This window comes from Labrys sp. E2SS-1L (genome assembly GCF_057073705.1).
In genome coordinates this window covers 1,358,125-1,809,742 of sequence record NZ_CP172712.1, presented here as the reverse complement: position 1 = coordinate 1,809,742, position 451,618 = coordinate 1,358,125, and the positions used below count along the sequence as shown (strand labels likewise).

The window sequence follows — 451,618 nt, the reverse complement described above, 5'->3', positions numbered from 1 at the left end:
TGTTCCGGGACGTCGCGCGCAGGCTGGGCTTCGACAAGGATCACGTGACATTCACCGGCCAGGATTTCTCGGCCCTGCTTCCCTCGGTCGCCAATGGCCGCTTCGACGTGGCCGTCGCCGCCATCGGCACCACCGAGGCGCGCAAGAAAACCGTCGACTTCTCCGATGGCTACCTGGCGGGTTACCTGACGGTGCTGACTTCCCAGGCCGGGATCAAGAGCGCCGACGATCTCGCCGGCAAGCGCCTGGGCGCCGTGCAGGGTACGCTGCAGGAGACCTACGCCAAGACCCACTTCACCAAGTCGGACATCGTCAACTTTCCGGACAATAATTCGGCCATCTCCGCCCTCAACAGCGGCACGGTCGATGCCCATTTCCTCGACTACGAAGCGGCCAAGCAATATGGAGAACGCTTCAAGGGCCTGAAGCTGGCGATCAACATCCCCTCCTTCGACGCGCCGGCCGGTTTCGTCGTCAAGAAGGGCAACGACGCCCTTCGCCAGGCCCTCAACAAGGCGTTGCATGACGCCATGCAGGATGGCACCTGGAAAACCCTCTACACCAAATGGTTCCCGGGATCGCCGATGCCCGAGCAATATCTGCCCAAATGACATCGCCCAAGTGACATCGTCCAAGTGACATCTGCCCAAGCGGGCCGCTTGACAGCCGGTGCTGAAGCAGGGCGGGGGACACGACGCGGGTGCATCTGTTGGGAGAAATCCTGGGAGAAACCGCGTCGAGCCCGTGCTCACCCCTCTCTTGCTCCCCTTCCTTGTTTCCAAGCCAATCCGCTGGATTGGCTGGAGCGTCTTTGCGATTCCCGATGATCCCTCCCACTCGCAAGGCGCTTTAGCTTGCCACGAAAGACCACCCAATGAGCTGGTTCGATATCCTCCAGCGGAGTTTCTTCGATTGGGACTCCATGGCGGAGGTGCTGCCCAACATGCTGATGGTGGGCCTGAAGAACACCCTGATCCTGGCCGTCGCCTCGACATTGCTGGGCATCGTCATCGGCATGGTGCTGGCCGTGATGGGCATCTCCCGCGCGGCCTGGATCCGCCTGCCCGCCCGCATCTACACCGATGTCTTTCGCGGCCTGCCGGCCATCGTCACCATCCTGCTGATCGGCCAGGGCTTTGCCGGCATCGGCCGCCAGATCTTCGGGCCGTCGCCCTATCCGCTCGGCATCCTGGCGCTGAGCCTGATCGCCGGCGCCTATATCGGCGAAATCTTCCGTGCGGGCATCCAGAGCGTGGAGCGCGGCCAGCTCGAAGCCTGCCGTGCCCTCGGCATGACCTATCCCAAGGGCATGCGCCTCATCGTCATCCCCCAGGGCGTGCGCCGCGTGCTGCCCGCCCTGGTCAACCAGTTCATCGGCAACATCAAGGATTCGAGCCTGGTCTACTTTCTCGGATTGCTGGCATCCGAGCGGGAGCTGTTCCGGGTGGGCCAGGACCAGGCCGTGGTGTCGGGCAATCTCTCGCCCCTGATGCTGGCCGGTATCTTCTACCTCGTCATCACCGTGCCGCTGACGCATGTCGTCAACGCCATCGACGGGCGCCTGCGCACCGGCCGCAAGGTCAGCGCGGTTACCAGCGGCCTGGAGGAGGTGCGCGAGCTCGACGAGACGCCGGCAGGCCATCCTTCGGACGCCGGAGCCGGCCTGCCGATGGCGATCCGAGGCGCCCGCCTCGATGTCATCGGCCTCGACATGGCCTATGGCGATTTCAAGGTCCTGAGAGGCGTGAGCCTGAAGGCCGAAGCCGGCACGATCACCTGCGTGATCGGCCCCTCGGGGTCCGGCAAATCGACGTTGCTGCGCTGCCTCAATCGCCTCGCCGAGCCCGTCTCGGGCGATATTCGTCTGGACGGGCAGAGCGTGCTGGGCATGAAGCCGGACCTGCTCCGCCGCCGTGTCGGCATGGTATTCCAACAGTTCAACCTCTTCCCCGACCATACGGCGATCGGCAATGTCGAACTCGCCTTGCGCAAGGTTCAGGGGCTTTCGACGGCCGAATCCCGCCGTATCGCCGAGGAACGTCTGGCCGAGGTAGGCCTCGCAACCCGGATGAACCATCGGCCGATCGACCTGTCGGGCGGGCAGCAGCAGCGCGTTGCGATCGCCAGGGCGCTGGCGCTCAAGCCCGAACTGATGCTGTTCGACGAAGTCACCAGCGCACTCGACCCGGAACTGGTGAAAGGCGTGCTCAATCTCATGGCACGGCTCGGCAAGAGCGGCATGACCATGGTCGTGGTCACGCATGAGATGAACTTCGCGCGCCGGGTCGCCGACCAGGTGGTGTTCATGGACGAGGGGCAGGTCGTCGAGGCCGGTCCCCCGGATGCCATCTTCGACAATCCCCAAAGCCCCCGTCTGCGGCGCTTCCTGTCGGAAATGCTGTGACGGTCCCGGCCCTCATCCAAATCCAATCTTGCCTTGAAAGTTCCAGCCATGACTGCAGCATCGTCCACATCCCGCGCCATCGTCGTCGGCGGCGGCATCTTCGGCGTCTCGGCCGCCACCCATCTCGTCCGCCTCGGCATCGCCACCACGCTGGTGACGGAGAGCCGGCCGGCCAGCGGTGCCTCGGGGCGGTCTCTGGCCTGGCTCAATTCGTCACGGCGACGCTCGGCGGCCTATCACCAGTTGCGCATGATCGGCATCGATCGCTACCGCACGCTGGCGGCACGCCATCCGGAGGCAGCCTGGCTGCGTTTCGACGGAGGCCTGACCTGGGATGCCGATGACGCGACCAACGAGATCCGCTCCGTCTTCGCCCATGAGCGGGCCCTGGGATATGACGCCCTCCTCCTTTCCCCGGAAGAGGTTGCCGACGTGACACCCGGCATCGATTGGCGAGCGATCACGCCCCAGGGCGCGATCTTCAATCCCGGCGAAGGCTGGGTCGACCTGCCGTCGGTGATCGAGGTGATGCTGGCCGAATTCATCGAAAAAGGCGGTGCCCTGGTGACCGATGCGGGCAAGGCCAGCGTACAGCTCACGGCCGGACGCGCCAGTGGTGTCTCGATCGCCGACGGCCGCCTGTTCGAGGCCGATGCGGTTCTGGTCGCGACCGGCGCCGACGTTCCCGCCCTCGTCGCCAGGGAAGGCCGGTTCATCGCCGACTCCACCCCGATCGCACTCCTCGTCCGCACCAAGCCGATCGCAACCAGGCTGCGCGCCGTATTGAACACACCGCGGGTCGCGGTTCGCCCCACGCCGAGCGGCGCCCTCGTGCTCGACTCAGCCTGGTCGGAGGAAGAAATCGTGATACGCGACGACGGCAGCTTCGAAATCCGGCAATCCACCATTCACGGCCTGCTGGAAGAAGCCTCAAGGGTGCTTGAGGGCAACCCGACGCTGGAGCTCGACGGCTACGGTGCCGGTCCCAAGCCCATTCCGGGTGACGGCGACCCGGTCTTCGGGGCCATCGAGGGCATTCCCGGCTACCACGTCGCCTTCAGCCATAGCGGCGCGACGCTTGGGCTCATCGCCGGAGAGCTCCTGGCCGGCGAGATTGCCTGGGGCTCCCCTCATCCCCTGCTGGCGCCCTTCCGGGCCCAGCGCTTCGCCAAAGCGGCCTGAAGCGCATCGCCGTCAGCTCCGCGCCGACAATCCCTTGTCGGCGCGCACCTCGCCATCCCCACCCTTCTCGATCAGGGTGGTGACGTCCTGAAGGATGTGCGGCAGGGCGAAACCGGCCGTACAGGCGAGATAGCGCGGCTCGAAGCGGGGATTGAAGCGGGCCTTGAAACCGCGCAGCGCGTCGAAATTGGCGATGTGGTCACCGAAGCGGAACAGTAGCGGCGTGACGCGCTGCCAGGCCGGGCCGAGATTCTCGCCCGCCTGCGCCGGGTTGGGCGTCAGGCCGAGGTCGAAGCGCTTGGCACCGCGCGCCTTGGCCAGGCGGATGAGGCGCAGCAGCATGAAATCGAGCGTCGAGATGCCGAGCTCCGGCAGATAGCGCAGGATGTCGACGGCCCACTCCTCATTGTCCGCGCTGCGCATCACCACGGCAAAGCCGACCACCGCGCCGGCCCGGCGCAGGATGGCGCAGTCATTGGTCCGGATCCAGCTGGGCGAAAAGCGCCCGACGACGAAATGGCCCTCGCTTCGCCCGGTACCGGCGAGCCAGGAGCGGGACACCGCTTCCAGAGTCGGCATGATCGTGGCCGTGGCGCCGGCAGGAACCAGATCCAGGCTGAGGGCGTGGATATCGGCCCAGGAGAAGATCGCATTGGCACCGGCATAGGGTTCGTCCCCCAGGCTGGCAAGATCGACGCTGGCATGGTCGCCGATCGGCGTCAGCGTCAGGCCGGCCTCCAGATAGTCGGCCCGCATCCGTGGCGAGGCGGACAGGATCACCGGCCACAGTCTCTGCTGCTCCGCCCTTTCGCCGAAGACCCAGAGCAGGTCCTGCACCATGGCCGGATCGCCCATCGGATCGCCCAGCGCGATCGACGAGGCCCCGGCGCGGGCCACCACCATGGCGGCATTGCCCTGGTCGTTGGCAAGCAGCATCTGGCCCGGCAGCAAAGCGAGCCTGGCCTCTGCCGAAGGCACCCGCGCGACCAGGCCCGATATGTCGATCGACGCCGCTGGCACCAGGGCGATGCCACCCTTCCAATAGGCGCTCAGGATACCGATGACGATGGCGGCTGCGACCGCCAGGCTGGTCGAACGCAGGAAGCGCGACATCTCATCGCCATAGCCGAAGGTGACCCACAGTTCCGGCGTGTAGTCGACGAAGCGGAAGGCGAAGAAGCCGATCCACACCGTCACGGCCAGCATGGCGGCGATCGCGCCGAGCAGGAGCGGCGAATAATCGATGCCGAACAGCCAGGCACCACGCGGAAAGGCCGGCCGGCTGAGGGCGAGCACCATAAGGGCGCAGCACAGGGTCAGCATGAAGCGCCAATCGGCGCTGCGCAGCAGGGTGGCGACGGTGGCGATCACCAGGACGATCATCGCCGTGCGCCAGGCGGCCTCCATGCGCCGGATCAGGCCGCGCGCCAGGAACAGCAGCGCCACGCCCGAGAGCGATGCGATGACATGGGCCGTCTCCACCACCGGCAACGGCACCAGGCTGGTGAGCAGGATGCGGCGGGCTTCGGTGGCCGGCACCGCGCCGGTGATCAGCAGGGCACCACCGGCAAGGAACATGGCGCCCGCCACCAGGATCGGGGCGAGCGGCTTCATGATGCCGGCGACTTGGTCGACCATCTTGCCGACGACATGGCGCCGGCGCGCCAGCTCATAGGCCCCCAGGATCGCCAGAGCGAGGGCGAAAGGCACGAAATAATAGATGACGCGGTAGAGGATGATGCGGCCGAGCAGATCGTCCTTGGCGATGGTCGGCAGCGCGATCAGCATGGTGGTCTCGAACACGCCGATGCCGCCGGGCGCGTGGCTGAGCACGCCGAGGAAAGCCGCCAGCACATAGATCACCATGAAGGTGAAGAAGGGCACGCTCGCCGCCTGGTCCGGCAGCAGGATGTAGAGCGCGCCGGCCCCGGCACAGACATCGAAGATGCCGAGCACGATCTGCGCGGCGGTGACCTTGCCGCCCGGCAGCGGCATCGACCAGCCCTCGACGGCAACGACACGCCGGCCGGTCGAGACATAGCCGACATAACCGACGATCACCGCGATGATGGCGACGCCGATCGACATGTTGAGCGAGAGCGGCAGATGGTCGACGCCCGCCACCGATCCCGGCACCAGCACCAGGCCGAGCGCCAGCACCGCGCCCATGCCGAGCCAGAAGGTCAGGGTGCACACCAGCGTCAGCGCCGCGATCTGCGGCGCCGACAGCCCGGCTCCACCATAGACGCGGTAGCGCACCGCGCCGGCGGTCAATAGCGGCACGCCGAGCGTGTAGCTGATCGCATAGGAGGTGAAGGAGCCGATGGCTGCGGTGGAATAGGGAATGTCCTTGGCGCCGATCTGGCGTAGCGCCAGGCCGTCATAGCCGGTCAAGGCCAGATAGGAGAGCGCGGTGAACAGGATCGACAGGGCGATTGCCATGGTCGGCGTGGCGGTGAAGGCGGCCACCACCTTTTCCGGTTCGACACCACGCAGGATCGAGGCCAGCACGACGAGCGCACCGACGAACAGGCCGATCGACAGGATCGGCCCGACATAGCGCCAGGGCACGCGGCGCAGCAGGCGCCGCACGGTGGAGAGCCTCTCATTCTCAGGCGGCAGGACGAGCAATCTCGCGGTCTGCTTGTTCTCGTCCTTGTTCGCCGTCACACACCAACTCCCGAAATACCGGCTCTTGTCGAACGGCTTGCCTTATGCGCGCAGGAAGACCGAATTGTGAAGAGGGGCGTGGTGCGATTTGGTACGCCCGGAGTTCCAACCTTCATGCGCCATCGATCGCCTTCAACCTTGCCAGCATCGCCTCGACCTCCGCCTCGGGCAGTTTCGCGATGTCCTGGGCAAGGCGGTTGGCAAGCTCGGTGGCCTGCGGCGTCAGGCCGGCGGTGTCGACCACGACGCGCGGATCGGACAGCGCAGCCAGGCGCTGCAGATCCTCGGCCTCGTCCCAGATGATGTTGAAATGGGTGATGATCCGCTGCAGCAGGATCCAGGTCGGCTGCCCGCGCTTGCCATGCTCGAGGGCCGACAGATAGGCGGCCGAGACGCCGAGCGCCTCCGCCATCTCCTTGAGGCTTTGGCCGCGGGCCGCGCGCAGGGCGCGCAATCTGGCACCAAAGGGGGTCATCGGTCGCCGAGCCTGCGGATACGGCGCAGCCGGACATAGAGGGCGCCGCTGCCGCCATGCCCGTGATGCGCCTCCTCGAAGCCGAGGATCAGCGGCCTGAGATCGGGCATGCGCAACCATTGCGGCACGACACGGCGCAGCACCCCGCGCTCATCGCCCGAAAACGTCATATCGCCGCCGCCGCCTTTGCCGGTGATGACCAGCACCATGGAATAGCCGCGCATCTGGGCAATGGCGAGGAAGCCGCGCAAGGCGCCGTGGGCCTCGGCCTGGCGCATGCCGTGCAGATCGATCCGGGCGTCGATGGCGCGCGTGCCGCGCACGACCTGGCGCCGCTCGCGCTTGTCGATGGGTGCTATCGGCGGTATCGGCGGCGCGGCCGGAGGCTTGGCCGGACGGCTGGCCGCCGATTTCGGTTTCACCGCCGGTTTGACCTGTGGTGCGGCCGGTTCAGGCAGGGTGTCCGCCGCCTTCGTCGCCGCCTTGGCCAGCTTGCGGCGGCGGCGTTTCAGCGGGATGACTTCCCGGGTGACGAAGGCCCAGAGTTCGCTATCCTCGGCGGACAATCCTTTGCGGCGGCTCATGGTCGCCCCCCGGCGCCATCTTTGGCGTCAGGCTGCGATTTGGGCCATAGCACGTAGAAGCCGCCGCCATGGCGGACAGCGCCGGCAACCGCTCCCGCCTTGGCGCCCGATCCGAAGAAGATGTCGGCGCGTGCCGGGCCGATGATGGCCGATCCCGTATCCTGGGCGATCATCAGCTTGCGGATGGGCTCGGGCTTCACCCCGCCACCGACATCGGGGATTGCCGTCTCGACGAAGACGGGCAAGCCATAGGGCCAGATCCTGCGGTCGATGGCGATGGAACGCAGCGGCGTGACCGGCAGGCCCTCGCCGCCGATCGGGCCGGCATCGGCGCCGAGGAAGGGAGCCACCTTGAAGAAGACGAAGGATTTGTTCACCCACATCACCTCGCGCGCCTGCTTGGGGTCGCGCGCCAGGAAATCCCGCAAACCCGCCATGGTGACGTCGCGGGGTGGGATGTTGAGCCTGTCGGCCACCGCCTTGCCGATGGCGGAATAGGGCTGGCCGTTCTTGCCGGCATAGGCAAAGCGCACAACGCTGCCGGTCGGCAGCCGCAGCCGCCCCGAGCCCTGCACCTGCATGAAGAAGCGGTCGACGGGATCGGCGACATAGGCGATCTCGAGGCCCTTCCCGTCGAGGGCTCCCTGCTCGATCGCCTTGCGATCCGGATAGACTTCGAGGCTGCCGTCGAGCTTGCGCCGGGCTGCGCTGTAGCCCTGGAAGCCCGGCGGTATGGCGTTGGGCTCGAAGCTGACCAGATCTGCCGGCCGGTCATAGAGCGGGGTCTGGAACTCGCCCTCGCGCACCAGCGAACCCCGGATCTCGGGCTCGTAATAACCGGTGTAGAAGGCCTTTCCGCCGGTGGGCCCGCTGCCCTTCTGCGTGGTGATGCGCCAGGCGTTGAAATGGGCCTGGAAGAAGGCGCGGGCGGCGGGCGCATCCAGCGCGCCGCGCTTCAAGGCCTCGCCGCAAAGGCGCGCGAGGTCCTCGGGAACCGGTACACCGGCATCGAGTGCGGGATTGTTCTCGGCCTGGGAGCGGCAGGAGGCGAGCCAGACCTGCCAGGCCTTGGCGTGATCGTCCCGTTTCCATCCGGCGAGCTTGCCGAAAGGCACCCGCGTAGCCGTCGCTCCCGCCGGCAGCGGCGGTGGCGACGGACGTTCGCCCGCCCAGGCTAGACTGGCCGCGACGAAGAAAGCGACGAAGGGCCCGACTCGGCGCAAGATCCCCATGACATCGATACCGTGGCCCGCCCGCCTCTTCCGACCGCGCTCAACCGCCGGTCGCCACGAGGCGCCAATTCGGATCCTTCGTGCTGGTATCGCGCGCGAATGTCCAGGTGTCGGTGACAACAGCCACCTGATCGACGCTTCCGTCGACGACCGCGCCATTCCTGTCCTTGGTGGCACTGATCATCTGCGAGACGAAATTGACGGTCAGTTCGGCGACGCGGCCCTTGACGCCGGCGGCGACGATATCGGCCTTGTCGATCGAAACGAAATTGGCCTGCACGGTCTCGCCACGCGCCTCGCGCTCGGTGATGTCCTGGGAAAACGCGTCGAAATTCTCGCGTGACAGCAGGTTCTTCAGGGTCTTGCGGTCACCATTGTTGAAGGCGGTAACGATCATTTCATAGGCCGCCTTGGCGCCCGGGACGAAGCTCTGGGGCTGGAAACTCGGATCGACAGTCGCGATCGCATCGAACCCGGCTGCGAGGGGCGTGTCCTTCTCGGCAAAACCTTCCCAGCGGAAAGCTGACGTCGGCGCCTGCGTTTCGATCGGGGATTCGGCATCGCGCTGCGGCGGATTGGCGGCCCTGTCGTCGCGGGACGCAGGCTGGGCATCGCGCCGCAATCCCTCGAATGTCGGAGGCTCGGCGCCGGTGCGCTCCCCCAGCACGGAACGCAGCTTGAAGATCACGAACACCGCGAGCCCCAGAAACACCAGCGTGATGATATCAAAACTACCCATTTGTGCCTTCAGCATCCCCACCGACCGAGTGACGACTCGAAATAACGGCTCAAGCCCCCTGTGGCAATGCCACAATCCTCACCTATATGGTGTGCATCGAGCAGTTTGCCAGCTTCATGCTACCATGAAGGGCAAACATGGCCAGCATGCGGCGTATGCCGTTGCGCAAGGTCTTGCCCAGAGGGAACCGCAAAGACGCATTTTTGGCAAAACGCGTCCTTGCTCCAGGAGAAACGACACCGATGATCGCACGCAGCTTCAATGTTCCCGCTGGCTGGGCATGGCTCGGGCTGGCCGGACTTGTGATCCTGCCCTTCGCGGAAATCGCCGCTTTCGTCTGGGTCGCGAGCCGGATCGGCATCGCGCTTGCGCTGATCGCCCTGGTGGCGACCTCCTTCATCGGCGCATCGCTGCTGCGCCGGCAGGGCACGAGCGTGTTCTCCCGCCTGATGCGGGCAATGCAGGGCGGTGAGCCGAACAACGGCGCCGCCCGCGAGAGCCTGATGGTGGCGCTCGGCGGTGTCTTGATGATCATTCCCGGTTTCGTCACCGACGTCATCGGCTTCGCCCTCCTTCTGCCGAGCCTGTTGCGGCAGTGGCGCGAAGGGCCGGTTCCTGCCCCTCAGGGGCGCACCGGCACCGCGAGCAGCGATCCCAAGGTTATCGACCTAGGTCGCGACGAATGGAAGCCGGTGGACGAGTAAGGCCGGCCCGCCGCATGCGACGAGTACGCATGCCGTTCGTCTCCCAGACAGGCTCGACCTTTGTCATGCCCGGGCTTCGACCCGGCAATCCAGCTTCAAGCGCCGGGCCGCTGGATGCCCGGGTCGAAGCCCGGGCATGACAAAGGTCAGCGTTTTTTCACGAAGAAGCCGTTGGTCGGAAGCTAGAGCCGCTGATCGACGGCCAGCTTCAGGCCAGCAGTCCCCTCGCCTCCTCGTCGCCGAGCGGCGCGGGCCGCTCGCAGCCCTGTTCGATCAGCACCGGTCGCTTCTGCTCGGCGGCGGTGAGGATGCCTTCCATCACCGCAAGGACGTGCAAGCCGATCTCGCCGCTGGCACGATGGGGACGGCCGTCGATGATGCCCCGTGCCATGTCGGCGAGGCCGAGGCCGCGATAATTGGCATTGACGGGATGGTCGGCCGGCCAGTTCGGCTGGCCGAACCGGTCGCCGGACGAAGCATGGCTTTCCCAGGCTTCGCGTGGGCGGGCCAGCGAAACCTCGCCGCCGAACCAGTTGGGATCGGGCACGCGCAGCGACGCGTCGGTGCCGTGCAGCTCGATCGGCTGCTGGCCATGGGCCCAGACATCCCAGCTTGCCAGGAAGGTGATCTGCGCACCGGACTTGAAGGCAAGCAGGGCCTGGATGCTGGTGGGCGTCTCCACCGCGATGCTCTGTCCCTTGAAGGGCGAGCCCTCCGTGGTCACCACCCGCTCCGCAAAACCGCTCTGGCTGAGGGCCATCACCGAAGCGACCGGCCCCAACAGGTTGACCAGGGTGGAGAGATAATAGGGGCCCATGTCGAAGACGGGCCCGGCGCCGGGTTTGAAGAAGAACTCCGGATTGGGGTGCCAGTGCTCCATGCCATGGCCGAGCACGGCGGCCGTGCCGATCAGCGGCCGGCCGATCTCGCCCGCATCGATCCGCAGCCTCGACTGCTGGATGGCGGCACCCAGCACGGTATCGGGAGCGCAGCCGACCCTCAGGCCCTTCGATTTCGCCGCCTCCATCAGCGCAACGCCGTCGGTGAGGCGTGTGGCGAGCGGCTTTTCACCATAGACGTGCTTGCCGGCCGCAATCGCGGCGCGCGAGACCTCGGCATGCGCCTCGGGCACGGTAAGGTTGAGCACGATATCGACATCGTCACTCGCCAGCAGCGCCTCGATGCTGCGCCGCTGCAGGTTGTATTTCTGGGCCTGTTTCTTGGCTGCTTCCTCCCTGAGGTCGGCGCAGGCGACGAAATCGAAATCGCGAAACAGGGCGGCGTTGAGAAGGTAGATGTCCGAAATATTGCCGCAGCCGATCAATCCGACGCGTAAGGGCATGGTGGTCTCCAGGAACTTTGGTGCGCCGGACTTCGGACCCGGCATAATTCTTCAAAATCAGGTGCCGGTCCCACGACATCGACAGTCAGTCGATGTCGGTGAGAAGGCCGGCACACTGCGTCACACGCCGGCCAGCTTGCGCATGGCCTCGCCGCTCACCGTGGCAAAACGCTTGAGGTCCGAGGGATTGTCGTGCTCGGCAACCATGATCTCCGCGCCCGCGGCCACGCAGAGCGGCCAGATCGTCGCCCAGTCGACCACGCCGGTGCCGACATCGGCCCAGCCATCCTCATTGACCTTCTCGCCGGCCGGCGCGATGTCCTTGACATGGACGAGCGGCATGATGGCGCCATAGCGCGCGATCCAGGGCTTCGGATCGGCATTGGCCCGTACGATCCAGGCGATGTCCGCTTCCCACTTCACGCCCTCGGCCAGCAGGTGCTCGATCGGATAGGAGCCATCCGGCAGGGCGATGAACTCGAAATCATGGTTGTGCCAGGCAAAGCCGTAGCCGGCCTGGCTGGCCTTGCGAGCGACCGCCGCCAGCCGGGCACCGAACGCCTGCCAACCGGCGGTGTCGGTGGGGCGGGCGTCGGGCATCAGATAGGGCGCCACGATGGTTTCGATGCCCAGCGCCTCGGCAATGCGCAGATTGCCGTCGAGATCGGCCTCCAGGGCATCGATGCCGAAATGGCCGCTCTTGGCGGTCAGGCCGAACTGCTTGAACAGCCGGGCCGCGGCGGGCACGTCCTGGTAGAAGGCGCCATAGGGCTCGACATTGCTGAAGCCGGCCTCGGCGATCGTCCTGAGCTGCCCCTCGAGCGGTGGGAAGTTGCGGCCCGAATAGAGCTGGAACGACAGGGGATGTTGCAGAGCCATGATAGATCCTTTCATGAAATGAGAAAAATCAACGGGTTGGATGGCAATTGCGGTAGGGCTTGTTCACAGACGCTCCCCGCTTTGTGCGTCGAACAGCGAGGCACGCCCGACGTCGAAGTGAAAACCGATCTCGTCGCCGGGTCCGCTTTCATTGTCTCCGTCGACACGGATGGTAGCGGGCCTGCCGGCGAAGCTGGTCCACAACACCGTCTCGGCGCCCATCGGCTCGACGATGTCGATTTTTCCGCGGGCAGCATGCCGGCCCGATGGCGCGGAGCCGACATCGATATGCTCGGGCCGGATGCCCAGTACCGCCTTGCGTGCGCCGGGATCGGCAGAGAATGCGTAGGCTGCAAGGTCGATGCTCTCGCCGGCGGCCTGGAAACGCCAGCCTCCCGGCCCGCCCGTAAGCTCGCCTTCGACGAAGTTCATGCCGGGCGAGCCGATGAAGCCCGCCACGAACTGGTTGGCCGGCTTGTGGTAGATCTCGAGCGGGCTCGCCAATTGCTGGATGACGCCGCCCTTCATCACGGCGATGCGGTCGGCCAGGGTCAGGGCTTCGATCTGGTCATGCGTGACATAGATCATGGTGTTGCCGAGGCTCTGGTGGAGCTTCTTGATCTCGACCCTCAGCTCGTTGCGCAGCTTGGCATCGAGGTTGGACAGCGGTTCGTCGAAAAGGAAGACGTCGACATTGCGCACCAGGGCGCGGCCGATGGCGACACGCTGGCGCTGGCCGCCCGACAATTCGGAGGGCTTGCGCTGCAGCAGCGGATCGAGATGCAGGAGCCTGGAGGCCTTGGCGACACGCGCGGCGATCTCCGCCTTGGGCACGCGGGCCATTTTCAGGCCGAAGGACATGTTGCCCTCCACGCTCATGCGCGGATAGAGCGCGTAGGATTGAAACACCATGCCGATGCCGCGGTCGGCCGGCTCGGCCCAGGTGACGTTCTTGCCGGAGATCCAGATCTCGCCATCGCTGATCTCCAGCAGGCCGGCGATGGCGTTCAGCAAGGTGGACTTGCCGCAGCCCGAGGGTCCGAGCAGCACGATGAACTCGCCCTGGCGGATGTCGAGCTGGAGATTGTCGATGACGGACACGGCACCATAGCGGATCGACAGGTCCTTGACGGTGACGGAGGAAGGCGTGGTGTGCATGCGCTTTATCCCTTCACCGCGCCGGCTGCGATGCCGCGCACGAACCAGCGTCCGGAGACGAAATAGACGATGAGCGGCACGGAGGCGGTCAGCAGGGTCGCCGCCATGTTGACGTTGTAGGCCCGCTCGCCCGTGGTTGAATTGACGATGTTGTTGAGTTGCACCGTCATCGGCACATTGTCTCGCCCAGCAAAAGTCAGGCCGAGGATGAAGTCGTTCCAGATGCCGGTGACCTGCAGGATGGCGGCCACGATCAGCATCGGCGTCGACATCGGCAGGATGACGTGGAAGAAGATCTGCCAGAAGCCGCCGCCATCCACGCGTGCCGCCTTGAACAATTCGGCCGGCAGGCTGGCATAGTAATTGCGGAATATCAGCGTCATCAGCGGCATGCCGAAGATGGTGTGCACGATGACGATGCAGGGCAATGTCCCGAAGATGTTGGCCCATGCAAATATCCGGATGAAGGGATAAATGAAGACCTGATAGGGAATGAAGGCGCCGATCAGGAGCACGCCGAACAGGAGGTTGGCGTATCGCACGTTCCATAGCGACAGAGCATAGCCATTCACGGCGCCCGCAGCGATGGAGATAACGAGGCTAGGCAAGAGGATCTTAACTGAATTGAAGAAACCGACACTAATTCCACTGTGGACAAGGCCCGTACTCGCACTCGACCAGGCCTTGCTCCAGGCGGCGAGATCGAAGGCCAGCGGCAGGGCGAAGATCTGGCCCTGGCGGATCTCCTCCATGGTCTTAAGCGAAGTCAGCACCATCACCACGGCGGGCAGCAGGAAGAAGGCTGCTGCCACGACGAGGAAGACATAGAGGCCGATGCGGCCGGGGGTCAGGCGGGCCGGCTTGCGCCCGCGTGGTGTCTCTAGGGCGCTCATGCCGGCCTCCGCGACTGCCGGCGGAAATAGGTATGGTAGAGCCATGGCGAGACCACGCAGATCACCGTGATCAGCATCACCGTCGAGGCCGCCGTGGCGAGGCCGATATTCTGGCGCTGGCCGAGATTGTCCATCACGAATTTGGCCGGCATTTCCGAGGCCGTACCCGGCCCACCATTGGTGAGGGCGACCACGAGGTCATAGACCTTGATCACAGCGATGGAGAGCAGCACGGTGGCCGTGGTGATGGTGGGGGTCAGGATCGGCAGGATGATGGAGACATAGACCCGCCAGGTCGGGATGCGGTCGATCTTCGCCGCCTTCCACAATTCGCTGTCGACGCCGCGCAGGCCCGCCAGCATCAGCGCCATCACCAGGCCGGAAGCCTGCCAGATTGCGGCAATCACCAGCGCAAACACGGCGAGCTTCGAATTCACCGCCCAGTCGAAGGTAAAGCTCGTCCAACCCCAGTTGCGCACCGTGTTCTGGATGCCGAGATTGGGGTTCATCAGCCACTGCCAGACCAGGCCCGTGACGATGAAGGACATCGCATAGGGATAGAGGAAGATGGTACGGAACGTGTTCTCGAAGCGGATCTTCTGGTCGAGCGCCACCGCCAGCAGGAAGCCGACGATCAGGCAGCAGACAATGAAGAGCACGCCAAAGACGGCCAGATGCCACACCGAAACCTGCCAGCGATCCGAGGCAAACAACCGGACATACTGATCCAAACCGACAAAATTGTAGACCGGCAGCAGCTTGGAACCGGTGAAGGAGATGACGATCGTCCAGATCACCGTGCCGATATAGGCGGCGACGACGATGATCCAGGCCGGTATCAAGGCCAGCGCCGCCATGCTCAGACGGTGGGGCCGACGATGTGGACGCGACAATCTTGCAGGCTCGGCCATTGCGACCTCCTTCAGGATCCGTCTTGCGGTGGGAATTGGGGCCCGGTCTTCTCGGCGATTTGACGGAAAAGTCGCAATCGCGAGACCGGCTTGCCGGTGCGCAGGCCGGGCGGGCCCGAAGACCCGCCCAAGAGGAGCTTACTGCGCCGACTTCAGCGCATCCGCGAACTTGGCGGTGAACTCGTCCGGCGTCTGGCTCTTGTTGTTCCAGAAATTGGTGATGACATCCTCGAGCGCTCCAACCAGATCGGCACTGGCCAGCATGTCGATCACCGGTGTCTGATGCGCAGGATCGGCGAGCAGCTTCATGCCCTTCTGCGCGCATAGATCGAACTTGCTGGCGTCGACGTCGGTGCGCACCGGCATCGAGCCTTTCTGGATATTGAACAGCACCTGGGTCTCAGGCGACAGCATGGTCGAAGCGAGGAGGTTCTGCGCCTTGACCTGGGCTGCATCGGTCGTCTTGGGGAAAACGAAGACGTCGCCGCCGATCACCAGTTCCTTGTCGTCGATGCCGATCTGGCAGTAGAAATCCTTGCCGGCCTCCTTGTTGGCCGCCTTGAATTCACCTTTGGCCCAATCACCCATGAACTGCACGCCGGCCTTGTTGGTGATCAGGAGAGCCGTGGTATCGTTCCAGTTGCGTCCTGGCGACCCGGCATCGGTGTAGGCACGCAACTTGCCGAAAATCTCGACCGATTTCTTGAACTCGGGCGTATCGATAGCGGTGGCATCGTTCTTGGCATAGAGCCGCATGAACGTGTCCTTGCTGACCGATTGCAGCACGACATTGAACAGCAGGCGCTCCTGCCAGGGCTCGCCACCTTGTGCCAGCGGCGTAAAGCCGGCCGCCTTGATCTTGTCGAGAGCGACGAAGAAATCGTCCCAGTTGGTGGGCACTGCGGTGACACCGGACTTGTCGAGCACTTCCTTGGAATAGAAAGCCCAGTTCTGGCCATGCACGTTCACCGGAACGGCATACATATGCCCCTCCCGGCTCGCGGCTTCGATGAAGGAAGGCGGCAGGAAGCTCTTCCACTTGCCTTCCTCGGCAACCTGGTCGACGGTGTTGAGCAGGCCCTGGCTGACCAGATCGTCGAACTGCTTGCCGGTGTTGAACTGCGAGGCCGTGGGCGGATTGCCGCCGACGATGCGATTGATTGCAGCGGAGCGCGCGGCCTGGCCGCCGGCAACCGCCGAGTCGACCCAAATACCGCCGGCCTTGGTGTACTGGTCGGCGAAGACCTTCACGGCCGCCGCCTCGCCGCCCGATGTCCACCAATGCATCACTTCGGCCTTGGGCTTGTCCTGCGCCACGGCCGGCCCAGCGAGCGCCAGCGCAGCAAGTGCACCGACAAGCATGGAACGCACCGGAGCCCGTTGCGGAATCGCCCTCAATTTTTCCATGGACATCCTCCCTAAAGGATCGCATGCTGTGTTTATGTAATCGATTGCACGCGTCGGGATATTGATTGCGATCGGGGTTCGTGTCAAGGGGATTGACTCAGGGCTCCGGTCGCACCCGCAACAGGCAGATGGCAGAGCTTTTTCGAAGTTTTGCCAGCAGGTTGGAGAACGGTGGTCCCATGCCGCCCGCCAAGGAACGCACCAGACGCATCCAGAGACGCGCACCGCGCGATGTCTCCAAGACCCGCATCGGCGACGTCGCCCGCGCCGCCGGCGTCTCGACTGCCACCGTCAGCCGCGCCCTCACCTTTCCTGATCGTGTCCAGGCCGAGACGCGTGAGCGCGTGCTAGCTGCCGTGCGCGAACTCGGCTATATCCCCAACAGCGCTGCGCGGCAGTTGCGCGCCGGTTCTTCCCGCACTGTGCTGGTGGTCGTCGGCCCCCGCCGCAATCCGCCTTTTTTCAGCGAGGTTCTCCGGGGCATCGACGTCGCCCTCTCCCAAGCCGGCTATGCCGTGCTGATGGGCAATCTCGACAGCATCGATGGCAAGGAGAAATATCTGGTCGACCTCGTCTTCGGCGGCCATATCGACGGTGCCCTGGTGCTTGCCTCGACGGTGCCCTCGCATGCCGGCCGCACCATTGCCGATTCCGGCCTTCCTATCGTCGGCATCTGCGCCGAGACGGACGTTCCCGGCATACCGGCGGTGGTGGTCGACGACGAGGTCTGCTGCCGGGCCCAAACCCGCTATCTTCTCGACAGGGGCCATCGGCATCTGGCCTATCTCGCAGGCCCCAGGGGCAACTACAACGAACGCCATCGTTATGCCGGCTTCCAGGCCGAGATCGCCGCCGCCGGCCTTGGAGCCGACGATTTCGTGCGCTTCGAGGGCAATTACGACTTCGCCTCCGGCGTCGCCTCGGGCAGGGCCTTCCTGGCCCTCGACCGCCGGCCGACCGGCGTGGTCGCCACCAGCGACGAAATGGCGATCGCCTTCATGACGACCATCCGCCGCGGCGGCCTCAAGGTGCCGCAGGATGTGTCCATCGTCGGCTTCGACGGCATCGAGTTCGGCGATTTCGTCGAGCCCACCCTGACCACCATTCGCCAGCCGCGCTTCGAACTCGGTTCCACCGGCGCAGCTCTGCTCCTGGCGATGATGCGGGGCGAAACCGTCCCCGACCGCCTGACCATGCTGAAGGGTGCGCTCGACGAGCGGGAGAGCGCAGGATCGGTGATCGAGTGAGTGGCAGCGAGGGCAATAGAACGGCAAGATCGAAGATCGCCCCCTCCAGCACCGTTCCTCTGCCGGGGCGCGGGTCCGGTTGGTTCGAACTTGCCTACGCAGTCACCTTGGATGGCCGGCTGGCCTGCCTCGATACGAATCGTGACATGCTGGCCCTGGGGGACGAGCCATCCCCCAAACCCATGTCGACGACAGGCAGGCTCACGAGCTTCGATGGCGAGTGGCGGGGAAATCAAACGCATTTTCCCTTGGAATTCGACTATCCGGCTTTCGACGAATTGCCGGGCGGTGGCTGGATCGTCGCCGATGCGCGCTGTCGCCAGGGGCAGGACAATGCCCGCCATCTGGCCGAGGACGGCACCGTGCTGCGGCATTTGTGCCTGGGCGATGCCATCGAACATCTGCAATGCGACGACGAGGGCAGGATCTGGTGCGGCTATTGGGACGAAGGCGCCTTGATCAATCGCGCCTGGGGCCGAGGAGGGCCGGGCATGCCGGCCAGCGGCCTGATGCGCTTCGACACCGACGGAACTGCGTTGTGGTCGCAGGGCATGGCCCGGGCTGGTTTGCCGATGGTGGACTGTTATGCGCTCAATGTCGGGCGCAGGGAGATCTGGAGCTGCTACTATACCGATTTTCCCCTCCTGCGCGTCGACGGGTCCGGCCATTGCCAGCTCTGGTCGAATGAGATCAGCGGTGTCAAAGCCGTCGCCATCGATCGCCACCTCGGCCTGCTGATCGGCGGCTATGGAGAAGACAGCCACCGCATCACGCTGTTCCGGCGTGGCGGCCATGAGATCACGCTTCTCGCCACCTTCGATCTCGACCTCGGCTACAGCCGCGAAAAGCCGGCGCGGCTGTTTGCGGCCCGCCACGACATGTTGCATGTCGTGTGGAACGAGCAATGGCACCGCCTGAGCGTGATGGATGTGGCCCTGGCAGCCGGGGTCTATTACTGAAACAGGCACAGGCCTCTCGCCGCTCCGTCAAATATGCGGATCCCCTTCCCCATTCCTGCGTTCGGTGCCATGGCAGTCCAATCCAGAACGATGCAGGGCCTGTCGATTCCCCTGCCTTCCCCGGAAAACGGCTGGTTCGACATCAGCCAGGCCGTAACGCAGGCGGGGGCGCTCGCCATGCTGCAGGCCGATTGCGATGTCGCGGCGCTGTTTCGAGCCCGCAAGCCCTTGCCGGCCGGGGCGCGGGCACGCTTGTGTAGCTTCGACGGCAAGGCACGGGGCAAAACGGCGGAATTCGCCCTGGAGGACTGGTTTCTCCTTGTCGACCAGTTTCCCGATGACAGCTGGATCGTTGCTGGTGCGCGATGCCCGGTCGGACATGACAATGCCCGCCACCTTGCGGCCGATGGCACGCTCATCGGCCGCTTCTGCCTCGGCGACGGCATTCAGCATCTGCAATGCGACACGGATGGCGGCATCTGGTGCGGCTATTTCGACGAGGGCGTCTACGGCAATCTGGGATGGGGCAATGCCGGCGGGCCCGAGCCGATCGGCGCCCCCGGCTTGCGGCGTTTCGATTGCCAGGGCCGTCCGTCCTGGTCCTATTCCTGGGAGGGTATGGGTTCCGTCATCGACGACTGCTACGCCCTCAATGTCAGCGGCAACCAGGTTTGGGCTTACTACTACTCCGACTTTCCAATCATGCGGATCGACGAAACCAGGCAATGCCGCCAATGGCAGACACCGATCCGTGGCGCCGGCGCGGTTGCGGTGGATGGCTCCCTGGCCATGCTCGTGGGGGGATATGGCAAGGCCACCGACCTCGTCCTGCTGCGCTTGGGAACCGATGGCGCGGAAGTGCTGACGGAAGAAATCGCCGGCATCGCCTTCGACCGGGAGAACGCTCCTTCGCTCTTCCAGGCTCGGCACGACACCATGCATGTCGTCCAGGCCGGGCAATGGCGCAGGTTCAGCGTCGCTCAAGCGGCCGAGGCGGCTGGAATTGTCCCCTGAAATGGGCTTTGCGCGTCGCTCATCAACAAGGTGAACAAATCCTTCCTTGCATGACGGCAAAAAATCCCTATATTGCGCCTGTCTCGATGAGACATCTCATAGATGGTCCACTGGATCATTGGTTTTGAGAGTGGGCCCCACCCGGGACCCGCTCTTTTTGTTTCGAGGGTTGCGTGACCGAACCCGAAGCCATTGTCAGCCAGGCCGATTCGTCGGCCGACGCGTTGAACGAACCGCGCCGTCTCACCGAGACGGGCGTTGCCGCGCGCGTGGCAGAAATCACCGAGCGCACCATCCTGCCGCTCGGCTTCCGTCTCGTGCGGGTGCGCCTCAACGGTAATAATGGGGGCACCGTGCAGATCATGGCCGAACGCCCCGACGGCACCATGACGGTGGAGGATTGCGAGCTGATCTCCAAGACGCTCTCGCCCGTCCTCGACGTCGACGATCCGATCGGCAAGGCCTATCATCTGGAGGTCTCCTCGCCGGGGATCGACCGCCCGCTGGTGCGCGTCAGCGACTTCCAGCGCTGGGCCGGGCACGAGGCCAAGATCGAGATGACCCTGATCGTGGCCGGCCGCCGCCGGTTCCGGGGCATCCTGCTGGGCGCCGAAGGCAACAAGGCCAGGATCCGCCGTATCGATGCCGGCCCCGGTGAGGCCACCGACGTGGAATTGAAGGTCGATGAGATGAGCGAAGCCCATCTCATTCTGACCGACGCGCTGGTGACGGAATCGCTGCGCCGGGCCAAGGCTGCTTCCAAGGCGCTGGCCGCACAACTCGAGGCTCAGGAAGCCGCCGAGCTGGAATCGGACGACAGCTCCGATCCGGAATCGCCGTCCAAGCAGCCGCATAGACAACCAAAAACCCGCTGAGAGGAAAGAATCATGGCCGTCAGCGCGAACCGCCTGGAACTGTTGCAGATTGCCGACGCCGTCGCCCGCGAGAAGGTGATCGATCGTCAGATCGTGCTCGCCGCGATGGAAGACGCGATTCAGAAGGCCGCCCGCTCGCGCTACGGCCAGGAGACGGAAGTCCGGGCCGAGATCAATCCCAAGACCGGCGAAATCCGCCTGTCGCGGCTGCTGCAGGTGGTCGACCAGATCGAGAACGACGCCGTTCAGATCCTGCTCGAAGACGCCCGCCGGAAGAACCCGGCCGCGCAGGTCGACGACTGGATCGCCGAAACCCTGCCGCCCTTCGATTTTGGCCGCATCGCCGCCCAGTCGGCCAAGCAGGTCATCGTGCAGAAGGTGCGCGAGGCCGAGCGTGACCGCCAGTTCGACGAATTCAAGGATCGCGTCGGCACCGTGGTGAACGGCCTGGTCAAGCGCGTGGAATATGGCAATGTCGTCGTCGATCTCGGCCGCGGCGAAGCCGTGGTGCGCCGCGACGAGTTGCTGCCGCGCGAAGTCTTCCGCCCCGGCGACCGTATCCGCGCCTATCTCTTCGACGTGCGCCGCGAGCAGCGCGGTCCGCAGGTCTTCCTGTCGCGCACCCATCCCCAGTTCATGTCCAAGCTCTTCGAGCAGGAAGTGCCGGAGATCTATGACGGCGTGATCGAGGTGAAGGCCGTCGCCCGTGATCCCGGTTCGCGCGCCAAGATCGCCGTGATCTCGCGCGATTCCTCCATCGATCCGGTCGGCGCCTGCGTCGGCATGCGCGGCTCGCGCGTGCAGGCGGTGGTCGGCGAACTGCAGGGCGAGAAGATCGACATCATCCCCTGGTCGCCTGATGTGGCCACCTTCATCGTCAACGCGCTGCAGCCGGCCGAAGTGTCGAAGGTGGTGCTGGACGAGGATTCCGAGAAGATCGAAGTCGTCGTGCCCGAGGCCCAGCTGTCGCTGGCCATCGGCCGCCGCGGCCAGAACGTGCGCCTCGCCTCCCAGCTCACCGGCTGGGACATCGACATCCTCACCGAGGCCGAGGAAAGCGAGCGCCGCCAGAAGGAATTCGTGCAGCGTACCCAGACCTTCATGACCGCCCTGAACGTCGACGAGGTCGTCGGCCAGCTGCTTGCCTCCGAAGGTTTCCGCACCGTCGAGGAAGTCGCCTATGTCGACCCCTCCGACGTATCGTCGATCGAAGGCTTCGACGAGGAGACGGCCGAGGAGATCCAGACCCGCGCCCGCGATTACCTCACCGCCGTCGAGGAAGAATTCGATGCCAAGCGCAAGGCGCTCGGCGTGGAAGACGAACTGAAGACGGTCGAGGGCGTCTCCACCGCCATGCTGGTGGCGCTGGGCGAGAACGACGTGAAGTCGGTCGAGGACCTTGCCGGTTGCGCCACCGACGATCTCGTCGGCTGGACCGAGCGCAAGGATGGCGAGACCACCAAGCATGCCGGCTATCTCGATGCCTTCGAACTCAGCCGCGACGAGGCCGAGGCGATCATCATGGCCGCCCGCATCAAGGCAGGTTGGGTCGAGGCTCCTGCCCCGGCCGAAGAAGAGCCCGCCGAGGAAGAAGCCTCCACACTCTCCGAGCATGGAGCATGACCCATAGTGCTGACAGAACGCATCGAGGATGACGATGATCGCCGGGCGCGCGAGCGCCTGTGTGCGGCCACGCGCCTCGTGCGTCCTGTCGATACGCTGATACGCCTCGTCGCAGCGCCCGACGGCACCCTGACCCCGGATCTCAAGCGCGTCCTGCCCGGACGCGGCGTCTGGGTCACCGCCAACCGTGCCAGCGTCGAGGAAGCCATGCGCAAGCGGGCCTTCGCCCGCCTGCTCAAACGCCCGGTCGAGGTGCCGACCGATCTACCCGATGTCATCGAGCGGCTCCTGCGCAAGGCGGCCCTCGACATGCTCAGCTTTGCCAACAAGGCCGGACTCGTACTCTCCGGCTTCGCCAAAGTGATGGATGCCATCGACTCCGAACGTGTTTCACGCCGCCTCGTGGCCGTGATTCAAGCGCGTGACGGTGCCGAAGACGGTGGCCGCAAGCTTGCACAAGCCGTCAAACGGGCCTATTGGGATAAAAATGCACCAAACTTCATTACGATTTTCGATTCTGCCCATTTGGATTTGGCATTAGGGCGGACAAATGTGATACATGCTGCGCTCTGCGCGGGCCCGGCGGTTACCGGATTCCTGGATCGCGTTGCAGCGCTTGCTTTCTGGCAGGATGGCGGACTGGCTTCGGCTGAACCACATCCATCCTCCGAAGCCCCGCTGCAGGCGGACGACGAACCCTCAACGCAAGATGCCGCCCCGTCGCAAGACGGCGACGACGTCAGCTGAACTTTCGAATGAAACGGGGCGACCCGCAGGATTTGGCACGGAATGACTGATACGAAAAACCCGGGCGATACGCTGACTGTTCCGCCCACCAAGACGCTGACACTGAAGCGGCCCTCGAGCGCGCCGGATACGGTTCGCCAGAGCTTTTCGCATGGCCGCTCGAAGACTGTCGTCGTCGAGACGGTGAAGCGCCGTCCGTCAGGCCCCGTTACACCGCCTGCCGCGCCGCCGCCTGCCGCGCCGCCCCCGCGCCAGGCCGCCCCCATCGCGCAACCTCCGCGGCCGGCCGCACCTCCGGCGGCGGCAGTGCCCCAGCCGGCTCCGCCTCCGCGCGCTGCCGAGCCGGCGCCCGCACCGCCGCCCGTGGAAGCGCCCAAGGCCCCGACGCCCGCGCCGGTTCAGCCCGCGCCGGCCGCTGTCGAGAAGCCTGCCGCTCCGGTGGCTGCCGCTCCGGCTCCGACCCCGCAGGCAGAAGCACCGGCCCCGCGTCCCGCGGCTCAGGCTCCGGCTGCAGCGCCCCCGGCGGCTCCTCGCCCCGCGGCTCCCGCCGCTGCCGCTCCCCCGGCATCGCGTCCGGCCGCTCCCGCCCCGGGACGTTCCGGTGGGCCCCAGCAGGGTGGACGGCCCGGACAGCCGATGGGAGGCCGCCCCCAGGGGCAGCGTCCGAACCGTCCGGGTGCCGGCATGGTTCTGCGCACGCTCTCCAGCGAGGAAATGGATGCCCGCACCCGCGTGCTGGCAGAAGCCCGTGTCCGCGAAGCCGAGGAGCGTAAGCGCGCGGCCGAGGAAGCGGTGCGCCGCGCGGCCGAGGAAGCTCGCCGTGAGGAAGAGCGCAAGGCCGCCGAAATCCGCAAGCGCGAAGAAGAAGAGCGTCATCGCCGCGAGGAAGAAACCCGCCGTCATGGCGAGGCCGAGGCACGACGCCATCTTGGCGAAGCCACACCTGCGCCCCGCGAAGGAGCCGCACCGGCCCGGCCGAGCGGCTATGGCGACCGGCGCGAAGGCTCCGGCGATCGTTTCGGTGACCGGCGCCCGCCGCGCGAAGGCGGTTCCGGCTTCGGTGACAGGCGTCCCCGTGAAGGCGGCGCAGGGCCGGCCGGTGAACGCCGCGGTCCGCCGCGTGAAGGCGGTTCGGGCTTTGGCGAGCGCCGTGGTCCGCCGCGTGAGGGTGGTGGCTTCGGCGAACGCCGTGGTCCGCCGCGCGAGGGCGGCACCGGTTTCGGTGAACGTCGTGGTCCGCCGCGCGAAGGCGGTGGCGGCTTCGGTGACCGCCGTCCCGGCGGCTTCGGTGCCAATCGCGGCGCCACGGCCTTCACCCCTTCGGAGCCGGCCATCACGCCGCCCGCCGGCCGCAATGTCGGTGGACCGGTTCGTGCTCGCGCCGTTGCGGATGACGATGACGGCAACCGTGGCGTTCGTCGCGGCCCCAGCGGCGCCGGGCGTGGCAATGCCGCCGCGCCGCGTCGCGAGGCAACCCCGCGCACGACCGAACAGAAGGGCCGCGGCCGCCTGACCGTCACCAGTGCGACCGGGGACGAGGACGAGCGTACGCGCTCCGTCGCCTCCTTCCGCCGCCGCACCCAGCGCATGACCGGCCATCGCCATGTCGAGGCCAAGGAAAAGATCATGCGCGAGGTGGTGATTCCGGAAGCGATCACCATTCAGGAACTCGCCAACCGCATGTCGGAACGCGCGGTCGACGTCATTCGCCTGCTGATGAAGCAGGGCGAAATGAAGAAGATCAACGACGTCATCGACGCGGATACGGCGCAGCTGATCGTTGAAGAGCTTGGCCACACCGCCAAGCGCGTCTCGGAAGCGGACGTCGAGGAAGGCCTGTTCGACGAGGCCGACATCGACGATCACCTGGAGCCGCGCCCGCCGGTCGTGACCATCATGGGCCATGTCGACCACGGCAAGACCTCGCTGCTGGATGCCATCCGCTCGGCCAATGTCGTCTCCGGCGAAGCCGGCGGCATCACCCAGCATATCGGCGCCTATCAGGTGACGTCGCCGCTCGGCGGCAAGGTGACCTTCATCGACACGCCCGGCCACGCCGCCTTCACCGCCATGCGCGCCCGCGGCGCCAAGGTGACGGATATCGTGGTGCTGGTGGTGGCAGCCGATGACGGCGTCATGCCGCAGACGGTGGAAGCCATCAATCACGCGGCTGCCGCCAAGGTGCCGATGATCGTGGCGGTCAACAAGATCGACAAGCCCGATGCCAAGCCTGAGCGCGTGCGCACCGAGCTTCTCCAGCACAACGTCCAGGTCGAAAGCATGGGCGGCGAGACCCTCGAAGTCGAGGTTTCCGCCAAGCAGCGCACCAATCTCGACAAGCTGCTGGAAGCCATCCAGCTGCAGGCCGAGATCCTCAACCTGCAGGCCAATCCCGATCGTGCGGCCGAAGGCACCGTGATCGAAGCCAAGCTCGATCGCGGCCGGGGTCCGGTGGCGACCGTGCTGGTCCAGCGCGGCACGCTCAAGGTCGGCGACATCGTCGTCGCCGGCGCCGAATGGGGCCGCGTGCGCGCCCTGGTCAGCGATATCGGCGCCACCATGCCGGCCGCCGGCCCGTCGGTGCCGGTCGAGGTGCTCGGCTTCAACGGCACGCCGGAAGCGGGTGACCGCGTCGCGGTGGTCGAGAACGAGGCTCGTGCCCGCGAGATCACCGAATATCGCGAGCGCCAGAAGCGCGAGAACGCCGCCGTGCGCCTGTCGACCGGCCGTGGCTCGCTCGCCGACATGATGGCGGCCGTCAAGGCCGGCACCGGTGCCCGCGAATTGCCGCTGGTCGTCAAGGCCGACGTGCAGGGTTCGGTGGAAGCCATCATCGGTGCCCTCGACAAGGTGGGCAATGACGAAGTGAAGGCACGTGTCATCCATTCGGGTGTCGGCGGCATCACCGAGTCGGACATCACCTTGGCCGAGGCCTCGGGCGCTGCCGTCATCGGCTTCAACGTGCGTGCGCATAAGGAAGCCCGCGAGGCGGCCGAGCGTACCGGTACCGAGATCCGCTACTACAACATCATCTACAACCTCGTGGATGACGTGAAGGGCGTGCTCTCCGGCCTGCTGGCACCGACCCTGCGCGAGGAATTCCTCGGCAACGCCCAGATCCTCGAAGTGTTCAACATTTCGAAGGTTGGCAAGGTCGCCGGCTGCCGCGTTACCGACGGCCATGTCGAGCGTGGTGCCAATGTCCGCCTCATCCGCGACAACGTCGTCATCCACGAAGGCAAGCTGTCCACGCTCAAGCGCTTCAAGGACGAGGTCAAGGAAGTCCAGGTCGGCCAGGAATGCGGCATGGCCTTCGAGAACTACCAGGACATGCGCTCGGGCGACGTCATCGAGTGCTATCGCGTCGAGGAAATCAAGCGTACGCTCTGATCGGTCTCGGCAGAAAGTCGCGCAATGGCCGGGTGCAAGCCCGGCCATTGCTGTTTTATGGAGCGCGGACATCCTGTCCGCTCTTGTTTCGGACAGCGCTCCAGCCCATGAAAAGAAAAGAGCGGACAGGATGTCCGCGCTCCCAGAAGAACACCATGCCCCGTCTTACCCCCTCCTCTTCCAAAGCCCCGTCGCAGCGGCAATTGCGTGTCGCGGAACTGATCCGCCACGCCATCGCCGATATCCTGCAACGCGGCGAGATCATGGATCCCGTGCTCGAAGGCAAGGTCATCACCGTGCCGGAAGTCAGGATGTCGCCCGATCTCAAGGTCGCAACCGTCTATGTGATGCCGCTGGGCGGCGGGGATGGCGAGGCCGTGATCAAGGCGCTAGCCTCCCATGCCAAATATCTGCGCGGCCTGATCGCCCGCCGGGTGACCATGAAATACGCCCCCAATTTCCGCTTCCTCATCGATACGACCTTCGACTACGCCTCCAAGGTCGATACGCTCCTGCGCCAGCCGGACGTCAGCCGCGATCTCGAGCAAAAGCTGCCGGGCCAGGAGGAGGACGAGGAATGAGCGCTCCCCGTTCTACCCGTGTCGAGGTCAATGGCTGGATCATCCTCGACAAGCCCGTCGGCATGACCTCGACCCAGGGCGTCTCGGTGGTCAAGCGCGTGTTCAATGCCAAGAAGGCGGGCCATGCCGGCACGCTGGATCCCCTGGCCTCCGGCATCCTGCCCATCGCGCTGGGCGAAGCGACCAAGACGGTCCCCTATGTCATGGACGGCCGCAAGGTCTATCGCTTCACCGTGGCCTGGGGCGTGGAGACCAATACCGATGACACCGAGGGCGGCCCGGTGGCAACCTCCGACGCCAGGCCCGAAAGGGCCGAGGTCGAGGCTCTGCTACCGCGCTATACCGGCGTGATCAGCCAGGTCCCTCCGCGTTTTTCCGCCATCAAGATCGATGGCGAGCGCGCCTATGACCTGGCGCGTGACGGCGAGGAGGTCGAGCTCGAGGCCCGCAACATCGAGGTGCACGCCCTGCGCATCGTGGAATACTCCCGCGAGGCCACCACCTTCGAGGCGGAGTGCGGCAAGGGCACCTATGTCCGGGCACTCGCCCGCGACATGGGCCGGGATCTCGGCTGCTACGGCCATGTCACCGCCCTGCGCCGGGCAGTGGTCGGCACCTTCGACGAGCAGGACGCGGTGACGCCGGACGAACTGCGCGCCATGAAGGAAGGTGCCACCGATCTGCCGCCACTGGCGGAAGCCTTGCTGCCGGTCGAAACTGCCCTCGAGGCCTTGCCGACCCTGGTGGTTTCCCAGCACGACGCCGGCCGCCTCGCCCGCGGCCAGGGCGTGATCCTGCGCGGACGCGACGCGCCGGTCTTTGAAGGCGTGGCAGCGGTGATGTCCGGCGGCACGCTGGTCGCCCTCGCCGAACTCGATAGCGGCGAATTGCTGCCCAAGCGCATCTTCAGACTATAGGGCGTCGTGCCAAAAGGCGGGCACCGGTTTTTGGCAAAGACGACGATGCAACAGCGCCCTGCGGCATGGGACCTGGTCCCTGAACCGAGTCCCATGCCTTCATGTCTCGCAGGCCGATGCATTTACGATAGACAGCGGACATTCAGACTTCCTGAAACCACTCCGCTCTTCGCAGGGGCAGGATCGATGGACCATGAATGCGCCGGGTTGCCACGGTCTGGAACACATTGATACCGCCGCGCTGGAAACTGATGCAGCACATCGACAAATAGAGCAGCCATAGCCTCGTGCGTTCCCAGCCGACCATGGCGCTGGCCCTCTCCCGGTTCGCCCAGAGATTGTCGACCCAGCGCTTGAGGGTCAGGTAAAAATGCATGCGCATCGGCTCGATGTCGTGGATTTCGAAGCCATGCCGCTCCAGATTGGTCGCGGTCATGCCGATATGGTCCATCTCGCCCCCCGGGAAAATATAGCGACGGATGACCCTCATATAGGCCGTTTCCCGGCCGAACTTGGACATGTCGAACAAGGCACGCCGCACGCTGGCCTGATGGAGATAGCGGCCGTCGGGGGTCATCAGGTCACGCATGTGGATGAAATGGCGGTCGTGATTCTTCAGCCCCACATGCTCGAACATCTCGATCTGCGCGACCGCATCGAACTGCCCCGATGGCTCGATGTTGCGATAATCGCGCAATTCCACCTTGACCTTGTCTCCCAGCCCCTCCCGTTCGATTTTCGCCTGGCAGAATTCCAGCTGGCGCTGCGCCAGCGTCACGCCATAGGCCGTGACGCCGTAGTGCCTGGCGGCGTGGCAGACCAGCCCGCCCCAGCCGCAACCGATGTCGAGCAATCGGTCACCGGGTTTCAGCTGAAGCTTCTGGCAGATACGGTCGAGCTTGGTCCGCTGCGCATCTTCGAGCGAGGCTTCCGGGCTGGGGAAATAGGCCGCTGAATAGACCATCTCGGGATCGAGGAACAATTGATAGAACTCGTTCGAGACGTCGTAGTGGAACTGGATCAGTTCCTTGTCGTCCCGCCCCTTGGCATAGTGCATCGGGACGGAGCCATCGAAGCTGGGCAGCGGGGCTGCCTTGGCCATGCGGCCGAACAGGAAGGGCGTGGCAAACCCCAACAACTTCATTTTGGGGAATGACCGCCCCGTGGCGAGTGCCTTGCTGTGATTCCAGCGTGCCGCTGCCTGGAGGGGACTTCCGCCGACGATATCGACTTCCTGTTCGGCGTATAGCTCGAACAGCGTCATCAGCCTCGGGCGCGTCAACATCCGGCGTATCGCCTCGGGCGAGCGCAACACGAAGCGGATATCGTCTCTGGCATGAGGTCCGAGCGGCAGAACTTCGCCGTTCCACAATTCGAGGCTGAGATCCGCCCCAAGCTTGTCGGCGACCTCCCCGACGAGCCTACGCGTAACTGCAAGACGCTTTTCTTCCAGATTCATGGGCGCCGCTTCATGGGTTCGGAGGCCTGGCTGCGCTCACCCCACCCAGCGTGAAGGCAATGCAGCAACGCGTCCCGAATCGATTGGCTCGGGCAAACGTCTCTCCATCCCTCTTTTGACAGGTTTGATATTACCTGCAACCCAGAGGTGCATTATCTCGCCATCGCAAGGAACCGGAACGATGTGCGGCTGAGGCGCACGGCCATAGCGTTAGGGCGACAGCCCTCAGGGGGCCTTGGCATCGATGCCCGGCAGGCGGGCAATCGCGCCGACGAGAAATTCGATCAACAGCCTGACACGCGCAATGCCGGCGCGTTCGGGCACGATGAGCATGTTCAAAGGTGTCGGCAGCGGCGCATAGTCAGGCAGGATCGGCTCCAGCCGCCCTTGCTCCAGGAGATCGTCGACCAGCCAGACATGGGTCGGGCCGAAACCGCGGCCGGCAGCAAACGCTTCGCGCGCCGCAAGTCCGTGGTCGACCTGCAGGCGACCGCCGAAGGGCACGGCATGGCGGCTTCCGTCCGGCCCCTCGAGAACGAGCGTCTCGCTGCCCGCGATGTTCGACATGCGTATGCCCTCGAGGCCCGCCAGGTCCTCCGGAGTCTCGGGCCGGCCGTGCCGGGCCAGAAAGTCCGGCGCTGCCACGAGGACCCGCCGGCTTCGGCCCAGCGACCGCCTCTTCATCGAACTCTCGCTCAGCGGTCCGAGCCGCAGCGCCAGGTCGACACCTTCTCGGACGAGATCGATTCGCTCGTCCGTGAGACTGAATTCAACCCTGATGTCGGGATGACGATCCTGGAAGGCGAAGAGCAGGCGGGCAATATGCCGAACCCCGAGAGCCGCCGTGCAGGACAGGCGCACCGTGCCGGCATGCTCGCCATGCCCCTGTCGTGCCTCGTCGCTGGCCTGCTCGACGAGACGCAGGATCTGGACGGCATGGGCATAGTAACGGCTGCCCTCCTCGGTGAGAGAGACACGCCGGGTCGTGCGGCTGAGAAGAGCCACGCCCAGCGCATCCTCGAGCTCGCTCAGGTGCCGCGTGACACTGGACTGGCCGATATTCAGTTCGCGCGCGACCGCCGAGAAGTTTCCACGCTCGGCGACACGGACAAAGCTGCGCATGCGCTCCAGAGTGACGTCTGATTTATCCATAATCCGGCACAATATTATGCATTCTCTCGATGTAGCGGATTATAGGAACCTTCCCTAGCTTTGAGGAATGATTTCTCATTCCTGGAAACACCCATGAAAGTCCTGCTCGTCTTCGCACACCCCGAACCCCGCTCGCTCAACGGAAGGCTCCGCGACGTCGCCATCGCCGAACTCGAGGCCCAGGGCCACGAAGTTCGCCTCTCCGACCTCTATGCCGACAACTGGAAATCCGAGGTCGACCAGGCCGATTTTCCGGCTCAGGAAGCCGAAGCCAGGCTGATGCCGGTGCAAGCCTCCAAGAAAGCCTTCGAGGCCGGCACGTTGACCGACGACGTCAAGGCCGAGATCGAGAAATTGCTCTGGGCCGATGTCCTCATCCTGCAATTTCCCCTCTGGTGGTTCACCATGCCGGCCATCCTCAAGGGCTGGGTCGACCGCGTCTTCGCCTATGGTTTCGCCTATGGCGTGGGTGAGCACAGCGAGCAGCGCTGGGGGGACCGGTATGGCGAGGGAAGCCTGGCCGGCAAGCGCGCGATGCTGATCGTGACGGCCGGAGGCTGGGAAGAGCATTACACGCCGCGCGGCATCAATGGCCCGATCGACGACCTCCTGTTCCCGATCCATCACGGCATTCTCTATTATCCCGGCTATGACGTGCTGCCGCCCTTCGTGGCCTATCGCGCCGATGGCCTCAAGGAAGCGGGTTTCGAGCCCCTGGCCGAACGCCTGCGCGACAGGATGCGAACGCTGCAATCGACATCGCCCATCCCCTACCGGCGCCAGAATGCCGGCGACTATCTGATCCCGACCATGCAGCTGCGGGCCGGGCTCGAGACGCCAGGCGAAACCGGCTTCTCGCTGCATCGGCGCGCGGCCGTCGATTGAGCCTGCCGGATCCGGATAGCCGTTACAGCCTGGTTTCGCCTTCGGCCTCACGCAATGCCTGATCCTCGGTCTGGATCGTGACATGGCCGATGCCGAACTCATGCCCGACCAGCTCACGCGCCGCCGCCAGCACCTCGCGCGCCCTCGCCATGTCGGCCAGCACCAGATGGCCGCTCATGGCATCGAGCCCCGAGGTGATCGTCCACACATGCAAATCATGCACGGCGACCACGCCGGGAATTTCGGCCAGCTTCTTCTCGAGCAGCGCGAGATCGACCTCGGGCGGCGTGCCTTCCATCAGGATGTGCACCGCCTGCTTCAGCAGGATCCAGGTGCGTGGCACGATGAACAGGCCGATCCCCGCGCCGATGATGGGGTCGACCAGCGTCCAGCCCGTCAGCATCACCACGAGGGCGGCCAGGATGACGCCGAGGGAGCCGAGCATGTCCGACAGCACCTCGAAATAGGCACCCTTGACGTTGATGCTCTCCGAGGAACCGCCGGACAGGAGCTTCATGCTGATCAGGTTGACCACCAGCCCTGTCGCGGCAACGGCCAGCATCGGGCCGCCAAGGATCTCGGGCGGATTGCGGAAGCGCTCATAGGCCTCATAGAGAATGTAGACGGTCAGCAGCAGCAGCACGACGGCATTGGTCAGCGCCGACAAGACCTCCGTCCGGACATAGCCATAGGTCTTCTGCGGCGTGGCGGGCCGTTCGGCGAAACGGATGGCGATCAGGGCCAGGGCCAGGCCGCCGGCATCGGTCAGCATATGCGCGGCATCCGCCAGCAAAGCGAGGCTGCCGGTCCACAAGCCACCGACCACCTCGGCCACCATGAAGGCCGCGGTCAAGGCAAGGGCAGCCAGCAAACTGCCCTTGTGGCGGCCAGCGGTCGTCTCTCCGCGCGAGACCGCCCCGTGCGCGTGCCCGTGTCCCATCCTAACCCCTCGCCACTGCCGCAACTCCAATGCCGCGGCACAGGAGGGACCCTAACTCCTCTAGCCGCTAGAGAAGCAAGGCCCAAAGGCGATGGACAATGCGAATGTCCGGCAAGCCGCCGACACGGCTCAATGTTGGCGGGTCTTGGGCTTGGCAACAGCAGGGACAGCCTTTTCCTCCGGCTCCCCCTTCTCATTCAGCTCGTGCACGTCATAGAAACGGGAGGTCAGCGTCGATTTTGCCTCCTCGCCGACAATGAACTTCTTGGCCATCTCCCAGTGGCGAAGATCGCTGCCTTCCGGACAGCCTTCGCGCAGCCAGATCTCGTAGGCCTTCATTCGAATACGCTGTTCGGTCGTGTGTGGCATTGCTGCGCTCCCTCGTCGCGTTGTACGGGGCGGCACGGGTCGGGCACCGGGCAAAGTCATGGCACGACATTCGCCCAAACCGCGATCGGCCGGCCGCCACGATGAAAACGTGCGGGCGGGCGCCTGGTTCCCCAAGCGGGCAGGATTGGTGTGCCGGTCTCCTGCACTCCCTCACGAGGTGGAGATGATCGGCATCCGAGGATAGAGCCGGTCATCGGCGGACCCGCGTTGCAGGCGTCTCAGACCTCCCCGCCATTGGCGAGAAAACGCTCCGCGCTCAGAACGATCTTGCTGTCTTGCCCACCCACCAGCTTCTCGTCCTTGTCGGGATAGGGCAGATCCGTCAGCACGGCGCGGATGGCGGCAAGGCGGGTGCGCAGCTTGTCATTGGCCTTGATGATGGTCCAGGGCGTGTCGACGGTATCGGTCGCCGCCAGCATGCGGTCATAGGCCTGGGAATAGTCGTCCCATTTGCCCACCGCCTGGTGGTCGATCGGCGAGAGCTTCCACTGCTTGAGGGGGTCCGCATAGCGCGCATGCAGGCGCTTGAGCTGCATGGCCTGGCCGATGGTGAGGAAGAGCTTGAACAGCCGGATGCCGTCACGCACCAGCATCGCCTCGAATTGCGGCGCCTCGTGCAGGAACTTGTCGGTCTGTTCCGGCGTACAGAACCCCATCACCGGCTCGACGCCACCGCGATTGTACCAGGAGCGGTCGAAGATCGCGATCTCGCCCTTGGTCGGCAATTGGCCGACATAGCGCTGGAAATACCACTGTCCCTGCTCGGTGGGCGTGGGTTTCGACAATGCGACCACGCGCGCATCTCGAGGACTCAGATGCTGGGTAAAGCGATGGATGGCACCGCCCTTGCCGGCCGTGTCCCGCCCCTCGAACACCACCACCACGCGCTCGCCCTGCTCCTTGACCCAGGTCTGCGCCTTGAGGAGCTCGATCTGCAAGGCGCGAAGATCCCGTTCATAGGTCTTGGACTTCAGCTTTTCCTTGTGCGGGTAGTTGCCCGACCGGAAAGCTGCCTCGTCGATCTCCGGAGGCAGGTCGAGATCATCGAGACGAAACCCGGCAATCGCCTTCTTGAGCGCTTCATCCGTCTGCTTGCCCGCCTTCTTTGTCATGGAACCTCTCCAAATCCGCGCGATCGTCGTGAAACTGTCATCGCTCTGTCTACATTGCCAGCATGAACGATTTCCACAACGCCTGGAGCAAAGCGCATTCTGGTAGAAACGCCCTTTGCCCTGGCTCTCTGGTTGGACGCGTCCTTGCGATTCGAGACCAATCCGTCAAATCGCAAAACGCTTTGGATGGAAAGCCGCAATGTCGATGGTGATGGAACGCTCCTGGCTCTTGACGAAATTGGCCTGGAGCGGTGTAGCTGGTCCGGTGAGTTCGAACAGAAACATCCTGAACCGCATCTGGGGTCGCCGTTGGCTCGTGCTCTCGATCGCGGTTCTGCTGGCCGCTCTCGTGCTGTGGGACGGCGCCAATCCCTGGCATGGATTGCTCATCTTCGCCATGATCGTCGCCGCGACGGGCACCATTCCCTCAACCGGCGGGCATGACGGCAGCATCCAGCCCACTCTTCCCAAGGGTGGCGGCAAGCCTTCCTTCGACGATCTGGTGATGGCCATTCCGGATCCGGTCATCGTGCTCGATTCGGAGCTTGCCGTTCGTTATTTCAACCGCCGCGCCCGCGACATCGTGCCGAATCTGCGCATTTCGGAAGCCCTGACCTATGCACTGCGCGTGCCGGAACTGATCGATGCCATCCGCTCGGCCCTCGACACCGGGGCCAGCCGGCAGATCGAATATTCCGAACGCGTACCGATCGATCGCGTCATCGAGGCGCAGATCTCCACCATTGCCGGCGAGAACGGCCGCACGGCCTTCGTGGTGATCGTGCTGCGCGACGTCACCCAGCGCCACCGTGTCGAACAGATGCGGGTCGATTTCGTCGCCAATGCCAGCCACGAACTGCGCACGCCACTCGCCTCCCTGCTCGGCTTCGTCGAAACCCTGCAGGGACCGGCCCGCAACGACGCGGCTGCACGCGAAAAATTTCTCGACATCATGCGGTCCCAGGCCAATCGCATGTCCCGGCTGATCGACGATCTCCTGTCGCTCTCGCGCATCGAGCTCAATGCCCATGTCCAGCCCGACAAGCCGGTCGAGCTCGGTGCGGTGGTCGGCCATGTCGCCGATACGCTCGGGCCCCTCGCCCAGGACCGCAGCGTCACGCTCAGCGTCGACAAGCGCGTCCCGATGCTGGAAGTGCGGGGCGAGCGGGACGAGTTGATCCGTGTCTTCGAGAATCTGGTGGAAAATGCCATCAAATATGGCGCGTCCGGCGGCAAGGTCGAGGTTACCCTCGATTCGCAACCCAAGCCGCAGGGCAAGGGCCGCGAGGCGGTGGTGACGGTGCGCGATTACGGCCCGGGCATCGAGGCGGAGCATGTACCGCGCCTCACCGAACGCTTCTACCGGGTGGATGCTGCGAAATCCCGCGAGAAGGGCGGCACGGGCCTCGGGCTCGCCATCGTCAAGCACATCGTGGCGCGCCACCGCGGCCGCCTGGGCATTGAGAGCGTACCGGGTGAAAGCACGGTTTTCTCGGTCCGGATCGACCAGATCGACTGACACAGCGAGGCATTTTCAGGAACTGCCGGCTCCTTCGGCGATTTTCACCAAATCTTTGATTTGGCCTCGAAAATCGCCGGGCACGCGAACAAGGACAGGCCGGTATCCCCGAATCCGGCATGACGATCGAGGCTGCAGCCATCGTCATAGGGTTTCGACGGGTTTTAACAATCGCGTCACCACCGTTGCGACGCGGTTGACAGAATACCATCAACCAATTGAATTATAACGGTTTTATTTGTCATAAAACGATAGCCTAACTGTCATAGAACCGTTGCTGCCGGCTTGTTAGGAGTCGCGCCGTAGACAGGGTTGCCGACCGGTAAACGATCGTAGCGCCTGTCCAGAGAACAACGGAGATAGACCGTGAAGCTTTCCTTCCTCGCGCTCGCCGCTTCGGTAGCCCTGTCCAGCACGATCGCCGCGACCGCCGCCTTCGCTGCCGACATCACCGGCGCCGGTGGCACCTTCCCCGCCCCGGTCTACAATGCCTGGGGTAGCGATTTCAAAGCCAAGACCGGCACCGCGCTGAACTACCAGGCGATCGGTTCGGGCGGCGGCCAGACCCAGATCACCAACCGCACTGTCGATTTCGGCGCTTCCGATGCTCCGATGGCCACCGACAAGCTGACCGCCGCCAAGCTGCTGCAGTTCCCGACCGTCATCGGCGCCATCGTGCCGATCGTGAACATCGAGGGTGTATCCGCCGATCAGCTCACGCTGACCGGCGCGATCATCGCCGACATCTACCAGGGCAAGATCACCAAGTGGAACGATCCGAAGATCGCCGAGCTCAACAAGGATGTGAAGCTCCCCGATCTCGACATCGCCCCGGTCTACCGCGCCGACGGCTCGGGCACGACCTATGTCTTCACGTCCTATCTTTCGGCCGTGAGCCCCGACTGGAAGAGCAATATCGGCGCCGCCACCTCGGTGCAGTGGTCGACCGGTTCGGGTGCCAAGGGCAATGACGGCGTCGCCGGCGCCGTGAAGAACACCCAAGGCGCCATCGGCTATGTCGAATATGTCTATGCCGCCAACAACAGCCTGACCACCACGCAGTTGCAGAACAAGGACGGCAAGGTCGTCAAGCCGACCGTTCCTGCGTTCCAGGCCGCAGCCGCCAAGGCCGATTGGAAGGGTGCCAAGGACTTCGCCGTCTCGATGATCGACGTCGGCGGAGAAACCTCCTGGCCGATCGTTTCCACCACTTTCATCCTGCTGCCGAAGGATCCCAAGGACGCCAAGCAGTCGGCCGAAGTCATGAAGTTCTTCGACTGGGCCTACAAGGATGGCGGCGCGACGGCCGAGAAGCTGCACTACATCCCGCTGCCCAAGGAGGTGATCGATACCGTTCGCACCGCCTGGAAGAGCGAAGTGAAGGCTGCCGACGGCAAGGCCGTCTACGAATAAGCTGAACCCCCGACCCGGCGCAGTTCTGCGCCGGGTCGTCGTCCCTGATCGAATCACAGGCTGGAACATCGCCATGAGCGCCGTAGCCGACTCCTCGCTGGACGCATCCAACTCGGCCGCAAAGGTCGCGCAGGGTTCTCCCTCGCCCGGGGCCAAGACGGTTCCGGGCGCCAACCTGGATCCCATCTTCAAGGCCGCCCTCTATGGCTGCGGCTCCCTCGTGCTGATCCTGCTCTGCTCGATCGTCGTGCTGCTCTTCTATGGCGGCTGGCCGGCGCTGGCCCATTTCGGGCCGAGCTTCTACTGGTCCACCGCCTGGAACCCCGTCACCGAGAAATTCGGCGCCGGCGTCATGATCTACGGCACGCTGTTCACCGGCATTCTCGCTTTGATCATTGCCTTGCCGATGTCCTTCGGCATCGCCTTCTTCCTCACGGAGATCGCGCCCCAGAGCGTGCGGCGACCGATCGGCATCGCCATCCAGCTCCTGGCGGCCGTGCCGTCGATCATCTTCGGCATGTGGGGGTCGCTGATCGTGGCGCCGATCCTGGCCCAGACGATCTACCCGCCGATCATCTCCGTCCTCTCGCACGTGCCGGTGCTCGGCTATCTGTTCAAGGGCCCCACCAACGGCGCCGGCATGCTCACGGCCGGCATCATCCTGGCCCTGATGATCATTCCCTTCATCACCGCGATGTTCGTCGAGATCCTCGAATCGGTGCCCGCCATGCTGAAGGAATCGGCCTATGGCGTCGGTGCCACCACCTATGAAGTCTTCCGCAACGTCTCGGTGCCCTATGGCCGCACGGCGCTGGTCGGCGCCGTCATGCTCGGCTTCGGCCGCGCTTTGGGCGAGACGATGGCGGTGACCTTCGTGATCGGCAACGCCAACCGAATATCGGCCTCGCTGTTCTCCTCGGGCGCGACCATCGCCTCCACCATCGCCAACGAATTCCCGGACGCGCCGGCCGGCTCGCTGCGCAGCCAGTCGCTGCTGGAGCTGGGCTTCGTGCTCTTCGTGATTTCCTTCATCGTGCTTGCGATCTCCCGCATGCTCGTGCGCACCAACGCCAAGTAAGGGAGAGCATCATGGCCCATCTCGCCCAAAGCAGCGCCCGTCTCGCCCGCCGCCGCGCCCTCGACTATGCCTACAAGGTCGTCTCGATCAGCTTTGCCGCGATCTCCCTGCTGGCGCTGGCCTGGATCCTGTTCACGCTGCTGCGCGAGGGTCTGCCCTCGCTGACCATGGACCTCTTCACCAAGGACATGGCCGATGGCGGCCTGCGCAATGCCATCGTCGGCTCTCTCGTCATGGTACTGCTCGCCCTCCTGATCGGTGCGCCGATCGGCATCATGGCCGGCACCTTCCTGGCCGAGGCCGGCCGCGGCAGCAAATTCGCCGATGCGGTGCGCTTCATCAACGACATCCTGCTCTCGGCGCCGTCCATCCTGATCGGCCTGTTCGTCTACCAGATGATCGTGGTGGCGACAGGCGGGTTCTCCGGCTGGGCCGGTGTGGTGGCGCTGGCCATCATCATCCTGCCGGTGGTCGTGCGCACCACCGAGGACATGCTGGCGCTGGTGCCGATCAGCCTGCGTGAAGCCGCCTTTGCCCTGGGATCGCCGATGTGGAAGGTCATCACCTTCGTGACCTGGCGCTCGGCTCGCACCGGTATCGTTACCGGCATCCTGCTGGCCCTGGCCCGCGCCGCCGGCGAGACCGCACCGCTGCTGCTCACGGCCTTTGGCAATTCCAACTGGTCGCTCAATCTCGGCAATGCCTTTGCCAGCTTGCCGGCTGCCATCTACCAGCTCGCGCCCTATCCCGATCCCAAGGCCGTCTCGGTGGCCTGGAGCGGCGCCCTCCTCATCACCGCCGGCGTGTTGGCGCTCAATATCCTGACCCGCTTCGTGCTCGCTCCCAAGAAATGAGTGCTCCCATGTCCGCTACCCCCCAAGCCTCCATCGCGGTTGCCGAACGCCCCCTCGCCGATCCAGCCGCCGCCGTGAAGCTCAAGGTCGAGAATCTCGACTTCTATTATGGCGAGAAGCATGCGCTCAAGGCCATCAATCTCGACATGATCGACCGGCAGGTCACCGCCATGATCGGTCCCTCCGGCTGCGGCAAGTCGACTCTGCTGCGCGTGCTCAACCGCATGTACGACCTCTATCCGGGGCAGACCGCCAAGGGCCGCGTGCTGCTCGACGGCCAGAACGTCATCGGCAAGGAGATCGACCCGGCGGTGCTGCGCGCCCGCATCGGCATGGTGTTCCAGAAGCCCACGCCCTTCCCGATGTCGATCTACGACAACATCGCCTTCGGCGTGCGGCTGCATGAATCCATCTCCAAGGCGGAGATGGACCAGCGTGTCGAATGGTGCCTGACCAAGGCCGCCTTGTGGAACGAGGTCAAGGACCGCCTGCACGCTTCAGCCCTAGGCATGTCCGGCGGCCAGCAGCAGCGCCTGTGCATCGCCCGTACCATCGCGGTGAAGCCCGAAGTCGTCCTGCTGGACGAGCCGACCTCCGCGCTCGATCCGATCTCGACCGCCAAGATCGAGGAATTGATCGACGAATTGAAGCGAGACTTCACCATCGTGATCGTCACGCACAATATGCAGCAAGCGGCGCGCTGCGCGGATGTGACGGCCTTCTTCTATCTGGGCGACCTCATCGAAGTCGGCCAGACCAACAAGATGTTCACCACCCCGAACGACAGCCGTACGCAGGATTACATCACCGGCCGCTTCGGCTGATCCCTCGGCCAGCGTCGAATTCATTTGGAGGCGGCATGTCCGACCATATCGTTACATCCTTCGACCAGGAACTGCGCGAGCTGCGCAACATGATCGCCGAAATGGGTGGCTATGCCGAGAAGAGCGTAGCCGACAGCGTCGAAGCCCTGCTCAAGCGCGACACCCAGCGCGCCAAGGCGGTGATCGATCTCGACGCCGCGATCGACAAGTTGCAGCGCCAGGTCGAGGACAGGGCCATCCTGATCATCGCCAAGCGCCAGCCGCTGGCTCTCGACCTGCGCGAGATCGTCTCGGCCCTGCGGGTGGCCAATGACCTCGAGCGGATCGGCGACCTCGGCAAGAATGTCGCCAAGCGCGTGGTGGCCATCCACAGTCACGCCCAGCCGGCCCAGCTCTTCGGCGGTTTCGACCACATGGCCGACCTGGTACTCGAGCAGCTCAAGCAGGTGCTCGACGCCTTCGCCCAACGCAATGTCGAGGAAGCCCTCTCGGTCTGGCGCTCGGACGGCGAGATCGATGCGATGTATACCTCGCTGTTCCGCGAATTGCTGACCTACATGATGGAAGATCCGCGCAATATCGGCTTCTGCACCCATCTGCTGTTCTGCGCCAAGAACATCGAGCGCATCGGTGACCACGCCACCAACATCGCCGAGACGGTCCACTATCTCGTGACCGGTGAATCGCCGGCCGGAGAGCGGCCCAAGGCGGACAACAGCACCGATCTCGTCGACCTTCCTGTGCCGGCTAAATAACAAGGGATAGGCCATGCCTCCCAAGGTTCTGATCGTCGAGGACGAAGAAGCGCTGACCCTGCTGCTGCGCTACAATCTCGAAGCCGAAGGCTATGAGGTGGATAGTGTCGCACGCGGAGACGACGCCGAGATCCGCTTGCGCGAAAGCGTGCCGGACCTGGTTCTGCTCGACTGGATGTTGCCGGGCCTGTCCGGCATCGAATTGTGCCGGCGCATTCGCATGCGCCCGGAAACCGAGCGCCTGCCGGTGATCATGCTCACGGCGCGCGGCGAGGAAACCGAACGCGTGCGGGGGCTGGCCACCGGCGCCGACGACTATGTCGTCAAGCCCTTCTCCGTGCCCGAGCTCTCGGCCCGCGTGCGTGCCCTGCTGCGCCGGGCCAAGCCCGATCACGTCGCCTCCCTGCTCAAGGCCGGCGACATCTCCCTCGACCGCGAGACCAAGCGCGTCCATCGCGGCAATCGCGAGATCCGCCTCGGCCCGACCGAGTTCCGCCTGCTCGAATTCCTGATGCAGGCACCGGGACGCGTCTTCGCGCGCGAGCAGTTGCTCGACAGCGTCTGGGGCCGCGACGTCTATATCGACGAGCGCACGGTCGACGTGCATGTCGGCCGCCTGCGCAAGGCGATGAACCGCACGCGCGAGATCGATCCGATCCGCACCGTGCGCGGTGCCGGCTATTCCTTCGACGAGACCTTCGCCAAGCAATCCTGAGCGCGTTTCGTGGGCATTGCCCGCTCGCTCCGCTTCGCCAAGGCTGCGTTGCGCCCTCACCACGCTCCTACGGGGAGAGGGTTAGGGGCTGCGCGACGTAGAGAGCAAGAGTGGGCGACGATATCCGCCCTCCTCCCTCGCCGCGCAGTCACGCCGCCAAATCCGCCAGGCGTGCCTGCAGATAGCGGCGGATGGCCGGATCGCTCTCCAGGCCGATCGCCCGCAAATAGGCATTGCGGGCCTCCTCCGGTCTGGCGGCCCGCACCAGCAAGTCCGCACGCGCGGCCCAATAGGGCTGGTAATCGACGATGCGTCCGTCACCGGCGACCTCGTCAAGTGCAGCCAGACCAGCCTGCGGCCCCATGAGGCGGGCGAGCGCCACGGCCCGGTTGATGGCGGCCACTGGAGAAGCTGTCAGCAGAACCAGGGCTTCATACAATGTGACGATCGCGGCCCAGTCCGTCGTCGCGCAGATGCGTCGATGCGCATGGGCCGATTGCAGCGCGGCTTCCAGCTGATAGCGGCCGATCTGGCGGACCTGGCCGGCCCGGGCAAGCAAGGCCTCGGCCTCCTCGATCAGTCCCGCATCCCAGAGCGTGGTGTCCTGCTGCTCCAGCGGAATATAATCGCCGCCCTGGCCGCGGCGCGCCGCCCGCCGCGCTTCGGCGTGCAGCATCAGGGCCAGCAGTCCCAGCACTTCCGGCTCGCCGGGCAGGAGCGAGGCGAGCAGCCGGCCGAGCCAGATACCCTCCGTCGACAGATTGCGCTCGCGGGCATGAGCCCCTTCCGGATCGGCCCAGCCTTCGGCATAGACGGCATAAACGGCCTCCAGCACCGCGTCGAGACGGCCGGGCAACTCGTCGGGCTCCGGGATGCGGAAGGGGATGCCGGCTTGCTTGATCTTGGCCTTGGCCCGCACCAGTCTCTGGCTCATCGCCACGGGCGAGACCAGGAAGGCGCTGGCGATCGCGCCGGCATCGAACCCCAATATCACCTGCAGGATCAGGGGCGCACGCACGGTGGCATCGAGGGAGGGATGGGCGCAGGCGAACATCAGGCGCAGGCGCTCATCGGGCACGGCATGCCGCTCGCCCTGCTCCGAGGCGAGGGCCTCGACATGGCGGCTGACCTCGTCCGCCTTTTCGCCGCGCAGCCTGGCGCGGCGGGCCGCATCGATCTGGCGGCGCCGGGCCGCGGTCAGCAGCCAGGCTTCGGGATTGACGGGCACGCCGCCCGCCGGCCAATGTTCCATGGCCGCAGCAAAGGCGTCGGCCAGGGCATCCTCGGCCCCCGCAATGTCGCCCGAGCGCGCCGCGAGAAGAGCGACGAGCCGGCCATAGCTGCGTCGCGCCACGATTTCGGCAAGCTCGGCTGCGGGGGCTGAAGACACCGGCTCGGGCCGTTCGCTCAATAGTCCTTCGGGTCCCATATCGGCCGGACCTCGATGGTCCCGATGGCGGCGCTCGGGCAGCGCGCCGCCCAGCCGATCGCGGCATCCAGGTCCGGCACGTCGATGATATAGAAGCCGCCGAGCTGCTCGCGTGTGTCGGCGAAGGGCCCGTTGAGCACCTGGGTCTTGCCGTCGGCGATGCGCACGGTGGTGGCCGAAGCCGTCGGGCGCAGGCGGCTCCAGGGGCCGAGGGCACCGGCCGACTGGAGCGCCTGCGTATAGGCCTGATAGGCCGCTAGGATCTGCTGCTTGTTGGCGGGATCCGCCTTCAGCATGGCTTCTTCGCTGCTGTAGATCAGAATTGCGAACTGCATGGGTTCCTCCTGTCTCCGCCGGCGCATGATGCGCCGGCATGACAATGACGCGCCATCCCGTTCGCTTTCGACAGCGACAGGAAAATTATGCGCTCGCCTTGGTGAGCTGCTCGATCTCGGCCGAACCAAGATTGAGCTCGGTCGCCTTGATCAGGTCGGAGAGCTGCTCGACGCTGGTGGCGCTGGCGATCGGAGCGACGATACCGGGCCTTGCAATCAGCCAGGCAATGGCGACTTGGGCGGGCGTGGCGTTCTTGGCCTCGGCCACCGCGTCCAGGGCGGCGAGGATGCGCAGGCCACGCTCGTTGAGGTAGGTGCCCATGTCGCCGCCACGCGCATTGCTCTTGGCGAAATCGGCTTCGCTGCGATATTTGCCGGACAGGAAGCCCTTGGCCAGTGAGAAATAGCTGGTCACGCCAATCTCGTTCTTGAGACAGAAAGCCTCGAGCTCGCGCTCATAACCGGAGCGATCATAGAGATTATATTGCGTCTGCAGGTTCTCGAAACGCGGCCACATCTCCTTGGTGCTGATCGCCAGCGCCTTGAACATGGTATTGGCGCTATGATTGGAATTACCGATCACCCGCACCTTGCCGTCCTTGACCAGCTCGGCATAGATGCCCAGCGTTTCCTCGAGTTCGACCTCCGGATCCTCCCAATGGGAGAGATAGAGGTCGATATAGTCGGTCTGCAGGCGCTTGAGCGAGTCCTCCACCGCCTGGACGATGTAGTCGCGCGACAGGCCCTTCTTGCCCGGCCCCATTTCCGAGCCGACCTTGGTGGTGAGCACGATGTCGGCGCGATTGCCGCGAGCCTTCATCCACTTGCCGATGATGACCTCGGATTCGCCGCCCTGATTGCCGGGAACCCAGGATGAATAGACATCGGCAGTGTCGATCAGGTTGAAACCACCCCCGACGAAAGCATCGAGGACGGCGAAGGAGGCTTTCTCATCCGCGCTCCAGCCAAAGACATTGCCACCCAGGCCAAGCGGAGCAACCGACAGATCCGACCGTCCAATCGCACGTTTTTCCATGAATGCTCTCCATATTCATGACAACAAATGGACCCGTCCGGCACTTGGCCGTGCCGGTTCGGGCTCAAGGGCCGCAGGGAGTTCAAATCGAATAGGTCAGCTCTTGTTCCCCGCCCCCTGCCTGACGCATCTCTTCCACCGACATGTTGTCGAGCAGGTTGGAAGAGAGGTCCCGCACACGCCGCATCAAAAGGCGTACGGTGCAACCTGGAACATCCGGGCAGTCGAGGCAAGGCTGATAAGCGGTGTGGCTGGCGCAGGCGATCGGCGCGAGCGGGCCGTCGAGAACCCGGATGGCATTGCCGACGCTGATCTGGCTGGCTTCGCGCGCCAGCATGTAGCCGCCGCCCTTGCCTTTCTTGGAGCGTACGATGCCGGCCACGCGCAACTCGCCCAGGATCGCATCGAGAAACTTCTTGGGAATGCGGTTGGCTTCGGCGATTTCCTGGCTTTGCGCCGTCTCGCCGGCCGGCAGGCTGGCGAGGTGCGCCAGCGCCTTGAGACCATATTTGCCCTTGTTCGTCAGCATTGCCCGATTCGCTCCACGCAGGACAAAGTCCATCCTGTCTATCACGAATATAGGGATTATGGACCGAATCGATAAGGCCCCGGACTAGTGTGTCGATCTCCAGACCGACACACCAATTCTGCTTCAACCGCGCAAAGGCCGCCTATACCGGGATTGCCGATGGCCTCAGGTCACCGCCAGCCGGCCCGGCGGCTCGGGTGACAGGTCCTCGTAGAGCGTCTGGGCCTCGCTCGCCGGGCCGCGTCGATCGCCCAAGGCGAGAACGCGATAGACCCGGACGGTACGCTCCAGGGCGATGGTGAGCACATCGCCCACCTTGACGGCCTTGGCCGGGCTATCCGTGCGCGTGCCGTTGAGGCGGACATGACCGTCCGTCACCAGTTTCGCGGCCAAGGAGCGTGTCTTCACCACGCGTGCGTGCCAGAGCCATTTGTCGATCCGAAGACGATCCTGGCTTCCGGCCTGGCTCATAAGTCGGTTCCCTAGAGCAAAACGCGTTCAGACGCGTCTTTGCGATTCGGGGTGACTCCGTCAAATCGCAAAACGCTGTGGATCAGGTCTTGTCCGGCTTGCCGCCCTGCATCTGCTCCTTGAGGGCGAGCAGCTTGGCGAAAGGCGAATTGGGATCCGGCGCGCGATTGGATTCGCGTCCTCCCTGCGGCTTGGAGTCGCTCGACCAGTTGCGCGGGCGGTCGCCGCCCCGCTCCTGCCGATCGGGCCGCGGGCCACGATCGGGACGCGGTCCGCGGTCGGGACGGGCATCCCCCCGGGGCCGCCCGCCTTCGCTACCCTGCTTGCGCTCGCCGAAGCCCCTGTCCTCCCGCGGCCGGCCATTGCCGCGATCATCGCGGCGCGGCCGGTCGAAGCGGTTGGGCCGGTCACCTTGCCGGGCCTCCGTACCTTCGGCAGGAGCTGCGCCTTCCGCTGGCGCCGGACGACCACGGCGGAAGCCGCCGCCTGCCTCCGGCTTGCGCTCGGCGCCGGGCTGGCGGTTGCCATGCTGGGGACGGCCATGGTGATGCGGACGCTGGTGCCGCTCGAAGCGTGCCGGTCGCCAGACCTCGATCTCAGGTACTTCCTCGACCGCCGCCTCGGCGGCGGGCGTCTCGGAGGAGGTTTCGGCCGTGGTCGCAGCCTCTGCACCTTCGATGCCTTCGCTTGCCTCAGCGGGCTCCTCAGGAGCCGCAGTCTCGGCTCCGGCCGTTTCCTCGACCGGGGCTTCGGAGACCTGAGCCTGCTCGGCTTGAACTTGCTCGATTTGGACCTGCTCGCCTTGGATCTGCTCGGCTTGAGCTTCCTTGCCTTGGGCTTCCTCGGCCAGGGCCTCCGCGATCTGCACTTCCTCGGTCGGAGCCTCGGCGCTGGGCGTGTCGTCGGCCGGCGCGTCGCTCACCGCCTCTCCGGCAGCCTCGGCGACTTCCTGGAAGCTGTGCTCATGCGGCGGCGAGCCGATCGCCTCCATGGCATCGATCTCGGCGGGCGTCGGAGCGGCTTCCTGGCTCGATTCGGCAGCCTCAGCACCGTCCGCAGCCTCAGCCGCGGCAGCCTCGACGGGCGCGGCAGGCTCGGTCGGCGCCGGCAGCCGGATTTCCTGGGTGATCGCCGGGCCCTTGCGCTTGTCGGAGCGATAGCCCAGGCCCCGCAGGATCGAGGCGAAATCCTCGCCCGAGCAGCCGACCAGCGAGGTCATCTGCACGGTGGCGACGAAACCATCCCCATCGGCGGTACCGGCCGGCGGCTGGCCCACCGTGGTGCCGGGGCGATAGGCGATCGCCGGGCGAATGAGGTCGGCGAGGCGCTCGAGAATGTCGACGCGCACCGCCCGCTCGCCGCAGACGCGATAGCCGACCAGGCGATAGAGCCCCTTGTCGATGGTCTTGTCGGCCGGCATGGAGGTCCGGCCCGAGGCCGCCAGATGCGGGATCTCGTCGAGCCCCTTCTGGTCGAGGCCGCCATGGGTGAGAGCCCACAACTGCGCGGCGAGCGCGCGGGGCGCCGGCTTCATCAGCATCGGCAGATAGATGTGATAGGCGCCGAAGCGCACGCCATGCTTGCGCAGCGAAGCGCGCTGATTCTGATCGAGTTGCTTGAGGTCCTCGGCCACCTTGGAGCGATCGAGCACGCCCAGTGCCTCGACGAGCTGGAAGGCGATGCCCTTGGCCAAGCCTTGCAGGTCCTCGGCCTTGTCGAGCAGCAGCAGCGGCCCGAGTAAGCGGGTGATGTGGTTGCCGATCCAGATATCGAGCCGCGTCTGCACGGAATCGCGGGCCGGGCCCGTCAGCTGCTCATCCGCCAGCAAACGGATGCGCGGCGTCAGCGGCTTCTCCCCGCCGATGAGCTTGGCCACGGGCTCGCCGATCCAGCGCACCGTGCCATCCGCCGCCAGGGCGAATTCGGTATCGGGCGCCTGCGCGAATTTCTGGCTGCGCGCGTCGATCTCGCCTGCCAGAGCCTTGGCCGCCGCGGCCCGCAAGGCGCGGCCGCTCTCACCGTCGCCGGCACTCGGGTCGGGCGCGAACTGGAAACCCTGCAGCGTTCCGACATGTTGTCCCTCGACAATCACATCGCCGGTTTTGGTAATTTCAGTCTCAAGCATGGCGTTTTCTCTAAGGCGCCGCATCAGCACGCTGGTGCGACGGTCGACAAAGCGTTGGGCAAGCCGTTCATGCAATGCGTCGGAGAGCTTGTCCTCCACACTGCGTGTCACACCTTGCCAATGAGCGGGGTCTTTCAGCCAGTCAAGCCGATTTGCCGCAAAAGTCCAGGTTCGGATATGGGCGATACGCGTCGAGAGCGTATCGATGTCGCCGTCGGTCCGATCCGACATGGCAACTTGACGGGCGAACCAGTCGTCCGGGACCTTACCCTCCCGCATCAAAAATCCATAGAGATTCGTGATGATGTCGGCATGGGAATGAGGGGAAATCTTGCGATAGTCGGGCAAGCCGGCCACTTCCCACAGCCGCGCCACCGCCTGGCCGCCCTTGGCGAGGCGCCTCACCTCCTCGTCACGGGCGAGGATGGACAGGGCCCGGATGTCGTCGGCGTCGGGAGCCCGGGTCAGTCCTTGCTCCTCGGGCGTTGCCGACAGCGAGGCCTGCAGCGCTTCCAGCGAAGAGAAATTGAGGGCGGGATTGCGCCACTGCAGCACTTTAACGCTGTCGAAGGAATGCCCCTCGATGGCCTCCACCAGTTCAGGCTCGAACGGATCGCAGCGCCCGGTCGAGCCGAAGGTGCCGTCGCGGACATGGCGCCCGGCGCGGCCGGCGATCTGGCCGAACTCGGCGGGCGTCAGGCGGCGGAACTGGTAACCGTCGAATTTGCGGTCGCCGGCAAAGGCGACATGGTCGACGTCGAGATTGAGGCCCATGCCGATGGCGTCGGTGGCGACCAGGAAGTCGACATCGCCGTTCTGATACATCGCCACCTGGGCATTGCGGGTGCGCGGCGACAGGGCACCCAGCACCACGGCGGCGCCGCCGCGCTGGCGGCGGATCAGTTCGGCGATGGCATAGACCTCGTCGGCCGAGAAGGCCACGATGGCGGTGCGCCGCGGCAGGCGCGTCAGCTTTCGGTCGCCGGCGAACAGGAGATGGGACAGGCGCGGCCGCGTCACCACATTCACGCCCGGGATCAGCTTCTCGACGATCGGCTTCATCGTCGCCGAGCCGAGCAGCAGCGTCTCATGCGTGCCGCGCCGGTTGAGCAGCCGGTCGGTGAAGACATGCCCGCGCTCGAGATCGGCGGCGATCTGGATCTCGTCGAGCGCCACGAACGGCACTTCGAGGTCCCGCGGCATGGCCTCCGCCGTCGCCACCCAATAGCGGGCCTTGTCGGGCTTGATCTTCTCCTCGCCGGTCACGAGCGCCACGAACTCGGCGCCCACACGCTCCACCAGCTTGTTGTAGACCTCGCGCGCCAGCAGCCGCAGCGGCAGGCCGATGATACCGGCGCCATGGCCGAGCAGGCGCTCGATGGCCAGATAGGTCTTGCCGGTATTGGTCGGCCCCAGCACCGCTGTAACACCGCGGGCGCGCACGGATGGGGGCAGGATGGGAGGCAGCATCAAGGTCGGCGGTCTTTCGGGCGTCATTTCGCAGAGCAAAGCGCGTTTCGGCGGCAACGCTTCCTGGCTCTAACTCGTTGTTTCCAAGCCAATCCAATCGATTGGCCAGAGCGTCTTTGAGATTTGGCCTGCTTTGGTCAAATCTCAAGACGCCTTGAGGGAAGCCGGAGCACCCCGTTTTCAGGATTCGCCAGACACCCAATGCCCCGCGACGTCAAGGAAATACGGCTTTTGTGCGCATTTCCTGCATTCTGGTACCAGACACATATCATTCTGTCTCGCCATGAAACGCAAATATGGGCGTGAATGGCCGAAATTTAACCCCCCGAACGAGACTGGAACGGAAGGCGCCCGAATCGCTGCCCGGGCGAAATTCCCGCTTCACTCGTCTGTCGTCGGCAGGCATGCACGATTGGTGCGCCATGTCTGAACAGGGTTAAGGACGGGCCTGGCCAATGCCGGCAATGCGAGGAACTCGTTCCCATTTTGGGTCGAGCTTTCGGCATTTCGTGGTGGGTCGTTAATGTTGGGAACGGCCTTTGAACGAAGCGGGAGCGAATCACCGACCGTCCCGCCGGGCCGCGTTCCGCAATCCCCGAAAGCCTCGCGCCGAGCAATGCAGCTTCGCACCTGCCTCCCTTCGTCCATGGAGAAAGCGTTGCAGCCACTTCCTTCCGGCCGGCATGGATTAATTCCCGGAATGGGCCACCCGGCCTGGTTTTCGGCAGCGCAGCTTAAGGCCTGGTACGGGCATGGAACAAAGGGCGCCCGAATCACCGACTTCGTCCGGCAAAAAACGGGCCGGTCGTGAGACCGGCCCGCGAACCACGTCGTCTTTAGGTGACGAAGCGCGCTCCTACCAGCGATGCCAACGGCGATGGCCCCATCCCCAGCCCCGATGGTGATAGTAGCGGGGGCGATAATAGGGACGGTAATAGGGCCGATAATAATGACGCCGGTAGTAGGGGCGATAATAGGGGCGATAATAATAGGGGCGGTAGTAATGGCGCCTGTAATAGGGACGGTAATGGTAGCGGTAATAGGGACGCCAATGGCGGCGATGGCGGATAGTCTGGACCAAGCCGTTATTCAGCGCCTGACCGTCGGCTCTGGTTTGGCCGGCGGGGGCGATGGGCATGGCCGATGAACTCTGGGCGGTCGCAAAGAAACCAATCGCAGCAAAGCAAGCTGCGAAGATCAACCCGATAGGCGTTCTCATCCTGCACTCTCCTTGACCGTTTTACGGCTCGGTAATAACGCCAGGCACCGTAAAGACGCGTCGAAACAATGAGGGTTTCTGGGTATCGAATTTAGCAGACAGCGGCTGAACCGTAGCTGAACGGCACAGGTGCATGTCCCGCAGTGGAACAACTTGAGCCTATTGCAGCCAACACTTTAGGAAAGCGAACAGCACTGGAACGAAAAGCGAGCGAATCAGCTTTCCTCGTCATGATGGTCGATGCCGATACGGCGCAGGCGGTCCTTCACCCCGGCCAGCTCGCTCGACATGTCCTGCACGCGGCGGCGAACCTCGTCGGCGATGCGGGCCGCCGTCGCCGGATATTCCTCCAACGTGCGCCTGAACATCTGGCGCGACACGCGCAGCACCACGCTGGCCTCCCGCGCGATCGCCGTGGTGGGACGGCGGGTTTCCGACAGCAGGGCCATTTCGCCGATCAGGGTGCCGGGTCCGACGATGGCGGTGGCGACGTCGTCGTCGATCAGCGTGATCGCGCCCGAGGCGACGACGAAGCCATATTCGGAGATGTCGTCCTTGCGAAACAGCGTGTCGCCGGCACGCAGCCGTCTGGTCTCGGACGAGAAGGCGAGCAGGCGCAGGGCATCACGGTCCATGGAGCGGAACAGCGCCACTCTTTCCAGCAATGCCATATCGTCTTCGAGCGCCATCTGCGGCCTTGGGTTCGGAAGGAAACGTCCTACGCGCAAACAATAATTCACACCATCATTGCGAGCGTAACGAAGCAATCCAGGCAAAGGGCTGGGACCCTGCCCCCTTGATTGCTTCACTGCGTTCGCAATGACGAGATTCCAGCCACACGATCACGTGCAGTGACGATCTCACGGCACGAGCTTGTAGCCGCCGCCCTCGGTCACCAGCAAGGCCGCGTTGGAGGGATCTTTCTCGATCTTCTGCCGCAGGCGGTAGATATGGGTTTCGAGCGTATGGGTGGTCACGCCCGAATTATAGCCCCAGACCTCCTGCAGCAGCACATCGCGCTGCACCGCCTTCTGGCCAGAACGATAGAGATAGCGCAGGATCGAGGTTTCCTTCTCGGTCAGCCGGACCTTGGAACCCTTGTCGGTCAACAGGAGCTTGGAGGCCGGCTTGAAGGTGAAGGGGCCGATGTTGAACACGGCGTCCTCGCTCGTCTCGTGCTGGCGCAGATGGGCGCGCACACGCGCCAGCAGCACGGCAAAGCGAAAGGGCTTGACGACATAGTCGTTCGCGCCGGCTTCGAGGCCAAGAATGGTATCGGCATCGGAATCATGGCCGGTCAGCATGATGATCGGTGACTTGAAGCCGTTCTTGCGCAGCAGCTTGACCGCTTCCCGCCCATCCATATCCGGCAGGCCGACATCCATGATCACCAGATCGAGATGGTCTGTCTTGGCGATCTGGACCGCGCGGCTGGCGGATTCGGCCTGATCGATCTCGAATTCGTCATAAAGCGCCAATTGCTCGGCCAGCGCCTGGCGCAGTTCATTATCATCGTCGACGATCAGAATTTTGCGGCTGCCGGACATGACATTCCCCAGAAGGCGAAAGCGATCGATCAGGAGGAATCTGCCAGGGCGCTCGGCGTGCGCGGCAGGAAACCCGGTATGCTTTCGCGCTTTGAATACCAAAGCAGAGCGCGTTTTAGCGAAAACGCCCTTTTGCTCCGGCTCTTTGTCTTGACGCGTCTTTACGATTCTTGGTGATTCCGACAAATCGCAAAACGCTTTAGCGCTCTATCGCATTATGACGGCGTGCGCCATGATTTGTGAATCGCATGACGGCACTTTCGACAGGGATTTGCGGTGAAAAATCTGGAAGTCGGCCCTTGAAGCACAAGATCGATCTCATTCGCGTGCAGGCATCCCCGCTTTCGCGCAGCCGTGGCCGCCTGACGGTGGGCGGGGTTTCCTACCCCTGCGTGCTGGGCCGCAGCGGCATTGCCGTCACCAAACGGGAGGGAGATGGCGTCACGCCCCGGGCCGTGCTGCCGCTCCGCGGCCTGTTCCAGCGGCTGGACCGCGCCCCCCGCATTCCCAGCCAATTGCCCTTCCGCGCCATTCGCCCGCAGGATGCCTGGTGCGACGACGTCTGCGACCGGCGCTACAACACGCTGATCCAGCGCCCCCTCGACCAGAACGCCGAGGAAAGGCTGGCCCGCGGCGATCGCCTCTATGACGTCATCGTGCCGCTCGGCTGGAACGATGCACCGATCGTCAGGGGGCGGGGCAGCGCCATTTTCTGGCATGTTTCCCGTGAGAACAACGCGCCGACCGCCGGCTGCGTCGCCGTGGCACCGGAGGTGTTCCGCAAGGTGCTGCCGAGACTGTCGCGCCGTGCCGTGATGGTCATCGACTGACGGAGGCGCCGCCCCGCGACGTCGGCAGGATATTTCATAAGCAAGGGTTATTGATGAAACAGATCATTTTCGCAGCAGCCGGCTGTGCGATTGCCGCCCTGGCTTTCGCCGATGCGACGGCGGCCATGAGCATGCAGGATACCGCTGCCGGCACCTATGTCCGCCGGGAAAACGGCGAAGCCACGCTCATCGTCAAGCGCACCGGCGAGCATTGGCGGGTAAGTGCCGCCGTCGGCGGCGTTCCGAACGGCGCGGCAACGGTTGCCGATTGCGGCTTCATTGCCGAAGGCTCGATCACGGGCCACGCCTTCGAAGGCAAGGTCACCCGCGTCAACATCGTGGCCGGCCTCGATGAACAGGGTGATGCGGCCAAGCCCGGTCTCGGCTTCTCCTTCTCCATCGACAAGGGCGCGATCACGGTTCGTGGCGCCGATGCTGCTGCCATCTGCGGCGGCGAGGGCAGCCTGATAGACGGCACCTACCCGCGCAGAAGCCGCTGACGCCTGAACTTTCCCGCTCGCCTTGCCCCCGACTCCGCTGCCGCTCCTCCTTCGCCCTTTCCTTGGAACATCCGCAATGAAACGCCTGGCTTTAAGCATCGCTGCCCTGACCGTGCTCCACACCCTGCCCGCCCACGCCATCGACTGCAAGAAGGCCTCGACCTCGATCGAACGCCGCATCTGCGCCGACAAATCGTTGCGGCAGGCGGATGCCGCCATGGGCGTGGCCTATACCAGGATCCTCAAGGCCAGCCAGGATCCCGAGATCCGCGCCATGCTGATCGAAAGCCAGAAACACTGGCTGGCACGGCGGGATCTTCGTCTCGATCAGGAGGACGGAGCGGAAGGTGCCGAAGATAGCGGCGAGGAAGCACCCAAAAACAATCTCCTCAAGGCAATCCAGGCGCGCACCGCGGATTTGGCCGAATTCTCCAAGACCGATGCCAAGCTGCCGCGGCTGATCGAGATCGCCCTCAAGCAACGCCGGTTCAACGCCCAATTCACCGGAGGCCCCTTCGCGGGCTACAGCGCGGATTGCGACTTTCTGCCGAGTGGCAGTGATCAGATCTATACCTGCCTGGGAACGCGCACCTACCAGAACGAGGACCGGGTCTGCTCCGTGACGACGGACTTCGCCACCAACGCGCTCTACATCACCCAGACCGTGGCCGAGGTCTCCGATGGCAAGCTCAAGACGATCGCGACCTGCGGCGACGAGAACGGCAGCAGCCCCTGCCCCGACGGCCAGCCTTCCGCCGACCGGCACTGGACCCTCCAGCCGGCTGCAACCGCCAATGCCAGCGGCACGAACACACCGTCGCCCAAGATCAGCGCCGATCTCGGCGAGGATGAGGACAGCCCCTGGTTGCGCGCCTGCCTGACCGACAAGAGCTATCCTCTCGCCGATCCCGCCAGCGACGGCAGCAAGAAATAGCGGTCCCACACCTCCCAACGGAGCATTATCGCAATAAGATCAACGGACTATGTCGGGCCTGTCATTCCCGGCGCCGCTGCAAGCGGCGGAAAGGGAATCCAGGGGCTAAAGGGATATATGCGTGGCCCCTGGATCCCCTTCCCGGAGCCAAAGGCACCGCCGGGGATGACATACGCGATTTCTCGAAAAGCCCGGAAAAGGGCTCAGCGCGTCCCGAAGATGGCGCTGCCCACACGCACATGGGTGGCGCCAACCTCGATGGCCGTCTCGAAATCGCTCGACATGCCCATGGACAGCATCGAAAGCCCGTTGCGGGCGGCGATCTTGGCGAGCAGGGCGAAATGCGGTCCGGGCGACTGCTCGAACGGGGGGATGCACATCAGCCCGTCGATGACGAGACCATAGTCATCCCGGCAGGCCGCAATGAAGGCATCGGCCTCCTGGGGCGCGACACCGGCCTTCTGGGCTTCCTCGCCGGTATTGACCTGCACCAGCAGGCGCGGCGCCTTGCCTTGCCTGGCGATTTCCTTGGCGAGCGCCTGGGCCACGGAAGAGCGATCGACCGTGTGGATCACATCGAACAGGGCCACCGCTTCCTTGGCCTTGTTGGACTGCAGCGGACCAATGAGGTGAAGCTCGATATCGGGATAGACAGCCTTGAGAGCAGGCCATTTGCCCTGCGCCTCCTGCACGCGATTCTCGCCGAAGACCCGCTGGCCCGCGGCAAGCACCGGCTCGATCGCTTCCGGCCCGAACGTCTTGGAAACGGCGATCAGGGTCACCGCGCCTGCAGGGCGCAGCGCGTCGGCCTCAGCGCGGGCGATGGCAAGGCGAACCTCCGCGAGGCGGGCCGGAGCGTCGGACATGGCATGATTTCCAGAGAGTGGCGAAAGGACGAAACAGGCCTCCGACATAATAGGACGGACGGGCTATTGCTACCGGAACCTAGCCGGACCATGCTAAAAGCCCCGCATGGACAAGGGTTGCCTAGAGCAAAGCGCGTTTGGACGAAAACGCTATTTTGCTCTAGCTCTTTGATTCGACGCGTCTTTGCGATTCTTGGTGAAACGACCAAATCACAAAACGCTTTGCGGAGGGCAGGCCGATGATGCAATTCAAGGTGGCCAAATCGATCTTGGCAAGAAGCACCCTGGCAGCGCTCCTGATCTGCGGACTTGGACGGGCAGCCTTCTCCCTCGACATCGGCCCGACCACGATTTCCGTGCCGGTCTTCGGCATTCCCCTCGACATTCCGATCCAGGCTTCCCTCGACAGCAAGAGCGAGGCGGACGGCGTCCAACTCGATCTCGCCGTTACCGGCGACCTGAAATCGCTGCAGGACAATGCCCTGGCGATCGCGCGCAAATTGCCGTTTCCCGCGGATGCCTGTGCCCGCAAGGGCCCCAATCTCGTGGTCAACAGCATCGATAGCGCCCATATTCGGGCCGAGGGCGATACGGCGGTGATCGACGTTGCCGGCAAGGTGACGGCCTGGGGCTGCGCCAAGGTGCTGGGACAGAAGATCAAGACCAAGATCGCCACCGACCGGATTGCCATCACCATCCCGGTCGAGCTCTACATCCCGACGCCGCGCCAGGTCGCCTTGCGGGTGAAGGGAGAAGCCTCGATCAAGACGGGCGATCCGCAAATCACCGAAATCGCGACCGCCCTGCTCGGCAATCTCAACCAGCGCTTCACCGTTGCCGTGGCCAAGGCCCTCGACGAGGACAAGGCCCGGGCCTCCGTGCCGGCGATACCGGGCCTCGACGTCAAGATCGAGCGGGCCGTCTTTGCCCAGGATCAGGACAAGCTGCTGGTCAAGGCCAAGGCCGACGGTCACGCTACGTCAGCCGCTTTCGAGAGCCTGATCGGGCTGACGGGCAAGAAAGCGCCGTAATACGATTGTTGCGCCTCCCGTTTGAACGGTAGCAGGCGTGTCCGCCTCTCTTACCCCCTTCCATACCAGCATGGCTTGGTGGCAGATCGCCTGAAAGCCGTTGCCCGAGCGCTTCCGGCACGCCCTAATCGAGGGAATCGACTTTCTTCGCCGGCCAGGCTTGGCGCATGCCGGCTTGCCATCCCCTGTTACAGGCTCGAATGTGGCGTTGCCGCCACTCGAGCGGCATGGCCCGCCATTCTTCAGGCGCGGCCAGACAATTGGATCAGGAGGAAATTTTCGATGAAGCGATTAATGGCCGCTCTTGTACTGGCCGCGGGTGCATTTCTGGCCTCGCCCGCCCAGGCGGCTCCCGAAAAGATCATTCTCGACACGGATTTCTCGACGATCGGCGATGACGGCCAAGTGCTGATCATGGCGGCCCAGTTGCAGAAGGACAAGGCGATCGACCTTCTGGGCATCACCGTGGTCACCGGCAATGACTGGCTGAAACAGGAAGTCGCCGATGCCCTGCGCGCCGTCGAGCGCCTCGGCATCGAGGACAGGATCGGCGTCTATGCCGGCGCGAACCTGCCCCTCGTCCACGATCCCAGGAGCTTCGAGCACGAGCGTGCGCTGTTCGGCTTCGGGGAGAGCTACAAGACCTCGTTCCATCGCCCGCAGCCCAAGGAGGCCGACCTGATCGCCCCGCCGGACGGCTTCGCCAAGAAGGCGAAGCCGCGCAAGGAGGATGCTGTCGACTTCATCGTGGAGACGATCAAGGCCAATCCGCACGAAGTCTCACTGCTGGTGATCGGGCCGGCCACCAACATCGCCCTGGCGATCCGCAAGAATCCGGAAATCGTGCCGCTGATCAAGCGTATCGTCTACATGGCCGGCGCGGTCGACGTGAAGGGCAATACCACGCCCGCCGCCGAAATGAATGTCTGGATCGATCCGGAGGCCGCCCGTATCGTCATGCGCGAGCCGATCGAACAGGCCCTCATTCCCCTTGATGTCACCGACATCACCCAGATCGGCAAGCCCGAATTCGACCGCCTCACCGCCGGCGAAGGCCCGGTTCAGAAGCTCTTCCGGGACAGCTGGATGGCCAAGAAGTTCGCCAAGGACGACAAGGCCAAGGCCAGCGTGTTCGATACGCTCGCCCTCGCCTATCTGGTCGATCCGAGCTACGCGACCAAGGTCGACGATCTCTATATCGACGTCGATGTGGCGTTCGGGCCGGGCTATGGCCGCACGCTCGGCTATTGGCAGAAGCAGCCGACGGACCTCCTGCAGAAGGTGAAGGTGGTCAAGCAGTTCGACAACAAGCGCTTCTTCGACTTCTACGTCGATCTCCTGACCCGTCCGGTGCCGGTCAAGCTCGCCGAGTAGGCAGGGTCTGTCCGACGTTCGGCCGTCGACGTCGGCTCAACCCTTGTCATTGCCGGGCTCGACCCGGCTATCCAGCTCTCGTTTCCAGCGCGGAAATCCGTCGGCGCTGGATGCCCGGGTCAAGCCTGGGCATGACAAAACCGTGCCTGTGCCGACCCTGTCGGGTGATTTCCCGCAGATTCTTCAGGCCTTCGAAAGGAGACGAGGCTAGCTTTGCACCGCCGCGCCCGCTAAAAGCGGCGTTTCAAAATCAACTTTCAGTTGACATTCAACCTCCGAGTTCCCTTCCCCATGACCACCGAGCGCTATAACGCCCGCGACGCCGAGCCCAGATGGCAGAAGACCTGGGCCGACCAGGCGATCTTCGAAACCAGGAATGAGGATCCGCGTCCGCGCTACTACGTGCTCGAGATGTTCCCCTATCCCTCCGGGCGCATCCATATGGGTCATGTGCGCAACTACACCATGGGCGATGTGGTGGCGCGCTATCGCCGGGCCAAGGGCTTCAACGTGCTGCACCCGATGGGTTGGGACGCCTTCGGCATGCCGGCCGAGAATGCTGCGATGCAGAACAAGACGCATCCGGCCAAATGGACCTATGCCAATATCGACACCATGCGCGGCCAGCTCAAATCGATGGGCCTGTCGCTGGACTGGAGCCGCGAGATCGCGACCTGCGATCCTTCCTATTATCGCCACCAGCAGGCGATGTTCCTGGATTTCCTGCAGGCAGGCCTGGTGGAGCGCAAGATCTCCAAGGTCAATTGGGATCCTGTCGACCACACCGTGCTGGCCAATGAGCAGGTGATCGACGGCCGCGGCTGGCGCTCGGGCGCCCTGGTCGAGCAGCGCGAGCTGACCCAGTGGTTCTTCAAGATCACCGATTACTCGCAGGACCTGCTCTCGGCCCTGGACACGCTGGATCGCTGGCCGGAGAAGGTCCGGCTGATGCAGAAGAACTGGATCGGCAAGTCGGAAGGCTTGCAGGTGCGCTTCGAGCTCGACGCGGCCACCGCGCCTGCGGGCGAGAACGAACTGCTGATCTACACCACGCGCCCCGACACGCTGTTCGGCGCCAAGTTCATGGCGATCGCGGCCGATCATCCGCTCGCCAAGGCCGCTGCGGCGAACAATCCGGAACTGGCTGCGTTCATCGAGGAGATCCAGCGCACGGGCACCTCGGCAGCCGTGATCGAAACGGCCGAGAAGAAGGGCTTCGACACCGGCATCCGCGCCGTGCATCCCTTCGATCCGGACTGGAAGCTGCCGGTCTACGTCGCCAATTTCGTGCTGATGGAATACGGCACGGGCGCCATCTTCGGCTGCCCGGCGCATGACCAGCGCGACCTCGACTTCGTCAATGCCTATGGCCTGGGCAACACGCCGGTGGTGTGCCCGCCCGACCAGGACCCGGCCAGCTTCGTGATCACCGACGTCGCCTATGACGGCGACGGGTTGATGATCAATTCGCGTTTCCTCGACGGCATGACCATCGAGCAAGCCAAGGAAGAGGTCGCCCGTCGCCTGGAAAGCCGGACGCATGGCAATGCACCCGTGGCCGAGCGCAAGGTCAATTTCCGCCTGCGCGACTGGGGCATTTCGCGCCAGCGCTACTGGGGTTGCCCGATCCCGGTGATCCATTGCGAGGTCTGCGGCGTGGTGCCGGTGCCCAAGAAGGATCTGCCGGTCAAGCTGCCCGACGACGTCACCTTCGATCGGCCCGGCAATCCGCTCGACCATCATCCGACCTGGCGCCATGTCGACTGCCCGCAATGCGGCAAGCCGGCCCGTCGCGAGACGGACACGATGGACACCTTCGTCGACTCCTCCTGGTATTTCGCCCGGTTCACCGATCCGTGGATCGAGACGGCGCCGACGGTGCGCAAGGAAGCCGATGCCTGGCTGCCGGTCGACCAATATATCGGCGGCATCGAGCACGCCATCCTGCATCTGCTCTATAGCCGCTTCTTCGTGCGCGCCATGAAGAAGACCGGCCATGTCGGCCTGGACGAGCCCTTCAAGGGCCTGTTCACCCAGGGCATGGTGGTGCACGAGACCTACCGCGCTGAAAATGGCGAATGGGTGGTGCCGGCCGACGTGCGCATCGAGGGCGACGGTGCCGAGCGCCGCGCCTTCAACAACCGCACCGGCGAGCCGGTCGAGATCGGCTCGATCGAGAAGATGTCGAAGTCGAAGAAGAATGTCGTCGACCCCGACGACATCATCGCCGACTACGGCGCCGATACTGCGCGCTGGTTCATGCTGTCGGATTCGCCGCCCGAGCGCGACGTCATCTGGACCGAGGACGGCGTCCAGGGCGCCGGCCGCTTCGTGCAGCGCATCTGGCGCATCGTCAACGAGATCGCCGCCCATTCGGCCTCACCGGCTAGCCCTGCCGCAAGCGAGGATGACGTCCTCGCCGTGCGCAAGGCGGCGCACCGCGCCCTGGCAGCCGTCGAAGGCGATATCGAACGTCTCGGCTTTAACCGCTGCGTGGCGCATATCTACACGCTGGTGAACAGCCTCGGCCGCACGCTGGACGGCACCAAGAACGGCGAGGCCGTGCCTGCCAATCTGGCCGCTGCGCTGAAGGAAGCCGGCGTCATGTTGGTGCAGTTGATCGCGCCGATGATGCCCCATCTGGCCGAGGAATGCTGGAGCGTGCTCGGCGGTCAGGGCCTGGTGGCGCAGGCCTCCTGGCCGGTGGCCGATCCTGCGCTGCTGGAGGACGATACCGTCACCCTGCCAGTGCAGTTCAACGGCAAGAAGCGGGCCGATCTGACGGTGCCGAAATCGGCATCGCCAAAGGAAGTCGAAGCTGCCACATTGGCGAACGAAACCGTCCAGCGCGTGCTGGAAGGGCGCGCTCCCAAGAAGATCATCGTGGTGCCGGGAAGGATTGTGAATGTCGTCGTCTAGTCAGACCTCGCGCCGCGGCGCGCTGTTGGCCCTCGCCCTCCTGCCGGCGGTGATGCTGGGTGGCTGCTTCCGTCCGATGCTGGCCGAGCCCGGCAACGGTTCGCCTGGGCTGAAGGGGAGGCTTGCCGCCATCGCCATCGACCCGGTCGAGGATCGTGTCGGCCAGCAGGTGCGCAACCGGCTGTCGTTCAATCTCACGGGCGGCGCCGAGGCTCCGCCGGCGCGCTACCGGCTGGTGCTTGTAACCTCCTCCAGCTCCGATTCGGCGCTGGTCGACGCGCTGAACGCCACGCCGCAAATCGACACGGTGACACTGACGACCGACTACACGCTGCTCGACCCGGCCACGGACAAGATCCTGCTCAAGGCGAAGAACTTCACGCGCAAGTCCTATAATTCCGGCCTGCAGCGTTTCGCCACCGTGCGTGCCCGACGCGATGCGGAGAACGATGCGGCCGACGTGATGGCTGACCAGATCCGCCTGAGGTTGGCGACCTGGCTCGCCGACCATCCCTGATGGCTGATTGAGACATGGCCTCCATCGAACGGCGCGCCGTCGATGCCTTCATCAAGAAGCCGGACGCCCATTTCGCGGTGATCATGGTCTATGGGCCGGATACCGGCCTGGTGAGCGAGCGGGTGCGTGCCCTGGTCGCGGCCTCGGTCGACGATGTCGAGGATCCCTTCCAGCTCGTTCGCCTTGACGGCGACGAGATCAGCAGTGATCCGGCGCGGCTCGCCGACGAGGTCTTCACCATTCCCCTCTTCGGCGGACGCCGCGCCGTACGCCTGCGCGCCGGCAGCCGCAACATCGTGCCGGCGGTCGAGCCCGTGCTCGCCAACCCGCCGACAGCCTGCCGGGTGGTGATCGAGGCGGGCGACCTCAAGAAGAACCATGCCCTGGTCTCCTTGGTGGAGAAGTCCCGCGCCGGGGCGGTGATCGCCTGTTTCGGCGACGAGAATGCCAATATCGGCCAGATCATTGCCGAGGAAGTCGCCATTTCAGGCCTCACCATCGCGCCCGAAGCCCGGGAGACGCTGATCGGGCTTCTCGGCGGCGATCGCCTGGCGACCCGCAGCGAATTGAAGAAACTCACGCTCTACGCCCATGGCGCCGGGCGCATCGAGCTCAGCGACGTCGAGGCCGTGGTGGGCGATGCCAGTGCGCTCGCCACCGACGAGATCATCGATGCCGCCTTTTCCGGCCGGGCGGATCTGCTCGATTCCACCCTCGCCAAGGCCTGGAACGAAGGCGTCAACACCTCGCAGCTGGCGGGTACGGCCCTGCGTCACGCACTCCTGCTTCACCGCCTGCGCGGGGAGGTCGAGAAGGGCCGCCCGGCCGCCAATGTGGTCGATTCGATGGGCATGCAGGTACATTTCCGCCGCAAGGCCGGCGTCTCGGCTCAGCTCTCTGCCCTGACCATGGCTCGGCTCGACCGCATCGTAGCCGATCTGTCGGAAGCCGTGCTCGATGCCCGCCGCAACGCCGTTCTGGGGCAGGCCATCGTCTCGCGCGCCTTGATGCGGATCGCCCTGATGGCGAAACCTCGGAGGTAACCCGGGCGCGCGCTGTACGAATTCGCATTGAGACGCCTGTGATGGGGCGCCCTGCTCCCGCCCGGCTACTTCAGGATCTTGGTCTGGTCGATATAGAAGATCTTGTCCGGCAGCTGCAGCTTGCGGTCGATGCCGGAGATCGTCACCGTGGTGTCGTAGCCCTGCGGATCGGTGACGGTCCACTGCTTCAGCTCGTAATTCGGTGCCGGAAAGGTCAGCTGGATGCGCGACTTGCCGCCGCTGGCAGCCGAGCCCTCCTCCAGGATGACGCTGATTCCGGCCGGCTCGCGGCCGACCGCCAGCACTCTGGAATCCTCGATCAGGTCGAGCCTGTCGGCCAAAAGGAAGCGCAGCGGCGTCTGCTTGATGAAATAGAGATCCTGGGTGTTGAGCTTGCGGTTGCGCACGGCCACGGAGGTGCCGTCGGCCAGGAGTTGCAGCGAGGACGGCGGGTCGTAGTCGAAGCGCATGCGGCCGGGCTTGGAGACCCAGAACTTGCCGTTGATGCGCTTGCCGTCCGAACCGACCTGCACGAAATTGCCGGAGAAGAATTTGATATTGTTGAAATAGCTGTCGATCTGGTCGAGCGTCGCCTTGTCGGCCGCACTCAGCGCCTTGGGATTGATGCGATGGGTGTCGATCTCGAGCGGCTGATTGGCGGCGACCAGGTCGGCCGGCGGCAACGCATCCGCGGGAGCAGGCGCCGTTTCGGCAGGCGGCGTGCCTGACTCGTTCTGCGCATAGGCTGTGCCGGCCAGCAAGGACAGGCTAAGAGCGACGAGAACGGTACGGGCAAAAGGCATTGCAAACTCCGGGACGGCCGGCCTGAGGGACCGGAACCGGCGACAGAAACAGTGTGGGCACACTTCATAGCGTTTTGCGATTCGACGGTCTCACCAAGAATCGCAAAGACGCGTCAAAGCGAAGAACTAGAGCAAAGCGGCGTTTTCACCAAACGCGCTTTGCTCTGGGAAGTGTGCCCTAAAGCGTGTCTATGGCCTTTTAGCGGCTTTGTGACAACAAAGCGGTGCAGAAGCCGCGATCAAATATGGATCGCGCGCCCCTCGACGGCCAGCGCCGCCTCCTTGACGGCTTCCGACATGGTCGGATGCGCGTGGCAGGAACGGGCGAGATCCTCGGAGGAGCCGGTGAACTCCATCAGCACCACGCCCTCATGGATCATCTCGCCGGCGCCGGCGCCGAGGATATGCACGCCGAGCACGCGGTCGGTGGTCGCATCCGCAATCACCTTGACGAAGCCTTCGGTGGTGCGGTTGGCGCGGGCACGGCCATTGGCGGTGAAGGGGAACTTGCCGACCTTGTAGGCGATGCCGGCCGATTTGAGCTCTTCCTCGGTCTTCCCCACCGAAGCGATCTCGGGATAGGTGTAGACCACCGCCGGAATGACGTCGTAATTCACATGGCCGTGCTGGCCCGCCAGGATCTCGGCGACGGCGATGCCCTCGTCCTCGCCCTTATGCGCCAGCATCGGCCCGCGCACCACGTCGCCGATGGCGTAGATGCCGGGGACATTGGTGGCGAAATGATCGTCGATGATCACGCGTCCGCGCTCGGTGACGACGCCGGCTTCCTCCAGGCCGAGGCCGTCCGTATAGGGGCGGCGGCCGGTGGCGACGAGGACGATGTCGGCCGCGATGGTCTGCTTGTCACCGCCGGCGACCGGCTCCACGGAAACGACGGCACCCGAGGCGCTGGTCTCGACGCCGGTCACCTTGGTGGCAAGCTTGAATTCGATGCCCTGGCGGCCGAGCAAGCGCTGGGCCTGCTTGGCGACTTCCAGATCCATGCCCGGCAGGATGCGATCGAGGAACTCCACCACGGTGACCTCGGCGCCGAGGCGGCGCCAGACCGAGCCGAGCTCGAGGCCGATGACGCCGGCGCCGATGACGACCAGCTTCTTGGGCACGGCAGCCAGTTCGAGTGCGCCCGTGGAGGAGACCACGGTCTTCTCATCGATGGTGACGCCGGGGAGCTGCGCAACGTCCGAGCCCGTGGCGATCACGATCGACTTGGTGTCCAGCGTCTGTTTCGAACCGTCTTCGGCCGTCACTTCGACCTTGCCGGCAGCCAGGATCTTGCCGGTGCCGCGATAAGCCGTGATCTTGTTCTTCTTGAACAGGAAGGCAACGCCCTGGACGTTGGCGTCCACGGTCTCCTGCTTGTGCTTCAGCATCTGGGGCAGATTGAGCACCGGCGCGGGGACTTCGATACCGAAGGCCTTGAAACCATGCCCGGCCTCGTCGAACAATTCGGAGGCGTGCAGCAGCGCCTTGGACGGGATGCAGCCGACATTGAGGCAGGTGCCGCCATAGGTGGCGCGCTTCTCGACCACGGCGACATTCATGCCGAGCTGGGCGGCGCGGATGGCGCAGACATAGCCGCCGGGGCCAGTGCCGATAACGACGAGATCATGAGAGGGCATGGGGGCTCGCTTTCACTTCACCCTCCCCTGTAGGGGGAGGGTCGGCCGAAGGCCGGGGTGGGGTGACTTCCGCGCGCACCAACTGGATAAGGCGCGGCGGTTCTCCGCAACATCGAACCACCACCCCACCCCGACGCTGCGCGTCGACCCTCCCCCTTCCAGGGGAGGGTGAAGATTTACAGGTCCAGCACGAGGCGAGCCGGATCCTCCAGGCTCTCCTTCACGCGCACCAGGAAGGTGACCGCTTCCTTGCCGTCGATGATGCGGTGATCATAGGACAGCGCCAGATACATCATCGGGCGTGCCACGATCTGGCCACCGACCACCATCGGGCGCTCCTGAATCTTGTGCATGCCGAGAATGGCCGACTGGGGCGCATTGAGGATCGGCGTCGACATCAGTGAACCATAGACGCCGCCATTGGAGATGGTGAAGGTGCCGCCCTGCATCTCCTCGATCTTGAGCTGGCCGTCACGGGCCCGCTTGCCGAAATCGGCAATGGTCTTTTCGATGCCGGCCAGGCCGAGCGTCTCGGCATCTCGGATCACCGGCACGACGAGGCCCTTGTCGGTGCCGACGGCGACGCCGACATGGCAATAGTTCTTGTAGATGATGTCCTGCCCGTCGATCTCGGCATTGACCGCCGGCATCTCCTTGAGGGCCTGGGTGCAAGCCCGCACGAAGAAGGACATGAAGCCGAGCTTCACGCCATGCTTCTTCTCGAACAGGTCCTTGTACTGGTTGCGCAGCGCCATGACGTTGGTCATGTCGACCTCGTTGAAGGTCGTCAGCATGGCGGCGTTGGCCTGGGCTTCCTTCAGGCGGCGGGCGATGGTCTGGCGCAGCTTGGTCATGCGCACACGCTCCTCGCGTGCGGCATCGGCTGGCGGCGAAGCAACCCGCGGCGCCGATGGCACCGGAGCAGCGGCGGGAGCCGGAGCGGGAGCAGCCGCAGGAGCCGGCGCAGCGAGCACATCGCCCTTGAGGACCTGGCCGCGGCGGCCCGACCCTTCGATCTGGGCCGGATCGAGCCCACGATCGGCGGCGATCTTGGCCGCAGCGGGCGAAGGCGGTGCAGCGGGCGAGGCCGGTGCGGCAGCAGCCGGCGCGGCGGGGGCCGACGTCGGGGCAGCGGGGGCTGGAGCGGGTGCGGCCGCCGGGGCAGCGGCAGCACCGGAGCCGGCCGCGATGGTGCCGAGCGTGGCCCCCGGGCCGACCGTCTCGCCGGTCTTGGCCAGGATTTCACCCAGCACGCCGGCGGCGGGAGCATTGACTTCCAGCGTCACCTTGTCGGTCTCGAGCTCCACCAACGGCTCATCGGCCTTCACGGCCTCGCCCGGCTTCTTGAACCATTTGCCGATGGTGGCTTCCGTGACCGACTCGCCCAGGGTCGGCACCTTGATTTCCGTCGCCATGATTTCACGCCCGCCTTCAGGCGCCCTCTTTTCAATGGAGTTGCGACAAGCGGAAGCGGGTCCCGCCTGTCGGTGCGAAATGAGCCCGTCAGATCGTCAGGGCTTCGTCGGTGAAGGCCTGCAGTTGGGCCAGATGCTTGGACATCAGGCCCGTCGCGGTCGCAGCAGAGGCCGGCCGGCCGGCATAGGCCGCCCGCTTGGCCTTGGTGCCCGCCTGTCCCAACACCCATTCCAGATAGGGTTCGACGAAGGACCACGAGCCCATGTTCTTGGGTTCTTCCTGGCACCAGACCACATCCGCCTTGCGGAAGCGCGACAGCTCGTTGGCCAGCGACTTCAGCGGGAAGGGATAGAGCTGCTCGACGCGCATCAGATAGATGTCGTCGATGCCCCGCTTCTCGCGCTCGTCGAGCAGGTCGTAATAGACCTTGCCGGTGCACAGGATGACGCGCCGGATCTTCTCGTCCGCCACCAGCTTGGTGGTGGAGTTGCCGAACTGGGCGTCGTCCCACAGGATGCGGTGGAAGGTGGTATCGGCCCCCAGCTCGCTGAGCTTCGACACGCAGCGCTTGTGGCGCAGCAGCGATTTCGGCGTCATCAGGATCAAGGGCTTGCGGATGTCGCGCTTGAGCTGCCGGCGCAGGATGTGGAAATAGTTCGCCGGCGTCGTGCAGTTGGCGACCTGCATGTTGTCCTCGGCGCACATCTGCAGGAAGCGTTCGAGGCGAGCCGAGGAATGCTCGGGCCCCTGCCCTTCATAGCCATGCGGCAGAAGACAGACGAGGCCCGACATGCGGAGCCATTTGCGTTCGCCCGAGGAGATGAACTGGTCGAATACCACCTGGGCGCCGTTGGCGAAGTCACCGAACTGGGCTTCCCACAGGGTCAGCGCCTTGGGCTCGGCCAGCGAATAGCCATATTCGAAGCCGAGCACGGCTTCTTCCGAGAGCATCGAGTTGATGACCTCGTATTTGCCCTGGCCCTCGCGGATGTTCTTGAGCGGCGTGTAGCGCTTCTCCGTCTCCTGGTCGATCAGCACCGAATGGCGCTGGGAGAAGGTGCCGCGCTCGCAGTCCTGGCCCGACAGCCGCACGCGATGGCCCTCGTCGCAGAGCGTGCCGAAGGCCAAAGCCTCGGCCGTCGCCCAGTCGATGCCCTCGCCGGTCTCGATCATCTTGCGCCGCGTGTCGAGGAAGCGCTGGATGGTCTTGTGGACCTGGAAGCCCTCGGGAACGGTGGTCAGGGCATTGCCGATGGCGGTCAGCTTGGCGGCGTCGACGCCGGTGGCGCCGCGGCGCGGATCGTCGTCGGTGGCGCCGATGGCGCGCAGCCCCGCCCATTGCCCGTCGAGCCAGTCGGCCTTGTTGGGCTTGTAGGCCTGGCCGGCTTCGTGCTCGGCTTCCAGGCGCGCGCGCCAGTCGGCCTTCATCTTCTCGACCTCACCGGCCGTGACCACGCCGGTCTCGATCAGCCTGTTCGAGTAGATCTCGACCACGCCCGGATGCGAGCGGATCTTGCGATACATCAAGGGCTGGGTGAAGCCCGGCTCATCGCCTTCATTGTGCCCGAAGCGGCGATAGCAGAACATGTCGATGACGACGGTCTTGTGGAAGGTCTGGCGGAACTCCGTCGCGACCTTGGCGGCAAACACCACCGCCTCGGGATCGTCGCCGTTCACATGGAAGATCGGCGCTTCGATCATCTTCGCCACGTCGGAAGGATAGGGCGAGGAGCGCGAATAGCGCGGATAGGTGGTGAAGCCGATCTGGTTGTTGATGATGAAATGCATCGAGCCGCCGGTGCGGTGGCCCTTCAGGCCCGACAGGCCCAGGCATTCGGCGACCACGCCCTGCCCGGCGAAAGCAGCATCGCCATGGATGAGCAGCGGCATCACCTTGGCGCGGGAATCGGTATCGTCCTGCTGGTCCTGCTTGGCGCGCACCTTGCCGAGCACCACGGGATCGACGATCTCGAGATGGGAGGGGTTGGCGGTCAGCGACAGATGCACCTTGTTGCCGTCGAACTCGCGGTCCGACGAGGCGCCCAGATGGTATTTCACGTCGCCGGAGCCTTCCACATCATCGGGCGCGTAGGAGCCGCCCTTGAACTCGTGGAAGATGGCGCGGTGCGGCTTGCCCATCACCTGGGCCAGCACGTTGAGGCGGCCGCGATGGGCCATGCCCAGCACGATGTCCTGCACGCCGAGCGCGCCGCCACGCTTGATGATCTGCTCCAGCGCGGGAATGGCCGATTCCGAGCCGTCGAGGCCGAAGCGCTTGGTGCCGGTATATTTGACGTCGATGAACTTCTCGAAGCCCTCGGCCTCGATCAGCTTGGACAGGATGGCGCGCTTGCCCTCGCGGGTGAAGGTGATCTCCTTGTCCGCCCCTTCGATGCGCTGCTGGATCCACGCCTTCTGGGCAGGATCGGAGACATGCATGAACTCGACGCCGAGGGTCGAGCAATAGGTGCGCTTGAGGATGGCCTCGATCTCGCGGACGGTGGCGAATTCGAGCCCCAGGACATGGTCGATGAAGATCTTGCGATCGAGGTCGGCTTCCGAGAAGCCATAGGTCTGCGGATGCAGCTCCTCGTGGTCGCGCGCCTCCTGCAGGCCGAGCGGATCGAGATTGGCGAAGAGATGGCCGCGCATGCGATAGGCGCGGATCAGCATGATGGCGCGCACCGAATCGCGCGTCGCCTGCAGCATGGCCTCGGACGAGATGGCCGCGCCCTGGGCGTCCGCCTTGGCCTTGATCTTCTCGCCGACCTTCTTCTCGATCTGGCCCCAATTGCTGTCGAGAGCCGAGACGATTTCGCCATTGGCCACGATCGGCCAGTTGGGCTTGGCCCAGCTCGCGCCGCGCGCATTCTTCTCGACGATCGCCTTGTCGTCGGCGAGACCGGCAAAGAAGGCCGCCCACTCGCCATTGACCGAGGACGGATTGTCCTCGTAGCGCGCATAGAGATCTTCGAGATACTCGGCGTCGCCGCCATAGGCGAAGCTTTGCAGGTTCCTATCGTCTTGACGATCCATCGTCCCGTTCCTTCGGTTCTGAAGGCCGGAACCTTGGTTCCGGCCCGTTCTCAGCCCCTTGATGTCAACCCTTCAGCAGTTCCGTCAGCGTGGTGCCGAGGCGCGCCGGGGAGGGTGATACCCTGACGCCGGCGGCTTCGAGCGCGGCGATCTTGGAGCCGGCATCGCCCTTGCCGCCGGAGATGATGGCGCCGGCATGGCCCATGCGCCGTCCGGGGGGAGCGGTGCGCCCGGCCACGAAGCCCACCGTCGGCTTGGCCCGCCCGCGCCTGGCTTCGTCCGCCAGGAACTGCGCCGCATCCTCCTCGGCCGAGCCGCCGATCTCCCCGATCATCACGATCGAATGGGTGTCGGGATCGGCCAGGAACATCTCCAGCACGTCGATGAACTCGGTGCCCTTGACCGGGTCGCCGCCAATGCCCACCGCCGTGGTCTGCCCCAGCCCCTCATGGGTGGTCTGGAACACCGCCTCATAGGTCAGCGTGCCCGAGCGCGACACGATGCCCACCGAGCCCTTCTTGAAGATGTTGCCCGGCATGATGCCGATCTTGCATTCGTCCGCCGTCATCACCCCCGGGCAGTTCGGCCCGATCAGGCGCGACTTCGAGCCCGACAGCGCCCGCTTCACCTTGATCATGTCGGTGACCGGAATGCCCTCGGTGATGCACACGATCAGCGGGATTTCCGCGTCGATCGCCTCGCAGATCGCATCCGCCGCCCCCGGCGGCGGCACATAGATCACCGAGGCATCGGCCTTGGTGACATGGCGTGCCTCGGCCACGGTGTCGAACACCGGCAGGCCCAGATGCTGCGAGCCGCCCTTGCCCGGCGAGGTGCCCCCCACCAGCTGCGTGCCGTATTTGAGCGCCTGCTCGGAATGGAAGGTGCCGTTCTTGCCGGTGAAGCCCTGGCAGATGACGCGCGTTTGCTTGTTGATCAGGATCGACATTACTTGGCTTCCCGCACGGCTTTGACAATCTTCTGGGCGGCATCGTCGAGGTCGTCGGCCGCGATCACGTTCAGGCCGGAATCGCGGATGATCTGCTTGCCGAGTTCGACATTGGTGCCCTCCAGGCGCACCACCAGCGGGATGGTCAGCCCCACTTCCTGCACCGCAGCGATCACGCCCTCGGCGATCACGTCGCAGCGCATGATGCCCCCGAAGATGTTGACCAGGATGCCCTTCACCTGCGGATCGGCCGTGATGATCTTGAAGGCCGCCGTCACCTTCTCCTTGCTGGCGCCGCCGCCGACATCCAGGAAGTTGGCCGGCTCCTCGCCATAGAGCTTGATGATGTCGAGCGTAGCCATGGCCAGGCCCGCCCCGTTCACCATGCAGCCGATCGAGCCGTCGAGCGCGATGTAGTTGAGATCGTAGCGCGAGGCCTCGATCTCCTTGGGGTCTTCCTCGCTCTCGTCGCGCAGCGCCACGATGTCGGGATGGCGGTAGAGGGCATTGGAATCAAAGCCCATCTTGGCGTCCAGGCATTTGAGCTGGCCGTCCTTGGTGACGATCAGGGGATTGATCTCCAGGAGCGCCATGTCCTTGGCCACGAAGGCGGTGTAGAGCCTGGTGGTCAGGCTCACCGCCTGCTTGGCCAGGTCGCCCGAGAGCCCGAGCGCCTTGGCCACCGCCAGGCCGTGATGGGCCATCACCCCGGTGGCCGGATCGACCGAGAAGGTCACGATCTTCTCCGGCGTCTCATGGGCCACCTTCTCGATGTCCATGCCGCCCTCGGTGGAGACCACGAAGGCGACCCGGCTGGTCTCGCGGTCGACCAGCACCGAGAGGTAGAACTCCTTTTCGATGTCGGAGCCGTCCTCGACATAGAGGCGGTTGACCTGCTTGCCGGCCGGCCCGGTCTGCACCGTCACCAGCGTGTTGCCCAGCATCTCCTGCGCATGGGCGCGCACGTCCTCGATCGACTTGGCCAGCCGCACCCCGCCCTTGGCGTCGGCAGGCAGTTCCTTGAACTTGCCCTTGCCGCGCCCGCCCGCATGGATCTGCGACTTCACCACGTAAAGCGGACCGGAGAGCTCTTTCGCCCCCTTCACCGCTTCCTCGACCGTCAAGGCCGGGACGCCCTTCGATACGGGCAGGCCGAATTCCTTCAGGACCGCCTTTGCCTGGTATTCATGAATGTTCATGGCCAGTAGCTCCAGATTGGCTAAAGCGTTTCGAGATTTGATGAAATCTCCCCAAATCCCAAAGACGCGTTTTCGTTCGAACGCGCTTGCTCTGGGGATCAGGCGAGCGAGGGAGCGATGGTCTTGCAGGCGTCGACCAGGGTTTTCACCGCATTGACCGACTTCTCGAAGCCGGCCCGCTCTTCCTTGTCGAGCTGGATCTCGACGATGCGCTCGACGCCGCCGGCGCCCAGAACCACAGGCACGCCGACATAGAGGTCGTTGACGCCATACTGGCCGGTGAGATGCGCGGCGCAGGGCAGCACGCGCTTCTTGTCCCTGAGATAGCTCTCGGCCATCACGATGGCGGAGGCGGCCGGCGCATAGAAGGCCGAGCCGGTCTTCAGGAGGTTGACGATCTCGGCGCCGCCGTCACGGGTGCGCTGCACGATCTCGGCAAGGCGCGCTTCCGTGATCCAGCCCATCTTGATGAGGTCGGGCAGCGGGATGCCGGCCACTGTGGAATAGCGCACGGAGGGAACCATGGTGTCACCATGGCCGCCGAGCACAAAGGCGGTGACGTCTTCCACAGAGACGTTGAACTCGTCGGCCAGGAAGTGGCGGAAGCGCGAGGAGTCGAGCACGCCGGCCATGCCGACGACCTTGTTGGCCGGCAGGCCGCAAGACTTCTGCAGCGCCCAGACCATGGCGTCGAGCGGATTGGTGATGCAGATGACGAAAGCGTCCGGGGCATATTTGGCGATTCCGGCGCCGACCTGCTCCATCACCTTGAGGTTGATGGTGAGGAGATCGTCACGGCTCATGCCGGGCTTACGCGGCACGCCGGCAGTGACGATCACCACATCGGCGCCCTTGATGCCTTCGTAGCTCTGGGTGCCGGCAAGCTTGACGTCGAAGCCGTCGACCGGGGCAGCCTCGGCGATGTCGAGGGCCTTGCCCTGCGGTACGCCTTCCATCACGTCGAAGAGCACGATATCGCCCAGTTCTTTCAGACCGGCCAGAAGAGCCAGCGTGCCACCGATCTGTCCCGCCCCGATAAGAGCGATCTTGCTACGTGCCATAACGTAATGTCCCTGAGATTGTAGCCAAAGGTGAGTTTCGTTCCCCACCTCCGATAGCCCCTTTGGAAGCAGGGTTCAAGCGATAGGCGACCCCAGGTTGAAACGCCTGTCGCCCCGCGCTCTCAAGATGCATAGATCTACAAGATAATCATTTCCAATCAATGACATATCAGATAGGGACACATTCCTCTCCAAACAAGTTTTGGGCCAAAAATTGAGGTTACATATTTCAAATTTTGTAACATGTAACATGGTTCATGAGATTTTCCTCTGAATCAACCGCCTACCCTTCCAGGTAGGCTACTTCCGCTCAGAGGAGGCCATGCCGGCATCGCCCCGGTCTCGGCTTGCCGCCTTTCACTGCCAGGCAATATGCACGGCACCGTGACAGGCGACGCCGGCCGGGCTACAAGGCGGCCACAAATTTGGAGAATCCGATGCGTCCTTCCCGCCGCGCTTTCGATGAGCTGCGTCCCGTTTCGATCGAGCGCAACGTCGCCCGCTATGCCGAAGGCTCCTGCCTGATCAAATTCGGCGAAACCCATGTGCTGTGCACCGCCAGCCTCGAGGACAAGCCTCCGTCCTGGCTGCGCGGCACCGGCAAGGGCTGGGTTACGGCCGAATATGCCATGCTGCCGCGCGCCACGCATGAGCGCACGCGCCGCGAATCCTCCTCCGGCAAGCCATCCGGCCGTACCCAGGAGATCCAGCGCCTGGTCGGACGTTCGCTGCGTGCCGTGGTCGACCTGGTGCGTCTGGGCGAGAAGCAGATCACCATCGATTGCGACGTGCTGCAGGCCGATGGCGGCACCCGTACCGCCTCGATCACCGGCGGCTTCGTGGCCCTGCAGGAATGCGTGAAGTGGATGATGGAGCGCAAGATGCTCACCGTCAGCCCGATCAAGGACCATGTCGCCGCGATTTCCTGCGGCATCTCGAAGGGAACGGCGGTGCTCGACCTCGATTATGTCGAGGATTCGGAAGCGATGACCGATGCCAATTTCGTAATGACGGGCTCGGGCGGCCTCGTCGAGATCCAAGGCACGGCCGAGGGGGCACCCTTCAGCCAGGAACAGTTCCTGGAGATGCTGACATTGGCCCGCAAGGGTATCGGCGAGTTGGTCGAGTTGCAGAAGCAGGCGGTGGCGTGATGGGCCGCCGCCTCGCCGGCAAGCTGGTGCTTGCCACGCACAACAACGGCAAGCTCTCCGAGTTCAAGGCGTTGATGGCGCCCTATGGCGTGGATGTCGTCTCCGTCGGCCAGCTCGGCCTGCCCGTGCCGGAGGAGACCGGGACGACCTTCGTCGAGAATGCCCGCATCAAGGCGCTCGCCGCCCTCGAAGCCACCGGCCTGCCGGCCATCGCCGACGATTCAGGCCTGTGCATCGAGGCCCTGGACGGGGCGCCCGGCGTCTACACGGCGGACTGGTCCGGTCCGACCCGCGACTGGGACATCGCCATGCAGAGGGCCCAGGACGAGTTGCTCGCAGTCGGCGCAACCGAGCCGGCACAACGGCGCGGCAGTTTCGTCTCCGTTCTCAGCGTGGTCTGGCCCGACGGTCATTCCGAGACTTTCGAAGGGCGGGCCGACGGCACCCTGGTCTGGCCGACCCGCGGCGAACACGGGCATGGCTATGACCCGATGTTCCAGCCCGAGGGCTCGGACAAGACCTTCGCCGAGATGACGGAAGCGCAGAAGAACACCGTCTCCCACCGCGCCCGCTCCTTCCAGAAGCTGGCAGAGGCCTGCCTGAAGGATTGACGGCAACATCGGGCGGAATCACCCTTCCGTAAGCGCCCGCCGGAATGCCTCAAAGGCCGGCGACGCCTCGCCTCTGCGCCGGACGAGCAGTGTTTCGATCTGTCCGAGGCGATGGGTCTGTACCTCGCTTCCGCCCGGCAGGAGATCGAGCACGGAACGCGGCATGACGCCGACGGCGTTGCCGGTCGAGACCGCCGCCAGCATGGCATGGTAGGAGGCCAGCTCCTGCACGCGCAGCCTCCTGGCGCCGCGCGCCCAATGCTCGGCTACGGCCCGGTAGGTACAGCCCGGCTCAAGGGCGGCAAGGCTGTCGACCCTGAGGTCGGCAGCCTTGGCAATCGGCGGATGGCCGGGTGGCAGCACGATCAGCAGATCCTCGGTGAAGACACGTTCGCCTTCGAGCCGCCCGGCATCATAGCCGGTGTCGATCCCCTCGATGGGCGGCTGCCCGATCAGGGCGCAATCGAGCTCATGCGCGAGCAGCCGGCGGATCAGGCCCTTCGTGCCGCCGGTGATCAGTTGCAGCGATACGGCGGGCCAGGCGGCGTGGAATTTCGCCAGCACCGGCGGCAGGCGGCTCGCAGCCGTGCTCTCCATCGCCCCCACCCGGAAGGATCCGGCTGGCCCCGATGGCTTCAGCGCGCCGCGGGCTTCGTCCGCCAGGGCGATCAGGCGATTGGCATAGGTGAGAAAGACCTGTCCTTCCCGGGTCAGACGCATACGCTTGCCGTTCCGGCTGAACAGCGCCACGCCCAGTTCCTGCTCGAGCTGCCGGACCCGTGTGGTCACGTTGGAGGGCACCCGTCCCAAACGGTTCGAAGCCCGGGTAACGCTCTGCTCGTCGGCAACGGCAAGGAAGATATCGAGGGAGGATAGATCCAATTTAGTTCTCTTTTTGAGAATAAAAAAACAGTTATCATTTTCAAAAATGAAATGATAGGCCTGTCTCCAGTTTAGTTCTCGCCCTGGAGCGGCGAGGCCAACCAAGGAGAACGGCGATGTGGCCCGATCAGCGCATTCAGGAGCTCTTCGGCATCGAGATCCCCATCATCCAGGCGCCGATGGCAGGCCCCTGCCATTATGAGATGGTGATCGAGGTCAGCGAGGCAGGCGGGCTCGGCTCCCTGCCCTGCGCCACACTGACGCCCGAACAGGTCCGCACCGAACTCGGCCTCATCCGCCAGCAGATCACGAAGCCGTTCAGCGTCAACTTCTTCAGCCACACTTCGCCAACGCCCGACCTGGCCCGCGAGGCCGGCTGGCGCAAACGGCTCGAGCCCTATTACCGCGAGGTGGGTATCGATGCCGCCGCGCCGATTCCAAGCTCGAACCGGGCTCCCTTCGACGACGAGCTCTGCACCATCGTCGAGGAGTTCAGGCCCCCGATCGTCAGCTTCCATTTCGGCCTGCCCGAAAAAACCCTGCTCGACCGCGTGAGGGCCACGGGTGCCAAGGTCCTCTCCTCCGCCACCACGGTCGACGAGGCACGCTGGCTCGAGGATCATGGCTGTGACGCCATCATCGCCCAGGGTTTCGAAGCGGGCGGCCATCGCGGCGTCTTCCTCACCGACGACATCGCCACCCAGATCGGTACCTTCGCCCTGGTGCCGCAAGTGGTGGATGCCGTGAAGGTACCGGTGATCGCCACCGGTGGCATCACCGACGCTCGCGGCATCGTTGCGGCCTTCGCCTTGGGCGCCGCTGCGGTGCAGATCGGCACTGCCTATATGTTCACGCCACAGGCACGCATGCCTGCCCCGCATGCCGCCGCCCTGCGCAGCCCCGATGCCGACAAGACCGCCCTCACCAACCTGTTCACGGGGCGGCCAGCCCGTGGCATCGTCAATCGCCTGATGCGCGAAGTCGGCCCGATATCGGAACTCGCTCCCGCCTTCCCGCTCGCCGGCGGAGCATTGGCGCCGCTGCGGGCCAAAACCGAGCCGCAGGGCTCCGGCGACTTCATGTCGCTATGGTCCGGCCAGGCTGCGCGCCTGGGTCGGGAGGCATCTTCGGCGGGCGAATTGACGAAGCGCCTGGCGGCGGAAGCGCTGGCCAAGCTGGGGAGATGATGGAGCGCGGACTTCCAGTCCGCTCTTCCTTCCCAGCCGTTGCGTTTCCAAGAGCGGGCTGGAAGCCCGCGCTCCAAATCACTCCGCAGCCATCGCCATGGCCGGCATCAGCCAGAGATCGAGGAAGCCGTGCAGCCATTGCTGCATGCCCGGATCATATTGCCAGCGGCCGGAGAATTGCTGCTCGCGATCCTGCGCGCCGGGCAGCTTGAAGCTCTCCTCGCTTCCGGTCGTCCAGCGGTTCATCATCAGATAGGTGACTTCGGGATGGAACTGCAGGCCATAGGCCGCGCGACCGCAGGCGAAGGCCTGGTTGGCAAAGGTTGAGCCAGTGGCAAGCAGCCGCGTGCCGCGCACATGCTCCGAACCTTCATTGTGCCAATGATAGACATGGCTCGGCCAGGACATCAGGGAACGGCCTTCCGCCGTCGGCTCGATCGGCCAATAGCCGATCTCGACCTGGCCGCCCTCATGGCGCGAGACCCGGCCGCCAAGATGGCGCGTCAGCATCTGGGCACCGAGGCAGACACCAAGAAAGGGCTTGTTTTCGTTCAGGGGCACGCCGATCCAGTCGATCTCGCGGCGGATCCAGGCCTCCTGGTCGTTCACGCTCATCGGCCCGCCGAAGATCACGGCCCCGGCATGGTCGCGCATGGTCTCTGGCAGGGGATCGTCGAAACGAGGGCGCCTGATATCGAGTTCATAGCCGCGTTCGATCAGAAAGCGCCCGATCCGCCCGGGCGATGAATGTTCCTGATGCAGAACGATGAGGATCTTTCCCGTCACGATTCGGCCTGTGAAACGATTTCGTAACCATGATGTTACGGAAGTCTTAGCGAAAAGTTAAGCATTGGCGGTGCCGGAAGGCACATTACCTGCACTGCTGGTGCCATTTTGCAGCACTTTGCGTGAAGCAGCCGTGAGCAGGTTGAATTCCGCCACCGGCACGCCGTGATCGCTGGCGGTGCGGACATTGCGGGTCATGTCGGTCATATGCGTGTCGACGACATGGTCGTTATAGACCTGCAGATAGCGGAAATCGCCGATCCGGTGCGGATTGCGGTTGTGAAACTCCTGGCTGAACAGGATGTGGTCCAGCACCTGATAATCGCCGAAATGGATGTGGGTATAGAGGGTGGTTCCCTTGATGTGCATGGCCTGCTGGTCGGAGGCGGCATAGAGATGCAGGTCCCACAGGCGGCGGTTCTTGCGCTGCCAGTCGCCGGGATCGGCCATCAGCGGCTTCAGGCTCTCGGGCAGCGGCTGCTCGCCGCGGATGAGTTCGGTGGTCACGCTGGTGAGTTCGTCATTGAGATCACCCAGCACCATCACCGGGCGGGGTTCGGTGCCCCGCCCTGCCATCTCCCGCGACAGCATCACTCTCAGCGCCGCGGCCTCGGCGCCGCGCTGCAGCAGCGCCCGCACTACGGCGAGTGCCCGCACGGCCGGATCACGCCGGTCCTCATCCTCCAGCACCACCGGCCGGCGCGACTTGAGGTGCACCACATAGACGGTCAGCGGTACGCTGTCGGGCAGCAGCACCTCGGCCCGCAGGACCGGACGCTCGAAGAAGCTGATGCCGACCGGGACGGCCTGCTGGCGCCCGTTCTCGTCGCGCCTGACGGCAAAGCCCTGGCCGAGGCCGGGTGGAAAGGCTGCGATCGATTCGACCTTGAGCACGGGGAGCCGGCTCGCCAGCCCGACCCGCGGCGCATTGAGTGCTCCATCCGGGGTCTTGGGTCCGTCGTCATCGGCGAGCGGCGCATTGACGGTTGCCCCCTGAAGACGCGGCGCCTTCCAGACCGCCTCGCGCAGGGCTTCCTCGTGGAATACTTCCTGGAAGCCGGCGAGATCGACCTGGCCGCGTTCGAGCAGCCCGCCGATGAATGCGGTCTTGGCTTCATATTCTTCGGGTGAGTAGGGCGGCTGCTCGTGAAAGCGCACGCCGGGCCTCGCCAGCAGCTGGGTGTTGAAGGTGGCGACGCGCAGGACGGAGGAGGACATCGGGCTACCCTTGCGAGAGCTTCAATCTCGCAAGGCTGGGGATTCGTGGCAATCCCCGGGGAGGAGACGCGACGGGCTTCTCTACCCTCCCCTGGAGGGGGAGGGTAAGCAGCGCCTACTACGCCGGCGCGAGTTCCCTGCGGTTGCGGATCGGCCGCCCCGGCGACAGGGCCTGGGCGGCATGCAGGATGGCATTGGCGTCGAGGCCGTGATGGCGATAGAGCTCCTGGATGCTGCCGGTCTGGCCGAAATGCTCGACGCCGAGCGAAGTCACTCGCTGGCCGCGCACGCTGCCGAGCCAGGCCAGGGTGGCCGGATGGCCGTCCAGCACGGTAACGAGGCCGCAATCGCGCGAGAGGGGGCCGAGCAGGCGCTCGATATGGCTCCTGGCCCCGGCATTGCCGCGCTGGCGGGCGCGTTCGGCGGCCGTCCAGCCGGCATTGAGCCGGTCGGCGGAGGTGATGACCAGCAGGCCGGCATCACGGCGGTCTTCGCTCATCAGGCCGATGGCCTCGACCGCTTCGGGCACCACGGCGCCCATGGCCGCCACCACGATCTCGGCATTGGGGCCGGGCGGGCGCAGCCAATAGGCGCCGTTGACGATGTCGGCCGCCAGCGCCGGCGACATCGTGCGCTGCGGCTGGTCGATGGTGCGGGTCGACAGGCGCAGATAGACCGAGCCGCCGGTCTCGTCGCGCAGCCAGGTGGTCTCGTCACGGTCGCCCTCGCCGTCCCGCTGCATATAGTCGAAGGCAAAGCGCATGATCACCGCAAGCTCGTCGACGAAGGCGGGTTCGAAGGCGGCGAGGCCATCCTGGGCTAGGCCGATCAGCGGCGTCGCGATCGACTGGTGCGCCCCGCCCTCCGGCGCCAAAGTGATGCCCGAGGGCGTCGCCACCACCATGAAGCGGGCATCCTGGTAGCAGGCATAATTGAGGGCATCGAGGCCGCGCTGGATGAAGGGATCATAGAGCGTGCCGATCGGCAGGAGCCTTTCGCCATTGATGGAATGGGACAGGCCCAGCGCCGAGAGCAGGATGAAGAGGTTCATTTCGGCGATGCCGAGTTCGATATGCTGCCCCCCAGGCGAGAAGTCCCAGGCAAAGGTCGAGGGGATCTTCTCCTTCCTGAAGACGTCGGCCAGTTCCTCGCGGGCGAACAGGCCGCGCCGGTTGACCCAGCCGCCGAGATTGGTGGAGACGGTGACATCGGGCGCCGTGGTGACGATGCGCTCGGCGACCGGCAGATCGGTCGCGGCAAGGTCGTTGAGGATGATGCCGAAGCCCTGCTGGGTCGACATCGAGGCCGAGGCCCGATAGGGCAGCGTCGCGGGCACCTCGACCTTGGCGGCAGCGAGGCGCCGCCTGCCCTTCTGCACGAAAGGCACCCGGTCGAGCGCCGCCTGCATCGCCTCCGGCGTCAGGTCGAGCCCCTCGAACTTGTCCCATTCATGCCCGGGGCGGATGGCCATGGCCTGCTGCCAGGCCTCCATCTGGGCCGGCGTCATCAGGCCGGCATGGTTGTCCTTGTGGCCCTGGAACGGCAGGCCGAAGCCCTTCACCGTATAGGCGATGAAGCAGGTCGGCCGGTCATGGCGGGCCGCCGCCTCGAAGGCGTCGATGAGGCTGGGCATGTCATGGCCGGCGAGATTGGTCATCAGCGCCGCGAGTTCGGCGTCGGAGCGGGCCTCGATCAACCTGCTGACCTCGCCTTGGTCGCCTATGGCATCGTTGAGGTGGCGACGCCAGACTTTGCCTCCCTCGGCTGCACCACCCTGGTAGCACAGCGCCGCATAGAGCTGGTTGGGGCAGTTGTCGATCCAGTGCCGCAGCACTTCGCCGCCCGGCTCGGCGAAGGCGGCCTCCAGCAGGCGGCCATATTTGAGGATGACGACGTCCCAGCCGAAATTGCGGAAGATCGACTCGAAGCGCTGCCACAGGCCCTCGCGTACCACGGCATCGAGCGACTGGCGGTTGTAGTCGACGATCCACCAGACACTGCGCACGCCCTGCTTCCAGCCCTCCAGCAGGGCCTCGAAGATGTTGCCCTCGTCCATCTCGGCATCGCCGACCAGGGAGATCATCCGCCCTTCCGGCCACTCCCCCCAGCCCTTGGCCTTCACATAGTCCTGCACCAGGGCCGAGAACAGCGTCTGGGCCACGCCCAGCCCCACGGAGCCGGTGGAGAAATCGACGTCGTCGACATCCTTGGTGCGGGAGGGATAGCTCTGGGCTCCCTTGAAGCCGCGGAAATTCTGCAGCTTTTCGAGGCTCTGCAGGCCGAAGAGATAGTTGAGCGCATGGAAGACCGGGGAGGCGTGCGGCTTCACCGCGACGCGATCCTGGGGCCTGAGCACCGCGCCATAGAGCGCCGTCATGATCGTCGCCAGCGAGGCCGAAGACGCCTGGTGGCCGCCGATCTTGAGCCCGTCCTCCTTGGCCCGGAGATGATTGGCATTGTGGATCATCCAGGAGGACAGCCACAGGGCCTTGCGTTCGAGGGCAGCGAGAAAGGGGAGACGGGGATCGGCCATGACGGGATTCCAGGTGAACCCGCCTGTTATAGCAAAAGTCACGAGGTGATTTTGGTTGATCTTGAAGGCCGAAACTCATCTCTTTAGAGAGTATCGCCATTCAGGATCGAAAATGCGCATAAATTGCGCAGGATGAGACAATGACTGCGCTTGACGCCATCGACAACAAGATCCTTCGCCTGCTGCAGGAGGATGGCCGCATGACGGTGCAGGCCCTGGCCGAGCAGGTCGGCCTGTCGCATTCGCCCTGCCTGCGCCGCGTGCGGCAGCTGGAGGAAAGCGGCGTCATCCGCGGCTATGTCGCCGTGGTCGAGCAGAAGGAGGTCGGGCTGCCGGTCAGCGTGTTCATCTCGATCAAGCTGGAACGCCAGCGCGAGGAGGACCTCGACCGCTTCGCCGCCGCCATCGCGCCCTGGCCGGAGGTACTGGAATGCTATCTGATGACCGGCACACGCGACTATCTCTTGCGCGTCGTCTGTGCCGACCTCGCCGCCTATGAGCGCTTCATCAAGGAAAAGCTGACCCGGCTCGACGGCCTCGCCTCGATCGAATCGAGCTTCGCCCTGGCGCAGGTGAAATATACGAATGTCCTGCCGATAAGGTGAGGAAAGCCGCGCGGACATCCTGTCCGCTCTTCCCTTCCTGCAGGCGCAGTGGTCTCAAGAGCGGACAGGATGTCCGCGCTCCAACCGCCCTACCGCGTCTTCGCCACCAGCGCCGACACGCCGACCAGCAGCCAGGCCGCCATCGAGCTGGTCCCCCCGATGGGCGCCGCCATCGGGAACAGGCGCTGGCCGGTCATGGCGTTCAGCGCGACATCGGCCGAGAACAGGGCCACGGCTGCCGCGAGAAGGAAAGCGGCGGGACGGGCCAGCAGGGCATGAAGCAGGCCGGCACGAAGGGCCGCAACGATGGCGATCAAGGCCGGCGCGTGGGCGAGCACCATGATGGCGGCATAGTTGATGTCGGGCCATCTGCCATGCGCGGCGAGCGCCATCAGGCCGATGCCGACGGCCCCGAACAGGCAGCCCAGCACCGTGAGGAGACGGTCGGCGATCACAGCGAAAGGCCGCCGCGCTCGGCCAGGATCTGGGCGATGGTGGCGCGCAGTTCCTCCATGCCGGTGCCTTCGCGGCTGGAGGTGACGATCAGTTCCGGAAAGGCCGCGGGCCGGCGCGCGATCTTTTCCTTCGTCTCGGCGATACGGCGCTCCAGTTCGGCCTTCTTCACCTCGTCGGCCTTGGTCAGCACGATCTGGTAGACCACGGCCGACAGGTCCAGCGTCTTCAGGACGGCATCGTCGGTGGTCTTGAGGCCATGCCGGGCATCGATCAGCACGAAGACCCTGGCAAGGTTCACGCGGCCGCGCAGATAGTCATGGATCAGCCGGGTCCAGGCCTTGACCTTGGACTCGCTGACCTTGGCATAGCCATAGCCCGGCATATCGACCAGGGTCAGGGGCGCGTTCGACGAAAAGAAGATCAGTTCCTGCGTACGCCCCGGCGTGTGCGAGGTGCGGGCCAGGGCGTTGCGGTTGGTCAGGGCGTTGATCAGGCTCGACTTGCCGACATTGGAGCGCCCGGCGAGGGCGATCTCGACCCCGTCGGGCGGCGGCAAGGCCTCCAGCGTATTGGCGGCGTGGCGGAAATCCCACGTCGAGGCAAAGAGTTTCTTGCCCGCCGCCATGTAGTCGGAGGCGTCAGGCATCAACTTGCCGCCGATGAAGGCTTGCGGCCGAACATCGCCCTGAGATTGTCCCACAATTCGATCTTCACGCCGTTCTTCTTCATGATGAAGGCCTGTTGCAGGATCGAGAGCGTGTTGTTCCAGCAATAATAGATCACCAGACCGGCCGGGAAGGCGGCGAGCATGTAGGTGAAGATCAGCGGCATCCAGCGGAACATGGCAGCCTGGGTCGGATCCGGCGGTGCGGGGTTGAGCTGCATCTGGATGAACATGGTGATGCCCATCACCACCACCCAGAAGCCGACCATCAGGACGGAGGGCGGCGTCCACGGAATCAAGCCGAACAGGTTGAACAAAGTGGTCGGATCGGGCGCCGACAGATCGTGGATCCAGCCATAGAACGGTGCCTGGCGCATTTCGATGGTGACGAACAGCACCTTGTAGAGCGCGAAGAACACCGGGATCTGCAGGAGCATCGGCAGGCAGCCTGACAGCGGGTTGATCTTGTGCTCCTTGTAGAGCGCCATCATCGCCTGCTGCTGCTTCATGCGGTCGTCAGGGAACTCGTCCTTGATCTTCTGCATTTCAGGCTGGAACTTCTTCATGCGCGACATCGACTCATAGGAGCGGTTGGCGAGCGGGAAGAAGAAGGCCTTGAGGATGACGGTGGTGCCGAGAATGGCGAGGCCGAAATTGCCGATGAGATGGAAGAGGATCTCGATCAGGCGGAACAAGGGCTTGGTGATGAACCACAGATAGCCCCAGTCGATCAGATAGGCGATGTTATCCGTCTTCAGCTTCTCGTCGTAATAGGAGAGGGTCGCGACTTCCTTGGCGCCGGAGAACAGATTGGTGCTCACCTCCGCGCTGGCGCCCGGCGCAATCGTCACGGTTGGCCGGTCGATCTGAGCGAGGTAAGCCGGCGTACCGCCGACATCCTGGCCGACGAAACGGGCGGTGAAATGGGCGGAAGGGTCGGGAATCAGCGCGTTGGCCCAGTACTTGTCCGTAAAGCCGAGCCATCCCGTGACATCGGCAAAGGGCTCCTGCTTGGCGTCGGGCGCCAGATCCTTGTAGGACAACTCCTTCTGGGAGCCGGAGAAGCGGCCGATCGGTCCCTCATGCAGGACGTAGGTACCCTGGGTCCCCGGGGTGCCGACGCGCAGAATGTAGGCCTGGGGCGCGATCTCAATCGGCGCCGTGCCCTTGTTCTCGACGCTGTCCTTGACGGTGAACATGAAACCGCCGATCGGCTTGGCGACATTGGCCTGCTGATCCTTGGGCAGGTTCTGGCGAGGCAGGTCGAGCTTGTCGGCCGGCAGCGTCTCCCCGGCGGACGGGAACAGCGAGCCGCTCTGGCTGCGATCCTCGTCGATCGAAATGGTGCGGTGGAAAATCAGGCCCTGGCCATTGTCCCATTCGAGCTGGACAGGCGTGGCGGTCGACAGAGGCGCCTGCGATTTGGCCGTCCAGACCGTGTTCAGATTGGGCAGATTGAGCTTGGTCTGCGACGTGGAGCCCGGCTTTTCATTCCAGCCGAAACCCGCGAAATAGGGACCGCGATTTTCCAGGTTGGTCTTGTGGTCGGCCGGCTTTACGGGGGTGCCGCGGGGCGAGAAGAGATCGACATTGGGAGAAGCGGGGTCGAGCGTCTCGCGATAGCCACGCAGGGCCACGTCGTCGATCAGGCCACCGACCAGGTTGATCGAACCGATCAGGCGCTGGGCATCGATCTTGACGCGCTGCGTGCTCCCCGCCACCGCTTCCTCGCGGCTCGCGAACTGCTTCTGGCCGCCGACGCCGCCGGGAACACCGGGGGTGGGCGTCGCTGCCGGCTGCTGTTGTTGTGCCTGCTGGGCCTGCTGGACTTGCTGCTGCAGCCGCGCCTCTTCCTGCTGGCGCCGCTGCATGGGCTGGCCGATGAAATATTCCCACACGACGACGACGAGCAGCGTCAGGACGACCGCCAGAACGACGTTCTTGGTGTCAACATTCTTCATCGCACAGCCTCATCGGCCGAACGGCGTGGCTTGCGGGCGCCTTGGCGCTCGCCATGCACACGGCCGAACGCCGTTACCATTTCATCAACGATCGTCGCAAAAGATGCGTCGAGGGCGGAGCGCCGCCCGAGCACGACATAATCATAGCCGTCGCGCGCGTGAAGCGCGCCAGACAGCCGCACCGCCTCGCGCAAGCGCCGGCGGATCCGATTGCGCTCGACGGCGCAACCTTCCTTCTTGGTTACGGTAAAGCCGACACGCGGCTCCAGATCCTCAGGCGCCGATGGCTCGGCCTCGACTGCACCGGCGCTTTCGCGGCGGCGTGCCTGCAAGGATAGCGTTGCAGCATGTGCCCTGCGGCCTTCGCGGACGAACAGGAAGTCCCGACGCTTGAGCAGACGCTGCATCGATGAGGGCTCGGAGGCTCTTGAGCAAAAAGCTCGGGCGCAATGATGCGGAATCACTGCGCCAACCCGATCAGGTCAGGCCGACAGGCGCTTGCGGCCGTGGGCGCGACGAGCGGCCAGAACCTTGCGGCCCGCCTTGGTGCCCAGGCGGGCACGGAAGCCATGGCGGCGCTTGCGGACAAGCTTGGACGGTTGATAAGTACGTTTCACGGGTCGTTCTCCGCGGTCGCGGCCGGATGCCGATCGAGTTGACTGGGAAAGCGCTCCCCCGAACACCAAAAACGCGCCCCGGCCTTCGCCCTGGGTGCGTCCGGGCCCGATGGGCGACGCCAAATTCGCCGGTGCTTATGGGGGATGGCGTCCGGGAAGTCAATCAGGACTCGCAAGAAGTCGCGGAGAATAAGACGACGGCATGACGAAGCCGGGGATCGATCCCGCTATCGGCACGACCCTCCCTTTTCAGGACCGGCCGCCCGATCCATATGAGTAACAGCGCGCGCTTATGCCAAGCGTTGCGGGCCGCGCCCGGAGGCCGCCGAGATTTTGCCTCGATCTATCGATTGTGGTGATGTAGATGGCCTCGACCCGGCTTGTGAAGTGGATCTGTCCGTGACGGCGCCTCGAGCTCGACGGGCGAAGATTCCATAACCGAAGGTGCAGGAAGTGGCCGACCAGAACGACGACTATGTCTATGACGAGGCGACCGGCGAATGGCGGCCGGCCTCGGAGATGGCGGCCATGGCCAAGGCCGATCAGTTCGTGGTGCGCGATGCCGCCGGCAACATCCTTGCCGATGGTGATTCCGTGGTCCTCATCAAGGACCTCAAGGTGAAGGGGGCCAATCAGACCCTGAAGCAGGGCACGGTCATCAAGTCGATCCGACTGACGGACAATGACGAGGAAATCGACTGCCGCCACGATGCCATCAAGGGCCTCGTCCTGCGCACGGAATTCGTGCGCAAGCGTTAGGACCGGCGATCAAGAAGCCGGAACCTTCACTGGCGCACACCGGCTTTTTCTCTGCAACGTTCATGAAAAAGCAACTCGGCATCTGATATTCATACATCCGCCTCGGCCAGCGACTCAATGCGATCATAAAATCGCCGGCCTTGTGTTATATTTGGTTAACATTCTTGAATTTCGGCACTCTGATTTTAGCCACTTTCAAAATCAATACTTAGATCAATATTATAAAATTCGAGGTTATCGACATGTCCATTCTGGCATTATTGCATCGAATTTTGGATCATCTTCCGTGCCGCCCCGATCCTGCCGACGAAGAGGCAGCCCGGCCGGACATCCGTATCGTCTCGATGCCGCGGACGCAGGCGACCCGCGCCCTCGCCGAAGCCCTGCGAGCGGCTCATAGCGACAACACCAAATCCTGATCGCGATTCCACCTGCAGCGGCCGATCACGCAGAAGAAAGGTCCCTCAGGTGCCGCGCGGTTTCGCCCGCGTGGTGGGCATGGCTACGGCCGGGTCCTCCGGCCAGGGATGGCGGGGATAGCGCCCCTTCATCTCCACCCGCACGGCGGCATAGGACCCCCTCCAGAAGCCCGGCAGGTCCTTGGTCACCTGCACGGGCCGATGTGCCGGCGAAAGCAGGTTGATGGTAAGCGGCACCCGGCCGCCGGCGATGCTGGGATGGTTGGCAAGACCGAACAATTCCTGCACGCGGACCGAAATGGCAGGACAGCCCTCCGCCTCGTAGTCGATGGCAAGATGTGAACCGGTCGGCGCCTCGAAAAAGGGCGGCGCTTCGACGTCGAGCCTTCTGCGTTCGTGCCAGGGCAGCAGGCCCGCAAGGCCATTCTCCAGATGCTCTGCCGTGATGCCTGAAAGCCCTCGCACCCCTTCGATAACAGGAGCGAGCCAGGTTTCGGCCGTTTCGGCCAAGGCCCGGTCGGAGAGATCGGGCCAGTCCGGCGAACCGCTGGCCCTGAGGAAGGCGATGCGGTCGCGCAACTGGCGTTGGGCCTTGCTCCACGGCAGCCGGCCGATGCCGCCTTGGGCGAGTCCGCGGGCAAGCATGGCGGCGGCATCGGCGCCAAGGGCCAGCGGCGCCGTGCCCTCCTGCAGCACCAGCCGGCGATAGCGCCTGACAGCGCGCGCCTTGAGACTGGCACTGGCGGCATCATAGCCCACGCTCACGCTTTCACTGATGCCGGACAGGGCAGCGATCTCCTCGGCGCCGATCGGGGCCGCCAGCAGGATGCGGCTCGAACCGGCGCTGCCGGCAATCTCGGCAATGGCGAGCGTCGGTTCACGGGCGAGCCGATCATGCGGTTCCAGGCGCGCGGCGCGCCCATTCTCCATGGTGAAGCTGCCGGGCTGGCCACGCGCCACGGCGACGCGGTCGGGATAGGCCAAGGCGAGAATCGCACCGGCCCGGGCCGGATCGCCGTCGCCGCCCAGGTCCCGACTGCCCTTGCCGCCTCCGGCTTCCTTGCCGGCCGTCCTGGCCCAATTTCCGGCCAGGCGGCGCATGTCCTGCGCCCGCCCGCCGCGGTCACGCCGAAAGCGCTCGATGCGCTCGACGAGGTCGGTGCTATCGCCGCCGAGGCCTCGCTCCGACAGGATGGCAGCGATCTCGGCGGCCAGCATGGCCTCGCCGGCGGGCACCGCAGCCACGATCATGCGGGCCAGCCGCGGCGGCAGCGCCAGGCTGGAGAGATGACGCCCCATGTCGGTGAGCCGGCCATCGCCGTCCAGCGCCTCGATTGCCGTCAGCAGCGTCCTTGCTTCCTTGAGCGCGGGAGCAGGCGGTGGATCGAGCCAGGCGAGCGCCAGGGGGTCGCCGACGCCCCAGGCGGCGCAATCGAGCAGCAACGGGCTGAGATCGGCCGCCAGGATCTCCGGCTTGGCGAAAGCCTCGAAAGCGCCGGTGGCTGCTTCCTCCCACAACCGGTAGCAGGCGCCGGGCTCGGTACGCCCGGCGCGGCCACGCCGCTGGTCGGCGCTCGCCCGCGATACCCTGACGGTTTCGAGCCGGGTCAGGCCAAGATCCGGCTCATAGCGCGGCACGCGGGCGAGGCCTGCATCGATGACCACGCGCACGCCCTCGATGGTGAGGCTGGTCTCGGCGATGGAGGTTGACAGCACCACCTTGCGCCGCCCCGGCGGCGCCGGTGCTACGGCGCGGTCCTGGTCGCGCGCTTCCATGGCGCCGAACAGGGGGGCGATGTCGACGCCATCGCCGAGATTGCGCTCGGCCAGGAGCCGGGCCGTGCGGGTGATCTCGCTTTGGCCGGGCAGGAAGACCAGCATCGAGCCGGTCTCCGCCCGCAAGGCCCGCATCACCGCATCGGCAACCGCGTCATCCAGCCGCTGGCGCGGATCGCGGCCGAGATAGTGCGTGGCCACAGGAAAGGCACGGCCCGCGCTCTCGATCACCGGCGCATCGCCCAGAAGCGCGGCGACGCGCGCACCGTCGATCGTCGCCGACATCGGCAGGATGCGCAGGTCCTCGCGCAGGCCCGCCTGGGCATCGAGCGCGAAGGCCAGGCCCTGGTCGGCATCGAGCGAGCGCTCGTGGAACTCGTCGAACAGCACGGCTGCCACGCCGTCGAGCGAGGGGTCGTCCAGAATCATGCGGGCAAACACGCCTTCGGTGACCACCTCGATGCGGGTCCTGGCCGATATGCGCGATTCCAGGCGCACGCGCAGGCCCACGGTGGCGCCGAGCGGCTCGCCCAGCGTGGCGGCCATGCGGGCGGCGGCGGCACGGGCGGCGAGGCGGCGAGGCTCCAGCACGATGATCTTGCCCCCTTTCGTCCAGGCCTCGTCGATGAGGGCCAGGGGCACGCGCGTGGTCTTGCCGGCGCCGGGCGGCGCAACGAGGACGGCATTGGAACCCGCCTGCAGGGCTTGCCTGAGGGCTGGCAGGGCATCGTCGATGGGCAGGGGCTGGTCGAACACGCGCATCGCGCCGATGTGACGCATCCAGGGAGCAAGTGCAATGGCGGACCCGGCCTGCAACTCCGGCAATCATCGCGCTCTCTCTCCTGGAAGAAGGTGGTGAGGGGTGAGGGACTACGTCCAATGTGGCATTGCAGCGTGCAGGCCGTGGGACGATTTTAACCATAGTGTGACTTTTTCGTCATCGACGCCTCGCCTGCCTTCGGCCATAGCTAGCTCTCGACGATTGAGGACGAGGCGATGGAACGGCGCGCCTATGAAGCTCCGCTCGACCCCGCACTCGCGGTGTCGGGCCTCCTGACCCGGCTGGGCTTGTTCCTGCTGGTGATTTTCGCGCCTTTTTTTGCCATGTTCTCGCGCCATGCCGTGGCGATCATCGTGCCGATCGCCACCGCCCTGCTGATCCTGGCCGCGGCGCTCGACAATCGTCTGCCGACGGCGCTGCGCCGCCTTCAAGGCGCGCTGACCTCACCCCGTACCCTGGCGCTGCTCGCCTTGCTGGTCTGGGCCGCCATCAGCATCTGGTGGACGCCCCGCCCCGCTTCGGCCGCCGGCCGGCTGCCGGGGATATTGGGCATCGTGCTCCTGTTCGCCGTCACGATTTCCTGCCTGAAGCCGCGGGTGCGCTTCAGCGACGCCAACCTCATCCCGATCGGCGTCGCCATCGCCAGCGTGACCCTGATCCTCGAATACCTGCCGGGGTCGCCGCTGCAGGGGCTTGGCGAGACCGGGACCGAGGATGCCGAAAGCACGCGCGCGGCCATGCTCATGGCCCTGCTCGCCTGGCCGGCGGTGGGCGCAGTCCTGGCCCGCGGCCGGAGCTGGCAGGCCCTGCTGATCTGTCTGGTGATGATCCTGGCGCTCTGGCTGGTGCATGATCTGGTGATCTTCGCCGCCTTCATCGCCGGCATCGTGGTGATGACCCTGGCCCTCTGGCGCCGGCGGGCCGCCGCTCTGGCCGTGGCCATCTCGGCCCTGGTCCTCCTGGTGCTTGCACCGCTGGCAGGCTGGATGATGGCGCGCTGGGGCGGCTTCCTGCTGCCGGCGGAGGGTGATCACCTGGTGGCGCTCTGGCGCGACGTGACCTACGCCCTCCCCAATCATCTCTTAGCCGGCTTCGGATACGATTCGAGTTCCTCGCTGACCCGCGGCGTCGGTGGCCAGCTCCTGGCCTCGCCTCACAATGCCGCGTTGCAGATCTGGCTGGAACTTGGGCTCGTCGGCGTGGCGCTTGCGGCGCTTGCCCTCTGGCTGACGCTGATGGGCATGAACCGCGACGACGATCGTTCGGCCCCTGCCGCCCTCGCCGTCTCGGCCTCGGCTTTGGTGATGATGTTTGCAGGCCTCGCCGCCTGGCAGCCCTGGTGGCTGATGGCGTTGGGCCTCACCAGTGTCTCGCTTGCCTTCCTGGCCCGGCTGGGTGCGCGCCGGCGCGATTGAGGGCAGAACCACCCTCCCGATCACCCCCGGCGTGCCACGCCCTTCAGATTGGCGAGCGCGGCTGCCAGGGTCTCGTCCCGCTTGGCGAAGCAGAAGCGAACCACCGTCATTACCGCATCCTGGGCATAGAAAGCCGAGACCGGAATGGCGGCGACCTTGTGCTCGACGACCAGGCGCTGGCAGAAGCTGACATCGTCCTCCTCGATACCGCTAGCAGGCAGGTCGATGTTGAGGAAGTAGCTCGCCTCGCTCGGCAGGGTGGCGAAGCCGAGCTCGGCCAGCCCCGCCGCGAAGAGGTCGCGCGAGCGCTGCAGGTCCGCCCGCATGCCGGTGAAATAGCTCCCCTCCTTGCCGAGGCCATAGGCGACGGCAGCCTGCAGATTGGGCGGGGTGGTGAAGGTGAAGAACTGGTGCGCCTTGGCGATCACCTTGAGGATCGGCGCGGCGGCCATGACGAAGCCGACCTTCCAACCGGTGAGCGAGAAGATCTTGCCGGCCGAGCCGATCTTCACCGTGCGCTCGCGCATGCCGGGAAAGCCGATCAGCGGCCGGTGGGTGCGACCGTCGAACAGCACATGCTCCCAGACCTCGTCACAGACGGCGATGGCGTTGTAATGGACGCAATATTCCGCCAGCAGGGCCAGATCCTCGTCGCGGAAGGCAATGGCGGCCGGATTGAGCGGGTTGTTGAATAGAACGACCTTGGTGCGTGCGGAGAAGGCCGCGTCGAGCGCCTCCCGTGTCAGGCGCCAATGCGGGGGCTGCAGCGTGACGAAGCGCGGCACCCCGCCCGCCCGGCGCACCAGCGGCAGATAGGCATCGTACATCGGCTGGAACAGCACCACCTCGTCGCCCGGCTCGATCAGCGCCATCAGCGCATCGGCGATCGCCTCGGTGGCACCGGAGGTGACCATTACCTCGCTGTCGGGATCGAGCGCCACGTCCTGGAAGCGGGCATAATGCTCGGCGACGGCGCGGCGCAGTTCGGGCAGGCCGAGCATGGGCGGATACTGGTTCCAGCCCGTCATCACGGCCTCGGCCGCCTTCTCACGCACATCGAGCGGGCCGGCATCATCCGGAAAGCCCTGGCCGAGATTGACGGCATCATGCTCGCGGGCAAGCCGCGACATCGTCTCGAAGATGGTGGTGGAAAGGCCGGCGAAGATGCTGTTCATACTCGATCGATAGACGAGTTGGGTAAAGGGATAAAGGGGCCTCTCGCCCTCCCAAATGCGGTTCGCTCAGGGGAGAGCACTCCGGTTTGTCATAGCCGGGCTTGACCCGGCTATCGAGGAGCCACGGGCGCAAGGCGCTGGATTGCCGGGTCGAGCCCGGCAATGCCAAAGATCGTGCAAATCTGGGCGCCGCTCAAGTGAACCGCATCGCTCTCGCCTCTCTGCCCTTTGCCTTTTGCGTGCGACCTCCTAGATAGAGGACATGTCTGGAGCAAAAACGCGTCCAAGTGCGAATGCTTGTTTGCTCTAACTTTTTGGTTCGACGCGTCTTTGCGATTCTTGGCGATCCCGCCAAATCGCGAAACGCTTCAGTGAGGTTCCCATGACGTTCCCCCCTTCCGCCAGTCCTGACAGCGGTCCCCGCTCTCCCTTCCATGCCACCACCATCCTGATGGTCCGCAAGGGCGGGCGCGTGGTGATCGGCGGCGATGGGCAGGTCAGCCTCGGCCAGACCGTGATCAAGGGCAATGCCCGCAAGGTCCGCCGGCTTGGCAAGGGCGACGTCATCGCCGGCTTCGCCGGCGCCACGGCCGATGCCTTCACGCTGTTCGAGCGGCTGGAAGCCAAGCTCGAGCAATACCCCACCCAGCTGACGCGGGCCTGCGTCGAACTCGCCAAGGACTGGCGCACCGACCGCTATCTGCGGCGGCTCGAGGCGATGATGCTGGTGGCCGACAAGTCGGCCGGGCTGGTGCTGACGGGCACCGGCGACGTGCTGGAACCCGAAGGCGGCGTGATGGCGATCGGCTCGGGCGGCAATTATGCCCTGGCCGCTGCCAGGGCGCTGGTTGACACCGACTATGATGCCGAGGCGATCGTCAAGAAGGCGATGAACATCGCGGCGGATATCTGCGTCTATACCAACCATAATCTGGTAATCGAAAGCATCGATCTCTGATAAGAGGGCGAGAGTCACCACAGGCAGAAAGCCGCCCGCGCATGCTCTCCTTCCGGATCAGCCTTCCCATCGTCTTCGCCGCCTTCGCCCTCGCGGGCTGCGCGGCGGAGAAGCAACCCGAATTTCCGACCACCAATCCGCTCGAAAAGGCCTGCCAGGCCGAGGGGGTGAAGGCGGGCACGGCGATGACGGACTGCATGCGGCGCAAGGCCTCCCAGGGCATTGCCGGCGATACCTGCAGCCGCAGGGGCGTCAGGCCCGGCTCGCCGCAGCGCGAGCGCTGCGTCAAGCTGGAAGCCGAATACAGCCAGGCGAGTTCGGAATGCCAGGCGCAGGGCCTCGGCACTTTCGGACCCGAAGAGGTCGCCAAGTTCAAGGCCTGCATCAGCGGCAAGGCGCCGGAAGCGGCTGCCTACAAATTCGCCCAGGACAAATAGCAGGGAATCCCGGTCCTGAACCGGAGGCGGCATGAAGGGTAGATTCGATCTCAGCGCCTATGACAGCGCGACACAATTGCTGATGCATCTGGTGGTGCTGCTGGCATGCCTCGTCGCCAGCGCGCTGATCTGCTTCGGCCTCGTCGCGGTGAGCGCGCCCTTCGTGCTGCTGCAATGGATCGGCTTCTTCACCCTTGCCAAATTCGTCTATTTCGTCGTCGCCTATGTGCTGTTCGGCGGATCTTTCATCGACCCGCTCGAACAGATGTATGAGGACCGGCGCAACCGGCGCTGAGACGGCGTGGCCACCGCCTGGTCGATCGCCGCTCTCTGGGACCGCCAGCATCCTGCTGGCTCCTTGTTCCCAACAAGGGCCGCGTTTCCAAGAGCCAGCAGGATGCTGGCGGTCCCAGGGAAAAGCGGTCGCGATGCGAACCGGTTACTCCTTCACTGCCCCCGTCATCGACGACACGTAATAGTCGACGAAGAAGGAATAGAGGATCACCACCGGCAGGGAGCCGAACAGCGCCCCGGCCATGAGGGATCCCCATTCGAAGATGTCGCCGCGCACCAGTTCGGTCAGCACGCCCACCGGCACGGTCTTGTTCTCCGACGACTGGATGAAGGTCAGTGCGTAGATGAACTCGTTCCACGACAAAGTGAAGGCGAAGATGCCGGCCGAGATCAGGCCCGGCACCGCCAGCGGCAGGATGACCCTGACCAGGATCTGCCAGCGCGAGGCTCCATCCACCAGCGCGCTTTCCTCCAGCTCGTAGGGAATCGAGCGGAAATAGCCCATCAGCAGCCAGGTGCAGAAGGGGATCAGGAAGGTCGGATAGGTGACGATCAGAGCGAGCTTGGTATCGTAGATGCCGAGCTTGAAGACGATGAAGGCGAGCGGGATGAACAGGATCGAGGGCGGCACCAGATAGGCCAGGAAGATCAGGAGGCCGACGATCCGCGATCCCCTGAAGCGGATGCGCTCGATCGCATAGGCGGCGAGGACGGAAGCGACAAGCGCCAGCGCCGTCGCGCCCACCGAGACATAGATCGTGTTGAGCAGCCAGCCTGGATAGGACGTTTCGAACAGGAGATAGCGGATATGTTCGAGGGTGGGGCCCACCACCCAGAACGGGCTGTAATTGGCATAGTCGGTCAGTTGGTCGTTGGGCTTCACCGTGGTGATCGCCATCCAGTAGAACGGGAACAGCAGCACGATGACGAAGACCAGCAGCGGCAGGTAGACGGTCACCACCCGCCGGGGCAGGCTGGAGAGATAGCCCATGCCCTCGACGTGATCGGCGAGCGGAGCGGTAGCTTGGTTCGAGCTCATCGTCATGCCTCCGCTATTCCCCGCCACCCTGCTGCCAGCGCCGGCGCTGCAGGCCGAAGAAGCTGAACAGGATCGCCGCCAGCAGGAAGGGCACCATGGCCACGGCGATGGCCGCGCCTTCGCCGAGCTGGCCGCCGGGAATGCCGCGCTGGAAGGAAAGCGTCGCCATCAGATGGGTGGCGTTCACCGGCCCGCCCTTGGTCAGCACATAGATGAGCTGGAAATCGGTGAAGGTGAACAGCACCGAGAAGGTCATCACCACCGCGATGATCGGCGTCAGCAGCGGCAGCGTGACATGGCGGAAGCGCTGCCAGCTGGTGGCGCCGTCGAGCGAGGCCGCTTCCTGCAGCGAAGGAGAAATGGTCTGCAGGCCGGCCAGCAGCGAGATGGCGACGAAGGGAATGCCGCGCCAGACATTGGCGACGATCACCGAGATGCGGGCATTGATGGGATCGCCGAGGAAGTTGATCGGCTGCTGGATCAGGCCGAGCTTCATCAGCGACCAGGAAATGATCGAGAACTGCGAATCATAGATCCACCAGAACGCCAGCGCCGACAGCACGGTGGGCACCACCCAGGGCAGCAGCACGATCGCCCGGAACAGCGACTTGAAGGGCAGATGCTGGTTGAGCAGCAGAGCGAGCCAGAGGCCGAGGCCGAATTTGAGGATCGAGGCGACCACCGTGTAGACGACGGTGTTGAACACCGACAGCCAGAACACCGAATCGGCCCAGAGGAACTCGTAGTTCTCCAGCCCGATGAAAATACCCTCGCGCCCGATCTTGGTATCGGTGAAGCCGAGCCAGACGCCCAGGCCCAGCGGGTAGGCCAACAGGCAGATCAGGAACACCGCCGCCGGCAGCATGAAGAGCGTGCCGAGCGCTCCCCTGCTCTGCGCCAGCCTGGCGAAGGCGGAAGGTCGCGGCCGTGATCTCGATGTCGCGATGCTCATGGAGTGCCTTGGTGGGAGGGAAGGAGGAAGGAGGCTTTACCCCTCATCCCCCTGCCGGGACCTTCTCCCGCAAGGGGAGAAGGGGATTGTTTTGGGAGCGTCGAGCCGTAGTGAAGGTTGCTTGGTCGACCCAACCTCTCAGTATCCAGTCCCTTCTCCCTTTGCGGGTGTCGCCAACTCCCTTGGAGTTGGCTAGAGGTGGCGGCAGCCGGATGAGGGGTACAAGCACCACGATACTGCTCCTGGCGACCTCACACCCGATAATAGCGATTGGCGCGCTTCTCGGCCTGGGCCGCCGCGTCCTCCGGCGACATCTGGCCGGTCACCGCGACCGCATACATGTCGACCAGCACGTAATCGGCCATCACGCCGGCCGACGCATAGCCGAGGGGACCGGCATAGCCATTGGGCCGCAGCGTTTCGGAGGCATGCGAATAGGGCTCATGGATCGGGTCGGCCTTCCAGACCGGATTGGCGGCAAACGCCTTCAGAGCCTGGCAGCAATAGGCGCTGGATCCGCCGATCCAGGCATTCATCTGAGGTTCCTCATACATGAACTTCAGATAGGCCTTGGCCGCCTCGGGATATTTGGAATGCTTGAACAGCAGGGCCGATGTGGTCTGGTGCAGTTCGATCTTCTGCCCGACGGGACCGACCGGGAAGTTGACGGTGCGGATATCGGCGGCCAGTTCCTTGAGCTTGGCGTCCTTCTTGGCGGCGTAATAGAGCGAGACGCCATTGGCGGTCAGCGAGACCTGGCCGGCGAGGAAGGCCCGGTTGTTGTTGATGTCCAGCCAGCTCTCGGTGCCGGGAATGAAGGTTTCGTAGAGCGACTTGGCATATTTGATCGAGGCGATGGTCTCGGGCGAGTTGATGGTGACCTTGCCGCTCTCGTCAACCATCTTGCCGCCATGGCTCCACAGCAGCCAATGGGCATAGTTGTTGCCGTCGCCGACGGCCTTGCCATGGGGGAAGCCGGCAGGCGTCCCCTTGGCCTTGAGCGCCTTGCACAATTCGAGGAAGCCGGCGGTATCCTTGGGAAACTCGCTGAAGCCGGCCGCCTTCATATGGCTGTCACGGTAGCAGATGGCGTTGCCGATTGCCGCCAGCGGCAGGGCGATGAACTTGCCCTCGCGCGTGGCATAGCCTTTCAGGCCGTCATACCAGCCGCCATATTTGCCGCCGAGATAGGTGCCGAGCTCGGTGAGGTCGGTCAGCTTGTCGGGATATTGATGGGCATCGTCGAACCAGCACAGCACGATGTCCGGCCCCGAGCCGACATTGGCGGCGACCGCCGCCTTCGGACGGATGTCCTCCCAGCTTTCCTTGTCGACGCGGACCTGCACGCCGGTTGCCTCGGTGAACTTCTTGGTGTTGGCGAGCCAGGCGTCCTCGTCGCCCTGCACGAAGGGGGTCCAGCGCAGCACGCGCAGGCTCGCGCCCTCTTCGGGCTTGTAGCTGGGCTCGGCGCCCTGGGCGAAGGCTGGCGCCAGGCCGAACTGGCCGAGGCCGGCGGCCGCGGCGAAGCCGGCGGAAGCGGCAAGCAGATCGCGTCTGTTGATCGTCATCGAAATCCTCCCTCAGGATCGCCGTTTATTTTTGGTTGGAATGCCGGGCGCACAGGCGAGCTTCCAGGCCGCGGCATCCCGGGAATATCACCGGCCTCGGCACGGAAAGATCCCGCGCCGGCCGGCGATGCACTCAGTCCCGCAAGGCCTGTAGCCAATCAGGCGGCCGGCTCCAGGCGCTGCCCGCTTGCGGAGTCGAACAAATGGGTCGAACCGACGTCGATGGCGACCTGCACGGTCTCGCCGGGCTGGGCCGCCACGCGCTCATGGAAGACGCAGGTCACATCCGTGCCGGCAAGCTTGGCCGTCATGTGGGTCTCGGACCCCGTCGGCTCGGTGACCACGACGGTCAGCGGAATGCCGGTGCCGCTGATGCGCAGGCTTTCGGGCCTGAGGCCGTAGATCAGCGGCTTGTCGGTCGCCTGGCGCGGCGCCCGTGCCGGCAGCACGCTGCCATCCTCGGCGATGAAGCGGCTGGAATCGGCGGGATCGAGCTTGCCCTTGATGAAGTTCATCGCCGGCGAGCCGATGAAACCGGCCACGAACAGATTGGCCGGCTGGTCGTAGAGATCGAGCGGAGCACCGATCTGCTCGACGATGCCGTCATGCATCACCACGATCTTGTCGGCCATGGTCATGGCCTCGATCTGGTCGTGGGTGACGTAGACGGTCGTCGTCTTCAGGCGCTGGTGCAGTTCCTTGATCTCGGCGCGCATGGCGACGCGCAGCTTGGCGTCGAGATTGGAGAGCGGCTCGTCGAACAGGAAGACCTGCGGGTCACGCACGATCGCCCGGCCCATGGCAACGCGCTGGCGCTGGCCGCCGGACAATTGGCGCGGGTAACGGTCGAGCAGCTTGGAAAGGCCGAGGATTTCGGCAGCCGGCTTCACGCGCTTTTCGATATCGGCCTTGCTGGCGCCCTTCAGCTTGAGCGAGAAGCCCATATTGTCGGCCACGCTCATATGCGGATAGAGCGCGTAATTCTGGAACACCATGGCGATGTCGCGCTCTTTGGGCGGCAGGTTGTTGACCACGTCCTTGCCGATGCGGATCTCGCCGTCCGAGATGTTCTCCAGGCCCGCCAGCATGCGCAGGAGCGTGGACTTCCCGCAGCCCGAGGGGCCGACCAGGATCACGAACTCGCCATCGGCAATCTCGATGTCCACGCCCTTGATGACGGGGTGGGTCCCGAATGATTTCCTGACATTGACGAAGTCGACTGACGCCACGACGTTTCCCCCAAGCAAAAGGATGATGAGCCCGATCACCGCCACCAAGGCGGCATTTCTGCCTTTTCGGCCTCTTTCGGACCGTTGCGAACACCTAAAAAGCCTGCCGGAGCCGACCCACCATCGGTGCAGACGGTCCCCACAGGCGGCGGCATCCTGACGGTGGGACAAGACTCCTGTCAAGGCAAAGAGCCCATCATCCCTCACAAATCTTCAGACCAATATGCCCCGGGACAGAAGTTGCGTTATCATCATACCGCCCTCGCGCCATTCGCTTCGCGCAATTGCGGGGTCGGCTTCAATTCTCGATGCTGGATTTTCGCGTTTCAGCCATTATGTAGCAGCTTTACCCTTCCTCCCGAGTGCCTATGTCCAATTTCTCCCCCCGCGAAATCGTCTCAGAACTCGACCGCCACATCGTCGGCCAGCACGACGCCAAGCGCGCCGTCGCCATTGCCCTGCGCAATCGCTGGCGCCGCCTGCAGCTCGACGAGACGCTGCGCGAAGAGGTGATGCCCAAGAATATCCTGATGATCGGGCCAACCGGCGTCGGCAAGACCGAGATTTCGCGCCGTCTCGCCAAGCTCGCCAACGCGCCCTTTCTGAAGGTCGAGGCGACGAAGTTCACCGAGGTCGGTTATGTCGGGCGCGACGTCGAACAGATCGTACGCGATCTCATCGATATCGGCATAGCACTGGTGAAGGCCGAAAAGCGCAAGGAAGTCCAGGCCAAGGCGCATCTGGCCGCCGAACAGCGCGTGCTCAACGCCCTGGTCGGCGCGACGGCGAGCCCGGCGACCCGCGATAGTTTCCAGAAGAAACTGCGCGCCGGCGAGCTCGACGACAAGGAAATCGAGATCGAGATGAAGGACACTTCCTCGCCGTCCTTCGAGCTGCCTGGCCTGCCGCAGGGCCAGATGGGCGTCGTCTCGATCGGCGACATCTTCGGCAAGGCCTTTTCGGGGCGCACCAAGACCAAGCGCACCACGGTCAAGGACAGCTATGACCAGCTGATCCAGGAGGAGGCTGACAATCTGCTCGACCAGGAGCAGATCGTGCAGGAGGCGATCCGCCAGGTCGAGAACAACGGCATCGTCTTCCTCGACGAGATCGACAAGATCTGCGCCCGTGAAAACCGCGGCGGTGCCGACGTCAGCCGCGAGGGCGTGCAGCGCGACCTCCTGCCGCTGATCGAAGGTACCACCGTGTCGACCAAGCACGGCGCCGTTCGCACCGACCACATCCTCTTCATCGCCTCGGGCGCCTTCCATGTCGCCAAGCCTTCCGACCTCCTGCCCGAGTTGCAGGGTCGCCTGCCGATTCGTGTCGAATTGCAGGCGCTGACCCAGGACGACTTCCGCCGCATCCTCACCGACACGGAAGCCAGCCTGATCAAGCAATATGTGGCGCTGATGGGCACCGAGAACCTTGAGCTCAGCTTCACGCCCGAGGCGATCGATGCCATCGCCGCCATCGCAGTGCAGGTGAACGCCACCGTCGAGAATATCGGCGCGCGCCGGCTGCAGACGGTGATGGAACGCATCCTCGACGAGATCTCCTTCACCGCGCCCGACAAGGGCGGCGAGAAAGTGACGATCGACGCCGACTATGTGCAGAAGACGGTGGGTGACCTCGCCAAGAACACCGATCTCAGCCAGTTCATCCTCTGAGGATCGGGTTTCGCCCGCGCAGGAAGAGGCGCGATCTACCTTCTCCAGCGCACTCCAGCGCAACTGGGGAAGGTAGCCCGGCGGAGCCGGGTCGGATGATGTGGCGGGCAGCACTCACCGCACAACGAGCTTGTGCGACCGTTGTGCGAGCCTTCAATGACTATTGCGTTGCCCGCCCCCTCCGACCTCGCTTTGCGAGGCCACCCCATGCATTTCTTTCAGAAATGCAATGCAAAGCCCACTTCGTAGAGAAGGCTGGTTGCGCCAACTTCGGATCGATTCTCTATGAATTGCGGAATAATGCAGCCATATAGTATATAATTTTTATGGATTTAATGAGTTAATTTCCCTACCATCGCATCGACCTATTCCTCAATGAGACCGATCGATGCCCTCTTCCCTGAACCGCCGCTCCGTCCTGACGCTGGCTGCCGCTTCCCTGCTCGCCGCGCCGGCAGCCGCCCTCGCCTCATCGACACGCATCCGAGTCGGCGCCACGCCCGGACCGATGGCCGAAACCCTGGAAGCGGCCAAGCCCGTCGCCGCCAAGCTCGGCCTGGACATCGAGGTGATCGAATTCTCCGACTATGTCGTGCCCAATGCGGCGCTCGACGCCGGGGAAATCGAGGCCAATGCCTTCCAGAACCAGCCCTATCTCGACAACCAGATCGCCGACCGCGGCTACAAGATCGTCGGCATCGCCCCGATCATCAATTCGCGCCTGGGTGTCTATTCGCGCCGGCACAAAGCCTGGAGCGAGGTGCCCGACGGCGCCACCATCGCCATCCAGAACGACCCGACCAATGGCGGCCGCACCCTTCTCCTGCTCCGCGACAAGGGCATCATCGGCCTCAGGGACGGCGTCGGCTACAAGCCGATCGTGGCCGATATCACCGCCAATCCCAAGCAATTGCGCTTCCTGGAGGTCGACGCCGCCCAGACGCCGCGCTCCCTCGACGATGTCGATGCCGCAGCAGTCAATGCCAATTATGCCGTCACTGCGGGCCTCGACCCGACCAGGCAGGCCTTGATCCTGGAAGAACTCAAGCCGCAATACACCAATCTGATTGCCGTGCGTGCCGCGGACAAGGACAAGCCCTGGGTGCCGCTCCTGGCGCAATCCTATCGCTCGCCCGAGGTCCGGGACTTCGTCCTGGCCAAATATAAGGGCGCCTATGTGCCGACCTGGTGAGCCCCGGGTATCGCAGGGCAGGGTTTCGTTCTTCCGAACGCACCCCGCCGGCGCTTCCAGAGGCTGCGAAGTCTATGGCTTCTTGTCCTGCAGGCCGTAGCTCTTGAAGCCCTCGACCACCTGCGCGATCTCGCTGTCGGGCAGGATGTTCGCGCCGCCGATCTGAAGGGCGTGGTAATATTGCTTGGCCAGGGTTTCGAGCTCATGGGCCAGCCACATTGCCTTGTCGAGGCTGGAGCCGACGGCGATCATGCCGTGATTGGCGAGCAGGCAGCCATTGCGGCCCTCCAGGGCCTCGAGGGCGAAGCGCGACAATTCCTCCGAGCCGTAGCGGGCATAGGGCGCGCAGCGTATGTCGGGCCCGCCAAAGGCCGCGATCATGTAGTGGATGGCCGGGATCGGCTTATGGGCAATGGCGAGGATGGTGGACCAGGTGGCGTGGGTATGCACCACGGCCCCAGCATCCGGGCGGCCCTTGAGGATATCGAAATGGAAGCGCCATTCCACCGAGGGTTTCAGCGGCCCTTCCCAGGCACCATACGCACCCTCGAAGGGCATGGCGGCGATCATCTCCGGCTCCATCTCGTGATAGGGAATGGCCGAAGGCGTGATCAGCATGCGGTCGCCGCAGCGGGCCGAAATATTGCCGGAGGTGCCTTGGTTGAGGCCGTTGGCATTCATCCAGCGGCATTTGTCGATGATGGCGCGGCGCAGGTCGAGTTCGTCTTTGCGCGGATCGTCTTGGCTCATATTGGATCTTCCGGATTCGAGGCTGTGCCATCGATGCGGAAGAAGGGCCGGGGGTGGCAAGCCCAAATCGTCGAATGAGCGATATTGAGCGCGGGAAGCCGGCCGGTCTCGCTCCATCACATGGAGCTGAGGAGACCGGCACACCAACCCGGTGCTCCCAGGCTGAAGGCGCCTGAGCGGGCGGGCCCGAAGACCCGCCTTCCCGATCAGCGGCGGCGCATATTGCCGCCACCGCGCTGCGGCGGACGGGGCCCGGACGACGCACGCTCGTCCTTGTGGCGGAAGATGATACGTCCCTTGTCGAGGTCGTAGGGCGACATCTCGACGGTGACGCGGTCGCCCTCGATGGTCTTGATGCGGTTCTTCTTCATCTTGCCGGCCGTGTAGGCGATCATCTCGTGGCCATTGTCGAGCTTCACGCGGAAACGGGCGTCCGGCAACACTTCGGAAACCTCGCCTTCAAATTCCATCAGTTCTTCTTTTGCCATGTGCAGGTCCTATTGAGGGAATGAAAAGGCCGCGCCCTCAGGCGGCGCGACGCTGATTGTTGCGGCCACCCGGACGGCGCGAACGCCCCGAACGCGGCTGGCCTGAATGAGACTTTTCCTGCTGCCCGTTGTTGTTCCGGGGCTTGCCGTTCGGCTTGCCCTGATGCGGGTGGCGGGGACCACGTTCGCCGTGCTTCTGATCGGCTTCGAGCCCCTGCACCGGAGCGGCCACCATCAGCGGCTTCTTGGTCAGGCGTTCGATCGCCTTGAGCTCGTCGCGCTCATTGGGATCGCAGAACGAATAGGCGATGCCGCTGCGCCCGGCGCGGGCGGTGCGGCCGATACGGTGCACATAGCTTTCCGCATCCACCGGCATCTCGAAATTGATGACATGGGTGATGTCGTCGACATCGATGCCGCGGGCGGCGATGTCGGTCGCCACCAGGATGCGCGTGGAACCCGAGCGGAAATCCTCCAGCGCCTTCTGGCGGGCATTCTGCGACTTGTTGCCGTGGATCGCCGCCGAGGGAATGCCGGCCTTGTCGAGATGGCCCGAAACGCGGTTGGCGCCGTGCTTGGTGCGGGTGAAGACGATGACGCGGCTCATCGCCGGATCATTGAGCAGGTGCAGGAGCAGCGAGCGCTTCACCGAGGCCGGCACGTGGTAGACATGCTGGTCGATCTTGTCGACCGTCACCACTTCCGGCGTCACTTCCACATGCACCGGGTTGAGGAGAATCTCCTCGCCGAGCTTCTTGATCGTCTTCGGCATGGTGGCCGAGAACAGCAAGGACTGGCGCTCCAGCGGCGTCTCATCGACGATCTTGAGCACGTCGCGCGAGAAGCCCATATCGAGCATGCGGTCGGCCTCGTCCAGCACCAGGATCTCCACCTTGTCGAGGCGGACCTTGCGCTGCTGCTGCAGGTCGAGCAGGCGGCCGGGCGTGGCGACCAGGATGTCGACGCCGTCGGCGAGCGCCTTGACCTGCGGGCCCTGGCTGACGCCGCCGAAGATCACTGCAATGCGAAAGCCCATATGCACGCCATAGGTGCGGAAGCTCTCGTCGATCTGGATGGCGAGCTCACGCGTCGGCGCCAGGATGAGGGCGCGCACGCCCTTGGGGCCGGCGCCATGGCGCGACTTCGACAGGCGCTGCAGGATCGGCAGCGCAAAGGCGGCCGTCTTGCCGGTGCCTGTCTGCGCCAGGCCCATCATGTCGCGCCCTTCGAGGAGAGCGGGAATCGCCTTGTGCTGGATCGGGGTGGGGTTCTGGTAGTCGGCGGCGTCAAGCGCACGCAAAAGCGGCTCGGCAAGGCCGAGCGCTGCAAAAGTTACTTCGGAAGTCACATCAAATCCTTCATGCCACGCTCGTCGATCGGACGGCAGCGCGGCCACCGTCCGGGTCCGCGATCACAGCCCGTCTTCAGCCGCAATGGCATGATGAAACGGTACGGCGATATCGCGACCCACGCGCGGATGGGAGCAGCGGAATGTTGTTGGGGACGGCCGGGGATGAGGCGCTGCTTCTCAAAAAGCCAAAAACCAGCGCGCCGCGCGAACCCCCGAGCGGTCGTTACACGCGGTTGCTGCGCTTTTTGCAGCGCAAAGTCAAGGAAAAAGCAAACAAACGCCGTATCGCATGAACATTCGAGCCAGGCAAAACGCCTTTCTCGCAATTGTGGGCGTTCCTGCCTGCCCTTCCCTCCCCGAGGACCGCACAAAACAAGGGCCAATGCCCGCTTGCAACCATTTGCCCCGCAGACGATCGAGCCTATAGATGGGAACCGCGTTTATCGCCTCATCGCGACTTCACGATGCTGCCTCTCAAAGCCCTGGTCCCGGCCTTCCTGGCGCTTCATCCGCACGGTCCCGCCAGCCCTCTCGACTGGAAGGCCTGCCGCCAGGGTGCGCCTGACCGCGTCATCATCGCCTGCACCTCGATCGTGGATCTCAGCGGCGTCAACGACGCGGCCAGGGCTGTCGCCCTGATCGCGCGCGGCAGTGCTTATGCCGCGAAGAAGCAGCCGGCCCGGGCTCTGGAGGATCTGCGCCAGGCCACGCTGCTCGATCCACGCAATCCCGACGGATTCTACGCCCTTGCCGGGCTCTATGGACGCCAGGGCGATCTCGAACAGGCCATCCTCGCCTATGACAGCGTGATCCGGCTCAATCCCAAGCATGTGCTGGCCCTGACCTCGCGGGGCTATGCGCGGGCCAGCCGCCGGGAGTTCGATCTCGCCATCGCCGACTATGACCGTGCGCTGAAGTTCAATCCGCGCCATGCCGAAGCGCTGCGCCTGCGCGGTGCCGTCCACGGCCTCATGGGCGACGATGCCGGCGCCATCGCCGATCTCGACCAGGCCATCGGGCTCGACGGCAGCAATGCGCTGGCCTTTCTCAACCGGGCAGGCGCCTATCGCAAACGTGGCGATTTCGAACGTGCGCTGGCCGACTACGATCGTGCCCTGCAGCTCAAGCCCGGCCTGCCGCAAGCCATCGCGGGGCGCAAGCTGGCCCTCGAGCGCCTACGGAACTGAGAGCGTCCAAGCTGCGAATTTCGTCCCCCGGCCCTCTAACGCAACGTCATGGACATTCCCTAACGTTGCTGTTCATATACGCTCAGATTCTTTCGAGCGTGACTCGGGACCCTGCGGCGGATGAAGGAGGGCTTCGCCGTACTCCCGGTAGGTGCCACCGAGATGCAAGGGCGTTCCGTCAGCATGTCCGAATCCGAAACCACGCCAGCCGATGCCGGCCCGGCAAAGTCCGACGACCGGGACCTCGACAGGGTCATCGCCGAGTTCAGCCAGACCATCGATCGCAAGCCCGACGCCGTCGACACCTTGTACGAACGGGCTCTCGCCTATCACCACAAACGGGCCTTCCCCCAGGCGATCGCCGATTATGACAGGGTAATCGCGCTCGACTCCGGCCATGCCGATGCCCTCTTCAAGCGCAGCATCGTGCATCGCCAGCTCGGCGCCTTCGACAAGGCCACTGCCGATTTCGACCGGGCCGTACAGCTGCTCTGGCGCCGGCAGGTGTTTTCCCCCGCGAAAGAGGCCTGATGGGGCCCTCTTCTTCCGTACCCGCGGCGCCAGATTAACATTTTGTCATCTAAGCTTCACGAACCCCGCCTAAGGGTCGCCAGACCATGGAAACACGGGGGTGTTTTGGAGATGACGGACGTTACATCGGGCCAAAGAAGCGGTCATCCGCTCGACAGGCCAAGCTCTCTCGGCAACCTGCCCAATATCGTGATCGCCTTGATCCTGCTCGGGGGCCTGGGCTATGTCTGCTACGCGCTGGTCGCCGATCTTACCGGCGCGGTGGCCGTGCCCTGGATCCTGCTCGGCCTCGCCTTGCTGATTGCGCTCGGCTTCGAATTCGTCAACGGCTTCCACGATACCGCCAATGCGGTGGCGACGGTGATCTACACCCATTCGCTTCCCGCTGAATTCGCGGTGATCTGGTCGGGCTTCTTCAACTTCCTCGGCGTGCTCACGGCGAGCGGTGCGGTGGCCTTCGGCATCATCTCGCTGCTGCCGGTAGAACTGATCATGCAGGTCGGTTCGAGTGCGGGCCTGGCGATGGTGTTCGCACTTCTGATCGCCGCCATCGTCTGGAACCTCGGCACCTGGTATTTCGGCCTGCCGGCCTCGAGCTCGCACACCATGGTCGGTTCGATCATCGGCGTCGGCCTCGCCAACCAGTTCCTGGCGCCGGCGGGCTCCGCCACCAGCGGCGTCGACTGGTCCCAGGCCAAGAATATCGGCCTGTCGCTGCTGATCTCGCCTCTGTTCGGCTTCTTCCTGGCCGGCGCCCTGCTGCTCCTGATGAAAACCGTGGTGCGCAACAAGGCCCTCTATGTCGAGCCGAAGGGCAACAACCCGCCACCGCTCTGGATCCGTGGCCTGCTGATCCTCACCTGCACGCTGGTCAGCTTCTTCCATGGCTCCAATGACGGCCAGAAGGGCATGGGCCTGATCATGCTGATCCTGATCGGCGTGGTGCCCACCGCCTTCGCCCTCAATCGTACGCCCCACATCAACTATCTCGAGACCTACAAGGCTGCGTCGGCCGCAGCCGGTTCGGTGCTGGGCAACTACATCAAGCCGGGCGTGACGGTTGCTCCTGCCGATGCCAAGGCCAAGGTCGCCGAGGCGGTGCGCACGCGCAACTGGAGCGACGAGACGACGCCGGCCCTGAAGATCTTCATCGAACAGACCACCTCCCAGCTCTCGCCCTACGGCTCGGCCGCGGCGGTGCCCGCGGGACTGGTCTCCAACACCCGCAACGACATGTATCTGATCGGCGAAGCCCTCAAGCTGATCGATTCCAAGAAGCTGCTGCCGGTGTCGGATGCCGATCTGAAGACGATCAAGACCTATCACGTGGCCACCGACAACACGACCAAGTTCATCCCGACCTGGGTGAAGGTCGCCATCGCCCTGGCCCTCGGCCTCGGCACCATGGTGGGCTGGAAGCGCATCGTGGTGACTGTCGGCGAGAAGATCGGCAAGACCCACCTGACCTATGGCCAGGGTGCCTCGGCCGAGATCGTCGCGGCCGCGACGATCGGCGCTGCCGACTATCTCGGCCTGCCGGTCTCCACCACCCATGTGCTGTCGTCGGGTGTCGCCGGCACCATGGCGGCCAATGGCACGGGGCTGCAGATGTCGACAGTCCGCAACCTGATCATGGCCTGGGTGCTTACCCTGCCCGCTTCGATGGCCCTGTCCTTCGTGCTCTTCGTGGTGCTACGCCAGATCATCTAAAGCGGCGCATCCCGTTCGCTGGAATGGCCGCCTTCGGGCGGCCATTTCTTTTTAGACCGACGACATCGCCGCGCGGAAAGCGCGGACCATTTCGACTTGGGTCTGGCGCCGCCCGCCCACCGCAAAGCCGAGGCGAATGGCATCGGCGCTCCAGGGTTCCCCGGCAGCCGAACAGGAGCTGTGCACTTCGACAACGGGCAGGGCCGCCAGCAGCGCGGCAATATTGGCCGGCGTCAATCCCGAGCCCGGCATGATGCCGATGCGGCCGCCGGCTGCCCGATGCAGGCGCACCAATTCGTCCAGCCCCGCGGATGCGGTCAGCGCCCCTCCCGACGTCAGAATGCGCTCGAAGCCGAGCGCGATGGCCGTCTCCAGCGCCGCATGCCGGTCCGGCACCAGATCGAAGGCGCGATGCAGCGTGCTGCCGAGCTCTCGCGCCTGTCCGCGCAAGCGCGTCAGCAGGGCCTCGTCGAGCCTGCCATCGGGCAAGGAGGCGCCCAGCACCACCCCGGCGAGCTCCGCTCCACCCACCGCCTCGATATCGGCCAGCATGAGTTCGCCTTCCCGGACCGAGAAGACGAAGTCGCCGGCCCGCGGCCTGACCATGGCATAGACAGGGATCGGTGCCTGCGCCGCCAAGCGCATCAGGCCTGATGACGGCGTCAATCCGCCAAGCTCGAGCGCCGAGCACAGTTCGATGCGATCGGCGCCACCCTCGATCGCGGCCTCCAGGCTATAGGCGTCGGCAACGCAGACTTCGAGCAGGGCCGTCATGCGCGTTCTCCCTGATGGGCCAAGAGGGCCGCGCCAATCAATCCGGGCTCCGCCGCCAGAAGACTCGGCACCAGCAGCGGCCCGGCGGTCCGCCGCAGGATTCGGCGGCGTACGGCCTCGTCCAGCCTTGATATCAGTTCCGGCACGCTGGCGAGGCCGCCGCCGACCGGCACGATATCGGCGCCGACGATATTGACGGCCAAGGCCAGGGGGGAGGCGACGAGATCGACCTGGCAGGCCACCGTGCGCGCCGCGGCGGCATCGCCGGATCGCCAGGCCGCGATGATCTCGGTACTGTCGCGCTCCTCGTCGGTGAGGTGGCGATGCAGCCTCTCGAGGCCGCGCGCGCCCCCCACCGTGTCGACACAGCCCTTCTGGCCGCAGCCGCAGGCAAAGCGTGGAATCGCGACCGGCGGATCGCCCGCCTCGGTCGCCGCGACCGGTCCATGCCCCCACTCGCCCGCAAAACCGCCAGCCCCGGCGAGGATCCGCCCGTCGATGACGAGGCCGCCGCCGATGCCGGTGCCGATGATGATGCCGAAGACGATGCGATGCCCGCGCCCGGCCCCCTTCACGGCTTCGGCGAGGGCAAAGCAATCGGCATCGTTGGCGACGTGCACAGGCACGCCAAGCCGCTCGGCCAGGTCGGGAGCGAGCCGCCGCCCATCGATGCAGGGAATGTTGGCACAGGTGATGATCTCGCTGCGGGGATCGACGACGCCGGTGATGGACAAGGCGATGACATCCCCTGCCCCGGCTCCGCCTTGCCGCCTCAGATCCGCAAGCACCGCTACGAAGGCCTCGAAATCGCCGAGCGGCGTCGCAACCCGCGCAAAGGGCCTGATCTCGCCTCGCGGCGAGGCGATGGCCGCCTTGATGGCGGAGCCGCCGATGTCGAAGCAGATCGTCATTGACAGAAGGGACCTTCCAAACCGTTGTTTCCTGTATTAGGGCGTGGCGTCAGCTATGATTTCGCACTCCCATGGAGCAAAGCGCGTTTACACACCGACGCTGCGTTGCTCTGACTCTTTGGTTCGACGCGTCTTTGCGATTCTTGGCCACGCCGCCAAATCGCAAAACGCTTTGGAGGAGCTTATAAGGCCGCATGAGGCGCAAGGCAGCACCGACCATCAGCGACGTGGCCGCGCTTGCCGGCGTTTCCAGGGCCGTCGCCTCGCGCGCACTCTCCGCCTCCAAGCGGCCGGTGTCCGGTGACAAGCGCGACCGCGTCCTGGCCGCTGCCGCCGAACTCGGCTACCGCGTCAACCTCCTGGCACAGAGCCTGACGACCAAGACCGTCAATCTCGTCGCCGTCCTGGTCAACCACATTCACGACCTTTCCGACCTCGATCTGTTCGATCTGCTGCTGGCCGAGATCCAGGCGGGCGGCCGGCAGGTCATCCTGGTGCGGGTCGGCTCTACCGACAAGGTCGAGGAATTCCTGCGCCAGGGCGTGGCCTATCATGTCGACGCCGCCCTGGTATTCTCCGATTTCGCCGATGCCGCGACGGTGAGGCGCATGTTCCGCTCCGATCTGGTGATCATGCTCAACGGACGCCACGATCATCGCTCGCCCGCCATCATCCCGGACGAGGCCGTCGGCATCGGCCAGGCTGTCGCGGATGCCGCCGCGAAGGGCGTGAAGCGTGCCAGCCTTGTCACCGGGCGCGCGAGTTCCCTGGTTGAGCAGGCGCGCATCGGCCTTTATCGCCGAGCCTTCCAGTTCCACGACATCCAGCTGCTGCGAACCTGGCAGGGCGACTATTCCTATCGTTCCGGCCACGCCCTGGCACCGGGTCTGCTCGATGGTGGCCAGCCCGACGCCGTTTTCTGCACCTCCGATGCCATGGCGATGGGCATCCTCGACGTCTTTCGGACGGATTTTCCAGACAATCGGCCGGCGCGCTTCCGCCTCTACGGCTTCGACAATCTCTCGCTGCTCGATTTCGAAGCCTATCCGATCTCCTCGATCGGCTATGACAAGGCCGCCTACGTCGCCCGCATGCTGCGCCTGCTCAACGAACCGCCGGCCGGCGAAGGCACGTTCGCGCCGGAGCTGGTGCCGACCCGCTACGTGCCACGCCTGACGGGGTGATAGCCGCCCCCTCACCAAAGAGGGGTCAGCTTGGGCGGATTGGCCTTCTCGCCCCACCACTTCTTGTAATTGGCCTCATAGGCGCCGGACTGGATATAGTCGGACACGAACATGTCGAGCCAGCGCACGAATTCGGGATCGCCCTTGGCCACCGCAATGCCGATGGGATCGTTGGAATAGAGCCCCGGCAGTGTGACCAGCGAGGGATTCTTGGTGGCGAGATAGTCGAGTAGGGATGAATCCTCGATCGCCGCATCCACGCGCTTTTGCTGGAGCTGCAGCACGCCATCGGGCGCGAACTGGTCGACATAGACGAGATTGGCGGTCGGCACCGCCTTCTTGAGGAAACTTTCGCCGGTGGTGCCGCGCCCCACCACCACGGACTTGCCGCCGAGATCTTCCAGCTTGGTGATGCCGGCATCGGCCTGCACCAGGATGCGTAGGCCCGCCCGGTTATAGGGAATGGAGAAGTTCACCGTCTTCGCCCGTTCCAGCGTGGCCGAGGTATTGGCGACCACGATGTCGAGCTGTCCGGAGACCAGCATCGAAATGCGGGCGTCGCCGGAGACATCGGTGAATTCCACCGGTACGCCCAGTTTCTCGGCGAGAAGATTGGCGACGTCGACGTCGTAGCCGACCGGATTGTTCTGGGCATCGCGGAAGCCGATCGGCTCGCCGCCCAGCGAGACGCCGATGCGCACGCTGCCGCGCGAACGGATGTCGTCGAGCTTGCCGGCAAATGCCGGCAGGGCGGCGCAGGCGGCGATCGCCAATCCCAATAATGCAGACAGAATCTTCTTCATGATTGTGCACTCCCCTCTGTCAGATTGTTCTTGCTGGCCGGAGCTCGGGCTCGGCCATGGTATCGTCCCACAGCCAGTAGCGGATCTCGCCCTCGCAGCGGAAATTGACAACCTCGTGGCGGCCCTGGGCATCGGCCGCATGGATGACCACGCCGCCGAGAAAGCCCTCGCGGAGCTCGGCGAGCTCCTCCACGGCGAGATCGACAGCCTCGCGCAGCGAGCGGCCAAGCTTGAGGGCGAGCACGATGGTGCGCGCGGTGGCGCAGCGCATGGTCATCTCGCCGGTATGGGTGCAGGCGGCGGCGCCGTAGCGGCTGTCGGCATAGAAGCCGGCGCCGGGAATGGGGCTGTCGCCGAGGCGGCCCGGATATTTCCAGGCCCAGCCCGAGGTCGAGGTCGCCGTGTGGCTGCCGCGCCTTGCGTCGGTGCTGAGAAAGACGGTGGTATCCCTCACTCGCTCCGGATCTGTGATCGCATGCGATAAAGGCGCGAGCGGTATATCGGGAAAGCGAGCCAGCTGCTCGGCTTCGAGCTCGACTTCGAGGCGTTCGCGCCAGACGCGCCTGGAATCGTCGATCAGCACCTCATCGACGGAGAAACCGATTTCACTGGCAAAGCGCCGGGCGCCCGCTCCTGTCAGCATGACATGGGGCAGGCGTTGCATCACCGCCTGGGCCAAGGCGGCGACCGGGATGGTATCGGGCACGGCGCCGACCGCCCCCACCTCCCTCGTGGTGCCGTTCATCACGGCGGCATCGCATTCCATTACGCCAAGCATGTTGGGCCAGCCGCCATAGCCAACGCTGCGCACGCGCGGTTCCGCCTCGACCTGCCCGATGCCGGCAACCATGGCATCGAGGCTATCGGCACCGGCCCGCAGCATCTCGACCGCGAGCGGGAATCCAGGCCAGGCTTCGGCATTGGCAAGGAGCAGCATGATGGAGCCTAATCTTTCCGCATTTTCGAAAGGAATTGCGCGATGCGCGGATGGTCGCGCCCGACTTCGGGAGCAAAAAAGGCTTCCGTCGGCAGGTCGACCAGCAACCTTCCATGTTCGAGGAAGACGATGCGATCCGAGATGCGCCGGGCGAATTCCACCTCATGGGTGACGAACAGCATGGTGGTGCCGGTGCGGGCGAGCTTGGCCAGGATGGTGAGGACCTCGGCGGTCATTTCCGGATCGAGCGCGCTCGTCACCTCGTCGAGCAGGAGATAGCGCGGGTTCATGGCGAGCGCCCGGCAGATGCCGACACGCTGGCGCTGGCCGCCCGAGAGCTGGGCCGGAAAGGCACCCGCCTTGTCGCCCATGCCGACCTGCTCCAGCAGGACGATAGCGCGGTGCTCGGCTTCCACCCGAGCCTGGCGCAGCACTTCCAGTGGCGCCAGGGTGATGTTCTGCAGCACGGTCAGATGCGGATAGAGATTGAAGAGCTGGAACACGGTCGCCGAACGCTTGCGCGCCTCGACGAGGTCGCGCGGCCTGGACACGTCGAAATCGTCGATGGTGATGCGGCCGGCGTCGAGCCTCTCCAACCCGTTGATGCAGCGGATCAGGGTGGACTTGCCCGAACCGGACGAGCCGAGCACGGAGACGACCTGCCCCGGCTCGATGGCGAGGTCCACGCCGTCGAGCACCCTATGTGCGCCGAAATCCTTGCAGACTTTCTCGACTTTCAGCACGTCAGATACCTCTCCAGGCGCTATGGGCCCTGAGCCTCGTCTCGTAACGCGCACCCAGCCAGGCCAACGTCTTAGCCGCCGCATAGTAGAAGAGGCCGACCACGCTCCACACCACGAAGGGCTTGAGCGTGCGCAGGTTGAGGATGTTGCCGACCTTGGTCAGGTCCATCACCCCGATCACCGAGATCAGCGAGGTGACCTGGAGCTGGTTGACCAGGAGCCCGGTCAGCGGCCCGATGGCGAAGGCCGTGGCCTGGGGCGCCACCACATGCTTGAGCACCTGCCAGCGAGAGAGGCCGAACACCCTGGCGGCTTCGAGCTGGTCGCGCCCCACCGCGTCGATCGCCGCCGTGGCGATCACATAGACGAAGGCGGCCGTGTTGCCGGTCAGGGTGATCGATGCCGCCGTGACGGGCGTGACGTTGATCTTCAGGAAGGCCGGCAGGCCGAAGAAGACCAGGAAGAGCTGCACGAGGACGGGCGAGTTCTTCAGCAATTCGGTCACGGCCGTCAGGACGGGGTTCAAGCCGGGCAGACGATAGAAGCGCAGCCCGGCCAGCAAGGCGCCGAGCGCGAGCCCGGCCAGCGTAGTGCCGGCGAACAGGCCGAGGGAAACGCCCAGCCCCTGCACCAGCAATACCAGGTCGTAGGGCGTGAATTCGGTGTAGCGCATCAGCGGACCGCCTCCATCATGTCGCGGTTGAGGCGGCGATGGATGAGGCTGATGGCGAGCGAGATGAGGTAGGTCATGGCGGCATAGAGGACGAGCAGCGCCGCATAGACCTCGAAGGGGCGGAAGGTGTTGGAGGCCACGATCTTGGCCGTGCCGGTCAACTCGTTCAGCGTGATGACCGAGAGGATCGAGGAGGTCAGGACCAGATTGACGAAGACCGAGCCCAGCGGTCGGATCGAGGTGCGCAGGGCGATCGGCATGACGATGCGGGTGAAGATGGCGCGCTTCGACAGGCCGCTCACTTCCGCCGCCTCCAGGATGCCGCTGTCGATGGCGAGAATCCCCGAGCGGATCACGTCGGAGGCGAAAGCGCCGCCGGCGATGGAGAGCGCGATCACCCCTGTGGCGAAGGCGTTGAGATAGATGCCGATCTCGGGCAGCCCGTAATAGAAGAAGAAAAGCTGCACGATGAAGGGGATGTTGCGGAAAAGGTCGACATAGACGAAGGCAACCCGCCGCAACCAAGGCGAGGCCGACGTGCGCGCGATCGCCACCAGCGCCCCGCAGACGAGGCTGCCGGCGAGAGCGAGGACACAGGCCTCCAATGTCAGCAGCGCCCCCTGGGCGAGGAAACCGACATAGGGCGTGAGGATGGCGAGATCGAAGCGCATGCCCGCTTCTTTGCTAAGTGAAACCGGTTTCACTCTGTGTTACGAACCCGGTGGTGTCAAGGAGCCGAGACGAGAGCGCCGGTCCGGGAACGGATATCTCAACGACATGCCACATGTCGCGATAGGCGCTCCCGGGTCTTGTTTTCGGGAAAGGAAGAGCGGACGGAGCGACAGGAAGTTCTGTCGCCAGGATGTCCGCTCCCGGGATATCGCTCAGCGAGCGGCTTCCCAGCCCTTGTAGTTCGCCAGATTCTCGCTGGTGATCAGCACGGGATCGAGCAGGATGACGTTCGGATCCGGCTTCTTGCCATCGACAATCCCCGCCGCCAGTTCCAGCGACTTGCCGGCCATGGCATAGGGATCCTGCGACGCAGAGGCCTTGATCATCGAGGTGCCGCTCTTGAGCTGGACCTCGATATCCGGGGCGCCATCGACGCTGGTGATGAAGAATTCGCTGCGGTTGAGCTGCTTGGCGGCGAGTTCGACGCCGATGGCAGTGGGGTCGTTGATCGCGAAGACGGCGTCGACTTTCTGGAAGCGGGTGAGCAGGCTCTGGGCGATGGCAAGCCCGCCATCGCGCGAGCCCTTGGCGTCCTGGTCGTCGGAGAGAATCTTGATGTCGGGGCTCTTGGCGAACACCTCCTTGCAGCCCTTGACGCGATCGGTCACCGAGGAGACCTGCGGCCCGTTGACGATCAGGACACTGCCTTTGCCCTTGAGCTGGTCGACGATGTACTGGCAGGCTTCGGAGCCAGCCTTGACGTTGTCGGTCATCACCGTGACATCGGCGCCAGCCGCGGCGACGTCGAAGGCCGCCACCACGATGCCGGCAGCCTGTGCCTTCTTCACGGCCGGCAGGATCGCCTGCGGATCGACGGCGTTGAGCATGATGACGTTCACACCGGCGGCGATGAAATTGTCGATCTGGGTGAACTGCTTGTTGAGGTCGTAATCGGAGGAAACCGACGTTACTTCGGCGTTGGGATTGATGGCCTTGGCCTTGTCGGTAATGCCCTTGATCGTGGCGACGAAGAAGGGATTGCCGAGCGAACCGACCGAAATGCCGACCTTCTTCAGGCTCTGGGCCGATGCCGGGCCGGCAAGCCCCAGCGCCAGGGCCATGGCGGCCCCCGTCAACGCGGCGCCTGCAATGCGACGTGAAAACTTCATATGGCTCTCCTCTGGAAACCCTTCCTCCTCCTGCGGCCTCTGAACCGTCAGGGAGGCAAAAGGTCCGGGAGCACCGGTCCAAAGTCAAGCGTACCGGCGGGGTGGACAGCGAAATAATCGGACAAATGCAAGACCGAGCTGCCGGCGCCGGCTGCGGGGCCCGTGGAGGCCCCACCGCTCCGTCACTTCACCTGATATTCCACCCGGCGATCGAAGGAATAGAGGTCGTCGCGGCTGTATTTGGAGCGATCGTCCGCCGCGAAGGGGTCGCGGGCACCGCGGCCTTCCACCCGGATCACCAGGGTCAGGCCGCGATGGCGCAGGGCGTCGGCCACGGTCCGGGCTCGGGCCCGCGACAGGTCCATATTATATTGGGGATCGCCGCGCTCGTCGGTATGGCCGGTCAGGATCACCGCGCCGGCGCTCTGGGTCTTGAGGAAATTGAAGAGGTCGTCCACGGCCTTGTCGCCGTCAGGCGTCAGCACCGCCTCATTGGTGTTGAAGCGGATCGGCACCGGCACGGACACCGCGGTGAAATTGCGGAAGGTCGGCACCATCACGCCTTCGGCCTGGCCCCGTACGCCGCGCGAGGAAATATAGCTGGGCGCGAGCGACTTGGCCTGATAGGCGCGCTTGGCCAGATATTCCTCGATCTCGCGTGGCGGCGCCTTGGGCACGTCCTTGACGTTGCGGATGTCGTTGATGGCCGCTTCATAGGCCTCCACCGCGGCCGGATAATCCTTGCCGTCATATTTGACGTCGCCCAGCGCCATCGCCACCTGCCAGGGCCGGGCGATCGCCGCCGCACTGGCAACGGCCTGCGAGCTGTAGCCTCCCCCCGCCTGTTCGCCGCCGAGCAGGACGGCAAGGGCGATCGAGCGGCGTGCCTTGGCGACATAGGCGCTGTCGCAGGTCGTATCCTTGGCGATCGCATCCGCCAGCGCCGGCAGGGCATCGGCCTTGCCGGCCCCGATCGCCGCCTTCACCTCACCATCCAGGCTGGCACAATCGGCCAGGGCTGCGCTTGCCGCCGCTAGGCCGATGGCCGTGGCGGCGCCGAGCTTCAGGATGAAGGAGACGCCCATTCTCACCTCCCTCAACGCACCGGGATCACGATGGCAGTGGACGCGACCGACTGCTTGGCGGCGTCGGGAGCGCCGGGTGCCACCTTGTTGCCCAGGGCCTGCTGGATCTTGGCGAACTGGGCCTGCTTGCGGCTGTCATTGTCAAGGCCGGAGGCTTGCTGGCGGTCCTCATTGGCTTCGACGATGATCTGGCGGGTCAGGCCCTGCTCGAAATTGGGGATCGAGGCAAAGCTGTTGGCCACCGGATCGACCGTCGTGCCGGCGATGCTGCGCGTCGCATTACCCACGCGGCAGACAGCCACCACCTTCTCCTGGCCGGGATCGCGCAGCTTGAAGGCGAATTTCGAGCCGGAACCGCCCAGCACCACCCGCTCTCCCGCCCGAACCGCATTTTCGGTCTGGAACTTGTTGGGAAAGATGATGGTGCCGGTGCCCATCTTGTCGACATTCACCACGAAAAGGTTGCAGTCACGGGTGGAGATCACCTGCAACACCGCCTTGTCGCCGATGTTATAGGCGCTCTTGTCCGAGGTCAGCTGCAGATCGAAGGAACCGCCGGACGCAGGCTTGTCGATCGGCGGCGCCACGGCCTGGGCACCTTCGAGCTTGGAGGTATCGAGCACACGATCCTCGGTGGCGCCTTCCACGAATTTCAGGAAGAGCTGCTCGAACTGGTCGCGCGGCACGATGCCCTGCTCCAGGCGCCGCATCAGGGCGATGGCCTCGGGACCGGCGTCGATGAAGCGCTGCTTGAACTCTTCCGGCGGATAGCCGTATTCGGCAGCAGCCCGGCGCAGCGAAAGGTCGTCCTCATAGCGCTTGAACAGGGCATTGGTCATCTCGACGCCGGCCAGCTTGAGCGTGGGGTCGAGGCCGGCCCGCTTCATCGCAGAGTTGAAGCGCTGGAAGTCGTCCTCGATGATCGCATCCATCTTGGCATTGTCGGGATAGAGCGAGGCGACGGTATCCCGGATGTCCTTGGAGAAGGAACGGTCGGCGGTCACCGCCTTGCGCACCTCGTCCTTGGCCTTGCGCATGCCCTGGTCGTGGCAGCCCATGCAGGAAATGCCATTGGTGACCGAAAGGTCGCGCCGCGAGGGATCGCGCACGATCTGCGTCGGTCCCTTGTCGAGGCGCTCGCCGTTGGACTTGTTCAGGTAATAGCCCTGGAAGCCGTTGGGCAGGGAGAAGATGCTTTCGCCGCCATCATGATGGAAGCCGTTGGCGATGCCGTCCTGCTCCGGACCGAGCGGATGCAGGAACAGGCTCTGCTTGCCCTTCGAACCGGCGAAGTCGTAGGAGGTCCAGAAATAGCCGGTGCTGATGGGATGGCGTTCGATCAGGCGGTTGTTCTGCGACACGCCCGACTTCTGGAAGCCGGCACGTTGGGCAATGAACTTGTTGATGTTGTCCGCCATCGGCACGCCGAGCTTGTCGGTCAGGCCGGGAAAGTCGTTGGGCAGCTGCAGCAGCGTGTCATAGAGCGGGGGCTGGGAGGCCGTGAAGGCAAACCAGTCGCCACGCACATAGGGCAGTTCGGTATTGGTCTGCTGAGCGATGAAATCGTAGGCCCGCACATCCGGCTTGGCGGCGTAGGGATAGTTGGCGAGCACCGTGTTCCAGTCGCTTTCCTGCCAGCCCAGGTCCTCGAGATTGACCGCCACAATGGTCTTGGCCTCGTCGACGGTGGCGAGCTTCACCACGTCGGAACGGCGGCCGAGGCCGTTGATCAGCTTGACCAGGCCCTGGCGATAGACGTTCATCGCTTCGTCGCTGGCACAGGCATTGTAGAGATTGGTCAGCGTGAAATAGCGCATGCCGCGGACGCGATGATCGTCCTGCTTCTGCAGGTCGGCCGAGATCGCGGCGACGATGTCCTCGGACGTGACGAATTTGCGCCCGGTGCAGGCGGCGGCCTCCTGGTCGCCGGTGGCCTTGATCCAGGTGCGCAGCGCCTCGATATCCGCCGTCGTGACTTCCGGTTTCGTGGTGTCGAACTCGTAGTTCACGTCATACGGCATCTCCTTGTTGAGCACCTGCTGGAACAGCTTGGAGCCCTCGGGATTGCCGGCCTGAACGAGATGCGGATCCGCGGCGATCTCGTCCAGATGCAGGATATTGCCGAAATTCTTGGCCGGCTTCTCGCGGTTGAGCATGCCGTTCTGGTGGCAGCGCGAGCAATGCTTGTCCAGGACGTCGAAGGCGGCCTTGGCGATCGGATCGCTCGGCACCTTGATGTCGGCGGGAATGCCTGCGGCTGCGGCCGGGGCGGGTGCAGGCGCAGGTGCCGCCGGGGCGGGAGCCGCCGCCGGGGTCGGTGCCGGGGCAGGCGCCGGCTCTGGAGCCGGTGCGGCAGCAGGCGCGGGAGCCGGTGCGGCAGGTGCAGGAGCGGGAGATGCTGCCGGAGCGGGAGCGGGAGCCGGGGTCGCGGCAGGGGCAGCGGCCGGTTCGGGTTCGGGCTCGGGCTCCACCACCGGTGCGGCAGGCGCCGCCGCAGGTGCCGGCGTGGGCTTGGGCGCCTCGGGTGCGGCTGCGGCCGGCGCAGGGGCAGGAGCCTCGGCCTGTGCCGGAGCGGCCGGCTTGGCGGTTGCCGGCGTCTCGGCGGCCGCAGGAGCGGCACTGTTCTGGGTGCTGGTCTGGGCAAAGACCTGCGAGGTCGAGGCCGCCAGCCCCACCGTCAGCAGGGCGCCCGCGACCATCAGGCCGGCGATGCGCAAGGGATTGCGGTAAAACATGACGGTCTCCTCACGGGACGATTTGGCGGAAGGGAGCGGCGAAGCCGCGCCCTCCGAATTGCTTGTTGGCCTGGGCGTCTGCCGCCTGCCCGGCAAGGACGAGCCAGCGGCCCGAACCGGGCAGCGCCCTGCCGGTCGACGGTTTCGGCCGCATGATCGCTACCATCGGACCGGCGGTAAAGTCGTTCTGGCGGCAGGTCATCGCGAACTCCTCACGGCACGATTTCATAGCGCATGGTCGCGACGGAGCGTCCAACCGCCTTGGCATTGGCCTTGACACTGTCCGCATTGGCAGGCCTGGCAAGGCTGTCGGCAAGTTCGGGCAGCACCTGGTCATTGACTTCGTCCTGTGGGATCACATCGATCTTGCGCGTGACGAAGCCTTTCGACAGCTTCAGAGGATCGATCGCAACCAGCGCCAGGACTGTACCTTTTGTCACAGAGGTCGCATCGAAGCGCATGCCGTAGCTGGCATCCGGCACCATGATCGGGCTGCCCGCACGGATGCGGCCATCCTTGCCGTGGGCGGCGGCGATGGCATTGGGGAAGAGCTGCACCACTTCACCCTCGTCGGAGACCGACAGCAGGATCAGGAAGCCGTCCTGCGACGAGGTCACCTTGAAGCGCATGTCCTTGGTACCCAAACGCACGGGCGAAGGTGGAATCTGTTCGACGCTGACGCTGTCCGACAGTTTGGCGCCCAGCAGGTCGAGGATCTTGTCTGCCGTCGGCTTGCCCTGGTTGAGCGCCTCGCCACTGCCTGTCTTGTCGGCCGCGACCTTGAGGGCAGCGCCCTCCCCCGACAGCATCGGCGTCAGGCCCATCTCGCAACGGTCGCGATGACGCCCGCAATAGGCCGAGGATTGCGCCCTGACATAGTCGAGCAGTTCCTGGTTCGAGACGGTGCCGTTGCCATTGGCGTCGGCCAGTCCCTTCTCGATGCCATCGGCAAAGGCCGTGGTGAAGACGCCGCGATAGGCAGGTGCGGCTTCCTCGTCGACCAGGGCGGTCTGGGCGGGCGAGACCGCCTGCCACTTGACGAAATCCGCTCCTGCCGGCTCGGGGGCGGCCACCGGCTCCTCACCGAGCGCGGGCTCGACCACGATCGAACGGGTGGAGCCATCGAGCTGCGGCGAGCGGGCCGCCGGGTTCCCCCCGACGCTGGCTTCCACGCTGATCGCCCGCGTCACGGTGCCGGCATGGCTGGAATCGATCACTTCCGTGATCCGGCGGCCGGCAAGCCTGCCGAGCTGCCGGTCGATCTCGTTGCGACTCAGCGCATTGCCGAAACCGCCCGGCTTCGTGGTGGCGTCGAACGGCAGAAGAATGTCCTCGCGCCCGCCGCCCGTCTTGGCGGACTGGCCCTGGCCGGCGAAATAGAAGAACACCCGCTCGCCCGGCTTGCTGCGGCCAAGCCAGTCCTGCAGGCCGGTGCGAATGGCCGCCGTGGTGGCCCGATCGTCGACGAGGAGCCGGATGTCGTCCTGGCCGTAGCCGAGCGTACCCGTCAGCAGGGCCTGCATGCGCAGGGCATCGGCACGGGCGCCGCCCCCGAGCTCGGCCGAAAGCTTGCTTTCCCGATAGGTGTCGATGCCGACGATCAGGGCCTTGTCGGCCAAGGCCGGGCCGGCGGTCACCAGGGCCGCCAAGCCCGTACCGATCAGGCCCGTAGCGATCTGGAGGTGCCGCATGAAGCGCATCATGGCGTCCCCGCGCTGGTGAAGACATTGGCGATGCCGACCGTGACCGACTGGCCGCTAAGGGCGTTCTTCAGCGTGTCGGGCAGGTCCTGGGCAGCCTGCGGGCTCGACAATTTCTGCAGGGCGGTATGCAGCTGGTCCAGTGGCTGGTCGGACAGGATGGCGACCAGATGCTCGGCACCGAAAGGAGGATCACGCACCTGCAGCGGCAGGGTGAACGGCTTGTCGCTCCAATCCTCGTCGCGTTCGGCCTGGGAGGTCGGATAGAGGAATTCGACCTTGCCGTTGGGCGGCAGGTTGAACAGCGTCATGAAACGGTGGTTGGAGGCGGCGAGGCCCACCGTCAGCTTTTCGCCGCGGTTGAAGGTACGCGAGCCGCCCGCCACTTCGAAAGGCTGGATCGAGCCCCCCGCCATGGCCTGCAGGAAAGAGATCGCACGCCATTTGGCGACGATGCCGCCGAGACCGGAAGGCTGCACGCCCTCTGCCACCACGCCGGCCACGCGCTTTTCCACCGTGCCGGCCGCCGCATCATAGACGAGATCGGCCCCGGCCTCGTCGCTCACCAGCGTCGCGCCAGGGGGCGCTTCGGCGAGGTTGCCATTGCGCACGGCGAGCTTGAGCTGGGTATTGGCCGCGACCTGTTCGGCAACGGCGATCGCCTTCACGATATCGTCCTGGCTCCCCGCCGGGCCGGCCGCGACGGAGCGGAAGACGGGAATGTCGCGGCTGATATCGGGGAAGGACTGCGAGACCTGCTGGCTCTGCGTCGCCTGCAGCACGAAAGCGCGCACGAAGGCGACGAGTTCCTTCTCGGTGGTCACGCCGTCATGATTGGCGTCCGCCTTGCCCTCCAGCGCACGCGAAAAGGCATAGGACAGGGCGCCGCGCGGCTGGCCGTCGATCGCCACCTCCGGCACCAGCTTGTCGTCGGCAACGCCCGCCAGGAAGGTGAACGGATCATTGGCGGCGATCTTGGTGGAGACGTCGGGCACGGGCGGGGCGAATTCCAGCAATTCCTCGCGCGAGATCTTGGCCTGGGGCGTCGCTCTGTAGGTCAGGCCCAAGGTGACCGAACGATACATCGTGCCGGAGTTGCAGGCATCGATGACGACGATGGGATAGACCTGCCTGGCCGCAGCCTGCTTGAGCAGTACGGCCATTTCCTTGTCGACGATGCGGTTGAGAGCGCCTGGCAGCTTGGGGGCGAAATCCGTCATCACCAGGATGTTGTTCAAGCCGTCCGGTGAATCGGGATCGTTCGGCTTGCCTGGCTCGCGCGAGCCATGGCCGGCATAGGTGAAGTAGAAGGTGTCGCCGGGTTGGGCCTGATCCATCAGCTCCTTCCAGGCGGCCAGGATATTGGGCTTGGTCGCCTGCTTGTCCGTGATCAGGGTCAGCTTCTTGACGCCGGCCTTGGTCAGCGCCTGGGCGATATCCTTGGCATCGTTGACGGCGCCGTGCAGGGAGTTGATCGGCGCGTCATAGGCGTCGATACCCACCACCAGCGCATAGGAATCGGCAGCCAGCACCGGTGAAGCGAGAACCAGCCCCGCCCCGGTCAGAACCGCCCTGATCGACGTCAGTATTCTCGGCGCTCGCACCACGTGTCGTCCCTGCCTGAAGCAAAGCGCGCTTATGAAAAACGCCGCCTGGCTCTTACTCTTTGTTTTGACGCGCTCTGCGTGATTCCTCCGGGACAGGAGCGCCCCGCCCCGGAAAACCTGCCCGGAGCGCGGTCCTGTCAATTGATCGGACCGCCCCCCGGGCCTTTGTTTCAACGCATAATCCTATCCAAAAAGCAGTGCAGCTTCTTGGGACTATGTTCTAGGGCTTCTTCGGCGCCTTGCCCGGGATCGCCGGCAGCGTCACAAGGAAGGCCGCCATCGCCTTGCGGTCGTCGTCGCTGAGATGGCCCGTATTCTGGATCACCTCAGCCATGCTGCCACCGGCCGAATCGTAGTCAGGCGTGAAGCCATCCTTCAGGAAACTCGCGATCTGTGCCTCGGTCCAGCTGCCGATACCGTCGGCATGGGGGGTGATGTTGGGCACCCAGCCCTTGCCTTCCGGATCGGGCCCGCCCGAGAAGCGTTTATCCGCTTCAATACCGCCAAAGGCGTTGCGCGGGCTGTGACATTCGGAACAGTGCCCCGGACCGAGCACCAGATAGGCGCCGCGATTCCACTCGACGCTTTTGGACGGATCGGGCTTGAAGGGCTTGTCGTCGAAGAACAGGAACTTCCAGCCGCCGAGCAGCCGGCGGATGTTGAAGGGAAAGCCGATCGCATGCGGCTTGTCGACGGTATCGACCGCCGGCAGCGTCTTCATATAGGCATAGAGATCGCGCACATCCTCCAGCTTCAGCTTGGCGTAGGAGGTGAAGGGAAGAGCCGGATAAAGATGCTCGCCCTCGCGCCCGACGCCGCGCTGCAGGGCGTTGACGAACTCCAATTCGCTCCAGGCGCCGATACCCTGCTTGGCATCGGGGGAAATATTGGGGGCGTAGAAGGTGCCGAAGGGTGAGCCCAGAGCCAGGCCACCGCCGAGCTTGAGCCGCTCTTCCTGGCCGGGCGACTTGTGGCAGGAGACGCAGCCACCGACGTTGAAAATGGTCTCGCCATTGGCAAGGTTCGGCTTGTAGTCGGCCGTGAGAACGGAGGCCGGCAAGGGCGAGGGTTGCGTGACGAACCAGAATACGCCCAGCCCGATCAGGCCGAGCACCACCAACCCACCGAGTATTCGCTTGAGTGACATCCGGGAAAGCCCCCTTTTCCGGCTTGAACGCCATTGTCCAGGCCTGTCTCGCCCGACAGCCGCCGCCCCGGTTTTATTCCCGGTCCGCACCCGCCCGCAGGATTCCCGGCCCTTATCGTCTTTTGACCCGGCCGTCCCGTTGCGGCATGTCCCCGGGTCATCGAGGCGTCGTGTGATGTGGCGGAGCCGCCAGCCACCGCGAAGACGCCTCAAAACGACATTACCGGGACGAGCCCGGCAATGTCAGCTTGAGATCAATTTTCGGTGAAGCATCCCGGCAGGTCTGCTCCAACCTCAGTTCTTCTTGATGCGGTAGGTGCCGTGGCAGGCATTGCAATTGGAGGCAACCGTGCCGAAAGCCTTGGCGAAGCTGGCCTGATCGGCGGCGGCAAGAGCAGCGGTTGCATCGGTGCCGAGCTTGGCGGCTGCAGTCTTGAAGCCAGCCTGGTCCTCCCAGATCTTCGGCGCGGCGGTGGTCGGATCGGTGCCGCCGGTCTTGCTGTCATCGGGGAAGAGCGTGGGCAGCTTGGCCGAGTCGTCGATATAAACCTGCAGCAACGCCTTGACCTTGGCCGCGTCGAACGGCGTCTCGCCCTTGGCGACCGCCGCCAGTTCCTTGGTGTTCTTGGCCATGGTCTTCATCAAGGCCTGACGATCCTCGATCGGGCCGGCGAAAGCCGAGGCGGCGCCGACAGCAACCAGAGCGGCGGCAATAACGAAACGTTTCATACAGTTCTCCCTCACATGGGCAAAACGACGCGGTGGCGAATAGCACCTTTTTTTTGTTTCAATCGCAAGTGGGTAGCTTTGAATTATTTCAAATCATACGGCAGATTTTGCGCTTGACCTTTGCGGATGTCATGGTCGCGTCACGCCTGATCGCCGGGGCCGGACCGGCATGCGTTCGGCCGCTGGCCGGCATCGTCGATCAAAAAAGTATCGGTCTTCACATCGATGGCTGGTAGCTGGCGCCACCGCCATGCAGTAGGCTTCCTCATACCGGGCAAGCCTCGACAAGAAAGATGCCAAGCTCCGGGATAGGGGAGGCGAAGGCGATGGAGCCACAGCTCGAACTGGTGCAGATCCATAGCGGCGAATCCTTCATCGTCTGGGCGCATGGCTACCCCTTCCGTACGGTTCGCTGGCATTTTCATCCCGAATACGAGATTCACCTGATCACCGATACCAACGGGCACTACTTCGTCGGCGATTTCATCGGCGACTTCGTGCCCGGCAATCTGGTGATGACCGGCCCCAACCTGCCGCACAACTGGATCAGCGACGTTCCCGAGGGCACCACCATCCCGCGCCGCTGCATCGTGCTGCAATTCACCCAGACCTTCATCGAATCCTGCATCGGCGTGTTCCCTGAACTCGAGCCGGTCGCCACCCTGCTGGACGAGAGCCGGCGCGGCCTCCTGTTCCGGCCCGAGGCCGGCGAAACTGCCCGCAAGGTCCTGACGGCGCTTCTCAATGCCCATGGGGCGGAGCGCATCGCCCTGTTCGTGCAGCTGCTCGGCCTGCTCACCGCCGACAGGGGCCGCAAGAACCTCACCAGCGCAGGCTATCTCCCCGACCCCTCGGCCTATATGTCCGGCGGCATGAACCGGGCGCTCGCCTATGTCGGGGAACATCTCGAGGGTAATATGAGCGAAGGCGCGATCGCCGCCATTGCCGGGATGACGCCGGGCGGCTTCTCGCGCGCCTTCAAGCGCCACACCGGCATGACCTTCGTGCACTATGTCAACCGCATGCGCATCAACCTGGCCTGCCAGCTGCTGATGAGCGAGAAGAGCCCTGTGACCGACATCTGCTTCCGGATCGGCTTCAACAACCTGTCGAATTTCAACCGGCATTTCGCCCTGCAGAAGGGCATGTCGCCGAGCCGTTTCCGCGCCCTGTTCAACGAAAACCGCACCGCCAATTTCGCGGCGTGACGGCGGTTCCATCAGCAGACCGCGACCACGAACAATCGATACCCCAGCCCAGAGGAACGCCATGCCTGCCAGCAATTCGAGAATGACGGCCATCGTCTGCCACGGCCCCGAGGACTACCGCGTCGAGGAAGTCGGCCGTCCGGTGGCCGGCCAGAACGAGCTGGTCGTGAAGATCGGCGCCTGCGGCATCTGCGCCAGCGACTGCAAATGCTGGTCGGGCGCCGCCATGTTCTGGGGCGGCAAGAACCCCTATGTGAAGCCGCCCGTCATCCCCGGTCATGAATTCTTCGGCTATGTCGAGGAGCTGGGCGCAGGAGCGGCCGAGCATTTCGGCGTGAAGGCCGGCGACATGGTGATCGCCGAGCAGATCGTGCCCTGCGACCGCTGCCGCTATTGCCGCTCGGGCAGCTACTGGATGTGCGAGGTGCACAACATCTTCGGCTTCCAGCGTGAAGTCGCCGATGGCGGCATGAGCGAATATATGAAGTTCCCCTCCACCGCCCGTGTGCACAAGATCCCAGCGGAGATGCCGCTGGCCGATGCCGCGGTGATCGAGCCCTTGTCCTGCGCCATCCACACGGTGCAGCGCGGCGACATCCAGCTTGCCGACGTGGTGGTGATCGCCGGCGCCGGCCCTCTCGGCCTGCTGATGACCCAGGTCGCCCGGCTGAAGACGCCCAGGAAACTGGTGGTCGTCGACCTGATGGAAGACCGGCTGGAGCTCGCCAGGGGTTTCGGGGCCGACGTCACCATCAATCCCAAGATGCAGGATGTCGACGAGGTCGTGCGCTCCCTCACCGACGGCTATGGCTGCGACGTCTATATCGAGACCACCGGCCATCCCTCGGGCGTTACCCAGGGCCTGCAGATCATCCGCAAGCTCGGGCGCTTCGTCGAATTCTCGGTCTTCGGCAAGGAGACCTCGGCGGACTGGTCGATCATCGGCGATCGCAAGGAGCTCGACATCCGCGGCGCCCATCTCGGCCCCTATTGCTACCCGATCGCCATCGACCTGCTGACGCGGGGGCTGGTGACCTCGAAGGGCATCGTCACCCATCAATATGACCTGGCCGACTGGGACGAGGCCCTCAAGCTCGCCAACTCCACCGACTCGATCAAGGTGCTGCTGACGCCGGGCTATCGCAAATAAGGCCCTAAGCAGGAAGGCGGCTCGCTGAAAGAGAAAAAACTCCGAATTGTCATAGCCGGGCTTGGCCCGGCTATCCGGAAGCCGCCCGCACAACCGGGGTCGAGGCTGGATTGCCGGGTCAAGCCCGGCAATGACAAAGGTCGTGCAAGCCCGACAAGGCTCAAGTCAACTCTATCGCCCCCAAGCAGCGTTTTCCTGCTTGGGCGGCTCCGATCTTCCGTCCAACAGGTCAAAGCACAGGCAGGGATCGTCCCTCGTCTTCTCTCCCAAGCAGAGGGGAACCCTGCCCGAGGGCCGGCGCGTCTTGCGTCCCAGCGCGCCGGCCCTCATATCTTGCGCAAACGGGCATCTGTTTCGCCCCCGGATCCGCATGAACTATCTCGCCCATCTCCTGCTCTCGCCGCCCGATGCGGCGTTCCGGGTCGGCAATCTCCTGCCGGACCTGCTGCGACTGCCGCAACTCGAACAGTTCGACGGCCGCTATCGTGACGGCATCGCGCTGCATCGGCGCATCGATGCCTTCACCGATGCCCATCCCCTCACGCGGCGCAGCCGGCAACGCCTGTGGCCGACTTTCAGGCGCTTTTCCGGCGTGATCGTGGATGTCGTTTACGACCATTGCCTGATCCAGCGCTGGGAGCACTATCACGAACAGCCCCTGCCGCTCTTCCTGGCCGAGGTGCGGGCCTCCTTGCCCGAGCTGCGCGAGGATTTGCCGGACAAGGCCTATCGGCGCATCGATTCCCTCACGCAATGGCTCGGCGACTACGAGACCATGGCAGGCGTCAGCACCGCCATGACCGAACTCGGCAGGCGCCTGCGCCGGCCGGTGGAATTCGTCGGGCTCCAGGCTGCGCTGGAACGCCAGCAGCAGGGATTTCTCGACGATTTCGACGCCTTCTTCCCCGATCTCGTCGCCATGACTGAAACCGTCATGAATGGGAGCGCTCAAAAGTAATCTAATTGTAATGATACCTTAGCTCCTCGTTAACACCTGTGCCCAAACATTGTCGTGCGGGGGCAAGAAACGAGGAATTCATGCAAACATGACTCAACTATCGATTTTCGCGCTGGTCATTTTCGTTCTTTCGACCACAGGTGTACTTGCATCATCACCAAAATCTTTGGGTGTATTCGGCAAATGGAGCACGTGGTCCTATAGTGATAACTCTGGGAACCACTGTTTCATCTATTCGAGCCCGATCAGCAAGGAGCCAGCATCGCTCAATCACGGCGATGTTTCCTTCTTCATTCGTGCCGCCAGGCAGACGGAAGCCCGCAGCGAGGCAAGCCTGCAGACCGGCTATGCCCTTGCCGGCAATGCCGACATCCTGGTCAGTGTAGGGGCGCAGCCCTTCCACATGATCTCGTCCGGCAATGGCGCCTGGTTGCGCCGGACGGGCACGCGGGAGACGGAATTCCTCACCGCGCTGAAGCAGGAGCGCACCATGACCGTCGACGCGGTCTCGGGCCGGGGCAACAAGACCCATTACGTCTTTTCGCTCGACGGCGTGACCAAGGCGATGGCGCGCCTGCGCCAGGCCTGCCCCTGACGGGGACGATCACCGGCGTCATGCCGCCGGCTCGCCACTCCCATCGATGGCGCGCCGTCATTGCGAGCGCAGCGAAGCAATTCAGTTTCTCCCATGGCGCAGAGCCTGGATTGCTTCGCCATGCCAATCCTGCGGATTGGCAGAGCCCGCAATGACGGCCATCGGATCATCGTTAACGGGCCAGGGACCTCCCGTAAGGAAAGATTCACTATCCTCGCGCTAGTCTGCGGGCCTGAAAGTGTCTCCAGTTGCGTTTGAGTGATTTCATGACCTCCTCCTGGCTTTCGTATTCGTTTCAAGACCGGGAGACATCGTCCCCCTGCCCTTCTTCCTGGTCCGGCGCCACATTGCGCCGCCTGAGCGCCCTGACTTCCGCCCTCGTCGTCGCCTTCACCATCCCGGCTTTCGCCAACGAGGAACCCAACTATTCCCCGCGCACCTATGAACTGACCTTGCGGGCTATCTCCGCCTATGAGGAGATCGCCGACAGTGGCGGCTGGCAGGCCTTGCCGCCGGCCGCTGCGGGCCTGAGGATCGGCGCCAAGGGCAAGTTCGCCAAGGCCCTGCGCGACCGGCTCACCGCCACCCGCGACCTCGATCCGTCCCTGCCGCCCAGCAGCGAGTTCGACCAGGCCACGCAGGATGCGCTCAAGCACTTCCAGGCCCGGCACGGCCTGAGCGAGACCGGCTCGGTCGGCCGCCTCACCATGCTGGCGCTCAACGTGCCGGTGGAGCAGCGGCTGCGCGAGCTCGACGCCTCCGCCAACCGCCTGGCCGCCCTCAAGTTCAAGTTCGGCGAACGCTACATCGTCTCCAACATTCCCGCCGCCGCCCTGGAGGCGGTCGACAATGGCGTGGTGGCGCGCACCTACACCACCGTGGTCGGCCGGCCCGACCGCGCCTCGCCGACGCTGCAGACCAGGGTCATCGCCGTCAACATCCTGCCCTACTGGAACGCGCCGCAGTCGATCTTCAAGGCCGACATCATGCCCAAGCTTCAGAAGGACCCGGGCTATCTGAAGGCCAACCATCTCAGGCTCTATCGCGGCCGCCAGGAGATCGATCCGACCACTGTGGACTGGAGCAAGGCGCGCGCTTCCGATTTCCTCGCCAAGCAGGATCCCGGGGTGTGGAACTCGCTCGGCTTCCTGCGCATCGACATGCCCAACTCCGATGCCGTCTACATGCACGACACCTCACACCGCGAGCTCTTCCGCAACGATGTTCGCTTCCAGTCCTCGGGCTGCATCCGCGTCGCCGGCGCCCAGGATCTCGCTGCCTGGATCATGGAAGGTTCCGACTGGAGCGGTCAGGCAATCCAGGACCAGATCGATTCCGGCGAACCCAAGACCATCAAGCCGGCCAAGCCGATTCCCGTCGCCTGGGTCTACCTGACGGGCTGGGGCGGCCCCGACGGCAGCGTGCAGTTCCGCCCGGACGTCTACAATTTCGACACGCCGGCCGATCAGCTCGTGGCCAAGGACGCCAATGCCCAACCCACCCCGGTGGACCGTACCGGCTCGGTGCCGGTTGCACCGCCCAAGACGGCAAAGCCGGCGGCGTCCAAGCCCGCCGCAGCCAAACCGATTTCCGCCTCCAAACCAGCTTCCTCCTCCATGCCTGCCGCCCCGGCCAAACCGGCCACCGTCAAGCCTGCGAGCGTCAAGGCCGTGACCGTGAAGGCGCCTGCCAGCAGGACGGTAACGATCAAGACCATTCCCGTCTCGGTCAGCCTGCCGGCCAACTGATCGCACGCGGCACCCCACCGCCCTTCTGCTCGACGCCCCGACCCCAATGCCGGGGCGTTGCGCATTTCAGGCCACTTTCTTGGATGTTCATATAGTTATAAATTGACTAGCCTTACCAAAGCTAGTAATAATATGACTATGGCAAATTTCAAACGCTCGCCGCTTGCCCTCGCCGTGCTCGCGCTTCTGATCGAAGCGCCCATGCATCCCTATCGCATGCAGCAATTGCTGAAATCGCGCGGCAAGGAGGAGGTCATCAATATCCGCCAGCGCGGCTCGCTCTATCAGACCATCGAGCGGCTCGAACGCGAAGGCCTGATCGCTCCGGGCAGTGTCGAGAAGAGCGAGGGACGGCCGGAGCGGACCGTTTATGAGGCAACCCCGCTCGGGCGCACGGTTGCCGTCGATTGGCTGCGCACGATGCTGGCGGAACCGCACAACGAGTTTCCGGAATTCCCGGTCACCATGTCCTTCCTCCCGCTGCTTTCGCCGGAGGAAGTCATGCCGCTGCTCGAAACGCGGTTGACGGCCTTGCGCAAGCGCGAATTCGAACTGGCAGCGGAGCTGGAGAACTATCTCACCGTGCTGCCACGCGTGGTGCTGCTGGAAAGCCAGTATATGCTGGCCATCGTGAGCGCGGAGCGAAACTGGATCGAAGGGGTCATCGCCGATCTCCGCTCGGGCCGGCTCGCCTGGTCGATCGAGGAACTCAAGACAATCGCCGCCCAGTTCGAGGGTGAACAACCGCCCCGCCCCGGATAAGCCCGCTCCCCGGCGTTCCACCCATAATCCCAAGGAAGACCGCGGCCAACCTCTTTCGAGGCGGATGTCGCGCGGCCTTCATCGACCGTCAGCCACCCGCCGGGACGCCCCGCGCGGGAAAGGAGGAACCATGTCCAATGTCCCCGAAAAGCAAAATCTGAGCGTGATGGTCATCGGCGCCGGCACCGGTGGCCTCTGCCTTGCCCATGGCCTCAAGCGGGCCGGCATCGCCGTCAACGTGTTCGAACGCGACCGCACCCGCAAGGGCGGGCTGCAGGGCTTCCGGGTCGGCATCGACCCCGATGGCTGCCGCGCGCTCGACGCCAACCTGCCGCCGGCGTTGTACGAGACCTTTCTGGCGACCTGCGCCATCTCCCCGCAATGGTTCAACATGCTCAGCGAGCACTATGGCGAATTGCTGAGCCTGAAGCCCAGCCCGCCGATGGATCCTCGCCATGGCGAACGTTCCGTCAGCCGCATGACGCTCCGCCAGGTCCTGCTGACGGGGCTGGAAGACGTCACCCATTTCGACAAGGTGTTTTCCCGCTACGAGCAGCGGGCGGACGGCAAGGTCGAGGCCTTCTTCGAAGACGGATCGAGCGCGGTCGCCGACGTGCTGGTCGCGGCCGACGGCTCCAACTCGCGCATCCGCCGGCAATATCTGCCGCAGGCCGGCATGGACGACACGCTGATACGTTCGATCGGCGGAAAGGTGCCCGCCACGCCGGAAACCCTGGCACTTCTCACCCCCAAGATTCACCGCGGCGTAACGCTGATCCTGGCCCCAAGGGGTTTCGGCGGCATTCTCCATGTCATGGAGTTTCCCTGGGACGAGGCTGGTGCCCCCAAGCACGGCATCGGCGCGACGGATGCCGACCTGATCGCCCAATGGCCCGGCCTGCGCTTCGACAACAGCCGCGACTATATCAGCTGGGGCATCTGGGCGGCCGCCGACAAGTTTCCCGAAGACCTGCGCACGATGAACGGGGAAGCCCTGCTGGCTCTGAGCCGGCGCCTCACCGCAACATGGCACCCGGACTGGCGCCGGCTGCTGGCCGCTTCCGATCCGAATTCGGTGTTTCCGGTTGTCATCCGCACCTCGGTGCCCATCGAACCCTGGGCGCCTTCCAATGTCACCTTGCTGGGCGATGCCATCCACACCATGACCCCGGGACGCGGGGTCGGCGCCAATACGGCGCTGCGCGATGCCGCCCTGCTGACCCGGCATCTTCAGGCGGTTCAGGAGGGACGCTCGGGCCTGGTGGCGGCGATCGGTGCCTATGAGGCCGAGATGCGGCGATACAGTGCCGAGGCGGTCGAACGGTCGCGCCGGCAGATGGACGGCCGCACGGCGATCCACAGGCCGGTGATCGGGCGTATCTTGCTGGCTTGCCAGCGCACCGCCATGCGCCTCGTCAACGTCACGCCGCCGCTGAAGCGAAAGATGCTGCGCTCGCTGGAGGCCCTGCGCGGCGGCGAGCGCAAGGCGGAGGGACCGGCCTGACGCCCAAGGGCGCCCGGTCGAAAACAGGCAGGGACACGCCATTCATGCTAAGCTGGCGCAACCGAACCGACGGTGGGTGATCGCCATGTTGGAAGCGGACAAGCTGTTCACGGGCTCGATTCCGGAAAACTACGACCGCTATATGGTGCCGCTGATTTTCGAGGCGTTTGCCGTCGACCTGGCGCGACGGGCCGCGTCCCTGTCGCCCATTTCGGTCCTGGAAATCGCCGCGGGCACGGGGGTCGTCACCCGCGAACTCGCGCCAAAACTGTCTCCCGACGCCCACTATGTCGTCACCGACCTCAACCAGCCGATGCTCGACTACGCCGCTTCGCGGCAGGCTCCCGACAGCCGCATCACCTGGCGCCAGGCCGATGCCCTGGCCCTGCCTTTCGACGATGCGGCCTTCGATCTCGTCTGCTGCCAGTTCGGCGCGATGTTCTTTCCCGACCGGCCGGCCGCCTATCGCGAAGCAAGGCGGCTGCTCAGACCCGGCGGCCATTTCCTGTTCAACGTCTGGGATCGGATCGAGGAAAATGTCTTTGCCGATGAGGTGACGAAGGCCCTGGCGGGGATCTTCCCGGACGATCCGCCGCGCTTCCTGGCGCGCACGCCGCATGGCTATCACGATACCGGATTGATCCGAAGGGAGTTGGAGGGCGCCGGCTTCGCCCGCGTGCTGATCGAGACGAGGGCCGAGCAAAGCCGTGCCTCCTCACCGCGACTGCCGGCCCTTGCCTATTGCCAGGGAACCCTGCTTCGCACCGAAATCGAGGCCAGGGCGGCAGGAACGCTCGACGCGGCAACCGATCATGCGGCAGCCGCGATCGCAGCCCGGCACGGCCAAGGAGAGGTTGCCGCCAAGATTCAGGCGCACATCGTCGTGGCAGCGGTCTAGTTTCCATGTAGTTCGCTTACAATGAAAAACGTGCGCGAACTTACCGCCACTGAAGTAAACTGCATGGGGACTAGGTCCCATGGCCCGGCAAGAACGCACTTGCCGCGCGCGAAAAACTCCTGTTTGGTCCGCGCATGCCCGACCTACGACATTCCGTTACCCAGACCCTGCCGCAATTGCTGGTGACACCCGGCTTCGCCGATTATCGCCTGGTCGATTGCGGCGAAGGCCGCAAGCTCGAACGCTTCGGCAAGCTCCTCGTCGACCGTCCCGAGCCGCAGGCCATGGGCCTGCGCCTGAAGCCCGAGGCCTGGGACAAGGCCGATGCCGTCTTCCTGGGCATGAATGCCGAGGACGAGGGCTCGGACGGGCGCTGGAAATTCGCCGGCAGGCCGGTCGAGACCTTCCCCGTCTCCTATCGCGGCGTCGCCTTCCACGGCCGCTTCACGCCCTTCCGCCATCTTGGCTTCTTTCCCGAACAGGCCCCGCATTGGGACTACATGATCGAGGCGCTTCAGGCCCTGAAGCGCCCGGCCCGGGTGCTCAATCTGTTCGGCTATACCGGCGTCGCCTCCCTGCTCGCGGCCAAGCATGGCGCCCAGGTCACCCATGTCGACGCCTCCAAGAAGTCGATCGGCTTCGCGCGCGAGAACCAGGCCCTGGCCGGCCTCGCCGATGCGCCGATCCGCTGGATCGTCGACGACGCCATGAAGTTCACCGCGCGCGAGCAGCGTCGCGGCTCGCAATACGACATCGTGCTGCTCGATCCGCCCAAATATGGACGCGGCCCGGGCGGCGAGGTGTGGGACCTCTTCCGCGACCTGCCCAAGATGCTCGACCTCTGCCGGGCCGTGCTCACCGACAAGCCGGCCTTCGTGATCGTCACCGCCTATGCCATCCGCGCGTCCTTCGTGGCGGTGCACGAACTCACCCGCGAGGTGTTCGGCGAACTCGGCGGCGACATCACCTCCGGCGAACTCGTCGTGTCCGAGGAGGGTTCGGGGCGCCTGCTCTCGACCTCGCTCTATTCACGCTGGAGTGCTGGCGGAGGCGCCGCATGAAGCCCCGCTTTCAACGCCCGCGTCCCGCAGCGCCGGTCGCGCCCGTCTCCCGCGTCGTGACCAGCCTGACCAATCCTCTGATCAAGGACATCCGTGCGCTCGAGATGCGCAAGGTCCGCCAGGAGGCCGGCCTGTTCATCGCCGAAGGGTTGAAGCTGGTGGCCGACGCCATCGAGGCCGGCTGGCCGATCCGCATCCTGGTGCACCGCTCTGGCGAGGACAAACCGATGCTGGCCCGCGCCGTACGCGCCACCCGTCAGGCCGGCGGAGAGGTATTGGAGGTTACCGGCGAGATCCTGGAAAAGCTGTCGCGCCGCGACAATCCGCAGACGGTGATCGGCGTCTTCGAGCAGCGCCTGGAAAAAGTCGACAGCGTCAAGATCGCGCGCGATCAGATCTGGATCGGGCTCGACCGGGTGCGCGATCCCGGCAATCTCGGCACCATCATCCGTACCGCCGATGCGGTCGGCGCCGAGGGCATCGTGCTGATCGGCGACACCACCGATCCCTTCGGCATCGAGGCCGTCAGGGCCACCATGGGCTCGATCTTCAATGTCCGCCTGGCGACGGCAACGCCGCAGGCCTTCCTCGCCTGGCGCAAGGGCTTCGACGGCCTCGTCATCGGCACCCATCTGTCCGGCACACATGACTATCGCGACGTCGCCTATGCCCGCAGCCCCTGCCTCCTCCTGATGGGCAATGAGCAGCAGGGCCTGCCCGACGACCTGGCGGCGGCCTGCAGCCATCTCGTCAAGATTCCGATGCGCGGCCAGGCCGATTCGCTCAATCTGGCGGTGGCGACCGGCGTGATGCTGTTCGAGATCGCGCGCGGGCAGCTGAAGCTGGGATGAGAAAGCGCCGATGACCGCCAGGCTGCTCAGCATCGCCGGTCGCCTCCTGCTGGTGCTGGCGGCCATGCTCGCCGCACTCTGGGGCACGCTGGCGCTGTGGTATCGCCTGCCACTCGGGGAATTTGGCCGCTATGCCCTCCCCGCTCTATGGATCGTTCTTGCCTTCCTCGCCCTGGCCGCCGTGATCGCGGCACGCTGGAGGCTCACTCTTCCCTTCGTCATCGCCTTCGCCGGTCTGCTGATCTGGTGGTCCACCATCCAGCCGACCGGCAACGGCAATTGGGCTGATGACGTGGCGCGCCAGTTCACCGCCACCGTGGAGGGCTCCACCGCCCGGCTCACCAATGTGCGCGATTTCGACTGGCGCTCCGACAACGATTTTACCGAGCACTGGGACGACCGCAGCTACGATCTCGACACCATCACCAGCGTCGACCTGTTCGCCTCCTATTGGTCCGGCCCGGCCATCGCCCATACCATACTGAGCTTCGGCTTCGCCGACGGGCGCCACCTCGCCTTTTCCGTGGAGGTGAGACGCCAGAAAAACGAGGTGTATTCGGCGATATCCGGCTTCTTCAAGCAGAACGAACTCGTGGTGATCGCCGCCGACGAGCGCGACGTCATTCGCGTGCGTTCCAATGTCAGGGGCGAGGATGTTCAGCTCTTCCGGCTGCGCACCAGCCCGCCCCAGGCCAAGGAGCTGATCCTCTATCTCCTCTCGGAAGCCAACGATCTCGCCGCCAGGCCGCGCTTCTACAACACGGCGACCACCAATTGCACCACGGTACCCTTCCACCTCGCCCAGAAACTCGATCCCGACCTGCCGGTCGACTGGCGCGTGCTCGTCAGCGGCTATATGCCCGACTATCTCTACGACATCGGCGCCCTGAGCCATCAAGTGCCGCTCAGCGAGCTGCGCCAGCGCGGCCAGATCGAGACGCGCGCCAAGGCAGCCGGCGACAGCCCCGATTTTTCCGCCCTCATCCGGGTCGGCGTCCCCGGGCCTTGACGGCACCTTGAGCCTCGGGCGGACGATGACCCGGGGCACCGGAGAGAATATCGGCACGACCATCAGGCATAGTATGTTGGGTTACCTAACGTTGCCTGCCGGCTCGAAAGGGCCGATAGCCGAATGGAAAGAGCCGCATGCCGACAGTGGTGCCCGGGATCCTCGCCGACCAGGTCAAGGCCGTTTCGAATACCGCCCTTCCTGCCAGCCTCGCTACCTATGCCCAGATGTGGGCCGTCGGTGTCAAAGGCCCCCTCTACGACATCTATTTTGTCGAGACGCTGGGTGGCCCGCGTACGATCTGCTTCATGAAGCTGTATTTTCGCTTTGTTGCCGGCAAGAGCGAGACCTGGACCAGCCAGCAGGAAATGGTCGGTTTCGCGACGCGGTGGCAAGCCGACATTCAGAACAAATTCAATATGAAATCCCTGACCACGACATCGAGTGGCCGCATCGTCGGTCTCGAATTCCATTTCGGATCGGGATTGTATAGCTGGGAGCCGGGGGATCACTGGACGATAGACGTCGTCAAAGTCCCCAAGCGCCAATTCTATACCAGCAATGTCGAGCATGCTCATGGCAACATCGTCGGCCGGACGACGCTTTTCAGCAACGACCTCGGTCCCATCACCCGGCAGGCGGACAACAAATCCTACAAGCAGCGCCCCGCGATCCACGAATTCGTGCATATGATCGGCCTGCCCGACGAATATGAGGAAAAATGCGATGCCAACGGCATGCGCGCCGATGGTTTCAAATGCAGCGGCAAGCCTCGGGATCCCAGATACGTCAAGGATTATCCATCCGTGGCCAATCTCGGCGAGCGTATCCGGTTCGACCATCTGGACGCGATCCGGAATTGGACAAAGCTGGTCGCGCCTCTATCGCCCGTGGAAAAGGACAGGCCTTCCCTCAAAGGCATCACAGATGCCCTCGCCTTCCTGAAAGGCGCGCCCGGGACTGACGATAAGACCCCGGTGATGCTGGCAAAGCTGCGATGATCGCGCGTATTTCAGCCTTTCTCGCTGGCGTTGATGAAGTGAAAAGCAGTGTGATACACTGCAACTTCCTTCAAGCGAGGATCCCCGATGAAACCGGCTGGACAGATGACGCTGACATTGACGGACGAGCTTGAACAGTTCGTCCGCGAAGAAGTACGCCGAGGGGCGTTCGCCTCCAGCAGCGAATATGTCCGCTCACTGATCCGCGAGAGCTACCTTAAGCAGCGGGATCATGAGGAGAAGCTGAAGGCGCTGGACACTGCCCTGGCGCGCGGTATCGCAGATGCCGAAGCGGGGCGAACCATGCCGCTGGATGAGGCCTTCCGGAAATTGCGCAAGAAGTTGAATCTTCCCGCTGCCAATTCCACCAAATGAAGGTCGTCGTTACCGAACAGGCCTGGAACGACATGCTGGCGATCGGGCGAACCATTGCCGATGACAATCCGACCCGAGCTGACAGCTTCTTGGGCGAACTTTATGAGCGATGCTTGCAGCTCGGCACGATGCCGAAGGCTTATCCGCTCATACCAAACAGGGAAAAGGCGGGTATTCGCCGCCGCCTTACGGCAACTATCTGATTTTCTATCGTCTCACTGTCAGCAATGTGGAAATCTTGCACGTACTCCACGGAGCTCGGGACTACGAAAGGATATTGTTTCCCGATGACTAGCCACGTCCAGGCGGCTCACGCTTTTAGCGTCCATACGCTGGTCTTCTTGATCTCCAGGTCCTCCAGGTCACGCGAAACCGGCACCTGATAGGTCGCCAGCAGACTGAGTTCGTCCCTGGGCAGGTAGGTCCGGCCGGGATCGCCCACCAGGATGGTGGCCCCGCGTTCGCGCCAGCCCTTGAGCCAGGTCAGGACCTCGGCCGAAATCTCGCGGTCGTAGAAGATGTCACCCGCCAGGACGACATCGACGGGCGGATCGAAGCGCCCGAGCACATTCTCGCTGCAGGGCTCGACCGCCACGCCATTGAGTTCGGCATTGAGCCGGATGGCCTCGACGGCGAACGCGTCGATGTCGGCGGCAAGGGCCTGCGCCGCTCCCGCCTTCATCGCTGCTACAGCCACCAGGCCGGAGCCAGAGGCGAAGTCGAGCACGCGGCGGCCGGCCACATGATCGGGATGGTCGAGGATATAGCGCGCCAGCGCCTGGCCGCCGGCCCAGGCGAAGGCCCAAAAGGGCGGCGGCAGCCCCATTTCGCCGAGCTCCTCCTCGGTCTTCAGCCAGAGCGGCGTGACCTCGTCCGCAAGATAGAGGCTGATTTCCGGCGCATGCGGCACCGGCAGCGGGCGCGTATTGGCGGTGATGAAGGTGCGCCGGTCCCGGATCGTGCCTTCACGAGCCATGATCACAGCCGCAACTGGCGCTCATAGAGGTCGGGCAGGTCATTTTCGAGCAGCACCACGTCCCCGGCCTTCAGATTGGTGCCCATCCAGGCCTGCGCCGCGGCGAAGCTGGCACATTCCACCACCTGGCCGTCGGGTTTCGCCGCCTTGTAGGCGTCGATGAGGTCGCGGATGCGATCGGGCGCCACGGCCAGCAGAATGTCGACCGTGTCACCGGCCTTGGTGCCGATCTTGCGATGCTCCTCGGCATGGGCAGCGCCTAGTTCGACCATGCCTGGCGTCACCAGGATGCGCCGCCCCTCCCCCGAGACCAGCAAGGGCAGGATCTCCAGGGCCGAGGCGAAGCCCGCCGGATTGGAATTATAGGCATCGTCGATGATGACCGTGCCGTCGGCCTGGCGCTTCACCTCGAGGCGATGGCTGATCTGCGGCGTCGAGCGCATGGCGATTTCGGCCGTCTCGGCGTCGATGTCCATCGCCAGCGCCGTGACGAAGGCAATCGCCATGTTGCTGCCGTGATGCAGGCCGTAGAGCGGAGCGGAGAGCTGGTAGTCCTTGCCCAGATAGGTCAGGGAGACCTTGAGCCCGTCCTTTTCCTGGGTGACGGCATTGATGCGGGCCTCGCTGCCCTCGCCATTGCCGACCAGCACCATCGAGGGGCGGTGTGCATCGGTGAAGTCGCGGGCATCCTTGAAGGCGAGCACGGCATCGTTGATGATCGCCTTGCCGCCCCGCGCGATCGCTGCGGTGGGCAGCTCGAACTTGGTCTTGGCCACGATGTCGAGCGACTTGAAGCGCTCGTAATGGGCGGCGCCGACGGCCGTCACCACCGCGATGTCGGGTGGGGCCAGGCGGCAGAGACGCTCGATCGAGCCCGGGCCATAGGCGCCCATCTCCACCACGAAATGGCGGTGATAGGGCTCCAGGCGTTCGCGCACGATGCGGGCAATGCCCATCGGCGTGTTGACCGAGCCGGGCGTAATCAGCGCCGAGCCGGCGCTTTCGAGCAGATGGCCGAGGATGTGCTTGGTCGAGGTCTTGCCATAGGAGCCGGTGACGCCGACGATGACCGGCGACAGGCGCTTGAGTTTCTCATGCGCCTCGTTCCAGAAGCCCTGCTGGATGCGGTTCTCGCCGGGCTGCAGGATCATTACCGCCGCGACCAGGGCGAAGGGGATCAGCTGGATCAACAGCACGACCCAGACCGGTGCCACGCCGAAGCCGACCCCGACGAGGCCGGTCACCAGGACCAGGGCGAAGGCGACACGCAGGATGCGGGTGGCGCGCTGCGTCATCGCCAGCTTCTTCTTGCCCGTCTGGCGCGGATCGCGCTCCCGCCGTGCCACCACCAGCAGGATCACGGCGATGAACAGCGCGAGCACCAGCACCGGCGAGGGGTAGAGCTTGGCCATCACCGAGAGGAGGACGATGGCAAGGCTCGCCTTGGTATCGACAACCACGTTGTAGAAGAGCCAGTGCAGGAAGCGCCGGCCGTCATATTCCTCCTGCTGGAAGATATGCAGATAGGTCAGGAAGCGCTTCCAGGCGAAAGGGACGAAGGCCACCAACACCAGAGCGGCGGCGAGATGAGCCGAATTCAGCACGGGGGCCAGTGTTTCCAGCATCAAGCCTCCAGCAGCTTGGCAACCGTATGGGCGATCTGGGGGCCGCCATCGGACAGAACGGTGTAATGGTCGAGGCCCGGCAGGATGCTGACGCTGGCGCCCGGGATGAGCCGGCCCATGCGTTCGCTCATCTCCGGCGGGGCCTGGTCGTCGAGCGCGCCGCAGATGATGCGGACGGGAATGCGGATGGCCTTGATGGCTTCGCTCTGGTCCTCGCCGATCACCTTGACGAAAACAGGGCGCATGCCGCCGGCATTGCGATAATCGGCCGAGCCATACTTGGCCTTGCGGGCCGACACATCGACGCCGAGTCTTTCGAGGAGCTTGAGGGCCTTGAAGGTACGCACGCGCAAGAAGATCTTCAACCGGGCCATCAGGCTGCGGATGGGCTTGAGGCCATGCGAGCCCACCAGCACCATGCCGTCGAGGACATCGGGATGACGGGCCGCCAGCCGGAGGCCGACGCGCCCGCCGAAGGAGTGCCCCACCCAGATGCGTTTGCCGCGCGGCAGGGTTCCAAGCCATTCGGCGACGGCATCGGCGTAGTCAGCCGTATCCCAGATGCCGCCATGGCCTGTCTCAGGCGGCACCGGGCTCTGGCCGAAACCGGGAAAGTCGATCAGCGTGTGATGGGCAGCCCGTTCCAGGGAGACCGCCAGGGCCTGGAAGGCCCGATGATCCTGGCCCCAGCCATGGGCCCAGATGACATGCGGAGCCCCGGCTTCGAGCGGCTTGCCCAGCGAGACGATGGCATGGGGAGCGCCCTTGGCGGAGAAAGTCGATTGGATCAGCATAGTCCTTCCGGCAGGTCCGTGGTTCCATACCACGCAGCTTGGGGAACGCCGACCTGTCCTTCATCCTGCAGGGTCAGGATGTGGGCCTGCGTTCCGTAGTCGAAGTGCCAGAATTCGTACGCGTAGTTGGTAAAGCCCACGTTAACCATGGCGTTGACCAGAATGCGGCGATTGACCAGGCGGGCATCGTCGGCGGCGATTTCGCCGTGCTGCAGCAGGCGCTCATAATGGTCGGTATAGGAGCGCTCATGACCTTCGTCGAAGGCCGCGCCATGATCGAGCACGGCGCCACTGGCCGCATCCACCAGCACGACGTCGACGGATCCGCCCGTCGAATGGATCGGCCAAGTGGTCTCGTCCTCGCGATTGAAGCGGCGCGGGTCGGAGACGAAGGTACGGACGATTCCCTCCTGCTCGGCCGCGGAAAGCTCAGGACGCTCGGCCGCCACCTGCTTTTCGAAGAAGGTCCACAGGCCGGCCTGGGTCTCGATCGGCCTGTAGGCGTCGAGCACCTTGAGCCGCAGCCCCAGGCCGGAGACGGCAGCATCGGCCTCGCGCACCAGGCGTGCCACACTGGCGCGGGCCGCCACCGTCTTCACCGCGCCGGCGATCGGCATGAAATAGGGCGCATTGCCACCATCGGTGCGGGCATACCAGGCTTCGGTGAGCAACCCCTCGGTCGCCATGTCGACCAGGGGCTCGTGCCAGCGCGGATCGGCACGGTCGAAGGGGATCCACCGGTACTCGACGGGCGTGCCATTCGGGTCGGGACGGAGGCGCAGGGGAGCGTGGAGATCGGGCATGGCAATCCGGGTGCACGGGCATCTTGCCCGTCCCTTCCTATCCCACAGGCTCAATGGTTCAAGGAGAAAGTTGAACCCTTATGATTTCCCAGGTCGAGGATCGGCAGCCCCAAACCAGAGCGCGCAGGACACTCGTTCAGCACCGAGCGCGTTCAGAAAAAGAAGCGCTCGAATAGCGCCATTGCGCCGGCTCCGCGCAAAGTGCCGCCTTCACCGGATTCTGCTCGATATAGTGGCGGGAATCCTCGAAATGCTTCTCGTTGCGGATCCTACGATCGAAATATTCCTCAAACCACACCTTGCCCGTGCGTTCCAAGATCCTGTTGATCTGCTTGGCGGTGTAGGACTTCCAGCCGTGCACGATGGCCGAAAGCGTATGGCCGCTGAGCGGCGTGATCAGAGCATGGACATGGTTCGGCATCACGCACCAGGCATGCAACCTGTAACGATCGCCATCGTAATGAAGCAGGGCGGTCTCAATGATGGGGCCGATGGCGGCATGGCACAGAAAGGCTTCGCTGAAGCCGGCATCCAGAACGGTTTCCAGGCGCCTTCTGCGTTCGCCCGGCGGAATCGCTTCGGGCCGGGTTTGCAATTCCTCCGCCCATCGTTCGCGGATATGGTGAGGCATGGAATCCGCCAGACGGAAGAAGAGCGCCTGCGGGGTTTCACCAGCTTCCCAATGCGGGAGAAATCCGCGCGAATGCCACTCGCCTCGCGGTTTCAGAGGAGATCGGTTTTGCTCCGCCTCCATGCTTCACTCCGGGTCCATGGGCTTCGTGCCCATTCTTGCACCGTCAAGCTGGCAGGACAGGAAAGAACGGGCAAGATGCCCGTGCACCCGGAGACCTACAAAAACTTCGCGGCCACCCTGCCGTGGGCCTCGCGCAGTGCGCCGAGGTCGACGCCGACGGGCAGGCCGTCCTCGACCCGCCACTGGCCCGCCACCATCACGCGGTCGGCGCGATGGGCACCGCAATGGACCAAAGCGGCGATGGGATGATGAGCGCCGGAGAAGCGCAATTCGTCGAGCGTGTAGAGCGCAAGATCCGCCTCCAGGCCAGCCCTGACAGCGCCGATGTCGTCACGGCCCAGGCACCGGGCCGAGCCTTCGCTGGCCCAGCGCAGGCAATCACGCCAGGACACCGCCTCCGCGCCATGCGAGAGGCGGTTGATCATCAAAGCGTGACGCACGCCTTCCATCAGGTTGGAGGAATCGTTGGAGGCCGAGCCGTCGACGCCGAGGCCGACTGGCGCGCCGGCCTTTTCGAGCAGGCCGGTATGGCAGAAACCAGAGGCAAGCACGGCGTTGGAGGTCGGGCAATGGCAGACGCCGACGCCGTGGCGACCGAGTGTGGTGCAGTCGTCGGCGCTGAAATGGATGCCGTGGGCGAGCCAGGTGCGCGGGCTCATCCAGCCCACTTCGTCCAGCAGTTCGATCGGCCGGCACTTGTAGGTGGCGAGGCAGAAATCGTCCTCGTCATGGGTTTCGGCCAGATGGGTATGCAGGCGGCAGTCGAAGCGCTCGGCGAGGTCGGCCGTCTTGCGCATCAGCTCCTTGGTCACCGAGAAGGGCGAACAGGGCGAGAAGGCGATTTGCGTCATCGCGCCCGGACGGGTGTCGTGATAGGCACCCGCCACCCGCTCGCAATCGGCCAAAATGGTGTCCTCGTCCTGCACCACCGAATCGGGCGGCAAGCCGCCATCCTTCTGCGACAAGTTCATCGAACCGCGCGACACCGTCATGCGGATGCCGAGCTTGCGGGCCTCCTCGACCTCGATGTCGACGGCGTTCTCCAGCCCTTTCGGGAAGACATAGTGATGGTCGGCCGCCGTGGTGCAGCCGGACATCAGGAGCTCGACCAGCGCCAGGCGCACCGACAGGCGGAAGCTGTCGGGATCGAGGCGCGACCAGATCGGATAAAGCGTCTTCAGCCAGGGAAACAACGGCTGGTCGCAGGCGTCTGGATGGGCGCGGGTGAGCGTCTGGTAGAAATGGTGGTGGGTGTTGACCAGGCCGGGCAGCACGACATGGCGCGAGGCATCGAAGACCTTGTCGACGGGCGCACCGGGTTCGCGCCCGGCCGGCACCAGCTCGACGATCTGGCTGCCTTCGACGACAATGCCGCGCTCGGCGCCCTCGGCGAGAATGGCGAGCGGGTCCTTCAGCCACAGGCGCATGATTTTTCCTCGGATGCTGATCTTGGTTGCGCGCATAAGAGCGCGCCCGGCAGCCGAGGCCAAGCTGTATTAAATTGGAAGATGTATCGCAGGAAACCGGGGTGCGACCTTTCGATCGCCACCACAGGGGTGGCAGATCAACAGGCGAGCTGGCTCGACCTTTGTCATTGCCGGGCTTGTCCCGGCAATCCAGCACCCGCGGCATGCTGGATGCCCGGGACAAGCCCGGGCATGGCAAGGATTGCGTTCTTTTCGCTATATCAAGAACGCCGAACGCTCATCCTCAGAAGAAGGCCTGGATGCCGGTCTGGGCGCGGCCGAGGATGAGGGCGTGCACGTCATGCGTGCCCTCATAGGTGTTCACCGTCTCCAGGTTCTGCGCCACGCGCAGCACGTGGAACTCGTCGGCGATGCCGTTGCCGCCATGCATGTCGCGGGCGACGCGGGCGATGTCGAGCGCCTTGCCGCAATTGTTGCGCTTCATCAGGCTGATCGCCGGCGGCGCGGCGGTATGGGCATCGAGCAGGCGCCCGAGTTGCAGCGCGCCGAGCAGGCCGAGCGCGATCTCGGTCTGCATGTCGGCGAGCTTCTTCTGCACGAGCTGCGTCGCTGCCAGGGGCCGGCCGAACTGCTTGCGGTCGAGGGTATACTGGCGAGCACGATGCCAGCAGAACTCGGCGGCGCCCATGGCGCCCCAGGCAATGCCGTAGCGCGCCTTGTTGAGGCAACCGAACGGCCCGGACAGGCCCTTGGCGTTGGGCAGCAGGTTTTCTTCCGGCACCACGGCGCCGTCGAGCACGATTTCGCCGGTGATCGAGGCGCGCAGCGAAAGCTTGCCCTCGATCTTGGGCGTGGAGAAACCCTTGGTGCCGCGCTCGACGATGAAACCGCGGATCACGTCGTCCAGCTTGGCCCAGACCACGGCGATGTCGGCGATCGGCGAATTGGTGATCCACATCTTGGTGCCGTTGAGCTCAAAGCCGCCGGCGACTTTCACCGCGCGGGTCTTCATCGAGCCCGGATCGGAGCCGGCATCCGGCTCGGTGAGGCCGAAACAGCCGACGAGCTCGCCGCTGGCAAGCTTGGGCAGGTACTTCTTGCGCTGCTCCTCGCTGCCATAGGCATGGATCGGGTGCATCACCAGCGAGGACTGCACCGACATGGCCGAGCGATAGCCCGAATCAACCCGCTCCACCTCGCGGGCGACGAGACCATAGGCGACATGGCCGAGGCCGGCGCCGCCATAGGCTTCCGGAATCGTGGCGCCGAGCAGGCCGAGTTCGCCCATCTCCGACATGATGGCGCGATCGAAATCCTCGTCGCGATAGGCCTTGAGCACGCGCGGCATCAGCCTGTCCTGCGCATAGTCGCGGGCGGTGTCGCGGACCAGCCGCTCTTCTTCCGTCAACAGTGATTCGAGATCGAGCGGATCCGACCAGTCGAAGGCTTCGCCAGCCTTTTTGATCGCTTCGCCGGCGTCATGAAGCTTGATCGCAGCGTCCACCATGGCCATACCCTCCAATGAATAAATTTGGCGCGACATTGGTCGCGCCGGTTTCAGGCGTCAAGACAAGAGTGGCAGGCGAATGAGCGCAGTGGAGCATGGCGGCAATCTCGGCGAGGCACGTCGCCTCTTCCCGCAGGCCTCCGGGCCCTGGATCGATCTTTCCACCGGCATCAATCCCTGGCCCTATCCGATCCCGGCGATTCCGGCTGAATCCTGGGCTGCGCTGCCCTCCCCCGACGAAGCCCGCGAATTGGAGGCGGTGGCGGCGCAATGCTACGGTGTGCCCTTCGATGCCTGCGTCGTTGCGACGCCGGGCACGCAGGCCGCCATCCAGTGGCTGCCGCATCTGTTCGCGGCCGGCACAGTGAGCGTGCTGAGCCCGACCTATGCCGAACATGCGCGCAGCTGGGCGCTGGGCGGCCATCACGTACGGGAGGCCCGCCGCTTCGAGGAACTAGCCGGCTCCGAGATCGCCGTCCTGGTCAATCCGAACAATCCCGACGGCAATTTTTTCGGCCGTGAGGAATTGCTGGCGCTCGCTGCCGAGAAATATGCCCGAGGCGGCGCCCTCATCGTCGACGAGGCCTTTGCCGATGTGATGCCGCAGGTGAGCCTGGCCCCCATGGCCGGCACGCAGGGCCTGGTCATGCTGCGCTCCTTCGGCAAATTCTTCGGCCTGGCCGGCATCCGGCTCGGTTTCGTGCTGGCCGAGCCTTCGCTGACCGGCAAGCTGCGCCAGGCCATGGGGGCCTGGGCGGTTTCGGGCGAGGCCATCGCCATCGGCCGCGCCGCGCTCGCCGACATCCTCTGGCAGAACGGCACGCGCACCTCGCTGCGCACGGCGCGCCAGAATCTCGACGAGGATCTGACCAAGGCCGGCGCGGTGATCGGCGGTACCGATCTCTATCGCCTGCTGCAGACTGCGCACGCCCCTGCCCTGTTCCGCCAGCTCGGCCAGGCCGGCATCTGGGTGCGGCGCTTTTCCGCCAATCCGCGCTGGCTGCGCTTCGGCCTGCCGCCCCATGCGGACGCCGAGGCGCGCCTGCGCGCCGTGCTCGCCCGCTACCACAAGAACGGCACCCGCGCGATGTGAGGTATTCCCTGGGACCGCCGGCTTCCAGCCGGCTCTTCCTTCCGGTCGGCGCGATGTTTCCAGGAGCCGACTGGTCTAAGAGCCGGCTGGAAGCCGGCGGTCCCAGGAAGATTATGCCGCCAGTGGCGCTGCTACTCCGCACAACACCTCGTCCAGCGGCAACAGGCCGCGCAGGGCACTGCTGCCGGTGGCGGGGACGCCGTCCTCGATCGCATGGGCGAAGCGCACCGCCGGATCGGCCTCGAGCCTTGCCTTGAGCGCCTGGATCTTCGGGAAAGGCGTGAGATCGAGCGCCTGGTGGAACTCGGCCCAGCGCGCCACACCGATGAAGACCGCATCGGCCAGGGTCGGCCTGTCGCCGACGAGGTAGGGCGAGGAACCGATCATCGCCTCGAGCTGGCGATGGCGGCGGGCGACGAGGTCTCGGCCGAAGGTCTGCAGCGCTTGCCTGTAGGCTTCGCTCCCGCCCTGCATTTCCAGCGCCACCCAGAGCGGCGTGAAGGCGCCCGTGAAGCCTGTGTTCAGGAAGCCGATGAACTGGTGCATGCGATGCGCCTCGGCACTGCCGGGCTCGAAGCTGATGCGGCGTTCGTCGTCGCGCAGTTCGAGCCAGCGGGCGATCGCCATGGTCTCGGTCAGCACGCTGCCGTCCTCGCGGATCAGCACCGGCGTTTCCTGGCGGCCGTTCACCCGGCTATAGGCCTCGGTCAGCATGGCGTCGGGCATGTGCACCCGGGTGGCACGATAGGGCTTGCCGAGCCATTCGAAGGCGGCGACGAGGCCGAGGGAGCTGCCCGCGGGATAGCCGGCTAAGATGATCGGTTCCATAGTCATATCTCCTGTTTGGTGATGATGACTATATGCATGCATGGACTTTGATACTCTAGACTGCCAATTATGGATCTAAAGTCCATGCCGGGAGACTTTCTTTGTCCAACCTCAACGATTTCATCCTGTTCGCCCAGGCCGTCGAGCAGGGCGGCTTTGCCGCCGCCGCGCGGCACCTGGGCCTGCCGAAGTCCACGGTGAGCAAGCGGGTGGCCGAATTGGAGGCGCGGCTCGATGCCAGGCTGCTCCATCGCACCTCGCGCAACTTCGTGCTGACCGATGCCGGCCGGGAGGTATTCGAGCATGCGCGGGCAGCGATGATCGAGGTCGAGGCGGCGGAAAGCGCCGTGCTGGCCCGGCGGGCGGAACCGAGCGGCATCGTCCGCATCACCGCCTCGGTACCCACCGCACAATTCCACCTCGCCGGCCAGCTGCCCAGGCTTGCCGCGGCGCTACCCAAGCTGCAGATCCAACTCCACGTCACCGACCGTTTCGTCGACCTCATCCAGGAAGGCTTCGACATCGCGCTCCGGAGCCATTTCGGGCCGCTCGCCGATTCCGATCTGATGGCCCGCCCCATTCATCGCGAGACGATCGGCCTGGTCGCCGCGCCCGGCTATCTCGCCGCCGCGGGAATGCCGGCCGCGCCGGAAGACCTTGCCGGCCATGACGGCCTCCTCGCCCAGCCGAGGGCGCCGGTGTGGACGCTTTCAGCGGGCGGTCAGATGGCCGAAGTCACGCCCCATGCCCGCTTTTTCGCCGACGAATCAATCGCCTTGCTCGAAGCGGCCAAGGCCGGCCTCGGCATCACGGCCCTGCCCCGCTCGATCAGCGCGGCAGCCGTCGCCGGCGGCCTGGTCGTGCCCGTACTGCCGCAATGGCAGGCGGGCGAGGTGACCACCACGGTGCTGACGACCCACCGGCGCGGGCAATTGCCCGCGGTGCGCGCCGTGGTCGACTTCCTGGCCGGTTCGCTGCGGCCGGCCGGTGCAAGCGATTGACATTCCGCTCCCCGTCCTTGCGACACAGCCCGTCAACAAGGCATCCTCCCGCCACGCAACGACACGAGGAGGAAGGCATGGCTGGGCGCGAACATCGCTACAAGGTCACAATCGTGTGGACCGGCAATGAGGGCGAGGGGACCGCGACCTATCGCGGCTACAGCCGTGCCCACCAGATCCTGGCCGAGGGCAAACCGACGATCGAAGGCTCGTCAGACCCGAGCTTTCGCGGCGATGCCACCCGCTGGAACCCCGAGGACCTGCTGGTCGCCTCGCTCTCGGCCTGCCACAAGCTTTGGTATCTCGGCCTGTGCTCGCAGATGGGCGTCAACGTGCTCTCCTATGAGGATGAGGCCGAGGGCGTGATGGTCGAAGTGGCTGGCGGTGCCGGCCAGTTCGAGAAGGTCACCCTGCGCCCACACATCGTGGTCGCCGCCGGCTCAGACCTGCAGAAGGCGCATGATTTGCACAAGAAGGCCCATGAGATGTGCTTCATCGCCCGCTCGGTGAATTTTCCAGTCGAGCACGATGCGGAGATCGTCCTGGCAGGGGCGTAGAGGCTTTTCGATCGGTTATTTGGGGACGCGTTGGTGGGACGATAGAGCGGACGAAACGTCCATAGATACTAGGTCAAGGCGACTGGCGCGACACCGGCCATCCCTTCGCCCCGTTCTTACGGGGAGAAGGTACGGATGAGGGGCAGCGCGGAACCCACAAAACCAACCAGTGCGTAGCCCCTCACCCTTACCCTCTCCCCGTAAACGGGGCGAGGGGGCTCAAACGCTGAGCCTCATCTCCAGGTCGATCACCTCGCCCCAGTCCTTATCCTAGCGCCTATGGACGTCCCGTCCGCCTCCGCAATCCCTATAACAACGCTTCCCCCTTGACTTCCGCAATTTGTGATCACAAAATTGGGATCACATTTTTCGGGAAAGCACGCATCATGACCTTGCACCAGACCAACCTCACCACAGCGGAACTGCGTGCGATCGATGCCGCACATCATTTGCATCCCTTCACCGACACCAAGGGCCTGAACGCCGAGGGCGCGCGCGTCATCGTCAAGGCCAAGGGCGTGCATCTGTGGGATTCCGAAGGCAACCAGATCATCGACGGGATGTCGGGTCTGTGGAACGTCAATATCGGCTATGGCCGCGAGGAAATCGTCGAGGTGGTGGCGCAGCAGATGCGCGAACTGCCCTTCTACAATACCTTCTTCAAGACCACCCATCTGCCGGCCATCGAGCTGTCGCGCCTGCTGGCGGAGGTGACTCCGCCGCAGTTCAGCCGGGTGTTCTTCACCGGCTCGGGCTCGGAATCCAACGACACCATCATCCGCATGGTACGCCATTACTGGGCGGCCCAGGACAAGCCGGGCAAATCGACCATCATCGCCCGCAAGAACGGCTATCACGGCTCGACCATCGGCGGCGCCTCGCTCGGCGGCATGACGCCGATGCACGCCCAGGGCGGCCTGCCGATCCCCGGCATCGTCCATATCGCCCAGCCCTATTGGTATGCCGAGGGCGGCGACCGCAGCCCGGAGGAATTCGGCCTGTGGGCGGCGCGTGAACTCGAGCGCACCATCGACGAGCTCGGCGCCGACAATATCGCCGCCTTCATCGCCGAACCGATCCAGGGCGCCGGCGCCGTGGTGATCCCGCCCGCCACCTACTGGCCGGAAATCCAGCGCATCTGCCGCGAGCGCGACATCCTGCTGGTCTCGGACGAGGTGATCTGCGGCTTCGGGCGCACCGGCGAATGGTTCGGCTGCGAGTATTTCGGCGTCCAGCCCGACATCATGGCCATGGCCAAGGGCATCTCCTCCGGCTATCTGCCGATCGGCGGCGTGATGGTGACGGAAAAGGTGGCCGAAGTGATCGCCAATGCCGGCGACTTCAACCACGGCTACACCTATTCGGGCCATCCGGCCTGCGCGGCGGCGGCGATCGCCAACATCAAGATCCTGCGCGAAGAGAAGATCGTCGAGCGCGTGAAGGACGACATCGGCCCCTATATGCAGAAGCAGTGGCTGGCGCTGGGCGACCATCCCATGGTGGGCGAAGCCCGCATGGTCGGCCTGATCGGCGCCCTCGAACTGACCCCGAACAAGAAGACCCGCGCCTCCTGGCCGGTGGAGACGGGCACGGTCGGCCTGATCGCCCGCGACTTCTCCTTCCAGCACGGCCTCGTCATGCGCGCCACCCGCGACACGCTGATCATCGCCCCGCCGCTGGTGATCAGCCATGAGGAAGTCGACGCCCTGATCGCCGCCGCCAAGAAGACGCTCGACGACAGCTGGGCCGAGGTGAAGCGCCGGGGGTATGTCTGAGGGCGCGCGATAACACCCCTCATCCGGCTGCCGCCACCTTCTCCCGCAAGGGGAGAAGGGGACTTATTGGACTTGGGATACGGTACTCGGCACCGGGCAGTTAAGCTCGATCTAACCCACTAAAACCCCTTCTCCCCTTGCGGGAGAAGGTCCCGGCAGGGGGATGAGGGGTGGCAACACTGTCCTCACCGATAACGCCGCGGCCGCGTCGAGACCGCCAGAGAGGCGACCGCAACGCCATTCGCCACTGCCTTTTCCAGATCCTCGCTCTCGACCAGGCTGGCGAAATAGCCGGCCGAGAAGGTGTCGCCGGCCCCGATGGTGTCGACGACGTCGACCTTCGGCGCCGCGACGGCGACATGCTCGTCCCCACGCCAGGCCAGGGCGCCCCGGGGCCCGCATTTGATCACCAGGCTGGCGCCGGCCGGCAGCAGCGGGAGGATCTTCCCGGCGGCTGATTCAACCGTATCGGCGCCCGTGAGCCCCTTGGCCTCGATGTCGTTGATCAGGACATGCTCGCAATGGCCGATCCAGGCGTTCACCCGCGCGCGCACCCCATCCGTCCAGCCGCCATCTGGCCAGCCCGTATCGAGGGCCACCCGATAGTTCCGGCGGCGCAGGATGGCGATCAGCTCGTCATAATCGGCGAGCAAGGCCGGTATCACGAAAGGACCGGCCAGCAGGGCCACGCAGCCCTCTCCCGCCACGTCGAGTTGGGCGAGCACATCCTTGAGCCCAAAGGCATGCAGGTGCCCCGTGGTGGTGAAGAAGGTGCGGTCCCCGTCGGGATGGCCGATGCCGACCGAAACCGTGGTCGCCCCCTCGGCCACCGTCCAGCCCTGCGCCCTCACCCCGAAAGGCTCGGCGAGCCAGCGACCGAGCATGTCGTTGCCGCGGCTGGTGATCAGCCGATAGTCGATGCCGAGGGCATCGAGCGCCAGCGCCGTGTTGCCGGCGGCGCCACCGACCCGAAATTCGCTTTCGGGCACGATCACTTCCGTGCCCGGTTGCGGCCAGGGCGCCTGCGGGCCCATTACGAGATCGACATTGACGTTGCCGATCAAAAACAGCGGTTCCCTCATAATTCCGTCGTCACCTTGGTCGAGCGCAGGGGCTCGCCGACATGCTCGACCCGGCCGGCCGCGAAGGTCACCAGAAAGGCCTGCAGCGCCGGCAGCACGGCGAAAATGGCCGCCATGCCCCCCTCGCGCGGCAGGCGGACGGTGACGGCATCGGCGATGTCGGCCTCGCCGGAGAGATCGAACACCACCACCGGCGATCCGGCCGCGCGGCAGGCCGCGGCCAGCCCCGGCGCCAGGCCAGCCGAAGGGCCGGCGGCACGCAGGAGCACGATGCCGCTCGTCGGCGACAGCATCTCCATCGGGCCGTGCCGCAACTGGCCGCCCTCCAGCGCCAGGGCCGGCAGGCGGGCGAGTTCCATCACGCAGAGCGCCCCGGATTCGGCCACGCCCTGCAGCTCGGCCCGGCCGCTGAGGATCAGGGAGGTACAGGCGGCGAGAGCTGATAGCGCGCGCCCGATGTCGGGCCGGACGGGGGCATCGAGCGTTGCGAGCGCCCGTTCCGGCGGCAGGCCCAGCGCCGCAAGCACCGCCAGATGCAGCGCATGGCTGACGAGGAGACTGCGCGTGGCGGCGAAGGCCTTTTCCGAGCCGCCGACACCGACGAGGGCGGGCACGCAGCGACCGAGCGCGCTATCGGCGTCGAGGGTGAGGCCGAAGCGCTCCTGCCGGCCGGCGGGCCGCTCGAGAAAGGCGACGATCTCGCCCGAATTGCCGGATTGGGACACCAGCAGCACGGTGCGCTCGCGGTCGGGCTGCGGCGTGATCAGGAGTTCGGAGACCACCTCGGTCTCGACCTCGATGCCGAGCCGGCGATAGAGCACAGCCGCAGCGCGGTTGACCCAGTGCGAACCACCCATGGCGGCGAGCGTCAGCCGCCCGGTGCGGCGGATGCTGTCCGCCAGCCGCGCCGCCATCGGCCCGGCGCCGTGGAAGGAGGCCAGCGCATCGGCGTGTTGGCGGGCCATTTCGGCCTCGATCATCGCCAGGCCCGTGCCCGGCACGATTGTGCTCATGATATCAACCCTTGACGCTGCCGGCGGTGAGCCCGGCAACCAGTGATTTTTGCAGGATGAAGGCGATCAGGACCGGCGGCAGCGCCGTCAGCAGGCCCGCGGCCGAGACCAGGCCGAAATCCGTGGCGCGGCCGGCGGCGAAATCGGCGATGGTGACGGTGAGGGTCTTGGCGTTCTGGTTGGAGGTGAAGAGCAAGGCGTAGAAGAACTCGTCCCAGGCCAGCAGGATGGCGAACAGGGCCGCGGTGGCGACGCCGGCCCGGGCATAGGGCAGCGTCACCCACCACAGGGTCTGCAGCGTCGAGGCGCCGTCGATCGCCGCCGCGCTTTCGAGTTCGCCGGGCACCGCGTCGAAAGAGGATTTGATGAACCAGGCGGTGAAGGGCGTCAGGATGGAGCAATAGACGATGATCAGGCCCAGGACATTGTTGAGCAGCCCGAGCATCGAGAGCAGGAAATAGAGCGGCAGGATCAGCGCCACGGCGGGTGTCATATAGGTGGCGAGGATGGAGTAGAGCACCACCGAGACGCCGCGATTGCGGTAGCGCGAAAAGGCCCAGCCCGCCGGCACCGCCACCAGCAGCGATAAAGCCGTCGCGCCCAGCGAGCTCAACAGGCTGTTGCGCAGCGCCATCAGGAAGGCCTCGCCCGGGCTGTTGGCCTCGAAGGTGAGCAGGCGGGCATAGCGGCTGAAGTCGACCTGGTGCGGGATGAGCGACAGGGGCTTGGTGGTGAGGTCGGATGGCAGCGAGATGCTCATCACGCCGAGCCAGGCCACCGGCGCCAGCGTCACCACCAGGAACAGGGCGACGCCGCAATACAGGAGGAAAGTTGCGATGGAGCTCCTTTGCATGATCAGGCCTCCTGCCGACGCATCAGCCGGACATAGAAGCCGACGAAGACCATGCAGATCAGCACCACGATGAGGGCGTAGGAGGCGCCTGATCCCACCCGCATGAAGCGGAAGGATTCCTCATAGACGAAGAAGCTCATGGTCTTGGTCGAGCTCGCCGGCCCGCCCCGGGTCATCACATAGAAAATGTCGAAGACTTTCAGCGCCTCGATCGAGCGCAGCACCAGCGCCACCAGCAAGGGCGGCGCGATCACCGGCCAGGTGACGGCCTTGAAGCGCTGCCAGGCATTGGCGCCGTCGAGCGTGGCGGCGCCGTAGAGTTCCAGCGGCGCCGACTGCAGCGCGGCCAGCACGATCAGCGCCACCAGCGGATAGTTCTTCCAGACATCGGCGACGATCACCGCATTCATGGCGCTGCCTTCGCTGCCGAGCCAGCTGCGATAGCTTTCCATCAGCCCGCTCTGGGTCAACACCGCATTGAGCACGCCGAAATCGGGCTGGTAGATCAGACGCCACATCAAGGCGTTGACGATGGTGGGCACGGCCCAGGGCAGCACCAACAGGGCCCGGCAGAAGGTACGGCCACGGAACTTCTCGTTGAGCAGCAGGGCGACCGCGATGCCAAGCAGCGCTTCGGCACTGATCGAAACGACGGTGAAATAGATCGTCCGCCCTGCCGCGGCGAGGAATTCGGAATCGCTGAAGGCAAAGGCGAAGTTTTCCAGCCCGATGAAATGCGCCGCTCCCGGTCCCGCCATCAGGCGGGTATCGGTGAAGGCCAGCCACAGGGTCATCAGGATGGGATAGCCGACTGCCGCAAACACGATGATCAGCATCGGGCCGAGCAGAAGCCATGGTGAGGGCATGCCGACGCGGCCGCTCATCATCAGGCAGATTCCTTCCAGCAAGACGGGAGGGCGTGCCTGCCCCCTTCAGTCGGTATTTGGCTTTTGGACGCCGAAAATAGCGCAACCTTTGTCATTGCCGGGCTTGACCCGGCAATCCAGCCTGCCTTTCCAAGCGAAGTCTGGATGCCCGGGTCAAGCCCGGGCATGACAAAGGTCGCTGTCTCTCCCTCACCGGATGCGCGCGGCATCCTTGACCGCGGCCGCCAGCGCGTCGGCGGGCGAAGCCTTGCCGGCGAGCGCGTTCTGGATCTGCGCCTGCAGGATGGTCGAGAGTTCCTGGTAGGAGGCGACCGTCGGGCGCGGCGTCATCAGGCCGATGGAGACGTCGGCGGCCTTGACCAGGCTCTCCTGGCCCTTGGTGACGGCCGGATCGGTGTAGGATGCCTTCCAGATCGGCAGGCTGAGCTTGGCATACTGGTCCTGCACCGGCTTGGAGGTGAGATAGGCGATATATTTCCAGGCCAGGTCCGGCTTGGTCGAGCCGGCCGTGATGCCGAGCGCCATCGAGCCGTTCACGCCCGAAGCCGTGCTCTTGCCTTCGACGCCGGGAGCCGGCACCACGCCGACCTTGCCGACCACCTTGCTTTCGGCCGGATCATTGGCCTTGGCATACATATAGGTCCAGTTGAGCGCGAAGGCCGCATCCCCCGCCGAGAACACTTTCCGCACGTCCTCTTCCAGATATTCCTTGGAATTGGGGTTGGAGAGGCCGTTCTTGAGGCTGTCGGCCATATAGGTGACGGCATCGAGCGAACCGCCCTTGTCGAAGACCGGCTTGTCCCCGTCGAAGAACTTGCCGCCATAGGCCGCGGTCAGGGTCACGTAATCGCAGATCACCGCCTCGGCCTGCGACCAGCTCCAGACGATGGGATATTGCACCAGGCCCTTGTCCTTGATGATCTTGGCGTCCTTGGCCAGTTCATCCCAGGTCTTGGGCGGCTCCTTGATGCCGGCCTTTTCGAGGATCTCGGTGTTGTAGAATAGATATTTGGTGTCGAGGATCCACGGCATGCCATAGGTCTTGCCGTCATAGTTCACCGTGGCCCAGGCCCCATCGAACACCTTGGAGCGATCGAGATCCTTCAACCGGTCGGTGACATCGACCAGGACACCGTTCTGCGCGAAAGCGGCCGGCCAGATCACGTCGTAGAGCACCACGTCATAGCCGGCACCGCCGGCGGCCTTGGAAGCCACGATCTTGTCGTAGAGGGCTTCATAGGGCACGAATTCGGCATTGACGGTAACGCCGGGATTTTCCTTCTCGAAGGCCGCCGTCATCGCCTTGACGTCGGCGTCGCTATAGGCGGCCTGCGCCATGAACAGGGCATTGAGAGTCTCGGCCGCTGCCGGCGACAATCCCGCCAGGGCCGTCATCGCCAGCCCGGCCAGCACCGATTTGTGAATTCCAGACATTGCAATCATCTCCCGCTTGCAATTCGATCGGCAGCCCGTAGCCGCCCTGCATGGTTCAGGGGCGCGGAGAGTTCTCGATGGCTCCCGATCCTTTTCTGCGACCCGGAAAAATTATTAACTCAATTTGTTTGAATGTAAACATGCTGCCATAGTCGCGAGTGAAATCGGAAAGCGTTTTGCGATTTGACGGATCCGCTGGAATCGCAAAGGCGCGTCGAACCAAAGAGTTAGAGCAAAAATGCGTTCCCATCCGAACGCGTCTTGATCTAGGGAGTGGGCGGACATGGCGAGACGCGAGGCGGACAGGACACCCCAACCGAGCCGGAGCGTTGCGGGGACCAATCTCGAATTCACCCGCTCCCACAACCGGCGTGTCGTGCTCGACACCATACGCCGGCTCGGGCCGGTCTCGCGGGCCGAGATCGCCCGCGAAACCGCCCTGACCAACCAGACGATCTCCAACATCGTCGAGGAGTTGGAGCAGGCCGGCTTTGTCCTGGCTGGCGAACCCAAGCGCGAGGGGCGGGGCCAGCCCTCAATTCCCTATGCCATCAATCCCGAGGGGGCCTGGTCGCTCGGCTTCCATGTCGACCACAGCGCCATCATCGCGGCCCTGGTCGACCTCACCGGCAAGCCGGTTGCGATCCGGGAGATCCCCGCCCAGCGCCCCTCCCCCCGCAGCGCGGCGCCCGCCTTGCGGCGGCTCGCCGACGAACTGATCGAGGAAGCCGGCGTTCCCGCCTCGCGCCTGCTCGGCGCCGGGGTCGCCCTACCGGTGCGCTTCGGGGTCGGCGCCATCACCACCGCCGGTCCGACAACCCTGCCCGGATGGGACGATCCCGATGCCAGGCAGCATATCGCCGAAGCCCTCGAACAGCCCGTGCAGATCGAAAACGATGCCATGGCGGCGGCGATCGGCGAACGCCTGCATGGCGTCGCCCGCGCGATCGACAGCTTCGTCTTCCTGTTCCTGGACGAGGGGCTCGGCGCCGGCGTCTTCCTCGGCGGGCAGCCCTGGCGCGGGGCCTCGCTCAATGCCGGCGAGATCGGCCACATGATCGTGGCGCCGAACGGCAAGCCCTGCCCCTGCGGCAATCGCGGCTGCCTGGAACGTTATCTCTCTTTGAGCGCGGCTCAGGAATTCCTCGCCGATCAGCCCGGCGCCCCTGCTCTTTCCGAACTGGACGGCGCGCTATCCGCCCCCGTCGAGCGCTGGGTGACGGAGGCCGCACCCTATCTTGCCGGCGCCGTCAACATCCTGGAATCGACCCTGGACCCGGAGACCATCCTGCTCGGCGGGCTGGCGCCGGCCGGCGTGCTGGCCAGCCTGATCGAAAAGGCCATGCCGCTGCCGATGTCGGTGGGCTCGCGCAGCGGCCGCAGCCTGCCCCGCCTGATGGCCGGCTCGGTGGGGCATCATACCGTGGTGCTCGGCGCCGCCTCGCTGCCGATCTTCGACGAAATCAATCCCCGCTTCGACGTGCTGCTGAAGCATTGAGCTTCGAGATCGCGAAAGAACGGACTCTTCCGAGGACGGCGCTGCCCCTCACCTTACCTCTCCCCGTAAGAACGGGGCGAGGAGACTTTGACCTCAAGTTTTATGTCGGAAATCTTTCATCTCGCTCAACGGTAGGGCGAGATGAAAGCTCCGACGACCAATCGCAACGATTGCGCCCCCTCGCCCCGTTCTTACGGGGAGAGGATGGAGGTGAGGGGCTACTCCACCAGCCGGATTTCCCCTCTGATCCCCCTCGCCCGAAACCTCAGCCCTCGACCCGGCCCGGCGTGACGCGATAGACCGCGGCCCTGCCGGCGATCGCCTCGAAGGCGGAGGGATCGGCGCCGGTCAGCCAGACCTGGGCGCCGAAACTTTCGAGCCGGTCATAGAGGGCCGCCCGCCGCATCGGGTCGAGATGGGCGGCGACCTCGTCGAGCAGGACGATCGGCGTCATGCCGGCGAGACGGGCGACCAGCCTGGCATGCGCCAGCACCAGGCCGAGCAGCAGGGCCTTCTGCTCGCCGGTGGAGGCGCGCTCGGCCGCGATGCCCTTGGGGCCGTGCACGACGAGAAGATCGGTCAGATGCGGCCCGTCGAGCGTGCGGCCGGCCGCCCTGTCCCGGGCGCGGCCTTCACGCAGGGTCTGGCGATAGCGCTCCTCCACGGCCAGCGCCGGCTCGTCCAGCACGGCATTCTCGATGGCGCCGTCGAGGGCGATGCGCGCATGGGGGAAGGGAGAGGCGGGATCGATCTCCTCCTCGATCAGGCCGGCGAGACGACGCACCGTATCGGCGCGCGACGCTGCCACCGCGATGGCGAGATCGGCGACCTCATGCTCGGCAGCATCGAGCCAGCGCTGGTCGGCGCGCGGATCCTCCAGCAGCCGGTTGCGCGAGCGTAGCGCGCGTTCGAGCGCATTGACCCGGGTGCCATGGCCGGCATCGACGGCCAGCACCAGCCGGTCGAGAAAGCGGCGCCGCTCGCCGGCCGAGCCGGAGAACAGCCCGTCCATCGAGGGCGTCAGCCAGACGAGGCGCAGATGGTCGGCAAAGCTCGTGGCCGAGGAAACCGGCTGGCGGTCGACACGATATTTGCGCGGCCCGCTGTCGGGGCCTTCCAGCCCGGTGCCGAGATGCGCGAGGCCAAGCGCACCCTCGACTTCGGCGGCGACGGCGAAGCTGCCGGGCCCGTCCTCGCTGGCCATGTCCTCGAGATCCGCCCGGCGCAAGCCCTTGCCCTGGGTGAACAGCGAGATGGCCTCGAGCACATTGGTCTTGCCGGCGCCGTTCTGCCCGGTCAGCACCACCATGCCGGCATCCACGGCGAGATCGAGCCGCGGATAGGACCGGAACGAGGTGAGGATCAGGCGGGTGATGCGGGGCGAGATCATTTTTGGAGCGCGGACATCACAGCGACATGCAGACATGTCGCGATGTCCGCTCTTCCTCTCAATCTAACGCATCGTTTCCAGGATGCGGACAAGATGTCCGCGCTCCGAGCTTACACCCGCATCGGCATCAGGACGTAGAGCGCGGCCGCACCTTCGCGGTCCTGCACCAGGGTCGGCGAGCCCGGATCGGCGAATTTCAACAAGGCGGTATCGCCGTCGAGCTGCGCGGCGATGTCGAGGAGATAGCGCGAGTTGAAGCCGATATCGAGCGGCGTGGAATCATAATCGACCTCGATCTCCTCGGTCGCCGTGCCGGAATCGGGATTGGTGACGGTGAGGACGAGGCGCCTGTCGGCCAGCGACAGCTTCACGGCGCGGCCGCGCTCGGAGGAGATGGTCGAGACGCGGTCGACGGCGGCGGTGAAGTCGGCGCGCTCGACGATCAGCGCCTTGTCGTTGCCGGTCGGAATGACGCGGGCGTAATCGGGGAAGGTGCCGTCGATCAGCTTGGAGGTCAGCACCACCGGGCCGATGGTGAAGCGGACCTTGGCCTGGGACAGCTCGACCGAGACGATGGCCTCGGCATCCTCCATCAGCTTCTGGATCTCGCCCACCGCCTTGCGCGGCAGGATCACGCCCGGCATGCCGTTGGAACCCTCGGGCGCCGGCAGTTCGACGCGGGCGAGGCGATGGCCGTCGGTCGCCACGGCGCGGATGCGGGTCTCGCCCTCGACATCCAGCGTGTGCAGATAGATGCCGTTGAGATAATAGCGCGTCTCCTCGGTGGAGATCGCGAACTGGGTCTTCTCGATCAGCTTGCGCAGATCGGCGGCCTTGAGCTGGAAATTATGCGGAAACTCGCCCGCCGCCAGGTCCGGAAAATCGGAAGGCGGCAGCGTCTGCAAGGTGAAGCGCGAGCGGCCGGAACGCACGATCAGCTGGGTCGCCTCGCCGCCGCCTTCCAGCGAGACCTGAGCCCCGTCGGGCAGCTTGCGGACGATGTCGTAGAGGGTATGTGCCGGCACCGTGGTGGCGCCGTCCATGGTGACGTCGGCAGGAGAGGACTCCACCACCTCCAGATCGAGGTCGGTCGCTTTCAGGAGCAGGCTGGCGCCCTGAGCCTCGATCAGCACGTTGGACAGGATCGGAATGGTGTTGCGCCGCTCGACGACGCGGTGGACGTGGCCCAGCGATTTGAGAAGGGCAGTCCGTTCGAGCGTAACCTTCATGGAGTGCGTCCTGGCATAGCGACCCGCAAGCGGACCGAGCTGCCGCAAACGGTGGAAAAAGGGCGAAGACCATGCAATTTGCTCGGGCGAAAGGCAAGCCATCCCGCAGCTTTTTCAGGGTTTTCCCGAACATGTCGGATGTGTGCCTGTCACGATGCGTCGCGCAGGCAAGCCGCCTTCAAGGCGGAGCCGTTCCTTACAATGTCGGCACGGGCTCCATCAGCACCACGACGCGTTGCAGGATGGCGAGCACCGCGATGAGGATGATCAGAATACGCAGGATCTGCTTGAAGCGTCCGTCCATGGGCAGGCGGTCGATCACATACATCAACAGCCAGCAGACGAGACCGATGACGACGATACCGATCAGCAGCGAGATCACACCAGACAGCATGCACACATTCCCCGAGCGACCATGACAACCATGGTCGGCTCGGTAACGCGGATGTCGGCCCGGAGGTTCCCGCTCGTCAGGTCAGCGGGATCATCACAGCCTTGCGATAGGCCGGGCGCTCGGTCAGGCGCTCGTACCAGGCGGCCAGATGGGGCAGGTCCGGCCGCTCGATCGGCATATTGAACCAGCCATAGGCGAGGCAGCCGAGCGGTATGTCGCCGATGCCGAATTTGTCGCCCGACAGATAGGGCTGGCCGGCCAGCGCCTTGTCGGCGATGGCCAGCAGCCTGCTGCAGCTGTCGAGGCCCCGGGAGAGCTCGGTCTCCACCCGGTCCTGGGCGGTACGACGCACGACGTTCCAGAACACATCACGGAAGGGACCGGCGATGGTGGAGGTCGTCCAGTCCATCCAGCGTTCGGCCGAAGCCTTGGCCTGGCGCGTTGCCGGCACCAGCCGGCGCTCGGCATCGCCTTCGGCCAGATACCGCACGATGGCATTGGATTCCCACAGCACGAAGCCGTCATCCTCGATGCAAGGCACCAACCCGTTGGGATTGAGAGCGCGGTAGGCAGGGTCGTTGACCACCCCGAAAGCACCGCCCGCATCGATGCGCTCATAAGTGAGCCCGAGTTCCTCGACGCACCACAGCACCTTCTTCACATTGGAGGAATTGGTGCGGCCCCAGATCTTCAGCATGTCGGTTCCTTCCCACAGCACATTGAGGTTCACCCCGCCCGACCTTTGTCATTGCCGGGCTGACCCGGCAATCCAGCTCTTCCCGCCCTACATCAAAGACGGGCCCCCTGGATGCCCGGGTCAAGCCCCGGGCATGACAAAGCAAGCGCCTGAGTTATTTCCGAACGAGGCTCGGTTCTTTCCTGACGCCGCCTCACTTCGCCCGGATGAAGCCGACGATGTCCTTCACCGAGGCCATGATCGGGGCGGCGATCGCCCGGGCCCGGTCCGAGCCCTCGGCCAGCACCGCGTCGATATGGCCGGGATCGGCCATCAGGCGCTTCATCTCGGCGGTGATCGGCGAGATCTTGGCGACGGTGAGATCGGCGAGCGCCGTCTTGAAGGTGGAGAACTGGCCGCCGCCGAACTCGGCGAGAACCTCCGCCACCGTCCGCCCCGACAGGGCCGCGAAGATCGAGACCAGGTTGTCGGCCTCGGGGCGTCCCTTCAGCCCCTCCTCCTCACCAGGCAGCGGCTCGGGATCGGTGCGGGCCTTGCGGATCTTGGCGGCGATCGTATCGGCATCGTCGGTCATGTTGATGCGCGACAGGTCGGAGGGATCCGATTTCGACATCTTCTTGGAACCGTCGCGCAGGCTCATCACGCGGGTGGCCGCGCCCTGGATCAGGGGTTCGGGCAGCGGGAAGAAGCCGCCATTGAAACCGTTGGCAGCAATGGAATCGCCGAAATCATTGTTGAACTTCGCCGCGATGTCGCGGGCGAGTTCCAGATGCTGCTTCTGGTCCTCGCCGACGGGCACATGGGTGGCACGATAGACCAGGATGTCGGCTGCCATCAGCGTGGGATAGGCGAACAGGCCCACCGAGGCCGCCTCCTTGTCCTTGCCGGCCTTCTCCTTGAACTGGGTCATGCGGTTGAGCCAGCCCATGCGCGCCACGCAATTGAACACCCAGGCGAGTTCGGCATGCTCGGCCACCTGGCTCTGGTTGAAGACGATATGGGCCTTCGGGTCGATGCCCGCGGCCAGGAAGGCGGCGGTGACCTCGCGGATGGCACTCGCCAGGCTCTTGGGATCCTGCCACAACGTGATGGCATGCTGATCCACCACGCAATAGATGCATTGATGGCTCTTCTGCATCTCGACGAAGCGCTGGATCGCGCCGAGATAATTGCCCAGATGCAGGTTGCCGGTCGGCTGAACGCCCGAAAAGACGCGCTCCACGAACTTCGTCATGGCGAGAGGATTCCATATTGTCCGAGCAGCTTGTTCTTGATCGAGCCACGGGCGCGATCAAGAACAAGCTGAAAGATATCGAAAATGTGCACGATTTTCCGGCAAAGCCCACCCGCGGGTCTCGCCGGAAAATCGTGCTCAGGCTAGCGCTTATGGCGGGCGACGGCGCAAGACGCAAGTGCGGCCATCCGCTCCGGCACCGGTGCGAGGCTCCATCTTGCCGGTTCCGGTCGCTCCCTGTACGCATGCGGGGCTGGAGTAGCCCGTGACCGCATCCCCATCCTCCCTGCGCGTGCTGATCGTCGGCGGCTACGGCATCTTTGGCGGGCGGCTGGCGGAATTGCTGGCCGACGAACCCCGCCTCACCCTCATCATCGCGGGCCGCTCTCTCGCCAAGGCGGAATTCTTCTGCGCCAGCCGTCCGGTGCGGGCCCGCCTGTTTCCGGCTGAGTTCGATCGCGACCGGCCGCTCGAGCCGCGATTGCAGGCCCTGAAGCCCGACATCGTCGTCGATGCCAGCGGCCCCTTCCAGGGCTACGGCAAACAGCCCTATCGCCTGGTCGAGGCCACGATCGCCCATGGGGCCGACTATTTCGATTTCTCGGACGGGGCCGCGTTCGTGCGCGGCATCGCCAGCCTCGATGCGGCGGCCCGGCAGCGCGGCGTCGCCATCCTGTCGGGCGTAAGCAGCTTTCCTGTCCTGACCGCAGCAATCGTCAGGCATCTCGCCGGTGCCTTCTCGCGCATCGACATCATCCGCGCCGGTATCGCCCCCTCGCCGCATGCGGTCGTCGGCGAGAACGTGCTCAAGGCCATCGCGGGCTATGCCGGCCAGGCCGTGCCGGCCCGGCGGCAGGGCCAGACCCTGCTGGTGCATCCCCTCACCGAAACCCGCCGCTTCACCATCGCCCCGCCTGGAAAGTTGCCGCTGCCGAACACGCTGTTCTCCCTGGTGGAGGTACCCGACCTCCTGCTGCTCTCCGACCTGTGGCCAAGCGTGCGCTCGGTCTGGGTCGGCGCCGGGCCGCGCCCGGAGATCCTGCATCGCTGCCTGATCGGGCTGAGCCTGCTGGTGCGCTGGAAAATGCTGCCCTCCCTCGCGCCCCTCGCCGGCCTGTTTCACAGGGTGAACCGCATCCTGCGCTGGGGCGCCCATCGCGGTGGCATGATCGTCGAGGTCGAGGGCGCAGGGCATCGCGGGGAAAGGCTGGTCCGCAGCTGGCATCTGAACGCCGAGGGCGACGATGGACCCTATATTCCGGCGATGGCGATCGAAGCCCTGATCCGCCAGCGCCTCGAAGGCATCAGGCCGGAACCGGGCGCCCGTCCCGCAACGGGAGCGCTCGCCTTGGCCGACTATGATCACGTCTTTGACGGCCGGCCCTTCGCCCATGGCACGCGTGAGGTCACGGCCGAGGCGAGCCTGCCGCTTTACCCGGGCATTCTGGGCTCGGCCTATGCGAGCCTGCCACCGGCCATCCAGGCGTTGCATCGGCACGAAACCAGCCATGCGGTCACCGGCCGTGCCAGCGTCGAGCGCGGCAAGGGGTTGTTGTCGCGGCTGGTGGGCGCTCTCGTCGGCTTCCCCCAGGCCGGTGCGGATATTCCGGTGCGCGTATCGTTCGAAATCCAGAACAAGCAGGAAGTCTGGACGCGGGACTTTGCCGGGCGCCGCTTCCGTTCGGTCCAGACCGCCGGCCGCGGCCGCAATGCCGGCCTGGTCGACGAGCGCTTCGGACCTTTCAGCTTCGGGCTGGCCCTCCTCGCCGAAGACGGCAGGCTCAAGCTCGTCGTACGCAACTGGCGCTTCCTCGGCCTGAGACTGCCGCGTTTCCTCGCCCCCTCCGGCGACAGTTTCGAGAGCGCCGAGGACGGGCGATTCAACTTCCATGTCGAGATCGCCCATCCCCTGTTCGGCCTGATCGTGCGCTACAAGGGCTGGCTGGTGGCGGAGCCCCGGAGCTGAGGGGAGGCAAAGCGCGGTTTCCGATCGGACAATCGATCGATGGTCATACTTACACGGCAGCTTCTTCACCCTCCCCTGGAGGGGGAGGGTCGGCCTGAAAGGCCGGGGTGGGGAGAAACTACGCAGTGCCTGACGATAAAGACGCTAGATTCTTTGCACAGACGCCACCCCACCCCGAAGCTTCGCTTCGACCCTCCCCCTCCAGGGGAGGGTGAAGAAGGTGGCGCCGAGATCACATCGCCTTCATGGCCTTGTGGTGCTTCTTCATCATCTTCTTCTTGGCCATTTTCTTCATCGGCTTCTTCATGGTGTCGCCCTTCATGGCATCACCCTGCATCGCATTCGGTTTCATCGTTTGCGATTGCATCGTGTTCGTCTGCGGCATCGCGTCCTGGGCCTGCGCCAAGGGGGCGGCGGCGAAAGCAAGCCCCAGGCCCAGCAAGCCCGCGGAGGCGAGTTTGGCAATACGATCCATGATCCGTTCCTTTCTGTGATTGCGCCTCGGCGCAGGGGAAGCCGGACGAGCCGTCCGGCGGGTCGAAGAGCTGTGACGGTTCGAGGTTCCTCAGTCGGTTGCGGCAGCCTGGATGGCGCCGCCATCCGGCGCCTGCAGCAGGATCGCCGTGTGCTGGCCGGCGGGCGCCCGTGCGATCGGCAGATCGAGTGCCTCGCCCTTCCAAAGTCCGAGCCGGACCAGATCGTGCACGACATTCTTGTGAGCCAGGGTGCGGCCGGCATTCTCGCCGGCGCGTACCGGCACCTCGACCTGCCTCGGGTCATAGCGCACCAGCCAGATGTCGAGGCTGGCCGGAGGCGAGGCCTGGCTGCCGATGACGACATGGCCGCCCGAGACGGCCAGGCTCGGACCTGCTCGCAACACAGCCGCGCCCGCGATCGCCGCATCCAGCTCGGCAAGCTCGTTGCCGACCAGGGACGCCCGGCCATTCACCACCATCTGCGGCGTGAAGGGGCCGCTCTGTCCGAGAGGCTTCTCATAGGCGATCTGGCGCTGCGTGTAGTCAGGGCGCGCGAAGACGTCCTTCCAGCCCAGCCGGTCCCAATAGGTGACACCGAAGCTCAGGGCCAGCACGCCGGGGCGCCGGCTGATCGCGGCCAGATTGGCATTGGCCGGCGGACAGGACGAGCAGCCCTGGCTGGTGAAGAGCTCCACCACGGTGAGCCGCCCCGCCTCGGCCGGCGCAACACTGCCGAGCGGCAGCAGGACCAACCCCAATCCCAGCGGAGCCAGCCGCCACAAGCCGGTGCGCGGCCTCCTGGTCGATCTCCTCATCAATGGCCTCATCAGTATTCGACCCGAGCGAGGGCCGCTTCCTAGAGCAAAGCGCGTTCATGACTGAACGCTTATTTGCTCTAACTCTTTGGTTCGACGCGTCTTTGCGATTCGAGGTGACTCTGCCAAATCGCAAAACGCTATTGGAATATTCGTCGAAGGATCGTCGTTCGTTACACGCTCACGGCCTCGTGATGACGTCGCGTGCAATCGAGAAATTCCGAGAAAGAGCGCGATGAGGCAGGAATTCGCTGCTGTTTCACCGATTCCCGGCGCTTCACGCTTTCGTTCAGCGGCGGGGCGGTGTAAGAGGCGCCCACAATCGTTCCTAGAGCAAAGCGCGTTTTGGTGAAAACGCACCTTTCCTCTAGCGCCTTGGTTCGACGCGTCCTTGCGATTTGGGGCATTCCACCGCATCGCAAAACGCTTTAGCTCACTTGAAAAGTTTCAGGACATCATCGTGAAGGTCATCGCCAGCCAGATCCGCAAAGGCAACGTCGTCGAGATCGACAATCAGCTCTATGTCGTGCTCAAGGCGGAAAGTTTCTTCCCGGGCAAGGGCACGCCCACCACGCAGATCGACATGCGCCGCCTGTCGGACGGTGTGAAGACCGTGCAGCGCTACCGCACCACCGAGCAGGTGGAGCGCGCCTTCATCGAGACCAAGTCGCACACCTATCTCTATGAAGACACGCATGGCTACGCCTTCATGAACATGGACAGCTATGAGCAGGTCTCGGTGCCCGCCGACGTGATCGGCGAGCAGTCGGTCTATCTGGCCGAGAACATGGAATGCCAGATCAGCCTCTATAACGGCGTGCCCGTGGCGATCGAACTGCCCGCCCGCGTCGTACTGGAAGTGACGGAGACCGAGCCGGTGACCAAGGGTCAGACCGCTTCCTCCTCCTACAAGCCCGCCACACTCTCCAACGGCGTGCGCACCACCGTGCCGCCGCACATCAGCGCCGGCACCCGCGTGGTGATCATGACGGAAGACGGTTCCTACGTCGAACGCGCCAAGGACTGATCCGGGAACGCCGACTTCTCAGCGAGATGCAAGAAGGCGCAGCCCGCGAGGCCTGCGCCTTTTTCATGCGTGATACCAGCCACAGTGAGCTTTGACCGATCTGGCAATGCGCCCGTCATCCCCAGCGAGCAAAGCGAGAGAAGGGGACCAGGGGCTGAACGACGCAGACCTTGGCCCTGGATTCCCTTCCCGCCGCCAGTGGCGGCGCCGGGAATGACATGTCAAGTTTCAATGACTTGTCGCGGACGAATGGCTCGGCCCCTATTCGAACGTCTCGACGGCTTGCGTCAGCGCCATCCTTTCGTCAGGCGCCGGCCCGTAGCGATTGGCGCCGCGTTTGCCGGGGATGAAACCGAGGATGATGAGGCAGGCTGAGGCGAACATAATCACTGCACCTGTCACGAGGATGGCGCCGTTGAGGGGCACCCTATCGTTCATGACCAGATAGAACATCAGGGAGGGCGTCGCCCCCGAGACGAAAATCACGACTCTGGCGACCCATGGCGAGGCACCGATGTCGGAGAGCCGTCGGCCGCCGAGCCAAGCCAGCAGAGCGGCGAAAAAGAGCATGAGGCCAGAGCGCCGGAGCCCCGCTCCCACTTGCATCGTTTCGAAGATAAGAATGCCCAGCGCGAAACAACCCACCACCAAGCCGACGCCCAGCCAATAAGGCAGACGGCGCAAGCGACCTTTTTCACGAAAGAGCTGGAGCAAGATCTGCGGCATGACGGGGCTCTGGCTGTCGCGACTCTGTCGTTGCTATCACAGACCAGGCGTCGGAGCGAAATCGGCCTCGGTTCGCCTCAAGTCACCGCCGCCGCGATCTCCGCCTGGATCGCCTCGGCCGCCGCCTTGGGATCGGGCGCCGCCACGATGGGCCGGGCCACCACCAGATGGTCGGCCCCGGCGCGGATGGCGTCACCGGGCGTCATCACCCGCTTCTGGTCGCCGCTGTCGCTGCCGGCGGGGCGTACGCCCGGGGTCACCAGCAGCATGCTGTCGCCGACCCGGTTGCGGGTCGAGGCAACCTCTTCCGGCGACATCACCAGGCCGGGCACGCCGATCGCCATGGCCTGGGTCACCCGCTGGGCCACGAGTTCGCCGACACCCTTGCCATAGCCGGCTTCGGCCAGGTCGGCATCGTCATAGGAGGTCAGGACAGTGACGGCGAGGATCTTCAGGTCCGAGCCGCGGGCACCTTCCACGGCAGCCCGCATGGTCTGCGGAAAGGCGTGGATGGTGAGGAAAGTCATGCCCATTCCGGCAATGGCCTCGACCGCCTTGGTCACGGTGTTGCCGATGTCGTGCAGCTTCATGTCGAGGAAGATCTTCTTTCCCGAACGCGCCAGGTCCTGGGCGAAGGGCAGACCGCCATTGAAGACGAGCTGATAGCCGATCTTGTAGAAGGTCACGCTGTCGCCGAGCTCGGTTACCAGGGCTTCGGCCTTGGCGACGCTGTCGACATCCAGGCCACAGATCAGGCGGTCTTTCGTATTCAAATCAGTTCCTCAGGAGTTGGCGATAGGTCCAGACGCGGGCGGGCGGCACGTTGCGCCAGATCCTCGGCGACGCCTGCCAGGTGAAGAAGGCGTTCTTGGTGGGAATCGGCGAGGCCAGCGAATAGGTGAACTGGATGAAAGCGGCGTCGGGCTGCATCAGCGTGAAGGCCTGGGCCAGGAGGTCGAGGCGCTGCCGCTCGGGCTTGGTCAGCAGCGGCAGGCCACAGACCACGGCGGCCGCCTTGTCGGCAAGCCGGCCCTCCAGTGTCTTGGCGAGAGCATAGGCATCGCCCTGCACCACCGTTGCCTTGGGAAAACGCTGCGACAGGAGATCGCAAAATTGCGGGCTGTATTCGACCAGCACCAGGCGGTCCTCGGCGACGCCGCGCTCCACCAAGGCCTGGGTGATCGGACCTGTGCCGGGCCCGATTTCCACCACCGGGCCTTCCGAGGCGGGATCGACGCAATTGGCCATCGCCTTGGACAGGAAGGGGCTGGAGGGGGTGATCGACCCCATCTGCAGGGGCTTTTCGGTCCAGCTGCGGAAAAACTGGGCGGCCTCACCGAAACGTCTGGATGGCTTGCAATTGTCCCGTCGCGCGCCGCCCTTATGGACCATCGGCCTGCTCCTTGCTTGCCCCGTTCGCATCGCTATTGGCGAACGCCGCCGCCGTCAAGCGGTCCCTGCGTCCGTTCTTAATATCACCGTCAATATTAGGCGCCTTGATGCATCGGCGCCGCATGACCCGCCGCCCGCCATTCCGCCTTCACATCGGCATCGGTTTCGTCGTCCCGTCGCCAGGCCTGGGCTGCCAGGCGGGCCGGGGCGAGTCTGGCGAGCGCCCAGACCGCCATGGCGCGCACCAGGGCCGCTTCATCGCCGAGGAGCCCCTCGACCACCTCGATCAGGCCCGGATCGCCGGAATTGCCGATGGCGATGAGCACGTTGCGGATGAAGCGGTCCCGCCCGATGCGCTTCACCGGGTTCTTGGCGAACAGCGCCCGAAAGGCCGGATCGTCCAGGCGCGCCAGGTCCGCCAGGCGCGGGGCTCGCAAGTCCTCGCGCGCCTTGAGCTTGTGTTCACGGGCCGTCACCGCGAACTTGTTCCACGGGCAGGCCGCCAGGCAATCGTCGCAACCATAGATCCGGTTGCCGATCGCCTCCCTGAACTCGGCCGGGATGGGGCCCTTGTTCTCGATGGTGAGATAGGAGATGCAGCGCCGGGCATCGAGCCGGTAGGGCGTAGGAAAGGCGGCGGTCGGGCAGGCATCGAGGCAGGCGCGGCAGGAACCGCAACGATCCCGCTCCGGCGCATCGGCCTCGATCTCGGTGGCGCTGAAGATCGAGCCGAGAAAGAGCCAGGAGCCGAAATCCCGGCTGACCAGATTGGTGTGCTTGCCCTGCCAGCCCAGGCCTGCCGCTGCGGCGAGAGGCTTTTCCATCACCGGCGCGGTGTCGACGAAGACCTTGAGCGGCGCGCCCGTCACCTCGCCCCACCAGCGCCCCAGGCTTTTCAGCCGCTTCTTGATGACGTCGTGATAGTCGTCGCCCTGGGCATAGACCGAGATCAGGCCGCCGGACCGATCGGCAAGCCCTGCCATCGGGTCCCGGTCGGGGCCGTAATTGACGCCGAGCATGATGATGCTGCGCACCTCCGGCCAGAGCGTGGCTGGGGTGCCGCGCTGGTCGGCGCGCTCCTCCATCCAGCCCATCTCGCCATGGAAGCCCTCCTCCAGGAAGCGGCGCAGGCGCGCTGGCGCCTCAGGGATGGCGTCGGGCGTGGTTACGCGGACGACATCGAAGCCTTCCGCTTCGGCGCGCTGGAGGAGCTGTGTCTTGAGAGGCGTCACGGCGAGCCTGCCCGGGACCGCCGGCTTCCAGCCGGCTCCTGGAGCCGTCGCGCTCGCCGCAGAAGCAGAAGCCGGCAAGGATGCCGGCGGTCCCGGAAACTAGAAATCGAGATCCGCATAGGTTGCCGAAGGCGGCGTTCCCCGCAGCGTCTCGGCCAGCAGCGGCCGGAAAGAGGGACGCGACTTGAGGCGCGCATACCATTCCTTGGCGGCCTGGTCCTCGTCCCAGGGCACGTCGCCGAGATAGTCGACGATCGACAGATGCGCCGCGGCCACGAAATCGGCGTAGGAGAGCCTGTCTCCCGCCAGCCAGTTCCGCCGCCGCACCAGATATCCGACATAGCGCAGATGATAGCGCACATTCGATTTGGCCGCACGGATCGCGGCCGTATCCGGCGAGGAACCGCCCTCGCCGATCGGCAGGAAACGCTTCAGGATCTTCTCCGTGATCAGATATTCACTGACCTCGGCATAGAATTTGATGCTGAACCATTCGATCAGGCGGCGGGTCTCCACACGCGCCCTGGCGTCGCGCGGCAGCAGGCGCTGCTCGCCGAGGGCATCGCCATAGGCTTCGTCGAGATATTCGCAGATCGGCGAGGCGCCGGGCACGATCAGGCCGGTGGCGTCGATCATCACGGGAAGCACGCCGGCCGGATTCATGTGCAGGAAGGCCTCGCGCCGCTCCCAGGGCTTTTCCTCGACCAGATCGGTCGCCACGTCCATTTCGCTGAGCACGAGGCGGATGAAGCGCGATTGCGGGTCGACAGGATGATGAAAAAGCTTGGCCATTGAACCGTGAATCTGGAAACCGCGGATGGAGGCCCGGATGGGGCGAAGCGGATAACCGGTATACCCCCCCGTACAACCGCCCGGCAACCGCCTTGCGCGAATAGAACACAGGCTCTGCGGTTGGCGGCGGAAAATGGGCGGCGGAGGTTAACGAAAAATTGACGCCGCGAGGGCCCGGCACTTCGTGACCCTCGACCTGACGCGAGACCGCCTTTCGAACCAACTTCCATCGGGCGCATTCGTCATTGCACCATATGGCGAAATAAATTGGAGACCAGGAATACGGCGACGATGGAAGGCGGCAGATCTCGCAATCTGCGAGCGGTCCATTCCGCAGTCATCAACCTATCCGTCTGTTATGTCATTGCTCAGAGGTATCATTGGAAGCATTGACACGAGGCCATTCAGGGTCGAATTGTTACAAAAAATTAACAAACAATAGTGTGGGACGAACATCACGCTGCAAGGAGCATGATCATGCCGGTAGACATGACCGACGGCAAAGCCATCCGCAGCCTCATTCCGGCACGCATGGACCGACTGCCCTGGGCTCGTTTCCACTGGATGGTCGTGGTGGGCCTGGGCATCAGCTGGATCCTCGACGGCATCGAGATCCAGCTCGTTTCAGCCTCCGGTTTCCAGAAGAGCCTGGGCATGACCAGCGCCGAAGTCGGCTTCGCCGGCACGATCTACCTGATCGGCCAGGTGGTCGGCGCCTTGTTTTTCGGGCGGCTGACCGACCGCTGGGGCCGCAAGAAACTGTTTATCATCACCCTGGCGATCTATCTGGTCGGCTCCGGCGTGGCGGGCTTGGCCTGGACGCCCTGGTTCCTCTATCTCTGGCGCTTCGTCGCCGGTCTCGGCATCGGCGGAGAATATACCGCGATCAATTCGGCCATCGACGAACTCATCCCGGCCAAATATCGCGGCCGGGTCGACATCGCCGTCAACGGCACCTATTGGGCCGGCGCCATGCTGGGCGCCGTCGGCAGCTTCTTTCTGCTCGACCACACCTTGTTTGCCGAGAATGTCGGCTGGCGCATCGCCTTCTTCATCGGGCCGGTGCTCGGTCTCGTCATCATCTTCCTGCGCCGGCACATCCCCGAAAGCCCGCGCTGGATGGTCACCCATGGCCAGGACAAGGAAGCCGAGACCATCGTCGAGGGCATCGAGGCCAGCGTGCGCGCCCAGGGCGTGACGCTGCCGCCGGTCGACGAGAGCAAGGCGATGTATATCAAGCCCGAGGAATCGGTGCCTTTCGCCAAGCTGATCGACGTGTTCTTCCGCGAATATCCCTCGCGCACCTTCCTCGGCATCACCATGATGGTGACGCAGTCCTTCCTCTACAACGCGATTTTCTTCACCTACGCCTTGGTGCTGAAGAATTTCTATCATCTCAACGAGTCGCAGACGGCGCTCTATTTCTTCCCCTTCGCCATCGGCAATCTGATCGGGCCGCTGCTGCTCGGGCCGCTGTTCGACACCGTCGGCCGGCGCAAGATGATCTTCGGCACCTATGTGCTGGCGGGGGCGGTGCTACTGGTCTCGGCCTATCTGTTCAAGCAGGGCAGCCTGACGGCGAACACCCATACGCTGTTCTGGTGCGTCTCCTTCTTCTTTGCCTCGGCGGGGGCTTCCTCGGCCTATCTCACCGTCAGCGAGATCTTCCCCCTGGAAGTGCGCGGCCAGGCGATCTCCTATTTCTTCGCCGTCGCCCAGATCGTCGGTTCGATGGGGCCGCTGATCTTCGGCTATCTGGTCGGCGAGGGCACCGAGCGCGACCCGCTGTTCTGGGGCTATGTCGTCGGCTCGGGAGTGATGATCTTCGGCGGCGTGGTGGCCCTGTTCTACGGCGTCGATGCCGAAGGCAAGGGCCTGGAAGACATCGCAGCACCGCTGACCAAGGTCGCCGTCACCGTCGAAGGCGCCCTAGGGCCGCAGGCGCTGCGCTAGCATCACGGTTGGTTTGCACGACGAAGTGCAGGATGTGCGGAGTGTCAGCCTCCGGCCGACATCTTACCGAGCCGCAAGGGCTTGGCTTTCAAGATGTCGGCCGGAGGCTGACACTCCCAATCCGGGAAATGCGACTGTAGTACTGCGGCGTTTCGCGATTTGACGCAGGCCCCGGAACCGCAAAGGCGCAGCGGACAAGGCAAGAGATCGTGGAAGGAGGGGCATCCAATTCCACTTCATTTCCTTCCAGACTGGCGGCCATCGCAGGCCGATCGAAGAAATGGGTGAGGAAATGGCTGCCGTCACGGAGGATCTCGTCAAGCTCTATGCTCAGTCCGATGCCTTGGCGCTCGGAGAGCTGGTGCGGGCCAAGCAGGTCAAGGCTTCGGAACTGGTCGAGACGGCGATCGAACTCGTCGGCCGTCTCGATCCCAAGCTGAACAGCGTTGTCATCCCGACCTTCGACGTCGCGCGGCAGGTCGCGGAGGCACCGGGCTCCGGCCCGTTCGCGGGCGTGCCGTTCCTGCTCAAGAATCTCGGCACGCAATGGCAGGGCACGCCGCTGACTTCGGGGCTCGCTTATCTCCAGAACTATGTCTGCCCTGCCGATTCCGAAATCGGCGGCCGCATGCGCGCCTCCGGCCTGGCACCGATCGGGCGCAGCAACACGCCCGAATATGGCTGGTGCATTTCGACCGAGCCGCGCCTCTACGGCCCGACCGTCAATCCCTGGAATCCGGCCGTTACCGCCGGTGGCTCGAGTGGCGGCTCGGCGGCGGCCGTCGCCGCCCGCATCGTGCCGATCGCCGATGCCTCCGATGGCGGCGGTTCGATCCGCGTACCGGCCTCCTGTTGCGGCGTGGTCGGCCTGAAGCCTTCGCGCGGCCGGGTCAGCTACGGGCCCTTCGATGCGGATCTGTGGTTCGGCTGCATCTATTTCCTGTGCAACAGCCGCAGCGTGCGCGACACCGCCGCCTTTCTCGACGTCGTCGCTGGCAACCTGCCGGGCGATCCCTATACGGCGCCGCGCCCTGACGAGAGCTGGCTGTCGCTGCTCGCCAGGCGCCCCAAGGGGTTGAAGATCGGCTATACGCTCACCGCCCCCTTCGGCGAGCCCTATGCGCCCGAGGTGAAGGCGGCCGTCGAGGACACCGTCAGGCTGCTGGAGAGCCTCGGCCACGGCACGGAGGAATATCGCTTCGAGGTCGATCTCGAGGAGGCCTGGTGGCGCTACAACGACATCATCGCGGTGGAGACCTCGACCGAGTTCACCCAGCACGCCCAATTCGCCGGACGCCCGCCGGAGGAAGCCGATCTCCAGCCCTTCAACTGGTCGATGCTGGAATATGCCAAGACCCTGTCGGCGACGCAGTATTCGGCCAGCATCGGCGCCGTGCGCAAGGCGGCCCAGCGCATCGCCACCGAACTCGCCCCCTTCGACGTCTTCATCACGCCCACTTTGACCCAGCCGCCGCGCCCCGTCGGCTACTGGTCGATGGAGGATGGCCATCGCGAGCGCTACCTGGCGCGCTGGTCGGATGCCGCCTTCATGTTCGCCTTCAACATCTCCGGCCTGCCGGCGATGTCGGTGCCGCTCGGCATGGCCGACGGCAACAAACCCGTGGGCATCCAGTTCGTCGGCCGCCATGGCGACGAGGCGACGATCCTGCAGCTCGCCGCGCAGGCGGAGGAAGCCGCCCCCTGGATCGGGCGCAAGCCGCAGGTGTGTGCGATCTGACAATTGCGGTCTGACAATCGTGATCTGAAGCGTCGCGCTGCCCCTCACCCTTACCCTCTCCCCGTAAGAACGGGGCGAGGGGGGCATCGGCGCGGAGCTCGAAGTCCGAGCCGGTCCGTCTCGCCCAGCCGTTGGGCGAGACTCAGAATCGTGAAGATAAGCCGCAACGCTTGCGGACCCCTCTCCCCGTTCTTACGGGGAGAGGGTACGGGTGAGGGGCAGCACTAGGGCTGGCCACATCATGAAAAAGCCCTCCCCGGCACAATCGGGGAGGGCTTTTCAGATCTGCCTCGATCGGTCCTGCGATCTCAGGCCGTCAGGCCGCCGGCCAGGCTCGGCAGGTCGAAGGGGCGGAAGCCGAAATGGGAGAGCCAGCGCACATCGGCGTCGAAGAAGGGGCGCAGATCCGGCATGCCATATTTCAGCATGGCGATGCGGTCGATGCCCATGCCCCAGGCAAAGCCCTGATATTCGTCGGGATCGAGGCCGCAATTGCGCAGCACGTTGGGATGCACCATGCCGCAGCCCAGGATCTCCAGCCAGTCCTCGCCCTCGCCGAAGCGGATCTCGCCACCCTTGCGCGAGCACTGGATGTCGACTTCCATCGACGGCTCGGTGAAGGGAAAGAAGGAGGGGCGGAAGCGCATCTTCACCGACGGCACCTCGAAGAAGGCGCGGCAGAATTCCTCCAGCACCCACTTCATGTGGCCGACATGGCTCACCTTGTCGATGACTAGCCCCTCGACCTGATGGAACATCGGGGTATGGGTCTGGTCGCTGTCATGGCGATAGGTGCGCCCGGGCACGACGATGCGGATCGGCGGCTTCTGGCTCAGCATGGTGCGGATCTGCACCGGGCTGGTATGGGTACGCAGCACCTTGCGCTCGCCCTTTTCGTCGGGCGCCAGGAAGAAGGTGTCGTGCATCTCGCGGGCCGGATGGCCGGGCGGGAAGTTGAGCAAAGTGAAGTTGTATTCGTCCGTTTCGATATCCGGACCTTCGGCGATGGCGAAGCCCATATCGGCGAAGATGGCGGTGATCTCGTCGATCACCTGGCTGATCGGATGGATGCGGCCGAGTTCGGTGCCGGTCTCGCGCACCGGCAGCGTGACGTCGAGGGCCTCGGCTACCAGGCGCGCCTCGAGCGCCGCCGCCTTCAGCACGGTCCTGCGCTCGGCCAGCGCCGCGGTGACGCGATCCTTCACCACATTGATGGCGGCGCCGGCTTCCCGGCGCTCTTCCGGCGCCATCTTGCCAAGGGTGGCCAGGCGCTCGGAGATCGAGCCCTTCTTGCCGAGCGCCGAGACACGCACCGCCTCCAGGGCCGCCTCGTCGGCGGCAGCGGCAATCTCGGACAACAGGGTCGTTTCCAGGCTGGTCAGGTCGTTCATCGTCACTTCCTCAAATCGAGGTGCCTTCTAGCCTATTTCGGGCGGAAAAGGGAACCGCATTCGACAGGCTGGGCAAAACCGATTTGGCGCGCCAAATAACGGTTTTGCGCTCGCATCACCGGGAAAAGTGGGAATCAAGCAGGCCGATAGCCCATGCAAAATGGCGCCCTTCGAGTCCCGCAACCGGCTGCGATGCGCTTCCCATGCGCATTTTCACCCCCTCTCTTCGCCGATATGAGTCGTTCACTTATTCGTTAATTAGCTAATTAATCAATATTGCAAATATTTAAAAATACGTGTTATCAAAGACTTGAGGTCAAAGTGATGGAAACGGCGAACGAACAATGACAATCGACAAGGTCTTCGAAGCGCTTTCCTCGCCTCCGCGGCGGCAAATTTTGGCCGACCTGTCGAGGGCGGACATGACCGCCGGGCAGGTGGTCGAAACGCTCGCCGACTCCATGTCGGCGCCCTCGGTGTCCAAGCATCTTTCCATCCTGGAGAATGCCGGGCTGGTCCGACGCGAGCGGCGCGGCCAGAACGTGCATTACGGCCTCAAGCGCGACGCGCTCGCCAACACGCTTCTGGAATTCCTGTCCGCCTTCGAGCCGGCCGCCAAACCCGACGGTGCCGACTCCGCGCTCGAACGCATCCGCCGCAACATGCTGTCAGGGCGCGGGCTCTAGGGCCTGTCGCCGGGTGCACGGGCATCTTGCCCGTTCTTCTTCGCCGGCAAACCCCGTGTCTCCAAGAACGGGCAAGATGCCCGTGCACCCGAGAACTTCCCCTGCACCCCCTGGGGTCTTGCAGTGTCGGGCACAACGGCTCAATAGAGTCGGACTGTCATATGTTTGATGCAAGGTTTCCATGCCGTCTCCCGACAATTCCGCGCCCACCAACATGCTGTCCACCGTCGAGGCCCTGGCCCCCGAGACGCGCGCGAAGGTCGATGAACTGCAGCGGACCGAAGCGCCCGCCTACCGCCTGGCCGCGCTCGATCCCGACTTCATGCTGGGTGACTCCACCCGCGGCGTGCGCTTCCAGCTCGAATATGCCAAGGCGCAGGAGGGGATGAAGGCGGCCCATATCCGCTCCACCATCGTGGTGTTCGGATCGGCCCGCGTCAGCGAGAACGCCCCGGGCAATCGCGGCCGCTGGTACAAGGAAGCCCGCGATTTCGGCTACATCGCCTCGCGTCGCGGCGGCGCCCTCAACGAGGATGGCGGTGGGCGCTTCAACGTGATCGCCACCGGCGGCGGCCCGGGCATCATGGAGGCGGCCAATCGTGGCGCCGCCGAAGCCGGCGCGCCCACCATCGGCTTCAACATCACCCTGCCGCATGAGCAATATCCCAATCCCTACACCACGCCGTCCCTTACCTTCCGCTTCCACTACTTCGCCATGCGCAAGATGCACCTCGCCATGCATTCGGCAGCGCTGGTGGTGTTTCCGGGCGGTTTCGGCACGCTCGACGAATTGTTCGAGATCATCACCCTACGCCAGACCGGCAAGATGTCCTTCTGCCCGATCGTGCTGATGGACAAGGCCTATTGGACCAGAATCATCAATTTCGAGGCCCTGGCCGAGGAAGGTTTCATCAAGGCCGAGGACCTGACCCTGTTCGACTTCGCCGAGACGGCGGAGGAGTGCTGGTCGATCCTGGAGCGCAAGGGTTTGACGGCACCATCGGAATAGCGGCTCTCAAGGCGTCTGCGCCTTGTCGCACCAGTTCAGCTCCTTCGGCTTGAACGCCGGCCTTTGGCCTTCGATGTTGCCCATCTCGGCCACATAGGCCTTGGTGACGTCATCGGCGCGCTCGAACAGGAAGACTTTCTGCTGGTCGCAGCCGCGTCCCGGCACCCAGCCGGCCTCGTCGAGGCGACGGCTTTTCCCCGTGTCGTCGACGAGCCGGCCGATCACCTTGTCGAGCGAGCCATCGGGCTTGAAGAAAACCCAGCCTTCACGCTTCAGGCGGGCATCCCGATTCGGCCCCTCCGCACTGTTGACCGTCGTCATGACGGTATGCGTGAGCGCAGGCCGGCCATCGACCTGGAAACAATAGATCGCGGAAACGGCGTGGATGCCGTCGATCAGCGTCTCCGTCCGCAACACCGCCGGCTGCCCGGCAATGGCCATTTCCTGGCTCCAATAGGCGAAGTTGTCGCCATAGCCGTTGAAGAAGTCGCGCCGCCAGCCGATCCAGTCATCGGGCTGGCTCGCCATCCTGTCCTGGCAAGCCTGCCAGGCCCGCACGAACGGCTCGGGAAGCGCCTCCTCCGCCTGCACCTGGCTGGCGGCGATGGCGACGAGCAATCCGATCATGAGTGACTTGCCGGCCATGCAGCCCTCCCGGACGGTTCCGCAACCGAACCTATCTATCGGCGCGTGGATAGGGCCGCCATTCTCCAGGGAACAGGAAACCCACCGCCTTCATCATCGCAAGATCGGGCTCGTATCGGCTATTTGGCGACATGCGCCCAGAAACTCGCCTTGCGGCCATGCTGCTGGCGTAGATAAGCCTGCCAATCGGCATGGCTGAGCCGGCCGAGCTTCGCCAGCGCTGCGGGATCGAGCCGTGTCGCCAGATCGTCCAGCTTGGCGAGATAGGCGGCACCATGGCCATAGGCGGCCGATTTGCCTTTCGTCAGGATCTCTTCCACCAGGGCGCGGTAGAGCAGGGTCGCGGCCAAAGGCTGCTCTTCCTGCAGCCGATCCGCCACCGATTGCAGCACCTGGTAGTGCCTACCATCCCAGACCAGCCCGAAATCGAGCACCAGCCGGGCGGCGTAATCCAGTCGCGGCCACTCGCTCAGGAAATAGAGCGCGCGGTAGCGCGTCTTCGCGGCCAGGGCATGGGAGAACGCCCTGTCGAGAACCTCGAACTCGGCGAAATCGTCGAGCCTGGCCAGATAAGCGCGCAGAATATCGGCATTGAGCGTCGCCTCGAAAGTCGCCCAGCGCAGATCCTGGGCCTCCTGCCCGCGGCCGAGCGCCTCCAGGATGCGCGCCTTGAGGGCGCTCCGAGCCGGCAGACGGAAATCCCGTTTTGTCACGCCGTCCGCCAGATCCAGGGCATCGGCATAAGCCAGCCGTGACGGCTCCTCGATATCGAGCCAGGCCAGCGCTTCCTCGGCCCGCCCGGCATCGAGCAGCCTTTCGGCAACGGCGAGCCCGTCGCGGAGCTGGCCGGGCTTCTGGCTTTCCAGGGCGACCCAGCCATCGAGATCGCCCCGCTGCAGAGCGATGGTCTGGCGCAACTCCCGATAGGAATGCGCCACATAGGCCGATTTCAGCGCCACGACCTTGTCCGCCAGCAGGCGATCCCATCGATCGAGATCATGCGCCGAGGCCCGCTCCAGGAGGGAGGCGATTATGCCGGGCGCGACATCGCCGGCCCGGTCAACGAAGGTCATCACCCTGTCGGGCAGCCCGGCCCGATCGGCCGGTTCGAGCCGAACCGCCAGCGGTCCGAGCGCTGCAGCCGCCGCGCCATAGAGGTCTTCCAGGCGGCCGGAGGACAAGGTTCGCGCGAAAACACCGCCGGCAGTGGCAAGGAAACGCAGCAGGAGATCAATGGCGAGCGGAGCCGAGGCGGGGCCGATCTCGTCGGTGATGCTGGCCAGCGTCGCCGCCAGATCCTTCTCGAATTCCTTGATCCTGGGCCAGTCGATGAAGGAGCGCGCTTTCTCCAGGGCCGCAAGGCGCCGTTCCACCAGCTTGGCGACGGCCTCGGGCCCCTGCGTGCCGGCCAACGCCGCGATCACCCGCTTGCGGAAGGCGGGATTGGCCTGCGCCTCCTCGACAATCAGCTCCGCCAGCTTGGCCGGTCCGAGTTCGGCAAGGGTTGCTGCCGTGAATTTCGACTTCGCTGCCATGCCGGCACCTCCGAATCGCTGCCGGGGCTTGCCTCAGTGTGCAGGCTTCGGCGTGGTTCGAAAGCCCAAAAGAAAAACCCGCCGCGTTGCCGCGGCGGGTTTTTCAGGAAACATGTTCGATCAAGGGCGCTCAGGCAGCAGCCTTGACCTTCTCGACCAGGGCCTTGAAGGCTTCCGGCTCGCGGATGGCGAGGTCGGAAAGCACCTTGCGGTCGATCTCGATACCAGCCTTGGCCAGGCCGGCAATGAACTTCGAGTAGGTCAGGCCGAGCTCGCGGACAGCGGCATTGACGCGCTGGATCCACAGAGCGCGCATGTTGCGCTTCTTGAGCTTGCGGCCGATATAGGCGTATTGCATCGAACGATCGACCGCCTGCTTGGCGATACGGATCGTATTCTTGCGGCGGCCGTAAAAGCCCTTCGCCGCGTCGAGTGTCTTCTTGTGCTTCGCATGGGCGGTAACGCCCCGTTTCACGCGTGCCATCTGCTGATCTCCTTAAGGTTTCGCGTTGCCGTGGCGATCAGCCGTTCGGCAGGAAATACTTCTTCACGTTTTCGCCGTCCGTCTTGAAGAGGACGCGCGTGCCGCGAAGCTTGCGGATCTGCTTGTTGGTACGCTTGATCATGCCGTGGCGCTTGCCCTGCTGAGCGTGCACCACTTTGCCCGATCCCGTGATCTTGAAGCGCTTTTTGGCGCCCGACTTGGTCTTCATCTTGGGCATTTTGCTCGTCTCCGAATAAAAAAGGCGCCGAAACCTTGTGGGTTCCGCCACCGGTAAGCCGTGTGCTTTTGGAAAAGCGCCCGAGCCAACAACATCGCCACGGCAGCCCTTATCAGCCGGTCGATGCGGGGAAGCCGGGTCTATAGCGACAAGCAGGGAGAAAAGCAACAGGCAGGGTGGCGCAAACGCCCGATTTCGGCGCATTTCGCGGGCATCGAGCGGCTTTCAGCAAAAACGCCATAGGTCGATCCTATCCGCATTTGCGATAGGTATGCACCAGCGGCGTTTTCTCGCCGTCGACGGTGGCGTGGGAAACCGTCGCCAGCTCCTTGCCGATCTTCACCAGGATGACCGTGTAGTCGAAGGTCTCCCCCTCGCTGTCTTCGGAGACCTGCAGGCGCCAGGTCGGCGGATCCTTGGCGATCTGCGTGACGGCACCGGCCCGCCCGATGCTGCCCTCCTCCGTCCATTCCCTACCCTCGACCGCGATCCGGATCGGGTCCTCGCCGCGCAAATCCTTCTTGCTGGTGCAACTCTCGACGTCGCGGGTCCACACGCCCTGCGCCTCGGCGGGATAAGGCATACCGGCCTTGTCCTGCGCGGCCAGGGCTGGCGAGGAAACGCAGGAAAAAGCGAGGAATAGAAGACGCAGACAGCGCGACATGAATTCTCTCCGGATGATCGGCCGGCGCTTCCGCCGCCCCAGGCTCGTCTCTAACACGGCCATGCCCGCTGCCAGGATACGTCCGAAACAGTCGAGCGCCGGCACCGTCACGCCGCAGCGCCCTTGGCCAGCCGCCGGATCGCCTGTGGCGGCTGGCCGAAGGCGCGCAGGAAGGCGCGGCGCATGCGCTCGCGATCGGCGAATCCGGTTTCCTGAGCCACGATGTCGATGGGATGCAGGGTCTGCTCCATCATCAGCCGTGCCGCCTCGACGCGCAGAGTCTCCACGGCCTTGGCCGGCGACTGGCCGGTCTCGGCGCGAAAGGCGCGGCTGAACTGGCGCGGGCTGAGATGGGCGACCTCGGCAAGCTGCTCTACCGTCAGCGGCGTGTGCAGATTGCGCCTGGCATAGGTAAGCGCCGTCTGGATCCGGTCCGACTTGGCGTCGAGGTCGAGCAGGTTGGAATGCTGCGACTGGCCGCCACCACGCCGGTGATAGAGCACGAGCTGGCGGGCCACGATGCGGGCGAGCTCGGCGCCGTGGTCCTCCTCCACCATGCCGAGGGCGAGATCGACTCCCGCGCTCATGCCCGCCGAGGTCCAGATCTGGCCGTCGGCGATGAAGATGCGATCTTCATCCACCTTGAGCCGCGGGAAGCGGGCCTGCAGATCGCGTGCCCAAAGCCAATGGGTGGTCACGCGCCGGCCATCGAGCAGCCCCGCCTCGGCGAGCACGAAGGCGCCGGTGCAGATTGAAGCGACACGTCGCGACCGCGCCGGCGACCGCCGCACATAATCGACGACCTCAGGCGTCGGCGGATCGACATCGGGCGTGCCGCAGACCACCAGCGTATCGAAGTCAGGCTCGCCGAAGCAAAGACTGTCGAGCTTGGGGCCGATCGAACTTCGCACGGGGCCGCCGCTCTCCGAGACGATGACGATGTCGTAGAGCGCCTTGTCCGCCGCATAATTGGCGAATTCGAAGGCCGAAAGCGCGGCAAAGCTCATCATCTGGAAATTGGGTGAAATCAGAAAGCCGACGCGTTGCATGAACGCCTCCGTTCTTGTCCTGAAAGGTGGCATATATGACATTTGAGACAAAAGCCAGCGGATCTAATCTCCAGCCATTGCAACCCATGGAGATTTCCCATGTCCTCCGCCTCCAAAGTGTCCGCCACCTCCAAAGGCACCGTGCTGATCACGGGCGCCTCCTCCGGCATCGGCGCCGTCTATGCCGACCGCCTCGCCCATCGCGGCTATGACCTGATCCTGGTCGCCCGCAGCGAGGACAAGCTCAAGGCCCTCGCCGATCGCCTCGGCAGGACGACCGGCCGCGAGGTCCGCATCCTCGCCGCCGATCTCAACGCCAAGGAGGGCCTTGCCGCCGTCGAGGCCGTGCTGAAGAGCGACAAGAGCATCACCGGGCTCGTCAACAATGCCGGCTTCGGCAGCGCGGCGCCCTTGCTCCAGGCCTCGGTCGAGAAGATGGAGGAGATGATCAGCCTCAACGTCACCGCGCTTACCCGGCTGACCTATGCCGCAGTCCCCGGCCTGGTCGAACGCGGCGGCGGCACCATCGTCAACATCGCCTCCATCGTGGCGATCGCGCCGGAGCTGCTCAACGGCGTCTATGGCGGCAGCAAGGCCTATGTGCTCGCCTTCAGCCAGAGCCTGCACCACGAACTTGCCGACAAGAACATCCGCGTCCAGGCCGTCTTGCCCGGTGCCACCGCCACCGATTTCTGGAACGTCCTCGGCGTGCCCGTCGAGCAATTGCCGGAAAGCGTCGGCGTGATGTCGGCCGAGAACATGGTGGATGCCGCCCTCGCCGGCCTCAACCAGGGCGAACTCGCCACCATCCCGGCCCTGCCCGACATCGCCGACTGGGATGCCTATGAGGCGGCCCGCCAGACACTCGCCCCCCAGCTCTCGCAGGCAAAGCCTGCCGCGCGCTACCGGGTGAGGCCAGCCACGGCCGCATAACCGGCTCAAAGCCTCAGCCAATTGTTGTCAGGCCTTGCAAACAATAATTGATTGCATAATCTGGCAATTATCAACTGAGGCTTTGCGATGACGACAGGAACCATTGATCACGCCACGCTGTCAACACTGGTGGAGGCGGGCACCGTGCGCCGCGCGCATGTCGTGGGGCACCCGGAAGGTTGGTCGGTCGAGATACGCTACGGCAAGAACCAGCGTACCCTAATCGCCCAGCGTAGCCGCCATGCCCGCCTGTTCCGGCGGCTCGACACCCTGGTCTCCTATCTCAAGGATGTCGGCATCGCCGAATTCGACGTCGACGCCGCCGCCCATGAGCCCGGCAGCGCCAAGGCCCCGGCCCGACCCGACCGCGCCGAGGCCCTGCGCAAGGCTCATGAGGCGGCCGCCTACGACGCCTGGTTCCGCGAGGAAATCCAGAAGGCGCTCGACGAGGCCGACGATCCGAACACCGTCTGGGTCAGTCATGAGGAAGCGGAAGCCGACATGGAGCGTCAGCGGATCGATCTGCTCGCCCGTATCCGGCACGCCGAAAAATGAAGCTCATTTGGCTGCCGGCCGCACAACGAACCCGCACGGCCCTGATCGAGCATATCGCCAAGGATAGCCTCGCGGCAGCCCTCAACCAACTCGGCGAGATACAAAGCCAGGTGCGCAATCTTGAGGACCATCCGGAGATGGGCAGGGTTGGCCGCATGCGCAACACCCGCGAACTCGTGATCGCTCGCACCCCTTTCCTGATCATCTATCGCATCCGCAACAAGCCGCGGCAGATCGAAATTCTGCGCGTCATCCACGGTGCCCAGCGCTGGCCGCCCCAAAAATAAGGGCGCCCCGAAGGACGCCCCTTGATCGTATCGGCTTGAAAGCCCGCCTTACTCGGCAGCGGCTTCGCCTTCGGCCTTGGCCTTCTTTTCCAGGTCTTCGCCGGTGGCCTGATCGACGGCCTTCATCGACAGGCGGACCTTGCCGCGCTCGTCGAAGCCGAGCAGCTTGACCTTGACCTTGTCGCCTTCCTTGACCACGTCGGTGACCTTGTTCACGCGGTTCGCAGCCAGCTGCGAGATGTGAACCAGGCCGTCCTTGGCGCCGAAGAAGTTGACGAAGGCGCCGAAATCGGTGGTCTTGACCACGGTGCCGTCATAGATCGCGTTGAGCTCGGGCTCGGAAGCAATCGACTTGATCCAGTTGATCGCGGCCTTGATCGCGGTGCCCGAAGCCGAGGCGACCTTGATGGTGCCGTCGTCCTGGATGTCGACCTTGGCGCCGGTCTTCTCGACGATCTCGCGGATGACCTTGCCGCCCGAGCCGATCACTTCGCGGATCTTGTCGACCGGGATGGTGATCACTTCGATGCGCGGGGCATGCTCGCCGAGCTCGGCGCGGGCGCCGGACAGGGCCTTGGCCATCTCGCCGAGGATGTGGAGGCGGCCACCCTTGGCCTGCTCCAGCGCGACCTTCATGATCTCTTCGGTGATGCCGGCGATCTTGATGTCCATCTGCAGCGAGGTGATGCCGCCTTCGGTGCCGGCCACCTTGAAGTCCATGTCACCGAGATGGTCCTCGTCACCCAGGATGTCGGAGAGCACGGCAAAGCGCTCGCCTTCCAGGATCAGGCCCATGGCGATGCCGGCAACCGGGGCGCGCAGCGGCACGCCGGCGTCCATCAGGGCCAGCGAGGTGCCGCAAACCGTGGCCATCGAGGACGAGCCGTTGGACTCGGTGATCTCGGAGACGACGCGGATGGTGTAGGGGAACTCGTGCTGCGGGGGCAGCATCGGATGGACGGCGCGCCAAGCCAGCTTGCCATGGCCGATCTCACGGCGGCCGGGCGAACCCATGCGGCCGGTCTCGCCGACCGAATAGGGCGGGAAGTTGTAATGCAGCATGAAGCGCTGCTTGTAGGTGCCTTCCAGGCTGTCGACGAACTGCTCGTCATCGCCGGTGCCCAGCGTGGCGACGGCCAGGGCCTGGGTCTCGCCGCGGGTGAACAGGGCCGAACCATGGGTACGCGGCAGGATGCCGGCTTCGGCGACGATGGCGCGCACCGTCTTCACGTCGCGGCCGTCGATGCGGGTACCGGTGTCGAGGATGTTCCAGCGCACGACCTTGGCCTGCAGCTCCTTGAACACCTCGGCGATTTCCTGCTTGGTATAGGCAGGATTCTCGACGCCTTCCGGCAGGAAGTGGGCGACGACCTTGGCCTTGGCGGCGTCGACGGCGGCATAGCGCTGCTGCTTGGCGGTGATCGCATAGGCGGCGCGCAGATCGGCCTCGACCACGCCGAGCATGGCCTTCTCCAGCTCGGAACGATCGGCAGGCTGGAAGTCGCGCGGCTCCTTGGCGGCCTTTTCGGCCAGGCGGATGATCGCCTCGATCACCGGCTGGAAGCCCTTGTGGCCGAGCATCACGGCCTCAAGCATGATCTGCTCGGAGAGTTCCTTGGCTTCCGACTCGACCATCAGCACGGCGTCGGCGGTGCCGGCGACCACGAGCTCGAGCGAGGATTCCTTCATCTCGTCGATGGTCGGGTTGAGCTTGAGGGCGCCGTCGATGAAACCGACGCTGGCAGCGCCGACCGGGCCCATGAAGGGCACGCCGGACAGCGTGAGGGCCGCCGAGGCGGCGACCATCGAGACGACGTCGGTGTCGTTGATCAGGTCATGCGACAGGACAGTGACGATGACCTGGGTGTCGTTGCGATAGCCGTCGACGAAGAGCGGGCGGATCGGGCGGTCGATCAGGCGGGAGATCAGGGTCTCGCGCTCGGAGGGGCGGCCTTCACGCTTGAAATAGCCGCCGGGGATGCGGCCGGCCGCGAAGGCCTTTTCCTGGTAGTTGACGGTCAGCGGGAAGAAATCGACGCCGGCCTTCGGCTCCTTGGCCGAGACGACAGTGGCCAGTACCGTGGTGTCGCCATAGGTGGCAAGCACGGCGCCGTCGGCCTGACGGGCGATCTTGCCGGTTTCGAGGGTCAGCTTGCGGCCGGCCCATTCCAGCTCTTCGCGATAAATTGTGAACATTAAGGATCAATCCTACTCTTGTGGATCGACCGGATGAGGCAGGGCGTCAACCAATGGCGCCTGAAACAAAAGCAGCCATCGCAAGATGGCGGGAAGCATCCTGGCGTTCAACGTCCGAGGGTTGCTTCCTGCGATCCTGCCATGGCCTGCTGCCTATCCGGTCTCGTGGGCTTTCGCGCCGGCCCCATGCCGCCGCGTCCCGGTCTTGAAATGGAACAGCCCGAAAGGCATGGAGCCTTCCGGGCTTGATCAGTCTTAGCGGCGGATGCCGAGACGCTCGATGATCGACTTGTAGCGGGCTTCGTCGCGCGACTTGAGATAGTCGAGCAGCGAGCGGCGCAGAGCCACCATCTTGAGAAGGCCACGACGGGAGTGGTTGTCCTTCACATGCGACTTGAAATGGCCGGTCAGATTGACGATGCGCTCGGTGAGAATCGCGATCTGGACTTCCGAAGAACCGGTGTCACCGGCCTTGGCGCCATATTCCTTGATGAGCGCGGTCTTACGCTCTTGGCTGATCGACATCGGGTCGTCCTTTCATGAAGCATCGCGGCGCGGAGCGCGCGATTGCTGATACCGTCTTGCGACGAAAGGGCCGTCTGGCCAGGATCGCCGTCCACCAAGGCCCGGCCGGGATGTCGTCCAGCGGGGTCGGCGGGGGCGGGCAAAAACCAGCGCATCAGCGCCGGGATGCGGCCCTATAGTCGAAGCGCGGCCAAAAAGCCAGAAAAAAGCAAGCGCGGGTGGAACGCCGTTCGCTTGAGGAGACACCGCTCCGATTTGTCATTGCCGGGCTTGACCCGGCTATCCAGTCCCCCGACGCAATCGAGCAAGAGGCTGGATTGCCGGGTCAAGCCCGGCAATGACAAAGGTTGTGCCAACTCGAAGACACGCAAGTGTACCGCATCAAGCCCACTGGCGAGCCTCCCTAAATTCCTTTAAGGCAAAGACGTGCCCCGTTCCACCACCACCAGCCCCCCGCCCGGCAACAGGCCCGGCCGCTTCGGACTGTCGGCCCGCCTGCTCGTGCTCACCATCCTGTTCGGCCTGCTGGCCGAGGTGCTGGTCTACCTGCCGGTGGTGGCGAACTATCGGCGCAACTGGCTTTCCAACCGCATCGCTTCCGCCATCACCGCCGCGCTGGTGCTGGAAGCGGCGCCCGACGGCATGGTTTCCGATGATCTCGCCCGGCAGATCCTTGCCTCGGTGGGTGCCAAGATGGTGGCGTTGAAGACCGACGACAGCAAGCGATTGCTCGCTTCCTCCGACATGCCTCCCACCGTGGCCATCGCCACCGATCTGCGCAGCCTCACGGCGATGGAGGCGATCGGCGACGCGCTCGACACGCTGCTGGCGCCCAGGGGTCGCTTCATCCGCGTCGTCGGCGATGCGCCCATGCACGGGCAATATGTCGAGATCGTCGTCGACGAGACGCCGCTCCAGCAGGGCATGTACGACTTCGCCCGGCGCTGGCTGGTGATCACGCTCGCCATTTCCACCATCACCGCCGGCCTGATCTATCTCACCCTCAGCTTGTTCATCGTGCGCCCGATGCGCCGGCTCACCGGCGCCATGATGCGTTTTGCCGCCGACCCCGAGGATGAGGCAGGCGTGATCCGTGCTTCCGGCCGCAGCGACGAAATCGGCGTGGCGGAACGCGAATTCGCCGCCATGCAGCGCCAGCTCCACGGCATGTTGCAGCAAAAGAGCCGCCTGGCGGCGCTCGGCCTCGCCGTTTCCAAGATCAATCACGACCTGCGCAACATGCTGGCGGCCGCGCAGCTCTTTTCCGACCGCCTGACCGAGACCGACGATCCCATCGTGCAGCGGCTGGCGCCGAAACTGATCCAGACCATCGGCCGGGCTATCGCCTTCTGCCAGTCGACGCTGTCCTATGGGCTCGCCTCCGAACCACTGCCCACGCGACGGCGGATCGCCCTCGCCCCCATCGTCGCCGATACACGCCAGTTGCTCGGCCTCGGCGAGGCGAACGATCGGCTGATCTGGGTGGAGACGCTCGAGCCCGACCTGCAGATCGATGCCGACGCCGATCAGCTCTCACGCGTCCTGCTCAATCTGTGCCGCAATGCCGTGCAGGCCCTGGACGGCCATGTCGCACCCGACGCCTCGCCGAACCGGATCGAGATCGGCGGGCGGCGGAACGGTGCCGTCGTGACCATCGACGTGGCAGACAATGGTCCGGGTGTCTCGGTGAAGGCCGGCCAGAAGCTGTTCGAGGCCTTTTCGGGCTCCACACGCCCCGGTGGCTCCGGCCTCGGCCTCGCGATCGCCGCCGAGCTCGTGCGCGCCCATGGCGGCACGCTCTCTCTGCTCGAGCAGACGGCGGACCGAGGCGGCGCGACGTTCCGGATCACCATTCCCGACCGCCCGGCTTGAAGCAGCGGCAGCGCGCCGGCAGGGACGATCGCGACGCGGCGCGCTAGAGCAAAGTGCGATTTGGCGGAATCGCCAGGAATCGCAAAGACGTTTCAGCCAATCCGAAAGGATTGGCTTGGAAGCAAAGAGTTGGAGCAAAACGGCGTTTCGTCCAGACGCGCTTTGCTCTAGAGTCGTGACGGTCCCGTGTCGGGACGATGGCATTGGCGTGACGCTGGGGAGCTGGTCGCGCGACCGGAACCCCAATCGAGCAGATTCATGAACAATATCAAGGACAGCGGCAATGTCGGCACTCCCGTCGACATCAATGCCGTGCAGACCATACGCCGGATCGTGCTCGGCCTCCTGGGCGTACTCGGCTTCGTGGTGCTGCTGTTCACCGACTCCCTCTGGCAGGACGAGGCCGGCCACGGTTTCCACGAGACCATCGAAAGCATCGGGCTGGTGCTGATCGTGGTGGCCATCGTCGGACGCACCTGGTGCTCCCTCTATATCGGCGGACGCAAGAAGCAGCTGATCGTCGAGGACGGTCCCTATTCGATCTGCCGCAATCCGCTCTACCTCTTCTCCTTCATCGGTGCCGCCGGCGCAGGGGCCCAGTTCGGCACCGTCACCACCGCGGCATTGGTCTTCACCATCACGGTGGTGATCTTCACCATCGTGACGCACAAGGAGGAACAGTTCCTCCACGACAAGTTCGGCGCGGTCTATGACGCCTATTGCGCCCGCGTCCCCCGCTTCGTGCCGAATTTCGCGCTCTGGCGCTCGGTGCCGACGCTGGAGATCCAGACCTCGCTGGTGACGCGCACCTTCCTCGACGCCTGCCTGTTCCTGGCCGCCTTTCCGGTAGCCGAACTGGTCGAACTGCTGCAGAATCAGGGCTATCTGCCGATCTACCTGCTGGTGCCTTAGGGCAAAACGCGTTCAAGTATAAACGCTTATTTTCTCTAACTCTTTGTTCAGACGCGTCTTTGCGATTCGAAGTGATTCCATCAAATCGCAAAACGCTTTAGGGCGCGTCGCATTTGGAGAATGAAATACCTGGGAGAGGGCACTGCCGGGAGAGAGCCCCCTGTGATGCCTGCATTCCCAGGAAAGCGTTGCACAGGCACCAACTCCTGCGATATCGCTGGAATTTGGCGGCTGCCGGACGGTCCGGCCCTCCCCTGGAGCAAAGCGCGTTTAAACGGAAGCGCTCTTTTGCTCTCGCTCCTCGTTCGAACGCGTCGTTGCGATTGCCGGTATCCACCAAATCGTAAAGCGCCATAGGTGTTTTCCATGCGTATCCTGGCCATCGACACAGCCCTCGAAGCCTGCTCGGCCAGCGTGTTCGATTCCGACGACGGCGCCATCGTCTCGCAGACATTGCCGATGGCGCGCGGCCAGGCCGAGGCGCTGATTCCACTGGTGCGCGATGTCGTCGAGCGTTCGGGCGGGTTTGCCCTGATCGACCGGGTCGCCACCACGGTCGGGCCGGGTTCCTTCACCGGGCTGCGCGTCGCCATCTCGGCGGCGCGGGCCTTCGCCTTGTCGCTGCGCGTGCCCTGTGTCGGCATCTCCACCCTGGCGGCGATCGCCGCGCCCCATATCGACGAGAATGACGGCCAGCATGTCGCCGTCGCCATCGATGCGCGCCATGGCCATGTCTATTTCGAACTCTTCTCCAATCGCGGCCGCAGCATCGTCGAGGCCGGCTGCATCCCCTTGCGCGAGGCGGCCCGCGTGCTCGGCCCCGCGACGGTGAAGATGGCCGGGCCGGCTGCCCCGCTGCTGTTCGAGGAAGCCAAGGCCGCCGGTACGGCCGGCCAGATCGTCGATGCCAGCCCGGCGCCGGATATAGACTGGGTGGCCAGGCTCGGCCTGCTCGCCGACCCCGCGGACTCGCCGCCCAGGCCAACCTACCTCAAGCCGGCCGACGCGACGCCGCAGCAGAACGGCCAGATCGCGCGGCTATGAGGAGACGGCGATGAGCTGGTTCGGCCGCAAACAGCCTCCCGTCGTCACCGATGCCAGGGCCGGCGATGCAGCAGGTCTTGCCGCCATCCATGCCTCGGGTTTCGAACGCGGCTGGGATGCGCATGAGTTCGAGCGCATGCTGGCCGATCGCCTGACGATCGCCCATCTCTCCCGCCCGGGCGGCAAGGGAGCGCCGACGGGCTTTGCCCTGTCGCGCCTGGTGGTGGACGAGGCCGAGATCCTCACCGTCGCCGTCGCGCCATCCTCGCGACGCGCGGGACTGGCGACCCTGTTGCTGCAGCATCATCTCGGCCGGCTGGCAGCGGCAGGGGCGCACAAGGTGTTCCTGGAGGTCGCCGAAGACAATGTCGCGGCACTCCGCCTTTATCAGCGCCATGGCTTCAACGAGATCGCAAGGCGGCAAGCCTATTATGCCCGGGCCAAGGGACCGCCGGCGACGGCGATCATCATGGAGTTGGCATTGAGATGACCCCGCACGCGCGGCTAATCGCACCTTTTCTCTAACTCCTTGTTTTGGTGCGCCTTCTTCATCGAAAGGTCTATCAACTTTTCTGAAAAACGCTCTAGGACAACGGTCGGGCGAGATGGTAGACCGGCGAAGAAGCGCAACGGTCAGGTCTCCCTCGCCCTGCGAAGCGGGGAGAGGGTAAGGGTGAGGGACTGCGCAAAGCGTCCAGACTATCCGGTCGCGCCGCCCCTCATCCTTACCATCTCCCCCGTAAGAACGGGGCGAAGGGGTGGCTGGCGTCGCGCCCTTCACTTTTCCCAGCGCCTATGGATGGAACGTCCGCGCGCCCGGCAAGCAAGGAGTTCACCATGGCCGATATGCGGCTCGTCGTAGCAGGCGCCTCCGGGCGCATGGGGCAGACCCTGATCCGCATGATCGCGGAGACGCCGGGCGTCGTGCTCGCCGGCGCCATCGAGCGAACGGGATCACCCGCCATCGGCCAGGATGCGGGCCGGCTTGCCGGGCTCGACGCCAACGGCGTCGTCGTTACCGACGATCCGCTCAGCCTGCTGACCTCGGCCGAGGGCATCATCGACTTCACGGCCCCGGCCGCCACCGTCGAGCTGGCCGCTCTCGCGGCGCAGATGCGTATCGTGCATGTGATCGGCACCACCGGCCTGTCCAAGGAGGACTTTGCCCGTCTCAAGGCAGCGGCACGTCACGCGGTGATCGTGCAGTCCGGCAATATGAGCCTGGGCGTCAACCTGCTCGCCGCCGTGGTCAAGCGCGTCGCCAAGAGTCTGGATGCCGATTTCGACATCGAAGTCCTGGAAATGCACCACAACCGCAAGGTCGACGCCCCCTCGGGCACGGCCCTGATGCTGGGCCAGGCCGCCGCCGAAGGGCGCGGCATCGATCTCGACGCCAATGCCGACCGGGTGCGCGACGGCCATCCGGGCGCCCGCGAAAAGGGTCATATCGGCTTTGCGACACTGCGCGGCGGCACCGTGGTGGGCGAGCACAGCGTGATCTTCGCCGGCGAGAACGAACGGCTCGAATTCTCGCACAAGGCCGAAAGCCGCACCATGTTCGCCAGGGGCGCCCTCAAGGCCGTACTCTGGGGCTTCGGCCGCAAGCCGGGTTATTATTCGATGGCGGACGTGCTCGGGCTTGGAGACTTCTGAACGGGCGGAGCGCGGGCATCCTGCCCGCTCTTGCTCCCCTGCATGCATCTGCATTCAAAGAGCGGGCTGGAAGCCCGCGCTCCGATCAATCAAGCCGCGTGCGATGCCGGCTCCTCGCACAGGATCGAATAGAGGCCCGCTGCGTCGCTGGTGGCCCTCAGCTTCTGTACGATGCCGGGATCGCGCAGCATGCGGGCAATGCGCGACAAGGCGCGCAGATGATCGGCACCGGCGCTTTCGGGCGCCAGCAGCAGGAAGATGATGTCGACCGGCTGGCCATCCAGGGCCTCGAAGTCGATCGGGCGCTCCAGGCGGGCGAACAGGCCGAAGATCCGGTTGAACTTGGCCAGCTTGCCATGCGGAATGGCAATGCCGCTGCCGACGCCGGTCGATCCCAGGCGCTCTCTCTGGAGCAGCGTATCGAAGATTTCTCGCTCGCCCAGGCCGGTCAGTGCAGCAGCACGGTCGGCGATTTCCTGCAGAGCCTGCTTTTTCGAGTTTACTCTCAGCGCCGGAAGCACAGCATCCTGCGGCAGCAGATCACTCAAAGGCATCGCATTCCTCGTGGGGGTTCGAGCCGGGAGCCCATGCGAAAGGGCCGGCTCAATAGCTTGGCGCCCGCCCCTTCAGAACTATTCTTCGGAGGCGGGCGCTTGATCAGGTGGGCCTGTCAGGTCGACTCTGCCGTTGTCTGCGGCAGGTCGATCCAGCCAATATGGCCGTCGGGGCGGCGGTAAACCACGTTCACGCGGCCATGTCCAGCGTGACGGAAGACGAGGGCCGCGGCACCGGTCAAATCGAGGTCGACAACGGCCTCGCTCACCGACAGGCGCTTCATCTTGGTGGTGTTCTCGGCCACGATCACCGGAGTGAACTCCTCGGCGGCGCTTTCCTCATCGCTCGGCGCCGTAATGACGTAGTCGGTGGACTCGGCCGCGGTCGCGTTGTCCGGACCGGCATGATAATCCTTGATGCGATGCTTGTAGCGTTTGAGCCGCTTGGTCAGGCGTTCCGTCGCCAGATCGACGCTGGCATGCGGGTCATGCGCGATCGATTCGGTCTGAAGGGTGAGCCCGGTGGGAAGGTGAATGCGGCAATCAGTCCGAAAACCTGTGCCCTCCTTCTTTACGGTGACTTGGCCGGTGTAGGATTGGTCAAAATACTTCGACAGGCTATCGGCGACCCGCGCTTGAACGTGGGTCCGCAAGGCTTCGCCAATGTCGAGATTTTGTCCTGAGACACGCAGCGTCATGCTTCGCTCCGCTTCTTGAGACGGCAGGCCAAGGGGCCTGCATCCGGGTGGTGACCCTTAGCGTGTGTCGTCAGTCATGGCTTGCGTCGATGAGGCCAAATCGCCTCCGCCAAACCCAAGCCATGACTGGCGACACACCCTGCGATCACCCCCTCATTAGGTAAGACCGTATGGCGGCGGCGTCAACGTTACATTATTTTCACGCCGCCATCCGAAGGCCGAAGGAGCGATCCGCGCGAAACGTCCCCAGGCTTCAATTTCCCAAACAAAATCAAAATACTATGGGAAATAGCAGGTCATTTTCGCATCAATAGTGGCGGGCGGCGTCCACAGGCGCATCGAAGGGCAGCCCGCGCTCATGGCGCTCGATCTGGCGCAGCACGAAACGCCCCACCGCGTCTTCGTCCGAGATCGCCGAGTTGTGGGGCGTAATCGTCACGCGCGGGTGCTCCCAGAGCGGGTTATCCACCGGAAGCGGTTCCGTCTCGAACACGTCCAGCGTCGCGGCCCGCAGCACGCCTTCGTCAAGCGCCGAGATGATGTCGGCCTCCACCTGCAGGCCACCGCGGCCGGCATTCATCAGGATGGGCGCACCGAGCACGCCGTCATGGGCGAGCTTCTCGAACAAGGCCCGGTTGAGGATGCCCCTGGTCTCCGGCGTCAGCGGCAGCAGGCTGACCAGGAGATCCGTGCGGCCGAGGAAGGCATCGAGCTCGTCGCCGGCATAGGTCTTCACGCCCTCGATCTGCTTGGGCGTCCGGCTCCAGCCGGCGACATCGAAGCCCATGGTCTTGAGTTTGCCGATGGCATCGACGCCGAGCACACCCAGCCCCATCACCCCCACCCGCAACTCGTGGGCCGCCGGCGAGGGCATCACCTCGCGCCAGAGCTTCTGGCGCTGCAGCAGATAGTAGTCGGCCTGGTTGCGCAGATGGATGAGGGCATGCATCACCACCCATTCGCTCATGCGGGTGGTGAGATTGTCGTCCACCACGCGGCCGAGCGGCACGTTGGGCAAGGTCGGATCGGACAGGACATGGTCGACGCCGGCGCCGAGCGAGATGATGCCCTTCAGGTTGGGCAGGCTCGCCAGCAGGCCCGGCGGCTGCTTCCAGACGGCCGCATAGGTGATGTCGGCGGGATTGCCGACATCGGGCCAGGCCCTAATGTCGCGGTCCGGCGCCAGGCGGCGCAGCCGTTCGAGCCAGGGCTCGACTTCCCACTGGGTGATGCACAGAAGTAGGGCCATGGGGACGAGTCTCCTGAAGCAAAGCGCGCCTTTGCGATTCCTGCCTTTTCCACCAAATCCCGCTCTGGAGGAAAGGGCCCGCCCCTCTTACAGAGCAAGCGAGGCCCTGCAAAGCCACTTCCCTGGGGCGGACTTGCTCGCCCATTGCTTTGTGGAGAAAGCGAAAGACGCGACGCCAGCCGCCTCCTTCGCCCCGTTCTTACGGGGAGAAGGTGAGGATGAGGGGCGGCGCGACATCATGGAATTGAGCGCTTTGCGTAACCCCTCACCTCTATCCTCTCCCCGTAAGAACGGGGCGAGGGGGCACACACGTCGAGTGTCACCGGCATCCGATCATCTCGCCCAATCCTTCGTCCCAACACCGATGGACGTTCAACCGGCGCTCCCAGCCCTTTCGCAATCAAGCCCAGCGCTTTTCGTGATCGATCAGCCAGCGTTTGCGCCAGATGCCGCCGCCATAGCCGGTGAGCGCTCCGTCGGAGCCGACCAGGCGGTGGCAGGGCACGACGATGGCGAACGGATTGGCGCCATTGGCCCGGGCCACGGCGCGGAAGGCGGACGGGCGCTCCAGGCTTCCGGCCAAGGTGGCATAGGACAGGCAGATGCCGGCCGGAATCCGCCTCAATCCCTGCCAGACCTGCCTGGTGAACTCCGAGCCATGCATGGCGAGCGGCGTGGTGAAGACTGGCGAGCGGCCGGCAAAATAAGCGGCCAGCTCGGCCTCGATGCCGTCGATCGCCGCCGATCGCCCGAAGGCGATGGCCGAGCGTGCCGCCTTGCGCAGGCGCGCCAACTCGCCCGGCAGGGCCTTGCGATCGAAGAACTCGACGAGATGCAAAGCGTGGCGATCGCCGACTGCAAGCATGGCGCCGATGGGCGTGTCGATCCAATCAGCCTTGAGGAGGTCGCGCCCCTTGAGTTGGGGTGGGGTTTCCTCCACCGCGCGAATCAGCGCCTCGCGCACCTCCTGTTCGCGCCTCGAGCCCGCCTCGGCCCAGTCCTCGTCCTCGCTCCACGCATGCATGCCAGCTCGTCCTGCCTCGAAAGGCGCGAGAGTGCGTTGCCGGCCGCGGGCCGGCAACCCGATTCCTGCGGCCCGGCTACAGGCGCTGCCCGACATCGATGCGGTTGCCGTCGGGATCCTCGAAAACGAAGGCTCGCAGGCCGTAATCCTTGTTCTGCAGGCGTTTGATGATCCGCCGCCCATTGGCCTCGCACAGGGCATGGAGCGCATCGGCGTCGTCGACCATCAGATGCGCTACGTTGAAGGGCGGCGCCTTGTGGCCCGGCTGCAGCGTCAGATGCAGTTCCGCATCGTCGCGCTTGAGTATCATGAAGCCGACGGGATTGCCGTTTTCGAAGGTCTTGGCGAAGCCGAGGACGCCGACGTAGAAATCATGGGCGCGCCGGATGTCCTTGACGGGCAGCATGGCGGCGATCCGCCCGAAGCGGATGCCGTGTGGGGCGATGTCGTTCATCGCTCAACCTCGATCTTTGGAGCGTGCAGCCCCTGTTCGGGCGGTGCCGGAACGGTTCCACGCTTCCATGTTGAAATCGGTGAGGCGGTGCCCACACATCGGTTATAACCAGGAAATTCCCGGCCGGATAGGGTATCGGCGCGGCCCTCAGCGCTTAAGAAAAAGCACCATCAGCGCCTCGTCGAGATAGGTGTTCCCAGCCTTGAGTGCCCGTGGCTCCACGCCATAGACCTCGAAGCCGAGCCGGCGATAGAGCGCCAGAGCGCCATCATTGCCTTGGACGACAGCGAGGAGGAGTTGCTCCACCTCGCCGCGGGCGACCTCGATCACCGCTTCCATCAGCGCGCCGGCGACACCCTGCCCTCGCCAGCGCGGCTCGACATAAACGCCCCAGACGCTGCCCTTGTGCTGGTCCTTGAGGCCGTCATGGCGTCGATAGCCGGCCATGCCGACGATCTGACCGTCCCCATAGGCGCCGAACACCACGGCCTGCGACAGCCGCTCGGCGAAGGCGGCTGCCGGCCTGACGACCTCGGCCGCATAGGTGCTGCCGAACGCCTCCGGCGCCGTGGCGAGCGCGGCGAGGCGAATGGTTCGATAATCGTCGCCATCAGCGGGGCCGAGGCGTCGGATGATGACGGACATTCAGATGACTTCCTTCCCGCTTGCTTGCTTTTCCGCGACGTCCAGGAAACGCCGCAAGGCCGGCGCGCCATCGCCGTGACGCCAGGCCAGCCCGGTCTCGATCACGGGCGCAGCATCGCGCAAGGCCAGATAGCGCACGCCCTGGCGCTGCAGGCGCCGCAACGACTGCGGCACCAGCGCCAGCCCCATGCCGGCCGAGACGAGGCTGATGATCGTCTGCATCTGGATCGCCTCCTGCCTGACCGGCAGCAGCGCGCCATGGGCGGCATAATAGCCGGAGACGAGGTCATGGAAAGCCGGCGCGCTGCGCCGCGGAAACAGGATCAGGGGCGCCGCCACCAGCGCGTCGATCGGCAGTGCCTGTCCCGCGAACCCCGCGCGCCTCTGCTCGATCCAGGCCTCGGGCACGGCCGCGACCAGCGGTTCGCGCAGCAGCGGCCGGTAGTCGAGCGCCGCGGGCAGGCTCGTGCGCGAAGAGGCGATCACCATGCCGACATCGATCGTCCCTTCCAGCAGCGCCTCGACCTGGAGGTCGCTTGTCATTTCCATGAGGGCCAGTTGCACGGCCGGGTGTCGCTCCCGGAAAGCGCTGACCATGTCAGGCAACAGGCTGTAGTCGGCGGTCGAGACGAAGGCGAGCCGCAGCAGGCCCGCCTCCCCGCGCGAGAGGCGGCGGGCAATCTCCGGCAAGGCATTGGCGTCCTCCAGCACCCGCCGGGCATGGGCCTGCCATTCGCGCCCGACCGGCGTGAGCGCAACATGGCGCTTGGTGCGGACGAACAGCCTGACGCCGAGTTCGGCCTCCAGCGCCTGGATGGCCTGGCTGAGCGGCGGCTGCGTCATCGCCAGCCGCTCGGCGGCTCGACCGAAATGCAGCTCCTCCGCCACGGTGAGGAAATAGCGCAGCTGCCGCAGATCCATGGTCTTCTTCCACGATGAGGTACCATCGCTCATTAATATGTTTTTCGACCTAATATAGCCAGAAACATATATTTTACCAACGATTGGAACAGCTCTAGCATGGACGGGATTTTGAATGCGGCTTGCCCGCCAATGGAGGATCCCATGCCGATCAACGAACGCTCCCGGCACATCACGGAGGGCGTCGCCCGCTCCCCCAACCGGGCCATGTATTACGCCCTCGGCTACGAGAAGGCCGATTTCGCCAAGCCGATGATCGGCATCGCCAACGGCCATTCCACCATCACGCCCTGCAATGCCGGCCTGCAGCCGCTGGCCGACGCGGCTGCGGCCGCCATCAAGCAAGCCGGCGGCAATCCGCAGCTCTTCGGCACGCCCACCATCTCGGACGGCATGTCGATGGGCACCGAAGGCATGAAATATTCGCTGGTCTCGCGCGAGGTCATCGCCGATTGCGTCGAGACCTCCGTGCAGGGGCAATGGATGGACGGCGTGCTGGTGCTCGGCGGCTGCGACAAGAACATGCCCGGCGGCATGATCGGCATCCTGCGCGCCAATGCCCCGGCGATCTATGTCTATGGCGGCACCATCAAGCCCGGCCGCTGGAAGGGCCAGGACCTTTCCATCGTCTCCGCCTTCGAGGCGGTCGGCTCCTTCATGGCCGGCACCATGAGCCAGGAGGATTTCGACGGCATCGAGCGCAATGCCTGCCCCACCACCGGTTCGTGCGGCGGCATGTACACCGCCAACACCATGAGCTCCTCCTTCGAGGCGCTCGGCATGGCGCTGCTCAACTCGGCCAACATGGCCAATCCCGACCAGGAGATCATCGACAGCGCCGCCGAGGCCGGCCGCGTGCTGGTGGAAGCGGTGAAGAAGGGCATCAAGCCGCGCGACATCGTCACCCGCAAGGCGATCGAGAACGCGGTGGCGCTGATCATGGCGACCGGCGGCTCGACCAATGCCGTGCTGCATTATCTCGCCATCGCCCATGCCGCCGAGGTCGAATGGACGCTCGACGATTTCGAGCGCATGCGCCGCAAGGTGCCGGTGTTCTGCGATCTCAAGCCGTCCGGCAAATACATGGCAGTCGACCTGCACAAGGCCGGCGGCGTGCCGCAGGTGCTGAAAATCCTGCTCAATGCCGGCCTCCTCCACGGCGATTGTCTCACCATCACCGGGCGTACCCTGGCCGAGGAATTGGCGCAGGTGCCGGACGAGCCGCGCGCTGACCAGGACGTCATCCGCCCGATCGACAAGGCGATCTATCGCGAAGGGCATCTGGCCATCCTCAAGGGCAACCTCGCCGAGGGCGGCGCCGTCGCCAAGATCACCGGGCTGAAGAGCCCCTATATCAGCGGCCCGGCCCGCGTGTTCGACGACGAGAAGTCGGCGATGGACGCGATTCTATCGGACGCGATCAAGCCCGGCGACGTCGTGGTGCTGCGCTATCTCGGCCCCAAGGGCGGGCCGGGCATGCCGGAAATGCTGGCGCCAACCTCGGCCATCATCGGCCGCGGCCTCGGCGACAGCGTCGGCCTGATCACCGACGGGCGCTTCTCGGGCGGCACCTGGGGCATGGTGGTCGGCCATGTCACGCCGGAGGCCTATGAGGGCGGCACCATCGCCCTGGTCCAGGAAGGCGACACCATCACCATCGATGCCCGCCGCCAGAGCTTGCAGCTGGAAGTCGACGAGGCCGAGCTCGCCAAGCGCCGCGCCGCCTGGCGCCAGCCCGCCCCGCGCTATACCCGCGGCGTGCTCGCCAAGTTCGCGGCGCTGGCCCGCCCGGCCAGCGAAGGGGCCGTCACGGGCTGAAGCGGCAAGAGGCGGACGAGGCGTCCGCGGTCCCAGCCGCGGCCGTTCACGTGCGAGCCTTGTCAGTGTCGTGTCGGAAACGATATGGCTGGGACCGCGGACATCCTGTCCGCCTCTTCACTTCATTGGGGCGCTTGATTAGGAAACGATCATTTCCTAATCTCGCTGCATGTCCATTTCCCTCACCGATTCCCCGCGCCAGGCTGGCCGCCCCCGGGAGTTCGATCTCGACGCCGCGCTCGACAAGGCCATCCTCGCCTTTCGCGAGCGCGGCTATCATGCCGCCTCGATCGCCGATCTCGCCAAGGCGATGGATCTGACCGCAGGCAGCCTCTACAAGGCCTTCAAGGACAAGCGCGCCATCTTCGTGGCAGCGCTCGAGCGCTATACCTCGCTGCGCAATACCGGCCTGCGCGGCCGCATCCAAGGCCTGGCCACCGGCCGCGAAAGGCTGCGCGCCGTGCTCGATTTCTATGTCGATTCCGCCCATGATCTCGAAGGCCGCCGCGGTTGCCTGGTCGTCGGCAGCGCCGTCGAATTGGTGACCTTCGACGAGGACCTCTCCGAACTGGTCTCGCTGGCCCTGCGCCGCAACGAGGCGCTGTTGATCGAGTTGATCCGCCAGGGGCAGGCAGACGGCTCCGTCAATCCGCATCTCGGGGCCCATCAGGCGGCGCGCACCCTCCTGTGCGTCCTGCTCGGCATGCGCGTGATCGGCAAGACCGGCCGCCGGCATGACGACATGGCCGATATCACGGATCTCGCGCTGAAAGTGCTCGACTGATTTTTTTTGACCAATTCGGAAACGATCATTTCCAAATAAGGAGCTCTCGATCATGCAAGTGGGTTTTCTCGGTCTGGGCACCATGGGTTTTCCCATGGCCGCCAATCTGGTCAAGGCGGGCCACCGCGTGCGGGCCTGGAATCGCTCGCAGGAGCCGGTTGCCCGCCTCGCGGCACTGGGGGCCGAGCCGGCCGCCGCGCCGGCCGATGCGGCCGATGGCGCCGAGGTGCTGATCGCCATGCTGGCCGATGACGCGGCGAGCCGGGATGTCCTGCTTGCCCAGGGCACCTTGGACGCCCTCGCCAAGGGCGCCGTCGTCGTGAATATGGCGACCGTCTCGGTCGCCTTCACCCGCGACATCGCCGCCGAGCATGCGGCCCGCAGCCTCTCCTATGTCGCCGCCCCGGTGCTCGGGCGCGTGAATGTGGCGGAGGCCGGCCAGCTCAACATCCTGGCGGCCGGCGATGTCGCCCAACTCGACCGCGTGCAGCCGCTGTTCGACGTGCTGGGCCAGAAGACCTGGCGCTTCGGCGACCGGCCCGAGCAGGCGGCTGCCGTGAAGCTCGCCGCCAATTTCATGATCGCCAGCGCCATCGAGACCATGGCCGAGGCGTCGACGCTGGCAGCGGGCCACGGCGTCGCCAAGGCCGCTTTCCTGGAGATGCTGACCTCCACCATCTTCGCCGCGCCGCCCTATAAGGGCTATGGCGCCGCCATCGCGGAGGAGCGCTTCGAGCCCGCCGGCTTCAAGCTCTCGCTCGGCCTTAAGGATGTGCGCCTCGCTCTCGAGGCGGCCGATGCTGTCAACGTGCCCCTGCCCTTCGCCGGCGTGCTGCGCGACAACCATCTCGACGCCCTCGCCCATGGCGAAGGCCATCTCGACTGGGCCGCGCTCTCGCGCGTCGCCGAACGGCGCGCTGCGCAGAAGTGATCGCGGAGCGAGCGATCAGGCCGCGGATGCGGCGGCCTCCAGGGCCGTCGAGGCCCGCTGCAGGATCTCGGCCTTGAGGTCATTGGCATCGCCGGCCTTGGCCCAGGCCTGGACGGCGATGTCGACGCCCTTTTCGGTGAAGCCGGACAACACGATCGAGGCTGCCGGCAGCGGCAGCACCCGGCCGTCGCGGCTGAGGAAATCGCGGATCGCTCCCGACACCGCCTCGGCATTGCCGCCATAGGGCACGGGCACCTTCACATTGACGCTGCGGGTGGGATAGGCCGAGACATTGGTGATCGGAGAGCCCCAGACCTGCCCGTTCGGAATCAGAACCTGCACATTGTCGCCGCTGGCGAGTTCGGTCATGAACAGGTTGAGGTTCTTGACCGTGCCGGCCTTACCGGCCACCTCGATGCTGTCGCCGAGCTGGAAAGGCCGGAACAGCAGCAGCATCACGCCGGCCGCCATATTGGAAAGCGTGCCCTGCAAAGCCAGGCCGATGGCCAGCGAAGCGGCACCCAGCACGGCGACGAGGCTGGTGGCCTGGATGCCGATCACCTGCAGGATCAGGATGAAGATCAGCACCAGCACGCCATAGCGCACCAGGCTCGACAGGAAGGCGGTGACGATCGGATCCATGCGCGATGTCGCGGTGAGGGCCCTGGTCGTCAGACGCTCCAGCATGCCGGCGGCCCACCAGCCGACCAGCATGATCACGAGGGCCCCCAGGCAGTTGATGCCATAGAGGATGAACAGGTTTCCAAGTCCATTGAGATCGATCGGCAACGGAAGCCTCCTGGGTGGGCAGCGGGCGGCTCTCCCGATAGCATGCCCGCACCGTCCGCCTAAAGCCCCCCGGAACGTTTTGCGATTTGATGGAATCATCAACAGCCGCAAAGACGCGTCGAACCAGAGAGTTAGAGCAAGCGAGCGCCCGCACTTGAACGCGTTTTGCTCCGGGGTTCATCGCGTTCGGCAGGCCTCACCAAAACACATCGAAACAAAGCATTGGAACAGATCCATGCTCAGTAGAGAAAGCGTTCGCGCCAGCGCGATGATCGTCTTTTCATGGTCGTTACTGTCGCAACCATCCGGCCTGCGAGCTCCGGCGCCAGGGCCGTGATTCGGGCCGGCGGGCCCTGCCGCGCCGCCTGGGCACAACTCCAGGTCGCGTATCTCCTCGCAACTTAATACCGTTGACTATCATGGCGCCGCAAAGCGCCACACCACTATAACCAACAAGTATTAAGCGAACGGTTTAATTCTCTAATCCGTCTGGGCAACTTTCAGAGGTAGGAAATTACGGGGTATGCTGCCCGACAGATAAGTTCGAATCGTCTCTCAAATCTACGGGGGAATACTATGCATTTCCTGTTTCTTCCCCGAGTTACGAGAACACATTACCCGTTCCTCGAAGAATTATTGTCTCTGCATATACCTTATGCGGATTGGCTGCGTCTGGTGGCCGATTGGCGCGAGGCGGGCAAGGCGCAAGGTTTCACGGTCCGCTACATGACGGTCAATCCCTATGAATTGCGCCGCTGGCTGCCGGCAGGTCCAGGCCCTGCCAGCCTCGCCCAGCTCCTGCAATTCACCGACTGGGTCGGCAATGGCCGGTCGGGCGACCCGTTCGCCTCCACGAAAGTGCCCGGCAATCTGGATACGAAGCCTCCCGGCGGCACGTCTCGCTCTGGCGGGCCGACCGGACCGTCCTGGGAAGCTCGCGAAGACAACAGGGGCCTGCGGACCGCCCTTTCCTGACGCGCTCAGGCCCGGGGCCTTGCCTCGTGCAGGATCCAGTCCAGTACGGCCTGCTCATGCGGTGCGAGCGCCCGCCCGGCCGGGCTGGTGACGAAATGGCCGCGCTCGCCGGCAAGCTCGATGTCCGACAGCGACCGGAGCAGGCCTTCCGCCAGGGTCGCATCCGCCAGGGGCCGCGAGGCCAGTACCACCCCCGCTCCGGCCTTGGCTGCTTCCAGCGCCACCACGAAACTGTCGAAGACCAAGGCTGGCCGGCCCGGCGCCCCGATGCCGGCCCGGGCGAACCAGTCCGGCCACATCTCCCGGCCGCCGGCGACCGAGAGCAGGGGCAGGCGTGTCCAGTGCCGGAGATCCGGCAGACCTCCCAGCAGTGCAGGCGCCGCCGCCGGCACCAGGCGTTCCCAGGTCAGGCGATGGCTGTCACGTCCTTCGAACGCCCCCATACCGAAACGGATGTCGAAGCCTTCGCGATCATCGGCATAGTCGGCCGGGACATGCACGGTCGATAGCGCCAGGCGGATCTGCGGAAAGGCGGCAGCAAAGGCCGGGACACGCGGCGCCAGCCAGAGCAGGGCAAAGGAGATCGGGCAGCGCAGGTCGACCGTCTGGCCGCCGCGCCGACCGAACAATTCTGTGGTGCTGCGCGCAAGCGCCCTGAACACCCCCTGGATATGGGGCAGATAGGCGCCGGCCTCCGGCGTCAGTTCCACGCCCCTCCGCTGGCGCGTGAACAGCGCGGCACCGAGTTCGGCCTCCAGGTTGCGGATATGCTGGCTGACGGCGGCCTGGGTCAGGCCGAGTTCCTCGCCGGCCGCCGTGAAATTGAGGTGGCGGGCGCAGGCTTCGAAGGTGCGCAGCCAGGCGAGCGGCGGAAGGCGGGATGATTCTGCCATAATGGAAATGATGTCATCTGCACATTTTTCATTGTTTGTACGATGACAGAGGCTTCCGCACAATGGCTGCGATCCAGACGGGAGGCCATGCGATGAAGGCGGAAACAGTTGAAATCCTGGACAAAGGGCGTGCCCTGCGTGTGCGCTGGAGCGATGGCGAAAGCGCTCGCTTCCACGCGATCTGGCTGCGCGACAATGCCCTCGATCCCCGCACCCGCAGCAGCGCCAATGGCCAGCGCCTGATCACGGTGCTCGACATTCCGGCCGATACAGTGATCGCCTCGGCCGAACTCACCGCCGGGGGCGATATCGCCATCACCTTCGCCCCCGAGCAGCACCAGGCCGTGTTTCCCGCCTTCTGGCTGCGCGAGCACGGCTACGACAAGCCGGCTCCCGCCGGGAATGGCTGGCTCGGCCCTGAGATCGAGCCCTGGGACGCCGGCCTGCAGGGCCAGGTTCCCACCGCCTCCTATGACCGTCTGCGCCAGGACCGGGCCGCGCTCGGCGCCTGGCTCGGCGCGGTCGAGCGCCTTGGCTTTGCCGTGGTGACTGATATGCCGACCCATTCGGGCGGATTGTGCGAGGTCGCCGACCTGTTCGGCTATGTGCGCGAGACCAATTATGGCCGCTGGTTCGAGGTACGGGCCGAGGTCAACCCGACCAACCTCGCTTACACCAATCTCGGCCTGCAAGCCCATACCGACAATCCCTATCGCGACCCGGTGCCGACGCTGCAATTGCTGGCCTGCCTGGAAAACTCCGTCGAGGGCGGCGATTCCATCGTGGTCGACGGCTTCGCCGTGGCCAGGCGCCTGCAGGCCGAGGATCCCAAGGCTTTCGACTTGCTGAGCCGCCATGCCGTGCGCTTCGAATATGCCGGCTCCTCGGGCGTGTGCCTGCGCTCCAAGCGTCCCTTCATCGAACTCGGCCCCGATGGCGAGATGATCGCCATCCGCTTCAACAACCGCTCGGCCGCCGCCTTCACCGACGTACCCTATGAGGAAATGGCCGCCTTCTATGCCGCCTATCGGCTCTTTGCCGAGATCCTGGAAGATCCCGCCATGGAAGTGAGCTTCAAGCTCAGGCCGGGCGAACTCTTCATCGTCGACAACACCCGCGTCATGCATGCCCGCAAGGCTTTCTCGGGCAGCGGCAAGCGCTGGCTCCAGGGCTGCTATGCCGACAAGGACGGCCTGCTCTCCACCCTCGCGGCCATCCGGGCCGAAACCCGCCGGGAGGCCGCCGAATGACCACGCCAACTCTCGACGCCGCCACCATCGTGCCCTTCCTCGCCGACATCTTCGAGCGGCGGGGCGCCGAGGAATATCTCGGCGAGCCCGTGACCATGGCCGAGCACATGCTGCAGGGCGCCTGGTTCGCCGAGCAGGAAGGTGCCAGCGACGAACTGGTCGCCGCCGCTTTGCTGCATGATGTCGGCCATTTCACCAGCGAGTTCGGCGCCTATTCGCCCGACGACACCGAGGACAAGCATCATGACGATGCCGGCGCCGAGGTGCTGGCGCCCTTCTTCCCCAAGGTCGTCACCGAATGCGTGCGGCTGCATGTGGCGGCCAAGCGCTATCTGTGCGCCACCGATCCGAGCTATGATGCCAAGCTCTCTCCCGCCTCGCGCCATACGTTACAGCTGCAGGGCGGCCCGATGAGCGCGACCGAGATTGCGCAATTCCGCTCCAGTCCCTTCTACAAGGAGGCCGTGCGGGTCCGGCTCTGGGACGAAGCCGGCAAGGTCGCCGGCCTGCAGACCCGCCGCTTCGGCGACTATGCCCCGCTGTTGCAGCGCGTGGTCGACCGCTTCCTGGCGGATGGCACCGTTCAGGCCGACAGCGCGCCCGCCAGATAGCCGGCCCAGCGCTCCGCCCCATCGGGTGTGGCGATCAGGTCGTTGCGGATCTCGATCAGGATGGCCGGATGGCCGCGCTGGTCGCCATGAACAGGGATGGCGTAGTCGTTGCCGTCGATGACATAGGGCACATTGGCCTCGACCAGCAGCCCGGGTGCCGCGGCTCGCAGCGCCTCGATCACCTTTTGGCCCATCGAGGCCGCCTGCGCGAACAGCACCCCGGCATGCCAGGGGCGCTGTTTCCCATGGAAGACCGGGGTATAGGAGTGGATCGCCACGATCACACTCCCCTCCCCGCGCGCCTGCCGGGCATCGAGAAAGTGCGCCACGCCCCGATGGAAGGGTTGGAACATCACGGCCTCACGCCGCTCCCGCTCGGCGGGAGCAAGGTCGTGATTGCCGGGAATCGGTGTCGCCTCCGACACCAACGGGATGCTGCTCGCAGCGCCGAGCGGCCGGTTCAAATCGATCAGCAGGCGCGAATAGCCGGCCAGGAAAGCGGGCGCGTCGAGCAGGCGCGCCAGATGGCGTGTGACCTCTGCCGCGCCGACATCCCAGGCGATATGCCGGCCCAGATCCACCGGCCCCAGGCCCAGCCCGCCATACTCGGCCGGCATATGGTTGGAGGCATGCTCGCAGATCAGCACGATCGGCGAACGCCCTGCTTGGTTGACGATCTCGAGGGCAGGCGGCCAATCGGCATGGTCGAGGGCGGGCTCGTGCTGCATCCGGGAATTCGGCATTCAATGGTCCTGGACATCATTGGGGATAGGTTGTTGCGCGCCCTTTTCGCTGACCGTGACGCCAACGCTGCTGCGAATGTCCTCAAGCGCCTGGATGCGCCGCTTGACGGCATCGCCGCTGCGCATGACGGCGTGCAGGGACAGGGCCTCCAACTGGGCGAGGGCCGGCACCAGCGTGTCATAAGGCGAATTCACCTCGCTCGGCGCGATGAAGACAACCTCGGCCTTTTCAGCCACCGGCGACAGCCATTGATCGGTGAACAGGATCAGCCTGACACCGCGCTCGGCCGCCTGGGTGGCAAAGCGGACGATGTCGGTCTGGTAGCGGCGGTAGTCGAAGACGATCAGCACGTCGCGACTGCCGAGTTCCAGCAGGAGGTCGAAGCTTTCGGCCGAAAAGCGCGCGAGGTCCGTCACCTGCCCCCGGAACTGGCCGAGATAGCCCGCGAGGATGCCGGCCAGATGCCGGCTGAAACGGCCGCCGAGCAGCAGCACCCGCCCCTTCGCCGCCATGATGAGATCCACGGCCTGGTCGTAGTTCTGCGCCGGCACCGCCGTTTCGGTCTCGGCAACGCGATGGGCGACCGACTGAAGATAGGTCTGTACCGTGGCCGGGCCGTCGCCGGCCGTCCGCTTGGTTTCGAACATCAGCAAGGGCGATTGCAGCCTCGCCTCGATTTCGGTGATCAGCATGGCCTGCAAATCGGCGAAGCTCTCGAAGCCCAGCTTGGCGGATAGCCGCGCCACGGTCGGATCGCTGACGCCGGCCCGCTTGGCGAGGTTGGAGGCCGTCCCCAGGCCTGAGGTCGGATAGTCGGCCAGCAGGGCCTGCACGATCTTGCCCTCGGCCGGCGTGAGGTTGAGTCCGCTCTGCGTCAGCAGGTCTTTCAGAGGCATGATCGGCGGCCCTCGTTATGTTATAGTTTTGACATAAATATCGATTGCCCGTCAAATATGAAAAAATATTGACAGGCATGGCCTGCGATGCTTTCTTCGCTTTCAGCAAGCAGCTCGTGCGAAAAAGCAAGCGATACGCGGGGATCCTGGTCCCCGGCCTGCCGTTTCCGCGTTCCACGAATTCTGTCCGCACAATGCGCGTGGCTTCGGCAGTCATGCCGCGCGCAAACAATGACGGCTGTCGTCCATCCGAAAACATCATGGCCTCGTCGCACGCCATGCCGGCGCGCCGCGTGTCCTGAAACTGTGGGGTAGCATGAGCGGGAATGACGGGAAGACATCACGCAAGCTGAAATTGTGGGAGGCCCTGGCGCTCTCCCTGGGATTGATGGGACCGACCCTGGCGATGGGCGGCAACGGTCAGGGGCTGATCGATTCCGTCGGCAAGGCCATCCCCCTCGTCTTCGTCTTCGGCCTAGTCGGCGTGGCGCTGATCGCCTATGGCTTCATCCGGCTGACCCGCTACTACAACCATGCCGGTAGTGCCTATGCCCTGGTCGGCGCGACCGTCGGGCCCCGCGCCGGCTTCTTTTCCGGTTTTGCCCTGCTCGGCACCTATGTCTTCTTCTCGATCTGCACGCTGGCGGCGCTGGGCGCCTTCGCGAACGCCTTGCTGGCCGCCCTGCAGCACGGCGCTGACAAGCCCTACCAGCTGCCCTGGATCGTGCCGGCCCTCGCCGGAGCCCTGCTTTCCGTCTATTTCAGCACGCGCGACACCCGCACCATCTCCAAGGTCCTGCTGCTGGTCGAGGGCATCGGCATCGTCTTCATGATCATCCTCACCGCGACGATCTTCGCCAAGGGCGGCGCGCCGACGACCCATGTCGACTTCTCCAGCTTCAGCCTGGATGGTGTCGGCTTCCAGGCTGTCGCTGCCGCCGTGGTGGCCGCCTTCCTGTCCTGGGCCGGCTTCGAAGGCTGCGCGACGCTGGGCGAGGAGACCGACGATCCCAAGCGCAACATCCCCCTCGCCTTGCTCGGTTCGGTCGTGCTGACGGGCGCCCTCTTCGTCATCGTGATGTTCGCCCAGACCATCGGCTTCGGCACGGATGCGGCGGGCCTTGCGGCCTTCAAGGGCTCCGGCAACACGCTCGGCACCCTGGCCGAGACCTATCTCGGCCGGCCGGTAGCGTTGATTCTGATCTTCTCGGCCGTCCTAGCCGCCTTCGGCTCGCATCTTTCCTCCGTCGCCACCGCCAGCCGCCTGTTGTTCGCCCTGTCCCGGGACGGCTTCGGCCCCCGAATCCTCGGCGCGCTCGACAGCCGGCACGGCCAGCCACGCAACGCCGTATGGGTGGTGCTGGCGGTGACGGCCATCGTCGATCTCATCGCCTATCTCACCGGCCGCCCGAATATCGGCACGGGGGACCTCGCCATCGATGCCTATTTCCACTTCGCCATCATCGGCTCGGTCTGCCTGATGGTGGTCTATCTGATGGTCGAGGTCGGCGTTACCAGGCTGATCCTCAGCGGACAGGTCGCCATTCCCAAATGGGAACTCATCATTCCCCTCCTCGGCATGGCCGTGATCGTAACCGCGCTCTATTTCAACCTCGTCGGCCCGTTCGATCCCTTCGCGGCACCGGTGCTGGCGCTGGGCTGGTGCGTCCTGGGATTGCTGGTCACGCTGTGCGCGCCGAGCATGGTGCGCAGCATCGGCAACCGCCTCGCCGGCGAGCTGGGCGCGCCCAGCAAGAGCTGACGCCAATCCAGTTGGGGCGCATCCGCGCGCTCCGGCTCCCGTTACAAAGACAGGCCGATTGAGAGGAGCCACCCATGCCGACGTCCGCCAGCCGGGATTCCGCCTTCCTTCCGGGCAGGACATCGATCCTGTTCGTCGATGTGCAGAAGATCTGGACCATCCCGGGCCGAGACCCAGCCCATCCCGACGCCGATCCGGACAGCTATTTCTACAAGCGCAACCGCGAGCTCGTCGTGCCCAACCAGCAGCGCCTGCTCGCCGCCGCCCGCGCGGGCGGGGCGAATGTGCTGCACACCATCATCCGCAGCCTGACCAAGGACGGCCGCGACCGCTCGCTCGACCACAAGCTGACGCCGATCCACATCGCGGTCGACGATCCCAATGGCGACGTCATCGACGAGTTGCAGCCGATCGACAACGAGATCGTACTGCCCAAATCCTCCTCGGGCGTCTTCAACTCCACCAATATCGACTATGTGCTGAGGAACTTGGATACGCATAATCTGGTGATCGCCGGCCAGCTCACCGACCAGTGCGTCGACATGGCGGTGCGCGACGGCGCCGACCGGGGCTACCTCGTCACGCTGGTGCAGGATGCCTGCAGCACCTATTCGGAAGAGAGGCATCGGGCTGCCCTCTCGGCCATGGGCGGCTATTGCTGGGTCAGCGATACCGACGAGGTGGTTCGGCGCCTGAACGGATTGTCGGCATGAGCCAGGACCAGAACCTATCCGGCGACGAACTCGTCGCCCTCCTCACCACCGACATGATCGGCCTGACGCGCGGGCGCTGGATTCCGGCGGCGGCGGGAGAAGCGGCCATGCGCAAGGGCTGCGGCTGGGTGCCGGCGAACCTGGCCCTGACGCCGTTCGACAGCATCCCGGCGGACAATCCCTGGGGATCGGCGGGCGATCTGCGCCTGATGCCAGACGAGGCCAGCCGCTTCCGGGTCTCGGGCCTGCCGGGCAAGACGCCTCTCAATGGCGTCCTGTGCGACATCACCACGCTCGACGGCACGCCCTGGCATGGCTGCGGGCGCTCCTTCCTGAAGGCGGCGCTTGCCGATTTCGAGGCGGAAACCGGCCTCAAGGTTACGGCCGCCTTCGAAATGGAATTCCAGATCGAGGGCGCGGCCTGGGAGCATGCGCCCTCCTTCTCGCTGGCCTCGATGCGCCGGGCCGATCCCTTCGGCCCCCTGCTGATGGCTGCCCTGCGCGAAGCCGATGCGGAGCCCGAAATGGTGCTCGCCGAATACGGCCGGGACCAGTTCGAAATCGTCTGCGGCCCGGCCGACGCCGTTGCCGCTGCTGATCGGGCCGTGGTGATCCGGGAAGTGACGCGCGAGGTCGCCCGCTGCTGCGGCCTGCGCTCGACCTTCGTGCCCAAATCCACGCCGGACGGAGTCGGCAACGGCCTCCACATCCATTTCTCCTTCCGGAGCGCGGACGGGACCCCCGCCAGCTTCGATCCGGCGCGGCCGGGGCGCGTCTCGGAAGCCACCGGCCAGTTCGTCGCGGGACTGGTCCGGCATATGCCCGCTTTGGTGGCGCTGACCGCCCCGAGCGTGGTGTCCTATTTCCGCCTGCGTCCCCATCACTGGAGCGCGGCCTACACGGCTTTCGGTGCCCTCAATCGCGAAGCCTCGGTACGCATCTGCCCGACAGCGGAAACGCCCGGCGCCAATATCGCCAAGGCCTTCAATCTCGAATATCGCGCGGCCGACAACACGGCCAGCCCCTATTGGGCCCTGGGCGTGATGATCCGCGCCGGGCTGGCGGGCATTCGGGAAGGACTGGCGCAGCCGCCACTGATCGCCAACGATCCCGACACGCTGCCGGCCTCCGAACGCGAACGCCTCGGCCTTCGGCGCCTTCCCGAGACCCTGCCTGACGCGCTTAACGCCTTCATGCACGATTCAATCGTACAAGACTGGTTCAATCCCGAGATCATCCAGGGCTTCCTGGCCATGAAGCGCGCCGAGATCGAGATGACGTCGGCCTGGTCGGATGCCGAAATCTGCCGCCGCTACGCCGAGGTCTATTGAGGCCATGACGGCTTTTCATAGGTTGGGAAAGATTGGGCGAGATGATCCGATGCCTAACAAGCTCGACGCAGGTGCCTCCTCGCCCCGTCCTTCCGGGGAGAAGATAAAGGTGAGGGGCTAAGCAACGCCCTGTTATATGCAAACAATGTGCTGCCCCTCATCCTCACCTTCTCCCCGTAAGGACGGGGAGAAGGGTTGGCCGGCGTCGCGTTCTCCAATCCATCGCGTCGCAATCCCGTCTCTGCCTCACCCGGCATGCGAGAGGATGTTGAGGAGGCGGCCGAGCGGGTCGCGCAGGAAGAAACGCCGGACGCCCCAGGGCTCGTCGGCTGGGCCGTAGACGATCGCGTGGCCGGCGGCCCGGGCGCGGGCATGGACCACGTCGACATCATCGACCTCGAATGAAAGATCGGGCACCGGCGTGCCGTTGCCACCCTCGCTGGCGAGGCTGAGCTGGGGTGTCTGTAGGCCCTGGCCGGCAAAAGTAAGGATCCAGCCATGGTCCATCACCACCTCCAGCCCGAGCAGGTCCTGGTAGAAGGCACGGGCTGCCTGCGGGTCCGAGACGGCGAGATTGGCGACGATGCGCAGCACGGCCATGGCGTCCTCTTCTTTTTGGTAGTTGATGGAAACAGGCGATAGATGACGGAGAGACCCCTCATCCCCCTGCCGGGACCTTCTCCCGCAAGGGGAGAAGGGATTTTTTCAGTCGGCGCTGCCGTGTTTTCGAGGACGCCCTTGTGTTCTGCCTAACCAATCGAGCCCCTTCTCCCCTTGCGGGAGAAGGTCCCGGCAGGGGGATGAGGGGTGAAACGCCTGCTTGCCCATCCATCCGCTCTTAACGCGCTCACTGCGTCCGTGCTAGCGTCCCGCCACAATGATAAGACAATTGGGAGCGCAGGGATGGCCGGGTCGAGCGTCTATGTGGCGGGTACCTTCGATACCAAGGGAACCGAGCTCAATTTCGTGGCGGACCGCATCCGTGCCCATGGCCTCGATGTTATCAGGGTCGACCTTTCCACCGGCGGCGCCGCCAGCGAGGTCGAGGTCCCGCCCGCAACCGTCGCGGCCAGCCATCCCGGCGGGGCGGAGGCCGTGTTCACCGGCGACCGCGGTTCGGCCGTCAGCGCCATGGCGCTCGCCTTTGCGCGCTTCGTCGCAACACGGGACGATGTCGCCGGCCTGATCGGCCTCGGCGGCTCGGGCGGCACCGCCCTCGTTGCCCCCGCCATGCGCGAATTGCCGGTCGGCACGCCCAAGCTGATGGTGTCCACCGTCGCTTCGGGCAATGTCGCCGCCTATGTCGGCCCGACCGACATCACCATGATGCATTCGGTGACGGATGTGGCCGGGCTCAACCGCATCTCCCGCGTGGTGATGACCAATGCCGCCAATGCCATGGCCGGCATGGCACGGGGGCGGGCCGAGGCGGCCGCCGAGGTCGACGATAAGCCGGCCGTCGGCCTCACCATGTTCGGGGTGACGACGCCCTGCGTGAACCAGCTGGTGGCCGATCTTGCCGCCGACTATGACTGCCTCGTCTTCCACGCCACCGGCACCGGCGGCCAATCGATGGAGAAGCTGGTCGATTCCGGCCTGATCGCCGGCGTGCTCGACGTCACCACCACCGAGGTCTGCGACCTGCTGTTCGGCGGCGTGCTGGCGGCGACCGAGGACCGCTTCGACGCCATCGCCCGCACTAAGGTGCCCTATGTCGGCTCCTGCGGCGCGCTCGACATGGTCAATTTCGGCGCGCTCGACAGCGTGCCGGAGCGCTATCGCGGCCGCAACCTCTATGTCCACAACCCGCAGGTCACGCTGATGCGCACCACGGCAGCGGAGAATGCCGAAATGGGCCGCTGGATCGGCAACAAGCTCAACCAGTGCGAGGGCGAGGTGCGCTTCCTCATTCCCGAGGGCGGGGTTTCGCTCCTCGATGCGCCCGACATGCCCTTCCATGACCCGCAGGCCGATGCAGCCCTGTTCGCGGCGCTGGAAGCGACGATCCAGCAGACACCCCGGCGCCAGCTCATCCGCGTACCCGCCGGGGTGAACGATCCGGCCTTCGTGCAGGCGCTGCTGGCGAATTTCAAGAGTATTATCGGAGAGCATTGATATGGCTGGAAGCGAGCGCGAGAGGATCCTGGCAAGGTTCCGCGGCATGATCGCGCAGGGACGGCCGATCATCGGCGGCGGCGCCGGCACCGGCCTTTCGGCCAAATGCGAGGAAGCCGGCGGCATCGACCTGATCGTGATCTACAATTCCGGCCGCTACCGCATGGCCGGCCGTGGCTCGCTGGCAGGCTTGCTCGCTTATGGCAATGCCAACGAGATCGTGGTCGACATGGCGCGCGAAGTGCTGCCAGTGGTCAAGCACACGCCCGTGCTTGCCGGCGTCAACGGCACCGACCCCTTCTGCCAGTTCGGCCCCTTCCTCGATGGGCTCAAGGCGATGGGCTTTGCCGGCATCCAGAATTTCCCGACCGTGGGTCTGATCGACGGCAAGTTCAGGGCCAATCTGGAGGAGACCGGCATGGGCTACGGCCTGGAGGTCGATCTCATCCGCCTGGCGCGCGAGAAGGACCTGCTCACCACGCCCTATGTCTTCAACCCGGACGATGCCCGTGCCATGGCGCGGGCCGGGGCCGACATCATCGTCGCCCATATGGGCCTGACCACGGGCGGCTCGATCGGCGCCGATACCGCGCTCACCCTGGAAGGTTGCGTGGCTGAGATCAACGCCATCGCCGCCGCCGCGCGCGAGGTCTCGCCCGAGATCATCGTGCTCTGCCATGGCGGGCCGATCGCCGAACCGGAGGATGCCCGCTTCATCCTGGCGAACTGCCCGGGCTGCCACGGCTTCTACGGTGCCTCCAGCATGGAGCGCCTGCCGGTGGAAAAAGCCCTGGTCGCCCAGACGCAGGCGTTCAAGAACCTCAACATCAGTAAATAGGGGGAGACCATGGCCAAGGCCTATGCGAGCGCGGTGATCGACGCGCCGATCGAAACCGTGTGGAAGACCGTGCGCGACTTCAACGCCCTGCCGGACTGGCATCCCGCCATCGCCTCGAGCGAGATCGAGGATGGCCGCAGCGCCGATGCCGTCGGTTCCATCCGCTCCTTCCATCTCACCGATGGCGCCCATGTGCGCGAGCGCCTGCTGGCGCTCGACGATGCCGGGCACACGCTCAGCTATAATTTCGTCAAGCCGGCCTTCCCGGTCGAGAACTACGTGGCCGTCATCCGCCTGATCCCCATCACCGACGGCAACCGCACCTTCGCCGAATGGAGTGCGACCTTCGACGAGGCACCCGCCGATGCCGGCAAATATGTCGAGATCGTCTCGACCCATGTGTTTGCTGCCGGCTGGAAGGCGTTGCAGGAGAAATTGAAGGGATGAGGGGAGAATAGCGCCCCCTACTGCCCGACCACGCCCTCCGGCGCGGCCGCCATGGCGAAGGCGGCGGCGAACAGCGCCTTGGTATAGTCCTCGCGCGGGCGCTCGAAGATCTCGCTGGCCGGGCCGTGCTCGACAATCTTGCCGGCCTGCATCACCATCACCTCGTTGGCGAGCGCCCGCACCACCTTCAGATCGTGGCTGATGAAGAGATAGGCCAGTCTGTGACGCTGCTGCAGCTCGCGCAGCAGGTCGACGATCTGGGCCTGCACCGACATGTCGAGCGCCGAGGTCGGCTCGTCCAGCACCAGGAATTTCGGCTGCAGCACCATGGCGCGCGCAATGGCGATGCGCTGGCGCTGCCCGCCGGAGAATTCATGCGGATAGCGGTCCATCGCCTTGGCATCAAGGCCGACATCGGCAAGCGCCCGGGCGACCGCTTGCCGCCTCTTGGCCGGGTCCATGCCCCAGCCGAGCCGGCGCAGCCCCTCCTCGACCAATTCGATGGCCGTTTCGCCCAGGCCGAGTTGGCGCAATGCCTCGTCCAGGCTGGCGCGCCGGCCGAGCTTGGTCAGCATCGTCTCGATCCGATCGGCCAGGGCAGGGTCGAGCCCCAGCGCGGCCAGCAGCCGCTCGATGGCGGCGCGCTGCTCGGCGGGACCGAGCCGCCGCCCCAGGACCAGCAGCCCCTCCTCGACGATCTCGGCCACCGACAGGCGCGGCGAGAGCGAGCCATAGGGATCCTGGAAGACGATCTGCATCTCCTTGCGCAGCGGGATCATCGCCCGCCGGTCGAGGCCCTGGATCGGCTTGCCGAGATAGGCGATCGGCCCGGTCGAGGAGATCAGCCGTAACAGGGCGAGGCCAAGCGTGGTCTTGCCCGAGCCGGATTCACCGACGACGCCGAGGGTCTGGCCTTCCTTCACCGCGAGGCTGACGCCATCCACCGCCTTGACGTGACCGACCGTGCTGCGCATCAGCCCGGCCCTTACAGGGAACCAGACCTTGAGATCGTCGGCAGAAACGATGGTGCGGGCTTCGGGATCGAAGGGCGTGGCCTTGCCCTTGGGCTCGGCCGCCAGCAGCCGCCTGGTATAGTCGCTGGTCGGATTGGCGAAGACCTGCCCAGTCGGGCCGGCATCGACGATCCGTCCCTTCAGCATCACGCAGACCCGATCGGCGAGCTTGCGCACGATCGACAGGTCATGGGTGATGAACAGCATGGCCATGCCGGTCCTGGCCTGCATCTCCTTCAAGAGCGCGAGGATCTGAGCCTGGACGGTGACATCGAGCGCCGTGGTAGGCTCGTCCGCGATCAGCAGGTCGGGATCGTTGGCGAGCGCCATGGCGATCATCACACGCTGGCGCTGGCCGCCGGAGAGCTGGTGAGGATAGGCATCGAGGCGCTTTTCCGGCTCACGGATGCCGACCTGGGTCAGGAGTTCCAGCGACCGCGCGCGCGCCTCCTTCTTCGACAGGCCGCGATGCACGCTGAGGATCTCGCCGACCTGCCGCTCGATGGTGTGGAGCGGGTTGAGCGAGGTCATCGGCTCCTGGAACACCATGGTGATGTCGGCGCCTCGCACGCGCTGCAGCGTCCTTTCCGGGGCGCCAACCAGGTTTTCACCGCGAAACAGCACTTCGCCCGAGGGGTGGGAGGCGGCGGGATAGTTGAGCAGCTGCACGATCGACAGGGCCGTGACCGACTTGCCCGAGCCCGATTCGCCCACCAGCGCCAGGGTCTCGCCCTTGTCGAGGCTGAAGGAGACCTTGTCGACCGCCAGTTCCGGCTGTCCCTCCGTCCGGAAAGCCACGGAAAGGTCGCGAACCTGAAGAAGCGGTGCCGAAGAAGCCATCGCCAAGGCCTAGCGCAGAATCGGGGCGGATTGAATCGGATTTTGTGCCGGCGCCTTCCTGCGCCGGCATTGCGGCTGCACCGGCAATCCCGATCAGGGGTCGGCGAGATGCGCGAGATCGCGCCATCCATAGGCATCCTCGACGAGAACGAAGCGCCCCCGCCTATCTTCTTTCTCGGCGACCCATTCGCCCCCTTGGCGCTCATAGAACGAGCGGGCCGTGATATTCCCGCGCAGAACCCACAACGAGACGGCCCGGAGGCCATAGGCGTGCAGCGCCCGCGCCATTTCACGCATCAAGGCGCGGCCGATACCGCCGCGTTGATGCGACCGCAGGATGTAGATGGCGCCGATTTCCGCGTCGAAACCCCGATCCCCGAGGTCCTGGTCACGCTGCCAGCCACATGAGCCCAGGCCGACGATATCGCCACCGTCCTCAGCCACATAGACGGCGACATTGCCGACGGCAGGCGGATCAGCGAGGATCCTGGTCCACATCGCCGAACGCGCCCTCACCGACAGCTTCGCAAGCATGGCATCGGGCATCAGACCGGCATAGGTCTCCCGCCACGAAGCGACATGCAAGGCGCCGAGCTTGGCAGCATCCTGCGGATTGGCCCTACGCAGGGTCGTCATGCGGTGCCCCCTATTCGCCCTTCAATCATGCCGCTTATCGCATGAAGACAGCTCGTCAGTCCGCCTTGCCATCCTTGGCGAGGGCGTAGGCCACCAGGGCATTGGCGTGGCCATGGCCGAGCTTGAACTCGTCCTTGAGCCAGTTGACGATTTCCATATGCTTGGTGCCGCGCTTGCCCTCGATCAACGCCAGCCAATGCGCGATCGGCTGGCCGTATGTCTTCTCGATGGAGGGAAAATACGAAGCGGGGCCTTTGACCGGCTGCTTGTCGGGCGTTTCGAGGCTCACTTTGCGTCTCCGAAGAATCGTCCTGGCCCTACTGGTGTCGTTTCCCGCTGTCCATTGCAAGACCGAGAGGCGGGCTCGTCCTCAGCCCTGCGCCGCCTGCCCGAGCCGCGAGCGGGCGCGCCGGGCCATCGCCTCGGAGATGATCAGCGCGCCGAAGGCCATGATCACCGAGACCAGGGTCAGGCGGATCACGGTGCCCTCGCCATAGGGATCCTGCAGCGCCGTATAGATCGCGGCCGACAGGGTCTGCGTCTCGCCGGGAATGTTGGAGACGAAGGTGATGGTGGCGCCGAACTCACCCAGCGCCTTGGCGAAGGCCAGCACCATGCCGGCGATGATGCCGGGAATGGCGAGGGGCAGCGTCACCGTGACGAAGGAAAAGAAGGGATTGGCCCCGAGCGTGCCGGCCGCCGATTCGAGCCGGGGATCCACCGCCTCGATGGCGAGGCGGATGGCGCGCACCATCAAGGGAAAGCCCATTACGGCGCAGGCAATGGCAGCCCCGGTCCAGCGGAAGGCGAAGACGATGCCGAGATGCGAAGCGAGGAAGGAACCGATCAGGCCGTTGCGCCCCAGCATCACCAGCAGGACGTAGCCGGTGACCACCGGCGGCAGCACCAGCGGCAGATGGACGAGGGCGTCGAACAGCGCCTTGCCGGGAAAACGCCGGCGGGCGAGAATCCAGGCGGCGGCGACCGCGAAGGGCAGCGAAATCACGGTGGCGAGACCGGCAATCTCGAGGCTGAGCCACAGGGCCGTCCATTCTTCAGGCGAAAGCACGCCCCGCTCCTTCACCTATGCCCGACTACGCTATATTCTCCTGAATAGGGCGCTTCGCCTGCGATCGCAATCACACCCTCTGCCCTTGGAGCAAAACGCGTTGAGGTGTGAAGGCTGAATTGCTCCAATTCTTTGTTTCGACGCGCCTTTGCGATTCCGTGACTCCGTCGTAATTACGCAGGGATGAGCCGCCCCTCACCCTTACCCTCTCCCCGCAAGAGGCGGGGAGAGGGTGACTTCGACCGGCCGTCTCATGCTGGAAACGCGCCATCTCGCCCGACCGTGGGGCGAGATGAAAGGCTGGAGGAGCATTCGCGACGACTGCGCCCCCTCGCCCCGCCTCTTGCGGGGAGAGGGTAAGGGTGAGGGGCTACGTGACCTCAAAGGCAAGGGGGAGCAATTACACTCCGCCAAATCGAAAAACGCTCTCAGGAGACCGATCATGTCCGGCCCGCCCGTCATCCGCCTCAAGATCGCCTTCGACGAGAACGCCCGGCTCGGCCCGGGCAAGATGGACCTGCTGGAGGCGGTGAAACGGGCCGGCTCGATCTCGGCGGCGGGCCGCGAGCTCGGCATGTCCTATCGCCGGGCCTGGCTGTTGCTCGACGCGGTCAACACCATGTTCGGCCAGCCCGCCATCGAGACCTCGGCCGGCGGCAGCCATGGCGGCGGCGCGCGCCTCACCGCCTTCGGCGAAGACCTGCTGGCCGCCTATCGCTCGGTGGAGACCGAGACCGCCAGGCTGGCCGAACGGGCCTTTGCCGACCTGGTGCCAGCCAGGAAGGAACAGGCCCGCGCCTGATCGACGTGTCTTGCCGCGAGCCTCAGCGCGCTGCGGCAACCCCGGCCGGCAGTACCGTCAGCTTCCAGACGCTGCCGGGCTTGAAATAGGTCTGGGCAAAGACGCGGATATCCTCGGGGCCGACCTTGTCGTAGCCGTCCTGGCCGGCGCGGATCAGATCCAGGCGCCGCGGATCGGTCTGGCTGCCGCTCAACTTGCCGAGCCAATAGTCGTTTTCCTGTCGCCGGCGCCGGATCGTCTCGATCTTCGGGGCCCGGGCGCGGGCAAGTTCGTCGGCGGAGACGGGCTTGTCCGCCAGATCCGCGGCGATCTTGTCCACCAGCGCATAGAAGGAAGCGACCTTGGCCGGCGTGGTCTCGACCATGGCATAGACATAGCCGAAGCCCGGCAGGGAAGAAGACAGGTCGACCGAGCCCTGGGGAGAGTAGGTCGCTCCCTCGGCAATGCGGAACTCGTCGATCAGGCGATTGACCAGGATCGAGCTGGCGAGGTCGGCCGTGAAGCTGCGCGGGATGTCCGACAGCATGTCGCCGACCGGTATGGCCACCAGCACGGCGGCATTGTCCGGACGCCCGGAATGGGTATGAACGACCGGTTCGGCCGTGACGGCGGGAAAGGCTCCGGCCTTGTCGGCGACCGGTGCCTGCGGCGCCGGACGGGACGGCAGGGCACCGAAGGTCGCCGCGACTTCACGGATGGCATCATCCACGCCGACATCGCCGACAATGGTGATGTCGAGGGCGCCCCCGGCAAAGACCGGTGCGAACAGGTTCTGGAAATCCTCGGGTTTGGCCGCCAGCAATTGCGGACGGTCGGGGAAGATCCAGCGCGGATCGCCGGAATGGATCAGCCCCTGGAAATCCCGGCTGACCACCACGCCGGCCGTCGCCTCATATTGCGGCAGATTGGCGAGATAGAGCTGGCGGATCCGCTCGAAGACCTCCGGCCGCCAGGCAGGATCGGAGGCATAGGCGGCGAAGATCTGCAGCTGGGTGGCAAGGTCGGCCGGGCGGGTCGTGCCCTCGAACTTGAAGGCATTGTCCTCCAGCGAGAAGCCGATGCTGGCGATCTTGGGCGCCAGCACCTTCTGCATGTCGTCATAGTCGATCGCCTTCAGGCCGGAGAGTTCGACCGCCTGGGCGGTCCAGGTCGGGATCGGCCGATCATGCGGCAGATCGAGCCGGCCGCGGCCGATATCGAGGCGGACCTGGATCTCGTCGGCCCGGAATTTGGTGGGCTTGACGGTAAGGCGGGCGCCATTGGCGAAACGCACCATGGTCGCGCCGATATCCTCGACGGTGCGGCGCTCGACGATGGTGCCCGGGCTGCCGAAATTCGTGTAGGGCCAGGCCACTGCCGCGGCATCGGCCGGCGCGGTCACGGCAACGGACTGCGACTGCGCATAGGCCTTCTCGACCGCAGCCGGTTCCGGCGGTTCGGCGCCCTGCAGCACCAGGCGCGGACCGCTGCCGGAGAACAAGGCCTGGACAGCCTTGTTGACCTCGGCGGCGGTCAATCCCTTCACCATGCGCTCGAACAGAGCGAGATCGTCGGCCGGCGAGGTGAAGACCTTGCTTTCATCGACACTGTTGGCGAGCATCGCGGCAAGATCCGGGCTGGTGCGGGTCGCCGCACCATCGGCCAGCGATTGCAGGGCGGAACGATATTCCGCCACCTCGCGGTCAACCTCGGCCTGTTGCGCGCCGAACTGCACGAGACGGCGCTGTTCCTGGTCGAGCGCGGCCAGGCCCTTGTCCCAGGCCCCGGCCTCGACATCGGCGGACAGCAGGCTGGCGCGGGCCGATTCATAGAGGTCCTGCAAGCCGACATCGGCGGCGATGAAGGGCGGACTGGCCTTGCGCGACAGGGCCTGGAGGCGACGCTTGAGCACGGACAGGCCGACATATTCGATCGCGGTCTGCCGCCGCTTGGCATAGCTGTCGGGCGCGGCGTCGAAGGGACGGATCCAGCTGAGATAGATCTTGGTGTTGGCGCCCGGAACCTTGACGACATCGGCGCCGACGCCGCGCTTGAGCGGCTGGCCCAGATCCGGCTCGGCCACGGCAGGTCCGACCGGCTTCCAGTCCTCGAAGCGTCGGCGGATCTCCGCCTCCATGGCGGCGGGATCGATGTCGCCGACCACCAGCAAGGTCGCGCGGTCCGGGCGGTAATTGGCCTGGTAATAGGCACGCAGCCGCTCGATGGGAGCGGTGCGGATGATCTCGGTCTTGCCGATCGGGGCGCGTTCCGGCACGCGCTGTCCGGCGAGCAGGACGTTGAACAGGCCCATGACGCTGCGATAGCCGGGCGTGTCGCGCAGGCGCTCCTCGGAGAGGACGACGCCGCGCTCGCGATCGAGGGCGGAGGCACTGAGCGTCAACTCGCTCGCCGTCTCGCGCATCAGCATCAAGCCGGTGGAGACGGTATCGGCATCGACCTCCGGCAGGTCGAGCGCATAGACCGTCTCGTCATAGCTGGTATGGGCGTTGGTGTCGGCCCCGAAGGCCAGCCCCTTGCGCTGCAGGATGCGCACCATCTCCCCTTCCGGCACCCGGGTCGAACCCTTGAAGGCCATGTGCTCGAGCATATGGGCGAGGCCCTGCTGGTCGTCGGCCTCCTGCAGCGAGCCGGATCCGATGCGCAGCCGGATGGCGGCCTGCCCCGCCGGCGTGGTGTTGCGCATCACCGCAAAGCGCATGCCGTTGCCGAGCACGCCGAAGCGGATGCCGGCTTCCGGCTTGAGGTCGCTGTCGGCCTGCGGCCAGGCGGTGACCTTGGTCGCGGTTTCAGCTTGGGCGGAAAAAGGAGCGACGGACAGGCAAAGCAGGGCCGCCGCGATCAGGCGATGGGCAAGCCGCAGGCGCAAGATGGAATGGGACAAGCAGGATCTCTATGGGAGAGGAACAGATTTTGCCCGCGCACCATAGAGCAAAACGCGTTTGGACGGAAACGCTTGTTTGCTCTAACTCCTTGTTTCGACGCGTCTTTGCGATTCTTGGCGTAACCGCCAAATCGCAAAACGCTTTAGCATCATTCCCCAAGGTTGCGGCAACTCGCCGGCCCGGAGCGACAGATCCGTCGATGCTACTGCCGGCGAGGCGGATATTTCGTCAGACAGACATGCTTGGCGATCTTGTTCCGGGGTATGACCACCGCCGGCGTGGTGCCGGAGGGTTCGCCTTCGTCGGCATCCAGGGCATCCTTGAAGAAGCCGCTGTCATAACGCGTGGTGCATTCGTCATATTTGTTGCAGACGGCGAGCTTGGTGCAGACGATCGCCCCGCCCTGCTCGTAGATGTAGTAGGTGGCGCTGGAATAAGGCGGGCGGGCATAGCGCTCGGTGCGAATGGTGATGTCGCCTCCGCCCTTGATGTAGTCCTGCGCCAAGGCGCCCGGCATGGCGCCGACGAGGCAAGGCAGGACAATCAGGACAAAGCCCATCAGTTTGCGCATGGGATCAACCGCCTCGCGTTTCGACCGTCTCCACCCCTATGCGGCCTCGGCGGACAGCCGTCAACGGACCGGTACACCGGCATGAAAGCCCCAAAAGTGCCGTCGGCTTCGCCATTGCGGCCATGCCCGGGACAAGTCCAGGCATGGCAAAGCAGCGCTTCAATCGAGCCCGGTCAGACCGAGACCGGCCGCACCGGGCCCTTGCCGCGCTTTGAATCCAGCGGGATCGGATCGTTGGTGCCGCGGCTCGTCGGCTTGGTCGGCGCCAGATTGGAGCGAATGAAGTCGGAAATGCGCGGCGCGATCTCGGCCCGGAAGCGCGAGCCGTTGAAGACGCCGTAATGGCCGACGCCCAGCTGGGTATAGTGGGCCCGCTTGTCGGCCGGCAGGTTCACGCACAAGCCATGGGCCGCATGAGTCTGGCCGTGGCCGGTGATGTCGTCGTTCTCGCCCTCGATGGTGAAGAGCGCGGTGTTGCGGATGGCGCCCGGATCGACAGGCTTGCCGCGATGGGTCATCTCGCCCTTGGCGAGGGCGTATTTGACGAACACGGTGTCGACCGTCTGCAGGTAGAATTCTGCCGTCAGGTCCATCACCGAGAGATATTCGTCATAGAATTCGCGATGCTTCTGGGCACTGTCGCCATCGCCGCGCACCAGATCGAAATAGAGCGTCTTATGGGCGTCGAAATGGCGGCTCAGATTCATCGTCATGAAGCCGGTCAACTGCAGGAAACCGGGATAGACGTCACGCATGAAGCCGGGATTGGGGAACGGCACCTTGGTGATGACGTTCGACCGGAACCAGTCGACACCCTTCTCGACGGCGACGTCGTTGACCTTGGTCGGCGAGAGGCGGGTATCGATCGGGCCGCCCATCAGCGTCATGGTCAGCGGTGCATAGGGGTCGTTTTCCGCTTCCATGCGGGAAACAGCCGCCATCACCGGCACCGAAGGCTGGCAGACGCCGATCACATGGGTATCGGGGCCGAGCACATGCAGCATCGAGATGATGTAGTCGATATAGTCGTCGAGATCGAAGCGTCCTTCCGATACCGGCACCAGGCGGGCGTCGGTCCAGTCGGTGATGTAGACTTCATGATTGGGCAGGAAGGCCTCGACCGTGCCGCGCAGCAGCGTGGCGTAATGCCCCGACATCGGCGCCACGATCAGAAGCTTCGGGTCCGGACGGTGATTGCCGCGAATGGCGCGGGAAAAACGCAGGAGATTGCAGAAGGGCCGGCGCCAGACGACCTCCTCGTGCACGGCGACACGCTCGCCGCCGACCAGCACGTCCTTGATGCCGAATTCAGGCTTGCCGTAACGGCGTGTAACGCGCTCGAAGACCTCGCAGGCCGCCGCAACCGACTTGCCCCAGGTGGTCATAGAAAAAGGATTGCCGGGATTTTCAAAAAACGCCCGAGTCGCATCGGAAAAGGCTCTAGTCGGGCCAAGCGCCGCATGAGTCGCTTCGTAGATGGTGTAGACGGGCGCGGAAATCGCGCCCAACCCCATCATGCCCTTAAGTTCTTCAAACATAGCACCACCAAACTACAGATTGCAGGTCCGTCGCTGAATGCTCGTCACGGATTTGTCATAGCAGGATTATTGCGACGCAACAAATATTCCGGAGTGTAGAAGCGATATCGTCAACAATCTGATACCGGCAGCGGGCAGGAAGCCTATGCTGCTCCGACACGACCAAGGGAGTTCGAAATGCCCACCCAACCCGCTCTCGGCCTGACTTCGCGCGAGGGCCAGCCGGATCTGTCCGACCTCGCCGCCAGGCTCGATGAGGTTGCCGATCTCGGCCTCGCCTTTGTCGAACTACCCGCTTACCACTACGATCTCGTGCTCGCCGGGCGCCCGATGGCCTCGCGCGTCGCCGAATTCGAAGCCATATGCCGGGACCGCCCCTTCGGCTTCACCGTGCATGGCCCGCTGCCGATCAATTTCATGGCCCCGCCGGCGCTGCTGCCGCGCTTCCTGGAAACCACCGAGGCCTTCATCGAAATCGCGGCCCGCATCGGGGCGCCTCACCTCGTCATCCATGCCGGCATGATGCAGGCCGACGAGCGCCACGACGCCGAGAATGCGGCCGCCCGCCAGCGCGACTATCTCCGCCGGGCCGGCGATGTCGCGGCCGCGCATAATGTCGTTCTCTGCGTCGAGAACCTGTTCGATTTCGGCCCCTATGCAGCGACGCCGAGCATTGCGCGCCTGGCCGAGGAACTCGCTCTGATCGACCACCCGCAGGTCCGGGCCACGTTCGACTTCAGCCACGGCCTCATCCACGCCAGCCAGTATGGCTATGACTTCCTGGAGGAGGCCAAGGCGCTGGCGCCCTTCGCCAAGCACCTGCATCTGCACGATTCCTTCGGCCAGCCCGACCTGCCCTGGGTCTATGACAGCGCCGAGGCCAATGCCTTCGGCCTCGGCGACCTGCATCTGCCGCTGGGTTGGGGCAGCCTGCCCTGGGACGCCCTGGCCGAGCACTGTGCCTTTCCTGCCGAAATCATCGCCATCCACGAACTCAACGAGCGTTTCTGGCGGGACCGGCAGGAGGCGCTCGACAATGCCAGGGGCTTTGTAGAACGCCTGCGGACGGCGGACTGAGAAGGCGGACATCTCGTCCATAAGCGCTAACTTAAGGGTTGGGCGAGATGATCGAGCTGAAGGTACGGCTCCCCATGTGAGCCCCCTCGCCCCGTTCTTACGGGGAGAGGATACAGGTGAGGGGCTACGCAATACTTGGTTTTTCGAGGTCCGTGCTGCCCCTCATCCTTACCTTCTCCCCGTAAGAACGGGGCGAAGGGATGGCCGGCGTCGCGCCTCTCGCCTGAAGTTAGCGCCTATGGACGTCTCGTCCGCCCCTTGGAACCACCACATAAGCCGTCAAAGCGCCCCTGTCGCATTCTGCACCATGCCTGTCGCGACAGGTCACGTGCGTAAACGGGGCTGGCCTAACATCGCCTCTCCAGGGAGGAAGCACCGTGAATACCGACGTCATCATATCCTGCGCGATCACCGGAGCCGGCGACACCGTCGGCAAGCACCCGGCCATCCCGGTCACGCCCAAGCAGATTGCCGATTCCGCCATCGAGGCGGCCAAGGCGGGCGCCGCCATCGCCCATCTGCATGTCCGCGATGTCGACACCGGTAAGGCCGGGCGCAAGCTCGAACATTATCGCGAGGCCGTCGAGCGCATCCGCGATTCGGGTGTTGACGTGGTGATCAACCTCACCGCCGGCATGGGCGGCGACTTCTTCTTCGATCCGGCCAATCCGCGCACCGGCGGCGCCGGCACCGACATCGCCAATGCGGCCGAGCGCGTCGCCCATGTCGAGGAACTCAGGCCCGAGATCTGCACGCTGGATTGCGGCTCGGTGAATTTCGGCGACGGCCTGTTCATGGCCACCGGCGAGACGCTGCGCGAAATGGCCGAACGCATCCAGGCCGTTGGCGTAAAGCCCGAAATCGAGTGCTTCGAACTCGGCCATATCTGGCAGGCCAAGGACCTGATCAAGCGCGGCCTGATCGATGCCCCGCCGATGTTCCAGCTCTGCCTCGGCATTCCCTGGGGCGCGGAAGCCACCACCGAGACCATGGTCGCGATGCGCAACCACCTGCCGCCGGGCGCCAACTGGGCCGCCTTCGCCATCGGCCGCATGCAGATGCCCTTCGTGGCCCAGTCCATGCTGCTGGGCGGCAATGTCCGCGTCGGCCTGGAGGACAATATCTGGCTCGACCGCGGCGTGCACGCGACCAACCAGTCGCTCACGGCCCGGGCCAAGGAAGTCATCGAGCGCCTGGGCGGACGAGCGCTTACCCCAGCGGAAGCACGCGACAAGCTCGGCCTCAAGAAGCAGAAATGAGTCGGGTCACCACGCCCAACGAGGGCAGGCCCTTCGAGGGTTGGGATCGGGCCAAGCCGATCCCGGCCCCTTTGGCCTTGCACCGCACGCCGGTGGTCGAGGCCTGGGCCGACTATAACGACCACATGACCGAGAGCGCCTTCCTGCTGGTGTTCGGGGATTCCTCGGACGCCTTTTTCCGCATGATCGGCGTCGACGAGGCCTACCGTGCCGCAGGCTCCTCGATCTACACCATGGAAACGCGGATCCGGAACCTGCGCGAGGCCCATATCGGCGATCCCCTGGCGCTGACGCTGCAGCTCATCGACCACGACGCCAAGCGCCTGCATATCTTTCATGCCATGACCAACGAGGCCAGCGGCGAGGTGCTCGCCACTGCCGAGCAGATCCTGGTGCATGTCGACATGCAGGCCGGACGCTCCTCGCCCTTCCCGCCCGAAATCGTCGAGCGGATCGAGGCGATCGCCAAGGCCCATGCCGACTTGCCGGTGCAAGCCACCGTGGGCGTACCGCTGGGCATCCGGCGGAAATAGGGGCTGCACGCCCATCCCAGCAAGACGCGACCCGCCTTCTCCCCTTGCGGGAGAAGGCTGATCGCGGCTCATTCGGAGAGATCGAGATCACATCACAGCAAAAAGCCGGGCACAGAGCCCGGCTTCGGTATTTCTGACAGGAGCGCCGCTGCTTACTTCGGCAGATCGATCGGCTTGTCGCTCTTGGAATTGAGATAAGCCAGGATGTCGGCGCGATCCTGCGGCTTGGGCAGGCCGGCGAAGGACATCTTGGTGCCCTTGGCGAAGGCCTGCGGGCTCTTGATGAAGTGGTAGAAATCGTCCGGCGTCCAGGTCTCGCCCTTGTCGTGCAGCGCCTTGATGGCATCGGAATAGGCGAAGTCCGACTTATGGCCCTTCGGGCCGCCGATCACGCCGAACAGGTTCGGGCCCACGCCGTTCTTGCCGCTCTGGTCGTCGGTGTGGCAGGCCGCGCACTTCTTGAAGATGGCGGCGCCCTTTTCAACCGAAGCCTTGGCGACCAGCTCGGCCAGGGGCGGATCCTGGGAGGCGGCAGGCGCCTCGGCCGTGGCGGCAGGCGCAGCGTCGGCGAGTTCGTAGCCAGCCTTCTCCGGTTTTTCCTGCTTGAAAATCTCCTCGGCGACGATGCTGAGTCCCAAGGTCAGCATCAGCGTGCCCAGGACTGCGCCGGCAATCTTGTTCAGTTCAAACGATGACGACGAACTCATCCCCGGCTCCGACTCGAGATCAATCTGACGAAAGGCACAAGATGCCCCCGCACCTATAGCCTCAAACACAAACTCCGGTAGCCGCTCTGTCAAGCGGCAAACCGCATGGGACCCTCTATCCGGTTTGACCGGTAGTTTGCAACTCGTATAAATCGCGCGCGCTTGCTACTTTTCGCCGCCCCGCTCCGGAAGCGGCTGTTCAGAGGCTGTTGTCCTTGTCCCATCCCCTCATCCTGATCCCCGCTCGCATGGCCTCGACCCGCCTGCCGGGCAAACCGCTCGCCCCGATCGCAGGCGAAGCGATGATCGTGCATGTCTGGCGCCGGGCCTGCGAATCGCGCCTGGGCCGGGCGGTGGTCGCCACCGATACGGCCGAGGTGGCCGAGGCGATCCGCGCCGCCGGCGGCGAAGCGGTGATGACGCGGCCCGACCATCCCACCGGCTCCGATCGCATTTACGAGGCTTTGAGCGCCATCGACCCCGAGGGCCGGCACGACACCATCATCAATGTCCAGGGCGACCTGCCGACCATCGAGCCGGAGACCATCCGCGCCGTGTTCGGCCCGCTCTCCAACGAGGCTGTGGATATCGCCACCCTCGCCGCGGTGATCACGCGCGAGGAGGAGAAGACCAATTCCAGCGTGGTGAAGGTGGTGGGCACGCCGATCGAGCCCGGCGTGCTACGGGCGCTGTATTTTACCCGTGCCACCGCGCCCTGGGGCGAGGGCGAGCTCTTTCACCACATCGGCCTCTACGCCTATCGCCGGGCCGCGCTGGAGCGTTTCGTCACCCTGCCTCCTGCCCCCCTGGAGCAGCGCGAGCGCCTCGAACAGCTGCGGGCCTTGGAAGCGGGCATGCGCATCGATGTTGCGGTCGTCCCTGCCGTGCCGCTAGGTGTGGACACGCAGGAAGACCTCGATCGCGCCCGCCAAATTCTCGAAAGAACCTAGCGTATGACTGAGTCCAAGCTGAAAGTTTCGTTCCAGGGCGAGCCCGGGGCCAATTCCCATATCGCCTGCAACAATGTCTATCCCGATGCGGAGGCGCTGCCCTGCCCGACCTTCGAGGACGCCTTCAATGCGGTATCCTCCGGGGAAGCGGACCTCGCCATGATCCCGATCGAGAACTCGGTGGCCGGGCGCGTCGCCGACATCCACCATCTCCTGCCGACCTCGGACCTGCATATCATCGGCGAATATTTCCTGCCGATCCACCACCAGCTCATGGCCGTCCCGAGTGCGAGCCTCAAGACCATCCGCACGGTGCACAGCCATCCCCAGGCCCTCGGCCAGTGCCGCATCACCATGCGCGGGCTCGGCCTCACGCCGGTGACCGAAAGCGACACCGCCGGCGCCGCCCGGCTGGTGCGCGACTGGCAGGACCCGGGCAAGGCCGCCCTCGCCTCCACTTTGGCCGCGGAGATCTACGGCCTCGATATCCTCAAGCCCGATGTCGAGGACGAGCCCTACAACACCACCCGCTTCGTGGTGCTGTCGCGCGAGCCCGACTGGGTGCCGGTCGGCCAGGGGCCGACGGTGACCTCGCTGATCTTCACGGTGCGCAACCTGCCGGCCGCGCTCTACAAAGCGATGGGCGGCTTCGCCACCAACGGCATCAACATGACCAAGCTGGAGAGCTACATGGTCGGCGGGCATTTCTCCGCCACCCAGTTCTATGCCGAGGTCGACGGCCATCCCGAGGAGAAGAACCTCAAGCGCGCCTTGGAGGAACTCGGCTTCTTCTCGACCAAGATGCGCATCTTCGGTGTGTTTCCGGCCGATCCGGCCCGCGACGACCACGCCCCGCCGGCAGAGTAATATCCCTGGGACCGCCGGCTTCCAGCCGGCTCTTCTCATAACGCGCATCGCTTCCAAGAGCCGGCTGGAAGCCGGCGGTCCCAGGTTTTCTACGGCACCACGGCGCCGCCCTTCTCCGCGAATTCCTTCAGGAGGTGATGAGCGATCGCCATCGGCTTGGGGGCGTTGAAGCCGGCGGGATGCTCGTCGAGCAGCATCTGCACCACCTCCTCGCGCGTGAACCAGCGCGCATCCTCCAGTTCCTTGATATCGACATTGATGTCGCGGCCGGTGGCGCGGGCAAAGCAGCCCACCATCAGCGAGGAGGGGAAGGGCCAGGGCTGGGAGGCGAAATAACGCACATGCGAGCAGGCGATGCCGGACTCCTCCAGGATCTCCCGGCGCACCGCGTCCTCGATGGTCTCGCCCGGCTCCAGGAAGCCGGCCAGCGCCGAATACATCTTCTCGGGAAAGCGGGTCTGCCGGCCCATCAGGCAGCGCTCGCCATCGATGGCCAGCATGATCACCACCGGGTCGACGCGGGGAAAATGCTGGGTGTTGCAATTGGCGCAATCGCGCCGCCAGCCGCTGGCGGTGATCCGGGTCTCCTGGCCGCAATTGGCGCAGAAGCGATGGCGCTGGTGCCAGTCCAGCACTTCCTTCGCGGTGGAGAGCTCTCCGAGGATCTCGGGCGCCACCAGCCCGCGCATGGCGAGGGAGCGCAGATCCATCGCCTCCACGTCCGGGCGCCAGGCAAGATCGTCGATCAGCCCCTTGTCGAAAGCCCGGGCGAAGACGGCGCTGCCATCCGGCTGCAGACCCAGGAATATGATTTGCCGACTATCTTTGAAGGACTCGATCTCCTCGCGATCGAACAGGGCCTCGTGGGCACCGTCGCGGATGCGCAGGAGCGGGATGTCACCGGAAAAGGCGAAGAAGCGGCAGGACGAGTGTGCCAGCTTGTCGGCAACGAAGGCTTCGTCCTCGCGCTGGCCGGAGGCGCGATCGAGCGGATTGAGCGAATAGGCGATGGCGGCGGAACGGTCGAACAGGGTATGCAGGCTCATGGCAATGTCTTCCGGCAAGATCTTCATGAAATCGGGAGCAATGTACGAAGCTGGCTAATCAAATCGGCGGCGACAGCCTCGGCATAGGGCCGGGCCGGCACCTGGCCCCAGATGGGTTTCGGCCAGGCGGGATCGCCTTTGAAGCGTGCGATGACGTGGACATGAAGCTGCGGCACCATGTTGCCGAGAGCCGCGACATTGAGCTTGTCGCAGCCCGTGAGAGTCTTCAAGGCCTGCGAAACCGCGGCGATCTCCTGCATGAGTACCACCCTGTCCGCCTCGTCGAGCTCGATGATCTCACTGATGTCGGCCCGTTTGGGGATGAGGATCAGCCAGGGAAAGCCGGCATCGTTGGACAGGCGCAGATGCGAGAGGGTGAGGTCGCCGATGGGAAGGGAGTCCCCGGCGAGCTGGGGATGCAGGGTGAAGGCGGGGGGCATGGCGATTCGCGCAATGGGAGGACTTGTCCGCCATTTCTATCCCCAGAGCATGGCGGTTCCAAGGGCGGACGAAATGCTTATCGGCACCAGAAGTAAGGGGTGGGCGAGATGACACAGGTAAGAATAAGGCACAACACTTGCGCCCCCTCTCCCCGTTCTTACGGGGAGAGGATGGAGGTGAGGGGCTAAGCCATGCGATCAATTTGCAACGGCGAGCCGCCCCTCATCCTTACCTTCTCCCCGTAAGAACGGGGCGAAGGAACGGCTGGCGTCGCGTCCAACAACTCATGGCCGTCTGGCCCGCTTCTTACCCCATCACCATCAACAGGTCCTTGGCATCGATCTGGGCACCCGGAGAGACCAGTATTTCGGCGATCTTGCCGTCCTGGGGCGCATGGAGCGCCGTCTCCATCTTCATCGCCTCGATGGTCAGGAGCACGTCGCCGGCCTTCACCGCCTGCCCCGGCTTCACCGCCACGGTGGAAATGGCGCCCGGCATCGGTGCCGCGATATGGGCCTCGTTGCCGTCCTCGGCCTTGCGGCGCGCCTTGACGCTGCCTGCCGCCAGGCGATTGGGCACCCGGATGATGCGCGGCTGGCCGTTGAGCTCGAAGAAGACGCGGACCTGGCCCTCCTCGTCGGTCTCGCCCATCGTCTGCAGGCGAATCACCAAGGCCTTGCCGCGCTCGATCTCGATGGTGAGCTCGTCGCCCGGCACCATGCCGTAGAAATAGGTCGCCGTCGGCAGCACCGAGACCGGCCCGTATTTGCGGGCGGTGACGGCATAGTCGGTGAAGACCTTGGGATACATCAGGTAGGAGGAGATCTCGTTGCCCTCGACGGCGCGGCCGATCTTCTTCTCCGCCTCCGCCTTCAGCGCCGGAATGTCGGCCGGCGGCAGCAGCGAGCCGGGGCGCACGGTGATCGGCGCGCCCTCCTTGAGGATCTTCTTCTGCAAAGCGGCCGGCCAGCCGCCTTCGGGCTGGCCGAGATCGCCGCGCATCATCTCGACGACGGAGGCCGGGAAGGCCACCTCGCGGGCGGGATCGGCGACATCCTCGGGGGTGAGGCCCTGCGCCACCATCATCAGCGCCATGTCGCCGACCACCTTGGAGGACGGCGTCACCTTGACGATGTCGCCGAACAGATCGTTGGCGGCGCGATAGGCCTTGGCCACCTCGTGCCAGCGCGTCTCCAGGCCGAGGGAGCGCGCCTGCTCCTTGAGATTGGTGAACTGGCCGCCCGGCATTTCGTGCAGATAGACCTCGGAGGCGCCGGCCTTCAGGTCGCTCTCGAAGGCGGTGTATTGCGTGCGCACCGCCTCCCAATAGAATGAGATCTGGCGGATCGCCTCCGGGTCGAGGCCGGGATCGCGCTCGGAATGGCGGAGCGCCTCGACGATGGAACCGAGGCAGGCCTGCGACGTCGTGCCCGACATCGCATCCATGGCAGCGTCGACCGCATCGACGCCGGCCTCGATCGCTGCCAGCACCGTGGCGCCGGCAATGCCGGAGGTGTCGTGGGTGTGCAGGTGGATCGGCAGGCCGATCTCCTGCTTGAGTTCGCTCACCAGCTTGCGCGCCTGGGCCGGCTTGAGCAGGCCGGCCATGTCCTTGATCGCCAGGATGTGGCAGCCGGCCTTTTCGAGCTCGCGCGCCATGCGGACGTAGTAGGCCAGGTTGTATTTCGAGCGCGAGGCGTCGAAGAGATCGGCCGTATAGCAGATCGCGCCTTCCGCGAGCTTGCCCGCCTCCAGCACGGCATCGATCGACACCCGCATGTTCTCGACCCAGTTCAGGCAGTCGAAGATGCGGAAGAGATCCATGCCGGCATCGGCGGCCTGCTTGACGAAGAGACGCACGACATTGTCGGGATAGTTGGTGTAGCCGACGCCATTGGCCCCGCGCAGCAGCATCTGGGTGAGGATGTTGGGCGCGCGCTCGCGGATCAGGGCCAGGCGCTCCCAGGGATCCTCGGTGAGGAAGCGCATGGCGACGTCGAAGGTCGCCCCGCCCCAGCATTCGAGCGAGAGCAGCTGCGGCAAGCCGCTGGCATAGGCCGAGGCGACACCGGCGATGTCATAGGTGCGCATGCGCGTCGCCAGCAGCGACTGGTGGGCGTCGCGCATGGTGGTGTCGGTGACGAGGACGCGCTTTTCCTCCTTCATCCAGCTCGCGAACTTCTCGGGCCCCAGCGTGTCGAGCAGTTGCTTGGTGCCGGAGACGGGCCTCACCTTGAATTCCGGCGCGTGCGGCGTACGCGCCTCGGCCGGCGGCCTGGCCCGGCCGCGCGCCTCGGGGTGGCCATTGACGGTGACGTCGGCAATATAGGTCAGGAGCTTGGTGGCGCGGTCGCGGCGCTTGGCGAACTGGAACAGTTCGGGCGTCTCGTCGATGAAGCGCGTGGTGTACTGGTTGGAGCGGAACTTCTCATGCGCCAGCACCGCCTCCAGGAAGGGCAGGTTGGTGGCGACACCGCGGATGCGATATTCGCGCAGGGCACGCGTCATGCGGGCGATGGCCTCCTGCGGGGTGGAGGCCCAGGCCGTGACCTTTTCCAGGAGCGGATCGTACCAGCGCGTCACCACCGCGCCGGAATAGGCGGTGCCGCCGTCGATGCGGATGCCGAACCCCATGGCGCCGCGATAGGCGGTGATACGGCCATAGTCCGGGATGAAATTGTTCTCGGGATTCTCCGTGGTCAGCCGGCACTGCAGCGCGTGCCCGCGCATGAAGATGTCGGCCTGGGCGGGGATGCCGGTCTCCAGCTCGCCATCGGCGCCGATGACGCCGATGCGCCCGCCCTCGGCGATGCGGATCTGCGCCTTGACGATATCGAGATCGGTGACGACCTCGGTGACGGTATGCTCGACCTGGACGCGCGGATTGACCTCGATGAAGTAGAACTTGCCGGTATCGGCATCCATCAGGAACTCGACGGTGCCGGCGCCGGCATAATCGGTGCCGCGGCCGATCTTGAGCGCCGCCTCGCACAGGCCCTGGCGGGTCTCCTCGTCGAGATAGGGCGCGGGCGCGCGCTCGATCACCTTCTGGTTGCGGCGCTGGATCGAACAGTCGCGCTCGAACAGATGCACCAGCGTGCCATTGCCGTCGCCGAGGATCTGCACCTCGACGTGGCGGGCGCGGCGCACCAGCTTTTCAAGATAGACCTCGTCCTTGCCGAAGGCGGCCTTGGCCTCGCGCTTGGCGGTGAAGACGGCGTCGAGCAGCTTGTCCTCGCTCTCGATCGGACGCATGCCGCGCCCGCCGCCGCCCCAGGAGGCCTTGAGCATCACCGGATAGCCGACGGCTTGCGCCGCCGCCTTGATCGCCTCGGGATCGTCGGGGAGCGGGTCGGTCGCCGGCATCACGGGAACGCCGACCGAGATGGCGAGGTTGCGCGCATCGACCTTGTTGCCGAGCGTGCGCAGCGTCTTGGGGCTGGGCCCGATGAAGACGATGCCGGCGGCGGCGCAGGCCTCGGCGAATTCCGGGCTCTCGGACAGGAGGCCATAGCCGGGATGGATGGCATCGGCCCTGGCTTCCTTGGCGACGCGGATCACCTCGTCGATGGAGAGATAGGCCTCGACCGGTCCCTTCCCCCTGCCGATCTGATAGGCTTCGTCCGCCTTGAAGCGGTGCAGCGAAAGTTTGTCCTCCTCCGCATAGACGGCAATGGTGGAGATGCCGAGTTCCGTGGCGGCCCGGAACACGCGGATGGCGATCTCGGAACGATTGGCGACGAGCAGGCGGCGGAAGGAAGGTCGCATGAGCACTCGCGGTCTGGAGGGGGGGTGGGGAATTTATGTTGCAATGCGAAGAGCGATGCAAATGCTTTCCCGCGTCGGTAAATCCTACGCGTTCCGCCAGCGATGAAATGTCGACGTTCGCCGTTTTGTTCGCTTATTTGTTCAAGAGGGCGAACGAGCCCGCCCTTCCTTCGTGACGGAGCAAATGTCGATGGCCTCACTGCCCCCATGGCGCGGCATCAGGATCGGTTCGACACCCCGGGGGGAAGCCCCCCTCGCCATCAGGCGGGCCTGGATCGGCCTGACGCTGCCGCTCCTGGAAACGGCGCCGTCGGCACCGGAGACCATGGTCGTCGAGATCGGGTTTCGCAATCCGGCCGGCCTCCTCAGTGCGCTAAAGCAACGCCTGGGTTTCAAGCCGCCGACGGCGATTTGGCAGGCCTACACTGTGCAGGCCGCGAGCGCTCTGCGCCTGCTCGAGAACCATTCCCCGGAAGCCGCGCGATGGTGGCGGCAAAATACGCCCTGGCTGTACCAGCCGGCCCAGGTCCTGGCCTTCGATGCGGATTGCTGCGAACTGGTGTTTGGCGAGAGGGTTCCGGCCAATGAGCCGTGACAAAAAAGCGGAAGCCCCGCCGGGGGCGGGGCTTCCTACGGGCTACCGGGCTGGTGTCGGGGCGCAGGGTCCGATAACCCGAAGGCGGGCTTAGTAGCAGACCTTCACGCGCTTCCAGAAACCACCGTAGTAGCCATCGACCCAACGCTTCTCGATGTGGCAGCGGCGATAATAGACCGGGCGGTAGTCGTCATAATAATAGCGGCCACCGTAATAGCTGTTGTTGTAGGCCGAACCGGCGAGGAGGCCGCCCAGCAGGCCGATGCCGGCGCCGGCGGCGAAGGCGCCACCACGGCCATAGCGGGCCTCGGCGGTGCCGGTGGTGGCGATTGCGGTGCCGGCCAGCGTGGCGGCGACCAGGGCTCCGGTCAGGATCTTCTTGAACATCGTCTCGTTCCCGTTCTTGTCTTGCGCGGTGCTGCGCTTGATCTGATGGGATGACAATGCCACTGCCGCCCCGGCCTCTCCGTGCGATTCGTCACGGGATGCAACCGAGGCGTGTCCGGGCGCAAGACGATCAGGCGGGCGCCGATTGCCCTTCACCGGCCATGGCGACATAGTAGCCGCATGAGCAGAGAATCGAACTTACGGACGCCGCGATCTTCCATCCCCGATCGGAAGGCCGCGCCATGATCGACAAGCTCGAATTCCTGATCGCCCTCTCGCGCGAGCGCCATTTCGGCCGGGCCGCCGAGATCTGCGGGGTGACCCAGCCCACCCTATCGGCCGGCATCAAGCAGCTCGAAGGCGAACTCGGCGTGTTGCTGGTGGCGCGCGGCTCGCGTTTCCAAGGCTTCACGCCGGAGGGCGACCGGGTGCTGGAATGGGCCCGGCGCATCGTCGGCGACAGCCGCGCCATGCGCCAGGAGGTGGAGTCGCTCAAGCGCGGCCTCAATGGGCACCTCACCATCTCGGTGATCCCGACGGCGCTCTCCATGGTCGCCTCGATCACCACGCCCTTTCGGGCCCGCCACCCCAACGTGACGTTCTCCATCCTCTCGCGTCCCTCGACCACGGTGCTGCAGGAACTGGAGGACCTGGCCATCGATGCCGGCATCACCTATCTCGACAACGAGCCCTTGGGGAAGGTCTCGACGGTGGAGCTCTATCGCGAGACCTATTGCCTGCTGACCGACGTCAACGGCGAGTTTGCCGGCCGCAGCACGGTGAGCTGGGAGGAGCTCGGCCATGTGCCGCTCTGCCTGCTCACGCCCGACATGCAGAACCGGCGCATCGTCGACCATCTCCTGCGCAATGCCGAGACGCCGGTGGCCCCGACCCTGGTCTCCAACTCGATGCAGGTGCTGCTCTCGCATGTGCGCACGGGGCGCTGGTCCAGCGTGATGCCGTCGATCCTGATCGAGATGCTGGGCGCGGGCGACCATGTGCGCTCTATCCCCATCGTCGAGCCGCAGGCGCACCACAAGGTCGGCCTGATCACGCCCAAGCGCGAAACCCAGACACCCCTGGTCGCCGCCCTGATCGCGGAGGCGAAACGCTACGCCATGCAGATGGGGTGAGGCGATGCGCCTCACGGCGTTGTTGTCACATGTCCGCCCGCTTCCGTGCTGCAACGCTAAAACCCGCAGGTCGGCTCACTACCCCCGTGTTCAGTGTCTTTCATCAAGCCGCCATTGCCCTTTTCGCCGCCGAGGCCAAGAATCCAGAGCGGGTCAGGCCATGGCTTTCGGCGTAGCTATCAATTTGGCTCAAGACATCGGCCTGGAAGGTCACACTGACGCGCACGCTCTTAACTTCCTGGGCGACGGGAACCAGTATCGCAACACCATCCCGGTTCTCGGGATCCGCCATGATCGCCTCAAGGGATGAAGGCTCAGGCACAGCTTCGCCGTCCTCCGCCATTCCCTGCAGGTGAAGCGCAAGAGCCTCGGCCGCCATATCGCGCGCCTCGTCCAAGGTAGCGCCGGCAGATACGCACCCTGGAAGATCGGGAAACGATACGCCATAGAGGCTATCAGGGTCCTTATGGATCAATCCAATATATTGCCGCATTTCCGTTACCTCAATCTCAGTCCAGATTGCTTTTCGATGCTCTTCACGGTGCCGAGTGGAAGATCCCGCTTAGGGTGCGGAACCGTCACCCGCCCTGGTTTCGTCGGATGTCTGAGCTGAACGTGGCTGCCCTTCTGGGTCACCTCAGCCCAACCATCGGCTTTCAGAACGGAAATTATATCTCGGCTGTTCATGCATATAAATATATATCCCCGCACCGCGAGAGCAAGCGAGTTATGCATACTTATGCATATAAAATTGCACGTCATGAACCCTGGATGCTGAATTCCCCAGGGACGTTCTTTTGATGCTACGCGGATAGTGCACTTTGTTGATGGTTGGGCGGTATCAGCTTTGAAGCACAGCACCAGCTAAGCAGGCTGAAATCCCGCCTGAACTGCCGTACCGGCAAGGTTCGGGGATCCAGCGGCACACTCACATTCACAGTCAACCGGGATTTCTTTGCATCTTGGCGCCCGACGCGCTATCGGCATGGCCAAATCGATTGGACTAGGCTGCCCGCAATGAAGTTCACGCTTTCCTGGCTCAAGGATCACCTCGAGACCGACGCCACGCTCGACGAGATCGTCGACACCCTCACCCGCATCGGCCTGGAGGTCGAAGGGGTGGAGGATCCCGCCAAGAAGCTCTCGGGCTTTTCGATCGCCTATGTCGTCTCGGCCGAACAGCATCCCAATGCCGACAAGCTCAGGGTCTGCATGGTCGACACCGGCAAGGGCGAGCCCGTGCAGGTGGTCTGCGGCGCGCCCAATGCGCGGACCGGCATGAAATCGGTGTTCTCGCCGCCCGGCACCTATATTCCGGCCAAGAACATCACGCTCGCCATCGCCCCCGTGCGCGGGGTCGAGAGCCGCGGCATGCTGTGCTCGGAATTCGAGCTCGAGATCTCCAACGAGCATGACGGCATCATCGACCTGCCGGCCGACGCGCCTGTGGGCATGTCCTTTGCGGAGTATGCCGGCCTCAACGACCCGGTCATCGACGTGAACCTCACGCCGAACCGGCCCGACTGCACCGGCGTCGCCGGCATTGCCCGCGACCTCGCCGCCGCCGGTCTCGGCCGGCTGAAGACGCCCGCCGTGCCCTCCGTCGCCGGCGAAGGCCCCTGCCCGGTCACGGTGACGCTCGATTTCGGTGACACGCCCTCGCTCTGCCCGGGTTTCGCGCTTCGCCTGGTGCGTGGCGTCAAGAACGGTCCCTCGCCCACCTGGATGCAGCGCCGCCTCAGCGCCATCGGGCTGCGCCCGATCAATGCGCTGGTCGACATCACCAATTACGTCACCTTCGATCGCGGCCGGCCGCTGCATGTCTTCGACGCCGCCAAGATCGTGGGCGATCTCACCGTCCGGCGCGCCCGCGAGGGCGAGAGCATCGTGGCGCTCGACGGCAAGACCTATGCGCTCAACGACAGCATCTGCGTGATCGCAGACGGCAAGGGCCTGGAATCGATCGCCGGCATCATGGGCGGCGAGCATTCGGGCTGTGACGACGATACCACCGACGTGCTGATCGAATCGGCGCTGTGGGAGCCGCTGAACATTGCCCGCACCGGACGTGCGCTCGGCATCAACACCGATGCCCGCTACCGGTTCGAGCGCGGCGTCGATCCCGCCTTCATGGTGCCGGGCGTCGACCTCGCCACCCAGCTGGTGACGGAACTGTGCGGCGGCAAGCCCACGGAAACCCTCGTGGTGGGCGGCATCACCGCCGCGCCCGAGGTCCTGGACCTGCCGGCCCACGAGGTTGCGCGCCTGACGGGCCTGTCGACCAGCCTCTCCGAAAGCGCCGACATCCTCGAGCGCCTCGGCTTCGGGGTCATCCGCAAACCCGATTCGCTGGCGGTGACGGCGCCGAGCTGGCGCCCCGATATCGAGGGCAAGGCCGATCTCGTCGAGGAAGTGATGCGCATCGTCGGCGTCGACGCCATCCCGGTGACGCCGCTGCCACGCGAGGCCCATGTGCCGCTGCCGGTACTCACCGTGCTGCAGAAGCGCACCCGCCTGGCCAAGCGCAGCCTCGCCGCCCGCGGCCTGATGGAAGCGGTGACCTGGTCCTTCATCGCCAAGGGTGAGGCCGAGCGCTTCGGCGGCGGCCAGCCGACGCTGTCGCTCGCCAATCCGATCGCCGCCGATCTTTCCGACATGCGCCCGAGCCTGCTGCCGGGGCTGATCGCGGCCGGCCAGCGCAATGCCGATCGCGGCACCGGCGACGTCGCCCTGTTCGAGGTCGGCCAGATCTTCCGCGGCGACCGGCCCGAGGACCAGAAGATCGCCGCCAGCGGCATCCGCCGCGGCCAGGCGCGTCCCGGCGGCTTCGGCCGTCATTGGTCGGAGCCGGCAAGTGCGGTTGACGTGTTCGACGCCAAGGAGGATGCCCTCACTTTGCTGGCCGCCCTCGGCGCGCCGGTCGCCAGCTTCCAGATCGTTTCCGGAGCACCGTCCTGGTATCACCCCGGCCGCTCCGGCACGATCCAGCTCGGCCCGCAGAACATCATCGGCTGGTTCGGCGAACTGCATCCCCTGGCCCTGGAAGCGCTGGATGCCGGTGGACCGGTGGTCGGCTTCGAGATCATCCTCGACGCCATCCCGGTGCCCAAGCCCAAGGCAACCAAGACGCGCGGCGTGCTGGCCCTCTCGCCCTTCCAGCCGGTCACCCGCGACTTCGCCTTCCTGGTCGCGCGCAAAGTCAGGGCCGCCGACATCATCAAGGCCGCGCAGGGCGTCGACAAGAAACTGATCTCGAGCGTGTCGATCTTCGACATCTATGAAGGCAAGGGCATCGGCGAAGATCAGAAATCGGTCGCCGTCGAAGTGGTGCTGCAGCCGCAGGACCGCACGCTGACCGATGTCGAAATCGATGCCGTTGCCGCCAAGATCGTCGCCGAAGTCGGCAAGAAGACCGGAGCGACGCTGCGCGGATAAGACAGGCCGCCGCCCTTGGCGCGCGCCTGTGCTGTCGGGAAGAAAGAGGCGGACCGGACCCTAATGCGGTTCACTTAAGCGTTTCGGGGGGGGCGACCTTTGTCGTTGCCGGGCTTGACCCGGCAATCCGGTTCCCCGACGGTTCGTCCGTGCGGCTTCTGGGTAGCCGGGTCAAGCCCGGCTATGACAAATTCGGAGCGGTCCCTGCTTAAACGAACCGTATTACGGTCCCGGCCCGCCTTTTATTCGAACGGCATGACAAGGCGCTCCGGACCAGGGCGCGTTGCAGCCATCAAGGCTTGCGCCGGCGGTGCCCCTCGCCGCTCAGGCCTTGCCGCCGGCATGGAGGACCGCCTGCAGCAGCAGTGACATCTGCAGGGCGATGAAGGTGTCGACGAGTTCGAACAAGCTCGCATGGATCTCGATCGCTCGTCCCCCCGGAGCGTGCAGGGTGACATAGCCCTCTTCGGCCGCGTCCTCGAGCAAACGGCGGACATGGACACGCGAAACGCCGAAGCAATCGGCGACGGCGCCATAGTGAAAATGGACGGTACGATCCTTCAGGATTTCGCCCGGCATTTCCGTTGCAATCAGCCGGAGCAGGATCTCGAAACCGGCATCGCGCGCCATGAACAAGCGCATCTCGGGCACCAGGTCGACCAGGGTGCCGTGCATCAGGAAGTAATTGCTGCAATAACGCGCCAGCGTGCCGAGAAAGGCATCGTCGATCTCCACCCGCCGAACGGCGTAGTCGACATGCTGCAATTGCGCCAGCGCCTGCAGATAGGGCGTGATGACCTGCTTGGCGATGGTGATGCCGGCGCGCGTCGCCTCCAGGCGTTTGATGCGCTTGTCGCGCAGATCCTTGATCTGGCGCAGATAGCCGGCCTGGCGCAGCAGGTTCAACATGGCCCCGATGCGGTTGTGCCCGGCTAGGGCATGCACGGTACAGAAGGTCTGAACATCCGCCACCGTGACACCGGCCGGCGGATCATGGGGCGAGGCCGCGAAATGACGGCTCAGCACATAGGCGCCCACGATCAAGCGGATCTCATCCGTCGCCATATGGATCAGCGGCAGATGGGTCTTGAGAATGGCGACATAACGGCGCGCGAAGAGGGTCCGCGCAGCTTTGAAGCCGCTATGCGCTCTCAGGGCCTGGGCTTGTGCAATCACAGCTGACTGGTAATTCGGCAACGGAACGTTGAGCGGGTTCTGCAAACCGAAATGGTCGGTCGTATGAATCTTGGCGCACTCCGATAGAGACCCTGCGCTTCTCCAAGACAACTCGGTCAATCACCGCCTCTTTTTGCATGGGCTTGTGGTGTAACAACTGAGGACAAGTAAGAAGACGGCCCGGATCGGCCGGGCGTTCACTCCCACTGCAACAACATCATTGCAGCTCCACAGTTCCTATCATGTCGGTGAAAATTTAAAAGAAAATTTTACCCTACGATATCGATTACAATACCTAATGAATTTTCATTGCCACCTACACCTAACTAAGTGGTAAATATACTACTTAAGTACTAAATTTGACGTAAGCCGAAAACGAGCTCCGGAACGGGAAATCTTTCTTCCAGAGCGCCCCGCCCCTACCAAGACAAAATAATGTCTAAATAAAATTTACTTGGACAAAATCATATCCAAACATAGGAATATATCCGACCTAATCTATTACTTTGCAGCATCCTCTCACTCTTCCTAATTCATTCCCAAACGGCATGTCGACGTCATTCTCTCGAAATGCCTGCCGCGAGAGCCTTGGCGAGGTTGGGACGCATGAGAATAACGGCATCCCCCTGACTTAGACGCTGCGAAGGCCACGACCGCATCGCGAACCGCCCGCTTCTCGTCGCAGGGATGCCCGCACCGCTGCGTCATGGTTACTGTTTGGTTATAACTCGCGCCTAGAATCACCGCGATTCCGGCTTCCGCCTCGCACCAGCGAGGCGCAGGCCGCTCCCATCATCCGCACGGGCGACCTGTGGCCGCATCGGCGCCCGATTCTCGCGAAGGCATCCCATGACCCTGGCCAATATTCTGGAAGCGATCATCCTAGGCGTGGTCGAAGGCCTGACCGAATTCATTCCGGTCTCCTCGACCGGCCATCTCCTGCTTGCGGCGCGTTACCTGAAATTCGAGGGCGACGATTCTTTCGTGATCCTCATCCAGCTCGGCGCGATCCTGGCCTTGCTCGCCGTCTATGCCGAGAGGCTGTGGCGCATCGCCACCGCCCTGCCCAAGGACCGGGAGGCCCAGCATTTCGTCCTCGGCGTGCTGGTTGCCTTCCTGCCGGCCGTCGTCCTCGGCGTGCTGCTCGAGCACAAGATGAAGCAATATCTCTTCAATGTGCCGGTGGTCTGCTACGCCCTGATCGCCGGCGGCCTGGTCCTGCTTGCCATCGAACAGTTCAAGATCGAGAAGCGCTTCTCCAATTGCTATGTGCTGCCCCTGCCGGTCTATCTGAAGATCGGCCTGTTCCAGTGCCTGTCGATGATCCCCGGTGTTTCGCGCTCGGGCTCCACCATCGTCGGCGGCATGCTGCTCGGCCTCGACAAGCGCTCGGCGGCGGAATTCTCCTTCTTCCTGGCGATGCCGACCATGGTCGGCGCCTTCGTCTATGAATTCGCCAAATCCTACAAGACGATGACGACCGACAATCTCGGCCTGACCGCCATCGGCTTCGTCACGGCCTTCATCTCGGGCTGGTTCGTGGTGAAGACTTTGCTGGATTTCGTATCCAAGCGCGGTCTCGCCCTGTTCGGATGGTGGCGCATCGTGGTCGGCGTCCTCGGCCTCGCAGCCTACTACACGATGGGCTGAAGACGAGTTCCAACGCAAAGGGCCGGTCCATGGACCGGCCCTTTTCCGTTCCGACTGCCGTTTCCGGTCGTCAGGCCACCTTGTTCTCGAACTGGCCAGCCTTGCGAAAGCGCCACAGATAGCTCGGCGCGATCGCTTCCACCGTCGCCGGCTGGATGCCCAGCCCTTCCAGCGTCAGGCCGGCCTTGCTGGCGTCCTCCGTCACGACATTGTCGTGGCGCAGCAGCGTGACCTGATCGCGCGTCAAGGGTGGCGTGAACAGGCCGAGCGACAAGGTCCCCAGCAGCTCGAACACGGTCGCCTGCACATTGGCGATGGCGAAAGGCATCGGCACCAGCAGGCGCTTGCGGTTGGTGGTCTTGAGCACATATTCGAAGATCTGGCGCAGGGTCAGCACTTCCTGGCCGCCGAGTTCGTAGGTCGCGCCCGGCTTCAGGGCCCCCTCGGCGCCGCGGGCCAGCACTTCGGCGACATCGCCGACGAAAACCGGCTGGAACTTGGTCTCGCCACCGCCGATCAAGGGCAGCACCGGCGACATCCGCGCCAGACCGGCGAACTTGTTGAAGAAATCATCATCCGGCCCGAACATCACCGAAGGCCTGAGGATGATGGTGTCCTCGAAAGCGGTACGGGCCGCTTCCTCGCCCTTGAGCTTGCTCTTGGCATAGAGCGAATCGGAGCGCGCATGCAGGCCGAGGGCCGAGACATGCACGAAGCGCTGCACGCCGGCGGCCTTGGCAGCGCGGGCGATCGCGCCGGGGCCGAAAGCCTGCACCGCGTCGAAACTGTTGGCGCCGTGCTCATGCATGACGCCGACCAGATTGACCACCGCTTCGGCACCCTCGACGGCGGCGGCAACCGACGCCGGATAACGCAGGTTCGCCTGCACGCCGTGGATCTGGCCGACGGCGCCCGCGGTCATCAGATATTGGGCGAGATCCGGGCGGCGCACGGCCACGCGCACGCGAAAGCCGCGCTTGGCGAGCGAGCGCACGAGATTGCGGCCCACAAATCCCGATCCACCGAAAACCGTGACCAAGCGATCGCTGACTGGCGCCATTTGCTAGAAACCTTCGAGAATGGACGATTGGGTTTTCCTTAGCGCGGCAGGCCGGGACTGTATAGAGCAATAAGCGCCCCCTGGGTTGCCTCCCGCCACGCAGACGAAACATCGGGCAACGCAGAGTGGGCCGGAAGCATCCGCTTTACTTTTAATCCGCCGCATCTCACAATTTCTCGCATACTTTATCCATGGAGACGCCCAATGGATATCGCGCAGTCGGTTGGAAGCGGCGGAACCAACGCGAAATGTGACGTCTTTTGCGTGCAGCTGCTGCTCAATGTCTGGCGCGCGAGCAAGGAGCTGAGAGAGATCCGCGAAGATGGGATCGTCGGTCCCGAGACAATCGCAGCAATCGAGAAGTTCCAACACGATGTCACGAAATGGGTCGATGGGCGCGTTGACCCAGGCGGCAGGGCACATCGGGCCTTGAGAGAGTTCGCCGCACCCTATGTCAACGAGGCGCTTGGTTTCATTTCCCTCGGCATCCCGACAACCGTTATTCCGCTGGAATATGAGAACCTCGTTCTGCCAACGAGCGAGCTGAACATCGTGCGGATCGACCGACTTCGCCAGAACCGCGATATATCCAGATGACGGAAGTGCCGATCGTCGATTTCATGAAGCTGTTCGACAGCATCAGCGCGCTGCTCAATCAGCTTGCGCGAGGCCAGTTTTTGCGCGGAACCTTCGAGGCGGCATTGGTTGAAGCCCAAGGAGCGACTTGGGTCGGCGGCTCTACGGGAAATCACCTGAAGGAACTGACCGACGCGCGCGCGATGCTGGTGAACACCGAGCAAGGCATTCGTAAGATCGTGGACATCATAGGATTTCAAAGTCCGCAGGTCTCGGCCCGTCTTAGCAGGATTCTCGACGACAACTTGTTCAACAGGACGGGCCAGCTGCGTGCTGCCATTACCGAGACCGAGACGCTGGCCGCCGAACTCAAGGTGAGCAACGGGACGCGCTTTCAGGGCGTGCAATTTTTCGAGGGCGGCCCCGGCGGCAATGTGGCGCGCACCCTATCGTCGTTGCCGTCGGAACAATTGAAGACTCCAGCGCTTCAATCCCAACTCAGGCAGGGCGTGGATGCGACGCTGCTGCCACGGGCACACCCACTGGCTCAGCGCACCATGGAAGCGCTTCGCCAGATGCCTGTGACGTTCGAAGACATCAAACAGAACGTCGGCAAGATAACAACCAGTCTCATAGGCGCCATCCGCCTGTGGATGAGCCAATTCATGCAACAGGCCGGAGCGGCTGCGCGCCTAGCGATGGTGGCACTCGAACAGGCACTGGTCTCTTTCGGCAGCCGCCTCACCACGCCTCTCATTTTGATCGGGCGGCCATGGGGCGAACCACCTCCCGAGGCTTGAACCTTTAGCAGCGACGCCCGCAGGCCCTAAGGGAGGCTTGCTCCGAAGCCGGCTCTCGCAGAAGATCGGCTGGAATCAGGGAGGAGCTGGCATTGCGGCGCAACCCTGAAGGATGACTTCGCCGTTTCATCCGCCCACCAAAGAGCATTCCGTCGAGCGACCCGTGAGCAGATGACCGCCTCTGTGATGCCCCATGACGGCCTCGGCCTGGATACGCTGCGCCTGGAAACCCTGATCCGGCTGCGCTGGATGGCGATCGCCGGCCAGCTGGTCGCGGTTCTCGGCGTACGCTACGGTCTCGGCTTCCCCGTGCCTCTGCAGGCCTGCCTGCCCCTGATCGGCGTCTCCATCCTGGTCAATGTCGCCTTGCGGCTGCGCTATCCGGCGACCGAGCGTGTCGACCCGGCCCGCGCCGCTACCCTGCTCGGATTCGATATCGTGCAGCTTGCGGCACTGCTCTTCCTCACCGGCGGCCTGCAGAACCCCTTCTCCTTCCTGTTCCTTGCGCCGGTGATGATCTCGGCGACCTCGCTGCCGCCCCTGATGACCCTCGCGCTCGGGCTCCTGGCCATCGGCTGTGCCTCCCTGCTCACGGCCTGGCACCTGCCCCTGCCCTGGTTCGAGGGGAAAGAGTTCGACATGCCGATGCTCTATGTCATCGGCATGTGGTTCTCGGTGCTGCTGGGCCTGGCTTTCATCGGCGTCTATGCTTGGCGGGTGGCCGAGGAAGCCCGCCTGCTCTCCAATGCCCTGGCCGCCACCGAACTGGTGCTGGCGCGCGAGCAGCATCTGTCCCAGCTCGACGGCATGGCCGCCGCCGCCGCGCATGAACTGGGTACGCCGCTCGCCACCATCGCGCTGGTGGCCAAGGAGCTGGAGGTTGCCGCCCCGCCGGAAGGCGATTTCGTCGACGACATCCGCCTGCTGCGCAGCCAGGTCGAGCGCTGCCGCGAGATTCTGGGCAAGCTCGCCTCGCTGGGCGACGATGGCGGCACGCCCTTCGCCCGCCTGCCCCTGCCGCTGCTGATCGAGGAAGTGTCCGCGCCGCATCGCGATTTCGGCATTGCCATCTCGGCCGAATTCCAAGGCCTGGAGGAGGATGCTCCCTCCGCCCCACGCAATCCCGGCATGCTCTATGGTCTCGGCAATATCGTCGAGAACGCGGTCGATTTCGCCAAATCCAAGGTGAGCATAACCGCCAGCTGGGACGCCAAGACGGTGACCCTGATCGTCGGTGACGATGGCCCCGGCTTTCCTTCCGAAATCATGGGACGCCTCGGCGATCCCTATGTCACCCAGCGTCGCCCGCGCCTGCCGGGCCAGCCGGGCGGCGGCCTCGGCCTCGGCTTCTTCATCGCCAAGACGCTGCTCGAGCGTTCCGGCGCCGCGATCGCCCTGGCGAACCGCTCCTGGCCGGACAGCGGCGCCGTCGTCAGGCTGGAATGGCCGCGCGACGTCTTCGAGCGCTAGGAGTTGTGGACTCTTGGGATTCCCAAGAGTGGGGGTATGTGATTCAAAGCTGTCTTTTGGAGGCAGCGATGGGTGTTTTGGACCGTCTGATTCTACGCGACGATCAATGGGAGCGTATTTCGGCGCATATTATCGGTGACGAACGGACGCGCGGTTCGTCTGGTCACGATAACCGGATGTTTGTGGAAGCGGTGTTGTGGATCGTGCGCACCGGTTCGCCCTGGCGTGACCTGCCCGAGGTCTTCGGTGAGTGGAACAGTGTCTTCCGTCGCTTCAGCCGTTGGAGCCATAAGGGTGTATGGTGGCGCATCTTCACGGCGATGTCGGACGATCCGGACTTCGAGTATCTGATCGTTGATTCCACCATCATCCGTGCCCATCAGCATGCTTCGGGCGCCAAAAAAGGGGGTCTGAAGATCAGGCCCTTGGCCGTTCTCGCGGCGGCCTGAGCACCAAGATCCATATGGCTGTCAGAGGTCTTGGCTGCCCGGTGCGCTTCACCCTGACCGCCGGCCACAGAGGCGATTGCCCTCAGGCCTATGCCTTGATCGACGGCTTACCCGCCAAGGTCGTGATGGCCGACGCCGCTTACGACGCCGATCGCCTGCGCCAGGCAATTGCAGACAAAGATGCTGTGGCTGTCATCCCAAGCAACCCGTCGCGGGCTCGAAAATACCCTGTCGACAAGCACCTCTACGCCCAGCGCCACCTCATCGAGTGTTGCTTCTCAAAGCTCAAGCAGTTCCGACGGGTCGCTACTCGTTTCGAGAAAACCGCTAGAAATTATCTCGCCGTCATAACCCTTGCCGCTACAGTTCTATGGATCAGATAAGTGTCCACAACTCCTAAGGGCTCGCAGGGCTTCGCTCGGACATGGACAAATCGCCTCCGATACCCCTAAGCGATTGCATTCTCCAGATTATTTGTAAGACCTTTCATTCAAGAAAATGCATCAAAACAAAGACTTAAGGAAAATTTGCGCTACAATGCCTCCAAGAACTGCTCGTCGAGCCGCGAGAAAAAACTGGTGGAGGCCGCGATCAACCAAGCGGGAACAGCGAGTACTGCCAGGACTTGTGCCGGTCTTCTCGGTGCCGTGCGGCGGCAAGGATATGCAGCTGGTATGCAGGTCGCGCCCGACAGCAACGCGCGGGCTTCGCTGCTCGAATTCTTTCCGCAGGCCCTGATCGCATGCATCGTTACCCCGGCCACGCCCCATAATAATCTCTGGGGATTGCAATCGGCGCATAACCGAATAAACGATAGCTGGCTGTCGCCAGTGAAATTTCTTCACTTTGCCGCTATAGTCCCCACTGTGGCGAACTGTCGCGCCAAAGGAGGCGATCGGGGTCTTCGATCACTTGACCATATCGTCAGCAACGGGTCGGTCTGCGATGCGTTGCCGACGATAAGGTCCGGAGGGAGCGGGGGTCTCGCGCTGAATTGGCGAGATGCTTTCCCTTCACGCGAAACGGAGCCCCTTCGCTCGAACCAAGGATAGGTGAGTCCGCATTATGGTTGCCCCTGAATTTCCCGATCGTTCACTCCTTCTCGTCGATGACGACAAGGCGTTCCTGCAGCGTTTGGGCCGAGCCATGGAAGCCAGGGGCTACACCGTCACCACGGCCGACACGGTCGCCGAGGGACTGGCGCAGGTGGAAGGCTCGCCGCCCGCCTTCGCCGTGATCGACATGAAACTCACCGACGGCTCCGGCCTCGACGTGATCTCGCGCCTGAAGGTGAAGCGCCCCGATGCGCGCGGCATCATCCTCACCGGTTACGGCAACATTGCCACCGCCGTCACGGCGGTGAAGCTGGGTGCCTTCGACTATATCGCCAAACCGGCCGATGCCGACGACATCCATGCGGCGCTGATGGCCGATCCCAGCCACAAGCCGGAGCTGCCCGAGAACCCGATGTCCGCCGACAGGGTGCGCTGGGAGCACATCCAGCGTGTCTATGAGCTCTGCGGCCGCAACGTCTCCGAGACCGCGCGACGCCTGGCCATGCACCGGCGCACCCTGCAGCGCATCCTGGCCAAGCGCGCGCCACGATAGTTTGGCGTACTTTCACCGGCCATAAGACACTTCTAAGCCGCGAGGGAAACATCGCACTCCCGCGATGCTTGCGCTTCATGCCGCATCCGGCTAGCCCTTTGGCGAATTCCGGAGCAGGACGCATTCAAGCAAGAATGCTCATCTGTTCCGGCTCTTAGGTTCGGCGCGTCTTTGCGGATCTTGCCGATCCCGGCACATCGCAAAACGCTTGAGGGAGTGAATCATGAAGACGAGAGCGGCTGTGGCATGGAAGGCGGGAGCGCCCCTGACGGTCGAGACCATCGAGATCGGCGGCCCCAAGGCGGGCGAGGTGCTGGTCGAGATCATGGCCACGGGCGTGTGCCATACCGATGCCTACACGCTGTCCGGTGCCGATCCGGAAGGCCTGTTCCCTGCCATTCTGGGCCATGAGGGTGCGGGCATCGTGCGCGAGGTGGGTGCCGGTGTCACCAGCCTGAAGCCGGGCGACCATGTCATTCCGCTCTACACGCCCGAATGCCGCCAGTGCAAAACCTGCCTGTCGCAACGTTCGAACCTGTGCACCGCCATCCGCAGCACCCAGGGCAAGGGCGTGATGCCCGACGGCACCAGCCGCTTCGCCTGTGACGGCGGCGAGGTCTTCCACTATATGGGCTGCTCGACCTTCTCGAACTTCACGGTGCTGCCGGAGATCGCGCTGGCCAAGGTGCGCGAGGACGCTCCCTTCGACAAGATCTGCTACATCGGCTGCGGCGTCACCACCGGCATCGGCGCGGTGATCAATACGGGCAAGGTCTGGCCCGGCGCCAATGTCGTGGTGTTCGGCCTCGGCGGCATCGGCCTCAACGTGATCCAGGGCGCCCGCATGGTGGGTGCCGACAAGATCATCGGCGTCGATCTCAACCCGGCCAAGGTCGAGATGGCCAAGAAGTTCGGCATGACCCATTTCGTCAATCCGGCGGAAGTCGGCCATGACAAGGTGGTTGAGGCCATCGTCGATCTCACCGGCGGCGGCGCCGATTTCTCCTTCGAATGCATCGGCCTGCCGGTGACCATGCGCCAGGCCCTGGAATGCTGCCATCGCGGCTGGGGCGAATCGATCATCATCGGCGTGGCGGCCTCGGGCCAGGAAATCTCCACCCGCCCGTTCCAGCTCGTCACCGGGCGCGTCTGGAAAGGCACCGCCTTCGGCGGCGCACGCGGCCGCACCGACGTGCCGAAGATCGTCGACTGGTACATGGAAGGCAAGATCGAGATCGACAGCCTGATCACCCACACCATGCCGCTCGACGAGATCAACACCGCCTTCGACCTGATGCATGAAGGCAAGTCGATCCGCTCGGTGGTCACCTTCTGAAGACCGGCTGCCGGGCCTGGCCTCGGCAGGACGCAATGATCGATCCGCGCTCGGTTTCCACGGGCGCGGATTTTCCTTATCCGCTTCATCTAACTTTACAAACGCCCGGACGGCGCGAAACCTCTCCTGGCTAGGCTTTGTCATCCCGCAATGCCCGGCGCGGCCCTTGCCGTGCGGCACTGCCCTTGATGGAGACTGACATGAGTGAAAGCCCGAACGCTTCCGTCCCCGCCCGCCGCTGGCCACGCGTGCTGGTGCTCGGCGGCGCCATGGCGGCCGGCATCGCCCTCGGCGCCGGCGGATTGGCTGCTGCCGCCGTAATGGGCGGTGGTGGCTGGCATCACGGCCCCCGGCTCGAGCGCATCCAGAATTTCGTGCGGATGTCGCTGGATTCGGTCGCGGCCACCTCCGAGCAAGAGGCCAAGGTGCACGACATCGTCGCTGCCGCCTATACCGACCTCGCCCCCAAGCCAGAAAACCGGGCCGCCTTCCGCAAGCAGGCCATCGATCTCCTGCGCGCGCCCACTATCGACAAGGCGGCGGTCGAGAAACTGCGTAGCGACTTCGTGGCCCGGACCGACGCCAAGTCGAAACGCTTCGTCGAAGCCGTGCTCGCTACCGCCGACGTGCTGACGCCCGAGCAGCGCGCCAAGCTGGCCGATCGTGCCGATCTTTGGCGCCCGCACGGCCCGATGATGGGCGGCCATCGCGGACACCCTGACGGACAAGGCCGCCCCGAACGGCCGGATGATGGCGGCCAGGACGGCGAGAACGGCGACAATTGAGGCCCCTGGAGCAGAGCGCACTTGGCGACAAACGCCGCTTTGCTCCAACTCGCTGTTGCCAGGCCAATCCAACGGATTGGCGAGTGTGCCTTCGCGATACATGGCAATTCCATCAAGTCGCGAAACGCTCTAGGATCGATACAGAATGACGGCCGCTCCTCCCGGGGAGCGGCCGAATGGATTTTTCTTCAACTCTTTGTTTTGACGCATTTTCTCAATTGAAAAGTCGACCGTCTTTTCCAGAAAATGCATTCGTGCGGAGCAGGCAGTGGGCGTGGAACGCATCCTGATCATCGACGACGACACCAGGCTGGCCGCCATGCTCGGCGATTATCTGGCGGCGGCGGGTTTCGACGTCGATCACAGGCCGTCGGGCACGGAAGGCCTCGGCGCCATCGAGCGCGACGGCTACGATGCCGTGGTACTCGACATCATGCTCCCGGACTTCGACGGCTTCGAGGTCTGCCGTCGCCTGCGCATGCGCTCCAACATTCCCGTGGTGATGCTGACTGCAAGGGGCGACGACACCGATCGCATCGTCGGGCTCGAGATCGGGGCCGACGACTATCTGCCCAAGCCCTTCAACCCGCGCGAACTGCTCGCACGCCTGCGGGCCGTGCTGCGCCGGCGCACCGCGCCGGCCGAACTCGACAACCAGACCCTGCGCTTCGGGCGTCTCACCATTGATCGCGGTTCGCGCAGCGCCCGCATCGATGGCGAGGAACGTCCGCTCACCAGCCATCAGTTCGATCTGCTCCTGGCGCTGGCCGACAATGCAGGCCGGGTGCTCAACCGCGAAAGACTGATGGATCTGGTGAAGGGCGAGGAGCTGGAGGTCTTCGACCGTTCGATCGACGTGCACATCTCCCGCATCCGCGCCGCCATCGAGGACGATGCCAAGCATCCGCGCCGCATTCTCACCGTGCGCGGTGCCGGCTATGTCTTCGCCAAGCGGCAGGATGCGGACTAGAGCAAAGTGCGATTTCGCTGAATCGCACTTTCTCTCTAACCTTTTGTTTTGACGCGTTTTCTTAATCGAAAAGTCTATCAACTTTTTTGGAAAACGCTCTAGCCTGATCGGGACCAAGAGCCAGCGCCCATGCTGATATTCTTTCGCAAGCGTCTGTTCTGGCAGGTCTACCTCACCCTGCTCGCCTGTCTCGTCGTGCTGGCGCTGCTGGTCGGCTCGCTCTGGCGCATGGCGGGCGATACGGCCGGCGAACGCTGGGGCGCGTTACGCGTCCGGCTGACCGACGAGCTGGTGCGCTTCCAGGAACGCACGCCGGAAGACCTGCCTAACGAGATCCGCAAGCTCAGCGAGGAAATGGGCGCCTCGATCTCCGTCTACAGCAAGCAGCGCGTGCTGATCGCCTCGCGCGGTTTTCCCATCGCCCTGCCGGCTGGAGACGACGATGTGCCCCAGCGCTGGCTCGACCATGTCGTCCGCCTCGACCTGCCGGGCGGGCGCACCGTGCTCGCGCAATTGCCGCGGCCGCCGAAACCGGGCTTGCGCGTGCTGCTGCTGGCCCTCCTGGTCGCCGGCGGCGTCGGTATCGCGGCCTGGCCGGCGACGGCCCGGCTGACCCGTCGCCTCGAAACGCTGCGCGCCGGTGTCGAGAGCTGGGGCAGCGGCGCCTTGAACCGACGGGTGGCGGAACAGGGAACCGACGAGGTCGCCATGGTGGCCCGCAGCTTCAACGGCGCCGCCAGCCGGATCGAGGCCCTGGTCAATTCCCAGAAGGCGCTGCTCGCCAATGCCAGCCACGAATTGCGTTCGCCCCTGGCAAGGCTGCGCATGGCGGTGGAAATCGGCGCGGACAAACCCAGCGCAGCTGTGCGCGAGGAGATCAACCGGGACCTGCAGGAGATCGACCAGCTGGTGGAGGAGATCCTGCTCGCCAGCCGGCTCGACTATGCCACCACCATGCCGCTCGAAGGGGTTCCGGTCGACCTCCTGGGCCTGGCGGCCGAGGAGGCCGCCCGCACCGGCGCCGCCGCCGATGGCGAGCCCGTGGAAATCCGCGGCGACGCCACGCTGCTGCGCCGGCTGATGCGCAACCTCCTGGAGAATGCCGGCAAGCATGGCAGGCCGCCGGTGGAGATCACCATCGCCAGCGACAAGGGACAGGCCCGCATCGAGGTAAGCGACCGCGGCCCCGGCATTGCCGAGAAAGAGCGAGACCATCTGTTCGAGCCGTTCTACCGGCCTGCCGGCCGCAGCGAGACCTCCGGTGGCTGGGGCCTGGGTCTGGCGCTGGTGCGCCAGATTGCCGGGCGCCACCGCGGCTCGGTACGCTGCGAAAGCCGCGAAGGCGGCGGCAGCCGTTTCGTGGTGGAACTGCCGCTGGCGTGAATGCGTACCGTATGTACCGTCGCGCAGCCCCTCACCCTTACCCTCTCCCCGTAAGAACGGGCGAGGGTAAGGGTGAGGGGCTGCGCAAACATCTCAGACGTGCCGGGCCAACGCTAAGCATGCGCTCGGGTGCCCAGGCGCCGAGCCAGGAAATCCACCGCCTTCATGGCGCCTTCCGATGAGATGGTGTGATCGAGGCCGGGCTCGATGAAGAGCTCGGTGCGGACACCTGCACGATCGAGCCGCTCGGCCGCCGCTTCGCTTTCGCGCGCGGGAATGATCCTGTCGGCCTCGCCATGGACCAGCAAGGCGGCGCTTCCCGCCGCCGGTGCCAGGGGGTCCGGTGTCGCCAGCCTCGCGGAAAAGGCGACGACCGCCAGCGGCCAGCGGCCGGAAGCGAGTGCGTCGAGCGCCATGATCCCACCCTGCGAAAAGCCCGCCAATGCCACGCGTTCGGGCGCCTGCGAAAAGCCGTGCCTGTCGATGGCCTCCTGAACGGTGGCGTCGAAGGCGGCCCGGGCGGCGACAATGCGCCCGCCGCGATTCTGCGCGTTCACACCGGCGACGCTGAACCATTGCCGGCCCCGGCCGCCCTCGAAGACGAAGGGCGCGTCCGGCGCTGCCAAGGTGGCGGCGGGCAACATTTCGCGCCAGATGTCACCCAGATGCATGAGGTCGCCGCCATTGCTGCCGACACCATGCAGGAGGATGATCAGGCTCTCCGTCATGCCGCCTTGGCCTCGACCGTGGTCAATCCCGGCAGGTCGGGGCCGACAGGCACGATGCCATTGGGATTGAGCGCCTTGATCGAATAATAGCCGCGCTTGATGTGATCGATGCTGACGGTCTCGCGGATCCCGGGCACTGCCAATATCGCGGCGAGATAGGCCGAGAGCGCCGGATAGTCGGCAATCCGCCTGAGATTGCATTTGAACAGCCCGTGATAGGCGGCATCGAAGCGCACCAACGTCACGAACAGGCGGATATCGGCTTCGGTCAGGCGGGCGCCGAACAGGAAGGGGCCGCCGGCCGCAAGACGCTGCTCGATCCGGTCGAGCATGGCGAAAATGCCCCAGAAGGCGGCCTCATAGGCCTCCTGTGTGGTGGCGAAGCCGGCGCGATAGACGCCGTTGTTGAGGCTGGGATAGATGGCCTCGTTCAGGGCATCGATCTCGGGGCGCAGATCCGCGGGGTAGAGGTCGATGTCATTGCGGGCGAGGGCACCGAAACCATCATTGAGCATGCGCAGGATATCGGCGGACTCGTTGTTGACGATCGTGCCGCGCTGCTTGTCCCACAAGACCGGCACCGTGGCGCGGCCGGTATAGTTGGGATCGGCCCGGGTATAGATCTCGTGGATATAGGTGGCACCGTTCACCGTGTCGGGCGTCGCGCCGGGGTAGGTGCCGAAACGCCAGCCCTGTTCGGTGGTTGAAGGTTCGACCACACTGACGGAGATGGCGTCATCGAGCCCCTTGAGCCTGCGGCCGATCAGGGTGCGCGAGGCCCAGGGGCAGATCAGCGCGACATAGAGATGATAGCGCCCGGTTTCGGCCTTGAAACCGGCCTCGCCCGTCGGCCCGGCGCTGCCGTCGGGCGTGACCCAATTGCGGAACTTCGAGACCTGGCGCACGAAACCGCCCTGCTTGTCGGTCGCCTGCACCGGGTGCCAGTCGGCGCTCCATTTTCCGTTGACCAGCATGACTCAGCCTTTGTGGGTGACGATGGAGAACGAGGTTCCCCAGGGATCGTGCAGGGCGAAGCCGCCTTGCTTTTCCGTAGTGGCAACGCCGGCAGCCCGTACACGGTTCCGCAAGGCGGCAAGGATGTCTTCATCGGCTGCGATCATCGCGACCTCGGCCAGGCCCGTCGAAGGGAAATCGCGTGGGCCCGCCCCTCGGCTGTTCCAGATATTGGCGGCCAGATGATGGTGATAGCCGCCCGTCGCATAGAAGCTGGCACCCGGATAGCGGGCGGTGAGATCGAAGCCGAGCGCACCGCCGAAGAAGGCATCCGCCGGCTCGGTGGCGCCGACCTGGAGATGCACATGGCCGACGATACCGCCTGCCGGATAGCCTTGCCAGCGCGTCGTGCCGGCAGCGGCGACCACGTCCTGCACGTCCAGGCGTTCGGTCGACATCGTCACCGTGCCGCCGTCGACGGTCCAGGCACTACGCGGGCGATCGGCATAGACTTCGATGCCGTTGCCTTCGGGATCGGACAGATAGATCGCCTCGCTGACCAGGTGATCCGAAGCACCCTGAAGCGGCAGCCGCGCCTCGACGGCATGCTTGAGCCAGCGGCCGAGATCGGCCCTGTCAGGCAGCAGGAAGGCCGTGTGGAACAGGCCGGCCTCCCGGGGCGAACGCTGCCGGGCCTTGGGATCATGCCGCAGTTCCAGGAGCACCGTCTCGCCGGTTCCGAGCCGGCGCAGGCCCGCCTCCGACGACACCACCTGCAGGCCGATCGCCTGTTCGTAGAAATGGCTTGTCGCATCGAGGTCGTGCACGGTCAGGCCGACCGCGCCGATGCTGAGGGGAGCGTCACTGGCTGACATGATATCCTCCGGACGAGGGCGGGTTAACGCGCCAAGCATTGCGTCAGTTGGCGGCGGCGCGCGAAGGGGTCGGCCTCAGCGCCAGGGCACCGTCGCCGATCAGGGCAAGCGCGAGAAGGCCGGCGATCCACAGCGCCAGGAATTCCCAGCCGCCATTGGGATTGGTGAAGAAGAAGCCGGCCGGGCCGTGCACGGTGGCGATGGCACCTGCCAGCACCGGAATCAGGGCCAGGGCAGCCAGGCGCGGCCAGACGCCGAGAATGAGCGCAAGCGCGCCGATGACCTCCCAGGCAATGGTCACATAGGCCAGCACCGGCGGCAGGCCGAGCGAGCCGAAGAACTGGGCGGTGCCGGCCGGCGTGAACACGAAGATCTTCAGCCCGGCATGGGCCAGGAAGAGAACGCCGAGCGCCAGGCGCAGCAACAGGGCGGCATAGGGGGCGGTGCGGGTGTCGAACATGATCGTCTCCAGGGACAGGATTGCTGCCTGTACATTGCACCATTTCCGTTCTGGCGATTATCCTGGCTCAAGACAGAACATTAATTCCATTGTGGAACTTATGTCAGGACCATCCCTGCTCCCAGGGCGGCCTGCCGCGATAGCGTTCGGCCAGGAAATCGACGAGAACGCGGATCTTGGCCGCGAGATGCCGGCCGGGCGGATAGAGGGCATAGGCGCCGAGCGGCCTGTCCTCGAAGCTGCGCAGCACGGGCTTGAGGCGGCCCGCCCGCAGCGCCTCGCCGCCCAGGAAGCTCGGCCCACAGGCAATGCCGAGCCCTGCCTCCGCCGCCTTGAAGCTCGCCTCCCCGTTCGAGAATTGCAGCCGTCCCCTGACCGCCACCTGCAGCGACGCCCCATCCGTCTGGAAACGCCAGCTCAGCGGATCGCTGTAATTGGTATCGATGATGCATTCATGGCGCGCCAATTCGCGGGGGTGCAGGGGCTCGCCATGTTCGGCGAGATAGACGGGCGCCGCCACCGTCACCATGCTGACCTCACAGAGCTTGCGGGCGATCAGACTGGAATCGCCGGGGTTGCCGATGCGAACCGCCATGTCGAAGCCTTCGTCGACCAGGCTGACCACGCGGTCGGTGAAGCCGACATCGAGCTGGATATCGGGATAGAGCTTGGCGAAGGCGACGAAGGCCGGCGCCAGATGCATGGTGCCGAAGCTGAGGGGCACGGAGAGCTTGATGCGTCCCGCCGCGAGGCCCGAGGCGCTGCGAACGGAGGCATCGAGGGCATCGAACTCCTCCAGCACGGCCTTGATGCGATCGTAATAGGCGCGGCCGATCTCGGTCGGCGACAAGGCCCGTGTGGTGCGCTTGAGCAATTGCACGCCGAGATCGGCTTCCAGCCGCGACACCAGCTTGGAAGCCTGGCCGGAACTGGTGCCGAGCCGTGCCGCCGCACGAGAGAAGCTGCCAGCCTCCAGCACTGCCACGAACATGCGGTCGCATTCGAGCCGTTCCATGGACTGCTTCCGATTAGGAGAGAATAGTCGACATTCTAGCCTCGAAAGTCCCCGCTCGGAAAGAATATTGGCCTTCAAACAAGGCCGAACGTCACCTGTACGGCGACAGGCCCGCCTCCTCGACCTCCTCGACGTCCACGCCGACCCACAGCCCGATGAAGGCGGTGGGCGTGCCGATGAACGAGCCTGATATCGGTATCGCCTGATGCGGCTCGCGCACCGCCGCGATGCGAATCAGGCGGTCGGACGCCACCAGGCCATTGGTGGGATCGAACTCGATCCAGCCAATATCCGGCAGATAGACGTCGGCCCAGGCATGGCTCGCGCCGGCGCCTTGCAGGATCGGCGCTCCTCCCTCGGGCGGCGGATCGAACAGATAGCCCGAGACGAAGCGCGCTCCGAAGCCGAGCAGCCGGGCCGCGGCGATGAACAGGGCTGCGAAGTCACGGCAGGCGCCGCTTCGGTTTGCGAAGGTGACGGCCGGATCCTGGGTCGATTGTTCGAAGCGGGTGACATAGGCGAACTCGCCATGGATCTCCTGGCACAGGCCGGTGAGCAGATCCCGCGCCCCGCCCGGATGGCGCTTCGGGGCCCCGGCGATCCAGAGCCTGAGATCGTCGGGATAGTCGTCGGCCGAGGCGAGCATGGCAGCACCGAGATCGATGGTCTCGTCGGCCGAATAGGTAACCGGGAAAGGTGCCTCGCCGCCGGTCAGGTGGTTGGTCGGCACCGCCGAGGCGAAGCGTTCGATCTCGAGCCGGCTCTCGATCGACAATTCGCCGGCCTGGCCCGTGAAGACCCCCGTGCAGACCTCGTTGCCGAAGACATCGTAGGTCCAGGCAAACTCGGCCGGCAGCGAGGTGGTCAGGGTGGCCGAGATCAGTCGCATCTCATGGCTGTCGCGTGGGCGCAGCATCATGCGATGCGGCCCAAAGCTGACCGATTCGGCATAGCGATAGGTCGTGCGATGGCTGACGATCAGGCGTTTCAAGGCACGAACTCCCTTCGGGCAGCAGATTCATCCCTGTCCGGATGGACGAGGCGAAAAAATAAGGTATGACCGAAACGAGCCGGCAAGTGGAAACTCTTGCCGGGCGATCGAGTTTCATGATCTGGCGAAATTGCCGGGAATCACAAAGACACTCCAGCCAATCCGTTGGATTGGCTTGGAAACAAGGAGTAACGATGGCAGGGCCGCCGGGCATCAGGGCACGATCGCAGGGATTCGCCGATATTTTCGACCGCTCCACCGGGGGCGCCCTCACCCCGCTCAGCGTGGTGATCGAGCGAGTGCTGAGCCCGGTTCGGGCGGTGATCGAGGGGCGCGAAACCCTGATGTTCGGCACCAACTCCTATCTCGGCCTCAATTTCGATCCCACCTGCATCGAGGCAGCCAGTATGGCGCTGGCGAGCTTCGGCACGGGCTCGACCGCCTCGCGCGTCGCCAGCGGCAACCAGGCCCTGCATGTCGAGCTCGAAAAGGCCATCGCCGAGCTCTACGGCCGGCGCGATGCCGTGGTGTTCTCCACCGGCTTCATGGCCAATCTCGGTGCCATCGGCGGGCTGGTGCGCGAGGGCGATGCCGTGGTGCTCGATGCCCATTGCCATGCCTCGATCTTCGATGCCTGCCGGCTCTCGGGCGCCAAAATCCTCACCTTCAAGCACAATGACGCTGCCGATCTCGCCCGCATCATCGCACAAAGCGAGATCGCGCCAAGCCGCCTGCTCGTCATCGTCGAGGGCCTCTACAGCGTGCTCGGCGATGTCGCCGCGCTCGAAGCGATCAGTGCCGTGACCGCGCAGACCGGCGCCGTGCTGCTGGTCGACGAGGCCCATTCGCTCGGGCTCTACGGCGCCCGGGGGCGCGGCGTCGCCGAAGCGCAGGGCGTGGAAGACAAGGTCGACGTCATCGTCGGCACCTTCTCCAAGAGCGTCGGCGTGGTCGGCGGCTATTGCGTCACCAATGATCCGGCCTTCCGGGCCCTGCGTTTTGCCGCGCGCAGCTATCTCTATACCGCCTCCCTGCCGCCGCCGGTGGTGGCCGCAGCCCGGCAGGCGCTCTCGATCATCGCCGGTGACAACGAGCGCCGCGCAACCGTGTTCAGCCATGCCGAAGCCCTGCATCGCGGCCTGACCGGCCTCGGCCTGCCGCCTCTGGCCCCGCCTGGCCCGGTCGGCGCCGTGCGCATGCCGGGCATCAAGGCAGGGCTCGACACCTGGACCGCCCTGCTTCGCGCCGGGCTCTACGTCAACATGCTGATCCCACCGGCCACGCCCAATGGCGAGGTGGTGCTGCGCTATTCGGTCTCGGCCGCCCACAGCGCCGCCGATATCGAGCGTGCGCTCGACATCATCGCCGCCGCCGGCCGTCAGACCGGCGTGCTCAGGCCGGCGGCCTGAGACAACGGACCAGTCTCAGACGACCTTGGGCGCTGCCGTGGATTTCGGGGTGCGCACGAACTCGCTGCGTTTTCCGAAGATCACCTCGCGCTGGGCGGGGCCGATGACGGCGCCGATGCGGAAGAGATCGCGGGAGACCTGCACGAATTCCCGCAGGAAATCGGAGAGGCTGGTCTCCCCGGGCCGCAGAGACAGGTTGCCGGCCCTGAGGAACACGAAGAGCGCGATATAACCGATCAGCAGCTGGCCGACCAGGACACCGGCCAACTCCCAGCGCAGCGGTGCTCCCAGCACGATCGCGCCGATGCCGGCCGGCAGGGCCACGGCCCAGGCCAGGCCCGACCACCACACCCCCAGATGCATCGCCGCCTTGAGGCGATCGGTGAGCGAGAGCGAACCGTCGCCGAGGATCGGGCAGAGCAGGCGCAGCATCACTTCGCCGAAGCCCTTGGTCCAGCGCTGCTGCTGGGTCATCCAGGCCTTCATCGTCTCGGGAAGTTCGCCGGGCACCGGCACGCTCATCAGGAAGGAGCCGCGCCGGCCGATGCGCCAGGCCCGGTAGGACAGGTCGAGATCCTCGGCCAAGGTGCCGCCGCGCCAGCCGCCGGCCGCCTCGATCGCCTCCCGGCGCCAGACGCCGCAGGTGCCGTTGAACGGCAGGGGATGGCCGGCCCAGCAGCGGGTGCCCTGCTCAATGGCGAGATGGGCGTCGAGCAGCACCGCCTGGGTGCGGGTCAGCGGGTTGGCATCCCGGTTCAGATAGTCGAAGCGGGCCTGGATGAAGGCGAGCTTGGGATCCGCCAACAGGCAGGTCATGGTCTTCTTGAGGAAATCGGGGTCGGGCACGTAGTCGACGTCGAGAATGGCGAAAAAGCCATGCGGCGTCAGCGTCATCGCATTGGCGAGCGCGCCGGCCTTGTATTCGGTGCGATCCTTGCGATGGATCAGCACCACGTCGAAGCCCTGCGCCCGGCGCCGCGCCACCTCTTCATTGGCGAAGACAGTGGAGCCGTCGGTGGAATCGTCGAGGATCTGGATATGCAGGCGCTCGCGCGGCCAGTCGAGGGCGGTGGCGGCGTCGAGCGCACGGGCGACCATGGCGCCTTCATTGAAGGTGGGGATCTGCACCACCACATCCGGCAGGTCGGCCCGGTCAGGCAGGCCCCGCGCCAGCAGAAGGCGCTCGGCCTCGACACCGGCCTTGCGCAGGCGCCAATGCTTGAAGACGAGATAGAAGGTTGCCAGGGTCGAGCCGAAGGTGACCGACCAGCCGAGCAACGATATCACGGCCAAGATCACCGCCAGCCAGCCGGCGACCGCCCACAAACTCTCCCACAAACCCGTCAAACTCCGTCTCTCAGCCCCGTTCCAGCCTGTCGCCGCTACCGGTCTCCCTGTTTCGGCGTGCGCACGAAATCGTGCCTTGCAGCGAAGGGCGCCGTCACCACGCCCGCCGAATTGGCCAAAGCCAGAAAGACGAGCAGGACCGGAATTGCGATCAGGGTTGCCCCGTAGCGGATGATACCACCCCGGCGCAAGCGCAGAAATGGCGGCAGGGTGATGAGAAGGGCCGAAGTCCCGGCATAAAGGGCGGCTGCCGTCGCCAGGACGGCATGTCCGCTGCCGAAACCACGCAGCAGGCCATCGAGGACGAAGGCGGCGACCGCCAGCACGAGGCAGGGCAGGCCGAGCTGCAGGCCGAGGAGCAGGCTGGTGCCGAATTTGGCAGCAAGGTTCCAGTTCGAATGCCAGACCAGCGGCAGCCCCTTGCGTGCGACCTGGACGAAGCCGGTCGACCAGCGGGCCTGCTGTACGCGCCAGCTGGCGAGGTCGGCCGGCGCCTCGCAGGTCAGCGGAGGCTCGAGCGTCAGCTGGCCGTGCCAGCCGGCGGCATAGCTGCGCAGCGTCAGATCGAGATCCTCGGCCAGCGTATCGGCGGACCAGCCGCCGGCCGCCTCGATGGCGGCGCGGCGCCAGACTGCACCGGTGCCGTTGAACTGGAACAGGTCGCCGCCGACCTGCCTTCCCGCCTGTTCGGCGAGGAAATGCGCATCGACCGAGAATTGCTGGCCCAAAGTCATCCAATTCTGGTCGCGATTGCCGAACTCGAAGCGGAACTGCACGAAGGCCGCCCCCTGGTCGGCCGCCAGTACCGCTGCCGCTTGCCTCAGCCATTGGCGTGGTGCCCTGAAATCGGCATCGAGAATGGCAATCAAGGGCGCATCGGAGCGCTGCATGCCTTCGGCCAGGGCGCCAGCCTTGAAGCCGTCCCGGTTCACCCGCCTGACCTGCTGCACCAGCGGGCCTCCCGGCGGCAGGCTGGCGATGGCGGCAGCGGCCAGGGCCGCCGTCTCGTCGGTGGAATCATCGAGGAGCTGGATGGTCAGCCGATCGGCAGGCCAGTCCAGCGCCAGGGCCGAGGCCAGGGCCCCCTCGACCGAACCGGCCTCGTTGTAGAGCGGGATCTGCAGGAGAATAGGCGGGCACTCGGCATCCGGCTGCATCGGCGGCGGCCGGTAGCGGCGCGCGCGCCAGGCCAGGCGCAGATGCTGGCCCAGCAGCACGACAAGGAAAAGGCCGGCGACAAAGCCGATGGCATCGATCAGGAAGAGCATCAGCGCCGCCCTGCCAGGGCGATTGTGGCCCCGCCCCAGGCGAGGCGACGCGCCGCGAGGGCGTTCAGCCATAGTGCCGGCATGATCGCTTCCCGGAGCAGCACGGCGAGCGGCGTGGCCGGGGAGAGCGGCCAGCCCTTGCGCCAGGTGAGGGCGCATTCTGCCGCGGGCCAGAGGAGGAGCGTCAGCACCAGCAGGGCAATGGCAGGCAGGCCGAGGAGAGTGGCACCGGCGAGCGCCGCCAGACAGGCGGCGGGCAGGCCGGTCAAGAGCTCGGCGGCGAAGGCCAGGGGTTCTTCCAGGCGCCGGCAGATCGCCCAGCGCAGATGGCGCTGCCAGATCTCGCCGGGCCGGCGGGCGCCAAGGTCCTGGTCGACGGTGGCCGCGGCGAAGACCGGTCGCAGCCCCCTCGCCTGCAGAAGCTTGGCCAGGGCATGGTCGTCGGCGACCGCACGGAGGATCGTGGAGATGCCGCCGGCGGCTTCGAGATCGCCACGCCGCAGCAGCATGGCCGCGCCGATACCGGCACCGCCCCCGAGCGCGGAGAGCGCCAGCAACAGCCGCCCGCCATAGGAGTTGACGAGGCTCGCCTCGACCAGGGCCGGGAAATTGCCGGGCCTGCGCGCCACCGGCACACAGGAGACCAGTCCGACGCCGGGCGTGAGGCTCGCCATCATCGCGGCCAGGGCGCCGGGCGGCAGAATGGTGGCGGCATCCTTGATCAGCAGGAGATCGTGCTCAGCCGCTTCCACCGGTTCGATCAGATTGGCGATCTTCGGATTGGCACCGGGAATGGGCGTGGTGACATGGACGCTGATCGTCAAAGCCTTCTCCACGAAGTGGGGAAGGTGGCCCGACGAAGTCGGGTCGGATGGGGTGTGGTCGGCTTGCACGGCTTCATCCGGATAGGACACTGGCAGCGGGCCGCACCCCATCCGTCGTTGCTTCGCAACGCCACCTTCCCCACTTCGCGGAGAAGGCTCTGCGTCGCTCACCGAGAACAGGATTTCGAGGCCGGGATGATCCAGCCGCAGGAGCGCCTGATTCGCTTCGCTCTCCGCTTCCTCAACCTGCCGCAGCGGCACCAGCACCGAGACGGGCCTGCGTTCGCCGGCAACGGCCCGGCGTGCCGCGAGCGCCGGCTGGAGCAAAGCGAGCAGCGTGGAGCCGAGCAGCAGGCAGACGAGAGCGACCCACCACAGGCCTGCCAGGGCCGCGAGGAGCGTCATGGCCCGCTTGTCTCCCGCTCCCTCGTCAACGGCACATCGACACCGGGACGATCGAGCAGCCAGTCCCCGAAACGCGCGGGCAGCAAAGTGAGCAGGCGCAATCCCGCATAGAGGATGAAGGGAAAGGCGATCACCGGCTTGCGGCGGTCGAGGCCGCTGCGGATGATGCGGGCTGCTCTGGTGGCGGTGAGCTTGAACGGCTGCGGCGCGACGAGCTCGGCATTCAGCGGCGTGGTGACGAAGCCCGGCGCGATCAGGCTGACGGCGATGCCTTCGCGCTTCAGGGCCGGCCGGATGCCTTCGGCATAGGCGTGAATGGCGGCCTTGGCCATGGAATAGGCCGGCGAGGACGGAAAGCCGCGCAGGCCGGCCAGCGAGCCGACCAAGGCGACGTGACCGCGGCCTCGGCGACGCATCGCATCCAGCGCCGGCTCGATGGTGTTGACCGCTCCCATCAGGTCGACGGCGAGCACCGCCCGCATCGCCTCAGCGGGGTCGAGCGGCCTTTGCGCGCTGGTGCCCGAGACGATGCCGGCACAGGCGATGGCGAGGTCGATCGGCGCCTCGCCGTCCCGGGCTGTGATCCAGGCGGCAAGCGCCTCGCGATCACGGACATCGATGCGGCCGGTGACGACCGCAGCCGCGCGTGCCCGGCAGAGTTCGGCGATGTCGGCCAGCCGCGCCTCGTCTCGGCCGACGAGGAGGAGGGCATTTTCGGACGTGGCATATTCGAGGGCGAGGGCCCTGCCGATACCGCTGCTGGCCCCGGTGATCAGCACGGTCCGGCGGCTCATGACCCACCCTCCATCGCACGCGACAGAGTCGCTTCCGCCATGCAGGCGACGACGCCGCCGCTCGTCTTGACGAAGAGGCGCAGCACGGCCGGCTCGCCGTTATCGTGACGCTTGACCGTTCGCCCGGAAATCTCGACCTCGGCCCCGACGGGTACCGGTGCCATGAAGCGGGTGGACAGGCCTGCGATCACAGCCTGCGGCAGGAAACGCCGCACCGCCTCATTGAGATAGGCGACCAGCAGCATGCCATGCACCGGCGCTGCCTCCAGGCCGATGGTGCGGGCGATGGCCGCGCTGACATGCAGGGGGTTGGTGTCGCCCGAGGCCCGGGCGAACGCCTCCACCTCGGCCGCGCCGATCGGGCCGATGGTGAGCGGCGGCATCGAGGCGCTCATTGCGCCAGCTCCGGCTGGAACAACCGGTAGGTCGCTGCGAAATCGGCGATGACCTCGCCATCCCGGCCTTCGATATGCGCCTCGATCTGCACATCGTCGGGCATGGCGGCATCCGCCCGCCGGGTGATCACGAAGCGAATCTCCTCGCCGATGCGCAAGGCGCGCCGATAGCCGAAGCGCTGGGCGATCAGCACGGGAATGAGATGTTCCTCGCCGGCAAGATCGTCGAAGGCAGCCTTGGCGGCCGGATGCCACAGCCAGATCGCTGGAAAGGTCGCGGGAACCTCGTCGCCATCGCCTGTCGATCCTTGGCTCATCTTGCCGTCGAAGGCCGTCGCCTCGCGGTAGCGCCGCACGGCATCCGCCTCGACCCGGGCCGCAATGGGGCCGATGGAGAGAGGCGGCGGCGCGCTCATGCCTGCCCGACGATCAGCACCGCATTGATGCCGCCAAACGCGAAGGAATTCGTCATGGCATGGCGCATCGTCACCGCCCTCTTCTGCCCCGGCACGCAGTCAAGATCGCATCGGGGATCGGGCGTTGTCCAGTTGAGCGTTGGCGGTACCACGCCTTCTCGCAGAGCCATCACCGTGATCGCCAGCTCGATGGCGCCGGCCGCCCCGAGGGCATGGCCGTGCACCGGCTTGGTGGAGGAGACGGGCAGGCCGGGCAGGCGCGCGTCGAAGACAGCGGCCAGCGCGGCCGCCTCGGTGGCATCATTGGCGAGCGTGCCGGTGCCGTGGGCGTTGACATAGTCGATCGCCTCCGGCCCGAGCCCGGCATCAGCCAGGGCCTGGCGCATCGCGGCAGCGGCACCGCCGGCATCCGGGCGCACGATGTCGCCGGCATCGCTGGAGGTGCCGTAGCCGCAGAGCTCAGCCAGCGGAGTCACGCCCCTGTCCCTAGCACTCTCCTCGCTCTCCAGCACGAAAATGGCGGCACCTTCTCCGAGTACCATGCCGTTGCGATCCTTGGAGAAGGGACGACAGGCATTGGGAGAGAGCACGCGCAGGGCTTCCCAGCCCTTCATGCCCGAGGCGGTGATGCAGGCCTCGGCCCCGCCGACCACGGCGCGATCGACGATGCCGGCACGGATGAAATGGGCACCGAGGCCGATGGCCTGGGTGCCGGAGGCACAGGCGCTGGCAATCGCGAAGGACGGGCCGCGCGCGCCATAGCGGGCGCTCAGCTGCGAGGCGGCGCCATTGGGCATCAGGCGCGGCACGCTCCAGGGATCGAGGCGCTGGCCGGTGACATAGGCGTTGTGGATGCCGATCTCGATGGTTTCACCGCCGCCGATGCCGGTGCCGACGATGGTGGCGGTGCGCTCGCCCTGCCGATCGGCGCGGGCAAAGCCGGCCTGGGCCAGCGCTTCGTCGCCGGCGACGATCGCGAGCTGGGTGAAGCGGTCGCAAAAGGCCAGCACGTCGGGCTCGATATGATCGGCCGGATCGAAGCCACGCAACTGCCCGGCGATGCGGATGTTGTGGCGCAGTTCCCGCGCCACTTCGAGCGGGCCGATGGCGCTCCGGCCCTCGCGGGCGGCCTCCCACAGCGCCGGAACACCAAGCCCCGCCGCCGTCGCCGCCCCCATGCCGGTAATATAGACGCGTCTTTTCAAATCAGGACTTTTCACTGGCAATGCGGGCCAGCACGCCGTCGATGAAGGATTTGAGATCCTTGGCCTCGGCGATCGAGCCATCCATCGGAATATAGACGTCGAACTTTTCTTCCACAGCCGTGAGGATCATCACGATATCGATGGATTTGAGGCCGAGCGTCTCGAAGGTCGCATCGGGCGTTACCTTCTCGCGATCCACCATGCCCTCGGATACGATCAGGTTGACGACCTCGTCATAGACACGCTGCGGATCGGACAGGATGTTATCTTTGGTTTCGGTCGACATCTTCTTCCTGGACACGTCCCTTGAGCAAAGCGCGTTCTAGCTAACCGCTCGATTGCTCAAGCTTTTTGTTTCAACGCGTTTTGCGATTCTAGGCAATGCCGTCAAATCACAAAACACTATGGGCGTCATGGGACTGAATCGATGCTTCAAAAACGCCGAAACGGCGTGTCGACCGGGCCCCGAGCCATTCAACTACGCTCGTCATGGCATAGTTATCGTCAAGAATCCAACCGCATTCCAAATCTTGCACACCGGTGATGGCAGCCCGGCGCATCAATTCATCCACCAGGATGAGCGCGACGCTGGCGCCGGAGACCGAGCCGACCAGGCGCGGCGCCACGCCGAACAGCACGGCGCGACCGCCTGCGAAGCGCTGCGTCAGCCCGCGCCATGCCAGTTTCAGCCAGCCCCAGGGAGAAGGCGAACCTCCTAGATCGCCGGTGATCTCGAAGACATTGGGCAGGAACAGTGCGAAGCCGACCAGTTCCCCCTGCCTTTCGACGAAAACGCCATATTCCGCCTTCAGCAACGGCTTGAAGGCCTTGATCATCGCCGACATCTCGGCCTGCGAGACCGGGACGAAGCCCCAGTTCGCTGCCCAGGAGCCGTTGAACAGGCACCGCCCGAGTTCGGCATCCTCGGCCAGCCTGTCCATGCGCATGGCGCGGATGTCGAACCCCTTGCGGCGGCGCTCCATGCCGAGCTTTTCGAGCCTGTCGGCAAGATCGCTGCGGCGCCGGTCGAAGCCATAGGAATGCAGCGTCTTCGCCAGCTTGAGGCCGGCAGCCTCCAGATGGGCGCGCAGATAGGGCGGGTGCCAGGGCATCAGCACCATGGGCGGTGCGGTGAAACCGTCGATCAGCAGGCCGGATTCGGCATTGATCGACAAGGTGAAGGGGCCGCGCATCACCTTGCTGCCCTTGCCGGCGAGATAGGCAGCGGCAATGCGTACCAGCTCGACCACCACCCCTTCGTCATCCACCGCATCGAGGCAGCCGAAGAAGCCGATGCCCTCATGCTGGGCGCCGGTGGCGAGGTGATCGATCTGCGCCGAGATGCGGCCGACGGCGCGGCCCTCTCCGTCATAGGCAAGCCAATACGCGGCTTCGCCATGGGTCCAGAAGGCACTTCTGGCCGGATCGATCAATTGCGCCCGGTCATGATCGAGCGGCGCGACATAATCGCTGTAACAGGCATAGATCCGCCGCGGCAAAGCGAGGAATTGCTTGAGCTCGCGCTTGGAGGAGACGGGACGGACGGTGACTTGCATGCCGCCCTTCTGTCAAGTTCGGACGGGAAAGGCAACGGCTGGCGGACAAGAGCGGCTCAGCCGCGGGCATCCGTCGGACTGACGCCGAATTCCTGGCGGAACAATCGGCTGAAATGGGCCGGATCCAGATAGCCGCAGCGCATGGCGATCTCGGCAATCGACACGCTGCGCGGCGCGCTGAGCAGCAAGTCGCGTGCACGCGCCAGCCGCCGCGCGCGAATGGCCTCGGCAATGGCGATGTCCTGCTCGGCAAAGCAGCGATAGAGCGTGGCACGCGAGCAGCCGAGCAGCCCTGCCAGCATGTCGGGATCGAAAGCGGGGTTGGCGAGATTGACGTCGATCAGCCGCATCGCCGCGGTGAAGACACTGCCGGCGACATCGAGATCCTCGTCCTCTGTCCGCCCCGCCACGTCGCGCAAGGCGAGATCGGCCAGATCGAGCGTGATCTGGAGCAGGCTGCTGCGCTCGTCGGGGTGGAGATTGTCGATCTCGCCGGCCAGCGCCCGCATCTGGGCGGCGAGGATGCGGCCGGCGGGCGAGGCCCCCAGCCAGCGGGCGAGCGCGGCCGAGGACGGAAGCTGCGGCCCCAGGATCGCTTCAGCACGTTCGCGCCTCATCGCCAGATGCACCGCTTCGAAGGCGGTCCAGGACAGCCGGCTCTCGGATCTGGCATCGAAGGCGAAAAATTGTCCGGCCGTGGCCAGGCTGCGCTCATCCCCTTCCTCGTGCCGGCGCTTTCCAGAGAGAACCAGGCCGATGGCGATATCGTCACCACCGTCCCGCTCGCTCTGCCCCCGGCGCCGTCCTCCTGCCAAAGCATGGGAACGCGTGGTGAAGATCGAACCCCCCGGCCCGATCACGCCTGCCCCCTCCGCCAGAAACGGCGAGGGGTCACTGCGCCGGTCCGCGTCGATCTCGTAGAGGGCGGCTTCGCGCCAGAAATCATAGCGCTCGTGCGGGCGATGGTCGCGAGTATCGAGACGCGCATAGACGGCCGCCTTGGGCAGACCATGGCGCCTCATCGACCACCGCCCCTCGCCGGGACGCCAGTTCCACGCATCCTTGCTCCAGTCGACAGTGGATCGCTTCACGCATGTCTCCCGAACAGGGTTGGCTCGTGCCCTGCCGCACGGCCTGACATCCAGCAACGAATAACATCTTCCGATGCTGCTGCAAGGGCAGCCCGCACGTGCTTGGGCAAAGAACGTGCGAGTGACAATCACAATATAACAACACATTTTTCAAAATTCGAATATCAGCAGCTTAACGGTCGCCTGCTTCGAATTCCGTGATGGAATTTTCATTTGCGGAACACCGCTACGACATTCATCTCAATAAAACTAAAGACCACCTCGCCCATGCTTGAACGTCAGCAAAACGAAAAACAAATATATAAATAATACTTCCATATTCAGAATACATTTTCCTGTATTTTTGTAGATTAATTCATCCAGAAGAGACGTTTATCCAAATATATCGAGACGCCTATCCTACCACCTTCGAGGTATTCAGGTCTATTTTAATAGCCAGAGACCGCCCCCTGAGCCTCGCCCATGATGCCCGTTCCGCGCGTGAGGCCGCCGATCAAAACGCCAAGGCGAGACTTGCCGTCCCGTTCCAGGGCCTGTCGTCACCGACCGCAGCCCCTGGCGAGAGAACCGAGAAAAAGAGCGCCTACGCGCCTGAACTTTGGATCAAGATCAGGAGAGTTCCATGGACGACGTCAAGTTGAACTACGACCCCGACCTTGCCGCCCGCGAGTTTGCAAACTCAATGGCAGGGCTGCTCGAGCAGGACCAGATCAAGGCCATCGCGGCCGACATCATGGGCACGGCGGCAGCCGACCAATATCCGGCCAAATGCACCATCATCAGCGCCATCTTCTATCTGCGCTTCACGATCGAAGTCACGACCGACAGAGGATATGGCCATGTCCTCAAGACCTTCACCGGCAATGCCGGTGGCGTTTCCAGTCCCGGCGGCGGCGTGATGTTCGGCACGGTATTCACCAAGGACCTCAACCGCCTCTATGCGGAAACCGTGAGCTTCCAGTTCAACGCCAGCCCCGTCATGCTGAATGTGAACTTCTTCAGCAAGGGCCACGCCCTGCTGGGCAACTTCATGTCGGGCGGCGTCAGCACGGTCGGCGGAACCGGCGGCGGCACCGGCCGCTGGAAATGACGAAGAGGTGGCAGGCCGCTCCCTTTGGCCTGCCACCGTCCCTGTGTGGGCATCGGGCGCAGGCAGTGAAGCGTTTACACTCAAACACGCTTTGCTCCATAGCGATTTGGCGGAATCACCAAGAATCGCAAAGACGCGTCGAACCAAAGGGTTAGAACAAAATAGCGTTCACACTTGAACGCGTTTTGCTCTAGGAAGGGGCTGAAGAAGCCTCGACTACCTGGAATTTCGTCTTGCTGCAGCCCTTTGCCGATATCTGGCGCCAGCGCGAACTGTTTCGCGCCATCCTGACCCGCGAACTGCAGGTACGCTTTCGCGGCTCGGTGTTCGGCTGGGCCTGGGCCGTGCTGGCGCCCCTGGTGATGCTGTCGATCTATACGCTGGTCTTCTCCGGCGCGCTCAAGGTCGGCGTCGCGCAGGACAGCGGCGGGCGCTTCGGCTATGCCTTCTCGATCTTCGTCGGCCTGATCGTCTTCAACTACTTCGCCGAGATCGCCTATCGCGCCCCGCTGCTGCTGGCCGAGCACAAGCACATCATCCGCCGTTCGATCTTCCCGCCGCAGATCCTGGCCTGGATCGCGGTGGCACGTGGCGGCGTCTACATGCTGATCGCGCTCGGCGTGCTGCTGACCGGCCAGATCCTGATCGACCAGTCGATCCACTGGTCCTGGCTCGCGCTGCCCTTCATCCTCCTGCCGCTCGTCCTCTGCCTGCTCGGTATCGTCTGGATTCTCTCCACCATCGGCGCGCTGACCAGCGACCTCAACCATCTGATCATCTCGATCATTCCGGTGGCAATGTTCGCGACGCCGGTGTTCTACGAGGCGGCGCAGGTGCCGGAAAACTGGCGCTGGCTTGCCTATCTCAATCCCCTCACCGGCATCATCGAGATGATGCGCACCGCCATCCTGCGTGGCACCTGGCCGGACAGCCTGCTCTATCTGGCCTGCCTCGCGGCCTCGCTTGCGGTATTCTATGCTGGCCAGACCCTGTTCATGCGAAAGAAGACGATCCTTGTCGACATCATCTGAACAGACGCTCGCGCAAGATCCAGCCCAGGATCCCACCCAGGGCCGTGCCCGAGATCACGCCCAAGACCGTCCCTTGGACCTCGCGGTCGAATGCCGCGACCTCGGCAAGGCCTATCAGTTCTACCGGCGCCCGATCGACCAGGTGAAGCAGGTGCTGTTTGGCGGCAGGAAACGCTATTACGACGAATATTGGGCGCTGAAGGAGATCGGTTTCGCCATTCCCAAGGGCGCGGCGGTCGGCATCGTCGGACGCAACGGCTCGGGCAAGTCGACCCTCCTGCAGATTCTGTGCGGCATCACCGCGCCCACCATCGGCTCGCTCACCGTCAAGGGCCGCATCGCCCCGGTGCTGGCGCTCGGGGCCGCCTTCGACTACGAGCTGACGGGGCGCGAGAACTGCTATCTGTCGGGCGCCATTCTCGGCCTCAAGCGTACGCAGGTCACCGAGAGGCTCGGCGCCATCCAGGAACTCTGCGGCCTCGGCGATTTCTTCGAGCAGCCGGTGAAGCTCTATTCCAGCGGCATGGGCGCCCGCCTCGCCTTCGCCATCTGCGCCCATGCCGATGGCGACGTGCTGATCGTCGACGAGGCCCTCGCCGTGGGCGACGATGCCTTCCGCGAGCGCTGCCGGACCCTGATCCGCGCCTTCCGCCAGCGCGGCACCATCCTGTTCGTCTCGCACGACCTCGACCAGGTCGCGGAATTATGCGAGCGCACGATCTGGATCGACCGCGGCCGCCTCCGGGCCGATGGCCAGACGCATGCCGTCATCACCGACTATCGCAAGGCCCTGGCTGAGGAAGCCGACGACCCCAACCGCTTTGCCTTCATGACCTGAGGCCACTGGTCCTGGGATCGCAGGCGTCCTCGCCTGATCTTGGAAGCGCTCCGGCAAGCCGATGGGAAGAGCAGGCGAGGACGCCTGCTCTTCCCAGGAAATTACCGCCAGAACCACCGCCTGGCTGGCTTGGCCGGCTTGCCGGGCTCCAGCAGAAAATTGGTGAGCTTGGGATAGGTCTGGCCGGACCATAGGATCGCATAGTTCCAGTCCCGCATGAGACGGCGGAACCGCGCCTCGTTGGCGTCGGTGACCTCGACGAAAAGAAGCGGGCGGCAGCGCTCTATGGTGGCTGCAAGCCCGCCCAGCACCTTCAGCTCCATGCCCTCGACATCGATCTTGATGAAATCGAAGCTGTGCCCGGCGAAGAGATCGTCCCCCTTGGCGATCTGCACCGGGCCTTCCTCGGCCTGCTGGATCACCGTGCCGCCCGTGTTGTGTTTGCTGTGGGTGAAAGTCTGTCCGGCACCGGCCTGGTCGCTCAGGGCGACCCCAAGATAGGCGAAGTCGACATTGGCCAAGCGGTTCAAGGCGCAATTGATGCGCAGGCAGGCAGCGGCCCCCGACTGCGGCTCGATCGGCACGATCACGCCCGCATCGGCGAATTTGCCGAGGAAGACCGTGTGATTGCCGAGATGCGCGCCGACATCGAGGATGCTGGCCTTCTCAGGAAGGCGCGCCCGAATGCGTTCCAGCTCCTCGGCTTCGTAGAACTGGCCGCTCGCATGGAAGGCCTGCACCGAATCCGCCTCGTCGTTGACGAGGAAGCTCACGCGCTCGGCCTGGTAATCAAACGAAATCACACTGCCGTCGACCCGGCTGATGTGATTGGGCCTGGCATCGAGCTCGTCGTCTGAAGCGACGGCGATCGAATCGAGCCAGAAATTCGGATAGCGATTGTCGAAGGATTCCGACTTCTCCCAATCGGGCAGAGCATTGCCCGACATGAGGCCGCGATGCCGGAATTCGAGGTCGACGACATCGCTGCCGCGGGTTTGCGCCTCGAAGCGTATTCGGCGCCGGCCTGCGCCCTCGAAATCGTAGGAGCCGATCTCTCTGTTGTCGACGACCACGCTGAAGCCCGGAGAGTCCGACAGGCGTTTGCGCCGCTCGTCGACACCGACCGGCCTCAGCTCGATATCGAAAGTCAGCTTCGTCGGTGCCTTCAGACCGAGTTTCAGCTGGACCAGCGACGTGTAGCCTTCCGTCACCGGCCGCCCGTTCTGAAGAGAAAAGCCGCGTACCAGTTGGGGCAGCGATTCGTTGAGCTTGCCCTGGAAGTCGATCTTGATCGGGAGCTTGAAGTTTTCCTCGATGCGATCGAAGCGGCGCGCGGGGAATTTTTGCACATTGTAGCGCTGCAGCCACCAATCATCGCCTTCCATGTTGAAGGCGGGGCGGTCGCTGCGCTGGAAATAGGCCGTCGCGCCCGTGATACCATGCGGGTGGAAGCCATCGTCCTGCATCAGGAAGCGATAGAGATTGTTGATCGTGGGTATGTGGATGTCGTCGACGATCAGGATACCGCCAGGCTTGAGGCGTTCATAGAAGGCGAAATATTCCAGCTCCGGAAACGGATAGCCGTGCGGACCGTCGATCAGGATGATGTCGACGTCATGCGTGAGCGGGTTCGCAAAGATCGTGCGCTGCGTCGGCCCAAAGACCCACTCCACATTGCTCTTCAGCCCCGGAAAGCCGCTGGCGAAGTTGACGCTCGAATTCGCCTCGGCGGTATCGTCGTAGCAATAGGCGGTGTGCGCCTCCGCGTAATGGGAGAACAGGATCGTCGAGGCGCCGCACCCCGTCTCGACGGTGCGGAGCGGCTGTCCTTTGAAATGATCCCTCAGATAATATTCCATGCGCTCGAGCGGCCCGGTCGTGAGGGTACCGGCTCGGTGGGCGCCACCGCGCTTGTTCTGATAGCGGACAATGTCGTGGACGAGATCGGGCATGATGCTCCGACCCTACGCGACGGGCGCACGCACGATCAATGCCCGAATGAGGGGCATCGAGCCAATCGTTTGCTCGATCAGGATGCCCGCCGCCGCTGGGGCTCGACATAGGTGGAGAAGATGTGGTCCCAGAAGGAAGTGACCACGCCGTAATTGCCTTCCTCGCCGCGATAATGATGCACCATATGGGCCAGACGCAGGCGATAGAGCAGGCTTCCCGGCTTCGACGGCCAGTGATGCGAGGCGTGGTGCACCAGCATATAGGCGACATAGCCGAGCAGGATCCCGCTGGTGAAGCCGCCGGCAAAGGCATGATTGGCGAAATAAAGCGGCAAGTAGAACACCAGGAAAATCACGCCCACGCTCAGGAAGGACGGCGCGCCGATCATGCCCTTGGGCTCCTGGTGATGGGCATCGTGCATGCGGTCGAAGAAGGGAACCGCGTGGTAGACCCAGCGATGCACCGCATATTCCACGAAAGTCCAACCGATGCAGCCCAGCACGAAAGCCATCGCCCAGATGCCGACGGCAGTGGCGTCATGCTGCAGAAGAGTCAAGACAAGCAGGCCGAAGGCCGCAGCAGGGCAGAGTACAAAATCGCCAAAATAGAGAATTTTGTTCAAACGCATGCGCTTCACCGTTCGATGCACTTTGGAAGCTGGAGCATATTTCTCCGCGATTGCGACAGTTTGAGGACAAAATGCTGCGTCCTAGCAGCGCGCTTTGGCCCCTCGCGGCCTTTCTTATCGCGGGGACGCTAGCAAGAACCGTGCCGATCTAGGACACTTCGAGTCCGGACCGATCCAGCTCGATCCGCCGCAGCGGCCCGAGGCCGGCCGGTTCGCGATGTGCCACCACCACGAAGCTCGTATGCGGCAGCGCCGTCCGCAGCACCGAGAACAAGTGCTTTTCGGCAACGGCGTCGAGGGCACTGGTCGGCTCATCGAGCACGGCCCAGTCCGGCCGCGCCAGGATCAGCCGCGCCAGAGCGAGGCGCTGCTGTTCGCCGCCGGAGAGGCCGATGGGTGGATCGCCGTCGTCGAGCCCCGGCAGCCGATGCTCGAGGCCGACCCGCTCGAGGGCCTCGACATAGGCTTGTCGCGGCAGCGCGTCGGGATCTTGCGGATAGGCCAGGACGGTGCGCAGATCCGCGAGCGGCAGATAGACCGCCTGCGGCAGGAAAGCGATTTGACGGCCGGCGGGCAGGCTCACCCTCCCCGTTCCGTGCGGCCACAGGCCGGCCATCGCCTTGATGAGGGTGGTCTTGCCGATGCCCGACGCACCGGATAGCCAGGCGTTTTCGCCTCTTTCCAACCGCATGTCCGCCAGGATGGCGAGAGGGCGCCCCTCGGGCGTCGCCAAGGCGAGGTCCTGGACCGTGAGATGATCGAGCCCGCTCGTGCCGGTCTTGACACCGCCATTGTCCCCGACCCGGCCGAGGGCAGCGAGGAAGCCGTCGAGACGCCGAATGGCCGCGGCGAGTTCGGCGAGATTGCGATAGGAGAAGATGAACCAGGACAAGGTGGTGACCACGTTCTGGAAGGCGGAAGCAAGCTTCATCAGCCCGCCCAGCGCGACCTGCCCGGCAAGATAGGCCGGCAGGGCCAGGAATATCGGGATGCGCAGCACGGTGCTGAAATAAGGCCTGGTGAAGCAGCCCAGGATGAGATCGCGGTTCATCAGCGCCCGCCAATTGCGCATAATGGCACCGAAGCGAGCGTCCAGCACGCGCCTTTCGGCGGCCTCGCCGGCCATCAGCGCCACGGCGTCGGATGATTCGCGGAGACGCGCGAGCGCGAAGCGGAAATCGGCCTCGCGGCTCTGCTGCTGTGCATTGAGCGCCAGCAGGGGGCGGCCGAGCCAATGGGTGAGACCGCTGGAGATCAGCACATAGACCGGGGCGGCCCACACCATGTAGCGCGGGATCTCCACCGCCACGCCGAACAGGGTGAAGGCGAGCGGAAAGGAGGACAGCGACCACAGCAAAGCCACATAGGACACCAGCCCCACAGCGCTGCTGACGACCTCCAGGCCTTCCTCGGTGAACTTGTCGACGAACAGCCGGCAGTCCTCGGCAATGCGCTGGTCTGGATTGTCGGGGATGGCAGCGGTCTGGCGCAGCCGCACATGGGTTCTGCCGCCAAGCCAGCGGTCGAGAGCGGCCGAGGTCAAGGCGTGCCGCCAGCGGATCTGCACGCTCTTGCGCAGATAGACCGCCACCAGATACATCGCCGCATTGACGGCGATCAGCAGGCCGAACACGCCGATCTGGCCGACGGCCGCTGCGGCATCCCGTTTTTCGAGGGCGCCGTAGAACTGGGCGTTCCAGTCGATCAGCAGCAGGCTGACATAGACACCGCCCAGATTGAGCCCGAGAACCACTGCGAGGAGGATAAGGCCCGTGCGTCCGCCTGGGCCGGCGACGCACAGGCACAGCAGCCGCCACGTCTGACTGATGATCCGTGGCATGATTCGCCCTTCGCTCAATCGCGGCGCGCGAGGACGGCAGCCGGACCGCGCACCGCCAGCCCGATCAGTTCGCCACGCGCATTCTCAGCCAGGAGTTCGACGCCATCCAGCCCGGCCCGATCCGCCCGCAACCGCCAGCGCCCGACGGCGCCGGCACGCAGATGCAGGTGGAAATCGGGCTGCATGACGTTGATGAAACCCATGGCCGGCTTGACCGCCTCGACACTGCCGGACCAGGCCTGCCTGAGGCCATCACGGCGCAACTCGATGGTCACGGGCACACCGGCGCAGCGAGCCACCTCGAAGGGAATTGCGCCCGGATCGCCTTCGGCCACCTCCGCCCGCGCCGCGGGTTCGACGGGCTCCGCCGCTTCTGCGGCCATGCCGCGCAGCCCGGCAATGCCGGCATCGAAAGGCTCGAGCCCGTCGAGGCCCACCAGGCTGAACCGTACGCCGCCATCCTTGCCATGAAAGTCGAGGCGCGGCAGCACCTTGTCCTTCATGCGGCTGGAGCGGTCGAGGATGACGGCGCCGAGCCCGGTCGTGTCGATATCGGCGTCGTGCGCCACCCCTGCCAGCCGCAGGGCCAGGCCGGAGCGTTCGATCCTGTCGACCGGCCCCATGCGCTCGTGGGTGGCCCCGCCCCCGCTGGCTGTGAGCATCACGCGGCCGAGACGTCCCGCCACCTCCAGGACGTCGGCGGCATGGTGCAGCAGGCGTTCGCGCTGCAATCGTTGCTGGCTCATGACGGATCCTCAAAAGGTGATGTTGGCGCCGAGCTTGAAGGTGCGGCCGGCGGCGGTCTGCAGTTCGAGCGGATTGGAGAAGGCGACGCTCGAGCTGGCCGTCCGGCTGTAACTGCCAGGCAGCGGCCAGCGGAAATAGCGGGTATCGGCGATGTTGAGGATGCCGGCCCGCAGCGTGATGTTCTCGGTCGGTTTCCAACTGCCCAGCAGATCGAACACGGCATAGCCGCCGGGCTTGAAGATGTCGGGGGTGCTGGTGCGGCTGACCTTGGAGGCGAAGGTGCCGATCATTTCGACTTCCAGCCCCTGTTCCGGCTTGGTCCAGCGCAGGCTGGCGACGGCCGTGAGGGGGCTGGCGCCGTTGAACGGGGTCCAGGGGGCGTCGCGCGTCGTCTTCTGGTTGCCGTGCTGGTAGGTGAGGCTGAAGCTCGACCCCCAGTTTTCGGCCCATTGCACCTCGGCGGAGCCTTCGATGCCGGTCAGCCGGACCTTGGCGCGATTGGCCCAGGTATAGTCTACCCCTGACCCCGAACTGGCCGGGATCTCCACGAAATTCTGGATGAAGTTGGTGTAGTCGGCATGGAAGGCCGACAGGGAGAAATAGCCCCAGCCGTAGCGCCCGCGCAGCCCCGCCTCGAAGGAGCGGACCCGCTCCGGCTTCAACTCCGGCGCCGGCACGAGATTGTTGTCCGGCAGGCCCGAGGAGGAGCCGGTATAGAGCTGCTCGGCATTGGGCATGCGGAAGCCCTCTGCATAGAGGCCGTACACCGAATAGGTCTCATTGAGCTTGTAGATGATGCCGAGCTTCTTGGTCAGCGCCGATTCCTCGCGCTGCCTGAGCACATAGCCGGGTACCGGCTGATAGTCGGACTTGGGCTTGGGCGTGATCTGGTTCCAGGAATAGCGCAGCGCCGGCGTGATCAGCAGCTTGCCGTCCAGCAGGCTGATCTCGTCCTGCACGAAGGCGTCGAGCCGCTTGGTGTTGGAATCGGCGAAGTTCCAGGTGTAGGGCACGACGGTGGCGTTGGAGACCGGCACGCCGCCCGGGGTGAACACCCGCGTAGTGCGATTGCGGACATAGTCGGTGTAGCCATATTCGCCGTCGAAGCCCCAGACCAGCTTGTGATCACTGCGCCCGAGCTTGAAGGACGAATCGATCTGCAGGCCGGCCTGCAGGAAGCGTTGCCCGAACTCGGTGACATTGTCCTGATATTGCTGATTGCCGTTGGCGAGGGTGCGGTGTTCGCGGCTGGTGACCTCGCGGCGCTGCGGCGACCAGGTGATGTTCCAGCGTATCTGGTCGGCGAAGGCGTATTCGGGCTTCCACAGGCCGTCGAGCGCGATGCGGTAGCGCGTCAATTCCTGGCTTCCCGTCCAGGAATGGATAAAGGGCAGTTGCGGCGGATTGGGATTGGCGGGCGTGCGCACCGTGGTGGGGCCGCGATTGTAGAGGGAGTCGACATCCCTGTTGCGGTCGAAGATCTCGCCGGTCAGCTTGAGCTCCAGTGATTCGGTGGGCCGCCAGACGATCTTGGCGAGGAAGTTCTGCCCGAGTTCATCCAGCGGGTTGAAGCTGCCGCAATCGATGGCGCCATATTCGACCCAGCGGGGGCAACCATAGCGGCCACCATCGGCCCGGGCGCGCGAGAGCTTGGCTTCGCTCGCCTTCTTGACCGAATATCCCAGCAGGATCTCGAGATTGGGAGAGACCCGCCAGGCTCCGAGGGCGGTATTCACCAGCGCCTTGTTGTAGCTGTCGAAATTGGTGCTCGCCTCCAGTCCCCAATTGCGCCCTTCCTTGATGATGTCGGCCGGGTCCTTGGTGGTGAAGGCGACCAGGCCGCCGACAGCATCGGTGCCATAGAGCGCCGAGGCCGGCCCCCGAATGATCTCGACCGACTTGATGAAGGGCAGGTCGACGAAATCGCGCGTGCCATCGGTGTTGCCATCGAGGATGCGCGAGCCATCGACACGCATCTGGATGCGGTTGCCGCCGACGCCGCGGATGGTGAAGCCGCCATTGCCACCGAAGGGATCCGTGCTCGAACTGTTGCGGCTCACGGTGATGCCCGGTTCGTAGCGGGTGAGATCATCGATGTCGCGCACCATATGCGACTTCAGCTCCTTGTCCGAAATCACCGTCACGGTGGCCGGGACGTCGAGAAGCTGACGCTTGGCGCGTTCCGCCACGACGGTAACCGGCTCCAGCATCACCGGTTCGTCAGTGCCGGCTGGCTCCGATGCAGCCGGAGCGGCGGGATGGTTCGGCCGCGGCCTGGCCTCCTGCGCCTGGGCCGCTATTGCACAGCCTGCCAGAAGGAGGCCAGCCGCCACAATGATCCTCGTCTCCATTACAACCCCCAAGTAAACCCCGAGGGCATAAACACGACGAAAGCAACATAAATCAACAAAAAATAATAATTCATTCCATAATTATATATATTCCAAAATACGCAGTAAAAATCAAGTCATTAAGCCCATAATTTATTCATAAAAACTCAAAACTGCACAATTTGGCATACCGTCCCATCTCCGCCCGACCCTTGATGCAAATCGGCGCCACACTTCACGGATGTTTGTCGCTGCACAGGTTTTAATTCATCTAAAATATTGATATTGAATCATTTTATGGATCAAGATAGGAGAATGGCCGCTTGCTGACAGCTTTCCTTACCGAGATATAGCGCCATGAGTATCCTGAATTCCGAGCTTCGTATCGAGACAATCCTTGGAAATGAATACTTGAATTCAATTTGCAACGACTTCGAGATGGATGAATTTCCAACCAGACGCTACGGGGAGACCGCCCAGGTCGACCTGCCACGCGGGCGAGGAAGCGCCTTTCTCGCCGCGCATCCGGGCGAATTGACGATCCGGGCCGAAGCCGCCACGGAGCAAGGCTTGTCAGCCCTCAAATTCATGCTCAGCCTGCGCCTCGAAAAGGTGGCGCAGGCCGAAAAGCCCGACCTGGTGTGGACGGGGGACGGGTGCGACCTTACCGTCCTGCCGGGCCTTCGCGAGATGCGGGTCAGTCAGGTCACCCAGGTGACACCGCTGATCCGCCGTATCACGCTTGCGGGCGAGGATCTCGAGCGCTTCACACGAGACGGCATCCATATCCGCCTGCTCATCCCGCCTGCGGGACTGGACAAGCCGGAATGGCCTCGTCCGGCCAGGAACGGGCGCCGTATCTGGCCATCGGAGGGACGCCGGCCGACGCAACGCCTCTACACGATCCGGCGTATCGATGCGACAGCGGGTGAGGTCGACGTCGATTTCGTGCTGCATGGCGACGAGGGCGTCGCCTCAGGCTGGGCTGCGCGGGCAAAGCCGGGCGATATCGTCGGCATGCTCGGCCCCGGCGGCGGCGAGATCGATAACGCCGACTGGTATCTGATCGCCGGCGACGAGACGGCCATTCCCGCCATTGCCCGCATCTTCGAGGCGATGCCGGCCGAGGCACGCGGCTTCGCCCTGATCGAGGTGGCGGATGCCGGCGAGATCCAGGCCCTCGCCCCACCGGCAGGCATCGAACTCAAATGGCTCCTGAGGCAGGGGCGGCCGGCCGGCGAAAGCGACCTCCTGGCCGAAGCAGCCATCGCGGTGCAGCTTCCCTCCGAGGGCCGCTTTCAGTGCTGGCTCGGCGCGGAAGCCGAAACGGCCCGGCGGCTGCGCCACCATTGGCGCGAGGTCCTGCAGCTTCCCAAACATGCCGTCAGCGCCGTCGCCTATTGGCACCGCGGCGAGCCTGGCCACTGAAGCGGGAGGGGCGGCGCAGTTCCTCCGGAAGCTGCCTCAGCCCAGCGCCATCTTGCCGATGATGCGCATGCCGTCGCCGATATCGGCCTCGATGGCATCGCGCAGCCCCTTGGCGTCGCCCCGCTCGATGGCGGTGATGGCGCGATGATGCTGGTCGACGAGGCCGCTCATGTCGAGGTCCTCATAGACAAGGCGCATGAACGGGCCGAATTGCAGCCAGAGCGTCTCGATCAGCGGCAACAGCACCGACGAAGGCACCGCCGTGTAGATGGCGAAATGGAAGGCATGGTTGGCCCGCATATAGCCCTCGGCATCGTCTTCGGCGAGGCAACGCTCGACCTCGTCGTCATGCATCCGGATGGCGGCGAGGCGTTCGGCGTCGATGGCGGGTAGCGCCCTTTCGGCCGCCTCCCCTTCCAGCAGCATGCGCACGCGTACCAGTTCCTCGAAGCGGGCCGGCGTCATCAGGGGAACGCTGACCCGGCGCGTCGCGGTCAGGGTCAGGGCGCCCTCGGTGACCAATCGCGTCACCGCGGCCCGGACGGGCATCGGACTGACGCCGAGCATCTCGGCCAGCCCCCGCAGGGTCACGGCCCTGCCTGGGACGAACTGCCCGCCGACCAGGCCACTGCGGATCGCCGCATAGACCTTGTCATGCACGGGTGCCAGTTTGCTGGCGGGCTCGCTGCTGCTCGACTTGAGCGAACGCGACTTGGGCGAACGCGGCTTTGGCGAACTCGGCATGGGCAAAACGGACTCCATTTGACACCGCACAAATTTGTGATCACAATTAGTGCAGATGAAGGATGCGTCAAGATACGACGCATTCACAACCCCGGTGTACCATGGGATTCCAAACGCACGGCGTGAACAAACTCGCCGGCGACGCGGCTGGCTTGTCTTCGGCCCCGCAAGTCGACGTCATCGAAGTGCTGCTTCCCGACACCAACGGCATTCTCCGCGGCAAATGGCTGCCCGGCTCGGCGATCGACAAGGTCCTCAAGGACGGGGTGGCGATGCCGCAATCCATGTTCGGCCTCGACGTCTGGGGACGCGAGGTCGAGGAAACCGGCATTCATATCGAGACCGGCGACAAGGACGGCCTGTGCCGCCTGGTTCCTGGTACGCTCAAGCCGGTGCCCTGGTCCTCCCAGCCCGCCATGCAGGCGCTGATCTCGATGTATCTGCCGGATGGCCGGCCCTGGATGCTCGATCCGCGCCATATCCTCAAGGCCCAGCTCGACAAGCTCACCGCCCTCGGCCTCAAGCCCGTGGTGGCCTTCGAGCTCGAATTCTATCTGCTGCAAGGCGGCAGCAAGCCGGGCGAGACGCCCAAGACGGTATTCCACCGCGATACGGGGCCCGCTCGCCAGAACATGTATTCGATCTCCGATCTCGACACCTTCGCGCCGGTGATCCAGGAGATGCGCGAGGCCGCCAAGATCCAGGGCCTGCCGGCCGATTCGGTGATTTCGGAGGCCGCCCCCGGCCAGTTCGAGATCAATCTCTACCATCGCGACGATGCCATGGCGGCGGCCGACGATGCCGTGCTGCTGCGCCGCATGATCCAGGGCGTGGCACGCAAGCACGGCCTCGTCGCCAGCTTCATGCCCAAGCCCTATCTCGACACTGCCGGCTCGGGCATGCACATCCATGCCAGCCTCCTCGATGCCGAGGGTGCCAATGTCTTCGCCAAACCGGATACCGGCGCCGACACCCTGCGCCATGCCGTCGGCGGCATGCTGACCCATATGCCCGAGACGGCGCTGCTGTTCGTGTCGAGCTATAATGGCTTCCGCCGCCTGATGCCGGGCTCCTATGCGCCGGTTTCGCTGACCTGGGGCTACGACAACCGCTCGGTGGCGGTGCGCATCCCCAATGGCAGCCCGGCCGCCACCCGCATCGAGCACCGCATCGCCGGCGCCGACGCCAATCCCTATCTCGTCCTCGCCGCCATCCTGGCCGCCATGCATGAAGGCATGGAGAAGAAGATGCCGGCCCCCGAACCGATCATCGGCAATGCCTATGATCTCGGCGCTCCCAGGCTGTCGGGCTCGATGCAGGAGGCCGTCGCCCTGTTCCGGGCCTCGGAGTTCGCCCGCCGGCATTTCGGCGAACACTTCGCCGAAGTCTATGCGGTGATGAAGGAACTCGAATGCGCCGAGTTCGAGCGCCGCATCTCGAGCCTGGAATATGAAACCTATCTGTAGTTTCGCAGCCCCACTCCTGACCGGTAACGGACTTGCTATATAAAACGTCACCAAAAACCCTTCGGAAGGCTTGAGCAAGTTCAGCAGGGGTTCTAGCTTTCGCACGCCAGCGTCGCGTCCGGGAATGCGCGGCGCTCACCCAGAGGAGGTGTTCCCGATGTCAGCCTTCAAGAAACTGGCTCTCGCGGCCACGGCCGTGGCGTTACTCGCGGGCCAGGCCATGGCCGAGGACAAGGTCGTCAACGTCTATAACTGGTCGGATTACATTGGCCCGACCGTGCTCGAAGATTTCACCAAGGAAACCGGAATCAAGGTGGTCTACGACACCATGGATTCCAACGAAGTGCTGGAAACCAAATTGTTCGCCGGCAATTCCGGCTATGACGTCGTCTTCCCCTCCGCGACCTTCGCATCGCGCCAGATCAAGGCAGGCGTATTCCAGAAAATAGACAAGTCCAAATTGTCGAACTACAAGGAATTGTGGCCCAAGATCATGGAAAATCTTGCGGTCTACGATCCTGGAAATGAGTATCTCGTCGATTACACCTGGTTCACCACCGGCATCGCCTATAATGTCGACAAGGCCAAGGCCGTGTACGGCGACAAACCGATGAACAGCTGGGACGTGGTGTTCAAGCCCGAGAACCTCGCCAAGTTCAAGGATTGCGGCGTCTATTTCCTCGACAGCCCTGAGGACGTCCTCACCGCCGCCCTGAAATATCTCGGCAAGGAACCGGGCTCGACCGACAAGAAGGACATCGAGGCCGCCGGCAAGCTGCTCGAGGGCGTCCGCCCCTATGTGAAGAAGTTCCACTCGTCCGAATATATCAACGCGCTCGCCAATGGCGACATCTGCCTCGCCATCGGCTGGGCCGGCGACACCTATCAGGCCAAGGCGCGTGCCGAGGAAGCCAAGAACGGCGTGAAGGTCGATTATGTCGTTCCCCAGGAAGGCACGCTGATGTCGATGGACACCATGGCCATTCCCAAGGACGCCAAGCATGTCGATGCGGCTCATGCCTTCATCAACTACATGATCCGTCCCGATGTCGCGGCCAAGAATGCCGATGCCACCAAGTTCGCCTCGGGCGTGCTGGCGGCCAAGCCCTTGGTCGACAAGGCGATCACGGACAATCCGCAGATCTATCTCAACGACGACATGCTGGCCAAGACCTATACCGTGCAGCCCTACGCGGCCAAGGTGCAGACGCTGGTCACCCGCACCTGGACCCGGGTCAAGACGGGCCAGTGAGGGCGTCTTGGAGCGCGGACTTCCAGTCCGCCTCTTGCTTCACCGTCAAGTTCGGCGCTCCCAAGGGCGGACAAGATGTCCGCGCTCCGAAAAATATCCACTCCACGGCGCGGTTTCCGCGCCGTTTTCTTTTGTCCGATGAATTGATTTTGCCGGGCAATTGTCGTTCCATGCGGCCAACCAATACCAAGCCTCGAAAATGCCGATGCATTCTCGAGGCTTGGTATGAAACAACGAGGAACCGACATGCTCCCCAAGGAATTCGTGGTCGTCGATCCGCGCTTCAAGGCGCTCATCTTCGGCAATTCCCAGCTCGATAAGCTCTATACCGGCACGCGCTGGGCGGAGGGTCCGGCCTATTTTCCGGCCGGCAAATATCTGATCTGGTCGGATATCCCGAACAACCGGCTGATGCGCTATGACGAGACCGACGGCTCGGTCTCGGTCTACGACCATGACAGCCGCAACCAGAACGGCCACACCGTCGACCGCGAGGGCCGCCTGATCGCCTGCGAGCATCGCGGGCGCTGCGTCAGCCGCATCGAGCATGACGGCAGCCGCACCATCCTGGCCGACAAATATGAAGGCAAGCGCCTGAACTCGCCCAATGACGCGGTGGTGAAGTCGGACGGCTCGATCTGGTTCACCGACCCGACCTATGGCATCGATTCCGAATATGAGGGCGACGCGGCGCCCTCAGAAATCGGCGCCTCCTATGTCTATCGCATCCCCCCGCGCGGCGGGAAGCTCACGGCCGTGGCCACCGATTTCGTCAAGCCCAACGGCCTTGCCTTCTCCCCCGATGAATCCAGGCTCTACATCGTCGACACCGGCGCCACCCATGTCGAGGACGGCCCGCGCCATATCCGCGTCTTCGACGTCGGCGAGGACGGCATCACGCTCTCGGGCGGCAAGGTTTTCGCCACCTCACCGGCTGGCCTGTTCGACGGCCTGCGCGTCGACATCCACGGCAATGTCTGGACCTCGTCCGGCGAAGGCGTGATCTGCTACGCTCCCGACGGCACGCTGATCGGCAAGGTGCTCATCCCCGAAGTCGTCGCCAATGTCGAATTCGGCGGCCCCAAGCGCAACCGTCTCTATATTTGCGGCACCACGTCGCTCTATGCGGTGTATCTGAACACCCAGGGCGCCAAGCGCCCGAAGAAATAGCGCATTCTGATCTCTTGAGGAGAAACCCCTCCGCTTTGTCATAGCCGGGCTTGACCCGGCTACTCAGGAGCCGAGAGTGCAAACCCCGTTCGTTTCTGGATTGCCGGGTCAAGCCCGGCAATGACGAAGTCTGGGCATGCTTGCATGGGCCACATCGCCCTCAGGGTTCCCTGATCACCACATCATAGGCCGGCGCCTTCGTGGCGCCGGGCAGGCTGAAATGCCACCATTCCCGCGCATAATTGGCAAGGCCATTCGCGGCGAAGACGGCGACGAGGGCCTTGCGATTGGCGGCGGCCTCAGCCGACACCGCCTTGCTCGCGGTCCAGGACGTCTCGTCGAACAGGTCGAAGCCACCGCCGAAATCGAGCGGCGTGACCTGCCCGGCCGCATCGACCTGTTCTGCCGCGACATCGACGGCGATCCCCTTCGAATGGGAGGAGGCGCGGGCGACATAGCCGAGCGCGAACAGTCTCGACTTGGGCGTGCGCGGATAGAATTCGGCCTTGGTCCGCAGGTCCGCGGCATCCCTGGCCCAGGCCAGGAAATCGGCAACGGCGCGCTTGGGCCGGTAGCAATCGTAGACGACGAGCCGCCAGCGGCGCTTTTCGAGGTCGCGGGCCGTCGCGGCCAGGGCCTGCGCCGCCTCGCGCTTGAGCCAGCAGGCCGGGCTTGCATAGCCCGCGACAGGCCGGCCGACGAAATTGTGCGAACCGGCATAGCGCATGTCCTGCCGGATACCGGGCGCGACCTCGGCCAGGCGGACGAAGCCGGGCGGCAGGTCGGCGGCGTGAGCGGGGGTAGTCACAAAGACCAATGTGGCAGCCATCACTGCCAGCACCAGCGTCTTGGCATAGAACCTTCGGAATGTGACGCGACCAGCCCTCTCCAACGAAGTTGGGGAGGGTGGCCGAGCGAAGCGAGGTCGGGTGGGGTGTGGCGGGCAGCGCGTATGCCAAGCCGAGATTGCACCACCGCCCTGCCAAGCCACTAATGGCGTCGCATTGCCCACCGCACCCCATCCGTCACGACTGCGTCGTGACACCTTCCCCACTTCGTGGAGAAGGCTAGTTGCGCCTCGCCCGCCCCGACCGAAACCGTTGCATGGATCACCCGTCAATTCTGCGGCTCGCATGCGGCCTCCGGCGCCGGCCAGAGCAGGAAGACCCGGTGTTCCGGCCCGTCGACGGCCTGGAAGCTGGCATTGCCCTGCGCATCGGGATGCTCCACCTGCATGCCCGCAGCGGGAACGTCGAGTCGGATGCCCTTGGCATTCTCCGTGGCGGTGACCTTACCGCCGTCACCGTCCAGGGTGCAGGCGAACACGGCTCCCTGCTGACGGCAGCCGCCGCCCGCCCACCATTGGCGCTTGTCGCCCCGGAACCACAGGCCGACACCGATGCCCGAGCCATTGTCGGCCAGGAGACGCACGGTGATACGGGTCACGCGCTGGTCGACATGCTTGACCAGATGGGCGGTATCGTAGTCGCGGGCATAGCACAGCGACGCCTCGGCCGGCCCCGCCATCACCACCAGCCCAGCCATCACCGCGACCCCGCCGACGAACCGCCCTTTCGGGAACATTCGCACTCTCTCCCCTGCTCCATCCTGATTTCACTGGCAATGCGCGCCGGATGCAACTATCTCGACGCCATTATGGCATTGATCAAGATCTGCGGTCTCTCCACCCCCGACACGCTGGAAGCGGCTCTGGCCGCCGGCGCCGACATGGTCGGCTTCGTGTTCTTTGAGAAATCGCCCCGCCATATCGGCTATGATCTGGCGGCCCAGCTGGGTGCGCAGGTCGCGGGCCGCGCCCGCAAGACCGCCCTCTCCGTCGATGCCGACGATGCCAGGCTCGACGCCATCGTCGCCGCCCTCGCCCCCGACGGGCTGCAGCTGCATGGCAAGGAAAGTCCCGAGCGTGTAGCGGCCGTCAAGGCCCGCTACGGCCTGCCGGTCCTGAAGGCGATCGGTGTCTCAAGCGCCGCCGATCTCGAAGGGGCAGCCGCCTATCGCGGCGTGGCCGACTGGCTGCTGCTCGACGCCAAGCCCCCGAAGGACGCCGCCCATCCCGGCGGCAACGGCGTGACATTCGACTGGACGCTGCTCAAGCATCTCGACCGCACCCTGCCCTTCATGCTATCGGGCGGGCTCGATCCCGCCAATGTTGCCGAAGCCATCCGCATCAGCACCCCCGACGGGGTCGACGTCTCGTCGGGCGTCGAAGACCGGCCCGGCGTGAAGAACCCCGACAAGATCAGGGCTTTCGTGGAGAGGGCGCGCGCCTCCTTCACGTCATCCCGCTGACAACAGGCCGCAACGATGACCGAGACCCCCAAGCTCAATTCCTTCCGCAACGGACCCGATGAGCGCGGTCATTTCGGGCAGTTCGGCGGGCGCTTCGTCGCCGAGACGCTGATGCCGCTGATCCTGTCGCTGGAAGAGGCCTACAAGCAGGCCAAGGCAGACCCGGCCTTCCACAAGGAGATGGCGGGGCACCTGTCCACCTATGTCGGCCGGCCCTCGCCGCTCTATTTCGCCGAAAGGCTGACCGAGCATTTCGGCGGCGCCAAGATCTATCTCAAGCGTGAAGAGCTGAACCACACCGGCTCGCACAAGGTCAACAATGTGCTCGGCCAGATCATGCTGGCGCGTCGCATGGGCAAGCCACGCATCATCGCCGAGACCGGCGCCGGCCAGCACGGCGTCGCCACCGCCACGCTCTGCGCCCGCTTCGGCCTGAAATGCGTGGTCTATATGGGCGCCGTCGACGTCGAGCGCCAGGCGCCCAATGTCTTCCGCATGAAGATGCTCGGCGCCGAGGTCATTCCGGTGCAGTCCGGCTCCAAGACGCTCAAGGACGCCATGAACGAGGCGCTGCGCGACTGGGTCACCAATGTGCACGACACCTTCTACTGCATCGGCACCGTGGCCGGCCCCCATCCCTATCCGGGCATGGTGCGCGACTTCCAGTCGATCATCGGCCGCGAGACCCGCGAGCAGATGATGGAGGCCGAAGGGCGCCTGCCCGACAGCGTGATCGCCTGCATCGGCGGTGGTTCCAACGCCATGGGCCTGTTCCATCCCTTCCTTGACGATCCCTCCGTCGAGATCATCGGGGTGGAAGCGGCCGGGCACGGCCTCACCAGCCTGCACGCCGCCTCGATCGCCGGCGGCCGCCCCGGCGTGCTGCACGGCAACCGCACCTATCTTCTGATGGATGCCGACGGCCAGATCGAGGAAGCCCATTCCATCTCCGCCGGCCTCGACTACCCCGGCATCGGGCCGGAACATTCCTGGCTGCACGAGGTCGGCCGCGCCACCTACATGTCCGCGACGGACCAGGAGGCGCTCGACGCCTTCCAGCTGCTGTCGCGCCTGGAGGGCATCATTCCCGCGCTCGAATCGGCCCACGCCCTCGCGCGGGTGGCCGAGCTCGCACCGAAGCGGCCCAAGGATCACCTGATGGTGGTCAGCCTCTCCGGCCGCGGCGACAAGGACGTACCGCAGGTTGCCGAGATTTTGGGAACGTCGCTATGACCTCGCGCCATCCCATCCTGCCGCCCCCTGCTCCGAGCCTGTGACACCATGACCAGCCGCCTCACCGCCCGCTTCGCCGCCCTGGCCGCCGAAAAGCGCGCCGCCCTGGTGACCTTCGTCACCGCCGGCGATCCCGATATCGAGACTTCCGCCAAGATCCTTGCCGGCCTGCCGGCTGCCGGCGCCGACATCATCGAATTCGGCATGCCCTTCACCGATCCGATGGCCGACGGCCCGGCGATCCAGGCTGCGGGCCTGCGGGCCCTCAAGGCCGGCATGACGCTGACCAAGACGCTCGGCGTCATCCGCGAATTCCGCAAAAGCGACGATGCCACGCCGATCATCTTGATGGGCTATTTCAACCCGATCTACATCTATGGCGTCGAACGCTTCCTGGTCGATGCCAAGGCCGCCGGGGTCGACGGCCTGATCGTGGTCGATCTGCCGCCGGAAGAGGATGACGAGCTCTGCCTGCCGGCGCTGAAGGCCGGCATCGCCTTCATCCGCCTGGCGACGCCGACCACCGACGACAAACGCCTGCCCAAGGTGCTGCAGAACACCTCGGGCTTCGTCTATTATGTCTCGATCACCGGTATCACCGGCTCGGCCACGCCCGATTTCGGCGTGGTGGCCGGCGCCGTCGGCCGCATCAAGCAGCACACCGACCTGCCGGTCTGCGTCGGCTTCGGCGTCAAGACCGCCGAGCACGCCCGGGCCATCGCCGAGGGCGCCGACGGCGTGGTAGTGGGTTCCGCCCTGGTGGAAGCGGTACGCAGCAGCCTCGATGCCGACAACAAGGCGACGGAGAAGACGGTGCCGGCCGTGCTGGCGCTGGTCGGCGACATCGCCAAGGGCGCCCGCAGCGTCAAGAAGTAAGGCCCGCATACCTATGCCCTTCTCCCCTTGCGGGTGTCGTCAACTCTCTTGAGTTGACTAGAGGTCCCGGCAGGGAGATGAGGGGTCGCGCGCCCTCTCGGAAATGTCGAGAAACCCCTCATCCGGCACTTCGTGCCACCTTCTCCCGCAAGGGGAGAAGGGATGGGACCCGCGCGATCATCCTTTAAAACAGCTCCGGCCGCTTCAGCCGGAGCGTCTGCACCAGGGCGTAGGTCTTGAGATCGGAAAGCTCGCCGCGGTCGGCCATGGCGGCTAGATCCTTCAGCCCGATCTCGACCACTTCGATCTCTTCGTTCTCCTCCGCCAGGCCGCCGCCGGCGCCCACGCGGCTCGCCGCCGCATATTCGGCCAGGAACATGTGCATCTTCTCGGTCGAGATGCCCGGCATCACGAAGGCCGCCCCGAGCGGGACCAGGGCCTTCAGTTCCAGCCCTGCCTCCTCCATCGCCTCGCGCCGGGCGCAATCGGCCGGATCGTCCTCGTCCAGGATACCGGCCGGTGCCTCGAGCGAGGCCTCCACGCCATGTCCCTTGAGAATCGCAACGCGCAACTGGCGCACCAGCAACGCCAGCCGGCGCTCGGGATCGAAGGGCAGAACCGTCACCGCATCGCCGTGATCCTCGACGCTGCGGTGAATCACCGCGCCGCCGGGCGTGCGGGCCTTGACCATCAGCAGGCGGTTCCAGCCGTCATAAAGCAGGGCCTCGTCGAGAATCGCTGCGGCCAAGGCATTCACTCCATTCGAACTCCGCCGCAGACAAGCCCAGCAAGGTGTCAAACGCAAGGCAGAACGCCGGTTTTGCGGCGGTTTCATCAAGCTGTCGTAAGAACTGCAAATGGGCGTTGACATCGGCTCTCCGCCCCCCTAGAAGACCCCCGCGCCCAGATGGCGGAATTGGTAGACGCGCACGGTTCAGGTCCGTGTACTGCAAGGTGTGGAGGTTCGAGTCCTCTTCTGGGCACCAATTTCGGAAAGGCTCGACGTGGCTAACGACCCGTCGGGCCTTTTGCATTTCGGGGCCTCGAGACGCAGAGCATCGCTCACGCCTGGGCCCTAAGGCGTTCTGCGATTTGGTGGAATCACCAAGAATCGCAAAACGCCTTAGCCAATCCTTTGGATTGGCTTGGAAACAAAGAGTGGGAGCAAATAAGCGTTCACGCTTGAACGCGCTTTGCTCCAGGTTTCAGCTATCGTCTCGGGTTTCAGCTGTCGTCGCGCAGCCTCTCGGCCCGTTCGCGGGCTTCAGGGGGAATCGGCAGCAAGCCGGAGCCCCGCAGCATCGCCTCGATCGCCGTGTTGGCATGGTCGAGCGCGCTGCCGGCGGCATAGTCCCCGTCCAGCCAATCCGGCAATTCGTTCAGCACATTGGTGAGGCAGGCGAGCAGCATCGCCTCGTTGTCGGACAGGCTCGCCTTGATACGCTGATACTCGGCCGCGAGAACGGTCGGGTGCTCGTCATAGTCCAAGGGTCGAAATGCCATATACCGCAGCCCCGTCGCGATGTTGCAGGCCTGGCAAATTGCGTTCAGCCGCGCGCCAGAGCGTCTTGCGATTTAGCGGTGACGCCAAGAATCGCAAAACGCATCGAACCAAAGAGTGAGAGCAAACAAGCGTTTCCGTCTAAACGCGTTTTGCTCTGGAGAGCACTGGCTTATCGCGTGTGACCGCCACGTTACAAGGCTCGCGATTATCTCCGGGACAGACGGCTTTGCGCAAGGCCTGCGACGGCAGGTCCCGAAAAGCCCGGTCACGCCCCTATCACGCCCCTGGGAGATTGTTAGCTTACAAACAGAACCAGGGGAGAGTAACGATGGGAATGCATCTGACCGGTCCGAGCAGCGGCCAGGAGCCGTGCCTGTTGTTCGAGGATTGCGGTGTTCTCTCCGCCGAGCGGCTGGAGCGTGGCATTCCCTGTCTCGACTTTGCTTCTCCGAATTGCGCGACGAGCGGTATCGCTGCCCTGAAGGCCAAGCTCGCCGTCCGCAAGGCCATGGTGCGCGTGCATGATCGCCTGAAGGCAATTGAGGCCGAGCGCAACGGCCGAGGGCCCGATTGAACGACGGCCTCGACAAGGTCCGTCCCCGCAAACCGCTGCGTTACGGGATTGTGCCGGCGATCACGCTGCCGCCACGAAGTTCCGCGACACTCCGGCCGAATGCAGGGCCATGTCGGGTGTGGCCGTCTGGGGAGAGCTCACCATGCGTGCCATTCTATCCTTGTTGATCATCGTCTATCTGATCGGGGTGGGCGTCCAACTGGCCCCTGTGGTCCAAGGGCAGTGGAGCAGCGGCTCGGCCTCCGATTTTGCCAGCAGCATCGCCCGAGCGCTTCCCGATGCCCTGACCTGGCCAGCCAAGGTCTACCGCGGCCTGACCGACAAGGCCTGAGAACACCTCCGTCTCGCGACGGCCCTCGTCTTTCTCCCATCCGAGCCTTATGATCGAACCGGTTCAGTTGGTTTGCGCGCACGAGGCGTTTTGCGATTCGGCGGAATCATCTCGAATCGCGAAAAAGCGTTCGACCATCATGGGGGGAGCCTTGCAGGCGTCTTCGCAGCATGCCTGATCCCGCCAGCGGGGTTGTGGCCGGAACGATGAGGCGCACGCGGCTCTCGCAGAGCCTGCGCCTCCTGTCCGCACTCGCCGCCCTGCCGTTCCTCGCCCTTCTCGGCTTCTTGCTTGTCGCCATCGGCTTCGCACTCCTGCCCGCGCCTGGGCGAGCCCAGCAGGCCGACAGCGAGCCGCCCCTCTATCTGTGCGCCTCCCTCGCCCATACCGACATCGTGATGCCGAGCCGGGACGCGCTGGTCGATTGGGCGGGACTGTTTCCGGCCGTCACGCCCCCCGACCTGCCCAGCGAGGCCTATCTGGCCTTCGGTTGGGGCGACCTCGTCTTTTTCCAGGACACGCCGACTTGGGCCGACACCAGGATATCGACGGCCCTGGCGGCCCTTGCCGGCCGGCACGACACCGCCCTCAGGGTGGTCGCCCTCAATCCGCCGGTCGCCAATCCCGACTGCCTGCCGCTTGCGGTTGACAGGGAAGGCCGGCAGGCCCTGATCGCCCATATTCGCGCGAGCCTGCAGCCGGACACCGCCGGCAAGGCCCAGCAGCGCCCCGGCGGCACGGGGCTCGAAGCCTTCTATCTCGCCAGGGGGCGCTACGGACCGTTCAACACCTGCAACCAATGGGTGGCCGAGGCCCTCGCAGCCGCCGGCCTGCCCCATGCCCGCTTCGCGCCTTTCAGCTTCAGCGTCACCTGGCCCCTCGGGGAAGGCCGAACCAGCTAGAGCAAGCGGTACGACAATCTTGTTGCCGGAAGAACACACCCTCGGGCGCTTTTGCATCCGCCGCCGACAAGCTCGCCACGGGCGCACAATCCTGCCGCAATGGCTGCCTACGCCCCAGTCTCACCGAGACGCCGCCGCAGCTTCCGAGCTCCGGCAGGCGCGGACGAATAAAAACAGCACATACCTGGACTAAAATGATACTGGCACGAAGCATTATCCTTCTGGCCTTGCCGCTGATGCTTGCAAGCTGCGTCACGACGAGCGCGAAGATCGACACCTCTCTGGCAACCCCGGCCGTTGCCCCGCAGGCGGGCGCGAGCGCACAGCTCGCCGCCCTGCCCATCGTCAAGCCCGAGGAGGCCCGGAACGCCCCCGCCGCCACACCGGAAACGGCCGAGGCGCTCGACCCCCATTATGCCGCCCTCTATGCCGGCTCCAGGGATGGCGCCTACCCGATCAAGGCCGTGGATCTGGCCAGCGTGGCACCCCGTTTCTGGCGCCGCGAGGTTTCCTATCAATCATCGGAAAAGACCGGCACCATCGTCGTCGACCCCAACAAGCGTTTCCTCTATCTGATCCAGGGCAACGGCAAGGCGCTGCGCTACGGGGTCGGCGTCGGCAAGGTCGCGGAGTACAATTTCCAGGGCGAGGCGATCATCGCGCGCAAGGCCACCTGGCCGCGCTGGACCCCGACCCCCACCATGATCGCCCGCAATCCCAAGCAATATGGCCGCTATCGGTCCGGCATGGCCGGCGGCCCCAGCAACCCGCTGGGCGCCCGCGCGCTCTATCTCTATAGCGGCGGCCGCGACACGCTGTATCGCCTGCATGGGACCACCAACCCATCCGCCATCGGCACCAAGGTCTCGTCCGGCTGCATCCGGCTGACCAACCAGGACATCATCGATCTCTACAAGCGCGTTCCCGTCGGCACCAAGGTGATCGTGCTGCCGGTAGGTGCCAGCCGCTCGGCCTGACCGCTCGAAGAGCAGGATAATCTTCGCTCGGCCATGATGGCGCACCGCCTGGCCGGGCGATCAGCCAAGCGGCAATCCTCAAAACGAGGTTCGGCGCGACATACGAAATTCAAATCCTTCCTATTCCGTAAAGGAATTTGAATCTTCGCGAAACGTCATTCTGCCGGGCACTTGGCGGGCGGCAAGAACAGCCGGCCCCACGCCATTGAATTTTGCAACGGAGACGATTGGGTACTAAGGTATCCATAAATTTTCTGACACGAGGAATGAAATGGCCATCAATCTTCCCAGCCTCGTCTCCCAATTGATCACCCCCGATCTCATCGAGCGCGCCGCTGCAATCATCGGCATCGACCCGGCCCTGGCCGGAAAACTGGTCGGCGCCGCGATTCCCTCCGTGCTCGGGGCCTTCGCCAGCGAGGCCTCTTCTCCCGACGGGGCCAAGGGCATTTCCGATCTGATCTCCAGCCAGGATCCGGGCCTGTTCGACACGCTGTCTGCCGGCGTGACCAGCGGCGATGCCAATGCCTTGGCCAGCGGCGGCAACGTGCTGACCTCCCTGCTCGGCGCCGAAGGCGTCAACCAGCTGGCCAATGTCCTCGGCCAGGCCACCGGCGCCCCACCGCAGGCCGCCGCTTCCGTGCTCGGTCTTGTCGGCCCGGCCGTCGTCGGCGCCCTCGGCAACCAATCGCCGGAGAATTGGGCGGACGGCAATGCGGTGGCCACGCTCTTTGCGGGCGAGAAACAGGCGATCACGGCGGCACTCCCGGCCAGCCTCGCGGCGGGACTTGCCGATAGCGGCTTTCTGCAAGGCCTGGACACGGCGGTCAGCGGCGCCTTCCGGACCACGCCGCCGCAATCCACGCTGGGTTCGGCCGCACCGGGACCTCGGGCGGGCACGTCGACCCTCGGATCCGGCGAAACGGCAGCACCAGCCAGCCGCTCGACACTCGACACCAAACCGTCTCCCAGCCCTCAGGTCCAGCACCAGGCCGCTCCCCCGCCGCCACCGCAATCGAGCGGCAGCATGACCTGGCTCTATCTCATCATCGCCATCCTGGTCGTCGGCGCCCTCGCCTGGTACTTCCTCTACAAGCGCCCTCAGGCGAGCGCACCGGCCACCACCGGCCAGATCGAGATGCCCGCCGCATCACCCCCGCTCGCCTGAAGAGCGACGAAGCCGGGGCATATCTCGATAGAGAAGGCGACGAAGCCCGCGCTTCGCCGGTTGGCCTCGACACAAGAAAGGCGACGAAGCTTGCGCTTCGCCGGTTGGCCTCGACACAAGAAAGGCGACGAAGCTTGCGCTTCGCCGCCCTGGATCCGCTCCTGGCGGATGCACTTCTCGTGAGCTGCTCAGTGCAGGGAAACCGGCACCAGTTCCTGTTCCCAGGCATTGGCCACCGCGCCCTCGGCCGAGTCGGCGATCATGATCGGCGTGCCGTCGGCGGCATTGAGGGTGAACAGCTTCAAGCCGGGACGGATTTCGCCGAGCTGCGGATAGAGCCGCATGGCATCCTCCGACATGATCGGCTTGACATAGGCGACATGCCCGGCGCCCAGGGCGGCCAGCATCTCGGGAGTAGGCACAGCAGTCTTATCGTTCCGGATCATGGGACCCTCCTGAACGTTGAATACAATGGAAAAAAGCAAGCGGTTCGTCAGTCCCGCACCGCGATGTCGATGCGCTTGGCGACGCGCTCGGGCTCCGGGCGGATCAGATCGACGGAAAGCAGCCCGTTCTTCAAATCCGCACCCATCACCTCCATGCCATCGGCGAGGAGGAAAGTGCGCTGGAACTGGCGGGCTGCGATGCCGCGATGCAGGAAGACGCGGGATTTGTCGTCCACCTGGCGCCCGCGGATGACGAGCTGGTTTTCCTCGATCGAGACGTCAAGCTCCTCGCGGCTGAAGCCAGCGACGGCGAGGGTGATTCTCAACCGCTCGGGTGGTCGATCACAGGAACCGACCCGCTCGATATTATAGGGCGGATAGCCGTCATTGGCGGCTTTGGCGACCCTGTCCAGTGCTCGTTCGATCTCATCGAAACCGAGCAGGAAGGGCGAGTTCAAGGTTGGTACGCGCGACATTGCAAAGCCCTCGCAGGAAGCGACTTTGGAGTGGGACCCTGACGGCATCCCCGTTCCGGCAACTCCGGAACAATCTCAATATGGGCAAGCGCAAGGGGGTTTCAAGAGGGGCTCGGGAATGCAGTGAGGATTTCCGGGCCAAGCCCTCCGGGGCAAACGTGTTTTGGTGGAAACGCTCTTGCGCGCCGCTCCCGGGCGAGGCAGGAACGGCATATGATCCCTCCCGGCCTTCTCATTGCCGCGCCCCGCTCCGGCTCCGGCAAGACCACTCTGGTGCTCGGCCTGCTGCGCGCCCTCGCCCGCAGCGGCATTGCCGTACAGCCGATGAAATGCGGCCCCGACTATATCGATCCCGGCTTTCATGCCGCGGCCGCCGCGCGGGTGAGCTACAATCTCGACAGCTGGGCGATGCGCCCGGCCCTCCTCGACAGCCTGATCCACCAGGCCGGCAGCGATGCCGAGCTCTTCATCGGCGAGGCGCTGATGGGGCTGTTCGACGGCGTTGTCAGCGACGGTGCCAGCGGGGACGGCTCCTCGTCCGGCCTCGCGGCGCGGCAGGGCTGGCCAGTGCTGCTGATTCTCGACATTTCCGGCCAGTCCCAGTCTGCCGGTGCCGTCGCCAAGGGCTTTGCCAGTTTCCGCCCCGATGTGCGCATTGCCGGCGTGGTGCTCAACAAGGTCGCCAGCTCCCGGCACGAGGCTTTGGCACGCAAGGGCATCGAGGAGGCCGGCCTGCCCGTGGTCGGCGTCCTGCCCCGCAATGCCGACCTCGTGCTGCCTGAACGCCATCTCGGCCTGGTCCAGGCCGACGAGACCGCCGAACTCGACCAGCGGCTGGAAGCTTTGGCGGATTTCGTCGAGGCCCATTGCAGCATCGAGGCCATCCGGTCCCTCGCCGGGCCGACCAAACTGCCGACGGGGCTGGACCAGGCAGGTCTTCCGCCGGCCGATATCAAGGATGCGGGCTTACGCCCGCCCGGCCAGCGCATCGCGCTGGCCCGCGACGCCGCCTTCTCCTTCGTCTATCCGCATCTGATCGCCGGCTGGCGCCGCCAGGGCGCAGAGATCATCCCCTTCTCGCCGCTGGCCGATGAGGGGCCGGCGGAGGATGCCGATATCGCCTGGCTGCCGGGCGGCTATCCCGAACTCCACGGCGCGCGGCTCGCCACCGCCACCCGTTTCCAGCGAGCCCTGCGCCAGTTCGCGCAGACCCATCCCGTGCATGGCGAATGCGGGGGCTACATGGTGCTCGGCCAGGTCCTGACGGATGCGGAAGGCACGGCCCACCGCATGACCGGCCTGCTCGACCTCGAAACCAGCTTCGCCAAGCGCAAGATGAATCTGGGCTATCGCCTCGCCGAACTGAAGCAGGATTGCCCGCTCGGCCGGAAAGGCAGCTTCGTCCGCGGCCATGAGTTTCATTACTCGACCACCCTGCGCTCGGCCGATCCGCCCCTCTTCGAGGTCAGCGACGCCAACGGCACCTCGCTGGGTGCCCTCGGCAGCCATCGCGGCCGGGTCACCGGCTCGTTCTTCCACGTGATCGACAGGGCCTAACACTACAGGTGCAATTTGGCGGAGACGCCGGGCTTGCGTCATTGCGAGCGCAGCGAAGCAATCCGGGAGCCATGTGTTTTACCAGGACTGGATTGCTTCGCTGCGCTCGCAATGACGGAGGGCCTCAGCCCGCAAAGCCGCCCTCGTCGAGAAAACGGCGCTCTTCCGGCGTGCAGATGCGGCCAAGAATATCATTGCGATGGGGAAAGCGGCCGAAGCGGGCGATGATGTCGCGATGCTCCTCGGCATACTTCAGATAGTCGCCTTCCAGCGTCCGGCACAGAGCGAGGCAGCGCTCCTGGTCGGCAAGCTCCTCCGAATGCATGAAGGGCAGATAGAAGAAGATACGCAGCTCCGGCGCGATGCGGCGGTCATGACCATGAGCCAGAGCCGCGGCTGCAACCTGTCGTGCCTGGGGATCGCCGGCATACATCGCCGGCGTATCGCGAAAGGCATTGCGCGGAAACTGGTCGAGCAGCAGCACCAGCGCGAGCGCACCGGGCGCCCTCGCCTCCCAGTCCGCGAGTTCGCCACGCATGGCAGCCTGATGCAGGGTGAGGAAGCGCGTGCGAAAATCGCGATCGAACCCTTCATCCTTCTCGAACCAGCGTTCGGGACCCGCCGCGACCCAGAAATCGACGACGGCGCTCGCGGAAGGTGGAACCGAATCGACCATGACCATGTTCTCCTTGCGCTGACGAGACTAGAGGCGAAACTTGAACGAGGGAGGAATCTGCATAGCGCTGCGGAAACTACAATTCCACCATTGAACAATCGCCGAATGCTCGTCACATTAGCGTCGAGGAGACAGACCTTGTCCGCTGTGACGCCGACCATTCCTTCGAGTGAACTTGCCCAGCTGAACGAACGCTCGCGCGAGATATTCCGTCAGATCGTCGATTCCTATCTTGCGACCGGGGAGCCCGTCGGCTCCCGCAACATTTCGCGCCTGCTGCCCACCTCGCTGTCGCCCGCGTCGGTGCGCAACGTCATGCAGGACCTGGAGGTGCTCGGACTGATCCAGGCGCCGCATACCAGCGCCGGGCGGCTGCCGACCGAACTCGGCTTGCGCTTCTTCGTCGACGCCATGCTGGAATTCGGCGACCTCGCCGCGCAGGACCGCGCCCAGATCGACGCGCAGATCCGGGCAAGGACATCCTCGCGCTCCCTCGAGGACGTGCTGATCGAGGCCTCGGCCACCCTGTCCGGCCTGTCGCGCGGTGCCGGCGTGGTCGTCACCGGCAAGCGCGACCAGCGGCTGAAGCATATCGAATTCGTGCGCCTCGAACCCACCCAGGCCCTGGTCATCCTGGTCTCCGAGGAAGGCGCGGTGGAAAACCGGGTCATCACCGTGCCGGTCGGGCTGCCGACATCGGCGCTGGTGGAGGCCTCCAACTATCTCAACGCCCGCGCTCGCGGCAAGACGATCGAGGACCTCAAGCGCGAGATGAGCAGCGCCCTCGACGCCGGGCGCGCGGAACTCGACGATCTCACCACCAAGCTGATCAATACCGGCTTGGCAAGCTGGAGTGGCGGCCCTTCCGACATGCCGCAGCAGCTCATCGTGCGCGGCCAGGCCAATCTCCTGGAAGACCTGCATGCCGGCGAAGACCTGGAGCGCATCCGCCTGCTCTTTGCCGACATCGAGGCCAAGAAGGACCTGATCGACCTGCTCGGCCGTGCCGAGGGCGGCGACGGCGTGCGCATCTTCATCGGCTCGGAGAACAAGCTGTTCTCGCTCTCGGGCTCCTCGATGATCGCCGCGCCCTTCCGGGATGCCAACCAGAAGATCGTGGGCGTGCTCGGCGTGATCGGGCCGACTCGGCTGAACTATGCCCGCGTGGTGCCGATGGTCGACTATACCGCCAAGGTCATCGGGAAGCTGCTCAAGCCCTGACTCGGCAGACCAGGGGGCGGCCGGCAACATGCCCGTCCCGGCATGGTCAGCGCTTTTGAACGCCGGGATTTTCGCCTTCCCGCCGATCTTCGCGCGGCGTTATCGCAAAATGCGCGCGATAGGATCGCGAAAGACATGATGCGGAGGAATAGCCGCAGGCCATGGCGATCTCCATCACGCTCATGTCGGTCTGGCGCAAAAGCAGGCGGGCGCGCTGCAGCCTGAGCTGCAGATAGTAATTGGCCGGTGAATCCTTGAGCTCGGCCCGGAACAGGCGTTCGAGCTGCCGGGCGGAGACACCGGACAGGGCCGCAAGGGCCTTGGCGTCGAGCGGCGTCTCCAGATTGGCCTCCATCGCCGCCACCACGCGGATCAGCTTGCCATTGGCGATCCCCAGCCGCTTGGGCAGGCTCATGCGCTGGCGGTCGTGGCGCGGGCGCAGCCTGTCGTGGATGAACTGCTCGGACACGGCCACCGCCAGGGCCTGCCCATATTGGCGGGCGATCATGTCGAGCATCAGGTCGAGCGCCGCCGTGCCGCCGGCACAGGTGAAATGCTTGGCCGACACCTCGAACAGGGCCTCGCTGATCTCGATGTCCGGAAAGGCTTCGGCGAAGCCGGGCGCCGCCTCCCAATGCATGGTGACCTTGCCGCCGCTGAGCAGACCGGCTGCAGCGAGGATCCAAGCCCCGGTATCGAGTGCACCGATCTCGGTACCGCGGCGCGCGAGATGGCGCAGGCGCGCCAGCATCGCCTTGCTGGCATAGTGCTCCGGCTCGAAGCTGGAGCAGACGATCAAAGTAGGAATGTCGCCGCTGGAGGGCAGAGCGCCTCCCACTGGGATCGGCCAGCCATTGGAAGCCTTGACCGGCTCGCCGTCCATCGACCAGGCCCGCCAGTCGAAGACCTGCCGCCTGGCCATGCGGTTGGCGACGCGCAAAGGCTCGACGGCAGCCGAGAACGCCATCATCGAGAATTGCGGCACCAGCAGGAAATCGATCCGGATAGGCCCCGGCCCCGCATGCGGCTTGAACACGACTATTGGCTCCGGGCGGTCAAAGCATTTTCGAGAAAAGTCGATCGACTTTTCGATTAAGAAAATGCGTCAAAACAAAGGATTAGAGAAAATCTCGATCTCTTCGAATCGCAATTTTCTCTATGGCGCAATCAAGTCGCCACGATAGACAATATGGATCTTGTTGCCATCGGGATCGCGCAGATAGGCACCGTAATAGCCCTTGCCGTAATGCGGCCTTTCGCCTGGCTGCCCCTCGTCGGCGCCACCGGCCGCCATGCCACCGGCATAGGCGGCGTCGACCGCCTCGGGCGAAGCGGCCTGGAAGGCGACCATGCTGCCATTGCCGACCGTGGCGGGATGCCGGTTGAAGGGATTGTAGGCATAAAAGCGCGGTAACGGCCTGGTGGGGTCGACCCAGCAGCGGGCGTCCGGGCCGTCATCCGGCGTGACCGGGCGCTGACTTAGCCCGAGCGGTGCCAGCAGGGCATCGTAGAAGCGAGCAGCGCGCTTGAGGTCGCCGACGCCGACCGTGACATGGCTGAACATGGCCTTGCTCCTTGCTGGGTCCGGCCTGCCGATCAGCCACCGGGCCTGAACGCCTTGCTGAGAGCCGGATCCGTCTCCAGCCGCGGACCTTCGATCAGGTCGATGCAATAGGGGATGGCGGGGAAGACCGCCATCAGGCATTGCTCGATCGAGGCCGGCTTGCCCGGCAGGTTGACGATCAGGCTCCGGCCGCGAATGCCCGCCGTCTGGCGCGACAGGATGGCGGTCGGCACATATTTCAGGCTTTCCTGGCGCATCAGTTCGCCGAAGCCCGGCATCATCTTGGCACACACCGCCTCGGTGGCTTCCGGCGTAACGTCGCGCCGGGCCGGGCCCGTGCCGCCGGTGGTGCAGACGAGGCAACAACCCGCCTCGTCGGCGAGTTCGATCAGCGTCCGCTCGATCAGGTCCTGCTCGTCGGCGATGACCCGCACCACCGGCTCCCAGGGCGAGGTCAGCACACGTTGCATGAAGCCGGCGATGGCCGGGCCGCTCTTGTCTTCGTAGATCCCGGCGCTGGCGCGATCCGAGATGGTCAGAATTCCGATCCTGGCAGTCATTTCGATCATCCTAACGGCGCGACATCCACGGAGACGCGTAGGCTGTGCCCGGCCGAAGCGACGACGACGCCGTCCACCGGGGCGACATCGGCATAATCGCGCCCGACTGCGACGCGCACATGGTCCTCATTCGCGGGCACCGCATTGGTCGGATCGAGATCGACCCAGCCGAGCCCGGCGCCGCACCATACCGAAACCCAGGCATGGCTGGCATCCGCTCCCACCAGCCGTTCCTGGCCGGGCGGCGGATGGGTTCGCAGATAACCCGAAACATAGGCGGCGGGAATACCGATCGCACGCAGTCCCGCCAACATCCAATGCGCGAAGTCCTGGCAGACACCGTGGCGCGTGCGGGCCACCACGTCGAGCGGGGTCGAAATATCGGTGGCGTTGGGATCATAGACGAAATCGCGATGGATGCGCTTCATCATCTCGATCGCTCCATCGAGCACCGGGCGTCCCGGCTCGAAGGAGGCAAGCGCATAGTCGCGCGCCTCGGCGAGCAGCGGTACGAAACGGCTGGCGAACAGATAATGTGCCGGCGCCGAACCGCAGAGGTCGGGCACCAGCAGCGCGCTCTGGGTGACCTCGCCCCAGGATGGGGTCAGCAGGGCATGGGGCGTCTCGCGAGGCTGGACCTCGATGCGCACGCGCGACTCGAAGCGATGCCGGGTAGCCGTGCCGGCAAAGCGGACATGGGTGGTGCGGTTGCCGAAGAAGTCGACCGCCTCGGTCTGCTCCAGCGGCTTGGGGGCGATGGTGAGCTGGGCCGAGAACACCCGCTGATTGCCACCAGTCTCAGGCTGGAGGTGCAACGTGCAGCGAGCCGCCGCGACTTCGGTGCGGTAGAGATAGGTCGTGGTGTGGCGGATGAGATAGAGCACGGCGGAACTCATCGGAAAATGCAGGCAGAATTCATCTATGGGCGACGACGCCCCTCGCCCTTACCCTCTCCCCGTAAGAACGGGGCGAGGGGACTTCCAATGCGCTGCCATGCTCTGAGAGATACCATCTTGCCCAACCGTCGGGCGAGACGAACCACCTCCAATTTCAAACGCGACATCTGAGCCCCCTCGCCCCGTTCTTACGGGGAGAGGGTAAGGGTGAGGGGCGGCGTGGCCGATCCGAAAATTCATGTCAAATCGTCGCCAAAATGAGTTCGCACACACCATCGACACTCTCGTAAATATCAGCATTTTGCACACGCAAAATGCGATAACCTTGTGCTTTCAGATATCGCTCGCGCCCCTGATCACGCACTCTCTCTTCGTCCGTCGAATGCGTTGCTCCGTCGATCTCGATGATCAGCCGCGATTCGCGGCAGGCAAAATCCACAAAATAAGATCCCAGCGGCAATTGGCGAACGAATTTGTGTCCGGCGAGTCCGCGATTTCTCAGCTTCGCCCATAAGAGTCGTTCGGCCTTCGGCGCCTGCCGGCGCAGTCGTTGAGCATGGCCATGGATCGGTGGATCAGCACTACGCACGATAAGAATCCTTTGCGCTGCCCCTCACCCCTGCCCTCTCCCCGTAAGAACGGGGCGAGGGGGACACCCGGCGTAGCGCCCTATCCGTTAGCCTTTTGTCCGGGGTGATGTTTGCCCTACCATCACCCCAGCCCCTCGGCGATCTCGGCCATGGCTTCGTCCTGGTTGAAATAGCGGGCCGACAACTCCGACGACAAAGCGAGCAGCCGGTTTTCCAAACCAAGAATCAGGCGGTCGTCGACATCGGCGGCCTGCGTCGTCTCGATCTCCGCCCGCATCAGCCGAATGGCGCGGGTGAGCGCGTCCACTTCGCCGTCCCTAGACGTACGAGGCAGGGCCGCAAGATGCTCGGCAGCGTGAATGATCTGATAGGCGACCGAGCGGGGATTGCCGTCGTCGAGCAAGACGAGATCGAGCACCGGCAGGCGCAGCGTTCCCATCAGATAGCGGGCCCGATAGGTGATGCGGCTGTCCGTCACGCGCAGCAGGGCGTCGAGCATGTCGGCGCTGGAGCTCTCGTCGGCCAGGCGGCGGGCAAGGCGGCAGGTCTGGATGGAGCGTTCGATATGATGCCCGATGCGCAGGAAACGCCAGCCCGAGAGCTGGTTCATGTTCTCATGGGCAAGGCCTGACAGCGCCGCCAGCGTGTGCAGATAGCGATCCGCCCTGTCGGCCGACGGCAGGTTGCGATCGCCAACCACCATGGCGCCGAGATCGGCGATGGCCTGTGTCGCATCACGCGACAGCCTTTCGCGAATGGCGGAAGCGGTGCGCGCCGCCGCGCCGATCAAAGCGGGCATGCCGCCATATTCCTCACCGTCGAGCACATCGCGCAGGATGCCTTCGGCGATCGCAACCGGCTCGACCGGTGCCTTGGCGGCTCTGCGGGAGGCGGCAGGCTCCGCCTTCTCGCTCTTGGCAGCTCCCCAATTCTTGGCCGCTCCCCAGGCGACCAGCAGGTCGGTGAGGCGCTGCGTGGCGGCGACGACCTCCTCGTCGGCTTCCGCCGCGATCTCGCCCACGGCCCGCACGACGCGCAGGGTCGCCTCGGCGCGCTCGAGATAGCGCCCGAGCCAGAACAGATTGTCGGCCGCCCGGCTCGGCAGATGGCCGAGGCTGCGCTTGATTGCCACCTTGCCGGGCGCCGGCAACAGGCTGACATGATCGACAGGCCGTTCCGACGTCACCCAGGCATCGGCGGAACGCCCGCCAAACTGCATCGACAGGGCACGCGGGTCATTGCTGTCGCCGACACGGCAGAAGCCGCCGCGCATCACCTTCCAGCCCTCCGGCGTCGCGACGGCGTAGACCCGCAGCGTGAAGGGGTGCGGTTCCAGGCGCTTGCCGTTCCAGACCGGCATGGTCGAGAGCCTGACGACTTCCTGGGCCACCACCTCGAGGGGATGGGCCTTCACGACATCGCGCAGGCGTGCCTGGCCCTTTTTATCCAGGTCGGCCACGGCGCTCGCGCCGCCGCGCGTCAGGCCGGCGACCTCGCGCGTGAAAGCCGGCAGGACTGCCAACCGTTCGAAATCGCGCAGGACCTCCTCGCGTGCCCCGGCCTCGCCGCACCACCAGGTGGCGACATTCGGGAGGATGAGATCGCTGCCGGTGAGCCGGCGCGCCAGAGCCGGCATGAAAGCCAGCATGGCCGGCGCCTCGACCAGGCCGGCCCCCAGGCTGTTGGCCAGGGCAACCGAACCCTGCCGGACGGCCTGGACCAGGCCAGGCACGCCGAGCCGCGAACCGGCATTGAGTTCGAGCGGATCGGCAAAGTCGGCGTCGAGGCGCCGCACCAGGGCATCGATGCGTTTCAGTCCCTCGATGGTGCGGACATAGACCGTGCCGTCCTGCACGGTGAGATCGGCGCCCTCCACCAGCAGCAGACCGAGATAGCGGGCGAGATAGGCGTGTTCGAAATAGGTCTCGTTGGCGGGCCCCGGCGTCAGCAAGCCGATGCGCGATCCCTCCCGCCCGGCCTTGGCGGCGAGAGTGGAGCGCATGGCCTGGAAGAAGCCTGCCAGCCGCTCGACCTGCATGTCGCGGTAGAGAGCCGGCAATGCGGCCGAGATGGCGAGTCGGTTCTCCAGCGCGTACCCCATGCCGGAAGGAGCCTGGGCGCGGTCCTTGAGCACCCACCAGCGACCATCGGGTCCCCGCCCGAGATCGGCGGCATAGATGACCAGGTGCTCGCCGCCGAGCGGCGTGCTGCCGGCCACGGCACGCTGGAAATCGGGATTGCCGGCGATCACCGCAGCCGGCAGCGCACCATCCCGCACCAGCGTGGCCGGCCCGTAGAGGTCCGACAGCACGGTTTCGAGCAGCTGGGCCCGCTGCGCGATGCCCGCCTCGATGCCGCGCCATTCGGCATCGGGGATCACCAGCGGCACATGGGCGAGGGGCCAGGGCCGGTCGCGCCCGTCCGGCGTGTCGTAGACGCGGTAATAGACGCCGGAATTCTTGATCTGGCGATCGGCAACCGCAAAGCGCTGCGAGACGACGGCGGGCCGGTAGCGTGCCATTTCGTTGAGCACCGGCAGCCAGTGCGGACGCACCTCCCCCGCCGCGGTCATCAACTCGTCGGCAACACCGGGCAAGGGCCGATAGTCCGCGAGCAGGGAACGCAGACCGGGATTGCGGGACCGGGCGAGCATCAGGGCAGCCCAGCACAGTGAATGCGGCTCAGGAAGACCAGCCTGTCAGAACAAGATCCCTTCTCCCACAAGGGAAGAAGGGTGAATGCATCCAATCCGCCAAGAAAAACATCCGCTGTCTTTCTCCCCCTCATCGAGCCGCCCTGCGCAGGTCGAGGGTGAAGGGAAACTCCCCATTGCTTTCCTCGGACGGAACCGCCGGCCAGCCCGGCGTGTGGCCGATGGGCTGGAAGCGGGCGAGGCGCCGGGCCTGTGCCTCATAGGCGTTGACCGGGAAGGTCTCGTAATTGCGCCCGCCCGGATGGGCGACATGATAGGTGCAGCCACCGAGCGAGCGGTTCGACCAGGTGTCGATGACATCGAAGGTCAACGGTGCATGCACCGGGATGGTCGGGTGCAGGCCGGAGGCAGGCTGCCAGGCCTTGAAGCGTACGCCGGCAACGGCCTCCCCGGCCCGGCCGGTGGCGTTCATCGGCAGGCGCCGGCCATTGCAGGCGATGACATGGCGGGCCGGATTGAAGCCCTCGACCTTGACCTGCAGCCGCTCGGTTGAACTATCCACGTATCGCACCGTTCCCCCGGCAAAGCCCTCCTCGCCCAGCACATGCCAAGGCTCGAGGGCCTGGCGCACTTCCAGGCTCACCCCTTCATAATCGACCTTGCCGTAGAACGGGAAGCGGAATTCGAGCTGAGCCTGGTACCACACCGGATCGAAGGCATAGCCGGCGCGGGCGAGATCGGCGAGCACGTCCTGGAAATCGGCCCAGACGAAATGGGGCAGCATGAAGCGGTCATGCAGCTGGCTGCCCCAGCGCACGAAGGAGCCCTCCTGCGGCTCGCGCCAGAACCAGGCGATCAGGGCCCGCAGCAGAAGCTGCTGGGCCAGCGACATGCGATAGTCCGGCGGCATCTCGAAGGAGCGGAACTCGATCAGGCCGAGACGTCCCGTGGCCGAATCCGGCGAATAGAGCTTGTCGATACAGATCTCGGCACGATGGGTGTTGCCGGAGACGTCGACCAGGAGGTTGCGGAAGAGGCGATCGACCAGCCAGGGCGGCGGGTTGTCGGCGGGCCTGCCGATATGCGGCCCCCTGATTCGCTCCATGGCGATCTCGAGTTCGTAGAGGCTGTCATGCCGGGCCTCGTCGATGCGCGGCGCCTGGCTGGTCGGCCCGATGAACAATCCCGAGAATAGATAGGACAGCGAAGGATGGCGCTGCCAGTAGAGCACGATGCTCTTGAGCAGGTCCGGCCGCCGGAGGAAGGGGCTGTCGGCGGGCGTAACGCCGCCGAGCACGACATGGTTGCCGCCGCCGGTGCCGACATGGCGACCGTCGATCATGAACTTATCCGCGCCGAGCCGGCTGAGCCTGGCCTCCTCATAGATGGTGGAGGTGATCGCCACCGTCTCGGCCCAGGAGGCGCCAGGCTGGATATTGACCTCGATCACGCCGGGATCGGGCGTGACCTTGATCACCTGGATGCGTGGATCATAAGGCGGGGGGTAGCCTTCGATATGCACGGTCAGGCCGCTGGCCTCGGCCGTCTCCTCGACGGCGGCGAGCAATTCGAGATAATCCTGGACGCCGGCCACCGGCGGCATGAACACGCATAAAACGCCGTCGCGGATTTCGAAGGTCATCGCCGTGCGCACCACGCCGGTGCCGAACTCCTGGCCGACCTGCGTCTGCTGCTTGAGGCTGCCCTCCTTGTTGGCGTCGATGCGCCGGAACTGGCGCGACAGCTCCGATCGGTCCGGCAACTGGCCGCGCGGCACGATCGGATCGGCTGCATGCACATGCGGAAAGGCGGCGGGCGGGACGTGGGGCAGGCTCGACAGCGGCAGCCGGTAGCCGGCCGGCGAATCGCCAGGTACCAGGAACAGGTGCCCCCTGCGCATGCGCCAGAGTTCGCTGACCCAGCCATCGCGCCGCTCCGCGTTCCAGCGCTGCACGGGCAGGACATAGGCAGCCGGCTGGTCGAGCCCGCGATCGAAGACACGGGCGATGCGGGCGCGGTCCTCGGGATTGGCGAGCTTCGACTCCATCGGATCGACATTGTCGGGTAGCTGGCCCTCCTGCAGAATCCAGTGGGCAGCATCCTCATAGGCCGGCACGGCAAAGTCGGGCTCGATGCCCAGGCGCTCCGCCACGCCCCCGGCCAGGATGCGCATCGGCTCGGGATCGAAGACCTTGCGGATCGGATGCTTGCCGTTCGGCCCGCCCGCCGGCTTCGGTTCGCGGGCGATCAGCTCGGCGTTGCGCCAGATCGGCTGGCCGTCCTTGCGCCAGTAGAGCGCGAAGGCCCAGCGCGGCAGGGATTCGCCGGGATACCATTTGCCCTGGCCATAATGCAGGAACCCGCCGGGCGCGAAGGCCGTGCGCAGGCGGCGGATCAAACTGTCGGCAAGGCCGCGCTTGGTCGGGCCGACCGCACCGGTGTTCCACTCCTCGCCCTGATAGTCGTCGATGGAGACGAAAGTGGGCTCACCGCCCAGCGTCAGGCGCACGTCCTGGCTGACGAGATCGGCCTCGACCTCCTGGCCCAGCGCATCGAGCTCGCGCCAGCTCTCATCGGAGAAGGGGAAGGTCACGCGCGGGGATTCGGCGATGCGCCGCACTGGCATCTCGAAGGAGAATTCGGTCTTGACGGGCCCGGCCGCGCTCAGCGAGCCGCTGATCGGGGCCGCCGAGGCATAATGAGGCGTCGCCGCCAGCGGGATGTGACCTTCGCCGGTGAGCAGCCCGGAGGTGGCATCCATGCCGATCCAGCCCGCACCCGGCAGATAGACCTCGGCCCAGGCATGCAGGTCGGCGAAATCGGCATCGACGCCGCGCGGGCCGTCGAGCGCCTTGAGATCATGGGTGAGCTGGATCGAATAGCCGGAGACGAAACGCGCGGCGAGGCCGAGCCGGCGCAGGACCTGCACCAGCAGCCAGGCGCTGTCGCGGCAGGAGCCCGAACGCAACGCCAGCGTCTCCTCCGGGCTTTGCACGCCCGGCTCCATACGGATCGTATAGGCGACTTCGCTCTGCAGGCGCTGGTTGAGCCCGACGAGGAAATCGACGACCTGCTGGCCACCCATGTCGATCGAGGCCATGAAGGCAGCGAGCCCCTCTCCTGCCGGCTCGATCTCCAGATAGGGCGCGAGCTCATGCGCCAGCTCGGCCGGATAGGCGAAGGGCAGATGGGTGGCGTAGTCCTCCACGAAGAAATCGAAGGGATTGATCACCGAAAAATCGGCAACGAGGTCGACCTCGATCTGGAAACGGGTCGCCGGTTCCGGAAACACGAAGCGGGCGAGCCAATTGCCGTGCGGATCCTGCTGCCAGTTGATGAAATGTTGAGCAGGCTCGACCTTCAGCGCATAGCTGACGATACGCGTTCGGGAATGCGGAGCGGGCCGGAGCCGGATGATCTGGGGAGACAGGATCACCGGACGATCATAATCATAGGTCGTGCGGTGATAGAGGGCGGCAACGATCGACAAAAGAGAACCCCCCGACCATGGAACGTCCGCAGCGTATCGGTTTGCCCTCGAACTAGGCAAGCCTATTGAGAAGGCAAAAATAGGCAAGGGCTGCCCAATCCGAGTTCGTCGGGCATGATGCTCGGCGACGTTTTTTTAACACGGGCAGGGTAAGCAGGCCGAGCGATGCCCTTTTGGCAACGCCCTTTCGGTCGAGGAATACCATCATGAAGCGTCCGGCGTCCGGTTTCGCCGCTCTCTTGCTCTGCCTGTCCGCCTTCTGCGCAGGCGCCCTGCCCGCCCAGGCCACCACCTTGCCGGTCTACCAGTACAAGCTGTTCTGCCAGCAGCTCGGCAAGGGAAATCCCGTGATGATCCAGAACTGCGAGACGCAGGAAATCATGTCCTACAACCAGTTGCGCCGGATCTGGCGCGCGCCGCCCGCCGCCGAGGTGCAGGACCGCTGTTTTGCCCGCCACCAGCCTGCTCCGCGCACCGGCCTGGGCTCCTATGTGAAATTCCTCAACTGCATCATCACCAATACCGGGCACGGCTGAGCAAGGCGATATTTCCGGGTGCGCGGGCATCTTACCCGTTCTTGGAAGCGCAGCGTTTGTGGGTAGACAGCATGGGCAAGATGCCCGTGCACCCTGTGTAGTTAGACTGTGTCAGGATGGGTGCGGGCGAGAGACCGTGCGATCCTGGGTCGTTGAAGACCGTTTCCTGGCTTGGTCCTCGCCCGCGTTCGAGTACCCAACCTGAACAGTTGATCGAGGCCGCACCACCGGACCTCGTAGCACAGGGATAGGCGCGATGATCATACACCCTGGCTTCATCGGGATCGATGTCTCCAAGCACCATCTCGACATTTTCAATGCCATCACCCAGCATGTCGAACGCATCGACAACACGGCGCAGGCGATCATCTCAACCTTCGAGCTGCTGCAAGCCGATCCGATCAAGCTCATCGTCTTCGAGGCGACCGGGTCTTATGATGGGTCGCTACGCTCTGCTTTGACGAGCCTGCAATTGCCCTTTGTTCGCGTCAATCCAGCCCGAGCCCGCGACTTTGCCAAATCCATCGGCCTGCTGGCCAAGACCGACGCCATCGATGCGCGCATGCTCGCCGCCATGGCTCAGTGCCTCAACCTGCAAGCCGATCCGGCCGATGATCCTCATCGCCAACAACTGGCCTTGCTGCACAAACGCCGCGACCAGTTCGTCGCCACCCGCAAGCAGGAACTGACACGCCTGGCTCAAGCCGACATGGCCCAGATCCGAGACAGCCTCCTGGATCATCTTGCCTGGCTGGAGGCGGCCATTGCCAGCCTCGACCAGCACATCTCCCTCCTCATTGCTCGACATGACAGCCTCGAGCAAAGGCGCCGGCTGATGTGCTCAACACCAGGCATCGGCAGGGTCATTTCCACGACCCTGCTGGCTCTCTTGCCCGAACTCGGCCAACGCTCGTCCAAGACCATCGCCGCCTTGGCAGGCCTGGCTCCCTTCAATCGCGATAGCGGCCTTATGCGCGGCACACGCCAGATCAGAGGCGGAAGACGACGCGTGCGACAGGCCCTCTACATGGCCGCCGTTTCAGCCAGCCGGTCCAAATCCCTCTTCGCTGAGACTTACCGCGCATTGCGACAAGCCGGAAAGCCACCAAAACTGGCTCTCATCGCCTTGGCACGAAAGATCCTCGTCACTCTCAATGCCATCGTGCGAGATCAGACCCCCTTCAAGGCATGACACTCGCTCAACTACAGTTGCCGGATTTCAATCCGCGCGCGCCAACAGCCGGCCGTCACGATCGAAAATGGCGATGTCGAGGCTGATCTCCGCATCGCGCATCACCGCCTTCGCCGTCTTCAAGGCATACCGCGCCACCAGGGGCGGCAGATCGAGCCCCGCCTCCCCGGCGATCTCCAGAGCCTCGATCGCGGTATTGGCCTGCGAGACGCGATAGGCCGTCTCGCCATTGCCGCCCAGTTCCTCCACCCGCTCCGCCAGCCAGCGCAGGTCCACCGGGCCGGCGCGCGAATGGAGGTCCAGGAGGCCCTGGCCCAACTTGGTGATCTTGGCAAAGCCGCCGGCCACGGTGACGCGCGGCACCGGATGCACCCTGAGATATTTCAGCATGCCGCCGACGAAATCCCCCATGTCGATCAGTGCGATCTCCGGAAGGCCATAGAGCCTGGCCACGGCCTCTTCCGAAGCGGCACCGGTAGCGCCAGCGACATGATCAAGCCCGGCCCCGCGTGCCACGTCGATGCCGCGATGGATCGAATGGATCCAGGCCGAGCAGGAAAAGGGGACGACGATGCCGGTCGTGCCGAGCACAGAGAGGCCGCCGACGATGCCGAGCCGACCGTTCAGGGTCTTGCGTGCGATCGCCTCGCCATCGGCGATGGCGACGGTGACCTCGACGTCCCCGGCGACGCCATGCGCGGCCGCGACTTCGGCAATGGCCGCAGCAATCATACCCCTTGGTCCCGGATTGATGGCGGGCTCGCCCACCGGCAAAGGCAGCCCCGGCCGCGTGACGGTTCCTACGCCCTGCCCCGCCCGGAAGGTAACCCCGGTGCCCGGTTCGCCAGGGCGCACCGTCGAGGAGACCAGGGCACCGTGGGTGACGTCGGGATCATCGCCCGCATCCTTGACGATGGTGGCGCAGGCATAGCCCTCGCCCCTTTCGTACCGCGCCAGGGCGAAGGCCGGCTGCTCGCCACGCGGCAAGGTGATGACGACCGGATCGGGAAACTCCCCGCCGAGCAGCGCCGCAAAGGCAGCCTTGGCAGCCGCCGCGGCACAGGCGCCGGTAGTCCAGCCATAGCGAAGAGGAGAGGTTTGATCACGCACGAGGAGAACCGGACAACATCGTCGATGGGACTGCCGCCTGAAACACGGTCCGACGAGAAAGCAGCGGCGGCGACATCGACCGTTTTGCCAGCCATCGGCGCATTCGGCCAGTGCAATTAATTGCAATCCCGGTTATGTCAGCCCTATTGCGACCTGAAACGGGACCCCTTTGATGACCGCCACTCTCGTGCTCTGCCGCCACGGCCAAAGCGACTGGAACCTTAAGAACCTGTTCACGGGCTGGCGCGATCCCGGCCTGACGGAGAAGGGCGTGGCCGAAGCGCATGAGGCGGGGCGTCGCCTCAAGGCGCTCGGGCTCAAGGCCGACATCGCCTTCACCTCCGTGCTGTCGCGCGCCCAGCATACCACCAAGATCATTCTCGGCGAACTCGGCCAGGAAGACCTCGAGACCATCCGCGACCAGGCCCTCAACGAGCGCGACTATGGCGATCTCTCCGGCCTCAACAAGGACGAGGCGCGGGTGAAGTTCGGCGAGGAACAGGTGCATATCTGGCGCCGCTCCTACGATGTGCCGCCGCCCGGCGGCGAGAGTCTGAAGGATACGGCCGCGCGCGTGCTGCCCTATTACATCTACCGTATCCAACCCCAGGTGATGGCCGGCAAGACCGTGCTGGTCGGCGCCCATGGCAATTCGCTGCGCGCCTTGATCATGGCGCTCGAAGGCCTGACGGGCGAGGAGATCGTCAAGCGCGAGCTCGATACCGGCGTGCCGATCGTCTACCGCCTGAATCCGGATACCACCATCGCCAGCAAGCAGGAACTGAAGGGCTGAGGTTCCAGCAAGCAAGCGCGCTCCGGCGCACTTGTCTTACAAAATGAAGGGGAAGGCATAGCCATCCCCTCCAATAATGCTTAAACGGAGAGAAACGATCTCCTTACGGCTTCCTGCGTTCCCATGATCATTGCCTCCCCCTCCGACTATCGCGCCGCCGCCAGGCGCAAGCTGCCGCGCTTCATGTTCGACTATGTCGATGGCGGCGCCTATGCCGAGCACACGCTACGGGCCAATGTCAGCGATCTCGAAGGGATCAGCCTCAGGCAGCGCATTCTCAAGAATGTCGACAAGCTGAGCCTGGAGACCGAGATCTTCGGGCGCAAATTCGCCATGCCGGTGATCCTCGCGCCCGTCGGCATCACCGGCATGCTGGCCCGCCGCGGCGAGGTGCAGGTGGCCAAGGCCGCGGCTGCCAAGGGCATCGCCATGACGCTCTCCACCGTCTCGATCTGCCCGATCGAGGAGGTGGTGCCGGCCAGCCCCGCCCCGATCTGGTTCCAGCTCTACGTGCTGCGCGACCGCGGCTTCATGAAGAACGCCCTGGAGCGCGCCCAGGCCGCCGGCATCACCACGCTGGTCTTCACCGTCGACATGCCCACCCCGGGCGCCCGCTATCGCGATCCGCATTCGGGCATGTCGGGCCCGTTCGGCCCGCAGCGCCGCATCCTGCAGTCGATGTTCAAGCCGCAATGGGCCCTCGATGTCGGGCTGATGGGCAAGCCGCACGACCTCGGCAATGTCTCGCGCTATCTCGGCAAGCCCACAGGCCTGGCCGACTATATCGGCTGGCTCGCCAAGAATTTCGATCCCTCGATCAGTTGGTCGGATCTCGAATGGATCCGCGAATTCTGGAAGGGACCGATGATCATCAAGGGCATTCTCGACCCCGAGGATGCGCGTGATGCCGTCGCCTTCGGCGCCGACGGCATCGTGGTCTCCAACCATGGCGGACGCCAGCTCGACGGCGTGCTCTCCAGCGCGAGGGCCTTGCCGGCGATCACCGACGCCGTCGGCGACAAGCTGACCGTGCTCGCCGATTCCGGCGTGCGCTCCGGCCTCGACGTGGTGCGCATGCTGGCCCTGGGGGCCAAGGGCGTCATGCTCGGCCGTGCCTTCGCCTATGCTCTGGCGAGCGCCGGCCAGGCCGGCGTCGAGAACCTGCTCGACATCATCGCCAAGGAGATGCGGGTGGCGATGACGCTCACCGGCGTGGAGCGCATCGACCAGATCGGCCGTAGCAGCCTGGCGTAAGCCTTGGAGCGCGGACATCCTGTCCGCTCTTGGAACCGCAACGTTTCCGGAAAGGAAGAGCGGACATCGCGACATGTCTTCAAGTCGCTGAGATGTCCGCGCTCCCCTTATCTTACGCCGTCCCGCTGCGCACCCGTCCGCCTTCCCAGCCCAGCATGGCCTGCTTGCGGGTGAGGCCCCAGTGATAGCCGGTCAATTCGCCTGAACGGCCGATGACACGGTGGCAGGGCACCACGAAGGACAGCGGGTTCTTGCCCACCGCCGCGCCCACAGCGCGCGAGGCCTTGGGATTGCCGATATGGCTGGCGATGTCGCCATAGGTGGTGGCCCGCCCCATCGGGATCTTCAGCAAGGTGCGCCAGACCCGCACTTCGAAATCGGTGCCGATCATCACCACATTGAGCGGCCTGTCGGCCTGCCACCGGCTCGGATCGAAGATGCGGCCGGCATAGGGGGCCGTCACCATCGAATCCTCGCGCAGTTCCGCATTGGGCCAGCGCTTGCGCATGTCGGCCAAAGCAACGGCCTCCTCGCCCGGATCGGCGAAGGCGACTCCGGCCAGGCCCAGCGGTGCCACCATCACCAGCGCCGTGCCGAAGGGCGAGGGATGGAAGCCATATGAAATGGTGAGGCCCGCCCCGCCCGTCTTGAACGAGCCTGGCGTCATCGCCTCATGGGTCACGAACAGATCGTGCAAGCGCGCCGGACCCGACAGGCCGAGCTCGTAGGTGGCATCCAGGATCGAGGCGGAATCGCGCAGGAGGTCGCGGGCCCGGTCGAGCGTCACCGCCGCCAGGAAATCCTTGGGCGTGATGCCGGCCCAGCGCCGGAAGAGATGGTGGAAATGCGAGACCGACAGGCCGACATGGCCGGCAATGTCCTCGAGCGAAGGCTGGTGCTGCGCCTTCCTGGTGATATAGGCGACCGCCTTGCGGATGCGATCATAGTCCTCGGGGGAATTGGCGAGCGGCGAAGCGAGCGGCACCTCGGCAAAATCAGGCAGGGTTATCGACATCGGATGTCTCCAGGCATCATCACTTGTGCCCTGGATAGACCTGCTTCACCGGGCTTCCCACCCGAAAGCTACGACAAGGCCGTCAGACACGCCGCGCCTTGTTGAGAGCCCGGGTAAAGGCGTCGGCAAATTCGCCCTTCTCGGAGGCCCCCAGGAAACGGGCGATTTCAACCTCGCGGCCGCGCTGGACCAGGGCCAGGCGCATCACGCCGAACTCCTCATGCTCGTCGCGCTGCAGCCGCACCCAGCGCGGGTTGAAGACCCATTCCCGGCGCTGCCCCTTGGGATCGATGCGCGAGAACAAGAGCCTGATGGGCGTAAGCAACACATGTTCGCGCAGCCTCGCCCCGCGATAATTGAGCTTGAACATCACATAGAGCAGGCCGACATCGAGCCCGAAGAAGCCGACCACGGGCCAAGCCCCCATCATGTAGAAAGGGATGGAAAGCAGCGTCGAGGCACAGCCGACCACGACGAGGAGGTTGCGAAAGCCCCGCGGCCCGAGCGAGCGATGGGGATAGAGCACGGCATCGAAGACCGGCTCCTCCAAGACCGCTTCTTGGACCGCTTCTTGAGGCGTTTTCGGGTTGGCGCTTTGCATGGCCGCCCACTATAAGCCTTTCATGCCCCGCCGCCAGACTCAAAAGCCCGCCCTGTCCGTTGCCTCCCCTGCGACAAAATCGGCAGGCCGGACCAAGGCGAAGGCCAACGCAGCCGCGGCCTCGGCCGGCACCCAGCGCGCCGCCCTGCCGCAGGCCGAAATCACCGAGATCTTCCGCCGCTTTTCGCAAGCCCTGCCCGAACCCAAGGGTGAACTCGACTACGTCAATGCCTATACCTTGCTGGTGGCGGTGGTGCTCTCGGCCCAGGCCACCGATGTCGGGGTCAACAAGGCGACCAAGGCGCTGTTCGCCATCGCCGACACGCCGGCCAAGATGATCGATCTCGGCGAGGAAGCGCTGATCGGTCACATCAAGACCATCGGCCTGTTCCGCACCAAGGCCAAGAACGTCATCGCCCTTTCGCGGCTGCTGGTGGAAGACCATGGCGGGGAGGTGCCGCGCTCGCGCGAGATCCTCGAAACGCTGCCGGGCGTCGGCCGCAAGACCGCCAATGTCGTGCTCAACATCGCCTTCGGCCTGCCGACCATCGCCGTGGACACCCATCTCTTCCGGGTCGCCAACCGCACCGGCCTCGCGCCTGGCAAGACGCCGCTGGCAGTGGAACTGGGGCTGGAGAAAGTGGTGCCGGCGGCCTATGCCCGCCACGCCCATCACTGGCTCATCCTGCATGGGCGCTATGTCTGCAAGGCGATCAAGCCTGCCTGCCCCACCTGCCTGATCCGTGACATCTGCCTGTTCGAGGACAAGACGACGGCGTGATCGTCGAGCGTTTCAACTTCGACGGCGGGCATGCCCAACCAAATACACGCATCAGTTGAATCAGCATATTTTTGTGGCGCTTCGACGATTTCAGGACTTCTATGGCCGGCAGGGGGCTTCCTTGGCGACGTTCATTGCGTCGATCCAAGCAAAAGCGGCTGCAGGAATGGAAATGACTGTCCCTTCCCTGTGGCCGGCCGATGGCCATAAGGGAGAAATCGCTTGCCCCTCAGTTCACAACAGAAGAAGACCGTCCTCGCCTCCTTTCTCGGCTGGACACTCGACGCCTTCGACTTCTTCCTCCTGACCTTCCTGCTCACGGATATCGCGGCCGAATTCCAGGTCGGCGTTCCCGCCGTTTCCGAAGCCTTGTTCTTCACTCTGGCGACCCGCTTCATCGGTGCCTTCATCTTCGGCAGGCTGGCCGACCGCTTCGGGCGCAAGCCGATCCTGATGCTCAACATCGTCAGCTATTCGGTGATCGGCGCCCTGGCCGCCTTCTCGCCCAATCTCATGGTATTCCTGATCCTGCGCGCCATCTTCGGCATCGCCATGGGCGGCGAATGGGGCCTTGGCAGCTCGCTTGCGATGGAATCGATCCCGCCATCGGCCCGCGGCCTGGTGTCGGGCCTGCTCCAGGCAGGCTATCCGGCCGGCTATCTGCTGGCGGCCATCGTCTATGGATTGATCTATGGCCAGACCATCGGCGGCCATGTCGTCGGCTGGCGCACCATGTTCCTGCTCAGCGTCCTGCCCGCCCTGATCGTGCTCTTCATCCGGTCGCATGTGCCGGAATCGCCGGCTTTCACCGAGGCGCGGGACCAGGCGAAGCCTAGTCTCGGCGAAACCCTGCAGCGCCATTGGGGCATCGCCCTCTATGCCGTGGTGCTGATGATGTTCTTCAATTTCTTCAGCCACGGCACGCAGGATCTCTATCCGACCTTCCTGAAGAAACAGCACGGCTTCGATGCCCACACGGTGAGCTGGATCACCATCGTCGCCAATCTCGGTGCGATCGCCGGTGGCCTGCTCTTCGGGTCCCTGTCCGAGCGGATCGGACGCGTCAACGCCATCACCATCGCCTGCCTGATCGCCCTGCCCACCCTGCCGCTATGGGCCTACAGCACGACGCCCACGATGCTCGCCATCGGCGCCTTCATCATGCAGATCTCGGTGCAAGGCGCCTGGGGCGTCATTCCAGTGCACCTCAACGAACTTTCCCCGGGCTCCGTGCGGGCGACGCTGCCCGGCTTCATCTATCAGGCCGGCAATCTCGCTGCGTCCTATGGCGGCCCCTACCAGGCCGGCATAGCCGAGGCGCCCGGCAGCAGCTATGGCTATGCGCTGGCCCTCTTTGCTGGCGTCGTCGCCATCTGCATCATCGTCGTCATCCGTTTCAGCCCGGAACGGCGCGGACAGGTGATGACCGTGCTCGAATAGGGCGTTTCGTACCGTTTCTCCTGGGACCGCCGGCATCCTGCCGGCTTCTTCCTCTCCTGCAAGCGCGGTGGTTCCAAAGGCCGGCAGGATGCCGGCGGTCCCAGGAGCGTCTCCAACCCGCTTTCGCATTGACGCCTCGCGCGCGGCATCCTATCTGCCTGACATGGCCATCAAACCGATCATCATCCTGCCCGACTCCAAGCTCCGCCTCGTCTCCGCGCCGATCGAGCGCGTCGATGCGGAGCTGCTCCAGCTCGCCGACGACATGCTGGAAACCATGTATGACGCGCCCGGCATCGGCCTGGCGGCGATCCAGATCGCCGTGCCGCGCCGCCTTGTCGTCATCGACCTCGCCAAGGAAGACGAGCCGCCGGAGCCGCATGTCTTCATCAATCCGGAGATCGTGTGGTCGTCGGACGAGCGCAGCGTCTATGAAGAGGGGTGCCTCTCCATCCCCGACTATTATGCCGATGTCGAGCGGCCGGCCACGGTGCGCGTCGCCTATATCGATCGCGAGGGCAAGCAGGCCGAGCTCGAAGCCGATGGATTGATGGCGACCTGCCTGCAGCACGAGATCGACCACCTCAACGGCGAATTGTTCATCGACCACATCTCCAAGCTCAAGCGCGACATGGTGATCCGCAAGTTCACCAAGGCGGTCAAGACCGGCGAACTGCCGCAGTTCAAGCGCGAGAAACGCGAGCGCGAAGCTCCGCGCCCGGCGGAAGGCTGAGGCGTTGCGCGTCGTTTTCATGGGTACGCCGGAGTTCGCTCGCCCGGTGCTGGCCGAGATCCTCAACCAGGGTCATGAGGTCGTTGCCGTCTATACGAGGCCGCCGGCGCCGGCCGGCCGCGGTATGGCTCTGGCGCCTTCACCGGTGCACAAACTGGCCGAAGGCTTCGGCATTCCCGTGTTCACGCCCAAGAGCTTCCGCGACGAGGAAACCATCGCCACCTTCGCCGGCCTCGGCGCCGATGTCGCCGTGGTGGTCGCCTATGGCCTGATCCTGCCCAAGGCGGCCCTGGAGGCCCCGGCGGAAGGCTGCCTCAATCTGCATGCCTCGCTGCTGCCGCGCTGGCGCGGCGCCGCCCCGATCCAGCGCGCCATCATGGCCGGCGACACCAAGACCGGCGTGATGGTGATGCGCATGGAGGAAGGCCTCGATACCGGCCCGGTCGCGCTGGCCGACAGCATCGAAATCGAGCCGGACATGACGGCGGGCGAGCTGCATGACCGCCTTTCCCTCCTCGGCGCCGACCTGATGGCCCGGGCGCTCGGCGCCCTTTCGCGCGGCACACTCACCTTCACGGCCCAGAGAGAAGAGGGCGTGACCTATGCCCGCAAGATCGACAAGGCAGAGGCCCGTATCGACTGGTCGCGCCCGGCCCAGGAAATCCATAACCACATTTGTGGTCTATCTCCCTTCCCGGGTGCCTGGTTCGAAGCCGATTGGGGCCAGGGCTCGCAGCGGGTGAAGGTGTTGCACGCACAGCTTGCCGATGGCTATGGCGTCGCAGGCACGTTGCTCGACGACGAATTGACGGTCGCCTGCGGCAGTGGCGCCATCCGCCTCGTCCAGGTCCAGCGCGCCGGCAAGACTCCGATGGGTGCCGCCGAATTCCTCAAGGGCGCGCCGCTGGTGCAGGGCGCGCGGCTTGCGTGACTCCCGCGCCCTGATGGCGTAGAGGCCTGACTTCAGCAACGAAGTACCCGAATGCCGCGTTACAAGCTCCTGATCGAATATGACGGCACGCCCTATGTCGGCTGGCAGGCGCAGGCCAATGGTCGGTCTGCGCAGCAGGCGATCGAGGAGGCCATCCTCGCCTTCACCGGCCAGACCCTGCGCATCCAGGGTGCCGGCCGGACCGACGCCGGCGTGCATGCTACAGGGCAGGTCGCCTCGGTGATGCTGGCCAAGGACTGGACCACCGACAGGGTACGCGACGCGCTCAACGCTCACCTGACCCTGCAGGACGACTATGTCACCATCCTCGGCGTCGAGAAGATGCCCGACAGTTTCGACGCGCGCTTCTCCGCCAGGGGCCGGCGCTATCTCTATCGGCTGATCGACCGCCGCCCGCCCTTGGCGCTGGAGCGCCATCGCGCCTGGCATATCCGCAAGTCCCTAGACGCCGAAGCCATGCATCATGCGGCGCAGGGTCTCATCGGCCACCACGACTTCACCACTTTCCGCTCGGCCGATTGCCAGGCCCAGAGCCCGATGAAGACGCTCGACCGCCTCGACGTGATGCGCGTGGGCGACGAGATCCATGTCATCGCCACGGCCCGCTCCTTCCTGCACAACCAGGTCCGCTCCATGGTGGGATCGCTGCGCCGGGTCGGCTCCGGCGACTGGAGCAAGGCGGATCTGGTCGATGTGCTGGAAGCCCGCGACCGCACCCGCTGCGCCGCGCTGGCGCCGCCGCACGGGCTCTACCTCACCGGCGTCGACTATTGATCTGCCTGCGCGGCAGCGGCGGGCCTGATCCAGAATCGGATCCGATGTTGTAGGAAACGGGCGCCCTCTTTCCGGCACCATGCTCCAGAGCAACGTGCGTTCACGACTGAACGCTTGCTGCTCCAACTCTTCGGTTCGACGCGTCTTTGCGATTCGAGGTGACTCCGTCAAATCGCGAAACGCCATAGCTGCGAGGCCATCCGTGATTACCTGCTATCTGAAATATGTCGTCGATCCCTGGAAGCTCGATGCCTTCGAAGCCTATGCCAAGGCCTGGATTCCCGTGGTCAACCGCATGGGCGGCACGCATCACGGCTATTTCCTGCCGCATGAGGGCGCCAGCGACCTTGCTTATGCGCTGTTCAGCTTCCCCAGCCTTGCCGCCTATGAGGATTATCGCCAGCGCCTGGCCGTCGATCCGGAATGCCAGGCCATCCTGGCTGAGGAAAAGCAGGTTCGCAGCATCGTGCGCTATGAACGCAGCTTCATGCGCCCGGTGTTCGGCTGAGCCGCACTTCTCGAAGACAGGAGGTCCCGGTGGATCTGGAAGCCCAGCGCGCCCTGATGCTCAGCGGCGCCGTCTATAACGACCTCACTTCCGAACTGATCGCGGCACGTGCCAGGGCGGTCGAATTCACCAGCGCCTATCATCGCAGCATCGGCGAGACGGCCGAAGTGCGCGAGGCCATCCTGCGCAGCCTGTTGAAATCGGTCGGCCCCGGCGCCCTGTTCGAGCCAAGCTTTCGCTGCGAGTTCGGCTTCAACATCAGCATCGGACGCTCCTTCTACGCCAATTTCGACTGCGTAATCCTGGATGGCGCCAGCGTCGAGATCGGGGATTACGTGCTGCTCGGGCCGCGGGTCGGCATCTACACCGCCAACCATGCCATCGATCCGATCGAGCGTGCTGCCGGCGCCTGCCAGGCCAGGCCGGTACGAATCGGCAATCGGGTCTGGGTTGGTGCCGGCGTCCATATCAATCCGGGCGTGAGTATCGGCGACAATGCCATCGTCGGATCGGGCAGCGTGGTCACGCGCGACATCCCGCCGAACGTGATTGCCGCCGGCGTTCCAGCCCAGGTCATCAGGACCATCACTGCGGCCGACCGCACCGGCTTCAAGCCGTGACAGGATGGGGCGCTTCGACGGCCGAATTCGCAATGAAGGCCGATGGTTATCCGCCGGCCTCCGGCGCACGGCCTGCCAGTAGCGCCCGCAGTCCGGCCTTGCGATCGATGGCTCCCAGCAGCAGGCAAGCACCCAGGTAGAAAATCAGCCCCCCGCCGCAGAGGAGTGCAAGGGTCACTACGCGCACCGCCAGGGGCTGCCCTGCGATCAGCCAGCTCTCCACGGCCCCCACCGCTCCATAAAGGGCAGCCAGCATCAGGACGGCGGCGCCAGCGATCCGGGGCAGTCGGCGGCAGGCGGGCCTGTCGAGTTGCAACAGCCCGCTTTGCCAGGCCAACAGGGCCAGCACGACGAGATTGATCCAGCCGGAGGCCGCCGCGGCGGCGGCAATGCCGACCTGGCGCCAGACCGGAAAGAGCGCGAGCGACAGGGCCACGTCGGCCACGGCGCCGATCAGCGCGATGATGAAGGGCAGCCGCATGCGGGCGCGCGCGAAAAAGAGAGGCTGCAGCACCTTGGCCCCGGCAAAGGCCGGCAGGCCAGCGGCAAACCCCGCCAGCGCCAGCGCCGTGGCGGCGCTGTCATTGGCGGAGAAGGCGCCACGCTCAAACAGGACGGAGACAATGGGCCCGGCCAGCACGATCAGGGCCAGCGCTGCCGGTAAGCTGAGAAAGGCCGCGAATTCGACCGCGCGGCTGAGAGTACCACTCTCGGCCTGCCGGTCTTCCTGGCTGCTGGCCCGGGCGAGTTCCGGCAGCAGGGCGTTGCCGAGCGCCACCGCGATGATGCCCAGCGGCAGCTGGTAGAGGCGATCGGCATAATAGAGCCAAGTCACGGCACCGGGATCGGCGGAGGCCACGATCAGGCCGATGAAGGCGTTGACCTGCGTCGCCCCCGCCGTCAGCACCCCCGGCAATGCGAGCAGGAAGAAACGCCGGACTGCAGGTGTCCAACGCGGCTTGACCAGCCGCAGCCGCAGGCGGGCCCGATGGAGGGCCCAGAAAACCAGTCCACCCTGGGCGAGGCCTCCGACGAAGATCGACCAGGCCAGCAGGCGCGCCAAAGCCTCCTGGTCGAGCCGGGCCAGCAAGGGGGCGCCGAGCAGGGCGGCGATGGTAACGACATTGACGAGCGCCGGTGCATAGGCCGCCACCGTGAAACGGCCATGCACGTTGAGCACGGCCGAAGCCACCACCATCACGGCCGTCGCCAGGCAATAGGTGAAAGTGATACGCGACAGGGCAACCGCAAGATCGACACGGCCGCCGCCTTTGCCGAACCCGGGTGCAATCAGCTCGATCAGCAGCGGCATCGCCACGAGGGCCAGGGCCGAGGCCAGGAAGAACGCCAGGGCGACCTGCGTGAAGACCTGGTCGGAAAAGGCCTCGCCCTCGCCGCGTCGTTCGGCCTCGGCATGAAGAGGTACGAAAGCCGTGTTGACGGCACCTTCGGCAAACAGCCGGCGCATCAGGCTCGGCAGGCGGAAGGCGACCACGAAGGCATCGGCCACAGGCCCGGCCCCCAGCGCCGCCGCCACCATGGTGTCACGGATGAAACCGAGAATGCGGGAGGCGAGAGTCGCGAATCCGACCGAGGCAGCGTTACGCAGGAAGGCCATCAGAACTCCGAACGACAGCGACGGCACTGGTTGCGTCGCAACTCTTCCTTGCCGCAACGCAGCACATCGCTATAGTCCGCGCGCGCAAAACAGAGATACTGCATGCCCAAATCCCCTTCCAGCGCGAAACCTCGTTTCGACGTTCTCACCATCGGCAACGCCATTGTCGATGTCTTTGCCCAGACCGAAGACGATTTCCTGGTCCGCGAAGGCCTCGCCAAGGGCGCCATGATCCTCACCAGCGAGGAACGGGCCGACCACCTTTACGCCGCCATGGGCCAGAGCATCGAGATCTCGGGCGGGTCGGCCGCCAATACGGCAGTCGGCGTCGCCTCTCTGGGTGGAAAGACCGCCTATTTCGGCAAGGTAAAGCGGGACGAAGCCGGCAAGGTCTTCACCCACGACCTGCGCGCCCAGGGCACCCATTTCGAGACGGTGCCGCTGACGGAGGGTCCCTCCACCGCCAAGAGCTTCATCTTCATCACGCCCGATGGCGAGCGCACGATGAACACCTATCTCGGCGCCTGCCATCTGCTCGGCCCGGCCGACATCGAAGAGGATGTCGTGCGAGGCGCCGCCATCACCTATATGGAAGGCTATCTGTGGGATCCCCAGGATGCCAAGGACGCCTTCCTGAAAGCCGCCGATATCGCCCACAAGGCCGGACGGCGCGTGGCGATCACCCTGTCCGACTCCTTCTGCGTCGACCGTTTCCGCGGCGAGTTCCTCCACCTCATGCGCTCGGGCGTGGTCGACACCGTGTTCGCCAACACCCAGGAGATCAAGTCGCTCTACGAGACCTCTGATTTCGAGACGGCGCTCGCCCAGGTCGAGAAGGACTGCCGCCTCGCCATCGTGACCCGCTCGGAAGACGGGGCGCTGGCGATCGAGGGCGGCACGCGCGTCTCCGTGCCGGCCTTCCCGATCGACAAGCTGGTCGATACCACCGGCGCCGGCGACCTCTTCGCCTCAGGCTTCCTGTTCGGCCTTGCCCGCGGCCTGCCGCATCTGGCCTCGCTCAAGCTCGGCGCGCTGGCCGCCGCCGAGGTGATCCAGCATGTCGGAGCCCGCCCGCAGACCAATCTGCGCGTGTTGGCCCAGGAAAACGGACTGCTCTGACAAGAGCCGAAGTATTTTTTTGAGAAGGGCCAGGAGGCCTTTCTCAAACGAGTCAGGCCTTGTGAAGACGTAGCGGCGAGACCTTCTCGCGCCGGATGATACTCCGCGCCTCGAGGTCGAGCTGCACGGCCTTGACCCACCAGCCCGCCTTGGCACCGCCGGGATAGAGATTCTCCGGCAGTAGGGCCGGCACCCGGGCCTGGATCTGCGCCACGGTCAGGCCCGGCTTGCCATCCGGCAGCAAGGCCAGAATGGCGGCCTTCATCGCCGCGTACATGGCCGCATCCGCCGCCCAGGCCTTGCCGGGGTGATTGATGTTCAGCAGTTCAATTCGGGTCTTATCGGTCATCGGCAGGTCCTCCGGCACATCGCATCCTCTGCAACAAGGACGTCGGCGCCGGCGTATTTCCGACATCACAACCGCGAGAAAGCCAGCTTCAATCCCAGGCCGGCGAAAGCCAAGGCAAACGCGCGCCATTGCCGAGGATGACCGTGAGGTGGCGCGGCCTAAACAGGTCGATGGAATGCTTTCGCGTTTCGCGTAGAATGGGTACCCTCAAGGCAGAATTCGCGTCATGCAAACTCAGATAGATATACTTCGAAGAATACTGTCGTCCCTGCACCTCAGGAACGGCTATGAAGCCGTTCTATACAAAAATAACTGGACGCCTCTAACGAAACCATTTCCCGAGAGAATAAAGAACGATTTCCATTTTATGAAATATATGAATCACATGGCATTCAATTCACGAGGAACCGAAGACACACAGTGGCTGAATCTCGATCCTCGTACGATTCGCCGCGAGATCGAAGAACGAAAACGCCATGAAGATGCAGCACCTAAAAATTGGAAGCGAGCACATGGAGAGATAAATTCAAAAGAATCAATGACTTACTTCCATTCTGAATGCCCCAATTCTTATATCTATGTTTTTCGAGGCCTTAGCTATAGAGGCGATGGCGAAACTGCCATTTCTCTGCACCTTCCCTCCTTGGCTGGCAGGATCGTGAAAGATATACTTAGAAACAATTCGCCGCTTGGAAAAGATTGCGCTTATGATCCGTGGATCGAGAAGGATGAATATTTGATTTGCCGCTCCTGGGATAGACATCCAAGGCAGAGCCGCGATCATACGGCGTACGGATTCAGCGCATATGTTTTGCCAGAATTGAAATATCTTAGAAATAGAAACGACTCGATCGACATTTCGGAAGTTTTCATGTGCATCGATAGCTTTGAAGTATACGTATAGTTAGAAGACCATTACACTTTGATCCAAACTGGGCGCGCTGCCCGTTCATCCGCCTGCAGTCACCTTCTCCGCAAAGGGAAGGAATTACCGAGTTCTCAGCTGCCTACCCCATTAAGCCGATCCCAACCCTGATCATCGAAGCGTTCCCCACGCTCAGCGGCATGAAGGGGCTGGACGAGGCGAAGATCGCCACCGGCTTGTGCTTCCCCGAAACATCGCAAAGAACGAGTTCGTAACGCGACGGCATCGTATGGGCCCTTTCAAATGCTCAACAGCCGTCCAGTCGCGATCCGCAGGCATTCCTCGAAGGCGCCGAGGTCTTCGAAGAGCTTGCCCGCCGCCGCCGCGCGCGTGACGAAAACCCCGCCGCGTGCCTCGATGCCACCGTCGAGCATCAGGTTCTCGGCCATGTCGAAATCCTCGACCGCCAGGCCATCCGAGCCGCGCGGCCGGCCCTGCGCATCATCGGCGATCCGGCCGTCGTAATAGATCTGCAGCCGCTCGAAATGCGATTGGGCCACATTGGAGAAGGCGAAGGCAGGACAGCCGCGGGCGCACATGAAGCCAAGCTCATAGACCGTGCCGGTATCGGCGGCGATGCCGCGGAAGGGCGTGAGATTGGCGATGATCGCATCGGCACTCAGCATCAGCCTTTCATTGACGGCGCTGATGGCGAGGCCGAAATCGCGCTTGGTCGGCTGCGCCGGGATTTCCAGGTCACCCGGAGAGACCGGGATAAAGCCATGGCGCCGGGTGAGCTCGATCTTGGCGTCGAGCACCTCGCGGGCGTTGGGCAGGAAGACTTCGGGGCCGGCCAGATAAACGCGCATTGGGGGGTGCCCTTTTTACCGATCTACATAAGTCCGACCTGTCATTCCCGGCCGAGCGCAGCGAGGGGAAGGGAATCCAGGAGCGGCGGGACGCATTCGTGCCCCTGGATTCCCTTCCCGCTGCCTTCGGCAGCGCCGGGAATGACAGCGCCCCAACTCGCATGCATGGGTCGATCTGGAGATCGACCCACCTGGTTTCACAGCATCTCCGGCAGGACCTTGTCCGGCGGACTATGGCCATCCATGAAGGCACGGATATTGACGATGACCTTCTCGCCCATGTCGGTTCGGCCTTCGATGGTGGCCGAGCCCATATGCGGCAGCAGCACCACGCGCCCGCTCTTGGCGAGCTTGACCAGGCGGGGATTGACCGCCGGTTCATGCTCGAACACATCGAGCCCGGCGCCGGCGATCTCGCCGGCATCGAGCATCTTGGCAAGCGTGGTTTCGTCGATCACCTCGCCGCGCGCCGTGTTGATCACCAGGGCCTCGCGCTTGAGCAGCTTCAGCCGCCGGGCCGAGAGCAGGTGATAGGTCGCCGGCGTGTGCGGACAATTGACCGAGATGATGTCCATGCGGGCCAGCATCTGGTCGAGTGAATCCCAATAGGTCGCCTCCAGCTCGGCCTCGACGGCGGGGTCGACATGATGGCGATTGTGGTAATGCACCTGCAGGCCGAAGGCCTTGGCCCGGCGCGCCAGGGCCTGGCCGATGCGGCCCATGCCGATGATGCCGAGGCGCTTGCCGGTGATGCGGCGCCCGAGCATCCAGGTCGGCGACCAGCCGGGCCAGGCATTGTCACCTTCGGGAATCACCCTGGCCCCCTCGGTCACGCGCCGGGCCACGGCGAGAATCAGCGCCATGGTCATGTCGGCGGTGTCCTCGGTGAGGACACGGGGCGTGTTGGTCACGGTGATCTTGCGGGCGACCGCCGCCTCGACGTCGATATTGTCGACGCCATTGCCGAAATTGGCGATCAGCTTGAGGTTGCTGCCGGCCGCCTCGATCAAGGCCTTGTCGACGCGATCATTGATGGTGGGCACCAGCACGTCGGCCGTCTTCACCGCTTCGATCAGGGCCTCCTGCGACATCTTCTCGTCGGTCAGGTTCAGTTGCGCGTCGAACAGTTCGCGCATGCGGGTTTCCACGCTGTCCGGCAGGCGGCGCGTGACCACGACCCGCGGTTTTTTTCGTAACGACATGCCGACCTCCCGCAAACTTTAAGACGGCGTTCACCGCCCTCAGACAAACTGCGCCGATAAGCCCGCAGCCCATCACTGTCCTTCCTCTAACAGACAGGCAGGCGCAGCAACAGAGAGAGGTTGCGGGCGAGTGTGTGCGTCGAGGTCCGGCATGTCCCATTACGAAGAAGAAGCGCCCCGTTTGAGTCCCATTGCCAAGATCGGTTTTGCCGGTGCCTTCTGCGCCCTCATCGTCGCCGGCGGGGTCTACTATCTTCACCACAAGCGGCTGAAGCAGCCGACGGGTGCGGCGAGCGATGGCATCAGCGCCGATACGCTGGCCGATCCCACCGTGGCCGCCTTCATCGCCGGCGCAGGCAAGGCCGCCATCCCGGACAAGCCTGCCGATGACGTCACCGGTTCGCTGCCGGACCCCAAGGCCGGCAAGGACCAGCTCGGCCCGGTCTCCGGCCTGCCGATGCCTCGCTTCGTCAGCCTGAAGCCCGACAGGGTGAATGTGCGCCAGGGCCCCTCGCGCGACCAGACCGTGTCCTTCATCTACCAGAAGTCCAACCTGCCTGTGGAAGTGATCGCCGAATTCGAGAACTGGCGGCGCATCCGCGACGCCGACGGCTCCGAAGGCTGGGTGCTGCAGAACCTGCTCTCGGGCAAGCGCACGGCGCTGATCGCGCCCTGGTCCAAGCAGCAGACGCTGCCGCTCCATGCCACCGCCGACGCCAAGGCGACGGCTGTCGCCATGCTGCAGCCCGGCGTGCAAGCCTCGATCAAGAATTGCGCCTCGAACTGGTGCCGTATCCAGGGCGAGGGCTTCGACGGCTGGATCCAGGAAAGCAATCTGTGGGGCGCCTATCCCGGCGAAGCGATCGACTGAGACGGAGCCTGTGCCCCGCCTTCGCCTGATGATCAGCGGGATCGCCTCCCGCGAGCAAGCCGGCATGGCGGTCGAGGCGGGTGTCGATGCCATCGGGCTCGACCCCACCGCCTTTCCGCAGGCGGGCCCGGAAGGCAGCGAAATGCTGGCGGCGATCGCGCTCGGCCTGCCGCCGGCGGTCACGCCGGTCCTGATCACGCCCGCGCTGACGGCCGGCACCGTGGCACAGCAGGTCGACGCCTCGGCGGCGCTCGCCGTTCGCCTGGCCAGGCCCATCGCCGCCGGCGAATATCCCGGCCTCAAGCGCATCATCCGTGGCCGCAAGATCATCCAGTCCATCGATCCTGGAGGCACGGATGCCGAGGTCCTGGTGGAGGCCTATGCCTCCCTCGCCGATGCCCTGCATCTGCATGTCGGCAGCGGGGATGATCTGAGCGCCTGCCGGCGCCTGATCGAACTGGCTGGCCTGCCCTGCTTTCTCGGGCTGACGGAGCCGGCGCTCCTGCCGGCCGCCGCCGCGCTGCGGCCCCACGCCATCGATCTCCAACTCACCGGCGTGGGCAATTTCGATGCCCCGGCCTTGGGCCGTTTCACAGCAATGCTGGCGGCCTTCTGAGGCCAAGTTTCAAAGATACTGCGTCACTAAGGCCTGGTTTCCCGGGATCGCAGGTGTCCTCGCCTGCTGTTGGAAACGACGCGGCTCAAGATGCAGGCGAGGACGCCTGCGATCCCGGGAAGTTCACCCCCGTTGCGATCCGGCCAGTCCTGCCGCTACGATGGCGCTAAAGCGTTTTGCGATTTGACGGAATCGCCTCGAATCGCAAAGACGCGTCGGAACGAAGAGCTAGAGAAAATAGGCGTTCATGCCTGAACGCGTTTTGCTCTAGCAATCGGAGCCGCCGATGACGAGAGCCCTCCTCCTCGCCCTGACGAGCCTGGCCTTTCTGGGCCTGTCCGCGGCCAGTGCCGAAACCGTGACCCAGAAGGCCGGCCGCGACGCGACCTTCAAGGCCAGGGACGACGATCCTGCCATGAAGGCCGCCTTCGCCAAGGCCCAGGACAGTCTGCCCGATTTCATCGACGCCCTGGACGGCAAGGTCAGCGGCGCCAGCGGCTTTGTCGTAAAGGTGCCGATCGTACAGGGCACACAAACCGAATATTTCTGGCTCAACGAGGTCAGCCATCGGGGTGACCGCTTTACCGGCAAGGTCAACAACCGCCCGGAACTGGTGGGCAATGTGACGTTCGGCCAGCAGCTCACCTTCCTCAGGAGCCGGATCCGGGACTGGGGCTATTATCGCGACGGCAAGCTGCAGGGCAATTTCACCACCTGCGTCCTGCTGGCCAAGGAGGACCCGCGCGAGGCCCAGGAGCTGAAGGACCAGATCGGCCTGGCCTGCGAGGGCGCCGCCTCGCCGCAATAGGCGCCGGTTTCTGCCGCTGGGGCGACACTGACAGATCCCGACTCATTCCGCCGTCTCGAAACGGCGGTGCGGCCAGGGGTTCACCCCGTCCCTCAGCCAGGCGAGCGTATCCTGCCAGAAACCGGCCCGGTGCCGGTCATGGAACAGGCTGAAATGACCGATCTCGGCCAAGTCGTAGTCCTGCGGCTTCAGGCGCACCGCGGTCGCCGAGCTCGACCGGTAATAGGCCAGCGCACGCCGGATGGCTGGCACCGTGCCGAACTCGTCGTCGGACATGGTCACCGCCAGGATCGGTGCGGAGACGGCGGCAAAACGCGCGAGGATCTCCGCCCGCTCCCGGCGCGGATGGCTGCTCTCGGCATGCCTGCCGCGGAAACTCCATTCCAGGGCGACACCGGCCGGCAGGTCCTCCAGCCAGCCCAGCCGCCGGCCCGGAAAATAGCCGAATATCGCCGTAAACAGGGGCATGAGCACATGCCAGCGCCAGACCAGCCCGAGGCGACGACTGCGCGCATAATCGGGCCAGTAGGCATATTGGGCGCCGATGGTCAGCATGCGGTCGATCCAGCGGGCGTTGCCGGCAAGTCCCGGCAGGAAACCGCCGATGCTATGACCGACCACGAAGAGGGGCCCGTCGGGCCGGCGCTGCCGGGCAAAGCCCAGCACGGCCTCGAAATCGCGCGTTCCCCACTCGCTCCAGCGATAGCCGCAGCGCCTCAGATCCGCGGGGCGCGACAGGCCGATGCCGCGATAGTCATAGGTAATGGCATCGAAGCCCTGCTCGGCGAGGAAACGGGCATAGCGGTGATAATAGCGGGCAAGCACACCTGTCGCAGCATTGATGACGACCGTGCCCGCTCCCCCTCCGCCTTCCGCCGGCCAGAGATGGCCGGCGAGAACGACTCCATCCCCGCAGGTGATCTCGACCGGCGCGGCCGGTGTCATGTCCATCGCCATCGACAGTCCTCACTCCGCATGAAGGGATAGCATGCCCCGCGGCAACAACTATACTCACTTGTCAGTATACATTGAGGGCAAGCCATGTCCGAGCCTGCGACCACCACGCGCGAGCGTATCGTTTCGGCGGCAGCGCGCCTGTTCTACGACAAGGGCATCCGCAATGTCGGCGTCGACGCGGTTGCCGCCAAGGCCGGTGTCACCAAGCGTACGCTCTATTATCATTTCACCAGCAAGGACGACCTGATCGCCGCCTATCTGGCGGCCCGCGACCAGCCCAACCTCGCCCTGTTCCGGCGCTGGTTCGGGGAGGCGCAGGGGGATATCGCGGCCAAGATCGAGGCGATCTTCCGCAACCTCGCCGTGGCAGCCCGTCATCCGCGCTGGAAGGGTTGTGGCTTCCTGCGCACCGCCGCCGAACTTGCCGACCTGCCGGGGCACCCCGCCATCAAGATCGGAGCTGCCCATAAGAAGAGCTTCGAAGCCTGGCTGCGGCTCGAACTGGAAAATGGAGGGCTCGGCGACGCGGCCCTGCTGGCTCGGCAGGTCGTGCTGCTGCTCGACGGCAGCTTTGCCGTCGTCCTGCTGCATCGCGACCCCGACTATATGGAGGCTGCCGGCAAGGCGGCCGCCACGCTGATCACCGCCGCTCTCGCAAGCAGAACCCGGCGCGCGCGCCCAGCGGCCTAGCACGACAGTCGCGTTTTTCGCACGAAGGGATTTGGAGTGTCAGCCTATCCAGCGTTCCTCTATGCAACTGCAGTCCCATGGCGTTTTGGTATTTCCCGGAATCACCAAGAATCGCAAAGACGCGTCCCGCCAAAGAGTTGGAGCAAATAAGCGTTCACACCTGGGCATTTGCCCTGGATTTAAATAGCCAGCAAATAAGTACATTGCTTGGTGGATGGCAGCGGCACTCAGCCCTGCCTCACCGCCTCCCAATCCAGCTCGAAGCGCGCCAGATATTTGCGCAGGCGATCGGCATCGTTCGAGCTGGCCTTGGCTTGGCGCGATGCCGCGAACAGCACCCGTCCGGCCGCACTGAGGGACGAACTGGCGCGGCAAACACGGATCACCTCGGCCAGCTGCACCTGGTCGAAACGGTCGATGCCGGCAACACGCTCCTCGCCGAGGAAATCGGCCAGCAGCCGGTCCGCGCCCTCGACGTCGCCGGCTCGCCAGTGCCTGACGAGGCGGGCGATTTCCTCGGCAACCCCATCCTCGGTGATGCGCCCGCCGGGTGCCAGGGTCGCCATGCGGGTGACTGAAGCGGAGAGATCGCGGAAGTTGGCGGTCCAGCGCGCTTCCGGCGCAGTGGCGAAACTGAGGTAGCGGGTGCGGGCTTCGCGGTTGAAGGCGATGTTTTCCCCCTCGCGCTCGGCATAGCGGGTGAGCTCGAAGTCGAGATTGGGCTCGATGTCCTCGCGGCGCGCGGCCAGGCCCGGCAATTCGAAGGTCCACAGGTTGAGGCGCGCCAGCAGGTCCTCGCGGAACTTGCCCGAACGCACATCCACCGACAGGTCGCGATTGGTGCCGGCGATCAGCTGGAAATCGCTGGCCGCCTCCTTGTCGGCGCCGACCGGCAGAAAGCGCTTCTCCTCGATGGCCCGGAGGATCATGGCCTGCTCGTCGAGGCCGAGCTCGCCGATCTCGTCCATGAACAGCAATCCGCCATCGGCTGCCCGCAGGAGCCCGGCCCTGTCGGTCTGAGCGCCGGTGAAGGCACCGCGGACATGGCCGAACAGGGCCGACATCGTATGGTCGCCGCGCAAGGTCGCGCAGTTGACCTCGACGAAATCGCCCGTGAGCTGGCGCCGCGCCTGCTTGAGCTCGAAAATGCGGCGGGCCAGCAGCGACTTGCCGGCCCCGGTCGGCCCGGTCAGCAGCACCGGCGCGCGGGAGCGCATCGCCACTCGCTCGATCTGGTCGATCATGGCATTGAAGGCGGTGTTGCGGGTCGGAATGCCGGATTTGAGGAAGGAGGTCGCCTCATGCGTCTCCGCCCTGAAACGGCTGGCGATGGCATCGTAGCGCGAGAGATCGAGATCCACGATCGAATAGGAACCGGCAACGCCTTCGCCCTGGCGCTTAGGCGGCGAAAGCTGAATCAGTTTGCCGGGCACGTAATGGGCCTCGGTCAAGAGGAACCAGCAGATCTGGGCGACATGGGTGCCGGTCGTGATGTTGACGAGATAATCCTCTTCCTCGACATCGAAGGGATAGGCCCTGGCGAAATCGTAGAGGGCGCCATAGACCTCCTGGAAATCCCAGGCATCGGCGAGATTCATGATGTGCCTGACCACTTGCGTGCCCGGCGAGATCACCGCGATGTCGCCCACGATCCGCTCGGCCAGCGACGTCGCCCTGATGTCGTGGATCAGTTCGAGGCGGTCGATCGGCAGATCGCCCTGCTGGCAGAGCGCCACGGTCGGCCGCCAGCGCTCCCAACGCTTGTCGCGCTTGCCGCTGTCGAGGCTGACGCCGAGAAACCCGATGGCAACACGCTTTTTCATAGAGACTCCCCTGGGATTGCAGGCTTCCAGCCTGCTCTTGGAAACGCAGTGTTTTCAGGAAAGAGCAGGCTGGAAGCCTGCGATCCCAGGAACGACCCATCGCCCCGTAATCTATATCATGGGATATTTTATTATCGAAAAATATAAATTCTGAACTCAAGCCTTCCGTTCAAGAAATTCCCACCAGGCTCGCTTGAGTTTTTTTACCGTTCAAAATCAATATCTTATAAAATAATTTCACACACACCCTCAACCTGGCACGCTCCCTGCAATCAGATCCCCGTAACAAACGAGGATGATTGCCATGGCAAATAAGTCGCTGTTTGCCTCCTTTGTGGGGAAGATGCTGCCGAAGACCAATACCGCCAACAAGCACGGTGCCCCGGCCTATGAGTTCACCCCGCGCCACGCGCTGGCCCAGCTCGCCGTCACCGGCACGCTGAACCGCACCTTCTATGCGAGCGCCACGGCGCAGCTCGACGAGATGCTCAAGGTGGTCTGCGAGGTGGAGAGCGCGTTCATCGCCAAGGCGGCGATCTATGCCCGCCAGCGCGGCCACATGAAGGATATGCCGGCCTTGCTGCTCGCCTATCTCTCCATGCTGCAGACGGGCGATTTCGCCAAGGCGTTCCCGCGCGTGGTCGATAATGGCAAGATGCTGCGCAATTTCGTGCAGGTCATGCGTTCGGGCGCTGTCGGCCGTAAGTCCCTGGGGACCCGGCCGAAGAAGCTGGTCCAGGCCTGGCTCGAGACCGCCTCGGACATCGAGATCATGCGCGCCAGCGTCGGCAACGCGCCCTCGCTCGCGGATGTGATCAAGATGGTCCACCCCAAGCCCGCCGACAAGGCGCGCGAGGCGCTCTATGCCTGGTTGATCGGGCGGCCCTATGAGGTGACGGCTTTGCCGGAGATCGCCCGGGCGTTCGAGGCCTTCAAGCAGGATCCGACGCTGCCGGTACCGGCGGTGCCGTTCCAGATGCTGACGGCGCTGCCGCTCACCCGGCAGCACTGGGCAGCCATCGCCGACAAGGCCGGCTGGCAGATGCTGCGGATGAATCTCGCCACCTTCGCGCGCCACGGCGTGTTCGAGGTGGAGGGTTTCGCCGAGAAGCTTGCCGCGCGGCTTGCCGACCGCGAGGCCATCAAGCGGGCACGGGTGTTCCCGTATCAACTGATGATGGCCTATGCGCAGGCCGGGCAGGACATCCCGCCCGTCGTGCGCGAGGCGCTGCACGATGCGATGGAAACCGCGGTCGCCAACGTGCCCGCGATCGAGGGCCGCGTGGTCGTCTGCCCGGACGTGTCGGGTTCGATGTCCTCGCCGGTCACCGGCTATCGTCCGGGCGCGACCACGCAGGTGCGCTGCATCGACGTGGCCGGCCTGGTGGCGGCTTCGGTGCTCCGGGCCAATCCGTCGGCCCGGGTGATCCCGTTCGAGCAGACCGTGGTCCGCGTGGACCTCGAGCCGCGCGACACGGTGATGACCAATGCCCGCAAGCTCGCCTCCATCGGTGGCGGCGGCACCAACTGCTCGGCGCCGCTGGAGAAGCTGGCGAACGAGAAGGCCAAGGTGGATCTGGTGATCTTCGTCTCGGACAACCAGTCCTGGATCGATGCGCGCCGGGGCGGCGAGGCCACGCAGATGATGAAGCAGTGGGAGCGGGTGAAGACCAGCAACCCCGGTGCCAAGCTCGTCTGCCTGGACATCCAACCCTACACGACCACCCAGGCGCAGGAGCGTGCCGATGTGATGAACATCGGCGGCTTCTCGGATGCGGTGTTCGACACCATCGCGGCCTTCACCAAGGGCGAGATGGGCGCCGAGCATTGGGTCGACGAGATCGAGAAGATCGAGCTCTGATACGACACGATTTCCAGCCGGCGGCTTCATGCTGCCGGCCGGAACCAAAGGCACGGCAAATGCCGACGGAACTACAGACTTTGAATCCCGGGGTTGCGGGTTCAAATCCCGCTGTAGCGCAAGCTGCATAGCTCAATCGGTTAGAGCACGGACCGCCGCAAGGCGGTAACGTTTCGTCATTCTTGTTGCCGTGGCGCTTATCATCAGGAGATTTCATACGGACACGGCGAATGCCGATGGAACTACAGCCTTCACGCTCCAGGTCGCGGGTTCAATTCCCGCCAGGCCGCAAGGCCTGTAGCTCAGTGGATAGAGCAGGATGTTTCATCACTCTCGTCGCCGTGGCTCGATCATGGCTCTTTGCAATCAGCGGCGAATGCCGGCGGGACTACAGGTTAGAGCGCCCTTTCATCCGAAGGGGAGGTCGGCGTTTTCGATGGCGCCCCGCGCAAGCGGTAGCTCAGCAATCGTCCCCCTCGAACCTCGTCGCCGCACTCGACTGAAAGGAATTTCGACACGTCACGGCGAATGCCGATGGGAATACAGCAACACCGGGGCGCTGCAGCGGCGAACTGCACCCGACTCACCGTTATCGGGAGCCCGTTCTCATCACCTTCGTCGCCGTGGCCCTTTGACGACACCGAGCAGAGCGGCGAATGCCGATGGAACTACATGGTCCTCCTGGTTCGAACCCAGAGCCTTGCGCCAGGCCGAAAGGTCCCGCGCGGGTGTAGAAGTTTCATCACCTTTCGTCGCCGCGCCTGCCCGGCCTGATTTGGAACGTTGCGGCGAATGCCGGCGGAACTACATGGCTATTCCCCACGTGATGCGGGTTCGAGTCCCGTCGGGTCCACCAAAAGGGCGTGTCGTCGGTTATGGTTTGGAGTCTGATGAGGTCAAAAATGGCTAGATGGGAGGAGCTAGCGCTGCCAAGACTTGCGTCTTGGCAAGCGAAGCGACGCTGCAGATGGCCATTTTTCACCTCACCGCCTTCAGCGGCGGGGCGCTTTTGACCGATGAGTACGTCGGGTATCGTAGCAAGCCGAAAGGCTTGCGTCCTCACCCTCCTTCTCCTCGGTCAAAATCGCGCCCGTCAAACCCGAAACCATAACCGACGACACGCCCTTTGGGCCCGTAGCTCAATGGTAGAGCATATGTTTCGCCATCCTTGTCGCCGCAGCGCATCGGATGCCTGCCACTTCTCGTCGCCATCCCGTGGCCCCTCCGCTACTCCGGATCGGCCTCTGCTTCCAACCGAACACGCAGGGTTTCGATCAGGCGCAGGCAAGCCGTCACGTCTTCAACTGCCAATCCCCGCGAAAGGGCGTCCACCCAGGGCTTCTGCAGTTGGTTCGCGGCTTCATAGGCAGCCCTCCCCTTTGCCGTCATCACCACCAATTTGGCCCGGCGATGATGGGGATTGTCGCGGAAGGCGAGAATGTCCTCGTCCGCCAGTTCGTTGACGATACGCTGCACGCCCTGTCGGTTGAGCCCCATGGAACGGGCAAGATGGGCCACGGGCTGCGGGGTACCGGCCAGCGCAATGGCGCCCAGCACCTGCCAGCGCGCACTGCTCAGGCCCAGCCCGGCCACCAGCCGGTCGCCGGCCGCGAGCAGGCGTCCGTTCAGGCGGAAGACTTCGAGGATGAGGGCCGTGACGCCTTCGCCGACCAGGGCGGGATTCGATTCATTCATTGACAATATATATCCAATTCGACAACATATTGTCAAATTGGAGCAGATCCATGCTGATCGGTCAGATTGCCCTCATCCTCGCAGCCCTCTTCGCCGGCGCAGCCTTCTATATCAACATCGCCGAGCAGCCGGCTCGGCTCGCCCTCGATGACGCCTCCCTGCTGGCGCAATGGAAGCCGAGCTATGCGCGCGGCCTTGCCATGCAGGCCAGCCTCGCCGTTGCCTCCGGTCTTGCCGGCATCGCCACCGCCTGGCTCGCCGGCAGTTGGCTCTGGCTGGTAGGGGCGGTGCTGATGCTGGCGAACTGGCCCTATACGCTCTTGGGCATCATGCCGACCAACCGGCTCCTGGAGGCAACGCCGAACAATGAGGCGGGCGCGCAGACGCGCCGGCTCATCCTGCGCTGGGGCTGGCTGCACGCCGTCCGCACCGCTCTCGGCGCAGCGGCGACGCTGGCCTATCTCGGCGCCTCGCTATAGCGTTTTGCGATTTGACGGAGTCGTCTGGAATCGCAAAGACGCGTCGAAACAAAGGGCAAGAGCAAAAAAGCGTTCAGTCCTGAACACGCTTTGCTCCAGGAGGCCCGGCCCCGACATCGGCCAGCTCCGCTCGCAGCCAGGTCTCGAAAGCCTTTACCTTGGCTGAAGGCTTGCGCCGCGCCGAACTCACCAGCCAATAGGCCAAGCCGGTTTGAACCGGGCGCGGGAAAGGCGCGACCAGGCGCCCGTCGCGCAGCGCATCCTGGGCCAGGGTCTGCCAACCGATCGAGACGCCCTGGCCGGCGATCGCTGCATCCAGGCAGAGCGCCGCATCCGAAAAGGCCGGACCGGCCGCGAGCGACAGGTCCGACTTGCCATAGGCGGCCAACCAGATCGGCCAGCTCTCGGGCGAATTATAGTCGATGATGGCCGGCAACCTGACCAGGTCCTCGATGTCCCGAATACCAGCCGCAAGTGCGGGCGAGCAGAGCGGGAACAGGCTCTGATCCATGAGGTAATCGGCCCGCACGCCCGGCCAGGGCCCGGCGCCGACGCGCACGCCGACATCGACGTCCGAGGTATCGAAATCCACCCGCTCGACCGAGGCATCGATGCGCAGCTGCAGGCCCGGATGCGCCTCATGGAAGCGATGCAGGCGCGGCACCAGCCATTTGGCGGCGAGAACCGGCGCGACCGTCACCGTCAGCACGTGCTCGGCCCGCGCCTCGGCCGTGGTCAATGCCTGCGAGATCTCCCGGAAACCGCGGGTGAGGCCCGCGAGCAGGGATTGACCGAGCGGTGTCGGCACCAGCCCCTTCGGCCCGCGCGTGAAGATCGGCCGGCCCAATCGCTGCTCGGCCTTGAGCACCTGCTGGCTGACGGCGCCCACGGTGACGCCAAGCTCTTCGGCGGCCTTCGCCATCGAGCCCAGGCGTCCGGCAGCCTCGACCGCGCGCAAGGCGCCAAGCTGATATCGCAGCAGGCTTTCCATATAGTTTTTCTATAGCATGCCCGCGCAAAACTCCATTTCTTTTCCGCCCCCTTTATTGGAGATTCGGCGGCAGTAATTCAAGGATATCGTCAACATGCTGACTGCCAGGATACTCAAGACCCTTAAGCAGCACTGGACACACAAGCCGCTGACGCCAGCCCGCAGCCTGGAGCCGCTCGACCATCCCAGCCTGCAGGCCATGTCCCTGCGGGAACTGGCCGATTTGCCGCTGGAACCGCCACCGGCACCCGGCCATGTTGCGGGCGTTGCAGCCTCCAATCCAGGCAAGGCGGCCGCGTGCCGAACACCTTCGCACCAGCCCATGCGGGGAACCGCAATCGCCGCCCGCTAACACCAGATCTTTAAGGCGCTGACCGGCACGGCGAGTTCAGGACTACCCCTGGGACCGCCAGCATCTTGCTGGCTCTTGGAGGGGCGGCCTGTGCAGGCGAAAAAGCCAGCAGGATGCTGGCGGTCCCAGGAAACGTTACTGTCATGCAACCTGGGTTATGCACCCGGTCTCACACCCCTTCATAGGCCTTCTGCAGCGTGGCGATGTCGAACTTGATCGCCCCGAGCACGGCGGCCATGACGCGCTGAGCCTTGGCCTGGTCGGGATCGGCCAGCAGCGTGGGCAGGATCGAGGGCACGATCTGCCAGTGCACGCCATAGCGGTCCTTGAGCCAGCCGCAATGGATCAGTTCGCCCTTCTCGCCCAGCGTCGCCCACAGCCGGTCGATCTCGGCCTGGTCGACGCAGTCGATGTGGAAGGAGACGGCGTGATTATAGTCGCATTTTTCGCCGCCATTGAGGGCGAGATAGCTCTCGCCCGCCAAGGTGAAGCGGACCATCAGCACCGTGCCGGCCTTGCCGCCCGGACCATCGGCGACGTTGCGCTGCACATGGTCGATGCGAGAATCCGGCAGCAGCGACACATAGAAATTGGCGGCCTCCTCGGCCTCTCCCGCAAACCACAGGCACGGCGAAATCTTGGACATGACGTTCTCCTCTGGGCAGGCCTCGCGGCCAGATGCCCCAAGGACGAGGGAGGATCTGCCAATCCGACAATGTCGCGAATTTAACTGCCGACTTCATGCTCATACGCCGCTGAGCCGGGCCTGCATGAAGTCCACGAAGACGCGAACCTTAGGCGAGAGATGCCGGTTGGACGGCCAGATCATGTTGAAGTTTCGCGGCCCGCCGACGTGATCCGGCAGCACGGTCCGCAATGTTCCGGCCTCGACGGCATCGCGCACCAGGAAGTCCGGCATGACGCCGATGCCGAGCCCGCCGAGCGTGGCGCCGCGCATGGCTTCCATATTGTTGCAGGTGAAGATGATGCGCGTGCGCGGTTCGGGCTCGTCCGGTGGCAGGATCAAGGGCCATTCCAGCATCCTGCCGCTGTTGAGAAAGCGGTAGCGGATGGCGAGATGGCCATCGAGATCGCGCAGCTTCTGCGGCGTGCCGTGACGCTCGAGATAAGCGGGCGAAGCGAACAACATCTGGCGGAAAGAGCAGAACACCCGCGACATCAGCCGGGAATCCGGCAGATCGCCGCTGCGGATGGCGACATCGACCCCTTCCTCCACCAGGTCGACCAACCGGTCGTTGAAATCGAAGTCGAGCTCGATCTCCGGATAGAGCGCTGTGAACTCCGGCATCAGGGGCATGAGGATGTGGTAGGTGACGACCGGCGTCGACACCCGCAGCCGCCCCCGCGGAGCGTCGCGCGAACCCGCCACGATGGCCCAGGCGTCGTCGAGATCGTCGAGGATGCGGCGACAGCGTTCGTGGAACAGGCGCCCTTCCTCGGTGAGGCGGATGGTGCGGGTGGTGCGCTGGAACAAGCGGACGCCGAGATCCTGCTCCAGCTTGGCGACAGCCTTGCCGACGGCCGAGGCCGAAAGGCCGAGCACCCGCCCGGCGGCGGCGAAACTGCCGAGATCCGCCGTGCGCACGAAGGCGGTGAGATTGCCGCTCCTGTCCATAGGCTCTCCGCCATTACGGAATTTTATTCCGTTATCTTCGGAACAAAGCCCCTATTTCTCTAATAATGCGGCAAGAATAGATTGCTCGCAACAGGTCAAGCCATTTCGCCAGGGCAAACCGCCCTACCGAGCATCCCGCTCTGGCCGGCGACCTGCCACCCATATTTTGAGCATCGATTTCATGACAGACCGAACCTTGGCTCCGAGCGCGGCCCACAAGGCGCTCATCCTGCTATCCGTCTGCCTCGCCGCCATCGCCATGCCCCTCACCTTCACCGGACCGGCGGTGGCGCTGACCGCCATCGCCGAGACATTGGGCGGCAGCCCGGTTGCCCTGAACTGGGTGACCAATGCCTTCATGCTGACCTTCGGCAGCACCTTGATGGCCGCCGGCGCCCTGTCGGACAGCATCGGCCGCAAGCGCGTTTTCCTCACCGGCGTCGCCGGCTTCGCCCTGGCCTCGCTGGCTTTGGTGGGAGCGCACTCCATCCTGGTCTTCGATCTCCTGCGTGCGCTCCAGGGACTTGCCGCTGCCGCTGCCTTTGCGGGCGGCATGGCCGCCCTGGCGCAGGAATTCTCCGGCAGCGCGCGCATGCGCGCCTTCAGCGTGGTCGGTGCCAGCTTCGGTGCCGGCCTTTCCTTCGGCCCGATCAGTTCGGGCCTGATGAGCGAGACCTTCGGCTGGCCCAGCATCTTTCTGGCCGTCGTCGCGCTGACATCGGCCTCCTTCGTCATCGGCGTCGTCGTGCTCAGGGAATCCCGCGATCCTCAGGCCCGCGGACTGGATTGGCCGGGCGCGACCAGCTTCACCCTCGCCTTGACCCTGTTCACCTATGGCGTGCTGCAGGCCCCCGAAAGCGGCTGGAGCGACCCGCTCGTCGTCGCCCTGCTCGTCGGCGCCCTCGCCCTGATAGTGCTGTTCGTGCGCATCGAGCTCAATTCGCCCCGCCCGATGCTCGACCTCAGCCTGTTCCGCTATGGTCGCTTCGTCGGCGTGCAATTGCTGGCGGCCGCGCCGGCCTATGCCTTCGTGGTGCTGCTGATCCTGCTGCCGATCCGTTTTGTCGGTATCGAGGGCGTCGGCGGGGTGGCCGCGGGCCTGATGATGATGGCCCTGTCCGCCCCGCTGCTGGTTCTGCCGCTCCTGGCCGGCTGGCTTTCGCGCTGGATTGCACCGGCCGTGATCTCGAGCCTCGGCCTGCTGGTCTGCGCTTCCGGGCTTGCCTGGCTGAGCTTCATGCCGGTCGGTGGCGACGTCAACGCCATGCTCGCGCCCATGGCGGTGATCGGCATCGGCATCAGCCTGCCCTGGGGTCTGATGGACGGCCTCGCCGTCTCCGTGGTGCCGAGCGAACGGGCCGGCATGGCGACCGGTATCTTCTCCACGGTCCGCGTCGCTGGCGAAGGCGTGGCGCTTGCCGTCGTCAGCGCCCTGCTCTCGGCCCTGATATCAGGCCATCTTGCCGGCGAGCATGTCCGGGAGGGCGCCCAGAAGCTGGTGACGGGCGACGTAGCCGGCGCTGCCGGCGCGCTGCCGCAGCTTGCCCGTCCCGCCCTGATCCAGGCCTATGGCGATGCGTTCGCCACGCTGCTCCTGCTGCTCGCCGCCATCACCGTGGTCACCGCCATCGTGGTCTTCGTCTTCCTCGGGCGCCGAGAAACGCCTCGCGACGATGTCACGACAGAGACGGTCTGCGTCTCGGCGAACGGCTGAAGCCTCACACCGACAAATGACCTTGCGAACAACGAAAGGGGGGCCGCAAAGCCCCCTTTTCTCAGATACCGAACCGAGCTGGTGTCGATTTGCAGCAGCGCCCTCAGAACATTCGCTTGATACGGATGCCGCCGACCACCGAGTTGAGCTTCTCCTTCGGCCGGTTGTCGGCAAAGGTCTCGTTGCCGAGCTCGCGATCGAACTCCGAGCGGATGTAGGAGACCTCGCCCGTCACCGACAGGCCCTTGACGATCATGTAGGTCAGGTTGCCGGTGATGGCATATTCCTTGGCCTTCAGGTCCTGGCCATTGCTGCCGGCACCGTCATAGCGTGTGTCGATATAGCTCGGTACGATGTTGAAGCCCCATTGCGGCGTGAAATTGCCGCCCAGTTCGGCCGTAACAGACCAGCCCTTGCCGGCTTCGAGCCTCGAAAAGCCATTGCGGTAGTAGAAGTCCTGCGAGCGGAGGGCATAGAGGTTGTCGGCGCCGAGATAGTCCAGCGCGCCATCGGCATATTGGCCTTCGATCACCAGATGCCCATCCTGGAGCTGCGGGATCTTGATCAGCACATCGCCGCCGATCGCATAGCCCCATTTGTTCTGGTGCCGCAGCGCGACATCATCGGTGGGATCGTCCGGCGTACCATTGTCGTAGCGCGAGGCACTGCGGAACTGGTGGGCCGCCGCCTGGAGCGCCACCGTACCCCATTCCTGGTCGAGCCTGAGGACGCCGACGACATCCGGCACCTGCTGGCCGCCCTGATAGGCGAACACGTCGTTCTGGCGGTGATCGCGGCCATCTTCGACCGACAGGGTGGCCGAGAAGCCGCCGCCGAACTGTGCCGTGTAGGCGATGAGGTTCACCGTGTTCGACTGGGCGTAATAGGGGCCGAAGATGGTGTTGCCATAGTCGTTGTCGTAGAAGCCGAAGAAGGAATGCGCATAACCGGCCGTCAGGCCGCCGAACTGGATGAAGGCCTTGTCGATGGTGAAGCGGTTGCGCTGCTCCGTGCCGTTGACCCGCGTGGCGGTGTTGCTGTCCGCGTTGATCTGGAAATAGGAGCGCAGCAAGCCATATTCGGTCTCGGTGCGGGCATCGAACCAGACACGGGCCTGGGCATTGAAGGCGGTGCGGTTGTCGTCGCGATTGAACTTGCCGCCACCATAGACGCGATAGTCTATGCGGAACTCGCTGCCGATGCGCAGGCAGGTGTCGCTGCCGGGAATATAGAAGAAGCCAGGTCCAAAGGCCGTGCAGACCTTCACATATTCGACGGCCTCGCCCTTGGTCATGGGAAGATCCGCCGCGTGGGCGGCCGCAAAACTGGTAAGAGCGGCCACAGTCCCTAAAATAAATGATTTTTTCACCATGATTTCCTCCAAGAAAACATCTGCCGCTCGACAAAAGACAGAAGGTCTTCGGATTAAAATCGTATCGGCAACAGAAGCAAAAGTACGAAATTAAAAAATTTACGGTTCGAATCTGAACCAACCAGGCCAGATCGACAATAGAAATTCTTGCCACGCGTCCGAAATATGCCTCTTTTTAGCCTCCTTGTTACTGAAAAGTCACAATGCAGCAGCGGCATGATGCAACCTCGCCTTGCACCAGACGGTAAACCGAAGTCTCCGCGCAACGAAGGAAGACACCCTTCCGGGCACGAAAAAGGCGGGCCCGAGGACCCGCCTTGCAGCCAACCGATACCGGCTGGCCATGGTCGCTTTTCCGGCACGATGCCGGCACGCTGCCTTACTTGTTCAGCATCGGCAGGTTCATGCCCTGCTGCTTGGCCCAGTCGATGGCAATGTCGTAGCCGGCGTCGGCATGGCGCATCACGCCGGTGCCGGGATCGTTGACCAGCACGCGGGCCAGGCGGCGGTCAGCGTCCTCGCTGCCGTCGCAGACGATGACCATGCCTGAATGCTGCGAATAGCCCATGCCGACGCCGCCGCCATGATGCAGCGACACCCAGGTCGCGCCCGAGGCGCAGTTGAGCAGGGCGTTGAGCAGTGGCCAGTCGGACACGGCGTCCGAGCCGTCGCGCATGGATTCCGTCTCGCGGTTGGGCGAGGCGACCGAGCCGCTATCGAGATGGTCGCGGCCGATGACGACGGGAGCGGAGAGTTCGCCGGTGCGCACCATCTCGTTGAAGGCGAGGCCGAGGCGGTGGCGCTGGCCGAGGCCGACCCAGCAGATGCGGGCGGGCAGCCCCTGGAAGGCGATGCGCTCGGCGGCCATGTCGAGCCAGTTGTGCAGGTGCTTGTCGTCCGGGATCAGTTCCTTGACCTTGGCGTCGGTCTTGGCGATGTCGGCCGGATCACCCGACAGGGCCGCCCAGCGGAAGGGGCCGATGCCGCGGCAGAACAGCGGGCGGATATAGGCCGGCACAAAGCCCGGGAAGTCGAAGGCGTTGTCGACGCCGACTTCCTTGGCCATCTGGCGGATATTGTTGCCGTAGTCGAAGGTGGGCACGCCCATCTTCTGGAAGTCGAGCATGGCCCGCACATGCACCGCCATCGACTTCTTGGCCTCGGCGACGACATGGGCCGGCTCGGTGCGGGCGCGCTCCTTGTATTCTTCCCAGGTCCAGCCGATCGGCAGATAGCCGTTCAGCGGGTCATGGGCGGAGGTCTGGTCGGTGACCATGTCCGGGCGGACGCCGCGGCGCACCAGTTCGGGCAGGATCTCGGCGGCATTGCCGAGCAGGGCGATCGAGACGGCTTCCTTGCGGTCGCAATGATGCTTGATCAGCGCAAGCGCGTCGTCGAGATCCTTGGCCTGCTTGTCGACATAGCGGGTGCGCAGGCGGAAATCGATGCTCTGCTGCTGGCATTCGATGTTGAGCGAGACGGCGCCGGCGAGGGTCGCGGCCAACGGCTGGGCGCCGCCCATGCCGCCGAGACCGGCGGTGAGCACCCAGCGACCGGCGAGGTCGCCGCCATAATGCTGGCGGCCGGCTTCGACGAAGGTCTCATAGGTGCCCTGCACGATGCCCTGCGAGCCGATATAGATCCAGGAGCCGGCCGTCATCTGGCCATACATCATCAGGCCTTCGGCATCGAGCTGGTTGAACTTCTCCCAGGTCGCCCAATGCGGCACCAGGTTGGAGTTGGCGATGAGGACGCGCGGGGCGTCGGCATGGGTCTTGAACACGCCGACCGGCTTGCCGGACTGCACCAGCAGCGTCTCGTCATTGTTGAGGTTCTTCAACTCGCGCACGATGGTGTCGAAGCACTCCCAGTCGCGCGCGGCGCGGCCGATGCCGCCATAGACCACCAGTTCCTTGGGGTTCTCGGCGACGTCGGGATCGAGATTGTTCATGAGCATGCGCAGCGGCGCTTCGGTCAACCAGCTCTTGGCATTGAGCTGGGTGCCACGCGGGGCGCGGATCTCGACATCGCGGAAACGGGCATTGCTGAGCATGTACATGACCTCTTGTTGCTTGTATATACAAGTTAGCAGCAAATTGGCCCCGCTGTCAAGGACCGCTGAGCCGTTCAGAACATTTACCCCACGCGGTTGGAATGCCGCCTGTTCTCGATGCGATAGCGCCCGCCCGGCAACAGCAGGCGCACCGCGGTGACGACATGCTGCACGGCCCCCTCGTCACCGCCGGCCTCCGGGGCCGGCGCCCCCACCCATCCGGTCGCGAAGGTGCGGCGACGGATCAGCAGGCAGGGATCGGCCCGCGAGATCGCCAGCAGCTTGCATTCCCAGGCCTGCGGCAGCACCGCCTCGATGCGATGCTCCGCCTCGCTCCACGGCACCACCGCACTGAGCACTTCATTGGGCGTCACCTTGGAAAAATCGTGATCGAGATAATCCGGCGCCACCGTGGGATTGACGAAACGATCCTCGAGCTGGATCGGCACTTCATTGTCGCAATGCACGATAATCGAGTGAAAAACCGGGCTTCCGATCGGCAATTCGAGCAAATCGGCGATATCCGGCGTCGCCTTCACCGTATCGAGCAGCAGCACCTGCGCGCTGTAGTCGTGGCCGCGACCGCGGATCTCCTCGGCGATATTGGTGACGGCGAACACGTCCGAATGGCTGTTGCCGCCCGCGACGAAGGAGCCCCTGCCCTGCATGCGCACCAGCACGCCTTCGAGGCTGAGCTCACGCAAGGCCCGGTTCACCGTCATGCGACTGACCCCGAGCTGCTCGACCAATTCGCTTTCGGAAGGGATGCGATGATCCGGCGGCCACTCGCCGCTGCGCACCCGCGCGAGGATGTGCTGCTTTACCTCGGCATAGAGCGGCGTGGCGGGTATGGCGGGCTCCGGCTTCCTGTCCGGCGGCATGCTCATGACGACGTCATTCCTCAAAAATCGACTCACCGCTTCATACGGCACTTGCCACGATCGCAAAATTATGTATAAAACTTATACATACAAGTTGCGAACTCGTCGGTACACAAACATGCCCGATTTCCGCCCACAACTCCAGAGCAACCACAGCCTGTACGCCAGCCAGGCCCTGCTGCCCGACGGCTGGGCCCGGAATGTGCGCATCGAGATCGATGCTTCAGGCCGGATCAGCGCCGTAACCCCCGATGTCGCCCCAGATGGCGCCGAGATCGCCGCCGGTCCGGTGCTACCCGCCATGCCCAACCTGCATTCCCACGCCTTCCAGCGTGCCATGTCCGGCCTTGCGGAAGTGTCCGGCGCGGGCAGCGACAGCTTCTGGACCTGGCGCGAGGAAATGTACCGCACCGTCGGCCAGATCACGCCCGAGGACGCCGAGGCGATCGCCACCCGGCTCTATGTCGATCTGCTCAAGGCCGGCTTCGGCTCGATCGCCGAATTCCACTATCTGCATCACGACAAGGACGGCGCCCTCTTCGCCGACCGCGCCGAGATGGCCAAGCGCATCCTGGCCGCGGCCAGGACCAGCGGCATCGGCATGACGCTGCTGCCCGTCTTCTACGCCCATGCCAATTTCGGCGGCGTTGCTCCCCATGAAGGCCAGCGCCGCTTCATCCACGATATCGACGGCTTCCAGCGCCTGATGGCGGAGCTCGCCCCGGCCTGTGCCGCACAGGGTGCAACGCTCGGCTACGCCTTCCATTCGCTGCGCGCGGCGACGCCGGAGGAGATGAACACGCTGATGGCGAGCCTGCTCAAGACCGGGCCGCTGCACATCCACATCGCCGAGCAGCAGAAGGAAGTCGACGACAGCCTGGCCTGGAGCGGCAAGCGCCCGATGCAATGGCTGTTCGACCATATGCCTGTCGACGAACGCTGGTGCCTGATCCACGCCACCCATGCCGATCCGTCCGAGCTTCAGCGCATGGCGGCGAGCGGCGCCATTGCGGGCCTCTGCCCGGCGACGGAAGCCAATCTCGGCGACGGCATCTTCGACGCAGTCGCCTATCGCGCCCAGAATGGCCGTTTCGGCATCGGCACCGACAGCCACGTCTCCCCCAGCGTCGTCGACGAGCTGCGCACGCTCGAATATTCGCAGCGTCTGCGCGACGAAAAACGCAACCGCCTCGCCAATGGCCCGCATCGCTCGGTCGGGCGCGACATATACGATGCGGCCCTCGCCGGCGGTGCCCAGGCCCTCGGCCAGCCCATCGGCGCCATTGCCCCCGGAAAGCTCGCCAGCCTGGTCGTCCTCGACGGCGACGATGCTTTCATGGACAGCGCCAAGGATGACGCTATTGTCGATCGCTGGCTGTTCGCGCTTGGCGACCGTACGGTGCGTGACGTCATGGTTGAGGGGCAGTGGCGTATCCGCAACGGGCGTCACGACCAGGACGACATCATCAATGCGGCCTTCAAGACCGCGATCAGAAACCTGGCCCGCCATTGAGGCGCGCGGGTTGCTGTCAACATAGGGGAATTGATGATGAAGAAGACCCTCATTTCCACCGCCATCCTGGCGCTGGCGACGCTGATGAGCGTTCCGGCCGCCCAGGCCAAGGAGTGGAAGACCGTCACCATCGGCCTGGAGGGCGCCTATGAGCCCTGGAACCTGACCAAGCCCGACGGCACCATGGACGGCTTCGAGATCGACCTCGCCAAGGATATCTGCGGACGCATCAAGGTCGAGTGCAAGTTCATTGCCCAGGATTGGGACGGCATGATCCCGAGCCTCAATGCCGGCAAGTTCGACGTGATCATGGACGGCATGTCGATCACCGAGGAACGCAAGAAGCAGATCGATTTCTCGCGTCCCTATGCCGGCGAACGCGCCGGTTTCGCCACGCTGAAGTCCAACGACCTCGCCAAGCTCGCCGGCACCGGCACCATCGTGACGCTGACGGGCGATGCCGCGCATGACAAGCCGACGGTCGACGCCCTGCGCGATGCCGTGAAGGGCAAGACCATCGGCGTGCAGGTTGCCACCAACTATGCCGAATGGCTGGCCAAGAACTTCAAGGACGTGGCCACCATCACCGAATACAAGACCGTGGGTGAGGCCGATCTCGACCTCTCTGCCGGCCGCGTCGACGCCACCGTCGGCGACGTCACCTTCTATTACTCGGTGCTGTCTCGCCCCGATCACTCGGAAATGATGCTGGCCGGTCCCGAAATCACCGGCGCGGTGTGGAGCGAAGGCATCGGCCCGGCCTTCCGCAAATCCGATCCGGAACTGCGCGACATGTTCGACAAGGCGATCGGCGAAGCCCTTGCCGACGGCACGATCAAGAAGCTCAGCATGAAATGGTTCAAGACGGACATGTCGCCTCAGACCAAGTCCTGAGTCAGGCAAGTCCGAAAGCGCTGACCACGCTGGCATCCGGGCGGGGGACCATGGTCCGCCCGGATCGCGCCTCAAGCAAGCGGCACAAGACCGATTGAGGCATTGCAAGGGCGATCCAGAATGAAGCCGGACCGGAAGACCGGGCGGCCAAAACCCAAAAGGGGAACCGACAATGAAGAAGTACCTGATCTCCTCGGCGCTGCTGGCGCTGACCGCCCTGACGGCCATGCCGGCGGTGGCCAAGGAGTGGAAGACGGTCACGATCGCCCTGGAAGGCGCCTATGAGCCCTGGAACCTGACCAAGCCCGACGGCAGCATGGACGGCTTCGAGATCGACCTCGCCAAGGATCTGTGCGGGCGCATGAAGATCGAGTGCAAATTCATCGCGCAGGACTGGGACGGCATGATCGCCGGCCTGAACGGCGGCAAGTTCGACATGATCATGGATGCGATGTCGATCACCGACGACCGCAAGAAGCAGGTCGCCTTCTCGCAGCCCTACGCCCAGACCCCGGCGGGTTTTGCCGGCCTGAAGACCGGCGACCTCGCCAAGATGGACGGCACCGGCACCACAGTGACGCTGACGGGCGAGGCCGGCCATGACAAGAGCACGGTCGAGAAGATGCGCGAAGCCCTGAAGGGCAAGACCATCGGCATCCAGACCGCCACCGTCTACACCAAATTCGTCGAAGAGAACTTCAAGGACATCGCCACCATCACCGAATACAAGACCTCGGGCGAACGCGACCTCGACATCACGGGCGGGCGTATCGATGTCGGCTTCGACGACGACACCTATTTCACCTCCGCCTTCGCCAAATCGGGCAATGAGCAGATGACCCTCGTCGGTGCTCAGATTGCCGGTCCGATCTGGGGCGAGGGCATCGGCCCGGCTTTCCGCCAGTCGGACAACGATCTGCGCGAGATGTGGGACAAGGCGATCGGCAGCGCCATCGCCGACGGCACCGTCAAGAAGCTCAGCCTGAAATGGTTCAAGCTGGACGTGACCCCCGTCAAGGGCTCGTAAGTCTTCGGCCTCAGTCCGCGGGCCGGCCAGCTCCGGCCGCGGACTGAAGGGACGACACTGCCGGCCCTGCCACCACAGCGGCCGCGGCGAGCCGCCATCGCCTATGTCTCACTGGCCTACCCCGAGAGGAGAGCCGCATTGTGGACGTGATCACCAGCCTATCCGACAAGATCTCCTATCTGGTTGCCACGCTCGGCTTCGGCGAGACAGGTTGGGGGCTCTATCTCCTCGGCGGCGCGGGAATGACGCTGGCCGTCACCGTCGCGGCGATGCTGATCGGCGCCGTCGTCGGCGCCCTGGTCGCCTGGGCCAAGATTGCCGGCAACATGCCGGCTACCCTGGTCGGCAATGTCTATACGGTGGTGCTGCGCGGAGCCCCGGAACTGCTGATCATCTACATGGTCTATTTCGGCCGTGTGGTCGATGTGATCGGCAATTCGCTGGGTGCGCTCGGCATCGGCAACAGCACCACGATCAACAGCTTCCTGGCCGGCGCGCTCGGCGTCGGCCTGATCTCCGCCGCCTACCAGGCGGAAGTCTTCCGCGGCGCCTTCACCGCCATCGCCAAGGGCGAGATCGAGGCGGGTCGCGCCATCGGCATGCCGCGCTTCATGCGTTTTCGCCGCATCATCGCGCCGCAGATCATGCGCTTTGCCATTCCCGGCCTCGGCAACGTCTTCCAGCTCAGCGTCAAGGACTCCGCTTTGATCTCCGTCACCGGCCTGGTCGAGATCATGAACGCCGCCAACAAGGCGAACGGATCGACCCGCCAGCCCTTCCTGTTCTACACCGTGGCCGCCTGCCTCTATCTCATCCTGACGACCTTCTCGACCCAGATCTTCAGTGCCGGCGAACGGCGGGTAGCCAAGAGCTTCCGCCGTCCCGTGGGATCGTAGGTGCCGCCATGACTCTCGATTTCGCCCTCGAAGCCCTCAGCAAGATCCTCGCCGTCCTGCCGACGACGTTGTTGCTCTTCATCTTCTCCGTCCTGCTCGGCCTGGTCTTCGCCCTGATCGTGCTGTGGATGCGTATGAGCAGCAACGGGCTGCTGTCCGGTATCGCCAAGACCTACATCTTCATCTTTCGCGGCACGCCGCTGCTGATCCAGATCTTCCTGATCTTCTACGGCCTGGCCCAGTTCCAGTTCATGAAGGAATCCTGGTTCTGGCTGGTGTTGAAGAACCGCATCGCCTCGGCGGTGTTCGTGATGGCGCTCTGCACCGCTGCCTATCAGGCGGAAATCCTGCGCGGCGGCCTGCTGGCCGTCTCGACCAAGGAGATCGAGGCGGCGCGTGCCATCGGCATGTCCGGCTTCAAGCTGCTCTACCGCATCATCGCGCCGATCGCCCTGCGCCAGGCCCTGCCGGCCTATTCGACCGAGGTGATCCTGACCTTGAAATCGACCTCGCTGGCCGGACTGATCGGCGTGGTCGAGATGACCGGCATCGCCCAGAAGATCGGCCGCCAGGCCTTGCTCGACGTGCCTGTCCTGGCGCTGGCAGGCCTGGTCTACATCGCCCTGAGCTATGTCATCATCTTCCTGCTCGGCCGGGCCGAGCGTGTCCTCTCCCCCCATCTGCGCTTCATGCCGCCGAGCGCGCAGACACCGCGCACCATCGTCGGCTGAAAGGAAACGCCATGGCCGCTTCCAGCGAAATCGCTCTCAGCGTCAAGAACATCCGCAAGAGCTTCGGCGATCATGAAGTGCTCAAGGGCATTTCGCTCGATGCCCACCAGGGCGACGTGATCTCCATTCTTGGCGCCTCGGGCTCGGGCAAGAGCACCTTCCTGCGCTGCATCAACCTGCTCGAGACCCCCGATGACGGCGAGATCGTCGTCGCCGGCGAGAAGGTCGAGATGCGCCGCGGCAAGAAAGGTCACCTCGAGCCGACCAACGGCAAGCAGGTGGATCGCATCCGCTCCGAACTCGGCATGGTGTTCCAGAGCTTCAATCTCTGGTCGCACATGACGGTTCTGCAGAACCTGATCGAAGGCCCGGTGCATGTGCTGGGCCGCCCCAAGGCCGAGTGCATCGCCGAGGCCGAGGCCCTGCTGGAGCGCGTCGGCCTCGCCGAGCGTCGCAATTACTACCCCTCGCACATGTCGGGCGGCCAGCAGCAGCGCGCCGCCATTGCCCGGGCCCTGGCGATGAAGCCCAAGGTAATGCTGTTCGACGAGCCGACCTCGGCGCTCGACCCGGAACTGGTCGGCGAAGTCCTTCGCGTGATGCGCGGCCTCGCCGAGGAAGGCCGCACCATGCTGGTGGTCACCCACGAGATGGGGTTCGCCCGCAACGTCTCCAACCGCGTGATGTTCCTGCACAAGGGCGAGGTGGAGGCGGACGGCTCGCCCGATGAATTGTTCAAGGAGACGAAGTCGGAGCGTTTCAAGCAGTTCATCTCCAGCCAGCATCATTGACGATCTGGCGCGACGGCAGGTGAGGGGCTGTGCAACCTCGGCCTCAATTTCTCTATCCCGATACCTCCTCCTCGTCCTGGTTTCCCCATGTCCATCATCCTTGACCGCCCCCTCACCTGGCGAGAAATCGCCGCCATCGCCGAAGGAGTGGAACTCGCCCTTTCCGAAGCTGCCTGGCAGCGCCTCTCCTATGCCCGGGCCATCGTCGATGCGATCGTCGAGCGTGGCATCCTCGCTTATGGCGTGAACACCGGCGTCGGCGGCCTTGCCAACGTCATCGTCGACCGGCCGCAGCAGCGGCACTTGTCGCGCAACATCCTGATGAGCCATGCTGTCGGCGTCGGGGCTCCTGTCGGCAAGACCGAGACGCGTGCGATCATTGCCGCGGCCATCAACAACTACGCCCATGGCCGTTCCGGCGTCAGGCCCGAGGTCGTCGAGCAGATGCTGGCCCTGCTGGCGCATGACTGCCTGCCCGAAGCGCCTTCGCTCGGTTCGGTCGGCTATCTCAGCCACATGGCCCATATCGCCCTGGTCTTGATCGGCGAAGGCCACGCCGTGCTCGACGGGCAAAGACTGACGGGCAGCGAGGCGCTGGCCCGCATCGGGCGCACGCCATTGGTGCTGGAGGCCAAGGAGGGCTTGAGCCTGGTCAACGGCTCGCCCTGCGTCACCGGCCTCGCCGCGCTCGCTCTGGCCCGCAGCGAAAGGCTGGTCGACTGGGCCGACGTCACCGCCGCCATGAGCTTCGAGAACCTGCGCAGCCAGCCCCGGGCCTTCGACGAGACCTCGCTCGCCCTGCGCATCTCCGTGGGCATGCAGGCAACGGGACGGCATCTGCGCGCCTTGCTCGACGGCAGCGCCATCCTCGCCGCCGCGGCCGGGCGCCAGACCCAGGACCCGCTCAGCCTGCGGGCCGTGCCGCATGTCCATGGCGCGGTACGCGACGCGCTGGCCGAGATCGGTTCGACCATCGACCGGGAACTGGCTTCCGTCACCGACAATCCGGCCGTGCTGGGCACGCCCGAAGCGCCCGAGGTTTATTCGGAGGCGCATGCCGTGGCGCCCGGCATCGCGCTCGCCATGGATACGCTCGCCATTGCGGTGGCCGAGCTCGCGGCAATGGCGGAGCGGCGGATCGACCGCCTCGTCAATCCGCATGTCAGCGATCTGCCGGCCTTCCTCGCCGTAGGCAGCGGGGTCTCCTCGGGCTTCATGATCGCCCAATATACCGCCGCCTCGCTGGTAGCGCTCAACCGGCGCCTGGCGAGCCCCGCCAGCCTGGATGGCGGCATCACCTCGGGCCTGCAGGAGGACCATCTCAGCCACGCCACACCGGCTGCTCTCAAGGCGCTGCAGATTCTCGACAATGCCGAGCACATCCTGGCGATCGAACTCCTCGCCGATGCCCAGGCCTATGACCTGCAGGCCGAAGACCTTGCCAAGGCCCCCGGCACCGATGCCTTCTACCGCGACGTGCGCACGGCCCTGCCCCCCTATCGCGACGACCGCCCCCTGGCGGGCGACATCGCCGTCGCGCGCGGCATCATCCGCCGTGCCGACGCCGGCGCGGCCTGAGGCCGTTCAGGTCGCCCGCTTCACCAGTTCGGCCACCATGGCGGCCGTCCAGGTGAAATGGCCGCCGCCGAGGCCCTCGCCGGAGATCGGATCGTAATATTCGGCAAAGCCGCTTTCCTCGATCAGGGACAGGCTGTCGGCCTCGACCTTGGCCGCGGCTTCGACGAGTTTGCAGCGCCGGAGCCCGTCGGCGACCAGCATGTTGACGATGATCCAGATCGGGCCACGCCAATAGCGCTTCGGCTCGAAGCGCCGGTCGGCGGGATCGTGGCTGGCGATGCCGTAGCGCGTGCGCCGGCGCCAGGCCGCGATTCGTTCGGCGATGGCCCTGTGACGTGCTTCCTCGCCCAGCCCCGCGAACACGGGCAGGAGCCCGCCGATCGACGGGCTGTCGATCAATTGGCCCGAGACACGGTCGAGGCACAGATACTGGCCGAAGCGCTCGCTCCACAAGCGTTCGAAGCCCGCCCTCGCCCTGGCGACACGGGCGCGGGCGCGGGCGGCGATCGCCGGCTCGCCCAGCGTCTGCGCAAGCTCGGCAAGATCGCTGTCGGAACGGATCAGGATGGCGTTGAAGCCGGGATCGACCATGCGGAAAGGCGAGGCCTCGTGCAGCCTGGCATTGTCCCAGCCCAGGCTGCGAAAGCGCTGCAGCAGCCAGAGGAAGCGGTCGTAATCGGCCTTGTGCGGGCGCTGGGCGGCATCGACATGCCGGGTGTCGCGCCGCTCATAGGGCTCCACCCCGTCGGTCGGCACCCGCATCATCGCCTCGTCCCAGTCGACGGAATTGTCGCGTCCGGATTCCCAGGGATGGATGATGGCGACCAGGCCTGTGCCTTCGGGGTCGCGGCAGGCATAAAACCATTGGTGCCAGGCGTCGGCCTTGGCCAGCAGGCCGTGGGCCCTGCGCCGGGCGAGCTCGCGATCGCCGGCCTCGTCATGCAGGCGCTTCATCACATAGCCCAGCACCGGCGGCTGGGTGATGCCCGAGGTCGGCACCGGGCGGCCGGTGCGCCAGACGCCGGGACCGGGAAAATAGCCGTCGTCTTCGACATGGAAGACGATGTGCGGCACCATGCCATCCGGCCATTGGTGGTCGAGCAGGGTCTCGACCTCCTGCCAGGCCCTGTTCTCGTCGAGGTGGCGCAGCCCCAGCGCCGTCAGGCAGGAATCCCAGTTCCACTGGAAGGGATAAAGCCCCTTGGTTGGGATGGTGTAGGCGCCGCGATCATTCTCGCGCAGCACGGCAGCAGCCCGCTCGAAGGCAGCGGCACGGTCAAGTCGGCTCATGAAAGGCTCCCAAGCGGTTCGTCATGAAAAGGGGTGATGTCGTCAGAGAACGGCCGCCGAACTCTCGACGTCGAACCAGCGCACGCTGCCGGGACGCGGCGCCAGAGTGAGGTTTTCGCCGGGGCGCACGGCATGGTCATTGTCGACGATGGCGCGGAAGAGATGGCCGCCGACATCGAGAGAGACGAGCTGGTGCGGTCCGAGCGGCTCCACCACCCGCACCCGTCCCGTCAAACCCTCGCCGCTCGGCGCCAATTCCTCGGGCCGGATGGCAAACTCGATCGGCCGGGATGTCGCGGGCGCGGACAGCTTCAGTCCGGCTACCTCGGCGATGGTCCCGCTCACCGCCGCCGGCAGGAAATTCATCGGCGGATTGCCGATGAAGCCGCCGACGAAGCGCGTGGCCGGATAGGCATAGACCTCCGTCGCCGGAGCCGCCTGCACGATCCGGCCCTGATGCATCACGGCGATGCGGTCGGCGAGACTCATGGCCTCGACCTGATCGTGGGTGACATAGATCGTGGTGGTGCGGCTCTCCTGCAGGATGCCCTTGAGCTCGGCCCGCATTTCGAGCCGGAGCAGCGCATCGAGATTGGAAAGCGGCTCGTCCATCAGGAGGACGGCCGGCTCCACCGCCAGGGCGCGGGCGACGGCGACGCGCTGGCGCTGGCCGCCGGAGAGCTGGCCGGAATAACGCTGCAGGAGCTGGTCGATATGCATCAGCCCGGCGGCCCTCTTCACGCGCTGCTCGACTTCCTGGTTGAGCAGCCTCTTCATGCGCAGGCCGAAGGCGATGTTCTCGAACACCGTCATATGCGGGAACACCGCATAGTTCTGGAACACCATGGCGATACCGCGCTCGCGCGGCGGCAGCCCGTCGACCCGCCTGCCGCCGATGTGGACCTCGCCGCCGCTCGCCCTCTCCAAGCCGGCGACGATGCGCAGCAGCGTGGTCTTGCCACAGCCCGAGGCGCCGAGCAGGACCAGGAACTCCTGGTCCCGGATGGCCAGGTCGAGCGTGTGCAGCGCCGTGTAGGAACCGAAACTCTTGCGCACGCCCTGGATCTCGATGTCCGCCATCGAAGCCTCCCTCAGCGATTGGCGATACCCCAGAGCGAAAACAGATATTTCCGCACCAGGAACAGGAAGATCAGGGCCGGGATGATCAGCACGAAGGCGCCAGCGAATTTCAGCGGCAGCGGCGAGACATCCAGGCTGGTGAGCAGGAAGGCCGTCAGGGTCTGGTTCTGCACGGTGAGGACGGAAGCGGCGAACACCTCGTTCCAGGAGGTGACGAAGGCGAACACGCCGGATGCCGCAATGCCGGGCAGCGCCAAGGGCACCACGATCCTGACGAAGGCCTGGGCCCGGCTGCAGCCGAACACCCAGGCTGCCTCTTCCAGCTCCACCGGGATGGAGAGGAAGAGCGAGGCGGTGATCAGAATGGCGAAGGGCAACGCCAGCACGGTGTGGATCAGCGCCAGGCCGAGCAGCGTGTCGTCGAGGCCGGTGCGCAGATAGAATACCGCCAGAGGCAGGGCGAGCAGCGGCAGGGGAAAGGCCCGCGTCATCAAGACCAGGATGCGGAAGGCGCCCTTGCCCCGGAAACGGAAGCGGGCCAGGGCATAGCCCGCCGGCGCGCCGATCAGGATGGAGAGCACCATGGTCAGGCCCGCCACCAGCAGCGAATTCACCAGGGCCCTGGTGACGCCGGCATAGTTCCAGAAGAAGGCGAGGCTGGTGAGGTCGAAGGCCGGCCAGAACTGCTTGGGCCAGCCCGTGACCGCCTTCGGCGCATTGAAGGCATCCACCGCCAGCAGATAGATCGGCACCAGCACCCAGGCGCACAGGACGATGGCAGCGAAGCGCAGGCCCCAGCGGGCCGGGGCGACGGTGCCCGCATCGTCCTGCCTGACGACGGCCTCGCTCATGGCGCCGTCTCCTTCTTCTCGCCCAGCACCCACAGGAAGAACATCGTGAGGGCGATCGAGATCGCCAGGATCACCATGGCATAGGCGGAAGCACCGGCCCGGTCCTGCAGGGTGAACTGCCAGCCATAGGTCTCGCCCATCAGCACCGGCAGATTGGTGCCGGCCAGCACCAGCACGATGGCAAAGACCTCGAAGGCCAGGATGGTGCGCAGGATCAGCGCCGTCTGCAGGCTGGGCCGCAGCAGCGGCAGGGTGATCCTGACGAAGCGCTTCCAGGGCCCTGCGCCGAACACCTCCGCTGCTTCGTAATATTCGCGCGGGATGAGAGACATGCCGGCCACCAGGATGACCAGTACCACCGCCGTCGCCCGCCAGAGTTCGGCCAGCACGATCGCGGCGAAGAGCAGGATGACGTTCTGGTAGCCGAGCAGGAGCTGGGGGCCGGCGATCAGGCCGAGGGCATGGCGGGCACTGTTGAGGAAGCCGTTCTGCTCGAGGATGGCCAGCCAGATCAGCCCGGCTGCGAGATCGGAGATGCCGAGCGGGATGGTGAAGACATAGAGGGCGAGATCGCGCCCCTTGCCGAGATTCATCACCAGGGCGGCCATGGCCAGGGCAAGCGCGATCTGCAGCGGCACCACGATCGCCGTCAGCACCACCGTGTTGCGCAGGGCCGGCCAGAATTTCCAATCACTCATGATCGAGCGGAAATTGCCGGTGGAGAGCTGGCCGTATTGGGTGAAGGCCTCCACTGCCACCTGGCCGAACGGCACCAGGAAGAAGGCGATCAGGAAGATCGCCGCAGGAGCCAGCAGCAGATAGGGAAGAAGGCGAGTGTCGCTCACAACATGCTCCCAGGCTTGCTATTCAACCTTGCAGGGCCCTTCGCTTTTCGGATCAGGCGCCCAGCAGGGCGCCTTCTTCTCATCGAGGATGGCCTGCAGGGCCTGCGCCTGCTGGTCGAGCACATCACGCACCGGCTGGCCGCCGAGCACGATGCGCTGGAAGGTATCGGAGAAGACCTTGTTGTAGCGCCCACCCGCATCGCCGATGCCGATCGGCAGCAATACGGGCAGGGAATCGGTCGCCGCATTCTGCGCCGCCACCACGGGCCCGAGGATCTTGGCGCTAACCGGCATGTCGTCGGGCAGCTTGACGTCGACCACCGGGAAGAAGCCGGTCGCCTTGACCATGGCGATCTCCGTCTCGGGCTTGAGCATATAGGCGGCCAGCGCTTTGGCATCCTCGGGCGCATTCGAGGTCCTGGGCACGGCGATACCGGTGATCACCGGCATGTTGGCGCGTCCCTTCGGCCCGGCCGGCACCGGAAACACCACGAAATCACCCGGCTTCTGGTTGAGTGCGTCCTTGAGCCGGGCAACATGGTCCCAGGCCACCCAGACCTCGCCGTTCAGGAGAGGTTCCTGCATGAAGGCATAGGAGGTGGAGGCCGGCGTCACCGCCGCATGCCAGAAATCGCGGAAATCGTTCCACATCTTCTCGGCTTCCGGCGACTTGAACTTCACCACCGCCGCACCGGTGAAGGAAGGCAGCAGATAGCCCTGGAAGAAGCGATGCGACAGTCCCTTCGGCCCGGCCGGAAAGCCGATCTTGGGACCGCCGGTGGCCTCAGCCATCGCCTTGCCCCAGGCAAAGAGCTCATCATAGGTGATCTTCTGCAGGTCCACGCCCTTGGGCAGATATTGCAGCGCCTGCTTGCTGGCGATCATTACATAGGTCGCCTGCATCCAGGGAATGTATTTCTGCTCTGCCGTGCCGAGCTTTCCGAAGCGCATATAGCTTTCGGCGATGGCGCCCGCGGGCACCACGCCGTCGAGATTGACGAGACCGTCGGGAATACTGGCAAGCTCGCCATGCAGCCCGCCCAGCACGGTGATGGCGCCGGACCCTGCCTGCAGCTCGGCCTGGATACGAGTGATGAACGGGCCGGCCTCCTGGGCCGAATAGGTGACAGACTTGCCGAAGCCCGGCAGCACGCCGTCACGAATGGCCTGCGATTCCTCCACGGGCGTCGCCTGGGTCGACCAGAACAGCAGGTTCTGCGCGATCGCCACGGCAGGCGTGGCCAGGGCACCGAGCAGGACGGCGCCTGCCAGGAGCCTTCTCATCGATACGGTCATGCTTGCCTCCCCTTGTGCATGGTCATTCCTCCTGGTGCGGGGCCTCTGCGGGCCCTGGAACCGGTAGCGCCGCTCAGTCGGCCGGCGCAGGACCATGGCTGGCCCGAAGCTCCAGCTTCGGCTCCAGCAGCAGCGTCCTGATGCCGGCCTCGCCCAGCTCTATCCGCGCCACCACCATGTCGCCGGCGATACGGCCGCTCTCCCGGATGTTCTGGTCGAAGGTGGTGAGGGGCGGATTGGCGTACACAGCCATCGGCACATTGTCGAAACCGACGACCGAGACATCCCCGGGCACGCCGAGGCCGAGCTCGCGGGCGACCTCGAGTACAGCGAAGGCAAGCTGGTCGGTCAATGCGATCACCGCCGTCGGCCGGGGATCGAGCGACAGCAGGGCACGCGCCTCGGCATGGGCGCCGTCATGATCGTTGGGAGCGACCTTGGCGATGTGATCCGGCCGCAGCGGCAGGCCGAGCTCGCTCAAGGCCCGCTCCAGGCCGCGGCTGCGGAAATGGGCAAAGGTGTAGGCGACGTCGGGCATGACCAGGGCGAAGCGCCGATGGCCGAGGGAGACCAGCTGGCGCGCCAGCCCGTCCAGCGCCTTCTCGCCATCGGTGTCGAGCCAGGAATAGGGACCGGGTGCCTCGATCAACCGGCCATGGGCGACGAAGGGAATGCGCCGTGCGATCAGCACGCGCGCCCGGGCATCGTCGACGGTCAGGCGATTGATGACGATGCCGTCAGCCTGCGAGCCGTCCACCATGTGGCGCAAGACCTGCAGCTCGTCGCGGCTTTGGGAACTGGCGGCCAGGAAGAGATCGCGCCCCAATTCGGCAAGGCTGTCGGCAAGGCCGAGCAGGAACTCGCCGACAAAGGCGTCCGTGATCTGTCCCGCCGGCTGCGGCAACATCATGCCGATGGCATTGGAGCGCCCCGAGACCAGCATGCGTCCAGCACGGCTGGCGACATAGCCATGCTCCCGGGCCGCCTGGACCACCCGCTCCCGCGTCTTCTGGGAAACGTCGGAATAGCCGCCGAGCGCACGCGAGACCGTCGGCACCGACAGGCCGAGCACCCTGGCGAGCTCCTTGAGCCCGATCGCCCGCGACGTTTCACTCACCGCTTTTTTCTCTTCAAAAACGTTTTGAATAAAATCCAAAACGTTTTGATCAATGTCAAGCACCGTCTTGCTGAACGAGCCATGGCCCGTGCCACGGGCTCGCCTCAACGACGATCCATTTCGGCAGGCATTCGCCTGAAGATTTGGGTGCACCATCGCCGTGGGGTAACCCAGGTCACTTGCCGGTCACTACGTCACTTGGGTGAGTCCTCGACGGATGCTATGCACGAAGGACAGAATGGAAGAGGCAATGGTGACACCCCATGGGCGTTGAGGGCGAACACAGGCCGGATTCTTTGCTCCGAATTGCCGGTCCCGTGGGCATCGGCGGCTGGCTCCTTCTGCCCCTGCTCGATATCCTCATCAATCCGTTCTATTCAGCCTACGAGATCTATTCCACACTGACCGGTTGGAACCTGCTCGGCCCGTTCGTCGGTGGCGCAGAGGATGGCCGCTTCGAGGCTGCCCGGCTGCCGCTTCTTGCCTACGCCTTCACATCGGTCGTCAGGGCCGCCCTTGCCGCCTATTGCCTGTATCTGATGCTGAAACGCTCGCCCCGGACACCGAGATGGATGATCATCTATTATGCGGTGGAACTCGTGCTCGGCTTCCTGGATTTCTTTCTCTATCGGGTGGTGGAGGACATGCTGCAGCAGGCAAATCCACAGGACTATTGGGTTCTGCCCTTCATCGCCGCCATATGCCTGATCTGGATCGCCTATTTCCGGCGCTCCCGGCGGGTGGCGAATACGTTCCGCTCGCAGGAGGAGGCCGACAGGCAACTCAGCGAGATATTCTCGTGAGGCGGGAACGATTACCCCGGCCGGGTGCGTTTTCTCCAAGAGCCTTACCGGCAAGCATCGCTGGACCTGAGGAGAGACGATGACGATGAAGCACCGATCGTTCTGGCCAGGCCTGCTGGCGGTTTGGTTGCTGTCGGCTACGCCGGCCCTGGCCCAGAATGCCGCGCCAGGTACCGAGCAAGGCTGCCGCGACCTGCTGGCTGCCTTCTCCAAGGCTCACTCCCTCGACCTCGCGGCCGAGAAAGCCGGAGCCAAGGGGACGAAGGGTTGCCTCTTCGGCAATCTGCGTTCGGAGGCCAAGCCAACATCGTTCACCATCGATACGGTCGATGTCGATATGATCGAGCCCGATCCCGCAGACAGCGGCAAGCTGCCGCTGGCGCTTCGCCTGACGGCAGCCGGGATGCGTCTCTTGGGCAGTTCAGGCGATGCCGCCCAGGACTACATGCTGCAGCTCTCGCGAGACCCACTCGCCTTCTCCATCGACTATGAGCTGGACACGACGAGCAAGACGCTGAAGCTCACCGCGTTCACCTTCAACACGCGGCATGGCGCACTCAGCGCCTCCGCCGAAATCGCCCGTTTCGATCCCACAGCGACCGGGGGCCAATCGAAGACGATCGTCACACGGACAGCCCTGAAGTCCCTCGAATTCAGCCTGCAGGACGAGGAAGGCGAGATCCAGCGCCTGCTTCTCCTGCCGGTCGGCTATACCCTGCTGCGCGGTTCGGCCGATCCTGCAGCCCGCCTGAAGCAGATCAAGGACCAGGCCGCGGCCTGGCTGCGCATCACCCTGAGCCTCACCAACATGCCCCCGGCACAGGTCGACGACACCATCGCCGCGCTGACGGATTTTCCCAAGGCCACCAAGCCCTTCTATCTTTCGATCAAGCTGCCTCAGCCCGTGGGGGTCGACGACGTCTTCCGCATCATGATCGGCGGCGCCACGCCCGGCGAGCTATTCCCCGACGGGTGGATCAATCTCACTTACGGGAAATAGGGAGCGGTTCTGCTCGCCGAACTCCTTTCTCACGCCACCGGGAAGGGTTCGTCCTCCAGGAAGCGCCTCAGCACGTTCCAGGTGATCCGGGAGACGTTGTTGTCGTAGTTGTTGTGGCTGAGCGAGCCGCACCAGGCGATCGAAGAGGTCGCGAACAAGGCACCGCCCGAGGGTGTTTCGCCAAAGGCCAGATCGGCATGCACGCGCGGATTGGTGTCGCCGCCGATATTGGGCGGCACCACGCCGAATTCCTCGTTGACCAGCAGCATCATCGGGGAGTGATCGACCGAGGAGGCCAGGCGCAGCATGTTGGGCGGCGATCCCAGATCCGTGGCCAGGCAATCGAGCTCGATGCCGGCCGCGCCGCCACCGATCAGGCCGAAATCGCCGATGACCTCGTCGGGCACCCCCTCGAAGATGAAGGCGGCGCGGGGATTGTCGGCATCGGGAGCCCGGCGATAGGGGCTGGAGACGTCGAAGCCCTGGGCGATGAAGCCGACGCCGCAGATCACGTTGGGCGCCCGGCCGATGCGGCGCCACAGCCCGCCATATTCGCCGTTGAAGGACTGGTAGTATTCGCCCGGCTCGGCGATCCAGGTGCGGATACCGTCCTCGGCCCGGCGCAGCTCGATCACGCCCGGCAGGGTCTGGTGATAGGCGATGCGCCAGTACCAGCCATTGCCGCCCATATACATCAGCCGGCCGCCGCGATCGATCCAAGCCTTCATGGCATCCCACATCCGGGTCGAATGATATTCGGGATGGGTCCCGGTGATCACCACCTGGTAGTCGCGCAACAGTTCGTAGCCGTCCTCGTGCAGGTCTTCGTCGGTGATGACGTCGTAGTCGACGCCGCGGAAATCGAGCCAGTCATAGAGATGGGTATCGGCATTGTATTGGTAGAGGGCCGAACCGTGCCCGCCGAGCCAGGAATGATAGCGCGGCGAGAAATTGAGCACGGGCCTGAGGCGGCTCGAATAATGCACGCCCGAACCGTCGGCATGGCAGTCATAGAGCGAACCGCCGAGTTCGGGATGCTCATAGAGATAGACGTCGGAATGGCCGAAGGTGAGCAGACGGTTCATGGCAAGCTCCGCCCCCCGTGCGGTGATGTGCTCGCCATGATTGGCATAGGCCATATAGGAGGCCGTCGGGGCCAGCATGGCGAGCTTGGGGCGTGAGCCTTTCGGGCGCCGGCGCGGCGGACGCACGAAGAAGGCGATGTAGTTTTCGCGCGTGACCGTCTCGTCGCTGTCGCCGCAGGTGACGTGCAGCGCATAGGGGCCGCTCTTCAGCTCCTCGGGAATGACGAGGCTGACGGAGGTCTCCCAGCCCGCATCGTAGAGATCGTCGTGATGGAAATGGATGGCGCCGTAATGTTCCGGCTTCAGGTTGAAATCATGCTCCTCGCCGGTCCAGTTCCAGCCCTTCATGCCGCGGGTCGGCAGATGGAAGAGTTCGCCGTGATGATGCGAGGGCCCGATATCGACGGCCCTGGTCGAGCCGATCTCCCGCGAGAAATCCCATTGCGCGATGATCCCGGCCCGCAAGGCTGCAGGCTGCGGCGACAGCAGCAGGGCCTGATGCTGTTCGGGGGCGTGGAAGCCGGCCAGGAGAACGGGTCCGTCGATCTTGCCGTCGAAATGCTCGGCCACCGTGCCGTCGGCCTGATGGCAGCCCGCCAGCATGAAGGTTGCCTCGACCAAGGGTAGCGACACGCCCAGGCTGTTTTCCTCGAAGCCCGCGTCGAAGACATGGGCATAGGGTTTCACCGGGCGCTGGGAGAGCATGACGCGGCCTGTGGCAGGATCGATGGCGACCGCGATCGCATACCATTGGCGCACCAGCATGCCGTCACGCAGGGAGAATTCGGCCTGCCAGCCGGGGCCGTCCCCCACGATGAGGGCGAGGCGCCCGCCTTCCAGCATCTGGATGCGGAAGCCTCGCTGCGTGACGGGGTCCCATTGCGCCGCGATGGTCTGCGGTCCGCGGGAAGGCAGGGTCGGCCAGAGCATGGCGAAGAAGGTGAACGGCGCGCTGCCGAGCGCGGGCACGGTTTCGGCCTGCATGTAGGAGCCGGCATCGATGCGCTGCGGCCGGCCCGCGTGGCGCCCGTCGATGGCAGTCGGCACATGCGGGAATTTCAGGCCCGGTCCCTCGGGGTTGCAATCGCCATGCCGCACGCGCACCAGCCGGGCTTCGAAGCCATCTCCTTCCTCGAGCGAGATCTGGAAGGCGATGGTCTCGCCGGGAGCGACCGAATAGCGATCGGGATAGCCGGTGATTTTCAGCATGGCGTGGGCTCTCGGATGGAATTGTTATCGTGTTGGGGCGGGAAAGCCTTCTCCCCTTGCGGGAGAAGGTGCCCCGAAGGGGCGGATGAGGGGAGAGGCCCAACCTTTGCGGGTGTTTGCCGTCATCCCTCATCCGTCATTGCTTCGCAATGCCACCTTCTCCCACAAGGGGAGAAGGTTTTCGCGCCGCGCCTCAATCCCGGTACGGCAGGTTGATGCTCTCACCGGTGAGCAGGCGCCAGCGCCGGCGGAAGATCTCCCATTCCGCCTCCTCGCGGCTGGTGAAGACGGGCTCGCCCTCGTAGACGATCGGATCGCGCCGGTCGGGCGGCATGGTGGCGAGTACCCATTCCTCGAAGGGCTTACGGCAGAACAGGATCACCTGGTTGCCGCTGGGGTCCTGGCGCATGATATGCAGCACGCGCTGCAGGCCGGGGCTGTGGCGTCCGATCGGGCAGCGCCGGAATTCCTCGATATATTGACGGTCCGCCTGGGGATCGATCTTGTAGACCATGGCACTGCCTTCACGAACTGGATGGAGCGGCGGAGACGACCGGCGCGAGCACGAAGGCCCCGAGATCGCGCATATCGGAAAAGACGAGGTCGGCGCCTGCAGGGGCATTGCCGCCGACGGTGTGAAAGGCGGTCAGGAGGCCCGCGGCCTTGGCCGAGGCAAACCCGGTATGGCTGTCTTCGACGCCGAGAACATAAGCCGGCAAAGCACCGAGCCTGCGGCAGGCCGTGGCATAGGGCTCGGGATCGGGCTTGCCCTTGGCGACATCGTCGAGGCTGATCGAGAAATCGATGAAGGGCAGGATGCCGAGGCCGGCGATGTTGGCATCGACCACGCGGCGGCTCGAATTGGAGACGCAGGCCTGCCGGATACCGGCGGCGGCGAAGCGGCGCACGAGATCGAGCACGCCTGGCAGGGGTTCCAGCGTGTGGGCACGGGCGATGTAATAGTCGACGATCGCCTTGCCCCAGCTCTCTTCGGTGACCCCGGCCGGCATGCGGCTCTCCAGCAGGTGCCAGACATCGCCCATATGGATGCCACGGAAGCGGTCGTCATGCAGGTCCGACATGTCGATGCCGAGATCGTGGCTGATGGCGTTGAGCGCCTCCTGGTGCAGCGGCTCACTGTCCACCAGCGTGCCGTCGATGTCCCAGGCGATGGCCTCGATTCTCATACATCCTCCTCACGAAGCCGGCGATAGAGCCCGCGGAAGGCCCGGTATCCCGCTTCATAGACTGCCTTGTTCTGCGCATTCGGCTCGATTCGATCGCGCAGGCTGATGAAACGCGAGACTTCGGGCCATTCCGAGGCAAGCCCCGCCCCGATGGCCGCCGTCCAGGCCGCTCCGAGGCAGGAACCGGGATGGCCGTTGAGGCGCTGCAGGGGAACCTGCAGCACGTCGGCGACGATCTGCATCCAGACCGCGCTGTTCGAACCGCCATCCGAAACCAGGTAGTTGGTGGTGGCGTGCCCCATGTCGTTCAAAGTCTCGACATGATGGCGGATCGCGTAGGCATAGGCCTCGAGCAAGGCGCGCCAGAGATGGGGAAGACCGGTTGCCAGGCTGAGGCCCGAGAAGGAGCCGCGGATGACGGGGTCGTGGATCGGCGTCTTCTCGCCGAGGAAATAGGGCAGGATGTGCACGCCTTCGGCGCCGGCCGGGATTTCGGCGGCGAGCCGGTCGAGATGCTGATGCAGGCTGAGGCCCTCTCGGGCGGCAGCCTCGCGCTCGCCGCCCGCAAAGGTCGCTGCAAACCAGTTGAGCCCCGAACCGCCGGTCGACATGCAGCCATTGGGCACATAGAGCCCCGGCACCAGATGGTAGTCGAGATACATGCGCGGATCCGGCGCCACCTTGTCGGAGGCGATCAGCACATCCGCCGAACCACCGAATTTCAGGAGGACGTCGCCGGGCGCCACCACCCCGGCGCACAGGGCCGAGGCGATATGGTCGGCTGCCCCGCCCACCACGGGTGTTCCCGCCTTGAGGCCCGTGGCGGCGGCCGCGTCCGCCGTCACCGCACCGAGAATCTGATGGGAAAGCCTGCGCGGCGGCACGGCGCTGCGCGGAATATGGGCCAGAGCCACCAGATCGTCGGCGATGTCCTGGGTGGAAAGATCGGTGAAGCCGGCCTCGAGCGCCCAGTTCTGCTCGACCGCCTTCACGCCGGTCAGGCGCCAATTGATGTAGTCATAGGAGCCGAACACGGTGGCGATGCGCTTGAAACCATCCGGCTCGTGCTTTTCCAGCCAGCGCAGCTTGGCCGTCACCAATTGCTGGTTGATGCCGTTGCCGGCCCTGGCGAGGAAGACGTCTTCGGCGATCTCCGCGGCGAGCTCGGCCACCTCCTCGCCGCAACGCCCATCGCTCTGCTGGATGCTCGGACGGATCAACTCGCCGTTCCCATCCAGCAGCACCACGGCCGGCAGCATGCCGGTGACGCCGACGGCGTGGATCTCGCCGGGCGCGATGCCGCTCGTGGCGATCAGCTCACGGGTGATGGCGCAAGCATTCTCCCACCACTGGTTCGGATCCTCCTCCGCCCAGCCCGCATGGGGCGAGCGCAGCGTCACGGGGCGGGAAGTGAGGCCGAGCACCTCACCCGGCAGGCGGATCAGGATGCCGATGGTGGAGGTCGTGCCGATGTCGAGGCCGAGGACGCAGGGCATGGAAAGTTCCGAAATACGCGTGTTCGCAGGTGGGGGGCGGGTCTTCAGACCCGGCTCCATGAAGGCGGGTCTGAAGACCCGCCCCCCGATGCGGCACCAGCCTCACGCCAGCGGCGCCACCTTGTCCATGAAGCGCTTCACCCGCGCCGGATCGACCGCGTTCCAGGTGTTGCCGTCAACCTTGAAATGGGTGCCGATGATCACGCCGGAGGCCACCGACAGGACGTCGGCGACATTGTCGATATTGACGCCGGTATTGGCGAAGACGGGTACGTCCTTGACCGTCTCGGCCACCTTCTTGAGGTCCGCGGCGGCGGCCGGCTGGCCGGTGAGCGGGCCTGAGACCAGGATGGCGTCGGCCAGCGAGGAGAACACGGCGCTGCGGGCGCGCAGTTCGATCGGCCGGCTGTCCAGCGAAGACGCGAATTCGGCATTGATATTGTAGAGCAGCTTGAGGTCCGGACGCCCGATCTCGCGGCGCAGCTTGTGGGCATCGGCAGCGTTGGGCTGCCACAATCCCATGTCGGAGGCGAACAGGCCGGTGAAGATCTCGCGGGCGAAGGAGGCGCCGGTCGCTCCCGCGATCGCCACCGAGGCGGCAGGATCCCACAGATAGTTCACGCCGAAAGGTACCTTGAGCAGCGGTTTCAGGGCGGTGACGATCGCCGTCATCGCCGCCAGGGATTCGATCGGAGCCTTGAAGCGATAGGGCCGGTCGTTCTCATTGCCGAACATCACGGCATGCACGCCATTGTCCTGCAGGTTCTCGATATCCTTGGCGGCATCGTCGATGAGCTTGTTCACGCCGCCCTTCGCGTCGAAGAGCGGGGCGCCGGGCAGCGCGCCGATATGCACCATCGCGATCACGGCCTTGCGGCGAGGGCCGAGGAAGTCGAAAACCATCGATAACTCCTGTCTAAACTTAAGGTTCTGAGAGAGCCGGCGCGTCCTGCCCGGCGATAAGGATACGAACGCCGGCGGCTTCCAGCGGCTCGGCGAGGTGTTCGGGCAAGGCAGCGTCGGTGACGAGGACGTGGATCTGCCCGTAGGGGCCGACCTGCACGAGGGAGCGGTGGTCGAACTTCGAGGAATCGCACAGCACCACCACCTGGCGGGAACGCTCCATGAAGGCGCGCTTGATCTCGGCATCTTCGAGCGTGTAGTCGAAAATGCCCTGGGCGGTGATACCGGAGACGCCGAGGAAGACGGCATCGAGCCAGAGAGACGAGAGCTGCGAACTCGCCATCGGCCCGCATACCGAAAATTCATGGGGGCGGATCAATCCGCCGAGGGCATAGACCGGGCTCTTGCCGCCGGCCAGCAATCCCGCCGTGCGCAGATTGCTGCAGAACAGCCGGAGCCCGGGCCTGTCGAGCAACTCGCGCGCGAAACGATGCGTGGTGCTGCCCGTGTCGATGCCGATGGTCTGCCCCGGCTGCACCAGACGCGCTGCCGCCCGCGCGATCTTCTCCTTGGCCTCGGCCTGCCGCCGGCCACGGACTTCGAAGGCAGGCTCCTCGGCGTCGAACGCCGTCTCGGGCGCCCGGGCCGTCGCCCCGCCATGGTCCCGGCTGATCAGCCCGCTTTCGGCAAGACGGTCGAGGTCGCGCCTGATCGTCATTTCCGACACCTGAAGCTCCACCGCCGCATCGGATACGTTGATGTAGCGGCGCTGGCCGATCATCTGGATCAGCCTGTCGCGCCGCGCCGTTGCCGGGATCCGGGAAGCATTCGTCATCACGGGCGTCATCTGCATTCTCTTCGCCATGTTCAGCTGCATTCAGATTGCCCTTGTAGCGCCCACAAAGGCAGCATGCACCATGACGAAATCGAACATAATCGATCACAAGATGTAACATCTTCGATCAGGTAGCAAGCCCCATCTGCACAAGCTGCAGGAATTTTCCGCCGATAAAGGCAGGCAGATCCGGCAGGGTTCACGCCTGGGCGCGCCTTGTCGCGGAGGCCGTCTCGTGATGGGGCCATCAGCCAAAACTTGTCCACAAGGGAGGGTTTCGGCTACCTGGTCTTTATTTGTCCTCGATCGCCACCTGAAATGACGACCAAAGTCCGGCCACGTGCCGGCACCGGTCCGTTCCTCCGGCTCTCATGACAGCTGCATCCCACCGCGCCAACATTTACGCTTGTGCGATAACGCTCGATTATGTTTCAATATGTTCGAGATTCATCCGAAAGCGGGAACATATCGATGCAGGATCTGGCCGGAAAACGGGCAATCGTAACAGGTGGCGCCTCCGGCATCGGCGCGGCGATCGCCCGCCACCTGGCAAGCCTGGGCGTCAGGATCGCGGTGGCGGACCTCGACGAGACGCGCGCCTCGGAGCTGGCGGCCAGCCTCGGCCAAGGCCATCACGGCATCGCCATCGACGTGCGCAAGCGCGATTCAGTCGAAACGGCCTTCGCGGCGATCGCACAGGACTGGGACGGCTATGACCTCCTGATCGGCAATGCCGGCGTCTCCACCATGAACAAGGTGGTCGACCTCACCGACGAGGAATGGGACTTCAATTTCGACGTCAACATTCGCGGCATCTTCCTGACCAACCAGACCGCCGTACGCCATTTCCTTCAAGCGGGCCGCAAGGGCGTGATCGTCAACACGGCCTCGCTGGCCGGCAAGGTCGGCGCGCCGCTGCTGGCGCATTATTCGGCCAGCAAATTCGCCGTCGTCGGCTGGACCCAGGCGATCGCCCGCGAAATGGCGCCGCACGGCATCCGCGTCAACTGCGTCTGCCCGGGCTTCGTGCGCACCTCGATGCAGGAGCGCGAGATCGAGTGGGAGGCCAAGCTTCGTGGCATCACGCCGGAAGCCGTCGCCGCCGACTATATCGCGCAGACCCCGCTCGGCCGCATCGAGACGCCGGAGGACATCGCCCCCCTCGTCGCCTTCCTCGCCTCGGAAGGTGCCGCCTTCATGACCGGCCAGGCCGTGAACGTCACCGGCGGCGTCTATATGGGCTGATCCGCTGTCACAGCGCGAAATGCAGCAACTCAGACAGAATCAAGCCGGCGGCTCCGCGTAGCGCCGCCCGGTCTTCGAGGTCCCCCATGACGAGTTGGATATCGTTGCCAGGACGCCAGGGCACGAGGTCGCGCATATGAGCGGCGATCGCCTCCAGCAGGGTCGCGCCGCCGCCCACCACGTCGCCGTGCAGTACGAAGAAATTCGGCGCCATGGTCTGCTGAAGATTGGCGATACCGATGGCGACGTTGCGGGCATAGAGGTCGAGGAGGCCGGCTGCCGCGCCGTCATTTTCCGTGGCCAGCAGGGCAAGGCTGCGCGAATCCATGGCCTCACAGGAGGGAAGATGGCGTTGCAGGGCCTCGCGGCGCAGCCAGCCCAGGGTGGCGATCGTCTCCCAGCATCCCCTGCGCCCGCAGCGGCAGGTCGCGCCGTCCACCTGGACGAAGGTATGGCCGAGTTCCCCGCCCGCTCCGGCCGGCCCGCGATACAGGTGACCGTCGAGGAAGATGGCACCACCGAGCACGTCCCCGGTATAGATCACCGCGAAATTAGGCTTGCCGCGTCCGATACCGAACCAGCGATCGCCGACCAGCAAGGCGCGGGGATGGTGGTCGACCCGCACCGGCAGGCCGAAGCGGCGCGCCAGGGCCTGCCCGAGCGGGAAGCCGTCGAGCAGGGGCGCCAGATTGACCGCGACGATCGTGCCGGTATCGGTGTCGATCATGCCGCCTGCCGCCACGCCGATGCCGAGCGGCGGGCGATGGGCGAGATCGAGGACCTGCCCGACACAGTCGAACAGGATGTCGATCAGGGGTTCCACTGTCGCAGCATCCTCAGGGAAGGGGGCCCTGACTTCCGCCGTGATGGTGCCGTCCAGCGACACCAGGCAGCAATGCACGCCGTCATGCATGAGCAGGACCGCACAGATGGGGGCAGCGTCCTCGGCAAACCAGATCGGCCGTGCCGGCTTGCCGCCGCCTTCCTTCGAGGGCAGCGGCTCGCCTTCCACCAGGATGCCCTGGTCGATCAAGGGCTGGATGATGCCGGTTATGGTGGCACGGTTGACCCCGACATGCCTGGCCAGTTCGGCACGGCTGGTCGGTCCGAGATCGAACAGCACCTGCAGCACGCGGCCACGATTGGCCAGGCCTATGGAGCTCGAGGAAATCAGGCCCTGCCGACGGGCATCGGGACGCGACGTGTCATCGAACAAATCGTTCAGCGCGGCAAGGCCGCCGCGTTCGCCATCGGACGAGAACCTATCTTCGGACGCCATGGCCGCCAGTCCCGAACTGAAAGGCCTGCGAAGACCACTGGTCGTCGCAGGGAAATGAATTGCCCGCCAACTCTTAGTGCCAGCGCGAGGGAATGTCCCCCATCCTTTCCCGCGCGTCCCGCCCAGAATCGTCAGGCTTCGCCTTGACGATATAGTTAGTTTGTGTGAGCATCAAACATATTAGAGAAACCGGCGGGACACAACCATCCGGTCGCTATGAGGGGCATTCATCCAGTGCCCCCAACTGGTCAGCGTTCAAGCACTCAAGCGAGGCGGCAGGTCCACCGGCCCGACCTCGCAACAACAAGAACTGCACCACCAGACCGACATCAGAGGAGAGAACGAGCATGGTTACGATACCTGAGATCTCGCGCCGCGCCTTGCTTCGCAGCACGGCCGCCTTTGCGGGAGCCGCCGCCCTGGGCCTGAATTCCGGACGAGCCTCCGCGCAGGGCAAGACCTTGCGGGTGCTGCTGGCGGGCGACCCCTTCTACTACGCCATCCAGGGCCTCGCCGATCAGTTCAAGCAGGAGACCGGCATCGAACTGCAGATCGAGAGCATCTCGCTGGAAGCCCTGCAGGCCCGCCTCACCTCCTCCTTCATCTCCAACCAGCCGGATGCCGACGTCATCTCCGTCGACCAGATGTGGCTCGGCCAATATCTGGAAAGTCGCTGGATCCTGCCGCTCAACGACTTCATCAAGGCGGACAAGGACACCGACATCAAGGACTTCGTGCCCGAGGTTCTCTATTCCATGAACACCTGGCGCGGCCAGGTCGGCACGCTGCCGGTGGCGACCTATGGCCAGTGCGTGCTCTATCGCAAGGACTTCGTCGACGCCGCCGGCGTGAAGATTCCCGACGACGGCTCCTGGACCTGGAGCGACTATCTCGACATCGTCAAGAAGCTCAACGGCAAGGAATTCGACGGCAAGAAGATGGCGGGCACGGTGCTCGCCGGCCAGCAACCTGCGCCCATCGTGCACATGTATACCCAGCTCGCCGCCAGCTCCGGCGTGCGCTGGTTCAAGCAGTTCCCCACCGGCCAGTGGGATTTCACCCCCACCATCAACACGCCGGAGAATGTCGAGGCGCTCAAGCTCTTCCTCGAGCTCTACAAGAACTCCCCGCCCGAGGCGATCGGATACAACTGGTTCGATGCCGGCATGCGCTTCGCCAAGGGCGATGTCGGCATGTTCTACTGGTGGACGCCCTATTCCTATCTCTGCCGCAAGGACGGCTACATGTCCGGCAAGGATTCGGTGGTGGCCGACAAGCTCGGCATCACCCGCCTGCCGCGCTCCCCCGGCAAGGACCAGGTGGTCTCGATCGGCGGCCACAGCCTGGGCATCCCCTCCAACACCGCCAACAAGGACGGGGCCTGGAAGTTCATCAAATGGGCGACCTCGGCCAAGACGCAGAAGGCCATGGCGCTCTACACCAAATATGGCCACCAGTTCTCGGACTTTGCCCGCCCCTCGCTCTACGAGGACGCCGAGCTCCTGAAGATCTATCCCTATCTGCCCGCCCAGATCGCCGATCTCAAGCGCGGCAACGGCAAGATCGTGCGGCCGCCCTGCCCCGTCTACACCACGCTCGAGGGCATTTACGGCCTCAACCTCAACAAGGTGCTGTCGGGCGACACCGCTCCGGATGCCGCGCTGAAGGACACCGAATCCTTCTTCTCCAACATCCTGACCGGCAATTTCCTCATTCCCTACAAGCAGCCCACCTATGACGACACGCTCGACGCGACCAAGGCCCTGATCGCCTCGCTCGCGTGAGGGTGGGCACGGCCCGCCGGGTCTCCCACCGCGCGGGCCGTGCCGTTTTCACGATGCGGGGTGACTTCGTCTTCAGACAGCTTTGTGCAGCCCCTCACCCTTACCCTCTCCCCGTAAGAACGGGGCGAGGGGGACTTTGACGCTGTTCCGTATTCGGCACGGCTATCCTCTCGCGCGACGACTGCCACTCCCTCGCCCCGTTCTTACGGGGAGAGGGTAAGGGTGAGGGGCTGCGTGACGTTTGAAAATTCGCGAGACCAGCGAGGGCAAAGCCATGACCATAGCCGAAACATCAGCCATCCCGGCCCGGCCGAAGCGCCGGGTGCCGGCCTTTTTGCCCTATCTGTTGATCAGCCCCTCGATCATCCTGCTGCTGGCCCTGATCGCCTTCCCGCTGCTCTTCGCGCTCAAGAACAGCTTCTACTTCTGGAATCTGCAGATGAGCCCGGTGCCGATGGGCTATATCGGCGGCGGCAATTACGAGATGGCGTTTTCGAACTCCTTCTTCCTGGGCGCCTTGTGGAACACGCTGCTGCTCACTTTGGTGGGCACCGCCATCGAATTCTGCCTGGGCCTGGCCATTGCGCTCCTGCTGGTGAAGAAGTTGCCCGGGCTCAATCTCGCCCGCGCCTTGCTGATCATGCCCACCACCATCGCGCCGATCGTGGTCGGCTTCCTCTTCCGCTACATGTATGATCCCAATGGCGGCCTGATCCCCTGGATGCTGTCCTCGGCCGGCATTCCGCTGCCGGCGCAGGGCCTGCTGGGCTCCGGCAGCACCGCCCTCTGGGCCATCCTGTTCGCCGACATCTGGCAGTGGACACCGTTCTTCGCCATCGTGCTCTATGCCGGCCTGCTCTCGGTACCGCCCGACATCATCGAGGCCGCCCGCCTCGACAAGACCTCGCCCCGGGCGATGCTGGTGCGCATCAAGCTGCCGCTGATCCGCAAGACGGCGCTGATCGTGGTGATGCTGCGCTTCATGCAGTTGTTCAACACCTTCGACCTGGTGCTGGTGCTGACCAAGGGCGGACCGGGCTCCTCCACCCGCACACTCGGCTACAGCCTCTACCAGCAGGGCCTCGTCGACTTCAACATCGGGCTCTCCAGCGCCATGACCTGGATGATGGTCATCATCGTCAACGCCATCATCGGCCTGTTCGTCTTCTTCGCCTTCAAAGACCTGGACTGAGGAGCCGACCAATGCGCAAGGGCAAGAAACTGGCCGGCACCGCGACAAGCTACGCGCTCACTTTGCTGCTGCTCGCCTTCTTCATCGGCCCGATCCTGTGGTTCGCCCTGCTGGCGATCCGCCCGTCCGACACCTTCTTCACCATGCCGCCGGTGCTGGCCTTCAAGCCGGACTGGACCTCGCTGCACTATACGTTCGGCGATCCCGGCAACAACCTGCCCCAGCTCGTCAACAGCCTGATCGTCGCCATCGGCGCGGTGCTGCTCAACCTGCCCTTCTCCCTGCCGGCGGCCTATGCGCTGTCGCGGTTCCGCATCCGCGGCCGCAAGAACATCATGCTCTGGTATCTCGGCCTCCTGATGGCCCCGCCCGTGGCCTTCCTGATCCCCTATTCGATCCTGGCGAGCTCGGTGGGCCTGAAGGGCAGCTATTTCTCCATGATCCTGATCATGCAGACGCTGACCATCCCCTTCTCGATCTGGCTGATGAAGAGCTTCATCGACGAGGTGCCGGTGGAGATCGAGGAGGCCGCGCGCGTCGACGGCGCCAAGACGCCGGCCATCGTGCTCAAGATCGTGCTGCCGCTGGTGCGCCCAGGCATCATCGTCACCTCGATGTTCGCCTTCGTCTTCGCCTGGAACAATGCCGCCTTTCCCCTGGTGCTGGCCAACCGCGCGACGGCGACGCTGCCGGTCGGCACGCTGCAGTATTTCGGCACGGCCGGCGTGACCTGGGGCTTCATCGGCGCCGCGGCGCTGGCCGCCATGCTGCCGCCGATGATCATCTTTCTCGCGCTCGACCGCTATGTCGTGCGCGGCCTCACCTTCGGTTCTGTCAAAGGATAAGTGTTGATGTCTACCCAGAAATCCGCCCGTTTCGGTGTCGTCGGCGCCGGCCTGTGGGGCTCCTTCCATTGCAAGACGCTGAACGCCATTCCCGGCGCCGAGCTGGCGGCCGTGTGCGACCTCAATCCGGAACGCGCCGCCGAAATGCAGCGCCAGTTCGGGGCGAAGAAGGTCTATCAGGATTTCCGTGCCCTCATCGCCGATCCTGATGTCGAGGCGGTGACGGTGGCCACGCCCGACTTCGCCCATGCCGACATCGTGCTGGCGGCCATCGAGGCCGGCAAGCACGTCATGAGCGAAAAGCCGCTGGCGACCACGCTCGCCGAAGCCGAGACCATTGCCGAGGCCGCCGCTAGGAGCGGGGTCAAGGTGATGGTGGACTTCCACAACCGCGTGAACCCCGCCGTCCACACCGCCCGGGAAACCATCGCCCAGGGCGAGATCGGCAAGCCGCTGCATGCTTCGGCCCGGCTCTCCAACACCGTATTCGTGCCCTTCGAGCTGTTGTCCTGGGCGAGCCGCTCCTCTGCCCTGTGGTTCCTCGGCAGCCATGCGGTCGATGCGCTCTGCTTCATGCTCGATGCCGAGGTCGTCAAGGTGCAGGCGATGATGCGCCGCGGCCACCTCGCCGCCCAGGGCGTCGACACCGCCGACGTTCATATCTCGCTCTTGGAATTCGACAATGGCGCCGTCGCCACTCTGGAGAACAGCTGGGTGCTGCCGCGCGACCTGCCGCTGGTCTTCGACTTCCGGGCCGAGATCGTCGGCGAGAAGGGCTCGCTGCAGCTCGACACCGCCCAGAACGGCGCCTTCCGCAAATATGCCGGCGCCGGCCTCAAGACCGCTGACCTGCTCGGAGTGACGCCCGCCGCGGGCGGGCGCATCGGCGGCTTCGTGATGGAGGCCATCGCCCGCTTCGTCGATGCCGTCACCACCGGTTCGCCTGTGCTGGCCGATGCCACCGATGGCCTCAAGGTCACCCGCGTGCTCGCGGCCATCGAACAGGCCGCCGCCAGCGGCAATGCCGTGACGCTGGCGAAGGGAGGGGTCTGATGGCGACATTGTCCTTCAAATCCGTCGGTAAACGCTTCCCCGATGGCACGCTGGCGCTCGCCAATGTCGATCTCGACATCAGGGATGGCGAATTCCTGGTGCTGGTCGGCCCTTCGGGATGCGGCAAGTCGACCTTGCTGCGCAGCGCCGCCGGCCTGGAGGACCTGTCGCAAGGCCAGGTGCTGATCGGCGGCCGCGACGTCACCAATGCCGATCCGGGCGACCGGGACGTCGCCATGGTCTTCCAGAATTATGCGCTCTACCCGCATATGGACGTCTACGAGAACATGGCCTTCGGCCTCGGGCAGCGCAAAGTGCCGCCGGCGGTGATCAAGGACAAGGTGGAAAAGGCCGCCCGCATCCTCGATCTCACCCATCTGCTCAAGCGCAAGCCCGGCGCCCTGTCCGGCGGCCAGCGCCAGCGTGTCGCGATGGGCCGTGCCATCGTGCGCGACCCACAATGCTTCCTGATGGACGAGCCGCTCTCCAATCTCGATGCCAAGCTGCGCGTGCAGATGCGCGCCGAACTCAAGCTGCTCAACGCGCAGCTCGGCGTCACCACGCTCTATGTCACCCACGATCAGGTCGAGGCGATGACCATGGGCGACCGCGTCGCCGTGCTGCGGCCGGTGGCGAAGGAGGGCGAAAGCAATCTCCAGCAATGCGCACCGCCGCGCGAACTCTATGAAAACCCGGTCAATCTGTTCGTCGCCGGCTTCATCGGCTCGCCGGCCATGAATTTCTTCACGGTGCGCCTCGGCGAGGAGGCCGGCACTGCCTTTGCCGCGATTGCCGGCACCTCGCTGCGCCTGCCTTTGCCGGCCGGACTGCTTCAAGCCAATGCAGGCCTCGCCGCCTTCAAGGGCCGCGACGTCATTCTCGGCCTGAGGCCCGAGAGCTTCCGCCTGCCCGTTGCCGCGGGCAAAGGCCTTTCCTGCGAAGTGCTGCTTACCGAGATGACCGGCGCCGACGCCTATGTCTTCTTCGACCTGCCCGCCGCCTCGTCGGTGGCAGGGACCGGGCGGCTTGCCACGGGGTCGGAAGCGGGCGCCGGCGCGGCCAACCGCATCACCGCGCGCGTCGAGCCGGCCCGGTTGCCCGAGCGCGGCGACCATATCGAGATCGGCGTCGACATGGGCCAGGCCCGCTTCTTCGCGCCTGATAGCGGACTGGCGCTGCGATAGGTTGGAAACGCGCTCCGTCATCCCCGGCGGGCCGTAGGCCCCGGGATGGGGATCCAGGGGCCAGCGCCGCCATGATTGCCCCTGGATTGCCTTCCCTCGCTTCGCTCGCCGGGAATGACAGCTTCAGGGAGGGTCGAGGGGCGGGATCAGTTCGGCAGCCGCCAGAAAGTCCACGAAGACTCGCAGCTTGGGAGACAAGTGTCGGCTGGACGGCCACATCACCTGGATACGGGTGGTCGTCTCGAGATAGTCGCCGAGAACGCTGACCAGCGTTCCCGCACGCAACTGCTCCCGGACAGCCAGATCGGGGACGCAGGCAAGGCCGAGCCCTTCCTCCGCCAGGGTGATCTGCGGCTCCAGCGTGTTCATCACCATGCTGACCGGCAGCTCGATATCCAGCCATTCGCCGTCGCGGCGCAGCGGCCATTTGTCCAGCTTGCCGCTGGTGCGGAAGCGATAGACCAGACAGGCATGGCGCGACAGGTCTTCGGGATGCTGCGGCAAGCCGGCCTGGCGGAAATAGCCGGGGGATCCGACGAGGGCCCTGCGATAGAAGCCGAGCGTGCGGCTCATCAGGCGGGAATCGGCCTGCTCCCCGGTGCGGATCACCGCATCGAAACCATCTTCGATCACGTCGACGAGCTGGTCGGAGAAGTCGAGCTCGAGCTCGATCAGGGGATAGAGCCGCCGGAATTCGGCCAGCTTCGACATGAAGCGCAGCCCCATCGAGGGCAGGCTGATGCGCAGCCTGCCCTGCGGGGCGGCCTGGTTGCGGGCAAGCTCGGTCTGCGCCGCCTCGAATTCGCCGAGGATGCGCCGGCAGCGTTCAAGGAAAAGCATGCCTTCCGCCGTCAAGGTGACGCTGCGGGTCGAGCGGTGAAACAGGCGCGTGCCCAGCCTGTCCTCCAGGCGCGCCACCGCCTTGCTGACCGCGGAAGGCGAGATGCCCAGCCGCCGTCCGGCATCGGTGAATCCGCCGGCATCGACCGCCTGCACGAAGGCATTGAGGGCGCCCAGACTGTCCATGAGGTCTCCCGCCTCGATTATTTGTGACATAAATGTCAGAAGTGTTTTGAACTATAGCCAGTTATTCGCCCTTACAAAAAGGGCTAAGGTCCTGCCCGTACGGCCGGCAAGTCGCCTCCTGTGGAGGGCCCCTTTCCATGGCCTTCCCTCGGGAGTTCTTGCAATGAGTTCGACTGTTTCGATCGGCGGCCCTTCGCCCGCCATCGATCGCCTGCCTGTCGGCGGCCTGCTGGCCCTCGCCATGGCCGGTTTCATCACCATTATGACGGAGGTGATGCCGGCGGGGCTGCTGCCGCAGATGGGCGGGAGCCTCGGCGTCTCCGACGCTGTCGCCGGCCAGTTGGTCACCACCTATGCGGCCGGTTCGCTGGTGACCGCCATTCCCTTGATGACGCTGACCCAAAGCCTGCCACGGCGCCTGCTGCTGCTCATCGCCATCATCGGCTTTGCCGCGCTCAATGCCGTCACGGCCATGTCCTCGAGCCTTTCCGTCACGCTGGTGGCCCGCTTCCTCGCCGGGGCCTGCGGCGGCCTGGTCTGGGCGCTGCTCACCGGCTATGCCGCCCGCATGGCCCCCTCCCGTCTCGCCGGCCGGGCTATCGCCCTCACCGGCATCGGTGCGCCACTGGCCTTTTCGCTCGGCGTGCCGGCCGGCACCTTCATCGGTACCCTGATCGGCTGGCGCCTCGCCTTCGGCCTGATGAGCGTGGTAGCCCTGCTGCTGGCCGGCTGGATCCTCGCCGTCCTTCCAGATTTCGCCGGCCGCCGCGGGGATCAGCGCCTGGCGCTGCGGCCCATCCTGACCCTGCCCGGCATCAGGCCGATCCTCGCCGTGATGGGGCTGTTCGTCGTCGCCCACAACCTGCTCTACACCTATATCGCGCCTTTCCTGGTGCTCTCCGGCCTGGCGGAGCGCGTGGATGTCGTGTTGCTGTGCTTCGGCCTCGCCGGGCTGGCGGGGCTGTGGGTGGTGGGCGCCTTGATCGACCGGCGCCTGCGCCTGATGGTGCTGGGCAATCTCGTCCTCTTCGGCGCCTGCGCGGTCGCTTTGGGCCTGTGGTCGACGTCTCCCGTCGTCGTGCTGGCCGCCACGGCCGTGTGGGGCATGGTCGCCGGCGGCATACCGACCCTGTTCCAGACTGCGTCGGTGCAGGCGGCCGGCGAGGCCGCCGATGTCGCGCAGGCCCTGTTCGTCACGGTCTGGAACAGTGCCGTTGCGGTGGCGGGCCTGGCCGGCGGCGCCCTGCTCGGATCTTTAGGCGCCACGGTGCTGCCCTGGGCGATGGCGTGCTTGCTGGCCTTGGCCTGGCTCACGGCCTGGCTTGCGCGGTCGTCGAGCTTTCCAAAGCCTCCTGCGATTTGACGAGCACGACAGGACCGCAAGGACGCGTTCCGTGCGGTGTTGCACAAATGAACGAGGCCGTTCGATTATGATCCCCGACGGCAGTGGGGGAACGACATGGCCAATTCAAGCGACACGATGACGGCGCAGGTACAGGATGGGCCACGGGGCATCGGCGGCTGGATGATCCTGCCCATCATCGGACTGATCGGAACCTTGGTGTTCACCATGATCAACCTCTATGGCGTCGTCACCGAATGGGAGGGGATGAAGGCCATCATCGCCGGCGAGAACCAGACGACAGCGGCCCTGAGACTGCCGGTGGCGGCATCGCTTCTTGGGGGCTTTGCCCTGAGCGGGCTCGCCGCCCTATGCCTCTACCGGATCTTCACCCATTCACCCAGCGTGCCCCGCCTGATGACAGCCTTCTACATTGGGTTGGTCGTGATCTCATTGGCGGAGCTGGGCGGGGATTCCTATATCTCGAACCTGACCAATACGCCGAGCGATCCGACCCATATCAAGGATCTCGTCCGGGCATTGATCGCTTCGGCGATCTGGATTCCTTATTTCCACCGCTCTCGCCGTGTCGCCAATACCTTCCGCACGCGGGATGCCGCCGTCGACCGCAAGATCGGTGAAATCTTCTGACCTCAGCCGATCCCGTCGTTCCAGCCCCATTCGTCGGCAAGGGCCAGGCATTCGCGCCAGGGAGCGACGGCGTCGCAGGTCGTCACGGACCGCAGCGAGGCCGCCGCGGCGGCGTGGGCGAGCGCCAGGCAGCGCCGGAGCTCCCAGCCTTCGTGGAAGCCGTAGAGAAAACCGGCAGCAAAGGCGTCGCCCGCGCCATTGGCACCGGCGATGGCCTGCTTGGGCACGCGAATGGAGGGCTGGGTAACGATATCGCCGTCCCGGGTCACGGCGACGGCGCCGGTCGGAAAATGCGCCGCCACCACCTGGCAATTGCCTGCCTCCAGGACCTTGCGTGCCGCCTTGATGCAGGCATCGACCACCGTGCGATCGTCCCGCACCGTCTCCTCCTCGCCGATCGCTCCCATCTCGGCATCGTTGACGACGAGGAGATCGAGATGGGGCAGCAACGGGCGAACCAGTTCGCGCAGTCGCGCCGGCGAAGCGGTGGCCAGTTCCAGATTGGTGATGAGGCCGGCCTGCCTCGCCATGCGCAGCACGGTCAGCCAGCCATTGGCGTCCCCGTTCCAGGGCGCGTCCATCTTCTTGTGCACGCCGGGCAGGCCGAGATGGAGGATGCGCCCTTTCGTGTCGGCGAAATCGAAATGCTCCGGCGTCATCAGCGAGGCCACACCCGGATTGAAGATATGGGTGCGCCGGCCGCTACGCTGGGAAGTATAGGCATCGGTGTGCAAGGTGCGGGCTTCCGGCGTCATCACCAGACGGCGGCGATCGATGCCATAGCGGTCGGCTTCGGCATGGAGCAGGCGGCCATCCTCGTCCTCGCCGATCAGCCCCTGCGTCTCCACCCAGATGTCCGGATCCAGGCGCTTGATATCGATGGCGAGGTTGCAGCCCGAACCGCCGCCGCGCGATTCCTCGTGCAGGATCTCGACGAGGCCATCCTCGCCCGGCCAATATTCAACCAGCTTGTTGCCGTCGACACACCAGGTTCCCGCCGTGACGATCCCGGAACGCGCCGAGGCTGGACGCTCACCCTGCATTTCCTCTACCCGTCGAATGTCAGGCCGGCGGCAGGACGCTTTCACGACTCACCGACGGCCCGGAGTTTATTTGTAGCGAAAAGAAACAATCAATTGCCGCCTTTTGCAATGGCGCGATTGCCGCGGCCGAGCCATGCTTGATCGCCTCCGCAACCGGGCGATGGTCGGCATGCCTCTACCTTGGGTAGTATCGGAACGCGAATACTTGCGGCGACTGAAGCCCTGCAGGCAACCGTCACCTTCTCCACTGCACGCAGAAGCTGTTGCCCGAGGCTGGGCCTGGAATCATTCCGCCTGCCGCCCTTTGTCCCGCGATGACAAACGCGCCGTTTTGTGCTATGATCTCAAGATCTTAGGCGGACATGTCCGCCAAGATGAACGCCACATGAACGGCGATGATAGCAAGAGTTCATCTGTTCTGGATTAATGGTTAACTTAAGGTAATTTCCAGGTGGAGAGGCCCTGCCGGCCCGGCTACGACGAAGGCCGGAACTCCCTCTCCGAGGAGTGTTCCATGTTTCGTAAATTGTTGGTGGCCGCGTTGGCGGCCCTTACCCTGAGCGCGGCGTCCATGACAGCGACCGCGCCGGCCGAAGCGCGTAGCAACGGCTATTTCTTTCCCCATCATGGCGGCGGCAATTGGGGCGGCGGTGGCCGCCACTGGGGCGGCGGCGGTTGGGGCGGGCGCCGTTGGGGCGGTGGCGGCTGGGGTGGCCGTCGTTGGGGTGGCGGCTGGGGTCATCGCCGCTGGTATGGTGGCGGCTACGGCCGGCGCTGGCGTGACGATGGCTGGGGCTGGGGCGCCGGTCTCGCACTCGCTCCCCTGCTGATGACGCCGGGCCTCTATGGCGGTTATGGCGGCGGCTATTATGACGACGGCTATTACGATTATGCACCGGCCTGCCGCTGGCGGCGGGTGCGGGTCTACACTGATTACGGCTGGCGTATCCGTCGTCAGCGCGTCTGCTACCAATATTGACTTTCGAAGATCCGGGATCGTCCGCCGCCGCGGAACGATCCCGGATCGAACCGTCTTCCAGTGTCTCTCGTGACGAGCGGAGCTTAATAGAAGATCTCTATCGTTCGACGAAAATTGATGCTTGATCGCGTTGGAACGAGGGCACATTGTTCCTCTCTGGAACTAGTCGAAAGAGAGTGGCATGCCAGCCCACGAAGATTGGAATACCGCACGCGCGGCTGAACTCATCGCGGCAGGCCAGACGTTGGAAGGCCCGCTGCTGCCGATCCTCCACTCCTTTGTGGAAACCTTCGGCTATGTCCCCGAGCCGGCCGTCCCCATGGTGGCCGAAGCGCTCAATCTCTCCCGCGCCGAGGTGCATGGCGTGGTGACGTTCTACCATGATTTCCGCAGGGAACCCGCCGGCGAGCATGTCATCAAGCTCTGCCGTGCCGAGGCCTGCCAATCCGCCGGCTGCGAAGCCCTGGCGGATCACCTCGTCGAAAAGCTCGGTATCGAGTTCGGCGAGACAACGCCGGATGGACGCGTTACACTCGAGCCGGTCTATTGCCTCGGCCTGTGCTCCATTTCCCCCGCCGCGATGATCGACGGCCGCCTGGTAGCCAGGCTCGATGCCAAGCGTCTCGACAAGGCCCTGGAAGAGGTGGTGCGATGACCATGCGCATCTACGTTCCACGCGATGCCGCCGCCGTTGCCTGTGGCGCCGATGAACTCGCTGCAGCTCTCAAGGTTGCAGCGATCGCCCGCAAGCTCGATATCGAGATCATCCGTAACGGTTCGCGGGGCATGGCCTGGCTCGACCCGCTGGTGGAGCTGGTCACCCCTGAAGGCCGCATCGGCTACGGCCCGGCCGAGCCGGAAGACGCCGACAGCCTGATCGCCGCCTTCGCCGGCGACGGCGCCCATAAATTGCGGATAGGCAAGCCCGAAGACCAGCCTTTCCTCAAGCGTCAGACCCGCCTGACCTTCGCGCGCGTCGGCATCGTCGATCCGCGCGACCTCGACGACTACAAGGCCCATGGCGGCCTCAAGGGCCTGGAAAAGGCGATTGCCATCGGGCCATCGGCCATCGTGGACGAAGTCACCAAATCCGGCCTGCGTGGCCGCGGCGGCGCAGGCTTTCCGACCGGCATCAAGTGGAAGACGGTTGCCGACACTGCCGGGCCACAGAAATACATCGTCTGCAATGCCGACGAAGGCGACAGCGGCACCTTCGCCGACCGCATGCTGATGGAAGGCGACCCCTTCTGCCTGATCGAGGGCATGGCCATTGCCGGCGTCGCCACCGGTGCGACCAAGGGCTATGTCTATATCCGCTCCGAATATCCCCATGCCATCGCCGCCATGGATGCAGCCATCGAGAAGGCCCGCCGCGCCAATGTGCTCGGCAAGGGCATCCTTGGTTCGGCCCATGATTTCGACATGGAAACCCGCACCGGTGCGGGTGCCTATGTCTGCGGCGAGGAAACCTCGCTGCTGGAAAGCCTGGAAGGCAAGCGCGGCACCGTACGCGCCAAGCCGCCGCTGCCGGCCCATAAGGGCCTGTTCGGCAAGCCGACCGTGATCAACAACGTGCTCTCGCTCGCCACCGTGCCGATCATCCTGGCCGAGGGCGCCGAGCATTACCGCGATTTCGGCATGGGCCGTTCGCGCGGCACCATGCCGATCCAGCTCGCCGGCAATCTCAATTATGGCGGCCTGTTCGAGACCGCCTTCGGCATCACGCTGGGCGAACTCGTCGACGATATCGGCGGCGGCTGCTTCACCGGCCGTCCCGTGCGCGCCGTGCAGGTCGGCGGCCCCCTGGGCGCCTATTTCCCGCGCGAACTCTTCGACACGCCCTTCGACTACGAGGCCTTCGCAGCCAAGGACGGCCTGATCGGCCATGGCGGCATCGTGGTGTTCGACGATACCGTGGACATGCGCCGCCAGGCCCGTTTCGCCATGGAATTCTGCGCCATCGAAAGCTGCGGCAAGTGCACGCCCTGCCGCATCGGCGCTGTCCGGGGCAAGGAAACCATCGAGAAGATCATCGCCGGCAAGGATGTGACCCGCAACATCGCCGTCGTCGAAGATCTCTGCCAGACCATGAAGTTCGGCTCGCTCTGCGCCCTCGGCGGTTTCACGCCCTATCCGGTCCTCTCGGCCATCCGCCATTTCCCCGAAGATTTCCACGGCACGCCCCAGCGCATCGCCGCCGAATAATCGCCAAGGAGACAGTCAATGTCCCTCGTCCACGAAATCGACTACGGCACGCCGCTCTCCAAGTCGGAGAAGATGGTCACGCTGACCATCGACGGCCAGGAAATCACCGTGCCCGAGGGCACCTCGATCATGCGCGCCGCCATGGAGATGGGGACGCAGATCCCCAAGCTCTGTGCCACCGACATGATGGACGCCTGGGGCTCCTGCCGCATGTGTCTGGTCGAGATCGAAGGCCGCAACGGTACGCCGGCCTCCTGCACCACGCCGGTGGCGCCGGGCATCAAGGTGAAGACGCAGACCTCTCGCCTGGCCGAGATCCGCAAGGGCGTGATGGAGCTCTACATCTCCGACCATCCGCTCGACTGCCTGACCTGCGCCGCCAATGGCGATTGCGAATTGCAGGACATGGCGGGCGCGGTGGGCCTGCGCGAAGTACGCTACGGCTATGAGGGCGACAACCATCTCGGCCTCGACAAGGATACGTCCAACCCCTACTTCACCTTCGACACCTCAAAATGCATCGTCTGCTCGCGCTGCGTACGGGCCTGCGAGGAAGTCCAGGGCACCTTCGCGCTGACCATTTCCGGCCGCGGCTTCGAAAGCCGCGTCTCGCCTGGCATGGACGAAGCCTTCTTCGATTCCGAATGCGTCTCCTGCGGCGCCTGCGTGCAGGCCTGCCCGACGGCCACCCTCACCGAGAACAAGGTGATCGAGATCGGCCAGCCCGAGCATTCGGTGGTGACGACCTGTGCCTATTGCGGCGTCGGCTGCGCCTTCAAGGCCGAGATGCGCGGCGAGGAAGTCGTGCGCATGGTGCCCTACAAGGACGGCAAGGCCAATCGCGGCCATAGCTGCGTCAAGGGCCGCTTCGCCTGGGGTTACGCCACTCACAAGGAGCGCATCCTCAAGCCGATGATCCGCTCCAAGATCACCGATCCCTGGAAGGAAGTGAGCTGGGAAGAAGCGATCGCCTACACCGCTTCCGAGTTCAAGCGCATCCAGGCCAAGCACGGCAAGGCCTCGATCGGCGGCATCACCTCCTCGCGCTGCACCAATGAAGAGACCTATCTTGTCCAGAAGCTGATCCGCGGTGGCTTCGGCAACAACAATGTCGATACCTGCGCCCGCGTCTGCCATTCGCCGACCGGCTACGGCCTTGGCCAGACCTTCGGCACCTCCGCCGGCACGCAGGATTTCGATTCGGTCGAGGACAGCGACGTCATCGTCGTCATCGGCGCCAATCCGACGGACGGCCACCCGGTCTTCGGCTCGCGCATGAAGAAGCGCCTGCGCGAAGGGGCCCGCCTGATCGTCATCGATCCGCGCAAGACCGACATCGTACGCACGCCGCATGTCGAAGCCGATTACCATCTGCCCCTGCTGCCGGGCACCAATGTCGCCATTGTGACGGCGCTGGCCCATGTCATCGTCACCGAGGGCCTGGTCGCCGAGGATTATGTGCGCGAGCGCTGCGACTGGGACGAGTTCCAGAACTGGGCCGCCTTCGTCGCCGATCCCCGGCATTCGCCGGAAGCAGTGGAGAAATATACCGGCGTGCCGGCCGAACTGGTGCGCGGCGCCGCTCGCCTCTACGCCACCGGCGGCAATGGCGCCATCTATTACGGCCTCGGCGTCACCGAGCACAGCCAGGGCTCGACCACGGTGATGGCGATCGCCAACCTCGCCATGGCCACCGGCAATATCGGGCGCCGCGGCGTCGGCGTGAACCCGCTGCGCGGCCAGAACAACGTGCAGGGCTCTTGCGACATGGGCTCGTTCCCCCATGAATTGCCCGGCTATCGCCACATCGCCGGCGATGAAGTGCGCCACATGTTCGAGGAATTCTGGGGCGTGCACCTGGAAAAGGAACCGGGCCTGCGCATTCCCAACATGCTCGACGCCGCCGTCGAGGGTTCGTTCCTCGGCCTCTATGTGCAGGGCGAGGACATCGTGCAGTCCGATCCGGACACCAAGCATGTCACGGCGGGCTTGGCCGCCATGGAGTGCGTCGTCGTGCAGGATCTCTTCCTGAACGAGACCGCCAACTACGCCCATGTCTTCCTGCCCGGCTCCTCCTTCCTGGAGAAGGACGGCACCTTCACCAATGCCGAGCGCCGCATCCAGCGTGTGCGCAAGGTGATGGCCCCCAAGGCCGGCTATGCCGACTGGGAGGTCACGCTGCTGATCGCCGAAGCCATGGACTTCCCCATGCCCTACGAGCATCCCTCGCAGATCATGGACGAGATCGCGCGGCTCACACCCTCCTTCGCCGGCGTCTCCTACGAGAAGCTGGAGCAGGACGGCTCGGTGCAGTGGCCCTGCAACGACAAGGCGCCCGAGGGTACGCCGATCATGCATATCGACCATTTCGTCCGCGGCAAAGGCCGCTTCATGGTTACCGAATACATCCCGACCGACGAGCGCACCGGGGCACGCTTCCCGCTGCTGCTCACCACCGGCCGCATCCTGTCGCAGTACAATGTCGGCGCGCAGACCCGGCGTACCGAAAACTCGATGTGGCACGAGGAGGATGTGCTGGAAATCCATCCGCACGACGCCGAGCAGCGTGGCATTCGCGAGCATGACTGGGTGCGCCTGGAAAGCCGCTCTGGTTCGACCTCGCTGCGAGCCACCATCACCGATCGCGTGGCGCCGGGTGTGGTCTACACCACCTTCCACCATCCCTCGACGCAGGCCAACGTCATCACCACCGACTTCTCGGACTGGGCGACCAATTGCCCCGAATACAAGGTGACGGCGGTTCAGGTCATGCCTTCCAACGGCCCGTCGCAATGGCAGGAGGAATATGAGGCGATGGCGAAGAATTCGCGTCGCATCGCGGCGGAGTGAGGACAGCACCCTTCTCCCCTTGCGGGAGAAGGTCCCGGCAGGGGGATGAGGGGTCTCGTGACCTATGCAGATCATATTGCTGAAATCAGGGGTTGAGAGGTTGATCCAACCCCTCATCCGGCTTTCGGCCACCTTCTCCCACAGGGGGAGAAGGAGAAGAACACCATGACCGATCCCGTCCGCACCATCTCCCGCTTTGCCTGGCGTGACGGCATGTTCACGCCAGGCGAGCGCATGGTTCCCGAGGAGATGGCGATCTCGCTGGTCTATGATGGCGGTTCCCATGCCGTGATGATGGGAAGCCCTGTCGATCTCGAGGACTTCGCCTACGGCTTCTCCCTCACCGAAGGCATCATTGCCTCGCTCGACGACGTCACCGAGTTCGAACGCGTCGATTACGAGGAAGGTGTCGAACTTCGTATGTGGCTGAAGGGCGATCGAGGCGCCGCGCTCGCCGCCCGTCGGCGCATGCTGGCCGGGCCCACGGGCTGCGGCCTGTGCGGCATCGACAGCCTGACCGAGGCGGTGCGCAAGCCGCAGCCGGTCGCCGGTGACCTCAAGCTGTCACCCGCCGATATCGAAACCGCCCTCGCTTCACTCGCGCCCGCCCAGATACTGAACCACCAGACCCGCGCCGTGCACGCTGCAGCCTTCTGGACCAAAGCCGACGGCCTCGTCGCCCTGCGCGAGGATGTCGGCCGGCACAATGCGCTCGACAAGCTCGCCGGCGCGCTGGCCCGGCGTTCCATCGCTCCCGCACCGCAAGGCCTGCCGGGCATCGTCGTCCTCACCAGCCGGATCTCGGTGGAAATGGTGCAGAAATCGGCCGCGATGGGTGCCTCCATCGTGGTGGCGGTCTCCGCCCCCACGGCCCTCGCCATCCGCACTGCCGAGGAGGCCGGCATCACGCTGGTCGGCATCGCCCGCTCCGACGGCTTCGAGATCTTCACCCATCCCCACCGTATCGTTCCGGAGAAACTCGCCCATGTCGCATGATGAAGCCGCGCATGAGGGCCACGCACATGACCCCTCCGCCAAGCTGGTGAGGATGGCCAACCAGATCGGCCTGTTCTTCGCGTCCCAGCGCGAGGAAGTGCGGGTGCCCGGCATCGCCGAGCATATCCGCAAATTCTGGGAACCCCGCATGCGCAACCAGATCTTCGAACATCTGGATGCCGGCGGCGAGGGCATCGATCCCCTGGTCAGGAAGGCCCTGGAGAGCTTGCGCGAGAAGGCGTGAATTCCGGGATCGCAGGCATCCAGGGGATTTCCATGCCCGACACCCTCTTCGACTGGGACAAGATCGAGCCTCGCACGGTCATTCCGGGCTTCCACGGTCGCTTCATGCATTCGGGCTCGATGACCTTCGTGCTCTGGCAGATCGATGCCGGTGCCACGTTGCCCCTGCATTCCCATCCGCATGAACAGGTGGTGCATCAGTTCGAAGGCGAGCTGGAAGTCACCGTCGACGGCCTTACCACGGTGCTAAAGCCGGGCATGGTCGCCGTGGTGCCACCCAACGCCCCGCATTCCGGCCGGGCCCTGACGGCCTGCCGGACGATGGACGTCTTCCATCCCCTGCGCGAGGACTATCGCACGGGCGCCCCCAGCGTGCTGCAGCAGGCGATGCCGGACTAATCGGAGCCCGCTCGCCCGCTCGCTGCGTCCCTCGGCTTTTTTTGCAGGATTCCCGGCCGGAAAACGGCAAAAATTCGCCTTTTGCCTTGCTCCGCCCCTTCCATCTTGATATGGAACCGCCCATCTGACGCTCAGCCGTCATTGCAGATGTGACGGGCGTTCGAAAAATAGACCAGAAAGACGTTTCCGCCTTGCGGGCCTTGCGCCGGCCGGGTGTGTTTTTTCTCAAAACACTCCGCCTGTGGCTGCTCCAGCAGCCCTGCCGCTTTCCGGAAACGATGATCAACACCAACCGCCGGCGCCAGGAAAACATATGTCCGTACAGGAAAACGTGCTGCGTGAAGATTTCGCCGCGATGCTCGACGAAGCATTCGGCACCGGCGATATGGCCGAAGGTTCGGTCGTCAAGGGTATCGTCGTCGCCATCGAGAAGGACCTCGCGGTCATCGATGTCGGCCTCAAGACCGAAGGCCGCGTAGCTCTGAAGGAATTCAACGGCCCGGGCCGCGACAGCGCGCTCAAGGTCGGCGACGAGGTCGAGGTCTATCTCGAGCGCATCGAAAATGCGCTGGGCGAAGCCGTCATCTCGCGTGACAAGGCTCGCCGCGAAGAAAGCTGGATCAAGCTGGAGAAGTCGTTCGAGGCCAATGAAAAGGTCGACGGCGTCATCTTCAACCAGGTCAAGGGTGGTTTCACCGTCGATCTCGACGGCGCCGTGGCCTTCCTGCCGCGCAGCCAGGTCGACATCCGTCCGATCCGCGACGTCACCCCGCTGATGAACGTTCCGCAGCCCTTCCAGATCCTCAAGATGGATCGCCGCCGCGGCAACATCGTCGTCTCCCGCCGCACGGTCCTCGAAGAGAGCCGCGCCGAGCAGCGTCACGAGATCGTCCAGAACCTCGAAGAGGGTCAGGTGGTCGACGGCGTGGTCAAGAACATCACCGATTACGGTGCGTTCGTTGACCTGGGCGGCATCGACGGCCTCCTGCATGTCACCGACATTGCATGGCGCCGCGTGAACCATCCGACGGAGCTTCTGACCATCGGCCAGCAGGTCAAGGTCAAGATCATCAAGATCAACCACGAGACGCACCGCATCTCGCTGGGCATGAAGCAGCTCCAGGCCGATCCGTGGCTGGGCATCGACGCCAAGTACCCGCTGCAGGCCAAGTTCACCGGCCGCGTGACCAACATCACGGACTACGGCGCGTTCGTGGAACTGGAGCCGGGCATCGAAGGCCTGATCCACGTTTCCGAAATGTCGTGGACCAAGAAGAACGTCCACCCCGGCAAGATCGTTTCCACCTCGCAGGAAGTGGAAGTGCAGATCCTCGAGGTCGACCCGATCAAGCGTCGCATCTCGCTCGGCCTCAAGCAGACCCTTTCCAACCCCTGGGAAGATTTTGCCGACAAGCACCCGAACGGCTCGGTGGTCGAAGGCGAAGTCAAGAACAAGACCGAGTTCGGCCTGTTCATTGGCCTCGACGGCGATGTGGACGGCATGGTCCATCTCTCCGACCTCGACTGGAACCGTCCGGGCGAGCAGGTCATCGACGACTTCCGCAAGGGCGACATGGTCAAGGCCGTGGTGCTCGACGTGGACGTCGAGAAGGAGCGCATCTCGCTGGGCATCAAGCAGCTTGCGGGTGACCCCTTCGTCGATGCCGGCGAACTGAAGAAGAACCAGGTCGTCACCTGCGAAGTCACCGACGTCAAGGAAGGTGGCATCGACGTCAAGATCACCGGCACCGACCTCACGGCCTTCATCCGCCGTGGCGATCTGGCCCGCGATCGCGCCGATCAGCGCCCCGAGCGCTTCGCTGCCGGCGAAAAGGTTGACGCCCGCGTCATCCAGTTCGACCGCAAGGCCCGCAAGGTCCAGGTCTCGATCAAGGCTCTGGAAATGGCCGAAGAGAAGGAAGCGATTGCCGCTTACGGTTCTTCGGACGCCGGCGCCTCGCTCGGCGACATTCTCGGCGCCGCCCTGCGCGCCCGCACCGAGAAGAAGTAAGCCCGGGACCGCCGGCTTTCAGCCGGCTCTTGGAGCCATCACGATTGCAGAAAGGGCGCGACCTTCAGGGTTCGCGCCCTTTCTTTTCAGGCCCCCCGCCAACATCGGAGGCCCATGCCGGTCTGAAGACCGGCACACCGGGAAAGGCGCGTCAAACTGGTGTGCCGGTCTTCGGACCGCAGCACCGTCGGCGAAGAAAAGATTGCATGGGCCGACCTGACACCGCTCGGCCGAAAGCTGTTCGGGCAGCAAAATTGGTACCAGCGATACACAGGCAAGATTTCGCGTTGGACCGTTCCAGCTTAATAATCTTTCCAAAAAGGGCGCCTAAACGGGTGCCCTTGCTTGTTTGGTGAATTTTTCCCCTTTCCGGCGCATGAGCATCTTGCATTGCCGCAGCGTTTGGTTGATCGGTTGTGCCTTACAAGCCCCGAATGGCCGTCACCCGGCGGGAAATTCGCGAGCAAGGGGGAAACAACCACATGCGTATCAATCGTTTGACACTCGTAGCCGGCGTGGCACTCGCCCTCCTCGGCAGCGTCGCCTTTGCTGCCGACAAGAAGACCGTGGCCGTCACCTCGATCGTCGAGCATCCGGCCCTCAATGCCGCCCGTGACGGTGTCAAGAAGGCGCTGGAGGATGCCGGCTACAAGGATGGCGATACCCTCAACTTCCAGTTCGAGACGGCGCAGGGCAGCCCGGCGACTGCCGCGCAGATCGCACAGAAATATGTCGGCGAGAAAGCGGACGTGATCGTCGGCATCGCCACGCCGTCGGCCCAGGCCGCCTTGGCCGCCACCAAGGACATTCCGATCGTGTTCACCGCCGTGACCGATCCCGTCGCCGCCCAGCTCGTCAAGGATCCGGCCAAGCCCGAGGGCAACGTCACCGGTGTGACCGATGCGACCCCGATGCCCGACCAGCTCAAGCTGATCCAGGCGATCGCCCCCAACGCCAAGAAGATCGGCTTCATCTACAATCCGGGCGAGGCCAATTCGGTCGTGCAGCTCGAGAATATGAAAAAGGCAACCGCCGCCCTCGGCTTCGAGACGATCGAGGCACCGGCCACCAAGTCGGCCGATGTCGGCGCCGCGGCGCAGAGCCTGATCGGCAAGGCCGACGCCATCTTCGTGCCCACCGACAATCTCGTGGTCTCGGCCCTGGAAGCGGTGATCACGGTCGGTACAGAAAACAAGATCCCCGTCTTCTCCGGTGACACCAACGGCGTCGAGCGCGGCGCGGTGGCTTCCATCGGCGTCGACTATTTCAAGTCCGGCGTCCTGGCCGGCGAGATGGTGGTGCGTATCCTCAAGGGCGAAAAGCCCAGCGCCATTCCCGTCGCCGTTCCCTCCGCCACCGACCTCTTCCTCAACCAGAAGACCGCCGGTCCGATGGGTGTGACGCTGCCTGCCGATCTGGTCGCCAAGGCCAAGACGGTCGTCAAGTGACTGCCGTCAAGTAATCCGGATCCGTATAACCGGAAAAGCGGCCGCGCCACGCGCAGCCGCCCTCGTAAGATCAACCCATTCCGAGCACGCCGCGCCATGATCCCCCTCCGCTCCCTCGGCCTTGCCGCCGCTCTTCTCGCCAGCCTGGCCCAAGGCAGCCTGATCCAGGCGGCCGCTGCCGCGGACAAGCCCGTGGTCGCCATCACCGCCATTGTCGAGCATCCCTCGCTCAACGCCATCCGCGAGGGCGTGAAGGCCGGCCTCAAGGACAAGGGTTACGCCGAGGGTGAGGCCATCACCGTCCTCTACGAATCCGCCCAGGGCAACCCGGCGACAGCAGCCCAGATCGCCCAGAAATTCGTCGGAGAGGCCCCGGCCGTGATCGTGCCGATCACCACGCCCTCCTCCCAGGCCGTCGCCGCGGCGACCAAGGACATCCCCGTCGTCTTCGCCGCGGTCACCGATCCGCTCGGCGCTCAATTGATCAAGGCCCTCGACAAGCCCGGTGGCAACATCACCGGCGTCAGCGACTTTCCGCCGGCTGCCGGCCAGCTCGACCTCATCAAGGAAGTCCTGCCCAAGGCCAAAGTCGTGGGCGTCGTTTACAATTCCGGCGAGGTCAACAGCCTGTCGGTGATCGAGGCCCTGCGCAAGCTGGCGGGTGAACGCGGCTTCGAGATCCTGCCCTCGCCGGCCACCAAATCCTCCGACGTTGGTTCGGCTGCCCAGAATCTGGTGGGCAAGGCCGATGCGATCTACATCCCTAACGACAATCTGGTGGTGTCGGCGCTGGAATCGGTGCTGCAGGTCGGCTTCGACAGCCGCCTTCCGGTGTTCGCCAGCGATCCCGACAGCGTCGGACGCGGCGCGGTCGCCGCCCTCGGCCTCGACCAGTTCGAGATCGGCCGCCAGGCCGGCCATGTCGCGGCCCGTATCCTCAAGGGCGAGAAACCGGGCGACATCCCGGTCGAGAACTCCAAGGGCGTCAGCCTGGTCGTCAACTCCAAGGCAGCCGAGAAGATGGGAGCGCCCCTGCCGCAAGCCGTATTGGCTCGTGCCAAGGACGTCGCAAAGTAGTATCCGCGGGCGGTAGTGATTGACTCATGCATCATTGCGAGCGTAGCGAAGCAATCCACACATCCGCGTACAACGCATTCCGGTCCTGGATTGCTTCGCTACGCTCGCAATGACGCCCGATCGGTCGAGCACCAGGGCCGTCGCAATTCACCCGTGACCCGCTATTCCGTTGGGATTGATGCATGAGCCTTTTCGCTTTTATCGGTTCGATTGAAATCGGCCTGATCTATGCGCTGATCGCGCTGGGCGTGTTTTTGTCGTTCCGGGTGCTCGACTTTCCCGACCTGACGGTTGACGGTTCCTACCCCCTGGGCGCCGCGACGGCCGCCGCCGCCATCGTCGCCGGCCTCGATCCCTTCTCGGCCACGGCGCTCGCCATCGTCGCCGGCGCCTTGGCCGGGGCGATGACGGCCTGGCTCAACATCCGCTTCCGCATCCTGCAATTGCTGGCCAGCATCCTGACCATGACGGCGCTCTACTCGATCAATCTGCGCATCATGGGCAAGCCCAACGTTCCCCTGCTCAACCAGGAGACTTTGGTAACCTGGACGCGCGACCATCTGACGGCGATCCTGGGCTGGGCTCCGCCCTCCTATCAGCTCAAGGTCTGGATGCTCGGCGTGATCGTGCTGGTCGTCTGGGCGCTGCTCAGCTGGTTTCTCAATTCCGAATTCGGCCTCGCCATGCGGGCGACCGGCGCCAATCCGCGCATGGCGCGGGCGCAGGGCGTCTCCACCCAGCTGCACAATTATGTCGGCATGGCGATCTCCAACGCCCTCGTCGCCCTCGCCGGCGCCCTGTTCGCCCAGACCAGCGGCTTTGCCGACATCACGCTCGGCACCGGCACCATCGTCGGCGGCCTCGCTGCGGTGATCCTCGGCGAAACCCTGTTCCGTACCCGCTCGATCGCCTGGCTGCTGGTCGCCTGCATCGTCGGCGCCATCCTCTATCGCCTCGCCATCGCGCTGGCGCTCAATTCCGAGTGGTCGCGCACCATCGGGCTCAATTCGAGCGATCAGAACCTGGTGACCTCGGTGCTGGTCGGCCTGGCGCTGATCCTGCCGAGCCAGTTCCCCCGCCTGCGCGCGATCTTCTCGCCCGCGCCGAAATCAGCGTCCAAGTAAGGAGGCGGCGATGATCGAGATCAAGGACATCCACGTCACCTTCGGCCGCGGAACGCCGCTGGAAAACCGGGCGCTGCGGGGACTTTCGCTGACCATCCCGACCGGCCAGTTCGTCACCGTGATCGGCTCCAACGGCGCCGGCAAATCCACGCTGCTCAACGTCCTGAGCGGCGATGCCCAGGCCGAGCGCGGCCGCATCGTCATCGAGGGCGTCGACGTGCAGCGCTGGCCGACGCCGCGCCGCGCCAGCTTGATCGCACGCGTGTTCCAGGATCCGATGGCCGGCACCTGCGAGAGGCTGTCGATCGAGGAGAACATGGCACTCGCCTTCGCGCGTGGCCGCTCGCGCGGTCTCGGCGCTTCGCTGAGCGGAAGCCGCCGCGCGGTGTTCCGCGACAAGCTTTCCGTGCTCGGCCTCGGCCTGGAAAATCGCCTCGGCGATTCCATGGGCCTGCTCTCCGGCGGTCAGCGTCAGGCTGTCAGCCTCTTGATGGCGACGCTGACAGGCATGAAGATCCTGCTCCTCGACGAGCATACGGCGGCGCTCGATCCGCGCACCGCCGACTTCGTGCTGGAACTCACCCGCAAGATCGTCGAGGAACAGCAGCTCACCGCGCTGATGGTGACCCATTCGATGCGCCACGCGCTCGATTACGGTACCCGCACGGTGATGCTGCATGAAGGCCAGGTCGCCTTCGATCTCGACGCCGAGCATCGCAAGGGCCTCGATGTCCCAGATCTGCTGAAACTGTTCAGCAAGGTACGCGGCGAACAGCTCGACGACGACAGCCTGCTGCTGGGCTGAGGCTCGCCCTCAGGGGATCAGGACAACCTTCCCCATACTCCGGCGCGACTGCACGCTCTCATGCGCCTCGGCGGCCTGGGCCAGCGGGAAGCGGCCACCGATCGTGACCTCGAGCGAGCCCGCCGCGGCCTGGGCGAAGAGGTCGCCGAGATCGGCACGCAGCGTATCGGGCGCCAGCAGGGGCAGCAGGGCGAAACCTTTCACGGATTGGTTGCGTCCGAGCAGGGCTTCGATCTCCGGCCGGCCGAGTTCGAACCGTCCCATGGCTGTGCAGACGAGTTCGCCGCTTGGAGCGAGCGCTTCCAGGCAGGCACCGGTCTGCGCCCCGCCGACAAGGTCATAGACGATGTCGACGCCACCTCCCTGCGTCGCCGCCAGCACCTGGTCGACCCAGCCGGCGCTGCGATAATCGACGCCGGCATCGGCACCGAGGGATCGGGCAAGATCGAGCTTCTCCGGCGAACCGGCGGCAGCGATCACCTGCCGCGCACCAGCATTGCGGGCGAGTTGGACGAGCAGCGATCCCACCCCGCCGGTCGCGGCGTTGACCAGGATCGACTTGCCCCGTGGCGGGCTGCGGCGAAGAAGGTGCAGGGCCGTCAATCCCTGCACCATCAGGGCGGTTGCCGCCTCGAACGACAAGTCTTCGGGAAGCGGCACCAGCGAGGCGGCGTCGGCCAGGGCGAACTGCGCATAGCCGCCGGCCCGGCCCATGGCGAAGAGCGGCGCGGCCACGCGCGTACCGGGCGCCGGCCCCGCAGCGCTCGGGCCGAGGGCCTCGACGACGCCAGCCACCTCGACACCCATCACCATCGGCAGTCCGGGTGTCACGGCATAGCGATCCTGGCGCATCAGCACCTCGAAATAGTTCACGCCCGCTGCCTGCATGCGGATCAGCGCCTCGCCCTTGCCAGGAGCGGGGACGGACAGTTCGACGGGCTCGAGGACGTCGGGAGCGCCGAAGCGGCTCAAACGAATGGCTTGCATGGGATCACCGGATGCTGGTCTCGAATGCCCCGGTTCTGTGCTATTCTCCTTCTCGTCTCTACACACTCTTTCGTGCCATACAGACCCGAAGGTAACCATGACGGAGCTGATCAAGCGCCTGCCTATGCTGCCGGTCGAGCGGGCCCTCAAGGTGATCTCGGGCCGCTGGAAGGCGGTGATCCTCTATTACCTGTTGGACAGCCCCAAGCGCCTTTCTGAGCTGAAGCGGCTGGTGCCCGAGATCAGCCAGAAGGTGCTGATCCAGCAATTGCGCGAGATGGAAGAGCACGGCCTCGTCCATCGCGAGATCTTCCGGCAGGTTCCGCCGCGCGTCGACTATTCGGCGACCCCGCTCGGCCAGAGCCTCGAACCGGTGCTGCTGGCCCTGTGCGACTGGGGCCAGCGACACGCCGCCGAACTCGACGAGCTCGACCAGACACGCGATTGCATCATCAGGCCGGTGAGGGAGGTAGGAGCGGCTTAGATGGAGCCTCTCCCCTCGTCCGGCTGCCGCCACCCAAGGCACTTCCATAGGAAAGTGCCGGGTCCCGCAAGAGGAGAAGGGAGCTTATTGGGCTCTGGATGCGGCACCTTAAGACCCTCCGGTTGAACTCGACTTGAACCACCCGAGTCCCTTCTCCCCTTGCGGGAGAAGGTGGCGGCAGCCGGATGAGGGGTATCGCACCGCGTATGGAATCACCCCACAATCACCTGCACGGCCTCTTCCAGCCGCTCTGCCGGCAATTCCGAGATCGCGGCCGTCGCGGTCCAGACCAGGGCGACCCGCACCTCCTTGCCCGGATAGAGCCGCAGCATCAGGTGCCGGTAGAGCCCGAGCTGGCCGAGATAGGCCTGCGGCACCGCGTCGAGCCCCCGCGGCGGCTGGCGGTTGGTCTTGAAGTCGACGATCCAGACCGTGTCCGACCCGACGGCCAGTCGGTCGATCCGCCCGGACACGGCATAGTCGGCCCGGCCCGGCCTGATGATGCGGCCTGCAAGGGCAACCTCGGCGCGGCTACCGGGTGCAAAGAGCGGTGCGAGATCAGGCAGGGCCAGCACCGCCAGGGCCTCCTCGGCCCAGGCCTGGTGGTCCTCCGGCCATTGCGCTGCCGCCCGGCCGAGGAAGGCGAGGGCCTGGTCGCGACGTACCGACGCCTCGATATCGGGCAGATATTGCAGCAAAGCGTGGATCAGCGCCCCACGCCGCAGGGTGCGGGGATCGGCCGGCAAGGCTCCCGCCACCCCGGCCAACTCTTCGGGATGCTCCGTCTCGGACGGGCTGAGAGCGACCTCCTCGGCCCGCTCCGCCACCGCCTTCTGGCGCAGCCAGGCCGGGGCCGGTACCGCCGCTTCCTCATCCCTTGCCGGCCGGCCTTCGACCGCACGCCGCGGCGTCGGCTCATAAACCAGCCTCTCACCTTCGCCATCGGGTTCGATCCTGGCGCCCGCCGCACGCAGGGCCTCGGCGATCATGTCGTACCAGTTGCCCGGCCGCCGCGCGGTGGCGCCCTCGAAGCCGGCAATGACCAGCCGGTCCTCGGCCCGCGTCAGGGCGACATAGAGCAGGCGGCGGTGCTCGGCCTCGTTCTCGGCCCGGATCGCATCGCGGGCGGCGGCGACCGGCGCCGGGTCCGCAGTCTTGCTGGGCGACCAGACCGGGATCTCGCTACCCGCAGGCTTTCCCGGCGCCTGCAGGAAAAACAGCTTGGGATCGTGCCGGCCGTCCGGCGCGCTGCAGGTGTCGGCCAGGATGACAACGCGCGCCTCCAACCCCTTTGAACCATGCACCGTCATCACGCGCACTTCGCCGCGCGCCACGTCCATGTCGCGCTTGATCTCGGCCTTGGCCTCGGCGAGCCAGGCGAGGAAGCCCTGCAGGCTGGCCGTGTTGGCCCGCTCATAATCGCCGGCCACGCGCAGGAATTCGTCCAGCGCATCGGCGGCCTCCGCGCCGAAGCGGGCGAGCATGATGCGCCGGCCGCCATCACGCGCCAGGATGTCGGCGAAAAAGGCGAAGGGCGTCTTGCCGGCCGCCTCCGCGCGCCAGGCCGCGAGGCGGCCAAAGGCGGCGGCGAAGCGCTCATCCTCCCGCGACGCTTCGCCCAGGGCGGTCCAGAGCGTGCCCTTGCGGCCCGGCGCCAGGCGGATGAGATCCTCGTCGTCGAGCCCGATCAGCGGGGTCTTGAGCACCGTCGCCAGTGTCAGGTCGTCGGCCGGCAGCAGCACGAAACGGGCGAGCGCCATCAGGTCCATCACGGCGATATGGTCCGTCAGCACGATGCGGTCGGCGCCGGCCACCGGCACGCCGGCGAATTTCAGGGCGCGTATCACCGCCTCGAACAGGGCGTTGCGGCTGCGCACCAGCACCATGACGTCGCCGGCATCGTAGCTCGCGCCCGTTGCGGGATCGCCTTCGCGGATCAGGCTCGCGACCTCGGCGGCGATCTTGCGGGCCAGCCGTACCACCGGGCTGGTGACGGGCGTCTCGTCGAACGGCGCGTCCCAGGCGGTGATCTCGGCCGCCGGTTGCGGCTTTTCCACCGGCCAGACCTCGACGCGGCCGGGATCGAGGGCCCGCACGGTCTCATGCACGGTGGCGACGTCGTCCGAAGACAGGCCGCGGCGATTGTCGGCGGCGGCGAAGACATGGTCGACCGCCCTGAGGATGTCGGGCGTCGAGCGGAAGGACTGCTTGAGCTCGATCGCCTCGAAACGCTCCTCGGCTTCATCCACCTTGCGTCGGAAATGGCTGCGCATGCGGGCGAATTCCGCCGGCGCGGCGCCCTGGAACGAGAAGATCGACTGCTTCTCGTCTCCCACCGCGAAGATGGTGCGCCGTTCGCTGCGCGCGCCTGTGACAGAGGTGAGCTCTTCTGCCAGTTTGGCGATGATATGCCATTGGGCAGGGCTGGTATCCTGAGCCTCGTCGACCAGGATATGGTCGATGCCGCGATCGAGCTTGTAGTGTACCCATGCTGATTCAGCCCTACCAAGAAGCTCGGCTGTTTTCTGCACGAGATCGTCGAAATCGAGCGCCGCCCGCATGACTTTGCCGGCTTTGTAGCGACCGAGCAGGGCGGCAGCGACAGTGATCAGCGCCTCGCTGCGCTCATAGGCCGAGGCCGCCTTGCGCCGCAGCAGCAGCCCGGCGATGCGCTCCAGCTCGGCAAGGAGCTGCTCGGCATAGGCGGGGTAGTCCTTGGCGAAATCCTTGACCAGGAAGGCATTGGCCGAGCGCGCCTCGCCGGCACCGGTGAGGTAGATAGCGCGCCAGGCCTCGGCACGCCGTGCCGGCGCCGCCGCGATGGCAGCGCCGAGCCTGTCGGCCAGATCGAGGATGCGCTTGCCGTCATAGTCCCGCATAGCGGCCTCGATCGCCGCCCATTCGCTGAAGGGGATCGAGGCCTCGTCGATCTCGGCCTCGATCGCGGCGACGCTTTCGCCCTCCGCCAGTTCGAGCAGGCCGCGCAACTGGTCGAGGGCGTCCGCGGCGCCCTTCTCGCCCAGGAAGGGACGCAGCGCTTCGCGCTCGAAGGTGATCTCGGCGAGCAGCCCGTCGAAGGCGCCCTCGCCGGTATCCTCCAGGAGGCGCGCCATAGCGCGGCCGAGCCCGCCTTCGGGATGCGCGTTCGCCTCCAGGATCAGGCTGGTGCGGGCCGTGTCGAGCAATTCGCGCGCGGCCCTGTCGTCCAGCACCGAGAACTGTGCGGGGACATTGGCCTCGAAGGGGAAGAGGTGCAGCACACGCTCGCAGAAGGCATGGATGGTGAGGATCTTCAGGCCGCCGGGCGTCTCGATCGCCGCCGCGAAGAGCTGGCGTGCGCGCTTGAGGCCGGCTGCGTCAGGTTTGAAGCCGGTGATGCCCTCGATCGCGGCGACCAGCTTGCCCTCCTCCTCGACGGCCCATTGGCCGAGCGTGGCGAAGATGCGGTTCTGCATGTTCGCTGCGGCGGCCTTGGTGAAGGTGAGGCAGAGGATGGCGGAGGCATCGACCCCGGCGAGCAAAAGGCGGATGACACGCCGCGTCAGCACGGTGGTCTTGCCCGATCCGGCATTGGCCGACACCCAGGCCGACAGCGAGGGGTCGGAGGCCAGGCGCTGGTTGTGAACCGTATCGGCGGAAGGCTTGCGCGGGGTCATGCTTCCTCCGCGCTGACGGACCATTCGCGCACCCGGGCGAGATGGTCGTAATCGCCATAGCGCCGCCCCTTGAACATCGGGTGCAGCAGCGAGGCGTAGGGCGTCTCCTCATTCTCGAAGCGGTCGATCAACGCCTTGAGCCGTTCGAGGCTCTGCAGGGCGACCTCGATCGGCGTGGTATCCTTGAAGATCAGCGGTTTCTCGCTCGGCCCCTTGACGCCGCCGGCAAGATGCACGATGGCGGGATCGCCCAACGCCTGAGGCGCCGGCATGCCGCTGAACCCAGCCTCGAGCAGCATCGCCATTTCCAGCGCCAATTGCGGCGCGAGCCCCGTCTCGACCTGCCTGGCGGTCGGGGCTTGGCCGGTCTTGAAGTCGAGGATGGCGACCCGGCCATCGGCAGCGACTTCGATGCGGTCGGCGCGGGCGGACAAGGTGAAGGATCTCTCGGCCAGGGTCGGCCAGGCGAGCTTGCCGGGAATTTCGCTGAGCACGCGGGCAAGGCGTGGCCGGCGCTCGCGCTCCCATTCCACCAGGAATTCGGCGATGGCCGCAAAGCGCGGCCGCCAGAAGGCCAGGACCTCGGGAAAATCGGCGAGGGGGACGAAGAGCTCCTCGCCTACAGCCATCATCAGCGCGAGGGCATCCGGCGGCACGCCATCGGCGCACAGGGCGGCGAAACGCTCGAGCGCGCCATGGATCAGCGTGCCTCTTTCAGCCGCTCCGGGCGGCATGGCGATCTCGTCCAGCGGTTCGAGCTTGAGGATGTGGCGGGCGTAGATCGTATAGGGATCGCGCACGAGGTGCTCGATCTGGGTGACCGACAGGCGGGTCGGACGCAGGGCGAGAGGCGGAGTCGGCTTGGGCGCGCCGAGCACGGGTGGCGGCCCTTCCGCCGCATCGAGCTGGCGCGCGAGGGCGCAATAATGCTCGCCCTGCCTGCGCATGGCGTCGAAGGCTGGGCCCAGGAAGGCCCCGAGCCGCTGCAGCCAGCGCGACGGCACGCTGGGCGAACCGCCGCGCTTGAGCGAGCGCGTGATCACCACGTCGCCATAGCCGAGCGCCTGCTCGAAGTCGTGCGCGGCAAGGCCGATACGCTTTTCCGGCGGCGAGAGGCCGATCGCCGCCCGCATCGGCCGGTTCAGCCAGGGATCTGTCTTGACGTCGGGCGGCCAGACGCTCTCGTCGAGCCCCGCCAGCACCAGCCGGTCGACCGGCAGCAGGCGGGCTTCCAGCAAGCCGTAGATGGCGATGCGCGGATGCTTGGGGTCGCCGCCCCGCACCGAGCGCCCGGCGATCAGAGCCGCGAACAGGCCGGGATATTCATGCGCCGGCAAGGCAAGGGCCTCGGGGGTGATGGTGCCGAGATCGTCGAGGAAGCCCGCAAGCGCCTCTCCCGCCTCGCCTTCCCCGAGCGCATCGGTTTCGCCAGGCGCCGCTTCCCCCAGCGCCTCGACGGCGGTGCGATGTGCGGCAAAGAAGCTGGCGGCCGGCAGGGGATCGGACTGGCGCAGCAACGCCGCGAAGGGTTCGAGCCTGACCACCAGGGCCTCGATCACGGCCTCCGCCCCAGCCCAATCCTCCTCGCCGAGGGCCAGCCGGGCGGGCGGGCAATGGGGATCGCCGAGCGAGGCCTTGCCGAGCGCCAGGGCTGCCGCGAGGCCGGCCGGACCGCCGGCCGGCCTGGGACCGCGCAAGGCGCCGATCTCCAGTGCCGTCACCGCCCGCTCCAGATCCGCACGGGGCAGGCCAAGGCGCGCGAGCGGATGCTTGAGCAGGGACAGCAGGGTGACGGGATCGAAATCATGCAGCGCGGCGTCGAGCACCAGGCGCGCAAACAGGCCGGGCGGGGTTTGCGTCAGCGGCTGGCCGGCGCTGTCATCGGCCTCGATGCCCCAGCGGCCGAGTTCGGTGACCACGCGCTCGGCAAGCTGGCGGTTCGGCGTCACCAGGGCCGCCTTGCGGCCAGGCACCGTCAGGGCTTCGCGCAACACCAGGGCAGCCGCCAGGGCTTCCTCGCCCTCATGCGCCGCTTCGATCAGGGCGATACCGGCAAAGGCCTCGGCCACCGCCACGGGATCGGCATGGTGCTGGCCGGTCCACAGATCCGTGGTCTCGGCCGGCCGCAAGGCCTGCGACACCAGGGCCGCACGCAGCGCCAGGGGCGCGGGCGTCGAGGCGAGTTCGGTGACACTGGCGCGTTCTGCGCCGATATCGGCCAGCAAGGCGGCAAGCCCGGCCTGGGGATGGCCGGGAGCTCCCTCGCCCTTGCCGATGGCGTTCCAACCGATGGCATCGAGGTCGAGATCGAGCCCCGGCAGGACGACGGCGCCCCGGGGATGGGCGGCAACCGCCTTGATGAGGTCGCGGGTGGCCGGGATGGAGCCGGTCGAACCGGCCACGATCACCGGGCCCGTCTTGGGGCGCTCGGCAAGCCTGGCGGCCTCGCGCTCCATGCGGGCATTGCGCAGCAGCACGGCGTCGCTGCGGCGGATCTCCTTGAGATGCTCGGGCCAATGCAGGGTGGCGATCTCGAGGAAGCGCAGCGTGATGTCCCAATATTTGTCATAGAGCCCGGCATGGCTCTCGCCGAGATTGAGGATTGCCTCCGGCGGCACCCGGTCGATTTGCAGGCCATCCAGGAAATTGCCGAGTTCGGCCGCGAGCCCCGCCGCATCGCCGGGCGAAGAGGGAATCAGCAACGGCTCGGCGCCCGCTTCACCCGGAATAGGCAGAAGGGCCTGCTTCAGCGCCGCGCTCCATTGCAGGATCAGGCGCGTGAGGGCGATCTGGCGGTCGAGCCCCGCAACGGGTTCGGGCAGGTCGTCGCTGGCGTCGGCGAAGGCGACCTCGTCGTCATCGATCTCGCCAAGCGCCTTCAGATTGGGCAGCAGCGCGGCCTCGCTCCCCAGCCTGTCGAGGAAGATGCCGCGCAAGGCGCGGATGGCGCGGCGGGTCGGCAGATAGAGCGTGGCGCTCGCCAGCGCGAGCGGGTCCCCGCGCGGCGCGAAGCCCGGTACCAGCCTTCCATCCAGCAGGGCGTCGACCAGCGTTTCCAGGAAAGGCGAGCCAGGGGCGATGGTCAGGAGATTCGGGCGATACGCCATGGGGCAGAGATAAACAGCGCGATCGCCGCGATGACAAGAGGTGTCAGGCTTCAGCTTCCGGAGGCCACTGTTGCGCACCATGCAGGATACGTATCAGTTCCACGTCCTCACCCAGGCTGTAGACGATCACGAAGGGCGTTCGAGGGACCACAAGTTCCCGCGTCCCGGTCACACGCCCGACACGGCCCATGCGCGGATGATCGACGAGGACCTGTACGTGATGCTCGATGCGGCTCAGTTGTTGCTCTGCGCTCCTCGGGCTTTCCAGTGCAATGTAGCCGATCGCCCGCTCGACATCCGCAAGCGCGCTTTCGCGCCAAACGATTCGCATCGTTCAGCCCGCCTTGCGCTTGAGAGTCTCGCGGAGTGAGCCGAGGCGCTTCGCCAGGTCATCTTCAGCCACCAGAGGATTCGTTCCCTCTGTTATGGCATTCATCGCATCTTGGACTTGGCTGCGGAACCAGCGATCATGCTCGATGACCGCCTGCTGCCGCTTCAACCGCTCCGAGGCATCCGGGCGCCGGCGCCCGCTTTCGTCGGGGCGATAATCCTGCGCATCGACGTCGAAACAGTCCATGCCCAGTTCGCTGCGCACGAAGCCGATGGCGCTGTCGGCATGGCGCCACAGGCGCATGCGCCGCGATTTCTGGCCCGCGACGGCGCGCTCGGCATTGCCGTAGCGTACCAACACACCCCAGCCGCCCGGTCGCCCCAGCACGGTCGCTCCGCGCAAAGCGCGCGCCGCCACCAGTTCCTTCACGGCCTTGCTGTCGATGAGATCGGGTGTCTTGGCGGGCTTATCCATGCCTGACTTTCATTCAATGATTTCCGGAAGCTTATTATATAAACTTCCGGATGCAGGACAATCGCGATTGTGGAGCCGCCGCCTCCGAATGCTGGAGGATTGTCGGCCTTACCCGGGTGCACGGGCATCCTGCCCGTTCTTCTTCTCCCGTGAATGTTGCGTTTCCAAGAACGGGCAGGATGCCCGTGCACCCTGTGTAGTTAGACTGTGTCAGGATTGGTGCGGGCGAGAGACCGTGTGCACCCAGGCCCCTTGAGGCCGTTTTCCGGCTTGGTCCTCGCCCGCGTTGCAGTACCCAACCTGAACAGTTGATCGAGGCCGCACCACCGGACCTCGTAGCACAGGGATAGGCGCGATGATCATACACCCTGGCTTCATCGGGATCGATGTCTCCAAGCACCATCTCGACATTTTCAATGCCATCACCCAGCATGTCGAACGCATCGACAACACGGCGCAGGCGATCATCTCAACCTTCGAGCTGCTGCAAGCCGATCCGATCAAGCTCATCGTCTTCGAGGCGACCGGGTCTTATGATGGGTCGCTACGCTCTGCTTTGACGAGCCTGCAATTGCCCTTTGTTCGCGTCAATCCAGCCCGAGCCCGCGACTTTGCCAAATCCATCGGCCTGCTGGCCAAGACCGACGCCATCGATGCGCGCATGCTCGCCGCCATGGCTCAGTGCCTCAACCTGCAAGCCGATCCGGCCGATGATCCTCATCGCCAACAACTGGCCTTGCTGCACAAACGCCGCGACCAGTTCGTCGCCACCCGCAAGCAGGAACTGACACGCCTGGCTCAAGCCGACATGGCCCAGATCCGAGACAGCCTCCTGGATCATCTTGCCTGGCTGGAGGCGGCCATTGCCAGCCTCGACCAGCACATCTCCCTCCTCATTGCTCGACATGACAGCCTCGAGCAAAGGCGCCGGCTGATGTGCTCAACACCAGGCATCGGCAGGGTCATTTCCACGACCCTGCTGGCTCTCCTGCCCGAACTCGGCCAACGCTCGTCCAAGACCATCGCCGCCTTGGCAGGCCTGGCCCCCTTCAATCGCGATAGCGGCCTTATGCGCGGCACACGCCAGATCAGAGGCGGAAGACGACGCGTGCGACAGGCCCTCTACATGGCCGCCGTTTCAGCCAGCCGGTCCAAATCCCTCTTCGCTGAGACTTACCGCGCATTGCGACAAGCCGGAAAGCCACCAAAACTGGCTCTCATCGCCTTGGCCCGAAAGATTCTCGTCACTCTCAATGCCATCGTGCGAGATCAGACCCCCTTCAAGGCATGACACTCGCTCAACTACAGTTGCCGGAATCTCCCTCAGGCCTCGACCTTCGTCACGATGTTCAGCTTGGGAACGCGGAAGCCCATGGCGATCCATGCCCCCAGCAGCTTGGCGTAGAATGAGATCGTATGGGTCTTCAGATTGGGAATGTCATCGGGAAGGCCGGAGGCGTCGTTGAGGTCGCCGACCATGGTGCGCATCTCCACTTTCGGCCGCGCCTGTTCGGGCCATAGATGCAGATAGAGGCTGAGCCAATGCGCGCCCTTCATTTCCAGGAAGACGGGCGTGTTGCAGCAGGTGGCGACCACGCGGCGCGACCCGGCCTTGTCGGAAAGCCGAAATTCGCTCAGATGTTCGGCGCCGGAAAGGATGGTGATGCGATCCTTGCGATATTCGGCGCTGGGCGTGGCCTCGTGGCAGGTCAGCATGGGCCTGGCGCCGGGCAGCTTCGCCAGCCGCCCCGCTGCGGCCCGGCAAGAATTGCACAGGCATTCGGATACCAGGATCGGCGCGCCCCTGACCTCCAGGCGTGTCCGTCCGCAGTTGCAGCCGATCGTCATGGTCCCGCTCATGGTGTTTGCTCCCCGCTGAGATGAAACAGATGCCGGATATATCGGTCGAGATGATCGAGGCTTTCCCGCGCCAGTCCGGGATCGTTGCCGGCCTTGGCCAGCACGAAGCCGCCCTGGATGACGGCCTGTGTGTGCCGCGCCAGGCTTGCGGCCGTCCAGTCACCAGCCATGCCGCGCTCGCGCCGCGCCGCCTCGATATCGGCCTCCAGCGTGGCGGCATGGCCGAAGATGCTGTGCCCGCAGGCATCGCGGATGTCGGGGGCGGTCGCATAGACCTCCTGCGCCATGGTGCCGACCAGGCAGGTGAACTCGGGCAATTCGCCCACGATGATCGCCTTGCGAAAGGCGACATAGGCCAGAACGCGTTCCAGGGGATCGGCCGGGGCGTGATAGGGCGCCACCTGGAAGAAGCCGGCGGTCGTCTCCTCCCAATATTCGGCGGCGGCGACGCCCAGCGCTTCCTTGCTGCCGAAATGATGGAAGAACGCCCCCTTGGTGACATCGGCCGCGCGGCAGATGTCGTCGACGGAGGTGGCCGCGAAGCCCTTGGCGCGGATGACGTCCCGCGCCGCCTCCAGCAGGCGGTTTCGGGCATGGCCGCGTTCGGGCGATTGCTTGGTGGGTCTTGACATGTGATATACATACCAAATGGTTGGTATGCGTCAAGCGTGAAGTCAGAATGGCATTTCGGGAGGCCGGCCTTTCCCTGCCGGCCTCCCCTTCTGCGTTGGCGCAATGTTGTAAATGGATATTGTCAGGCGGCCTGAAGGTCCGGCCCCCGATCACCGGCCCTTCCAGACCGGCTCGCGCTTTTCGACGAAGGCCTTGGCGCCTTCGCGCGAATCCTCGGAAAGCTGCATGGCGCGGTGCTCGGGCACCTTGCCGGCATAGACATGCTCATAGGCCTCGCGCACACCCATGCCTTCGGTGGCGGCGAGGATAGCCTTGACTGCGGCGATGGACAGCGGCGCGTTGGCCGCGATGGTATCGGCCAGTTCCCGCGCCGTGGCCATCAGGTCGGCCATCGGCACGACGCGGTTGGCAAGGCCCCAGCCATGGGCCTCCTGCGCCGTGAAACGGCGGCCGGTGAGCAGCAATTCGCTGGCGATGGCGAGCGGAATACGGCGCGGCAGGCGCTGGATGCCGCCGGCATCGGCGACGAGGCCGACGGTGACTTCCGACAGGGCGAATTCGGCATGATCGGCCACCACCATGAGATCGGCGGCCAAAGCCAGCTCGCAGCCCCCGGCGATAGCGACGCCGTTGACCGCCGCGATCACCGGCTTGGTCAGCTCCCAGAAGGCAGTCAGGCCGGCAAAGCCGCCCGGTCCGAAATCGGTGTCGGGCTCTTCGGCACCGGAGGCGGCCGCCTTCAGGTCCCAGCCGGCCGAGAAGATGCGCTCGCCGCCCCCCGTGAGGATGGCGACGCGCAGCTCCGGATCGTCCTGCAGGGTGCGGAAGGCGGCATGCAGCGCCTTGGAGGTGGCGAGGTCGATGGCATTCGCCTTCGGACGATCCAGCGTGACCTCCAGCACCGCGCCGCGGCGTTCGAGCTTGACGGATTCAGACATGGCAATCTCCTGAAAATGCTAGCGCAACGATCGGCATGCGCAACTTTCACCCTCCCCTGGATGTCCGCAACTCTCTTGAGTTGCGTAGGGAGGGTCGGCCTGAAAGGCCGGGGTGGGGTGAGGAGGCACCGGCGGAAATGGCCAAAACGACTTCGCCTGCTGACGTCGTCACTCCACCCCGACACTGCGTGTCGACCCTCCCCCTCCAGGGGAGGGTGAAGGCTGTTCTGGCGCCCTTGGTCTCAATCCAGCATGCGAACGAGTGCATCGGCAGCGATGGCTCCGCGCCCCTCGGGCAACACAAAGAGCGGATTGACGTCGAGTTCGACCAACCGGTCGGCATGGCGTTCGGCAAAATCGGCGATCGCCAGGATGGCCTTGATGGTGCCACGGATGTCGCCGCGCGGCTTGCCGCGGAAGCCTTCGAGCAGGCGTGCGACGCGCAGGCTCATCAGCTTTTCGCGGATCTCCTCGGCGGTGACCGGCAGCAGCATCACGGCCGCGTCCTTGAGCATCTCGACCAGCACGCCGCCGGCGCCGACGGTGAGCGTCGGGCCGAACTGGGGGTCGCGCACCACCCCGACGATCAACTCGGCAACGGCGCCTTCCACCATACGCTCGACCAGGAAGCGGTCGCCCAGATGCGACATCGAGGCGACGGCGTCGGTCACGTCGGCCCGCGAACGCAGGCCGAGCTTGACGCCGCCGACATCCGATTTATGGGCAATCTTGTCGCTGTGGATCTTGATCGCCACCGGAAAGCCGAGGGCAGCCGCTGTGGACGGGGCCTCGACCGTGCCGGCGATACGGCTCGGCGGCAGCTCGAGGCCGTGGCGGCCGAGCAGATGCTTGGATTCATATTCGCTGAGCAGGCGTGCCTTGCCGACATCGATGCGCGCGACCTTGCGCAACGGGACGAGCTTCTCCCAGCCGGCACGCGCCATGGTGAAGTCGACGCCATGGGTGATGGCGGTCAGCGCATCGCCCATGCCCTGCATCGGCAGCACACCGTCGGCAAGCAGTGCCTTGGCATCGTCCTCCTGCATGTTCTCCGGCAGCGAGGACACCACGGCGGCGCGGGCGCCCGAGGCTGCGGCAGCACGGGTGATCGCCGCGCGAGCGGCGGCAAAGCCGCCATCCGGCACCAGGCCGCGATCGGTGCGCGGCTGATCCAGCACCAGGAGGTTAAGGTCGAAGCCCGAGTTCAGCATCTCGGTGAAGACAGCCTCGTTGGCCGGCTCGTTGCCCCAGATATAGGTGTGGTAGTCGAGCGGGTTGGAGACATGCACCTTGTCAGTGAGCAACTCCTGCAGGCGAGCGGCGTTTTCCGGCGGGATCGGCGCGAACTCGAGGTCGCGATCGGCCGCGAGGTCGGCGATCAGCGCCGCCTCGCCGCCCGAACAGCTCATCGAAGAGATGCGCTTGCCCGGCAGACCGCCGAACAGGTGCATGAGCTTGAGCGTCTCGACGAACGCCGGGACGTCGACAACACGCGCCACGCCGTAGCGGGCGAACAGGGCGTTGTAGAGCGCATCGGCGCCGGCGAGCGAGGAAGTATGGCTCATGGCGATCTCTGAGCCGATCTCCGAGCGCCCGGTCTTCAGCACGACCAGGGGCACGCCCTTTTCGAGCGCCTTGATCGCCGCCTGGGAGAACAGCGCGACGTCGTCGATCGATTCCACATGCAGGCCGATGGCCGTAACGCGCTCGTCCGCCAGCAGCGCCTCGATATAGTCACCATGGTCGCCGATCGCCTTGTTGCCGACGGCAATGACATAGGCGATGGGCAGCGCACGCCGCTGCATCGTCATGTTGAGGGCGATGTTGCCGGACTGGGTGATGATGGCGACGCCCTTCTCCACCCGCTCGGCGCCATGGGTATCGGGCCAGAGCACGCAGCCGTCGAGCAGGTTGAGCACGCCGTAGCAATTGGGGCCGACGATCGGCATGCCCTTGGCGAGCTCGACGAGCTTCTTCTGCAGCGCCGCGCCCTCCTCGCCGACCTCGGCGAAACCGGCGGCATAGCAGACGGCCGCACCGGCTCCCCGCTCGGCCAGCGCCGCGACGATGTCGACCGTGGGCTCACGCGGCGTCGCCACGAAAACGGCATCGGGCGCCTCCGGCAGATCGGCGACGGTCCTGTAGGCCTTGTGTCCCGCGATTTCGGTCTTGTCGGGATGAATGGGCCAGATCGGACCGGCATAGCCGATGCGGTCGCATTCACGGATGATCACGGAGGCCAATCGCCCCCCCGCGACGGCAATGTGGCGGGGTTTGAGCAGGCGGCGGAGGCCATCGACGACGGACATGCGGTGGGACCTATGGAGACAAAGCAGGCGGGAAACCTCGCACCCTAGGGAGGAGGCGTTGCTACAAGGTTGACGAGCACGGGACCGGCGTCAATCTGCTCATGTAGATTGATACCGCTTCGTGTAAAAATTCTGTCATGGACCGCCATCATCGACGACGATCTCAAAGATGCGGGTTGCGCGGCCGATACTGCGCAACCAGCCCGGCATTGATCTCCTTGGCGCCCGGCATGTTGGCGCTGCGATAGATCGGGGCATTGCCGCCCTCGGCCTGCAGGCGCGCCGCCGCTTCCGCGAAGACCGCGTTGAGCAGGGCCGCACCGATCGAGGTCGAGACCGGGCCCGTGCGCAATTCGCTGTCCGGCAGCGCCATCACGGCATCGCCGGGCGGTGCGCCATTGTCGAGCACGACATCGGCCAGATCGGCAAGCCGGGGCCGGCCCTGTGCTGCCTGGCTCGAATAAGCGAGCGAGGTAATGGCGACGATGGTGGCACCGGCCGCCCTGCCGATCTCCGCCGCCTCGATGATGGCGGCATTGACGCCGCTGTTGGAGGCGATGATCAGCATGTCCTTGGCCCCGATCGGATAGCGCGCCAGCACGGGCGCCACCATGCCCGGGATGCGCTCGAAAGCCGTGCTGGCCACCGAGCCGTCATGCAGCATGGTCACCGCCGACAGGATCGGCACGGTCAGGGCCAGGCCGCCGGCGCGATAATGCGCCTCCTCGGCCAGAATGTGGCTGTGGCCGGTGCCGAAGACATAGACCAGGCCGTCCTGCCGGGCCGTGCGCTCGACGGCAACAGCCGCTGCTGCGATGGCCTCGGCATTGGCCCAGAACAGGGCTCCGATGCGCCGGGTGAGATCGGCGAGATAGGCGGCGGCGGTCGGTATGTCGGTCATGGCAATCTTCCGGGAACTGGCTGCTGCATGCGGGAGAGGTGTTCCTTCCTGCACGATCATGATGCTCCCGCCAAGCGCCGCCATTTTGGGCTCATCCGTCACGAAACGAATCGAGATGGTTCGACCTCTGTCATTGCCGGGCTTGATCCGGCAATCCAGTTCCTCCCTCCGGATCTCGGCGACGGGGCCTCTGGATGCCCGGGTCAAGCCCGGGCATGACAAAGGTGGCGCCTCAATCGTTACGGGACATCGCCTCAACGCCCCTCGTGCGGGCGCAGCATCTGCCGCGCGATGATAAGGCGCTGGATCTCGCTGGTGCCGTCCCAGATGCGCTCGACCCTGGCGTCCTTCCACCAGCCGGCGATCGGCAGGGTGTCCATCAGGCCCATGCCGCCGAAGGTCTGGATCGCCCTGTCGGTCATTTTGCCGAGCATCTCGGAGGCCGCCAGCTTGGCCATGGCGAAATCGGCATCGGTCGCCTTGCCCTGGTCGAGCAGCCAGGCGGCCCGCAGGGTGAGAAGGTCGGCTGCTTCAAGCTCCACCGCGAGATCGGCGAGCGGGAAGGAAATACCCTGGAATTGCGAGATCGCCTGGCCGAACTGCTTGCGCTGGCCGGCCCAGGCCAAGGTCTCGTCCATCACCCGGCGCGCCCGGCCGACCGAGGTGGCCGCCACGGTGAGGCGTGTGGCGCCGAGCCATTCGCTCATCAGGTCGAAGCCCTTGCCTTCCTCGCCGAGAAGCTGGTCGGCCGGGATGACGCAGTCGTCGAAATAGAGCTCGCAATTGTGATAGCCGCGATGCGACAGCGCATGCGGGCCGGGGCGCACCGTCAGGCCGGGCGTGTCCTTGTCGACCAGGAAGCCGGAGATCTGGTTGCGGGGGCCGCGCTTGGTTTCCTCGGTGCCGGTGACGGCGAACAGGATGATGAAATCGGCCTTGTCGGCATGGCTGATGAAGTGCTTCTGGCCATTGATGACATAGCTGTCGCCCAATTTAGCGTCATGTCGGCAGACGGCCTTGGTCTTCATCGAGCGCACGTCGGAACCGGCGCCGGGCTCGGTCATGGCCAGGCAGTCGACGCGCTCGCCGCGGATCGCCGGCAGCAGCCAACGCTCGCGCTGGGCGCCCCGGCAGCCCTGGAGGATGTTGGAGGGGCGGGCCACCACCATCTGCAGGCCGTAATTGGCCCGGCCGAGCTCGCGCTCCAGCAAGGCGATGCCGACGGCATCGAGGCCGCCGCCCCCCAGTTCCACCGGCATGTTGGCGGCATAGAGCCCGAGCTCCATCGCCTTCTTCTTGATTTCGGCGGCGAGGTCGTCAGGCACTTCGTCGGTGCGCTCGACCAGCGCCTCATGCGGATAGAGCTCCTCCTCGACGAAACGGCGCACCGTTTCGACCAGCATGTCCTGCTCTTCGGTCAATGCGAACTGCATCGGCGTTTCCCCTCGGTACAACGGAAATTCGATCGGCGCCCTTTCTAGTCTTTTCATGGCGCCGATCATGCCGATCGCGACATGGATCAAGCGTATTGCGACGCATCCATCTCGACGATGGTGGTCACCGGCGCACCCGCGGCCGCGAGCAGGGCTTCCTTGACCTCGCCGAGGGAGCGGGCGGCGACATGCCTGGCGCCAAAGGCCTTGGCGGCGGCACTGAAATCGGTCGCCTGCAGGCGCACGCCGAGCGGGGCGATCTGGTTGCGGACCATGTATTCCTCGATCTCGCCATAGCGCTGGTCGTTCCAGAGCAGCACGATGATCGGGGCGCCGGCGTCGGCCGCGCTGGCGAGTTCGGGCAAGGTAAACTGGAAGCCGCCATCGCCGATGATGCAGACCACGGGCACCTTGGGACGGCCGACCTTGGCACCGATAGCCGCCGGCAAGGCATAACCGAGCGTGCCGAAGCCGGTGGCCGCACTCATCCAGCGTCGGGCCGCCGGCGGTTCGGCCATGAAGTTGCCGCCATAGCTGGCCGCGGTGGAATCGGCCGCGACGACGGCCTCGGGCAGTACCTGCCAGATCGCGTCGAGCAGCGGGCGATGCCGGACATAGCGTGGATCGGCCCCCTCGAGACGCGCGGCCTGCAACTGCCGGGCATAGGCGGCCCCACCCTCGATCGTCTTCACGAGCGGCGCCAGGGCGGCGGCAAAGCGCCCGGCATCGCCCACCACCGGCAGGGTTGGGCGGGCATTGCGATGCAGCTGGCGCGGATCGATGTCGACGCGGATCACCGCACCGTTGAGCTTCAGCCCATCGAGCTCATACCAGAACTCGGTTTCGCCCAACTCGGTGCCGAGGGCCAGCACGAGATCGGCCTCGCCGATCGCGCGGTGCAACGCAGGAGTAAGCATGCAGCCGCCGGCCAGCAGCTTATGCCCAGCCGGCAGGATGCCCTTGGCATTGGCAGTGAGCAGGGTGGCGGCGCCCAGCTTCTCGATCAGTTCACGAACGGCATCGGCCCCGGCAACCGCACCGCCGCCGGCGATCACCAGCGGCTTCTTCGCCCTGGCGATCAAGGCTGCAGCCGCTTCGACATCGTCGGCGCGTGGTACCGGCGGGCCGGCCGGCTTGCGCATAGCGGTCACGGGCCCCGGGAAGGGCTCGGACAACAGGTCGATCGGGATTTCGATCAGCACCGGGCCAGGACGCGCGGAGGCCATGAAGGCGAAGGCTTCGTCGAAGGCGGGAATGAGCTGGTCTGCGGTCCAGATCGTCAAGGCGAGGGCAGACACCTCGCGGCCGACCACGGACTGGCCGCGCAATTCGTGGAGATGCCCCTCGCCCCGGCCGAGGGTCTGGCGCGGATTGAGCGTGGTGATCACCAGCATGGGCACGCTGTCGGCCAAAGCCTGCCCCATGGCGGTGGCAATGTTGAGAAGCCCGGGGCCGGTGACGATGAAGCAGGCGGCAGGCTTGCCGGTCGCCCTGGCATAGCCGTCCGCCATGAAGCCGGCGCCCTGCTCGTGGCGCGGCGTGATATGGGTGAGGCCCGAGCCCGGAATGCCGCGATAAAGCTCGACCGTGTGCACGCCGGGAATGCCGAACACCGTATCGATGCCGCGTTCGACCAGCAATTGCGGAATGAGCGTGCCGAGATGAGGATGGTCGGCCATGGTTCCCCCGTGGATGCGGTTATTGTCTTGCAGGACACGTCTCCCTTCTCCCCTTGCGGGAGAAGGTCCCGGCAGGGGGATGAGGGGTGGCACGCCATATACGGCTGGCGTTGCAAGACCCCTCATCCGTCCCTTCGGGACACCTTCTCCCGCAAGGGGAGAAGGAAAATCTTGCCTCAGGCGGCCTTGCCCTGGCTCAGCCGGATCGCCAGGCTGACCATGCGGCTGGCGGCTTCGCGCAACTGCGAGGCATCGGAACTGAGGGCGACGCGCACATGGCCCGCTGCCTGCTGGCCGAAGGAGGCGCCGGGCATGACGGCGACCTTCTCCTCTTCGAGCAGGCGCCAGGCAAAGGCCTCGCCGTCAATGCCGGTGCCGGAGACGTCGACCATGGCGAACATGCCGCCTTCCGGCTTCGGGCAACGCAGGCCCGGCGCATTGGCGAGCATTTCCGGCAGGATCTCGGCCCGCACGCGGAAGCTCTCGGCGCTCTCGGCGCATTCGGCGAAGGTCTCGCTGAGCGCATAGGCCGCCATGTCCTGGATGAAGGGCTGGCCGCCGAACAGCATCATTTCCGACAGCGGCAGCAGGCGTTCGATGAACTCCACCGGCCCGACGCACCAGCCGGCGCGCATGCCCGGCAGCATATGCGACTTGGAGAGCGAGGATACCACCACGGTACGCTCGGTCCCCTCGGCCAAGTCGAAAGGCGAGGCGAAGGGGGCGCCATAGGACAGCATCTCATAGACTTCGTCGGAGACGATCCACAGATCGTGCCGCCGGCAGACATCGACGATGGCAGCGATTTCCTCGCGCGACAGGGTGGCACCGGTCGGATTGTGCGGGGAGTTGAGCAGCAGGACGCGCGAACGCGGCGTGATGCGGGCTTCCAGGTCCTCGGCACGCAGATGGAAGCCATTGACCGGGTCGAGCGGCACCAGCACGATATCGGCACCACTGGCACGGATCACGCCTTCATAGGTGGCATAGAGCGGATCGCCCACCAGGACCTCGTTGCCGGCTTCGGCCAGGGCGGCGAGCGCGGCATAGAGGGCGGTCTGGGTGCCTGGCATATAGGCGGTGTTGTCGGTGGTGATGGTGCGACCGGTGCGCTTGGAATATTTGGCAGCGATGGCCTGCAGCACGGATGGCTCGCCGCGCCCGCCCGAATAGCGGATGCGGCGTGCCTGCAGGCTGGCGATGGCGGTATCGATCAGGGCCTGCGGCGCCGGCGTGTCAGGCTCGCCGATGGTGAGCTCGATGATCGGCTCGCCAGCCGCGACACGGCGGCGCGCTTCGAAATGCACGGCCCATTTCGCCGCACCCAAATCGGCCAAACGATCGGTCACGGAAGCAAAGCGCACGGTACACTCCTAAGAACTGTCCTCCCGGGATGTCGGTGTTTCGGGGAGGAGACGCATCGAGGCCAACCTGATGAATGGTTGATGACACCGAATGAGATGAGCAAGCCGATACCATGGCGCGCGATCCGGCGTAACCCCCGCGACGTCTTGCCCCAAGGGCCAGCTCCAAGGGCCTTGCCCAAGGCTCACGGCACGGCCAGCCTCAGCCGCCTCGCCGAGGGCGCGATCTCGACACGGCGGCCCCAGTCGAAGGCGAGATGGTCGCTTTCGATGCCATCGGCGAAGATGGTGCCGCCATCCATTTCGGAGGTCACGACGACAGGCGCCTCCTCCACCAGCCCCCGTACCAGCTCGGTGCCGGTGGCGGGGCTCGGCCAGGCCTCGCGTACCAGGAAGCCGAGGCGCGGCTGCACCGGCGAGAGGTCCAGGCTGGCATGGGTGGCGTTGAGGATCGAGGCCGCCCAGCCGGTGGCACCGGTCCCGGTGGTGACGATCAGGCCGGAAGAGGACTGGCGTTCGCTTTGGCCGCCGCAGGACAATGTGTAGCGTGCCGACTGGTGGCTGGCATGGCCCACGAAGATCTCGTTGAGGGCGAGCAATCGCTCGCCCTGGTCGAGACGCGCTTCCGCCATCACGCGCTCCTCGACGCGGATACTGCCCTTCACGGCCTCCTGCAACGCGTCGCCGGTATCGCTCACCCCGAACCGCACCAGGACGCCAGCGTTCTGCCCCGGAAAGGGATCGATGCCGATGACGACCTGACCATCGAGATATTTGGCGACATTGGCGACCAGCCCATCCTGGCCGATTGCCAGCACGACATCCTCCGGACCGAAGACGAAACGTTCGACATCGGCCCGCAGGATGGTAGCCTGGCGCCAGTCGGCCGGGATGGCGGCCCTGATGCGATGCAGAGCCTCGGTAAAGCGCCGATGCGTGTCCTCCACCGCTTCCAGCGTCAGGCCCTTGCGCTCCAGTACGAAGCGTGCAGCGGCAGCGCTGGTGTAGCTTGCCCGGATGCGGTCGAGATCGGTCTCGCGCCGGACCAGGATGACACGGGGGGCGAGAAGGGACATGGCGGGCTCCGGGGTTCGCGGGATAGTTTCCTTCTCCCCTTGCGGGTGTCGTCAACTCTCTTGAGTTGACTAGAGGTCCCGGCGGGGGATGAGGGGGAGAAACGTGACCTTGTCGGCTAGGCGCCTCCACCCCTCATCCGCCCCTTCGGGGCACCTTCTCCCACAAGGGGAGAAGGCAAAAATGCCACTCAACCTGCCTGCTCCTCGCCCTTGGCCAGGGCCGCGCCGAGCACGGTACCGAGCTGGGCCAGCACGTCGGGGCCGAGATTGAGCGTGCCGATCCTGGCATTGGCGAAGGCCTCCTTGAGGGCTTCGGCCACCGGGATCAGCACTGGCAGGGTGTTGGCGATCTCGGCACGGACACGCTCGCCGGCGAGCTTGGCCTCGTCGAGCCGGCGGATCGCTTCGGCTTCGGCCTCCGAGGCGACACCGCGTGTCACAGCCTGGCTGCGCGCCGTTAGCTCGCGGGCCGTCGCCTCGCCCTCGGCCGCCACCATGTTCTTGTCGACAGCCGTGCGTGCCTGGGCGAGCTCGTTTTCGCGCTCGCGCTCAAACAGGCGCCCACGCTCTTCCTCCAGCCGGATCTTGGCCTTGGTCTCGTTCTCGGCGATCGCGGCCTCCTTCTCGACAGCGGCGGCGCGGCGGGCAAAGGTCGCCTCGTCGGCGGCCTGCTGCAGCTTTTCCGCCGTCGGCTGGCGCAGGGCCCTCACCAGTTCCGGTGCCGGCGTGAGATCGGACAAATGAATACCGGTGAGGGCAATGCCGATCGCCGACAGCGTGGCGGTAGCGGCAAGATCCCGCTCCACCTCGGCCAGCAATGTGCCGACGCCTTCGGCCAGCACGACACCGATGCTGCGGCTGGAAAGGAAACGCTCGACCGCGGTCTTCACCAGCCCGTCGATCAGGTTCTCGACCTGGCTCAAGGGATCGGCGCGATAGGCGCCGGTGCGCAGGTCGACGGAGAAGTCGATGCGCTCGGCCAGCAGCGCCGGCTCCTGGGCGCGCCAGCTCGCCAGCCCCTGCACGCTCACTGCCTGGAAATCGGCGGTGCGACCGGTGACGGCGACGATATGGTTGCGGTCGTCGGCCGGCACCTCGACCAGCGAGGTGCTGCCCTGGGGCGAGAACCACACGGCCTGGCCCCGGCCCGACCGGGCGAGGCGGCCGCGACGGTAGACGCCGAGGAAGGATGAGGCCTCGACGCGGGCGTGGCTGAAGAAGGGATAGCGGCGAATGGTGGCCATGGCTGGCTCCTGCGTTGTCGAGATCGATTGAACTCGTTTTAATTTATTAAATTACAAAGTGCAAATTGTATTTTGTATATTTATGCCATACTTACATCGACCCTGTGTCGAACAGCACATGCAGGTGGTCGGAGCGCACCAGCCTCGACCGGGAATGAGGGAGGCAGACGTCCCTACCGCCTATCCTTGGTCGGGTAGCCGTGCTTGTTGCACCAGCGATAGGAACTATGCGTGGGCGTGACGACCCCGGCACAATAATTTTCGTCAACCGAGTTCCCTGTCTGATCGAAGGAACTACTCGAGGAAGAAGGTGGTGCCGGCTCCGGCCGCGGAGGTTCCGGCAATCCGGCCGCCGCTTCGTAATTGCCGGGTATCCTCGGCACATGGCCGGTGAAGGGCTTGACGATGACCGTGGATTGCGGCGCCGCGCAGCCGGCGACGAGGGTGGCCAGCAAGGCAGACGACAGAAACGAGCGCATGTCTTCCTCTGCTCCGGATCGGATGCCGTTTCACCACGGATCGCACCATCGGTCAGTTCCCAAGCGAACAGGCGGCGACGGGAAGGCATCTGCGCCAGCCAATAAAATCACAAATTGCATTTTGCGCCTTGATCTCGCCACCGCTTCCGGCTGTGCTAGGACGATTTGACGGAATTGGCACCGCGGGCAGGGAGTGCCCTGGGTTCCACCGTTGCCCTGTTTATGGATGTCGAAATGCCTGTCGTTTCCTATGCCGGGCCTGAACAGCGCCCGATCGCCACGGTCGACATCGTTCTCGTCACCTTGAACGAAGACGGCCTGCGGCTCTGCCTGCAACGGCGCGAATACGATCCCCATGCCGGCGAACTCGCCCTGATCGGCGGCTATGTCAGGCCGGAGGAGGATGCCGACATCGAGGCGTCGGCGCGGCGCATCCTGACCAGCAAGGCCAGGCTCGATGGCCTCTATCTCGAACAGGTGCGCAGCTTTGGCGGCCCGGATCGCGACCCGCGCGGCTGGTCGATCGCCATCGTCTATCTGGCTTTGGTGCCGGACGAGCGCCTTGCCGCCGCCGAGGCAGCCGGCGCTCCCCGTTTCGAGCGCATCGATCCCGACCATTGCCCGCCTCTGCCCTTCGACCATGGTAGGCTGATCGCCGCCGCCCTGGAGCGACTGCGCTCGAAAGCGAGTTATTCCACCCTGCCGGCCTTCCTGCTCGGCGAGCAATTCACCCTGCCCGAGCTCAAGGCCGTCTATGAGAGGGCCATGGGCACGCCGCTCAACGACAGCGCCTTCCGCCGCAAGCTGATGGAAATGCAGATTCTCGAGGAGATCGATGCCAAGGCGAGCGCCACCGCCGAACGCAAGCGCCCGGCGCAGCTCTACCGGCTGGCCAGCCGGGCGCTGACGGAATTCGACAGGACGGTGTGATCCAACCTTTCTCCTTCCTTCATGCTTAGCCAAGAAGAACCCTGCCAGCCTTCCTGGATAATGCTCCAGTCGAGACAGCGTCATCATCGCCTGCGAAAACAGACCGACAGAGTAAGGAGACCATCATGCTGCGCCCTATCAATCCGCCCGGCTCCGCCATTCCCGGCATTTCCCAGGCCATGCTGGTCGAAAGCGGGCGGCTGCTGCTGCTTTCCGGCCACGTGCCCTTCGACGAAACGGGCAAGGTCGTCGGCGATGACCTCGCCTCCCAGCTCGACAAGGTCTTCGCCAACCTGCTCGCCACCCTGCAGGCGGCCGGCGGCGATTTCAGCGCGCTGGCCCGGGTGACCATCTATGTGCGAGACTACGATCCCAGCCAGTTGCCTGTGATCCGGGCGGTGCGTGATCGCTGGATCGGCAAGGAGCGGCCGCCGGCCAGTTCTCTCGTCGGCGTCGCCTCGCTGTTCCTCCCCGACGTCCTGGTGGAGATCGACGCCATCGCCGTGCTGCCGGAGCAGAAGGGAAGCACGGATACAGGCCGATAACGGGCGGGTCACGCGTCCCCCCTATTCAGTGGATACTCAAAACGCCGGACACCGCTAGTGTCGGCAAACCGAGAACATCCATCGCGAGACGACAGTACCGATCGCGAGAAGGAGGATCGCATGCCCCTCCGTGCGCGCGTAGGTCGCCACGCCTCGACCGGCGCCCAGTGCCAGAACTGGGCCGAAGACCAGCAGATCGTCATCGCACTCCTCAATCTCATTCCCAAGATTGACGGCGGAGCCCAAGCCGGTATTGCAGGCCGCGTCGTTGGCGGCATCGCCAGCGACGCGCTGTGCAGTGCCATCCTCACGTTCCAGAAGAAATACTTCCCGGCGCACCAGACAGGTTTCATCGAGCCCACCGGCGCAGCCATCGCCAAATTGGAGGAACTCGCCTCACGCCCCTCGCCGACGCCGGCTGCCACCCCGACCGGGCCTTGGGGCGTATTCCAGAGCAACTCGGTACCGAAAGCCCTGCGCGCGGCCTTGGCCGACGATCACCATCTCAACCATGTCGAGGTCGTCGAGATCCTGCGCGCCACCCTGCAGGACGGCCGGGTAACGCAGAGCGAACTCGCCGACCTGAAGATGATCGCAGAGAAGTCCAACACCATCATGCCGCGGTCGAAGGCGATGCTGGAGCGCTTCGTCGACCTGGCCGGCACGATGATCGCAAAATGGCCGTTCGACGTCTCATCGGTCCAGCGCAGCTATGCCGTCGGCCGTGCCTGCGACTTCATGCGCAAGCTCGGTCGCGGCCAATGGCCCAATCTCGACCGGGACGAAGTCGGCATCGGCATCATCATCCGCGTCGCCTATCCGGGCACGCTCGACCAGAACCAGACGAATTTGTGCGGACCAGCGGCTCTGGTCTTCAATGTCCTGCGCGACCGTCCGGGAACCTATGCCGCCTACGCCTGCGACATGTACGACAAGGGCGAGGGCGTGCTCTACAGACTTCCGATCAAGCCGAAAGCCGATCTGCGCCATGCCGCCCCCTCGTCCTCCGATATTGCCCCTGTCGACTGGCTGACGCTGGCGAGCATCCGCAACTCCAACGACTGGGCCATCCATTACGATTCGACCGACGGCGGATTCTCGGGCATGACGACCCCGATGGAGCTGGCCTACTGGTTCGACCAGGCCGGCTACACGGATGTGCGGGAGGATGCGAACTTCTTCCGCCACCAGCGCGACACCGACAACATGAAGGAAGCGAACCGCCTGCTCGCGGCGGGCTACCATGTCGTCCTGCTCATCGGCTCCAACATGGTCGATGGCCATCAGACCCAGAGCTCCGACATTCGCGACGATCACTGGGTCGTGCTGCAATCGCAGATGAAGGTGGAGAATGGCGAAGTCACGTTCCACATCTATACCTGGGGCGACGGCTATCGCGAGGTGCCCTTGAGCGGAACGCTCACGCTGGATGACTTCCTGATGAACTATTATGGCTATGTGGCTGCCAAGCCCTATTAGCCAGCATCAGGGTCACGGGCAGCCGTGCTCGGCCTTGGAAACAAGGCACCAGGCCAACCTCGTGAAGAACCCGGATAGAGGCTCCTGCGGCCGAAACTCCAGCTTTCCGGACCGCCGCATTTTCAAGCGCGGACGAGACGTCCGTTTCCCAGGCATAGCTCGGCCCCGAGCCATGCCGAAATGCAGACGTAAACCGATTTACATTTTCCCCTTCGGAAGCAATATTGCGGTGCAATACATCGTTCCCAAATCGTTGATTCAAGCCATTGCCAGCCTGCGGCCTCTCGCCGTGAGGTTTCTCATCTTGTTTGTTTCGCGCCATTCGCCCTGAAAGCCCTCCCGTGACCCATCCGGCCACCGCTTCCCTCGCCGATCTCAACGCCGACAGCCCCTCCCATCGCCATCGCGCCGCCTGGATCGAGTTCGCCCTTGCCGTCGGCGCTTTCGGCGTCGGCGCCGGCGAATTCGCCTCGATGGGCATCCTGCCCAACGTCGCCAACGGTCTCCTGGTCACCGAGCCGCAAGCCGGCCACATGATCAGCGCCTATGCGCTCGGCGTGGTCGTCGGTGCGCCGGTCATCGCCGTGCTTTCGGCCCGTATGGCGCGCCGCACCTTGCTGCTCTGGCTGATGGTGGTGTTCGCCGCGGCCAATGCCGCCAGCGCCCTGGCGGGCGGCTATTACCAGCTGATCGGCTTCCGCTTCCTGGCGGGCCTGCCGCATGGCGCCTATTTCGGCGTCTCCTTCCTGGTCGCCGCCGGCATGGCCGAGCCCAATCGGCGCGCCCAGGCGGTCGGGCGCGTGATGATGGGAATCACGCTCGCGACGCTGGTCGGCTCCCCCCTCGCCACCTGGCTCGGCCAGACCCTGGGCTGGCGCCTCGCCTTTGCGACCGTCGGCGCCATCGGCGCTCTTACCGCCGCGCTGATCCTGGCCTTCATGCCGCTCGACAAGGTCAAGCCCGGCGCCAGCCCGCTGCGTGAACTCGGCGCCCTCAAGCGCAAGCAGGTCTGGCTGACCCTGGCGATCCCGGCCATCGGCCTGGGCGGCATGTTCGCCGTCTACACCTATGTCGCCTCCACCCTCACCCAGCTCAGCGGCTTCTCGCCCGCTTTCGTGCCGGTGGCGCTTGTGCTGTTCGGCATCGGCATGAATGTCGGCAACATCGCCGGTTCCTGGCTGGCCGACCGCGCCCTGATGGCCACCATCGGCGGCATGCTGGTCTGGGTGATCGTGGTGATGGCGCTCTATGGCCTCACCGCATCCAATCCCTGGATGATCTCGCTCTGCATCTTCCTGATCGGCTGCAATTTCGCCATCTGCCCGGCGATCCAGACCCGCCTGATGGACGTGGCCGGCGATGCCCAGACGCTCGCGGCCGCGCTCAACCATTCGGCCTTCAACATCGCCAATGCCCTCGGCGCATGGCTCGGCGGTGTCGCCGTCGCGGCCGGCTTCGGCTGGGCCTCGACAGGCTGGGTGGGCGCCCTGCTGGCCGTGGCCGGCCTCGCGGTCTTCCTGGTGTCCTGGGGCCTGGAGCGGGCCGACAGGCGCGAGCCCGAAGCCGCCGCCGTCGCGGGTTAGGAGCGACGGGTTGGAGCTGCGGCGAGCCCGCTTAGGCCGCTGCCCCGATCGCCGGCCCGGCTCCGAAACGACGCCGGTAGTCGCGCGGCGACAGCCCCATCAGCTTGGCGAACACCTTGCGGAAGGCCGCCGGATCCTCATAGCCGACCGACCAGGCGATCTGGTCGACATTGCGATTGGTGGTTTCCAGCAGGGAACGGGCCCTGCTGACACGGATATGCTGGAAATACTCGGTCGGCTTCAGGCCCGTCGCCTTGTGGAAGCGGCGCAGGAAGGTGCGTTCCTCCAGGCCGGCCCTGTCAGCCATGGCTGCCAGGGAAACCGGACGCATGTCCTCCGCCGCCTCCTCCTGGTCCTGCAGCCAGCGCTGCACCTTGAGCACGGCCTCGTCGCCATGGCGCAGATTGGGCGTGAAATTCGAATAATAGCGCTGCTCCCGCCCCGGTGGGTCGACGAGCAGGAAACGCGCCGTCTCCAGCATGACCTCCTGCCCCAGGACCCTGTCCACCAGCGTCAGGCCAAGGTCCGTCCAGGCCATGATGCCGCCGGCTGTAATGATATCGCCATCGTCGACGATCATCTTGGCGGTATCGATCAGGATATCGGGAAAGCGCTGGGAAAGGGCCTGGGCGAAGCTCCAATGCGTGGTGACCAGCCGTCCGGTCAGCAGGCCGGTTTCCGCGAGCAGGAAGGCGCCGGCGCAGACCGAGCACAGCATGGCCCCCTCGTCATGGCGCTGGCGCAGCCAGGCGGCGAAAGGAGCGGAAACCGCATGGGACGGCAGATCGCCGAGCCCCGGCAGGGCAACGATCGCCACGGGCTTGTGGGGGGCTGGACCATGGCTGTCCGCCACGCAATCGATGCCGCCGCCCTCGGCGATCTTCCACTGGGAGATCCGAATGCCGATACCCGCATCGCCGGCCCGGCGGCGCGCGATGTCATTGGCTGCGTCGAAGAGATCGACCATGCCGTAGACGGCGGCCGTGCGCACGCCAGGATACAGCAGCAGGCCAATCTCAGGTAGAGTGCTACCCATTGCCATTTGTCAGTTTTGCCCCGAACAATGTCAGTTTCGCCAATCCGTATCACGCCCATGGCGCGGTATTCAATGTCTCACCAGGCCGCCACGTTCCGAGGCGCCCCGCATTTCAACCCAGCAGGAGACCGACGATGAGCACGATCACCACCGAAGACGGCACCCAGATCTTCTACCGCGATTTCGGCAGCGGGCAGCCCGTGGTCTTCTCCCATGGCTGGCCTCTGAGCGCCGATGCCTGGGACGCCCAGATGGTGTTCCTCGGGCAGCATGGCTACCGGGTGATTGCGCATGATCGCCGCAGCCATGGCCGCTCGACCCAGACCTGGGACGGCAACCATATGGACCAGTATGCCGATGACCTCGCCGAACTGATCGAGGAACTGAACCTGAAGGATGCCGTGCTCGTCGGCCACTCCACCGGCGGCGGCGAAGTTACCCGCTATCTCGGACGCCACGGCACCAAGCATGTCGCCAAGGCTGTCCTGGTCGGCGCCGTGCCGCCCTTGATGCTGAAGACCGACGCCAATCCCGGAGGCCTGCCGCTCGAAGTCTTCGACGGCATCCGCAAGGGCACCTTCGACGACCGCTCGCAGTTCTACAAGGACCTGACCCTGCCCTTCTACGGCTACAACCGCCCAGGCGCGAAGGTTTCCGAAGGCGCGCGCGAATCCTTCTGGCTGCAAGGCATGCTGGGGGGCCTCAAGGGCCAGCTCGACTGCATCAAGCAATTCTCGGAGACCGACTTCACCGAGGATCTGAAGAAGATCGACGTACCGACCCTGATCATCCATGGCGACGACGACCAGATCGTGCCGATCGGCGCTTCCGCCCATCAGTCGGTCAAGCTCATCCCCAACGCCACCCTCAAGGTCTATCCGGGTGGCTCGCATGGCCTGACCTTGACGCAGCAGGACCAGTTCAACGCCGACCTGCTTGCCTTCATCAGGGGCTGAAGTCAGTAGGAAAAGACGCAGCAATCCTTCTCCCCAGGTGGGAGAGGGATTGTCGCGCTTCACCCGTCTTGGTCGGAATAGCCGGCCTCAGCCTCGCGCCTTCTCGGCCAGATGTACCAGCGTCAGTCGCAGGGCGGTGGCGTCCAGGACCGGCTTGTCGAAGACGAGGCGCAGCGTGTCGTCGGCAAAGGCCAGATCCAGGCCTTCGGGATCAATGCCGCTGATGCGCCAGGGGCCGTCGCGGCCGCCGAGCAATTTGGTGGCGTAGAGCCTGACGGCATCGGCATGATCAGCGTTCATATGCTCGATCGCCCCGGCCTCCGCGGCGCGCAGGGCCTCCGCGCCCTTGACGTCGGTAAGGAGTTCCTCCGCCGACAGCAGGGCAGCGCGTGCAAAGCCGCCATTGAGATGCCCGCCGCTTACCGCCACGCGGAAAAAGCTGAAATCCGGGAAATCGGCGTAAAGCGCCGATTTGGGATGCCTGGCCAGAAAGCGCGCCTTGCAGAGAGCCCTGGCATCTTCATCCTCGACGATCTCAGCCAGGCCCTTCACGGTCAGGCGGGCATGGGCCAGCGGATCGCCCTTGCCGCCCTCGCTCAGCAGCAGGGAAATGCGCGCATCCTTCTCGATATTGCTGCGATGGGCTGCCAGCCGGGAGAGTAGCAGCAGCGGCGCACCATCGAAATCGGTGGCTGTATTGACGAGGCTGGCAAAGGGAGAGCCATCGCTCGAATCAAGTGTCGCCAGCGCGCCGGCGCGGATGCGCCTGAGCAGGGCCTTGCCCTCCGCTACGGGCTCGAAATCGGCAGGCTGGTTCGCCGGAACCGGCTGGCCGGGCAGACGCGTGGTATCGCTCGAAGACATCGCTCTGGAAGACTCGTTTGGATGGAAACAGTTTGAAAATGCCGTTTTGCCGGCGATTGGCAACAAGAAGTACCGTTTTGAACCGATAATTGTCACACTTCCGCCGGTTTAGGCGTAGAATGCGAAGGCAAGTATGGTGATTTGCCGCGCAAACCATCATAATAGCCTTTGGCGGTTACACCGCGTCATGAAAGGATTGCAATGCCGACGATTGCGCTGGTCGATGACGACCGCAACATTCTGACCTCGGTTTCCATCGCGCTGGAGGCGGAAGGCTATCGCATCCAGACCTACAATGACGGCATGTCGGCGCTGGACGGTCTGAAGGCCAATCCGCCGGATCTCGCCATCTTCGACATCAAGATGCCCCGCATGGACGGCATGGAGCTGCTGCGCCGCCTGCGCCAGAAATCCGAGCTGCCGGTGATCTTCCTCACCTCCAAGGACGAGGAGATCGACGAATTGTTCGGCCTGAAGATGGGCGCCGACGATTTCATCCGCAAACCCTTCTCGCAGCGCCTGCTGGTGGAGCGCGTGAAGGCGGTGCTGCGCCGTTTCCAGCCCAAGGATGCCGCCGCTGCCAAGGCTTCGGACGCCAAGATCCTGGAACGCGGCCTGTTGCGCATGGATCCCGAACGCCACACCTGCACCTGGAAGGGCGAGGCGGTGGTGCTCACCGTCACCGAGTTCCTCATCCTGCACGCCCTCGCCCAGCGCCCGGGCGTGGTCAAGAGCCGCAATGCCCTGATGGATGCGGCCTATGACGACCAGGTCTATGTCGACGATCGCACCATCGACAGCCACATCAAGCGCCTGCGCAAGAAGTTCAAGCAGGCCGACGACGATTTCGAGATGATCGAAACGCTCTATGGTGTCGGCTATCGCTTCAAGGAAGCGTGAGGGTTTCCTCCCGCCTCAACCTGGAGACCTTCTCCGCGCAGCGGGGAAGGCCATCCCCTGGAATGACGCCTTCTTCATGCCCTGAAGCAGGCTCTCGCGCTCCTCTCGATAGAATTTCGTACCAGACCCGATGAGCCCCGAGCGCGCGACCCCATCCGAGCACCCAAGGTCGAGATCGATCATCCGGCGGCGCCTGCGGCTGGCCCTGCGCGCGATCACCGTGCAGACCTTCTCCAGCCTGACACGGCGCATCGTCGTGCTGAACCTGGCCGGCCTGGTCGCCCTGGTCGTCGGTATCTTCTACCTCAACCAGTTCCGCGAAGGCCTGATCGACGCGCGTGTGCAGGCCCTGCTCACCCAGGGCGAAATCATGGCGAGCGCCGTGGCCGCTTCGGCTTCCGTCGAGACCGGCTCGATCCGCATCGATCCGGAAAAACTCCTGGAACAGCAGGCGGCGGGCGAGGACGAGAGCGACGACGCAAGTTCGCTCGACTTTCCGATCAATCCGGAAAAGGTCGCGCCGCTGATGCGGCGCCTGATCTCGCCGACGAAATTGCGCGCCCGGGTCTATGATCGCGACGGCAATCTGGTGATCGATTCCAGGGCTCTGTTCATCTATTCCGATATCGTCCGCACCGACCTGCCGCAGCCCAAGCAGGAACAGAACCTGGCGGAACGGGTCTGGAACACGGTCAAGCGCTATCTCTTCCGTTCCGACGCGCCGCTCTACAAGGAGCTCGGCAACCAGAACGGCAAGGGCTATCCGGAAGTGATAACGGCGCTCAGCGGCGCTCCCTCCACCCAGGTGAGCATCAACGAGCAGAACGAATCCATCGTCTCGGTTGCCGTGCCGATCCAGCGCTTCAAGTCGGTGCTGGGCGTGCTGCTGCTGTCGACCCGCCCAGGCGAGATCGATGAGATCGTGACGGCCGAGCGCCTCGCCATCCTCCGGGTCTTTGCCGTCGCCGCGGTGGTGATGGTGATCCTGTCGATCCTGTTGGCAAGCACCATCGCCGGCCCGATCCGCCAGCTGGCGCGAGCGGCAGAGCGGGTGCGCTACGGCGTGAAATCGCGCCAGGAAATCCCCGATTTCACCGAGCGCTCCGACGAGATCGGCCATCTTTCCGGCGCCCTGCGCGACATGACCAATGCATTGTTCAAGCGGATCGAGGCGATCGAGAGCTTCGCGGCCGATGTCGCCCATGAGCTCAAGAACCCGCTGACATCGCTGCGCTCGGCCGTCGAGACCCTGCCGCTCGCCCGCAACGACACCTCGCGCAACCGGCTGCTCGAAGTGATCCAGCACGATGTCCGCCGGCTCGACCGGCTGATCTCGGACATTTCAGATGCCTCGCGCCTGGATGCCGAACTGTTGCGGTCCGGCGCCGAGCCCGTCGATCTCGCCAGGCTGCTCACCGCCCTCACCGGCGTGTTCAACTCGGTCGAGCGCGAGGACGGGGTCAAGGTGCGCCTGTCGATGCCCACGGGCCTGCCGCCGCAAGCCCTTTTCATCAATGGCCATGATTCCAGGCTCGGCCAGGTCATCAACAATCTCGTCGACAATGCCCGCTCCTTCTCGCCCCGGGACGGCGAGGTGCGGGTCGAATTGCGGCGGAACAAGAACGACGTCGAGATCGCGGTGGAGGATGATGGTCCGGGCGTGCCGGACCATGCCATCGAGCGGATCTTCGAGCGCTTCTACACCGACCGTCCCGAGGAACAGGGTTTCGGCCAGAATTCGGGCCTCGGCCTGTCCATCTCCAAGCAGATCATCGAGGCCCATGGCGGCAAGCTCTGGGTCGAGAACCGCAAGGATGGCGACAAGGTGCTCGGCGCCCGTTTCGTCGCCCGCCTGCCGGCCGCGCAGGCCTAAGCCATGCCAACCTCGCCCACCGTACATGCCACCTGCATCGTCATCGACGGGCGGGGCATTCTGCTGCGTGGCGCCTCCGGCGCCGGCAAGAGCCGGCTGGCCCTGCATTTCATCGAGACCGCGCCGGCCCAGGGCCGCCTGGCCCGCCTGGTAGGAGATGACCGCGTCTATCTCGAAGCCGTCGAGGGCAGGCTGATCGCCTCCGTGCCATCAACCATCGCCGGCCTGATCGAGCGACGCAGCAGCGGCCTGCGGGATGCCGGCATCGAACGGATCGACTGGCAGCCCTCGGCACCTGTCGGCCTGGTTGTGGATATTCTCGACGATGACGCAGAGATCGCCATCCCCAGCAAAAATATTCGGCACATCAGGCTGGAAGGCGTGGACCTGCCCTATTTGCCGGTTCCTCGCGATTTTCAGGCAGCTGTCGCCCTGATTGAGGCCATCTTGCCGCAATTGCCGCCGGTTTGACCGGATTCCAGGCCCGATCCGCGCCAGTCTGCGTTAACGAAACGTTGATGCCTATGGCCTTCATGTGACGAGACTGCGACAATGTGAGCCGGAGAGAGGCTTGTTTTTGTGCAGCGCGGGAATAATATCAGGCCTCGGAGCTACGGGTTGCAGGTTGTCCGAAGGGCATCCTGGCCGTGCGTTGCGGAGGCGTCGTCTCATTTTGCTCAACACCGGGTGGCGCGAAAGCGAAACGGACCTGGATTGTTGTCGCGATCGCGACGGCGACCGGAAAGATTCAATGCGGATCATCCTATGATCGGCATGGTGCTTGTCACGCATGGTCATCTGGCGACCGAGTTCCTGTCGGCTCTCGAGCACGTCGTAGGGCCGCAACGTAATGTCGAGGCCATCGATATCGGCCCCGAAGACGATGTCGAGCAACGCCGCCGCGACATCATCGATGCCATCGGCCGGGTCGAAGACGGCTCCGGCGTGGCGGTTCTCACGGATATGTTCGGAGGAACACCTTCAAATCTGGCGATTTCCGTGATGAGCGGCCCCTCCATCGAGGTCGTGGCCGGCATCAACCTTCCCATGCTCGTCAAACTGGCGCGGCTGCGCAGCGAGGTTCCCCTCGCCGAGGCAGTCACGCGCGCCCAAGAGGCTGGCAGGAAATATATCAATATTGCCAGTCGTGTGTTGTCAGGCCAATGATTCGACGTTCATTCAACTATGCTGGTCACGGCCAGAAACTTGCCGAGGCGGCTCTTGCGGTACCGCTCGCATTCAGCAATCCTTGGGCCAAATGTTGGGGCAGCAGTGCCCCAAGCGGGTGCACCCCGGTGCAGATGCAGGCGGAGACCTCCTCGATGCACAAGCAGCAGATGCAAACCGGCAGCACCGACGAGCAAGCCTGCGAAGAACCGGAAGCGGCTCCCACCCCCACCATGGACGGCGGTATCGTACGCATCCTCCCCATCATCAATCTCAAGGGCCTGCACGCCCGCGCCTCGGCGAAATTCGTGCAGACGGCCGAAGGCTTCGATGCCACCGTCAAGGTGACGCGGTGCGGCGAAACGGTCGGTGGCCAGTCGATCATGGGCCTGATGATGCTGGCCGCAGCCCGTGGCACCACCATCGTGGTCGAGACTGCCGGCCATGATGCCCAGGCTTGCATGGACGCCCTGGAAGCTCTGTTGGCCGACAAGTTCGGCGAGGAAGCCTGAAGGCAAACGACGCCCAGCCTGCGGCCTCGAAGCAGCAGCGGCGATAAAAGCCGACATCCGCCCCCCTTCCCCGATCCCCATTTCGTCAGGCCCCGCTGGCCCTGCAGCGGCGGCATTTTCGTGCGTGGATTGCAGGCCTCCCGGCAGGTTGTTTGCTGCAGCGCACACCGGAAATATAACTTCACCAAAAGTCACGACTTTGCCGCAATCCAGCCAAGGGGCCGCCCCAGCCCAGCGCGACTTTTCTTCTCGTTACCTCGGCACCCGGTCCGGCGTAAGCCGGAAACCTCAGCCCCCCAGCCCCCCGACTTTGTCGGACCGGGTCCGCCGAGGTGGCGTTAGATGACCCAAGAAGTGCAGGCCGGCTCCTCTGGAACCGGCCTTTCTTTTTGCGCCGATCTCCGGGTGCGCGGACGTGGCCGCGCAATCGGCTTTGCCGATCGTCGCGACTGTGGTTCTTCCTCTCCCGTGAGCGCCGCGTTTCCGGGAGCGGACGAGACGTCCGCGCCCCCGCAGATGCAAGCCTGCTCTTGAATCCCTCGCCGAGATTGTCCATCTGTGCAGCGGCGTTCCCGCCACCCTGTCCCAAGACGATCATCAAGCAAGAGTGAGTTTTCATGAGCGCTGAAGCCGCAAGCGCCGGCCCGGATAGTGCCGCGCCGCAGAGCCATACCTTCGAGGCCGACGTCGCCAAGCTGCTGCATCTGATGGTGCACTCGGTCTATTCCGACAAGGATGTCTTCCTGCGCGAATTGATCTCCAACGCGGCCGATGCCTGCGAGAAGCTGCGCTATGAGTCCCTGTCCGATCCCGCTTTGCTCGGAGAAGACCAGAAGGGGGTGATCCGCATCACCCTCGATGCCGAGGCTAGGCGCATCACGGTCGCCGACAACGGCATCGGCATGAGCGCGGAGGAGATGATCGAGGCGCTCGGCACCATCGCGCGCTCCGGCACCAAGGCCTTCGTCGAGCGGCTGGAAACGGCCCAGCAGGCCGAAGGCAGCCAGTTGATCGGCCAGTTCGGCGTCGGCTTCTACTCGACCTTCATGGTGGCCGACAAGGTGGAAGTCTTCTCCCGCCGCGCCGGCAGCGATATTGCCAATCTCTGGAGTTCGGACGGCAAGGGGTCCTATTCGGTGGCGCCTGTCGGTCTCGACGAGGCCCCCGCGCGTGGCACCAAGGTGGTGCTGCATCTGATGGAGGACGCCAAGTCCTACGCCGAGACCTACACCATCGAGCGGCTGATCAAGACCCATTCCGGCCATGTCCCGGTGCCGATCCTGCTCGCCGACAAGCCGGATGCCGAGCCGCAGCAGATCGGGGATGGGGCAGCCCTGTGGACTCGCCCGAAGTCGGATATTTCCGAGGCCGATTACACCGATTTCTACCGCAGCGTCGCCGGCCAGTTCGACGATCCAGCGCTTACCATCCACTTCCGCGCCGAAGGCCGGCAGGAATACACGATGCTGGCCTTCGTGCCGGGCTCGCGTCCCTTCGACCTGTTCGACCCCCAGCGCAAGGGCCGCATGAAGCTCTATGTGCGGCGTGTGCTGATCACCGACGAGGCCGACCTGCTTCCCGGCTATCTGCGCTTCGTGCGCGGCCTGATCGATTCCGCCGACCTGCCGCTCAACGTCTCACGCGAAATGATCCAGGAAAGCCCGCTGCTGACGGCGATCCGCAAGGCGGCAACCGGCCGCGTGCTGGGAGACCTCGAGAAGCTGGCCACCTCGGACGCCGCAGCCTATGCGAAGGTCTGGGAGAATTTCGGCTCTGTCCTGAAGGAAGGCCTTTACGAGGACTTCGAGCGCCGCGACGCCCTGCTCGGCCTCGCCCGCTTCAAGAGCACGGTTTCGGGCGGCGAATGGCGTTCGCTCAAGGACTACATCGCCAGCCTCAAGGACAACCAGACGGCGATCTATTATCTCGCCGGCGACGATGCCAAGCGCCTGGAGAACTCGCCCCACATCGAGGGCTTCCGCGCTCGTGGCATCGAGGTGCTGCTGCTCTCCGATCCGGTCGACAGCTTCTGGGTGACCTCGGCACTCGGCTTCGAAGGCAAGCCCTTCAAGTCGGTGACGCAGGGCGCCGCCGACCTCGACCTGATCCCGCTCGCCGAAAAGCCGGAGGAGCAGACCCCGGAAGTGAGCGCGGCGATCGCCTCCTACATCGCCTATCTCAAGACCACGCTGGGCGATGACGTTTCCGACGTGCGCGCCTCCGAGCGCCTGACCTCCAGCGCAGTCTGCCTGGTGGCGCCCGATAACGGCATGGACAAGCGCATGGAGCAGATCCTGGCCAGCGCCGGCAAGCTCGACGGCGCCCTGCAGAAGCCGATCCTGGAGATCAATCCGCGCCACGCCCTGGTGACGCGCCTCGCCACCGCGCGCGAGGCCGGCGGCGATACCGCCTTCATCGAGAGCGCCACGCGACTGCTGCTCGACGAGGCCCGTATCCTCGACGGCACGGTGCCCACCGATCCGGCCGGCTTTGCCGAGCGCCTGTCGCAGGTGCTGGCCAAGAGCCTCGGTTAAGTTTGGGGGGCGGGTCTTCGGACCCGCTTCTCTCGTTCAAGCACGGCGCTTTGAGGCGCCTCTGAGGAGGTTGATGGAAGAGTCCCAGCAAGCCGAGAAATGCTCAATTTTGTCATGCCCGGACTTCGTCCTGGGCACCCAGATACCCAACGTATCAAGCTTGTGGCCGCTGGATCACCGGGCCAAAGCCCGGTGATGACAAAGGTCGAGGTTCTCTCGATTCTCAAGCCAGGCTCTCAAGTCCCCTCACCGTCCCGCCCGTTGCCCGATCAGGCGCTCGAACAGCAGCGCCACGATGATGATGGTGCCGATGGCCGAGCCCTGCCAGAAGGGCGAGACGCCCATCAGATTGAGGCCGTTGCGGATCATCACCATGATCAGGACGCCGATCAGCGTGCCGATGATCGAGCCCCGCCCGCCGAACAGGCTGGCACCGCCGATCACCACGGCGGCAATGGCGTCGAGCTCCCAGGCATTGCCCATCAGCGGATCGGCCGAGAGGATCTGGCCGATCGAGAAGGTGATCGCCACGGCCGAAAGCGCCCCCGAAATCACATAGGGCAGGATGGAATAGAACATCACGCTGAGGCCCGCTGCCCGCGCCGCCTCCTTGTTGGAGCCGACGGCATAGATGGTGCGCCCGCCCTTGGTATAGGTCAGATAGGCCCAGGCGACGAGATAGAGCAGCGCCAGGAACAGCACGTTGGAGGGAATGCCCAGGACATCGGTATAGACGATGGCCTGCATGGAATCGGGGATCGAGGCGATGGCCGTCTGGCCCGAGAGGATATAGGCGAGGCTGCGGCCGATCGCCATCACGCCCAGCGTCACCACGAAGGCCGCGAGCCCGAAATAGGCGATCAAGACGCCCGAAATCAGGCCGATGCCGGCTCCACTGAGGATGGCGAGCGCCACGGCCAGGGCCGGCGGATAGTGCTGCACGGCCAGGCCCAGGACAATGCCGGTCAGGCCGGCGACAGACCCGACCGAAAGATCGATGCCGCCGGTCAGGATGACGAAGGTCATGCCGACGGCAACGATGCCGATCACCACCGACTGGTCGAGGATGTTGAAGATGTTCGACCGTGTCAGGAAATAGGGCGACAGCAGCGACAGGCAGACCGCCAGCACGATGGCAAGGCCGAGCATGCGCACTTCGAGCCGCCCCGTCAGCCAGCCGAGACGCCGTCGCGTGGGATCGGGAGAGGTGGTTGAGGTCATATGGCGATCCCGGAACTTGTGGTGAAGGACGGACGAATGGAACGGCTGAGCGAGATGAACCCTTGAAGGACAAAGCACCACGCCGAAGTCCCCTCGCCCCGCTTGCGGGGAGAGGATAGAGGTGAGGGGCTACGCTTAGCCCTATCTGCACGCACCACGCCGCCCCTCACCCTTACCCTCTCCCCGTAAGTACGGGGCGAGGGAGCGGTAAGCGTCGTGGTTTCAAAACACGATCGTCGCATCGGCCGCCTACAGTGTTGCAGCGAGTTCGGCGACACGGCTGCGGACGATTTCGGGGGATGGCAGGGCGGCGCCCTGCGGCAGCGTGAGGCCGACCCAGCCGAGATCGTGCCCGCGGGGGCTGACGATCGGCAGGAGCAAAGTCGAGCGCGAGCCGTCCGGCTCCGGCATGAAGACGGGTTCGCGCCCGGCCAGCGCCGCGGCGATGCGGGTCGCGGAGAGCGGCTTCACCTCACCGGCTGCAAAGCCCGGCTCGGCCGCCTTGTCGGCGGTGACGAGGTTGAGGCAGATTAGGCGGTCCTGGTCGATCAGGGCCCAGAAGCCGGCGCCGCCGCATTCGCCCGTCAGGCCGCGCAGGACTTCGGTATTGCGGGCCATCGAGGTGCGCGGCGCCGCCAGCAAGGTGAGCTTCTCCTCGTCGAGCAGGTCGGCAGGCAGGTCGGCCACGCTGGTGCCGTCGCTGATGACGACGATACGGTGCGACAACCCCAGCAATTCCTCGAAATCGGACGACACCACCACGACGGCGACACCCTTGGCGGCAATGTCGCGCAGGATCGCATAGATCGAGGCGCGGGTGCCGATATCGACGCCCTTGGTGGGTTCGTCGAGAATCAGCACGCGCGGTTCGAGCAGCAGCCAGCGCGCGATGATGATCTTCTGCTGCATGCCGCCCGAGAAGTTGAGCATGTTGGCGTCGAGCAGGCGGTCGGGCGGCAGGCCAAGGCTCTTGAGCAGTGCATCGACCGCCTTTTCGCGGCTGCGATAGCCGACGCCGAAGCCCCGATGTGCGCCGAGATGGGCGAGCAGCAGATTCTCCTTCACCGACAGGTCGGGCACGATGTTCTGCGAGCGCCGGTCCTCGGCCACGAAGCCGATGCCGGCCCTCACCGCCTGCGCCGGCTTGCGCGGATCGATCGGCTTGCCGTCGACGAGGATGGTGCCGGCGCTGCGAGGCCTCAGGCCGAAAATGGCCTCCACGGTTTCCGAGCGCCCGGCGCCGACCAGGCCGCCCAGCCCCAGGATCTCGCCGCGGCGGACCTGGAAGGAAACGTTGCGGACCAGGGGCGGCGTCGCCAATCCCTTGACCTCCAGGGCAATCGGCGCGTCCTTGGCCGTCCCGTCCACATCCCGCGCATAGATGGCGCCGACATCCTGGCCGACCATGTGGCGGATGAGTTCGGCCTGGCTCAGGCTGGCGGTCGCGAGCGAAGCCGCCACCGTGCGCCCCTCGCGCATGATGGTGACGCGATCGGTGATGGCGAAGACTTCCTCGAGCCGATGCGAGACGAAGACGAGCCCGCGCCCATCCGCCCTGAGCCGCGCCATGATGTCGAACAGGCGCTCGACCTCGCTCGGGCTCAGTGACGAGGTGGGTTCGTCGAAAATGATCAGCTTGGCGTTGACGCCGAGTGCCTTGGCGATCTCGACGAGCTGGCGCTGGGCCGCCGACAGGCGTCGCACCTCGACGTCGAGGGGCAGGGCATCGCCCTGGCCGAGCACCGAGAGCAATTCGGCCCCGCGTCGATGCAGCGCCGAATAGGACAAGCGCCCCGGCCGGCCGAGTTCGGGCAGGAAGATGTTCTCGGCGACGCTGAGGTCCGGCACCAGGCTCGTCTCCTGCATCACGATGGCGATGCCGATATCGAGCGCGTCACGGGTGGAACGCAGCCGCACGGAGCGGCCGCGATAGACGAGATCGCCCTCGTCCGGCCTGACATGGCCTGAAATCACCTTGGACAGGGTCGACTTGCCGGCGCCATTGGCACCAAGCAGGCCATGGACTTCGCCGGCGCGCAGCTCGAAGCCGGCCCCCGCCAGAGCGCGGGTGCGGTCGAAGGTCTTGGCGACGCCGGTGGCGACCAGCAGGGGTTCGATAGCAGGCAAGAAAGGCTCCTGGATGGCGTTGGTTCCTGGGACCGCTGGCTTCCAAGCCGGCTCTTGGAAACACCGCATTTAACGGTGAGGAAGTGCCGGCTGGAAGCCGGCGGTCCCAGCATGCTCACTTCATCTCGTTGGCGAACACCGTCTCCTTCACGATGGGCAGCTCCTTGTCGATATTCTCGCTGGTCACCACCAGGATCGGCACCGAGACTTCCTTCTCCACCGTGCCGCCGGCGAGCTTAGCCAGCAGGGCCTCGCCCGACTTCTGGCCCATCAGATAGGGCTGCTGCATGCCGGAGGCGACGATCTGCTTGGACTTGAGGAGATCGACGAATTCCGGGATGCCGTCGAAGGCCGCGACCAGCAGGTCCGAACCGCGACGTGCCGCCTTGATGGCGCGCAGGGCGCCCAGGGCCGGCTGGTCGGTCTGGATGAACAGGCCGCGCATGTCCGGATTGGCGGTCAGCATGTCCTGGGTGAACTTGAAGGTCTCGTCCGTCGTATAGGATTGCATTTGCTGCAGCCCCGCCTCCTTGCCGGTCCAGCCGCCGGCTGCAAGGCCGTCCCGGAAACCCTTGGTGCGGGCCTGGCCGTTCTTGCGGGCCTGCGAGATGGTGATGAGGCCGACCGAGCCGCCCTCCCACCCCTTGGCCTTGAGCGCGGCAGCCAGCGCCTCGCCCACGCCCTTGGCGCCGTCATAATTGTTGGAGATGATGAAGGAGGCGTAGTCGCCGCTATTGGTGCCGATATCGCCGATCACCACCGGGATCCCCGCCTTGGCGGCCAGCGCCAGCACGCTCGGCGCGGTGGAGGAATCGGTCGGCGAGATCACGATGCCCGCCACGCCCTTGGCGATCGAATCCTGGGCGTTCTGCAACTGCGTCTGCGGGCTGTTGTGGGAATCGAGCGCCTGGAAACCGTAGCCCTTGGCCTTGGCGGCGGATTCGACGCCCTTGGCGAGATAGCGCCAGAACGGCAGGTCGAGGCCCGGCGTCAGATAGACGATATCCTTGCCGGCGGCCCTTGCCGGTTGGAAGCCGAGGCTGCCGGTACCGGCCAAGGCGGCGCCGGCCGCAAGCTGCAGGAACGTTCTTCTCTTCATAGTATCCTCCCTCCCGCCCTCGGGCGGCTCCAACGGTTCTTTTCCGGCCATTACAGGCTCTTTGTCTTGGAAAGCGGGCCTTCTTTCTCAGGCCCGTTTCACGTATGCGGCAACACAGCCTCCTCCTCGAGGATGGAGCGCGTGCTGGCATAGATCCTGTCGAGATGAATGCCGAAGGCCTCGACGACGGCCCGGGGATCCCGGGCATGCAACCCAGCCAGGATGGCGGCATGGTCATGGCAGCTCTGGGCGATCGCACCCGGCCGCGACACGGCCTTGCGCCGATGGGCCATGGCATAGAAATAGAGATCGACGACGAAGTCGGCGAGGAGGTCGTTGCCGCAGGACCGGTAGATCGCGGCATGGAACTCGCGATCGCAGATCAGGAAGCGGACGGGATCGTCGAGGGCCTCGCGCTGCGTTTGCAGCGAGGCGTCGAGCATGGCGAGCGTCTCGTCATCGATGCGCCGCGCCGCCTCCTCGACCACCGGGCGCTCGACCAGCAGGCGGGCGGCATGGATGGCTTCGATATCGTAGCTGTTGATCAGTTTCGGCTCGCGCGCGCCGATCGCCAGCGAACCGACCTCGGCGCTGAGCACGCGGGTGCGGGCCCCTTGCGAAATGGCAATGATGTCGCGCGCGGCCAGAATCTGCAGGGCACCACGCACCGTCTCGCGGCTGACCTGCAGGGCCACGGCAAGATCGCGCTCGCTCGGCAAGGCCTCGCCGACCTGCAGCATGCCCGCCGCGATCAGGGAGGCGAGCTTGTCGGCAACGAGTTCACGCACATTGCGCCTGACAACGCCGTGGCGCAGCTCGGGCACGCGTTCGAACACCGAAAGGGCAGTGGGCAGGTTCATCGGAGTGGCGCTTGGAAACGACGCTCGGCATCTGATCTACTGGACCAGCCAGCAGACCAGTTAGGCCAAGTTTTCGGCGGGGTGTCAAGCGGTAGATGAGTAATGGTCTGACGAGTGGGAGGACGGCGAGGTGAGCCTGGGACCGCCAGCATCCTGCCGGCTCTTGGAACCATCGCGCCTGAAGGTAGAAAGAGCCAGCAGGATGCTGGCGGTCCCAGGAATATTCAAGTTTTTACCGAGCCCCGCCGAGATAGAAGGCCTTCACATCCTCGCGTGCCGCGAGGTCGGCGGCCGGCCCCGCAGCGGCGACGCGGCCGTTCTCGAGAATATAGCCGTAATCGGCATGGCGCAGGGCCAGTGCGGCATTCTGTTCGGCCACCAGGAAGCTCACACCCTGTTCGCGATTGAGGGTGCGGATGATCTCGAAGATCTCCTGCACCACGATCGGTGCGAGGCCCATCGAAGGCTCGTCGAGCAGTACCAACCTGGGCTTGGTCATCAAGGCCCGCCCGATGGCGGCCATCTGCTGCTCGCCGCCCGAGGTCAGGCCCGCCTTGGTGCGGCGCTTGTGCTTCAGGCGCGGGAACCAGGCATAGATCTGCTCGAGATCCTCCGCGATCTGCCGCCGGCCTGGGCGCCGCAGGAAGGCGCCGGAGAGAAGATTCTCCTCGATGGTGAGCTGGGCAAAGCAATGGCGCCCCTCCAGCACCTGCACCACGCCCCGCGCCACCAGGACGGCGGGGGTCAGGCGGCTGATCGGCTCGCCCCGCCAGGAGATACTGCCGCGCGTGACGGTACCCCGCTCCGGGCCGAGCAGGTTGGAGATCGCCTTCAGCGTGGTCGATTTGCCCGCGCCATTGGCACCGAGCAGCGCGACCACAGCGCCATCATCGACGGAGAGGGACACGTCCCTGACAGCCAGGATCGCCTGGTAATGCACCTCGATGCCGGCGACATCGAGGAAGTCGTTCGTGCGCGGCACGGCCGATGGTTCGCTCATCGGACCACCTCCAAGAGCGTTTTGCCGGAGAATGTGCTCTCTAGCCGGAGTTCGCCAGGAAGCACGGCCCAGTGGCGAAGAGCGCAACGCCGACCGCCCCTTCGCCCCGTTCTCACGGGGAGAAGGTAAGGATGAGGGGCAGCACGCCGGGTACAAAATTGAGAAGCACGCTGCCCCTCACCTCTATCCTCTCCCCGCAAGCGGGGCGAGGGGGCGCGAGCGTCGCGCTCCTTCGTCAACCTCACCATCTCGCACATCCCTCCTCATTGCGCTTCAGCTAGCTGCTCCGGCCCCGCTCAGTTGGTCTGGGCCACCGGCGTGATGCCCTTCTCCTGGGCATAGGCGGCGGCCTTGGCGCGGATGGTCTCGGCAAAGAGCGAGGCGTCGGCCTTGATCCAGTCGGTCAGCGCGGTCCAGGACTTGCCGTCCCACTGGATGATCTTGGCCGCGACGGTCTCGCCCTTGTGGTTCGCCGGCGAGGTCTTCAACGGCGAGATCAGGCCCTGGGCGCCCAGTTCGGCGATGCGCTTGTCATCGATGTTGAGGTTTTCCAGGGCCCAGCGGCCTTCCTCGGCGGTGAGGGGGCGGTTGCCGAACTTCTTGTGCCCGACGCGCAGGGCTTCCACGAAGGTGATCGCCTCGATCACCCCGTAATTGTAGTAGACCGTGCCGAACTTGCTCTTGTCCTTGAGATCGCTCTTGCCGGCGTCGACGATCTTCTCCTTCAGCGTCTTGATGATGCCGTAGTCGGTTCCGGGCGGAAACACCGAGACGGCGAGATAGCCTTTAGCGGCGCTGCCGGCCGGGCGGGCATCGTCCTCCGAGCCGCTCCAGATGTCGCCGATGATGCGATCGGCCGGAAAGCCCACGCGCGCCGCCGTCTTGATGCCCACCGGCGTCATCACGCCCCAACCGCGCAGGAACACCCAGTCGGCACCGGCGCTGCGGATCTGCTGCCATTGCGCCTGCTGCTGCTCGCCGGGATGGGGCACCGGGATCTGGATGTCGGTGAAACCGTATTTCTTGGCGAGAATGCCGAGCGGCTCGATCGTGTCACGGCCATAGCCGGAGTCATGATAGAGCGTGGCGATCTTGACGCCCTTGAGCTTGTCGTAGCCGCCGGATTTTTGGGCGATGTAGTCGACGATGATCTGGGCTTCGCTCCAATAGTCGAAGATCAGCGGATATTGATAGGGGAAGACCCGTCCGTCGGTGGCGATGTTCTGGCCGCCGCCCGGCGAGACGATCGGCACCTTGTCGATGCGCGCCTTGTCGGTGAGCGCCACGTCGAGGCCGCTGGAATGGGGGTATATCGCCGCCGTCGGCGCGCCGTCATAGCCGTTCTTGTAGCGTTCGTAGCATTCGATGCCGCGTTCGATCGTATAGGCCGTCTCGCATTCCTGGATCAGGATCTTGACGCCGTCGACCCCGCCTTCGACCTCGTTGATATAGGTCAGATAGTCCCGGTTTCCGGCGCCGAAGGGGATGAAGGAAGGCGCATAGGGACCGGTACGATAGGTGAAGAGCGGATAGAGCTGCTCGTTCTTGTGGTCCTGGGCCATGGCCGGGCCGGCGGCCGCAAGAGCGGCCAGGCCAACGCCTGCAAAGCCGAGCCCGGTCGCCAGTGCGAGAGCCTTGATAAGGGAGGGTGACATCCGGTTCGTCTCCATTCGGTTGGGATGTTCGAGGGCGCAGCTCTCCCGTCGGCGGAAATGACGTCCGCTTTTTCGGGATGCAGAGGGTGGGAGGTTTGCTCAGTCCCCGGTAGCGGCGGCTGCCGGCCGCCGCCGCGGCAGGCGGATCCGCCTCACCAGGCGGGCGAGTCCTTCCGGCTCCTTGATCAGCAGCGCGATGATGATCACGCCGAAGATGATGTGCTGGATATTGGCAAGCGCCCCCTGGTCGGCCAGGAACTGCAGGCCGGTGAGCGGGGCGAGGCGGTCGAGCAGGATCGGCATCAGCACGATGAAGGCTGCGCCGAGGAAATTGCCGGCGAGGGTGGCGGTGCCGCCGATCAGCACGATGAACAGCACCTGGAAAGACTTGTCCAGGTTGAAGGCATGGGCATCCGCGGTGCCGAGATAGCCGAAAGCCCAGAGCGCACCGGCAATGCCGCAGATGAAAGAACTGATAGCAAAGGACAGGAGCTTGCGGCTGGCGACATGGATGCCGATCACCGAGGCGGCGGTGTCCATGTCGCGGATCGCCATCCATTCGCGTCCGACGCGGCTCTTCACCACCGCATGGGCGAAGGCGATCAGCGCAGCCGCCGTCACCGCCACCAGGAGATAGCGCCCCGTCGCCGAGGTGAGGTCATGGCCGAGGAATTGCAGCCGCGGCGCCGAGATGGTGAGGGACTGGCTACCGTTCGAAAACCAGTTGTAATTGGTGAACAGCCATTCGAAGAAGAACTGGGCGCCGAGCGTCGAGGCCCCGAGATAGAAACCCTTGATGCGCAGGCTCGGCAGGCCGAAGACGATACCCGCCGCCGCCGCGATCAGGCCTGCCAGCACCAGCACCACGGGCAGCGGCAGGAACGGGGCGCGCAGCAGGAGATTGTAGCTCGCAAAGGCGCCGACCGACATGAAGGCGGCCGAGCCGAGCGACACCAGGCCGGTATAGCCCATCAGGAGGTTGAGGCCGAGGCCGGCCACGCCCATCACCAGGGTGGGGATGATGATGGAGGAAAGCCAGTAGTCGCTGGCGATGAGGGGCACGACCACCAAACTTACCGCCAGCGAGGCGGCGACGACGAAGAGGCGGGGATTGAGGCTGCGGCCCTGCGACAGGATGAGGCCTTCGCCGGATTGCGATAGGAGGGACATCGCTAGACCCTTTCGATGGCGCGGTCGCCGAACAGCCCGGCCGGACGCACCAGCAGGAAGGCCACGGCGAGGATATAGGCGAACCAGGTCGACACGCTGCCTTGCAGCAGCGGCCCCAGATAGATGTCCGCCAGGGCTTCTGCGGCGCCGACCAGGAGGCCGCCGACGATGGCGCCCGGCACGGAGGAGAAACCGCCGATGATCAGCACCGGCAGGGCCTTCAACGTCACCAGCGACAGCGAATATTGCACACCCTGGCGGGCACCCCAGACCAGGCCGGCAACCAGAGCGACGATGCCGGCCACGCTCCAGACGATGCGCCAGATCGTCGGCAGGCGGATGCCGATCGACTGGGCGGCGAGCGTGTCGTCGGCGACGGCCCGGAGCGAAATGCCCATGCGGGTGCGGTCGAACAGGATGGAAAGCACCACCACCAGGACGAGGGCGCCGCCGGAGACGAAGAGATCGAACTGGCTGATCGAGAGGCCCGCGACCGAGATCGGCACGTCGTCGATGCCGAGATCGAGCATGTGCACGTCCGAGCCCATCAGCAATTGCGCCAGCCCTTCGATCACGAAGGTAAGGCCGAGGGTCGCCATGAACAGGGTCAGCGCATCGCGATTGACCAGGGGCCGCAGGACCAGGCGCTCGATCAGCACCGCGCCGAAGACCATCACCGCGACGGTCAGCGCGATCGCGGCCCAGAACGGCACCTCGCGCTCGACCAGCGTCACGAAAGTGAGGGTGGCGAACAGCAGCATGGCGCCTTGCGCGAAATTGAAGACGCCGGAAGCCTTGTAGATCAGCACGAAGCCGATCGCGACCAGGCCGTACATCACTCCGGCGAGGAGGCCACCGATCAGGGTTTCGAGGAAAAAGGCCATGACGATCCCTCAGTGAACCGTGCCGAGATAGGCGGCGATGACATCGGGATTTTCGCGTACGGCATCCGGCGTGCCATCACCAACCTTGCGGCCGTAATCGAGCACGACGACGTGGTGGGCGAGGCCCATCACGATGCCGATATCGTGCTCGATCAGCACGATGGTGGTGCCGAGCTTGCCGTTCACATCGGCGATGAGCCGGCTCATCGCCTGCTTTTCCTCCTGGTTCATGCCGGCCATGGGCTCGTCCAGGAGCAGCAGTTTCGGCCAGGCCGCCAAAGCGCGGGCGAGGTCGACGCGCTTCTGCAGGCCATAGGGCAGCGTGGACACGACCGTGTTGGCATGGCGCTCCAGGCCGAGAAAGCCGAGAATCTCATGCGTACGTGCTTCGAAGCGCCAGCGTTCCGCGGCATCCCGCCCCACCCGGAAGATGTTCTCCACGAAGGTCGCACGGCCCCAGCGCGCCAACCCCGCCTTGACGTTCTCGACGACGCTCAACCTGTCGAAGAGGGCGTTGTGCTGGAAGGTCCTGCCGATGCCGAGATGGGCTGCCTTGTAGGGATGGATCGCCTCGAACCTGGCGCCGTCGAAGACGACATCGCCTTCGTCGGCCCGGTAGACGCCGTTGATCACATTGAGAAGGGAGCTCTTGCCGGCGCCGTTGGGTCCGATCAGCGCGCAAATCTCCCCCTGCTCGACCGAAAAGCTCAGCCGGCTCAAGGCGCTGACGCCCTTGAAGGACAGGGAGACGTCGTGAAGCTGCAGCAAAGGCGCCGGCATCGGCATCACCGTCCAGCGGCGAGGCGCGAGACACCGGCCTCGCGCTCGTCAGCCTCGCGGCGCTTCACCGCCTCGATGTCGCGATAGGCATGGGCCGGATGGCTCGCCGGCAGATAGGGGCCCTCGCCGAACAGCTTCTCGCGCAGCGTGCCCGGCTGGTAGGCGGTGGGATAGGCCCCGCGCTTCTGCAATTCCGGCACGAGATAGCCGACGGCGTCCTCGAAGCTCTCGGGCGTGACCGCATAGGCGAGGTTGAAGCCGTCGACATCGGTCTCCTCGACCCATTCCTGCAGCGTGTCGGCGATATGAGAGGCCGAACCGACGAAAACCGGGCCGAGGCCACCAATGCCGCCCCAGCGTGCCAGTTCCTCCATGGTCCAGGTCTTGTCCTCGCCGGCGAAATGCTCGACCACCGAGATGATGGCATTGGTCTCGACCTTCTTGATCGGATCGCTGGGCGCATATTGGCCGAAATCGATGCCGCTCCAGCCGGAGAGGAAGACCAGCGAGCCGTCATAGGAGGTATAGGACTGATAGTCCTTGAACTTGACCTGTGCCTTGGCCTCGGTCTCGTCGACGATCACCGTGGTGAGGTTATAAATCAGGATCTTGCGCGGATCGCGGCCGGCAGCCGCAGCCTGGCGACGGATATCGGCGACATAGGCCTTCAGCAGCGACTTGGTCGGCGCTGCCACGAAGACGCATTCGGCATGGCCGGCGGCAAAGGCCTTGCCCGGCCCGGAGGCACCGGCCTGGTAGAGCACCGGCGTGCGCTGCGGCGAGGGTTCGGTAAGCTGGTAGCCGGGCACCTCGAAATATTTGCCCTTGTGGCCGATCTCATGAACCTTGTCGGGATCGGTGAAGATGCGGTTCTCGCGGTCGCGCCGCACCGCCCCTTCCTCCCAGGAGCCTTCCAGGAGCTTGTAGAGCACCTCGACATATTCGCTGGCGACTTCGTAGCGGTTGTTGTGCTGGCGCAGGCCGCCCTGGCTGATGTTCTTGGCGCCGCTCTCCAGATAGGAGGTGACGATGTTCCAGCCGACGCGGCCCTTGCTGTGATGATCGGCCGTGGCGAGGCGCCGGGCGAAGGTATAGGGATGCTCGAAGGAGGTCGATGCGGTGATGCCGATGCCCAGATGCTCGGTGGCCAGCGCGATCGGGGCCGCCAGCTGCAGGGGGTCGTTGACCGGGATCTGTGCCGCCTGGTGGATGGCGTGGTAGTTCGAGCCCTTGTAGACGTCGTAATAGCCGATGACGTCGGCGATGAAGATGCCGTCGAAGATGCCCTTCTCCAGCGTCCGCGCCAGATCCTGCCAGTAGTCGAGATCCTTGTATTTCCACGATTTGTCGCGCGGATGCGCCCACAGGCCCGGCGATTGATGGCCCACGCAATTCATATCGAAGGCGTTGAAGCGTATTTGGCGGGGCATTCCAATCTCCACATCTGAAACAGCGTCGGTACCGCGGCTCTGAAACAGCGGCGAGGCCGCACCCGGCTACCGCGTCGGACTGTTCCTATGAAAACGTTCCGCAAACTAAATGTCTAGTATTTTTATAGAGAATATATACAAAATGAATGGAATCGACGCCGCTGCGGGCCGGAAAGGCCGTCGTCCAGGCGTCGAGTCACTCGATAAAACCCAAGAGAATCAGATAGATGACACAGAAGGCATCGACAGTGGCGGCAGGCTGGGGCAGCGGGCCGGGACATAATTACAACGACCTCGCCGCCACCTTCCGCCCCGTCTTCGATCGCATCCGCGCGGGTGCCGTCGAACGGGAGCTCAATCGCACCTTGCCGCATGAGCCGATCGGCTGGCTCAAGGATGCCCGCTTCGGCGCCTTGCGCGTGCCGGAAAAGGACGGCGGCTTCGGTGCCAGCCTGCCGCAGCTCTTCGCCCTCCTGATCGAATTGTCCCACGCCGATTCCAACGTCACGCAGGCCCTGCGCGCCCATTTCGGTTTCGCCGAGGACATCGTCAATGCCCGCGCGCAGGATCGCCGCGACCGTTGGCTGCCGCGCCTCTCCCGGGGCGAGATCACCGGCAGCGCCTGGACGGAGATCGGTGAAGCAAGGCAGGCCGCCTTCTCCACCATCGTAAAGCTTGGGGACGGCAAGGCCGCCTCCGTCACGGGCGCCAAATATTACACGACCGGTTCCCTCTTCGCCGACTGGATCGACATCGGCGCCAGCGGCGAGGAGGGCCAGTCGCTTTCGGCGACGGTCGCCCGCCATGCGCCGGGCGTCGACGTGATCGACGACTGGGACGGCTTCGGCCAGATCCTCACCGCCAGCGGCACCACCACCTTTACCGATACGCCCGTCGACCCCGCCGATGTCGTCATCGATGACGACCGCTTCAAATATTCGGCCGCCTTCTACCAGCTGGTGCATCTGGCGACGCTCGCCGGCATCGGGCGCGCCGCCAGCGACGACGTCGCCAAGGCGGTGAAGGCCCGCCGCCGCAGCTATTCCAACGCCCCCTCCCCGCGCCCCAGCGAGGATGCCCAGGTCCTGCAGGTGGTCGGCCGGATCCGCGGCGCAGCCTATTGCGCCAGTGCCATCGTGCTCAAGGCCGCCGAGGCCGTGCAGCACGCCTTCGACACCCGCTTTGCCGGCGACGCGGCGGCGGAGGAAGCGGCCAATGCCGTCGCCGAGCTCGAGGTGGCGCAGGCCCAGACCGTGGTCACCACCCTGATCCTCGAAGCTTCCACCATCGTGTTCGACGCCCTCGGCGCCTCCGCCACGCAGCGCTCCGCCGCCCTCGACCGCCACTGGCGCAATGCGCGTACCCTCTCCTCGCACAATCCCCGCATCTACAAGGATCGCATCATCGGGGACTTCGCCGTCAACGGCACGCCGCCGCCCTATCAATGGCGCATCGGGCAGGTGTGAGGGGGCGAAGATGCCCCAAACAGGTGCCACCTCACTTTACTCACCAGGGCCGGCATAGACACATTGCTTGAGCCCTCTGGAAAGAGCGCAGACATCCTTCCCCGGTTTCGGGGAAGGATTTCTTCGCTTTACTCGATCAATCGAGACGCCACCCCTCTCCGCCCGCCATTTGACGGAATCACCCGTCATTGCGAGATCTTGGAGCAGGAAGAAGCGGTACTGTGCCGCCGCCCGAACGCCCCAAGGAGCCGATGTCACCTCTGGTCGAAACCGTGCTGTTCGTCTTCGGCCTGGTCGCGCTCGGTTATGGTGCGGGGGCAAGCGGCTATCTCAAGGCAGCGACCGGCGACGCCCTTTCCGATTTCGCCGTCCGCGTGGCCCTGCCGCTGCTGCTGTTCCGCACCATGGTCACCTCCAGTTTCCACGGCTCGGCGCCCTGGCAGTTATGGGCCACCTATTTCACCGCCGTCATCGTGGCCTGGATCGCCGGCCACCTGGCGATCACCCGCCTGTTCCAGCGTGACGGACAGGCCGGTGTGATCGGCGGGGTCTCTTCCGCCTTCTCCAATCTGGTGCTGCTCGGCATTCCCTTCATGCTCGGCGTCTTCGGCAATGAAGGCTTCGAAATCCTGTCGCTGATCATCTCGGTGCATCTGCCCACCATGCTGATGGCCTCGATCCTGCTGTTCCACTGGTTCGGGCCACGGCGCCAGGAGCCGCTGCATCCCCTGGCGGTCATTCACGACTTCCTGCGCAGGCTGCTCACCAATCCCCTGATCATCGGCATCTTTGCCGGCCTCGCCTGGCGGGCAAGCGGCATTGCCCTGCCTGCTATCGCCAATCGCTTCGTCGACGCCCTCGCCGACGTGGCCGGGCCGATCGCCCTGTTCGCCATGGGCCTCGGCCTGAAGAAGTTCGGGCTGACAGGCAATCTCAAGCCGGCTCTGCTCCTGTCCGGCCTGAAACTGCTGCTGATGCCGGCCGTCGCCCTCGCCGCCGCCTGGCTGTTCGGCCTGCCGCCTTTCCCGGCCAAGGTGGCCGTGGCCGCGGCGAGCCTGCCGTCGGGCGTAAACTCCTATCTGATCGCGATCCAGCTCAAGACGGAGCAATCCCTGGCTTCCAACCAGATCACCATCGCCACCGCCTTTTCCGTGGTGACGACCGCTTTCTGGCTCGAGATCGCCACCACGCTGCTGGGCTGAGGGAGGTCCTTCAGACCGCCTCTTCGTCCGGATCCCGCGTCCAGGGCGCGAAGATCTCGGCCGCGAATTCCACGAAGGCCTGGATCTTGCGGTCGCGCGTGGCGCGCTTGGAGTAGAGCGCCCAGACCTCGGCATCCTCGGCCCGGTGCCAGTCCGGCAGGACGATCTCGAAGGACTGGTCTCCGGCCCGGTTGGCCATCAGCCGGGTGGACACCAGGGCAATGCCGGCTCCCTTGAGCATCTGGCGGATGATGGTGTCGGATTCGTTCGACATCAGGATCGGGCGGACGGCGACCTCGACTTCGGCCCCGGCCTTGCTTCTCAGCCGCCAGGTGGTCAGGAACTCTCCCGGCCCATGCGCCAGCACGGCATGATTGGAAAGCTCCTGCGGCGAGGCGGGGCGCCCGGCGCGATCGAGATAAGAGGGGCTCGCAAGCAGGCGCGCCCGCGATCGCCCCAGGCGCCGGGCCACATAGCTGGAATCGGGCAGCACGCCCGTCCGCAACGCCACGTCGAAGCCATGCTCCACCAGATCGAGCGGATGGTTGTCGAAGGTCAGCGCCAGCCTGATCCTGGGATAGCGGCGGCGGAACTCCTCCAGAGCCGGTTCCAGCGCGATCAGGCCGAGGGCATAGGGAACCAGGAGGCGCAGCGTGCCCTCCGGCTCTGTCCTCAAGGCGCGGACCGACAGATCGGCTTCCTCCAGGATCTCCTCGGCGAGGCTGCAGCGTTCGTAAAAATCGCGCCCGGCTTCGGTGAGCGACACGCGCCTCGTCGTCCGGTTGAGCAGGCGCACGCCGAGATCCTCCTCGAGCGCCGTGACACGCCGGCTCACCGTGCTCAGCGGCAGGCCGAGCTGGCTCGCCGCGGCGGTGAAGCCGCCCCTTTCGACCACGCGCAGGAAGATCCAAAGGCTCTGGAGATTGTGCAATCGCACGCTCCGTGAAAACTATTCCATATTTAGCAATAGTTTTTGCCAAATAGCCATAGTTATTCCATTCCTGTTGCCACGCTATAAGCGTTCCCATGACCGCCCTGTCCACGTCCACACATGGGCCGATGCCCTTCTGGACCCGGCTGACCCAGGCACCGCCCGGTACCAGCTGGAGCGGCATCGCTTTTGCGCTGCGGACGACGGCTGCCTCGCTGATCGCGCTCTACATCGCCTTCCTGATCAATCTGGACAGCCCGAAATGGGCGGCGATGACGGTTTGGATCGTCGCCCAGGGCAGCCGTGGCATGACGCTGTCGAAGGCGCGCTATCGCGTTCTCGGCACCTTCGCGGGAACGGGTATCGCCGTCACCCTCACGGCCTTGTTCGCCCAGGCGCCGGAATTGCTTCTGTGCGCCCTCGCTATCTGGATCGGGCTGTGCACCGGCGTCGCCACGGCGCTGCGGAATTTCCGGGCCTATGGCGCGGTGCTCGCCGGCTATACCGCGGCGATCATCACCCTGGATGCGGCGGCCACCCCCTCGCAGATCTTCGACGTCGCCGAGGCGCGTCTCATCTATATCCTGCTCGGTATCGGGGTGGAGGCAACGCTGAGCGCCATCCTTGCCCCCTCCCGCCCCCTGGACGACGTCCGCGCCGGCCTGGGCGCCTATATCCGGCAAGCCGCCGGCATCTGCGCCCGTGCCCTCGGCGGAGAGGCGGCAGCGACCCCGGCGCTGCAGCGCCTGTTCGCCAAGGCCCTCGCCCTGGACACCACGGCCGAATATGCCGCGTCCGCCTCCACCGTCGCGCGCGGCGCCCTCGGACATGTCCGCGCCGCCGCGAGCGCAACCCTGGTCCAGCTCGCCGCCGCGCACAGCCTGCGTGACTATCTGGCCCGACGGGACAGCGGGGAAGATGCGTTGCTGGCCGAGAGCGCGGCGGTGCTGCAAGCTGTCGCCAATGGCAACACCAACGAGCAGGCGACAATCGTCGCCTTGCGTGAGCGCCTGGGTGCGGCCTGCCCTGGTGACCATGGCGAACACGGGAACGAGCGGTCGTTCCTGCATGACCGGCTCGACGCGCTGCTCTCTTCCCTGCAGACGGCCTTGATGCGCCAGGCTCTCCTGGCGCGGCCAGCGCCACCGCCCTCGCGCCTAGACTTCGCCTTCCACATCGACTTGACGGCCGCGCTGCATAACGGCATCCGCGCCATCGCTGCCGTCCTGCTGGCCTCAGCCGCCTGGATCCTGACGGCAGCGCCGACGGGCTCGGGCTTCGTCACCATCGTCAGCGTGGTCTGCGCCCTGTTCGCCACGCGGGACAATCCCGTCGCCGCCGGCCTCGGTTTCCTGAAAGGCACCGGCTGGGCCTTTGCCGCGAGCGCCATCTGCAATTTCGCGCTGATCCCGATGATCTCCGGCTTCCCTCTGCTCGCCGTCGTGATCAGCCTGTTCATGCTTCCTGCCGGGATCGCCATGCGCCATCCACGCACCGCGGCCCCCGCCGCGAGCTTTGCCATCTTCTTCTGGGACCTGGTGGGGCCGAGCAACGACGTGCGCACCGAGGCTGCCGGCTTCTTCAATGGCAGCCTGACGCTGCTGGCCGGCATCGCCTGCGGTACGCTCGCCTTCGCCTTGCTGTTCCCGCCGAATGTCCAGGCGACGCGACGACGCCTGCACCGGGCCATACGGCGCGATCTCGCCTTGATCGGCAGCACCCCGGGGATCTGGACCTCGGTGGAATGGTTCAGCCGGACCGCGGACCGCTTCGGCCGGCAGCTTGCCGCTGAAAAAGCCCTGCCCGCCACCGTGATGGACCAGGACATGGCCGGCATGCTGGCGGCGCTGACCATCGGCGCGGCCGCCATGGACCTCGACAGTCTGGCCAAGACCCAGAAGGCCGCCATCCGACCAATTCGCTCCGTACTGCGCCGTCTGGCTTCAGCCGATCCGCAGGCCCTGGCCCGGGCTGCCCGGCAGGCAGCAGCGCGTCTGCTTCGGCAGGCCCGGCGGGCGGACAACCACGCCTCGCGCGAGCTGTATCGGGCCGGGGTGCTGCTGCAGGAAATCGCGCGCGAAGCCACGGAACAGGCCGCGTTTCTGCAGGGGTGAGAACACCGTTCGGAAGAGGGCGGTGGTGGCACCGCCATGGGCTTATGCGGTGGCACCGCCCCTCACCCTTACCCTCTCTCCGCAAGGAGCGGGGCGAGGGAGGCACAGGCGTCGCGATTTATCCTCAGATCTCCCATCTCGACCAACGGTTGGGCGAGATGAGACCGTTTCAGCATAAGCGCGCCACCGAAGTCCCCCTCGCCCCGCTCCTTGCGGGGAGAGGGTAAGGGTGAGGGGCAGCACAAGCCTCTGTGGGCGATTCCAAAAAAGAAAGGCGCCGGATGGCTCCGGCGCCCCTTGATCTTTCTGGCCTGTCCGCAGGGATCAGATGTCGAGCGTGTGGTCACGTTCCCACTGGGTCAGATGGCTGGCGTAGCTGTTCCATTCCTGACGCTTGAGCTTGAGATAGGCAGCCGAAAAGTCATTGCCCAAAGCGGCCTTCAGTGACTCGTCCGCGTCGAAATTGCGCAGAGCATCGAGCAGGTTCAGCGGCAGCTTGGGCGCGTCCGTCACAGTATGGCCCATCTGATACATGTCGATGTCGTAGCGCTTGCCGGGATCGGCCTTGGAATGGATGCCGTCGAGGCCGGCGGCGACGATCACGGCCTGCATCAGATAGGGATTGGCGGCGCCGTCGGGCAGGCGCAGCTCGAAGCGGCCCTTGCCGGGCACGCGCACCATGTGGGTGCGGTTGTTGCCGGTCCAGGTCACCGAATTCGGGGCCCAGGTCGCGCCCGAGATGGTGCGGGGGGCGTTGATGCGCTTGTAGGAATTCACCGTCGGATTGGTGATCGCCGACAGGCTTTCGGCATGCTTCATGATGCCGCCGAGGAAGTGATAGCCCTGCCGCGACAGGCCCATCTCGTCCTTGTTGTCGTAGAACATGTTGACCTTGCCGGTCTCGTCCCACACCGAGATATGGGCATGGCAGCCCGAGCCGGTCAGCCCCATGAAGGGCTTGGGCATGAAGGTGGCGCGCAGGCCGTGCTTCTCGGCGACCGAGCGCACCATGAACTTGAAGAAGGAGTGCCGATCGGCCGTGATGAGGCAGTCGTCGAAGTTCCAGTTCATCTCGAACTGGCCGTTGGCGTCCTCGTGGTCGTTCTGGTAGGGGCCCCAGCCCAGTTCCAGCATGTAGTCGCAGATCTCGGCGATGACATCATAGCGGCGCATCAGCGCCTGCTGGTCGTAGCAGGGCTTGGCGGCGCAATCCATGGCATCGGAGATGGCGGTGCCGTCGGCATCGATCAGGAAGAACTCGGCCTCGACGCCGGTCTTCACATAGAGCCCTTCCTTGGCCGCATTGGCCATGACGTTCTTGAGCACCACGCGCGGCGCCTGGCCGACATGCTTGTCTTCCATGACGCAATCGGCGGGGACCCAGGCAACCTCCTTCTTCCAGGGCAGCTGGATCACCGCGCTGGGATCGGGCAGGCCGAAAAGATCGGGATGGGCCGGTGTCAGGTCCAGAAAGGTGGCAAAGCCGGCGAAACCGGCACCGTCCTTCTGCATGTCGGCGATCGCTGCTGCCGGAACCAGCTTGGCACGCTGGGCGCCGAACAGGTCCGTATAGGAAATCATAAAATAGCGAATGCCTTTTTCCCTAGCGAGCGTCGCCAGATCCTGGGTCATGGTCAAAGTTCCTGGTTCGGGATGTCTATCGTTTTGATTTATAAGGTATTCTGTCATTCCCGTTGGCTTCGGCCCTGATACCTTCCTATCCCGGGGGATCGGAAGGCCTACTCGGCTCTTTGAAGCCCACTGCGAAATCCGACGTCCGGAGAACCGAATTTCACCTGGGGATGGCAGTACGCAAAGGGCGCCCGCCTGCTGGCGAGCGCCCTTTCATGATGTCAGAAACCCTGCCCGGGAATCCAGCTCGTACCGGCCAGCGGTACGCGGGCCATGGCCGCAGCCTCGATGGTGAGGGCGCACAGATCTTCCGGCTCGAGATTATGCACGTGGTTCTTGCCGCAGGCACGGGCGATGGTCTGGGCCTCCAGCGTCATCACCTTGAGATAGTTGGCCAGGCGACGGCCAGCCTTGACCGGATCGAGCCTTTCCATCAACTCGGGATCCTGGGTGGTGATGCCGGCAGGGTCCTTGCCCTCGTGCCAATCGTCATAGGCGCCGGCAGTGGTGCCGAGCTTGCGGTATTCGTCCTCAAGCGCGGGATCATTGTCGCCGAGGGCGATCAGGGCGGC

General features: G+C 64.9%; 421 protein-coding genes and 1 tRNA gene (2 of these 422 running past the window's edge). 196 read left to right on the top strand and 226 right to left on the bottom strand.

Features of this window, described 5'->3' with window-relative positions; translation table 11 throughout:
* The 3 genes from ACIGJE_RS08290 to ACIGJE_RS08280 form a co-directional block, all read left to right on the top strand.
* Positions 1-611, top strand: partial view of an ABC transporter substrate-binding protein gene (locus tag ACIGJE_RS08290; protein ID WP_311941032.1) — the 3' portion only. Its footprint begins 181 nt before the window's first position; 611 of the gene's 792 nt are visible here — the last part of the coding sequence; the start codon falls outside the window, past its left edge; its stop codon occupies positions 609-611.
* A gap of 263 nt (positions 612-874) precedes the next feature.
* Positions 875-2,404 (top strand): amino acid ABC transporter permease/ATP-binding protein, encoded by a 1,530-nt coding sequence (locus tag ACIGJE_RS08285; RefSeq protein ID WP_415087216.1) that lies wholly within the window; start codon positions 875-877, stop codon positions 2,402-2,404.
* A 48-nt stretch (positions 2,405-2,452) separates the two neighbouring features.
* On the top strand, positions 2,453-3,586 hold the full coding sequence (locus tag ACIGJE_RS08280; protein WP_394313850.1) for an NAD(P)/FAD-dependent oxidoreductase: 1,134 nt from the start codon (positions 2,453-2,455) through the stop codon (positions 3,584-3,586).
* A 12-nt stretch (positions 3,587-3,598) separates the two neighbouring features.
* Here ACIGJE_RS08280 and mprF read toward each other — a convergent pair whose 3' ends face one another.
* The 5 genes from mprF to ACIGJE_RS08255 all read right to left on the bottom strand — a co-directional run bounded on the left by mprF (position 3,599) and on the right by ACIGJE_RS08255 (position 9,286).
* Positions 3,599-6,256: a bifunctional lysylphosphatidylglycerol flippase/synthetase MprF gene (gene mprF / locus ACIGJE_RS08275; protein ID WP_415087218.1), complete on the bottom strand. Its 2,658-nt coding sequence runs from the start codon at positions 6,254-6,256 to the stop codon at positions 3,599-3,601.
* 112 nt (positions 6,257-6,368) lie between these two features.
* Positions 6,369-6,731 (bottom strand): helix-turn-helix domain-containing protein, encoded by a 363-nt coding sequence (locus ACIGJE_RS08270; protein ID WP_311940964.1) that lies wholly within the window; start codon positions 6,729-6,731, stop codon positions 6,369-6,371.
* Positions 6,728-7,315, bottom strand: coding sequence for a Smr/MutS family protein (locus tag ACIGJE_RS08265; protein ID WP_415087220.1), 588 nt, complete (start codon positions 7,313-7,315; stop codon positions 6,728-6,730). Before ACIGJE_RS08265 ends, ACIGJE_RS08270 begins: the two co-directional genes overlap by 4 nt.
* Entirely contained in the window at positions 7,312-8,547 is a 1,236-nt protein-coding gene (gene mltA / locus ACIGJE_RS08260; protein WP_415087222.1) for a murein transglycosylase A, read from the bottom strand. Before mltA ends, ACIGJE_RS08265 begins: the two co-directional genes overlap by 4 nt.
* A 40-nt stretch (positions 8,548-8,587) precedes the next feature.
* Positions 8,588-9,286: a Tim44/TimA family putative adaptor protein gene (locus ACIGJE_RS08255; protein WP_311940974.1), complete on the bottom strand. Its 699-nt coding sequence runs from the start codon at positions 9,284-9,286 to the stop codon at positions 8,588-8,590.
* 242 nt (positions 9,287-9,528) lie between these two features.
* Here ACIGJE_RS08255 and ACIGJE_RS08250 point away from each other — a divergent pair, with 242 nt between their 5' ends.
* Entirely contained in the window at positions 9,529-9,990 is a 462-nt protein-coding gene (locus tag ACIGJE_RS08250) for an FxsA family protein (protein ID WP_394313843.1), read from the top strand.
* Positions 9,991-10,198: 208 nt separating this feature from the next.
* Here ACIGJE_RS08250 and ACIGJE_RS08245 read toward each other — a convergent pair whose 3' ends face one another.
* From ACIGJE_RS08245 to ACIGJE_RS08220, 6 genes are all read right to left on the bottom strand, one after another.
* Positions 10,199-11,332, bottom strand: a complete 1,134-nt coding sequence (locus ACIGJE_RS08245; protein ID WP_311940979.1) for a Gfo/Idh/MocA family protein — start codon at positions 11,330-11,332, stop codon at positions 10,199-10,201.
* 120 nt (positions 11,333-11,452) lie between these two features.
* Entirely contained in the window at positions 11,453-12,211 is a 759-nt protein-coding gene (locus tag ACIGJE_RS08240) for a sugar phosphate isomerase/epimerase family protein (protein WP_311940982.1), read from the bottom strand.
* Between the two features lie 63 nt (positions 12,212-12,274).
* Positions 12,275-13,369, bottom strand: a complete 1,095-nt coding sequence (locus ACIGJE_RS08235) for an ABC transporter ATP-binding protein (protein WP_311940984.1) — start codon at positions 13,367-13,369, stop codon at positions 12,275-12,277.
* A gap of 5 nt (positions 13,370-13,374) precedes the next feature.
* Entirely contained in the window at positions 13,375-14,262 is an 888-nt protein-coding gene (locus ACIGJE_RS08230) for a carbohydrate ABC transporter permease (protein ID WP_311940987.1), read from the bottom strand.
* Positions 14,259-15,173 (bottom strand): carbohydrate ABC transporter permease, encoded by a 915-nt coding sequence (locus tag ACIGJE_RS08225; RefSeq protein WP_311940990.1) that lies wholly within the window; start codon positions 15,171-15,173, stop codon positions 14,259-14,261. Before ACIGJE_RS08225 ends, ACIGJE_RS08230 begins: the two co-directional genes overlap by 4 nt.
* Positions 15,174-15,311: 138 nt before the next feature.
* A complete protein-coding gene (locus ACIGJE_RS08220) occupies positions 15,312-16,580 on the bottom strand; it encodes an ABC transporter substrate-binding protein (protein WP_311940993.1) in 1,269 nt (422 codons plus the stop codon).
* 179 nt (positions 16,581-16,759) lie between these two features.
* Between ACIGJE_RS08220 and ACIGJE_RS08215 the strand changes: the two genes are divergently transcribed.
* From ACIGJE_RS08215 to truB, 9 genes are all read left to right on the top strand, one after another.
* Positions 16,760-17,827 (top strand): LacI family DNA-binding transcriptional regulator, encoded by a 1,068-nt coding sequence (locus tag ACIGJE_RS08215; protein WP_311940996.1) that lies wholly within the window; start codon positions 16,760-16,762, stop codon positions 17,825-17,827.
* A 146-nt stretch (positions 17,828-17,973) separates the two neighbouring features.
* Entirely contained in the window at positions 17,974-18,786 is an 813-nt protein-coding gene (locus tag ACIGJE_RS08210) for a hypothetical protein (RefSeq protein WP_483679771.1), read from the top strand.
* 69 nt (positions 18,787-18,855) lie between these two features.
* Positions 18,856-19,800 carry a hypothetical protein gene (locus ACIGJE_RS08205; RefSeq protein WP_415087227.1) on the top strand — a complete coding sequence of 315 codons (945 nt, stop codon included), beginning with the start codon at positions 18,856-18,858 and terminating at the stop codon, positions 19,798-19,800.
* A 173-nt stretch (positions 19,801-19,973) separates the two neighbouring features.
* Positions 19,974-20,675 carry a ribosome maturation factor RimP gene (gene rimP / locus ACIGJE_RS08200; RefSeq protein WP_367625297.1) on the top strand — a complete coding sequence of 234 codons (702 nt, stop codon included), beginning with the start codon at positions 19,974-19,976 and terminating at the stop codon, positions 20,673-20,675.
* A 12-nt stretch (positions 20,676-20,687) separates the two neighbouring features.
* Entirely contained in the window at positions 20,688-22,298 is a 1,611-nt protein-coding gene (nusA, locus tag ACIGJE_RS08195; RefSeq protein ID WP_311941008.1) for a transcription termination factor NusA, read from the top strand.
* 6 nt (positions 22,299-22,304) lie between these two features.
* Positions 22,305-23,045: an RNA-binding protein gene (locus tag ACIGJE_RS08190; protein ID WP_367625298.1), complete on the top strand. Its 741-nt coding sequence runs from the start codon at positions 22,305-22,307 to the stop codon at positions 23,043-23,045.
* 42 nt (positions 23,046-23,087) lie between these two features.
* A complete protein-coding gene (infB, locus tag ACIGJE_RS08185) occupies positions 23,088-26,435 on the top strand; it encodes a translation initiation factor IF-2 (RefSeq protein ID WP_483679768.1) in 3,348 nt (1,115 codons plus the stop codon).
* Positions 26,436-26,590: 155 nt separating this feature from the next.
* Positions 26,591-27,016, top strand: a complete 426-nt coding sequence (rbfA, locus tag ACIGJE_RS08180; protein ID WP_311944238.1) for a 30S ribosome-binding factor RbfA — start codon at positions 26,591-26,593, stop codon at positions 27,014-27,016.
* Positions 27,013-27,933: a tRNA pseudouridine(55) synthase TruB gene (truB, locus tag ACIGJE_RS08175; protein ID WP_394313827.1), complete on the top strand. Its 921-nt coding sequence runs from the start codon at positions 27,013-27,015 to the stop codon at positions 27,931-27,933. Before rbfA ends, truB begins: the two co-directional genes overlap by 4 nt.
* Before the next feature lie 142 nt (positions 27,934-28,075).
* Here the strand turns inward: truB and ACIGJE_RS08170 are convergent, their stop codons facing one another.
* The gene (locus tag ACIGJE_RS08170) at positions 28,076-29,392 is read right to left on the bottom strand and encodes a class I SAM-dependent methyltransferase (protein WP_394313824.1); all 1,317 of its coding nucleotides are present in this window, start codon (positions 29,390-29,392) and stop codon (positions 28,076-28,078) included.
* A gap of 225 nt (positions 29,393-29,617) precedes the next feature.
* Entirely contained in the window at positions 29,618-30,544 is a 927-nt protein-coding gene (locus ACIGJE_RS08165; protein ID WP_415086967.1) for a LysR family transcriptional regulator, read from the bottom strand.
* A 93-nt stretch (positions 30,545-30,637) separates the two neighbouring features.
* On the opposite strand from ACIGJE_RS08165, the gene ACIGJE_RS08160 reads away from it, so the two are divergent.
* Positions 30,638-31,429 (top strand): NAD(P)H-dependent oxidoreductase, encoded by a 792-nt coding sequence (locus ACIGJE_RS08160; RefSeq protein WP_415086965.1) that lies wholly within the window; start codon positions 30,638-30,640, stop codon positions 31,427-31,429.
* Positions 31,430-31,451: 22 nt separating this feature from the next.
* Here ACIGJE_RS08160 and ACIGJE_RS08155 read toward each other — a convergent pair whose 3' ends face one another.
* From ACIGJE_RS08155 to ppk2, 3 genes are all read right to left on the bottom strand, one after another.
* Positions 31,452-32,369 (bottom strand): cation diffusion facilitator family transporter, encoded by a 918-nt coding sequence (locus tag ACIGJE_RS08155; RefSeq protein WP_415086963.1) that lies wholly within the window; start codon positions 32,367-32,369, stop codon positions 31,452-31,454.
* A 129-nt stretch (positions 32,370-32,498) separates the two neighbouring features.
* On the bottom strand, positions 32,499-32,738 hold the full coding sequence (locus tag ACIGJE_RS08150; RefSeq protein ID WP_415086961.1) for a DUF2934 domain-containing protein: 240 nt from the start codon (positions 32,736-32,738) through the stop codon (positions 32,499-32,501).
* 239 nt (positions 32,739-32,977) lie between these two features.
* Positions 32,978-33,871, bottom strand: a complete 894-nt coding sequence (gene ppk2 / locus ACIGJE_RS08145) for a polyphosphate kinase 2 (RefSeq protein WP_367625303.1) — start codon at positions 33,869-33,871, stop codon at positions 32,978-32,980.
* Between the two features lie 199 nt (positions 33,872-34,070).
* Between ppk2 and ACIGJE_RS08140 the strand changes: the two genes are divergently transcribed.
* From ACIGJE_RS08140 to phoB, 7 genes are all read left to right on the top strand, one after another.
* Complete coding sequence (locus ACIGJE_RS08140; RefSeq protein WP_415086959.1) at positions 34,071-35,390, top strand: ATP-binding protein; 1,320 nt, start codon at positions 34,071-34,073, stop codon at positions 35,388-35,390.
* Between the two features lie 366 nt (positions 35,391-35,756).
* Positions 35,757-36,803 carry a phosphate ABC transporter substrate-binding protein PstS gene (pstS, locus tag ACIGJE_RS08135; RefSeq protein ID WP_311944226.1) on the top strand — a complete coding sequence of 349 codons (1,047 nt, stop codon included), beginning with the start codon at positions 35,757-35,759 and terminating at the stop codon, positions 36,801-36,803.
* A gap of 73 nt (positions 36,804-36,876) precedes the next feature.
* A complete protein-coding gene (pstC, locus tag ACIGJE_RS08130; RefSeq protein ID WP_311944225.1) occupies positions 36,877-37,881 on the top strand; it encodes a phosphate ABC transporter permease subunit PstC in 1,005 nt (334 codons plus the stop codon).
* 11 nt (positions 37,882-37,892) lie between these two features.
* Positions 37,893-38,735, top strand: a complete 843-nt coding sequence (pstA, locus tag ACIGJE_RS08125) for a phosphate ABC transporter permease PstA (RefSeq protein WP_311944224.1) — start codon at positions 37,893-37,895, stop codon at positions 38,733-38,735.
* Complete coding sequence (gene pstB, locus ACIGJE_RS08120) at positions 38,732-39,559, top strand: phosphate ABC transporter ATP-binding protein PstB (protein ID WP_311944223.1); 828 nt, start codon at positions 38,732-38,734, stop codon at positions 39,557-39,559. The genes pstA and pstB overlap by 4 nt, the downstream gene beginning before the upstream one ends.
* 35 nt (positions 39,560-39,594) lie before the next feature.
* On the top strand, positions 39,595-40,314 hold the full coding sequence (gene phoU / locus ACIGJE_RS08115) for a phosphate signaling complex protein PhoU (RefSeq protein WP_068299159.1): 720 nt from the start codon (positions 39,595-39,597) through the stop codon (positions 40,312-40,314).
* A 13-nt stretch (positions 40,315-40,327) separates the two neighbouring features.
* The gene (phoB, locus tag ACIGJE_RS08110) at positions 40,328-41,029 is read left to right on the top strand and encodes a phosphate regulon transcriptional regulator PhoB (protein WP_068299173.1); all 702 of its coding nucleotides are present in this window, start codon (positions 40,328-40,330) and stop codon (positions 41,027-41,029) included.
* 148 nt (positions 41,030-41,177) lie between these two features.
* Here the strand turns inward: phoB and ACIGJE_RS08105 are convergent, their stop codons facing one another.
* The 9 genes from ACIGJE_RS08105 to ACIGJE_RS08065 all read right to left on the bottom strand — a co-directional run bounded on the left by ACIGJE_RS08105 (position 41,178) and on the right by ACIGJE_RS08065 (position 51,190).
* A complete protein-coding gene (locus tag ACIGJE_RS08105) occupies positions 41,178-42,440 on the bottom strand; it encodes an RNA polymerase sigma factor (RefSeq protein ID WP_311944221.1) in 1,263 nt (420 codons plus the stop codon).
* Positions 42,437-42,793, bottom strand: a complete 357-nt coding sequence (locus ACIGJE_RS08100; protein ID WP_311944220.1) for a YciI family protein — start codon at positions 42,791-42,793, stop codon at positions 42,437-42,439. The genes ACIGJE_RS08105 and ACIGJE_RS08100 overlap by 4 nt, the downstream gene beginning before the upstream one ends.
* Positions 42,794-42,878: 85 nt before the next feature.
* Positions 42,879-43,829 (bottom strand): aldo/keto reductase, encoded by a 951-nt coding sequence (locus ACIGJE_RS08095; protein ID WP_311944219.1) that lies wholly within the window; start codon positions 43,827-43,829, stop codon positions 42,879-42,881.
* 82 nt (positions 43,830-43,911) lie between these two features.
* Positions 43,912-44,358 (bottom strand): RrF2 family transcriptional regulator, encoded by a 447-nt coding sequence (locus ACIGJE_RS08090; protein ID WP_068299180.1) that lies wholly within the window; start codon positions 44,356-44,358, stop codon positions 43,912-43,914.
* Positions 44,359-44,523: 165 nt separating this feature from the next.
* Positions 44,524-44,829, bottom strand: a complete 306-nt coding sequence (locus ACIGJE_RS08085) for an RNA-binding S4 domain-containing protein (RefSeq protein ID WP_394313816.1) — start codon at positions 44,827-44,829, stop codon at positions 44,524-44,526.
* 82 nt (positions 44,830-44,911) lie between these two features.
* Positions 44,912-48,424: a helicase-related protein gene (locus ACIGJE_RS08080; protein ID WP_483680219.1), complete on the bottom strand. Its 3,513-nt coding sequence runs from the start codon at positions 48,422-48,424 to the stop codon at positions 44,912-44,914.
* An 856-nt stretch (positions 48,425-49,280) separates the two neighbouring features.
* The gene (locus ACIGJE_RS08075; protein ID WP_483679759.1) at positions 49,281-49,505 is read right to left on the bottom strand and encodes a hypothetical protein; all 225 of its coding nucleotides are present in this window, start codon (positions 49,503-49,505) and stop codon (positions 49,281-49,283) included.
* A gap of 353 nt (positions 49,506-49,858) precedes the next feature.
* Positions 49,859-50,332, bottom strand: a complete 474-nt coding sequence (locus ACIGJE_RS08070) for a cyclic nucleotide-binding domain-containing protein (protein ID WP_367625307.1) — start codon at positions 50,330-50,332, stop codon at positions 49,859-49,861.
* Between the two features lie 171 nt (positions 50,333-50,503).
* Positions 50,504-51,190 carry a response regulator transcription factor gene (locus ACIGJE_RS08065; RefSeq protein ID WP_105864259.1) on the bottom strand — a complete coding sequence of 229 codons (687 nt, stop codon included), beginning with the start codon at positions 51,188-51,190 and terminating at the stop codon, positions 50,504-50,506.
* A gap of 299 nt (positions 51,191-51,489) precedes the next feature.
* On the opposite strand from ACIGJE_RS08065, the gene ACIGJE_RS08060 reads away from it, so the two are divergent.
* From ACIGJE_RS08060 to ACIGJE_RS08050, 3 genes are all read left to right on the top strand, one after another.
* Entirely contained in the window at positions 51,490-52,020 is a 531-nt protein-coding gene (locus tag ACIGJE_RS08060; RefSeq protein WP_483679756.1) for a L,D-transpeptidase family protein, read from the top strand.
* A gap of 53 nt (positions 52,021-52,073) precedes the next feature.
* Entirely contained in the window at positions 52,074-52,520 is a 447-nt protein-coding gene (locus tag ACIGJE_RS08055) for a hypothetical protein (RefSeq protein WP_415086947.1), read from the top strand.
* Positions 52,521-52,596: 76 nt separating this feature from the next.
* Complete coding sequence (locus ACIGJE_RS08050) at positions 52,597-53,454, top strand: lysozyme inhibitor LprI family protein (protein ID WP_483679754.1); 858 nt, start codon at positions 52,597-52,599, stop codon at positions 53,452-53,454.
* 203 nt (positions 53,455-53,657) lie between these two features.
* Here the strand turns inward: ACIGJE_RS08050 and ACIGJE_RS08045 are convergent, their stop codons facing one another.
* Positions 53,658-54,320, bottom strand: coding sequence for a YggS family pyridoxal phosphate-dependent enzyme (locus ACIGJE_RS08045; protein ID WP_415086943.1), 663 nt, complete (start codon positions 54,318-54,320; stop codon positions 53,658-53,660).
* Between the two features lie 239 nt (positions 54,321-54,559).
* On the opposite strand from ACIGJE_RS08045, the gene ACIGJE_RS08040 reads away from it, so the two are divergent.
* The 5 genes from ACIGJE_RS08040 to holA all read left to right on the top strand — a co-directional run bounded on the left by ACIGJE_RS08040 (position 54,560) and on the right by holA (position 61,204).
* Positions 54,560-55,351 carry a hypothetical protein gene (locus tag ACIGJE_RS08040; protein ID WP_415086941.1) on the top strand — a complete coding sequence of 264 codons (792 nt, stop codon included), beginning with the start codon at positions 54,560-54,562 and terminating at the stop codon, positions 55,349-55,351.
* A 294-nt stretch (positions 55,352-55,645) separates the two neighbouring features.
* A complete protein-coding gene (locus ACIGJE_RS08035) occupies positions 55,646-56,725 on the top strand; it encodes a nucleoside hydrolase (RefSeq protein WP_483679751.1) in 1,080 nt (359 codons plus the stop codon).
* A gap of 291 nt (positions 56,726-57,016) precedes the next feature.
* Positions 57,017-59,644, top strand: coding sequence for a leucine--tRNA ligase (gene leuS / locus ACIGJE_RS08030; RefSeq protein ID WP_367625315.1), 2,628 nt, complete (start codon positions 57,017-57,019; stop codon positions 59,642-59,644).
* On the top strand, positions 59,631-60,161 hold the full coding sequence (gene lptE, locus ACIGJE_RS08025; protein WP_311944200.1) for an LPS assembly lipoprotein LptE: 531 nt from the start codon (positions 59,631-59,633) through the stop codon (positions 60,159-60,161). Before leuS ends, lptE begins: the two co-directional genes overlap by 14 nt.
* Positions 60,162-60,175: 14 nt before the next feature.
* Positions 60,176-61,204: a DNA polymerase III subunit delta gene (holA, locus tag ACIGJE_RS08020; protein WP_311944199.1), complete on the top strand. Its 1,029-nt coding sequence runs from the start codon at positions 60,176-60,178 to the stop codon at positions 61,202-61,204.
* A gap of 65 nt (positions 61,205-61,269) precedes the next feature.
* Here the strand turns inward: holA and ACIGJE_RS08015 are convergent, their stop codons facing one another.
* From ACIGJE_RS08015 to mdh, 7 genes are all read right to left on the bottom strand, one after another.
* On the bottom strand, positions 61,270-62,007 hold the full coding sequence (locus ACIGJE_RS08015; RefSeq protein WP_311944197.1) for an outer-membrane lipoprotein carrier protein LolA: 738 nt from the start codon (positions 62,005-62,007) through the stop codon (positions 61,270-61,272).
* 239 nt (positions 62,008-62,246) lie between these two features.
* Positions 62,247-63,647, bottom strand: coding sequence for a dihydrolipoyl dehydrogenase (gene lpdA / locus ACIGJE_RS08010; RefSeq protein WP_415086934.1), 1,401 nt, complete (start codon positions 63,645-63,647; stop codon positions 62,247-62,249).
* Between the two features lie 176 nt (positions 63,648-63,823).
* Entirely contained in the window at positions 63,824-65,062 is a 1,239-nt protein-coding gene (odhB, locus tag ACIGJE_RS08005) for a 2-oxoglutarate dehydrogenase complex dihydrolipoyllysine-residue succinyltransferase (protein WP_311944194.1), read from the bottom strand.
* 88 nt (positions 65,063-65,150) lie between these two features.
* Positions 65,151-68,099 (bottom strand): 2-oxoglutarate dehydrogenase E1 component, encoded by a 2,949-nt coding sequence (locus ACIGJE_RS08000; RefSeq protein WP_367625322.1) that lies wholly within the window; start codon positions 68,097-68,099, stop codon positions 65,151-65,153.
* A gap of 64 nt (positions 68,100-68,163) precedes the next feature.
* Positions 68,164-69,048 carry a succinate--CoA ligase subunit alpha gene (gene sucD / locus ACIGJE_RS07995; protein WP_311944192.1) on the bottom strand — a complete coding sequence of 295 codons (885 nt, stop codon included), beginning with the start codon at positions 69,046-69,048 and terminating at the stop codon, positions 68,164-68,166.
* Positions 69,048-70,247, bottom strand: a complete 1,200-nt coding sequence (sucC, locus tag ACIGJE_RS07990) for an ADP-forming succinate--CoA ligase subunit beta (protein ID WP_483679746.1) — start codon at positions 70,245-70,247, stop codon at positions 69,048-69,050. The genes sucD and sucC overlap by 1 nt, the downstream gene beginning before the upstream one ends.
* Before the next feature lie 98 nt (positions 70,248-70,345).
* The gene (gene mdh / locus ACIGJE_RS07985) at positions 70,346-71,308 is read right to left on the bottom strand and encodes a malate dehydrogenase (RefSeq protein ID WP_311944190.1); all 963 of its coding nucleotides are present in this window, start codon (positions 71,306-71,308) and stop codon (positions 70,346-70,348) included.
* 437 nt (positions 71,309-71,745) lie between these two features.
* On the opposite strand from mdh, the gene rph reads away from it, so the two are divergent.
* Both rph and rdgB read left to right on the top strand, forming a co-directional pair.
* A complete protein-coding gene (rph, locus tag ACIGJE_RS07980; protein ID WP_311944187.1) occupies positions 71,746-72,459 on the top strand; it encodes a ribonuclease PH in 714 nt (237 codons plus the stop codon).
* Complete coding sequence (gene rdgB / locus ACIGJE_RS07975; RefSeq protein ID WP_367626821.1) at positions 72,459-73,070, top strand: RdgB/HAM1 family non-canonical purine NTP pyrophosphatase; 612 nt, start codon at positions 72,459-72,461, stop codon at positions 73,068-73,070. Before rph ends, rdgB begins: the two co-directional genes overlap by 1 nt.
* An 18-nt stretch (positions 73,071-73,088) precedes the next feature.
* Here rdgB and ACIGJE_RS07970 read toward each other — a convergent pair whose 3' ends face one another.
* Positions 73,089-73,952, bottom strand: a complete 864-nt coding sequence (locus ACIGJE_RS07970) for a LysR substrate-binding domain-containing protein (protein WP_483679743.1) — start codon at positions 73,950-73,952, stop codon at positions 73,089-73,091.
* Between the two features lie 116 nt (positions 73,953-74,068).
* On the opposite strand from ACIGJE_RS07970, the gene ACIGJE_RS07965 reads away from it, so the two are divergent.
* Positions 74,069-75,139 (top strand): NAD(P)H-dependent flavin oxidoreductase, encoded by a 1,071-nt coding sequence (locus tag ACIGJE_RS07965; protein WP_483679741.1) that lies wholly within the window; start codon positions 74,069-74,071, stop codon positions 75,137-75,139.
* 78 nt (positions 75,140-75,217) lie between these two features.
* Here the strand turns inward: ACIGJE_RS07965 and ACIGJE_RS07960 are convergent, their stop codons facing one another.
* The 3 genes from ACIGJE_RS07960 to ACIGJE_RS07950 all read right to left on the bottom strand — a co-directional run bounded on the left by ACIGJE_RS07960 (position 75,218) and on the right by ACIGJE_RS07950 (position 79,676).
* Positions 75,218-75,925, bottom strand: coding sequence for a glutamine amidotransferase (locus tag ACIGJE_RS07960; RefSeq protein WP_367626818.1), 708 nt, complete (start codon positions 75,923-75,925; stop codon positions 75,218-75,220).
* A 57-nt stretch (positions 75,926-75,982) separates the two neighbouring features.
* Positions 75,983-77,143: an endonuclease/exonuclease/phosphatase family protein gene (locus ACIGJE_RS07955; RefSeq protein ID WP_311944180.1), complete on the bottom strand. Its 1,161-nt coding sequence runs from the start codon at positions 77,141-77,143 to the stop codon at positions 75,983-75,985.
* Between the two features lie 118 nt (positions 77,144-77,261).
* Positions 77,262-79,676, bottom strand: coding sequence for a transketolase (locus ACIGJE_RS07950; protein ID WP_483679740.1), 2,415 nt, complete (start codon positions 79,674-79,676; stop codon positions 77,262-77,264).
* A 140-nt stretch (positions 79,677-79,816) separates the two neighbouring features.
* Here ACIGJE_RS07950 and ACIGJE_RS07945 point away from each other — a divergent pair, with 140 nt between their 5' ends.
* Positions 79,817-80,281 (top strand): Lrp/AsnC family transcriptional regulator, encoded by a 465-nt coding sequence (locus tag ACIGJE_RS07945; RefSeq protein WP_149253666.1) that lies wholly within the window; start codon positions 79,817-79,819, stop codon positions 80,279-80,281.
* An 89-nt stretch (positions 80,282-80,370) separates the two neighbouring features.
* Here ACIGJE_RS07945 and ACIGJE_RS07940 read toward each other — a convergent pair whose 3' ends face one another.
* The 5 genes from ACIGJE_RS07940 to rpmH all read right to left on the bottom strand — a co-directional run bounded on the left by ACIGJE_RS07940 (position 80,371) and on the right by rpmH (position 83,979).
* Positions 80,371-80,736, bottom strand: coding sequence for a DUF423 domain-containing protein (locus ACIGJE_RS07940; RefSeq protein ID WP_311944176.1), 366 nt, complete (start codon positions 80,734-80,736; stop codon positions 80,371-80,373).
* The gene (gene yihA / locus ACIGJE_RS07935) at positions 80,733-81,383 is read right to left on the bottom strand and encodes a ribosome biogenesis GTP-binding protein YihA/YsxC (RefSeq protein ID WP_367626816.1); all 651 of its coding nucleotides are present in this window, start codon (positions 81,381-81,383) and stop codon (positions 80,733-80,735) included. Before yihA ends, ACIGJE_RS07940 begins: the two co-directional genes overlap by 4 nt.
* A complete protein-coding gene (gene yidC, locus ACIGJE_RS07930) occupies positions 81,383-83,362 on the bottom strand; it encodes a membrane protein insertase YidC (RefSeq protein ID WP_415086771.1) in 1,980 nt (659 codons plus the stop codon). Before yidC ends, yihA begins: the two co-directional genes overlap by 1 nt.
* Positions 83,359-83,769, bottom strand: a complete 411-nt coding sequence (rnpA, locus tag ACIGJE_RS07925; protein ID WP_311944171.1) for a ribonuclease P protein component — start codon at positions 83,767-83,769, stop codon at positions 83,359-83,361. The genes yidC and rnpA overlap by 4 nt, the downstream gene beginning before the upstream one ends.
* Before the next feature lie 75 nt (positions 83,770-83,844).
* Complete coding sequence (rpmH, locus tag ACIGJE_RS07920) at positions 83,845-83,979, bottom strand: 50S ribosomal protein L34 (RefSeq protein ID WP_082980037.1); 135 nt, start codon at positions 83,977-83,979, stop codon at positions 83,845-83,847.
* Between the two features lie 453 nt (positions 83,980-84,432).
* Between rpmH and ACIGJE_RS07915 the strand changes: the two genes are divergently transcribed.
* Together ACIGJE_RS07915 and ACIGJE_RS07910 are read left to right on the top strand one after the other, a co-directional pair.
* Positions 84,433-84,738, top strand: coding sequence for a zinc ribbon domain-containing protein YjdM (locus tag ACIGJE_RS07915; protein ID WP_415086768.1), 306 nt, complete (start codon positions 84,433-84,435; stop codon positions 84,736-84,738).
* Between the two features lie 242 nt (positions 84,739-84,980).
* On the top strand, positions 84,981-85,157 hold the full coding sequence (locus ACIGJE_RS07910) for a hypothetical protein (protein ID WP_415086766.1): 177 nt from the start codon (positions 84,981-84,983) through the stop codon (positions 85,155-85,157).
* A 45-nt stretch (positions 85,158-85,202) separates the two neighbouring features.
* Here the strand turns inward: ACIGJE_RS07910 and hrpB are convergent, their stop codons facing one another.
* Entirely contained in the window at positions 85,203-87,695 is a 2,493-nt protein-coding gene (hrpB, locus tag ACIGJE_RS07905; RefSeq protein WP_483680217.1) for an ATP-dependent helicase HrpB, read from the bottom strand.
* Positions 87,696-87,929: 234 nt separating this feature from the next.
* On the opposite strand from hrpB, the gene ACIGJE_RS07900 reads away from it, so the two are divergent.
* The gene (locus ACIGJE_RS07900) at positions 87,930-89,129 is read left to right on the top strand and encodes a hypothetical protein (protein WP_311944165.1); all 1,200 of its coding nucleotides are present in this window, start codon (positions 87,930-87,932) and stop codon (positions 89,127-89,129) included.
* Positions 89,130-89,149: 20 nt separating this feature from the next.
* On the opposite strand, the gene ACIGJE_RS07895 is transcribed toward ACIGJE_RS07900, so the two are convergent.
* On the bottom strand, positions 89,150-90,304 hold the full coding sequence (locus ACIGJE_RS07895) for an aminotransferase (RefSeq protein ID WP_483679735.1): 1,155 nt from the start codon (positions 90,302-90,304) through the stop codon (positions 89,150-89,152).
* Between the two features lie 382 nt (positions 90,305-90,686).
* On the opposite strand from ACIGJE_RS07895, the gene hslV reads away from it, so the two are divergent.
* The 3 genes from hslV to ACIGJE_RS07880 are packed head-to-tail and all read left to right on the top strand — an operon-like array spanning position 90,687 to position 91,994.
* Positions 90,687-91,262, top strand: a complete 576-nt coding sequence (gene hslV, locus ACIGJE_RS07890) for an ATP-dependent protease subunit HslV (protein ID WP_311944162.1) — start codon at positions 90,687-90,689, stop codon at positions 91,260-91,262.
* Between the two features lie 41 nt (positions 91,263-91,303).
* Positions 91,304-91,699, top strand: coding sequence for a hypothetical protein (locus ACIGJE_RS07885; RefSeq protein ID WP_311944161.1), 396 nt, complete (start codon positions 91,304-91,306; stop codon positions 91,697-91,699).
* A gap of 31 nt (positions 91,700-91,730) precedes the next feature.
* Positions 91,731-91,994, top strand: coding sequence for a hypothetical protein (locus tag ACIGJE_RS07880; protein WP_311944159.1), 264 nt, complete (start codon positions 91,731-91,733; stop codon positions 91,992-91,994).
* 144 nt (positions 91,995-92,138) lie between these two features.
* Here ACIGJE_RS07880 and ACIGJE_RS07875 read toward each other — a convergent pair whose 3' ends face one another.
* The 4 genes from ACIGJE_RS07875 to ACIGJE_RS07860 all read right to left on the bottom strand — a co-directional run bounded on the left by ACIGJE_RS07875 (position 92,139) and on the right by ACIGJE_RS07860 (position 96,781).
* Positions 92,139-93,038 carry a carbohydrate ABC transporter permease gene (locus ACIGJE_RS07875; RefSeq protein ID WP_068294510.1) on the bottom strand — a complete coding sequence of 300 codons (900 nt, stop codon included), beginning with the start codon at positions 93,036-93,038 and terminating at the stop codon, positions 92,139-92,141.
* 7 nt (positions 93,039-93,045) lie between these two features.
* Positions 93,046-93,984, bottom strand: a complete 939-nt coding sequence (locus ACIGJE_RS07870; RefSeq protein WP_394314985.1) for a carbohydrate ABC transporter permease — start codon at positions 93,982-93,984, stop codon at positions 93,046-93,048.
* A 251-nt stretch (positions 93,985-94,235) separates the two neighbouring features.
* Positions 94,236-95,552, bottom strand: a complete 1,317-nt coding sequence (locus ACIGJE_RS07865; protein WP_311944156.1) for an ABC transporter substrate-binding protein — start codon at positions 95,550-95,552, stop codon at positions 94,236-94,238.
* A 158-nt stretch (positions 95,553-95,710) separates the two neighbouring features.
* Positions 95,711-96,781, bottom strand: coding sequence for an ABC transporter ATP-binding protein (locus ACIGJE_RS07860; protein ID WP_311944155.1), 1,071 nt, complete (start codon positions 96,779-96,781; stop codon positions 95,711-95,713).
* 368 nt (positions 96,782-97,149) lie between these two features.
* Here ACIGJE_RS07860 and hslU point away from each other — a divergent pair, with 368 nt between their 5' ends.
* Positions 97,150-98,451: an ATP-dependent protease ATPase subunit HslU gene (hslU, locus tag ACIGJE_RS07855; RefSeq protein ID WP_483679732.1), complete on the top strand. Its 1,302-nt coding sequence runs from the start codon at positions 97,150-97,152 to the stop codon at positions 98,449-98,451.
* A 388-nt stretch (positions 98,452-98,839) separates the two neighbouring features.
* Complete coding sequence (locus tag ACIGJE_RS07850) at positions 98,840-99,643, top strand: MetQ/NlpA family ABC transporter substrate-binding protein (protein ID WP_394314987.1); 804 nt, start codon at positions 98,840-98,842, stop codon at positions 99,641-99,643.
* A gap of 72 nt (positions 99,644-99,715) precedes the next feature.
* Here ACIGJE_RS07850 and ACIGJE_RS07845 read toward each other — a convergent pair whose 3' ends face one another.
* From ACIGJE_RS07845 to ACIGJE_RS07835, 3 genes are all read right to left on the bottom strand, one after another.
* Positions 99,716-100,393 (bottom strand): class II aldolase/adducin family protein, encoded by a 678-nt coding sequence (locus ACIGJE_RS07845; RefSeq protein WP_394314988.1) that lies wholly within the window; start codon positions 100,391-100,393, stop codon positions 99,716-99,718.
* A gap of 206 nt (positions 100,394-100,599) precedes the next feature.
* Positions 100,600-100,881: a translation initiation factor IF-1 gene (gene infA / locus ACIGJE_RS07840; protein ID WP_068294521.1), complete on the bottom strand. Its 282-nt coding sequence runs from the start codon at positions 100,879-100,881 to the stop codon at positions 100,600-100,602.
* Positions 100,882-100,918: 37 nt separating this feature from the next.
* Positions 100,919-102,229 (bottom strand): DEAD/DEAH box helicase, encoded by a 1,311-nt coding sequence (locus ACIGJE_RS07835; RefSeq protein ID WP_311944148.1) that lies wholly within the window; start codon positions 102,227-102,229, stop codon positions 100,919-100,921.
* A gap of 143 nt (positions 102,230-102,372) precedes the next feature.
* On the opposite strand from ACIGJE_RS07835, the gene ACIGJE_RS07830 reads away from it, so the two are divergent.
* From ACIGJE_RS07830 to ACIGJE_RS07815, 4 genes are all read left to right on the top strand, one after another.
* Positions 102,373-102,525, top strand: a complete 153-nt coding sequence (locus ACIGJE_RS07830; protein ID WP_311944146.1) for a hypothetical protein — start codon at positions 102,373-102,375, stop codon at positions 102,523-102,525.
* Between the two features lie 171 nt (positions 102,526-102,696).
* Positions 102,697-103,419, top strand: coding sequence for a tetratricopeptide repeat protein (locus ACIGJE_RS07825; RefSeq protein ID WP_415086754.1), 723 nt, complete (start codon positions 102,697-102,699; stop codon positions 103,417-103,419).
* Positions 103,420-103,602: 183 nt separating this feature from the next.
* Positions 103,603-103,950, top strand: a complete 348-nt coding sequence (locus ACIGJE_RS07820) for a tetratricopeptide repeat protein (protein ID WP_415086752.1) — start codon at positions 103,603-103,605, stop codon at positions 103,948-103,950.
* Positions 103,951-104,061: 111 nt separating this feature from the next.
* Complete coding sequence (locus ACIGJE_RS07815; protein WP_415086750.1) at positions 104,062-105,660, top strand: inorganic phosphate transporter; 1,599 nt, start codon at positions 104,062-104,064, stop codon at positions 105,658-105,660.
* 51 nt (positions 105,661-105,711) lie between these two features.
* On the opposite strand, the gene ACIGJE_RS07810 is transcribed toward ACIGJE_RS07815, so the two are convergent.
* Together ACIGJE_RS07810 and ACIGJE_RS07805 are read right to left on the bottom strand one after the other, a co-directional pair.
* Entirely contained in the window at positions 105,712-106,434 is a 723-nt protein-coding gene (locus ACIGJE_RS07810; RefSeq protein ID WP_415086748.1) for a copper homeostasis protein CutC, read from the bottom strand.
* Positions 106,431-107,345 carry an ROK family protein gene (locus ACIGJE_RS07805; protein ID WP_415086746.1) on the bottom strand — a complete coding sequence of 305 codons (915 nt, stop codon included), beginning with the start codon at positions 107,343-107,345 and terminating at the stop codon, positions 106,431-106,433. Before ACIGJE_RS07805 ends, ACIGJE_RS07810 begins: the two co-directional genes overlap by 4 nt.
* Before the next feature lie 194 nt (positions 107,346-107,539).
* Between ACIGJE_RS07805 and ACIGJE_RS07800 the strand changes: the two genes are divergently transcribed.
* Positions 107,540-108,529, top strand: a complete 990-nt coding sequence (locus tag ACIGJE_RS07800) for a LacI family DNA-binding transcriptional regulator (RefSeq protein ID WP_367626804.1) — start codon at positions 107,540-107,542, stop codon at positions 108,527-108,529.
* A gap of 11 nt (positions 108,530-108,540) precedes the next feature.
* Here the strand turns inward: ACIGJE_RS07800 and ACIGJE_RS07795 are convergent, their stop codons facing one another.
* From ACIGJE_RS07795 to ACIGJE_RS07735, 13 genes are all read right to left on the bottom strand, one after another.
* Positions 108,541-109,332, bottom strand: a complete 792-nt coding sequence (locus ACIGJE_RS07795; protein WP_367626803.1) for a transporter substrate-binding domain-containing protein — start codon at positions 109,330-109,332, stop codon at positions 108,541-108,543.
* Positions 109,333-109,351: 19 nt separating this feature from the next.
* Positions 109,352-110,269 carry an isoaspartyl peptidase/L-asparaginase gene (locus tag ACIGJE_RS07790; protein WP_367626802.1) on the bottom strand — a complete coding sequence of 306 codons (918 nt, stop codon included), beginning with the start codon at positions 110,267-110,269 and terminating at the stop codon, positions 109,352-109,354.
* 8 nt (positions 110,270-110,277) lie between these two features.
* Positions 110,278-111,012 (bottom strand): amino acid ABC transporter ATP-binding protein, encoded by a 735-nt coding sequence (locus ACIGJE_RS07785; RefSeq protein WP_415086742.1) that lies wholly within the window; start codon positions 111,010-111,012, stop codon positions 110,278-110,280.
* Position 111,013: 1 nt separating this feature from the next.
* Entirely contained in the window at positions 111,014-111,685 is a 672-nt protein-coding gene (locus tag ACIGJE_RS07780) for an amino acid ABC transporter permease (RefSeq protein WP_311944124.1), read from the bottom strand.
* Positions 111,685-112,356 carry an amino acid ABC transporter permease gene (locus tag ACIGJE_RS07775; protein WP_415086739.1) on the bottom strand — a complete coding sequence of 224 codons (672 nt, stop codon included), beginning with the start codon at positions 112,354-112,356 and terminating at the stop codon, positions 111,685-111,687. Before ACIGJE_RS07775 ends, ACIGJE_RS07780 begins: the two co-directional genes overlap by 1 nt.
* Positions 112,357-112,569: 213 nt before the next feature.
* Positions 112,570-113,526 carry an ABC transporter substrate-binding protein gene (locus ACIGJE_RS07770; protein ID WP_311944118.1) on the bottom strand — a complete coding sequence of 319 codons (957 nt, stop codon included), beginning with the start codon at positions 113,524-113,526 and terminating at the stop codon, positions 112,570-112,572.
* Between the two features lie 182 nt (positions 113,527-113,708).
* Positions 113,709-114,611, bottom strand: a complete 903-nt coding sequence (locus ACIGJE_RS07765; protein ID WP_415086737.1) for an OmpA family protein — start codon at positions 114,609-114,611, stop codon at positions 113,709-113,711.
* An 11-nt stretch (positions 114,612-114,622) separates the two neighbouring features.
* Positions 114,623-117,346: a DUF4384 domain-containing protein gene (locus ACIGJE_RS07760; RefSeq protein WP_483679726.1), complete on the bottom strand. Its 2,724-nt coding sequence runs from the start codon at positions 117,344-117,346 to the stop codon at positions 114,623-114,625.
* Between the two features lie 10 nt (positions 117,347-117,356).
* Positions 117,357-117,548 carry a hypothetical protein gene (locus ACIGJE_RS07755; protein ID WP_415086723.1) on the bottom strand — a complete coding sequence of 64 codons (192 nt, stop codon included), beginning with the start codon at positions 117,546-117,548 and terminating at the stop codon, positions 117,357-117,359.
* Between the two features lie 10 nt (positions 117,549-117,558).
* Complete coding sequence (locus tag ACIGJE_RS07750; RefSeq protein ID WP_415086721.1) at positions 117,559-119,037, bottom strand: caspase family protein; 1,479 nt, start codon at positions 119,035-119,037, stop codon at positions 117,559-117,561.
* An 8-nt stretch (positions 119,038-119,045) separates the two neighbouring features.
* Entirely contained in the window at positions 119,046-120,650 is a 1,605-nt protein-coding gene (locus ACIGJE_RS07745) for a caspase family protein (RefSeq protein WP_483679723.1), read from the bottom strand.
* Positions 120,651-120,873: 223 nt separating this feature from the next.
* Positions 120,874-121,800 (bottom strand): c-type cytochrome, encoded by a 927-nt coding sequence (locus ACIGJE_RS07740; RefSeq protein WP_415086717.1) that lies wholly within the window; start codon positions 121,798-121,800, stop codon positions 120,874-120,876.
* Positions 121,801-122,094: 294 nt separating this feature from the next.
* A complete protein-coding gene (locus ACIGJE_RS07735; RefSeq protein ID WP_311944265.1) occupies positions 122,095-122,529 on the bottom strand; it encodes a c-type cytochrome in 435 nt (144 codons plus the stop codon).
* A 326-nt stretch (positions 122,530-122,855) separates the two neighbouring features.
* On the opposite strand from ACIGJE_RS07735, the gene ACIGJE_RS07730 reads away from it, so the two are divergent.
* The 15 genes from ACIGJE_RS07730 (at position 122,856) to ACIGJE_RS07660 (ending at position 135,944) form a co-directional block, all read left to right on the top strand.
* Positions 122,856-123,737, top strand: a complete 882-nt coding sequence (locus ACIGJE_RS07730) for an AraC family transcriptional regulator (RefSeq protein WP_311944266.1) — start codon at positions 122,856-122,858, stop codon at positions 123,735-123,737.
* Between the two features lie 61 nt (positions 123,738-123,798).
* Complete coding sequence (locus ACIGJE_RS07725) at positions 123,799-124,887, top strand: alcohol dehydrogenase catalytic domain-containing protein (RefSeq protein WP_311944267.1); 1,089 nt, start codon at positions 123,799-123,801, stop codon at positions 124,885-124,887.
* Between the two features lie 370 nt (positions 124,888-125,257).
* On the top strand, positions 125,258-125,845 hold the full coding sequence (locus tag ACIGJE_RS07720) for an acyl carrier protein phosphodiesterase (RefSeq protein WP_311944269.1): 588 nt from the start codon (positions 125,258-125,260) through the stop codon (positions 125,843-125,845).
* 166 nt (positions 125,846-126,011) lie between these two features.
* Positions 126,012-126,440, top strand: a complete 429-nt coding sequence (locus ACIGJE_RS07715; RefSeq protein WP_311944270.1) for an invasion associated locus B family protein — start codon at positions 126,012-126,014, stop codon at positions 126,438-126,440.
* 266 nt (positions 126,441-126,706) lie between these two features.
* A complete protein-coding gene (locus ACIGJE_RS07710) occupies positions 126,707-128,188 on the top strand; it encodes a L,D-transpeptidase family protein (protein WP_367626793.1) in 1,482 nt (493 codons plus the stop codon).
* A 138-nt stretch (positions 128,189-128,326) separates the two neighbouring features.
* Entirely contained in the window at positions 128,327-128,950 is a 624-nt protein-coding gene (locus ACIGJE_RS07705) for a PadR family transcriptional regulator (RefSeq protein WP_415086711.1), read from the top strand.
* A gap of 130 nt (positions 128,951-129,080) precedes the next feature.
* Entirely contained in the window at positions 129,081-130,454 is a 1,374-nt protein-coding gene (locus ACIGJE_RS07700) for an FAD-dependent oxidoreductase (protein ID WP_483679719.1), read from the top strand.
* Positions 130,455-130,539: 85 nt separating this feature from the next.
* Positions 130,540-131,352: a class I SAM-dependent methyltransferase gene (locus ACIGJE_RS07695; RefSeq protein ID WP_415086707.1), complete on the top strand. Its 813-nt coding sequence runs from the start codon at positions 130,540-130,542 to the stop codon at positions 131,350-131,352.
* A 134-nt stretch (positions 131,353-131,486) separates the two neighbouring features.
* Entirely contained in the window at positions 131,487-132,413 is a 927-nt protein-coding gene (locus tag ACIGJE_RS07690) for a class I SAM-dependent methyltransferase (RefSeq protein ID WP_415086705.1), read from the top strand.
* The gene (locus ACIGJE_RS07685; protein ID WP_415086703.1) at positions 132,410-133,264 is read left to right on the top strand and encodes a TrmH family RNA methyltransferase; all 855 of its coding nucleotides are present in this window, start codon (positions 132,410-132,412) and stop codon (positions 133,262-133,264) included. Before ACIGJE_RS07690 ends, ACIGJE_RS07685 begins: the two co-directional genes overlap by 4 nt.
* A gap of 10 nt (positions 133,265-133,274) precedes the next feature.
* Positions 133,275-134,273: an Lnb N-terminal periplasmic domain-containing protein gene (locus ACIGJE_RS07680; RefSeq protein WP_415086701.1), complete on the top strand. Its 999-nt coding sequence runs from the start codon at positions 133,275-133,277 to the stop codon at positions 134,271-134,273.
* Between the two features lie 137 nt (positions 134,274-134,410).
* Positions 134,411-135,274, top strand: coding sequence for a hypothetical protein (locus ACIGJE_RS07675; RefSeq protein ID WP_483679716.1), 864 nt, complete (start codon positions 134,411-134,413; stop codon positions 135,272-135,274).
* 87 nt (positions 135,275-135,361) lie between these two features.
* The gene (locus ACIGJE_RS07670) at positions 135,362-135,649 is read left to right on the top strand and encodes a type II toxin-antitoxin system ParD family antitoxin (RefSeq protein ID WP_311944281.1); all 288 of its coding nucleotides are present in this window, start codon (positions 135,362-135,364) and stop codon (positions 135,647-135,649) included.
* Complete coding sequence (locus ACIGJE_RS07665; RefSeq protein ID WP_415086697.1) at positions 135,646-135,852, top strand: type II toxin-antitoxin system RelE/ParE family toxin; 207 nt, start codon at positions 135,646-135,648, stop codon at positions 135,850-135,852. Before ACIGJE_RS07670 ends, ACIGJE_RS07665 begins: the two co-directional genes overlap by 4 nt.
* Positions 135,849-135,944, top strand: a complete 96-nt coding sequence (locus ACIGJE_RS07660; protein WP_415086733.1) for a hypothetical protein — start codon at positions 135,849-135,851, stop codon at positions 135,942-135,944. Before ACIGJE_RS07665 ends, ACIGJE_RS07660 begins: the two co-directional genes overlap by 4 nt.
* 15 nt (positions 135,945-135,959) lie before the next feature.
* On the opposite strand, the gene ACIGJE_RS07655 is transcribed toward ACIGJE_RS07660, so the two are convergent.
* From ACIGJE_RS07655 to ACIGJE_RS07625, 7 genes are all read right to left on the bottom strand, one after another.
* Positions 135,960-136,625: a class I SAM-dependent methyltransferase gene (locus ACIGJE_RS07655; RefSeq protein ID WP_483679714.1), complete on the bottom strand. Its 666-nt coding sequence runs from the start codon at positions 136,623-136,625 to the stop codon at positions 135,960-135,962.
* A 2-nt stretch (positions 136,626-136,627) separates the two neighbouring features.
* Positions 136,628-138,250, bottom strand: a complete 1,623-nt coding sequence (locus ACIGJE_RS07650) for a Mur ligase family protein (RefSeq protein ID WP_483679712.1) — start codon at positions 138,248-138,250, stop codon at positions 136,628-136,630.
* Positions 138,250-139,044 (bottom strand): alpha/beta fold hydrolase, encoded by a 795-nt coding sequence (locus ACIGJE_RS07645; RefSeq protein ID WP_483679710.1) that lies wholly within the window; start codon positions 139,042-139,044, stop codon positions 138,250-138,252. The genes ACIGJE_RS07650 and ACIGJE_RS07645 overlap by 1 nt, the downstream gene beginning before the upstream one ends.
* Positions 139,038-139,847 (bottom strand): M15 family metallopeptidase, encoded by an 810-nt coding sequence (locus ACIGJE_RS07640; protein WP_483679708.1) that lies wholly within the window; start codon positions 139,845-139,847, stop codon positions 139,038-139,040. Before ACIGJE_RS07640 ends, ACIGJE_RS07645 begins: the two co-directional genes overlap by 7 nt.
* Positions 139,848-139,983: 136 nt before the next feature.
* A complete protein-coding gene (locus ACIGJE_RS07635) occupies positions 139,984-140,601 on the bottom strand; it encodes an REP-associated tyrosine transposase (RefSeq protein WP_483679706.1) in 618 nt (205 codons plus the stop codon).
* Between the two features lie 95 nt (positions 140,602-140,696).
* Positions 140,697-142,028, bottom strand: coding sequence for an 8-oxoguanine deaminase (locus tag ACIGJE_RS07630; RefSeq protein WP_367625619.1), 1,332 nt, complete (start codon positions 142,026-142,028; stop codon positions 140,697-140,699).
* A 283-nt stretch (positions 142,029-142,311) separates the two neighbouring features.
* The gene (locus tag ACIGJE_RS07625; protein ID WP_311944291.1) at positions 142,312-143,535 is read right to left on the bottom strand and encodes an acyl-CoA dehydrogenase; all 1,224 of its coding nucleotides are present in this window, start codon (positions 143,533-143,535) and stop codon (positions 142,312-142,314) included.
* Positions 143,536-143,614: 79 nt separating this feature from the next.
* On the opposite strand from ACIGJE_RS07625, the gene cobD reads away from it, so the two are divergent.
* The gene (gene cobD / locus ACIGJE_RS07620) at positions 143,615-144,628 is read left to right on the top strand and encodes a threonine-phosphate decarboxylase CobD (RefSeq protein WP_367625617.1); all 1,014 of its coding nucleotides are present in this window, start codon (positions 143,615-143,617) and stop codon (positions 144,626-144,628) included.
* 111 nt (positions 144,629-144,739) lie between these two features.
* Here cobD and ACIGJE_RS07615 read toward each other — a convergent pair whose 3' ends face one another.
* The gene (locus ACIGJE_RS07615; protein ID WP_483679703.1) at positions 144,740-145,456 is read right to left on the bottom strand and encodes a glutathione S-transferase family protein; all 717 of its coding nucleotides are present in this window, start codon (positions 145,454-145,456) and stop codon (positions 144,740-144,742) included.
* Positions 145,457-145,557: 101 nt separating this feature from the next.
* Between ACIGJE_RS07615 and ACIGJE_RS07610 the strand changes: the two genes are divergently transcribed.
* The 3 genes from ACIGJE_RS07610 to ACIGJE_RS07600 all read left to right on the top strand — a co-directional run bounded on the left by ACIGJE_RS07610 (position 145,558) and on the right by ACIGJE_RS07600 (position 148,789).
* On the top strand, positions 145,558-146,457 hold the full coding sequence (locus ACIGJE_RS07610) for a LysR substrate-binding domain-containing protein (RefSeq protein WP_415086683.1): 900 nt from the start codon (positions 145,558-145,560) through the stop codon (positions 146,455-146,457).
* A gap of 77 nt (positions 146,458-146,534) precedes the next feature.
* On the top strand, positions 146,535-147,014 hold the full coding sequence (locus tag ACIGJE_RS07605) for an OsmC family protein (protein WP_415086681.1): 480 nt from the start codon (positions 146,535-146,537) through the stop codon (positions 147,012-147,014).
* A gap of 386 nt (positions 147,015-147,400) precedes the next feature.
* A complete protein-coding gene (locus ACIGJE_RS07600) occupies positions 147,401-148,789 on the top strand; it encodes an aspartate aminotransferase family protein (RefSeq protein ID WP_394315242.1) in 1,389 nt (462 codons plus the stop codon).
* 185 nt (positions 148,790-148,974) lie between these two features.
* On the opposite strand, the gene ACIGJE_RS07595 is transcribed toward ACIGJE_RS07600, so the two are convergent.
* The 5 genes from ACIGJE_RS07595 to ACIGJE_RS07575 all read right to left on the bottom strand — a co-directional run bounded on the left by ACIGJE_RS07595 (position 148,975) and on the right by ACIGJE_RS07575 (position 154,058).
* Positions 148,975-149,871, bottom strand: a complete 897-nt coding sequence (locus ACIGJE_RS07595; RefSeq protein ID WP_415086679.1) for a carbohydrate kinase family protein — start codon at positions 149,869-149,871, stop codon at positions 148,975-148,977.
* On the bottom strand, positions 149,868-150,884 hold the full coding sequence (locus tag ACIGJE_RS07590) for an SIS domain-containing protein (RefSeq protein ID WP_415086677.1): 1,017 nt from the start codon (positions 150,882-150,884) through the stop codon (positions 149,868-149,870). Before ACIGJE_RS07590 ends, ACIGJE_RS07595 begins: the two co-directional genes overlap by 4 nt.
* A 4-nt stretch (positions 150,885-150,888) precedes the next feature.
* The gene (locus ACIGJE_RS07585; protein ID WP_376717770.1) at positions 150,889-151,740 is read right to left on the bottom strand and encodes a carbohydrate ABC transporter permease; all 852 of its coding nucleotides are present in this window, start codon (positions 151,738-151,740) and stop codon (positions 150,889-150,891) included.
* Complete coding sequence (locus tag ACIGJE_RS07580; protein ID WP_415086729.1) at positions 151,740-152,621, bottom strand: carbohydrate ABC transporter permease; 882 nt, start codon at positions 152,619-152,621, stop codon at positions 151,740-151,742. The genes ACIGJE_RS07585 and ACIGJE_RS07580 overlap by 1 nt, the downstream gene beginning before the upstream one ends.
* Positions 152,622-152,813: 192 nt before the next feature.
* The gene (locus ACIGJE_RS07575; RefSeq protein ID WP_483679700.1) at positions 152,814-154,058 is read right to left on the bottom strand and encodes an extracellular solute-binding protein; all 1,245 of its coding nucleotides are present in this window, start codon (positions 154,056-154,058) and stop codon (positions 152,814-152,816) included.
* Positions 154,059-154,341: 283 nt separating this feature from the next.
* Here ACIGJE_RS07575 and ACIGJE_RS07570 point away from each other — a divergent pair, with 283 nt between their 5' ends.
* Complete coding sequence (locus ACIGJE_RS07570) at positions 154,342-155,556, top strand: ROK family transcriptional regulator (protein ID WP_483679698.1); 1,215 nt, start codon at positions 154,342-154,344, stop codon at positions 155,554-155,556.
* Between the two features lie 265 nt (positions 155,557-155,821).
* Here ACIGJE_RS07570 and recF read toward each other — a convergent pair whose 3' ends face one another.
* From recF to trpS, 5 genes are all read right to left on the bottom strand, one after another.
* Complete coding sequence (gene recF / locus ACIGJE_RS07565) at positions 155,822-156,946, bottom strand: DNA replication/repair protein RecF (protein ID WP_367625610.1); 1,125 nt, start codon at positions 156,944-156,946, stop codon at positions 155,822-155,824.
* A 110-nt stretch (positions 156,947-157,056) separates the two neighbouring features.
* The gene (gene dnaN / locus ACIGJE_RS07560) at positions 157,057-158,175 is read right to left on the bottom strand and encodes a DNA polymerase III subunit beta (protein ID WP_311943906.1); all 1,119 of its coding nucleotides are present in this window, start codon (positions 158,173-158,175) and stop codon (positions 157,057-157,059) included.
* Between the two features lie 196 nt (positions 158,176-158,371).
* Complete coding sequence (locus ACIGJE_RS07555) at positions 158,372-158,569, bottom strand: hypothetical protein (RefSeq protein WP_367625609.1); 198 nt, start codon at positions 158,567-158,569, stop codon at positions 158,372-158,374.
* Positions 158,570-158,645: 76 nt separating this feature from the next.
* Positions 158,646-159,266: a glutathione S-transferase family protein gene (locus ACIGJE_RS07550; protein WP_311943902.1), complete on the bottom strand. Its 621-nt coding sequence runs from the start codon at positions 159,264-159,266 to the stop codon at positions 158,646-158,648.
* Positions 159,267-159,459: 193 nt separating this feature from the next.
* Positions 159,460-160,500, bottom strand: a complete 1,041-nt coding sequence (trpS, locus tag ACIGJE_RS07545) for a tryptophan--tRNA ligase (RefSeq protein WP_311943901.1) — start codon at positions 160,498-160,500, stop codon at positions 159,460-159,462.
* A 265-nt stretch (positions 160,501-160,765) separates the two neighbouring features.
* On the opposite strand from trpS, the gene ACIGJE_RS07540 reads away from it, so the two are divergent.
* The gene (locus tag ACIGJE_RS07540) at positions 160,766-162,466 is read left to right on the top strand and encodes a saccharopine dehydrogenase family protein (protein WP_483679695.1); all 1,701 of its coding nucleotides are present in this window, start codon (positions 160,766-160,768) and stop codon (positions 162,464-162,466) included.
* Positions 162,467-162,698: 232 nt separating this feature from the next.
* Here the strand turns inward: ACIGJE_RS07540 and ACIGJE_RS07535 are convergent, their stop codons facing one another.
* Together ACIGJE_RS07535 and ACIGJE_RS07530 are read right to left on the bottom strand one after the other, a co-directional pair.
* A complete protein-coding gene (locus ACIGJE_RS07535) occupies positions 162,699-162,941 on the bottom strand; it encodes a hypothetical protein (protein WP_415086669.1) in 243 nt (80 codons plus the stop codon).
* A gap of 90 nt (positions 162,942-163,031) precedes the next feature.
* Positions 163,032-163,757: a DUF1223 domain-containing protein gene (locus ACIGJE_RS07530; protein WP_483679692.1), complete on the bottom strand. Its 726-nt coding sequence runs from the start codon at positions 163,755-163,757 to the stop codon at positions 163,032-163,034.
* A 460-nt stretch (positions 163,758-164,217) separates the two neighbouring features.
* Here ACIGJE_RS07530 and efp point away from each other — a divergent pair, with 460 nt between their 5' ends.
* A complete protein-coding gene (efp, locus tag ACIGJE_RS07525; RefSeq protein ID WP_311943894.1) occupies positions 164,218-164,784 on the top strand; it encodes an elongation factor P in 567 nt (188 codons plus the stop codon).
* A 261-nt stretch (positions 164,785-165,045) separates the two neighbouring features.
* On the opposite strand, the gene ACIGJE_RS07520 is transcribed toward efp, so the two are convergent.
* The 5 genes from ACIGJE_RS07520 to ACIGJE_RS07500 form a co-directional block, all read right to left on the bottom strand.
* Complete coding sequence (locus ACIGJE_RS07520; RefSeq protein ID WP_311943892.1) at positions 165,046-165,510, bottom strand: DUF805 domain-containing protein; 465 nt, start codon at positions 165,508-165,510, stop codon at positions 165,046-165,048.
* Between the two features lie 77 nt (positions 165,511-165,587).
* Positions 165,588-166,283 (bottom strand): orotidine-5'-phosphate decarboxylase, encoded by a 696-nt coding sequence (pyrF, locus tag ACIGJE_RS07515; protein ID WP_367625604.1) that lies wholly within the window; start codon positions 166,281-166,283, stop codon positions 165,588-165,590.
* 1 nt (position 166,284) lies between these two features.
* Positions 166,285-166,902 (bottom strand): class I SAM-dependent methyltransferase, encoded by a 618-nt coding sequence (locus tag ACIGJE_RS07510; protein ID WP_311943889.1) that lies wholly within the window; start codon positions 166,900-166,902, stop codon positions 166,285-166,287.
* Between the two features lie 95 nt (positions 166,903-166,997).
* Entirely contained in the window at positions 166,998-168,134 is a 1,137-nt protein-coding gene (queG, locus tag ACIGJE_RS07505; RefSeq protein WP_415087368.1) for a tRNA epoxyqueuosine(34) reductase QueG, read from the bottom strand.
* Positions 168,135-168,233: 99 nt separating this feature from the next.
* A complete protein-coding gene (locus ACIGJE_RS07500; RefSeq protein WP_068297410.1) occupies positions 168,234-168,926 on the bottom strand; it encodes a glutathione S-transferase family protein in 693 nt (230 codons plus the stop codon).
* Between the two features lie 477 nt (positions 168,927-169,403).
* Here ACIGJE_RS07500 and ACIGJE_RS07495 point away from each other — a divergent pair, with 477 nt between their 5' ends.
* Together ACIGJE_RS07495 and ACIGJE_RS07490 are read left to right on the top strand one after the other, a co-directional pair.
* Positions 169,404-170,879 carry an MFS transporter gene (locus tag ACIGJE_RS07495; RefSeq protein ID WP_367625602.1) on the top strand — a complete coding sequence of 492 codons (1,476 nt, stop codon included), beginning with the start codon at positions 169,404-169,406 and terminating at the stop codon, positions 170,877-170,879.
* A 292-nt stretch (positions 170,880-171,171) separates the two neighbouring features.
* Positions 171,172-172,617 (top strand): amidase, encoded by a 1,446-nt coding sequence (locus ACIGJE_RS07490; RefSeq protein WP_483679687.1) that lies wholly within the window; start codon positions 171,172-171,174, stop codon positions 172,615-172,617.
* 308 nt (positions 172,618-172,925) lie between these two features.
* Here ACIGJE_RS07490 and pheS read toward each other — a convergent pair whose 3' ends face one another.
* Positions 172,926-174,008 (bottom strand): phenylalanine--tRNA ligase subunit alpha, encoded by a 1,083-nt coding sequence (pheS, locus tag ACIGJE_RS07485; protein WP_311943882.1) that lies wholly within the window; start codon positions 174,006-174,008, stop codon positions 172,926-172,928.
* Between the two features lie 344 nt (positions 174,009-174,352).
* Between pheS and ACIGJE_RS07480 the strand changes: the two genes are divergently transcribed.
* Both ACIGJE_RS07480 and ACIGJE_RS07475 read left to right on the top strand, forming a co-directional pair.
* A complete protein-coding gene (locus ACIGJE_RS07480) occupies positions 174,353-174,694 on the top strand; it encodes a metalloregulator ArsR/SmtB family transcription factor (RefSeq protein WP_367625600.1) in 342 nt (113 codons plus the stop codon).
* 181 nt (positions 174,695-174,875) lie between these two features.
* Positions 174,876-175,703 (top strand): LOG family protein, encoded by an 828-nt coding sequence (locus tag ACIGJE_RS07475; RefSeq protein ID WP_376717766.1) that lies wholly within the window; start codon positions 174,876-174,878, stop codon positions 175,701-175,703.
* Between the two features lie 6 nt (positions 175,704-175,709).
* Here ACIGJE_RS07475 and ACIGJE_RS07470 read toward each other — a convergent pair whose 3' ends face one another.
* The 6 genes from ACIGJE_RS07470 to ACIGJE_RS07445 all read right to left on the bottom strand — a co-directional run bounded on the left by ACIGJE_RS07470 (position 175,710) and on the right by ACIGJE_RS07445 (position 180,318).
* On the bottom strand, positions 175,710-176,348 hold the full coding sequence (locus ACIGJE_RS07470) for a hypothetical protein (RefSeq protein WP_367625599.1): 639 nt from the start codon (positions 176,346-176,348) through the stop codon (positions 175,710-175,712).
* 119 nt (positions 176,349-176,467) lie between these two features.
* A complete protein-coding gene (locus tag ACIGJE_RS07465) occupies positions 176,468-177,883 on the bottom strand; it encodes a DUF6880 family protein (protein WP_483679684.1) in 1,416 nt (471 codons plus the stop codon).
* Between the two features lie 130 nt (positions 177,884-178,013).
* Positions 178,014-178,367 carry a 50S ribosomal protein L20 gene (gene rplT, locus ACIGJE_RS07460; RefSeq protein ID WP_311943875.1) on the bottom strand — a complete coding sequence of 118 codons (354 nt, stop codon included), beginning with the start codon at positions 178,365-178,367 and terminating at the stop codon, positions 178,014-178,016.
* Between the two features lie 37 nt (positions 178,368-178,404).
* Positions 178,405-178,605 (bottom strand): 50S ribosomal protein L35, encoded by a 201-nt coding sequence (rpmI, locus tag ACIGJE_RS07455; protein ID WP_311943873.1) that lies wholly within the window; start codon positions 178,603-178,605, stop codon positions 178,405-178,407.
* A 250-nt stretch (positions 178,606-178,855) separates the two neighbouring features.
* A complete protein-coding gene (locus ACIGJE_RS07450) occupies positions 178,856-179,269 on the bottom strand; it encodes a hypothetical protein (RefSeq protein ID WP_311943871.1) in 414 nt (137 codons plus the stop codon).
* A 107-nt stretch (positions 179,270-179,376) separates the two neighbouring features.
* A complete protein-coding gene (locus ACIGJE_RS07445) occupies positions 179,377-180,318 on the bottom strand; it encodes a GlxA family transcriptional regulator (RefSeq protein ID WP_367625596.1) in 942 nt (313 codons plus the stop codon).
* 99 nt (positions 180,319-180,417) lie between these two features.
* On the opposite strand from ACIGJE_RS07445, the gene ACIGJE_RS07440 reads away from it, so the two are divergent.
* The 3 genes from ACIGJE_RS07440 (at position 180,418) to ACIGJE_RS07430 (ending at position 182,093) form a co-directional block, all read left to right on the top strand.
* The gene (locus ACIGJE_RS07440) at positions 180,418-181,251 is read left to right on the top strand and encodes an SDR family NAD(P)-dependent oxidoreductase (protein ID WP_415087363.1); all 834 of its coding nucleotides are present in this window, start codon (positions 180,418-180,420) and stop codon (positions 181,249-181,251) included.
* Between the two features lie 87 nt (positions 181,252-181,338).
* The gene (locus ACIGJE_RS07435; RefSeq protein WP_415087364.1) at positions 181,339-181,806 is read left to right on the top strand and encodes a hypothetical protein; all 468 of its coding nucleotides are present in this window, start codon (positions 181,339-181,341) and stop codon (positions 181,804-181,806) included.
* A complete protein-coding gene (locus tag ACIGJE_RS07430) occupies positions 181,803-182,093 on the top strand; it encodes a type II toxin-antitoxin system RelE/ParE family toxin (protein WP_415087365.1) in 291 nt (96 codons plus the stop codon). The genes ACIGJE_RS07435 and ACIGJE_RS07430 overlap by 4 nt, the downstream gene beginning before the upstream one ends.
* 48 nt (positions 182,094-182,141) lie before the next feature.
* Here the strand turns inward: ACIGJE_RS07430 and pnp are convergent, their stop codons facing one another.
* Both pnp and rpsO read right to left on the bottom strand, forming a co-directional pair.
* The gene (gene pnp, locus ACIGJE_RS07425) at positions 182,142-184,289 is read right to left on the bottom strand and encodes a polyribonucleotide nucleotidyltransferase (protein WP_311943869.1); all 2,148 of its coding nucleotides are present in this window, start codon (positions 184,287-184,289) and stop codon (positions 182,142-182,144) included.
* 255 nt (positions 184,290-184,544) lie between these two features.
* A complete protein-coding gene (gene rpsO / locus ACIGJE_RS07420; protein ID WP_311943867.1) occupies positions 184,545-184,814 on the bottom strand; it encodes a 30S ribosomal protein S15 in 270 nt (89 codons plus the stop codon).
* 426 nt (positions 184,815-185,240) lie between these two features.
* Between rpsO and ACIGJE_RS07415 the strand changes: the two genes are divergently transcribed.
* The 5 genes from ACIGJE_RS07415 to dapB all read left to right on the top strand — a co-directional run bounded on the left by ACIGJE_RS07415 (position 185,241) and on the right by dapB (position 190,295).
* Positions 185,241-186,686 (top strand): sensor histidine kinase, encoded by a 1,446-nt coding sequence (locus ACIGJE_RS07415; protein WP_367625594.1) that lies wholly within the window; start codon positions 185,241-185,243, stop codon positions 186,684-186,686.
* Between the two features lie 258 nt (positions 186,687-186,944).
* Positions 186,945-187,598: a methyltransferase family protein gene (locus tag ACIGJE_RS07410; protein ID WP_311943863.1), complete on the top strand. Its 654-nt coding sequence runs from the start codon at positions 186,945-186,947 to the stop codon at positions 187,596-187,598.
* A 366-nt stretch (positions 187,599-187,964) separates the two neighbouring features.
* Positions 187,965-188,642, top strand: coding sequence for a tRNA (adenosine(37)-N6)-threonylcarbamoyltransferase complex dimerization subunit type 1 TsaB (tsaB, locus tag ACIGJE_RS07405; RefSeq protein ID WP_311943862.1), 678 nt, complete (start codon positions 187,965-187,967; stop codon positions 188,640-188,642).
* A gap of 10 nt (positions 188,643-188,652) precedes the next feature.
* Positions 188,653-189,132 (top strand): ribosomal protein S18-alanine N-acetyltransferase, encoded by a 480-nt coding sequence (gene rimI, locus ACIGJE_RS07400; protein ID WP_367625593.1) that lies wholly within the window; start codon positions 188,653-188,655, stop codon positions 189,130-189,132.
* Positions 189,133-189,479: 347 nt separating this feature from the next.
* Positions 189,480-190,295 (top strand): 4-hydroxy-tetrahydrodipicolinate reductase, encoded by an 816-nt coding sequence (gene dapB, locus ACIGJE_RS07395; RefSeq protein ID WP_367625592.1) that lies wholly within the window; start codon positions 189,480-189,482, stop codon positions 190,293-190,295.
* A gap of 89 nt (positions 190,296-190,384) precedes the next feature.
* Here dapB and ptsN read toward each other — a convergent pair whose 3' ends face one another.
* From ptsN to ACIGJE_RS07360, 7 genes are all read right to left on the bottom strand, one after another.
* Positions 190,385-190,849: a PTS IIA-like nitrogen regulatory protein PtsN gene (gene ptsN, locus ACIGJE_RS07390; protein WP_311943858.1), complete on the bottom strand. Its 465-nt coding sequence runs from the start codon at positions 190,847-190,849 to the stop codon at positions 190,385-190,387.
* Positions 190,850-190,965: 116 nt separating this feature from the next.
* Positions 190,966-191,547, bottom strand: coding sequence for a ribosome hibernation-promoting factor, HPF/YfiA family (gene hpf, locus ACIGJE_RS07385; RefSeq protein WP_068290666.1), 582 nt, complete (start codon positions 191,545-191,547; stop codon positions 190,966-190,968).
* 307 nt (positions 191,548-191,854) lie between these two features.
* Positions 191,855-192,796: a 2-hydroxyacid dehydrogenase gene (locus ACIGJE_RS07380; protein ID WP_415087301.1), complete on the bottom strand. Its 942-nt coding sequence runs from the start codon at positions 192,794-192,796 to the stop codon at positions 191,855-191,857.
* A gap of 400 nt (positions 192,797-193,196) precedes the next feature.
* Positions 193,197-193,820, bottom strand: coding sequence for a methylated-DNA--[protein]-cysteine S-methyltransferase (locus tag ACIGJE_RS07375; protein WP_415087300.1), 624 nt, complete (start codon positions 193,818-193,820; stop codon positions 193,197-193,199).
* A 76-nt stretch (positions 193,821-193,896) separates the two neighbouring features.
* Positions 193,897-194,274, bottom strand: coding sequence for a glyoxalase superfamily protein (locus ACIGJE_RS07370; RefSeq protein ID WP_311943855.1), 378 nt, complete (start codon positions 194,272-194,274; stop codon positions 193,897-193,899).
* A 147-nt stretch (positions 194,275-194,421) separates the two neighbouring features.
* Complete coding sequence (locus tag ACIGJE_RS07365; protein ID WP_311943854.1) at positions 194,422-194,919, bottom strand: GNAT family N-acetyltransferase; 498 nt, start codon at positions 194,917-194,919, stop codon at positions 194,422-194,424.
* Positions 194,920-195,840 carry a LysR substrate-binding domain-containing protein gene (locus ACIGJE_RS07360; RefSeq protein ID WP_415087299.1) on the bottom strand — a complete coding sequence of 307 codons (921 nt, stop codon included), beginning with the start codon at positions 195,838-195,840 and terminating at the stop codon, positions 194,920-194,922. It lies immediately after the preceding gene.
* Positions 195,841-195,984: 144 nt separating this feature from the next.
* Between ACIGJE_RS07360 and ilvD the strand changes: the two genes are divergently transcribed.
* The 3 genes from ilvD (at position 195,985) to ACIGJE_RS07345 (ending at position 199,373) form a co-directional block, all read left to right on the top strand.
* Entirely contained in the window at positions 195,985-197,658 is a 1,674-nt protein-coding gene (ilvD, locus tag ACIGJE_RS07355; protein WP_483679675.1) for a dihydroxy-acid dehydratase, read from the top strand.
* Between the two features lie 169 nt (positions 197,659-197,827).
* Entirely contained in the window at positions 197,828-198,442 is a 615-nt protein-coding gene (locus ACIGJE_RS07350) for a TetR/AcrR family transcriptional regulator (RefSeq protein WP_311943849.1), read from the top strand.
* A gap of 13 nt (positions 198,443-198,455) precedes the next feature.
* Positions 198,456-199,373, top strand: a complete 918-nt coding sequence (locus ACIGJE_RS07345) for an NAD(P)-dependent oxidoreductase (protein ID WP_415087339.1) — start codon at positions 198,456-198,458, stop codon at positions 199,371-199,373.
* A 15-nt stretch (positions 199,374-199,388) separates the two neighbouring features.
* Here the strand turns inward: ACIGJE_RS07345 and ACIGJE_RS07340 are convergent, their stop codons facing one another.
* Entirely contained in the window at positions 199,389-200,162 is a 774-nt protein-coding gene (locus tag ACIGJE_RS07340; protein ID WP_311943846.1) for a mechanosensitive ion channel family protein, read from the bottom strand.
* A gap of 636 nt (positions 200,163-200,798) precedes the next feature.
* Between ACIGJE_RS07340 and ACIGJE_RS07335 the strand changes: the two genes are divergently transcribed.
* Positions 200,799-201,137 carry a hypothetical protein gene (locus ACIGJE_RS07335; RefSeq protein WP_367625586.1) on the top strand — a complete coding sequence of 113 codons (339 nt, stop codon included), beginning with the start codon at positions 200,799-200,801 and terminating at the stop codon, positions 201,135-201,137.
* Positions 201,138-201,142: 5 nt separating this feature from the next.
* On the opposite strand, the gene ACIGJE_RS07330 is transcribed toward ACIGJE_RS07335, so the two are convergent.
* Complete coding sequence (locus ACIGJE_RS07330; protein WP_415087338.1) at positions 201,143-202,030, bottom strand: LysR family transcriptional regulator; 888 nt, start codon at positions 202,028-202,030, stop codon at positions 201,143-201,145.
* 92 nt (positions 202,031-202,122) lie between these two features.
* Between ACIGJE_RS07330 and tmpA the strand changes: the two genes are divergently transcribed.
* Positions 202,123-203,280 carry a 2-trimethylaminoethylphosphonate dioxygenase gene (gene tmpA, locus ACIGJE_RS07325; protein WP_483679672.1) on the top strand — a complete coding sequence of 386 codons (1,158 nt, stop codon included), beginning with the start codon at positions 202,123-202,125 and terminating at the stop codon, positions 203,278-203,280.
* Entirely contained in the window at positions 203,277-203,891 is a 615-nt protein-coding gene (gene tmpB, locus ACIGJE_RS07320) for a (R)-1-hydroxy-2-trimethylaminoethylphosphonate oxygenase (RefSeq protein ID WP_415087336.1), read from the top strand. Before tmpA ends, tmpB begins: the two co-directional genes overlap by 4 nt.
* Here tmpB and ACIGJE_RS07315 read toward each other — a convergent pair.
* Complete coding sequence (locus ACIGJE_RS07315; protein ID WP_483679670.1) at positions 203,864-204,634, bottom strand: N-formylglutamate amidohydrolase; 771 nt, start codon at positions 204,632-204,634, stop codon at positions 203,864-203,866. The genes tmpB and ACIGJE_RS07315 overlap by 28 nt on opposite strands.
* Positions 204,635-205,531, bottom strand: a complete 897-nt coding sequence (locus ACIGJE_RS07310) for a MurR/RpiR family transcriptional regulator (protein WP_311943835.1) — start codon at positions 205,529-205,531, stop codon at positions 204,635-204,637.
* 316 nt (positions 205,532-205,847) lie between these two features.
* Here ACIGJE_RS07310 and ACIGJE_RS07305 point away from each other — a divergent pair, with 316 nt between their 5' ends.
* From ACIGJE_RS07305 to ACIGJE_RS07295, 3 genes are all read left to right on the top strand, one after another.
* Positions 205,848-207,293, top strand: a complete 1,446-nt coding sequence (locus ACIGJE_RS07305) for an APC family permease (RefSeq protein WP_311943833.1) — start codon at positions 205,848-205,850, stop codon at positions 207,291-207,293.
* A gap of 74 nt (positions 207,294-207,367) precedes the next feature.
* On the top strand, positions 207,368-208,006 hold the full coding sequence (locus ACIGJE_RS07300) for a cysteine hydrolase family protein (protein ID WP_068290711.1): 639 nt from the start codon (positions 207,368-207,370) through the stop codon (positions 208,004-208,006).
* Positions 208,003-209,337, top strand: coding sequence for a type I glutamate--ammonia ligase (locus tag ACIGJE_RS07295; RefSeq protein WP_483679667.1), 1,335 nt, complete (start codon positions 208,003-208,005; stop codon positions 209,335-209,337). Before ACIGJE_RS07300 ends, ACIGJE_RS07295 begins: the two co-directional genes overlap by 4 nt.
* A gap of 246 nt (positions 209,338-209,583) precedes the next feature.
* Here ACIGJE_RS07295 and ACIGJE_RS07290 read toward each other — a convergent pair whose 3' ends face one another.
* Positions 209,584-209,937, bottom strand: a complete 354-nt coding sequence (locus tag ACIGJE_RS07290) for a VOC family protein (protein ID WP_483679665.1) — start codon at positions 209,935-209,937, stop codon at positions 209,584-209,586.
* 303 nt (positions 209,938-210,240) lie between these two features.
* Here ACIGJE_RS07290 and ACIGJE_RS07285 point away from each other — a divergent pair, with 303 nt between their 5' ends.
* From ACIGJE_RS07285 to ACIGJE_RS07275, 3 genes are read left to right on the top strand one after another with little or no spacing between them, the layout of a single operon-like run.
* Positions 210,241-211,452, top strand: a complete 1,212-nt coding sequence (locus ACIGJE_RS07285; protein WP_483679664.1) for a Tm-1-like ATP-binding domain-containing protein — start codon at positions 210,241-210,243, stop codon at positions 211,450-211,452.
* A 1-nt stretch (position 211,453) separates the two neighbouring features.
* The gene (locus ACIGJE_RS07280; RefSeq protein ID WP_483679662.1) at positions 211,454-212,290 is read left to right on the top strand and encodes a phosphoenolpyruvate hydrolase family protein; all 837 of its coding nucleotides are present in this window, start codon (positions 211,454-211,456) and stop codon (positions 212,288-212,290) included.
* Positions 212,291-212,299: 9 nt separating this feature from the next.
* Positions 212,300-212,737, top strand: a complete 438-nt coding sequence (locus ACIGJE_RS07275; RefSeq protein ID WP_311943822.1) for an SRPBCC family protein — start codon at positions 212,300-212,302, stop codon at positions 212,735-212,737.
* 17 nt (positions 212,738-212,754) lie between these two features.
* Here ACIGJE_RS07275 and ACIGJE_RS07270 read toward each other — a convergent pair whose 3' ends face one another.
* The 4 genes from ACIGJE_RS07270 to modB all read right to left on the bottom strand — a co-directional run bounded on the left by ACIGJE_RS07270 (position 212,755) and on the right by modB (position 216,295).
* Entirely contained in the window at positions 212,755-214,590 is a 1,836-nt protein-coding gene (locus ACIGJE_RS07270; RefSeq protein WP_483679660.1) for an ABC transporter ATP-binding protein, read from the bottom strand.
* Positions 214,591-214,683: 93 nt separating this feature from the next.
* Positions 214,684-215,226, bottom strand: a complete 543-nt coding sequence (locus ACIGJE_RS07265) for an N-acetyltransferase family protein (RefSeq protein ID WP_483679658.1) — start codon at positions 215,224-215,226, stop codon at positions 214,684-214,686.
* Positions 215,227-215,281: 55 nt separating this feature from the next.
* Positions 215,282-215,515 carry a DUF4287 domain-containing protein gene (locus ACIGJE_RS07260; RefSeq protein WP_483679656.1) on the bottom strand — a complete coding sequence of 78 codons (234 nt, stop codon included), beginning with the start codon at positions 215,513-215,515 and terminating at the stop codon, positions 215,282-215,284.
* An 81-nt stretch (positions 215,516-215,596) separates the two neighbouring features.
* Positions 215,597-216,295: a molybdate ABC transporter permease subunit gene (gene modB / locus ACIGJE_RS07255; RefSeq protein WP_311943818.1), complete on the bottom strand. Its 699-nt coding sequence runs from the start codon at positions 216,293-216,295 to the stop codon at positions 215,597-215,599.
* Between the two features lie 442 nt (positions 216,296-216,737).
* Here modB and ACIGJE_RS07250 point away from each other — a divergent pair, with 442 nt between their 5' ends.
* Positions 216,738-217,097, top strand: coding sequence for a winged helix-turn-helix domain-containing protein (locus ACIGJE_RS07250; RefSeq protein ID WP_367625575.1), 360 nt, complete (start codon positions 216,738-216,740; stop codon positions 217,095-217,097).
* Positions 217,098-217,119: 22 nt separating this feature from the next.
* On the opposite strand, the gene ACIGJE_RS07245 is transcribed toward ACIGJE_RS07250, so the two are convergent.
* The 3 genes from ACIGJE_RS07245 to ACIGJE_RS07235 form a co-directional block, all read right to left on the bottom strand.
* Positions 217,120-219,978 carry a M16 family metallopeptidase gene (locus ACIGJE_RS07245; protein ID WP_483679653.1) on the bottom strand — a complete coding sequence of 953 codons (2,859 nt, stop codon included), beginning with the start codon at positions 219,976-219,978 and terminating at the stop codon, positions 217,120-217,122.
* Positions 219,979-220,181: 203 nt separating this feature from the next.
* On the bottom strand, positions 220,182-220,550 hold the full coding sequence (locus ACIGJE_RS07240) for a hypothetical protein (protein ID WP_311943813.1): 369 nt from the start codon (positions 220,548-220,550) through the stop codon (positions 220,182-220,184).
* A 173-nt stretch (positions 220,551-220,723) separates the two neighbouring features.
* Positions 220,724-222,088 carry a polyhydroxyalkanoate depolymerase gene (locus tag ACIGJE_RS07235; RefSeq protein ID WP_367625574.1) on the bottom strand — a complete coding sequence of 455 codons (1,365 nt, stop codon included), beginning with the start codon at positions 222,086-222,088 and terminating at the stop codon, positions 220,724-220,726.
* 177 nt (positions 222,089-222,265) lie between these two features.
* Here ACIGJE_RS07235 and ACIGJE_RS07230 point away from each other — a divergent pair, with 177 nt between their 5' ends.
* The 3 genes from ACIGJE_RS07230 to ACIGJE_RS07220 all read left to right on the top strand — a co-directional run bounded on the left by ACIGJE_RS07230 (position 222,266) and on the right by ACIGJE_RS07220 (position 224,957).
* Positions 222,266-223,165, top strand: a complete 900-nt coding sequence (locus ACIGJE_RS07230; RefSeq protein ID WP_311943811.1) for a sugar phosphate isomerase/epimerase family protein — start codon at positions 222,266-222,268, stop codon at positions 223,163-223,165.
* A 377-nt stretch (positions 223,166-223,542) separates the two neighbouring features.
* Complete coding sequence (locus ACIGJE_RS07225; RefSeq protein ID WP_311943808.1) at positions 223,543-224,424, top strand: beta-keto acid cleavage family enzyme; 882 nt, start codon at positions 223,543-223,545, stop codon at positions 224,422-224,424.
* Complete coding sequence (locus tag ACIGJE_RS07220; RefSeq protein WP_415087371.1) at positions 224,421-224,957, top strand: thioesterase family protein; 537 nt, start codon at positions 224,421-224,423, stop codon at positions 224,955-224,957. Before ACIGJE_RS07225 ends, ACIGJE_RS07220 begins: the two co-directional genes overlap by 4 nt.
* A gap of 152 nt (positions 224,958-225,109) precedes the next feature.
* On the opposite strand, the gene ACIGJE_RS07215 is transcribed toward ACIGJE_RS07220, so the two are convergent.
* Positions 225,110-225,664, bottom strand: a complete 555-nt coding sequence (locus tag ACIGJE_RS07215; RefSeq protein WP_311943803.1) for a c-type cytochrome — start codon at positions 225,662-225,664, stop codon at positions 225,110-225,112.
* A 215-nt stretch (positions 225,665-225,879) separates the two neighbouring features.
* Between ACIGJE_RS07215 and ACIGJE_RS07210 the strand changes: the two genes are divergently transcribed.
* Positions 225,880-226,614, top strand: a complete 735-nt coding sequence (locus ACIGJE_RS07210; RefSeq protein ID WP_311943800.1) for a 3-deoxy-manno-octulosonate cytidylyltransferase — start codon at positions 225,880-225,882, stop codon at positions 226,612-226,614.
* 3 nt (positions 226,615-226,617) lie between these two features.
* Positions 226,618-227,481, top strand: coding sequence for a prephenate dehydratase (locus ACIGJE_RS07205; protein ID WP_367625571.1), 864 nt, complete (start codon positions 226,618-226,620; stop codon positions 227,479-227,481).
* An 89-nt stretch (positions 227,482-227,570) separates the two neighbouring features.
* Here the strand turns inward: ACIGJE_RS07205 and nudC are convergent, their stop codons facing one another.
* The 3 genes from nudC to pyc form a co-directional block, all read right to left on the bottom strand.
* Positions 227,571-228,527 (bottom strand): NAD(+) diphosphatase, encoded by a 957-nt coding sequence (gene nudC / locus ACIGJE_RS07200; protein WP_415087370.1) that lies wholly within the window; start codon positions 228,525-228,527, stop codon positions 227,571-227,573.
* Positions 228,528-228,550: 23 nt separating this feature from the next.
* Positions 228,551-228,967, bottom strand: a complete 417-nt coding sequence (locus ACIGJE_RS07195) for an HIT family protein (RefSeq protein WP_311943793.1) — start codon at positions 228,965-228,967, stop codon at positions 228,551-228,553.
* A 307-nt stretch (positions 228,968-229,274) separates the two neighbouring features.
* A complete protein-coding gene (gene pyc, locus ACIGJE_RS07190; protein ID WP_311943791.1) occupies positions 229,275-232,736 on the bottom strand; it encodes a pyruvate carboxylase in 3,462 nt (1,153 codons plus the stop codon).
* 190 nt (positions 232,737-232,926) lie between these two features.
* Between pyc and ACIGJE_RS07185 the strand changes: the two genes are divergently transcribed.
* The gene (locus ACIGJE_RS07185) at positions 232,927-233,331 is read left to right on the top strand and encodes a hypothetical protein (protein ID WP_311943788.1); all 405 of its coding nucleotides are present in this window, start codon (positions 232,927-232,929) and stop codon (positions 233,329-233,331) included.
* 90 nt (positions 233,332-233,421) lie between these two features.
* Here ACIGJE_RS07185 and ACIGJE_RS07180 read toward each other — a convergent pair whose 3' ends face one another.
* Positions 233,422-233,718, bottom strand: a complete 297-nt coding sequence (locus ACIGJE_RS07180) for a hypothetical protein (protein ID WP_068290808.1) — start codon at positions 233,716-233,718, stop codon at positions 233,422-233,424.
* Positions 233,719-233,960: 242 nt separating this feature from the next.
* On the opposite strand from ACIGJE_RS07180, the gene ACIGJE_RS07175 reads away from it, so the two are divergent.
* Positions 233,961-234,851: a LysR family transcriptional regulator gene (locus ACIGJE_RS07175; RefSeq protein ID WP_311943785.1), complete on the top strand. Its 891-nt coding sequence runs from the start codon at positions 233,961-233,963 to the stop codon at positions 234,849-234,851.
* Positions 234,852-234,954: 103 nt separating this feature from the next.
* On the opposite strand, the gene ACIGJE_RS07170 is transcribed toward ACIGJE_RS07175, so the two are convergent.
* Positions 234,955-235,344 carry a type II toxin-antitoxin system HicB family antitoxin gene (locus tag ACIGJE_RS07170; protein ID WP_068290762.1) on the bottom strand — a complete coding sequence of 130 codons (390 nt, stop codon included), beginning with the start codon at positions 235,342-235,344 and terminating at the stop codon, positions 234,955-234,957.
* 5 nt (positions 235,345-235,349) lie between these two features.
* Positions 235,350-235,538, bottom strand: a complete 189-nt coding sequence (locus ACIGJE_RS07165; protein WP_311943781.1) for a type II toxin-antitoxin system HicA family toxin — start codon at positions 235,536-235,538, stop codon at positions 235,350-235,352.
* A 330-nt stretch (positions 235,539-235,868) separates the two neighbouring features.
* On the opposite strand from ACIGJE_RS07165, the gene pheT reads away from it, so the two are divergent.
* The gene (gene pheT, locus ACIGJE_RS07160; RefSeq protein WP_483679648.1) at positions 235,869-238,286 is read left to right on the top strand and encodes a phenylalanine--tRNA ligase subunit beta; all 2,418 of its coding nucleotides are present in this window, start codon (positions 235,869-235,871) and stop codon (positions 238,284-238,286) included.
* Between the two features lie 324 nt (positions 238,287-238,610).
* Here pheT and ACIGJE_RS07155 read toward each other — a convergent pair whose 3' ends face one another.
* Complete coding sequence (locus ACIGJE_RS07155; protein ID WP_311943777.1) at positions 238,611-239,462, bottom strand: hypothetical protein; 852 nt, start codon at positions 239,460-239,462, stop codon at positions 238,611-238,613.
* 849 nt (positions 239,463-240,311) lie between these two features.
* On the opposite strand from ACIGJE_RS07155, the gene ACIGJE_RS07150 reads away from it, so the two are divergent.
* On the top strand, positions 240,312-241,112 hold the full coding sequence (locus ACIGJE_RS07150) for an undecaprenyl-diphosphate phosphatase (RefSeq protein WP_311943774.1): 801 nt from the start codon (positions 240,312-240,314) through the stop codon (positions 241,110-241,112).
* 70 nt (positions 241,113-241,182) lie between these two features.
* Here ACIGJE_RS07150 and ACIGJE_RS07145 read toward each other — a convergent pair whose 3' ends face one another.
* Positions 241,183-242,172 carry a complex I NDUFA9 subunit family protein gene (locus tag ACIGJE_RS07145; protein WP_483679646.1) on the bottom strand — a complete coding sequence of 330 codons (990 nt, stop codon included), beginning with the start codon at positions 242,170-242,172 and terminating at the stop codon, positions 241,183-241,185.
* Between the two features lie 204 nt (positions 242,173-242,376).
* Here ACIGJE_RS07145 and ACIGJE_RS07140 point away from each other — a divergent pair, with 204 nt between their 5' ends.
* The 9 genes from ACIGJE_RS07140 (at position 242,377) to ACIGJE_RS07100 (ending at position 251,549) form a co-directional block, all read left to right on the top strand.
* Positions 242,377-242,769: a peptidoglycan-binding domain-containing protein gene (locus ACIGJE_RS07140; protein ID WP_311943768.1), complete on the top strand. Its 393-nt coding sequence runs from the start codon at positions 242,377-242,379 to the stop codon at positions 242,767-242,769.
* Positions 242,766-243,548, top strand: coding sequence for a hypothetical protein (locus ACIGJE_RS07135; RefSeq protein ID WP_311943765.1), 783 nt, complete (start codon positions 242,766-242,768; stop codon positions 243,546-243,548). The genes ACIGJE_RS07140 and ACIGJE_RS07135 overlap by 4 nt, the downstream gene beginning before the upstream one ends.
* Positions 243,549-243,719: 171 nt before the next feature.
* Positions 243,720-245,018, top strand: a complete 1,299-nt coding sequence (locus ACIGJE_RS07130) for an ActS/PrrB/RegB family redox-sensitive histidine kinase (RefSeq protein ID WP_311943762.1) — start codon at positions 243,720-243,722, stop codon at positions 245,016-245,018.
* Positions 245,019-245,086: 68 nt separating this feature from the next.
* A protein-coding gene (locus ACIGJE_RS07125) for an IS5 family transposase (RefSeq protein WP_440727486.1) occupies positions 245,087-245,850 on the top strand; the annotation gives its coding sequence in 2 pieces (ribosomal slippage) (positions 245,087-245,422 and positions 245,425-245,850; 762 coding nt in all).
* A gap of 682 nt (positions 245,851-246,532) precedes the next feature.
* The gene (locus tag ACIGJE_RS07120) at positions 246,533-247,075 is read left to right on the top strand and encodes an ActR/PrrA/RegA family redox response regulator transcription factor (RefSeq protein ID WP_068290777.1); all 543 of its coding nucleotides are present in this window, start codon (positions 246,533-246,535) and stop codon (positions 247,073-247,075) included.
* Between the two features lie 223 nt (positions 247,076-247,298).
* The gene (locus ACIGJE_RS07115; protein WP_311943758.1) at positions 247,299-248,411 is read left to right on the top strand and encodes an S-(hydroxymethyl)glutathione dehydrogenase/class III alcohol dehydrogenase; all 1,113 of its coding nucleotides are present in this window, start codon (positions 247,299-247,301) and stop codon (positions 248,409-248,411) included.
* A gap of 200 nt (positions 248,412-248,611) precedes the next feature.
* Entirely contained in the window at positions 248,612-249,196 is a 585-nt protein-coding gene (locus ACIGJE_RS07110; RefSeq protein WP_483679643.1) for a Spy/CpxP family protein refolding chaperone, read from the top strand.
* 268 nt (positions 249,197-249,464) lie between these two features.
* Positions 249,465-250,166, top strand: a complete 702-nt coding sequence (locus ACIGJE_RS07105; RefSeq protein WP_256390538.1) for a response regulator — start codon at positions 249,465-249,467, stop codon at positions 250,164-250,166.
* Positions 250,167-250,295: 129 nt separating this feature from the next.
* Entirely contained in the window at positions 250,296-251,549 is a 1,254-nt protein-coding gene (locus ACIGJE_RS07100) for a sensor histidine kinase (RefSeq protein WP_483679642.1), read from the top strand.
* Positions 251,550-251,662: 113 nt separating this feature from the next.
* On the opposite strand, the gene ACIGJE_RS07095 is transcribed toward ACIGJE_RS07100, so the two are convergent.
* From ACIGJE_RS07095 to ACIGJE_RS07070, 6 genes are all read right to left on the bottom strand, one after another.
* Positions 251,663-252,277, bottom strand: a complete 615-nt coding sequence (locus ACIGJE_RS07095) for an alpha/beta hydrolase (RefSeq protein WP_483679640.1) — start codon at positions 252,275-252,277, stop codon at positions 251,663-251,665.
* Complete coding sequence (locus ACIGJE_RS07090; RefSeq protein ID WP_311943748.1) at positions 252,274-253,251, bottom strand: glutathione S-transferase family protein; 978 nt, start codon at positions 253,249-253,251, stop codon at positions 252,274-252,276. Before ACIGJE_RS07090 ends, ACIGJE_RS07095 begins: the two co-directional genes overlap by 4 nt.
* Before the next feature lie 3 nt (positions 253,252-253,254).
* Positions 253,255-254,106, bottom strand: a complete 852-nt coding sequence (locus tag ACIGJE_RS07085; RefSeq protein ID WP_483679638.1) for a VOC family protein — start codon at positions 254,104-254,106, stop codon at positions 253,255-253,257.
* A gap of 43 nt (positions 254,107-254,149) precedes the next feature.
* Positions 254,150-254,566, bottom strand: coding sequence for a DoxX family protein (locus tag ACIGJE_RS07080; RefSeq protein WP_483679637.1), 417 nt, complete (start codon positions 254,564-254,566; stop codon positions 254,150-254,152).
* Positions 254,567-254,669: 103 nt separating this feature from the next.
* On the bottom strand, positions 254,670-255,581 hold the full coding sequence (locus ACIGJE_RS07075; protein ID WP_440725854.1) for a LysR family transcriptional regulator: 912 nt from the start codon (positions 255,579-255,581) through the stop codon (positions 254,670-254,672).
* A 91-nt stretch (positions 255,582-255,672) separates the two neighbouring features.
* Positions 255,673-256,572, bottom strand: a complete 900-nt coding sequence (locus ACIGJE_RS07070) for a transglutaminase family protein (protein WP_367625559.1) — start codon at positions 256,570-256,572, stop codon at positions 255,673-255,675.
* 194 nt (positions 256,573-256,766) lie between these two features.
* Here ACIGJE_RS07070 and ACIGJE_RS07065 point away from each other — a divergent pair, with 194 nt between their 5' ends.
* Positions 256,767-257,981 (top strand): aminotransferase class I/II-fold pyridoxal phosphate-dependent enzyme, encoded by a 1,215-nt coding sequence (locus ACIGJE_RS07065; RefSeq protein ID WP_483679634.1) that lies wholly within the window; start codon positions 256,767-256,769, stop codon positions 257,979-257,981.
* A 15-nt stretch (positions 257,982-257,996) separates the two neighbouring features.
* On the opposite strand, the gene ACIGJE_RS07060 is transcribed toward ACIGJE_RS07065, so the two are convergent.
* The 10 genes from ACIGJE_RS07060 to ACIGJE_RS07015 form a co-directional block, all read right to left on the bottom strand.
* A complete protein-coding gene (locus ACIGJE_RS07060) occupies positions 257,997-259,328 on the bottom strand; it encodes a glycosyltransferase family 2 protein (protein WP_483679632.1) in 1,332 nt (443 codons plus the stop codon).
* Between the two features lie 35 nt (positions 259,329-259,363).
* Complete coding sequence (locus tag ACIGJE_RS07055) at positions 259,364-260,596, bottom strand: glycosyltransferase family 2 protein (RefSeq protein ID WP_415083286.1); 1,233 nt, start codon at positions 260,594-260,596, stop codon at positions 259,364-259,366.
* Positions 260,596-261,825, bottom strand: a complete 1,230-nt coding sequence (locus ACIGJE_RS07050; RefSeq protein WP_483679630.1) for a glycosyltransferase — start codon at positions 261,823-261,825, stop codon at positions 260,596-260,598. The genes ACIGJE_RS07055 and ACIGJE_RS07050 overlap by 1 nt, the downstream gene beginning before the upstream one ends.
* Positions 261,822-262,619: an SDR family NAD(P)-dependent oxidoreductase gene (locus ACIGJE_RS07045; protein WP_415083282.1), complete on the bottom strand. Its 798-nt coding sequence runs from the start codon at positions 262,617-262,619 to the stop codon at positions 261,822-261,824. The genes ACIGJE_RS07050 and ACIGJE_RS07045 overlap by 4 nt, the downstream gene beginning before the upstream one ends.
* On the bottom strand, positions 262,616-263,014 hold the full coding sequence (locus ACIGJE_RS07040) for a MaoC family dehydratase (protein WP_394314160.1): 399 nt from the start codon (positions 263,012-263,014) through the stop codon (positions 262,616-262,618). Before ACIGJE_RS07040 ends, ACIGJE_RS07045 begins: the two co-directional genes overlap by 4 nt.
* Positions 263,011-263,430, bottom strand: a complete 420-nt coding sequence (locus ACIGJE_RS07035) for a hotdog family protein (RefSeq protein ID WP_415083281.1) — start codon at positions 263,428-263,430, stop codon at positions 263,011-263,013. The genes ACIGJE_RS07040 and ACIGJE_RS07035 overlap by 4 nt, the downstream gene beginning before the upstream one ends.
* Positions 263,427-264,635, bottom strand: coding sequence for a beta-ketoacyl-[acyl-carrier-protein] synthase family protein (locus tag ACIGJE_RS07030; RefSeq protein WP_415083280.1), 1,209 nt, complete (start codon positions 264,633-264,635; stop codon positions 263,427-263,429). The genes ACIGJE_RS07035 and ACIGJE_RS07030 overlap by 4 nt, the downstream gene beginning before the upstream one ends.
* A 1-nt stretch (position 264,636) precedes the next feature.
* Positions 264,637-264,921 carry an acyl carrier protein gene (locus ACIGJE_RS07025; RefSeq protein ID WP_068285961.1) on the bottom strand — a complete coding sequence of 95 codons (285 nt, stop codon included), beginning with the start codon at positions 264,919-264,921 and terminating at the stop codon, positions 264,637-264,639.
* Between the two features lie 106 nt (positions 264,922-265,027).
* Positions 265,028-266,191 (bottom strand): hypothetical protein, encoded by a 1,164-nt coding sequence (locus ACIGJE_RS07020; protein WP_311943713.1) that lies wholly within the window; start codon positions 266,189-266,191, stop codon positions 265,028-265,030.
* Positions 266,192-266,247: 56 nt separating this feature from the next.
* Entirely contained in the window at positions 266,248-267,282 is a 1,035-nt protein-coding gene (locus ACIGJE_RS07015) for a helix-turn-helix domain-containing protein (RefSeq protein WP_415083279.1), read from the bottom strand.
* A 622-nt stretch (positions 267,283-267,904) separates the two neighbouring features.
* On the opposite strand from ACIGJE_RS07015, the gene ACIGJE_RS07010 reads away from it, so the two are divergent.
* From ACIGJE_RS07010 to ACIGJE_RS07000, 3 genes are all read left to right on the top strand, one after another.
* Positions 267,905-268,372 (top strand): VapA/VapB family virulence-associated protein, encoded by a 468-nt coding sequence (locus ACIGJE_RS07010; protein ID WP_311943710.1) that lies wholly within the window; start codon positions 267,905-267,907, stop codon positions 268,370-268,372.
* A gap of 233 nt (positions 268,373-268,605) precedes the next feature.
* Entirely contained in the window at positions 268,606-269,403 is a 798-nt protein-coding gene (locus ACIGJE_RS07005) for an ABC transporter permease (protein ID WP_311943708.1), read from the top strand.
* Positions 269,387-270,241 (top strand): ABC transporter ATP-binding protein, encoded by an 855-nt coding sequence (locus ACIGJE_RS07000; protein WP_415083278.1) that lies wholly within the window; start codon positions 269,387-269,389, stop codon positions 270,239-270,241. The genes ACIGJE_RS07005 and ACIGJE_RS07000 overlap by 17 nt, the downstream gene beginning before the upstream one ends.
* Before the next feature lie 101 nt (positions 270,242-270,342).
* Here ACIGJE_RS07000 and ACIGJE_RS06995 read toward each other — a convergent pair whose 3' ends face one another.
* The 5 genes from ACIGJE_RS06995 to ACIGJE_RS06975 all read right to left on the bottom strand — a co-directional run bounded on the left by ACIGJE_RS06995 (position 270,343) and on the right by ACIGJE_RS06975 (position 277,760).
* Positions 270,343-272,193, bottom strand: coding sequence for a class I SAM-dependent methyltransferase (locus ACIGJE_RS06995; protein ID WP_415083277.1), 1,851 nt, complete (start codon positions 272,191-272,193; stop codon positions 270,343-270,345).
* Between the two features lie 77 nt (positions 272,194-272,270).
* Complete coding sequence (locus ACIGJE_RS06990) at positions 272,271-272,822, bottom strand: sterol desaturase family protein (protein WP_311943700.1); 552 nt, start codon at positions 272,820-272,822, stop codon at positions 272,271-272,273.
* A gap of 148 nt (positions 272,823-272,970) precedes the next feature.
* Positions 272,971-274,662 carry an ABC transporter ATP-binding protein/permease gene (locus ACIGJE_RS06985; RefSeq protein WP_415083276.1) on the bottom strand — a complete coding sequence of 564 codons (1,692 nt, stop codon included), beginning with the start codon at positions 274,660-274,662 and terminating at the stop codon, positions 272,971-272,973.
* A 14-nt stretch (positions 274,663-274,676) separates the two neighbouring features.
* Positions 274,677-275,408: a hypothetical protein gene (locus ACIGJE_RS06980; protein WP_415083275.1), complete on the bottom strand. Its 732-nt coding sequence runs from the start codon at positions 275,406-275,408 to the stop codon at positions 274,677-274,679.
* A 9-nt stretch (positions 275,409-275,417) separates the two neighbouring features.
* On the bottom strand, positions 275,418-277,760 hold the full coding sequence (locus ACIGJE_RS06975; protein ID WP_415083274.1) for a TonB-dependent hemoglobin/transferrin/lactoferrin family receptor: 2,343 nt from the start codon (positions 277,758-277,760) through the stop codon (positions 275,418-275,420).
* Between the two features lie 336 nt (positions 277,761-278,096).
* On the opposite strand from ACIGJE_RS06975, the gene ACIGJE_RS06970 reads away from it, so the two are divergent.
* Positions 278,097-279,167 carry a DUF2218 domain-containing protein gene (locus tag ACIGJE_RS06970; RefSeq protein ID WP_483679624.1) on the top strand — a complete coding sequence of 357 codons (1,071 nt, stop codon included), beginning with the start codon at positions 278,097-278,099 and terminating at the stop codon, positions 279,165-279,167.
* 36 nt (positions 279,168-279,203) lie between these two features.
* On the opposite strand, the gene ACIGJE_RS06965 is transcribed toward ACIGJE_RS06970, so the two are convergent.
* A complete protein-coding gene (locus ACIGJE_RS06965; RefSeq protein WP_311943690.1) occupies positions 279,204-279,911 on the bottom strand; it encodes a GntR family transcriptional regulator in 708 nt (235 codons plus the stop codon).
* A gap of 122 nt (positions 279,912-280,033) precedes the next feature.
* On the opposite strand from ACIGJE_RS06965, the gene ACIGJE_RS06960 reads away from it, so the two are divergent.
* The 3 genes from ACIGJE_RS06960 to ACIGJE_RS06950 all read left to right on the top strand — a co-directional run bounded on the left by ACIGJE_RS06960 (position 280,034) and on the right by ACIGJE_RS06950 (position 283,799).
* Positions 280,034-281,377, top strand: coding sequence for a glutamine synthetase family protein (locus tag ACIGJE_RS06960; protein WP_311943688.1), 1,344 nt, complete (start codon positions 280,034-280,036; stop codon positions 281,375-281,377).
* A gap of 157 nt (positions 281,378-281,534) precedes the next feature.
* Positions 281,535-282,629, top strand: coding sequence for a polyamine ABC transporter substrate-binding protein (locus ACIGJE_RS06955; protein ID WP_376717763.1), 1,095 nt, complete (start codon positions 281,535-281,537; stop codon positions 282,627-282,629).
* 246 nt (positions 282,630-282,875) lie between these two features.
* Complete coding sequence (locus ACIGJE_RS06950) at positions 282,876-283,799, top strand: SMP-30/gluconolactonase/LRE family protein (RefSeq protein ID WP_311943687.1); 924 nt, start codon at positions 282,876-282,878, stop codon at positions 283,797-283,799.
* Between the two features lie 160 nt (positions 283,800-283,959).
* On the opposite strand, the gene ACIGJE_RS06945 is transcribed toward ACIGJE_RS06950, so the two are convergent.
* Together ACIGJE_RS06945 and ACIGJE_RS06940 are read right to left on the bottom strand one after the other, a co-directional pair.
* Positions 283,960-284,628 carry a M15 family metallopeptidase gene (locus tag ACIGJE_RS06945; protein WP_483679621.1) on the bottom strand — a complete coding sequence of 223 codons (669 nt, stop codon included), beginning with the start codon at positions 284,626-284,628 and terminating at the stop codon, positions 283,960-283,962.
* Positions 284,629-284,915: 287 nt separating this feature from the next.
* Positions 284,916-285,383: a hypothetical protein gene (locus tag ACIGJE_RS06940; protein ID WP_483679619.1), complete on the bottom strand. Its 468-nt coding sequence runs from the start codon at positions 285,381-285,383 to the stop codon at positions 284,916-284,918.
* A gap of 72 nt (positions 285,384-285,455) precedes the next feature.
* On the opposite strand from ACIGJE_RS06940, the gene ACIGJE_RS06935 reads away from it, so the two are divergent.
* From ACIGJE_RS06935 to trpA, 3 genes are read left to right on the top strand one after another with little or no spacing between them, the layout of a single operon-like run.
* Positions 285,456-286,109 (top strand): phosphoribosylanthranilate isomerase, encoded by a 654-nt coding sequence (locus tag ACIGJE_RS06935; protein ID WP_483679618.1) that lies wholly within the window; start codon positions 285,456-285,458, stop codon positions 286,107-286,109.
* A 15-nt stretch (positions 286,110-286,124) separates the two neighbouring features.
* Entirely contained in the window at positions 286,125-287,342 is a 1,218-nt protein-coding gene (trpB, locus tag ACIGJE_RS06930) for a tryptophan synthase subunit beta (protein ID WP_311943679.1), read from the top strand.
* A gap of 48 nt (positions 287,343-287,390) precedes the next feature.
* On the top strand, positions 287,391-288,218 hold the full coding sequence (gene trpA / locus ACIGJE_RS06925; protein WP_311943677.1) for a tryptophan synthase subunit alpha: 828 nt from the start codon (positions 287,391-287,393) through the stop codon (positions 288,216-288,218).
* Between the two features lie 184 nt (positions 288,219-288,402).
* Here the strand turns inward: trpA and ACIGJE_RS06920 are convergent, their stop codons facing one another.
* Positions 288,403-288,966 (bottom strand): NUDIX domain-containing protein, encoded by a 564-nt coding sequence (locus tag ACIGJE_RS06920; protein WP_437178692.1) that lies wholly within the window; start codon positions 288,964-288,966, stop codon positions 288,403-288,405.
* A gap of 153 nt (positions 288,967-289,119) precedes the next feature.
* Here ACIGJE_RS06920 and ACIGJE_RS06915 point away from each other — a divergent pair.
* Positions 289,120-289,204, top strand: a tRNA-Leu gene (locus ACIGJE_RS06915).
* Between the two features lie 238 nt (positions 289,205-289,442).
* Here the strand turns inward: ACIGJE_RS06915 and ACIGJE_RS06910 are convergent.
* Positions 289,443-289,721 carry a hypothetical protein gene (locus ACIGJE_RS06910; RefSeq protein ID WP_146126940.1) on the bottom strand — a complete coding sequence of 93 codons (279 nt, stop codon included), beginning with the start codon at positions 289,719-289,721 and terminating at the stop codon, positions 289,443-289,445.
* Between the two features lie 329 nt (positions 289,722-290,050).
* On the opposite strand from ACIGJE_RS06910, the gene ACIGJE_RS06905 reads away from it, so the two are divergent.
* The 5 genes from ACIGJE_RS06905 to ACIGJE_RS06885 all read left to right on the top strand — a co-directional run bounded on the left by ACIGJE_RS06905 (position 290,051) and on the right by ACIGJE_RS06885 (position 293,674).
* Positions 290,051-290,296: a hypothetical protein gene (locus ACIGJE_RS06905; protein WP_394314187.1), complete on the top strand. Its 246-nt coding sequence runs from the start codon at positions 290,051-290,053 to the stop codon at positions 290,294-290,296.
* Positions 290,297-290,405: 109 nt separating this feature from the next.
* Entirely contained in the window at positions 290,406-290,627 is a 222-nt protein-coding gene (locus ACIGJE_RS06900) for a hypothetical protein (protein WP_311943670.1), read from the top strand.
* 170 nt (positions 290,628-290,797) lie between these two features.
* Positions 290,798-291,529: a DUF2459 domain-containing protein gene (locus tag ACIGJE_RS06895; protein WP_311943668.1), complete on the top strand. Its 732-nt coding sequence runs from the start codon at positions 290,798-290,800 to the stop codon at positions 291,527-291,529.
* Positions 291,530-291,723: 194 nt separating this feature from the next.
* Positions 291,724-292,506 carry a L,D-transpeptidase gene (locus ACIGJE_RS06890; RefSeq protein ID WP_367625542.1) on the top strand — a complete coding sequence of 261 codons (783 nt, stop codon included), beginning with the start codon at positions 291,724-291,726 and terminating at the stop codon, positions 292,504-292,506.
* A gap of 271 nt (positions 292,507-292,777) precedes the next feature.
* Positions 292,778-293,674 (top strand): DUF937 domain-containing protein, encoded by an 897-nt coding sequence (locus ACIGJE_RS06885; RefSeq protein ID WP_483679614.1) that lies wholly within the window; start codon positions 292,778-292,780, stop codon positions 293,672-293,674.
* A gap of 188 nt (positions 293,675-293,862) precedes the next feature.
* Here the strand turns inward: ACIGJE_RS06885 and ACIGJE_RS06880 are convergent, their stop codons facing one another.
* Complete coding sequence (locus tag ACIGJE_RS06880; protein WP_311943662.1) at positions 293,863-294,120, bottom strand: BQ00720 family protein; 258 nt, start codon at positions 294,118-294,120, stop codon at positions 293,863-293,865.
* A gap of 47 nt (positions 294,121-294,167) precedes the next feature.
* Positions 294,168-294,596, bottom strand: coding sequence for an Hsp20 family protein (locus ACIGJE_RS06875; protein ID WP_068293755.1), 429 nt, complete (start codon positions 294,594-294,596; stop codon positions 294,168-294,170).
* A 213-nt stretch (positions 294,597-294,809) separates the two neighbouring features.
* Here ACIGJE_RS06875 and ACIGJE_RS06870 point away from each other — a divergent pair, with 213 nt between their 5' ends.
* Positions 294,810-296,153 carry a cobyrinic acid a,c-diamide synthase CobB gene (locus tag ACIGJE_RS06870; RefSeq protein ID WP_483679612.1) on the top strand — a complete coding sequence of 448 codons (1,344 nt, stop codon included), beginning with the start codon at positions 294,810-294,812 and terminating at the stop codon, positions 296,151-296,153.
* A 124-nt stretch (positions 296,154-296,277) separates the two neighbouring features.
* Here ACIGJE_RS06870 and ACIGJE_RS06865 read toward each other — a convergent pair whose 3' ends face one another.
* On the bottom strand, positions 296,278-296,835 hold the full coding sequence (locus ACIGJE_RS06865; protein ID WP_415083262.1) for a DUF924 family protein: 558 nt from the start codon (positions 296,833-296,835) through the stop codon (positions 296,278-296,280).
* Between the two features lie 141 nt (positions 296,836-296,976).
* On the opposite strand from ACIGJE_RS06865, the gene hrcA reads away from it, so the two are divergent.
* The gene (gene hrcA / locus ACIGJE_RS06860) at positions 296,977-298,050 is read left to right on the top strand and encodes a heat-inducible transcriptional repressor HrcA (protein WP_394314208.1); all 1,074 of its coding nucleotides are present in this window, start codon (positions 296,977-296,979) and stop codon (positions 298,048-298,050) included.
* A gap of 46 nt (positions 298,051-298,096) precedes the next feature.
* Here the strand turns inward: hrcA and ACIGJE_RS06855 are convergent, their stop codons facing one another.
* The 7 genes from ACIGJE_RS06855 to ACIGJE_RS06825 form a co-directional block, all read right to left on the bottom strand.
* The gene (locus ACIGJE_RS06855; protein ID WP_415083260.1) at positions 298,097-299,086 is read right to left on the bottom strand and encodes a GlxA family transcriptional regulator; all 990 of its coding nucleotides are present in this window, start codon (positions 299,084-299,086) and stop codon (positions 298,097-298,099) included.
* 120 nt (positions 299,087-299,206) lie between these two features.
* Positions 299,207-299,614, bottom strand: a complete 408-nt coding sequence (locus tag ACIGJE_RS06850) for a VOC family protein (protein ID WP_415083258.1) — start codon at positions 299,612-299,614, stop codon at positions 299,207-299,209.
* A 32-nt stretch (positions 299,615-299,646) separates the two neighbouring features.
* A complete protein-coding gene (mog, locus tag ACIGJE_RS06845; RefSeq protein ID WP_483679609.1) occupies positions 299,647-300,174 on the bottom strand; it encodes a molybdopterin adenylyltransferase in 528 nt (175 codons plus the stop codon).
* 5 nt (positions 300,175-300,179) lie between these two features.
* The gene (locus ACIGJE_RS06840; RefSeq protein ID WP_311943649.1) at positions 300,180-301,070 is read right to left on the bottom strand and encodes a transglutaminase family protein; all 891 of its coding nucleotides are present in this window, start codon (positions 301,068-301,070) and stop codon (positions 300,180-300,182) included.
* A gap of 241 nt (positions 301,071-301,311) precedes the next feature.
* Positions 301,312-301,659 carry an endonuclease domain-containing protein gene (locus ACIGJE_RS06835; RefSeq protein WP_415083255.1) on the bottom strand — a complete coding sequence of 116 codons (348 nt, stop codon included), beginning with the start codon at positions 301,657-301,659 and terminating at the stop codon, positions 301,312-301,314.
* Between the two features lie 122 nt (positions 301,660-301,781).
* Positions 301,782-304,313, bottom strand: coding sequence for a circularly permuted type 2 ATP-grasp protein (locus tag ACIGJE_RS06830; protein WP_415083253.1), 2,532 nt, complete (start codon positions 304,311-304,313; stop codon positions 301,782-301,784).
* A gap of 130 nt (positions 304,314-304,443) precedes the next feature.
* Positions 304,444-307,803 carry a transglutaminase family protein gene (locus tag ACIGJE_RS06825; protein ID WP_483679606.1) on the bottom strand — a complete coding sequence of 1,120 codons (3,360 nt, stop codon included), beginning with the start codon at positions 307,801-307,803 and terminating at the stop codon, positions 304,444-304,446.
* A 206-nt stretch (positions 307,804-308,009) separates the two neighbouring features.
* On the opposite strand from ACIGJE_RS06825, the gene ACIGJE_RS06820 reads away from it, so the two are divergent.
* Together ACIGJE_RS06820 and ACIGJE_RS06815 are read left to right on the top strand one after the other, a co-directional pair.
* Positions 308,010-308,339 (top strand): hypothetical protein, encoded by a 330-nt coding sequence (locus ACIGJE_RS06820; protein ID WP_068293780.1) that lies wholly within the window; start codon positions 308,010-308,012, stop codon positions 308,337-308,339.
* A gap of 256 nt (positions 308,340-308,595) precedes the next feature.
* Positions 308,596-309,531 (top strand): IS110 family RNA-guided transposase, encoded by a 936-nt coding sequence (locus tag ACIGJE_RS06815; RefSeq protein WP_483679583.1) that lies wholly within the window; start codon positions 308,596-308,598, stop codon positions 309,529-309,531.
* A gap of 27 nt (positions 309,532-309,558) precedes the next feature.
* On the opposite strand, the gene ACIGJE_RS06810 is transcribed toward ACIGJE_RS06815, so the two are convergent.
* Positions 309,559-310,641, bottom strand: coding sequence for a cobalt-precorrin-5B (C(1))-methyltransferase (locus tag ACIGJE_RS06810; RefSeq protein ID WP_415083249.1), 1,083 nt, complete (start codon positions 310,639-310,641; stop codon positions 309,559-309,561).
* 172 nt (positions 310,642-310,813) lie between these two features.
* On the opposite strand from ACIGJE_RS06810, the gene ACIGJE_RS06805 reads away from it, so the two are divergent.
* Positions 310,814-311,434 (top strand): 2,3-bisphosphoglycerate-dependent phosphoglycerate mutase, encoded by a 621-nt coding sequence (locus tag ACIGJE_RS06805; RefSeq protein ID WP_311943636.1) that lies wholly within the window; start codon positions 310,814-310,816, stop codon positions 311,432-311,434.
* Positions 311,435-311,557: 123 nt separating this feature from the next.
* The gene (lldD, locus tag ACIGJE_RS06800) at positions 311,558-312,688 is read left to right on the top strand and encodes an FMN-dependent L-lactate dehydrogenase LldD (RefSeq protein ID WP_415083247.1); all 1,131 of its coding nucleotides are present in this window, start codon (positions 311,558-311,560) and stop codon (positions 312,686-312,688) included.
* Between the two features lie 112 nt (positions 312,689-312,800).
* Here the strand turns inward: lldD and ACIGJE_RS06795 are convergent, their stop codons facing one another.
* Together ACIGJE_RS06795 and ACIGJE_RS06790 are read right to left on the bottom strand one after the other, a co-directional pair.
* Positions 312,801-313,703 (bottom strand): methylated-DNA--[protein]-cysteine S-methyltransferase, encoded by a 903-nt coding sequence (locus ACIGJE_RS06795; RefSeq protein ID WP_415083245.1) that lies wholly within the window; start codon positions 313,701-313,703, stop codon positions 312,801-312,803.
* A gap of 82 nt (positions 313,704-313,785) precedes the next feature.
* A complete protein-coding gene (locus ACIGJE_RS06790; RefSeq protein WP_311938610.1) occupies positions 313,786-314,253 on the bottom strand; it encodes a DUF2244 domain-containing protein in 468 nt (155 codons plus the stop codon).
* Between the two features lie 49 nt (positions 314,254-314,302).
* Here ACIGJE_RS06790 and nth point away from each other — a divergent pair, with 49 nt between their 5' ends.
* The 7 genes from nth (at position 314,303) to ACIGJE_RS06755 (ending at position 320,112) form a co-directional block, all read left to right on the top strand.
* Positions 314,303-315,085, top strand: a complete 783-nt coding sequence (gene nth / locus ACIGJE_RS06785; protein WP_311938608.1) for an endonuclease III — start codon at positions 314,303-314,305, stop codon at positions 315,083-315,085.
* A gap of 222 nt (positions 315,086-315,307) precedes the next feature.
* A complete protein-coding gene (locus ACIGJE_RS06780) occupies positions 315,308-316,525 on the top strand; it encodes an MFS transporter (RefSeq protein ID WP_367625531.1) in 1,218 nt (405 codons plus the stop codon).
* A 163-nt stretch (positions 316,526-316,688) separates the two neighbouring features.
* Positions 316,689-317,258, top strand: coding sequence for a peptide deformylase (def, locus tag ACIGJE_RS06775; protein WP_311938604.1), 570 nt, complete (start codon positions 316,689-316,691; stop codon positions 317,256-317,258).
* 4 nt (positions 317,259-317,262) lie between these two features.
* Entirely contained in the window at positions 317,263-318,189 is a 927-nt protein-coding gene (gene fmt / locus ACIGJE_RS06770) for a methionyl-tRNA formyltransferase (RefSeq protein ID WP_415083241.1), read from the top strand.
* Between the two features lie 51 nt (positions 318,190-318,240).
* Positions 318,241-318,984 carry a tRNA pseudouridine(38-40) synthase TruA gene (gene truA / locus ACIGJE_RS06765; protein ID WP_415083239.1) on the top strand — a complete coding sequence of 248 codons (744 nt, stop codon included), beginning with the start codon at positions 318,241-318,243 and terminating at the stop codon, positions 318,982-318,984.
* 202 nt (positions 318,985-319,186) lie between these two features.
* Entirely contained in the window at positions 319,187-319,492 is a 306-nt protein-coding gene (locus ACIGJE_RS06760; protein WP_367625528.1) for an NIPSNAP family protein, read from the top strand.
* Positions 319,493-319,521: 29 nt separating this feature from the next.
* On the top strand, positions 319,522-320,112 hold the full coding sequence (locus ACIGJE_RS06755; protein ID WP_415083237.1) for a sugar O-acetyltransferase: 591 nt from the start codon (positions 319,522-319,524) through the stop codon (positions 320,110-320,112).
* Between the two features lie 46 nt (positions 320,113-320,158).
* Here the strand turns inward: ACIGJE_RS06755 and murJ are convergent, their stop codons facing one another.
* Positions 320,159-321,730: a murein biosynthesis integral membrane protein MurJ gene (gene murJ / locus ACIGJE_RS06750; RefSeq protein ID WP_311938596.1), complete on the bottom strand. Its 1,572-nt coding sequence runs from the start codon at positions 321,728-321,730 to the stop codon at positions 320,159-320,161.
* 102 nt (positions 321,731-321,832) lie between these two features.
* Here murJ and ACIGJE_RS06745 point away from each other — a divergent pair, with 102 nt between their 5' ends.
* Positions 321,833-322,849 (top strand): adenosine kinase, encoded by a 1,017-nt coding sequence (locus ACIGJE_RS06745; protein ID WP_367625526.1) that lies wholly within the window; start codon positions 321,833-321,835, stop codon positions 322,847-322,849.
* A gap of 52 nt (positions 322,850-322,901) precedes the next feature.
* Here ACIGJE_RS06745 and ACIGJE_RS06740 read toward each other — a convergent pair whose 3' ends face one another.
* The gene (locus ACIGJE_RS06740) at positions 322,902-323,198 is read right to left on the bottom strand and encodes a DUF6958 family protein (protein WP_367625525.1); all 297 of its coding nucleotides are present in this window, start codon (positions 323,196-323,198) and stop codon (positions 322,902-322,904) included.
* Positions 323,199-323,565: 367 nt separating this feature from the next.
* Here ACIGJE_RS06740 and ACIGJE_RS06735 point away from each other — a divergent pair, with 367 nt between their 5' ends.
* The gene (locus ACIGJE_RS06735; RefSeq protein ID WP_415083235.1) at positions 323,566-324,102 is read left to right on the top strand and encodes a hypothetical protein; all 537 of its coding nucleotides are present in this window, start codon (positions 323,566-323,568) and stop codon (positions 324,100-324,102) included.
* 260 nt (positions 324,103-324,362) lie between these two features.
* On the opposite strand, the gene ACIGJE_RS06730 is transcribed toward ACIGJE_RS06735, so the two are convergent.
* Positions 324,363-324,932, bottom strand: coding sequence for a nucleoside 2-deoxyribosyltransferase (locus ACIGJE_RS06730; RefSeq protein ID WP_415083233.1), 570 nt, complete (start codon positions 324,930-324,932; stop codon positions 324,363-324,365).
* Between the two features lie 197 nt (positions 324,933-325,129).
* Positions 325,130-326,134: a 2-hydroxyacid dehydrogenase gene (locus ACIGJE_RS06725; RefSeq protein WP_311938584.1), complete on the bottom strand. Its 1,005-nt coding sequence runs from the start codon at positions 326,132-326,134 to the stop codon at positions 325,130-325,132.
* A gap of 151 nt (positions 326,135-326,285) precedes the next feature.
* Between ACIGJE_RS06725 and ACIGJE_RS06720 the strand changes: the two genes are divergently transcribed.
* The 3 genes from ACIGJE_RS06720 (at position 326,286) to ACIGJE_RS06710 (ending at position 328,429) form a co-directional block, all read left to right on the top strand.
* Complete coding sequence (locus tag ACIGJE_RS06720) at positions 326,286-327,005, top strand: SH3 domain-containing protein (RefSeq protein WP_311938582.1); 720 nt, start codon at positions 326,286-326,288, stop codon at positions 327,003-327,005.
* Positions 327,006-327,015: 10 nt separating this feature from the next.
* Complete coding sequence (locus ACIGJE_RS06715; protein ID WP_415083230.1) at positions 327,016-327,621, top strand: hypothetical protein; 606 nt, start codon at positions 327,016-327,018, stop codon at positions 327,619-327,621.
* A gap of 286 nt (positions 327,622-327,907) precedes the next feature.
* Positions 327,908-328,429, top strand: coding sequence for a YegJ family protein (locus ACIGJE_RS06710; RefSeq protein WP_311938579.1), 522 nt, complete (start codon positions 327,908-327,910; stop codon positions 328,427-328,429).
* A gap of 42 nt (positions 328,430-328,471) precedes the next feature.
* On the opposite strand, the gene ACIGJE_RS06705 is transcribed toward ACIGJE_RS06710, so the two are convergent.
* Entirely contained in the window at positions 328,472-329,386 is a 915-nt protein-coding gene (locus ACIGJE_RS06705) for an alpha/beta hydrolase family protein (protein ID WP_367625521.1), read from the bottom strand.
* Positions 329,387-329,470: 84 nt separating this feature from the next.
* On the opposite strand from ACIGJE_RS06705, the gene ACIGJE_RS06700 reads away from it, so the two are divergent.
* Complete coding sequence (locus ACIGJE_RS06700) at positions 329,471-330,076, top strand: TetR/AcrR family transcriptional regulator (RefSeq protein WP_311938575.1); 606 nt, start codon at positions 329,471-329,473, stop codon at positions 330,074-330,076.
* 227 nt (positions 330,077-330,303) lie between these two features.
* Here the strand turns inward: ACIGJE_RS06700 and rtcR are convergent, their stop codons facing one another.
* Positions 330,304-331,899, bottom strand: coding sequence for an RNA repair transcriptional activator RtcR (rtcR, locus tag ACIGJE_RS06695; protein WP_415083227.1), 1,596 nt, complete (start codon positions 331,897-331,899; stop codon positions 330,304-330,306).
* Between the two features lie 304 nt (positions 331,900-332,203).
* Between rtcR and ACIGJE_RS06690 the strand changes: the two genes are divergently transcribed.
* The gene (locus ACIGJE_RS06690) at positions 332,204-333,760 is read left to right on the top strand and encodes a vWA domain-containing protein (RefSeq protein ID WP_483679600.1); all 1,557 of its coding nucleotides are present in this window, start codon (positions 332,204-332,206) and stop codon (positions 333,758-333,760) included.
* A gap of 1,227 nt (positions 333,761-334,987) precedes the next feature.
* On the opposite strand, the gene ACIGJE_RS06685 is transcribed toward ACIGJE_RS06690, so the two are convergent.
* Positions 334,988-335,455, bottom strand: a complete 468-nt coding sequence (locus ACIGJE_RS06685; RefSeq protein ID WP_311938570.1) for a MarR family winged helix-turn-helix transcriptional regulator — start codon at positions 335,453-335,455, stop codon at positions 334,988-334,990.
* Positions 335,456-335,505: 50 nt separating this feature from the next.
* On the opposite strand from ACIGJE_RS06685, the gene ACIGJE_RS06680 reads away from it, so the two are divergent.
* Positions 335,506-335,934 carry an anthrone oxygenase family protein gene (locus ACIGJE_RS06680; RefSeq protein ID WP_367625517.1) on the top strand — a complete coding sequence of 143 codons (429 nt, stop codon included), beginning with the start codon at positions 335,506-335,508 and terminating at the stop codon, positions 335,932-335,934.
* Positions 335,935-336,007: 73 nt separating this feature from the next.
* On the opposite strand, the gene ACIGJE_RS06675 is transcribed toward ACIGJE_RS06680, so the two are convergent.
* The gene (locus ACIGJE_RS06675; RefSeq protein WP_367625516.1) at positions 336,008-336,925 is read right to left on the bottom strand and encodes a LysR substrate-binding domain-containing protein; all 918 of its coding nucleotides are present in this window, start codon (positions 336,923-336,925) and stop codon (positions 336,008-336,010) included.
* Positions 336,926-337,019: 94 nt separating this feature from the next.
* On the opposite strand from ACIGJE_RS06675, the gene ACIGJE_RS06670 reads away from it, so the two are divergent.
* Positions 337,020-337,277, top strand: a complete 258-nt coding sequence (locus ACIGJE_RS06670) for a hypothetical protein (RefSeq protein WP_394314631.1) — start codon at positions 337,020-337,022, stop codon at positions 337,275-337,277.
* A 169-nt stretch (positions 337,278-337,446) separates the two neighbouring features.
* Here ACIGJE_RS06670 and ACIGJE_RS06665 read toward each other — a convergent pair whose 3' ends face one another.
* Both ACIGJE_RS06665 and ACIGJE_RS06660 read right to left on the bottom strand, forming a co-directional pair.
* Complete coding sequence (locus ACIGJE_RS06665; RefSeq protein ID WP_483679598.1) at positions 337,447-337,923, bottom strand: VOC family protein; 477 nt, start codon at positions 337,921-337,923, stop codon at positions 337,447-337,449.
* A 99-nt stretch (positions 337,924-338,022) separates the two neighbouring features.
* Positions 338,023-338,913, bottom strand: a complete 891-nt coding sequence (locus ACIGJE_RS06660) for a LysR family transcriptional regulator (protein ID WP_367625513.1) — start codon at positions 338,911-338,913, stop codon at positions 338,023-338,025.
* A 181-nt stretch (positions 338,914-339,094) separates the two neighbouring features.
* On the opposite strand from ACIGJE_RS06660, the gene ACIGJE_RS06655 reads away from it, so the two are divergent.
* Positions 339,095-340,627, top strand: a complete 1,533-nt coding sequence (locus ACIGJE_RS06655; protein ID WP_483679596.1) for an MFS transporter — start codon at positions 339,095-339,097, stop codon at positions 340,625-340,627.
* 103 nt (positions 340,628-340,730) lie between these two features.
* Here the strand turns inward: ACIGJE_RS06655 and ACIGJE_RS06650 are convergent, their stop codons facing one another.
* The 3 genes from ACIGJE_RS06650 to hutC form a co-directional block, all read right to left on the bottom strand.
* Positions 340,731-341,921 (bottom strand): porin, encoded by a 1,191-nt coding sequence (locus ACIGJE_RS06650; RefSeq protein WP_311938560.1) that lies wholly within the window; start codon positions 341,919-341,921, stop codon positions 340,731-340,733.
* Positions 341,922-342,378: 457 nt separating this feature from the next.
* Positions 342,379-344,052 carry a urocanate hydratase gene (hutU, locus tag ACIGJE_RS06645; RefSeq protein WP_311938558.1) on the bottom strand — a complete coding sequence of 558 codons (1,674 nt, stop codon included), beginning with the start codon at positions 344,050-344,052 and terminating at the stop codon, positions 342,379-342,381.
* A gap of 83 nt (positions 344,053-344,135) precedes the next feature.
* Positions 344,136-344,939 (bottom strand): histidine utilization repressor, encoded by an 804-nt coding sequence (hutC, locus tag ACIGJE_RS06640; protein WP_311938556.1) that lies wholly within the window; start codon positions 344,937-344,939, stop codon positions 344,136-344,138.
* A gap of 112 nt (positions 344,940-345,051) precedes the next feature.
* On the opposite strand from hutC, the gene ACIGJE_RS06635 reads away from it, so the two are divergent.
* The 7 genes from ACIGJE_RS06635 to ACIGJE_RS06605 all read left to right on the top strand — a co-directional run bounded on the left by ACIGJE_RS06635 (position 345,052) and on the right by ACIGJE_RS06605 (position 352,363).
* The gene (locus ACIGJE_RS06635) at positions 345,052-346,446 is read left to right on the top strand and encodes a formimidoylglutamate deiminase (RefSeq protein ID WP_311938554.1); all 1,395 of its coding nucleotides are present in this window, start codon (positions 345,052-345,054) and stop codon (positions 346,444-346,446) included.
* A 36-nt stretch (positions 346,447-346,482) separates the two neighbouring features.
* Positions 346,483-347,340, top strand: a complete 858-nt coding sequence (locus ACIGJE_RS06630; RefSeq protein WP_367625509.1) for a transporter substrate-binding domain-containing protein — start codon at positions 346,483-346,485, stop codon at positions 347,338-347,340.
* Positions 347,341-347,512: 172 nt separating this feature from the next.
* A complete protein-coding gene (locus ACIGJE_RS06625; RefSeq protein WP_311938551.1) occupies positions 347,513-348,367 on the top strand; it encodes a transporter substrate-binding domain-containing protein in 855 nt (284 codons plus the stop codon).
* Between the two features lie 149 nt (positions 348,368-348,516).
* A complete protein-coding gene (locus tag ACIGJE_RS06620) occupies positions 348,517-349,263 on the top strand; it encodes an ABC transporter permease (RefSeq protein ID WP_311938616.1) in 747 nt (248 codons plus the stop codon).
* Between the two features lie 8 nt (positions 349,264-349,271).
* Positions 349,272-349,994 carry an ABC transporter permease gene (locus tag ACIGJE_RS06615; protein ID WP_311938549.1) on the top strand — a complete coding sequence of 241 codons (723 nt, stop codon included), beginning with the start codon at positions 349,272-349,274 and terminating at the stop codon, positions 349,992-349,994.
* Between the two features lie 11 nt (positions 349,995-350,005).
* Positions 350,006-350,785, top strand: coding sequence for an ABC transporter ATP-binding protein (locus ACIGJE_RS06610; RefSeq protein WP_068293909.1), 780 nt, complete (start codon positions 350,006-350,008; stop codon positions 350,783-350,785).
* Positions 350,786-350,872: 87 nt separating this feature from the next.
* The gene (locus tag ACIGJE_RS06605) at positions 350,873-352,363 is read left to right on the top strand and encodes an HAL/PAL/TAL family ammonia-lyase (protein WP_415083213.1); all 1,491 of its coding nucleotides are present in this window, start codon (positions 350,873-350,875) and stop codon (positions 352,361-352,363) included.
* Positions 352,364-352,369: 6 nt separating this feature from the next.
* Here ACIGJE_RS06605 and ACIGJE_RS06600 read toward each other — a convergent pair whose 3' ends face one another.
* From ACIGJE_RS06600 to ACIGJE_RS06575, 6 genes are all read right to left on the bottom strand, one after another.
* A complete protein-coding gene (locus tag ACIGJE_RS06600) occupies positions 352,370-353,653 on the bottom strand; it encodes an MGH1-like glycoside hydrolase domain-containing protein (RefSeq protein ID WP_367625507.1) in 1,284 nt (427 codons plus the stop codon).
* 42 nt (positions 353,654-353,695) lie between these two features.
* On the bottom strand, positions 353,696-354,733 hold the full coding sequence (locus ACIGJE_RS06595) for an ABC transporter ATP-binding protein (RefSeq protein WP_415083211.1): 1,038 nt from the start codon (positions 354,731-354,733) through the stop codon (positions 353,696-353,698).
* 11 nt (positions 354,734-354,744) lie between these two features.
* The gene (locus tag ACIGJE_RS06590) at positions 354,745-355,584 is read right to left on the bottom strand and encodes a carbohydrate ABC transporter permease (protein WP_394314643.1); all 840 of its coding nucleotides are present in this window, start codon (positions 355,582-355,584) and stop codon (positions 354,745-354,747) included.
* A complete protein-coding gene (locus tag ACIGJE_RS06585; RefSeq protein WP_415083208.1) occupies positions 355,581-356,429 on the bottom strand; it encodes a carbohydrate ABC transporter permease in 849 nt (282 codons plus the stop codon). The genes ACIGJE_RS06590 and ACIGJE_RS06585 overlap by 4 nt, the downstream gene beginning before the upstream one ends.
* Before the next feature lie 18 nt (positions 356,430-356,447).
* Positions 356,448-357,725 (bottom strand): ABC transporter substrate-binding protein, encoded by a 1,278-nt coding sequence (locus tag ACIGJE_RS06580; RefSeq protein ID WP_415083206.1) that lies wholly within the window; start codon positions 357,723-357,725, stop codon positions 356,448-356,450.
* 73 nt (positions 357,726-357,798) lie between these two features.
* Complete coding sequence (locus ACIGJE_RS06575; RefSeq protein WP_311938534.1) at positions 357,799-358,842, bottom strand: LacI family DNA-binding transcriptional regulator; 1,044 nt, start codon at positions 358,840-358,842, stop codon at positions 357,799-357,801.
* A gap of 296 nt (positions 358,843-359,138) precedes the next feature.
* Between ACIGJE_RS06575 and ACIGJE_RS06570 the strand changes: the two genes are divergently transcribed.
* Complete coding sequence (locus tag ACIGJE_RS06570) at positions 359,139-359,645, top strand: DUF2569 family protein (RefSeq protein ID WP_415083204.1); 507 nt, start codon at positions 359,139-359,141, stop codon at positions 359,643-359,645.
* Positions 359,646-359,724: 79 nt separating this feature from the next.
* Complete coding sequence (locus tag ACIGJE_RS06565) at positions 359,725-360,645, top strand: hypothetical protein (RefSeq protein ID WP_415083202.1); 921 nt, start codon at positions 359,725-359,727, stop codon at positions 360,643-360,645.
* Positions 360,646-360,674: 29 nt separating this feature from the next.
* On the opposite strand, the gene ACIGJE_RS06560 is transcribed toward ACIGJE_RS06565, so the two are convergent.
* The 6 genes from ACIGJE_RS06560 to ACIGJE_RS06535 all read right to left on the bottom strand — a co-directional run bounded on the left by ACIGJE_RS06560 (position 360,675) and on the right by ACIGJE_RS06535 (position 367,378).
* The gene (locus ACIGJE_RS06560; protein ID WP_415083200.1) at positions 360,675-362,939 is read right to left on the bottom strand and encodes a N,N-dimethylformamidase beta subunit family domain-containing protein; all 2,265 of its coding nucleotides are present in this window, start codon (positions 362,937-362,939) and stop codon (positions 360,675-360,677) included.
* A gap of 193 nt (positions 362,940-363,132) precedes the next feature.
* Positions 363,133-363,453 (bottom strand): N,N-dimethylformamidase alpha subunit family protein, encoded by a 321-nt coding sequence (locus tag ACIGJE_RS06555; protein ID WP_311938526.1) that lies wholly within the window; start codon positions 363,451-363,453, stop codon positions 363,133-363,135.
* Positions 363,454-363,463: 10 nt separating this feature from the next.
* A complete protein-coding gene (locus tag ACIGJE_RS06550) occupies positions 363,464-364,126 on the bottom strand; it encodes an HAD family hydrolase (RefSeq protein WP_415083197.1) in 663 nt (220 codons plus the stop codon).
* Positions 364,123-365,622, bottom strand: a complete 1,500-nt coding sequence (locus ACIGJE_RS06545) for an FGGY-family carbohydrate kinase (protein WP_415083195.1) — start codon at positions 365,620-365,622, stop codon at positions 364,123-364,125. The genes ACIGJE_RS06550 and ACIGJE_RS06545 overlap by 4 nt, the downstream gene beginning before the upstream one ends.
* Before the next feature lie 102 nt (positions 365,623-365,724).
* Positions 365,725-366,525: a BtpA/SgcQ family protein gene (locus ACIGJE_RS06540; RefSeq protein ID WP_311938005.1), complete on the bottom strand. Its 801-nt coding sequence runs from the start codon at positions 366,523-366,525 to the stop codon at positions 365,725-365,727.
* A 19-nt stretch (positions 366,526-366,544) separates the two neighbouring features.
* The gene (locus tag ACIGJE_RS06535) at positions 366,545-367,378 is read right to left on the bottom strand and encodes a DeoR/GlpR family DNA-binding transcription regulator (RefSeq protein WP_311938003.1); all 834 of its coding nucleotides are present in this window, start codon (positions 367,376-367,378) and stop codon (positions 366,545-366,547) included.
* A gap of 453 nt (positions 367,379-367,831) precedes the next feature.
* On the opposite strand from ACIGJE_RS06535, the gene ACIGJE_RS06530 reads away from it, so the two are divergent.
* A complete protein-coding gene (locus tag ACIGJE_RS06530) occupies positions 367,832-368,605 on the top strand; it encodes an SDR family NAD(P)-dependent oxidoreductase (protein ID WP_415083192.1) in 774 nt (257 codons plus the stop codon).
* Between the two features lie 7 nt (positions 368,606-368,612).
* On the opposite strand, the gene ACIGJE_RS06525 is transcribed toward ACIGJE_RS06530, so the two are convergent.
* Positions 368,613-369,884, bottom strand: a complete 1,272-nt coding sequence (locus ACIGJE_RS06525) for an ROK family transcriptional regulator (protein ID WP_415083190.1) — start codon at positions 369,882-369,884, stop codon at positions 368,613-368,615.
* 347 nt (positions 369,885-370,231) lie between these two features.
* Here ACIGJE_RS06525 and ACIGJE_RS06520 point away from each other — a divergent pair, with 347 nt between their 5' ends.
* The 5 genes from ACIGJE_RS06520 (at position 370,232) to ACIGJE_RS06500 (ending at position 375,942) form a co-directional block, all read left to right on the top strand.
* Positions 370,232-371,668, top strand: a complete 1,437-nt coding sequence (locus ACIGJE_RS06520; protein WP_394314653.1) for an extracellular solute-binding protein — start codon at positions 370,232-370,234, stop codon at positions 371,666-371,668.
* Between the two features lie 274 nt (positions 371,669-371,942).
* Entirely contained in the window at positions 371,943-372,860 is a 918-nt protein-coding gene (locus tag ACIGJE_RS06515; protein ID WP_415083188.1) for a carbohydrate ABC transporter permease, read from the top strand.
* A gap of 11 nt (positions 372,861-372,871) precedes the next feature.
* Positions 372,872-373,705, top strand: coding sequence for a carbohydrate ABC transporter permease (locus ACIGJE_RS06510; protein WP_311937994.1), 834 nt, complete (start codon positions 372,872-372,874; stop codon positions 373,703-373,705).
* A gap of 6 nt (positions 373,706-373,711) precedes the next feature.
* A complete protein-coding gene (locus ACIGJE_RS06505; protein WP_367625496.1) occupies positions 373,712-374,758 on the top strand; it encodes a Gfo/Idh/MocA family protein in 1,047 nt (348 codons plus the stop codon).
* Positions 374,758-375,942 (top strand): ABC transporter ATP-binding protein, encoded by a 1,185-nt coding sequence (locus tag ACIGJE_RS06500; RefSeq protein WP_367625495.1) that lies wholly within the window; start codon positions 374,758-374,760, stop codon positions 375,940-375,942. The genes ACIGJE_RS06505 and ACIGJE_RS06500 overlap by 1 nt, the downstream gene beginning before the upstream one ends.
* 123 nt (positions 375,943-376,065) lie before the next feature.
* Here the strand turns inward: ACIGJE_RS06500 and ACIGJE_RS06495 are convergent, their stop codons facing one another.
* Positions 376,066-376,968, bottom strand: coding sequence for a LysR family transcriptional regulator (locus tag ACIGJE_RS06495; protein ID WP_415083184.1), 903 nt, complete (start codon positions 376,966-376,968; stop codon positions 376,066-376,068).
* Positions 376,969-377,131: 163 nt separating this feature from the next.
* On the opposite strand from ACIGJE_RS06495, the gene ACIGJE_RS06490 reads away from it, so the two are divergent.
* Positions 377,132-378,331, top strand: a complete 1,200-nt coding sequence (locus tag ACIGJE_RS06490) for an MFS transporter (RefSeq protein ID WP_311937986.1) — start codon at positions 377,132-377,134, stop codon at positions 378,329-378,331.
* A gap of 96 nt (positions 378,332-378,427) precedes the next feature.
* The gene (locus ACIGJE_RS06485; protein ID WP_415083182.1) at positions 378,428-378,961 is read left to right on the top strand and encodes a DUF2569 domain-containing protein; all 534 of its coding nucleotides are present in this window, start codon (positions 378,428-378,430) and stop codon (positions 378,959-378,961) included.
* Between the two features lie 2 nt (positions 378,962-378,963).
* Here the strand turns inward: ACIGJE_RS06485 and ACIGJE_RS06480 are convergent, their stop codons facing one another.
* Entirely contained in the window at positions 378,964-380,004 is a 1,041-nt protein-coding gene (locus ACIGJE_RS06480) for a carbohydrate kinase family protein (RefSeq protein WP_415083180.1), read from the bottom strand.
* Positions 380,005-380,518: 514 nt separating this feature from the next.
* Here ACIGJE_RS06480 and ACIGJE_RS06475 point away from each other — a divergent pair.
* The 12 genes from ACIGJE_RS06475 to ACIGJE_RS06420 all read left to right on the top strand — a co-directional run bounded on the left by ACIGJE_RS06475 (position 380,519) and on the right by ACIGJE_RS06420 (position 394,141).
* Entirely contained in the window at positions 380,519-380,983 is a 465-nt protein-coding gene (locus ACIGJE_RS06475; protein ID WP_068293965.1) for a hypothetical protein, read from the top strand.
* 181 nt (positions 380,984-381,164) lie between these two features.
* Positions 381,165-381,638, top strand: a complete 474-nt coding sequence (locus tag ACIGJE_RS06470; RefSeq protein WP_105863428.1) for a formate dehydrogenase subunit gamma — start codon at positions 381,165-381,167, stop codon at positions 381,636-381,638.
* Positions 381,635-383,188 carry a formate dehydrogenase beta subunit gene (locus tag ACIGJE_RS06465; protein WP_394314660.1) on the top strand — a complete coding sequence of 518 codons (1,554 nt, stop codon included), beginning with the start codon at positions 381,635-381,637 and terminating at the stop codon, positions 383,186-383,188. The genes ACIGJE_RS06470 and ACIGJE_RS06465 overlap by 4 nt, the downstream gene beginning before the upstream one ends.
* A gap of 18 nt (positions 383,189-383,206) precedes the next feature.
* Positions 383,207-386,038: a formate dehydrogenase subunit alpha gene (gene fdhF, locus ACIGJE_RS06460; RefSeq protein WP_415083175.1), complete on the top strand. Its 2,832-nt coding sequence runs from the start codon at positions 383,207-383,209 to the stop codon at positions 386,036-386,038.
* 165 nt (positions 386,039-386,203) lie between these two features.
* Entirely contained in the window at positions 386,204-387,034 is an 831-nt protein-coding gene (fdhD, locus tag ACIGJE_RS06455; protein WP_311937975.1) for a formate dehydrogenase accessory sulfurtransferase FdhD, read from the top strand.
* Complete coding sequence (locus ACIGJE_RS06450) at positions 387,024-387,278, top strand: formate dehydrogenase subunit delta (RefSeq protein WP_311937973.1); 255 nt, start codon at positions 387,024-387,026, stop codon at positions 387,276-387,278. Before fdhD ends, ACIGJE_RS06450 begins: the two co-directional genes overlap by 11 nt.
* Positions 387,279-387,310: 32 nt before the next feature.
* Positions 387,311-387,676 (top strand): cupin domain-containing protein, encoded by a 366-nt coding sequence (locus tag ACIGJE_RS06445; protein ID WP_311937971.1) that lies wholly within the window; start codon positions 387,311-387,313, stop codon positions 387,674-387,676.
* A gap of 313 nt (positions 387,677-387,989) precedes the next feature.
* The gene (gene rpsA / locus ACIGJE_RS06440) at positions 387,990-389,687 is read left to right on the top strand and encodes a 30S ribosomal protein S1 (protein ID WP_082980020.1); all 1,698 of its coding nucleotides are present in this window, start codon (positions 387,990-387,992) and stop codon (positions 389,685-389,687) included.
* A 482-nt stretch (positions 389,688-390,169) separates the two neighbouring features.
* On the top strand, positions 390,170-391,135 hold the full coding sequence (locus tag ACIGJE_RS06435; protein ID WP_311937968.1) for an ABC transporter substrate-binding protein: 966 nt from the start codon (positions 390,170-390,172) through the stop codon (positions 391,133-391,135).
* A gap of 96 nt (positions 391,136-391,231) precedes the next feature.
* The gene (locus ACIGJE_RS06430) at positions 391,232-392,212 is read left to right on the top strand and encodes an ABC transporter substrate-binding protein (protein ID WP_311937966.1); all 981 of its coding nucleotides are present in this window, start codon (positions 391,232-391,234) and stop codon (positions 392,210-392,212) included.
* Positions 392,213-392,394: 182 nt separating this feature from the next.
* On the top strand, positions 392,395-393,336 hold the full coding sequence (locus tag ACIGJE_RS06425; protein WP_367625486.1) for an ABC transporter permease: 942 nt from the start codon (positions 392,395-392,397) through the stop codon (positions 393,334-393,336).
* 10 nt (positions 393,337-393,346) lie between these two features.
* The gene (locus tag ACIGJE_RS06420; protein WP_311937962.1) at positions 393,347-394,141 is read left to right on the top strand and encodes an ABC transporter ATP-binding protein; all 795 of its coding nucleotides are present in this window, start codon (positions 393,347-393,349) and stop codon (positions 394,139-394,141) included.
* A gap of 9 nt (positions 394,142-394,150) precedes the next feature.
* Here ACIGJE_RS06420 and ACIGJE_RS06415 read toward each other — a convergent pair whose 3' ends face one another.
* On the bottom strand, positions 394,151-395,128 hold the full coding sequence (locus tag ACIGJE_RS06415) for a quinone oxidoreductase family protein (protein ID WP_415083170.1): 978 nt from the start codon (positions 395,126-395,128) through the stop codon (positions 394,151-394,153).
* 97 nt (positions 395,129-395,225) lie between these two features.
* Here ACIGJE_RS06415 and ACIGJE_RS06410 point away from each other — a divergent pair, with 97 nt between their 5' ends.
* Entirely contained in the window at positions 395,226-395,612 is a 387-nt protein-coding gene (locus ACIGJE_RS06410; protein ID WP_311937958.1) for a winged helix-turn-helix transcriptional regulator, read from the top strand.
* Positions 395,613-395,824: 212 nt separating this feature from the next.
* On the opposite strand, the gene addA is transcribed toward ACIGJE_RS06410, so the two are convergent.
* From addA to ACIGJE_RS06390, 4 genes are read right to left on the bottom strand one after another with little or no spacing between them, the layout of a single operon-like run.
* Positions 395,825-399,268 carry a double-strand break repair helicase AddA gene (addA, locus tag ACIGJE_RS06405; protein ID WP_415083168.1) on the bottom strand — a complete coding sequence of 1,148 codons (3,444 nt, stop codon included), beginning with the start codon at positions 399,266-399,268 and terminating at the stop codon, positions 395,825-395,827.
* The gene (gene addB, locus ACIGJE_RS06400; protein ID WP_415083166.1) at positions 399,265-402,375 is read right to left on the bottom strand and encodes a double-strand break repair protein AddB; all 3,111 of its coding nucleotides are present in this window, start codon (positions 402,373-402,375) and stop codon (positions 399,265-399,267) included. The genes addA and addB overlap by 4 nt, the downstream gene beginning before the upstream one ends.
* A 43-nt stretch (positions 402,376-402,418) precedes the next feature.
* Positions 402,419-402,706: a type II toxin-antitoxin system RelE/ParE family toxin gene (locus ACIGJE_RS06395; RefSeq protein WP_149253385.1), complete on the bottom strand. Its 288-nt coding sequence runs from the start codon at positions 402,704-402,706 to the stop codon at positions 402,419-402,421.
* 3 nt (positions 402,707-402,709) lie between these two features.
* On the bottom strand, positions 402,710-403,180 hold the full coding sequence (locus tag ACIGJE_RS06390) for a hypothetical protein (RefSeq protein ID WP_367625481.1): 471 nt from the start codon (positions 403,178-403,180) through the stop codon (positions 402,710-402,712).
* A gap of 355 nt (positions 403,181-403,535) precedes the next feature.
* Here ACIGJE_RS06390 and ACIGJE_RS06385 point away from each other — a divergent pair, with 355 nt between their 5' ends.
* Entirely contained in the window at positions 403,536-404,471 is a 936-nt protein-coding gene (locus tag ACIGJE_RS06385) for an IS110 family RNA-guided transposase (protein ID WP_483679583.1), read from the top strand.
* 32 nt (positions 404,472-404,503) lie between these two features.
* Here ACIGJE_RS06385 and ACIGJE_RS06380 read toward each other — a convergent pair whose 3' ends face one another.
* From ACIGJE_RS06380 to ACIGJE_RS06330, 11 genes are all read right to left on the bottom strand, one after another.
* Positions 404,504-405,040 carry a GFA family protein gene (locus ACIGJE_RS06380; protein WP_415082644.1) on the bottom strand — a complete coding sequence of 179 codons (537 nt, stop codon included), beginning with the start codon at positions 405,038-405,040 and terminating at the stop codon, positions 404,504-404,506.
* Positions 405,037-405,672 carry a TetR/AcrR family transcriptional regulator gene (locus tag ACIGJE_RS06375; RefSeq protein ID WP_415082642.1) on the bottom strand — a complete coding sequence of 212 codons (636 nt, stop codon included), beginning with the start codon at positions 405,670-405,672 and terminating at the stop codon, positions 405,037-405,039. The genes ACIGJE_RS06380 and ACIGJE_RS06375 overlap by 4 nt, the downstream gene beginning before the upstream one ends.
* 150 nt (positions 405,673-405,822) lie before the next feature.
* Entirely contained in the window at positions 405,823-406,611 is a 789-nt protein-coding gene (locus tag ACIGJE_RS06370; protein WP_149253381.1) for an enoyl-CoA hydratase-related protein, read from the bottom strand.
* Between the two features lie 242 nt (positions 406,612-406,853).
* A complete protein-coding gene (locus tag ACIGJE_RS06365) occupies positions 406,854-408,920 on the bottom strand; it encodes an acetate--CoA ligase family protein (RefSeq protein ID WP_311937945.1) in 2,067 nt (688 codons plus the stop codon).
* A gap of 163 nt (positions 408,921-409,083) precedes the next feature.
* Entirely contained in the window at positions 409,084-409,821 is a 738-nt protein-coding gene (locus ACIGJE_RS06360) for an SIS domain-containing protein (RefSeq protein WP_311937943.1), read from the bottom strand.
* Between the two features lie 254 nt (positions 409,822-410,075).
* On the bottom strand, positions 410,076-411,254 hold the full coding sequence (locus tag ACIGJE_RS06355) for an acyl-CoA dehydrogenase family protein (RefSeq protein ID WP_415082639.1): 1,179 nt from the start codon (positions 411,252-411,254) through the stop codon (positions 410,076-410,078).
* An 86-nt stretch (positions 411,255-411,340) separates the two neighbouring features.
* Entirely contained in the window at positions 411,341-412,933 is a 1,593-nt protein-coding gene (locus ACIGJE_RS06350; protein WP_415082637.1) for a 5-guanidino-2-oxopentanoate decarboxylase, read from the bottom strand.
* Between the two features lie 176 nt (positions 412,934-413,109).
* Positions 413,110-414,297, bottom strand: coding sequence for a pyridoxal phosphate-dependent aminotransferase (locus ACIGJE_RS06345; RefSeq protein ID WP_415082635.1), 1,188 nt, complete (start codon positions 414,295-414,297; stop codon positions 413,110-413,112).
* Positions 414,298-414,482: 185 nt separating this feature from the next.
* A complete protein-coding gene (locus tag ACIGJE_RS06340; protein WP_415082633.1) occupies positions 414,483-415,373 on the bottom strand; it encodes a diacylglycerol kinase catalytic domain-containing protein in 891 nt (296 codons plus the stop codon).
* A 188-nt stretch (positions 415,374-415,561) separates the two neighbouring features.
* A complete protein-coding gene (locus ACIGJE_RS06335) occupies positions 415,562-416,617 on the bottom strand; it encodes an SPFH domain-containing protein (protein WP_483679579.1) in 1,056 nt (351 codons plus the stop codon).
* Between the two features lie 173 nt (positions 416,618-416,790).
* A complete protein-coding gene (locus tag ACIGJE_RS06330; RefSeq protein ID WP_415082629.1) occupies positions 416,791-417,096 on the bottom strand; it encodes a hypothetical protein in 306 nt (101 codons plus the stop codon).
* 234 nt (positions 417,097-417,330) lie between these two features.
* Here ACIGJE_RS06330 and ACIGJE_RS06325 point away from each other — a divergent pair, with 234 nt between their 5' ends.
* From ACIGJE_RS06325 to ACIGJE_RS06310, 4 genes are all read left to right on the top strand, one after another.
* Positions 417,331-418,026 (top strand): NUDIX hydrolase, encoded by a 696-nt coding sequence (locus tag ACIGJE_RS06325; protein WP_415082627.1) that lies wholly within the window; start codon positions 417,331-417,333, stop codon positions 418,024-418,026.
* 125 nt (positions 418,027-418,151) lie between these two features.
* Positions 418,152-418,571, top strand: coding sequence for a RidA family protein (locus tag ACIGJE_RS06320; RefSeq protein WP_394312529.1), 420 nt, complete (start codon positions 418,152-418,154; stop codon positions 418,569-418,571).
* Positions 418,572-418,691: 120 nt separating this feature from the next.
* Positions 418,692-420,050, top strand: coding sequence for a hypothetical protein (locus ACIGJE_RS06315; RefSeq protein ID WP_415082625.1), 1,359 nt, complete (start codon positions 418,692-418,694; stop codon positions 420,048-420,050).
* 341 nt (positions 420,051-420,391) lie between these two features.
* Entirely contained in the window at positions 420,392-421,633 is a 1,242-nt protein-coding gene (locus tag ACIGJE_RS06310; protein ID WP_376717690.1) for an MFS transporter, read from the top strand.
* 31 nt (positions 421,634-421,664) lie between these two features.
* On the opposite strand, the gene ACIGJE_RS06305 is transcribed toward ACIGJE_RS06310, so the two are convergent.
* Entirely contained in the window at positions 421,665-422,675 is a 1,011-nt protein-coding gene (locus tag ACIGJE_RS06305; protein WP_311937918.1) for a GlxA family transcriptional regulator, read from the bottom strand.
* Positions 422,676-422,803: 128 nt separating this feature from the next.
* Here ACIGJE_RS06305 and ACIGJE_RS06300 point away from each other — a divergent pair, with 128 nt between their 5' ends.
* On the top strand, positions 422,804-423,625 hold the full coding sequence (locus tag ACIGJE_RS06300) for an alpha/beta fold hydrolase (RefSeq protein WP_311937916.1): 822 nt from the start codon (positions 422,804-422,806) through the stop codon (positions 423,623-423,625).
* Between the two features lie 87 nt (positions 423,626-423,712).
* Here the strand turns inward: ACIGJE_RS06300 and ACIGJE_RS06295 are convergent, their stop codons facing one another.
* Positions 423,713-424,489, bottom strand: coding sequence for a HugZ family pyridoxamine 5'-phosphate oxidase (locus ACIGJE_RS06295; RefSeq protein WP_394312536.1), 777 nt, complete (start codon positions 424,487-424,489; stop codon positions 423,713-423,715).
* Between the two features lie 201 nt (positions 424,490-424,690).
* On the opposite strand from ACIGJE_RS06295, the gene ACIGJE_RS06290 reads away from it, so the two are divergent.
* The 6 genes from ACIGJE_RS06290 to htpG all read left to right on the top strand — a co-directional run bounded on the left by ACIGJE_RS06290 (position 424,691) and on the right by htpG (position 431,475).
* Positions 424,691-425,389 (top strand): response regulator transcription factor, encoded by a 699-nt coding sequence (locus ACIGJE_RS06290; protein WP_149253366.1) that lies wholly within the window; start codon positions 424,691-424,693, stop codon positions 425,387-425,389.
* A gap of 130 nt (positions 425,390-425,519) precedes the next feature.
* Positions 425,520-427,262, top strand: a complete 1,743-nt coding sequence (locus ACIGJE_RS06285) for a stimulus-sensing domain-containing protein (RefSeq protein ID WP_311937911.1) — start codon at positions 425,520-425,522, stop codon at positions 427,260-427,262.
* A gap of 3 nt (positions 427,263-427,265) precedes the next feature.
* Positions 427,266-427,733 carry an HPr kinase/phosphorylase gene (locus ACIGJE_RS06280; RefSeq protein ID WP_483679575.1) on the top strand — a complete coding sequence of 156 codons (468 nt, stop codon included), beginning with the start codon at positions 427,266-427,268 and terminating at the stop codon, positions 427,731-427,733.
* A gap of 294 nt (positions 427,734-428,027) precedes the next feature.
* Positions 428,028-428,429, top strand: a complete 402-nt coding sequence (locus ACIGJE_RS06275) for a PTS sugar transporter subunit IIA (protein WP_068296680.1) — start codon at positions 428,028-428,030, stop codon at positions 428,427-428,429.
* A 233-nt stretch (positions 428,430-428,662) separates the two neighbouring features.
* Complete coding sequence (locus ACIGJE_RS06270) at positions 428,663-428,941, top strand: HPr family phosphocarrier protein (protein ID WP_311938009.1); 279 nt, start codon at positions 428,663-428,665, stop codon at positions 428,939-428,941.
* Positions 428,942-429,558: 617 nt separating this feature from the next.
* The gene (htpG, locus tag ACIGJE_RS06265) at positions 429,559-431,475 is read left to right on the top strand and encodes a molecular chaperone HtpG (RefSeq protein WP_483679573.1); all 1,917 of its coding nucleotides are present in this window, start codon (positions 429,559-429,561) and stop codon (positions 431,473-431,475) included.
* Between the two features lie 246 nt (positions 431,476-431,721).
* Here the strand turns inward: htpG and ACIGJE_RS06260 are convergent, their stop codons facing one another.
* The 10 genes from ACIGJE_RS06260 to ACIGJE_RS06215 form a co-directional block, all read right to left on the bottom strand.
* Complete coding sequence (locus ACIGJE_RS06260; protein ID WP_367623870.1) at positions 431,722-432,696, bottom strand: ABC transporter permease; 975 nt, start codon at positions 432,694-432,696, stop codon at positions 431,722-431,724.
* A gap of 249 nt (positions 432,697-432,945) precedes the next feature.
* Positions 432,946-434,823: a sugar ABC transporter ATP-binding protein gene (locus ACIGJE_RS06255; protein ID WP_367623869.1), complete on the bottom strand. Its 1,878-nt coding sequence runs from the start codon at positions 434,821-434,823 to the stop codon at positions 432,946-432,948.
* A gap of 115 nt (positions 434,824-434,938) precedes the next feature.
* On the bottom strand, positions 434,939-435,922 hold the full coding sequence (locus ACIGJE_RS06250) for a substrate-binding domain-containing protein (RefSeq protein ID WP_149253360.1): 984 nt from the start codon (positions 435,920-435,922) through the stop codon (positions 434,939-434,941).
* 98 nt (positions 435,923-436,020) lie between these two features.
* Positions 436,021-436,782 (bottom strand): FadR/GntR family transcriptional regulator, encoded by a 762-nt coding sequence (locus ACIGJE_RS06245; RefSeq protein WP_311937899.1) that lies wholly within the window; start codon positions 436,780-436,782, stop codon positions 436,021-436,023.
* A gap of 232 nt (positions 436,783-437,014) precedes the next feature.
* Positions 437,015-437,782 carry an ABC transporter ATP-binding protein gene (locus ACIGJE_RS06240; RefSeq protein ID WP_415082611.1) on the bottom strand — a complete coding sequence of 256 codons (768 nt, stop codon included), beginning with the start codon at positions 437,780-437,782 and terminating at the stop codon, positions 437,015-437,017.
* A gap of 296 nt (positions 437,783-438,078) precedes the next feature.
* Complete coding sequence (locus tag ACIGJE_RS06235) at positions 438,079-439,437, bottom strand: ABC transporter substrate-binding protein (protein ID WP_311937894.1); 1,359 nt, start codon at positions 439,435-439,437, stop codon at positions 438,079-438,081.
* A gap of 99 nt (positions 439,438-439,536) precedes the next feature.
* Positions 439,537-440,607 carry a branched-chain amino acid ABC transporter permease gene (locus tag ACIGJE_RS06230; RefSeq protein WP_415082609.1) on the bottom strand — a complete coding sequence of 357 codons (1,071 nt, stop codon included), beginning with the start codon at positions 440,605-440,607 and terminating at the stop codon, positions 439,537-439,539.
* 2 nt (positions 440,608-440,609) lie between these two features.
* Positions 440,610-441,491, bottom strand: a complete 882-nt coding sequence (locus ACIGJE_RS06225; protein WP_415082607.1) for a branched-chain amino acid ABC transporter permease — start codon at positions 441,489-441,491, stop codon at positions 440,610-440,612.
* A 9-nt stretch (positions 441,492-441,500) separates the two neighbouring features.
* The gene (locus tag ACIGJE_RS06220) at positions 441,501-442,271 is read right to left on the bottom strand and encodes an ABC transporter ATP-binding protein (protein WP_415082605.1); all 771 of its coding nucleotides are present in this window, start codon (positions 442,269-442,271) and stop codon (positions 441,501-441,503) included.
* 5 nt (positions 442,272-442,276) lie between these two features.
* Positions 442,277-443,701: an LLM class flavin-dependent oxidoreductase gene (locus ACIGJE_RS06215; RefSeq protein ID WP_415082603.1), complete on the bottom strand. Its 1,425-nt coding sequence runs from the start codon at positions 443,699-443,701 to the stop codon at positions 442,277-442,279.
* Positions 443,702-443,928: 227 nt separating this feature from the next.
* Between ACIGJE_RS06215 and ACIGJE_RS06210 the strand changes: the two genes are divergently transcribed.
* Together ACIGJE_RS06210 and ACIGJE_RS06205 are read left to right on the top strand one after the other, a co-directional pair.
* On the top strand, positions 443,929-445,167 hold the full coding sequence (locus ACIGJE_RS06210) for an acyl-CoA dehydrogenase family protein (RefSeq protein WP_367623861.1): 1,239 nt from the start codon (positions 443,929-443,931) through the stop codon (positions 445,165-445,167).
* A 251-nt stretch (positions 445,168-445,418) separates the two neighbouring features.
* On the top strand, positions 445,419-446,369 hold the full coding sequence (locus tag ACIGJE_RS06205; RefSeq protein WP_415082600.1) for an AEC family transporter: 951 nt from the start codon (positions 445,419-445,421) through the stop codon (positions 446,367-446,369).
* A gap of 10 nt (positions 446,370-446,379) precedes the next feature.
* On the opposite strand, the gene ACIGJE_RS06200 is transcribed toward ACIGJE_RS06205, so the two are convergent.
* On the bottom strand, positions 446,380-447,300 hold the full coding sequence (locus ACIGJE_RS06200; protein ID WP_415082598.1) for a LysR family transcriptional regulator: 921 nt from the start codon (positions 447,298-447,300) through the stop codon (positions 446,380-446,382).
* A gap of 95 nt (positions 447,301-447,395) precedes the next feature.
* Here ACIGJE_RS06200 and ACIGJE_RS06195 point away from each other — a divergent pair, with 95 nt between their 5' ends.
* Positions 447,396-449,414, top strand: a complete 2,019-nt coding sequence (locus ACIGJE_RS06195) for an FUSC family protein (protein ID WP_415082596.1) — start codon at positions 447,396-447,398, stop codon at positions 449,412-449,414.
* 324 nt (positions 449,415-449,738) lie between these two features.
* Here the strand turns inward: ACIGJE_RS06195 and glnT are convergent, their stop codons facing one another.
* Entirely contained in the window at positions 449,739-451,046 is a 1,308-nt protein-coding gene (glnT, locus tag ACIGJE_RS06190; protein WP_068296614.1) for a type III glutamate--ammonia ligase, read from the bottom strand.
* A 221-nt stretch (positions 451,047-451,267) separates the two neighbouring features.
* A protein-coding gene (locus ACIGJE_RS06185; protein ID WP_068296611.1) for an FMN-binding glutamate synthase family protein crosses the window boundary here: on the bottom strand, positions 451,268-451,618 show its final stretch. It continues 975 nt past the right edge of the window; 351 of the gene's 1,326 nt are visible here — the last part of the coding sequence; its start codon lies off the right edge, out of view; its stop codon occupies positions 451,268-451,270.

Coding starts and splice junctions, on each gene's coding strand:
- ACIGJE_RS08155 (WP_415086963.1), bottom strand. CDS start 32,369: ATGGGACACGGGCACGCGCACGGGGCGGTCTCGCGCGGAGAGACGACC.
- ACIGJE_RS06690 (WP_483679600.1), top strand. CDS start 332,204: ATGGCAAATAAGTCGCTGTTTGCCTCCTTTGTGGGGAAGATGCTGCCG.
- ACIGJE_RS07760 (WP_483679726.1), bottom strand. CDS start 117,346: ATGTTTTACCGCAATCCCTTGCGCATCGCCGGCCTGATGGTCGCGGGC.
- ACIGJE_RS08035 (WP_483679751.1), top strand. CDS start 55,646: ATGGCCGCTCTTGTACTGGCCGCGGGTGCATTTCTGGCCTCGCCCGCC.
- ACIGJE_RS06360 (WP_311937943.1), bottom strand. CDS start 409,821: ATGACCGACATACCGACCGCCGCCGCCTATCTCGCCGATCTCACCCGG.
- glnT (WP_068296614.1), bottom strand. CDS start 451,046: ATGACCCAGGATCTGGCGACGCTCGCTAGGGAAAAAGGCATTCGCTAT.
- ACIGJE_RS06330 (WP_415082629.1), bottom strand. CDS start 417,096: ATGCGCTCGTTTCTGTCGTCTGCCTTGCTGGCCACCCTCGTCGCCGGC.
- ACIGJE_RS06300 (WP_311937916.1), top strand. CDS start 422,804: ATGAGCACGATCACCACCGAAGACGGCACCCAGATCTTCTACCGCGAT.
- rpsA (WP_082980020.1), top strand. CDS start 387,990: ATGTCCGTACAGGAAAACGTGCTGCGTGAAGATTTCGCCGCGATGCTC.
- ACIGJE_RS06985 (WP_415083276.1), bottom strand. CDS start 274,662: ATGCCACGGATCATCAGTCAGACGTGGCGGCTGCTGTGCCTGTGCGTC.
- ACIGJE_RS06815 (WP_483679583.1), top strand. CDS start 308,596: ATGATCATACACCCTGGCTTCATCGGGATCGATGTCTCCAAGCACCAT.
- ACIGJE_RS06435 (WP_311937968.1), top strand. CDS start 390,170: ATGCGTATCAATCGTTTGACACTCGTAGCCGGCGTGGCACTCGCCCTC.
- ACIGJE_RS07670 (WP_311944281.1), top strand. CDS start 135,362: ATGAAACCGGCTGGACAGATGACGCTGACATTGACGGACGAGCTTGAA.
- ACIGJE_RS06590 (WP_394314643.1), bottom strand. CDS start 355,584: ATGAGCGAGGCCGTCGTCAGGCAGGACGATGCGGGCACCGTCGCCCCG.
- ACIGJE_RS07365 (WP_311943854.1), bottom strand. CDS start 194,919: ATGTCCGTCATCATCCGACGCCTCGGCCCCGCTGATGGCGACGATTAT.
- ACIGJE_RS06830 (WP_415083253.1), bottom strand. CDS start 304,313: ATGCTCGCCCGGTCCCGCAATCCCGGTCTGCGTTCCCTGCTCGCGGAC.
- ACIGJE_RS07605 (WP_415086681.1), top strand. CDS start 146,535: ATGGCTGGGCGCGAACATCGCTACAAGGTCACAATCGTGTGGACCGGC.
- ACIGJE_RS06290 (WP_149253366.1), top strand. CDS start 424,691: ATGCCGACGATTGCGCTGGTCGATGACGACCGCAACATTCTGACCTCG.
- ACIGJE_RS07145 (WP_483679646.1), bottom strand. CDS start 242,172: ATGGCGCCAGTCAGCGATCGCTTGGTCACGGTTTTCGGTGGATCGGGA.
- ACIGJE_RS06490 (WP_311937986.1), top strand. CDS start 377,132: ATGAGTTCGACTGTTTCGATCGGCGGCCCTTCGCCCGCCATCGATCGC.
- ACIGJE_RS07495 (WP_367625602.1), top strand. CDS start 169,404: ATGCCGGTAGACATGACCGACGGCAAAGCCATCCGCAGCCTCATTCCG.
- ACIGJE_RS06630 (WP_367625509.1), top strand. CDS start 346,483: ATGAAGAAGACCCTCATTTCCACCGCCATCCTGGCGCTGGCGACGCTG.
- ACIGJE_RS06710 (WP_311938579.1), top strand. CDS start 327,908: ATGACGAGAGCCCTCCTCCTCGCCCTGACGAGCCTGGCCTTTCTGGGC.
- ACIGJE_RS07550 (WP_311943902.1), bottom strand. CDS start 159,266: ATGCTGAAGATCTGGGGCCGCACCAATTCCTCCAATGTGAAGAAGGTG.
- ACIGJE_RS07150 (WP_311943774.1), top strand. CDS start 240,312: ATGACCCTGGCCAATATTCTGGAAGCGATCATCCTAGGCGTGGTCGAA.
- ACIGJE_RS07470 (WP_367625599.1), bottom strand. CDS start 176,348: ATGGCCGGCAAGTCACTCATGATCGGATTGCTCGTCGCCATCGCCGCC.
- ACIGJE_RS07025 (WP_068285961.1), bottom strand. CDS start 264,921: ATGTCGACCGAAACCAAAGATAACATCCTGTCCGATCCGCAGCGTGTC.
- ACIGJE_RS07865 (WP_311944156.1), bottom strand. CDS start 95,552: ATGACGATCAACAGACGCGATCTGCTTGCCGCTTCCGCCGGCTTCGCC.
- ACIGJE_RS07520 (WP_311943892.1), bottom strand. CDS start 165,510: ATGCCGCAGATCTTGCTCCAGCTCTTTCGTGAAAAAGGTCGCTTGCGC.
- ACIGJE_RS07800 (WP_367626804.1), top strand. CDS start 107,540: ATGAGGCGCAAGGCAGCACCGACCATCAGCGACGTGGCCGCGCTTGCC.
- ACIGJE_RS07285 (WP_483679664.1), top strand. CDS start 210,241: ATGGCCGGGTCGAGCGTCTATGTGGCGGGTACCTTCGATACCAAGGGA.
- yidC (WP_415086771.1), bottom strand. CDS start 83,362: ATGAAGAATGTTGACACCAAGAACGTCGTTCTGGCGGTCGTCCTGACG.
- ACIGJE_RS07265 (WP_483679658.1), bottom strand. CDS start 215,226: ATGACGACCCTGCGTAGGGCCAATCCGCAGGATGCTGCCAAGCTCGGC.
- ACIGJE_RS07370 (WP_311943855.1), bottom strand. CDS start 194,274: ATGAACGACATCGCCCCACACGGCATCCGCTTCGGGCGGATCGCCGCC.
- ACIGJE_RS07205 (WP_367625571.1), top strand. CDS start 226,618: ATGACTGAGTCCAAGCTGAAAGTTTCGTTCCAGGGCGAGCCCGGGGCC.
- ACIGJE_RS07175 (WP_311943785.1), top strand. CDS start 233,961: ATGATCGACAAGCTCGAATTCCTGATCGCCCTCTCGCGCGAGCGCCAT.
- ACIGJE_RS06840 (WP_311943649.1), bottom strand. CDS start 301,070: ATGAGTTCCGCCGTGCTCTATCTCATCCGCCACACCACGACCTATCTC.
- ACIGJE_RS06530 (WP_415083192.1), top strand. CDS start 367,832: ATGCAGGATCTGGCCGGAAAACGGGCAATCGTAACAGGTGGCGCCTCC.
- ACIGJE_RS07250 (WP_367625575.1), top strand. CDS start 216,738: ATGTCCGGCCCGCCCGTCATCCGCCTCAAGATCGCCTTCGACGAGAAC.
- ACIGJE_RS06515 (WP_415083188.1), top strand. CDS start 371,943: ATGACCATAGCCGAAACATCAGCCATCCCGGCCCGGCCGAAGCGCCGG.
- ACIGJE_RS07530 (WP_483679692.1), bottom strand. CDS start 163,757: ATGAGGAGATCGACCAGGAGGCCGCGCACCGGCTTGTGGCGGCTGGCT.
- ACIGJE_RS08265 (WP_415087220.1), bottom strand. CDS start 7,315: ATGAGCCGCCGCAAAGGATTGTCCGCCGAGGATAGCGAACTCTGGGCC.
- lpdA (WP_415086934.1), bottom strand. CDS start 63,647: ATGCCCTCTCATGATCTCGTCGTTATCGGCACTGGCCCCGGCGGCTAT.
- ACIGJE_RS07665 (WP_415086697.1), top strand. CDS start 135,646: ATGAAGGTCGTCGTTACCGAACAGGCCTGGAACGACATGCTGGCGATC.
- ACIGJE_RS07090 (WP_311943748.1), bottom strand. CDS start 253,251: ATGCTGGTCAACGGAAAATGGAGCGCCGACTGGCACCCGGTGCAGGCG.
- ACIGJE_RS07910 (WP_415086766.1), top strand. CDS start 84,981: ATGTCCATTCTGGCATTATTGCATCGAATTTTGGATCATCTTCCGTGC.
- rph (WP_311944187.1), top strand. CDS start 71,746: ATGCGTCCTTCCCGCCGCGCTTTCGATGAGCTGCGTCCCGTTTCGATC.
- ACIGJE_RS06355 (WP_415082639.1), bottom strand. CDS start 411,254: ATGCAGTTCGCATTGACCGAAGAGCAGGACATGCTGGTCGAAACGGTG.
- ACIGJE_RS07115 (WP_311943758.1), top strand. CDS start 247,299: ATGAAGACGAGAGCGGCTGTGGCATGGAAGGCGGGAGCGCCCCTGACG.
- ACIGJE_RS06295 (WP_394312536.1), bottom strand. CDS start 424,489: ATGTCTTCGAGCGATACCACGCGTCTGCCCGGCCAGCCGGTTCCGGCG.
- ACIGJE_RS07575 (WP_483679700.1), bottom strand. CDS start 154,058: ATGTCTGGAATTCACAAATCGGTGCTGGCCGGGCTGGCGATGACGGCC.
- ACIGJE_RS07490 (WP_483679687.1), top strand. CDS start 171,172: ATGGCTGCCGTCACGGAGGATCTCGTCAAGCTCTATGCTCAGTCCGAT.
- ACIGJE_RS07810 (WP_415086748.1), bottom strand. CDS start 106,434: ATGACGGCCCTGCTCGAAGTCTGCGTTGCCGACGCCTATAGCCTGGAG.
- ACIGJE_RS07500 (WP_068297410.1), bottom strand. CDS start 168,926: ATGGCCAAGCTTTTTCATCATCCTGTCGACCCGCAATCGCGCTTCATC.
- ACIGJE_RS07185 (WP_311943788.1), top strand. CDS start 232,927: ATGGCCTCACTGCCCCCATGGCGCGGCATCAGGATCGGTTCGACACCC.
- ACIGJE_RS06215 (WP_415082603.1), bottom strand. CDS start 443,701: ATGCCCCGCCAAATACGCTTCAACGCCTTCGATATGAATTGCGTGGGC.
- ACIGJE_RS08100 (WP_311944220.1), bottom strand. CDS start 42,793: ATGCAGTTCGCAATTCTGATCTACAGCAGCGAAGAAGCCATGCTGAAG.
- rnpA (WP_311944171.1), bottom strand. CDS start 83,769: ATGCAGCGTCTGCTCAAGCGTCGGGACTTCCTGTTCGTCCGCGAAGGC.
- ACIGJE_RS07830 (WP_311944146.1), top strand. CDS start 102,373: ATGTTGTTGGGGACGGCCGGGGATGAGGCGCTGCTTCTCAAAAAGCCA.
- ACIGJE_RS08255 (WP_311940974.1), bottom strand. CDS start 9,286: ATGGGTAGTTTTGATATCATCACGCTGGTGTTTCTGGGGCTCGCGGTG.
- ACIGJE_RS06525 (WP_415083190.1), bottom strand. CDS start 369,884: ATGGCGTCCGAAGATAGGTTCTCGTCCGATGGCGAACGCGGCGGCCTT.
- ACIGJE_RS07290 (WP_483679665.1), bottom strand. CDS start 209,937: ATGGCCGTGCTGCGCATCGTCGCCAATCTCGCCGTCTCGGACCCGCAG.
- ACIGJE_RS06865 (WP_415083262.1), bottom strand. CDS start 296,835: ATGGTCATGGTCGATTCGGTTCCACCTTCCGCGAGCGCCGTCGTCGAT.
- ACIGJE_RS08285 (WP_415087216.1), top strand. CDS start 875: ATGAGCTGGTTCGATATCCTCCAGCGGAGTTTCTTCGATTGGGACTCC.
- ACIGJE_RS06705 (WP_367625521.1), bottom strand. CDS start 329,386: ATGGCGATGGACATGACACCGGCCGCGCCGGTCGAGATCACCTGCGGG.
- ACIGJE_RS08085 (WP_394313816.1), bottom strand. CDS start 44,829: ATGAGCCAGGCCGGAAGCCAGGATCGTCTTCGGATCGACAAATGGCTC.
- hslV (WP_311944162.1), top strand. CDS start 90,687: ATGACGTTCCCCCCTTCCGCCAGTCCTGACAGCGGTCCCCGCTCTCCC.
- ACIGJE_RS08165 (WP_415086967.1), bottom strand. CDS start 30,544: ATGGATAAATCAGACGTCACTCTGGAGCGCATGCGCAGCTTTGTCCGT.
- ACIGJE_RS07315 (WP_483679670.1), bottom strand. CDS start 204,634: ATGCCGAATTCCCGGATGCAGCACGAGCCCGCCCTCGACCATGCCGAT.
- ppk2 (WP_367625303.1), bottom strand. CDS start 33,871: ATGACAAAGAAGGCGGGCAAGCAGACGGATGAAGCGCTCAAGAAGGCG.
- ACIGJE_RS07690 (WP_415086705.1), top strand. CDS start 131,487: ATGCCCGACCTACGACATTCCGTTACCCAGACCCTGCCGCAATTGCTG.
- ACIGJE_RS07965 (WP_483679741.1), top strand. CDS start 74,069: ATGTGGCCCGATCAGCGCATTCAGGAGCTCTTCGGCATCGAGATCCCC.
- ACIGJE_RS06600 (WP_367625507.1), bottom strand. CDS start 353,653: ATGAGCCGACTTGACCGTGCCGCTGCCTTCGAGCGGGCTGCTGCCGTG.
- ACIGJE_RS06895 (WP_311943668.1), top strand. CDS start 290,798: ATGCCTGATCCCGCCAGCGGGGTTGTGGCCGGAACGATGAGGCGCACG.
- ACIGJE_RS07040 (WP_394314160.1), bottom strand. CDS start 263,014: ATGAGCGCCTCGATGCCGCCGCTCACCATCGGCCCGATCGGCGCGGCC.
- ACIGJE_RS08230 (WP_311940987.1), bottom strand. CDS start 14,262: ATGAGCGCCCTAGAGACACCACGCGGGCGCAAGCCGGCCCGCCTGACC.
- ACIGJE_RS06495 (WP_415083184.1), bottom strand. CDS start 376,968: ATGGACAGTCTGGGCGCCCTCAATGCCTTCGTGCAGGCGGTCGATGCC.
- ACIGJE_RS06415 (WP_415083170.1), bottom strand. CDS start 395,128: ATGCAAGCCATTCGTTTGAGCCGCTTCGGCGCTCCCGACGTCCTCGAG.
- ACIGJE_RS06270 (WP_311938009.1), top strand. CDS start 428,663: ATGGACGGCGGTATCGTACGCATCCTCCCCATCATCAATCTCAAGGGC.
- ACIGJE_RS06615 (WP_311938549.1), top strand. CDS start 349,272: ATGACTCTCGATTTCGCCCTCGAAGCCCTCAGCAAGATCCTCGCCGTC.
- ACIGJE_RS07555 (WP_367625609.1), bottom strand. CDS start 158,569: ATGCTGTCTGGTGTGATCTCGCTGCTGATCGGTATCGTCGTCATCGGT.
- ACIGJE_RS06680 (WP_367625517.1), top strand. CDS start 335,506: ATGCTGATCGGTCAGATTGCCCTCATCCTCGCAGCCCTCTTCGCCGGC.
- ACIGJE_RS07700 (WP_483679719.1), top strand. CDS start 129,081: ATGTCCAATGTCCCCGAAAAGCAAAATCTGAGCGTGATGGTCATCGGC.
- ACIGJE_RS06980 (WP_415083275.1), bottom strand. CDS start 275,408: ATGAGCCAGCAACGATTGCAGCGCGAACGCCTGCTGCACCATGCCGCC.
- ACIGJE_RS07870 (WP_394314985.1), bottom strand. CDS start 93,984: ATGAGCATCGCGACATCGAGATCACGGCCGCGACCTTCCGCCTTCGCC.
- ACIGJE_RS07640 (WP_483679708.1), bottom strand. CDS start 139,847: ATGCCCGATCTCCACGCTCCCCTGCGCCTCCGTCCCGACCCGAATGGC.
- ACIGJE_RS07875 (WP_068294510.1), bottom strand. CDS start 93,038: ATGACGATGAGCTCGAACCAAGCTACCGCTCCGCTCGCCGATCACGTC.
- ACIGJE_RS07730 (WP_311944266.1), top strand. CDS start 122,856: ATGGAGCCACAGCTCGAACTGGTGCAGATCCATAGCGGCGAATCCTTC.
- ACIGJE_RS08095 (WP_311944219.1), bottom strand. CDS start 43,829: ATGGAAAAACGTGCGATTGGACGGTCGGATCTGTCGGTTGCTCCGCTT.
- pstB (WP_311944223.1), top strand. CDS start 38,732: ATGAGTGCTCCCATGTCCGCTACCCCCCAAGCCTCCATCGCGGTTGCC.
- ACIGJE_RS07600 (WP_394315242.1), top strand. CDS start 147,401: ATGACCTTGCACCAGACCAACCTCACCACAGCGGAACTGCGTGCGATC.
- dnaN (WP_311943906.1), bottom strand. CDS start 158,175: ATGAAGGTTACGCTCGAACGGACTGCCCTTCTCAAATCGCTGGGCCAC.
- ACIGJE_RS07945 (WP_149253666.1), top strand. CDS start 79,817: ATGACTGCGCTTGACGCCATCGACAACAAGATCCTTCGCCTGCTGCAG.
- ACIGJE_RS07820 (WP_415086752.1), top strand. CDS start 103,603: ATGTCCGAATCCGAAACCACGCCAGCCGATGCCGGCCCGGCAAAGTCC.
- ACIGJE_RS07050 (WP_483679630.1), bottom strand. CDS start 261,825: ATGACGCTCCTCGCGGCCCTGGCAGGCCTGTGGTGGGTCGCTCTCGTC.
- ACIGJE_RS08015 (WP_311944197.1), bottom strand. CDS start 62,007: ATGCCTTTTGCCCGTACCGTTCTCGTCGCTCTTAGCCTGTCCTTGCTG.
- odhB (WP_311944194.1), bottom strand. CDS start 65,062: ATGGCGACGGAAATCAAGGTGCCGACCCTGGGCGAGTCGGTCACGGAA.
- rbfA (WP_311944238.1), top strand. CDS start 26,591: ATGCCCCGTCTTACCCCCTCCTCTTCCAAAGCCCCGTCGCAGCGGCAA.
- ACIGJE_RS08160 (WP_415086965.1), top strand. CDS start 30,638: ATGAAAGTCCTGCTCGTCTTCGCACACCCCGAACCCCGCTCGCTCAAC.
- ACIGJE_RS08215 (WP_311940996.1), top strand. CDS start 16,760: ATGCCGCCCGCCAAGGAACGCACCAGACGCATCCAGAGACGCGCACCG.
- ACIGJE_RS07795 (WP_367626803.1), bottom strand. CDS start 109,332: ATGAAGAAGATTCTGTCTGCATTATTGGGATTGGCGATCGCCGCCTGC.
- ACIGJE_RS07230 (WP_311943811.1), top strand. CDS start 222,266: ATGCCCACCCAACCCGCTCTCGGCCTGACTTCGCGCGAGGGCCAGCCG.
- ACIGJE_RS07825 (WP_415086754.1), top strand. CDS start 102,697: ATGCTGCCTCTCAAAGCCCTGGTCCCGGCCTTCCTGGCGCTTCATCCG.
- ACIGJE_RS06935 (WP_483679618.1), top strand. CDS start 285,456: ATGGCATTGATCAAGATCTGCGGTCTCTCCACCCCCGACACGCTGGAA.
- pyc (WP_311943791.1), bottom strand. CDS start 232,736: ATGCGACCTTCCTTCCGCCGCCTGCTCGTCGCCAATCGTTCCGAGATC.
- phoU (WP_068299159.1), top strand. CDS start 39,595: ATGTCCGACCATATCGTTACATCCTTCGACCAGGAACTGCGCGAGCTG.
- ACIGJE_RS06665 (WP_483679598.1), bottom strand. CDS start 337,923: ATGTCCAAGATTTCGCCGTGCCTGTGGTTTGCGGGAGAGGCCGAGGAG.
- ACIGJE_RS06450 (WP_311937973.1), top strand. CDS start 387,024: ATGTCGCATGATGAAGCCGCGCATGAGGGCCACGCACATGACCCCTCC.
- ACIGJE_RS06275 (WP_068296680.1), top strand. CDS start 428,028: ATGATCGGCATGGTGCTTGTCACGCATGGTCATCTGGCGACCGAGTTC.
- ACIGJE_RS06380 (WP_415082644.1), bottom strand. CDS start 405,040: ATGAGCGGGACCATGACGATCGGCTGCAACTGCGGACGGACACGCCTG.
- ACIGJE_RS07570 (WP_483679698.1), top strand. CDS start 154,342: ATGGCGAGACGCGAGGCGGACAGGACACCCCAACCGAGCCGGAGCGTT.
- ACIGJE_RS07445 (WP_367625596.1), bottom strand. CDS start 180,318: ATGCAACGCGTCGGCTTTCTGATTTCACCCAATTTCCAGATGATGAGC.
- ACIGJE_RS06610 (WP_068293909.1), top strand. CDS start 350,006: ATGGCCGCTTCCAGCGAAATCGCTCTCAGCGTCAAGAACATCCGCAAG.
- ACIGJE_RS07120 (WP_068290777.1), top strand. CDS start 246,533: ATGGTTGCCCCTGAATTTCCCGATCGTTCACTCCTTCTCGTCGATGAC.
- ACIGJE_RS06445 (WP_311937971.1), top strand. CDS start 387,311: ATGCCCGACACCCTCTTCGACTGGGACAAGATCGAGCCTCGCACGGTC.
- ACIGJE_RS07955 (WP_311944180.1), bottom strand. CDS start 77,143: ATGTCCTCCTCCGTCCTGCGCGTCGCCACCTTCAACACCCAGCTGCTG.
- cobD (WP_367625617.1), top strand. CDS start 143,615: ATGAGCGCAGTGGAGCATGGCGGCAATCTCGGCGAGGCACGTCGCCTC.
- ACIGJE_RS06875 (WP_068293755.1), bottom strand. CDS start 294,596: ATGTCGCGCGTACCAACCTTGAACTCGCCCTTCCTGCTCGGTTTCGAT.
- ACIGJE_RS07685 (WP_415086703.1), top strand. CDS start 132,410: ATGAAGCCCCGCTTTCAACGCCCGCGTCCCGCAGCGCCGGTCGCGCCC.
- ACIGJE_RS08045 (WP_415086943.1), bottom strand. CDS start 54,320: ATGTCCGACGCTCCGGCCCGCCTCGCGGAGGTTCGCCTTGCCATCGCC.
- yihA (WP_367626816.1), bottom strand. CDS start 81,383: ATGCCTGACGCCTCCGACTACATGGCGGCGGGCAAGAAACTCTTTGCC.
- def (WP_311938604.1), top strand. CDS start 316,689: ATGGCCATCAAACCGATCATCATCCTGCCCGACTCCAAGCTCCGCCTC.
- ACIGJE_RS06285 (WP_311937911.1), top strand. CDS start 425,520: ATGAGCCCCGAGCGCGCGACCCCATCCGAGCACCCAAGGTCGAGATCG.
- ACIGJE_RS06260 (WP_367623870.1), bottom strand. CDS start 432,696: ATGACCTCAACCACCTCTCCCGATCCCACGCGACGGCGTCTCGGCTGG.
- ACIGJE_RS07065 (WP_483679634.1), top strand. CDS start 256,767: ATGGCAGGGCCGCCGGGCATCAGGGCACGATCGCAGGGATTCGCCGAT.
- ACIGJE_RS07170 (WP_068290762.1), bottom strand. CDS start 235,344: ATGCGGCAATATATTGGATTGATCCATAAGGACCCTGATAGCCTCTAT.
- ACIGJE_RS06885 (WP_483679614.1), top strand. CDS start 292,778: ATGGCCATCAATCTTCCCAGCCTCGTCTCCCAATTGATCACCCCCGAT.
- ACIGJE_RS06315 (WP_415082625.1), top strand. CDS start 418,692: ATGCCCCTCCGTGCGCGCGTAGGTCGCCACGCCTCGACCGGCGCCCAG.
- ACIGJE_RS07095 (WP_483679640.1), bottom strand. CDS start 252,277: ATGACGGAGAGCCTGATCATCCTCCTGCATGGTGTCGGCAGCAATGGC.
- ACIGJE_RS07195 (WP_311943793.1), bottom strand. CDS start 228,967: ATGCCCCCCGCCTTCACCCTGCATCCCCAGCTCGCCGGGGACTCCCTT.
- ACIGJE_RS07045 (WP_415083282.1), bottom strand. CDS start 262,619: ATGAGCCGCCGGACCGTGCTGATCACCGGGGCCAGCAGCGGTATCGGC.
- ACIGJE_RS08280 (WP_394313850.1), top strand. CDS start 2,453: ATGACTGCAGCATCGTCCACATCCCGCGCCATCGTCGTCGGCGGCGGC.
- hrpB (WP_483680217.1), bottom strand. CDS start 87,695: ATGCGCGTGTTCGACCAGCCCCTGCCCATCGACGATGCCCTGCCAGCC.
- ACIGJE_RS06425 (WP_367625486.1), top strand. CDS start 392,395: ATGAGCCTTTTCGCTTTTATCGGTTCGATTGAAATCGGCCTGATCTAT.
- ACIGJE_RS06975 (WP_415083274.1), bottom strand. CDS start 277,760: ATGGAGACGAGGATCATTGTGGCGGCTGGCCTCCTTCTGGCAGGCTGT.
- ACIGJE_RS07655 (WP_483679714.1), bottom strand. CDS start 136,625: ATGGCTCGTGAAGGCACGATCCGGGACCGGCGCACCTTCATCACCGCC.
- ACIGJE_RS08070 (WP_367625307.1), bottom strand. CDS start 50,332: ATGGCGCTCGAAGACGATATGGCATTGCTGGAAAGAGTGGCGCTGTTC.
- phoB (WP_068299173.1), top strand. CDS start 40,328: ATGCCTCCCAAGGTTCTGATCGTCGAGGACGAAGAAGCGCTGACCCTG.
- ACIGJE_RS07595 (WP_415086679.1), bottom strand. CDS start 149,871: ATGAGGGAACCGCTGTTTTTGATCGGCAACGTCAATGTCGATCTCGTA.
- ACIGJE_RS06900 (WP_311943670.1), top strand. CDS start 290,406: ATGTCGGGTGTGGCCGTCTGGGGAGAGCTCACCATGCGTGCCATTCTA.
- ACIGJE_RS06820 (WP_068293780.1), top strand. CDS start 308,010: ATGAAGCGTCCGGCGTCCGGTTTCGCCGCTCTCTTGCTCTGCCTGTCC.
- pstA (WP_311944224.1), top strand. CDS start 37,893: ATGGCCCATCTCGCCCAAAGCAGCGCCCGTCTCGCCCGCCGCCGCGCC.
- rtcR (WP_415083227.1), bottom strand. CDS start 331,899: ATGAAAAAGCGTGTTGCCATCGGGTTTCTCGGCGTCAGCCTCGACAGC.
- ACIGJE_RS07635 (WP_483679706.1), bottom strand. CDS start 140,601: ATGGAGGCGGAGCAAAACCGATCTCCTCTGAAACCGCGAGGCGAGTGG.
- ACIGJE_RS07295 (WP_483679667.1), top strand. CDS start 208,003: ATGAGCCAGGACCAGAACCTATCCGGCGACGAACTCGTCGCCCTCCTC.
- ACIGJE_RS06245 (WP_311937899.1), bottom strand. CDS start 436,782: ATGAACCTGCCCACTGCCCTTTCGGTGTTCGAACGCGTGCCCGAGCTG.
- hutU (WP_311938558.1), bottom strand. CDS start 344,052: ATGCTCAGCAATGCCCGTTTCCGCGATGTCGAGATCCGCGCCCCGCGT.
- trpA (WP_311943677.1), top strand. CDS start 287,391: ATGACCAGCCGCCTCACCGCCCGCTTCGCCGCCCTGGCCGCCGAAAAG.
- ACIGJE_RS06565 (WP_415083202.1), top strand. CDS start 359,725: ATGACGATGAAGCACCGATCGTTCTGGCCAGGCCTGCTGGCGGTTTGG.
- ACIGJE_RS07010 (WP_311943710.1), top strand. CDS start 267,905: ATGGACGACGTCAAGTTGAACTACGACCCCGACCTTGCCGCCCGCGAG.
- ACIGJE_RS07430 (WP_415087365.1), top strand. CDS start 181,803: ATGAAGCTCATTTGGCTGCCGGCCGCACAACGAACCCGCACGGCCCTG.
- ACIGJE_RS06905 (WP_394314187.1), top strand. CDS start 290,051: ATGGGAATGCATCTGACCGGTCCGAGCAGCGGCCAGGAGCCGTGCCTG.
- lptE (WP_311944200.1), top strand. CDS start 59,631: ATGTCGTCGTCTAGTCAGACCTCGCGCCGCGGCGCGCTGTTGGCCCTC.
- ACIGJE_RS07615 (WP_483679703.1), bottom strand. CDS start 145,456: ATGGAACCGATCATCTTAGCCGGCTATCCCGCGGGCAGCTCCCTCGGC.
- rplT (WP_311943875.1), bottom strand. CDS start 178,367: ATGGCACGCGTGAAACGGGGCGTTACCGCCCATGCGAAGCACAAGAAG.
- ACIGJE_RS06625 (WP_311938551.1), top strand. CDS start 347,513: ATGAAGAAGTACCTGATCTCCTCGGCGCTGCTGGCGCTGACCGCCCTG.
- ACIGJE_RS06805 (WP_311943636.1), top strand. CDS start 310,814: ATGACCGCCACTCTCGTGCTCTGCCGCCACGGCCAAAGCGACTGGAAC.
- ACIGJE_RS07950 (WP_483679740.1), bottom strand. CDS start 79,676: ATGGCCGATCCCCGTCTCCCCTTTCTCGCTGCCCTCGAACGCAAGGCC.
- htpG (WP_483679573.1), top strand. CDS start 429,559: ATGAGCGCTGAAGCCGCAAGCGCCGGCCCGGATAGTGCCGCGCCGCAG.
- ACIGJE_RS07885 (WP_311944161.1), top strand. CDS start 91,304: ATGCTCTCCTTCCGGATCAGCCTTCCCATCGTCTTCGCCGCCTTCGCC.
- ACIGJE_RS07900 (WP_311944165.1), top strand. CDS start 87,930: ATGGAACGGCGCGCCTATGAAGCTCCGCTCGACCCCGCACTCGCGGTG.
- ACIGJE_RS06500 (WP_367625495.1), top strand. CDS start 374,758: ATGGCGACATTGTCCTTCAAATCCGTCGGTAAACGCTTCCCCGATGGC.
- ACIGJE_RS08250 (WP_394313843.1), top strand. CDS start 9,529: ATGATCGCACGCAGCTTCAATGTTCCCGCTGGCTGGGCATGGCTCGGG.
- ACIGJE_RS06340 (WP_415082633.1), bottom strand. CDS start 415,373: ATGTCCCTTCTCGCCCCCCGTGTCATCCTGGTCCGGCGCGAGACCGAT.
- ACIGJE_RS07020 (WP_311943713.1), bottom strand. CDS start 266,191: ATGCAAGTCACCGTCCGTCCCGTCTCCTCCAAGCGCGAGCTCAAGCAA.
- ACIGJE_RS08270 (WP_311940964.1), bottom strand. CDS start 6,731: ATGACCCCCTTTGGTGCCAGATTGCGCGCCCTGCGCGCGGCCCGCGGC.
- ACIGJE_RS08225 (WP_311940990.1), bottom strand. CDS start 15,173: ATGGCCGAGCCTGCAAGATTGTCGCGTCCACATCGTCGGCCCCACCGT.
- ACIGJE_RS06540 (WP_311938005.1), bottom strand. CDS start 366,525: ATGGTTTTCGACTTCCTCGGCCCTCGCCGCAAGGCCGTGATCGCGATG.
- ACIGJE_RS06555 (WP_311938526.1), bottom strand. CDS start 363,453: ATGGTCTACAAGATCGATCCCCAGGCGGACCGTCAATATATCGAGGAA.
- ACIGJE_RS07215 (WP_311943803.1), bottom strand. CDS start 225,664: ATGAGTTCGTCGTCATCGTTTGAACTGAACAAGATTGCCGGCGCAGTC.
- ACIGJE_RS06700 (WP_311938575.1), top strand. CDS start 329,471: ATGTCCGAGCCTGCGACCACCACGCGCGAGCGTATCGTTTCGGCGGCA.
- ACIGJE_RS06470 (WP_105863428.1), top strand. CDS start 381,165: ATGCCAGCCCACGAAGATTGGAATACCGCACGCGCGGCTGAACTCATC.
- ACIGJE_RS07235 (WP_367625574.1), bottom strand. CDS start 222,088: ATGTTTGAAGAACTTAAGGGCATGATGGGGTTGGGCGCGATTTCCGCG.
- ACIGJE_RS06480 (WP_415083180.1), bottom strand. CDS start 380,004: ATGCAGGGTGAGCGTCCAGCCTCGGCGCGTTCCGGGATCGTCACGGCG.
- addA (WP_415083168.1), bottom strand. CDS start 399,268: ATGACCCCGCGCAAGCCTTCCGCCGATACGGTTCACAACCAGCGCCTG.
- ACIGJE_RS06325 (WP_415082627.1), top strand. CDS start 417,331: ATGCCTGTCGTTTCCTATGCCGGGCCTGAACAGCGCCCGATCGCCACG.
- leuS (WP_367625315.1), top strand. CDS start 57,017: ATGACCACCGAGCGCTATAACGCCCGCGACGCCGAGCCCAGATGGCAG.
- ACIGJE_RS06320 (WP_394312529.1), top strand. CDS start 418,152: ATGCTGCGCCCTATCAATCCGCCCGGCTCCGCCATTCCCGGCATTTCC.
- infA (WP_068294521.1), bottom strand. CDS start 100,881: ATGGCAAAAGAAGAACTGATGGAATTTGAAGGCGAGGTTTCCGAAGTG.
- trpB (WP_311943679.1), top strand. CDS start 286,125: ATGACCGAGACCCCCAAGCTCAATTCCTTCCGCAACGGACCCGATGAG.
- pheT (WP_483679648.1), top strand. CDS start 235,869: ATGAAGTTCACGCTTTCCTGGCTCAAGGATCACCTCGAGACCGACGCC.
- ACIGJE_RS06225 (WP_415082607.1), bottom strand. CDS start 441,491: ATGGCCTTTTTCCTCGAAACCCTGATCGGTGGCCTCCTCGCCGGAGTG.
- ACIGJE_RS07465 (WP_483679684.1), bottom strand. CDS start 177,883: ATGGCAGCGAAGTCGAAATTCACGGCAGCAACCCTTGCCGAACTCGGA.
- mdh (WP_311944190.1), bottom strand. CDS start 71,308: ATGGCACGTAGCAAGATCGCTCTTATCGGGGCGGGACAGATCGGTGGC.
- nth (WP_311938608.1), top strand. CDS start 314,303: ATGGCCGCCCACTATAAGCCTTTCATGCCCCGCCGCCAGACTCAAAAG.
- ACIGJE_RS07475 (WP_376717766.1), top strand. CDS start 174,876: ATGCCGTCTCCCGACAATTCCGCGCCCACCAACATGCTGTCCACCGTC.
- hutC (WP_311938556.1), bottom strand. CDS start 344,939: ATGAGCATGCCGCCGGACAGGAAGCCGGAGCCCGCCATACCCGCCACG.
- ACIGJE_RS06945 (WP_483679621.1), bottom strand. CDS start 284,628: ATGGCTGCCACATTGGTCTTTGTGACTACCCCCGCTCACGCCGCCGAC.
- ACIGJE_RS07725 (WP_311944267.1), top strand. CDS start 123,799: ATGCCTGCCAGCAATTCGAGAATGACGGCCATCGTCTGCCACGGCCCC.
- ACIGJE_RS07375 (WP_415087300.1), bottom strand. CDS start 193,820: ATGCATGCGTGGAGCGAGGACGAGGACTGGGCCGAGGCGGGCTCGAGG.
- ACIGJE_RS07330 (WP_415087338.1), bottom strand. CDS start 202,030: ATGGCAGAATCATCCCGCCTTCCGCCGCTCGCCTGGCTGCGCACCTTC.
- ACIGJE_RS06535 (WP_311938003.1), bottom strand. CDS start 367,378: ATGCAGATGACGCCCGTGATGACGAATGCTTCCCGGATCCCGGCAACG.
- ACIGJE_RS06670 (WP_394314631.1), top strand. CDS start 337,020: ATGCTGACTGCCAGGATACTCAAGACCCTTAAGCAGCACTGGACACAC.
- truA (WP_415083239.1), top strand. CDS start 318,241: ATGCCGCGTTACAAGCTCCTGATCGAATATGACGGCACGCCCTATGTC.
- ACIGJE_RS07535 (WP_415086669.1), bottom strand. CDS start 162,941: ATGGATCGTATTGCCAAACTCGCCTCCGCGGGCTTGCTGGGCCTGGGG.
- pnp (WP_311943869.1), bottom strand. CDS start 184,289: ATGTTCACAATTTATCGCGAAGAGCTGGAATGGGCCGGCCGCAAGCTG.
- tmpA (WP_483679672.1), top strand. CDS start 202,123: ATGAAGGCGGAAACAGTTGAAATCCTGGACAAAGGGCGTGCCCTGCGT.
- ACIGJE_RS06545 (WP_415083195.1), bottom strand. CDS start 365,622: ATGCCCTGCGTCCTCGGCCTCGACATCGGCACGACCTCCACCATCGGC.
- ACIGJE_RS06230 (WP_415082609.1), bottom strand. CDS start 440,607: ATGTCCCTCCTATCGCAATCCGGCGAAGGCCTCATCCTGTCGCAGGGC.
- mltA (WP_415087222.1), bottom strand. CDS start 8,547: ATGGGGATCTTGCGCCGAGTCGGGCCCTTCGTCGCTTTCTTCGTCGCG.
- ACIGJE_RS07275 (WP_311943822.1), top strand. CDS start 212,300: ATGGCCAAGGCCTATGCGAGCGCGGTGATCGACGCGCCGATCGAAACC.
- ACIGJE_RS07450 (WP_311943871.1), bottom strand. CDS start 179,269: ATGTCGCGCTGTCTGCGTCTTCTATTCCTCGCTTTTTCCTGCGTTTCC.
- ACIGJE_RS06675 (WP_367625516.1), bottom strand. CDS start 336,925: ATGGAAAGCCTGCTGCGATATCAGCTTGGCGCCTTGCGCGCGGTCGAG.
- ACIGJE_RS08240 (WP_311940982.1), bottom strand. CDS start 12,211: ATGGCTCTGCAACATCCCCTGTCGTTCCAGCTCTATTCGGGCCGCAAC.
- fdhD (WP_311937975.1), top strand. CDS start 386,204: ATGACCGATCCCGTCCGCACCATCTCCCGCTTTGCCTGGCGTGACGGC.
- ACIGJE_RS06990 (WP_311943700.1), bottom strand. CDS start 272,822: ATGCGTTTGAACAAAATTCTCTATTTTGGCGATTTTGTACTCTGCCCT.
- ACIGJE_RS06685 (WP_311938570.1), bottom strand. CDS start 335,455: ATGAATGAATCGAATCCCGCCCTGGTCGGCGAAGGCGTCACGGCCCTC.
- ACIGJE_RS07790 (WP_367626802.1), bottom strand. CDS start 110,269: ATGCTGCTCCTTGCCAATGCCGAAGCCTGGCCTGGATTCCCGCTCGCG.
- ACIGJE_RS07240 (WP_311943813.1), bottom strand. CDS start 220,550: ATGCGCAAACTGATGGGCTTTGTCCTGATTGTCCTGCCTTGCCTCGTC.
- tmpB (WP_415087336.1), top strand. CDS start 203,277: ATGACCACGCCAACTCTCGACGCCGCCACCATCGTGCCCTTCCTCGCC.
- ACIGJE_RS07765 (WP_415086737.1), bottom strand. CDS start 114,611: ATGGGCGTCTCCTTCATCCTGAAGCTCGGCGCCGCCACGGCCATCGGC.
- ACIGJE_RS07630 (WP_367625619.1), bottom strand. CDS start 142,028: ATGCGCCTGTGGCTGAAGGACCCGCTCGCCATTCTCGCCGAGGGCGCC.
- ACIGJE_RS07310 (WP_311943835.1), bottom strand. CDS start 205,531: ATGCCTCTGAAAGACCTGCTGACGCAGAGCGGACTCAACCTCACGCCG.
- ACIGJE_RS07710 (WP_367626793.1), top strand. CDS start 126,707: ATGACCTCCTCCTGGCTTTCGTATTCGTTTCAAGACCGGGAGACATCG.
- ACIGJE_RS07130 (WP_311943762.1), top strand. CDS start 243,720: ATGACCGCCTCTGTGATGCCCCATGACGGCCTCGGCCTGGATACGCTG.
- ACIGJE_RS06795 (WP_415083245.1), bottom strand. CDS start 313,703: ATGTCGATAACCCTGCCTGATTTTGCCGAGGTGCCGCTCGCTTCGCCG.
- ACIGJE_RS06730 (WP_415083233.1), bottom strand. CDS start 324,932: ATGCGCGTTTATCTGGCCGGCCCCGAAGTCTTCCTGCCCAACGCCCGC.
- ACIGJE_RS07720 (WP_311944269.1), top strand. CDS start 125,258: ATGAACTATCTCGCCCATCTCCTGCTCTCGCCGCCCGATGCGGCGTTC.
- ACIGJE_RS08055 (WP_415086947.1), top strand. CDS start 52,074: ATGAAACAGATCATTTTCGCAGCAGCCGGCTGTGCGATTGCCGCCCTG.
- ACIGJE_RS06650 (WP_311938560.1), bottom strand. CDS start 341,921: ATGACCAAGGGCGAGGCCGTCGAATATGTGAAGGTCTGCACGGCCTTT.
- ACIGJE_RS07880 (WP_311944159.1), top strand. CDS start 91,731: ATGAAGGGTAGATTCGATCTCAGCGCCTATGACAGCGCGACACAATTG.
- ACIGJE_RS07055 (WP_415083286.1), bottom strand. CDS start 260,596: ATGCTCTTCCTGATCGATGCCATCGGCTTTGTCGCCGGCCTTTTCCTT.
- ACIGJE_RS06250 (WP_149253360.1), bottom strand. CDS start 435,922: ATGAAGAGAAGAACGTTCCTGCAGCTTGCGGCCGGCGCCGCCTTGGCC.
- ACIGJE_RS07805 (WP_415086746.1), bottom strand. CDS start 107,345: ATGACGATCTGCTTCGACATCGGCGGCTCCGCCATCAAGGCGGCCATC.
- rpmI (WP_311943873.1), bottom strand. CDS start 178,605: ATGCCCAAGATGAAGACCAAGTCGGGCGCCAAAAAGCGCTTCAAGATC.
- ACIGJE_RS07650 (WP_483679712.1), bottom strand. CDS start 138,250: ATGCTGGAAACACTGGCCCCCGTGCTGAATTCGGCTCATCTCGCCGCC.
- ACIGJE_RS07705 (WP_415086711.1), top strand. CDS start 128,327: ATGGCAAATTTCAAACGCTCGCCGCTTGCCCTCGCCGTGCTCGCGCTT.
- hpf (WP_068290666.1), bottom strand. CDS start 191,547: ATGACGCTGCGTGTCTCAGGACAAAATCTCGACATTGGCGAAGCCTTG.
- ACIGJE_RS06850 (WP_415083258.1), bottom strand. CDS start 299,614: ATGTTCAGCCATGTCACGGTCGGCGTCGGCGACCTCAAGCGCGCTGCT.
- tsaB (WP_311943862.1), top strand. CDS start 187,965: ATGCGTATCCTGGCCATCGACACAGCCCTCGAAGCCTGCTCGGCCAGC.
- ACIGJE_RS07165 (WP_311943781.1), bottom strand. CDS start 235,538: ATGAACAGCCGAGATATAATTTCCGTTCTGAAAGCCGATGGTTGGGCT.
- ACIGJE_RS07735 (WP_311944265.1), bottom strand. CDS start 122,529: ATGAAACGTTTCGTTATTGCCGCCGCTCTGGTTGCTGTCGGCGCCGCC.
- nusA (WP_311941008.1), top strand. CDS start 20,688: ATGGCCGTCAGCGCGAACCGCCTGGAACTGTTGCAGATTGCCGACGCC.
- ACIGJE_RS08170 (WP_394313824.1), bottom strand. CDS start 29,392: ATGAATCTGGAAGAAAAGCGTCTTGCAGTTACGCGTAGGCTCGTCGGG.
- ACIGJE_RS07305 (WP_311943833.1), top strand. CDS start 205,848: ATGAGCGGGAATGACGGGAAGACATCACGCAAGCTGAAATTGTGGGAG.
- ACIGJE_RS08080 (WP_483680219.1), bottom strand. CDS start 48,424: ATGCTGCCTCCCATCCTGCCCCCATCCGTGCGCGCCCGCGGTGTTACA.
- ACIGJE_RS07895 (WP_483679735.1), bottom strand. CDS start 90,304: ATGAACAGCATCTTCGCCGGCCTTTCCACCACCATCTTCGAGACGATG.
- ACIGJE_RS08220 (WP_311940993.1), bottom strand. CDS start 16,580: ATGGAAAAATTGAGGGCGATTCCGCAACGGGCTCCGGTGCGTTCCATG.
- ACIGJE_RS06420 (WP_311937962.1), top strand. CDS start 393,347: ATGATCGAGATCAAGGACATCCACGTCACCTTCGGCCGCGGAACGCCG.
- ACIGJE_RS07140 (WP_311943768.1), top strand. CDS start 242,377: ATGGATATCGCGCAGTCGGTTGGAAGCGGCGGAACCAACGCGAAATGT.
- ACIGJE_RS07815 (WP_415086750.1), top strand. CDS start 104,062: ATGACGGACGTTACATCGGGCCAAAGAAGCGGTCATCCGCTCGACAGG.
- ACIGJE_RS07580 (WP_415086729.1), bottom strand. CDS start 152,621: ATGAGCGGCCGCGTCGGCATGCCCTCACCATGGCTTCTGCTCGGCCCG.
- ACIGJE_RS08210 (WP_483679771.1), top strand. CDS start 17,974: ATGCTGGCCCTGGGGGACGAGCCATCCCCCAAACCCATGTCGACGACA.
- ACIGJE_RS07035 (WP_415083281.1), bottom strand. CDS start 263,430: ATGAGCGCGCCGCCGCCTCTCTCCATCGGCCCCATTGCGGCCCGGGTC.
- ACIGJE_RS08150 (WP_415086961.1), bottom strand. CDS start 32,738: ATGCCACACACGACCGAACAGCGTATTCGAATGAAGGCCTACGAGATC.
- ACIGJE_RS07100 (WP_483679642.1), top strand. CDS start 250,296: ATGCTGATATTCTTTCGCAAGCGTCTGTTCTGGCAGGTCTACCTCACC.
- ACIGJE_RS07780 (WP_311944124.1), bottom strand. CDS start 111,685: ATGCGCTACACCGAATTCACGCCCTACGACCTGGTATTGCTGGTGCAG.
- ACIGJE_RS06205 (WP_415082600.1), top strand. CDS start 445,419: ATGTCACCTCTGGTCGAAACCGTGCTGTTCGTCTTCGGCCTGGTCGCG.
- ACIGJE_RS06740 (WP_367625525.1), bottom strand. CDS start 323,198: ATGACCGATAAGACCCGAATTGAACTGCTGAACATCAATCACCCCGGC.
- holA (WP_311944199.1), top strand. CDS start 60,176: ATGGCCTCCATCGAACGGCGCGCCGTCGATGCCTTCATCAAGAAGCCG.
- addB (WP_415083166.1), bottom strand. CDS start 402,375: ATGGCGTATCGCCCGAATCTCCTGACCATCGCCCCTGGCTCGCCTTTC.
- ACIGJE_RS06240 (WP_415082611.1), bottom strand. CDS start 437,782: ATGAGCGAACCATCGGCCGTGCCGCGCACGAACGACTTCCTCGATGTC.
- ACIGJE_RS06995 (WP_415083277.1), bottom strand. CDS start 272,193: ATGCCCGATCTCGTCCACGACATTGTCCGCTATCAGAACAAGCGCGGT.
- ACIGJE_RS07075 (WP_440725854.1), bottom strand. CDS start 255,581: ATGGAACGGCTCGAATGCGACCGCATGTTCGTGGCAGTGCTGGAGGCT.
- ACIGJE_RS06870 (WP_483679612.1), top strand. CDS start 294,810: ATGATCCCTCCCGGCCTTCTCATTGCCGCGCCCCGCTCCGGCTCCGGC.
- ACIGJE_RS08235 (WP_311940984.1), bottom strand. CDS start 13,369: ATGCACACCACGCCTTCCTCCGTCACCGTCAAGGACCTGTCGATCCGC.
- pstC (WP_311944225.1), top strand. CDS start 36,877: ATGAGCGCCGTAGCCGACTCCTCGCTGGACGCATCCAACTCGGCCGCA.
- ACIGJE_RS08205 (WP_415087227.1), top strand. CDS start 18,856: ATGGCAGTCCAATCCAGAACGATGCAGGGCCTGTCGATTCCCCTGCCT.
- ACIGJE_RS07625 (WP_311944291.1), bottom strand. CDS start 143,535: ATGGTGGACGCTGCGATCAAGCTTCATGACGCCGGCGAAGCGATCAAA.
- ACIGJE_RS07680 (WP_415086701.1), top strand. CDS start 133,275: ATGACCGCCAGGCTGCTCAGCATCGCCGGTCGCCTCCTGCTGGTGCTG.
- ACIGJE_RS06910 (WP_146126940.1), bottom strand. CDS start 289,721: ATGGCATTTCGACCCTTGGACTATGACGAGCACCCGACCGTTCTCGCG.
- ACIGJE_RS07695 (WP_415086707.1), top strand. CDS start 130,540: ATGTTGGAAGCGGACAAGCTGTTCACGGGCTCGATTCCGGAAAACTAC.
- ACIGJE_RS06365 (WP_311937945.1), bottom strand. CDS start 408,920: ATGTCCGTCGTCGATGGCCTCCGCCGCCTGCTCAAACCCCGCCACATT.
- ACIGJE_RS07110 (WP_483679643.1), top strand. CDS start 248,612: ATGAGTGAAAGCCCGAACGCTTCCGTCCCCGCCCGCCGCTGGCCACGC.
- ACIGJE_RS07675 (WP_483679716.1), top strand. CDS start 134,411: ATGCCGACAGTGGTGCCCGGGATCCTCGCCGACCAGGTCAAGGCCGTT.
- ACIGJE_RS07350 (WP_311943849.1), top strand. CDS start 197,828: ATGTCCATTTCCCTCACCGATTCCCCGCGCCAGGCTGGCCGCCCCCGG.
- ACIGJE_RS06280 (WP_483679575.1), top strand. CDS start 427,266: ATGCCAACCTCGCCCACCGTACATGCCACCTGCATCGTCATCGACGGG.
- ACIGJE_RS07590 (WP_415086677.1), bottom strand. CDS start 150,884: ATGAGCACAATCGTGCCGGGCACGGGCCTGGCGATGATCGAGGCCGAA.
- ACIGJE_RS06335 (WP_483679579.1), bottom strand. CDS start 416,617: ATGGCCACCATTCGCCGCTATCCCTTCTTCAGCCACGCCCGCGTCGAG.
- ACIGJE_RS06950 (WP_311943687.1), top strand. CDS start 282,876: ATGCTCCCCAAGGAATTCGTGGTCGTCGATCCGCGCTTCAAGGCGCTC.
- ptsN (WP_311943858.1), bottom strand. CDS start 190,849: ATGCCTTTGAGTGATCTGCTGCCGCAGGATGCTGTGCTTCCGGCGCTG.
- ACIGJE_RS07750 (WP_415086721.1), bottom strand. CDS start 119,037: ATGCGGCACCTCCAGATCGCTACGGGCCTGATCGGTACGGGCTTGGCG.
- ACIGJE_RS06410 (WP_311937958.1), top strand. CDS start 395,226: ATGACGGAGCTGATCAAGCGCCTGCCTATGCTGCCGGTCGAGCGGGCC.
- ACIGJE_RS08040 (WP_415086941.1), top strand. CDS start 54,560: ATGATGCAATTCAAGGTGGCCAAATCGATCTTGGCAAGAAGCACCCTG.
- ACIGJE_RS08000 (WP_367625322.1), bottom strand. CDS start 68,099: ATGGATCGTCAAGACGATAGGAACCTGCAAAGCTTCGCCTATGGCGGC.
- ACIGJE_RS06550 (WP_415083197.1), bottom strand. CDS start 364,126: ATGAGAATCGAGGCCATCGCCTGGGACATCGACGGCACGCTGGTGGAC.
- hslU (WP_483679732.1), top strand. CDS start 97,150: ATGTCCAATTTCTCCCCCCGCGAAATCGTCTCAGAACTCGACCGCCAC.
- ACIGJE_RS06505 (WP_367625496.1), top strand. CDS start 373,712: ATGTCTACCCAGAAATCCGCCCGTTTCGGTGTCGTCGGCGCCGGCCTG.
- ACIGJE_RS06395 (WP_149253385.1), bottom strand. CDS start 402,706: ATGCGAATCGTTTGGCGCGAAAGCGCGCTTGCGGATGTCGAGCGGGCG.
- ACIGJE_RS07080 (WP_483679637.1), bottom strand. CDS start 254,566: ATGTTCGACACCCGCACCGCCCCCTATGCCGCCCTGTTGCTGCGCCTG.
- fdhF (WP_415083175.1), top strand. CDS start 383,207: ATGTCCCTCGTCCACGAAATCGACTACGGCACGCCGCTCTCCAAGTCG.
- ACIGJE_RS06880 (WP_311943662.1), bottom strand. CDS start 294,120: ATGATCCGGAACGATAAGACTGCTGTGCCTACTCCCGAGATGCTGGCC.
- ACIGJE_RS06485 (WP_415083182.1), top strand. CDS start 378,428: ATGGCCAATTCAAGCGACACGATGACGGCGCAGGTACAGGATGGGCCA.
- murJ (WP_311938596.1), bottom strand. CDS start 321,730: ATGGCCTTCCTGCGTAACGCTGCCTCGGTCGGATTCGCGACTCTCGCC.
- rimI (WP_367625593.1), top strand. CDS start 188,653: ATGAGCTGGTTCGGCCGCAAACAGCCTCCCGTCGTCACCGATGCCAGG.
- dapB (WP_367625592.1), top strand. CDS start 189,480: ATGGCCGATATGCGGCTCGTCGTAGCAGGCGCCTCCGGGCGCATGGGG.
- ACIGJE_RS06955 (WP_376717763.1), top strand. CDS start 281,535: ATGTCAGCCTTCAAGAAACTGGCTCTCGCGGCCACGGCCGTGGCGTTA.
- ACIGJE_RS06970 (WP_483679624.1), top strand. CDS start 278,097: ATGAGTATCCTGAATTCCGAGCTTCGTATCGAGACAATCCTTGGAAAT.
- ACIGJE_RS06745 (WP_367625526.1), top strand. CDS start 321,833: ATGCCCAAATCCCCTTCCAGCGCGAAACCTCGTTTCGACGTTCTCACC.
- ACIGJE_RS06635 (WP_311938554.1), top strand. CDS start 345,052: ATGCCCGATTTCCGCCCACAACTCCAGAGCAACCACAGCCTGTACGCC.
- mog (WP_483679609.1), bottom strand. CDS start 300,174: ATGACTGCCAGGATCGGAATTCTGACCATCTCGGATCGCGCCAGCGCC.
- ACIGJE_RS07440 (WP_415087363.1), top strand. CDS start 180,418: ATGTCCTCCGCCTCCAAAGTGTCCGCCACCTCCAAAGGCACCGTGCTG.
- trpS (WP_311943901.1), bottom strand. CDS start 160,500: ATGACGAAGTTCGTGGAGCGCGTCTTTTCGGGCGTTCAGCCGACCGGC.
- sucD (WP_311944192.1), bottom strand. CDS start 69,048: ATGTCGATCCTGATCAACAAGCAAACGCGCGTCATCTGCCAGGGCTTC.
- ACIGJE_RS06720 (WP_311938582.1), top strand. CDS start 326,286: ATGTCCCATTACGAAGAAGAAGCGCCCCGTTTGAGTCCCATTGCCAAG.
- ACIGJE_RS06350 (WP_415082637.1), bottom strand. CDS start 412,933: ATGGCCGACCATCCTCATCTCGGCACGCTCATTCCGCAATTGCTGGTC.
- ACIGJE_RS07300 (WP_068290711.1), top strand. CDS start 207,368: ATGCCGACGTCCGCCAGCCGGGATTCCGCCTTCCTTCCGGGCAGGACA.
- rdgB (WP_367626821.1), top strand. CDS start 72,459: ATGGGCCGCCGCCTCGCCGGCAAGCTGGTGCTTGCCACGCACAACAAC.
- ACIGJE_RS06195 (WP_415082596.1), top strand. CDS start 447,396: ATGACCGCCCTGTCCACGTCCACACATGGGCCGATGCCCTTCTGGACC.
- ACIGJE_RS07480 (WP_367625600.1), top strand. CDS start 174,353: ATGACAATCGACAAGGTCTTCGAAGCGCTTTCCTCGCCTCCGCGGCGG.
- ACIGJE_RS06220 (WP_415082605.1), bottom strand. CDS start 442,271: ATGCCGGCGCCTTTGCTGCAGCTTCACGACGTCTCCCTGTCCTTCAAG.
- sucC (WP_483679746.1), bottom strand. CDS start 70,247: ATGAACATTCATGAATACCAGGCAAAGGCGGTCCTGAAGGAATTCGGC.
- rpsO (WP_311943867.1), bottom strand. CDS start 184,814: ATGTCGATCAGCCAAGAGCGTAAGACCGCGCTCATCAAGGAATATGGC.
- ACIGJE_RS08245 (WP_311940979.1), bottom strand. CDS start 11,332: ATGCCCTTACGCGTCGGATTGATCGGCTGCGGCAATATTTCGGACATC.
- ACIGJE_RS07770 (WP_311944118.1), bottom strand. CDS start 113,526: ATGAAGTTTTCACGTCGCATTGCAGGCGCCGCGTTGACGGGGGCCGCC.
- ACIGJE_RS07380 (WP_415087301.1), bottom strand. CDS start 192,796: ATGGCCCTACTTCTGTGCATCACCCAGTGGGAAGTCGAGCCCTGGCTC.
- ACIGJE_RS07740 (WP_415086717.1), bottom strand. CDS start 121,800: ATGTCACTCAAGCGAATACTCGGTGGGTTGGTGGTGCTCGGCCTGATC.
- ACIGJE_RS07270 (WP_483679660.1), bottom strand. CDS start 214,590: ATGGCTTCTTCGGCACCGCTTCTTCAGGTTCGCGACCTTTCCGTGGCT.
- truB (WP_394313827.1), top strand. CDS start 27,013: ATGAGCGCTCCCCGTTCTACCCGTGTCGAGGTCAATGGCTGGATCATC.
- pheS (WP_311943882.1), bottom strand. CDS start 174,008: ATGAACGACCTGACCAGCCTGGAAACGACCCTGTTGTCCGAGATTGCC.
- ACIGJE_RS06385 (WP_483679583.1), top strand. CDS start 403,536: ATGATCATACACCCTGGCTTCATCGGGATCGATGTCTCCAAGCACCAT.
- ACIGJE_RS06940 (WP_483679619.1), bottom strand. CDS start 285,383: ATGTTCCCGAAAGGGCGGTTCGTCGGCGGGGTCGCGGTGATGGCTGGG.
- ACIGJE_RS08050 (WP_483679754.1), top strand. CDS start 52,597: ATGAAACGCCTGGCTTTAAGCATCGCTGCCCTGACCGTGCTCCACACC.
- ACIGJE_RS07755 (WP_415086723.1), bottom strand. CDS start 117,548: ATGACCTGCCGCCAGAACGACTTTACCGCCGGTCCGATGGTAGCGATC.
- ACIGJE_RS07410 (WP_311943863.1), top strand. CDS start 186,945: ATGAACAATATCAAGGACAGCGGCAATGTCGGCACTCCCGTCGACATC.
- ACIGJE_RS06520 (WP_394314653.1), top strand. CDS start 370,232: ATGGTTACGATACCTGAGATCTCGCGCCGCGCCTTGCTTCGCAGCACG.
- ACIGJE_RS07775 (WP_415086739.1), bottom strand. CDS start 112,356: ATGCGCTTCGATCTCGCCATCCTCACGCCCTATGTCGGTTTCCTCGCC.
- ACIGJE_RS06660 (WP_367625513.1), bottom strand. CDS start 338,913: ATGGACAGGAGCGGCAATCTCACCGCCTTCGTGCGCACGGCGGATCTC.
- ACIGJE_RS06475 (WP_068293965.1), top strand. CDS start 380,519: ATGTTTCGTAAATTGTTGGTGGCCGCGTTGGCGGCCCTTACCCTGAGC.
- ACIGJE_RS06430 (WP_311937966.1), top strand. CDS start 391,232: ATGATCCCCCTCCGCTCCCTCGGCCTTGCCGCCGCTCTTCTCGCCAGC.
- ACIGJE_RS06580 (WP_415083206.1), bottom strand. CDS start 357,725: ATGACCGTATCGATGAGAAGGCTCCTGGCAGGCGCCGTCCTGCTCGGT.
- recF (WP_367625610.1), bottom strand. CDS start 156,946: ATGATCTCGCCCCGCATCACCCGCCTGATCCTCACCTCGTTCCGGTCC.
- ACIGJE_RS07435 (WP_415087364.1), top strand. CDS start 181,339: ATGACGACAGGAACCATTGATCACGCCACGCTGTCAACACTGGTGGAG.
- ACIGJE_RS07645 (WP_483679710.1), bottom strand. CDS start 139,044: ATGCTGATCCAATCGACTTTCTCCGCCAAGGGCGCTCCCCATGCCATC.
- ACIGJE_RS06510 (WP_311937994.1), top strand. CDS start 372,872: ATGCGCAAGGGCAAGAAACTGGCCGGCACCGCGACAAGCTACGCGCTC.
- ilvD (WP_483679675.1), top strand. CDS start 195,985: ATGCCGATCAACGAACGCTCCCGGCACATCACGGAGGGCGTCGCCCGC.
- ACIGJE_RS08140 (WP_415086959.1), top strand. CDS start 34,071: ATGTCGATGGTGATGGAACGCTCCTGGCTCTTGACGAAATTGGCCTGG.
- ACIGJE_RS07360 (WP_415087299.1), bottom strand. CDS start 195,840: ATGGATCTGCGGCAGCTGCGCTATTTCCTCACCGTGGCGGAGGAGCTG.
- ACIGJE_RS06210 (WP_367623861.1), top strand. CDS start 443,929: ATGACACAGAAGGCATCGACAGTGGCGGCAGGCTGGGGCAGCGGGCCG.
- infB (WP_483679768.1), top strand. CDS start 23,088: ATGACTGATACGAAAAACCCGGGCGATACGCTGACTGTTCCGCCCACC.
- ACIGJE_RS07510 (WP_311943889.1), bottom strand. CDS start 166,902: ATGGTCCATAAGGGCGGCGCGCGACGGGACAATTGCAAGCCATCCAGA.
- ACIGJE_RS06605 (WP_415083213.1), top strand. CDS start 350,873: ATGTCCATCATCCTTGACCGCCCCCTCACCTGGCGAGAAATCGCCGCC.
- ACIGJE_RS06595 (WP_415083211.1), bottom strand. CDS start 354,733: ATGGCGGACATCGAGATCCAGGGCGTGCGCAAGAGTTTCGGTTCCTAC.
- ACIGJE_RS06390 (WP_367625481.1), bottom strand. CDS start 403,180: ATGGATAAGCCCGCCAAGACACCCGATCTCATCGACAGCAAGGCCGTG.
- ACIGJE_RS06375 (WP_415082642.1), bottom strand. CDS start 405,672: ATGTCAAGACCCACCAAGCAATCGCCCGAACGCGGCCATGCCCGAAAC.
- ACIGJE_RS07850 (WP_394314987.1), top strand. CDS start 98,840: ATGCCCTCTTCCCTGAACCGCCGCTCCGTCCTGACGCTGGCTGCCGCT.
- ACIGJE_RS06725 (WP_311938584.1), bottom strand. CDS start 326,134: ATGTCGTTACGAAAAAAACCGCGGGTCGTGGTCACGCGCCGCCTGCCG.
- ACIGJE_RS06465 (WP_394314660.1), top strand. CDS start 381,635: ATGACCATGCGCATCTACGTTCCACGCGATGCCGCCGCCGTTGCCTGT.
- ACIGJE_RS06890 (WP_367625542.1), top strand. CDS start 291,724: ATGATACTGGCACGAAGCATTATCCTTCTGGCCTTGCCGCTGATGCTT.
- ACIGJE_RS06305 (WP_311937918.1), bottom strand. CDS start 422,675: ATGGCAATGGGTAGCACTCTACCTGAGATTGGCCTGCTGCTGTATCCT.
- ACIGJE_RS07180 (WP_068290808.1), bottom strand. CDS start 233,718: ATGTTCAAGAAGATCCTGACCGGAGCCCTGGTCGCCGCCACGCTGGCC.
- lldD (WP_415083247.1), top strand. CDS start 311,558: ATGATCATTGCCTCCCCCTCCGACTATCGCGCCGCCGCCAGGCGCAAG.
- ACIGJE_RS07085 (WP_483679638.1), bottom strand. CDS start 254,106: ATGTCAGCCAGTGACGCTCCCCTCAGCATCGGCGCGGTCGGCCTGACC.
- ACIGJE_RS07845 (WP_394314988.1), bottom strand. CDS start 100,393: ATGAGCCAAGACGATCCGCGCAAAGACGAACTCGACCTGCGCCGCGCC.
- ACIGJE_RS06370 (WP_149253381.1), bottom strand. CDS start 406,611: ATGTCTGAATCCGTCAAGCTCGAACGCCGCGGCGCGGTGCTGGAGGTC.
- ACIGJE_RS08090 (WP_068299180.1), bottom strand. CDS start 44,358: ATGCTGACGAACAAGGGCAAATATGGTCTCAAGGCGCTGGCGCACCTC.
- ACIGJE_RS06735 (WP_415083235.1), top strand. CDS start 323,566: ATGAAATATATGAATCACATGGCATTCAATTCACGAGGAACCGAAGAC.
- ACIGJE_RS06965 (WP_311943690.1), bottom strand. CDS start 279,911: ATGCCGAGTTCGCCAAAGCCGCGTTCGCCCAAGTCGCGTTCGCTCAAG.
- ACIGJE_RS07280 (WP_483679662.1), top strand. CDS start 211,454: ATGGCTGGAAGCGAGCGCGAGAGGATCCTGGCAAGGTTCCGCGGCATG.
- ACIGJE_RS08065 (WP_105864259.1), bottom strand. CDS start 51,190: ATGTCCGGCAGCCGCAAAATTCTGATCGTCGACGATGATAATGAACTG.
- ACIGJE_RS06560 (WP_415083200.1), bottom strand. CDS start 362,939: ATGCTGAAAATCACCGGCTATCCCGATCGCTATTCGGTCGCTCCCGGC.
- ACIGJE_RS07220 (WP_415087371.1), top strand. CDS start 224,421: ATGAGTCGGGTCACCACGCCCAACGAGGGCAGGCCCTTCGAGGGTTGG.
- ACIGJE_RS06655 (WP_483679596.1), top strand. CDS start 339,095: ATGACAGACCGAACCTTGGCTCCGAGCGCGGCCCACAAGGCGCTCATC.
- ACIGJE_RS06235 (WP_311937894.1), bottom strand. CDS start 439,437: ATGTCACCCTCCCTTATCAAGGCTCTCGCACTGGCGACCGGGCTCGGC.
- ACIGJE_RS07135 (WP_311943765.1), top strand. CDS start 242,766: ATGACGGAAGTGCCGATCGTCGATTTCATGAAGCTGTTCGACAGCATC.
- nudC (WP_415087370.1), bottom strand. CDS start 228,527: ATGAGCCTGCATACCCTGTTCGACCGTTCCGCCGCCATCGCCTATTCG.